Annotated in this window: 299 protein-coding genes and 1 pseudogene (1 of these 300 cut by a window edge); 148 read left to right on the top strand and 152 right to left on the bottom strand. The window is 68.4% G+C overall.

The features are described from left to right. Positions 1-88 precede the first annotated feature (88 nt). The gene (zwf, locus tag FZ938_RS15480) at positions 89-1,609 is read right to left on the bottom strand and encodes a glucose-6-phosphate dehydrogenase (protein WP_149199354.1); all 1,521 of its coding nucleotides are present in this window, start codon (positions 1,607-1,609) and stop codon (positions 89-91) included. A gap of 151 nt (positions 1,610-1,760) precedes the next feature. Then, on the bottom strand, positions 1,761-3,599 hold the full coding sequence (edd, locus tag FZ938_RS15475; protein ID WP_149199353.1) for a phosphogluconate dehydratase: 1,839 nt from the start codon (positions 3,597-3,599) through the stop codon (positions 1,761-1,763). Positions 3,600-3,871: 272 nt separating this feature from the next. Here edd and FZ938_RS15470 point away from each other — a divergent pair, with 272 nt between their 5' ends. The 9 genes from FZ938_RS15470 to pqqE all read left to right on the top strand — a co-directional run bounded on the left by FZ938_RS15470 (position 3,872) and on the right by pqqE (position 10,461). Continuing rightward, a complete protein-coding gene (locus FZ938_RS15470; RefSeq protein WP_246457258.1) occupies positions 3,872-4,738 on the top strand; it encodes an SIS domain-containing protein in 867 nt (288 codons plus the stop codon). Positions 4,739-5,009: 271 nt separating this feature from the next. Then, positions 5,010-5,462 (top strand): cytochrome c-550 PedF, encoded by a 453-nt coding sequence (pedF, locus tag FZ938_RS15465; protein ID WP_149199351.1) that lies wholly within the window; start codon positions 5,010-5,012, stop codon positions 5,460-5,462. A gap of 171 nt (positions 5,463-5,633) precedes the next feature. Beyond that, the gene (locus FZ938_RS15460) at positions 5,634-6,284 is read left to right on the top strand and encodes a response regulator (RefSeq protein ID WP_149199350.1); all 651 of its coding nucleotides are present in this window, start codon (positions 5,634-5,636) and stop codon (positions 6,282-6,284) included. A 172-nt stretch (positions 6,285-6,456) separates the two neighbouring features. Then, positions 6,457-7,014, top strand: coding sequence for a rhodanese-like domain-containing protein (locus tag FZ938_RS15455; RefSeq protein WP_149199394.1), 558 nt, complete (start codon positions 6,457-6,459; stop codon positions 7,012-7,014). Between the two features lie 28 nt (positions 7,015-7,042). Then, entirely contained in the window at positions 7,043-7,231 is a 189-nt protein-coding gene (gene pqqA, locus FZ938_RS31040; RefSeq protein ID WP_246457256.1) for a pyrroloquinoline quinone precursor peptide PqqA, read from the top strand. Positions 7,232-7,318: 87 nt separating this feature from the next. After that, positions 7,319-8,251 carry a pyrroloquinoline quinone biosynthesis protein PqqB gene (gene pqqB, locus FZ938_RS15445; RefSeq protein WP_149199349.1) on the top strand — a complete coding sequence of 311 codons (933 nt, stop codon included), beginning with the start codon at positions 7,319-7,321 and terminating at the stop codon, positions 8,249-8,251. Next, positions 8,248-9,024 carry a pyrroloquinoline-quinone synthase PqqC gene (gene pqqC, locus FZ938_RS15440; RefSeq protein WP_149199348.1) on the top strand — a complete coding sequence of 259 codons (777 nt, stop codon included), beginning with the start codon at positions 8,248-8,250 and terminating at the stop codon, positions 9,022-9,024. The genes pqqB and pqqC overlap by 4 nt, the downstream gene beginning before the upstream one ends. Next, entirely contained in the window at positions 9,021-9,317 is a 297-nt protein-coding gene (gene pqqD / locus FZ938_RS15435; protein WP_149199347.1) for a pyrroloquinoline quinone biosynthesis peptide chaperone PqqD, read from the top strand. The genes pqqC and pqqD overlap by 4 nt, the downstream gene beginning before the upstream one ends. 25 nt (positions 9,318-9,342) lie before the next feature. Then, positions 9,343-10,461: a pyrroloquinoline quinone biosynthesis protein PqqE gene (pqqE, locus tag FZ938_RS15430; RefSeq protein WP_149199346.1), complete on the top strand. Its 1,119-nt coding sequence runs from the start codon at positions 9,343-9,345 to the stop codon at positions 10,459-10,461. Positions 10,462-10,471: 10 nt separating this feature from the next. Here the strand turns inward: pqqE and FZ938_RS15425 are convergent, their stop codons facing one another. Beyond that, the gene (locus FZ938_RS15425) at positions 10,472-10,891 is read right to left on the bottom strand and encodes an Lrp/AsnC family transcriptional regulator (protein WP_149199345.1); all 420 of its coding nucleotides are present in this window, start codon (positions 10,889-10,891) and stop codon (positions 10,472-10,474) included. 135 nt (positions 10,892-11,026) lie between these two features. Between FZ938_RS15425 and FZ938_RS15420 the strand changes: the two genes are divergently transcribed. After that, positions 11,027-11,587, top strand: a complete 561-nt coding sequence (locus tag FZ938_RS15420; protein WP_149199344.1) for a cysteine hydrolase family protein — start codon at positions 11,027-11,029, stop codon at positions 11,585-11,587. Between the two features lie 28 nt (positions 11,588-11,615). On the opposite strand, the gene FZ938_RS30555 is transcribed toward FZ938_RS15420, so the two are convergent. Beyond that, the gene (locus FZ938_RS30555) at positions 11,616-11,792 is read right to left on the bottom strand and encodes a hypothetical protein (RefSeq protein ID WP_169054941.1); all 177 of its coding nucleotides are present in this window, start codon (positions 11,790-11,792) and stop codon (positions 11,616-11,618) included. Between the two features lie 168 nt (positions 11,793-11,960). On the opposite strand from FZ938_RS30555, the gene osmF reads away from it, so the two are divergent. The 7 genes from osmF (at position 11,961) to FZ938_RS15385 (ending at position 18,676) form a co-directional block, all read left to right on the top strand. Continuing rightward, a complete protein-coding gene (osmF, locus tag FZ938_RS15415) occupies positions 11,961-12,893 on the top strand; it encodes a glycine betaine ABC transporter substrate-binding protein OsmF (protein ID WP_149199343.1) in 933 nt (310 codons plus the stop codon). A gap of 9 nt (positions 12,894-12,902) precedes the next feature. Beyond that, complete coding sequence (locus FZ938_RS15410; protein WP_246799032.1) at positions 12,903-14,087, top strand: ABC transporter permease; 1,185 nt, start codon at positions 12,903-12,905, stop codon at positions 14,085-14,087. Then, the gene (locus FZ938_RS15405; protein ID WP_149199342.1) at positions 14,084-15,028 is read left to right on the top strand and encodes an ABC transporter ATP-binding protein; all 945 of its coding nucleotides are present in this window, start codon (positions 14,084-14,086) and stop codon (positions 15,026-15,028) included. Before FZ938_RS15410 ends, FZ938_RS15405 begins: the two co-directional genes overlap by 4 nt. Next, complete coding sequence (locus FZ938_RS15400) at positions 15,025-15,783, top strand: ABC transporter permease (RefSeq protein ID WP_281399491.1); 759 nt, start codon at positions 15,025-15,027, stop codon at positions 15,781-15,783. The genes FZ938_RS15405 and FZ938_RS15400 overlap by 4 nt, the downstream gene beginning before the upstream one ends. 241 nt (positions 15,784-16,024) lie before the next feature. Continuing rightward, entirely contained in the window at positions 16,025-16,981 is a 957-nt protein-coding gene (locus FZ938_RS15395; RefSeq protein WP_149199341.1) for a thiamine pyrophosphate-dependent dehydrogenase E1 component subunit alpha, read from the top strand. Between the two features lie 16 nt (positions 16,982-16,997). Continuing rightward, positions 16,998-17,969 (top strand): alpha-ketoacid dehydrogenase subunit beta, encoded by a 972-nt coding sequence (locus FZ938_RS15390; RefSeq protein ID WP_149199340.1) that lies wholly within the window; start codon positions 16,998-17,000, stop codon positions 17,967-17,969. 167 nt (positions 17,970-18,136) lie between these two features. Continuing rightward, complete coding sequence (locus FZ938_RS15385) at positions 18,137-18,676, top strand: hypothetical protein (protein ID WP_149199339.1); 540 nt, start codon at positions 18,137-18,139, stop codon at positions 18,674-18,676. A 27-nt stretch (positions 18,677-18,703) separates the two neighbouring features. Here FZ938_RS15385 and FZ938_RS15380 read toward each other — a convergent pair whose 3' ends face one another. The 3 genes from FZ938_RS15380 to FZ938_RS15370 are packed head-to-tail and all read right to left on the bottom strand — an operon-like array spanning position 18,704 to position 22,304. Next, positions 18,704-19,303, bottom strand: coding sequence for a PqiC family protein (locus FZ938_RS15380; protein WP_149199338.1), 600 nt, complete (start codon positions 19,301-19,303; stop codon positions 18,704-18,706). 21 nt (positions 19,304-19,324) lie between these two features. Next, entirely contained in the window at positions 19,325-20,986 is a 1,662-nt protein-coding gene (locus FZ938_RS15375) for a PqiB family protein (protein WP_149199337.1), read from the bottom strand. After that, positions 20,979-22,304, bottom strand: a complete 1,326-nt coding sequence (locus FZ938_RS15370) for a paraquat-inducible protein A (RefSeq protein ID WP_246457255.1) — start codon at positions 22,302-22,304, stop codon at positions 20,979-20,981. The genes FZ938_RS15375 and FZ938_RS15370 overlap by 8 nt, the downstream gene beginning before the upstream one ends. Before the next feature lie 207 nt (positions 22,305-22,511). Here FZ938_RS15370 and FZ938_RS15365 point away from each other — a divergent pair, with 207 nt between their 5' ends. From FZ938_RS15365 to FZ938_RS15345, 5 genes are all read left to right on the top strand, one after another. After that, the gene (locus tag FZ938_RS15365; RefSeq protein ID WP_246457254.1) at positions 22,512-23,369 is read left to right on the top strand and encodes a histidine utilization transcriptional repressor HutC; all 858 of its coding nucleotides are present in this window, start codon (positions 22,512-22,514) and stop codon (positions 23,367-23,369) included. Positions 23,370-23,435: 66 nt separating this feature from the next. Beyond that, positions 23,436-24,266, top strand: coding sequence for a transporter substrate-binding domain-containing protein (locus FZ938_RS15360; protein WP_246457253.1), 831 nt, complete (start codon positions 23,436-23,438; stop codon positions 24,264-24,266). 71 nt (positions 24,267-24,337) lie between these two features. Then, positions 24,338-24,985 (top strand): amino acid ABC transporter permease, encoded by a 648-nt coding sequence (locus tag FZ938_RS15355; protein WP_149199335.1) that lies wholly within the window; start codon positions 24,338-24,340, stop codon positions 24,983-24,985. A gap of 4 nt (positions 24,986-24,989) precedes the next feature. Next, the gene (locus tag FZ938_RS15350; protein ID WP_149199334.1) at positions 24,990-25,694 is read left to right on the top strand and encodes an amino acid ABC transporter permease; all 705 of its coding nucleotides are present in this window, start codon (positions 24,990-24,992) and stop codon (positions 25,692-25,694) included. Further along, positions 25,694-26,521, top strand: a complete 828-nt coding sequence (locus FZ938_RS15345; RefSeq protein WP_281399489.1) for an amino acid ABC transporter ATP-binding protein — start codon at positions 25,694-25,696, stop codon at positions 26,519-26,521. Before FZ938_RS15350 ends, FZ938_RS15345 begins: the two co-directional genes overlap by 1 nt. A 53-nt stretch (positions 26,522-26,574) precedes the next feature. On the opposite strand, the gene FZ938_RS15340 is transcribed toward FZ938_RS15345, so the two are convergent. Together FZ938_RS15340 and FZ938_RS15335 are read right to left on the bottom strand one after the other, a co-directional pair. Beyond that, entirely contained in the window at positions 26,575-26,841 is a 267-nt protein-coding gene (locus FZ938_RS15340) for a Txe/YoeB family addiction module toxin (protein ID WP_149199333.1), read from the bottom strand. Continuing rightward, positions 26,822-27,088, bottom strand: coding sequence for a type II toxin-antitoxin system Phd/YefM family antitoxin (locus tag FZ938_RS15335; RefSeq protein WP_044552781.1), 267 nt, complete (start codon positions 27,086-27,088; stop codon positions 26,822-26,824). Before FZ938_RS15335 ends, FZ938_RS15340 begins: the two co-directional genes overlap by 20 nt. Positions 27,089-27,261: 173 nt before the next feature. On the opposite strand from FZ938_RS15335, the gene FZ938_RS15330 reads away from it, so the two are divergent. From FZ938_RS15330 to FZ938_RS15300, 7 genes are all read left to right on the top strand, one after another. Continuing rightward, positions 27,262-27,936, top strand: a complete 675-nt coding sequence (locus tag FZ938_RS15330; RefSeq protein ID WP_149199332.1) for an energy-coupling factor ABC transporter ATP-binding protein — start codon at positions 27,262-27,264, stop codon at positions 27,934-27,936. Further along, positions 27,936-28,586 (top strand): energy-coupling factor transporter transmembrane component T family protein, encoded by a 651-nt coding sequence (locus FZ938_RS15325; protein WP_149199331.1) that lies wholly within the window; start codon positions 27,936-27,938, stop codon positions 28,584-28,586. The genes FZ938_RS15330 and FZ938_RS15325 overlap by 1 nt, the downstream gene beginning before the upstream one ends. A 27-nt stretch (positions 28,587-28,613) precedes the next feature. Beyond that, a complete protein-coding gene (locus FZ938_RS15320; protein ID WP_149199330.1) occupies positions 28,614-29,162 on the top strand; it encodes a biotin transporter BioY in 549 nt (182 codons plus the stop codon). A gap of 4 nt (positions 29,163-29,166) precedes the next feature. Then, entirely contained in the window at positions 29,167-30,654 is a 1,488-nt protein-coding gene (locus FZ938_RS15315) for a class I adenylate-forming enzyme family protein (RefSeq protein WP_149199329.1), read from the top strand. After that, positions 30,651-31,820: a thiolase family protein gene (locus FZ938_RS15310; protein WP_149199328.1), complete on the top strand. Its 1,170-nt coding sequence runs from the start codon at positions 30,651-30,653 to the stop codon at positions 31,818-31,820. The genes FZ938_RS15315 and FZ938_RS15310 overlap by 4 nt, the downstream gene beginning before the upstream one ends. Further along, complete coding sequence (locus FZ938_RS15305; RefSeq protein WP_149199327.1) at positions 31,821-33,056, top strand: MFS transporter; 1,236 nt, start codon at positions 31,821-31,823, stop codon at positions 33,054-33,056. A 234-nt stretch (positions 33,057-33,290) separates the two neighbouring features. Then, positions 33,291-34,469 carry a calcium-binding protein gene (locus tag FZ938_RS15300; RefSeq protein ID WP_149199326.1) on the top strand — a complete coding sequence of 393 codons (1,179 nt, stop codon included), beginning with the start codon at positions 33,291-33,293 and terminating at the stop codon, positions 34,467-34,469. A 55-nt stretch (positions 34,470-34,524) separates the two neighbouring features. Here FZ938_RS15300 and purT read toward each other — a convergent pair whose 3' ends face one another. Next, entirely contained in the window at positions 34,525-35,694 is a 1,170-nt protein-coding gene (purT, locus tag FZ938_RS15295) for a formate-dependent phosphoribosylglycinamide formyltransferase (RefSeq protein ID WP_149199325.1), read from the bottom strand. Positions 35,695-35,956: 262 nt separating this feature from the next. Here purT and FZ938_RS15290 point away from each other — a divergent pair, with 262 nt between their 5' ends. After that, on the top strand, positions 35,957-36,331 hold the full coding sequence (locus FZ938_RS15290) for a hypothetical protein (RefSeq protein ID WP_246457250.1): 375 nt from the start codon (positions 35,957-35,959) through the stop codon (positions 36,329-36,331). A 4-nt stretch (positions 36,332-36,335) separates the two neighbouring features. On the opposite strand, the gene FZ938_RS15285 is transcribed toward FZ938_RS15290, so the two are convergent. The 5 genes from FZ938_RS15285 to FZ938_RS15265 all read right to left on the bottom strand — a co-directional run bounded on the left by FZ938_RS15285 (position 36,336) and on the right by FZ938_RS15265 (position 45,746). After that, positions 36,336-36,611, bottom strand: coding sequence for a DUF5985 family protein (locus tag FZ938_RS15285; protein ID WP_149199323.1), 276 nt, complete (start codon positions 36,609-36,611; stop codon positions 36,336-36,338). Next, positions 36,611-36,880 (bottom strand): DUF5985 family protein, encoded by a 270-nt coding sequence (locus FZ938_RS15280; RefSeq protein ID WP_174757008.1) that lies wholly within the window; start codon positions 36,878-36,880, stop codon positions 36,611-36,613. Before FZ938_RS15280 ends, FZ938_RS15285 begins: the two co-directional genes overlap by 1 nt. A 113-nt stretch (positions 36,881-36,993) precedes the next feature. Further along, positions 36,994-37,368, bottom strand: coding sequence for a hypothetical protein (locus tag FZ938_RS15275; RefSeq protein WP_149199322.1), 375 nt, complete (start codon positions 37,366-37,368; stop codon positions 36,994-36,996). Between the two features lie 66 nt (positions 37,369-37,434). Beyond that, positions 37,435-39,573, bottom strand: a complete 2,139-nt coding sequence (locus FZ938_RS15270) for a response regulator (protein WP_149199321.1) — start codon at positions 39,571-39,573, stop codon at positions 37,435-37,437. A 236-nt stretch (positions 39,574-39,809) separates the two neighbouring features. Further along, positions 39,810-45,746 (bottom strand): hybrid sensor histidine kinase/response regulator, encoded by a 5,937-nt coding sequence (locus FZ938_RS15265; RefSeq protein ID WP_211101069.1) that lies wholly within the window; start codon positions 45,744-45,746, stop codon positions 39,810-39,812. Between the two features lie 466 nt (positions 45,747-46,212). On the opposite strand from FZ938_RS15265, the gene FZ938_RS30550 reads away from it, so the two are divergent. The 3 genes from FZ938_RS30550 (at position 46,213) to FZ938_RS15250 (ending at position 48,246) form a co-directional block, all read left to right on the top strand. After that, a complete protein-coding gene (locus tag FZ938_RS30550; protein ID WP_174757006.1) occupies positions 46,213-46,422 on the top strand; it encodes a hypothetical protein in 210 nt (69 codons plus the stop codon). Positions 46,423-46,519: 97 nt separating this feature from the next. Next, positions 46,520-47,467, top strand: coding sequence for a protein-methionine-sulfoxide reductase catalytic subunit MsrP (msrP, locus tag FZ938_RS15255; RefSeq protein WP_149199320.1), 948 nt, complete (start codon positions 46,520-46,522; stop codon positions 47,465-47,467). Positions 47,468-47,469: 2 nt separating this feature from the next. After that, on the top strand, positions 47,470-48,246 hold the full coding sequence (locus FZ938_RS15250; RefSeq protein WP_149199319.1) for a protein-methionine-sulfoxide reductase heme-binding subunit MsrQ: 777 nt from the start codon (positions 47,470-47,472) through the stop codon (positions 48,244-48,246). Here the strand turns inward: FZ938_RS15250 and FZ938_RS15245 are convergent. The 8 genes from FZ938_RS15245 to FZ938_RS15210 form a co-directional block, all read right to left on the bottom strand. Continuing rightward, entirely contained in the window at positions 48,158-48,835 is a 678-nt protein-coding gene (locus tag FZ938_RS15245) for a dienelactone hydrolase family protein (protein WP_149199318.1), read from the bottom strand. The two genes, FZ938_RS15250 and FZ938_RS15245, sit on opposite strands and share 89 nt — an antisense overlap. Positions 48,836-49,027: 192 nt before the next feature. Next, positions 49,028-51,067, bottom strand: coding sequence for an AsmA family protein (locus FZ938_RS15240; RefSeq protein ID WP_149199317.1), 2,040 nt, complete (start codon positions 51,065-51,067; stop codon positions 49,028-49,030). Between the two features lie 72 nt (positions 51,068-51,139). Beyond that, complete coding sequence (locus FZ938_RS15235; protein ID WP_149199316.1) at positions 51,140-52,921, bottom strand: SulP family inorganic anion transporter; 1,782 nt, start codon at positions 52,919-52,921, stop codon at positions 51,140-51,142. A gap of 82 nt (positions 52,922-53,003) precedes the next feature. After that, positions 53,004-53,264, bottom strand: coding sequence for a helix-turn-helix domain-containing protein (locus FZ938_RS15230; protein ID WP_149199315.1), 261 nt, complete (start codon positions 53,262-53,264; stop codon positions 53,004-53,006). Positions 53,265-53,387: 123 nt separating this feature from the next. Beyond that, on the bottom strand, positions 53,388-54,749 hold the full coding sequence (locus FZ938_RS15225) for an FAD/NAD(P)-dependent oxidoreductase (RefSeq protein WP_149199314.1): 1,362 nt from the start codon (positions 54,747-54,749) through the stop codon (positions 53,388-53,390). After that, on the bottom strand, positions 54,746-55,075 hold the full coding sequence (locus tag FZ938_RS15220; protein ID WP_149199313.1) for a (2Fe-2S)-binding protein: 330 nt from the start codon (positions 55,073-55,075) through the stop codon (positions 54,746-54,748). Before FZ938_RS15220 ends, FZ938_RS15225 begins: the two co-directional genes overlap by 4 nt. Further along, on the bottom strand, positions 55,072-57,048 hold the full coding sequence (locus FZ938_RS15215) for a hydantoinase B/oxoprolinase family protein (protein WP_211101068.1): 1,977 nt from the start codon (positions 57,046-57,048) through the stop codon (positions 55,072-55,074). Before FZ938_RS15215 ends, FZ938_RS15220 begins: the two co-directional genes overlap by 4 nt. Before the next feature lie 17 nt (positions 57,049-57,065). Next, positions 57,066-59,114, bottom strand: coding sequence for a hydantoinase/oxoprolinase family protein (locus tag FZ938_RS15210; protein ID WP_149199311.1), 2,049 nt, complete (start codon positions 59,112-59,114; stop codon positions 57,066-57,068). Between the two features lie 252 nt (positions 59,115-59,366). On the opposite strand from FZ938_RS15210, the gene FZ938_RS15205 reads away from it, so the two are divergent. Continuing rightward, positions 59,367-60,512: an NAD(P)/FAD-dependent oxidoreductase gene (locus FZ938_RS15205; RefSeq protein WP_149199310.1), complete on the top strand. Its 1,146-nt coding sequence runs from the start codon at positions 59,367-59,369 to the stop codon at positions 60,510-60,512. Between the two features lie 24 nt (positions 60,513-60,536). Here the strand turns inward: FZ938_RS15205 and FZ938_RS15200 are convergent, their stop codons facing one another. After that, positions 60,537-61,418, bottom strand: coding sequence for a DMT family transporter (locus FZ938_RS15200; RefSeq protein WP_246457249.1), 882 nt, complete (start codon positions 61,416-61,418; stop codon positions 60,537-60,539). A 143-nt stretch (positions 61,419-61,561) separates the two neighbouring features. Beyond that, positions 61,562-62,485, bottom strand: coding sequence for a GNAT family N-acetyltransferase (locus tag FZ938_RS15195; RefSeq protein WP_174757005.1), 924 nt, complete (start codon positions 62,483-62,485; stop codon positions 61,562-61,564). Positions 62,486-62,789: 304 nt separating this feature from the next. Between FZ938_RS15195 and argE the strand changes: the two genes are divergently transcribed. The 6 genes from argE to FZ938_RS15165 are packed head-to-tail and all read left to right on the top strand — an operon-like array spanning position 62,790 to position 69,332. Further along, on the top strand, positions 62,790-63,914 hold the full coding sequence (argE, locus tag FZ938_RS15190; protein WP_149199308.1) for an acetylornithine deacetylase: 1,125 nt from the start codon (positions 62,790-62,792) through the stop codon (positions 63,912-63,914). Between the two features lie 53 nt (positions 63,915-63,967). Beyond that, on the top strand, positions 63,968-64,891 hold the full coding sequence (locus FZ938_RS15185; RefSeq protein WP_149199307.1) for a 2-hydroxyacid dehydrogenase: 924 nt from the start codon (positions 63,968-63,970) through the stop codon (positions 64,889-64,891). A 56-nt stretch (positions 64,892-64,947) separates the two neighbouring features. Further along, the gene (locus tag FZ938_RS15180) at positions 64,948-65,301 is read left to right on the top strand and encodes a cupin domain-containing protein (RefSeq protein WP_149199306.1); all 354 of its coding nucleotides are present in this window, start codon (positions 64,948-64,950) and stop codon (positions 65,299-65,301) included. A gap of 9 nt (positions 65,302-65,310) precedes the next feature. Further along, positions 65,311-66,774, top strand: a complete 1,464-nt coding sequence (locus FZ938_RS15175; protein ID WP_149199305.1) for an aldehyde dehydrogenase family protein — start codon at positions 65,311-65,313, stop codon at positions 66,772-66,774. Positions 66,775-66,784: 10 nt separating this feature from the next. Continuing rightward, positions 66,785-67,828 carry a tartrate dehydrogenase gene (locus tag FZ938_RS15170; protein ID WP_149199304.1) on the top strand — a complete coding sequence of 348 codons (1,044 nt, stop codon included), beginning with the start codon at positions 66,785-66,787 and terminating at the stop codon, positions 67,826-67,828. A gap of 43 nt (positions 67,829-67,871) precedes the next feature. Beyond that, entirely contained in the window at positions 67,872-69,332 is a 1,461-nt protein-coding gene (locus tag FZ938_RS15165) for an NAD-dependent succinate-semialdehyde dehydrogenase (RefSeq protein WP_149199385.1), read from the top strand. A 67-nt stretch (positions 69,333-69,399) separates the two neighbouring features. On the opposite strand, the gene FZ938_RS15160 is transcribed toward FZ938_RS15165, so the two are convergent. Next, the gene (locus FZ938_RS15160; protein ID WP_149199303.1) at positions 69,400-70,674 is read right to left on the bottom strand and encodes an NAD(P)/FAD-dependent oxidoreductase; all 1,275 of its coding nucleotides are present in this window, start codon (positions 70,672-70,674) and stop codon (positions 69,400-69,402) included. A 45-nt stretch (positions 70,675-70,719) separates the two neighbouring features. Beyond that, positions 70,720-71,388 (bottom strand): haloacid dehalogenase type II, encoded by a 669-nt coding sequence (locus FZ938_RS15155; RefSeq protein WP_149199302.1) that lies wholly within the window; start codon positions 71,386-71,388, stop codon positions 70,720-70,722. A gap of 338 nt (positions 71,389-71,726) precedes the next feature. On the opposite strand from FZ938_RS15155, the gene FZ938_RS15150 reads away from it, so the two are divergent. The 7 genes from FZ938_RS15150 (at position 71,727) to FZ938_RS15120 (ending at position 80,245) form a co-directional block, all read left to right on the top strand. Beyond that, the gene (locus tag FZ938_RS15150) at positions 71,727-72,617 is read left to right on the top strand and encodes a GNAT family N-acetyltransferase (RefSeq protein ID WP_149199301.1); all 891 of its coding nucleotides are present in this window, start codon (positions 71,727-71,729) and stop codon (positions 72,615-72,617) included. A 13-nt stretch (positions 72,618-72,630) separates the two neighbouring features. After that, positions 72,631-74,007, top strand: coding sequence for an aspartate aminotransferase family protein (locus FZ938_RS15145; RefSeq protein WP_149199300.1), 1,377 nt, complete (start codon positions 72,631-72,633; stop codon positions 74,005-74,007). A 252-nt stretch (positions 74,008-74,259) separates the two neighbouring features. Continuing rightward, the gene (locus FZ938_RS15140; protein WP_149199299.1) at positions 74,260-74,994 is read left to right on the top strand and encodes an HAD-IA family hydrolase; all 735 of its coding nucleotides are present in this window, start codon (positions 74,260-74,262) and stop codon (positions 74,992-74,994) included. 65 nt (positions 74,995-75,059) lie between these two features. Further along, positions 75,060-76,667 (top strand): ABC transporter substrate-binding protein, encoded by a 1,608-nt coding sequence (locus FZ938_RS15135; RefSeq protein ID WP_149199298.1) that lies wholly within the window; start codon positions 75,060-75,062, stop codon positions 76,665-76,667. 121 nt (positions 76,668-76,788) lie between these two features. Further along, positions 76,789-77,739, top strand: coding sequence for an ABC transporter permease (locus FZ938_RS15130; protein WP_149199297.1), 951 nt, complete (start codon positions 76,789-76,791; stop codon positions 77,737-77,739). Further along, positions 77,736-78,590, top strand: a complete 855-nt coding sequence (locus tag FZ938_RS15125) for an ABC transporter permease (protein ID WP_149199296.1) — start codon at positions 77,736-77,738, stop codon at positions 78,588-78,590. Before FZ938_RS15130 ends, FZ938_RS15125 begins: the two co-directional genes overlap by 4 nt. Further along, positions 78,590-80,245, top strand: a complete 1,656-nt coding sequence (locus FZ938_RS15120) for an ABC transporter ATP-binding protein (protein ID WP_149199295.1) — start codon at positions 78,590-78,592, stop codon at positions 80,243-80,245. The genes FZ938_RS15125 and FZ938_RS15120 overlap by 1 nt, the downstream gene beginning before the upstream one ends. Positions 80,246-80,312: 67 nt before the next feature. On the opposite strand, the gene FZ938_RS15115 is transcribed toward FZ938_RS15120, so the two are convergent. Beyond that, on the bottom strand, positions 80,313-80,789 hold the full coding sequence (locus tag FZ938_RS15115) for an Lrp/AsnC family transcriptional regulator (RefSeq protein ID WP_085086154.1): 477 nt from the start codon (positions 80,787-80,789) through the stop codon (positions 80,313-80,315). A 245-nt stretch (positions 80,790-81,034) separates the two neighbouring features. Between FZ938_RS15115 and FZ938_RS15110 the strand changes: the two genes are divergently transcribed. Further along, positions 81,035-82,360 (top strand): NAD(P)/FAD-dependent oxidoreductase, encoded by a 1,326-nt coding sequence (locus FZ938_RS15110; RefSeq protein ID WP_149199294.1) that lies wholly within the window; start codon positions 81,035-81,037, stop codon positions 82,358-82,360. Between the two features lie 15 nt (positions 82,361-82,375). On the opposite strand, the gene FZ938_RS15105 is transcribed toward FZ938_RS15110, so the two are convergent. Beyond that, positions 82,376-83,272, bottom strand: a complete 897-nt coding sequence (locus tag FZ938_RS15105; RefSeq protein ID WP_149199293.1) for a LysR family transcriptional regulator — start codon at positions 83,270-83,272, stop codon at positions 82,376-82,378. Positions 83,273-83,345: 73 nt separating this feature from the next. Continuing rightward, entirely contained in the window at positions 83,346-84,305 is a 960-nt protein-coding gene (locus FZ938_RS15100) for a LysR family transcriptional regulator (RefSeq protein ID WP_149199292.1), read from the bottom strand. A 138-nt stretch (positions 84,306-84,443) separates the two neighbouring features. On the opposite strand from FZ938_RS15100, the gene aptA reads away from it, so the two are divergent. Both aptA and FZ938_RS15090 read left to right on the top strand, forming a co-directional pair. After that, complete coding sequence (gene aptA, locus FZ938_RS15095; protein ID WP_211101066.1) at positions 84,444-85,829, top strand: omega-aminotransferase AptA; 1,386 nt, start codon at positions 84,444-84,446, stop codon at positions 85,827-85,829. A 98-nt stretch (positions 85,830-85,927) separates the two neighbouring features. Then, positions 85,928-87,427, top strand: coding sequence for a CoA-acylating methylmalonate-semialdehyde dehydrogenase (locus tag FZ938_RS15090; protein WP_149199291.1), 1,500 nt, complete (start codon positions 85,928-85,930; stop codon positions 87,425-87,427). An 83-nt stretch (positions 87,428-87,510) separates the two neighbouring features. On the opposite strand, the gene FZ938_RS15085 is transcribed toward FZ938_RS15090, so the two are convergent. The 10 genes from FZ938_RS15085 to FZ938_RS30545 all read right to left on the bottom strand — a co-directional run bounded on the left by FZ938_RS15085 (position 87,511) and on the right by FZ938_RS30545 (position 98,522). After that, entirely contained in the window at positions 87,511-89,652 is a 2,142-nt protein-coding gene (locus FZ938_RS15085; RefSeq protein ID WP_149199290.1) for a hybrid sensor histidine kinase/response regulator, read from the bottom strand. Next, positions 89,649-91,148, bottom strand: coding sequence for an ATPase domain-containing protein (locus FZ938_RS15080; protein WP_149199289.1), 1,500 nt, complete (start codon positions 91,146-91,148; stop codon positions 89,649-89,651). The genes FZ938_RS15085 and FZ938_RS15080 overlap by 4 nt, the downstream gene beginning before the upstream one ends. A gap of 424 nt (positions 91,149-91,572) precedes the next feature. After that, the gene (locus tag FZ938_RS15075) at positions 91,573-92,355 is read right to left on the bottom strand and encodes a TlyA family RNA methyltransferase (RefSeq protein WP_149199288.1); all 783 of its coding nucleotides are present in this window, start codon (positions 92,353-92,355) and stop codon (positions 91,573-91,575) included. 92 nt (positions 92,356-92,447) lie between these two features. Then, complete coding sequence (locus tag FZ938_RS15070) at positions 92,448-93,479, bottom strand: sensor histidine kinase (RefSeq protein WP_246799031.1); 1,032 nt, start codon at positions 93,477-93,479, stop codon at positions 92,448-92,450. A 198-nt stretch (positions 93,480-93,677) separates the two neighbouring features. After that, positions 93,678-95,591: a 1-deoxy-D-xylulose-5-phosphate synthase gene (gene dxs / locus FZ938_RS15065; RefSeq protein WP_149199286.1), complete on the bottom strand. Its 1,914-nt coding sequence runs from the start codon at positions 95,589-95,591 to the stop codon at positions 93,678-93,680. A 25-nt stretch (positions 95,592-95,616) separates the two neighbouring features. Further along, a complete protein-coding gene (locus FZ938_RS15060; protein ID WP_211101065.1) occupies positions 95,617-96,519 on the bottom strand; it encodes a polyprenyl synthetase family protein in 903 nt (300 codons plus the stop codon). Between the two features lies 1 nt (position 96,520). Further along, on the bottom strand, positions 96,521-96,799 hold the full coding sequence (locus FZ938_RS15055; RefSeq protein WP_149199285.1) for an exodeoxyribonuclease VII small subunit: 279 nt from the start codon (positions 96,797-96,799) through the stop codon (positions 96,521-96,523). Positions 96,800-96,974: 175 nt separating this feature from the next. Then, a complete protein-coding gene (locus FZ938_RS15050) occupies positions 96,975-97,904 on the bottom strand; it encodes a histone deacetylase family protein (protein ID WP_109048709.1) in 930 nt (309 codons plus the stop codon). 186 nt (positions 97,905-98,090) lie between these two features. Further along, on the bottom strand, positions 98,091-98,318 hold the full coding sequence (locus FZ938_RS15045) for a sulfurtransferase TusA family protein (RefSeq protein ID WP_149199284.1): 228 nt from the start codon (positions 98,316-98,318) through the stop codon (positions 98,091-98,093). Positions 98,319-98,327: 9 nt separating this feature from the next. Next, entirely contained in the window at positions 98,328-98,522 is a 195-nt protein-coding gene (locus FZ938_RS30545) for a hypothetical protein (protein ID WP_174757003.1), read from the bottom strand. A gap of 132 nt (positions 98,523-98,654) precedes the next feature. Here FZ938_RS30545 and FZ938_RS15035 point away from each other — a divergent pair, with 132 nt between their 5' ends. Then, complete coding sequence (locus tag FZ938_RS15035; protein ID WP_149199282.1) at positions 98,655-99,032, top strand: ArsR/SmtB family transcription factor; 378 nt, start codon at positions 98,655-98,657, stop codon at positions 99,030-99,032. Positions 99,033-99,080: 48 nt separating this feature from the next. Here the strand turns inward: FZ938_RS15035 and FZ938_RS15030 are convergent, their stop codons facing one another. Next, positions 99,081-99,479, bottom strand: a complete 399-nt coding sequence (locus tag FZ938_RS15030; RefSeq protein ID WP_246457248.1) for a DUF423 domain-containing protein — start codon at positions 99,477-99,479, stop codon at positions 99,081-99,083. A 105-nt stretch (positions 99,480-99,584) separates the two neighbouring features. On the opposite strand from FZ938_RS15030, the gene FZ938_RS15025 reads away from it, so the two are divergent. Next, entirely contained in the window at positions 99,585-100,337 is a 753-nt protein-coding gene (locus FZ938_RS15025) for a glycosyltransferase family 2 protein (RefSeq protein ID WP_149199281.1), read from the top strand. Here FZ938_RS15025 and FZ938_RS15020 read toward each other — a convergent pair. Next, the gene (locus tag FZ938_RS15020) at positions 100,328-100,564 is read right to left on the bottom strand and encodes a hypothetical protein (protein ID WP_246799030.1); all 237 of its coding nucleotides are present in this window, start codon (positions 100,562-100,564) and stop codon (positions 100,328-100,330) included. The two genes, FZ938_RS15025 and FZ938_RS15020, sit on opposite strands and share 10 nt — an antisense overlap. 251 nt (positions 100,565-100,815) lie before the next feature. Between FZ938_RS15020 and FZ938_RS15015 the strand changes: the two genes are divergently transcribed. The 8 genes from FZ938_RS15015 (at position 100,816) to FZ938_RS14980 (ending at position 110,493) form a co-directional block, all read left to right on the top strand. Further along, the gene (locus FZ938_RS15015; RefSeq protein WP_149199280.1) at positions 100,816-102,438 is read left to right on the top strand and encodes an EAL domain-containing protein; all 1,623 of its coding nucleotides are present in this window, start codon (positions 100,816-100,818) and stop codon (positions 102,436-102,438) included. 129 nt (positions 102,439-102,567) lie between these two features. Next, a complete protein-coding gene (locus FZ938_RS15010; protein ID WP_149199279.1) occupies positions 102,568-102,924 on the top strand; it encodes a hypothetical protein in 357 nt (118 codons plus the stop codon). Positions 102,925-103,053: 129 nt separating this feature from the next. After that, the gene (locus FZ938_RS15005) at positions 103,054-103,533 is read left to right on the top strand and encodes a hypothetical protein (protein WP_246457247.1); all 480 of its coding nucleotides are present in this window, start codon (positions 103,054-103,056) and stop codon (positions 103,531-103,533) included. Positions 103,534-103,651: 118 nt separating this feature from the next. Next, positions 103,652-104,839: a phosphoserine transaminase gene (locus FZ938_RS15000; protein ID WP_174757002.1), complete on the top strand. Its 1,188-nt coding sequence runs from the start codon at positions 103,652-103,654 to the stop codon at positions 104,837-104,839. 483 nt (positions 104,840-105,322) lie between these two features. Further along, entirely contained in the window at positions 105,323-106,267 is a 945-nt protein-coding gene (locus FZ938_RS14995; RefSeq protein ID WP_149199278.1) for an SDR family NAD(P)-dependent oxidoreductase, read from the top strand. A 57-nt stretch (positions 106,268-106,324) separates the two neighbouring features. Next, positions 106,325-107,098, top strand: coding sequence for an HNH endonuclease family protein (locus FZ938_RS14990; protein ID WP_149199277.1), 774 nt, complete (start codon positions 106,325-106,327; stop codon positions 107,096-107,098). A 95-nt stretch (positions 107,099-107,193) separates the two neighbouring features. Continuing rightward, positions 107,194-108,594: an amidase gene (locus FZ938_RS14985; protein ID WP_149199276.1), complete on the top strand. Its 1,401-nt coding sequence runs from the start codon at positions 107,194-107,196 to the stop codon at positions 108,592-108,594. A gap of 117 nt (positions 108,595-108,711) precedes the next feature. Continuing rightward, positions 108,712-110,493, top strand: a complete 1,782-nt coding sequence (locus tag FZ938_RS14980) for an ABC transporter ATP-binding protein/permease (protein WP_149199275.1) — start codon at positions 108,712-108,714, stop codon at positions 110,491-110,493. Position 110,494: 1 nt separating this feature from the next. Here FZ938_RS14980 and gcvA read toward each other — a convergent pair whose 3' ends face one another. After that, complete coding sequence (gene gcvA, locus FZ938_RS14975; RefSeq protein WP_149199274.1) at positions 110,495-111,400, bottom strand: transcriptional regulator GcvA; 906 nt, start codon at positions 111,398-111,400, stop codon at positions 110,495-110,497. 114 nt (positions 111,401-111,514) lie between these two features. Here gcvA and FZ938_RS14970 point away from each other — a divergent pair, with 114 nt between their 5' ends. The 14 genes from FZ938_RS14970 (at position 111,515) to FZ938_RS14905 (ending at position 124,717) form a co-directional block, all read left to right on the top strand. Continuing rightward, entirely contained in the window at positions 111,515-113,197 is a 1,683-nt protein-coding gene (locus tag FZ938_RS14970) for a thiamine pyrophosphate-binding protein (protein WP_149199378.1), read from the top strand. A gap of 79 nt (positions 113,198-113,276) precedes the next feature. Then, positions 113,277-114,773 carry an L-piperidine-6-carboxylate dehydrogenase gene (amaB, locus tag FZ938_RS14965; RefSeq protein ID WP_149199273.1) on the top strand — a complete coding sequence of 499 codons (1,497 nt, stop codon included), beginning with the start codon at positions 113,277-113,279 and terminating at the stop codon, positions 114,771-114,773. Between the two features lie 98 nt (positions 114,774-114,871). Further along, positions 114,872-116,119 carry a hypothetical protein gene (locus tag FZ938_RS14960; RefSeq protein WP_149199272.1) on the top strand — a complete coding sequence of 416 codons (1,248 nt, stop codon included), beginning with the start codon at positions 114,872-114,874 and terminating at the stop codon, positions 116,117-116,119. 95 nt (positions 116,120-116,214) lie between these two features. Beyond that, positions 116,215-117,066, top strand: coding sequence for a motility protein A (locus FZ938_RS14955; RefSeq protein WP_149199271.1), 852 nt, complete (start codon positions 116,215-116,217; stop codon positions 117,064-117,066). After that, positions 117,053-117,934 (top strand): OmpA/MotB family protein, encoded by an 882-nt coding sequence (locus tag FZ938_RS14950; RefSeq protein WP_149199270.1) that lies wholly within the window; start codon positions 117,053-117,055, stop codon positions 117,932-117,934. Before FZ938_RS14955 ends, FZ938_RS14950 begins: the two co-directional genes overlap by 14 nt. Positions 117,935-118,247: 313 nt before the next feature. Next, positions 118,248-119,654, top strand: coding sequence for a F0F1 ATP synthase subunit beta (gene atpD / locus FZ938_RS14945; protein WP_149199377.1), 1,407 nt, complete (start codon positions 118,248-118,250; stop codon positions 119,652-119,654). Next, on the top strand, positions 119,651-120,109 hold the full coding sequence (locus FZ938_RS14940; protein ID WP_149199269.1) for a F0F1 ATP synthase subunit epsilon: 459 nt from the start codon (positions 119,651-119,653) through the stop codon (positions 120,107-120,109). Before atpD ends, FZ938_RS14940 begins: the two co-directional genes overlap by 4 nt. Further along, on the top strand, positions 120,106-120,384 hold the full coding sequence (locus FZ938_RS14935) for an AtpZ/AtpI family protein (RefSeq protein WP_149199268.1): 279 nt from the start codon (positions 120,106-120,108) through the stop codon (positions 120,382-120,384). Before FZ938_RS14940 ends, FZ938_RS14935 begins: the two co-directional genes overlap by 4 nt. A gap of 1 nt (position 120,385) precedes the next feature. Next, the gene (locus FZ938_RS14930; protein WP_149199267.1) at positions 120,386-120,676 is read left to right on the top strand and encodes an N-ATPase subunit AtpR; all 291 of its coding nucleotides are present in this window, start codon (positions 120,386-120,388) and stop codon (positions 120,674-120,676) included. After that, positions 120,673-121,347: a F0F1 ATP synthase subunit A gene (locus tag FZ938_RS14925; RefSeq protein ID WP_149199266.1), complete on the top strand. Its 675-nt coding sequence runs from the start codon at positions 120,673-120,675 to the stop codon at positions 121,345-121,347. The genes FZ938_RS14930 and FZ938_RS14925 overlap by 4 nt, the downstream gene beginning before the upstream one ends. A 5-nt stretch (positions 121,348-121,352) precedes the next feature. Next, entirely contained in the window at positions 121,353-121,592 is a 240-nt protein-coding gene (locus FZ938_RS14920; RefSeq protein WP_012977203.1) for a F0F1 ATP synthase subunit C, read from the top strand. 23 nt (positions 121,593-121,615) lie between these two features. Then, entirely contained in the window at positions 121,616-122,389 is a 774-nt protein-coding gene (locus FZ938_RS14915; RefSeq protein WP_149199265.1) for a F0F1 ATP synthase subunit B family protein, read from the top strand. Continuing rightward, positions 122,352-123,881 (top strand): F0F1 ATP synthase subunit alpha, encoded by a 1,530-nt coding sequence (locus FZ938_RS14910; RefSeq protein ID WP_149199264.1) that lies wholly within the window; start codon positions 122,352-122,354, stop codon positions 123,879-123,881. The genes FZ938_RS14915 and FZ938_RS14910 overlap by 38 nt, the downstream gene beginning before the upstream one ends. Next, positions 123,878-124,717 carry a F0F1 ATP synthase subunit gamma gene (locus FZ938_RS14905; protein ID WP_149199263.1) on the top strand — a complete coding sequence of 280 codons (840 nt, stop codon included), beginning with the start codon at positions 123,878-123,880 and terminating at the stop codon, positions 124,715-124,717. The genes FZ938_RS14910 and FZ938_RS14905 overlap by 4 nt, the downstream gene beginning before the upstream one ends. Here the strand turns inward: FZ938_RS14905 and xdhC are convergent. The 8 genes and pseudogenes from xdhC to FZ938_RS14870 form a co-directional block, all read right to left on the bottom strand. Next, positions 124,668-125,525, bottom strand: coding sequence for a xanthine dehydrogenase accessory protein XdhC (gene xdhC, locus FZ938_RS14900; protein ID WP_149199262.1), 858 nt, complete (start codon positions 125,523-125,525; stop codon positions 124,668-124,670). The two genes, FZ938_RS14905 and xdhC, sit on opposite strands and share 50 nt — an antisense overlap. Next, positions 125,522-127,972, bottom strand: a complete 2,451-nt coding sequence (gene xdhB, locus FZ938_RS14895; protein ID WP_246457246.1) for a xanthine dehydrogenase molybdopterin binding subunit — start codon at positions 127,970-127,972, stop codon at positions 125,522-125,524. Before xdhB ends, xdhC begins: the two co-directional genes overlap by 4 nt. Continuing rightward, positions 127,965-129,437, bottom strand: coding sequence for a xanthine dehydrogenase small subunit (gene xdhA, locus FZ938_RS14890; RefSeq protein WP_149199261.1), 1,473 nt, complete (start codon positions 129,435-129,437; stop codon positions 127,965-127,967). The genes xdhB and xdhA overlap by 8 nt, the downstream gene beginning before the upstream one ends. Positions 129,438-129,563: 126 nt before the next feature. After that, entirely contained in the window at positions 129,564-130,223 is a 660-nt protein-coding gene (locus FZ938_RS14885; RefSeq protein ID WP_149199260.1) for a hypothetical protein, read from the bottom strand. Between the two features lie 57 nt (positions 130,224-130,280). Further along, positions 130,281-131,300: a cytochrome d ubiquinol oxidase subunit II gene (gene cydB, locus FZ938_RS14880; protein WP_149199259.1), complete on the bottom strand. Its 1,020-nt coding sequence runs from the start codon at positions 131,298-131,300 to the stop codon at positions 130,281-130,283. A 5-nt stretch (positions 131,301-131,305) separates the two neighbouring features. Further along, complete coding sequence (locus FZ938_RS14875) at positions 131,306-132,703, bottom strand: cytochrome ubiquinol oxidase subunit I (RefSeq protein WP_174757027.1); 1,398 nt, start codon at positions 132,701-132,703, stop codon at positions 131,306-131,308. 147 nt (positions 132,704-132,850) lie between these two features. After that, a pseudogene (locus FZ938_RS31545) lies at positions 132,851-132,955 on the bottom strand (oxidoreductase); the annotation flags it as partial. Between the two features lie 53 nt (positions 132,956-133,008). Further along, the gene (locus FZ938_RS14870; RefSeq protein ID WP_149199257.1) at positions 133,009-133,731 is read right to left on the bottom strand and encodes a hypothetical protein; all 723 of its coding nucleotides are present in this window, start codon (positions 133,729-133,731) and stop codon (positions 133,009-133,011) included. A 121-nt stretch (positions 133,732-133,852) separates the two neighbouring features. Here FZ938_RS14870 and FZ938_RS14865 point away from each other — a divergent pair, with 121 nt between their 5' ends. After that, positions 133,853-134,305 (top strand): winged helix-turn-helix transcriptional regulator, encoded by a 453-nt coding sequence (locus FZ938_RS14865; RefSeq protein WP_149199256.1) that lies wholly within the window; start codon positions 133,853-133,855, stop codon positions 134,303-134,305. A 93-nt stretch (positions 134,306-134,398) separates the two neighbouring features. Here the strand turns inward: FZ938_RS14865 and FZ938_RS14860 are convergent, their stop codons facing one another. From FZ938_RS14860 to FZ938_RS14840, 5 genes are all read right to left on the bottom strand, one after another. Further along, entirely contained in the window at positions 134,399-135,025 is a 627-nt protein-coding gene (locus FZ938_RS14860; RefSeq protein ID WP_246457245.1) for a MarC family protein, read from the bottom strand. A gap of 66 nt (positions 135,026-135,091) precedes the next feature. Continuing rightward, on the bottom strand, positions 135,092-135,784 hold the full coding sequence (locus tag FZ938_RS14855; RefSeq protein ID WP_149199254.1) for a DUF2161 family putative PD-(D/E)XK-type phosphodiesterase: 693 nt from the start codon (positions 135,782-135,784) through the stop codon (positions 135,092-135,094). Between the two features lie 169 nt (positions 135,785-135,953). Further along, positions 135,954-138,107: a methylmalonyl-CoA mutase gene (gene scpA, locus FZ938_RS14850; RefSeq protein ID WP_149199253.1), complete on the bottom strand. Its 2,154-nt coding sequence runs from the start codon at positions 138,105-138,107 to the stop codon at positions 135,954-135,956. A gap of 145 nt (positions 138,108-138,252) precedes the next feature. Beyond that, complete coding sequence (locus FZ938_RS14845) at positions 138,253-140,253, bottom strand: acetyl-CoA carboxylase biotin carboxylase subunit (RefSeq protein WP_149199252.1); 2,001 nt, start codon at positions 140,251-140,253, stop codon at positions 138,253-138,255. Positions 140,254-140,264: 11 nt separating this feature from the next. After that, complete coding sequence (locus FZ938_RS14840) at positions 140,265-141,797, bottom strand: acyl-CoA carboxylase subunit beta (RefSeq protein WP_149199251.1); 1,533 nt, start codon at positions 141,795-141,797, stop codon at positions 140,265-140,267. Between the two features lie 231 nt (positions 141,798-142,028). Between FZ938_RS14840 and FZ938_RS14835 the strand changes: the two genes are divergently transcribed. Then, entirely contained in the window at positions 142,029-143,477 is a 1,449-nt protein-coding gene (locus FZ938_RS14835; RefSeq protein ID WP_149199250.1) for a helix-turn-helix domain-containing protein, read from the top strand. Here the strand turns inward: FZ938_RS14835 and FZ938_RS14830 are convergent. Further along, entirely contained in the window at positions 143,449-144,888 is a 1,440-nt protein-coding gene (locus FZ938_RS14830) for a diguanylate cyclase (protein WP_149199249.1), read from the bottom strand. The genes FZ938_RS14835 and FZ938_RS14830 overlap by 29 nt on opposite strands. Before the next feature lie 202 nt (positions 144,889-145,090). On the opposite strand from FZ938_RS14830, the gene FZ938_RS14825 reads away from it, so the two are divergent. Further along, positions 145,091-145,969, top strand: a complete 879-nt coding sequence (locus FZ938_RS14825) for a response regulator (RefSeq protein ID WP_149199248.1) — start codon at positions 145,091-145,093, stop codon at positions 145,967-145,969. A 54-nt stretch (positions 145,970-146,023) separates the two neighbouring features. Here the strand turns inward: FZ938_RS14825 and FZ938_RS14820 are convergent, their stop codons facing one another. The 4 genes from FZ938_RS14820 to petA all read right to left on the bottom strand — a co-directional run bounded on the left by FZ938_RS14820 (position 146,024) and on the right by petA (position 149,316). After that, positions 146,024-146,575: a DUF924 family protein gene (locus tag FZ938_RS14820; RefSeq protein ID WP_149199247.1), complete on the bottom strand. Its 552-nt coding sequence runs from the start codon at positions 146,573-146,575 to the stop codon at positions 146,024-146,026. Positions 146,576-146,688: 113 nt separating this feature from the next. Next, on the bottom strand, positions 146,689-147,450 hold the full coding sequence (locus FZ938_RS14815) for a cytochrome c1 (RefSeq protein ID WP_149199246.1): 762 nt from the start codon (positions 147,448-147,450) through the stop codon (positions 146,689-146,691). After that, positions 147,450-148,718: a cytochrome b gene (locus FZ938_RS14810; RefSeq protein WP_149199245.1), complete on the bottom strand. Its 1,269-nt coding sequence runs from the start codon at positions 148,716-148,718 to the stop codon at positions 147,450-147,452. Before FZ938_RS14810 ends, FZ938_RS14815 begins: the two co-directional genes overlap by 1 nt. Before the next feature lie 28 nt (positions 148,719-148,746). Beyond that, a complete protein-coding gene (gene petA, locus FZ938_RS14805; RefSeq protein ID WP_109075514.1) occupies positions 148,747-149,316 on the bottom strand; it encodes a ubiquinol-cytochrome c reductase iron-sulfur subunit in 570 nt (189 codons plus the stop codon). A gap of 272 nt (positions 149,317-149,588) precedes the next feature. On the opposite strand from petA, the gene FZ938_RS14800 reads away from it, so the two are divergent. Both FZ938_RS14800 and hemF read left to right on the top strand, forming a co-directional pair. Next, positions 149,589-150,068 (top strand): tRNA (cytidine(34)-2'-O)-methyltransferase, encoded by a 480-nt coding sequence (locus FZ938_RS14800; RefSeq protein WP_149199376.1) that lies wholly within the window; start codon positions 149,589-149,591, stop codon positions 150,066-150,068. Beyond that, the gene (hemF, locus tag FZ938_RS14795) at positions 150,065-150,952 is read left to right on the top strand and encodes an oxygen-dependent coproporphyrinogen oxidase (protein ID WP_149199244.1); all 888 of its coding nucleotides are present in this window, start codon (positions 150,065-150,067) and stop codon (positions 150,950-150,952) included. Before FZ938_RS14800 ends, hemF begins: the two co-directional genes overlap by 4 nt. A gap of 15 nt (positions 150,953-150,967) precedes the next feature. Here the strand turns inward: hemF and FZ938_RS14790 are convergent, their stop codons facing one another. Then, complete coding sequence (locus tag FZ938_RS14790) at positions 150,968-151,297, bottom strand: hypothetical protein (protein ID WP_149199243.1); 330 nt, start codon at positions 151,295-151,297, stop codon at positions 150,968-150,970. A gap of 130 nt (positions 151,298-151,427) precedes the next feature. Between FZ938_RS14790 and FZ938_RS14785 the strand changes: the two genes are divergently transcribed. Continuing rightward, positions 151,428-152,582 (top strand): DNA topoisomerase IB, encoded by a 1,155-nt coding sequence (locus tag FZ938_RS14785; protein WP_246457244.1) that lies wholly within the window; start codon positions 151,428-151,430, stop codon positions 152,580-152,582. A gap of 105 nt (positions 152,583-152,687) precedes the next feature. Here FZ938_RS14785 and FZ938_RS14780 read toward each other — a convergent pair whose 3' ends face one another. Then, the gene (locus FZ938_RS14780; RefSeq protein ID WP_149199242.1) at positions 152,688-154,682 is read right to left on the bottom strand and encodes a PP2C family protein-serine/threonine phosphatase; all 1,995 of its coding nucleotides are present in this window, start codon (positions 154,680-154,682) and stop codon (positions 152,688-152,690) included. A gap of 236 nt (positions 154,683-154,918) precedes the next feature. On the opposite strand from FZ938_RS14780, the gene FZ938_RS14775 reads away from it, so the two are divergent. Then, complete coding sequence (locus FZ938_RS14775; RefSeq protein ID WP_149199241.1) at positions 154,919-155,293, top strand: hypothetical protein; 375 nt, start codon at positions 154,919-154,921, stop codon at positions 155,291-155,293. A 13-nt stretch (positions 155,294-155,306) separates the two neighbouring features. Here the strand turns inward: FZ938_RS14775 and FZ938_RS14770 are convergent, their stop codons facing one another. From FZ938_RS14770 to wrbA, 3 genes are all read right to left on the bottom strand, one after another. Then, positions 155,307-155,678 carry a DUF3435 domain-containing protein gene (locus FZ938_RS14770; RefSeq protein WP_149199240.1) on the bottom strand — a complete coding sequence of 124 codons (372 nt, stop codon included), beginning with the start codon at positions 155,676-155,678 and terminating at the stop codon, positions 155,307-155,309. Positions 155,679-155,740: 62 nt separating this feature from the next. Beyond that, entirely contained in the window at positions 155,741-156,706 is a 966-nt protein-coding gene (locus FZ938_RS14765; RefSeq protein WP_149199239.1) for a glutathione S-transferase family protein, read from the bottom strand. 36 nt (positions 156,707-156,742) lie between these two features. After that, positions 156,743-157,345 (bottom strand): NAD(P)H:quinone oxidoreductase, encoded by a 603-nt coding sequence (wrbA, locus tag FZ938_RS14760; RefSeq protein WP_149199238.1) that lies wholly within the window; start codon positions 157,343-157,345, stop codon positions 156,743-156,745. 142 nt (positions 157,346-157,487) lie between these two features. Here wrbA and FZ938_RS14755 point away from each other — a divergent pair, with 142 nt between their 5' ends. After that, positions 157,488-158,426, top strand: coding sequence for a LysR family transcriptional regulator (locus FZ938_RS14755; protein WP_149199237.1), 939 nt, complete (start codon positions 157,488-157,490; stop codon positions 158,424-158,426). 3 nt (positions 158,427-158,429) lie between these two features. On the opposite strand, the gene FZ938_RS14750 is transcribed toward FZ938_RS14755, so the two are convergent. From FZ938_RS14750 to FZ938_RS14700, 11 genes are all read right to left on the bottom strand, one after another. Beyond that, positions 158,430-158,822: a hypothetical protein gene (locus FZ938_RS14750; protein WP_149199236.1), complete on the bottom strand. Its 393-nt coding sequence runs from the start codon at positions 158,820-158,822 to the stop codon at positions 158,430-158,432. Between the two features lie 175 nt (positions 158,823-158,997). Beyond that, positions 158,998-160,668 (bottom strand): alpha/beta fold hydrolase, encoded by a 1,671-nt coding sequence (locus FZ938_RS14745; RefSeq protein ID WP_149199235.1) that lies wholly within the window; start codon positions 160,666-160,668, stop codon positions 158,998-159,000. Between the two features lie 8 nt (positions 160,669-160,676). Continuing rightward, positions 160,677-162,971, bottom strand: a complete 2,295-nt coding sequence (locus tag FZ938_RS14740; protein WP_149199234.1) for a serine/threonine-protein kinase — start codon at positions 162,969-162,971, stop codon at positions 160,677-160,679. A gap of 53 nt (positions 162,972-163,024) precedes the next feature. Then, positions 163,025-164,713, bottom strand: coding sequence for a type VI secretion system-associated FHA domain protein TagH (tagH, locus tag FZ938_RS14735; protein ID WP_149199233.1), 1,689 nt, complete (start codon positions 164,711-164,713; stop codon positions 163,025-163,027). A gap of 55 nt (positions 164,714-164,768) precedes the next feature. Next, positions 164,769-165,311, bottom strand: coding sequence for a DUF4123 domain-containing protein (locus tag FZ938_RS14730; RefSeq protein ID WP_246457242.1), 543 nt, complete (start codon positions 165,309-165,311; stop codon positions 164,769-164,771). A gap of 117 nt (positions 165,312-165,428) precedes the next feature. Further along, positions 165,429-167,492 carry a type VI secretion system Vgr family protein gene (locus FZ938_RS14725; RefSeq protein ID WP_149199231.1) on the bottom strand — a complete coding sequence of 688 codons (2,064 nt, stop codon included), beginning with the start codon at positions 167,490-167,492 and terminating at the stop codon, positions 165,429-165,431. Further along, complete coding sequence (tagF, locus tag FZ938_RS14720) at positions 167,492-168,079, bottom strand: type VI secretion system-associated protein TagF (protein WP_246457240.1); 588 nt, start codon at positions 168,077-168,079, stop codon at positions 167,492-167,494. Before tagF ends, FZ938_RS14725 begins: the two co-directional genes overlap by 1 nt. Then, positions 168,079-171,588 carry a type VI secretion system membrane subunit TssM gene (tssM, locus tag FZ938_RS14715; protein ID WP_149199229.1) on the bottom strand — a complete coding sequence of 1,170 codons (3,510 nt, stop codon included), beginning with the start codon at positions 171,586-171,588 and terminating at the stop codon, positions 168,079-168,081. The genes tagF and tssM overlap by 1 nt, the downstream gene beginning before the upstream one ends. Before the next feature lie 92 nt (positions 171,589-171,680). Next, a complete protein-coding gene (tssL, locus tag FZ938_RS14710) occupies positions 171,681-173,084 on the bottom strand; it encodes a type VI secretion system protein TssL, long form (RefSeq protein ID WP_149199374.1) in 1,404 nt (467 codons plus the stop codon). A gap of 144 nt (positions 173,085-173,228) precedes the next feature. After that, the gene (locus tag FZ938_RS14705) at positions 173,229-176,630 is read right to left on the bottom strand and encodes a caspase family protein (protein WP_246799028.1); all 3,402 of its coding nucleotides are present in this window, start codon (positions 176,628-176,630) and stop codon (positions 173,229-173,231) included. 99 nt (positions 176,631-176,729) lie between these two features. Next, a complete protein-coding gene (locus FZ938_RS14700) occupies positions 176,730-177,545 on the bottom strand; it encodes a YMGG-like glycine zipper-containing protein (protein WP_149199228.1) in 816 nt (271 codons plus the stop codon). Between the two features lie 293 nt (positions 177,546-177,838). On the opposite strand from FZ938_RS14700, the gene FZ938_RS14695 reads away from it, so the two are divergent. Further along, positions 177,839-179,410, top strand: a complete 1,572-nt coding sequence (locus tag FZ938_RS14695) for a caspase family protein (protein ID WP_246457236.1) — start codon at positions 177,839-177,841, stop codon at positions 179,408-179,410. 18 nt (positions 179,411-179,428) lie between these two features. On the opposite strand, the gene FZ938_RS14690 is transcribed toward FZ938_RS14695, so the two are convergent. Genes FZ938_RS14690 through FZ938_RS14675 form a run of 4 tightly spaced genes read right to left on the bottom strand, consistent with a single transcriptional unit; the run spans position 179,429 to position 182,886 of the window. Beyond that, a complete protein-coding gene (locus tag FZ938_RS14690; protein WP_149199227.1) occupies positions 179,429-179,872 on the bottom strand; it encodes a hypothetical protein in 444 nt (147 codons plus the stop codon). Between the two features lie 21 nt (positions 179,873-179,893). Beyond that, positions 179,894-180,700, bottom strand: a complete 807-nt coding sequence (locus tag FZ938_RS14685; RefSeq protein ID WP_149199226.1) for an aminotransferase class IV — start codon at positions 180,698-180,700, stop codon at positions 179,894-179,896. Then, a complete protein-coding gene (gene pabB / locus FZ938_RS14680; protein ID WP_149199225.1) occupies positions 180,697-182,076 on the bottom strand; it encodes an aminodeoxychorismate synthase component I in 1,380 nt (459 codons plus the stop codon). The genes FZ938_RS14685 and pabB overlap by 4 nt, the downstream gene beginning before the upstream one ends. Before the next feature lie 24 nt (positions 182,077-182,100). Beyond that, a complete protein-coding gene (locus FZ938_RS14675; protein WP_149199224.1) occupies positions 182,101-182,886 on the bottom strand; it encodes an SDR family oxidoreductase in 786 nt (261 codons plus the stop codon). 176 nt (positions 182,887-183,062) lie between these two features. Here FZ938_RS14675 and FZ938_RS14670 point away from each other — a divergent pair, with 176 nt between their 5' ends. Beyond that, entirely contained in the window at positions 183,063-183,752 is a 690-nt protein-coding gene (locus FZ938_RS14670; RefSeq protein WP_246457235.1) for a hypothetical protein, read from the top strand. Positions 183,753-183,840: 88 nt separating this feature from the next. On the opposite strand, the gene clpB is transcribed toward FZ938_RS14670, so the two are convergent. Further along, the gene (gene clpB / locus FZ938_RS14665) at positions 183,841-186,525 is read right to left on the bottom strand and encodes an ATP-dependent chaperone ClpB (RefSeq protein WP_149199223.1); all 2,685 of its coding nucleotides are present in this window, start codon (positions 186,523-186,525) and stop codon (positions 183,841-183,843) included. Between the two features lie 233 nt (positions 186,526-186,758). Here clpB and FZ938_RS14660 point away from each other — a divergent pair, with 233 nt between their 5' ends. Beyond that, on the top strand, positions 186,759-187,673 hold the full coding sequence (locus FZ938_RS14660) for a LysR family transcriptional regulator (protein WP_149199222.1): 915 nt from the start codon (positions 186,759-186,761) through the stop codon (positions 187,671-187,673). A 30-nt stretch (positions 187,674-187,703) separates the two neighbouring features. Here the strand turns inward: FZ938_RS14660 and FZ938_RS14655 are convergent, their stop codons facing one another. Then, positions 187,704-188,354 (bottom strand): OmpA family protein, encoded by a 651-nt coding sequence (locus FZ938_RS14655; protein ID WP_246457234.1) that lies wholly within the window; start codon positions 188,352-188,354, stop codon positions 187,704-187,706. A 223-nt stretch (positions 188,355-188,577) separates the two neighbouring features. Between FZ938_RS14655 and FZ938_RS14650 the strand changes: the two genes are divergently transcribed. Next, on the top strand, positions 188,578-191,127 hold the full coding sequence (locus FZ938_RS14650) for a cation:proton antiporter (protein WP_246457233.1): 2,550 nt from the start codon (positions 188,578-188,580) through the stop codon (positions 191,125-191,127). A 24-nt stretch (positions 191,128-191,151) separates the two neighbouring features. After that, a complete protein-coding gene (locus tag FZ938_RS14645) occupies positions 191,152-192,033 on the top strand; it encodes a DMT family transporter (protein WP_149199219.1) in 882 nt (293 codons plus the stop codon). A 28-nt stretch (positions 192,034-192,061) separates the two neighbouring features. Here FZ938_RS14645 and FZ938_RS30815 read toward each other — a convergent pair whose 3' ends face one another. The 3 genes from FZ938_RS30815 to FZ938_RS14635 are packed head-to-tail and all read right to left on the bottom strand — an operon-like array spanning position 192,062 to position 193,654. Continuing rightward, positions 192,062-192,655, bottom strand: coding sequence for an MBL fold metallo-hydrolase (locus tag FZ938_RS30815; RefSeq protein WP_211101064.1), 594 nt, complete (start codon positions 192,653-192,655; stop codon positions 192,062-192,064). 53 nt (positions 192,656-192,708) lie between these two features. After that, the gene (locus FZ938_RS30810; protein WP_211101063.1) at positions 192,709-192,984 is read right to left on the bottom strand and encodes an MBL fold metallo-hydrolase; all 276 of its coding nucleotides are present in this window, start codon (positions 192,982-192,984) and stop codon (positions 192,709-192,711) included. A gap of 25 nt (positions 192,985-193,009) precedes the next feature. After that, a complete protein-coding gene (locus FZ938_RS14635; protein WP_149199218.1) occupies positions 193,010-193,654 on the bottom strand; it encodes a DsbA family protein in 645 nt (214 codons plus the stop codon). 125 nt (positions 193,655-193,779) lie between these two features. Here FZ938_RS14635 and FZ938_RS14630 point away from each other — a divergent pair, with 125 nt between their 5' ends. The 3 genes from FZ938_RS14630 to FZ938_RS14620 all read left to right on the top strand — a co-directional run bounded on the left by FZ938_RS14630 (position 193,780) and on the right by FZ938_RS14620 (position 200,136). Continuing rightward, positions 193,780-194,712, top strand: a complete 933-nt coding sequence (locus tag FZ938_RS14630; RefSeq protein ID WP_149199217.1) for a LysR family transcriptional regulator — start codon at positions 193,780-193,782, stop codon at positions 194,710-194,712. A 112-nt stretch (positions 194,713-194,824) separates the two neighbouring features. Next, complete coding sequence (locus FZ938_RS14625) at positions 194,825-196,462, top strand: GMC family oxidoreductase (RefSeq protein WP_149199216.1); 1,638 nt, start codon at positions 194,825-194,827, stop codon at positions 196,460-196,462. 173 nt (positions 196,463-196,635) lie between these two features. Further along, positions 196,636-200,136, top strand: a complete 3,501-nt coding sequence (locus tag FZ938_RS14620; protein ID WP_246457232.1) for an indolepyruvate ferredoxin oxidoreductase family protein — start codon at positions 196,636-196,638, stop codon at positions 200,134-200,136. A gap of 21 nt (positions 200,137-200,157) precedes the next feature. Here the strand turns inward: FZ938_RS14620 and FZ938_RS14615 are convergent, their stop codons facing one another. From FZ938_RS14615 to bcsA, 6 genes are read right to left on the bottom strand one after another with little or no spacing between them, the layout of a single operon-like run. Further along, a complete protein-coding gene (locus FZ938_RS14615) occupies positions 200,158-201,834 on the bottom strand; it encodes a tetratricopeptide repeat protein (RefSeq protein WP_149199214.1) in 1,677 nt (558 codons plus the stop codon). A gap of 51 nt (positions 201,835-201,885) precedes the next feature. Next, on the bottom strand, positions 201,886-202,596 hold the full coding sequence (bcsN, locus tag FZ938_RS14610; RefSeq protein WP_246799027.1) for a cellulose biosynthesis protein BcsN: 711 nt from the start codon (positions 202,594-202,596) through the stop codon (positions 201,886-201,888). A 25-nt stretch (positions 202,597-202,621) separates the two neighbouring features. Then, complete coding sequence (locus tag FZ938_RS14605) at positions 202,622-204,439, bottom strand: hypothetical protein (protein WP_149199212.1); 1,818 nt, start codon at positions 204,437-204,439, stop codon at positions 202,622-202,624. Further along, positions 204,436-205,482 carry a family 8 glycosyl hydrolase gene (locus tag FZ938_RS14600; protein WP_149199211.1) on the bottom strand — a complete coding sequence of 349 codons (1,047 nt, stop codon included), beginning with the start codon at positions 205,480-205,482 and terminating at the stop codon, positions 204,436-204,438. Before FZ938_RS14600 ends, FZ938_RS14605 begins: the two co-directional genes overlap by 4 nt. Further along, positions 205,479-208,001, bottom strand: coding sequence for a cellulose biosynthesis cyclic di-GMP-binding regulatory protein BcsB (locus FZ938_RS14595; protein WP_246457230.1), 2,523 nt, complete (start codon positions 207,999-208,001; stop codon positions 205,479-205,481). Before FZ938_RS14595 ends, FZ938_RS14600 begins: the two co-directional genes overlap by 4 nt. Before the next feature lie 14 nt (positions 208,002-208,015). After that, positions 208,016-210,223 (bottom strand): UDP-forming cellulose synthase catalytic subunit, encoded by a 2,208-nt coding sequence (gene bcsA / locus FZ938_RS14590; protein ID WP_246457229.1) that lies wholly within the window; start codon positions 210,221-210,223, stop codon positions 208,016-208,018. Between the two features lie 360 nt (positions 210,224-210,583). Here bcsA and FZ938_RS14585 point away from each other — a divergent pair, with 360 nt between their 5' ends. From FZ938_RS14585 to FZ938_RS14575, 3 genes are read left to right on the top strand one after another with little or no spacing between them, the layout of a single operon-like run. Next, positions 210,584-211,534, top strand: coding sequence for an AEC family transporter (locus FZ938_RS14585; RefSeq protein ID WP_246457227.1), 951 nt, complete (start codon positions 210,584-210,586; stop codon positions 211,532-211,534). A 14-nt stretch (positions 211,535-211,548) separates the two neighbouring features. Next, positions 211,549-212,025 (top strand): OsmC family protein, encoded by a 477-nt coding sequence (locus FZ938_RS14580; RefSeq protein WP_149199208.1) that lies wholly within the window; start codon positions 211,549-211,551, stop codon positions 212,023-212,025. Beyond that, on the top strand, positions 212,022-212,717 hold the full coding sequence (locus FZ938_RS14575; RefSeq protein WP_149199207.1) for a nitroreductase: 696 nt from the start codon (positions 212,022-212,024) through the stop codon (positions 212,715-212,717). Before FZ938_RS14580 ends, FZ938_RS14575 begins: the two co-directional genes overlap by 4 nt. A gap of 12 nt (positions 212,718-212,729) precedes the next feature. Here FZ938_RS14575 and FZ938_RS14570 read toward each other — a convergent pair whose 3' ends face one another. The 4 genes from FZ938_RS14570 to FZ938_RS14555 all read right to left on the bottom strand — a co-directional run bounded on the left by FZ938_RS14570 (position 212,730) and on the right by FZ938_RS14555 (position 220,249). Continuing rightward, positions 212,730-213,128: a response regulator gene (locus tag FZ938_RS14570; protein WP_149199206.1), complete on the bottom strand. Its 399-nt coding sequence runs from the start codon at positions 213,126-213,128 to the stop codon at positions 212,730-212,732. 37 nt (positions 213,129-213,165) lie between these two features. Beyond that, complete coding sequence (locus FZ938_RS14565; RefSeq protein ID WP_149199205.1) at positions 213,166-214,491, bottom strand: sensor histidine kinase; 1,326 nt, start codon at positions 214,489-214,491, stop codon at positions 213,166-213,168. 134 nt (positions 214,492-214,625) lie between these two features. Then, positions 214,626-217,271, bottom strand: a complete 2,646-nt coding sequence (locus FZ938_RS14560) for a hybrid sensor histidine kinase/response regulator (protein ID WP_149199204.1) — start codon at positions 217,269-217,271, stop codon at positions 214,626-214,628. Beyond that, positions 217,268-220,249: a chemotaxis protein CheB gene (locus FZ938_RS14555; protein WP_246457226.1), complete on the bottom strand. Its 2,982-nt coding sequence runs from the start codon at positions 220,247-220,249 to the stop codon at positions 217,268-217,270. Before FZ938_RS14555 ends, FZ938_RS14560 begins: the two co-directional genes overlap by 4 nt. Positions 220,250-220,650: 401 nt before the next feature. On the opposite strand from FZ938_RS14555, the gene FZ938_RS14550 reads away from it, so the two are divergent. Beyond that, positions 220,651-222,696, top strand: a complete 2,046-nt coding sequence (locus tag FZ938_RS14550) for an NAD(+) synthase (RefSeq protein ID WP_149199203.1) — start codon at positions 220,651-220,653, stop codon at positions 222,694-222,696. A gap of 63 nt (positions 222,697-222,759) precedes the next feature. On the opposite strand, the gene FZ938_RS14545 is transcribed toward FZ938_RS14550, so the two are convergent. The 3 genes from FZ938_RS14545 to lptF form a co-directional block, all read right to left on the bottom strand. Further along, positions 222,760-223,317 (bottom strand): flagellar biosynthesis regulator FlaF, encoded by a 558-nt coding sequence (locus FZ938_RS14545; protein ID WP_149199202.1) that lies wholly within the window; start codon positions 223,315-223,317, stop codon positions 222,760-222,762. An 87-nt stretch (positions 223,318-223,404) separates the two neighbouring features. Next, positions 223,405-224,415: a glycosyltransferase family 9 protein gene (locus FZ938_RS14540; RefSeq protein WP_149199201.1), complete on the bottom strand. Its 1,011-nt coding sequence runs from the start codon at positions 224,413-224,415 to the stop codon at positions 223,405-223,407. Continuing rightward, entirely contained in the window at positions 224,412-225,569 is a 1,158-nt protein-coding gene (lptF, locus tag FZ938_RS14535) for an LPS export ABC transporter permease LptF (protein WP_149199200.1), read from the bottom strand. Before lptF ends, FZ938_RS14540 begins: the two co-directional genes overlap by 4 nt. Positions 225,570-225,754: 185 nt before the next feature. Here lptF and FZ938_RS14530 point away from each other — a divergent pair, with 185 nt between their 5' ends. From FZ938_RS14530 to FZ938_RS14515, 4 genes are all read left to right on the top strand, one after another. After that, on the top strand, positions 225,755-227,920 hold the full coding sequence (locus FZ938_RS14530) for an O-linked N-acetylglucosamine transferase, SPINDLY family protein (protein WP_246457224.1): 2,166 nt from the start codon (positions 225,755-225,757) through the stop codon (positions 227,918-227,920). 109 nt (positions 227,921-228,029) lie between these two features. Further along, complete coding sequence (locus tag FZ938_RS14525; protein WP_246457223.1) at positions 228,030-229,379, top strand: PQQ-dependent sugar dehydrogenase; 1,350 nt, start codon at positions 228,030-228,032, stop codon at positions 229,377-229,379. Between the two features lie 45 nt (positions 229,380-229,424). Further along, complete coding sequence (locus tag FZ938_RS14520) at positions 229,425-230,552, top strand: cysteine desulfurase family protein (RefSeq protein ID WP_149199197.1); 1,128 nt, start codon at positions 229,425-229,427, stop codon at positions 230,550-230,552. A gap of 86 nt (positions 230,553-230,638) precedes the next feature. Continuing rightward, complete coding sequence (locus FZ938_RS14515; RefSeq protein WP_149199196.1) at positions 230,639-231,310, top strand: hypothetical protein; 672 nt, start codon at positions 230,639-230,641, stop codon at positions 231,308-231,310. A 161-nt stretch (positions 231,311-231,471) separates the two neighbouring features. On the opposite strand, the gene FZ938_RS14510 is transcribed toward FZ938_RS14515, so the two are convergent. From FZ938_RS14510 to FZ938_RS14430, 17 genes are all read right to left on the bottom strand, one after another. Then, entirely contained in the window at positions 231,472-232,200 is a 729-nt protein-coding gene (locus FZ938_RS14510) for a porin (RefSeq protein ID WP_281497485.1), read from the bottom strand. A 303-nt stretch (positions 232,201-232,503) separates the two neighbouring features. Beyond that, on the bottom strand, positions 232,504-233,265 hold the full coding sequence (locus FZ938_RS14505) for a 5-oxoprolinase subunit PxpA (protein WP_149199194.1): 762 nt from the start codon (positions 233,263-233,265) through the stop codon (positions 232,504-232,506). Positions 233,266-233,308: 43 nt separating this feature from the next. After that, complete coding sequence (locus FZ938_RS14500) at positions 233,309-234,883, bottom strand: methyl-accepting chemotaxis protein (protein ID WP_149199193.1); 1,575 nt, start codon at positions 234,881-234,883, stop codon at positions 233,309-233,311. Between the two features lie 38 nt (positions 234,884-234,921). Continuing rightward, positions 234,922-235,944, bottom strand: coding sequence for a 5-oxoprolinase subunit C family protein (locus FZ938_RS14495; RefSeq protein ID WP_149199192.1), 1,023 nt, complete (start codon positions 235,942-235,944; stop codon positions 234,922-234,924). Next, complete coding sequence (gene pxpB / locus FZ938_RS14490) at positions 235,941-236,708, bottom strand: 5-oxoprolinase subunit PxpB (RefSeq protein WP_149199191.1); 768 nt, start codon at positions 236,706-236,708, stop codon at positions 235,941-235,943. The genes FZ938_RS14495 and pxpB overlap by 4 nt, the downstream gene beginning before the upstream one ends. Positions 236,709-236,765: 57 nt before the next feature. Further along, entirely contained in the window at positions 236,766-237,533 is a 768-nt protein-coding gene (locus tag FZ938_RS14485) for a substrate-binding periplasmic protein (RefSeq protein ID WP_149199190.1), read from the bottom strand. 91 nt (positions 237,534-237,624) lie between these two features. Next, a complete protein-coding gene (locus tag FZ938_RS14480) occupies positions 237,625-238,413 on the bottom strand; it encodes a putative hydro-lyase (RefSeq protein WP_149199189.1) in 789 nt (262 codons plus the stop codon). Positions 238,414-238,595: 182 nt separating this feature from the next. Next, complete coding sequence (locus FZ938_RS14475) at positions 238,596-239,363, bottom strand: ABC transporter ATP-binding protein (protein ID WP_246799025.1); 768 nt, start codon at positions 239,361-239,363, stop codon at positions 238,596-238,598. Positions 239,364-239,367: 4 nt separating this feature from the next. Further along, on the bottom strand, positions 239,368-240,087 hold the full coding sequence (locus FZ938_RS14470) for an ABC transporter ATP-binding protein (protein ID WP_149199188.1): 720 nt from the start codon (positions 240,085-240,087) through the stop codon (positions 239,368-239,370). Further along, a complete protein-coding gene (locus FZ938_RS14465) occupies positions 240,084-241,118 on the bottom strand; it encodes a branched-chain amino acid ABC transporter permease (protein WP_149199187.1) in 1,035 nt (344 codons plus the stop codon). The genes FZ938_RS14470 and FZ938_RS14465 overlap by 4 nt, the downstream gene beginning before the upstream one ends. After that, on the bottom strand, positions 241,118-241,984 hold the full coding sequence (locus FZ938_RS14460; RefSeq protein WP_149199186.1) for a branched-chain amino acid ABC transporter permease: 867 nt from the start codon (positions 241,982-241,984) through the stop codon (positions 241,118-241,120). Before FZ938_RS14460 ends, FZ938_RS14465 begins: the two co-directional genes overlap by 1 nt. Before the next feature lie 89 nt (positions 241,985-242,073). Then, complete coding sequence (locus FZ938_RS14455; RefSeq protein ID WP_211101062.1) at positions 242,074-243,414, bottom strand: ABC transporter substrate-binding protein; 1,341 nt, start codon at positions 243,412-243,414, stop codon at positions 242,074-242,076. A gap of 171 nt (positions 243,415-243,585) precedes the next feature. Then, a complete protein-coding gene (locus tag FZ938_RS14450; RefSeq protein ID WP_211101061.1) occupies positions 243,586-244,506 on the bottom strand; it encodes a LysR family transcriptional regulator in 921 nt (306 codons plus the stop codon). 57 nt (positions 244,507-244,563) lie between these two features. Next, complete coding sequence (locus FZ938_RS14445; RefSeq protein WP_109151800.1) at positions 244,564-245,133, bottom strand: hypothetical protein; 570 nt, start codon at positions 245,131-245,133, stop codon at positions 244,564-244,566. Further along, positions 245,130-245,792 (bottom strand): ParA family protein, encoded by a 663-nt coding sequence (locus FZ938_RS14440; protein ID WP_149199185.1) that lies wholly within the window; start codon positions 245,790-245,792, stop codon positions 245,130-245,132. The genes FZ938_RS14445 and FZ938_RS14440 overlap by 4 nt, the downstream gene beginning before the upstream one ends. A gap of 148 nt (positions 245,793-245,940) precedes the next feature. After that, positions 245,941-246,582 (bottom strand): hypothetical protein, encoded by a 642-nt coding sequence (locus FZ938_RS14435; RefSeq protein ID WP_149199184.1) that lies wholly within the window; start codon positions 246,580-246,582, stop codon positions 245,941-245,943. Next, positions 246,579-247,481: a helix-turn-helix domain-containing protein gene (locus tag FZ938_RS14430; protein WP_149199183.1), complete on the bottom strand. Its 903-nt coding sequence runs from the start codon at positions 247,479-247,481 to the stop codon at positions 246,579-246,581. Before FZ938_RS14430 ends, FZ938_RS14435 begins: the two co-directional genes overlap by 4 nt. A gap of 682 nt (positions 247,482-248,163) precedes the next feature. Between FZ938_RS14430 and FZ938_RS14425 the strand changes: the two genes are divergently transcribed. After that, entirely contained in the window at positions 248,164-249,396 is a 1,233-nt protein-coding gene (locus FZ938_RS14425) for a plasmid replication protein (RefSeq protein ID WP_149199182.1), read from the top strand. Positions 249,397-249,400: 4 nt separating this feature from the next. On the opposite strand, the gene FZ938_RS14420 is transcribed toward FZ938_RS14425, so the two are convergent. From FZ938_RS14420 to FZ938_RS14405, 4 genes are all read right to left on the bottom strand, one after another. Beyond that, positions 249,401-250,036 (bottom strand): phosphatase PAP2 family protein, encoded by a 636-nt coding sequence (locus FZ938_RS14420; protein WP_149199181.1) that lies wholly within the window; start codon positions 250,034-250,036, stop codon positions 249,401-249,403. Between the two features lie 96 nt (positions 250,037-250,132). Continuing rightward, on the bottom strand, positions 250,133-250,948 hold the full coding sequence (hutG, locus tag FZ938_RS14415; protein WP_149199180.1) for an N-formylglutamate deformylase: 816 nt from the start codon (positions 250,946-250,948) through the stop codon (positions 250,133-250,135). Further along, positions 250,945-252,483 carry a histidine ammonia-lyase gene (hutH, locus tag FZ938_RS14410; protein WP_149199179.1) on the bottom strand — a complete coding sequence of 513 codons (1,539 nt, stop codon included), beginning with the start codon at positions 252,481-252,483 and terminating at the stop codon, positions 250,945-250,947. The genes hutG and hutH overlap by 4 nt, the downstream gene beginning before the upstream one ends. Beyond that, a complete protein-coding gene (locus FZ938_RS14405) occupies positions 252,480-253,844 on the bottom strand; it encodes a formimidoylglutamate deiminase (RefSeq protein WP_149199178.1) in 1,365 nt (454 codons plus the stop codon). Before FZ938_RS14405 ends, hutH begins: the two co-directional genes overlap by 4 nt. A 96-nt stretch (positions 253,845-253,940) precedes the next feature. Between FZ938_RS14405 and hutI the strand changes: the two genes are divergently transcribed. From hutI to hutU, 3 genes are all read left to right on the top strand, one after another. Further along, the gene (gene hutI / locus FZ938_RS14400) at positions 253,941-255,203 is read left to right on the top strand and encodes an imidazolonepropionase (RefSeq protein WP_149199177.1); all 1,263 of its coding nucleotides are present in this window, start codon (positions 253,941-253,943) and stop codon (positions 255,201-255,203) included. After that, positions 255,200-255,928, top strand: a complete 729-nt coding sequence (gene hutC, locus FZ938_RS14395) for a histidine utilization transcriptional repressor HutC (protein ID WP_149199176.1) — start codon at positions 255,200-255,202, stop codon at positions 255,926-255,928. Before hutI ends, hutC begins: the two co-directional genes overlap by 4 nt. Before the next feature lie 200 nt (positions 255,929-256,128). Next, complete coding sequence (hutU, locus tag FZ938_RS14385; RefSeq protein ID WP_149199174.1) at positions 256,129-257,811, top strand: urocanate hydratase; 1,683 nt, start codon at positions 256,129-256,131, stop codon at positions 257,809-257,811. A gap of 171 nt (positions 257,812-257,982) precedes the next feature. Here the strand turns inward: hutU and FZ938_RS14375 are convergent, their stop codons facing one another. Continuing rightward, positions 257,983-259,311 carry a GH1 family beta-glucosidase gene (locus FZ938_RS14375; protein ID WP_149199173.1) on the bottom strand — a complete coding sequence of 443 codons (1,329 nt, stop codon included), beginning with the start codon at positions 259,309-259,311 and terminating at the stop codon, positions 257,983-257,985. 201 nt (positions 259,312-259,512) lie between these two features. Here FZ938_RS14375 and FZ938_RS14370 point away from each other — a divergent pair, with 201 nt between their 5' ends. Then, positions 259,513-260,538, top strand: coding sequence for a hypothetical protein (locus tag FZ938_RS14370; RefSeq protein WP_174756999.1), 1,026 nt, complete (start codon positions 259,513-259,515; stop codon positions 260,536-260,538). A gap of 19 nt (positions 260,539-260,557) precedes the next feature. Here the strand turns inward: FZ938_RS14370 and FZ938_RS14365 are convergent, their stop codons facing one another. The 6 genes from FZ938_RS14365 to FZ938_RS14340 form a co-directional block, all read right to left on the bottom strand. Continuing rightward, on the bottom strand, positions 260,558-261,955 hold the full coding sequence (locus FZ938_RS14365) for a GAF domain-containing protein (protein WP_149199171.1): 1,398 nt from the start codon (positions 261,953-261,955) through the stop codon (positions 260,558-260,560). Continuing rightward, complete coding sequence (locus tag FZ938_RS14360; protein ID WP_246457222.1) at positions 261,952-262,419, bottom strand: hypothetical protein; 468 nt, start codon at positions 262,417-262,419, stop codon at positions 261,952-261,954. The genes FZ938_RS14365 and FZ938_RS14360 overlap by 4 nt, the downstream gene beginning before the upstream one ends. 155 nt (positions 262,420-262,574) lie before the next feature. Further along, positions 262,575-263,651: a transglycosylase SLT domain-containing protein gene (locus FZ938_RS14355; protein ID WP_149199169.1), complete on the bottom strand. Its 1,077-nt coding sequence runs from the start codon at positions 263,649-263,651 to the stop codon at positions 262,575-262,577. A gap of 230 nt (positions 263,652-263,881) precedes the next feature. Beyond that, on the bottom strand, positions 263,882-264,328 hold the full coding sequence (locus FZ938_RS14350; protein ID WP_149199168.1) for a hypothetical protein: 447 nt from the start codon (positions 264,326-264,328) through the stop codon (positions 263,882-263,884). A 116-nt stretch (positions 264,329-264,444) separates the two neighbouring features. Then, a complete protein-coding gene (locus FZ938_RS14345; protein WP_149199167.1) occupies positions 264,445-265,068 on the bottom strand; it encodes a hypothetical protein in 624 nt (207 codons plus the stop codon). Positions 265,069-265,326: 258 nt separating this feature from the next. Next, the gene (locus tag FZ938_RS14340; RefSeq protein ID WP_149199166.1) at positions 265,327-266,778 is read right to left on the bottom strand and encodes a catalase; all 1,452 of its coding nucleotides are present in this window, start codon (positions 266,776-266,778) and stop codon (positions 265,327-265,329) included. Between the two features lie 121 nt (positions 266,779-266,899). Between FZ938_RS14340 and FZ938_RS14335 the strand changes: the two genes are divergently transcribed. The 3 genes from FZ938_RS14335 (at position 266,900) to FZ938_RS14325 (ending at position 271,443) form a co-directional block, all read left to right on the top strand. Next, positions 266,900-267,871 (top strand): LysR substrate-binding domain-containing protein, encoded by a 972-nt coding sequence (locus FZ938_RS14335; RefSeq protein WP_149199165.1) that lies wholly within the window; start codon positions 266,900-266,902, stop codon positions 267,869-267,871. Between the two features lie 108 nt (positions 267,872-267,979). Further along, positions 267,980-270,307, top strand: coding sequence for a glycogen debranching protein GlgX (gene glgX / locus FZ938_RS14330; protein WP_149199164.1), 2,328 nt, complete (start codon positions 267,980-267,982; stop codon positions 270,305-270,307). Between the two features lie 56 nt (positions 270,308-270,363). Then, positions 270,364-271,443, top strand: coding sequence for a zinc-binding metallopeptidase family protein (locus FZ938_RS14325; RefSeq protein ID WP_149199163.1), 1,080 nt, complete (start codon positions 270,364-270,366; stop codon positions 271,441-271,443). A gap of 7 nt (positions 271,444-271,450) precedes the next feature. Here the strand turns inward: FZ938_RS14325 and FZ938_RS14320 are convergent, their stop codons facing one another. After that, on the bottom strand, positions 271,451-273,142 hold the full coding sequence (locus FZ938_RS14320) for a GGDEF domain-containing protein (RefSeq protein ID WP_149199162.1): 1,692 nt from the start codon (positions 273,140-273,142) through the stop codon (positions 271,451-271,453). Between the two features lie 469 nt (positions 273,143-273,611). On the opposite strand from FZ938_RS14320, the gene FZ938_RS14315 reads away from it, so the two are divergent. The 5 genes from FZ938_RS14315 to FZ938_RS14295 all read left to right on the top strand — a co-directional run bounded on the left by FZ938_RS14315 (position 273,612) and on the right by FZ938_RS14295 (position 279,754). Beyond that, positions 273,612-274,718: a TRAP transporter substrate-binding protein gene (locus FZ938_RS14315; protein WP_149199161.1), complete on the top strand. Its 1,107-nt coding sequence runs from the start codon at positions 273,612-273,614 to the stop codon at positions 274,716-274,718. Between the two features lie 483 nt (positions 274,719-275,201). Continuing rightward, positions 275,202-276,311: an ABC transporter ATP-binding protein gene (locus FZ938_RS14310; protein WP_149199160.1), complete on the top strand. Its 1,110-nt coding sequence runs from the start codon at positions 275,202-275,204 to the stop codon at positions 276,309-276,311. A gap of 68 nt (positions 276,312-276,379) precedes the next feature. Continuing rightward, on the top strand, positions 276,380-277,426 hold the full coding sequence (locus FZ938_RS14305) for an ABC transporter substrate-binding protein (RefSeq protein WP_149199159.1): 1,047 nt from the start codon (positions 276,380-276,382) through the stop codon (positions 277,424-277,426). Positions 277,427-277,676: 250 nt separating this feature from the next. Further along, positions 277,677-278,927, top strand: coding sequence for an ABC transporter permease (locus tag FZ938_RS14300; protein WP_149199158.1), 1,251 nt, complete (start codon positions 277,677-277,679; stop codon positions 278,925-278,927). Continuing rightward, on the top strand, positions 278,924-279,754 hold the full coding sequence (locus tag FZ938_RS14295; protein ID WP_174756996.1) for an ABC transporter permease: 831 nt from the start codon (positions 278,924-278,926) through the stop codon (positions 279,752-279,754). The genes FZ938_RS14300 and FZ938_RS14295 overlap by 4 nt, the downstream gene beginning before the upstream one ends. 35 nt (positions 279,755-279,789) lie before the next feature. Here FZ938_RS14295 and FZ938_RS14290 read toward each other — a convergent pair whose 3' ends face one another. Continuing rightward, positions 279,790-280,356: a cupin domain-containing protein gene (locus FZ938_RS14290; protein ID WP_014249644.1), complete on the bottom strand. Its 567-nt coding sequence runs from the start codon at positions 280,354-280,356 to the stop codon at positions 279,790-279,792. 217 nt (positions 280,357-280,573) lie between these two features. Here FZ938_RS14290 and FZ938_RS14285 point away from each other — a divergent pair, with 217 nt between their 5' ends. The 3 genes from FZ938_RS14285 to FZ938_RS14275 all read left to right on the top strand — a co-directional run bounded on the left by FZ938_RS14285 (position 280,574) and on the right by FZ938_RS14275 (position 284,781). Beyond that, on the top strand, positions 280,574-282,034 hold the full coding sequence (locus FZ938_RS14285) for an NAD-dependent succinate-semialdehyde dehydrogenase (protein WP_174756994.1): 1,461 nt from the start codon (positions 280,574-280,576) through the stop codon (positions 282,032-282,034). A 34-nt stretch (positions 282,035-282,068) separates the two neighbouring features. Then, positions 282,069-283,358: a 4-aminobutyrate--2-oxoglutarate transaminase gene (gabT, locus tag FZ938_RS14280; protein ID WP_149199157.1), complete on the top strand. Its 1,290-nt coding sequence runs from the start codon at positions 282,069-282,071 to the stop codon at positions 283,356-283,358. Between the two features lie 220 nt (positions 283,359-283,578). Further along, on the top strand, positions 283,579-284,781 hold the full coding sequence (locus FZ938_RS14275) for a CaiB/BaiF CoA transferase family protein (protein ID WP_149199156.1): 1,203 nt from the start codon (positions 283,579-283,581) through the stop codon (positions 284,779-284,781). 46 nt (positions 284,782-284,827) lie between these two features. Here the strand turns inward: FZ938_RS14275 and FZ938_RS14270 are convergent, their stop codons facing one another. Next, positions 284,828-285,868: a zinc-dependent alcohol dehydrogenase family protein gene (locus FZ938_RS14270; protein WP_149199155.1), complete on the bottom strand. Its 1,041-nt coding sequence runs from the start codon at positions 285,866-285,868 to the stop codon at positions 284,828-284,830. Between the two features lie 244 nt (positions 285,869-286,112). On the opposite strand from FZ938_RS14270, the gene FZ938_RS14265 reads away from it, so the two are divergent. After that, entirely contained in the window at positions 286,113-287,015 is a 903-nt protein-coding gene (locus FZ938_RS14265) for a DMT family transporter (RefSeq protein ID WP_149199154.1), read from the top strand. Positions 287,016-287,024: 9 nt separating this feature from the next. Here the strand turns inward: FZ938_RS14265 and FZ938_RS14260 are convergent, their stop codons facing one another. The 3 genes from FZ938_RS14260 to FZ938_RS14250 are packed head-to-tail and all read right to left on the bottom strand — an operon-like array spanning position 287,025 to position 289,851. Then, entirely contained in the window at positions 287,025-287,399 is a 375-nt protein-coding gene (locus FZ938_RS14260) for a hypothetical protein (protein ID WP_149199153.1), read from the bottom strand. A 35-nt stretch (positions 287,400-287,434) separates the two neighbouring features. After that, a complete protein-coding gene (locus tag FZ938_RS14255) occupies positions 287,435-288,745 on the bottom strand; it encodes a hypothetical protein (RefSeq protein ID WP_149199152.1) in 1,311 nt (436 codons plus the stop codon). 2 nt (positions 288,746-288,747) lie between these two features. Continuing rightward, positions 288,748-289,851, bottom strand: a complete 1,104-nt coding sequence (locus tag FZ938_RS14250; protein ID WP_149199151.1) for a hypothetical protein — start codon at positions 289,849-289,851, stop codon at positions 288,748-288,750. Positions 289,852-290,075: 224 nt separating this feature from the next. Here FZ938_RS14250 and FZ938_RS14245 point away from each other — a divergent pair, with 224 nt between their 5' ends. The 3 genes from FZ938_RS14245 to FZ938_RS14235 all read left to right on the top strand — a co-directional run bounded on the left by FZ938_RS14245 (position 290,076) and on the right by FZ938_RS14235 (position 294,545). Further along, complete coding sequence (locus FZ938_RS14245) at positions 290,076-292,100, top strand: AsmA family protein (RefSeq protein WP_149199150.1); 2,025 nt, start codon at positions 290,076-290,078, stop codon at positions 292,098-292,100. A gap of 72 nt (positions 292,101-292,172) precedes the next feature. Continuing rightward, complete coding sequence (locus tag FZ938_RS14240; RefSeq protein ID WP_149199149.1) at positions 292,173-293,948, top strand: SLC13 family permease; 1,776 nt, start codon at positions 292,173-292,175, stop codon at positions 293,946-293,948. A gap of 105 nt (positions 293,949-294,053) precedes the next feature. After that, entirely contained in the window at positions 294,054-294,545 is a 492-nt protein-coding gene (locus FZ938_RS14235; RefSeq protein WP_149199148.1) for a hypothetical protein, read from the top strand. A 67-nt stretch (positions 294,546-294,612) separates the two neighbouring features. Here FZ938_RS14235 and arr read toward each other — a convergent pair whose 3' ends face one another. The 3 genes from arr to FZ938_RS30805 are packed head-to-tail and all read right to left on the bottom strand — an operon-like array spanning position 294,613 to position 295,687. After that, on the bottom strand, positions 294,613-295,029 hold the full coding sequence (gene arr, locus FZ938_RS14230) for an NAD(+)--rifampin ADP-ribosyltransferase (protein WP_246457221.1): 417 nt from the start codon (positions 295,027-295,029) through the stop codon (positions 294,613-294,615). Between the two features lie 10 nt (positions 295,030-295,039). After that, a complete protein-coding gene (locus FZ938_RS14225; protein ID WP_211101060.1) occupies positions 295,040-295,513 on the bottom strand; it encodes a glutathione S-transferase family protein in 474 nt (157 codons plus the stop codon). A 12-nt stretch (positions 295,514-295,525) separates the two neighbouring features. Next, complete coding sequence (locus FZ938_RS30805; protein ID WP_211101059.1) at positions 295,526-295,687, bottom strand: thioredoxin domain-containing protein; 162 nt, start codon at positions 295,685-295,687, stop codon at positions 295,526-295,528. A gap of 300 nt (positions 295,688-295,987) precedes the next feature. Between FZ938_RS30805 and FZ938_RS14220 the strand changes: the two genes are divergently transcribed. After that, entirely contained in the window at positions 295,988-296,278 is a 291-nt protein-coding gene (locus FZ938_RS14220) for a hypothetical protein (RefSeq protein ID WP_149199146.1), read from the top strand. 41 nt (positions 296,279-296,319) lie between these two features. Here the strand turns inward: FZ938_RS14220 and FZ938_RS14215 are convergent, their stop codons facing one another. Further along, positions 296,320-297,339, bottom strand: coding sequence for a purine-nucleoside phosphorylase (locus FZ938_RS14215; protein ID WP_149199145.1), 1,020 nt, complete (start codon positions 297,337-297,339; stop codon positions 296,320-296,322). A 225-nt stretch (positions 297,340-297,564) separates the two neighbouring features. Between FZ938_RS14215 and FZ938_RS14210 the strand changes: the two genes are divergently transcribed. The 7 genes from FZ938_RS14210 (at position 297,565) to FZ938_RS14180 (ending at position 308,566) form a co-directional block, all read left to right on the top strand. Continuing rightward, complete coding sequence (locus FZ938_RS14210; protein WP_149199144.1) at positions 297,565-298,728, top strand: aminotransferase; 1,164 nt, start codon at positions 297,565-297,567, stop codon at positions 298,726-298,728. A gap of 149 nt (positions 298,729-298,877) precedes the next feature. After that, positions 298,878-300,551, top strand: coding sequence for a sensor histidine kinase (locus tag FZ938_RS14205; protein WP_149199143.1), 1,674 nt, complete (start codon positions 298,878-298,880; stop codon positions 300,549-300,551). Positions 300,552-300,737: 186 nt separating this feature from the next. Then, positions 300,738-305,540: an alpha-2-macroglobulin family protein gene (locus FZ938_RS14200; RefSeq protein ID WP_246457220.1), complete on the top strand. Its 4,803-nt coding sequence runs from the start codon at positions 300,738-300,740 to the stop codon at positions 305,538-305,540. Positions 305,541-305,616: 76 nt separating this feature from the next. Further along, the gene (locus tag FZ938_RS14195) at positions 305,617-305,796 is read left to right on the top strand and encodes a hypothetical protein (protein WP_149199141.1); all 180 of its coding nucleotides are present in this window, start codon (positions 305,617-305,619) and stop codon (positions 305,794-305,796) included. Between the two features lie 186 nt (positions 305,797-305,982). Continuing rightward, positions 305,983-306,372 carry a hypothetical protein gene (locus FZ938_RS14190; protein ID WP_149199140.1) on the top strand — a complete coding sequence of 130 codons (390 nt, stop codon included), beginning with the start codon at positions 305,983-305,985 and terminating at the stop codon, positions 306,370-306,372. Positions 306,373-306,479: 107 nt separating this feature from the next. Further along, positions 306,480-308,018, top strand: coding sequence for an alkaline phosphatase family protein (locus tag FZ938_RS14185; RefSeq protein WP_149199139.1), 1,539 nt, complete (start codon positions 306,480-306,482; stop codon positions 308,016-308,018). Continuing rightward, the gene (locus tag FZ938_RS14180; protein WP_149199138.1) at positions 308,015-308,566 is read left to right on the top strand and encodes a hypothetical protein; all 552 of its coding nucleotides are present in this window, start codon (positions 308,015-308,017) and stop codon (positions 308,564-308,566) included. Before FZ938_RS14185 ends, FZ938_RS14180 begins: the two co-directional genes overlap by 4 nt. A 10-nt stretch (positions 308,567-308,576) precedes the next feature. Here FZ938_RS14180 and FZ938_RS14175 read toward each other — a convergent pair whose 3' ends face one another. Next, the gene (locus FZ938_RS14175; protein ID WP_149199137.1) at positions 308,577-308,765 is read right to left on the bottom strand and encodes a hypothetical protein; all 189 of its coding nucleotides are present in this window, start codon (positions 308,763-308,765) and stop codon (positions 308,577-308,579) included. 324 nt (positions 308,766-309,089) lie between these two features. Between FZ938_RS14175 and FZ938_RS14170 the strand changes: the two genes are divergently transcribed. The 5 genes from FZ938_RS14170 to FZ938_RS14150 all read left to right on the top strand — a co-directional run bounded on the left by FZ938_RS14170 (position 309,090) and on the right by FZ938_RS14150 (position 315,936). After that, entirely contained in the window at positions 309,090-309,584 is a 495-nt protein-coding gene (locus FZ938_RS14170) for a MerR family transcriptional regulator (RefSeq protein ID WP_425491995.1), read from the top strand. After that, positions 309,581-310,717 carry a thiolase family protein gene (locus tag FZ938_RS14165; RefSeq protein ID WP_149199136.1) on the top strand — a complete coding sequence of 379 codons (1,137 nt, stop codon included), beginning with the start codon at positions 309,581-309,583 and terminating at the stop codon, positions 310,715-310,717. The genes FZ938_RS14170 and FZ938_RS14165 overlap by 4 nt, the downstream gene beginning before the upstream one ends. 25 nt (positions 310,718-310,742) lie before the next feature. Further along, entirely contained in the window at positions 310,743-313,082 is a 2,340-nt protein-coding gene (locus tag FZ938_RS14160; protein ID WP_149199135.1) for a 3-hydroxyacyl-CoA dehydrogenase/enoyl-CoA hydratase family protein, read from the top strand. 16 nt (positions 313,083-313,098) lie between these two features. Then, entirely contained in the window at positions 313,099-314,889 is a 1,791-nt protein-coding gene (locus FZ938_RS14155) for an acyl-CoA dehydrogenase C-terminal domain-containing protein (RefSeq protein ID WP_149199134.1), read from the top strand. Positions 314,890-315,282: 393 nt separating this feature from the next. Then, positions 315,283-315,936: a response regulator gene (locus FZ938_RS14150; protein ID WP_109155972.1), complete on the top strand. Its 654-nt coding sequence runs from the start codon at positions 315,283-315,285 to the stop codon at positions 315,934-315,936. A gap of 82 nt (positions 315,937-316,018) precedes the next feature. Here FZ938_RS14150 and FZ938_RS14145 read toward each other — a convergent pair whose 3' ends face one another. From FZ938_RS14145 to mutY, 6 genes are all read right to left on the bottom strand, one after another. Continuing rightward, entirely contained in the window at positions 316,019-316,453 is a 435-nt protein-coding gene (locus FZ938_RS14145; protein WP_149199133.1) for a CBS domain-containing protein, read from the bottom strand. A 152-nt stretch (positions 316,454-316,605) separates the two neighbouring features. Beyond that, entirely contained in the window at positions 316,606-317,313 is a 708-nt protein-coding gene (locus FZ938_RS14140) for an OmpW/AlkL family protein (protein WP_246457219.1), read from the bottom strand. A gap of 156 nt (positions 317,314-317,469) precedes the next feature. Then, positions 317,470-317,973, bottom strand: a complete 504-nt coding sequence (locus tag FZ938_RS14135) for a DUF4136 domain-containing protein (RefSeq protein WP_149199131.1) — start codon at positions 317,971-317,973, stop codon at positions 317,470-317,472. A gap of 35 nt (positions 317,974-318,008) precedes the next feature. Further along, complete coding sequence (locus FZ938_RS14130) at positions 318,009-319,148, bottom strand: NAD(P)/FAD-dependent oxidoreductase (RefSeq protein ID WP_149199130.1); 1,140 nt, start codon at positions 319,146-319,148, stop codon at positions 318,009-318,011. 31 nt (positions 319,149-319,179) lie between these two features. Next, positions 319,180-319,899: a DUF1194 domain-containing protein gene (locus FZ938_RS14125; protein WP_149199129.1), complete on the bottom strand. Its 720-nt coding sequence runs from the start codon at positions 319,897-319,899 to the stop codon at positions 319,180-319,182. Between the two features lie 35 nt (positions 319,900-319,934). Then, positions 319,935-320,993 carry an A/G-specific adenine glycosylase gene (gene mutY, locus FZ938_RS14120; protein WP_149199128.1) on the bottom strand — a complete coding sequence of 353 codons (1,059 nt, stop codon included), beginning with the start codon at positions 320,991-320,993 and terminating at the stop codon, positions 319,935-319,937. A gap of 160 nt (positions 320,994-321,153) precedes the next feature. Here mutY and FZ938_RS14115 point away from each other — a divergent pair, with 160 nt between their 5' ends. The 3 genes from FZ938_RS14115 to smc all read left to right on the top strand — a co-directional run bounded on the left by FZ938_RS14115 (position 321,154) and on the right by smc (position 326,063). Next, positions 321,154-321,627, top strand: coding sequence for a DUF721 domain-containing protein (locus FZ938_RS14115; protein ID WP_149199127.1), 474 nt, complete (start codon positions 321,154-321,156; stop codon positions 321,625-321,627). 66 nt (positions 321,628-321,693) lie between these two features. Then, complete coding sequence (locus tag FZ938_RS14110; protein ID WP_149199126.1) at positions 321,694-322,353, top strand: DsbA family protein; 660 nt, start codon at positions 321,694-321,696, stop codon at positions 322,351-322,353. 248 nt (positions 322,354-322,601) lie between these two features. Then, the gene (gene smc, locus FZ938_RS14105) at positions 322,602-326,063 is read left to right on the top strand and encodes a chromosome segregation protein SMC (protein ID WP_149199125.1); all 3,462 of its coding nucleotides are present in this window, start codon (positions 322,602-322,604) and stop codon (positions 326,061-326,063) included. Between the two features lie 52 nt (positions 326,064-326,115). Here the strand turns inward: smc and FZ938_RS14100 are convergent, their stop codons facing one another. The 5 genes from FZ938_RS14100 to FZ938_RS14080 form a co-directional block, all read right to left on the bottom strand. Next, complete coding sequence (locus tag FZ938_RS14100) at positions 326,116-326,583, bottom strand: preQ0 transporter (RefSeq protein ID WP_149199124.1); 468 nt, start codon at positions 326,581-326,583, stop codon at positions 326,116-326,118. A 153-nt stretch (positions 326,584-326,736) separates the two neighbouring features. Beyond that, positions 326,737-328,338, bottom strand: a complete 1,602-nt coding sequence (gene cimA, locus FZ938_RS14095) for a citramalate synthase (protein ID WP_149199123.1) — start codon at positions 328,336-328,338, stop codon at positions 326,737-326,739. 180 nt (positions 328,339-328,518) lie between these two features. Next, positions 328,519-330,195, bottom strand: coding sequence for a methyl-accepting chemotaxis protein (locus FZ938_RS14090; RefSeq protein ID WP_174757025.1), 1,677 nt, complete (start codon positions 330,193-330,195; stop codon positions 328,519-328,521). A 135-nt stretch (positions 330,196-330,330) separates the two neighbouring features. Further along, entirely contained in the window at positions 330,331-331,218 is an 888-nt protein-coding gene (locus FZ938_RS14085; protein WP_149199121.1) for an NAD(P)-dependent oxidoreductase, read from the bottom strand. A 31-nt stretch (positions 331,219-331,249) separates the two neighbouring features. Then, a complete protein-coding gene (locus FZ938_RS14080) occupies positions 331,250-331,675 on the bottom strand; it encodes a tellurite resistance TerB family protein (protein WP_149199120.1) in 426 nt (141 codons plus the stop codon). A gap of 140 nt (positions 331,676-331,815) precedes the next feature. Here FZ938_RS14080 and FZ938_RS14075 point away from each other — a divergent pair, with 140 nt between their 5' ends. Further along, positions 331,816-332,763, top strand: a complete 948-nt coding sequence (locus FZ938_RS14075) for an AEC family transporter (RefSeq protein ID WP_149199363.1) — start codon at positions 331,816-331,818, stop codon at positions 332,761-332,763. A gap of 7 nt (positions 332,764-332,770) precedes the next feature. On the opposite strand, the gene FZ938_RS14070 is transcribed toward FZ938_RS14075, so the two are convergent. Beyond that, positions 332,771-335,536 carry an ATP-dependent DNA helicase gene (locus FZ938_RS14070; RefSeq protein ID WP_149199119.1) on the bottom strand — a complete coding sequence of 922 codons (2,766 nt, stop codon included), beginning with the start codon at positions 335,534-335,536 and terminating at the stop codon, positions 332,771-332,773. Positions 335,537-335,647: 111 nt separating this feature from the next. Between FZ938_RS14070 and mtgA the strand changes: the two genes are divergently transcribed. The 3 genes from mtgA to FZ938_RS14055 all read left to right on the top strand — a co-directional run bounded on the left by mtgA (position 335,648) and on the right by FZ938_RS14055 (position 338,609). Continuing rightward, positions 335,648-336,322, top strand: coding sequence for a monofunctional biosynthetic peptidoglycan transglycosylase (gene mtgA / locus FZ938_RS14065; RefSeq protein WP_149199118.1), 675 nt, complete (start codon positions 335,648-335,650; stop codon positions 336,320-336,322). A 98-nt stretch (positions 336,323-336,420) separates the two neighbouring features. After that, a complete protein-coding gene (locus tag FZ938_RS14060; RefSeq protein ID WP_149199117.1) occupies positions 336,421-336,945 on the top strand; it encodes a flagellar basal body-associated FliL family protein in 525 nt (174 codons plus the stop codon). 293 nt (positions 336,946-337,238) lie between these two features. Beyond that, positions 337,239-338,609, top strand: a complete 1,371-nt coding sequence (locus FZ938_RS14055) for a DEAD/DEAH box helicase (RefSeq protein ID WP_149199116.1) — start codon at positions 337,239-337,241, stop codon at positions 338,607-338,609. An 83-nt stretch (positions 338,610-338,692) separates the two neighbouring features. On the opposite strand, the gene FZ938_RS14050 is transcribed toward FZ938_RS14055, so the two are convergent. Both FZ938_RS14050 and FZ938_RS14045 read right to left on the bottom strand, forming a co-directional pair. After that, positions 338,693-339,745 carry a hypothetical protein gene (locus FZ938_RS14050; RefSeq protein WP_149199115.1) on the bottom strand — a complete coding sequence of 351 codons (1,053 nt, stop codon included), beginning with the start codon at positions 339,743-339,745 and terminating at the stop codon, positions 338,693-338,695. Positions 339,746-339,800: 55 nt separating this feature from the next. Then, positions 339,801-341,081, bottom strand: a complete 1,281-nt coding sequence (locus FZ938_RS14045) for an NAD(P)/FAD-dependent oxidoreductase (RefSeq protein WP_149199114.1) — start codon at positions 341,079-341,081, stop codon at positions 339,801-339,803. 168 nt (positions 341,082-341,249) lie between these two features. Between FZ938_RS14045 and FZ938_RS14040 the strand changes: the two genes are divergently transcribed. From FZ938_RS14040 to FZ938_RS13995, 10 genes are all read left to right on the top strand, one after another. Continuing rightward, on the top strand, positions 341,250-342,593 hold the full coding sequence (locus FZ938_RS14040; protein ID WP_149199113.1) for a glutamine synthetase family protein: 1,344 nt from the start codon (positions 341,250-341,252) through the stop codon (positions 342,591-342,593). A 633-nt stretch (positions 342,594-343,226) separates the two neighbouring features. After that, the gene (locus tag FZ938_RS14035; protein ID WP_149199112.1) at positions 343,227-346,124 is read left to right on the top strand and encodes a UbiA family prenyltransferase; all 2,898 of its coding nucleotides are present in this window, start codon (positions 343,227-343,229) and stop codon (positions 346,122-346,124) included. Between the two features lie 43 nt (positions 346,125-346,167). Then, positions 346,168-346,542: an EamA family transporter gene (locus FZ938_RS14030; protein WP_085085754.1), complete on the top strand. Its 375-nt coding sequence runs from the start codon at positions 346,168-346,170 to the stop codon at positions 346,540-346,542. A 911-nt stretch (positions 346,543-347,453) separates the two neighbouring features. Beyond that, positions 347,454-347,639: a DUF1843 domain-containing protein gene (locus tag FZ938_RS14025; protein ID WP_149199111.1), complete on the top strand. Its 186-nt coding sequence runs from the start codon at positions 347,454-347,456 to the stop codon at positions 347,637-347,639. A gap of 47 nt (positions 347,640-347,686) precedes the next feature. Further along, complete coding sequence (locus FZ938_RS14020; RefSeq protein ID WP_149199110.1) at positions 347,687-347,878, top strand: DUF1843 domain-containing protein; 192 nt, start codon at positions 347,687-347,689, stop codon at positions 347,876-347,878. 96 nt (positions 347,879-347,974) lie between these two features. Further along, positions 347,975-348,169: a DUF1843 domain-containing protein gene (locus FZ938_RS14015; protein ID WP_149199109.1), complete on the top strand. Its 195-nt coding sequence runs from the start codon at positions 347,975-347,977 to the stop codon at positions 348,167-348,169. 131 nt (positions 348,170-348,300) lie between these two features. Further along, positions 348,301-349,851 carry a GDL motif peptide-associated radical SAM/SPASM maturase gene (locus FZ938_RS14010; RefSeq protein WP_149199108.1) on the top strand — a complete coding sequence of 517 codons (1,551 nt, stop codon included), beginning with the start codon at positions 348,301-348,303 and terminating at the stop codon, positions 349,849-349,851. Between the two features lie 174 nt (positions 349,852-350,025). Beyond that, entirely contained in the window at positions 350,026-351,123 is a 1,098-nt protein-coding gene (locus FZ938_RS14005; RefSeq protein ID WP_149199107.1) for an extracellular solute-binding protein, read from the top strand. Positions 351,124-351,222: 99 nt separating this feature from the next. After that, on the top strand, positions 351,223-352,374 hold the full coding sequence (locus FZ938_RS14000; protein ID WP_149199106.1) for an ABC transporter ATP-binding protein: 1,152 nt from the start codon (positions 351,223-351,225) through the stop codon (positions 352,372-352,374). Continuing rightward, positions 352,371-353,089: the 5' portion of an ABC transporter permease subunit gene (locus FZ938_RS13995; RefSeq protein ID WP_149199105.1), read on the top strand. The gene runs 226 nt beyond the window's last position; the window shows 719 of its 945 coding nt (coding positions 1-719); the start codon lies at positions 352,371-352,373; the stop codon falls past the right edge of the window. Before FZ938_RS14000 ends, FZ938_RS13995 begins: the two co-directional genes overlap by 4 nt.

Genomic DNA, 353,089 nt, shown 5'->3' with positions numbered 1-353,089 from the left:
CGCGTCGGGAGGCGCTTTATAGGCGGCACCCCCCAAACCGCGCAAGACCTTTTTTCATCTCCCATGACGATTTTTTGAACGAGCCCCCTCAGAAGGCGGCCGACGGGATCTCGTCGTCGTGCCAAGTGCGGCCGTCGCGCTCGATCAGGGCAATGGACTGCGAGGGGCCCCAGGTGCCGGCGATGTAGGGCTTCGGCATCTCGTGCCGGGCCATCCAGCCGTCGATGATCGGTTCCGCCCACTGCCATGCGGCCTCGACCTCGTCACGCCGCATGAACAGGGTGGAGTTGCCGCGCACGACATCCATCAGCAGGCGTTCGTAGGCATCCGGGAACCGGCCGCCAAAGGTCTGGGCGAAGCTGAGATTCAGCGCCGCCGGCCGCAGCCGCATGCCGCCCGGTCCTGGCTCCTTGGTCATCAGATGCAGGCGGATGCTCTCGTCGGGCTGGAGCCGGACGATCAGGCGGTTGGCCTGCAGTTCGCCCGCCCCCTGCGGGAAGATCGAGTGGCGGATCGGCCGGAACTGGATGACGATCTCCGACATCTTGGCCGGCAGCCGCTTGCCGCTGCGCAGATAGAAGGGCACGCCGGCCCAGCGCCAATTGTCGATCTCCAGCTTCAGCGCGACGAAGGTCTCGGTGCCACTGCCGGGCGGGATGCCGGGTTCATCAAGATAGCCGGGCACCGCACCGCCGGCGACCGCGCCGGCGCGATACTGGCCGCGGACGGTGCAGCCGCCGATCTCGTCCGGCCCGATGGGCTTCAGCGAGCGCAGAACCTTCAGCTTTTCATCGCGCACCGATTCCTGGGCGAGCGAGATCGGGCACTCCATGCCGACGAGACAGACGAGCTGCAGCAGATGGTTCTGCACCATGTCGCGGAGCGCGCCGGACTGGTCGTAATAGCCGCCGCGCTCCTCCACGCCGACCGTCTCGGCGACGGTGATCTGAACATGGTCGATATGGTCGGCGTTCCAAAGCGGCTCGAACAGGGAATTGCCGAAGCGCAGAGCCAGCAGATTCTGCACCGTCTCCTTACCGAGGTAATGGTCGATGCGGTAGATCTGCGGCTCGGTGAAGACGGCACCGACCCGGTCGTTGATATCCTGCGCCGACGCGAGGTCGCGGCCTATCGGCTTCTCCAGCACGACGCGCGAGTCAGGCGTGGCGAGACCGAAAGCGCGCAGCTGGTCGCTGACCGGGCCGAACAGGCTGGGAGAGGTGGCGAGATAGAAGATGCGGACGGCGTCGTTGCTGCGCGACGGCGGATTGTTCAGCCGGTCCGCCAATTCGTCCCAGCCGTCGTCGGAGGTGACGTCGACCGGCACATAATCCAGCCGCTCCAGGAAACGCGCGATCACCGCGGTATCGCGCTCATCCGCCGGCACATGCTGGCTGATCGCCTCCTCCGCCTTGGCGCGGTAATCCGACGGGGCGAGCGGGCTGCGCGAGACGCCGATGATGCGGCTGCCGTCGGCCACCTGCCCCGCCTTGTCGCGCAGATAAAGCGCCGGCAGCAGCTTGCGCAGGGCCAGATCGCCGGTGCCGCCGAACACCGTATAGTCGAAGGGAGGCAGTGCGGGGGCTGCGACGGTGGAGCGGGAGTGCATCTTCGGACCTCTCGACGTCGATGGCACGGTGCCTTCGGCAACCCGTGCGTCATGGTGCCACAGGGATGGGCCGGTCACAATGCGGGCCGGCATGGCCCGATGCCGGCCCAAGGTTCCAGGGTTTTCTCCTGCCAGCTCAGCCCGGCAGGTTTCAGCCCAGCAGGTTGAGGACGGACGCGCCGCTCTCCGCCGGGCCGGCATTGTTGCGGAACAGGGAGAACAGGTCCCGTCCGCAGCCGTGGGAGGCATCCTCGCTCGGCGGCGGGGGAGCGCCGCGGCTCTCCCACTCTGCGGCGTCGACCAGAGCATTCAGAGTCCCGGCCTCCGCATCCAACCGCAGGATGTCGCCATCGCGCACGCGGCCCAGCGGACCGCCGCCCTTCACCTCCGGCGTGACGTGGATGGCGGCCGGCACCTTACCCGAAGCGCCGGACATGCGGCCGTCGGTCACCAGTGCGACCTTGAAGCCCTTGTCCTGCACCACGCCCAGCGGCGGCGTCAGCTTGTGCAGTTCCGGCATACCGTTGGCGCCGGGGCCCTGATAGCGGACGACGACGATCACGTCGCGATCGAGTTCGCCGGCGCGGAAGGCCACCTGCACGGCTTCCTGATTGTCGAAGACACGGGCCGGTGCCTCGACGAGGCGATGCTCCGGCTTGACCGCCGAGATTTTGATGACGCCGCGACCGAGATTGCCGGTCAGCACGCGCAGGCCGCCTTCGGCCGCGAAGGGAGCCGCGGTGGTGGCGACGACCGCCGGGTCGCCGCTCTGGTCGGTGGCCGCGCGGGTCCAGCTCAGGGCGCCGCCCTCGTCCAGTTCCGGCATGCCGCGGTAGGGCTCCAGCCCGCCCTCGCCATAGATGGTGGAGATGTCGGTGTGGACGAGCCCGGCGTCGATCAGCTGGCCGATGATGAAGGGCATACCGCCGGCCTGATGGAAGCGGTTCACGTCGGCGGTTCCGTTGGGATAGACGCGGGCCAGCAGCGGGACGACCGCCGAAAGCTCCGCGAAATCCTCCCAGTTCAGTTCGACGCCGGCGGCGGCGGCGATGGCCGGGATGTGCAGGGTATGGTTGGTCGAGCCGCCGGTGGCCAGCAGCCCGACGATGCCGTTGACCAGCGCGCGCTCGTCGACAATGCGGCCGATGGGGGTGCCGGCGCCGGGCGTGGTCATCGCCACCACCCGGCGGGCGGCGGCGTCTGTCAGCGCATCGCGCAGGGGCGTGTTGGGGTTGACGAAGCTGGCGCCCGGCAGGTGCAGGCCCATGATCTCCATCAGCATCTGGTTGGTGTTGGCGGTGCCGTAGAAGGTGCAGGTGCCGGGCGCGTGGTAGGACTTGGACTCGGCCTCCAGCAGTTCCTCGCGGCCGACCTTGCCCTGGGCGTAAAGCTGGCGCGCCTTGGCCTTGTCGGCGTTCGACAGGCCTGACGGCATCGGGCCGGCGGGCACGAAGATCGTCGGCAGATGGCCGAAGGCGAGCGAGCCGATCATCAGGCCGGGAACGATCTTGTCGCAGATGCCCAGGCACAGCACGCCGTCGAAGGTCGCATGGGACAGCGCCACACCGGTCGCCAGCGCGATCACGTCGCGGCTGAACAGCGACAACTCCATCCCCTCATAGCCCTGGGTAACGCCGTCGCACATGGCGGGCACCCCGCCGGCGACCTGCGCCACGCCGCCGGACGCACGCACCGACTCGCGGATCATGGCGGGATAGCGCTCGTAGGGCTGATGGGCCGAGAGCATGTCGTTGTAGGCGGTGACGATGCCGATCGACGGCTGAGTCTCGCCGCGTAGCGCCGCCTTGTCGTTCGCCCCGCAGGCCGCGAAGGCGTGGGCGAGGTTGGCGCAGCCAAGGCGGTGGCGGCGCGGCTTCCCGCCGGCGCTTTCCAGCCGCGCCAGATAGGCGGCACGGCGATCGCGGCTGCGCTCGGCGATGCGCTCCGTCACGCGGGCGACGACAGAATTCAGGGGGGCGGGCTTGCTCATGATCGCGTCTCGACCGTTTGTGGGAGGCGATGATTTCCGAAACGGACCATACGCCAGGGGCAGCGGGCTGTGAAGAAAATTTTTTTCATATATGGAGTGCTTCGACTGGATTTCTCGCCATGCATGGCAAGATTCTTCATAGTGACAGGAGCGATCCTTGCAGCACCGCATCTGTCCGACCACCAGCAGGTCCGCCCCATCCAGGGAGTTAACTTTACGTCATGGCACCCCCGGTCAACAGCGCAGCCGCCAATCCTACACCAACGGACATATTGGATGAGGTTCGCCGGCTGCGGGGCGAACTGAAGCGGTCGGAGGGGCAGATCGCGGATCTGGTGCTCAGTGACCCGCGGCGGGTGCTTGACCTCAACGTCACGTCCCTGGCGCAGGCGGCCGAGGTCAGCGAGGCGACGGTCGTCCGCTTCTGCCGCAGCGTCGGTTGCGGCGGCTTCCCGGACTTCAAGCTACGGCTCGCCGAATCACAGGCGCGCGATGCACTGCGCGGCGAGGTGCGCGGCGGCACCCCCTATGTCAGCCAGGATGTGGCGCCGGATGACGATGTCGGCACTCTGGCGCGAAAAATTTTTTCATCGAGTGCCGCGGCCCTGACCTCGGCCTCCGCAACGCTGGACGACGGGGCGCTGGAGCGGGCCATCACCCTGCTGGCGGACGCGCCGCGCGTGCTGTGCGTCGGCACCGGCGGGTCGAGCGCGCTGGCCCAGGACGCGGCGCACAAGCTGCTGCGCTTCGGCGCCGACGCCCAACCCTGTGCCGATCCGGTTCTGGCACGCATGCTGCTGGTCAATATGGCGGCGGGCGGGGTGTTGCTGGCGCTGTCCAACACCGGGCGCAGCGGGACGATCAACGAACTGGCGGCGGCGGCGCGGGCGCAGGGCACTGCCGTGGTGGCGATCACCGCGCCACGTTCTCCGCTGGCGGCGATGGCAAGCGTGGTCATCGCCAGCCTGCCGGTGGAGGACACCGAAATGTACACCCCGATGGCATCGAGGCTGGTGCACCTGACGCTGATCGACGTGCTGTCGACCGGCGTGGCTCTCCGGCTGGGTGACCCGGCGGTGCGGCAGTTGGCCAAGGTGAAGGCGGCGATCAATGCCGGACGGTTGCCGTCCCTGACCTGACGCCTGCGAACCTGACGACCGCCACCCTGACGACCGCGGGCCTCCGGCCGGCTGCATGCCGCATGCGTCATCCGACCATCGACCAAGACGGTACGGCGTGAGCGTGACCGTGCACCCGCCTCTTGTACCATCGTCGAATAAATACGCGAACGAACGATTGCTATCCTCGGCCGCAATCAGAATCGGCAACCGTCCTGCGCACCCGCGAAACCGGGCCAACGGCAGGACGGCAAGCGAAAGCCGAAGACGGATGCAGGAAGAGGACGCACAGATGACGCACAGGTCCGCCACGCCACCCAAACGCCTCCGCTGCCTGGCCCCCTTCGCTCTTGCCGGGTTGATCGCGGCAGGCTTCGCCGGTCCGGTCTTCGCCCACGGCGATGTCGTTCCCCAGCCGGTCGACACCACCGGGCTGGAGAAGCTGGGCGAGACGTGGAGGGACAGCAATCCCTACCGCGGCAACGAGCGCGCCATCGAGATCGGCGCGTCGGCCTTCAACCAGAATTGCGCGCGCTGCCACGGGCTGGGCGCGGTGTCCGGCGGCATCGCTCCCGACCTGCGCTACCTGGAAAAGGGCGACGCCGGCGACGAATGGTTCAAGGAGCGCGTCACCAACGGCTCGATCCGCAACGGCGTGACCTATATGCCGAAGTTCGGCGAGGCGCTGGGACAGGAGGCTCTGTGGGCAATCCGTTCCTGGCTGGAAACCGTGCACGAGGAATGACGGCAGGGTCCGGACGATGGGGGTACGCCCAATGGCAGTGCGACATGTTCGCGCACAAAACAATTGGCATCATTCGCGATGTTGCGCCTCCCCATTTTGGTCTGACACAATGGATGCGGGAAGCCTTCCCGCAGTTTGTTCCATACGCCGCTGTGCAAGGAACCGCAGGCCATGACTCGGATCCTGATTGCCGATGACCACCCGATGGTGCGCGATGCATTGCGCAGCGCGGTGCTTTATTCCTGTCAGGCCACCGACGTGATGGAGGCGGACCGGCTCGACAGCGTCATGCAGGCGTTGGAGGAGCGGGGCGACCTCGATCTCGTTCTGCTGGACGTCAACATGCCCGGCATGAATGGGCTGGGCGGGCTGCGCACGCTGCGCCAGCGTTTTCCGGCCACCCCCGTCGTCGTCGTTTCCGCCCATGAGGAGCGTCGCTGGGTGCGCGAGGCGATGGAGAGCGGGGCCGCCGGCTTCATCCCCAAATCGACCCCGCGCGACGCCATCGCCGCGGCGCTGCGCCAGGTGCTGAACGGCGAACTCTATGTTCCGCCCTCCGCCACCGACGAGGACGCCGCCGAGGTTCTGGAAGATGCCGAGACCGCGGAGATCGCGCGCCGCATCGCCACGTTGACGGCGCAGCAGTTGCGGGTGCTGGAACTGCTGGGCACCGGCAAGCTGAACAAGGAGATCGCCTTCGATCTCAGCATCACCGAGACGACGGTGAAGGCCCATGTCTCCGCCATCCTGCAGAAGCTGAAGGTCTACAGCCGCACGCAGGCGGTGGTGATCGCCAACCGCGTTCTGGCCGACCGGCGGTGAGGGGCTTGTGCGGCTATCAGCGCTCTTGATTTGCCTAACCCTGCCCCCTCCCCGACCCTCCCCCGCTTCGCGGGAGAGGGAGATTGGTGGCAGGGCTGCGGAGTTCCCTCTCCCGCGAAGCGGGGGAGGGTTAGGGAGGGGGCAAAGCTGGAGGGGGCGAGACTTACCGAAGATCACCACACTCCTCGTCTCCCTTACCCTCGCCCTCACGCTCCTCGCCACCCCCGCCCTCGCCACCGGTGTGCCGCAGCCGGAAGGCTACCGCCTGTCCGACTACCGCTCCCCCACGCCCGATGGCGTGACCGGCGCGACGACGGTCGACACGCCGGCCGTGCAGGCGCTGGTGTCGCGGGGCCGCATCATCCCGATCTTCGTCCAGCGGCTGGAGCGCAGCACGCTTCCGGGCGGACCCTGGCTGCAATCGAAGCCCTACCGGCAGATCCCCGGCAGCGTCTGGCTGCCCAATGTGGGGGTGGGCGCACCGGACGCCGCGACGCTCGGCTGGTTCGAATCCAACCTGGAGCGGCTGACCGGCGGCGACCGGGCGCGTGATCTTTTGTTCTACTGCCTGTCCGATTGCTGGCTTTCATGGAACGCCGCCAAGCGCGCGGTGTTGCTTGGTTATGCCCGGGTCCATTGGTACCCGACGGGCATCGACGGCTGGATGGAAGCCGGCCTGCCGACGGAGGAAGCGCACCCGCTGCCGCCGCCGGCCGCTGCCGCCCCCTGACGCCGCAGGTGGTCCGGCGCCGAAAGAGGTGGCGGATTACACCATGGTAGCATGGCGGTCGACCGCCCCCGACCGCTACTCTTCACCTTGCCAACCATCATGGTCAGCAACAGTCAGCAAGCAGGAGTATCACGCGATGAAGACCTGGCGCAAACCCAAGACCACCGAGATCGCCGTCGGCACCGAAATCAACGCTTACGCCTGCGCCGGCCTGTAAGCCGGACGATCGGAGACCGGGGAAGGACGGCGTGACATCCTCTTCCCCGGCCCTTTCTCTCCCAGGACCGTGCATGAGACGGTGGCCATGAAGATTCTCGTACTCGGTTCGGCGGCCGGCGGGGGCTTCCCGCAATGGAACTGCGCCTGCGAGGGATGCCGCCGTGCCCGTTCCGGCGACCCGGCGGCAAAGCCGCGCACCCAATCGTCGCTGGCGGTTACCGCCGACGGCGAGCGCTGGCTGCTGCTGAACGCCTCGCCCGACCTCGGCGCGCAGTTGCTCGCCAACCCACAGCTTCATCCCCAAGGGGCCTTGCGCGGCAATCCGATCAGCGCGGCCCTGCTGACCAACGCCGACATCGACCATGTCGCGGGGCTGCTGACCCTGCGTGAATCCCACCCCTTCGCCGTCTATGCCACGCCGCGCGTCCATGGCGTGCTGGCCGCCAACAGCGTCTTCAACGTGCTGAACCCGGAACTGGTCGCCCGCCGGCCGGTGGCGCTGGGCCAGCCCTTCCAGCCCGCCGGCGCCGACGGCCGGCCGCTGGGGCTGGAGGTGGAGGCGTTCGCGGTGCCCGGCAAGGTGGCGCTCTATCTGGAGGATGCGTCGGCCGGCCCCGGCTTCGGTTCCGTCGCGGAGGACACGGTCGCGTTGCGCATCCGCCCGACCGACGGCTCAAGCGACGGCTTCTTCTACATCCCCGGCTGTGCCGGCATGCCGGGCTGGCTGGCCGACCGGCTGTTCGGTGCGCCGCTCGTGCTGTTCGACGGCACCACCTGGACCGACGACGAGATGATCCGCAGCGGCACCGGGGTGAAGACGGCTGCACGCATGGGCCACATGCCGATGTCGGGACATGCCGGCAGCATGGCCGCCTTCGCGCCGCTGAATGTCGCCCGCAAGATCTACATCCACATCAACAACACGAACCCCGCCCTGCTGGAGGATTCGCCCGAACGGGCGGAAGCCGAGGCGGCCGGCTGGCGCATCGCCCATGATGGGCTGGAGCTGACCCTATGACCGAATTCATATCCCGCGAGGAGTTCCGCGCCGCCCTCTATGCGATCGGCGAGCGGCAGTATCACGACCTCCACCCGTTCCATCAGCTTCTGCACGGCGGCAAGTTGCAAAAGGGGCAGATCCAGGCCTGGGCGCTGAACCGCTTCTATTATCAGGTGTCGATCCCGCGCAAGGATCTGACCATCATGTCGCGCATGGACGACCCGGCGCTGCGCCGCGCCTGGATGCAGCGCGTACTGGACCATGACGGGCTGACCCAGACCGGCGAGATGGACGAGACGAAGGTCGGCGGCATCGAACGCTGGCTGCGCCTCACCGACGGGCTTGGGTTGGATCGCGACTATGTGAAGTCTCTGGAAGGCATCCTGCCCGCCACCCGCTTCGCGGTGGACGCCTATGTCAACTTCGTCCGCGACCATTCGCTGCTGGAAGCGGTGGCGTCCTCGCTGACCGAGTTGTTCGCGCCGTCGATCCACCGCGAGCGCATCGCCGGCTTCGAGCAGAACTATGCCTTCGCCAACGACAGCACGCTGTCCTACTTCCGCAAGCGGCTGGACGAGGCGCCGCGCGACGTGGAGTTCGGGCTGGACTATGTGCTGACCAACGCCAAGACGGCCGAACAGCAGCGGCAATGCCTGCGCGCCCTGCGCTTCAAGACGGAACTGCTGTGGGCGCAGCTGGACGCCCTGCACCATGCCTATGTCACCCCCAACCTGATCCCGCCCGGCGCCTTCGTGCCGGCGGACATGGAACCGACGCGGTACAGCCGGTGAACGCGATCGCCCCCCATCTGACAGAGACCGACCGGCTGCGGCTGGCCCCCGGCGTCATGCTGCGCAACGACCGCCGCCGCGAGCAGTGGATGCTGATGGGGCCGGAACGGCTTCTGGTGCTGGACGAGATGGCGCTGGCGATCGTCCGCGCCTGCGTCGGGCCGGAGATCGCCGACGTGGCGGCCGGCATCGACCGGCTGACCGTGGAGTATGATGCCCCGCGCACCGAGGTCGCCGCCGACGTTCTGGAGATGCTGACCGACTTGCGCAACAAGGGCTATGTCATCACATGAGGTGCCTCCCCAGGAGATGCGTCCAATGAACTGCGCCCTGCCCGCCTTCGCCGCCGCTTCCAATGCCGAACCGGCCCCGCCCTTTGCCGTGCTGATGGAGCTGACGCACCGCTGCCCGCTGCGCTGCCCCTACTGCTCCAACCCCGTGGCGCTCGACCCCGCCAGCGCCGAACTGGACACCGCTACCTGGAAGCGCGTGCTGGACGAGGCGGCCGACGTCGGCGCCCTGCAGGTCCATTTCTCCGGCGGCGAGCCCTGCGTCCGCAAGGATCTGGAGGAGCTGGTCGCCCACGCTACGGAAATCGGTCTCTACAGCAATCTCATCACCTCGGCCGTGCTGCTCGACCAGCCGCGGCTGGAGCGGTTGCAGCGGGCCGGGCTTCAGCATGTGCAGATCAGCCTGCAGGACGCGGAGGCCGCCGGGGCCGATCGGGTCGGCGGCTTCAAGGGCGGCCATGCCAAGAAGCTGGAGGTCGCACGGGCGGTTGTCCGGCAGGGTCTGGCGTTGACCATCAACGCGGTGCTGCATCGCCACAACATCGACCGGGTGAACGACGTCATCGATCTGGCGATGGATCTCGGCGCCGGGCGGATCGAGATCGCCAACGTGCAATATTACGGCTGGGCGCTCGCCAACCGCGCGGCGCTGATGCCGTCGCGCGACCAGCTGCTGGCCATGGACGCCGCGGTGCGCGCCCGCCTGCCCGAACTGGCCGGGCGGATCGTGGTCGATTACGTCGTGCCCGACTATTACGCCCGCCGGCCGAAAAGCTGCATGGGCGGCTGGGCGCGCCGCTTCATGAACGTGAACCCGCGCGGCCGGGTCCTGCCCTGCCACGCGGCGGAGACGATTCCGGGAATGGAATTCGAGACGGTGCACGACCGCAGCCTGTCCGAGATCTGGCGCGATGGTCCGGCCTTCACCCGCTATCGCGGCACCGACTGGATGCCGGAGCCCTGCCAATCCTGCGACCATAAGGAAGAGGATTGGGGCGGTTGCCGCTGCCAGGCCCTGGCGCTCGCCGGCAGCGCCGATGCCACCGACCCGGTCTGCGAACTGTCACCGGCCCATGCCGACGTTGCCGTTCTGCGCGACCGCGACGCCGCGGCTCTGGGGACGGAGTGGACCTATCGCGGCGCCTGACCTCCCGTCTCTATAAGAACCGTTCGAGCACCATCTGCGTCGTCACGTCGGCTACGCCGGGCAGTCCGGCGATGGCGGCGCGGATCGCCTCGATGCCGCGGATGTCGGGTGCCTCCGCCCGGATGACCAGATCGATCGCCCCGGCCACCGCATCCATCGCGACGATGCCGGGGATCCGCCGCAGCTTGGGGACCAGCTGGGCACAGCTCCGCCCGGGTTCATGGCGCAGCAGGAAATAGGCGGCGACACCGTCGGCGGCCGGGCCCTCCTCGACCGTCGTGAAGCCCCGGATGACCCCCGATTTCAGCAGCCGGTCCAACCGTTCCTGGGTGGCGCTGCGCGACAGCCCGACGTCGCGGGCCAGCGCCACCAGCGTGCGGCGGGCGTCCTTGCGCAAGGCCGCCAGCAGAAGCCTGTCCTTCTCGTCCATCCCCGACCCCATACCCCCCACACCCGCACCCGGCGGCGAAATGCCGGTCGGCCGGCATCTTGCCGGGCTGCAACCGGCAGCCTTTCGGCGGAACTTAGCGGACAGGGACCATGGACGATTTGCACGGAGTATCCAATGACCTTGCTTCCGGCCAACTCGCTTCTGCTGCCGGTGGATATGCAGCGCGCCTTCGACGGGCCGTCCTGGCCGAAGCGCTGGAACCGCGCGGCCGACCACAACGGCCTGCGCCTTCTCGCTGCCTGGCGGCGCAGCGGCCGACCGGTGATCCATGTGCGTCACGATTCGGCGGGGCCGACCTCCACCCTTCGCGTTGGCCAGCCCGGAAACCAATTCCGCGAAGGATTCGAGCCGCTGGATGGCGAAGCGGTGGTCGCCAAGAGCGTCAATTCCGCCTTCATCGGCACCGATCTGGATTTGCGGCTGCGCCGGCTCGGCATCGAACGGCTGGTGGTGTTCGGTATCTCGACCGACATGTGCGTGTCGACCACGATCCGCACCGGCGCCAATCTGGGATGGCCGATCACGCTGGTCAGCGACGCTTGCGATTGCTTCGAACTGCCGGATAGCCAGGGCGGGACGATCCCGGCGGAGCAGGTCCACACGGTTCATGTCGCCACGTTGCGCTATGAATTCTGCGAGGTGGCCACCACCGCCGGAATCATCGAAAGCCTGTAGCTCACCGGGCGCGCCGGGCGGCGGCCGTTCAGGCCTTGTCGCCCGATCCACCCTTCTTGCCGCCGCCATCCTGCTTGTTGACGGTCGCCCACGCCCGCCGTTCCGCCTCGTCGTGTGAGACTCCGCGCTTTTCGTAGCCCTCCTCGATATGCTCGGCCTTGCGTTTCTGCTTGTCGGTGTATTTGTCCTTGTCGCCCTGGGACATCGGGTCCTCCTGTTGCGGTTTCCCGTACAACAGACCGTGGCAATGGGAAGTTCCTCCGTGGAATAGGCTGAAACGCATATCCGGGACCGGACAGACGAAAAGCGCGGCTTGCCGTAAGCGACGCCGTCACCCATCCTTTCCCCAATACTTTCAGGGGGAGGTTCAGGGGTGTTCACGATCTTCAACAAGGGCCGCGCCATCATGGGGGCGGCGGTGCTGGCATTCGGGCTGGTCGCCGGTACGGCGCAGGCCGCGGACGCGGTGCGCGTCGGGTCCAAGCTGGATGCGGAAAGCGGACTGCTCGGCACCATGATCCTCCAGGTGCTGCAGGCCAACGGCATCCCGACGGAAAACAAGATACAGTTGGGTCCGACCAAGATCGTGCGCGGCGCGCTGCTGTCCGGCGAGATCGACATCTATCCCGAATACACCGGCAACGGCGCGTTCTTCTTCAACATCGACAGCGATCCGGTCTGGAAGAAGGCCGGCGCCGGCTATGACAAGGTCCGTCAGCTCGACAAGGAGAAGAACGACATCGTCTGGCTGAAGCCGGCCCCGGCCAACAACACCTGGGCCCTGGCCGTGCGCCATGACGTGGCCGACGCCAACACGCTGAAGACGATGGAGGATTTCGCCAAGTGGGTCGGCGGCGGCGGCAAGGCGAAGGTCGCCGCGTCGGCCGAGTTCGTGGAGAGCCCGGCGGCCCTGCCCTCCTTCCAGCAGACCTACGGCTTCACGCTGAAGCCCGACCAGATGCTCGTGCTGGCCGGCGGCGACACTGCCGCGACCATCCGCGCGGCGGCGGAACAGACCTCCGGCGTCAACACCGCCATGGTTTATGGGACTGACGGAGCCATCGCCGCACTCGACCTCGTCGTCCTCGCCGACACCAAGGGCGCGCAGATGGTGTATGAGCCGGCGCCGACCGTCCGGGCCTCGGTGCTGGCGGCCAACCCGAAGATCGCCGACCTGCTGAACCCGGTCTTCGCCAGCCTGGATGCCGAAACGCTGCGCCGGTTGAACGCCAAGATCTCGGTGGAGGGGCAGGACCAGAAGCAGGTCGCCACCGAATACCTGAAGTCCAAGGGCTTCCTGAAGTAAGCCGACGACGTGACCAGCCGCCTTCGCCTGTACAACCGCGTCGCCCTGCTGATGGCTCTGGCCGCTCTGGCCGCCGCCGTCGCATTGCCGTTCCTCGGCTTCGCACCGAACCGTCTATTGTCCGGCCGGCCGGTTCCGCTGTGGGCGACGGTGCAGGGATTGGGCGGGGCCGCGGCCCTGCTGCCGGGGCTGGTCCTGTTGGCGACGCCCTTCCTGCGGCCCACCCGCTTCGGCCTCGGACTGACCGTCGCGGCTGGCGGGCTGTTCACGGCCGGGCTGGTCTGGCTGGCGGGCGCCCAGGCGGCGGCGCTGGCGCAGGGAGCGTCCGCGGCGGCACGAACCTCCTTCGCCTCCGGCTTCTGGGTGATGGCGGCGGCGGGTCTGTTGGCGGCGGTCGATGCCGCGCGCCGGCTGGGGCTCGGCGCCGTCGGCCGGATGGCGGTCGGTGCGGCGATCGCCGGGCTTGTAGCCCTGCAACTGGTCTCCGGCCATCTCGACGCCCTGTCGATCCTCAAGGAATACGCCAACCGGCGGGAGGTGTTCGCCGACGCCGTGTTGCGCCATGCCTTGCTTGTGGCGGCGGCGCTGGTCCCGACGCTGCTGATCGGCCTGCCGCTGGGCGTGGCGGCTCATCGGGTGCAGGCGGTCGGACGCGCGGTATTCCCGATCCTGAACGTGGTGCAGACTGTGCCGTCCATCGCCCTGTTCGGGCTGCTGATGGCGCCGCTTGCCGCACTCGGCGCCATGCTGCCGGGATCGGGGATCAGCGGGGTCGGGCCGCTGCCGGCGGTGATCGCGCTGACGCTCTATTCGCTGCTGCCGATCGTGCGCAACACCGCGGTCGGGCTGGACGGCGTCCCTGCTCCGGTGCGGGAGGCCGCGAGGGGCATGGGGCTGACGCCGCGCCAGATCTTCCTGCGCGTCGACCTGCCGCTGGCGCTGCCGGTCTTTTTGTCGGGGCTGCGCATCACCGTGGTCCAGGCGGTGGGGCTGGCGGCGGTGGCGGCGCTGATCGGGGCCGGGGGCCTCGGCGCCATCATGTTCCAGGGGCTTTTCGCAAACGCGCTGGACCTCGTGCTGCTGGGGGCCGTTCCCGTCATCCTGCTGGCGGTGGCGGCCGACGCCCTGTTGTCCATCGGCATCGCCGCCGCCACCCACCGCATCGGCGTTCTGCCGGGAAGGAGTGCGCCATGATCGAATTCGAGCGCGTGACCAAGCGCTTCGGCTCCTGGACGGCGGTGGATGCCGTGTCCTTCACCGTGGCGGAGGGGGAGTTCCGCGTGCTGATCGGGCCGTCCGGCTCCGGCAAATCGACGGTGCTGCGGATGATCAACCGGCTGATCCCGGCCGACGAGGGCGCCATCCGTATCGACGGCGAGGACATCGCCTCGCTGAAGCCGGAGGAGCTTCGCCGGCGCATGGGCTACGTCATCCAGTCGGTCGGGCTGTTCCCGCACTGGACGGTGGAGCGCAACATCGCCACCGTCCCCGGCCTGCTCGGCTGGCCCAAGGCGCGCATCCGCGACCGGGTGACCGAACTGCTGGAGTTGTTGAACCTCGACCCCCGCCGTTACCGCTCCGCCTATCCGCACCAACTGTCGGGCGGACAGCAGCAACGCGTCGGGGTTGCCCGCGCGTTGGCGGCGGAACCGCGCATCCTTCTGATGGACGAACCATTCAGCGCGCTCGACCCCATCACCCGCGCCAGCCTGCAGACGGAGCTGTCGGCCATCCACCGCCGCACCGGCACGACCGTGGTCTTCGTCACCCACGACATGGACGAGGCCTTGCGGCTGGGCGACAGCATCGCGGTGATGGACCATGGCCGGCTGATCCAATGCGCCAGCCCGCTCGACATCCTGACCCGCCCGGCCAGTCCGCTGGTCCGCGACCTCGTCGGGCGCGAGGAATGGGGGTTGAAGCGGCTGGCGGTGGAGACGGTCGGCGACCGCGCCCGCCGGCAGGAAAGCGCGGCCGGCGAACCGCTGGCTGCCGAGACCCCGCTGCACCGCGCCCTGTCGGAGATGGTCGCCCGCGGCACCGAACGGCTGCCGGTGGTGGACGGCGACGGCCGGCCGGCCGGCGTGCTGCATCTGTCCGACCTCGTGCGCCCCAGCACGGGCGGAACGGCATGACCGTCGCCGGCATGGCCCCGCGCGAGTTTCTGACCGACCGCCTGATTCTGGGTCTGGTGGCGCTGGTGGCGCTGGTGCTTGGCATGCCCTCGCTGAAGCCGCTGTTCGCCACGCTCTATCCCGGCCTGGACCGCCCTTTGTACGAGGCGGAGAGCTTCGTCCGCCTGACCCTCGACCATATGGCGCTGGTCGGCATCTCCAGCCTCGCCGCGATTCTGCTCGGCGGCGGGGCCGGCATCGCCGTCACGCGCCCATGGGGGCGGGAGTTCCGCGGCCTGCTGGAAACCGTCGCCACCATGGGCCAGACCTTTCCGCCGGTGGCGGTGCTGGCGCTGGCGGTGCCGGTGATGGGCTTCGGGCCCGAACCGGCGCTGATCGCGCTGACGCTCTACGCCCTGCTGCCGGTGGTGGAGAACACGGTGGCCGGGCTGGACGGCGTGCCCGCCCCGGTGCTTGATTCCGCCCGCGGCCTGGGCATGGGACCGGCGGAGATGCTGTTCCGGGTGGAACTGCCTTTGGCCGCCCCGGTGATCCTGGCCGGCGTGCGCACCGCCGTCATCATCAATGTCGGCACCGCCGCCATCGCGTCGACCGTCGGCGCCAAGACCCTCGGCCTGCCCATCATCGTCGGGCTGAACGGATCCAACCAGGCCTACGTCATCCAGGGCGCCCTGATCGTTGCCGCGCTTGCCGTGGTGATCGATGCCGGATTCGATCGTCTGGCAATATGGCTGGCGCGCTGGTCGCAACACTGAAAAGCCGCGATATTTCAGATAGTTATCTTACGCGAGACAGTTAGCAATCTTTTAGCATTCCAGTAAGAAACAGTTAGTACCCGAAAGCCGATTAGCGCGCTTATGGTCCTTTCCGAACACAGACCGTTCGGAATGCAACATCGCCTCATACCCTGTCGCTTCGATGAGCGATGGGCCACAGGGGCGCCGCGAACAAGAATCCCCGCATCCGGATGGTCCCCAATTCAGGGAGACCGCCACCATGACCATCCGTCCACTGGACCCTGTCCAGGCCCTGGAACGCATGATGCTGATCCGGGCCTATGAAGAAACGCTGATCGACCTGCATGGGCGCGGGCGCGCCGCCGGGACCTGCACCTCCGTGGGGCAGGAGGCTCCGGCCGTCGGCGTCGTCTCGGCCCTGACCGCAGACGACCTGATCCTGACCAACCACCGCAGCGCCGGCCACCTGCTGGCCCGCGGCGCCGATCCCGGCCGCATGCTGGCGGAGGTGATGGGCAAGCAGGACGGTTATTGCGGCGGCAAGAGCGGGTCGCTGCACATCTCCGCCAAGGAACTGGGCGTCGTGCTGACCTCCACAATCGTCGGCGGCGAACTGGCGCTGGCGACCGGCGTCGGGCTGTCGCGGACGATGCTGAACAAGCCGGGCATCGTCGCCTGTTTCTTCGGCGACGGGGCCGCCACCGAAGGGCGCTTCCAGGAATCGCTGAACCTCGCCGCGGTGTGGAAGCTGCCGATCCTCTATGTCTGCGAAAACAACCAGTGGCAGGCCTTCGTCCACCGCAAGGAGACGATGCTGGCCGACGGCATCGCCGGTCAGGCGGCGGCGCTGGGGGTGGAGAGCGCGGTTGTCGACGGCAACGACCCGCTGGCGATGTTCGATGCCGCCAGCACCGCCATCGACACCATCCGCCGCACCGGCAAGCCCTTCCTGCTTGAGGCGATGACCTACCGCCTGCGAGGTCATTTCGAACCCGACGACCAGGGCTATGTCGACAAGGCCGAGTTGGCCCACTGGCGCGACCGCGACCCGATCCTGTGCCTGCGCGCGCGGCTTGAACGCGAAGGCAGCCTGACCGCCGAAGCCGTCGCCGCGATCGAAGCCCGCGTCCGCGCGACGATGGAGGCCGCGACCGCCTTCGCCGACGCCAGCCCCTATCCGGGCCTCGATGCCCTGACCACCGACGTCTACGCCTGAGCGGAGGCCCACCATCATGACCACCATGACCGTCAACGACGCGATCTCCGCCGCCCTGGCCGAAGAGATGCGGCTCGATCCCACCGTGATGATCTTCGGCGAGGGCGTCGCCACCAAGCGCCACGACCTGCTGGCGGAGTTCGGCGCCGCCCGCGTCCGCAACACCCCGCTGGCGGAGGGCATCATCGCAGGCACCGCCGCCGGGGCCGCCGCCACCGGCCTGCGCCCGGTGGTTGACCTGCTGTTCGCCCCCTTCCTTTGCTATGCGATGGACGAGATCGTCAACAGCGCCGGCAAGCTGCGCTACATCTCCGGCGGACAGTTCAAGTTTCCCATGGTGGTGCTGGCGATGACCGGCGCCGGATGGGGCGTAGGCGCCCAGCACAACCACAACAACGAAAGCTGGTTCGTCCACAGTCCCGGCCTGAAGATCGTGATGCCCTCCACCCCCGCCGACTTCAAGGGGCTGATGAAATCGGCGATACGCGACGACAACCCGGTTCTGGTCTTCGCCGACATCGCCCTCGGCTACAGCGCCGGCGAGGTGCCGGAGGATGCCGACGCCATCCCGCTGGGCAAGGCGGCGGTGCGGCGCGAGGGCCGTGACGTGACGCTGGTCTCCTACGCCAAGACGGTCGGCACCTGCATGGCCGCTGCCGACATGCTGGCCGCCTCCGGCATCGATGCGGAGGTAATCGACCTGCGCAGCCTGAAGCCGCTGGACGAGGACGCCATCCTGCGATCCGTCGCCAAGACCGGCCGGCTTGTCGTGGTGCATGAGGCGAGCCGCTTGTGCGGCGTCGGTGCGGAGATCGCCGCCCTGGTGGCTGAGAAGGCCTTCACAAGCCTGCGGGCGCCGGTGCTGCGCCTGACCGGGCCGGACGCGCCGGCCCCGGCCAGCTTCCCGCTGGAACAGGCTTTCGTGCCGCAGGCCGAGGCGGTGGTCGCGGCGGTCCGCTCGCTGGTGGCCGAACCGGCGACCGCCTGACCGCGCACGCCTCCCGCCCTTCGCCGGCTCCCCGCGCCCCGCCGCCGCCAGCGGTGGCGGGGCGCGGGGACATTCCGGGCCTCGCGAAGCCCTACTATTTGCGAATGACTTGCATTCGCATACAGAACAGCCTACCTTCCGCTCATCCAATCCAAGCGGAGTCCGTCATGTCCAGCATGCAGTCCCATCGCCGCTCCATGCCCGGCCGCGAGCGCTTCCAGGACCTGCGCGGCGCCGAGGCGCTGGTCGTCTCCGTTCTGCGGCTGTGGGCGGAACCGTTGCGGGAGCCGGAACGCCAGCACCCGCACTGGCAGGACGGCATGACCGAGGCCGGCCTGTCGAACGATGCTGCGGTGGCCTTCGACACGCTGATGCGCATCGTGCTGGCCGCCACCACCCGTCCGCTCGACCTGCACCGTCCGCCCTGCCCGTCTCTGGGTACGGACGAAGCGCTGCTGCTCGACATTCTCCGGCTGGCGCAGCACGGTCAGCATGGCGAGGCGGGGCTGCTGATGAATGACTGGCTGCCGCTGGCCGGCGTGCGCATGGCGATGGCCCCGCTCTGCGTCCTGGCCGCCGCCCTCGGCCGTGCCGGGCTGCATCTGCCGGACCCGGCAGAGGTCACACCTTCGCCGAACCGTCCAGCCGTCGGCCGCATGGACCGGCCGCACTCCAGCGCAGATCGCGGCGCCACCCTGCTGCATTGAGGCGCCGGCAAGCTCGATCCTGGTTGGCTAACGCCGCACACCGGCGGCGATGCGGTCGGCCAGCGCTCCGACCGCTTGGCTCATTGCCCGGACCTGGGCATCGGGTCCGGTTCCGGCGGACGGCACCTCGACGATTTCGCGCGTCGGGCCGCTCTTGCGCCCGCCGGACCCGCCGCCCGGCGACAGGCTCCATTGCGCATCCAGAAGCACGCGGCCGGTGGTGTCGGCGTCGAAGCGCAGCACGGTGACGGCGAGCACCGCAGTTCCCTCCGCCACGTTGCTTCCGGCCGTCGGCAGCACCGTCGTGCCCGGCAGGCGCGCCGACAGGTCGCCGGCCAGAGTGGAGCGCAGCCCGTCGGCCAGCGGCTCGGCCCAACGGTCGAACTCCAGCGTCTCCACCCGGTTGCCGTCGATCCGACGGACGATCTGCGGCCGGTCGATCAGCATCGGCAGGTCCAGCGATCCCAGCGCCAGGATTTGCGGCACGGACCGGGCGGGCTGCGCCGTGCCGCCGGGGGGCACCACTGCCAGCGTGTAGAGCCGGCTCTCCGGCGTCGACTGGCAGGCCGCCAGCACGAGAAGCGGCGCCGTCAGCGCGGCATTCCGCAATCCGCGCACCCAATCCATCACCCTCTCCTCCCCATTCCGTTACCTCTTGCCCCGAAGCAGAGCCTCCGGGTGACGTTCGAGATAGTCGGCCAGCACGCGGAAGGACCGCGCCGCGTCGTTCAACTGCCGCATCACGCCGGGCAGATCGGCCTGTCCGCCTCCGCCGCCCAGCAGCCCGTTGGCACTATTCAGCGTGCCCTGGGCCGCGGTCGCCACGCCGCGCAGGCTCTTCACCAACTGCGGCAGTTGCCGGTCGGCGTCTCGCATCAGCGCGTCGGCGCTGCCGAGCGCCTTGGCAAGCGCCGCCAGCGAGCGCGCGAGGTCGGGCGAGCCGGCGACGCCGCTGATCGACTGCAAGGTACCGCGCAGGTCGGCCAGCAGCGCGTCGAGCGGCAGCGCCGCCACCTTGTCCATCACCTGCCCGGCCGACCGGGTCAAGGACTCCAGGTCGCTGGAGGCGACGGTGGGCAGTTCCGACCGCTCGGTCCCCGGCGCAGTCGGCGGGTTGCCGGGCTCGTAGTCGAAGGACACCAGCTTCTGCCCGGTCAGCAAATTGCCCGAAGCCAGCCGGCCGCGCAGCCCCTTGGCAACCTGCGTGGCGACCAGCTTGCGCACCGCCGCCTCGTCCATCGGCTTGCCGTCGATCACGGCATAGGTTCGGGCGACCAGATCGGGTTCGATGTCGATGTCGACGGGAATGTGCAGTACCTGCCTGTTCTCGTCATATTCCAGCCGCACGGCGGCGACGTGGCCGACGGTCAGGCCGCGCATCAGCACCGGCGCGCCGGCCTGCAGCCCCTGCACCGAGCCTGGGAACTCCAGCCGATAGCGCACGCGCAACCGGTCGCGCGCCGCCGCGGCGGAGGCCTGATCCTCGTAGAGGGTGAAGGTGGCCCAGTCATTTGCCTGCGCCCCCGCCTCCGGATCGGCCGGGGTTTCCAGAACGACGCCGCCCAGCGCCAGCGACTTCAGCGATTCGGTCTGGAACTTGATGCCGTCGGCCCCGGCGGAGAACTGGATGCCCGACGACCGCCAGAAGCGGCTTCCCTCATGCACCAGCTTCTCGTAAGGCGCGCGGACGAAGACCGACACCGACACCGTGCGGTCCTGCGGCGACAGGTTGTAGCCCATCACTTCGCCGATCTGGACGCCGCGGAAATAGACGGGGGAGCCCTGGGCCAGCGACCCCAGCTGTTCCGTCTTCAGGTTGAAGCTGCGGCCCGGCACGTCGGCGCGGATCACCGGCGGCTCGTCCAGCGCATCGAACTCCCGCCGGTCGTCGCCGCCACCGGGTTCCATCTCCACATAGGTACCGGACACCACCGTGCTGAGCCCCGACACCCCGCCCAGGCTGAGGCGCGGCGCCACCATCCAGAAGCGGGTCCCCTCCTTCAGGTGGCGGGTGGCGGTGCGGTCCATGCGGGCGGTGGCGATCACCTGCGACAGGTCGTCGGACAGCCGCACCGATTCGATCACGCCCAGATCGACGTTCTTGTGCTTGATGCGGGTCCGCCCGGCCTCCAGCCCGTCACCGGACTGGAAGGTGATGACGATCTGCGGCCCACGCTCTTCGAACCAGCGCCAGCCGAGCCAGCCGGCGATCAGCACCGCCACCAGCGGCAGGATCCATAAGGGCGACAGCCGCCGGCGCGACGGCGTCGCGACCTCCGGCGGATGGTCGTTCGGGGTCTCGTCAGCCATGCCGCGCCACCTCCGCCCGTTCATCGGGCGCCGGATCCGGCGCGCCCTCCGCCGCCCGATCCCACATCACGCGCGGGTCGAAGACATGGCTTGCCACCATGGTCAGCACGACCACCGAGGCGAAGGCGATGGCGCCGGGATCGGCGCGGACGGAGGCGACGGCGCCGAACTGCACCAGGGCCGTGAGGATGGCGATCATGAACACGTCGATGTTGGACCAGCGCCCGATGGCGTCGATGATACGGTACAGCCGCGTCCGGGCATGCAGCCTGCTGGCCGAACGCCGCCACGCGGCCAGAAGGAACCAGCCGAGCCCCGCCAGCTTCAGCACCGGCACGGCGACGCTGGCGACGAAGACCAGAATGGCCAGCGGCCACAACCCGGCTTCCGCCAGTTCGTGCACGCCGCTGAGGATGGTGCTGGGGGCGCCCTGGCCGAAATTGATGACGGTCATCACCGGCAGCAGATTGGCCGGGATATAAAGGACCGCGCCGGCCGTCACCAGCGCGGCGGTGCGCTCCAGGCTGTTCGGCTCGCGCGGGTGCAGGCGGCTGTGGCAGCGGGTGCAGCGCTCCGGAGCCGGGCCGTGGTCGCAGCCATGGACCCGCTGGCAGACGGTGCAGGCGACCCAGCGCGCCGGTGCCGGCGCGCCGGAAGGCGGCACATGGTCGATGGCCTGCCAGATCCGGCGGCTGTCGAGCGACAGGTCCATCAGCGTGCGGACCAGCACGAAGCCGCCCAGCGCCAGTCCGCCGGACAGGAATTCGGCATTGGCGAAGCCTTTCAGCCGCGAATATCCGACCAGGAGCCCCAGCAGGAAAACGTCCAGCATCGCCCAGGGCCGCAGCCGCTCGGCCCAGGCGAACAGACGCGCCGTTTCCCGCGCATGGACGGGTGGGCGGCCTTCGTGCAGGCGCTGCAGTACGGCGATCACCGCCATGTTGCGGGCGAAAGGGGCGGCCAACACCAGCGCGCCGACCAGCAGTGCCAGCGGCCACATGCCCTGTTCGGCCAGCGTTTCGACCCCGGTGACGACCAGACTGGTCCGGTCGTTGCCCTGGATGTTCACCCCCATCAGCGGGTTGGCGGCGATCAGCAGCAGCAGCAGGGCGCCGGCGACCGCCACCGGCAGCGCATGGTGAAGCCCGCCCCGGCTGTGCCGGAACAGCACCGCGCCGCAACGGGTGCATTCGGCCCGGTGGCCCGGTGCCGGCAGGCGGATGCGGTGCAGGCGTCCGCAGTCGTGGCAGGCGACGAGATCGTCACGAACCTCCGCCACCACCCCACTCAACCCTTCCTTGCCCGATCCGACCAGCATGCACGCACTCAAACCTTCAAAACTGCGAAACCCGCTCTCCAATTGGCTTTTTTGAACGGCTGCGCAAGCCCTTGCGAAGCGGATAGGCGGAAATCCGCCGCACCGCAGCATAGCCAAGGGCAAGATCGGGAATTCGCGATTGACCGAAAGATTATGTACATACATTATCGCCGGAACGTCACATCGCAACGCGGCGCGGAGAGCGGGGTGCAGGGGTTGGTACGGCAAAACCTGACCGGAAAGGACCGCGGTGGCGGACCGGCTTCCCAGCCGGACGATCCGGTGCAAGGTGGCCTGACCCTGGACGGCAGCCCCGGCGGCTCACTGGATGGCGCCCTGGACGGCCGCGGCCCCCTGTTCGACCAGATCAAGCGCGCCGTCGCCGGCCAGATCCTGCGCGGACGCTGGCAGGCCGGCCAGCGCCTTCCCAACGAGGCGGAACTGTCCAGCCTCTACGGCGTCTCCCGCCAGACCGTGCACAAGGCCATCGCCCTGCTGGCGCGGGAAGGGTTCCTGGTCCGCCGTCGCCGTGCCGGCACCTTCGTCGCCACCAGCCGCCGCGACCGCTTCGCCCTGCCCATCGAGGACATCGGCGACGTGGTGGCACGGGAGGGGCGGGTCTATGAATTCCGCATCCGCGACCGCAGGACACTGCGCAACGGCGAGGGCATCCGCTGGCCGGACCTGCCCGACGGAACGCCGATCCTGACGCTGGAATGCCTGCATTTCAGCGACGGGACGCCGATCCAGCACGAACGCCGACTCGTCAACCTTGACGTCGTGCCGGAGGTGATTGACGAACCGTTCGACGTCGTGGCACCCAGCCGTTGGCTGGTCGAACGGGTTCCCTGGTCGTCCGCCGACCACACCGTGCGGGCGGTCAACGCCACGGCGGAGATGGCGGCGCTGCTGGGGGTGGAGGCCGGCACGGCCTGCCTGTCGATCCGGCGGCAGACCATGCATCTCAGCCGGCCGGTGACGCTGGTTCATTTCCTGTCGGTGGGCGACCGCTTCAGCCTCAGCGGGTCGTCGATCACCGACAGCGCGACAGAGTTGAATTTGTAAACACAAAAGGACCGGCGACAGCCGCCGGCCGCAACAGGGGGTCCTTTCATGATGGAGAGCAAGGCTATGGTTCGGACGATGGTCAAGGCGGCGCTGCTGGGCGCCACGATGCTGGTCGCCGGTGCCGCCGCCGGCACGGCGATGGCCGACACGCTGGCCGACGTGAAGAAAGCCGGCGTCCTGACCGTCGCCACCGAGATGCAGTTCCCGCCCTTCGATTTCCTCGAGAACAACGAATACCAGGGCGTCGACCGCGACCTGATCGACGAGGTGGCCAAGGAACTGGGCGTCAAGGCCAAGTACATGGACCTGCCCTGGACCAGCGTGCTGCCCGGCCTGGAAGCCAAGAAGTTCGATCTGGTCATCGCCCCGGTCACCATCACGAAGGAGCGCATGAAGCGCTATTCCTTCACCGTTCCGATTTCGGAGGCGACCGCCGCCCTGATGAAGCGGGCCGACGACAAGACCATCAACAAGCCGGAGGACATCGCCGGCAAGAAGGTCGGCGGCGGCAAGGGCACCTCGCAGTTGGCCCAGGTGAAGGAATACGGCCAGACCCTGCCGACCCCGCCGGACGTGCGCGAATATGTCGACAGCAATCAGTCCTACGCCGATCTGGCCGCCGGCCGCGTCGACGCCTCGGTCAACTCGCTGCCGAACCTGAACTTCGCGGCATCCAAGCGCAAGGACACCTTCGCCGTCGTTCTGCCGCCCTTCGGCAAGCCGTCCTACTTCTCCTGGGTCGGCCGCCTGGACGAGAACGACAAGAGCCTGATCGAGGCGGTCAACGCCGCCCTGGTGAAGATCCAGAAGGACGGCCGCATGGCGACCATCCAGAAGAAGTGGTTCGGCGTCGCCCAGGACCTGCCGACCACCGTTCCGGAACCGCAGCTGTAACGTAAGCCTGGTGGTAAACTCCCTCTCCCGCCCCGGGAGAGGGATAGGATCGCTCGACGAAGGCCCACTCGATGAAGTTCAGCGTCATCATCGACGCCCTTCCCTATCTGCTGGGGGCGGCCGTCACGACCATCTGGGTCTCGCTGCTCGGCGTGCTGCTGGGGCAGGTGTTCGGCGTCGTCGTCTGCGTGGCGCGCCAGTCCGGCGGCCGGGCGGCCGACATGGCCGGCGGCGTCTATGTCAGCTTCTTCCGCGGCGTGCCGCTGCTGATCCAGCTTCTGCTGATCTATTACATGCTGCCGTTGATCGGCATCGACGTGCCGCCGCTGGTCGCCTCCGTCGCTGCGCTGGGTCTCGCGTCCGGCGCCTACGTGTCGGAGATCTACCGCGGCGCGCTGAACGCCGTCCCGCATGGGCAATCGGAAGCCGCGCTGGCGCTGGGCTTTCCCGCCCAATCGATCTGGACGCGCATCCTGCTGCCGCAGGCCTTCCGCATCTCGGTTCCCGCCCTGGTCAACGAGCTGATCCTGCTGCTGAAGGCGTCCTCGCTGATCTCCGTCGTCGGTGTGGCGGAGCTGACGCGGACCAGCCAGACCATCTCGGCCAGCAACTACCGCCCGCTGGAGATCTATCTCGCGGCCGGGCTCATCTATCTGGCGATCAACGGCGCGCTGGCCCTGTTCGGCACGCTGGTCGAACGCCGTCTGCAACAGGCCTGATCCGATGTTGGACCTTTCCCTTCTCGTCCAGTACGGCCCGGCGCTGCTGCGCGGCTTCGGCGTCACCATCCTGTGCTGGGGCGCCGGCTGCCTCATCGGCATGGTCCTGGGCTTCGTGCTGATGCTGCTGCGGCAATTGCCGATCAAGCCGCTGCGCTGGATCATCCGCGCCTATATCGAGGTGATCCGGGGCACGCCCTTCCTGATCCAGCTGTTCCTGCTCTACAGCGGCGGCCCGTCGATCGGCCTGCGGCTGGAGGCGACCACCGCCGGCATCCTCGGCCTCGGCATCTATGGCAGCGCCTATTTCGCCGAAATCTTCCGCGCCGGCTATCAGGCGGTGCCGAAGGGGCAGGTGGAGGCGGCGCTCAGCCTCGGCATGTCCTACGGCTCCATCCTGCGCCGGGTGATCGTGCCGGCGATGCTCGTCTCCACCATTCCGGCCATCGTCAACATGATGGCGATCCTGACCAAGGAGACGGTGGTGCTGTCGATCATCACCGTGCCGGAACTGATGTACGAGATGCAGACGATGGCGGCGGAGACCTTCGCCACCTTCGAGACCATCCTTGGGATGGCGCTGTTCTACTGGCTGTTGGTGGAGGTGGTGTCGCGCCTAGGCCGCCGGCTGGAGGCGCGCGTCACCCGTTTCCTGACCCATGCCTCGCCGCAGGGGTCGTCTACCGAGACCGCAACCGCGAGGGCGTGATGACCGCAGTTTCCCAAACCGCCACCCCGCCGCGCACCATGGTCCAGGGCGATGCCGTGCCGATGGTCTCGATCCGCGGCGTCGGCAAGAGCTTCGGCACCAACGAGGTGCTGCGCGACATCGACCTGACGGTCAACAAGTCGGAGGTCGTCTGCCTGATCGGCCCCAGCGGATCCGGCAAGAGCACGCTTCTGCGCTGCATCAATTTCCTGGAGGTCTACGACCGCGGCGAGATCCGCATCGAAGGCACGCTGGTCGGCTATACCGAGGACACGCCGCGCCGCCGCCTGTCGAACCGCGACCTGCGCAGCCTGCGCCGCAACGTCGGCATGGTGTTCCAGCAGTTCAACCTGTGGCCCCACATGACCGCGCTGGAGAATGTGGCCGAAGCCCTGGTGCAGGTCCGCGGCATGGACAAGGCGTCGGCTGCCTCGCATGCCGGCCGGATGCTGGACCGGGTGGGTCTGGCCGCCAAGGCCGACGCCTACCCCGCCCGCCTGTCCGGTGGCCAGCAGCAGCGCGTCGCCATCGCCCGCGTCATCGCGATGGAGCCGCACCTGATGCTGTTCGACGAGCCGACCTCGGCACTCGACCCCGAACTGGTGGGCGAGGTGTTGCAGGTGATGCGCGATCTGGCGGCCGACGGCATGACCATGGTGGTGGTGACCCACGAGATGGGCTTCGCCGCCAACGTCGCCGACAAGGTGGCGTTTCTCGACCGCGGCCGCATCGCCGCCTTCGGCACCCCGCGCGAGGTCTTCCACGAATCCACCGAACCGCGGGTGCAGCAGTTCTTGCAGACGTACCACGAGCGGAACAGCTTCTGATTGCCGTTCGGCTATGAAGAATGGCCGCCCACAGGGGCGGCCTTCATGGCGGCTCAGTAATGATACCGGCAGGCGAGGATTTCGAGCGCCTGGGCGTCGCCGCTCCCGGTCACCCGATAGACCAGCCGATGTTCGCCTGTAATGCGGCGTGACCACCAGCCGGCAAGCCCTTCCTTCAGGGGTTCAGGCTTGCCCAGTCCTGAGAACGGGTTCCGTTCAGTGTCGCGAATCAGGTCGTTGACCTTCTTCAACACGGCCCGTTCGTTCTTCTGCCAGTATAAGTAATCCTCCCAAGCGCCGTCAGTCCAAACCTTCTTCATTCAGAATGTCCCGCTCGATGCCTTTGCCAGCATCAAGTTGGGCGATGCCCTTGAGCAGCCGCTCCGCGTTCTTGGGGCTTTTCAGGAGATGAAGCGTCTCCATCAACCCTTCGAACTCTTCCTCGGAAATCATCACCACCGACCGTCCCTTCTGACGGGTGACGGTCAGCGGCGCGCGGCTGTCACAGACCTCGTCCATTACACTGGCAAGATTGTTTCTGAGGTCGGTGTAGCTGATGTGACCCATATCGAAATACTTATCTGTATGCGGGTGGGGTGCGGCACTATGTACAGAAACATGGACAGAAATCAAGTCCGGACTACCACAGCCACGCTCTCCTCTGGAACCCCGCCCGCAAACCCGCTAAGAACCTTTCGCACGCGCAACAGAACTGCAACGCGAAAGCTCCGTCTCCGTCGATGATCGAACTCCGGTCCGTCACTCACGCCTATGGCGAGCGCCCCGTCCTGCACGACCTGTCGCTGCGGATGGCCGAGCGGCGCATCGCCATTCTCGGCGGCAACGGGTCGGGCAAGAGCACGCTGGCCCGCCTGCTGAACGGCCTGATCGTACCGACCACAGGTACCGTCACCGTCGATGGACTGGACACCCGCAGCGACGGCCGGGCCGTGCGTCAGCGGGTCGGCTTCGTCTTCCAGAATCCCGACACCCAGATCGTCTACCCGACGGTGGAGGAAGACCTCGCATTCGGGCTGAAGGCGCGCAAGCTGCCGAAGGACGAGATCGCCCTCCGCGTCGCCGGTGCGCTGGAGCGTTACGGCCTCGCCCGCTACCGCCACCAGCCGGCCCACCAGATGAGCGGCGGCGAGAAACAGCTGCTCGCCATCGCCGGGGTGCTGGTGCTGGAACCGGCCTATGTGATCTTCGACGAGCCGACCACCCTGCTCGACCTGCGCAATCGCCGCAAAGTGATCGAGTTGCTGCGCGGGCTGCCGCAGACGGTGATCGTCGTTACCCACGACCTCGACATGGTGAGGGATTTCGACCGGGCGCTGGTGCTGGAGGACGGCCGCATCGTTGCCGACGGTCCCCCGGCGGAGACCGTGCCGGCCTACATCAAGCGGCTCGGCTGATGCTGGGACTCTACCTGCATCGGGAGTCTGCCGTCCACCGCCTGCCGGCGGGGGCGAAGCTGGGCGGGCTGCTGCTGGTGACGGTGGCGGTGCTGGCGCTGCCCGGTGCCTGGGGGGCGCTCGCCGCCGGACTGATCGGCACCGCCGTGCTTGTCGCGGCGAGGCTGCCGGCCAGACGGGTGCTGGCGGAGCTGCGGGCGCCGGTCGTCATGCTGACCCTGCTGTTCGGCTTCCAGTCCCTGCTGGCCGGCGGCGGATGGGAGGAGACGACCGTCGCCGTCGCCCGTTTCGCCGCCCTGATCCTGCTGGCGACGCTGGTCACGCTGACCACCCGCGTGACGGACATGGTCGATCTGTTCGAGCGGCTGTTCGGCCTGCTGCGCCCGGTCGGGGTCAATCCGGCGAAGATGGCGCTGATGCTGGCCCTGACCATCCGCTTCATCCCGCTGCTGGGCGAACAGGTGCGCGAGGTGCGGATGGCCCAGCGCGCCCGCGGCGTGGAGCGCAACATAGCCGCCCTGTTCGTTCCGCTGCTGGTCAAGATCCTCACCATGGCCGATGATCTGACCGCCGCACTGGAAGCGCGCGGCTACGACCCGGCGGATGCCGGGGCAAACGACACCAAAACCAAAAACAGCACTCAACGATAACGTCACCAGCCGAAGGAAGCGTCCGCCATGTTGTCCACCCGCGACCTCGTTCTCTGCGCCCTGTTCGCCGCCCTGCTGGGCGGGCTTGGCATGGCGCCGCCGATCCCGCTCGGCTTCCTGCCGGTGCCGGTCACCGCGCAAACGCTGGGCGTCATGCTGGCCGGCACCATCCTGGGCGCCAAGCGCGGCGGCATCGCAGCATTGCTGTTCGTCCTGCTGGTCGCGGCCGGACTGCCGCTGCTGGCGGGCGGGCGCGGCGGCATCGGCGTGCTGATGGGGCCGACCGGCGGCTTCGTGCTGTCCTGGCCGATCGCCGCCTTCGTCACCGGCTGGCTGGCAGAGCGGTTCGCCACCAATGCCAACCCGATCCGCCTGTTCGCGGTCAGCGTCCTCGGCGGCATCCTGGTCGTCTATGCCGGCGGCATCCCCTGGCTGTCGCTGGTCGCCGGCCTGCCGATCGAGAAGGCGCTGTTCGGCTCGCTGGCCTTCGTGCCGGGCGACCTGATCAAGGCCGGTGTCGCCGCCGTCGCCGCCTCGGGCGTCCGCCGTGCAGGCATCCTGCCGATCCATGCCTGATCGAATGGCGCCAGACCGACCCTCCTTTGTCGGCAGCCATACCGGGGCGGACAACCTCGCCCGCCCCTTCGCACTGGCCGCCGGGCGGGCGCCCGGCCATCCCGCGCTGGTCTTCGGCGACGAGGTGGTGTCCTACGGCACCCTGCTCGACCAAGTGCGGCGGGTGGGAGCCGGCGTGTCCGCGGTGCGCCGGGACGGAGTGCCGCCGCGTGTGGCGCTCGGCCTCGGCAACCGGGCGGAGTTGCCGGTGCTGTTCTTCGGCATTGTCGCGGCGGGCGGCATCGTCGGGCTGCTCGACCCGAAATGGAGTGCCGGGCAGATCGCCGCCGCCATCGACACTTTCCGTCCCGACCTGCATCTGACGGCGGAGACGGCACCCGCCTGGATCGCCGCTCAGCCGGCGGGTTGGACCATCCCGGCGGTCGATCCGGAAACGCCCTTCCTGGTCGGCTTTACCTCCGGCACCACCGGGCGGCCGAAGGCCTTCATCCGCAACCAGGGCTCCTGGCTGGCGACGCTGGAAGCGAGCCGCTTGGAGTTCGGCATCGGACCCGACGACATCGTCCTGGTGCCGGGACCGCTGGTCCATGGCCTGGGTCTGTATGGCGCAGTGGAGGGGCTGTCGGCAGGCGCCACCGTCCGGGTACAGCCGAAGTTCGACGCAACGGACGCCGCAGTGCAGTTGGCAGAGTGCGGCGTCACCACGCTGGTGCTGGTGCCGACGATGCTCGTCGCCATCCTCGATGCGGCGGAACGCGACGGCCGGCGCTTCCCCGCCCTGCGCCGGGTGGTCTGTTCCGGCGCCAAGCTCGCCCCCGCGGTGCATGACCGGCTGTCCGCCCTCTGCCCGGATGCGGCCGTGCTGGAATATTACGGCGCGTCAGAGCTGAGCTTCGTCAGCCTGCGCTCGTCGCGCGAGGGCGCACCCGCCGACAGCGTCGGCCGCCCCTTCCACGGGGTGGAACTGAGCCTGCGCGACGATGACGGCAATCCGGTGGAGCGCGGCCGGCCCGGCACCGTCTGGGTGCGTAGCGGCATGCTGAGCGACGGCTATCTCGGCACCACCGATGGAGCCGGCTATCGCGAGCACAACGGCTGGGGCACGGTCGGCGACTATGGCTGGATCGACGGCGAAGGTTGGCTGAGGCTGGTCGGCCGGGCCGGTGACATGGTCATCACCGGCGGGCTGAACGTCTACCCGGCGGAGGTCGAAGTCGCCCTGCGCGCCCATCCCGCGGTGGCGGAGGCGGTGGTGTTCGGCCTGCCCGATCCCTATTGGGGCGACGCCCTGTCCGCCGTGGTCTGGTGGCGCGGCGCGGCGCGCGCCTCGCTCGCCGAGTTGCGCGGCTGGTGTCAGGAGCGGCTGGAGGCCTACAAGGCCCCGCGCCGGGTCTTCGCGGCGGCCGACATGCCCCTGACCGGCAGCGGCAAGATCGCCCGTGCCGATGTCCGCGAGCGGGCAAGGGCCGGCGGGCTGGAGGTGGTGGGGTGAGCAACCATCCCATAGTCGTCGCCGCACGCCGCACGCCGGTCGGCCGCATCGGCGGCTCCCTGCGCGAGTTGCCCGTCGAGGGTCTCGCCGCCCCGGTCATCCGCGCGGTGCTGGCCGACGCCGGCATCGACCCCGCAGAGGTGGACGAGGTGCTGCTGGGCAACGCGGTCGGGCCCGGCGGCAACGTCGCTCGGCTGTCGGCGCTGGCCGCCGGCCTGCCGGTTTCGGTTCCCGGCGTCACGGTGGACCGACAGTGCGGGTCGGGGCTGGAGGCGGTCAACCTTGCCGCCCGGCTGGTGCAGTCCGGCGCCTGCGACATCGTCCTCGCCGGCGGGGTGGAGAGCACCAGCACCGCGCCCTGGCGCGTCGCCAAGCCGTCCAGCCTCTACCGCAGCCCGACCTTCTACGACCGCGCCCGGTTCGCCCCCGACGAGATCGGCGACCCGTCGATGATCGAAGCGGCGGAGAATGTCGCCGCCGCCCACGGCATCGGCCGCGCCCGCCAGGACCGCTACGCCCTGGACAGCCACCGCAAGGCCGTCGCCGCGCAAGCCGCCGGACGGTTCGACCGCGAGATCGTGCCGCTCACCCTGCGCGACGGCCGCATCATCGACCGCGACGAATGCCCTCGCGCCGACACCAGCCTCGACCGGCTGGCGGCCCTGAGCCCGATCCTGCGGCCCGACGGCACCGTGACCGCCGGCAACGCCTGCCCGGTCAATGACGGTGCCGCCGTGGTGGCCGTGGTGTCGGAGCGGAAGTTCCGCGAACTCGGCCTGACCCGCGGACTGGCGGTGGTCGACAGCACGGCGGCCGGCGTGGACCCCAGGCTTCTCGGCACCGGTCCGATCCCGGCGGTGACGAAGCTTCTGGCCCGCAACCCCGGCCTGTCCGTCGCCGACATCGACCTCGTCGAGTTCAACGAGGCCTTCGCCGCCCAGGTGCTGGCCAGCCTCGACGCGCTCGCCATCGACCCGTCGCGCGTGTCGGTCGGCGGCGGTGCGCTGGCGATCGGCCATCCCTACGGCGCGTCTGGGGCCATCCTGGTGACGCGCCTGTTCACCGAGCTGCTGTTCCCGGCGGCGGGCACCACGCCCCGCCAGGGTCTCGCCACGCTCGGCATCGGCGGCGGACTGGGGCTCGCCACACTTCTGGAGCCAGTTTGAATGACCAGCGCCGCCACGGCCGGGGATAGTTTCCGGTCGGCCTTCCGTCACCGCGCCTTCGCCCTGTTCTGGAGCGCGAGGGTCTGTTCGATGCTGGCGATCCAGATGCAGGTGGTGGCGGTCGGCTGGCAGGTCTATGCCATGACCGGCGATCCGCTCGACCTCGGGCTGGTCGGGCTGTTCCAGTTCCTGCCCTCCCTGGCCCTGGTGCTGGTGGCCGGGCATGTCGTCGACAACAACGACCGCAAGACGGTGCTGTTCGGCGCCCTTTCGATCGAGATGATCGCCGTGGCCGCGCTGTTCCTGCTGACCATGGCCGGCGGGCTGTCGCCCCACGCGATCTTCGCCGTGGTGGCGCTGATCGGCCTCGCCAAATCCTTCGAGGGGCCGGCCAACCAGGCGATCCTGTCGGCGACCGTGCCGGTGGAGGACCTTCCCAACGCCGTCGCTTGGCAGTCGTCGGGGGTGCAGGTGGCGCAGATCTCGGGCCCGGCGCTGGGCGGGCTGCTCTATATCGCCGGCCCGGCGGCGGTCTACGGCGTCAGCACGGCGATGCTGGTGCTGTCGGTGCTGCTGATCGCCGCCTGCAGGCCGCGCCCCGTCACCATGACCAAGCGCGCCATGAGCCTGACGAGCATGCTGGCCGGCGCCGCCTTTATCCGCAGCCGGCCGGAGATCCTGGGCGCCATCTCGCTCGACCTCTTCGCGGTCCTGCTCGGCGGGGCGACGGCGCTGCTGCCGATCTATGCCCGCGACGTTCTGCATGTCGGACCATGGGGTCTCGGCTTGCTGCGCTCTGCGCCGGCGCTCGGGGCGCTCGCCATGGCGATGGTCATCACCCGTTGGGGCGTGAAGCGGCATGCCGGGCGCTGGATGCTGGTTGCCGTCGCCGGGTTCGGCGTCGCCACCATCGCCTTCGGCTTGTCGGCCGATCCGGTGCTGTCCTTCATCGCCCTTCTGGCGGTCGGCGCCACGGATCAGGTCAGCATGTTCGTCCGCCAGACGCTGATCCAACTCTCCACCCCCGACGAGATGCGCGGCCGGGTCGGTGCCGTCACCTCGCTGTTCATCGGCGCCTCCAACCAGTTGGGCGAGTTCGAATCCGGCAGCGTCGCGGCGCTGGTCGGCGCGGTCCCGGCGGTGGTGCTGGGTGGCGTCGGCGCGGTCGGGCTGGCCGGCCTGTGGGCGGTGATGTTCCCGGCCCTGCGCCGGGTGGACAGGCTGCTGGGGCGGTAGAAGGTGGCGCGGGAAGCAACCTGAAATCCACCGACACACCCTCGACATTCTAAGATTGCGCTCTTACACTTATGGGTATGTTCGACAGTCGACGACTGTCGACATTTAATTTGAAGGAGCTAATGGACCGGAGGCCGCAATCGCGACATCGCCTCGGTGGTATCGTCACAGACGACGCCGGCCGCCGAACATGCGTTCAGTAATATTCCTGTCGGATTTCTTGAGGATAGATACATGACCACTGTCGTCGCAAATGTCTCAATCAATTTGTCAGGGTCGGGAGATACCGCAGGTATCGTCTACGACAATTATTCCATTCTCGCACAGGACGGCTCGCGGATTGCGTTCCGTTATACGCTGAATGGCGCGCCGGTCATGGACGTCACCGTCACCGGTTCTTTCAATGTCACCAGTTACAATGTATCGGGAAGAATAACCTCCGTGTCGGCAACCCTGCCCAACGGAAACCCGCTGATGTCATTCAGCAATGCCGACATCAGCTTTTACAGCGTCTACAGCCTTGGTTATGCACTGACCACCCAGAACATCCTGTCCGGCAGTGATCAGATATTTGGATCATCCTATGCCGATACGCTCTATGGATATAACGGAAACGATTATATCAGCGGCGGCGGCAGTGACGACCTCATCAGCGGCGGGTATGGAGTCGATACGATCGACGGAGGTGACGGTGTCGATACGGTCATATCCAGCCAGAGCTATGCGCCCAATAAACTGATGAGCTACGGCGGCCAGTCCGCGATCATCGACCGCCTCAACGGTTCCGATTTGATTCGGAATGTCGAATATATCCGGTTTTCCGACCGTACGGTATCGGCCTCCAGCGCGACCGCCTTCGACGCGATGAGCTATCTCGCGGCCAACCGCGACTTGGCTGCCGCGTTCGGAACCAATGGTACGGCTGCCTTCTATCATTACGCTCAGACGGGACACCTTGAAAACCGGTCGACGAGCTTCGATGCCGCCAGCTATCTGGCCGCGAACCGCGATCTTGCTGCGGCATTCGGCACGAACACTGCTGCTGCGACGGAGCATTATATTGTTCTTGGCCGCTCGGAAGGGCGCAGCACGACGTTCAACGCCATGAGCTATATCGCGGCGAACCCGGATCTGATCCGGGCATTCGGCACCGACACGACCGCCGCAGCGTTGCATTACGCCCGCAGCGGGCGCCTGGAAGGGCGGACGACCACCTTCAATGCGGCGGCCTATCTGGCGCGCAATCCGGATGTGCAACGCGCCTTGGGCAGCACCGAGGCGGCGGCGGCCAACCATTACATCCTGTTCGGCTATCGCGAAGGACGCTCCACCGCTCCGCTGACCACCACGGGACGGGCGGCCCCGATGCTTGAGGCGGCTGGCTCGTCCGGAACGCTGGCGGTGACGTCGTAAGCGGACGCGCGGCGAGCGGCGGACATCCACCGTGCCCGCCGCATCGCCTGACGATTCACAGATACCGGATCGTCACCTTGTCCGCCGCCCGCTTGGCCAGCGCCCGTGCGTCGTCGGTGTCGCTGCCGGTGGCGAGCGCCACGCCCATGCGGCGGTTCTTGCGGGTGGTCGGCTTGCCGAACAGGCGGACATCGACCTCCTGTTCCGCAGACCCGAGGCGCAGCGCCTCGGCCAGCCCCTCGATGCGGAAGCTTTCCGCCTCACGGTCGGCCAGGATGACGGCCGACGCCGACGGGGCGCGGCAGACGATGTTCGGGATCGGCAGGCCCAGGATGGCGCGGGCGTGCAGTTCGAACTCCGACAGATTCTGCGACAGCAGCGTGACCATGCCGGTGTCGTGCGGGCGCGGCGACAGTTCGGAGAAGATGACCTCGTCGGCCGTCACGAAGAACTCGACGCCGAAGATGCCATAGCCGCCGAGATTGTCGACGACGCGCGCGGCCATCGCCTTCGCATCGTCCAGCATCGCCTGCGGCATGGCGACCGGCTGCCAGGATTCCTGATAGTCTCCGCGTTCCTGCCGGTGACCGATCGGCTCGCAATAGAGGATGCCGTCACGGGTGCGGACGGTCAGCAGGGTGATCTCGTACTCGAAGGGGACGAATTCCTCGACGATCACCTTGCGGCGGTCGCCGCGCATGTTCGCCACCGCATAGTCCCAGGCGGCCTCCAGCCCGGCGTCGTCCTGCACCGTGCTCTGCCCCTTGCCGGACGACGACATCACCGGCTTGACGACACAGGGGAAACCGGTGTGCTCCGCCCCGGCACGGACCTCTTCCAGGCTTTCGGCATAGCGGTAGCGCGAAGTGCGCAGGCCGAGTTCGGCGGCGGCGACCTCGCGGATGCGGTCGCGGTTCATCGTCATGGTGGCGGCACGGGCCGACGGCACGACGGTGGTGCCGGCATCCTCGAACTCGTGCAGCACCTCGGTGCGGATCGCCTCCACCTCCGGCACGATATAGTCGGGGCGGTGCTTGGCGATGGCGTCGCGCAGGGCGTCGGCGTCCAGCATGGAGAACACCTCCGCCGCGTCGGCGACCTGCATCGCCGGGGCGTTGGCATAGCTGTCGCAGGCGATGACCTCGCACCCCAACCGCTTGGCCGCGATAACGAATTCCTTGCCCAGTTCCCCGGAGCCGAGCAGAAGGATCCTGGCGGTGAACATCCACGCACTCCCCATATTGGCGACAGCAGCCCGACCATAGGGCTTCCGGCCGGGCGGGCCAAGCCCCGCCGCACGCCATCCGTATACACCGGCCGGGCGGAAGCAGTGCGGAAGCGGAGCGGAATAAATATTTATAAAATGAAATTATAATGGTATCGGATGAAAAACGCTGCTCATGTGTTCATGCGTAAATGAAGCCCTATTCCGGGAGGCGGCGATGGGAACGGTGGCGCGGCGCGGAGTTTTTGGTGGCAGGACCGTTATGGCCGCTTGCCTGGCAGCGTCGCTGGCCTTGCCCGGCTGTGCCGGCAACGGCAACGACGACATGGCGGGCGCCCTGCTGATCGGCGCCGCGGTGGTCGGGCTGGGCGTGCTGGCCGCCACAGCCGGCGATGACGACGACGATGGCGATTACAACCGCGGCCGGCATCATCACCGTCGCGGCGGCCAGGACAACGGCGGCTACTACGGCAACGGCTACGACGGCGGGTACAGAAGCCGGGGCCACGGCGGCTACAGCCGCTATGCCGGCAACGGCCAGTGCGACGATTCGCGTTACCGCACCTCCAACGGCGGGCGGGCGGAGGCCGGGACCGACGAATGGGACTGCCGCCGTTTCGGCGACGGCCGCAAATGACCGGTCAGCGCCGCCGTCCCTCCAGATTCTTGCGGGCGATGCCGGCAATGATCAGCAGGAAGGCCAGCAGGCGCAGCAGATAGACCCAGCTCTGTTCCTCCCGCTCCAACCCGCCCAGCGCCAGCACGATCTGATTGGTCGCCAGCAACGCGAAGGCCAGTGCGAAGCTGACGAACAGCGCATCGCGCGTCCGTCTCCAGAAGCTGAGGAAGAACAGACCCGCGACCGCATACAGCGCCGCCAGCGCCCCGGTGAAGAAACTGTAGGTCGTGGGCAACATCACTCGGCATCCCAAATGAAGCCGTACAGCAGGATCCCGACCCCGGCCAGGGCGGAGAGATGGCGGAACGGCAGCAGGTCGACCTCCGTCGGCAGAACGACGACGTCAATGAACAGCAGCAGGTTGTTGATCGCCAGTCCGACGAAGCACAGCGTGCTCCACAGCAGCAGGCGGCTGCGCGACCGCAGGTAACTGCGCAGCAGCAGCAGCATGCACAGCAGGCTGGCGGCGAAACACAGCAGATAGACCGCAGACTTCAGGACATCCATGTCAGCGCCCTTCTTTCCCTCTCCCCGGCGGGGAGGGAAGCCGATGCGGGCCGGGTATATCCATTGCAGGCACAGCCATCGTCGAAACAGCCATCGTATCTGTCCAATAAGTCTCAGTCATTGAGGCGGAACCTGAAGGAGTCGGCGAAGACCTGCACCTTGTTGCCGGGTGCCGCGAAAATCTCCCGGATGATGGCGGACGGACGGGTGGCATAGGCCTGCGCGATTTCCTCCACCCACTTGTCGAGGATCGGGGCAGCGGGCTGGTAGCGGTGACGGCCGTCCGCCAGCGCCACCAGAAGCCCGGCACCGAGAAAGCCCCCCAGCGCCTCCTGAACCACGACGTCGCTGCCGCGCAGTTCCCTCACGAGGTCACCATTCGACCAGTCGCGATCCGGATGCCGGCGCAACAGCAGAAGCAGTTCCAACGCCCATACGGATCGGATCGAACTTCTGAGCAGGGTAAGCGCGTCGTCGGACAAAACCATGAACCGGAACCTGACCTGATATGCACAACCGGCGGCGTGGGACGGCGCCGCCCTCGATCCCCCTCATCATCCCCGGACGGCCTCCGCCGGGGCGAGAGGGGCCTGCAAATCCAGCGCGCGCCGCAGTGCCCGGGCGAGAACACCGTCGCGGTAAGGCTTCGGCAGCGTTTCCGCCCGGCTCAGCACGGCCCCCAGCACGGCACCGGGATCGGCGGCGCCGCCGGTATCGGCGGACGCGCCGGCCTCCGGTTCCGGCGCACTGGTTCCGTTGGCATAGCCCGAAGCGAACAGCACCCGCAGCGAGGGGTGGCGGCGCAAACCCTCCAGCGCCAGTTCGCGCCCGTTCAGGCCCCCGGGCATCACGATGTCGGTGAACAGAAGATCGACCGGCTGCCGGTCCAGCAGGGTCAGCGCCGCTTCAGCCCCGTCGGCCTCCAGCACGCGGTATCCCAGCGCCGTCACCGCCTGGACGGCGACCGCCCGCACGTCGGCGTCGTCATCCACCACCAGCACCGTCTCGCCACGACCGGCGAAGGCCTCGTCGGCACCGTCATCGTCCGGAGCGGGGCCTTGCAGGGCGTCCATCGCCGCCCGCGGCAGATAGAGGCGGAAGGTGGTGCCGGCACCCGGGGTGCTGTCGATGCCGATCAACCCGCCCGACTGCTTGACGAAGCCATGGATCATGGCAAGGCCGAGGCCGGTGCCCTTCCCCGTCTCCTTGGTGGTGAAGAAGGGTTCGAAGGCGCGCTCCAGCACGTCCGGCGGCATGCCGCATCCGCTGTCCGACACCGACAGCAGGATATAGTCCCCGGCCGGAACCGACATGCCGTGTGCCGTCTGCGGTTCCTCGAAGCGGGTGTTGACGGTGCGGATGCACAGAGTTCCGCCGCCGGGCATGGCGTCGCGGGCGTTGATGACGAGGTTCAGCAGAGCCGATTCCGCCTGCGAACGGTCGACCGACGCCGTCCACAACGGCTCGGCATCGGCCGGCGGCGCCTCGATGGCGATGGCGACGCCGCCGCCCAGCGTGCGCTCCATCAGTTCGCCCATGCCGGTGACCAACGCGCCGAGATCCACCGGCTCCGGGTGAAGCTGCTGGCGCCGGGCGAAGGTCAGCAGACGCCGGGTCATGTCGGAACAGCGCAGCGCCGCCTGCAGCGCCATCTCCGCCCGCCGCGCCGCCTTCGGGTCGTCGGCGAGGCCGGGGACCAGACGCTCCAGGCTGCCGATCACCACCATCAGCATATTGTTGAAGTCGTGGGCGATGCCGCCCGTCAGCCGGCCCACCATCTCCATCTTCTGCGCATGGGCAAGCTGCTGCTGGGCCTGGCGGGTCTCGGTCACGTCCATGATGGTGCCGAACAGCTCGGTCGGCACGCCGTCCTCGTCGCGCACGACGACGGCTTGGTCCAGCAGATGGCGTTCACCGCCGTCCGGGCCGCGCCAGCGATATTCCACCATGGTCAGCCCGGTTTCGTGGACCGCCTCCAACTGGCGCAGCACGCGGCTGCGGTCGTCCGGATGCAGCCCGGATTCCCAGAATTGCGGGTCCTCGATGAAGCGGGCGGCGGGGCAGCCCAGCACAGTTTCCGTGGTGTCCGACAGGTAGCGGAACGGAATGCCCGGCGTCAGATCGGCGGTGTAGAGCACGATGGGAAGCTGGCCCAGGATCAGCGCCTGCCGCTCCTCCGACCGGCGCAATGCCTGTTCGGCCTGCCGCATCTCGCGCCGCACCCGCTCATTCTCGTCCAGCAGGCGCTGTTTGGCCTCGACCTCGCGCTTCACCTCCTCGGTCTTGCGGTAGAGGTCGAGGAAGACCGCCACCTTGCATTTCAGGATCAGCGGGTCGACGGGCTTGAACATGTAGTCCACGGCGCCGGTGGCATAGCCGCGGAAGATGTGCGTCTCGTCCTTGTTGATGGCGGTCAGGAAGATGATCGGGATGTGGCGCGACTTCTCGCGCAGGCGGATCAGCTCCGCCGTCTCGTAGCCGTCCATGCCCGGCATGTGGACGTCCAGCAGGATCAGCGCGAAGTCCTGCCGCAGCAGATGCTTCAGCGCCTCCTCGCCCGACCGGGCGAGCACCAGCTGGGCCCCCAGATCCTCCAGCGTCTCGCGCACGGCGAACAGGTTCCGCGGGTCGTCGTCGACGATCAGGATCGCGACGTCCGCCTTGTCGGGCTGGGGATTCGAATCGCTGGTCATGGTTCCGCTTTCCCATCCCGCGGGAACGGCAGCCGGGCCGGCGGGCGGTGGCACCGGCATCACGTCGGGTGCAGGGGCCGCCGGCAGAAACGTCTGGCGAACGGCATCTTCGCCGGGCGTCGGGACGCTGGTGGTGCCGAGCAGCGTCGACCGGCGGACCGGCGGTATCGGACAGGCGGGCGGCGGAACGAAGGGCGCGCGCCGCCCCCTCCGCGCCGTCTGGAGCTTGCGCCGGGTCATGGCTGCACCCCGCCGCGCGCCTGCGGCCGGCTGCCCTTGGCGGTCCAGATCCGCAACAGCGACAGCAGATGGTCGATGTCCACCGGCTTGGCGATGTAGTCGGTCGCTCCGGCGTCGATGCATTTGTCGCGGTCGCCCTTCATCGCCTTGGCGGTGACGGCGATCATCGGCAGGCTGCGGAACTCCTCGATGCCGCGGATCGCGCGCATGGTCTCATAGCCGTCCATCTCCGGCATCATGATGTCGACCAGCACCACGTCCACGTTGGGGTCGGCACGGAGCCGCTCGATGCCCTCGCGCCCGCTTTCGGCATGCAGGACCTCGATCCTGTGGGCCTCCATGACGCTGGCGAGCGAGAAGATGTTGCGGATGTCGTCGTCGATCACCAGCACCCGCTTGCCGGCCAGCGACGGGTCGTGCTGGCGCAAGTCCAGGATGCTGCGCCGCTTCTCGTCGGGCAGCCGGTCGACGGCCCGGTGCAGGAACAGCGCCGTCTCGTCCAGCAGCCCGGCCGGCGACCGCGCGCTCTTCAGCACCACCGTCTCGGCCAGCCGGCGCAGCCGTGCCTCGTCCTCCGCCGCGATGTCGGCGGCGACATAGACCACCACCGGCATCCAGGTGAGCGTGTCGCGGGTACGCAGCCATTCGATCAGCTCGAAATCGACCGTGACCGGTCCGGACAAGGTCGGGCTGGACAGGTCCAGCACCATGCAGTCGAAGCGGTCGGCCGTCAGCGCCGCCATCGCCGCCTCGATCGAGGTGACGGTGTGCGTCTCCACGTCGCCGTTGCCGATCAGGGCGGCGACGGCGCCCGGCTGCGGGCTGTCCTTCTCCACCACCAGCAACTTGCGATGGTCGCGTTCCTTGAAGCTCTTCACCCGGTTCAGTGCGTCGAAGATCGCCTCGCGCTCGACCGGCTTTTCCGAATAGTCGAAGGCGCCCATCGACAGGCCGCGCCGCCGCTCGTCCTTGGCGGAGATGACGTGGACCGGGATGTGGCGGGTCTGCGGATCGCGTTTCAGCAGGTCGAGCAGCGCCCAGCCGTCCATGTCCGGCAACCCGATGTCGAGCAGTACGGCGTCCGGCCGGTATTTGCGGGCCAGCGGCAGCGCCGCCACCCCGCCGCTGGACAGGATGGTGCGGAACCCCTTTTCCCGCGCCAGATCGAGCAGGATGGAGGCGAAGGTGTTGTCATCCTCCACGATCAGCACCACCGGCTCGCCTGGGCGCAGCTTTTCGCGGTCGTCGCCGCCCGGCTGCATGTCCAGGAGCGCCAAGCCCTCCTGCGGGCCGGACGCCACCACCGGCCAGGTCGCCGTCTCCGTCCGCTTGGGCAGAAGCCCGGCCGGCGCGGGCGAGGTGCCGATTGCCGCGCTGGCCGCGGCGACGGCGGGGGCGCTCAGCGGAGCGATGGCTTCCGCCACGGTGGCGAAGCTGCGCGGGACGAACAGCGTGAAGGCACTGCCCTGGCCGGGCGTGCTGGCGACGCGGATTTCGCCGCCCAGCAGCCGGGCGATCTCGCGACTGATCGACAGCCCCAGGCCGGTGCCGCCATATTTGCGGCTGGTGGTGCCGTCGGCCTGCTGGAACGCCTCGAAGATGATGCGCTGCTTGTCCTCGGGGATGCCGATGCCGGTGTCGATGACGGTGAAGGCCAGCACCGACGATGCGGCCCCCAGCGTCGGGTGCGCCGCGCTCCAGCCTTCCGTGGCCGGGGCGACGCGGAAGGTGATGCCGCCACTCTCGGTGAACTTGAAGGCGTTCGACAGCAGGTTGTTCAGCACCTGGGCCAGCCGCTTCTCGTCGGTCTGGACGCTGGCGGGCAGCGCCTCGTCCATCTCGATTGTGAAGGCCAGCTTCTTCTCCTGAGCCAATTGCGAGAAGGTCCGCTCCACATGGTTGCGCAGGTCGCCCAGCACGACCTCGCCGATCTCCAGCGTCACGGTGCCGGATTCGATCTTCGACAGGTCGAGAATGTCGTTGATCAGCCCCAGCAGGTCCGATCCGGCGGAATGGATGGTGCGGGCGAACTCCACCTGGCGGTCCGACAGGTTGGTGTCGGGGTTGTCGGCCAGCAGCTTCGACAGGATCAGCAGACTGTTCAGCGGCGTGCGCAACTCGTGGCTCATGTTCGCCAGGAACTGCGACTTGTATTTGGAGGTCAAGGCGAGCTGTTCCGCCTTCTCCTCCAGCGCCGCCTTGGCGAGCACGACCTCGCGGTTCTTGCGCTCGACCTCGATGTTCTGCTTCTCCAGCTGTTCGGCCTTTTCCTCCAGAGCCTCGTTGGTGGTGGTCAGCTTTTCCTGCTGGGCCTTCAGCAGCTCTTCCGACTTGCGCAGCGACGCGGCCTGCTGTTCCAGCCGCTCGTTGGTGGTCTTCAGCTCCTCCTGCTGGCTCTGCAATTCGGTGGTCAGCCGCTGCGACTGCTTCAGCAGACCTTCGGTGCGCATGTTGGCGGCGATGGTGTTCAGAACGATGCCGATGCTCTCGGTCAGCTGCTCCAGGAAGCTCTGGTGCGTCTCGCTGAAGCGGCCGAAGCTCGCCAGCTCGATCACCGCCTTCACGTCGTCCTCGAACAGCACCGGCAGGACGATGATGTTCAGCGGCGGCGCCTCGCCCAGGCCGGAGCTGATCGACACATAGTCGCGCGGCACATTGGTCAGCAGGATGCGCTTCTTCTCGTAGGCGCACTGCCCGACCAGACCTTCCTTCAGATGGAAGCGGTTGGACAGGTTCTTGCGCTCCTTCAGCGCGTAGGAGGCGACCAGCTCCAGCAGCGGCTCGTCGCGGTCGCGGGTGGCGACATAGAAGACGCCGTGCTGCGCATTCACCAGCGGGGCGATCTCCGACAGGATCATGTTGGAGACGGTGACCAGATCGCGTTCGCCCTGCAGCATGCGGGTGAATTTGGCGAGGTTGGTCTTCAGCCAGTCCTGTTCCGCATTCTTCAGCGTCGTGTCGCGAAGATTGCGGATCATCTCGTTGATGTTGTCCTTCAGCGCCGCGACCTCGCCCATCGCCTCCACGGTGATGGACCGGGTCAGGTCGCCCTTGGTCACCGCGGTGGCGACCTCGGCGATGGCGCGCACCTGGGTGGTCAGGTTGGCGGCCAGCTGGTTCACGTTCTCCGTCAGATCCTTCCACAGGCCGGCGGCGCCCGGCACGCGGGCCTGACCGCCCAGCTTGCCTTCGATGCCCACCTCGCGCGCCACGTTGGTGACCTGATCGGCGAAGGTCGCCAGCGTGTCGATCATGCCGTTGATGGTGTTGGCCAGCGCCGCGATCTCGCCCTTGGCGTCCACCGCCAGCTTGCGCTTGAGGTCGCCGTCGGCGACCGCGGTGACGACGCTGGCGATACCGCGCACCTGACCGGTCAGGTTGGCCGCCATCATGTTCACATTGTCGGTCAGATCCTTCCAGGTACCGCCGACACCCTCCACCTTCGCCTGACCGCCCAGCTTGCCTTCGGAGCCCACCTCGCGCGCCACGCGCGTCACTTCCGAGGCGAAGCTGTTCAGCTGATCCACCATGGTGTTGATGGTGGATTTCAGTTCGAAGATCTCGCCCTTCACGTCGACGGTGATCTTCTTCGACAGGTCGCCCTTGGCGACCGCGGTGGTGACTTCGGCGATGTTGCGGACCTGACCGGTCAGGTTGGCCGCCATCATGTTCACGTTGTCGGTCAGATCCTTCCAGGTGCCGGCGACGCCCTTCACCTGGGCCTGACCGCCCAGCTTGCCCTCGATGCCCACTTCGCGCGCCACGCGGGCGACTTCGGAGGCGAAACTGTTCAGCTGATCCACCATGGTGTTGATGGTGGATTTCAGCTCCAGAATCTCGCCCTTCACGTCGACGGTGATCTTCTTCGACAGGTCGCCGTTCGCGACCGCGGTGGTCACCTCCGCGATGTTGCGCACCTGACCCGTCAGGTTGGTCGCCATCGCGTTCACATTGTCGGTCAGGTCCTTCCAGGTTCCGGCAACGCCCTTCACCTGGGCCTGACCGCCCAGCTTGCCTTCCGAACCCACTTCCCTGGCGACGCGCGTCACTTCCGAGGCGAAGCTGTTCAGCTGGTCCACCATGGTGTTGATGGTGGATTTCAGCTCAAGAATTTCGCCCTTCACATCGACGGTGATCTTCTTCGACAGGTCGCCGTTCGCGACCGCCGTCGTCACTTCGGCGATGTTGCGCACCTGACCCGTCAGGTTGGTCGCCATCGCGTTCACGCTGTCGGTCAAATCCTTCCAGGTGCCGCCGACACCCTTCACCTGTGCTTGGCCTCCCAGCTTGCCCTCGGAGCCCACCTCTCTCGCCACGCGCGTCACTTCCGACGCGAAGCTGTTCAACTGGTCCACCATGGTGTTGATGGTGTTCTTCAACTCCAGGATTTCGCCCTTCACCGGCACGGTGATCTTCTTCGACAAATCGCCGTTGGCGACCGCCGTCGTCACGTCGGCGATGTTGCGGACCTGACCCGTGAGGTTTGCCGCCATCAAATTCACGCTGTCGGTCAGATCCTTCCAGGTGCCGCCGACGCCTTCCACACGCGCCTGACCGCCCAGCTTGCCTTCGGAGCCCACCTCACGTGCGACGCGCGTCACTTCCGAAGCAAAGCTGTTCAGCTGGTCCACCATGGTGTTGATGGTGGATTTCAACTCCAGAATCTCGCCCTTCACATCGACGGTGATCTTCTTCGACAGGTCACCCGTCGCGACGGCGGTGGTCACGTCGGCGATGTTGCGGACCTGACCCGTGAGGTTGGCCGCCATCATGTTCACGCTGTCGGTCAGGTCCTTCCAAGTACCGCCGACGCCCTCCACCTTGGCCTGACCGCCCAGCTTGCCTTCGGAGCCCACCTCGCGCGCCACGCGCGTCACTTCCGAGGCGAAGCTGTTCAGCTGGTCCACCATGGTGTTGATGGTGGATTTCAACTCCAGAATCTCGCCCTTAACGTCGACGGTGATCTTCTTCGACAAGTCGCCCTTGGCGACCGCGGTGGTCACCTCCGCGATGTTGCGGACCTGACCGGTCAGGTTCTCCGCCATCATGTTCACGTTGTCGGTCAGGTCCTTCCAGGTACCGCCGACACCCTCCACCTTGGCCTGACCGCCCAACTTGCCTTCGGAGCCCACCTCGCGCGCCACGCGCGTCACTTCCGAGGCGAAGCTGTTCAACTGGTCCACCATGGTGTTGATGGTGGATTTCAGTTCAAGAATTTCGCCCTTCACGTCGACGGTGATCTTCTTCGACAAGTCGCCCTTGGCGACCGCCGTGGTCACTTCGGCGATGTTGCGGACCTGACCGGTCAGGTTGGCCGCCATCACGTTGACGTTCTCGGTCAAATCCTTCCAGGTGCCGGCAACCCCCTTCACCTGGGCCTGACCGCCCAGCTTACCCTCGATCCCGACCTCGCGCGCCACGCGGGTCAGTTCGGTGGTGACGGTGACGAGCTGCTCAACCATGGTGTTGACGTTGCGGGCGGTGCGCAGGAACTCGCCCTGCAGCGGGCGGCCTTCGATTTCCAGCGCCATGGTCTTGGACAGGTCGCCCTTGGCGACGGCACCGATGACGCGGGCGATTTCCGTCGTCGGCTGGATCATGTCGCCGACCAGCGTGTTGATGCTGTCGACGCAGGTTTCCCACCCGCCCGACGCGTTGTTCAGCTTGGCGCGCTGGCTGATGCGGCCTTCCTTGCCGATGGCGACGCTGAGCCGGCTGGTCTCGGTGGTCAGATTGTGGTTCAGTTCGACCACATCGTTGAAGGCGGCGGCGATCTCGCCATCGATCCCGGTGAGGTCGAGCGGCAGCCGCACCGAGAAATCGCCCTTGCGCAGTTGCCGCAGGGCCATCAGCAGAACCTTCGGATCCAACGCATCCGCCGTCTCGACCATCGCCGTCATGCCGTTCCCCAATCCGCGCGCCGAGCCCACCATGGACCGCGCTCCGCCCATCCCCGAAATCGCTCTGCAAAACCGCTTTGTCGCGCGGTCGAAGAAAACGCAAGCCAACACAACCGGAATGCCGAATACCCGCAATAGGGCTGTGCGTACACCACTCCAGTCCGAAGAGTGGCTGCGCAGTCCTACAGCCCCGCACGATGAAGTAAAGGCGATTCCGGTCAATTTAGCCTTTCGTAGGCGGCCCAAATTCGTGCGGAAGGATTATGCCTATGACTTATGACGGAGACGGCCGGTTCTTGAGCTTAACCGGCCTCATCAGCTCATTCATTCAGCCGAATGACCATTGCGCACCAAGCGGGTACCGGAACGATTCACCCGTTGTCATCGTTAAGGATCCAGCCACGGCGGGTCTTTCCGGCACCGGCCGCCTGGCGCGGGGCAAGACAACACAACCTTCTTCACAGCCCGGGGCTTGGCCATGACTCTGTGGACATTTACCATGCAGGCTTCGATGTGCTGCATGCTCTCTTGGATGCGCGCCTGCCACCAGGGCGTGGCCTTTGCCCATTCTTTCGCCGGAATGCCCGGATTGCCGATGCTCAACCCGCCGCGCCCTCCGGCCGACGTCCTGCCCTTTCCGGCGCGGCGCGCGGCGCGCGGCGGCGGGCTCGGCGGACCGGCAGTGGTGATCCCGCTGGGACGGCGCTGAATCCCCGCTCACGCAATCGTGTAGACCCTGTGATTTGCCGGCGGCCGGCTGCAGACCTATGGTTAGTGGCAGGAATGGTCCGTTCGGGAGAGGGTCGATGCTGTTCAAATTCCCCACCGCGTCGCAAGCGCGCGAAGACGAGGTGACGCCACGGGAGCTTTTCCTGTCGCGCCGCAGCCTTATGGCCGGTGGCGCCGCCGCGATGGCGCTTGGCAGCCTGCCGGTGTGGAACGGCAACGCTCTGGCCGCCGCCTTCGAGGCGCAGACCACGATCAAGCCGGCCGATCCCAAGTTCGATCCGACGACGCCGATGAAGTCGGCCACCACCTACAACAACTTTTACGAGTTCGGCACCGGCAAGAGCGATCCGGCCGAGAATGCCGGCACGCTGAAGACCCGCCCGTGGGAGATCGCCATCGGCGGCGAGGTCGCCAAGCCGATGACCATCGGCATCGAGGACATGCTGAAATTCCCGATGGAGGAGCGCATCTATCGCCTGCGTTGCGTCGAAGGCTGGTCGATGGTGATCCCCTGGGTCGGTTTCCCGCTGGCCGAGCTGCTGAAGCGGGTGGAGCCGACCGGCAACGCCAAATACGTCGCCTTCCAGACCCTGAACGATCCCAAGCAGATGCCGGGCCTGCGCTCCTGGGTGCTGGACTGGCCCTATACCGAGGGGCTGCGGCTGGACGAGGCGATGCACCCCCTGGCCTTGCTTGCCGTCGGCATGTATGGCGAGGTTCTGCCCAATCAGAACGGCGCACCGATTCGGCTGGTGGTGCCGTGGAAATACGGCTTCAAGTCGATCAAGTCGATCGTCAAGATCACGCTGACGAAGGACCAGCCGGCGACCGCCTGGAACAAGTCGCAGCCGCGTGAGTACGGTTTCTACTCCAACGTCAATCCGGAGGTCGACCACCCGCGCTGGAGCCAGGCGACGGAACGGCGGGTCGGCGAATTCTCCCGCCGCAAGACGCTGCCCTTCAACGGCTATGGCGAAGAGGTCGCGTCGCTCTATGCCGGGATGGACCTGAAAGCGAATTTCTGACGATGGCCGACTCCATAGCCTCCGCCGGCAGCGTCGATTGGCGCGCCGCCGCCAATGCCGTCCTTGCGTCCCGCTGGGCCAAGCCGGTCGTCTTCACCGCCGCCCTTGTTCCCCTGGTCTGGACCGTCTGGCTCGCCTACACCGGCGAACTGGGGGCCGAACCGGTGCTGGAAAGCGTCAAGGCCAGCGGGCTCTGGGCTCTGCGCTTTCTGCTGATCGCGTTGGCGCTGACGCCGCTGCGCATGCTGACGGGCGTGGCCGGGCTGGCGCGCTTCCGCCGGATGCTGGGTCTGTTCGCCTTCTTCTACGCCTGCGTCCACCTGTCCACATACATCGGGCTGGACCAGTTCTTCGACTGGCCGGCGATCTGGAAGGACATCGTCAAGCGGCCCTACATCACGGTCGGCATGGGCGCCTTCCTGATCCTGACGACGCTGGCCGCCACCTCCACCGACGGCATGGTCAAGCGATTGGGCGGCAAGAACTGGCGCGCCCTGCACCGGTGCGTGTTCATCGCCGGGCTGGCCGGCTGCCTGCACTTCATCATGCTGGTGAAGGGCTGGCAGACGACGCCGCTGATCTATGCACTGATCTGCATCGGGCTGCTGGCCTTCCGCCGCTGGCCGATCCGGCTGGGACGGCAGACGGACAGGCGGCGGAAGGACGCAAAGCCGATCGGAACGCGGCCGGTCAGAACACCGCCCGCAACAGCCCTACGGTCCGGCGAAGCGCCAGAACCGCGCTTTCCGGATGGAAGCTCCCCCGCTCGTCGCAGTTGAAGCCGTGGCCGGCCGGATAGACATGCACCGGCACCCACGGATAGCGCGAGCTTACCCCCTCGGCGACCGACAGCGGGATGGCGTGGTCCTGCTCGCCGAAATGCAGCAGGGTCGGCACCCGTGGGGCGCTGTCCAGCGTCTTGCCGATCTCCCCGCCGTAATAGCCGATGGCCGCGCGCACGGGCAGAGCCGAGGCCGCCGCCCAGGCGATGCTGCCGCCCCAGCAATAGCCGACGATGGCGGCCGAACCGTCACCGCCCAGATGGGCCAGCGCAGCGGCGACGTCCTGCAAGGCATCGGCGGTCGCGACCGCGCTCTTCAGCGCGATGCCCCTCTGGATGCCGGCATCGTCATAGGGCAATTCGACCCCGCGCTCGGCCCGGTCGAAAAGGTCGGGCGCCACGGTGGTGAAGCCCTGCTTGGCGAAGCCATCGCAGACGCTGCGGATGTGGTGGTTGATGCCGAAGATTTCCGGCGCCACGATCAGGCGCCCGATCTCCTCGCCCTTGGCCGGCGCCCGATAGGCGCGCATCCGGTGGCCGTCCGCCGCCGTCAACTCGATCCAGCCGGCGGCTGATGCGTCACTCATGTCCCGAACCCTCATCTTGCGAGACCGTCCAGGCGGTCATTGCCCAGGATCATAGGGCGCTGGACCGTTACGGCAACTGGCGACAGGGCAGCGGACCGCCGCGATGGTCATATCCACCCTTCCGTTCGTATTATTGTTCCGTCACAGCATGGATTGCGGCCAAGATTGCCGGCTCTGCCATTCCCGGCGTCCTCACCGGCCGAACAGGTCCTTGAGCGCCGGCGGCAGCTGACCGCCGGGAATCGGCAGGGGAAGGTTTCCCGCCGGCTTGTCGGCGGTGCCTGAATTGCCGGAATTGCCTGAGCCGAGGAAGCCGCCGAGGATGTCGGCCGGCGAGGCGCCTTCCTTCAGGCGTCTCACCGCCTCTGCGGCCTTCGCCGGATCCTTGATGGCCGATAGGGCGACCCCGCTGAAATCGGGTTGGATCGAGGGTGCGCCGAAGCTCCCCGTCACCAGGACGGGGATCGTCACGCCGGCCTTTTCGAATTGCCCGCCCTGCCCCTTCAGGCTGGATGTCACGGTCGGATCGAGGCGGAGGTCCAGCCGCCGATCCGGCAGCGACACCGTGCCTTGTCCCTCCACGCGGAAGATCGGCGCCAGCATGCGCAGGTCGCCGGTGCGGGCCACGCCGTGATCGATGCGGAAGTTGCCTCCGAACTCGGCGAAGTCGGTTTCGCGTGCAGCGGCCTGCAGTCGCCCGGTGGCGGCGGCGACGGGATCGCGGAGGATGGCCGCGATGTTGATCCCCCGCAGCGCACCGTCGCGGAACAGGATGTGGGTCGTGCCCATCAGGGCGGACACCAGCGCCTTCTGGCTGCCGCCGGCCGAGGTCACGTCGATGTCCAGCGCGGTGGTGCCGCGGATCACGTTGGTCCCGGCGAAGGTCGCCAGCACCTGTTCGGCCTGCAGGCCGTTGGCGGTCATCTTCAGAGCGTAGCTGGCCGGCTGCTTCGTAGCGTCCAACTTCACTGCGCTGCTGGTGCGGCCGCCGAAGGCGGAAAGGTCCGGCACATCGACCGCCAGAACGCCGTCCCGAAGGGCGATGCTGGTCCGGGTGGGCCCGATTTCGATGCCCCGGATTCTGGTCCCCTTGCTGTCGACGACCGCATCGAGGTTCAGACGCCGCAGCGACGAAACGTCGATCGGCTCGTCGCTCCAGCCGGCGTCGGCGGAACCGGGGCCCGATCCCTGGGCCGGTACACCACGGGCTGGAGCAGGGGCGGGAAGGAAGCGGTCGAGATCGATCGGATCGACCGACGCCCGCAGCGTCACGCCCGGCACCTTGCCGGACCAATCGGCGCGCACCGCACCGCTCGCCTTGGCATCGTCGAGCATCAGGTTGAAATCGTCCAGCGACGCCTGCGGCCCACCGAGGCCGGCCCTGCCGGTGAGATGGACCGTCCGCACCGGCAGCGTTCCCGCGTTCGGAACCCCCAGCCACCCGGCCAGGGCGGGAAGGTCGGGCACCGACGCTGTCAGCGGCCCGCCGGTACGACCGTCGGCCTCCGGTTTCGCATCCAGCTTGACCTCGAACAGGTCGGATGCCAGTTGCCCGCGCACCGCCGTCGGGTTGCCGGCGGCCAGCGCCCGCGGGGAGTCGATCTGGGCCGTCAGGGTCAGCGCACGGCCATTGACCGCGGCATGGCCTTCGATATTGGCCGGCGTGTCGAGATCGGGCATCGCCACCACGAGCGACCCATCCGACAGGGCGATGGACTGGCCGGACCGCTGGTCGGTGTAGCTGGCAACCACATTGCCGATGCGCACGTCGCCGAAACGCAGGTCGGGAAGCTCTTGCGTCTTCGCCCCGGCCGGACCGGCGGGCGGGGCAGCCCGGCCGCTTTCCTGGCCGCCGAAGTCCCAATTGCCGCGCCCGGCGGTGTCCGCCACCAGATTGGCCCGCAGGCCGTCGACATGCAGGCGCTCCAACTCCACGGTGCCGTGCAGCAGGGGCCACAGCGGCATTTCCAGCTCGGCGCTCCCGACCTCCACCATCGGCGGGCGTCCGCTGCCGGGCACATCGGACAAGGCCGCCGATGCGACCGCTGCTTTCAGACGCGGGAACAGGGTCATCGAGGCGATCCGGAGATCGAGATCGCGGCCGGTGCGCTCCTTCACCACCGCGGCGATGCGCTGGGCAATGAAATCGCCGGTCAGGACAAAGGGCAGAGCGGCCACCGCGACGACGACCATACCGACGATGACGGCCAGTGCGATCAGCAGCTTTCTCATGACGCCCCCCTCTGCCGCGGAGAGGGCACCGCTTGGACGGCGCCCGCCTCCCGAGCCGGACAACAGGCGATCCTACCCTTCGTTGCCCCGCCACGTCTCGGCGGATACGTCCGCCCCGGCGGTCATACGCCCATCGCTCCGCCGCAGCTTCCGCAGGCTGACCTCAATCGTCCGTTCGTAGGCGACGAGAGGCGGCTTGAGCCCATGGTTGAACAGGTCCTGCCGCAGCGCGTGGCTGGTCCCGGTCAGGATCACCTTCACGCCGCGCCGGGCCGCCTTGTGCGCCAGCCCTTCGATGGTGTTGGCGGCGGTGGAATCGAGAAACGGCACGGCACCGAAATCGACGATCAGCACCCGATGCGTGTCGGCGATCCGGTCGAGCACCGAGCCGATCGAGGCCGCCGCGCCGAAGAAGAACACGCCGGAGATCCGATAGATGACCACATCGGGATCGGCGGCGGCCTCATCGTAGGGCGTGCGGGCGGAGGAGGCGCCGTCGGGCCGATCCTCGGCGACGAACGGGGTCTGGCTTTCGATCGCCGTCACCTTCGACATGCGATGGATGAACAGCACCGAACCGAGCGCGAAGCCGATGACGATGGCTTCCGACAGACCGCGGAAGATGGTGAGCAGGAAGGTCGACAGCAGCACCGCGGCGTCCCCGCGCGAGGAACGCAACAGCAGCGCGAACGCCGGCTTCTCGACCATGTTCCAGGACACGACCGCCAGCACGCCGGCAAGGCTGGCGAGCGGAATGAAGCTGGCCAGCGGCGCCGCGACCAGCACGAAGACCAGCAGGAACGCGGAGTGCAGCATTCCGGAAACCGGCCCATGGGCACCGGCGCGAACATTGGTCGCCGTGCGGGCGATGGTGCCGGTGACGCAGAATCCGCCGAACAGGGCCGAGGCGACGTTGGCGGCGCCCTGCCCGACCAGTTCGCAGTTGGAGCGGTGGCGGCGCCCGGTCATGCCGTCGGCGACCACCGCCGAGAGCAGCGATTCGATGGAGCCGAGCAGCGCGAACGACACGGCGCTCGGCAGAACCGCTTGGATCTTGTCGAGAGAAATGGCCGGCAGGCTCGGCATCGGCAGGCCCGGCGGAATGCCGCCGAAATCGGTGCCGATCGTCGCGACCTTCAGGCCGAGGCCGGCGGTTACGGCGGCACTTCCGGCAACGGCGATCAGCATGCCCGGCCAGTGGGGTCGCAGGGCTTTCAGCCCGGTGATGATGCCGATCGACCCCAGGGCCAGCCCGACCGCCGCTGGGCTCGCCGTCGGCAGGCTCGACCACAGCACCGGCAGCTTGTCGAGCAGCGGTCCCGGCTCCGGCACGCCCAGGCGGAGCCCGAGCAGATCCTTGATCTGGCTGGCGAAGATGATGACGGCGATGCCGGCGGTGAAGCCGACCGTCACCGGATAGGGCATGAATTTGATATATGTGCCCAACTGGAGAAAGCCGATGGCCGCCAGTATCAGGCCGGACAGCATGGTGGCGAGGATCAGCCCGTCCATGCCGTGCGCCTGGACCGTGGCGGCGACCAGCACGATGAAGGCGCCGGCGGGACCGCCGATCTGGAACCGGCTGCCACCGAGAGCGGACACCAGAAAGCCGCCGAAGATCGCGGTGTAAAGCCCCTGGGCCGGCGACGCGCCGGACGCGATCGCGATCGCCATGGAAAGCGGAAGCGCGACGATGGCCACCGTCAGCCCGGCGATCGCATCGGCGCGGAAATTCGATAATCCGTACCCCTCGCGCAGAATGGTGACGAGCTTCGGGGTGAACAATTCGGCGAAGGTGGGCTGACGGGGTTTGGAGATTGGGGGCTGGGAAATCGGTTCGGTTCGGGCTGTCATCTGTCCGGCGGCCTTCAATAAGGCGGCGGGATCGTCGGCATCAGGTCGGCGGTCGCCGTCGCAGGTTCGATCGGGTGTGGCGTCAGGATTTTTCCGTCGGTGTCCTCAACCGGACGCCTCGGCCGCCGGCGATGCTCTGCGCATTCTCGCCGATCAGTTCGATTCCGGCTTGGGTGAGGGCTTCGACCACCTTGGTCAGGCTGTCGACCACGCCGCGCACGTTTCCGTCGCTCGCCTCCATGCGCTGAATGGTCGGAACGGACAGTCCGGCCATTTCGGCGAGTGTCTTCTGGTCGATCCCCAGGAGCGCCCGAGCGGCGCGCATCTGCGAAGCCGTGATCATCCTGCACACCACGCTGATACATCATTAGACATATTCAGATCATGCACAATCATGTTTTAAATATCAACATGGATATTCAGGGATGCAGCGGCGGGGGCCGGCCGGGTAGGCCCCCGCTGCGGCTCATTCCTCCTCCAGCAAGGCGCTGACCAGCGCCGGGCGCACGGGGGCCTGCGCGCGCAGACGCCCCACTTCTCCGGCGTGCGCAAGCCCGCCGGTGACGGCGATCAGATCGGCCGCCGCAAGCTGGCAATAGCGGCCCTGGCAACGCCCCATTCCGGCACGGCCCAGCGACTTCACCCGGTTGGCCTCCGCCCCGCCATAGGCGGCCGTTTCACGCACCGCGCCGGCCGTGATCCCCTCGCAACGGCAGAGAACGGCATCGTCCGGCAGGGCGCGCACCTGATCCGTCGGCCAGGGGAAGGCGCGGGCGATCCCGCGTGCGAAGCGCTCCAGCCGGTCGAGGCGCTTGAGGTCGGCAGCGGTATCCGGTGCCGGCAGGCCCAGATCGGACAGACAGGCGGCGGCGGCGAGACGCCCGGCGACCTCCGCCCCATCGGCCCCCAGCAGGCGCAGACCGTCGCCGGCCAGATAGACGCCGTCCCCGGCACGGCCCATCCGATCGGTGCAGGGCAACCATTGCGACCATGTCGCGTCGTAGGCGAACCGGCAGCCGGCGAGATCGGCAAGCTGGGTTTCCGCCTTCAGATGCCAGCCGAGCCCAACCGCGTCGCACGCCGTCCGCCGCGCCTGCTCGCCGGCATCCGTCCAGCGAATTGCCGTCACCCCGGTGTCCGACGCTTCAATTCCCTCCAGAACCACCCCGGCATGGTAGTGCCGCCCGAGCCGCGCCCGCATCGCCAGCCCTTGCAGGGCGAAGGACGGACGGACGGCAAGGTCGCGGAAGGCGGCGATCTGGGCGCGCATGCCGGCGGTGTCGAGGACCGCGGCGACCTCTGCCCCGGCTTTCAGCAGCTGCGTCGCCAGCAGGGTCAGCAGCGGCCCGGACCCGGCCAGCACGATCCGCCGCCCCATCGCCACACCCTGGGCCTTCAGCGCGATCTGCATCGCCCCCAGGCTGTAGACGCCGGGCGCCTGCCAACCCGGCAGCGGGGCAAGGCGGTCGGTCGCCCCGGTCGCCAGGATCAGCCGGTCGTAGCCGATCCGGCGGCTTCCGCTTTCGCCGACCGTGTGCAGCGTCCCGTCGGCCAGGGCGACGACTGACCGGCGTGGCAGATGGACGATGCGGCCGGCCGCCACCAGCCCGTCGAAGGCAGTGTGCAGCGCGACCGCCTTGCCGGCCTGCGAGCCATAGAGCGTCCCGGGCGGACGGATGAAGCCGTCGGGCGGGCGGCGGTAGATCTGCCCGCCGGCCCGCGCGCCCTCGTCGATCACCGTCGGGCACAGGCCGGCCGCCGCCAGCGTTTGGGCCGCACGGATCCCGGCGGGGCCGGCGCCGACGATCACAACCTGCGGCTCGGTCATGGCCAATCCCTCCGCGTCCGGGTCAGCAGCCGCATGCCCTCGGCCACCGGGGTGGAGCAGGCGCGGATGCGCGGCCCCTGCTCCTGCCAGATCCAGCAATCCTGGCACGCCCCCATCAGGCAGAAGCCGGCGCGCTGCTCCGGGCCGAATTCCGCCTGCCGCAGAGCCGGGGCGTTGGTGAGGATCGCCGTCAGCACCGTATCGCCGGTCAGCGCCATCCGCTCCGCCCCATCCAGCAGGAAGCGGACCGGCTGCCGCCCCGTCTCGGCCAGCCTGACCAGTCGGCCGCCGGGTTCCGGCGGGGCGCCGAACGCCGTCCCGCTCATTCCGCCGCCTCCCGGACCATGGCCTTGGAACGGGGCATCTCGGGGAAGCGGGCGTAGACCTCCTCCAGTGCGGCCTCCACCCCCTCGGCCCCGGAACGGCCGGACATGCGGCTGAAGATCTCCGTCTTGGCGAAGAAGCGCCAGTGGATCGGCAAGCCGTCCAGGGTCCGCGTCAGGAAATCATAGGCCTCAGGGGTCCATTGCCGCTCGTACCCTTCGCGTTCCGGCCCGAAATGGAAATGCCCGGTGGGCGACGGCCGGTCCGCGCGCAGCCGGTCGGTGGCCGCTGCGTCCAGCACGCCGTCGCGGATGACGACGCCATACTCCCGCTCCGCCGCCCCGACGGAGACGTAGCCGCGCGCCACGTCGCGGGCCACCCGCCATGCCTCCCGCGTGAAGGGATCGCCGCGACCGCCGCCGCCGGCCGACCGGATGTCCAGCACGTCGCCGGGTTGCAGCACCGCGGTGTCGATGTTGCCCAGCCGCCGTTCGCCCGGCGTGCCGGGATTGACCACCATGTCCGACAGCCCCGCCGCCCGGCCGCCCAGCACGCCCCAGGGGCGGAAGAAGCCACGGTCACGGTTGCGCGCGGTGATCCGGGTGTCGGGGGAGAAGACGCGGAAGGCCATGTGGGTGGCGAGCCCTCCACGCCAGCGGCCTGCCCCGCCGCTGTCGGTCGCCAGCCCGTAGCGGACGAACTCCACCGGGGTTTCCATCTCGGTGATCTCGATCGGCGTGTTCTTCAGATAGGCGGCGTCGGCCCCGGAGCCGTTTGTGCCGTCACGGTGCGGCATACCGCCGCCACCGCCGACCACCGGATTGACAGCGGCGATGATGCGGTTGCCCGTCCGCTCGTCGGTGGTCATCACGTTGACGATGCAGTTGTTGCCGGCCGGCGCCGCCGGAAGCCGCTCCGGCACCGCCTGGGAGAAGGCGCCGAAGATCACAGAGCGCAGCCGCGCGCAGGTCAGCGACCGCATCCCCACTGCCGCCGGGAAGGTCGGGTTCAGGACCGTCCCTTCCGGCGCAATGCAGGTGAAGGGCCGGGTCAATCCGGTGTTCAGCAGGATTTTCGGATTGAGGGTGTAGAGGACGTAATAGACGCCGACCAACAGGATGGTGTGCCGGGGATCGCCGCCCGACGGCACGTTGAGCGAGGAGGCGAGTTGCGGGTCCGACCCGGTGAAGTCCAGGATCGCCTCGTCGCCCCTGATTCTCAGGGTCAGCTTCAGGCGGCAGGGGTTGGCGGCGACCGAATCCTCGTCGGCGTAGTCGGCGAACACCCACTCCCCGTCGGGCATGGCGCGCAGGATGTCGCGGGCCTGCGCCTCGGCATGGTCCAGCAGCGCGTCGACACCATCGAGGAAGGCGGCCTTGCCGAACTTCTCCACCATGGCGAGGATCTTGCGCTCCCCGGTGTTGAGCGCGCCGACCAGGGCCTTGATGTCGCCGATGTTCAGGTCGGGTTTGCGGACGTTGGTGGTCATGATCCGCAGGATCTGCTCGTCGAACACCCCTTCGCGGACCAGCTTCATCGGCGGAAAGCGGATGCCTTCCTGATGGATTTCGGTCAGCGCCCGCGACAGCGAGGCCGGAACGGCGCCGCCCATGTCGGTGTTGTGGATGTGCCCGCCGGTCCAGGCGATGATCTCCCCATCGTAGAAGACCGGCTTCCACAGGTGAGTGTCGGGGGCGTGGGTCGCGACGAAGCCGGAATAGGGATCGTTGGTGAAGGCGACGTCGCCCGGCCGGTAATCCTCGATCATCTCGATGGTTCGGCCGTAGGTCAGGCCCGGATACCAGGTCGCCCCCAACTCCATCGGCACGCCGAAGGTCTCACCCCGGCGGTTCAGCAACATGACGGTGAAATCCTCCGTCTCCTTGACGAAGGCGGAATGGGCGGTGCGCTGCAGCGTGTGGGCCATGTTCTCGGCCGCCGAGCGCGCGTGGTTCGCCAGAACCTGAAGCTTCATTCGGTCAAACACAGCGATCACTCCGCAAAGGTCAGGTGGAGGTTGAGGTGCGCGTCGACACGGGCTTCGGTCCCGGCCGGGATGGCGAAGGTGGTGTCCTCCTGGGCAACGATGGCCGGCCCCTGGAAGCGCGATCCGGCCTGCAGGTCCGCTCGGCGATACAGCCCGACAGGGGTCACGACGCCGCCGGTGAAGACCGGGACGGTGCGCTCCGCCGACGCGGCGCGCGGCTCGTCCTGCGCGGTGGGGAAGTGCAGCGCCGGCCCGTTGCCGATGGCCGACAGGCGGAGGTTGACGATCTCGATCCGCCCATCGGGGTCGTCGAAGTCGTAAAGACGCGCGTGCGCCGCATGGAAGGCGGCGGCGATGGCGCCGGGGTCGTCTCCATCCAGCCAAGTGTGGTCCAACGGCGTCTCGATCTCATAGCTCTGGCCGGCATAGCGCATGTCGGCGACGATCATCAGCTCGACCGCGCCGGAATGGCCCTGGGCCGCGAGCCAGTCGCGCCCTTCCGCGCCCATCGCGGCGAAGGCTTCGCGCAGCGTCGGCATCAGCCCGGCATTCAATTCTGCGAACAGGGTGCGGACGAAATCGCCGCGCAGGTCGGCGACCAGCCCACCCAGTGCCGACACCACACCCGGCCAGCGCGGAGCGACGACGCGCGGCATCCCCAACTCACGCGCCAGGAACACTCCCAGCATCGGCCCGCCGCCGCCGAAGGGCATCAGCGCGAAGTCCCGCACGTCGACACCGGCACGCGCCGCCATCTTCTCGACCTCCGCGAACATTTCCGACACGGCGACGTCGAGGATGGCCTGCGCGGTGGCCTCCACCGAACGGCACAGCTCGTCGGCCAACCGCCGGACGGCGGCGCGGGCAAGATCGGCATCCATCCGCAGCTGCCCGTAGGCCATCTGGCTGTGGCCGAGCCAGCCGCACACCACCATCGCGTCGGTCACCGTCGCCCATTCGCCGCCACGGCCATAGCAGGCCGGACCCGGCGTCGATCCGGCCGACTCCGGCCCGACGCGCAGCACCCCCTGCCCGTCGACGCTGGCGATCGACCCGCCGCCGATGCCGATGGAGCTGACCGAAACCGATGGGATGTGCAGCGGAAACTCGCCGATCATCTCGCCGGTGCCGAACTGGGCCTGACCGTCGATGATGAGCGCGAAATCGGCCGAGGTGCCGCCGATGTCGAGCGTCAGGATACGCGGCTCTCCCGCCTGCCGGGCCAGCCACGCCGCGCCGTTGACGCCGGAGGCCGCACCGGACAGCAGCATGTGCACGCAGGCCCGCTTGCCCTCCGCCGCGTTCATCACGCCGCCGTTGGACTTGGTCAGCAGCGGACGGGCGGGCACCCCGCGTCCGGCCAGCCGCTCCTCCAGCGCCGACAGGTAGCCGGAAATCCGGGGATGGACATAGGCGTTCAGGATCGCGGTCGTCGTCCGCTCATACTCGCGGATCACCGGCCAAACCTCGGCGGAGGTGAAGACGAACAGGTCGGGGGCGAGCCGGGCGATCTCCTCCTTCACCGCATTCTCGTGGCCGCCGTCGCGCCAGGAATGGAGGAAGGCGACGACGACGCCCACCGCTCCCTTGGCCTTTAGGGCCGCCACGGCCTCGGCGACGGCCGCCCGGTCGGGAGCCTGCCGCTCCGTCCCATCCGACCGCAGGCGGGCCGGAATGCCGAAGATCATGTCGCGCGCCACAAGCTGGTCGGGGCGCGAGCAGAACAGCGAATAGGTGTCGGGCATGCGCAGCCGGGCGAGTTCGATCACATCCTCGAACCCCGCATTGGTCAGCAGCGCCAGCGGCGCGCCCTTGCGCTGGATCACCGTGTTCATCCCCACCGTCGTGCCATGCACGAAGCGGGTGACGGCGCGCGGGTCCATCCCTTCGCGCTCGGCCAGCAGGGTCAGTCCGGTCATCAGTTCCGCGCCGGGATCGTCCGGCGTCGTCAGCACCTTCAGCGACGCGACCCGGCCCGACCGGATGTCCAGCGCGCAGAAATCGATGAAGGTCCCGCCGATATCGACGCCGACCTTCCAATCGGCCTCACCCATGCCCCCGTCCATCTTTGCTCCCTTCCGCAAGTCAGCCTGTGCTGGGCAAAAAGCTGACATGGCGGGGCGAGGGCGGTCTAAGACCCAATGAAAGCAAACGCATAAGGCGGACTTATGCACCGGGCCTCCAATGGCTCGATCCATAGCCCGGCCTTATGGGACCATGCCCAACCCGTCTTTGACCCGCTCGCCGGTCATGTGCAGCCTGACCGATGGGGCGGAGCCGCGTCCGCCCGCATGTGGGAGAGGTCGATGAGGGTTATCGTGCTGGGCGGCGGGTTGATGGGATCGGCCGCCGCCTTTTTCCTGGCCCGGCGCGGCCTACGCGTCACGCTGCTGGAACGCAACCGCGTCGGCACGGGCGCCACCGTCGCGTCCTTCGGCAACATCCGCCGCAGCGGCCGGTATCTGCCGCAACTGCCGCTCGCCCATCGGTCGCGGGCGCTGTGGGGCGAGGCGGAGCAACTGCTGGGCCGCGACGTGGAGTTTCGTGCCACCGGCCACCTGCGGCTGGTGTTCGACGAGGACGGGCTGGCCGACATGCGCCGCTACATCGCCGACGCCCGGCCATGGGGTCTGGAACTCGACGAGCTGACGCCGCCGGAGATCCGCCGCCGCTTCCCGGGGCTGGGGCCGGGTGCCATCGCCGCTTCGTTCTCGCCGCAGGACGGCAGCGGCAATCCGCGCCTGATCGCCCCTGCCTTCGCCGACGCCGCCCGCCGACTGGGCGCCGAGATCGTCGAGGAGTGCGGTCCGGTGGAGGTATCAGCGACGGGTTCGGGATTCGAAGCGGTGACGCGGCAGGGCCGCTTCACCGCCGACTGCCTGCTGAACGCGGCCGGCGCCTGGGGCGCGCGCGTCGCCGCCGGCTTCGGCGAGCCTGTGCCGATGTCGGCATACGGGCCGCAGATGGGTGTCACCGAACCGCTGCCGCACAGGATCCTGCCGGTGGTCGGCATGTGGTCGCGGGCGGGCGGGGACGGCTATCTCCGTCAGGTCGAACGCGGCAACATCGTCTTCGGTGGCGCGGCGGAGCGTGTGCCGGTGCCGCTCGACCCGGGCCACGCCAAGGCGGACCCGGCGCGGCTGCCCGGACAATTGCGCGGCTTGGTCCGGCTGCTGCCGGCGATCGCCGATGTCACGGTGATCCGCACCTGGTCGGGCTGCGAAGGCTATGTTGCCGACAAGCTGCCGGTCATGGGGCCGTCGGCGACGACGCCGGGACTGTTCCACGCCTTCGGCTTCAGCGGCCACGGCTTCCAGCTCGGTCCCGGCGTCGGCGACGTGATGGCGGAGATCATCGCCACCGGGCGCACCGATACGCCGCTGCAGGATTTCCGCATCGACCGTTTCCAGACCGCCGGCCAGCCGGTGAGCCTGGAAGCGGGACAGTCCTGACCGGGAGCCGATCCGGCCCGCGCTTCAGCGCGCGGGCCGCAGGGCTTCGGACCGGGTGGTGAACCGGCCGGCCAAGGGGACCACCAGCGCCGAGGCGGCGATGACGAAGGCTCCGGCCAGGCTGGCCGGCGACGGAAACAGGCCGAAGATCGCCGCATCGAGGATCAGCGCCCACAGCATGGCGGTGTAGTCGAACGGCGCCTGGGTCGACACCGGCGCCCGGGCCATCGCCTCGGTCATGGTGATGTGCGCCAGGCCGCCGGTGACGCCTGCGCCGACGAGGAAAGCCAGCGAATGGGCCGTTGGGGTGCTCCAGCCGAACGGCAGGCTAGCCAGTCCGCCGAGCGCGCAGAGGAGGGCGAAGTAGAAGGCGATGGTCCCCGGCGCTTCGGTCGCGGTCAGCGTCTTGATCTCGACCCGCCCGGCGGCGGTCGCGACGGCCATGGACAGCCCGGCCGCCACCCCGATGATGGTGTTCCGATCCAGCGTAGGCCCTTCGAAGGCGGGGGCGAGCATCAGGACCACCCCGGCAAAGCCGGTCAGCGCCGCCCCGATGGCGACGGCACCCGGCCGCTCCCGCAGGAACAGCATGGCGGCCGGCACCGCGAACAGCGGAGCAAGGAAGCCCAGCGCCGTCGCCAGCGCCAGCGGCAGATAGGCCAGCGAAATGAAGGAGAGCACCATCGCCGCGCCGCCATAGAGGTTGCGCTTCAGATGCCCCACCGGCTGCCGTGTCTTCAGGGCCGAAGGGAATTGCCGGCGCCACATCAGATAGGCGACGATCGGCGGCAGGGCGAAAGCGCTGCGGTAGAAGACGATCTGTCCGATCGGCGCCTCGACGGTGGCCAGCCGGACGAACAGCGACATCACCACGAACAGCCCGGCCGACACCAGCCGAAGCAGCACGCCGCTGCGGATTCCGGAGGGGGTTGGTTCGGGCGGTGATTCTGGCAGAGGTTCGGGCGGAGACACGGACTGGGGGCCGGCGGAGGGTTCCGGCGTCTGTCCCGGCATGATCGGCGCATCCTTTTTGTGAAGCCGGTGGTGGCTCAGCCCAGGGCCTGGGTGGCGAGTGCGAAGGTGATGGGCCGGTCCGGCCCGCGCGTCGCCGGATCGGTCAGCGGCGCGCCCAGCGACATCGTCAGAACCGTGTCGTGAATCTTCATACCCGACCGCGCGACGAACAGCGGGAAGATGCCTTCGTCCAGATGGGTGTCCAGACGCAGGAAACGGCCGTCATGCTCGTCGACATGAGGCTGGACCACGGCGACCGCATCCTCGTCCAGCCCGGCGACAACCGGACCGACGACATGGCCGCGGCCGAAGGGACGGCAGAGGGCGAAGGCCGCCAGCCTGCCTTCGCGCTCCAGCCCATAGCCGGCCGACTGCTCGAACAGCCGCGCGATAAGGCCGGCGCGCGAGGTTCCGAAGGCGCGCTCGTCCAGGGCCGTCACCGCCGCCAGATCCGCCGCCGTCAGCCGCCGTACCGGCTCCGCGGAGGCGGGCCGATCGCCGCCCCGCGCCTCGCCCTGGCATTGGAACACGGTCCGATGGCCGATGAAGCCGAGCGAACGGTACAGCGCCAGCGCGGCACGGGTGGCGTTGAGCCGGTAGGTCCGCCCGGCCGAGGCCGACAACACCCGCTTCATCAGCCATTCGCCGACCCCCAGCGATTGCAGCCGGGGCGAGGTCATGACCATGCCGATGGTCGCGAAGTCGTCGCCATGGGGAAACCACATCGCCGATGCCAGGACGCGGTCGATCTCGTCGAGGGCGACGACGCCGTGACCGACCTCGCGCGCGAACTGCCAATCCTCCGCACGGTGCGGCCAGCCCACCGAAATCGACAGCGCCTGCAAGCGCTCAAGGTCGATGTCGGCGACGTCGGCCATGCGCACGTCGAAGGCGTCGACCGTCAGGGAGGGCGGTAACGCACCGTCCCCCGGTCCATCCGCAAGCCCGCGTTCGCTCAAAGCTGCCTCCTCCCCGGAGTTTCCATAGCGTGAGGCGGTGCGCCTTTTGGTCAACCGACATGCCTTAGCCACCCACCGTCGCCTGAGACTACCGGGGGACCCACCGCACAATTCACCGCAAAGCACCGGCTCGGCACAACAATCCTCCAAATCACCCATGCATTCAGCATGGAATGGAGCGCCCGCCCGCTAAGATCATCACTGTCGCAGCCGCCAAGGCCGCCACCCCTCTCCGCACATCGCAGCGAACCCGAAAAGACTCCCCGCGCCCATGGCGCGCAGCATGGGACAAGGTGAGGCCGCCATGACCGTGATCGACATCCTCAAGGACCTGATCGCCTTTCCCTCCGTCGTCGGAACCCCCAACGGCGCCATCGTCGACGGGATTCGCGGCATTCTGGAAGGTGCCGGGGTGCGCGTCCGGGTTCTGCCGGGGCCGGAGGGCGACCGGTACAACCTGTTCGCCACCATCGGTCCGGCGATGGTTCCGGGCTATGTGCTGTCCGGTCACATGGACGTGGTTCCCGCCACCGAACCCGAATGGACCAGCGATCCGTTCCGGATGCGCGCCGACGGCGACCGGCTCTTTGGGCGCGGCACCTCCGACATGAAGGGCTTCATCGCGGCGGCGCTGGCGGCATTGCCGGCCCTGACCGCCGCCCCGCTGGCCCGGCCGATCCATCTGGCCTTCACCTATGACGAGGAGGCCGGCTGCCAGGGCGCGCCGCATCTTCTGCCGCATCTGCCCGACCTGTGCGCGCCGCCGCTGGGCGTCATCGTCGGGGAGCCGAGCGGCCTGCGCGCCGTCCGCGCCCACAAGGGCAAGGCGGCGGCCCGGCTGACCGTGCGCGGACGCTCCGGCCATTCCTCCCGCCCCGACCAGGGGCTGAACGCCATCCATGCCATGGCGGACGCTCTGACCGCCGCCGTTGCCCAGGCCGACCGCCTGACCCAGGGGCCCCTGGATTCGGTCTTCGAGCCGCCTTATTCCTCGCTGCAGGTCGGCACCATCCAGGGCGGGCTTGCGGTGAACATCATTCCCGATGCCTGCACCGCGGAGTTCGAAGCCCGCGCCATCGCCGGCATCGACCCCGTCACCCTGCTGGAGCCGGTGCGCGAGGCGGCAGAGCGGCTGGAGGAGCGCGGCTTCGCCGTCGACTGGACACAAACCGGCGCCTATCCCGCCCTGTTCCTTGCCGCCCGCTCGCCGCTGGCCCGACTGCTGGAGGAGTTGACCGGGCAGGAACCGCTGGCCGCCGTCAGCTATGGCACCGAGGCCGGCCTGTACCAGACCGCCGGGATCGACGCGATCATCTGCGGCCCCGGCGACATCGCGCGGGCGCACCGTCCCAACGAACACATCCTGGTCGAGGAACTGAACGCCTGCCAGTCGATGATCGAGGCGCTGGGCCAGCGCTGCCGCCTCTGACCTCAGCCCGCGCCGGCCGCGCATCGCCAAAGAGACGCCCCCAAGGAATACCGATGACCTTTCTGTTCAATTCCGATGCGGTGCGGGGCGCCATCTTCGCGGAGGCTTTCGCCCGCGAGCTGCCCGACCTGCCCTTCTCGATGGATCCGGCCGGCGTCGATCCCGACGCGGTGCGCTATCTCATCACCTGGACAATCCCGGACAACCTCCCCCGCTACCGCAATCTGGAGATCGTCTTCTCGATCGGGGCCGGAGTCGACCAGTTCGCCATGGCCAGCCTGCCCCCATCCGTGAAGGTGGTGCGCATGGTGGAGGACGGCATCGTCCGCATGATGCAGGAATACGCCACGCTGGCCGTGCTGACCCTGCATCGCCAGATGCCGGCCTACCGCGCCCAGCAGGCAGCCTGCGTCTGGCGCCCCCTGCCCCAGCCGCAGGCGGCGCAACGCAGGGTCGGCGTGCTGGGGCTTGGCGTGCTGGGTCAGGCGGTGCTGGAGCGGCTGAAGCCCTTCGGTTTCCCACTGGCGGGCTGGAGCCGCTCGCCGCGCGACCTGGACGGCGTGACCTGCCATCACGGCGCGGACGGCCTCGACGCGATGCTGGCCGAGACCGACATCCTGATCGTCCTGCTGCCGCTGACCCCGGACACCCGCGGGTTCCTCGATGCGACTCTGTTGGCCAAGCTGCCCAGAGGCGCGGCGCTGGTCCACACCGGACGCGGGCCGCAGTTGAACCATGCGGCGCTGCTGGATGCGCTCGACAGCGGCCAACTATCCGGCGCGGTGGTCGACGTGACGGATCCGGAGCCGCTGCCGTCCGACCATCCCTTCTGGACCCACCCGAACATCATGCTGACCCCGCACATCGCCAGCATCACCCAGCCGGACGGTGCCGCGCGTGCGGTCATCGGCAACCTTCGCCGGCATTTCGCCGGGCAGGACCCGGTCGGACTGGTCGACCGCCAACGCGGCTATTGACGCCGGCGTCCCTTTCTTTCCCTGCGGCACAGCCGCTCACCAACAAGGATTCTCTTATGTCGCTGCTGAAAACCATCGATACCGCCCCGACCTTCGCCCCGCGTGAATCGACCCCGGTGCCGGAGCGGCTGATCGCCGGATCGCCGGCCTTCAAGACCTGGGCGCAGGACGCGGCCAAGGACGACACCGTCAAGACCGGCGTCTGGGAAGCAACGCCGGGCGAAACCCGGTCGATCAAGGGCGAGACCTTCGAGTTCTGCCACATCCTGTCGGGCGTCGTCGAAATCACTCCGGATGACGGGGAGCCGGTGGTCTACCGGGCGGGCGACAGCTTCGTGATGAAGCCGGGCTTTACCGGCGTGTGGAAGACCATCGAGACGGTCCGCAAGATCTACGTCACCATCAGCTGAGGGTGCGTCATGAGCCTGTCCTTCGACCCGGACCGCCTGCCGCTGCCCATCGGCCACTTCATCGGTGACCGTCTGATCCCGGCGGAGGACGGGCTGCCCATGCACCGCCCGTCGGATGGCCGGGCCTATGCCGACTGCCCGGTGGCCTCATCCGACCTTGTCGATGAGGCGGTCGCCACGGCGCACGCCGCCCTGAAGTCCAGCAACTGGGGCGGCGTGCGCCCGCGAGACCGCACCGCCGTGCTGCAGCGCTGGGCCGCCCTGATCGAGGAGGAGGCGGAGACCCTGGCGAAGGTGGAGGCCCTGTCCTCCACCCGTCCGGTCGGGCAGCTGGTCGCCGGCGACGTCGCTGTGACGGCGGAGCAGATCCGCTTCTTCGCCGAGTTCGCCGACAAGGAGGGCGGCGACCTCGCCCCCACCGACGACGGCAGTTTCGGCATGGTGATGACGGAGCCCTACGGCGTCGTCGGCGCCATTACACCATGGAACTTCCCGCTGTCGATGGCGGGCTGGAAGCTTGGCCCGGCACTGGCCGCCGGCAACGCGGTGGTGCTGAAGCCGTCGGAGATGACGCCCTTCTCCACCGTCCTGCTGGCGCAGCTGGCGGTGAAGGCGGGGGTTCCCGCCGGGCTGATCAACATCGTCCAGGGTGACGGCCCGACCACCGGCGCCGCCATCACCCGCCATCCCGGCATCGCCAAGGTCAGCTTCACCGGATCGACGGCGGCGGGGTCGGCGATCATGGCCGACATCGCCCGCACCGGCGTCAAGCCGATGACGCTGGAGTTGGGCGGCAAGAGCCCGCAGATCGTCTTCGCCGACGCCGATCTGGAGAAGGCTGCCGCCGCCATCGCCACCAGCGTGCTGTCGAATGCCGGACAGGCCTGCGTCGCCGGTTCGCGCCTGCTGGTCGAGGCGAGCGTGGCCGAACCGTTGATCGACATGATCCTGGGCCACATGCGCGCCGTCCGCCCCGGTCCGACCTGGGACGAGAAGACGCGCTATTCCCCCATCATCTCCGAACGCCAACGCGCCCGCATCCATTCCATCGTCACCGCCTCGCTGACCGGTTCGGTGGAGTGCCTGACCGGCGGCGGCCCGATGGACGGCGACGGCTATTTCTACGCGCCGACCCTGCTGGCCGGTGTCGATCAAAGCTCCCCCGCCGTTATGGAAGAGATCTTCGGCCCGGTCCTGACCGTGCAGAGCTTCGACAGCGAGGAGGAGGCAATGGCGATGGCCGACCATCCCATCTACGGGCTGGCCGCCGGGCTCTACACCCGCGACCTGTCGCGCGCCATCCGCCTGACCCGGCGGCTCCAGGCCGGCACAGTGTGGGTCAACCGCTATGGCCGCTCGCGCGACCACATCCTGCCGACCGGCGGCTACAAGCGCTCCGGCATCGGCAAGGACCTGGGCCGCGAGGCCTATCTCGCCAACCGCCGCAGCAAAAGCGTGCTGATCGGCCTTTAAGGGACGTTCGATGAAAACCCACAACATCGCGATCATCAAGGGCGACGGCATCGGGCATCCCGTGGTCGATGCCGCCTGGGAAGTCCTGCAGGCCGCGGCGAAGCAATCCGGCTTCGCGCTGACCGGCACCGAGATGCCGTGGTCCTGCTCCCATTACAAGGAAACCGGCGTCATGATGCCCGCCGACGGCATCGACACGCTGCGCAAATACGACGCCATCCTGCTGGGTGCCGTCGGCTGGCCGGCGGAAGTGCCGGACGCGGTGTCGCTGCATGGACTGCTGCTGCCCATCCGCAAGGCGTTCGACCAGTATGCCAACGTCCGCCCGCACCGGCTGCTGCCGGGGGTGGAGGGGCCGCTGCGGCGCGGCGGCTTCGACATCATGTGCATCCGCGAGAACACGGAAGGCGAATATGCCGGCGCCGGCGGCCGCATCCATCAGGGAACGCCGCATGAGGTGGCGGTGGAGACCGGCGTCTTCACCCGCATGGGGGTTGAGCGGATCCTGCGCTTCGCCTTCGCCCAGGCGCGCGCCCGGCGCGGCAAGCTGGCCTCCGTCACCAAGTCGAATGCCCAGAAATATTCGATGGTGTTCTGGGATGAGATCACCCGCCAGCTGGCCGCCGAGCATCCGGACGTCGAGGTCACCAGCTACCATGTCGACGCCATGGCGGCGCGCATGGTGACGGCGCCGGAAAGCCTGGACGTCGTCGTCGCCTCCAACCTGTTCGGCGACATCCTCACCGATCTGGGCGCGGCGATCCAAGGCGGGCTGGGCTTCGCCGCCTCGGCCAACCTGAACCCCGACCGCAAGGCGCCGTCGATGTTCGAACCGGTGCACGGCTCGGCGCCCGACATCGCCCATCTCGGCATCGCCAACCCGATCGCCGCCATCTGGTCGGGCGCGATGATGCTGGAGCATCTGGGGGAAAAGGCCGCCGCCGACCGCGTGATGGCGGCGCTGGGCGACACCACCAGCCGCGGCATCGGCACGGTTCCCGGCAAGGACAGGACGGACGCGATCACCGCCGCCGTGCTGTCGGCTCTGTCGTGATGCCGGTCCTTTCAAGAATACCCGCAGCGGAAAAAACACGATGATGACTCATCACCTGACCGACCCCTCATTGTTCCGCGAACAGGGGCTGATCGGCGGGCGCTGGTGCGACGGGGTGGCCGGACGGACCATCGATGTCCAGAACCCGGCGACCGGCCGCCCCCTCGGCAGCGTTCCCGACATGGACGGCGCCGACGCCCGCGATGCCATCGCCGCGGCGGCCGAGGCCTACCCGGCCTGGCGCCGGCGCACCCATGCCGACCGTGCCGCGCTGCTGGAGCGCTGGCACGCGCTGATGATCGAGCATCTGGAGGATCTGGCCCGCCTCCTGACATTGGAGCAGGGCAAGCCGCTGGACGAGGCGCGGGGCGAGATCCGCTATGGCGCCTCCTTCGTCAAATGGTTCGCCGAGGAGGCGCGGCGCATCGGCGGCACCACAATCCCCTCCCCCACCCCGGACCGCCGCATCGTCGTGCTGAAGGAGCCGGTCGGCGTCTGCGGCATCATCACGCCGTGGAACTTCCCCAACGCCATGATCACCCGCAAGGTGGCCCCGGCCCTGGCCGCCGGCTGCACCGTCGTGATCAAGCCGTCGGACTTCACGCCATACTCGGCGCTGGCGCTCGGCGTGCTGGCCGAACGGGCGGGCATCCCAGCCGGCGTCATCAACATCCTGACCGGCCGCCCGGAAGCCATCGGCGAGGAAATCCTGGCGAACGATACTGTCCGCAAGATTTCCTTCACCGGCTCCACCCGCGTCGGCTCCCTGCTGATGCGCGGGGCCGCCGCCGGCATCAAGCGGCTGAGCCTGGAGTTGGGCGGCAATGCGCCCTTCATCGTGTTCGACGACGCCGATCTGGATCAGGCGGTGGAAGGCGTCCTCCTGTCCAAGTTCCGCAACGGCGGGCAGACCTGCGTCTGCGCCAACCGCATCCTGGTGCAGGCGGGCGTCTATGACGCGTTCCGCGACCGTCTGGTCGCCCGCGTCAACGCCATGCGGGTAGGATCGGGGCTGGAACCGGGCGTCGCCATCGGCCCGATGATCAACGCCGCCGCCGTCGAAAAGATCGAGCGCCACGTCGCCGACGCGGTGTCCAAGGGCGCGCGCATCGCGTCCGCCGCCGATGTCGCTGCGGATGGTCCGCAATATGTCGCGCCGGTGGTGCTGACCGACGCCACCACCGACATGCTGCTCGCCCATGAGGAAACCTTCGGCCCGGTGGCACCGCTGTTCCGCTTCGAGACGGAGGAGGAGGCCATCGCGCTCGCCAACGCCACGCCCTTCGGGCTGGCCGCCTATTTCTACACGCAGAACCTCGCGCGGTCCTGGCGGGTGGGCGAAGCGCTGGAAGCCGGCATGGTCGGGCTGAACACCGGCCTGATCTCCACCGAGGTCGCTCCCTTCGGCGGCGTCAAACAGTCCGGCCTCGGCCGCGAAGGGGCGCAGGTGGGGATCGAGGAGTATCTGGAGATGAAGACCTTCCACATCGGCGGATTGGGCTGAGGCACGGGGACAGCAAAAAGCCCGGCGGGAGCGAAGCACTCCCGCCGGGCTTCTTGTTTTCCGAACGTCACTGAATCCGGTCGAGAGCCTTGTAGTACAGCCCCACCAGCGGCAGGAACCAGGGCTTGCCGAAATGGCCGGGTACCGCGGGCCAGGACAGGCCCTTCAGCGGGTTCTTGTCCTCCCGCCCCAGGATCGCGTCGGCCATGGTCATGCCGAGATGGGTGGACAGCTGCGCCCCATGGCCGGAATAGCCCATGGCGTACCACAGTCCGTCGTGATAGCCGGCGCGCGGGTAGCGGTCGCTGGTCATGTCCACCAGCCCGCCCCAGCAGTAATCGATGTCGATGTTGGCGATCTGCGGGAAGATCCGCGCCAAGCTCGCGCGCAGGATCGCCCCGCTCTTGGCGTCGGACTGCTGGTCAGAGCTTGCCGAGAAGCGCGCCCGGCCGCCGAAGATCAGCCGCCGGTCGGGCGACAGGCGGAAGTAGTTGCCGATGTTCATCGACGTGACGTAGGTGCGGTTGCCCGGCACCACCGACGCGACCTCACCGTCGCTCAGCGGCCGGGTGGCAATGATGAAGCTGCCGACCGAGATGATGCGGCGGCGGAAATGGCTGAAATTCGGCGTGGTGTAGGCGCCGGTCGCCACCAGCACGTCTTTGGCTGTCACTGTTCCGCGTGGGGTGGACAGCGTGTGGCGGTCGCCCGAGCGGGTGATGGCGCCGACCGGCGCGTTCTCGACCAGCACCGCGCCGTGCCGCTTTGCGGCGTCCGCCAGCCCGACGACGAAGCGGCCCATATGCATCATGGCGCTCTTGCGCGACAGCATCGCCCCGTAAAACGGCGAGCCCACCTCCCCCTTCAGATCCTCGGCGTTCAGCAACGCGGTGTCGGGATCGACCTCGCGGTGCACGACCTCGAAGTTGCGGGCGATGGTGTCGAAATGCGCCGGCTTAGAGGCCAGCTTCAACTTGCCGGCATGGCGGAAATCGCATTCGATCCCCTCCTCGGCGATCAGCGCCTCCAGCGTGTCGATGGACTGGTCGAAGGCGCGGTAGAGCGCGATGGCGCGCTCCGTTCCCAACGCGGCCTTGGCGGCGATGAAGCTGTGCGCCAGACCGTTGTTGAGGTGCCCGCCGTTGCGCCCGGACGCCCCACCGCCGATGCGGCCGGCCTCCAGCACGATCACCCGCGCGCCGGCCTTGGCCAGCTGGCGGGCGGCACCCAGGCCGGTGAACCCCCCTCCGACGATGGCGACGTCATACTGGCCCTCTGCGGCGCCCTCTGCCCCGCCCGTGAAGGCGGGAGCGGTGTCGTGCCAGTAGGAGACGAATTTCATGACCTGGGTCCTTCCCGTTGCAGCCTGAACCTTGAGACGCGTCCCTTACAGCCCGATCACGCCGGGCAAGCCGGAGATGTCGCGGATCTCGGTATAGCCGTAATAGGGGTTGGCCGGTTCGTGGCCGCGGTTGACCCACACCTTGTTGCGGATCCCCAGGTCGTGCGCCGACATCAGGTCGTAGCGGAAGGAGGAGGAGCAGTGCAGGATGTCCTCCGGCCCGCAGCCGAGCATGTCGAACATGTATTCGAACGCCTGGAAGCGCGGCTTGTAAGCCTGCGCCTGTTCGGCGGTGTAGACGGCGTGGAAGGGCGCGCCCAGCTTCGCCACGTTCGACGGGATCTGGTCGTTCATGGCGTTGGACAGGATGACCAGCGGGATTTCCTTGGCGACCTTCGCCAGCCCGGCCGGCACGTCGGCATGCGGACCCCAGGTCGGAACCCGCTCATAGACCATGCGCGCATCCTCGTCGCGGAAGACGACGTTGTTGCGCTTGCAGGTGCGCTCCAGCGAATTGTGCACGACCTCGGCATAGGGCTTCCAGTCACCCATGATCTCATCGAGGCGGTAGGCGGCGAAGTTCTTGATGAACTCCGTCATCCGCGCCTCGTCGAGGATCGACCCGTACAGATCGCGCGCGGCTTCGGCCATCTGAAAGTTGATCAGCGTGCCGTGGCAATCGAAGGTGACGTATTTCGGCCGAAACTGGCTCATGGCTGCTTCCTCGGGATGGGGCGGTGGGGGAATGGATTGGGGCGCGATCTCGCCCTGCCCCATGATCCTAGCGTCGCCGCGAAGTCGGGCCTGACCGAATTGCCCGGCGCGAAAGCACAAAGTTCCGTTTCCGCGACGACGCTCAGCATTAGGTTGGGAGCGGAACGGCGCTCGCGCCCCCAGAGCTGGGTCGGAACCGGGTCCAGGCGCTCCGCCACGGCATAAGATGCGGCCGGCCGCCGAAGCAAAGGTGGAAGATATCGCGGCGGGCGTCGCCTTCAGACGAACGTCCGGGGGCGGTACGCCCACTCTTGAGGCAGAGGGTGAAAGGACTGCCCATGAGCAAGAATACGGTTTCCAAAAGAACGGTTCGCTGTCTGGCCTTCGAACCGAAGCATCTCAAGGATGCGCTGGCATTGTCGCGGCAGGCGCAATGGCCGCACCGTCTGGAGGACTGGTCCCTGACCCTCGCGCTCAGCCGGGGGCTTGTCGCCGTGGATGCCGGGGCGCCGGAGGGTGCGCAGGTGGTCGGCACCGTGCTGATGACCCCCTATGGCGAGGATGCCGCCACCATCAACATGGTCATCGTCGATGAAGGCTGGCGCGGGCAGGGCCTTGGCCGCCGCCTGATGGACGAGGCCATGGATCTCGCGGGAGACCGCCCCCTGCGCCTCGTCGCCACCACCGACGGGCTGCCGCTCTACGAAAAACTGGGCTTCCGCGAGGTCGGCGCCGTTCTTCAGCACCAGGGGGAAGGCGGCTCGGCGCAGTTTGCCAAGGAAGATGTCGCACCCGCCGGCAGGGATGACCGCACCGCCATCGCCGCCCTCGACCGGCAGGCTTTCGGCGCCGACCGCAGCCAACTGCTGGAGCGTTTCGCCGACGTCGGATCCTTCACGCTGCTGCGCCGCAACGGCGCCCCCGTGGGATTTGCGGCGCTGCGCGACTTCGGCCGCGGCCAGGTCATCGGCCCGGTGGTGGCGCCCGACGCAGACGGCGCCAAGGCCCTGATCGGCCCGATCATCGCTGCAAATTCCGGCAAATTCCTGCGGGTGGACACCACCGCCGACACCGGCCTCGGCCCTTGGCTGGCCGACTGCGGCCTGCGCCATGTCGGCGGCGGCATCGCCATGCGCCGCCCCGCTCCCACGGCATCGGCGCCTGTGTCGACGCCCGCATCGGCAGCCCCCGTTTCGACTTTCGCGCTCGCCAGCCAGGCACTCGGCTGATCCGGAGAGGACCATGCTCAGCAATTCCCTGATCGAACTCGACCGTGCCCATCTGGTGCATCCCGTCGCGTCATACCGCGGCCATGAAAAGGCCGGCGTCCGGGTGATCGCCTCCGGCTCCGGGGCGACCCTCACCGACACGTCCGGCCATCGGCTGGTGGACGGCTTCGCCGGACTGTGGTGCGTCAATGCCGGCTACGGGCAGAAGAGCCTCGTCGAGGCCGCCACCCGCCAGATGCAGGAACTGCCCTACGCCACCGGCTATTTCGGGCTTGGCAGCGAACCGGCGATCCGGCTGGCGGCGGCGCTGGCCGAACGCGCCCCCGGCGACCTGAATCACGTCTTCTTCACGCTCGGCGGGTCGGACGCGGTGGACAGCACCATCCGCTTCATCCGCTATTACTGGCAGGCCAAGGGCCAGCCGCAGCGCGACCAGTTCATCTCGATCGAGCAGGGCTATCACGGCTCCTCCACCGTCGGCGCCGGGCTGACCGCCCTGCCCGCCTTCCATGCCGGCTTCGGCGTGCCGTTCGACTGGCAGCACAAGATTCCGTCGCACTACGCCTACCGCAATCCGGTCGGCGACGATGCCGACGCGATCATCGCCGCCTCGCTCGCCGCACTCGACGCCAAGATCGCCGAGATCGGCGGGCCGGAGCGGGTCGCCGCATTCTATGCCGAACCGATCCAGGGATCCGGCGGCGTCCTGGTTCCGCCCGACGGCTGGATGAAGGCGATGAGCGACCGCTGCCGCAGCCTGGGCATCCTGTTCGTCGCCGACGAGGTCATCACCGGCTTCGGCCGCACCGGCCCGCTGTTCGCCTGCACCGACGACGGCGTGGTCCCCGACCTGATGACCACGGCGAAGGGCCTGACCTCCGGTTACGTACCGATGGGCGCCGTCTTCCTGTCGGACTCGGTTTATGCCACCATCGCCGATGCCGCCGGCACCGCCGCGGTCGGCCATGGCTACACCTACTCCGCCCACCCCGTGAGCGCCGCGGTGGGACTGGAGGCGCTGCGGCTGTACGAGGACAGCCTGCTGGCGAACGGCGTGAAGGCCGGCGCCCGGCTGATGGCCGGACTGCATGCCCTGCGCGACCACCCGCTGGTCGGCGATGTGCGCGGGCGCGGCATGCTGGCCGCCATCGAACTGGTGGTGGACAAGGACCGCAAGACCCCGCTGCCGGCCGCCGCCGAGCCGTCCCGGCGGATTTTCGACCGGGCCTGGGACAACGGGCTGGTCATCCGTGCCTTCGCGAACGGCGTCCTGGGCTATGCCCCGCCACTCTGCTGCACCGATGCCGACATCGACGCGATCCTGGAGCGCACGGCCCAAACGCTCGACCAGACACTGGAAGACCCCGACGTCCGCCGGGCGATGCGATAGGCGAAAAAGGGGGGCGTCCGCGCAAGAATCCGTGAACACCCCCGTATCCAGCATTTTCTGCCGTCCGGCAGCGATATTCAGAGACAGGCGTCAAGCCCTTAGACCACACTGGATGGGACAGAAGACCGGAACTCTGGACCATCTCCAGAGGGGCCACGTCCACAGATACCCCGGCGGCTGATTCCGCCGAACCTGAAACGCCCCGCCGAACCGGAACGGTTCCCACGCGGTCCTTGATGAGGAGTTGGTGCGTTGCCCAAGAGTCTGCTGAATTTCAAATATCTTACCTTCGACGTCGTCGGCACGCTGATCGACTTCGAAGCCGGCATCACCGGATGCCTGACCGAAATCGCGGCGGAGGCCGGAACCACGGTGGACGGCGAGGCGGCGCTGGCTCTCTATCGCGAAGCGCGCTATACCGACGCCACCGGCCTGTTCCCCGACGATCTGGTGCGGGTCTATTCGGTCATCGCGCCGAAGCTGGGACTTCCCGCCGGCACGCAGTACGGTGAACGGCTGCGCGATTCCGCGGCGTCCTGGGCCGGTTTCCCCGACAGCCGGGACGCCATGGCCCGTCTGGCCAAGCGGTACAAGCTGATCGCGATGACCAATGCGCGGCGCTGGGCCTTCACACATTTCTCCCGCGAGCTGGGCGACCCGTTCTATGCCGGCTTCACCGCCGACGACACCGGCGTCGAGAAGCCGAACCCTGCCTTCTTCCAGCAGGTGTTCGATTTCGTCGAGCGCGACGGCGGCAGCAAGGACGACATCCTGCACGTCGCCCAGAGCCAGTACCATGACATCGGGGTTTCGCGCCGCCTCGGCATGACCAATTGCTGGATCCAGCGGCGGCATGCGCAGAAGGGCTATGGCGGCACCATCGAGCCCGCCGAATTCACCGAACCGGATTTCCATTTCCGCTCGATGGCGGAACTGGCCGATGCGGTCGACGTGGTCGCCGCTGCGCCGAAGACGGTCTCCGCGTAACCGGACCAAACCGGAGCGCGCCAAAAAATAAGAAACAGACAACACACGAACAGAGTGAGGCTAGCATGACAAAGACGCCTGATAGCTGGACCCGGATCGACGACAGCATGGTCGAAGGCGCCATCCGGCGCGGGGCCAACCGCCGCGATCTGCTCAAGATGCTGTTGGCGGGGGGCGTGTCGCTCACCGCCGCCAACTTCCTTGTGGGCCGCGCCAACGCCGCGGTCGCCGACGAACCGGTGAAGGGCGGTACGCTGAAGGCCGCCGGCTGGTCGTCATCCACCGCCGACACGCTCGACCCGGCGAAGGCGTCGCTGTCGACCGACTATGTCCGCTGCTGTGCCTTCTACAACCGCCTGACCTTCCTCGACAAGGCGGGCATCCCGCAGATGGAGCTGGCCCAGTCGGTCGATACCGAAGACGCCAAGACCTGGACGATCAAGCTGCGCAAGGGCGTGACCTTCCACGACGGCAAGTCGCTGACCGCCGAGGACGTGGTGTTCTCGATGAAGCGTCATCTCGATCCGGCCGTCGGTTCGAAGGTCGCGAAGATCGCCGCCCAGATGACCGACATCAAGGCGGTGGACAAGAGCACCGTCGCCATCATCTTGGCCACGCCGAACGCCGACCTTCCGACCATCCTGGCCATGCATCACTTCATGATCGTGGCAGACGGCACCACCGATTTCTCAAAGGGCAACGGCACCGGCGCCTTCATCTGCAAGAGCTTCGAGCCGGGTGTCCGGTCCATCGGCGTGCGCAACCCGAACTACTGGAAGGGCGGCCCGCACGTCGATTCCTTCGAGTTCTTTGCGATCAGCGACGACAATGCCCGCGTCAACGCACTGCTGTCCGGTGACATCCACCTCGCCGCCTCGATCAACCCGCGCTCCACGCGGCTTGTCGATGGGCAGCAGGGCTTCGTCCTGTCAAAGACGACGTCCGGCAACTACACCGACCTGAACATCCGGCTGGACATGGAGCCGGGCAGCCGCAAGGATTTCGTGGACGGGATGAAATATCTCGTCAACCGCGAGCAGATCGTCAAATCCGCCCTGCGCGGTTTCGGCGAGGTCGGCAACGATCAGCCGGTGTCCCCGTCCAGCCCCTTCCACAACGCCGCGCTGAAGCCCAAGTCCTTCGATCCGGAACGGGCGAAATCCCTGTTCAAGAAGGCGGGCGTGCTGGGGCAGTCCATCCCGGTGATCACGTCGGATGCCGCCTCGTCCGCCGTCGACATGGCGATGGTGATCCAGGCGTCCGGCGCCGATATCGGCATGAAGCTCGACGTCCAGCGTGTTCCGTCCGACGGGTATTGGAGCAATTACTGGCTGAAGGCGCCGATCCATTTCGGCAACATCAATCCGCGCCCGACGCCGGACATCCTCTTCTCCCTGCTCTACGCCTCCGAAGCCCCTTGGAACGAGAGCAAGTACAAGTCCGAGAAGTTCGACAAGATGATGATCGAGGCGCGCGGCACGCTCGCCTGGGCCAAGCGCAAGGAACTGTACGACCAGATGCAGGTGATGATCTCCGAAGAGGCCGGCACCATCATCCCCGCCTACATCTCCAACGTGGACGCCATCACCGACAAGCTGAAGGGACTGGCCCCCAACCCTCTGGGCGGCATGATGGGCTACGCGTTTGCCGAATATGTCTGGCTGGCCGCCTGAAACAGTGGATCGGCGGGACCGGACGGGCGACGGCCCGGCCGTCCCGGCCCGCCGTGGCCCCTCTCGTCGCCGCCCAACCGGGCAAGCCCTCCGGGGGCGCCTCACCATGCGGAGGCCAGGCATGACTACACGTGTTCCCTCCCTCATCCTCGGCCGGCTGTTCATCGCGCTGGTCACGCTGACCATCGTGTCCTTCGCGGTCTTCTTCGCCACCACACTGCTGCCCGGCGATACGGCGACCATCCTGCTGGGTCAGGCGGCGACGCCGGAAGCGATCGCCGGCCTGCGCACGGCCATGCATCTCGACGAACCGGCCCTGCTGCGCTTCTTCTACTGGATCGGCGGGCTGTTCCAGGGCGATCTCGGCACCTCCTATGCCAACCATATGCCGGTGGCGACGCTGATCGGCGGCCGGCTGCTCAACACGCTGAAGCTTGCCGGGCTGACCACCCTGATATCGGTCCCGCTTGCGCTGACGCTCGGCATCACCGCCGCCATGTGGCGGCGCACCCTGTATGACCGCGTCGTCACCATCGCCACCATCGGCATCATCTCGGTTCCGGAATTCGTGCTGGCGACCTTGGCCGTCCTGGTGTTCGCGGTTTACCTGAAATGGCTGCCCGCCCTGTCCTTCACCTATCAGGTGGACAGCTTTTCGGGGCTGCTGCGGGCCTATGCCATGCCGGTCATCACGCTGACCTTCGGGGTTTCGGCCCAGATGATCCGCATGAGCCGGGCCGCCGTGATCGAAACGCTGAACACGCCCTATGTCGAGATGGCGCTGCTGAAAGGCGCGTCGCGCCCCCGGCTGGTCCTGCGCCATGCCCTGCCCAATGCGCTCGGCCCGATCTCCAACGCGGTGGCGCTGTCGCTGTCCTATCTGGTGGGCGGCGTCATCATCGTCGAGACGATCTTCAACTATCCCGGCATCGCCAAGCTGATGGTCGACGCGGTGTCCACCCGCGACCTGCCGCTGATCCAGTCCTGCGCGATGATTTTCTGCGTAGGGTATCTGATCCTGATCACCGCCGCCGACATCGTCGCCATCCTGTCGAACCCGAGGCTCCGATGAAGACACACACCTCCACCGGCTCCCTCGCAACATGGTCCGGCTACAGGATCAATCCGGTAGGCCTGGTCAGCTTCTGCGTGGTCCTGCTCTGGGCCCTGGTCGCCCTGTTCGCCCCCTACATCGCCCCCCATTCGGTGGGGGACATGGTCGACCTCGATTATTTCGGCCCGATGCGGCCCGGCCTGTGGCTCGGGTCGGATTATCTCGGCCGTGACATGCTGTCCCGCATCATCTACGGGACCCGCTACACCGTCGGCATCTCGCTGGCCGCGGTTTCCATCGCCTGCTTCACCGGCGTCGTGCTGGGCATGACCTCCGCGGTGCTGCGCGGGCCGGTGGACATGGTGGTCAGCCGGGTGCTCGACGCCATGAACTCGATCCCCAGCAAGCTGTTCGGCCTGATGGTGGTGGCGGCGGTGGGATCCTCGATCCCGGTGCTGATCCTGACCCTGTCGGTCATTTATGTCCCCGGAGCCTACCGCTTCAGCCGATCGCTGGCGGTCAACATCGACACGATGGACTTCATCATGGTCGCCCGCATCCGCGGGGAAAGCCTGCCCTATCTGATCGGGTCGGAGATTCTGCCCAACATCGTCGGTCCGGTTCTGGCCGACCTGGGCCTGCGCTTCGTCTTCATCGTGCTGCTGCTGTCGGGCCTGTCCTTCCTGGGGCTGGGTGTCCAGCCGCCCTACGCCGACTGGGGCGCGCTGGTGCGCGAGAACATCGGCGGCCTGCCCTTCGCAGCACCCGCGGTGATCGTGCCGTCGCTGGCCATCGCCACCCTGACCATCAGCGTCAATCTGCTGATCGACAATCTTCCGCAGAAGATCCGGGATCGGAGTGCCTCCTGATGACGAACCTCGTCGAAATCCGCGATCTGACGGTCGAGGCCACCACCGATTCCGGCCGCTGGATCCAAATCCTGAAGGGCATCGACCTCGACATCGCCGCCGGCGAAACCGTCGCCTTCATCGGCGAAAGCGGGTCCGGCAAGACCACCGCCGCCATGACCCTGCTGGGCTACGCCCGTCCCGGCTGCCGGATTTCCGGCGGCACAGTGCGGGTCGACGGCCATGACATGGTGACCCTGTCGGAAAAGCAACGGGCGGCCCTGCGCGGCACGGTCGTGGCCTATGTGCCGCAGAGCGCGGCGGCCGCCTTCAACCCGGCCGCGACGATCATGGATCAGGTCATCGAGGTGACGCGGATCCACCAGCTGATGCCGCCGGACGAGGCCCGCCGCCGGGCGGTCGCCCTGTTCCGCGCCCTGTCGCTGCCCAATCCCGACAGCATCGGCGACCGTTACCCGCATCAGGTGTCCGGAGGACAGCTGCAGCGGCTGGCGGCGGCGATGGCCCTCATCGGCGATCCCAAGGTGGTGATCTTCGACGAGCCGACCACGGCGCTCGACGTCACCACCCAGGTGGAGGTGCTTCGCGCCTTCAAGGCGGTGACCGCCAGACGGCAGATCGCCTGCGTCTATGTCTCCCACGATCTTGCCGTCGTCGCCCAGATCGCCGACCGCATCATGGTGCTGCGCAACGGGGCGGTGCAGGAAATCGGAAGTGTCGACGACATCCTGAAGCGTCCGACCCACCCCTACACCAGGGAATTGCTGCACGCCTTCCATCCCGACACCGGCGGACGGGTTGCCGCGGCCGCGGCGTTCGCCACCGACACCGCCCCGCTGCTGGAGATCAAGACGCTGAGCGCCGGTTACGGCCCGCCGCAATCGAACGGCCAACCGCTGGCCCTCGCGGTCAAGGGGGTGAGCCTGCAGGTGAAGCGGGGCACCAACCTCGGCATCATCGGGGAGTCCGGCTGCGGAAAATCGACCCTGGCGCGCGCCATCGCCGGCATCCTGCCGGCCTGCAACGGCGACATCCAATTCGACGGGCGGGAACTGTGGCACAGCGCCCGCCAGCGCAGCCGCGAACAGCTGCGCGACCTTCAGATCGTCTTCCAGCATGCCGACACGGCGCTCAATCCCGCCAAGTCGATCGAGGATATTCTCGGTCGCCCGCTGACCTTCTATCACGGCCTGCGCGGCAAGGCCCGCGATGCGCGGATCGACGCGCTGATGGACATGGTCCGCCTGCCCCGCGCCCTGCGCCACCGCCTTCCGGCGGAACTGTCGGGCGGCCAGAAACAGCGGGTGAACTTCGCCCGTGCGCTTGCCGCCGAACCGAAACTGATCCTGTGCGACGAGATCACCTCGGCCCTCGACACCGTCGTCGCGTCGACGATCATCGATCTGCTCAAGGAGCTGCAGCGCGAACTTGGTCTGTCCTATGTCTTCATCAGCCACGACCTGTCGGTGATCGAGGCGATCTGCGACGAGATCATCGTGATGTATCGCGGACAGGCGGTCGAGACCATCATCCCCTCCGCCCGGCAGCAGCCGCAGCATCCCTATTCGAAGTTGCTGTTCTCTTCGGTTCCGAAGCTGGATCCGACATGGCTCGACACGCTGGACATCGACGCCGACCGGATGCGGGTGGCCTGATCCGTCTGCCCAGCCCCTCGCGCGGTTCGCCGCCGCGAGGGCGGCAACGGTTCCGCCGCGACCGTCCTCACATCGGAAACAGCGTGGTCAGCGGCATGTGCGCCCGCACGATCGGCGATTTCAGCACGACGTAGCTGAAATACTTGTCGATGCCGATGTCCATGTCGGTCAGCTTCTCCATGATCTCCTGATACTCGCCGATGCCGGACGTGACGAACTTCAGCATGTAGTCGTAGCCGCCGGACACCAGATGGCATTCCAGCATCTGTTCGATCTTCTTGACGGCGGCGAGGAAGCGGGCGAAATCGACCTGCCGGTGGTTCTTCAGCGTCACTTCGGTGAAAACGGTCAGGGTCTGGCCGAGTTTGCTGACGTTGATCTGCGCCGTGTAGCCTTCGATGTAGCCCTCAGCCTGGAGCTTCTTGACGCGCATCAGGCAGGGGCTGGGCGACAGGTTCACCAGCTCGGCCAACTCCACATTGGTGATCCGGCCGTTCTTCTGGAGCTGATGCAGAATCTTGATGTCGATGCGGTCCAGCTTCATGGGGAACCCATCCGGTTCGAGGGCGGGGAACGGAAAACGACAGCAGAAAATTCTGCTGATCGGACCAGGCTAGCTTAGCATGCGCCGCCTGCCTGTCGATGCCCAAGACGCGGTTCTCCAACAGAACAAAGCATCATGTCTTCCGGCAACGACAGAAGATAATGCCGTTGAATCGGCCAAAGCAGCGCCTCCCGGTCCGCGTGGCATGGCTAGATGGCGCAACGCCGAAATCGGAGATCCTCCCAATGCCAGCCCCATTGCAAACCATCGCGTCCTCCCCGAACCTGCCCGAACAGGCGGATGTCGTCGTGATCGGCGGCGGCATCGTCGGCGTCTGGGCGGCCTACTATCTGGCCCGGCGCGGACTGTCGGTGGCGTTGGTGGAGAAGGGGCAGGTCGGGGCGGAGCAGTCCAGCCGCAACTGGGGCTGGTGCCGGCAGCAGAACCGCGACGCGCGGGAACTGCCGATGGCGACCAAGAGCCTGGATTTGTGGGAGCGCTTTGCCGCAGAAAGCGGCGAGGACACCGGCTTCAGCCGCTGCGGCCTGCTCTATCTCAGCAATGACGACCAGGAATTGGCGGGCTGGGCGCGCTGGCGCGATTTCGCCCGGACGGTCGGCGTCACCACCCACATGCTGAACGGCGCCGAAGCCGCCGAGCGCGGCCGGGCCACCGGACGGCCCTGGAAGGGCGGCGTCTTTTCGCCGTCGGACGGCATCGCCGATCCGGCCCGCGCGGCTCCCGCCGTGGCGCGGGCGATCATGAAGCTGGGCGGCACGGTGCATCAGGGCTGCGCCGCGCGCGGCCTGGAAACCGGCGGCGGGCGGGTCTGCGGCGTCGTCACCGAAAGGGGCACGATCCGCACCAAGCTGGTGGTCCTGGCGGGCGGGGCCTGGGCGTCCTCCTTCTGTCACCAGATCGGCGTGCGTTTCCCGCTCGCCTCCATCCGCTCGTCGATCCTGTCGGTCGGCCCCAGCCCCACCGGCCTTCCCGACGCCCTGCACACTGCCGCGGTATCGGTCACCCGGCGCGGCGACGGCGGCCACACTCTGGCGATCAGCGGACGCGGGCGCGTCGATCCGACCATGCAGCAGATCCGCTTCGCGCCGCAATTCATGCCGATGTTCACCCGGCGCTGGCGCAGCCTGATGCCCGGCGGGCTGGAGGGAATGCGTTCCGGCCACGAGACGCTGCGGCGCTGGCGGCTCGACCGCCCGACGCCGATGGAGCGGGTTCGGGTGCTCGACCCCACCCCGGACCGCAGCACCATCCGCCTTACCCACGAACGGGCCATGGCCCTGCTGCCCGGCCTGAAGGGCGCGCCGATCACCGCCGCCTGGGGCGGATACATCGACAGCACGCCCGACGGCGTTCCCGCCATCGGCGAGGTCGGCAGCCTGCCCGGCCTGATCCTGGCGGCGGGCTTCAGCGGCCACGGCTTCGGCATCGGCCCCGGCGCCGGCCACCTGATCGCCGACCTCGTCACCGATCAGGCGCCGATCGTCGATCCCAAGCCCTACCATCCCGACCGCTTCGCCGGATTCTCCGCCGGCAAGGTCGCCGATTTCTGACCATAGGCAGGCCCGTCAGGCGCTGCCCGGCACGAGCGAGCGGGCGGCCCGGCGCAGGCAGTCGCGCATCAGATCGTGGCTGCCCGACAGCGGACGCTCCTTGCTGGTCAGGATAGTGATGGGCACGCGGATGCTCGGACGGAAGGGCCGCTGGACGATGCCGGAGAACTGATTCCACGGCAGGAGCCCATCGACGACCGCCACGCCGATCCCCTCCCGTACGAAGGGCAGCGCGGTGATCGACAGGTCGATCTCCACCGCCGGAGAATAAACGCCGCCTTCCGCCTCGACTGCCCCGGCCAGCAGGCGGCCGGGCAGCGTGTCCACCCGGTAGGAAATCAGCGTTTCCTCCGCCAGATCGGGAAATCCAACCTCAGCCTGTTCGGCCAGCCGATGCCCCTCCGGCAGAAGGCAGACCAGTTCGGCATGCCCGACCGTCTCGACATCGAGATCATGATGGGGCATGTCGTTCATCGCCATCCCCAGCAGAACGTCGCCGCTGCGCAGCATGTCCAGAATGCTGGCGACCGGCGCGACCAGCGACCGTACGACGATGTCGGGATGCGCCTCGCGGAAGGCGGTCAGCGCCTTTGGAACGATGGACATCGAGGGCGGGGCCGAGGCGGCGAGACGGACAAGACCGGTGCGGCCATGGCGCATGTCGACCGTGCGCCGGCGCAAGGCACCGAGTTCCGCAAAGATCCGCTCTGCCTCCGGATACAGCTCGTTGGCCTCCTGCGTCGGCACCAGACGCCCGCGTACCCGGTCGAACAGCTTGAAGCCGAGCTGATCCTCGGCGTGCAGCAAAATCTGGCTCAGGGCCGGCTGCGAGATGTTCAGCATCGCCGCCGCCCCGGTCACGGTTCCACAGCGCATCAGCATGCAGAAGACTTCGAGTTGGCGGGCTTGCATTCACGATCCTGGGTGCTGGCGGAGTGGGGGGGAGGCGGCAAAGCCCGGCCACGACTATAGCGACCCGCACATCTCAGGTGAGCAGCAATTCGGCACCCAAGCCCTTGCCGTCGCCGTTCCCGCGCAAGACGTCCAGGAATCGCTCCAGCACCAGATTCGGCTGGGCACCCTTCTTCGTCACCACCTGGAACTCCAGGGCATGATGGAAGGTGTCGGGCAGCAGCGCCCGCATCATGCCGCGCTCGACCCATTGCCGGGCATAATGGGTGGGCAGAAAGCCGACATAGCATCCGGTGAGGATCAGGAACGCCACCCCTTCGCGGTCGGTGGCCGTCGCGGTGTTGTTCAGTTCGTGCGGAAGCTGCGCCTGGGTCGGCGCCACGGCGTCGGCCGCCTCCACCGCCCCGCGCGTCACCGCTCCTTCGGGACGGTCGAAAAGCGGATGGCCGTCGCCGCAATAGAGCTGCGACTCCTCCTGGTAAAGCGGAAGACCGGCCAGTCCCGGCAAACCTCTGCGGACCGGAACGACGCCGACGTGCAATTGCCCATCCAGCACGCCCCGCTCGATCTCGTTGGGGGGAATCATGCGGATGTTGACGCGGACCTCCGGAGCCAGACGCTTCAGGCCACGCAGGGCATGCGTCACCCGCATCTGCGGCATGGTGACGAGGTTGTCGGTGATCCCAATGTTCAGCTCGCCGCGCAGGCGGCCGTGAAGGGTGTTGATCTCGCTGCGGAAACTCTCCGTGCTGGCCAGCAGGCGCATCGTCGCCTCGTAGGCTAGATGCCCTTCGTCGGTCAGCCGGAAGCCCGCCCGCCCGCGCCGGCAGAGCGTGAGGCCAAGCCGCCGCTCCAGGTCCGCCATGTGCTGGCTGATCGCCGCCCGGCTGATGTTCAGCTCCACCTCGGCGGCGGAAAAGCCGCCGCATTCCACCACCGTCCGGAACACGCGCAGAAGCCGGATGTCGGCGTCGCCGATCGGGGCCATGGGCCGGGTGGGGGACCGGGTGGAGGACCGGGTCGGTTTGTTCATGCTGGAACCGTGAAAAAGGTCGGCGCGATAGGTAAGCGAACAGTTATGTGAAGTTCTTATAGTTTGGATTTAATCGCAACCACGAACCGCGCACACTCTCAGTGGACAGCGCACCTAACAGAAGCGGGAGAACAGCGGATGGCCCCCCTGGACAACGATCACACCCAGTCCCATGGCCAGTCCCTTGGCCAGCCCCTCGACAAGGCTGCCGGACTGACGCGCGAGGAACTTGACGCCCATTGGATGCCGTTCAGCGGCAACCGCCAGTTCAAGAACAACCCCCGCATGATCGTGAAGGCGGAGGGGACCTGGTATTGGGATGCCGAAGGCCGCAAGATCTACGACAGCCTGTCCGGTCTGTGGTGCAGCGGCGCCGGCCACTGCCGCCGCGAGATTTCTGAAGCGGTTGCCCGCCAGATCGCGGAACTGGATTACAGCCCGGCCTTCCAGCACGGCCATCCGGCGGCCTTCAAGCTGGCGCACAAGCTGGCGTCGATGACCCCGGCCGGCCTCGACCATGTCTTCTTCGTCGGTTCGGGGTCCGAAGCGGCCGACACCTCGCTGAAGATGGCGCGGGCCTATTGGCGGATGAAGGGCCAGCCGACCAAGACCAAGCTGATCGGCCGGTCCAAGGGCTATCACGGAGTCAATTTCGGCGGCACCAGCCTGGGCGGCATCGGCGGCAACCGCAAGCTGTTCGGCACCGGCGTCGACGCCGACCACCTGCCCCACACCCTGCTGCCGCAGAACCTGTTCGTGAAGGGCATGCCGGATGAAGGCGCCTACCTGGCCGACGCGCTGGAGGAGTTGGTGGCGCTGCACGACGCCTCCAACATCGCCGCCGTGATCGTCGAACCGCTGGCCGGCTCGGCCGGCGTGCTGCCGCCGCCGAAGGGCTACCTGCAGCGGCTGCGCGAGATCTGCGACAAGCACTCCATCCTGCTGATCTTCGACGAGGTCATCACCGGCTTCGGCCGCATGGGCGCCCCCTTCGGCGCCGACGCCTTCGGCGTGGTCCCGGACATCATGAACGTCGCCAAGGGCCTGACCAACGGCGCCGTCCCGATGGGTGCCGTGGTGGCGAAGCACGACATCTATCAGGCCTTCATGGACAATGGCGGGCCGGAGTACATGGTGGAGTTCCCGCACGGCTACACCTACTCCGCCCATCCGGTCGCCTGCGCTGCCGGTCTGGCCGCGCTCGACATCTTCGAGCGGGAGAAGCTGTGGGAAAAGGCTGCGGCGCTGGCGCCGCATTTCGAAAACCTGATCCACGGGCTGAAGGGGCTGCGGAACGTCGCCGATATCCGCAACTATGGCCTGACCGGCGCCGTCACCATCGCCCCGCTTCCGGGCGAGCCGGCCCGCCGGCCCTACGAGATCGGCGAGAAGTGCTGGAAGGCCGGCTATTACGTGCGCTTCGGCGGCGACACGCTCCAGTTCGGCCCGCATTTCCACAGCGAACCGGCCGACCTCGACCGCCTGTTCAACGTCGTTGCCGATGCCATCCAGGCTACCGCCTAAGTACGCCGGCCGCGCGCTGCCCCCACCCTTCCCTCCTCCGCCGGTGGGAGAGGTGGGGGCAGAGACCCTGCACAACGAACCCCCCCAGGAAAGCCATCATGACCATCGTTGCCCACCTGATCGGCGGCAAGACTGACGCGCCCGCCGGCACCCGGACCGCCGACATCGTCAATCCCGCCACCGGTGACGTGGCCGGACAGGTCGCCCTGGCGTCGCGTGCCACGGTGGAAGAAGCCATTGCCGCCGCCGAGGCCGCCTTCCCGGCGTGGCGGGCCACGCCGCCGGCCAAGCGCGCCCGCGTCATGTACCGCTTCAAGCAATTGCTGGAGGAGAATGCCGAGCGCATCTGCGCCCTCATCACGGCGGAACACGGCAAGGTCCTGGACGACGCCTTCGGCGAGCTGACCCGCGGTATCGAGAATGTCGAATATGCCTGCGGCGTGCCGGAATTGCTGAAGGGCGAGTTCTCCAAGAATGTCGGGCCGGCCATCGACAGCTGGTCGGAATTCCAACCGCTGGGCGTCGTCGCCGGCATCACGCCGTTCAATTTCCCGGCGATGGTCCCGCTGTGGATGTACCCCATCGCCATCGCCTGCGGAAACACCTTCGTCCTGAAGCCGTCGGAGCGCGACCCCAGCTCCGCTCTCTACATCGCCCAGTTGGCGCTGGAGGCCGGGCTGCCGCCGGGCGTGCTGAACGTCGTCAACGGCGACAAGGAGGCGGTGGACACGCTGCTGACCGACCCGCGGGTGCAGGGCGTCAGCTTCGTCGGCTCCACCCCCATCGCCGAGTATGTCTATTCGACCGCCAGCGCCCATGGAAAGCGGGTGCAGGCACTGGGCGGCGCCAAGAACCACGCCATCGTCATGCCCGACGCCGACCTGGACAATGCGGTCAGCGCGCTGATGGGCGCTGCCTACGGCTCCTGCGGCGAGCGTTGCATGGCGATCTCCGTCGTCGTCGCGGTGGGCGACGACGTGGCCGACCGGCTGAAGGACAAGCTGTCGGTGGCGCTGCGCGACCTGAAGGTCGGCGCCGGCACCTCCGCCGGCTGCGAGATGGGACCGCTGGTCACCCGCACGCATTTCGAGAAGGTGAAGGCCTATGTCGACCAAGGCGTCGCCGAGGGCGCCGAACTGGTGGTTGACGGCCGCGGGCTGGTGGTGCCTGGGCACGAGAACGGCAACTTCCTGGGCGGCTGCCTGTTCGACCGCGTCACCCCGGAGATGACCATCTACCGGGAGGAGATCTTCGGCCCGGTGCTGTGCCTTGTCCGGGTCAAGTCGATGCAGGAGGGCATGGACCTGATCGATGCCCACGAATACGGCAACGGCACCTGCCTGTTCACCCGCGACGGCGAGGCCGCCCGCTATTTCAGCGACATGATCAAGGTCGGCATGGTGGGCATCAACGTGCCGCTGCCGGTGCCGGTCGCCTACCACAGCTTCGGCGGCTGGAAGCGGTCGCTGTTCGGCGATCTGTCGGCCTATGGTCCGGATGGCGTGCGCTTCTACACCCGGCGCAAAACCATCACCCAGCGCTGGCCGACCGGCGGGATCCGCGAAGGCGCCCAGTTCGCCTTCCCATCGATGAAGTAAAAGGCACGAAGTAAAAAGCGCCTTGTCGTGACGCCGGTGCCGATGAAGGCACCGGCGCCGGCGCAATCCGGCGTGTGGCGTCCCTAGCGGTGAATTCCGGCGCGCGGCTCGCGGTGGAGACCGTCACCCGGCTTGGCATGTGCCGAAGTCCTCGCCGTCTCGGCCAGCAGCTTGGCCGTCGCGACGGCGAGCTGGTTCTGCGTGTATGGCTTGGCAAGCCGCGGCAGGTCGGCGACGACGCCCTCCGGCAGATCGGCGTATCCCGTCGCCAGCAGCACCGGCAGGTCCGGAGCCATGGCACGGGCCGCCTGGGCAAGCTCGACGCCGGTCATGCCGGGCATCGCATAGTCCGTCAGCAGCAGGTCGACCGCCTGCCCGTTGCGCAGAAGCTCCAGCGCTTCGACACCCGATCCCGCTTCGATGACCGTGTGCCCAAGGTCGGCCAGCATATCGACGGTGCTCATGGCGATCAGCGCGTCATCGTCGACCACGAGGACCACGGCGGGAGACACATCGGCTGCCGGGGCCGGCGGCAACTCGGCCGCCTGGGCCGGTGTGGTGGCCTTCGGCAACCACAGCTCAACGAGCGCCCCCTGGCCCGGAGCGCTCGACAGCCGAAACGCGCCGCCGGACTGCACCGCCAAGCCATGAACCATCGACAACCCCAACCCGGTGCCTTTGCCGATGCCCTTGGTCGAGAAGAACGGCTCGATCGCCCGCGCAAGCGTTTCCTCATCCATCCCAGTGCCGGTGTCCCGCACGCTCACGTATGGGTAGGAACCGGGCGGCAGTCCAGAAGCGACGGGTACCGGCACCTCGTCCACCGTCACGGTGAGCGTGCCGCCGTCGGGCATGGCATCGCGGGCATTCACGGCGAGATTCAGGATCGCCAGCTCAAGCTGGTTGGGATCGATCAGCGCCGGTACCGTCGCAGGTCGGGCGTCGATGCGGATGACGACGCGCGGGCCGACCGAACGCTCCAAAAGCGTTCTCATGCCGTCCAGCAACCCGGTCAGGTCTACCGCCTGCGGCTGCAGATCCTGGCGACGGGCGAAAGCCAGAAGCCTTTGGGTCAGTGTCGCTCCCCGCCGGGCCCCCTGCATGGCGCCATGGAAAAGACGCTCCGTCGTCGGGTCGGCGGGAAGGCGTTTGCGCAGCAACTCCAGATTACCGAGAACCGCCATCAGCAGATTGTTGAAATCGTGCGCGACACCGCCGGTAAGCTGGCCGAGAGTCTCCAGCTTCTGCGTCTGGCGCAGTTGCGCTTCTGCGCGTTCGCGGTCGCGGATCTCGTCGCGCAGTTGGTCGAGCGTCGCCGCCAGTTCCCGGGTGCGTTCCTGCACTTTGAACTCAAGCGTCTCGGTCAGGCGCTGCAGCGCCTCCTGCGCCGCCTTCTGATCGCTTATGTCCACGATGACGGCGAGTGCTCCGGCCGCTTTGCCGGTGGAGTCCCGCACAGGCACGCCGCTGACACGGGTCCAGACAGGCTGTTCGCCGGTGGAACGATAAATGAATTCCATGCCGCTGACTGTCTCACCGCGCAGGGCGCACGCACCGGGAAAGCGGTCACGTGTCAGACGACGGCCCTGCGCATCATAAGTGATCCAGCTCTCCTCACCGTCCGGCCGCCGGGAAGGGATGACACCGTCCGGAAGAAAGCGCCGGAATGCCGGATTGGACAGAATGGTCCCGCCGTTCCGGTCCATCAGATTGACCCCCACCGGCAGGTGCTCCACCAGCGTTTCGAAGCGTGCCCGTTCGTCGGCGAGGTCCGCCAGCAGACGCTCGCGCTCCACGAGCCGCGCCCTCGCCTCATACTGCCTGCGCCGGCCGCGCAGGCAGGTCCGCACGACGCTGATCAGGGTGGTCGGGTGGAAGGGACGTTCCACGAAGGTCACGTTGCCCAGCAGTTCGGTCAGGCGTGCCGCCTCCGGCGTGCGTTCGGCGCCGGCGCCCCGCAAGGTGAGCAGAATGACGGGAAGGTCCGACCATGGCGGCTGCGCGCCGATCCAGGCGACAAGCCCCTGGAGGTCGGCGGTGCGCACCGCCTCTTCCGCAAGGATGAGCAGGCCGGCTCCGTCTTCCAGCGCCGCACAAAGCGCCGGCAGGTCGGGACAGGCGTGCGCGGCGATGCCGACCTCGCCCAACAAGGCGGAAGCGACGGTGGAATCCCGTCCATGCGGCGCCAGGATCAGCGCGCGCTCAGTGGTGGCGGGCTCGCTCAAGCCGGATCGTCCTGCAACAAAGGCCCGCCTTGGCCGATATAGATCGGCACGCCGCGCAGTACCCCCTGGAACTCGTCCAGCGGCGGCCCCAGGCTGATGCCCCTCTCGTTGACCCGGTACTCGCGGATCGTGTCCTCGTGCGGACCGGCCCGCTTCTTGATCACCGAGATCGCCCGCCGGACACGGCCCAGCGCCTCGAAATAGCGCAGCAGCACGACGGTATCGGCCAGATAGGTGACATCGACCGGAGACTGCATGTCACCGATCAGGCCATGCTGCGCGATGGTGAGGAAGGTCGTCACGCCCTGGCGGTTCAGGTACAGCAGCAATTCATGAAGATGCAGGACCAGAAGCTGCTCTTCCAGCATCGCCGCCTGATAGCCGTTGAGGCTGTCGATCACCACGGTGCGGATCTGCTGGTCGTCGACACAGGCGCGGACCCGATAGGTGAACTCGCCGGGCGCCAGTTCCGCCGCATCCACCTGCTCGATGATCAGGCTGCCGCTATCGCGCATGGCTTCAAGGTCGAAGCCCATCGCCCTGGTCCTGGCGAACAGCAGGCCAAGCTCCTCGTCGAACACGAACAGCGCAGCCCGCTCCCCCCGTGCGATGGCGGCCACAGTGAACTGAATCGCCAGCAGCGACTTTCCGGTCCCCGCCGGGCCGATGATGAGAGCGCTCGATCCGCGCTCCATGCCGCCACCCAGCAGCGTGTCGAGTTCGGCGATGCCGCTGGCCAGACGCTCTCCGGCGAAGCCGGTTCGATATTCGGCGGCGATCAGCCGGGGGAATACTTTGAATCCGCCGGTGGTGATCGTGCAGTCGTGGAAGCCGCCCCGATATGCCTGCCCCCGGTACTTGAGCACCCGCAAGCGCCGCCGCTCGGCGCCATAGGCCGGCGTCAGCATCTCCAGGCGGATCACGCCATGCGCGATGCTGTGGACCGTCTTGTCCATGGTGTCGGTGGTCAGATCGTCAAGCAGCAGCACGGTGGCGCCATGGCGGGCGAAATAATGCTTGAGGGCGAGGATCTGGCGCCGGTATCGCAACGAACTCTGGGCCAGCAGCCGGATCTCCGACAGGCTGTCCAGGACGATCCGCATCGGCTTGCTCCCCTCGATCGCCTCGAACATCAGCTTGGTTGTCTCGCCGAGTTCGAGATCGGAGGAGTAGAGCAGACTCTGCTGGTGCGCCACGTCGAGCAGGCTCTCCGGCGGAACCAGCTCGAACACCGTGATCTCCTCGCCGAGCGTCCAGCCATGGGCGGCTGCAGCGACGCGAAGTTCGCCCTCGGTTTCCGATAGGGTGATGTAGAGTCCGGGTTCACCGGCCGCCGCGCCGTCCAGCAGGAACTGCAGGGCAATGGTGGTCTTGCCGGTGCCGGGGCTACCCTCGAGCAGGAAGACACGGTCGCGGGCGAGGCCACCGGCCAGGATGTCGTCAAGCCCGGTAACGCCGGTACGCGCCTTGTGCGGCTGTTCAGAGGATGCGGCCATGGCGGGCTGGGATTTCCGTCTTGAAAGGGTCGGGCAGCGCATGCGCCGGTTGAGAATCTGGCTGGAAACGGGTGGGTATGCCGTAGATCCGGGCCGGCCGGGCTGCCATCCCGGACACGATGGCAGCGGTGGCTGGACGCGCGCAGCGGGGAGTCCGTCGCGCAATGGCCCGGCCATCAATCGCCAAGTCCTGGCCAGCCCCGGCCACCATCAGCCAAAGCCTTGGCAAAACGGGGTTGCGACGCACGGCACCGGGGCGAGGTGGAGGATCAACGGACCGAGATAATTCTGCACACAGCGATCCTGACCGTTAAATGCGGTCGTCCAAATCTAATGCGCCGCGCGGCAGGGTGCAGCCTGGGCTATCCTCATCGGCCCTTCGGCATAGTTCAATCGATCGGGCACAGTCTTCGCCCGGCCCCGGTCAGCCCGGAAGGTCGAGGCGATCGTGGGTTTCAAGATCGGGGGAAGGACCCTTCACCGCACCGATCAGGAACTCCTTGTTCCCCTCCGGTCCGGTGATCGGGCTTTCGGTGATGTCCAGCACGCGCCAGCCCGGAAGAGCATCCAGCCATGTGCGGATGCGGTCGCAAACCTCCTGGTGCAGTTCGGGCTCGCGCACGACGCCGCCCTTGCCGACGCGGCCCTTGCCGACCTCGAACTGCGGCTTGATGAGGGCGACCAGCCGCCCGCCCGGTACCACGAGGGCCAGCGCCGCCGGCAGCACGATCTCCAGCCCGATGAAGCTTGCGTCGCACACCACCAGGTCGACCGGGTCCGGAATCTCGGCCATGGTCAGGTGGCGGGCATTGGTCTTCTCCAGAACGACCACGCGCGGATCGGTGCGCAGCTTCCACGCCAACTGGCCATGACCGACATCGACGGCATAGACCTTGGCGGCACCGCGGGTCAGCAGCACGTCGGTGAAGCCGCCGGTGGAGGCGCCGACATCGACAGCGGTCAGTCCGGTGGGGTCGATGGCGAAGACGTCCAGCCCTTTTACCAGCTTCAGCCCGCCGCGCGACACCCAGGGATGGTCCTGCCCCTTGACCGCCAGCGGGGCTTCCGCCGCGATCAGGTCGCCAGCCTTGTCGATGCGCTTCGTCTCGGAATAGACCAGCCCGGCCAGGATCAGCGCCTGCGCCTTGGCGCGGCTTTCCGCCAGCCCGCGCTCCACCAGCGCCACGTCAACCCTCACCCGTGCCATGCCGTCGCCCTTCGCTCGCTCGTGACGGCGCATTCCTGACGCGGAACCGCCGCAAGGGCAAGCCCCGGTTCCAGACGGCAGCCGGCCGGGCGTCAGGCCGGCGGGAAATCCACCGACACGCGGGTGCCATAGGGACTGCTGTCCGCCGTCAACCGGCCACGCAGTTGGCCGACGAAGGCGCGCACCACCTTCAGCCCCAGCGTCGACGCACGGGCGACGTCCAGGCCCTGCGGCAGGCCGATGCCGCGGTCGACGACCTCCAGATGGATGCGGCCGCCTTCACCACGGCCGAGCCGCACGTCGATGTCGCCGGGCACTCCGGCGGGAAAGGCGTGGCGCGCCGCGTTGCCGACCAACTCGCTGACGATCAGGCTGAAGGGAATGACCGACTCCATCGGCATCTCGGTCGTCTCGGCCGTGACCTTGACGCGGTGGGCGCCGGGCAGCGTCGCCTCAAGCTCCTGGCACAGTTCGCGCAGATGGACCGCCATGTCGACGGTGCCGGCCCGCAGGGCGCCGTGGGTGCGCTGGTGGGCCTGGGTGACGATGCCGACCCGTCCGCCGGCGCTCTGCAGGGCGCGGCGGACCTCGGGATCCTTGCTCGACAGGGTCTGCAGGGTCAGCAGGCTGGAGACCAGCTGCAGCGTGTTCTTCAGCCGGTGGCTGACGTCGCGCAGCCGCCGGTCATGCTCGGCCGCCGACTCCGGCGTCTCGTCGGCAGTGACGATCAGGGCGCGGACGACGCCGTTGACCCCCAGCAGCGGGGTGACCCGCACATCCCAGAACCGCTCGCCATCGGTGGTGCGGTCACTGGCGGCCCGGTTGCGCTGCGGCTGGCCTGTCCGCCGCGCCTCGATCAGCATTGACAGCGACAGGGCCGGAAAACGCTCCGTCAGGTTGGTTCCCGCGACCGCGCCCAGCGCCCGGAAGGCGGCGTTGGCGAAGGCGCAGCGGTCACCCTCCCCTTCCACCAGGGCGGTGGGTGTCGGCGTCTGATCCAGCAGGCTGCGCAACATCGCCGGATCGTCGATGCCGACGCCGCCGGCCGCAACGTCGGCGCTGGCCGCCCGATCCACTCCCGGATCGGTGCCGAACTCCGCGTTGCGGTATGCCGTGACCGCCATGATGTGCGCCATCGCCCCTGACCTCGTATCCATCCGCTGCCGCAGGCTCTTCCCCCGTTGCCCGGGGGCTACCATTCCAGCTTGGGAAGTGTAAGGCGTCGCTTGCGCTCCATACCAGTCCAACAACCCGAAAGGCCGCTAGACAAATGGCATTACGCCGTTTGGATGCCCTCGGCGAATGGGTGAAGGAATCGGCGGTCAGGCCCGCGCCGCAGCGCTCTCGATCCCCAGCGCCTGCAGCGCGGTGCGGACGATTTGCTGAGCGGTCAGGCCGGCGGTCTCATACTGTTTCGCCGGCGAGTCGTGGTCGAGATAGAGGTCGGGCAGAACCATCGGCCGGATCTTCAATCCGCCGTCGAGCAGCCCGGCCGTCGCCAGGAATTGCAGCACGAAGCTGCCGAAGCCGCCGACCGATCCCTCCTCGATGGTGATCAGCACCTCGTGCTCCAGCGCGAGCCGGCGGACCAGATCCTCGTCCAACGGCTTGGCGAAGCGGGCGTCGGCCAGGGTGGTCGACAGGCCGCGCGCCGCCAGCTCCGCCGCGGCGCGCCGGGCCTCGCCCAGGCGGGTGCCATAGCTGAGGATGGCGATCTTGGTGCCTTCCTGCAGGATGCGGCCCTTGCCGATCGGCAGCAGGCTGCCGCGTTCCGGCAGTTCCAGCCCCACGCCTTCGCCGCGCGGGTAGCGCAGGGCGGAGGCGCGGTCGTCGATGGCGGCCTGGGTAGCCACCATGTGCATCAGTTCCAGCTCATCCGCCGCCGCCATCAGGACAATGTCGGGCAGGCAGCCGAGATAGGCGGTGTCGAAGGACCCGGCATGGGTCGCCCCGTCCGCGCCAACCAACCCGGCGCGGTCCAGTGCGAATCGCACCGGCAGATGCTGCAGCACCACGTCATGGATGACCTGATCGTAGGCACGCTGCAGGAAGGTCGAATAGATGGCGCAGAAGGGCTTGAACCCCTCCGTCGCCATGCCGGCGGCGAAGGTCACCGCATGCTGTTCGGCGATCCCGACGTCGAAGCAGCGGTCGGGGAAGCGCTCCCCGAACAGGTCCAGCCCGGTGCCCGACGGCATGGCCGCGGTGATGCCGACGATGGTCGGGTCGGCCGCCGCCTCGGCGATCAGGCTCTGGGCGAAGACGCGGGTGTAGGTCGGGGCGTTGGACTTCGGCTTGGACTGGGTGCCGGTCACCACGTCGAACTTGGCGACGGCGTGCAGCTTGTCGGCCGACTCCTCCGCCGGGCCATAGCCCTTGCCCTTCTTGGTGACGACGTGGATCAGCACCGGCTTGTCGTCGTCGGCGTCGCGGACGTTCTGCAGCACCGGCAGCAGGTGGTCCAGGTTGTGACCGTCGATCGGGCCGATGTAGTAGAAGCCCAGCTCCTCGAACAGGGTGCCGCCGGTGACCATGCCGCGGGCATATTCCTCCGCCCGGCGGGCGGCGTTGCGCAGCGGACGCGGCAGCTGGTCGGCGATCTCCTTCGCCAGATGGCGCAGCGACAGGTACGGCTTGGACGAGATCAGCCGCGACAGATAGGCGCTCATCGCACCCACCGGCGGAGCGATCGACATGTCGTTGTCGTTGAGGATGACGATCAGCCGCGACTTGGTGGAGGCAGCGTTGTTCATCGCCTCGTACGCCATGCCGGCGCTCATGGCGCCGTCGCCGATCACGGCGATGACGTTGCGCCGCTCCCCCTTCATCTTGCTGGCGACCGCCATGCCGAGACCGGCGGAGATGGATGTGGAGCTGTGGCCGGCGCCGAAGGGATCGTATTCGCTCTCCGACCGCTTGGTGAAGCCGCTCAAGCCCCCGCCCATGCGCAGCGTGCGGATGCGGTCACGCCGTCCGGTCAGGATCTTGTGCGGATAGCACTGGTGCCCGACGTCCCAGATCAGCCGGTCATAGGGCGTGTCGAAGACGTAATGCAGCGCCACCGTCAGCTCGACCACCCCCAGCCCGGCGCCGAGATGGCCGCCGGTCACCGATACGGCGTCCACGGTCTCGGTGCGCAACTCGTCTGCGAACTGGCGGAGCTGCTCGGGCTTCAGGGCCCGCAGCTTGGCTGGCGTCGGACAAAGGTCGAGCAGCGGGGTCTTGGTGGAGGTCACGTCGCGATGGTCCTCAAAGCTCTGGTCAGGCGCGGCGCGCGACGACGAAGTCGGCAACGGCCTTCAACATATCGGCACGCCCATCGAAAATGTCCAAGTGCTGCGATGCCTGATGGGACAGCATTTCCGCCTGGGCACGGGCGCGGTCGCGGCCGAGGATCGAAACGAAGGTCGCCTTCCCGGCCTGGGCATCGCGGCCGACGGTCTTTCCGGTCTCTTCCGCCGTGCCTTCTACGTCCAGCAGGTCGTCGACGATCTGGAAGGCCAGCCCCATGTCGTGGGCATAGGCGCGCAGCGCCGTGCGCTGCGGCGGGTTGGCCTTGCCCAGGATGCCGCCGGCCTCGCAGGAGAAGGCGATCATCTCGCCGGTCTTCATGCGCTGCAGCCGGGTGGTGGTGCCGAGATCGAAGCTCTCATGCTCCGCGATCAGGTCCAGCATCTGGCCGCCGACCATGCCGTGGCCGCCGGCCGCCTTGGCCAGCGCCGACACCAGTTGGCAGCGGATGTTGGGATCCTCGTGAGTCGCCGGATCGGCCAGCACCTCGAACGCCAGCGTCAGCAGACCGTCGCCGGCAAGGATGGCGGTCGCCTCGTCGAACTGGCGGTGGCAGGTCGGCCGGCCGCGCCTCAGTTCGCCGTCGTCCATCGCCGGCAGGTCGTCATGGACCAGCGAATAGCTGTGGACCATCTCCACCGCGGCGGCGGCACGGATGGCGCAGTCGGGGTTGACGCCGAACAGCGCCGCCGACTGCATCACCAGGAAGGGCCGCAGCCGCTTGCCGCCGTTCAGGCAGCCATAGCGCATGGCGTCGAACACCCGCGCCTCCGCCAGATCGGTGGTCGGCAGCAGAGCGCCGATCTTCATCTCGACGGCCTGCGCGATCTCCGCCATGGCGGACTTCAATTCGGTCTGGGAAATGGTCTGCACGTCAGTCGATCCGGGCGGGTTCGGTGCCGAGGGAGCCGTCGGCGCTCACGGTGATGCGGTCGATCTTGGCCTGCGCCTCGCGCAGCTTCATCTCGCAATGGCGCTTCAGCGCCGTACCGCGTTCGTAGGAGGAGATGGCGTCGTCAAGCTTGCCGCGTCCTTCCTCAAGCTGGCGGACGATCCGCTCCAGTTCGGCGAGCGCATCCTCGAAACTGAGGGCGGCGATGTCGGGCGGAATGGGAACAGCAGAGGCGGAAGGGGGCATGTCGGGCAGAACCATCGATGGAACCTCAAGCCCGCGAAGGTATGCCCCGCCCTCGCCCGGCGCAAGGCCCGAGGCACTCCCGTACCCCGGCCCTTGCGGACTATGTGCCGCCACTGTGCGGCCTATGCGTTCGGGCAGCCCCTCCCACTTTCGGGAGAAGGGGACCGCCGTTGCGCGGGGAAGGTTCCGGTCAGCAGTACATCAGTTCGCGCACATGGGCCGCACTTGCCGACGCCAATGCCCGAAGATTGTAGCCGCCTTCCAGCACCGAGACGATCCTTGCGCCGCAATGGGTGCGGGCCAGTTCGCCCAGCTTGCGGGTGGCCCAGACGAAATCATCGTCGATCAGGTGCAGGCCGGCCAGCGGATCGCGCGAATGGGCATCGAACCCGGCGGAGATGATCAGGAGGTCCGGCTTGAAATGGTCGATGGCCGGCAGGATCACGTGCGTCATCGCGTGGCGGAACTCCGGCGACCCGGCCATGGCCGGCAGCGGCGCGTTGACGCAGTTGCCATACTCGCCCTTCTCCCCCGCGTCGCCGGTGCCGGGGTAGAGCGGCGACTGGTGGGTGGAGCAATAGAGCATGTCGGGATCGAACTGCAGGATGTCCTGGGTCCCGTTGCCGTGATGGACGTCGAAATCCATCACCGCCACCCGCTGCAGCCCATGGGCGGCGCGGGCGTGGAAGGCGCCGACTGCGGCGTTGTTGAACAGGCAGAAGCCCATCGCCTTCTCCCGCTCGGCATGGTGGCCAGGCGGCCGGACCGCGCAGAAGGCGTTGCGCGACTGGCCGGTCGCCACCGCGTCGACCGCGGCGCAGACCGCGCCGGCCGCACGCAGCGCCGCCTCCCCCGATCCGGGCGAGACGACCGTGTCGGCATCGACGCCCGCATGCTCCACGTCGGGGATCAGCGACAGCACGCGGTCGATGTGCGACTGCGGATGCGCCCGCAGAAGCTGTTCAACCGTGGCGCGCGGCGCCTCCTGCCGTTCCAGCATGTGGAACTCCTCCGTCTCCAGCGCGGCGAGCACGGCGCGCAGGCGGTCGGAGCATTCGGGATGACCGAGACCCGTGTCGTGCTCCAGGCACGCCGGGTGGGTGAACAGGGTGGTGAACATCGATTTTTCGGTCGTTATCGTTGGTTTTCGGGCGGCGATTGCAGCGTTTCCGAAAACCATTCTTCCCGGATCGCTAATGAAAGTACAGGCTGAATCCAGGACGATTCGTCACAGCCCACTTTCGGGAACCGGGGCAATCCGTGTCCCCCTGCGATCGGGGTATAATCGATGCGGAGGATCGCCGGTTCAGGCCACCCGTTCGATGACGAAGCGCAGGACGCCGTCCTCTTCGGTGACGGACAGCAGGCGGTTGCCGGTCGCCTCGCAGAATGCGGGAAAGTCCTTGCGGGCACCGGGGTCGGTCGCCTCCACCGTCAACGTGTCGCCGACGGCGATGGTCCTGATCGCCTTGCGCGCGCGCAAGACGGGGAGCGGGCACTGCAAGCCCTTGGTATTCAAAGGATGGTCGGTCATGGCAGAATGCTACCCGACCGGCCGGCCGGTGTCACGACGGATGCGGCGGCGCGGTTGATCCTGCCATTGCGGATGATTATCGCTCACAACCGGAAGCTGATATATCTGTAGCGGCTCTGTTTCGAGATGCGAGAAAAACAGCGCGTCGCCGATGATGGCGACGCTCAAGCCGTCGCATGCGCCAAGCAGCGGCGCGGTCGCCATGCCGGATTCCCACAGGTGGACAATAGCCGTCCGATACGAATATACTAGGATACGAACATTTTTCTTTGCCTGGTCGCGCAACGACGGCTCAGGCGCAAAACGAATCGGAACGGACAGGGCGACGGTAGAGCGATGAAGATCGAGGATTTGCAGGCCAACGCCCGCCGGGCAAGTGCGCTGTTGAAGGCGATGTGCAACGAGCGGAGGCTGCTCATCCTGTGCCACTTGAGCCAGGGCGAGCGGTCGGTGGGCGAGTTGGAGGATCTGGTCGGGCTCAGCCAGTCGGCGCTGTCCCAGCATCTGGCCCGGCTGCGCAACGACAATCTCGTCCGTACGCGGCGCAGCGCCCAGAACATCTACTATTCGCTGAACGGACACGAGGCGCAGACGATCATGACGACGCTGCACGGCCTCTACTGCACGCCCGCGGCCGAGGACGCCGACTGCGACAGCCGCAGCAGCGACTCGGCCGCGGACCAGTCCGACCTGCGCACCGCCACGGCCGGCTGATCGCCGGACACCGACTTGACCGCCGCCTCGTTTCGACGGGCGCAAGCCTCAGCCGCGCGCCCGCAGGGCCGCGACCGCCAGCGCCAGCCAGCCCAGCATGAAGCTCCAACCGCCGGCCGGCGCCGTCATCGGCACCGGCAGCGGTCCGACGGTGCCCAGCGCGTAGAGCGTGCCGCAGAACAGCAGAATCCCGGCGACGAACAGCCATCCCGCGATCCGTAGGGCCAGCCCGCCCATCCCGCCGCTCCCGATCCGGCCCCGAAGCACCACCAGCAGCACCAGCGCCAGCGCATGCGCCATCTGATACTGCCCGGCGATGCGGAACCATTCCTGCGCCTGCGGCTGGGCGGCCAGCGCGTGGCTGGCATAGGCGCCGGTGCCGACCGCAATGGCGCCGTTCAGAGCGGCGAAGACGATCCAGATCCGGTCGATCACTCCCACGGGCATCCTTCCCTTCCTTCGCGCCACCGCCAGCTCGTGTTTTAGAGCCTGGGGCGGTGCTATGCTGCCGCTTGTCTACACGCAGCCCGCCCGTGCGAGCAAGAAACGACCATGACGTCCCACACCCCCACTCCCCTGGTCAGCATCGTCACCCCCACCTGGCAGCGCGAGGAGTTCCTGCCACGCCTGCATGCCTGCATCCGGGCGCAGACCCATGGCGAGATCGAGTGGCTGGTGTTCGACGACAGCCCGCGCCCATCGGCCTACCTGAAGGCGCTGGCGAACCCGCGGCTGAAATATTTCTACTCGCCCAGCCGCTATGCCATCGGCGAGAAGCGCAACATCCTGGCCGAGCATGCCAAGGGATCGGTGATCGTCCACATGGACGACGACGATTTCTATGCGCCGACTTATGTGGAGCGGATGCTGGACTGGCTCGATCGGGGGCATGATCTGGTGAAGCTGTCGGGCTGGTTCCTCTACAGCGTGCCGCACCGGCGCTTCGGCTATTGGGACACGGCCCGCGGCGGCTCGCACCACCGCTGGGGCCGGCAGGCCTGCAGCTATGTGGAGGCGCCGGACGCCCCGCCCTCCCCCGACAATCTCGACGGTTACGGATTTTCCTACGCCTACCGCCGTGAGGTCTGGGGGACGGTGCGCTTCCCGACGGTGAACGCCTGCGAGGACGCGCCCTTCGTCAAGGCCGCGCGCGAACGCTTTCGCGTCGGCGCCTTCCCGGACACGGAGGGGCTGTGCCTGCACACGCTGCACGCCCGCAGCACCAGCCTGTGCCTGCCGCAGTACGAATTGCCGCCGCTGCTGATGGATCGGCTTTTCGGCCCGGAAGCGGCCGCTTACACCTGAACGTCGAGGAACATGCCGCGGCGATAGTTGCGCGGCAGGGTCAGCACGCCGTTGACAACCAGGGCGGCCAGTTCACGCAAGCTCGGAACCCGTTGCCGTCCCTGCTGGACGACGCCCTCGGCGCGTGCGCGTGCACCGCTCGCGGCGACACGGCCACCACCGGAGTCGGGGCGGATCAGCTCGTTCGAACGTTCGCCGGTGCGTCTGGTCTCTACCATAGGGGCCATTTACCATAAATACCGCACCTGGGGAAGAGACACCGGCTGTGACAATAGCTGTTTGAACCCAGGCGGATAGCGGTCCCCACCCACATGCCGGCTGTCGCAGCCGTTCGAATCGTGGGCATTTGGCTCAACGCAATTTCGATAGTGGTAGGATTTCCTTTACGTTTTAAGTGCGAACATTTTGTAGACATATTATTTCGCCGGGTGCGAAGCATCCGGTCGTTCCACCCAACCGCGATCCTTGCCGAGGCACCATGACATCGGACGTCGCACGCTTCCTTGGCTTCGCATTTGCCAATGCGGATGTGCTGATCGAGGTGGATGCCCGTGGAATCATCGGCTTCGCCGCCGGCGCCTTGCAGCATGTCCTGGGAATCACCGATGCCGAACTGATCGGTCAGCCGATCGACCGGATGCTGGCGGCCGGCGACCGCGGGTTGGTGCGGCGCCTGCTGCGCACCGCCGGGTCCAACCGCCGGCTGGAGCCGCGGACGGTCGCCCTGGCCGGCGGGACGCAGGCCACCCTGTCCGGCTATCGGCTCGGCCGCTCGCCCAACGTGCAGCTGACGCTGACCCGGTCGGAAAGCAAAGGAGCCGAGGCGCCGGCCCGCGACGCGGAGACCGGGCTGCTCGACCCCGAGGCCTTCCAGGCGCAGCTGGGCGAGCGCTTCGGCGTCGACGTCGGCCAGTCGCCGCCGAAACTGACCCTCATCAAGATCGCCGACTTCGGCGAGGTCAAATCGCGGCTGGGCCCGGAACTGACGCTGCGCCTGCTGGGAGAGGTCGGGGCGCTGCTGCGCGTCCACGCCGCCGACGACACGCTGGCGACCCGGCTGGGGGAGGATCGTTTCGGTCTCGTCCACGGCAGCGACCTGTCGGCCGGCGCGCTCGCCGACGAAATCGCGGTGACCGGCGCCGGCCTGTCGCCGGACGGCCAGCCGCTGGCGTCGGAAAATCTGACGCTCGACATGTCCGCCCCCGGCCTCAGCCGCGAGGATGCCGGACGCGTGCTGATGTTCACGGTGAAGAGCTTCGCCGAGGAGACGGCCAAATTCGACATCTCCACCATGCATGACGCGGTGAAGCTGCTGGTCGACCAGACGGTGACGCGGGTGACCAGCCTGCGCACCACCCTGACCGACGACCGGCTGAAGCTGCAATTCCAGCCGATCGTTTCGCTCGCCACCCGCGGCCTGCACCATTACGAGGCGCTGGCCCGCTTCCCCAACGGCGCTCCCGGCCCGACCATCGCCTTCGCCGAGCAGATCGGCATGGTCCATGACGTCGACCTGCTGGTCTGCGAAAAGGCGCTGGAGACGCTGGCGACCGATCCCTCCCTGCAGATTGCCGTGAACATGTCGGCGGCCTCGCTGGGCAGCGACATCTTCGTGGTCGCCTTCCAACGGCTGGTCGCCCGCGACCCGGCATTGCGCTCCCGCCTGCTGGTGGAGGTGACCGAATCGACCGGCCTGACCGACCTGCCGCGCGCCGCCCGCGTGCTGGAGGAGTTGCGCCGCACCGGCCACCGCATCTGCCTGGACGATTTCGGGGCCGGCGCGGCGTCCTTCCCCTACATCCAGGCCCTGCCGGTCGATTTCGTGAAGATCGACGGCAGCTATGTCCGCCGGCTGGGCGGCAGCCCGCGCGACGACGCCATCCTGCGCGCCATGGTCGGTCTGTGCCGGGAAATCCGCGTGCAGGTGATCGCCGAGATGGTGGAGACGCAGGACCAGGCGGCGCAGCTCAACGCCTGGGGCTTCGAACTGGCCCAGGGCTATCATTTCGGCAGGCCGGCAGACCGCCCGGCCTACAAGCCGGCCAGCCTGTTCGCATCGCCGGCACCCGCCCGCTCCGGTCTGGCGGACGGCTGGGCCTGAGGCCGCGCCAGGCTATAACCGACGCCATACGACAAAATCTTTTCCTTCCGAGTGGAATGAAAGCCGGAGCGGCGACGTTCATCGGCTCATGAGGGGACAAGATACCCCCGACACCAGGAGGACGCCGGAATGACTGGCCGCTTTGGGTTTGGATTGAAAGCCGTGGTTCTGGGCGCTCTGGTCGCCGGATCGATGCTGGGCGCCACCGTCGGGCCCGCCGCCGCCCATGACGACTGGCGCGGACGAGGCGACCATGGCCGCGAGTGGTACGGCCCCGGCCGCGGCGGCCCGGACTGGCGCTGGGAGCGCCCCCATCACCGTCATTGGCGCGAGCGCGGCGCCTATTACGCCCCGCCGCCCGTCGTCTACGCCCCGCCCCCGGTCGTTTACGCGCCGCAGCCGCGGGTGATCTATGCGCCGCCCCCTGTCGTCTATGCGCCGCAGCCGGTGGTTCCGGGCTTCGGTCTTAGCGTCAACATCCGCTGACGCTCCCGGCTGCCGGCACATCCGGCCCCCGGCGAAAAGGACGGCTTCCGGCGAAGCGCTCCCCGCATTATGGTGCGCCCCGTTCGGTAAAGCCGCCCCGCCGGGGCGCAGCAGCCAGGGAGACGGGTTTTGCGGGTTCTTAGCGTGTGCGCCGCGGCGGTGGGCAGCCTTTCCATCGCCTTCGGGATCGCCGGCACGGTTGCCGGTTCCGCCGATGCGGCCGAGCCCCGCCTGATGGCGGCGCTGGGCAACACCGTGCTGACGATGACCGACATCGGGCCGAAGCACACACAGGTGTCGGTGAACGACAAGCCCGTGTTCGAGGACAAGGAAAGCGACATGCTGTCCTTCGTCGGCGCCTATTCGCTGAAGGACCGCTGGATCGCCCTGTTCCAGGCCGATACCGGCGCCAAGGACTGCCCCACCCGCTTCCGCATCCTGGAGGTCGGCGGCCCGCAACCGCTGGTCTCCTATCCCTTCGGCTCCTGCAGCGATGCCGCCCAGGTCACCATCGACAACGATGTGCTGACGATCTCGATGCCGCAGCCCGGCGGCGGGGGCGAGGCCGCCTGGACCTATCGCAACGGCAAGATCGGCCGCACCAAGTGAGCAATCGGCACGGCAGGGTTCCGCGTCCCGCGCCGTGTCCCTAGATTGACGGCGGCAGGCGCAGCTTTTAAGGTCCGGACCTCCGCACATTCCCGTTCCGGGACAGGAAGTTCGCCCCATGATTGCCAGCAGCGCCAGCCGGCCCAGCCGCCGGCCCAACACTCCGCTCTTCTCCTCGGGTCCCTGCGCGAAGCGTCCGGGCTGGTCGCTCGATGCGCTGGACGGCGCGCTGCTCGGCCGCTCCCACCGCTCCAAGCCGGGCAAGGCCAAGCTGAAGGAGGTCATTGACCTCACCCGCGCGGTGCTGGGCATCCCCGGCGACTACCGCATCGGCATCGTCCCCGCCTCCGACACCGGGGCGGTGGAGATGGCGCTGTGGTCGATGCTGGGTGCCCGCGGCGTCGACATGCTGGCCTGGGAAAGTTTCGGCAAGGAATGGGTGACCGATGTCGCCAAGCAGCTGAAGCTGCCGGACGTCCGCAACCTGATCGCCCCCTATGGCGAATTGCCGGACCTGTCGGCGGTCGATTTCAGCCGCGATGTGGTCTTCACCTGGAACGGCACCACCGCCGGCGTCCGGGTGGCGGACGGCGACTGGATCGCCGACGACCGCGAAGGGCTGACCATCTGCGACGCCACCTCGGCGGCCTTCGCCATGGCGCTGCCCTGGCACAAGATCGACGTCGCCACCTGGTCCTGGCAGAAGGTGCTGGGCGGCGAGGCGGCGCACGGCATGCTGGTGCTGAGCCCGCGCGCGGTCGAACGGCTGGAGAGCTTCCAGCCCGACCGGCCGCTGCCGAAGATCTTCCGCCTGACCAAGAACGGCAAGCTGATCGAAGGCATCTTCGAAGGCGACACCATCAACACGCCGTCGATGCTGTGCGTCGAGGACGCCATCGACGGCCTGCGCTGGGCCCTGTCGCTGGGCGGCCTGCCCCAGTTGATCCGCCGGTCGGAGCAGAACCTGCGCATCGTCGCCGACTGGGCGGAAACCAGCAGCTGGGCCGGCTTCCTGGCCAAGGACCCGGCCAACCGCTCCTGCACCTCGATCTGCCTGCGCTTCACCGATCCCGACGTGACCGCCCTCTCGGAAGAGGCGCAGGCCGCCTTCGCCAAGAAGCTTTCGGCCCTGCTGGAGAAGGAGGAGGCCGCCTTCGACGCCGGCTCCTACCGCGACGCGCCGCCCGGCCTGCGGCTGTGGGGCGGCGCCACGGTGGAGAACGAGGATATGGAGGCGGTGCTGCCCTGGCTCGACTGGGCCTTCGCGACCGTCAAGGCGGAGGTCCTCGGCCCCAAGCAGGGTTGAGTTCGACCAAGCGCGAGCCGGGCCGTAATCCACAGCCCTGTCCGCCCCCCTCAAAAAGCCCCACCGTGGCACAGCCGCCACGGTGGGGCTTTTTGCATGGGTTGCTCTTGTGCTTTGCAGCAAAGGATCGGGCCAGGAAACCGTTCGTACACCGCAGCATTTCTGCACCAGTGTGACCGGCCTGACGCGTGTTCCAACCTCGCAAGCTTGACCATGGTTATCCACAGAACCGTGGACAAGGTGGTGGATAAGCCTGTTGAACCATCGGTGCCGCCTGTCCCGAAACCGTCATGGAGGAAACGGGACCGATTCGCCCCCGTGGTCGCCGGACGGGCGGGGGCGGCTCCCCGGTTGAGGCACCGCCCTATCCCGAAGATGGTCTGGCAGCCTGTCGGTTGTGTCCCGACTCTTGGAAGGGATTTCCGGCGGTCCCGCTGCGGTGCGGCAACGCCGGTGCAACGACGGAAGGGCTCGGGAACGACCATGGCGCACTACCTCATCACCGGCGGCTGCGGTTTCATCGGCTCGCATCTGGCCGACCGGCTGCTCGCCGACGGACACCGGGTGACGATCCTCGACAACATGTCGAGCGGCCGGCTGGAGAACAAGCCGAGCGCCGCGACGCTGGTGGTGGGCGACGTGGCCGACCCCGACGCGGTGCGCGAGGCGATGGCCGGCGATTCCGGCGAAGGCGTGGACGGCGTTTTCCACCTCGCCGCCGTCGCGTCGGTGCAGAAATCGCGGGAGCTGTGGGCGGAGACCCACCGCACCAACCTGCTGGGCACCGTCACCGTGTTCGAGGCGGCGCGCGACGCCAAGCGGGGCAGCCCGATCCCGGTGGTCTACGCCTCTTCCGCCGCCGTCTATGGCGACAACACCAACACCCCGCTGAAGGAGGACGAGCTGCCGCGCCCGCTGTCGGCCTATGGCGTCGACAAGCTGGGCTGCGAGATGCACGCCCGAGTCGCCTGGGCGATCCAGGGGGTGCCGACGGTCGGCTTCCGCTTCTTCAACGTCTATGGCCCGCGCCAGGACCCGATGTCGCCCTATTCCGGCGTGATCTCCATCTTCGCCCGCCGGGTCGCCCGCGGCGAGGACGTGGAGATCCACGGTGACGGCCAGCAGGTCCGCGATTTCGTCTTCGTCGGCGATGTGGTCCGCATCCTGGCGCTGACGATGGAGCGGCGCTTCGCCGGGTCGCAGGTCTACAATCTCTGCACCGGCCGCGCGACCTCGCTGGTGATGCTGCTGGAGGTGCTGCAGGAACTGTGCAACAGCAAGGTCCGCCGCCGCCACACCGAACCGCGGGCCGGCGACATCCGTGTGTCGATCGGCGACCCGTCGCTGATGCGCTCCACCTTCGACACCATGTGTCAGGTCGGCCTGCTCCAGGGCCTGAGCGCCACCCTGACCGGCCGTATGCCTTGAGGGCGGTGCCATAGGCGGGTATGAGGGGAAGGGCTCAGTCATCAAGGTGTACGAAACATGGCCCGCCGCCGATCCCTGCCCCTGCGGGCACTGTTCGTCATCCTGGCGGTCCTCGCCGTCGTCGCGGTGGCGGAGCGGGTCCACATCATCCCGCCCGGAACGCTCGACCGCCTGCTGGGGCAGGAGACCCACCGTCCCCGCCAGCCGCGCAAGCAGGAGCAGGCCGAGCCCCCTCCTCCGGCCATCGCTCGCGCCACCGACAAAATCGACTATGCCGAGGTCGTCCGGCAGCTCGACGGCATCCGGGTGGAGCCGGAGAAGCGACGCGGCTACGACCGCGACGCGTGGCCGCACTGGCTGGCGCTGGAGGGCGGCTGCCTGAATTCGCGCGAGAAAGTGCTGATCCGCGACTCCCGGCGTCCGGCGACGCTCGATGCCAAGGGCTGCAGCGTGAAATCCGGCGACTGGATCGATCCCTACACCGGCGAACGCTACACCGACCCACAGGTGATCGACATCGACCACCGCGTGCCGCTGGAGGAGGCCTATGCCAGCGGCGGCTACGATTGGAGCCGGGAGAAGCGTGCCGCATACGCCAATGACACCAGCGACCCACTGACCCTGCTGGTCTCCAGCCGCGAGGCCAACCGCGCCAAAGGCTCCAAGGGACCGGAGGACTGGCTGCCGCCCAAGCGCGACGGTATCTGCCTCTATATCGCCGACTGGATCCTGGTGAAGGCGCGCTGGAGCCTCAGCATGGACGAGCGGGAGCGGGTGACCGTCGGCAACATCCTGAACGATTGCCGCGCCTCGGCCGCGCAGCAGCGCTGACGCAGCCCTGCCCTGTACGGTGCTTTGTTGGGCGCACCACCGGTTTCGCGCTACCGTCCGCCCCAAAATCAGATGGCCGGAAATGGGAGGGATGCATGAACCAGGAACCAAACGCCCTGTGGCGGGAAAGCGCCGCCACCCTGGCCGAACGGCTGGCGAAGCGGGAGCTATCGGCGCGCGAGGCGGTCGAGGCGCATCTGGCGCGGATCGCCGCGGCCGAACCGGCGCTGTCCGCCTTCATCACCGTCGCCGCCGAAAAGGCCCTGGCCCGCGCCGACGCGCTGGACGCCCGGCCGGCGCCCGTCGGTCCGCTGCATGGGGTTCCGGTGGCGGTGAAGGATCTGACCGATACCGCAGGCATCCGCACCACCTACGGCTCTGCGCTCTATGCCGACCATGTGCCGGCCAGCAACGACATCGCGGTTGCGCGGATCGAGGCGGCGGGCGGCATCGTCATCGGCAAGACCAACACACCGGAGTTCGGCTTCGGCGCCATCTGCCGGAACCGCCTGTATGGACCGACCCGAAACCCGGCCGATCCGGCTTTGACCTCCGGCGGGTCGAGCGGCGGGTCGGCGGCGGCGGTCGCGGTCGGCATGGCGCCGCTGGCGCACGGCACCGACTATGGCGGGTCGGTGCGGATCCCGGCCAGCTTCTGCGGCGTCGCCTCCATCCGGCCGACTCCGGGGCTGATCCCGGCGCCCGGCCGCGCGCTGGGCTGGGACACGCTGGCGACCCATGGCGTGCTGGCCCGCGACACCGCGGACTGCGCCCTGCTGTTGTCGGCGATGGCCGGCAGCGACCTGCGCGATCCGACCTCCCTGTTCGGCGACCGCGATGACGGATCGGAGACGCGGCTGGGCGCCACCGCCGATTTCGGCGTCGCCACCGTCTCCCAGGCGGTGCGGGAGCGCTTCGCCGAAGCGGTCGCCCGGCTGGAGCGGGCCGCCGGGCCGGTCGCGCGCCGCCATCCCGACTGCGGCAACGCCATGGCGACCTTCCGCACCCTGCGCGCCGCCCAGACCCGCCACGCCTTCGGCCCGATGCTGGCAAAACATGGCAAGGCGCTGACCGACACCATCCGCTGGAACATCGAGGCCGGCGCCGGCATCACCGCCGACGCCTATCTGGAGGCGCAGGCCGCCCGCACGGCGCTCTACCGCCGCTTCGTCGCGCTGTTCGAGGAGATCGACGTGCTGGCCGCCCCGGCCTGCGGCGTGCTGCCCTGGCCGAACGAGGACGGCGAGGTGACGGTGATCGACGGCCGGCCGGTGAAGTCCATCCTCGACTATCTCGGCGTCACCGCCATCGTCACGCTCATCGGCTTCCCCGTGCTGACCCTGCCCGTCAACGGTCCCGATGGCGGTGACGCCCTGCCCTTCGGCATCCAGCTGATCGCCCGGCCGGGCGAGGAACGCCGCCTGATCCGCCTGGGCCGCATGCTGGAGCGGGAGGCAGGGTTCACCCACCGCTGGGCCGCCGCCTGGGCTCCCTGACCGGGCACCTGCCGCCGGGACGTGATCCGCGGCAGGTGACAGCGAATTCATGCCTTTGGCGCGGCAAAGGGTGGTAATCGGCAGATCATGTGCTGACCGCTTGCGAGTGCCCGACCGATGCCCGCGCGTGCATACAATCCGCCCGCTCCCACCGGACGCCTGTCCGCCGCCCGCCAGTTCCTGTCCGACGTCTGGCGCCTGACCAGACCCTATTGGTCGTCGGAGGAAAAATGGGCGGCGCGCGGCCTGCTGGCGGCGATCGTCGTTCTCAATCTGGCGGCGGTGTTCATGGAGGTCTGGTTCACCCAGATCAACGCCGACATCTTCAACGCGCTGCAGGAGAAGGACCAGAGCGGCTTCATCCATGCCCTGCTGGTGTTCGGCGGACTGGCGCTGGTCTTCATCGCGGTGGCGGTCTATCGCCTCTATCTGAACCAGATGCTGCAGATCCGCTGGCGGCGATGGCTGACCGAACGCTATCTCGGCGATTGGCTGGAGAACCAGACCTATTACCGGCTGCAGTTCGCCAACACCGGCACCGACAACCCCGACCAGCGCATCGCCGAGGATCTGCGCGGTTTCGTTCAACTGACCCTCAGCCTGTCGCTGGGCTTCCTGACCAATCTGGTCTCCTTGGTCTCCTTCCTCGCCATCCTGTGGAGCCTGTCCGGGTCGGTCAAGATCCCATGGCTGGGCATCGACCTGCCCGGCTACATGGTGTGGGTGGCCCTGGTCTATGCCGTTGCCGGCACCTGGATCACCCACAAGATCGGCAGGCCGCTCGCCCGGCTCAGCTTCGACCAGCAGCGTTACGAGGCCGACTTCCGCTTCGCCCTGGTCCGGCTGCGCGAGAATGCCGAGAGCGTCGCCCTGCAACAGGGCGAGGCGCAGGAGGCGCGCGGTTTCGGCGACCGCTTCGCCCGCGTCGTCGCCAACTGGTGGTCGCTGATGCGCACGCAGAAACGGCTGGTCTGGTTTACCTCCGCCTACGGGCAGATTGCCGTCATCTTCCCGCTGCTGGTCGCCGCCCCGCGCTATTTCAGCGGCACCCTGCCGCTGGGATCGCTGATGCAGACCTCCCAGGCCTTCGGGCAGGTGCAGGGATCGCTGTCCTGGTTCATCGACGCCTACGTGAACCTCGCCGACTGGCACGCCACCACCAGCCGTCTGACCGGCTTTCACCATGCGGTACAGACGGTGCGCGCCGCCGGCCGCGACAATGCGGGGGTGGAGCGCACGGCGGCCATGGACGGCGCCCTGACGCTGGATGGGCTGGCCCTGACCCTGCCCACCGGCGGCACGCCGCTGGTCCGTGCCGACCTGACGGTGCAGCCGGGCGACACGGTGCTCATCACCGGCCCTTCCGGTTCGGGCAAGAGCACCATCCTGCGCGCCATCGCCGGCATCTGGCCCTTTGGCCATGGCCGCATCGCCCTGCCGGCCGGCGGCACCTCCACCGCCAACGGCAGCATGGTCCTGCCGCAGAAGCCCTACCTGCCGATCGGCACCCTGCGCGCCGCTGTCACCTACCCCGCCGCTGCCGACGCCTTCGAGGCGGAAGCGGTGCGCGAGGTGCTGGACGCCGTCGGCATGGCCGGCTTCGCCGATCGGCTGGACGAGGAGGACCACTGGTCGCAACGCCTGTCCGGCGGCGAGCAGCAGCGCATCGCCATTGCCCGCGCCCTGCTGCACAAGCCCGACTGGCTCTATCTGGACGAGGCGACCTCCGCCTGCGATCCGGAGACGGAGGAGAGGCTGTACGGCTTGCTGCGCGCCCGCCTTCCCGGAACCACATTGGTCAGCATCGGCCACCGCCCCAGCCTCGCCGCCTTCCACGACCGCAGGCTGACGGTGCGGCGCAACGGCGACGGGATCGGGGAACTGGCGGCGGCGGGGTGAACTACGCGGGGGACTGCTCCCCCCGCGCCTCCGCCAGCAGCCATTGGCGGAAGGCGGCGAAGGGCGGGTGGTTGGCCTTGCCGCGGGGGTGGACGAGGTAATAAGCGCGCGCGCTGCGGTGCGGGCGGTCGATGGCCGGGACCAGGGTGCCATCGTCCAATTCGGCGCGGACCAGCAGGGTAGGCAGCAGGGCGACGCCAAGCCCGGCTTCCGCCGCCTGGGCGGTGGTGGCGAACTGTTCGAACACCATGCCGGCGCCGGGGCGCGGCGGCAGCCCCTGGGCCGTCAGCCACTCGTTCCAGGCATCCGCGCGGGTGCTGGTGTGCAGCAGCGGCAGGGACAGCAGGTCGGCAGGTTCCGCCACCGGATGCGCCTTGAGGAAGGCTGGCGAACAGACCGGCAGCACCTCCTCGTCCAGCAGATGGTCGCAGACGGCGTCGGGCCAGTCGCCGAAGCCGTAATGGATGGCTGCGTCCAGGTCGTGCAGGCGGAAATCGAAGGGCGCCAGCTTGGTGGTGAAGTGGATCGTCACCTGCGGGTGCGCCGCCTGGAAGGCCGGCAGCCGCGGCACCAGCCAGCGCGTCCCGAAGGTCGGCAGGATGGCGAGGTTCAGCACGCCGCCCTTGGGCGCGGCGATGGTCCGCACGGTCGCAGCCGCGATCTGGCGCAGGGCATCGCGGATCGGATCGGCATAGAGCGCCCCGGTCGGGGTCAGTGTCACCCGTTGCCCTTTGCGGGTGAACAGCGGCGTGCCGATCTGGTCCTCCAACGCCTTGATCTGCCGGCTGACCGCCCCTTGGGTCAGCGACAGTTCGGCCGCCGCGGCGGTGAAGCTGCCGGTGCGGGCGGCCGCCTCGAAGGCGGTCAGCATGCTCATGGAGGGGAGGAGGCGGCGCTGCAGATCCATGACCTCTTCATTACCAAAGCTCATGACCTGTGGAAAGAAAGTCGTTTGCGCCCTGGCGCACGGCACGGCACGCTCGCTATCCTGGAGATCCTGAACAGGCGGGGCGGCATCGCGATGAAGACCGGTGGTCAGTTGATCGTCGAAGCGCTGGAGGCGCAAGGCGTGCGGCGGGTGTTCGGCGTGCCGGGCGAGAGCTATCTCGCCGTGCTGGACGCCCTGCACGACAGCCCGATCGAAATGGTCGTCGCCCGTCACGAAGGCGGTGCGGCGATGATGGCGGAGGCGCAGGCCAAGCTGACCGGCCGCCCCGGCGTCTGCCTCGTCACCCGCGGCCCCGGCGCCACCAATGCCGCGTCGGGCATCCATGTCGCCCAGCAGGACGAAACCCCGCTGGTCGTGCTGGTCGGCCAGATCGAACGCGGCATGCGTGGTCGCGACGCCTTCCAGGAGGTCGATTACGGCAAGCTGTTCGGCGGCATGTGCAAATGGGTCGCCGAAATCGACAGCGCCGACCGCGTGCCGGAGATGATCTCCCGCGCCTTCCACACCGCGATGGCCGGCCGTCCCGGTCCGGTGGTGCTGGCCCTGCCGGAAGACACGCTGACCGAGACTGCCGCCCCGGACGCCGACGCCGCCATCGCCCCGTGGGCCGAGCCGGTGGAGTGCGCCCCCACGCCGGCGCAGCTGGCGTCCTTCGGCGCCCTGCTCGCCAAGGCGGAACGGCCGCTTCTGGTCGTCGGCGGTTCCCGCTGGACGGCGGAGTCGGTCGCGGCGCTGCAAGGCTTTGCCGAAAAGCTGTCGCTGCCGGTGGCGGTCACCTTCCGCCGCCAGATGCTGTTCGACCACTGCCACCCGCTCTATGCCGGCGACATCGGGCTGGGCATCAACCCGAAGCTGACGGCGCTGGTCAGGGACAGCGACCTGCTGATCCTCCTGGGCGACCGCTTCTCCGAAGTGCCGTCGCAGAGCTACGACCTGCTGGGCATCCCCGATCCCCAAAAAACCGGGGGCAAGTCGGTGGTGCACATCCACCCGGGCGCCGAAGAGATCGGCCGCGTCTATCGCCCCTCGCTGGGCATGGTCGCCACCCCGGCCGGCTTCCTCGACGCCGTTGCGGAACTGAGCCTGACCGCGAAGCCTGAATGGAAAGCCCGCGCCGAGGCCGCGCACGCCGTCTATGAAGCCTGGAGCACCCCGCCCGACACCATTCCCGGCGACGTGCAGATGGGCCGCATCATGGCCTGGCTGGACGAACGGCTGGAGCATGACGCCATCTTCACCAACGGCGCGGGCAACTACGCCACCTGGATTCACCGCTTCCACCGCTTCCGCCGCTTCGGCACCCAGGCGGCGCCGGTCTGCGGGTCCATGGGCTACGGCCTGCCCGCCGCCATCGCCGCCAAGCTGCAGCACCGCACCCGCGACGTGCTGTGCTTCGCCGGCGACGGCTGCTTCCAGATGACGGGGCTGGAGTTCGGCACCGCCGTTCAGGAGGGGGCCGCCGTGATCGTGCTGGTCGTCGACAACGGCATGTATGGCACCATCCGCATGCATCAGGAGCGCGAATATCCCGGCCGCGTGTCCGGCACCCGGCTGCAAAATCCCGACTTCGCCGCCTTTGCCCGCGCCTATGGCGGCCATGGCGAGACGGTGGAGACCACCGACCAGTTCGCCCCGGCCTTCGAACGCGCCCGCGCGTCGGGCCTGCCTGCGATCATCCACATCAAGCTCGACCCCGAAGCCCTGACCCCGTCCCGGACACTCTCCGAGATCCGCGCGGCGGCGATGGGAAAGTGATTTAAGGAATCTAGCCCTCTCCCGGGACGGGAAAGGGCCGCATCATACGCCTCGCTTTTTGACCCAAGGAGCCACCCCGGTGCAGCACAGCGACATCCTCTCCCGTTTCGGCCTGACCTCCAGCGAAGCCGGTCTCACCGCCCGGTCGCCGGTGGACGGCGCCACGCTCGCCACGGTGGCGGAGACCGCGCCGTCGCAGGTGTCGGACATCGTCGCCAACGCCGCCCGCGCGTTCGAGGCGTGGCGCTCGGTGCCGGCCCCGCGCCGCGGCGAGCTGGTCCGCCTGCTGGGCGAGGAGCTGCGCGCCGCCAAGGAGGATCTCGGCCGTCTGGTTTCGCTCGAAGCCGGCAAGATCTTCCAGGAAGGCCTGGGTGAAGTGCAGGAGATGATCGACATCTGCGACTTCGCCGTCGGCCTGTCGCGCCAGCTCTACGGCCTGACCATCGCGTCGGAGCGTCCGGGCCACTCGATGCGCGAGACCTGGCACCCGGCCGGCCCCTGCCTCGTCATCTCCGCCTTCAATTTCCCGGTGGCGGTGTGGTCGTGGAACGCGGCGCTGGCGCTGGTCTGCGGCGACCCGGTCGTCTGGAAGCCGTCGGAAAAGACCCCGCTGACCGCCGCCGCCTGTCAGGTCATCTTCGACCGCGCCGTCGCCCGCTTCGGCGACGCGCCGGCCAACCTGTCCCAGGTCGTCCAGGGCGGCCGTGAGATCGGCGAGGCGCTGGTCGCCCACCCCGGCTTCCCCATCGTCTCGGCCACCGGCTCCACCCGGATGGGCCGCGAGGTTTCCAAGGTGGTGGCGGAGCGGTTCGGCCGCTCCATCCTGGAGCTGGGCGGCAACAACGCCATGATCGTCGCCCCGTCGGCCGACCTCGACATGGCGTTGCGCGCCATCCTGTTCTCCGCAGTCGGCACCTGCGGCCAGCGCTGCACGACACTGCGCCGGCTGATCGTCCACCGCTCGGTCAAGGACCAGCTGTTGCCGCGCCTGAAGGCGGCCTATGCCTCGGTTTCGATCGGCAGCCCGCTGGAGACCGGCGTGCTGATGGGCCCGCTGGTCGACGCCGACGCCTTCAAGGCGATGCAGCGCGCGCTGGACTCCGCGAAGGCCGAGGGCGGCACGGTGACCGGCGGCGAGCGCACGCTGACCGACCGCTTCCCCAACGCCTATTACGTCACCCCCGCCATCGTCGAGATGCCGGCCCAGACCGAGGTGGTTCGGCACGAAACCTTCGCGCCGATCCTCTATGTCCTGACCTACGACACGCTGGACGAGGCCATCGCGCTTCAGAACGCGGTGCCGCAGGGCCTGTCCTCCTGCATCTTCTCCACCGACATCCGTGAGACGGAGCGCTTCCTGTCGGCCGCCGGGTCCGACTGCGGCATCGCCAACGTCAACATCGGCCCCAGCGGTGCGGAAATCGGCGGCGCCTTCGGCGGCGAGAAGGAGACCGGCGGTGGCCGCGAATCCGGGTCGGATTCGTGGAAGGCCTACATGCGCCGCCAGACCGCGACGGTGAACTACTCCTCCGCGCTGCCGCTGGCCCAGGGCATCAAGTTCGAGATCATGGGTTGATCGACGACTGAGTCTCGACCTCCGCGGCGTCATCGCCCCTTGCGAGCAGCATTTCCCGGCGCGACACTCCGGTAGCGAACGGAAAATCGAGGGGAGCGATGGCGGACGCGGCAGGTCATACGGTTCTGGCACGCCTGCAAGCCCTGCGGGCGGCGCCGGAACCGCTGGCGGCCCTGCTGGCCGACCTGCGTGGGATCGAGCATGGCGGCGATCCCCGCTTCGCCATGACGCTCGACCATTATCTGCAAAGCTGGTTGGGCAGCCAGCCGCGCGAGGTGTTCCGGCTGGCCGGCCCCCGCCTGCTGATCCTGGCGCCGGCCGATGCCGGCCCGTTGCTCGACGCAGGGGCGAAGGCGTTGGGCCACATGCTGCTGTCCCACGGCTTCGGCACGCTCCACGCCGCCCGCTACGACGTGGCGACGGAGGCGGAGCGGCTGTTCGCCGACCTGTTCCCCAATGATGCCACCGCCGCCCTGCGCGAGGCGGCGGAACGCGCGCCCACCGCGGCGCTCGCCCATCTGCTGGAGGTGGAGCGGGTGCTGCACGGCGCCGATGTCGACAGCATCGTTCGCGAACAGCCGGTGTGGTCCTTCGCCGACCACCGTCCCACCGTGGTCGTCACCGAACTGGCGGTGTCGCTGGAGGAGCTGGAATCCCGCCTCTCCCTGTCCCTTCGGCGCGATTCCTGGCTGCGGCACGAGGTGGCGGTGCGGCTCGACCGCGGGTTGTTGCGCCATATCGCCCGCGACCGTGCCCACGATCCCCGCCCCTTCACCGTCGATCTGCACACGGCGACGGTTCTGGACGACGACTTCGAGGAGTTGGCACGCGCCATTCCGACGGAGATGCGCGGGCGGATCACCGCCGAGCTTCCCTGCTGGGAACTTACCCTTGCCCCATCCCAGGTGGTTGCGGCGGCGGGACGGCTCAGCGATGCCGGATTCGCGGTGGCGCTGGACCATGTGCCGCTGGCGGCGCTCGACAGTCTCGATTTGGCCGGGCTGGAACCGGTCCTCATCAAGACGCAATGGATCCACGGAGCCGCCGGCGCCGCCGACAAGCTCTCCGCCGCGGTCGCCCGCTTCGGCGCCGGGCGGCTGGTGCTGTGGCGCTGCGAAGAGCCCATCGCGCTCGACACCGGGCGCGCCGCCGGGGTCACCCTGTTCCAGGGCCGCGCCGCCGATGCCGCAGCCGCCGCTCCCCGTCGCCTGACCGAGACCCAGCCCCGCCCCGTCGCCGACGAAGCGGAGGAACCGGAAGAAGCCACCCCGTCCCTGGTGGAAATGGTGGAGCCGACCCCCTCGTCCCGCCCCGGCCTGCTCGGCCGGCTGTTGGGCCGCGGCTGACGGCCGCACGGCGCAGGCATCCGCGCCCCGCGATTGACAGCCGGTCATTACGGGTTCCTAATAGTTAAAATGCTAACGAACAACGAAGGCGTCGGATGTCCGTCCAAACGCCAACTCAAGCACCGCCCCAATCGCCCGCCAGACCGTCTCCCGCCCCGGCGGCCTCCCGCTCTCCACGCCTGCTGAACGCCACCGTTTTCGGACTTGTCGGGGCCTTCGGGCTGCTGTCCTACATCGGCATCGGCCATGGGATGGAGGCGCTGTGGAACCCGACCGGCGCGGTCATCATCGCCGGCGGCATCGCCGTCGCCGCCTTGATGGCCTTCCGGGCCAGCGAACTGCGCACCGCCCTGGCCTCGCTCCGCGCGATCTTCCGTGACGACGAGTCCATAGCCCCCGACATCGCGGAGCTGGTGGCCTTCGCCCGCCTGTATCAGCGCGGCCAGATCCAGCGGGCGGAGGAACAGGGAACCAGGGCCGGCAGCCCCTTCCTGCGGCTGGGGTTGCAGCTGATCGCCGACGGCACGCCGGTCAACGACATCCTCCATGTGATGAACTGGCGCATCCAGAAACTGATCGAGCGGGAATCGGTGCAGTCACGCCTGTACCGCACCCTGGCCGGACTGGCGCCCGCCTTCGGGCTGCTGGCGACGCTGGTCGGGCTGATCGGCATGATGGCGCAGCTCGGCACCGCGACGATCTCGCAGGTGGGCGAGCACATGTCGGTGGCGCTGGTGGCGACGCTGTACGGCGTGGTGCTGGCCAACCTCGTGTTCAAGCCGATCGCCATCAAGCTGGAACAGCGCACGGCGCGGCGCGTGGCAATGCTGAACGTGCTGCTGGAAGGCATCATCCTGGTACGGCTCGGTCGCTCGCCGACGGTCATCGCCGAAGCGCTCGCCGAGTTCGTGCGCGAGCGCGGGGACGAACTCCATGGCACCTCCTGACGACGGGGTGCGGGACCGGGATCTGGCGCCTGACGACGCGCAGGACCTCGCCACCCCCACCTGGGCGACCAATTTCGGAACGAACGGCGGCCTGCTGCCCGCGGCGGCGGACGACGACCAGGAGATCTGGCTTCTCAGCTACTCCGACCTCGTCACGCTGCTGCTGTCGGTGTTCGTCATGCTGCTGGCGATCACCACGCTGAAGGACCAGTTGCCCACCACACCGCAGCCGGAAACGCCCGCCGTCGCGCTCCACACGACCGCGACGCTCCCGCCCCTGTTCGACGAAGCGGAACCGGCAATGGTTCCCCAGCCCGCTCCGCCAGAGCCGACCCGACCGCCCGACCCGCGCCCGCGCCTGGACGACGACGAGGTGGCGGTGACCGCCCCCGATCTGGTGGCGGCTCGGTGGCGCGAAGCTCTGGCGAAGCTGGGCGTGCCACCCAGCGTGGCGGTCGATGTGCGGCAGAACCGGGTCGGCATCGTCATCGGCGACGGCATCCTCTTCGCCCCCGGACAGGCCGACCTGACGCCGGGCGGCGACGGGCTGCTGCGCCGGCTGGCCCCGATGCTGGCGGCGACCCGCGGCGAGGTGGTGGTGGAGGGGCACAGCGACTCCACGCCGATCGGCAACCGCCGCTTCCCCTCCAACTGGGAACTGTCGGGCGGCCGGGCGGCCAGCGTGGTCCGCCGGCTGATCGAGCTGGGGCTGCCGCCGGATCGTTTGTCGGCGGTGGGCTTCGCCGACACCCGGCCGCTGTCCGCCGGCAGCGATCCGGCATCTCTGGCCCGCAACCGCCGCGTCGCCATCACCATCCGGGCCGACGGCCTTCCCGCCGGCCAAGCCCCCGTCAGAGCGATTCCATAGGGGCAGGGTTTGATTTGACGCAATGCAGCGACACGGCGAAGGGGGCTATGCTGAGGTCTGGTGGTCGATCTGGTTGACGTATTGTCCTCCACCCCGATGGCGCCGCCCCCGGCGGAGGTTTCCCGGCGGAAACCTTCAACAGGGGCATCCCGGCGCCCCTTCCCCCGCCCGCCGGGGGAAGGTCGGGGAGGCATCCTCCCGCGGCACCGCCGTGGCCACCACCATTCCGCACGGTTCCCGTCCCGCCCGACCGGCTGGAGTGACCATGTCCGCACTGCCTTCCGCGACCCAGTTCTCCGACCAACCGGCCACCATGATTCCGTCCACCGGACAGGTGGTCGCCGTCCGTGGTTCGGTCATCGACCTCCGCTTTCCCGAAGCGGCGATGCCGCCGCTGTTCGAGGCGGTGGAGATCCTGTGGGACGGCCCGGAACGGCTGGTGGCGGAGGTGCAGAGCCACCTCGACGCCCAGACCGCGCGCGCCATCGCGCTCCAAGGCACCTCCGGTCTGCAGCGCGGCACGCCGGCCCGCTCCACCGGCAGTCCGCTGACCGCCCCGGTGGGCGACGCGGTGCTGGGCCGACTGATCGACGTCATGGGGCTGGCGCGCGACGACGGGCCGGAGCTGCCGCCCGACACCCCGCGCGCGCCGATCCACCGCGCCCCGCCGCCGCTCGCCCGCCGCAGTCCGCGCCGCGATCTGTTGGAAACCGGCATCAAGGTGATCGACCTGCTGGCCCCGATGGCCCGCGGCGGCAAGGCGGCGATGTTCGGCGGCGCCGGGGTCGGCAAGACCGTGCTGGTGATGGAGCTGATCCGCAAGATGGTGGAGCGCCACACCGGCATCTCCGTCTTCGCCGGCATCGGCGAACGCTCCCGCGAGGGGCAGGAGTTGTGGGAGGAGATGAAGCGCTCCGGCGTGCTCGACCGCACCGCGCTCGTCTTCGGCCAGATGAACGAGCCGCCGGGCGCGCGCTGGCGCGTCGGGCTGACCGCGCTGACCATCGCCGAGCATTTCCGTGACGAGGAACGGCGCGACGTGCTTCTGCTGATGGACAACGTCTTCCGCTTCGTCCAGGCCGGTGCCGAGGTGTCGGGTCTGCTGGGCCGCCTGCCGTCGCGCGTCGGCTATCAGCCCACGCTCGCCAGCGAGATCGCCGAGCTTGAGGAGCGGGTGGCCTCCACCCCCGGTGCGGTGGTGACGGCGATCCAGGCGGTCTATGTCCCGGCCGACGACTTCACCGATCCGGCGGTGGCGGAGCTGTTCAGCCATCTCGACAGCTCCATCGTGCTGTCGCGCGCCATGGCGGCGGAGGGGCTGTATCCGGCGGTCGACCCGCTGAGTTCCACCTCCAGCCTGCTCGACCCGCTGGTGGTGGGGGAGGCGCACTACCGGCTGGCGGAGGACGTGCGCAAGACCATCGCCCATTACCGCGAATTGCAGGACGTCATCGCGCTCTTGGGCATGGAGGAGCTGAGCGCCGCCGACCGTCTGGCCGTGCGCCGCGCCCGCCGCCTGCAGCGATTCCTGACCCAGCCCTTCATGGTGACGGAGGCCTTCACCGGCCATGCCGGCGTCAGCGTGCCGCTGGAAGAGACGCTGAAGGGCTGCCGCGCCATCCTGGACGGCGACTGCGACGACTGGGCCGAAAGCGCCTTCTTCATGACCGGAACCCTGGATCAGGTCCGCGAGCGTGACAGCGCCGGGAGGGGCACATGAGCGACCTTTCCCTCATCATCACCACCCCCACCTCCGTCGCCGCCCGGCTCACCGGTCTCCGCCATCTGCGGGCGGAGGATGCCAGCGGCGCCTTCGGCATCTGGCCCGGCCATGCCGACCTGCTGACCGCCCTGGCCATCTCCGTCATCAGCTGGCGCGGCGCCGACGGGCGGGAGGGCCATTGCGCCGTCCGCGGCGGGGTGCTGACCATCCGGGACGGCGCCCAGATCGCCGTGGCGACGCGCGAAGCGGTCCCCGGCGACGACCTGCACGCGCTGGAACGCGACGTGCTGGCCCGCTTCCGCCGCAACGTGGAGGAGGAGGGGGAGGCGCGGTCCGGCGCCCGCCGCATGCATCTGGCCGCGATCCGCCACATCCTGGCCTATCTGCGCCCGGACCGCCGTCCGACGGGACCATTCGCACCCACCCCGGACGGCGGGGAGGACGCGCCATGACCGACGAGCAGGACCCGCTACCCGATAGCGTCCGCCGCCACCGCGAACGGCGGGAGCACTGGCTGCGCGAGGGCGAACGGCCGATAGGCCGCAACCTCGCCCTGATCGGGGCACTGGGCTGGCTGGTGATCGTGCCGACGCTGGCCGGCCTGTTCGCCGGGCGCTGGCTCGACGAGCGGGCCGGCGGCGGCATTTTCTGGACGGCGGCACTGCTGTTCGCGGGCGTGGTGCTCGGCGGATGGCTCGCCTGGAACCGCATCGAACAGGAACGCTGACATGACGACCGCGCCTTACCTCCTTCCCATCGTCGCCGGGGCTCTGGCCGGTCTGGTACTCGGCGTCCTGTTCTTCCGCGGGCTGGCGGCGACGGCACGGCTCTATGCGCTGGGCGGGGTCCGCCGGGCGGTGCCGCTCTATCTTCTGCGGCTGGCCGGCGCCACCGCCGGATTCACCATCGCCGCCATCTGGGGCGGAGCGGAGGCGCTGCTGGCGATGCTCGCCGGCTTCCAACTGGCCCGCACGGTCGTGGTCCGCCGGGAAAGGCGGGCGCAGGAGGGGACGCCATGACCGAATCCCCGCTTACCACGCCGGTGGTCTTCCTGCTGGGTCCGGTTCCGGTCACGCTGCCGGTCGTCGTCACCTGGGGGCTGATGGCGGTCATGGCACTCGGCTCCGCGCTGGCGACCCGGCGGCTGCGGGTGGAGCGGCCCGGCCCGGTCCAGACCGTACTGGAGCTGGTGGTGGAAAGCCTGCGCCGGCAGATCGCCGAGACGATGCAGACCGACGCCACCCCCTTCCTGCCGCTGCTGGGGACGCTGTTCCTCTATCTGGCGGTCGCCAACCTGTCGGGGCTGGTGCCGGGCTTGAAGGCGCCGACCGCCTTCCTGGAGACGGCCGCGGCGCTGGCGCTGGTCGTGCTGCTGGCCTCCCAGGCGCTGGGCATCCGCCGGCGCGGCCTGTGGGCCTATCTGAAGGGCTTCGCCCACCCCACCCCGCTGCTGCTGCCGCTGAACCTGCTGTCGGAGCTGACGCGCGCCTTCTCGCTGTCGATCCGCCTGTTCGGCAATGTGATGAGCGGGGAGTTCGTGATCGCCATCGTGCTGTCGCTGGCCGGCCTGTTCGTGCCGGTGCCGCTGATGGCGCTGGAACTGCTGCTGGGCCTCGTCCAGGCGTACATCTTCACCATTCTCGCCGCGGTCTTCATCGGCGGCGCCGTCGGAACAATCGAGAAAGGCTAAGAACCATGGACGTCCATGCCATCAGCATCCTCGGCGCCGCACTGGCGGTGTCGGTCGGCGCCATCGGCCCGGCATTGGCCGAGGGCCGTGCCGTCGCCGCCGCGATGGAGGCCATCGCCCGCCAGCCCGAGGCCGCCAACACCCTGTCGCGCACCCTGTTCGTCGGTCTGGCGATGATCGAGACCATGGCGATCTACTGCCTCGTCGTGGCGCTGCTTCTGCTGTTCGCCAACCCGTTCGCCTGAGCGCCGCAACCCCGAGGTCCGTCATGCATATCGACGGTTGGACGCTTCTGCTCCAGGCGGTCAATTTCCTGATCCTGGTCTGGCTGCTGCGCCGTTTCCTCTACCGCCCGATCCTGGCGGTGATCGCGGAGCGGCAGGCCGCAACCGAGCGCGTCCGCACCGAGGCCGAGGCCGCGCGCCAGGCCGCCGAAGCGGCACGCCAGACCCTGGAGGCGCAGCGCACCGCCCTGCCCGCCGAACGCGACCGCCTGATCGCCGCCGCCCGCGCCGAAGCGGAGGCAGAGCGCGCCGCCCTGCTGGAGAAGGCGAGGCAGGAGGCCGACCACGCGCTGGAGGAGGCCCGCAACCGGTTGGCCGACGAGCGGGCGCAGGCTCTGGACGCGCTGCGGCGCCATGCCGCCGATCTCGGCACACAGCTGGCGACCCGGCTTCTGCGCGACGCCCCGGCGAATGCCCTGACCCGTCCCCTGCTGGACGAGGCCTGCGCCGCGGTGGAGTCATTGAGTGATTCCCAGCGCCATGCACTCGCCGACGGGATCGACCCGGTGCCGGTGCGCCTTTCCGCGGCGTCCCTACTGTCGGCGGAGGACTCCGCCCTGGCGCGTGACCGGCTGGCGGCGGCACTCGGCCGGCCGGTGGCGCTGGAGTTGGTCGAGGACCCGTCGCTGATCGCCGGGGTGGAACTGCATTTTGCCCACAGCGTCGTCCGCCGCAGCTGGAAGCAGACGCTGGCCGAGGCGAAGGAGGAGATGACCCGCCATGACTCCGCAAGAAGCGCTGCCGACGCCCTCGCTTGAGGACGCGCTCGACGCCTGGATGCCGGGCGCGCTGCGCCGGCTGGACGGGTTGGAGACGGCTGCGCGGCTGGAATCGGTCGGACGGGTGGAGTCGGTCGGCGACGGCATCGCCCATGTCTCCGGCCTGCCCGATGTCCGGGTGGACGAGCTTCTGCTGTTCCCCGGCGGCGTCGCCGGGCTGGCCATGGATCTCGACGAGCAGATCGGCTGCGTCCTGCTCGGCGATGCCACGAAGGTTTCAGCCGGCGGCACCGTACACGGCACCGGAACGGTGCTGCGCGTGCCGGTCGGCGACAAGCTGATGGGGCGGGTGGTCGACCCGCTGGGCAACCCGCTGGATGACGGCCCGCCGGTGGAGGCCGAAGGGTGGGAACCGGTGGAGCGTCCCGCCCCGACCATCGCGGAGCGCGCGGCGGTGTGCGAACCGCTGTTGACCGGCACCGTGGTCATCGACGCCATGTTCCCGCTCGGCCGTGGCCAGCGCGAGTTGCTGATCGGCGACCGTGCCACCGGCAAGACGGCCATCGCGGTGGACGCCATCCTCAACCAGACCGACGGCGACGTGTTCTGCGTCTATGTCGCCGTCGGGCAGAAGGCGTCCGGCGTGCGCGCGGCGATCGAGGCCGTGCGCCAGGGCGGTGCGGCGGCGCGCACCCTGTTCGTCATCGCCGCCGCCGATTCCGCCCCCGGCCTGCAATGGCTGGCGCCCTATGCCGGCTTCACCATGGCCGAATATTTCCGCGACAGCGGCCGTCACGCCTTGGTCATCGTCGACGATCTGACCAAGCATGCGGCGGTCCACCGCCAGATCTCACTCCTGCTGCGCCGCCCGCCGGGACGGGAGGCCTATCCGGGTGATGTCTTCTACCTGCACAGCCGCCTGCTGGAACGCGCGGCCAAGCTGACGGCCGCCAAGGGCGGCGGCTCGCTGACCGCCTTGCCCATCGCCGAAACCCAGAGCGGCAACCTGTCGGCCTACATCCCGACCAACCTGATCTCCATCACCGACGGGCAGGTCTGCCTCGACGCCAAGCTGTTCTACGAGGGGCAGAAGCCGGCGGTGGACATCGGCCGCAGCGTGTCGCGCGTCGGCGGCAAGGCGCAGCCGCCGGTGCTGCGCAGTCTCGCCGAACCGCTGCGGCTCGACTATGCCCAGTTCCTGGAACTGGAAGTCTTCACCCGCTTCGGCGGGTTGGTGGACGAGCGGACGCGCAAGGCGGTGGCGCACGGCCAGCGCATGCGGGCCCTGCTGGCTCAGCGCCACCTGTCGCCCCGCCCGCTGGCGGTCCAGACGGCGCAGTTGCTGGCGCTGGCCGACGGCACGCTGGACGGCTTGGCCCTGCAGGCGATCCCGCGCTTCCAGGCGGCACTCGCCGCCCTGATCGATGCCCGCCCGCCGAAGATCGGCGAGAAGCTTGACGACCCCACCAAGACCGCATTGCGCGACCTGATCGCCCAGGCGGCCGCGGGCCTTGGCGGAGAGACGTCATGACCGAGCGGTTGACGGAGGTCGAGGCGCGGAAGGCCAGCGTGCAGGATTTGGGGGCGGTGACCGACGTCATGCGCTCGCTGGCCGCGATGCGGCTGCAGCAGGCGCTCGGCACGCTGGCCGGCACCCGCGCCTATGCCGAGGTGATCGCCGGGGCCCTGGCCCAGGCGGCCACGCTGCTGGAAGATGCCCCGACGCAGTGGCCGGTGAATGGGCACGGCCATTCCGCGCTCGTGCTGTTCGCGCCGGAACATGGCTTCGTCGGCGCCTTCGCCGAACGGCTGGTCGAGATGGCGCTGACCGCCCCGCCCGGCTGTGCGTTGTGGGTCGTCGGCCAGCGCGGCGCCGCCCTGCTGGAGGAACGCGGCCGTTCGCCCGCCTGGTGCACGGCGATGGCTACCAACACCGACGCCGTCACCGCCACCGCCCGGCGCATCGCCGACGCGCTCTATCGCGCGGCGGCGGACGGGCGGCTGGGGCGGGTGGAACTGCTCTATGGCCGCACCAACGCGGGTGCGCCTCCGGAACTGGTGCGCCGGCCGCTGTTGCCGCTCGGCCTGCCGCGGGACGGTGCCCGGACGGTGCCGCCGCTGATCAACATGCCGCCGCGCGAGTTGATCGCCCGGCTGGTGGACGAGTATGTCTTCGCCCTGTTGGCCGACGCCGCGATGGAAAGCTTCGCCGCGGAGAATGCCGCCCGCCTCACCACCATGATGACCGCCCGCCACAACATCGAAGCCACGCTCGACGAACTGACCGCGACGGCGCGCCACCTGCGCCAGGAACAGGTCACGAATGAACTGATCGAGCTGGTGTCGGGGGCGGAGGCGATGGGGTGAGAGGACGCGCGAACGCCATCAGCAACTCCGCCGCCGCCAGCGCCGCGATCACCTCCGGCCGTTTGTCACCGGTCAGCGCGGCACCGATCGGGCAGGCCAGCCCTTCGAGCGCACCCGCCTCCCTCCCCCGCGCCCGGAACCAGCGCTCGAACTTCGCCCGCTTGGTCGCCGAGCCGATCATGCCGACATAGGCCGCATCGCCCCGGCGCAAGGCCGCCTCGGCAATCTCGAAATCCAGCGCGTGGCTGTGGGTCAGCACCAGATAGCCGGCCCCGGCCGGCGCGCTCGCCAGCGGGTCGAGCGGGCTGTCGGTCAGGATGCGCTCCACCCCGGCCGGAATGGTCTCGGGGAACTCCTGCGCCCGCCCGTCGATCCACAGCAGGCGCAGCGGCAGCGGGGCGAAGGCCGCCGCCATCGCACGGCCGACATGGCCGGCGCCGAACAGAAGCAGGGTGGGACGCGCCGTCAGTTCCCGGCGCTCCCGCTCCTGCAACGCGGCGAGGGTCCCGGCATCGGCCCGTTCCAGGCGCAGCACGACATGCCCGCCGCAGCACTGGCCGGTCGCCGGCCCCAGCGGCAGATCGAGCGCTTCGGCCGCACTGCCATCCTCCAGCATCCGGCGCGCAGTGGCGATGGCGGTCCATTCCAGCCGGCCGCCGCCAACGGTGCCGGCGCAAGCCTGCCGCCCCACCAGCATGCCGGCCCCTTCCTCCCGCGGGGTGGAGCCGCGCGCCTCGGCGACGGTGACGAGGATGGCGGGGGCGCCCTGGGACAGCCAAGTGGAGAGGGTGGTGGAGAGGGTGGTCATTGTTGGGGTTCGACTTGCCCCCACCCCAGCCCTCCCCCGCTGGACGGGGGAGGGCTGGGGTGGGGGGAAATGGCCACCCGCTCCCGCAACGCCGCGATGCAGCCCAGCACCCGCTCCGGCGTGGCCGGCGCGTCGAGCCTTGGGCAGACCCGATGCCCGGCCACGCTCGCCACCGCGTCGGACAGGGCGTGGAGCACCGACATGCCCAGCATGAAGGGCGGCTCGCCCACCGCCTTGGAGCGGAAGATGGTGTCCTCGCGGTTCGGCGCGTTTTCCAGAAGCGCCACGTTGAAGATGCGCGGACGATCCGAACAGGCCGGGATCTTGTAGGTGCTGGGCGCGTGGGTGCGCAGGCGGCCCTGCGCGTCCCACCACAGCTCCTCCATGGTCAGCCAGCCCATGCCCTGGACGAAGCCGCCCTCGATCTGGCCCTTGTCGATGGCCGGGTTCAGCGAGCGGCCGCAGTCGTGCAGGATGTCCACCCGGTCGACGACATACTCGCCGGTCAGCGTGTCCACCGTCACCTCGGCGCAGGCAGCGCCATAAGCGAAGTAATAGAAGGGCGTGCCGCGCCCGGCCGCGCGGTCCCAATGGATCTTCGGCGTCTTGTAGAAGCCGGTGGCCGACAGCTGCACCCGCGCCATATAGGCGGCGCGCACCAGATCGGCGAAGCTCATGTCGCGGTCGCCGACCAGTACCCGGTTGCGCTCGAACCGCACCGCCTCGGGCGCCACGCCCCAATTTTCCGCCGCGAAGGCGACCAGCCGCTCCCTGATGGTTCGGGCCGCCGCCTGCGCCGCCTTGCCGTTCAGGTCGGTGCCGGACGACGCCGCGGTGGCCGAAGTGTTGGGCACCTTGCCGGTGTTGGTGGCGGTCGGGCGGATGGTGGCGATGTCGACCTGGAACTCCTCCGCCACCACCTGGGCGACCTTGGTGTAGAGCCCCTGCCCCATCTCGGTCCCGCCATGGTTCAGCTGGATGCTGCCGTCGGTGTAGACGTGAACGAGCGCGCCGGCCTGATTGTAGTGGGTGGCAGTGAAGGAAATGCCGAACTTCACCGGCGTCAGCGCCAGCCCCTTGCGCAGGATACGGCTGTTGGCGTTGAAGGCGCTGATCTCCTTGCGCCGCGTCCAATAGCCGCTGGTTTCCTCCAACTGCGTCACCAGCTCCGGCAGGATGTTGTCGGTGACGGTCTGGTGATAGGGCGTCAGGCTGCGGCCGTCCCTCTCGGGATCGGTGCCGTAGAAGTTCCGCTTGCGGATCTCCAGCGGGTCCTTGCCCAGCGCGAAGGCGATCTCGTCGATCACCCGCTCCGCCGCGACCATGCCCTGCGGGCCGCCAAAGCCGCGGAAGGCGGTGTTGGACACCGTGTTGGTCTTCAGCGGCAAGGATTCCAGCCGTGCGGCCGGATAGAAATAGCCGTTGTCGGCATGGAACAGCGCACGGTCGGTCACCGGGCCGGACAGGTCGGCGGCATAGCCGGCGCGGGCCGCGAACAGCATGTCCACGCCCTGGATCAGCCCGCTGTCGTCGAAGCCGACGCGATAGTCGATCTCGAAATCATGGCGCTTGCCGGTGATCTGGAAATCGTCGTCACGGTCGGGGCGCAGCTTGGCGGCGCGGCCGGTGCGTTTGGCGACCAGCGCGGTGCAGGCGGCGAACAGGTTGGACTGCGTCTCCTTCCCGCCGAAGCCGCCGCCCATCCGCCGCACCTCCACCGTCACCGCGGCGCTGGGCAGGTCCAGCACATGGGCGACGATGTGCTGCACCTCCGTCGGGTGCTGGGTGGAGACGTGGATCAGCACCTCGCCATCTTCGCCCGGCACCGCCATGGCGATCTGGCTTTCCAGGTAGAAATGCTCCTGCCCGCCGATGGCGAGCCTGCCCTCCACCCGGTGCGGCGCCTCGGCCAGCGCCGCGTCGGCGTCGCCCACCCGCAGCGTCATCGGCGCGGTGACCAGCGTCCGCTCGCCGTCGCGGGCGGCGGCGATGGTCAGGACGGCGGGCAGATCCTCATACTCGACCACCGCCAGCCTGGCGGCGCGGCGGGCCTGGTCGCGGGTTTCGGCGGCGACGGCGAAGATCGGCTGGCCGACATGCTCGACCAGGGTGGAGGCGAACAGCGGCTCGTCATGCTTGCTCATGCAGCCGATGTCGTTCACCCCCGGCACATCCTCGGCGGTGAAGACCGCCACCACGCCGGGGGCCTGCCTGACCGGAGACAGGTCGATGGAGCGGATGCGCGCATGCGCCCGGCCGCTGAGACCCAGATAGACATGCAGCAACCCGGCCGGCTCGGCGATGTCGTCGACATAGACCGCCTCGCCGCTGACATGCTTGTGCGCGCTTTCGTGCCGGCGCGGATCATGGACGGCGCCCTGGATGCGCGCCGGAGCGACGATCGGTGCGATGGGGGTCGTGACGTCGGGCGCCATGGAATCAGGCATGTGCAAGCCTCCGGTCGCCGACCAGACGGGTCTCCGCCGCCGGGTCGCTGGTCTCGACATACAGCTTCATCAGCAAATTCGCTGCCACTGTGGAGCGATAGGCCGCGCTGGCCCGCCAGTCCGACAACGGCGCGTAATCGTCCGCCAGCGCCTCCATCCCTTGGCGCACGCTGTCCTCGGTCCAGTGGCGGCCCAGCAGCACCGCTTCCGCCCCACCGGCGCGTTTCGGCGTGCCGGCCATGCCGCCGAAGGCGATGCGGATGTCGGCCACCCGCCCCTCGCCGTCGAGCGTCAGGCGGAAGGCGCCGCAGACGGCGGAGATGTCCTGATCGAAGCGCTTGGCGATCTTGTAGGCACTGAAGCGCACCCCCGCCGCCGGCTTGGGCAGGATCACCGCCTCTACGAACTCTCCTTCGCGGCGGTCCTGCTTGCCGTATTCGATGAAGAAATCCTCCAGCGGCAGTTCGCGCGTCTCAAAGCCGCGCCGCAGCCGCAGGGTGGCGCCGCAGGCGATCAGCGCCGGCGGCGTGTCGCCGATGGGGGAGCCGTTGGCGATGTTGCCGCCGATGGTGCCCATGTTGCGCACCTGCTCCGCCCCGATGCGGCGGATCAGCTCGCCGAAATCGGGATAGAGCGCGGCGATCCGCTCCGCCGCGTCGCTGTAGGTGACGCCGGCGCCGATCACCAGCGCATCGCCGCGATCCTCGATCCGCCGCAGGGCGCGGACCCGGCCGGTGTAGATCACCGTCGCCAGCACGCGCTGGAACTTGGTCACCCAAAGCCCGACATCGGTCGCCCCCGCCACAATGGTGGCGCCGGGGTTGTCGAGCAGGAGCTGCGCCAGTTGCGGCACCGTGGCCGGCGCCAGGAACCGCCGCCCGCCGGCCCCGACGCTGAGGATTTCCTCGTCGCGCAAGGCCTTCAGCTTTTCCGCCATGGCGGCGCGGTCGGCGAAGCGGTCGTTCTGGCGGTCGCCGATGCCGTACATGGCATGGGCGGCGCGGACGATGGGTTCATAGCCGGTGCAGCGGCACAGGTTGCCGGCCAGCGCGTCGTCGATCCGCTGGCCGTCCGGCCGCTCCTCGTTCAGGTAGAGCGCCAGCAGCGACATGACGAAGCCCGGCGTGCAGAATCCGCATTGCGAGCCGTGGCAATCGACCATCGCCTGCTGCACCGGATGCAGCGCGCCGTCCGGCCCCTTCAGATGCTCCACCGTCAGCAGCCGGCAGCCGTCCAGCGTGGCGAGGAAGCGGATGCAGGCGTTCACCGCCTCATACCGCAGGGTATCGCCGTCCAGCCGCCCGACCACCACGGTGCAGGCGCCGCAATCGCCCTCCGCACAGCCTTCCTTGGTGCCGACCCGCCGTTCCGACAGCCGCAGCCAGTCGAGCACCGTCAGGGTCGGATCGACCGCGTCGATCTCCCGAAGCTCGTCGCCGAGATAGAAGCGGAGGCGCTGGCGCATGGCTGCTCCCGTTGAACTGGTGACGATGTGACGCAGTATTTCACCGACGTCGACTCTGTCACCAGATCGGCAGCAGGGGAAAGAGTTTCAAACGATTTGCAAAAGCGGGAGCCTGTTAAGCCCCACTCAAGCACTTCCTTCCGGCATCATCGTCGCCAGTCCACCAGCGGCGCGCACCGACGCCAGGGTCAGCGCATGCCAGTAGAGGTCCAGCAGGGCCGCCGGCATGCCGCCTTCCTCATGGCCCTCCATCGGCAGGATGGCGGCGGCATGGGCCAGCGCCGCGGTGGCGGCGTTCGCGCTGCGCGATACGGCGTCGCCCAACAGCCCCAGCGTCTGCCCCAGCGCCGCGGCGTCGAAGCGCAGCAGGGCGGGCGGCACGGTGATCTGCGCCTCTCCGCCGCGCAGGCGGCCGACGGCGATGTAGACATGCAGCAGGTCGGACCGCTCCTCCGGCCGCAGCAGGGCGGCGACGATGCGGTTGCCGGTCAGCGGGCCGCTGCCGTCGAACTCGTACATGGCGGCGCGTTCGCCCTGGCGGGTGGCGGCGAGGCTGGCGATGCGGGCGGTCAGCGGCTCCGCCGCCCGGCGGTTCGCCTCGTCGAACAGGGCGGGGTGGCTGCCGCCCTCGCTCAGCACCACCAGCGGGGCGTCGGTCGCCGCGGCGGCGGCCATCAGACGGGCCAGCACGGCGAAGGGATCGGTGCCCGCGGCTTCTGCTTCCGCTTCCAGCAGGGCGGCGCCACGGCGCAGCACGGCCTCCGCAAAGCTGATGTCGATGTCCATGGCCGAACCCTCCTCCCTGACGACGGAGCCCCTTTTAGGCCGGGGCGCCCCGTCCGCTCAATGGTAACCGAAGGCGCCTGTCACCTTTCCGCGGAAGATCCAGTAGGAATAGGCGGTGTAGCCCAGGATCGCCGGGATCAGGAAGGCCATGCCGACCAGCAGGAACACCTGCGTCTCCGGCGGGGCGGCGGCCTCCCACACGGTGACGCCCGGCGGGATCAGGTGCGGCCACAGGCTGATGGCGAGGCCGAGATAGGACAGGCCGAACAGCGCCATCGACAGCACGAAGGGCGCCACATCCCGGCTTCTGTCGATGGCCCGCCACAGGGCGATGGCCAGCACCACCGTGACCATGGGCACCGGCGACAGGAAGATCAGGTTGGGCATGGAGAACCAGCGCTCGGCGATCTGCGGCAGCAGGAAGGGCGTCCACAGGCTGACCACCGCGACGCCGGCCAGCACCACCAGCATCAGCCGCCGCGCCACGCGGAAGCACCAATCCTGCAACGGCCCGATGGTCCGCCAGATCAGCCATGTCGCCCCCAAGAGCGCATAGCCCACCACCAGCGCCGCCCCGCAGAACAGGCTGAAGGGCGACAGCCAGTGCAGCATGCCGCCGACGAACTGCCGCCCGTAGACCGGAATCCCCTGGATGAACGACCCCAGCACGACGCCCTGCGCGAAGGTCGCCAGCAGCGAGCCGAGAAAGAAGGAGCGGTTCCACCAATGCCGCCCCGCCCTCGCCTTGAACCGGAATTCGAAGGCGACGCCGCGGAAGATCAGGGCGATCAGCATGACCAGCAGCGGCAGATACATCGCCGGCAGGACCACGGCATAGGCGATGGGAAAGGCCGCGAACAGCCCGGCGCCGCCCAGAACCAGCCAAGTCTCGTTGAAGTCCCAGACCGGCGCCACCGTGTTCATCATGGTGTCGCGGTCCTCCTCCGTCGGGGCGAAGGGGTAGAGGATGCCGATGCCGAGGTCGAAGCCGTCCATCAGCACATACATGAACACCGCGAAGCCGACGATCCCGACCCAGATCAGGGTCAGCAGGCTTCCTTCCGCAATTTCCTGCATCGGGCTTACTCCGCCGCTTCGAGGGACTGGTCGGTGGCCGACAGCGGCCGTTTCGGGCTCTGCGCCTCCGGCGGTTGGGGGGCATCGTGAATGTGCGTCGGGCCGGTGCGCAGCAGGCGGATCAGGTAATAGGTGCCGGCGCCATAGATGATGGTGTAGGCGACGACAAAGGACAGCAGCGAAATCAGCGCCGCCTCCGTCGTCAACGACGGCGTCACCGCATCGGCCGTGCGCAGATGGCCATAGACGGCCCAGGGCTGACGCCCGATCTCGGTGGTGAACCAGCCGGCCAGGATGGCGACGAAGCCGATGGGCATGCAGCCGACCAGCACGCGCAGGAACCAGTCGCTGGTGAAAAGCCGGCCGCGGAAGCGCAGCACCAGATGCACCGCCGCCACCGTCAGCATCAACAGGCCGATGCCGACCATCAGGCGGAAGGTCCAGAAGATGATGCGCGGATCGGGCCGCTCGTCGGCCGGGAACTGCTTCAGGCCGGGGACCGTGCCGTTGAAGTCATGGGTCAGGATCAGGCTGGACAGGGCCGGGATGCCGATCTCCAGATGATTGGTCTCCGCCTTCACGTCGGGGATGGCGAACAGCACCAGCGGAGCACGCGGGCCGCCCTCCCAATTGCCTTCCATCGCAGCGATCTTGGCCGGCTGGTATTCCAGCGTGTTCAGCCCATGCTCGTCGCCGAGGAAAATCTGCAGGGGCGCCAGAACGGTGATGAGGCCGAGCGCCATGCCGAGCCCCAGCTTCGCATGGTCGAGATGCCGGCGTTTCAGCAGGTAGAAGGCGCTGATGCCGGCGACGACGAAGCTGGTGGTCAGGAACATCGCCGTCACCATGTGGGCCAGGCGATAGGGGAAGGACGGGTTGAACACCACCTGCCACCAGTCGGTGACGAAGTACCGGCCGTCCCGGATCTCGAAGCCGGCCGGAGTGTGCATCCAGCTGTTGGCCGACAGGATCCAGAAGGACGACAGCAGCGTGCCCAGCGCCACCAGACAGGCCGCCATCAGGTGGATGCCGCGCGGCACCCGGTCGCGCCCGAACAGCAGGATGCCGAGAAAGGCGGCCTCCAGGAAGAAGGCGGTCACCACCTCGTACTGGATCAGCGGACCTAGCACATTGCCCACCGTGTCGGACCAGCGGCTCCAGTTGGTGCCGAACTGATAGGACATGACGATGCCCGACACCACGCCCAGGCCGAAGGACAGCGCGAAGATCCGCGTCCAGAACTCCGACAGGCTGCGGTAGATGCCCTTGCCGGTGCCCACCCACAGCGCTTCCAACAGCGCGATCCAGCAGGCAAGTCCCACGGTAAAGCTGGGAAACAGGATGTGGAAGGAGATCGTGAACGCGAACTGGATTCGCGACAGGATCAGTGGATCGAGTTCCATGGCCGCCGCCTCTTTTGTTTGGGCGCGATGATGCGCTTCCGCCGGGAGAATGGCCGGCGCAGCTGTGGCAGGAGGCGATGTAGGATGGGCGATTGCCGCGGAAAGGGGGACTAGTCTTTCAGGCTTAAACCCGACAGCACATGGGATTATGGAGCCGCCATAGCGATCCGCCCATCGATTCGTGTTCGCCTGCAGGAACTGGTCGATGAGGTAGCCGTTCGCCCCGTAAAGCTCGACACCGTCGAACCCAGCGCCGAGCTTCAAAGGTGAAAAGGGAGCTGATCAGGCCATCGACAGATCCGCTGTCACGCCACGTCAATGGCGAGGAAGTCGATGGCAACCGCCACGCGCTCACGCAGGGGCAGGTTGTTCTCGCCGATCGCATATACGCGCCGCTTGGTCGGGAAGACGAAACCGCCGAACGTCTCGTGTTCCGTCGCATAATTGGCGCTCGACGTCCCGCCCAGGACATCCGCGCTGTAGTCATGACGCTGGAGAATCCCCGAGGAATCGAAATAGAAGGTCTGCTCGGTCGAATGCGTCTCGATGCACGACGGGAACGTCACCTTCAGACGGCGCCACGTCTCTCCCTCTTCCGTCACCCACGGTTCGACTTCCTGGCTCTCGACCCCTGGGAGCTTGAAGAGAAAGGGCGTGGTCAGGTAGGTCCACATGGCGTAGCCGGTGAAGTAGATCAGATGCTGGGCATCCCACGGCGTCGTCAGGGTATGGCCTGCGAACGCCTTCCTCGCTTCCTCACGCTGCTCGACGACTTCCCCGCCATCGGTCACGACCGCCGTGCGCCCGGCGTCGAATAGCGTGTGCCGACCAGCCTGGACGAAGGGCGAATATTCGGTGTGCTGCCTGTGAGGGTCGATCGAGACCTGAGCGTCCTTGAACACGTCCGGCCAGCCCTTGAGGGGCCAGACGCCCCCGCCGACCGAGACATGCGCGCTCACCGTCCTGAGCCTCTGCCAGCGCTCCCAACCGCCATGCGCTGAAACAGCAAGTTCCAACAAGTCGCTCATCTCATACCTCCGTTTCTGACACCGGCATCCACGCCGAATGGTTTAACTTTGCAACCTATCGACATCTGACCGAAATGGTTTAATTTTGCAACCCTATTGATCGCGGCGAACGGAGAAGCGAATGAAGGGAAAGCGCAAGGACCTGGGGCAGGCAAACTGCGGGATCGCCCGCGCCCTTCAGGTCATCGGCGATTGGTGGTCGCTGCTGATCGTGCGCGAAGCATTCGGAGGAAAGCAGCGATTCAGCGAGTTCCAGAAGAGCTTGGGGCTTGCGAAAAACATCCTTTCAAGCCGCCTCAAGAAGCTGGTCGAAAATGGAATATTCGTCATCGAGCCGGACCCGGATTCCGCGCTCAGTCATCTTTACGTGCTCACCCCGAAGGGGGAGCAACTCCATATCATCCTCATTGCACTCTGGCAGTGGGGTGAGGAACACTGCTTCGAGCCCGGTGAACTCGACATCGCGATGGTCGACAAACCAAGCGGACAGCCACTCGCCAAATTGCGGCTGCTGGCGCAGGACGGCCGCGCTCTCGGCTCCCGCGATTTCCGGCTTACCCGAGCGGGAGCATAGCCATGGCGCGAGGTGAACGTCCGGCCGAGTGAAAAATGCAGAGCGGTCGTTTAGCCTCGTTGCTCCGGAGGAGGCGGCGACACCGCCCGGCGGTCAGTGGGGTGGATAGACCGCCGTGATGCCGGAAATCACCGTCTGCGCTGCCAGGGCCGCCAACACGATGCCGAGCACCCGGCTGACCGTGTGGATCACCGTGCGGCCGAGCAGCCGCCCGACCCGGTCGGCCCCCAGCAGGATCAGCGTCACCCCGCCGATCACCGTCGCCGCCGCCCCCAGCACGCTGACCTGACCCGCCGCCGTGGTGCCGACGCGGTCCATCAGCAGCAGGATGGAGGTGATGGCGCCCGGCCCGGCGATCAGCGGCACCGCCAGCGGGAAGACGGCGACATCGTGCGCGTCCTCGTCGGTCATCGCCTCGCCGGTGTCGCGCTCCTTGCGTTCGGAGCGCTTGCCGAACAGCATCTCGAAAGCGATCCAGAACAGCAGCGCCCCGCCGGCGATACGGAAGGCCGGCATCTCGATCGACAGGGTCTGCAGCACCACCTTGCCGAAATAGGCGAAGAAGACCAGCACCACGAAGGCGATGGCGGTGCCGCGCAGCGCGATGATCCGTTTGTGCCGCTCGTCGAAGCCGCGGGTCAGCGCGATGAACAGCGGCACCAGCCCCGGCGGATCGACGACGACGAAAAAGACGACGAGATTGCTGATGTAGTCCGACAAAGCGGGCTCCAGCCATTTGCATTCATGGATTGACGGCGAAGATCATAGGCTTGGCGGCGCGGGGTGTCACGCCTCCGCCAGGGCGTGGGCGAACGCCTCCACCCCCTGCACGCCCGCCGGGGTCAGCGCGTAGGTGCCACGCCCCACCCGCTCGAACCAGCCATAGACGTTGCGCAGCAGCATCGGCCCGACATCCTTCGGCGCCCCCGCGTTGCGCAGGGCCGCGACGGTCAGCGGCCCGCCGCGCAGCAGGCGGGCGATGCGCAACGCATCCTGACGGTAGGCGGTGACGATGGCGACGCGGGTGGAGCCACCCCGGTTGGGATCGCCGACCCGGCGGGCATGCTCGCCCAGCAGGCGTGTGGTGCGCTTCTTGTCCTTGCGCGGGGTATAGGGGACGGGATCGAGCAGCACGGTGACGCGCCGCTCCTCCGCCAGCCCCGGATCGACCATCAGCAGGCCGAGCCCCAGTCGCCGGCAGAGCTTCTTCACGTCGCCGTCGAGGGGAGACGGCCCGGTGGCCTTGCGCCCCGGCTGCGGCACGGCGAGATAGACGCTGTCGCTGATCGCCAGCCGGTCCACCCCCTGCAGCACGAGGTCGAGTGTGAAGCGCTTTTTCAGTTCGACGATCACCGGCGGCTCGGCACCGCGCGTGGCGACGAGATCGCAGCCATGGATCTCCGCCTTCACGTCGTAGCCCTGGGCTTCGAGGAAGGATTTGACGGGCACGTAGAGGTCGGTTTCGGCGGTGACGGTCATCAATCCCCTCTCCCGTCCCGGGAGAGGTTGGCGCGAAGCGCCGGGTGAGGGGTGATCCAAGAAACCAGAAGCGCATGGTTCCTTGCACCACCCCTCACCCTCCCCGCCTGCGGCGGGTCCCCTCCCTCTCCCGGGACGGGAGAGGGCTTAGGTTACTGGAAAGACAGCGTCAAGCCGCCGTCTTCTGCTTGCGCAGGATGCCCAGGATGTCCGACGCCGCCTTCGGGATGTTGGTGCCCGGCCCGTAGATCGCCGCCGCACCCGCCTTGTAGAGGAAGTCGTAATCCTGCGGCGGGATCACGCCGCCGCACACCACCAGGATGTCGCCGGCGCCTTGGCGGCGCAGTTCCTCGATCAACTGCGGCACCAGCGTCTTGTGGCCGGCGGCCTGGGACGACACGCCGATGACGTGCACGTCGTTCTCCACCGCCTGCCGCGCCGCCTCGTCCGGGGTCTGGAACAGCGGGCCGATGTCGACGTCGAAGCCGATGTCGGCGAAGCTGGTGGCGATCACCTTGGCGCCGCGGTCGTGGCCGTCCTGGCCCATCTTCACCACCAGGATGCGCGGCCGGCGGCCTTCCTCGGCGGCGAAGGACGCCACCTCCTCCTGGATCTTCCTGAAGCCCTCGTCGCCCTCATAGGCCGAGCCGTAGACGCCGGACACCGAGCGGATGACGGCGACATGGCGGGTGAAGGCCTTCTCCAGCGCATCGGAGATCTCGCCGACGGTGGCGCGGGCGCGGGTGGCCTCGACCGACAGGGCCAGCAGGTTGCCGGTCTTCTCGGTGGCGGCCTTGGTCAATGCTGCCAACGCCTCCTGGCACTTGGCCTCGTCGCGGCTGGCGCGAATCTGCTTCAGTCGGGCGATCTGCGCCTCGCGGACGGCGGTGTTGTCGATGTCCAGCACGTCCACCCCCTCGGGGTTCTCCGGACGGTACTTGTTGACGCCGACGATCACCTCCTCGCCGCGGTCGATGGCGGCCTGACGGCGGGCGGCGGCCTCCTCGATCAGCAGCTTGGGCATGCCGCTCTCGACCGCCTTGGTCATGCCGCCCATCTCCTCGACGCGGCCGATCAGCTCCAGCGCGGCATTGGCGAGGCTGTTGGTCAGATGCTCGATGTAGTAGGAGCCGCCGAGCGGATCGACCACCTTGGTCACGCCGGCTTCCTCGGCGATGATCAGCTGGGTGTTGCGGGCGATGCGGGCGGAGAATTTGGTTGGCAGGCCCAGCGCCTCGTCGAAGGCGTTGGTGTGCAGCGACTGGGTGCCGCCCAGCACCGCGGCCATCGCCTCGATGGTGGTGCGGATGACGTTGTTGTAGGGGTCCTGCTCGGTCAGCGAGACGCCTGAGGTCTGGCAGTGGGTGCGCAGAGCCAGGGAGCGGGCGTCCTTCGGCTGGAACTTCTCCTGCATCAGGGACGACCACAGCAGGCGCGCGGCGCGCAGCTTGGCGATCTCCATGAAGAAATTCATGCCGATGGAGAAGAAAAAGGACAGGCGCGGCGCGAACTTGTCGACCGGCAGCCCCTTGGACATCGCCGCGCGGACATATTCGAGGCCGTCGGCGATGGTGAAGGCCAGCTCCTGCACCGCCGTCGCCCCGGCCTCCTGCATGTGATAGCCGGAGATCGAGATCGAGTTGAACTTCGGCATGTGCTGGGAGGTGTACTCGATGATGTCGGCGATGATCCGCATCGAGGGTTCGGGCGGGTAGATGTAGGTGTTGCGGACCATGAACTCCTTGAGGATGTCGTTCTGGATGGTCCCGCTCAGCTTGTCCTGGGAAACGCCCTGCTCCTCCGCCGCGACGATGTAGCCGGCCAGGATCGGCAACACCGCGCCGTTCATGGTCATCGACACCGACATCTTGTCGAGCGGGATGTCGGCGAAGAGAACCTTCATGTCCTCGACGCTGTCGATCGCCACGCCGGCCTTGCCGACATCGCCGACGACGCGGGGATGGTCGCTGTCATAGCCGCGGTGGGTGGCAAGGTCGAAGGCCACCGACAGGCCCATCTGGCCGGCCTTGAGGTTGGCCTTGTAGAAGGCGTTCGACTCCTCAGCGGTGGAGAAGCCGGCATATTGCCGGATGGTCCAGGGCTTCACCGCGTACATCGTGGCGCGCGGGCCGCGGGTGAAGGGCGGGAAGCCGGGCAGCGTGTCCAGCTCCATCCCTTCCAGATCGGCGGCGGTGTAGAGCGCCTTGACGTCCAGACCTTCCGGGGTCTTCCAAACCAGCTTGGAAAGGTCACCGTCGGCGCCGAGATCCTTGGCGGCCAGCTTGTCCCAATCGGCAAGGGTCTTCTTCGGGAACTCGGTCATCGACGCCTCCTGATGGCTTCTTATGGCGCTGGTAGGGTATCAGTGCGTTTCCTCCGGATGCACCCCCTTCCAACGGTCCCATGAACCATTGGAAGAGGGGCAAGGGGGTACGCTTCCTCTCGGTACTGTTCTTCTTATTATACGGTTACGCGAATTCCACGATCTTCTGATCGACCGCCAGGCTGCTGCCCGGGGCTGCGTGGATTTTCGCGACCGTTCCGTCCTGCGCGGCACGCAGGATGTTTTCCATCTTCATGGCCTCGACCACGGCCAGCACTTCGCCGGCCTTGACCTCCTGGCCTTCCGACACCGCCAGGGACACCAGCAGGCCCGGCATCGGCGACAGCAGGAACTTCGACATGTCCGGCGGCGCCTTGACCGGCATCAGCGCGTCCAGCTTGGCCGCCTTCGGGGTCAGAACCTTGACGATGGCCTGCGATCCGCTGTGGTGCAGGCGATAGCCGACGCCGACGCGGTCGATCTGCACGCAGACATGCTGGCCGTTGACCGTGCCGCGGAACAGCGGCTCGCCGATCCGCCAATCGCTCCACACCGTGTGGTGCTTGCCGTCGATGTCGACGGTGTAGCCGATGCGCTGCGGGCTGCCGTCGGCCGGGTGCAGGTGCACCGGATGCTGGGTGCCGTCCAGCACCACCACCCAGTCGTCGCGCACCGTCACCTTGCTGCCGGGCATCCTGCCGGAGATCTGGATGTCGCGGTCGTTCAGGCTGCGATGGATCACCGCCGCCACCGCGATCAGCACGGCCGGGTCTTCCGGCGGCAGGTCGGAGGCGTGGAAGCCGTTCGGATATTCCTCGGCGATGAAGTTGGTGGTCAGCCGCCCGTCGACGAAGCGCTGGTTCGCCATCAGCGAGGCAAGGAACGGGATGTTGTGGCTGACGCCACGGATGTAATACTGGTCCAGCGCCTCGCGCATGCCGGCGATCGCCGCGTCGCGCGTCGATCCCCAGGTGCAGAGCTTGGCGATCATCGGATCGTAATACATCGAGATCTCGCCGCCCTCGAACACGCCGGTGTCGACGCGGACATGCGGGTCGGCGGCCGGCGGCTGGTAATGGGTCAGGCGGCCGGTGGAGGGCAGGAAGTTGCGGAAGGGATCCTCGGCATAGACGCGCGCCTCGACGGCCCAGCCGGTCAGCTTCACGTCGTCCTGCTTGATCGTCAGCTTCTCGCCGTAGGCGACGCGGATCATCTGCTCGACGAGGTCGAGGCCGGTGATCAGCTCGGTGACCGGATGTTCGACCTGAAGACGGGTGTTCATCTCCAGGAAGTAGAAGTTGCGCTCGGCGTCGACGATGAACTCCACCGTGCCGGCCGACTTGTACTGCACCGCGTTGGCCAGGGCCACCGCCTGCTCGCCCATCGCCTTGCGGGTGGCGGCGTCGAGGAACGGGCTCGGCGCCTCCTCGATGACCTTCTGGTGGCGGCGCTGGATCGAGCATTCACGCTCGCCCAGATACAGGCAGGTGCCCTGACCGTCGGCCAGAACCTGGATTTCGATGTGGCGCGGCTGCTGGATGTACTTCTCGACGAACACACGGTCGTCGGCGAAGCTGGAACGGGCCTCGTTCTGGGCCGAGCGGAAGCCCTCGCGCGCCTCCTCATCGTTCCAGGCCACGCGCATGCCCTTGCCGCCGCCGCCGGCCGACGCCTTGATCATCACCGGATAGCCGATGTCGCGGGCAATGGTCACCGCCTCGCTGTCGTCGGCGATGACGCCGAGATAGCCGGGGACGGTCGACACGCCGGCGGCCTTCGCCAGCTTCTTGGACTCGATCTTGTCGCCCATCGCCTGGATGGCGTGGGCGTCCGGACCGATGAAGGCGATGCCGGCGGCTGCCAGCGCCTCCTGGAACTCGCGCTTCTCGGACAGGAAGCCGTAGCCGGGATGGACGGCCTGGGCGCCGGTCTTCTTGCAGGCCTCGACGATGCGGTCGACCAGCAGATAGCTCTGGGCGGACGGGGCGGCGCCGATATGGACGGCCTCGTCGGCCATCTCGACATGCAGGGCGTTCTTGTCGGCGTCGGAATAGACCGCGACGGTCTTGATGCCCATGCGGCGTGCCGTGCGGATGACGCGGCAGGCGATCTCGCCACGATTGGCGATGAGGATCTTCTCGAACATGCTGCCGGCCCTCACAGCGGAATGTTGTCGTGCTTGCGCCAGGGGTTCTGGAGCTGCTTGTTCTTCAGCATGGACAGCGCCTTCGTGATGCGGCGGCGGGTGCCGTGCGGCATGATGACATCGTCGATGTAACCGCGCGACGCGGCGACGAAGGGATTGGCGAACTTCTGCTTGTACTCTTCCGTACGCGCCTCGATCTTCTCGGCGTCGCCGATGTCGCTGCGGAAGATGATTTCCACCGCGCCCTTGGCGCCCATCACCGCGATTTCGGCCGAGGGCCACGCATAGTTGACGTCGCCGCGCAGATGCTTGGACGACATCACGTCGTACGCGCCGCCGTACGCCTTGCGGGTGATGACCGTCACCTTCGGCACGGTCGCCTCGGCGTACGCGTACAGCAGCTTGGCGCCGTGCTTGATGATGCCGCCATACTCCTGGCTGGTGCCGGGCATGAAGCCGGGGACGTCGACCAGGGTCAGGATCGGGATTTCGAAGGCGTCGCAGAAGCGGACGAAGCGCGCCGCCTTCTTGGAGCTGTCGATGTCCAGGCAGCCGGCGAGCACCATCGGCTGGTTGGCGACGATGCCGACCGTGGAGCCGTTCATGCGGGCGAAGCCGATGAGGATGTTCTTGGCGTATTCCGGCTGGAGTTCGAAGAAATCGCCCTCGTCCACGATCTTGAGGATCAGCTCCTTCATGTCGTAGGGCTTGTTCGGGTTCTCCGGCACCAGCGTGTCGAGCGAGAAGTCCTCGCGGTCCAGCGGATCGGCGCAGGGACGGACCGGCGCCTTCTCGCGGTTCGACGACGGCAGGAAATCGACGAAGCGGCGCAGCTGCAGCAGCGCCTCGACATCGTTCTCGAAGGCCAGATCGGCCACGCCCGACTTGGTGGAGTGGGTGACGGCGCCGCCCAGCTCTTCGGCGGTCACGACCTCGTGGGTGACGGTCTTCACCACATCCGGGCCGGTGACGAACATATAGGAACTGTCCTTCACCATGAAGATGAAGTCGGTCATCGCCGGCGAGTACACCGCGCCACCGGCGCACGGCCCCATGATGAGCGAAATCTGCGGGATGACGCCGGAGGCGTCGACGTTGCGCTGGAACACCTCGGCATAGCCGCCGAGAGAGGCGACGCCTTCCTGGATGCGGGCGCCGCCCGAATCGTTCAGGCCGATGACGGGGGCGCCGACCTTCAGCGCCTGGTCCATGATCTTGCAGATCTTCTCGGCATGCGCTTCGGACAGCGCGCCGCCGAAGACCGTGAAGTCCTGGCTGAAGACGAAGACGAGGCGGCCGTTGACGGTGCCGTGGCCGGTCACCACGCCGTCGCCCGGAACCTTCTGGTTTTCCATGCCGAAGTCGATGCAGCGATGTTCGACGAACATGTCGAACTCCTCGAACGACCCTTCGTCGAGGAACAGGTCGATCCGCTCGCGCGCGGTCAGCTTGCCTTTGGCGTGCTGGCCGGCGATGCGCTTCTCACCGCCGCCCAGCCGCGCCGCGGCGCGCTTGGACTCCAACTTGGCCAGAATGTCTTGCATCGGGCGTTTCCAATCCTTGGCGTCGCAGTGACGGTCCCCGCTCCGGCGGCAAGCGACGCAATCATTCACCGGAACGCCGCGGATTATTCACAAACTTCGCAGCGCTTCAAACAGCCTCTTCGCAAAAAGGTGCGAAGTTGCGAAGCCCTTTGCAAACGCGGGTTAGCGCTTGCTAAGATTGCGAAGAACGGCCGGTTTCCAAGGCCGTCTCCGGGGCGGGATTTTATACGCATGCAAAAGAAGCTATTCCTTGGCTACAAGCTGCGCCGCCTGCGCGAACAGCGCGGCCTGACCCAGGCGTCGCTGGCCAAGACACTGGAGCTTTCTCCCAGCTATCTCAACCAGTTGGAGAACAACCAGCGCCCGCTGACCCTGCCGGTCCTGATGCGGATCGCCGCCATCTTCGAACTGGAACTCTCCGCCTTCCTGGAGGACGAGGACAGCCGGCTGGTCTCCGACCTGCGCGAGGCGCTGGCCGACCCGCTGTTCGCCGGTGCGCCGCTGACCGCGGCGGAGTTGCGCAGCGTGGTCGGCTCAAGCCCGGAACTGGCCCGCCGGGTGCTCAGCCTGCATCAGGCCTATCAGAAGCTGCATGAGCGGGTGCAGTCGCTGGCCGACAGCCTGTCCAACCGCGAACAGGGCGACAGCTTCGCCGGGCCGCAATTTCCGTACGAAGAGGTTCGGGACTATTTCCACTATTGCAACAATTACATCGGCCCGCTGGACGAGGCGGCGGAGCGGCTGTGGGATACCGAGAAGATCCATTCCGGATCGCTGCTGAACGAACTGGCCGCCTATCTGAAGCGCCGCCACGACGTGCGGGTGAAGATCGTCGCCGACGAGGCGGGCGAAACCGCCATGCGCAGCTACGACGCCACCACCGGGACGCTGCGGCTGTCGGCCCTGTTGACCAGTTCCAGCCGCGCCTTCCACATGGCGAACCAGATCGCGCTGCTGGAATTCGGCGACCAGATCGACGAGCTGGTGGATCAGGCGAAATTCTCCAGCGAGGATGCCCGGTCGATCTGCCGGGTCGGGCTTGCCAATTATTTCGCCGGGGCGCTGGTCCTGCCCTACCGCGCCTTCGCCGCGCAGGCCCGCGCCCTGCGCCACGATGTGGAGCAACTGCAAAGCCGCTTTTCCGCCAGCTTCGAACAGGTCTGCCACCGGCTGTCCACCCTGCAGCGGCCGGGGGCGCGCGGCCTGCCCTTCTATTTCGTGCGGGTCGACATGGCCGGCAACATCACCAAGCGCCATTCCGCCACGCGCTTCCACTTCGCCCGTTTCGGCGGCGCCTGCCCGCTGTGGAACGTGCACGAGGCCTTCGCCCAGCCCGGCAAGATCCTGGTGCAGTTCGCCCAGATGCCCGACCGCACCGCCTATATCAGCATCGCCCGCACGGTGACCAAGCGCGGCGGCGCCTATCTGAAGCCGTCACGGCAGTTCGCCGTCGGGTTGGGCTGCGAGGCGAGCCACGCGCCGGAGCTGGTCTATGCCGCCGGTATCGACATCACCGACATGAAGGCCGCGGTGCCGATCGGCGTGAACTGTCGCCTGTGCGAGCGCACCGACTGCCAGCAGCGAGCCTTCCCGCCGATCGGCAGCGAGTTGCGGGTGAACGAGCATCACCGCAGCTTCGTGCCCTATCTGTTCAATCCGCCGGACACACGGTCCGGTTGACGGTCGCACCGGCCGGGATCGCGTCGCCCCCGTCGCCATCTTCGAGAACGACCCGGTCACGCCCTTCGCCCTTGGCCCGGTAAAGCGCATTGTCGGCCCGGATCAGCAGGCGGTCGATGCTGTCGCCGTCCCGGAAGCCGGCGACGCCGAAACTGCCGGTCTGCCGGTGGCCGTTGGGGAAGCCATAGGCGCGCATGGTCCGCCGCAACCGCTCGGCAAGCGCAAAGGCGGCTTCCAGGCTGGTCTCCGGGCAGAGGATCAGGAATTCCTCGCCACCCCACCGGCCGACCGTATCGGTCGACCGCAGCGCTTCGCGGGCCAGACCGGCGAACTCGATCAGGACCTGATCGCCGAAGACATGGCCGTGGCGGTCGTTGACCTGCTTGAAATGGTCCAGATCGATGAGGATGATCGACATCGGCCTGCCATAACGGACGGCCCGTTCCATTTCCGAACTGCAGACGTCATTCAGGCGGCTGCGATTGGCAAGGCCGGTCAAGACGTCGGTGCGCGACTGCACCCGCAGCCGCTCGTTCACCCGCATGAGCTTGACGATCCAGAACAGGCTCGTCAGAACGACCACCGCCGGAATCACCAGCAGTTTCGCCAATGTCCAGCGGTCGAGCGGCGACTGGACCTGAATGGCGACATGACGGTTGGCAATGGCGGTCCGCTCGGCGGCCGAGATCGTCCGGACCCCGCGGTCGAGGGCCGCCAGCAGGTCCGGCTCGTCCCGGCGCACGCCGATCCGCAGCAGATTCTCATAGCCCGGCAGATGGCCCGCAACCTTCAGGTTGAACCAGCCGGCCGTCTTGATGGTGTAGACGGCGACCGTCAGCGATCGCAGCGTCATGTCCGCCTTGCCACGGGACACCATGGCAAATGCGTCGGCCTCACTGTCGACCAGGACGATGCGCAGGTTGGGGAAATCGCGCCGCACCCTCTCTTCGATCGACGTACCCTTGGGAAGCACCATCGTCTCGCCGCTGACGCCGGCGAGATCGGCGACATAGTCGTGATTCTCCCGCGTCACCAGCACATTGGGATCGACGAACAGCGGTTCGGTGAAGGCCAGCCACTCCTCGCGGGTGGGCGTCCGGTTCAGAAAGCTGAGGAAACGGCAACGCCCATCGCGTGCCGCCGCGATGCTATCCTCCCAATCATGGGTCGGCAGGACACGCAGGTCCACACCGGCGCGCTCCGAAACCAGGGCCAGCAGGTCCGCGGCGATTCCCTGGTGCTTTCCATCGGCGGTGATCGATTCGTAAGGCGGCCAATCCGGATCGGTGCAATAAGGGACCGCCTCGCCGGCATGTGCCGCCGCACCGGCCAGCAGTTGTGCCGGAACCGCAAGCGCCGCAAGAATGTGCCGCAGCCGGCCCAACGGTCGCCCGGCCATCGTTTCTGCCATAGAGCCACTTCTCCGGCGTCGGCCAGCCTACCCAGGTATACCGCGGAAGGATAACGCGCTTCGTGGAACAGGGCTTGAGAAATGATGGGCCGCTGGCCCGCAACTTGCTGAGAATGGGTCGCAAGATCGGCCGGAGCGCTGACCTCGGTCGTTTTCCGGCCCGATCGCTGCAAGCTGCTTCGCATTTTGCCAATGGCGGGCCATGGACGGTGACAATCTGCATCACGCCCCCAACCGGCGGGGGACGGCCTTCGCTCCCGAAGCGCTGGCGCGCATGCTGTCGGTGTCGACCGCGACCCTGGCCCAGGGACGCGGCATCGCCCTGGACGTGAGCGTGCTGAGCGGCACGCCGCCGCGGCTGGTGGGCGATGCGGAAACCGCGGGCGCGTTGTGCAACGCGCTGACCGCCAGTGCCATCGCCAATGCCGGCCCCGGCCGGCTGGACGTCCGCCTGTCGGCCCTGCCGGCCGGGGACGAGCGGGTGACCCTGCGGACCGAGCTGACCGGACGTTTCGACAGCCATGGCGAGGCCGGCTTCGGTCAGGAACTCGCCCGACGCCTGCTGGCGGCACTGGGCGCCCAGATGACGGTGGAACATCATGCCGACGGGATGCGGCGGGCGGTGCTGGACATGCCGGTCGCCCTGCCGTCGCGCGCCACCGACGCCGAGCGGCTGATGAACTGGGCGCGCGCGCGGGGCGGCCGGCTGCTGGTGGTGGACGACAGCGCCACCAACCGCATGGTTGTCGCCGGGCTGCTCGCCAAAGCGGGCTTCTCGGTCGAAACCGCCAATGGCGGAGCGGAAGCGGTGGAGGCCGTCGCCCAGGCGCCGGTTCCGCCCGAAGCGGTGCTGATGGACGTCGCCATGCCCGACATGGACGGGGTGACGGCGACCGCCACCATCCGCCGGCTGGGCGACGGGCGGGGCCGCATCCCGATCATCGCCGTCACCGCCAATGCCCAGCCGGAAGACCGCATCCGCTGCCTGTCCGCCGGGATGAACGACTATCTGACCAAACCGGTCCGTCGCGCCGACCTGCTGGGCGCCCTGGAACGCTGGCTGGCGCCGCAACCGGCTTGATTGACGGGTCCGAGGAACCTGGCCCGCGTCAGAAGGTTGGGTCAAAACGTTGGGTCAGAAGGACGAGTCCGGCTCCTTCAGGAAGGCGTCCTCGTCCGGTGTGCCGGGACGGCCGAGGATGGCGTTGCGGTGGGGAAAGCGGCCGAACCGCTGGATGATCTCGCGGTGCCGCCGGGCATAGCGCACCGTCGTCTCATCACCCACCCGCTCGGTGAACAGGGCGACGGAGCGGTCCTGGCTCGCCATATCCTCGTGATGCTCGAAGGGCAGGTAGAGGAAGATCCGCTCGTCGGTCGTGCATTCCAGATCGAAGCCGTTGGCGACGGCATGGTCGCTGACGGCCCGCGCCTTGTCGTCGGTGGCGAAGGCGCGCGGGTCGTCGCGGAACATGTTGCGCGGCACCTGATCCAGCAGCACGCACAGCGCGATGCAGCCGTCGACATCGTCCATCCAATGATCGTAATCGCCGCGCGCCGCCGCCTCGTAATGCGGGCCCAGCGTATCGGCGACCGCCCGGTCGAAGCTGGCCGATTTGCGGAACCAATAGGGCTTCATCGCCTCGTCGAACCAGAAATCGACGATCTCGTCGATCAGCTTGTCCACCATTATCCTCTCCGTCCCGGTATCCGATGTCCGACGACCCGTTCCCCCAAACAGGAACAGGGCGCCCAACGGGGCGCCCTGTCCAGGTCTCAAATCGCCTCACCGAACCGTCGGGCTCAGTGCAGCGTGCTCCACAGCTTGCGCTTGGCGGCGTACATCAGGCCGGCCAGCACCAGCAGGAACAGGATGACCTTGACGCCCATCTGCTTGCGGGCATCCAGGTGCGGTTCGGCGACGAAGGTCAGGAAGGTCGCAACGTCGTGCGCCTGCTGCTCCACCGTCGCCTTGGTGCCGTCGGCGAAGGCGACGCCGTCGGGCTGCAGGATGTTCGGCATGCCGACCTGATGGCCGGGGAACACCTTGTTGTAGTTCATGCCGTCCATGATGTGGACGTCGGGCGGCGGCTCCCCGAAGCCGGTCAGGAAGGCGTAGAGGTAATCCTCGCCGCCGACACGGGCCTTGGCCATCAGCGACAGGTCCGGCGGCAGCGCGCCGTTGTTCGCCACGCGGGCGGCCTGGTCGTTCGGGAACGGCGACGGGAAGCGGTCGGCCGGGATGCCCGGACGCATGAACATCTCGCCCGCGTCGTTCGGACCGGCCTGCACCTCATAGCCGGCGGCGAGCGCCTTCAGCTCGTCTTCCTTGAAGCCGATGCCGGCCAGCGTGCGGATCGGCACCAGATGCATCGAATGGCAGGCCGAGCAGACTTCCTTGTAGATCTGGAAGCCGCGCTGCGCCGCCGCCTTGTCGATGGTGCCGAAGATGCCGGAATGCGGCCAGCTCTGCTTGGGGATGTGCACGCCTTCGGAGGCCTGCGCGGCCCCGGCGATGCCGAGCGCCAGCGCCGCCGAAAGGATTGCAGTCTTCAACGCGCGCATCAGGCCTTCTCCATCGGCTTGGCATGGGCGCCGGCGGCGATGCCACCACCGCCCTTCAGAACGGACTCGGAGATGCTGGTGGGAAGCGGAGGCGTGCGCTCCAGCTTGCCCAGCAACGGCAGCAGGATCAGGAAGTGGAAGAAGTAGTAGGCGGTGCCGATACGCGCGATCAGCAGCCACGACCCCTCGGCCGGCTGCGAACCGGCATAGCCCAGGATCAGGGCGTCGATCGCCAGGATCCAGAAGAACTGGCGGTAGATCGGGCGGAACTTGCAGCTGCGGATCTTGGAGCGGTCGAGCCACGGCAGGAAGGCCAGCAGCGCAATCGAGCCGAACATCGCCAGCACGCCGCCCAGCTTGTCCGGGATCGCGCGCAGCATGGCGTAGAAGGGCAGGAAGTACCATTCCGGAACGATGTGCGCCGGGGTCACCAGCGGGTTGGCCGGAATGTAGTTGTCCGGATGGCCCATGTAGTTCGGCATGAAGAACACGAACACCGCGTAGATGATCAGGAAGATCACCACGGCGAAGCCGTCCTTGACCGTCACGTAGGGGTTGAACGGAACGGTGTCCTGCGGCCCCTTGGGCTCGATGCCGAGCGGGTTGTTCGAACCGCAGACATGCAGCGCCGCCGTATGCAGGATCACCAGACCCAGCAGGACGAAGGGCAGCAGGAAATGCAGCGCGAAGAAGCGGTTCAGCGTCGGGTTGTCGACCGAGAAGCCGCCCCACAGCAGCGTGACGATGGGATCGCCGACGATCGGGAAGGCAGAGAACAGGTTCGTGATGACGGTGGCGCCCCAGAAGCTCATCTGGCCCCAGGGCAGCACATAGCCCATGAAGGCGGTGCCCATCATGACGAGGAAGATGATGACGCCCAGGATCCACAGGATCTCGCGCGGCGCCTTGTAGGAGCCGTAATACATGCCGCGGAACATGTGGATGTAGACGGCGATGAAGAACATCGACGCGCCGTTGGCGTGCACATAGCGCAGCAGCCAGCCGTAATTCACGTCGCGCATGATGCGCTCGACCGAATTGAAGGCCAGCGAGGTGTGCGACGAGTACTGCATCGCCAGGAACAGGCCGGTGGCGATCATGATGACCAGCATGATGCCGGCAATGGCACCGAACGCCCACAGATAGTTGACGTTCCGCGGCATCGGGTAGTGGTTGTACTCGTGATCCAGCATCGTGAAGATCGGCAGGCGGCTGTCGATCCAGTTCACGACCGGATTCTTGAACTTGGTGGCTTGAACCTGAGCCATCTCGGGGTCTCCAGAACCGTTGGGCCGCTTAACCGAGCCGGATCTTGGTATCGCCGGTGAAGGCGTACGTCGGAAGGACAAGGTTGGCGGGGGCCGGGCCCTTGCGGATGCGCCCAGCGGTGTCGTAGTGCGAGCCGTGGCAGGGGCAGAACCACCCGCCATAGTCGCCGCGCGGATCGGTGACCTTCTGCCCGAGCGGCACACAGCCCAGATGCGTGCAGATGCCGATGACGATCAGCCATTCCGGCTTCTTCACGCGGGCATCGTCGGCAACCGGATCGCGCAGATCGCCCAGATTGACCGTCTTGGCGGACTCGATCTCTTCGGCGGTGCGGTGGCGGACAAAGACAGGCTTTCCGCGCCAGGTGACCGTGATCGCCTGGCCGACGGCCACGGGGGCCAGATCGACGTCGATGGAGGCGAGCGCCAGGGTGTCGGCCGCCGGGTTCAGGCTGTCGATGAAGGGCCAAGCCGCCGAGGCCGCCCCGACGACGCCGACCGCACCGGTGGCAAGATACAGAAAATCGCGGCGGGAACCCCCCTCGCCGCCGGAGGCCGCGTGGCCACCCGTCCCGGGCGGATGCGTGGTCTGAGCCATAAGCCTGTTTCTCCTCAAGGCATGCCCGACGCCCTTTGCCCGCGCCGGACGACCGATGGACCGTAATACTGCAAGACGCGGCTAGCCCGCCCGCCGGAAGGAAAACCCTCAGGCATGCCGCGTCGGTCCGGAGTGGGTATCTCCGGATTCAGACCTGCGGTATACCGTCGCGTCGACATCTTGAAAAGTCCTTGGCCGGGGGACAATTTGTCGCGTGTGCGAAGGGCAAGAACATTTGTATGCAAAACAAACACTTCGAAGCAAGGCCCGCGTTGCGCCTTGTGCTGTTCGAACCCGACATTCCGCAGAATGCGGGGACCCTGATGCGACTCGCGGCGGGGCTCGGCGTCGCGCTCGACCTGATCGAACCCTGCGGCTTCGTGCTGGATGACCGCCGGTTGCGGCGCGCCGGGATGGACTATCTGGACCATCTCGACTGGGTACGGCACAGCTCGTGGTCCGCGTACCGCGCGGCGCCGCAGGCCGGACGGCTGGTGCTGCTGACCACGCGGGCGGCGATCCCCTACACCGACTTCCGCTTCGCCCCCGGCGACCGCATCCTGGTCGGCCGCGAGAGCGCCGGAGTGCCCGACGAGGTCCATGACGCCGCCGACGCCCGGCTGGTGATCCCGATGGTGCCGCCCGCCCGCTCCTTGAACGTTGCGGTCAGCGCAGCGATGGTGTTGGGTGAGGCCATGCGGCAGACTGCCGCATTCGCCGCATACGCTCCCGCACAGCCGGAAACGCCATGACAGCCGCCACGTCAGCCGACCCCAGTATCATCGAAGACCGCAAGGCCCGCGCCGCCGCCTGGTTCCAGGAGTTGCGCGACCGCATCTGCGCCGCCTTCGAGACGCTGGAGGACGAGCTGACCGGCACCCATGCCGACCTGCCGCCCGGCCGGTTCGAGCGCAAGAGCTGGACCCGTCCGGATCATGCCGGCGGCGAGGGCGGCGGCGGCACCATGTCGGTGATGAAGGGCCGGGTGTTCGAGAAGGTCGGGGTCAACATCTCGACCGTCCACGGCACCTTCAGCCCGGAATTCCGCGCCAACATCCCCGGTGCGGCCGAGACCGGCGCGTTCTGGGCGGCGGGGATCAGTCTGGTGGCGCACATGCGCTCGCCGCTGGTGCCGGCCACCCACATGAACACCCGCCACATCGTGACGACCAAGGGCTGGTTCGGCGGCGGCGCCGACCTGACGCCGATGATCCCGGACGACCGGGACACCGACGACTTCCATGCCGGCCTGCGCGCCGCCTGCGACCGCCACGACCCGGACTATTACCCGCGCTACAAGGAGTGGTGCGACCGCTATTTCTACCTGCCTCACCGGGACGAGGCGCGCGGTGTCGGCGGCATCTTCTTCGACAATCTCGAGTCGGGCGACTGGGAGGCCGATTTCGCCTTCACCCGCGATGTCGGCACCGCCTTCCTTGACAGCTACGCCGCGCTGGTCCGCCGGCACATGAACCGGCCCTGGACCGCCGAGCAGCGCGAGCACCAGCTGGTCCGCCGCGGCCGGTACGTCGAGTTCAACCTGCTCTACGACCGCGGCACCACCTTCGGCCTGAAGACCGGCGGCAACACCGAGGCGATCCTGATGAGCTTGCCGCCCGAGGTGAAGTGGCCGTGACCTGAAGGCCCAGACCTAGCGGCGCTGCCCTATCTGAACCCAGGGCGCCCAGGCCTGCCGCACCATCTCGCCCCACAGCCGCATCGGCGCCATCCACAGTTCGGCCATGCCGGCCGCCGCCGCCATCGGGTCGGCACCCGGCTTCCCGCCGACGGGGCCGGCCAGCAGCAGCGGGGTCATCAGGCTGGGGGCAAGCAGCTTGGCCACAGCGTCGAAGGATGGGGTGGCACGGAACTGGATGGCGATCACCTCCGCCCCATCGTCGCCGGCCTCGCGGTGGCGGATCTGGATTTCCAGGTTCGGCAGATGGGCGGTCAGCGTCGTCTCGTCCGGCTTGCGGTCCATGCTCAAGCACTCCGTTCGTGTTTCTGGCCGATGGTCTGGCTGCGCCAGGATAGGGTTTTTGCAACTGCGAAGAAACCCTCTCCGAAGGGGGTAGCGGCAACCAATCCCCTTGCCGGCCGTTGATGGGGCTATGGACAGCACGCTCCCCCCATCCGATCTGGCCCCATCCGATCTGGCCCCGTCCGATGCGGTCTCCCCCGACGCGGACACCCCCTCGCCCGAGCAGGAAGCCGCCTGCGCCGGGCTGACCTACAGCACCGACGAGATGCCCGGTATCCGGCGGCGGCGCTGCGGCAAGGGCTTCCGCTACCTCCGGCCCGACGGAGTCGCAGTGACGGAGGAGGACACGCTGGCGCGCATCCGCAAGCTGGCGATCCCGCCCGCCTACCGCGACGTCTGGATCTGCCCCGATCCCGACGGCCACCTGCAGGCGACCGGCCGCGACGCCAAGGGGCGCAAGCAGTACCGCTACCACCGCCGCTGGACCGAGCTGCGCGAGGGCACCAAATTCGGCCGCATGCTGGATTTCTGCCGCGCCCTGCCGCATCTGCGCGAGCGGGTGAATGCCGACCTCGGCCGCCGCGGTCTGCCGCGGGAGAAGGTGCTGGCCGCCGTGGTCCGGCTGCTGGAGACCACGCTGATCCGCGTCGGCAACGAGAGCTATGCCCGCGAGAACAAGAGCTACGGCCTGACCACGCTGCGCGACGGCCACACCGAGATCGAGGGGTCGGAGGTCCGCTTCTCCTTCAAGGGCAAGTCGGGCAAGGAATGGAACGTCTCGTTGCGCGACCGCCGGCTGGCGCGCGTCGTCGCCGCCTGCCGCGACGTGCCGGGCGACGAGCTGTTCCAGTATCTCGATGCCGACGGCCAGCGCCACGCCGTGACCTCCGGCGACGTCAACGCCTATCTGCGCGAGGCGACCGGCGCCGATTTCACCGCCAAGGACTTCCGCACCTGGGCCGGCACCGTGCTGGCCGCGATGGCGTTGCGGGAGTTCGAGAGCTTCGACAGCGCCAGCGCCGCCAAGCGCAACGTCACCCGCGCCATCGAGCAGGTCGCCACCCGCCTGGGCAACACCCCCAGCGTCTGCCGCAAGAGCTACGTCCACCCCGAGGTGCTGGACGCCTATCTGGAAGGCGCCCTGCTGGAGTCGCTGAAGCGCGAGGTCGAGGCCGAGCTGCGCAACGAACTGGCGGGCCTCAGCGGCGAAGAGGCCGCGGTGCTGGCCTTCCTGCGCGAGAGGCTGGAGCGGGAGACGGCGTCTCGGGCGCGGGAGAAGCGGTAGGGGTGGTTAAGTTCGGGCTTCGGGTGCCCCCACCCTAACCTTCCCCCGCTGGGCGGGGGAGGGGACAAGTGTTTGTTCGGGAAAGCGGCAGCCGACACTCCGCCTTCAAACCGCCTCCGCCGCCTCCGTAACCGGCAGCAGGCGGCGCATGACGAGGCAGACCAGATCGCCGGCGATCAGGCCGTCCGCCCCCACATGGGACTGCACGCTGCGCAGGACCAGTTCGGTGCGGTCGCGGGCGGACATGCCGCGGCTGTGGGCAAGGGCGGCGGCAAGCCGCTCCTCGCCGAAGGGCTCGCGCTGGCCGTCGATGGAGCGCAGCACGCCATCGGTGCACAGGAAGAGCGTCTCGTCCTGGTTGAGCGTCACCGTCGCTTCGGCATAGGGCGCGCCACGGCGGACACCCAGCGCCAGGCCGCCGGCGGCGGTCAGGAACTCCACCCCGCCATCGGCGGTGATGCGGCAGGCGCCGCGATGACCGGCGGCGGCATGGACCAGTGTGCCGGCCACACGGTCATAGACAGCGACGAAGACGGCGGCGAAGCCGTTGAAGGGGCTTTCGCCGCACAGCCGCTCGTTCGCAAGGGTCAGGATCGCCGCCGGGCCGACGCCGGGACGGGCGGCTTCGCGGATGGCGCCGCGCACCATCAGCATCAGGAAGGCCGCCGGCACGCCGCCGCCCGACACGCCGGCGGTGACCAGCAGGCTGTGCCGGTCGTCCAGTTCGACCACGTCATAGAAGTCGCCGCTGACGGTATGGCCCGGCAGCAGCATGCCGTAGAACTGGCTGTCGCGGCCGACCGGAAGCTGGCGGGGCAGCAGGTTGGACTGCACGTCGCGGGCGGCGCGCTGTTCCTCCTCGATCAGCTGTTCGGCGGCGGCCAGCTTCTCCGTCTTGGTCTCCAGCTCCGCCCCGCGCATGACCAGCTGGGCGTCGAGCGTCTCCTCGCGTGCGCTCGCCTCCATCGCCATGCGGCGGAAGACGCGCGACAGCCGGCCGAACTCGTCGTCGCGGTCGGCCGCCTCGTTCAGGGTGAAGGGGTTGAAACGGCCGGCCTCGACCGCCTTGACCGCCTCGCCCAACCGCTCCACCGGCGCCATCTGGTCGCGGGCGAAGCGCACGCAGGCATAGACGCCCAGCGCCAGCACGAGGACGCCGACCAGACCGCCGATCTTCAGCTGGCGGCTCAGCATCGCCCCCGGCTCCGTATAGGGAACCCGAACCACCGCGACCGTCGGCACGCCCGCAGCCGAACCCGCGGCGGTGGCGGGGCCGGCGTAACGGATCGGCGCCAGCGCCAGCATGCTGTTGCCCGACACGCGGATCGCCACGTCGCCACCCGGCACCACCGCCTTCGCCGCCGCGGTGTCGGCGTCGGACAGCGGGCCGCCGGCCCCGTCACCCATCACCGCCCCACGGGCCAGCACACGCCCGTCGCGGTCGAGCAGCCATGCCCCTTCCACCGCGCGGGTGGCGAGCAGCCCGTCGATCAGGCCGTCGGTGCCGGCGTTGCGCACGATGTCGGCGAGGCGCCGCACGTCGGTGCCGACCTGGACGATGCGCGGCTTGTCGACGCCGGTCACGCCGGCGAACTTCATCAGCCGGCCGTTCTCCATCGCCGGTTCGGAAACCACCGACGCGGGGGAGCGGTTCAGCAGGCCGGCATAGGCGCCGTGGCGCGGCCCGCCCTTGGCGTCCTGGCCGAAGACCGGGTCGGGACCGGCGAGATTGTGCAGATAGGCCCGGCCGCGGTTGTCGGTGATCCACATCTCGTCCGGGCCGCCGGTTTCGGCGATCTGCTTCAGCCGGTCGTTGATGGCGCGCGGCGACTGCTTCGCCGCTTCCGCCATCGCCACCAGATGGGCGGTCAGGGTCGCTTCCGACAGCAGCCGTTCGGACAGCAGGGCGTCGACCTCCTGCGGGATGTCGCGGGCCTGGGCGGCTCCACGCGCGAGCAGGCCGGCGGTCAGCCGCGCCTCCGCCTCGATCCGCTCGGTCAGGGCGGCGCGCGTCGTCCAGGCCATCGTCGTGGTGACCGCCGCGATCGCCAGCAGCACCAGACCGGTGACCAGCAGGATCAAACGCTGTTGGAACGTCATGGGATTGCGCCCGCCCCCTGTGGCTGAAGAAGCACTTGGCCTTTGCCACCGCTTCTACCGGTCCCGGGCGCGCAAGTCCAGGCGCCGGTCGGCCCGGGAAGGCGGACAGGGTGCCGGCCGGGAGCCCGGCAGGGGTTCAGGCGCAAGATTCGACCGCATGCGCGACATTATATCTTTCGTAACCAGATGGTCGGTAAGACGGGCGGGACCCGCCGCCTTCCCGCTGGTGCACGCCCATGTCGATGAATGTCCTGGAAATCGCCGTCTATGCCATGGTCCTCACCGCCGGCCAGCCGCATCCCTTCGAATGCGTCGCGGTCAAGCCGGAGGGGGTGAACTGCACCAACGGCCTGTCGGCGAAGGCCGACGGCCCCAACCTGCTGTTCAACACCGGGGTCCAGATCATCAAGGACCGTCAGGGCCGCGTGCAGCTGAGCAACGGGCTGCAGACCCGCTTCGACAGCTCCGCCTGGGTGGAATTCCAGGATGCGGGCAAGAAGCCGGTGGTCAGCGTCCGCAAGACCGGCCCGCTTCGCTTCAAATTCTCCAACGGCTTCCAGTGCGAGGCGATGGGCAGCCCGGAAGACATGGCCCGCTGCTACAAGCCCTGACGGCAGTCTCTGCTCAGCGGCTGATGCCGCGGCGGTCCATCTCGTCTTCGATGGCGCGGCGGTTCTGCCGGATCTGGCGCTGTTCCTCGCTCAGCCGTTCATACTGGTTGCGCAGGTCACGGTCGGAATAATCGCCGTAGGCATTGCCGCGGCGATTGCCGGACGATCCTTCCTGGCGGCGGCCGTCGCGGTTCACGTCGCGCTCGTCGGCCGCGCGGTCATTGCGGTCCTGCGGATAGGCGTTGGGATTGACGGTGCGGTTCAGCTGGTCGAGCGCCCCGCCCCATCCGCTCTGCGATTGCCCATTTTGAGATTGGCCGGTCTGGGCCAGCGCCGGTGACGAGACGACCAGGACGGCCGCGGCCGCCAGGATGACTGTACGCATCGGACGTATCCCCTTCATGCGGTTGTCGTTCTCTTATCGACAACCGCCGGGGAAGAGATCCGTTACGATTCCAGGGGATCGGGCCCCAGATCGCCACGGCCGTGCGGGGAGTCGAGGTCCAGCTCCGGCCCCTTCGGCACGATGCCGGTCGGGTTGATGGTGGCGTGGCTGCCGTAGTAGTGGCGCTTGATGTGGTCGAAATTCACCGTCTCCGCCACGCCCGGCACCTGATAGAGGTCGCGCAGATAGCCGGACAGGTGCGGATAGTCGGCGATCCGCCGCTTATTGCACTTGAAATGGCCGACATAGACGGCGTCGAAGCGCGCCAGCGTGGTGAACAGGCGCCAATCCGCCTCGGTCAGGCGGTTGCCGGCCAGCCAACGTCGGGTCGCCAGCCTGGCGTCGAGGTCGTCCAGCGCGGCGAACAGCGCGTCGAAGGCGGCCTCGTACTTGTCCTGGGAGGTGGCGAAGCCGGCCTTGTAGACGCCGTTGTTGACGGCGTCATAGACGAAGGCGTTGACACGGTCGATCTCCTCCACCAGCTCCGGCGGGCAGAAGTCGGTGCGCACGTCGGTGAAGGCGTCGAACTCGCGGTTGAGCATGCGGATGATCTCCGCCGACTCGTTATTCACGATGCTGCCGGTCTTCTTGTCCCACAGCACCGGAACGGTCACACGGCCGCTGTAGGCGGGATTAGCCTTCAGATAGACTTCGTACAGCCGGCGGGCACCGGTGACCGGCTCCGGTTCGGCGAAGGTCCAGCCATCCGACAGCATCAGCGGATCGACGACGCTGACGCCGATCACCTCGTCCAGCCGCTTCAGCTTGCGGAAGATCAGGGTGCGGTGCGCCCACGGGCAGGCCAGCGACACCATCAGGTGATAGCGGCCGGCCTCCGCCGGGTAGGGGGTAGAGCCGTCGGCCGACACCCGGTCGCGGAACTGCGCCTCCGTCCGGACGAACGCGCCGCCGGTCTTTTTGGTGTCGTACCACTGGTCGTGCCACTGTCCATCGATCAGCAGGCCCACGGCTCCCTCCTCTTCTTCAGCGTTCTTGAAGGCTCATTAACCGTGCAGCTTGGTCGCGATCTCGGCGACATGGCGGCCCTGATAGCGGGCGCCGTCCAGTTCGACCGCGCTCGGCCGGCGCGAGCCGTCGCCGTCGGCGATCGTGCTGGCGCCATAGGGCGAGTTGCCCATCACCTCGGACACGCCCATCTGGCCCTGGAAGGAATAAGGCAGGCCGACGATCACCATGCCCAGATGCAGCAGCACGGTGTGGGTGCTGAGGATGGTGCTCTCCTGCCCGCCATGCTGGGTGGCGGTGGAGGTGAAGGCCGCGCCGACCTTGCCGACGAGCGCGCCCTTGGCCCACAGCCCGCCGGTCTGGTCGAGGAAGTTCTTCATCTGCGAGGCCATGTTGCCATAGCGGGTCGGCGTGCCGATGACGATGGCGTCGTACTGCGCCAGTTCGTCCACCGTGGCGACGGGGATGTTGCTCTCGTCCTTGTAATGAGCGGACTGGCGGACGGCCTCCGGCACCAGTTCGGGCACGCGCTTCACCGCCACCTCGGTCCCGGCGACGGAGCGGGCGCCTTCGGCCACCGCCTGCGCCATCTCCGACACATGTCCCCAGCTGCTGTAATAGAGGACCAGAACCTTCGCCATCGCCGTCACTCCCTGTTTCGTTGAACGATCACGTCGCCGCGACCGGTGCCGGCCCGGCGGTGACACCAGAGATAGGGCGAAGTGTGCGTTCCGGTAATCCCGGATCTTGGCACCTCATTGTTTCCGGGTGTACAACAATGCCATGGATCGCCTCGACGACATGCTCGCCTTCATCAAGGTGGTGGACACCAAGAGCTTCACCGCCGCCGCCGACCGGCTCAACCTGTCGAAGTCGGTGGTCTCCCGCCGCATCGGCGAGTTGGAGAACCGGCTCGGCGCGCGGCTGCTGAACCGCACCACCCGCAAGCTCAGCCTGACCGAGGTCGGGCAGGCCTATTACGAGCGCTGCACCCGCATCCTCGCCGATCTGGAGGAGGCGGAGCAGGCGGTCGCCGACCTGCATGCCGCACCGCGCGGCCGGCTGCGGCTGAACGCGCCGGTCAGTTTCGGCATCCTGCATCTGGCCCCGGCGGTGGCGGAGTTCCTGGAGCGCTATCCGGCCATCGAGATCGACATGGATCTGAACGACCGCACGGTCGATCTGATCGACGAGGGCTATGATCTGGCGGTGCGCATCGGCAAGCTGCGCGACAGTTCTCTGATCGCCCGGCGGCTGGCCCCGGCGCGGATGGCGCTGTGCGCCAGCCCGGCCTATCTGCAGAAGCATGGCGTGCCGGAGACGCCGGACGATCTGGCCAACCACAACTGCCTGATCTACACCAACGTCCCCACCCCTGACCTGTGGCCGTTCACCGTCGATGGCGAGGCCCGCAGCGTGCGGGTCTCTGGGCCGATCCGCAGCAACAATGGCGACCTGCTGCGCGAGGCGGCGGCGGCCGGCGTCGGATTCATCATGTCGCCGACCTTCCTGTGCGGTCAGGCGCTGGCGCGCGGCGAGCTGGTCAGCGTGATGCACCGCCACATCCCCTCGGAACTGGCGGTCAACGCGGTCTATCCGCAGAACCGCCACCTGTCGCCGAAGGTGCGGGTGTTCGTGGATTTCCTGGTGCAGCGTTTCGGCCCGCGTCCCTACTGGGACTGCGCGCTGCTGGACACGCTGTCGCTGGAAGAAGGCCAATAACGCTTAGGACGGCTGGTTCGGCCGGCGGCGGGAGCGCAGGTTGAGCGCGGTGATGAAGTTCGGCTGCTGGCCGACCACCGGGCCTTGCGGCACCGGCTTCTTCACGGCGGTGGACAGGAAGCCGCCGACCCGGCCGCGCAGTTCGACCGCATGGTGCGCCGCCTCGTCCGCGGTTTCCGCCACTTGGCGGCGGACCGACGGCTCCAGCGTGTTGAAGGCGCGGGAGGCGAATTCGAAGGCCGGCTGCGATTTGGTTGCGATCACCTGACGCAGCGCCTTGGACACCAGCACCGTGTCGAGACCGCCCGGCCCCTCCACCCCATCCAGCACGTCGGCGAGGATGCCGATGGCCTGGATCGTGCGGTTGTCGTCCAGCGAAAGGTCGTGAGCGTCCATACGGGTCTTCCGATCGTCTCAAGCGGTACGGGCCCCGTCCCTGCGGCCACCCGGTTTGCACCGGACGAATCATAGTGTTTGCGCCGGCGTCTGGCAATGGACGCCATATCGGCCGGCGGTGGAATCGTTAAGACTGCGCTTGGACGATCACGGCTGCATGGTCAAAGCTGGGCGATCAGGGCCGGGTTGCGAAGGTCGGCGGCAGCAGCCGTTCGACGCAGGCGCCGGCATCGCCCACGGCCAGCGTCTCGACGAAGCGGGCGGCGGCGTTGCGGCCGCACAGGCTGGTGCCCAGCACGTCATGGCCGAGGCCACGGAAGGACAAAAGCGTCGCGCGCGGCAGGCTCCGCCCCATCGCCTCGGCCCGCGCCGGGGCGGTGAAGGTGTCGTAGGCGCCGGTCAGGATCAGTGCCGGCACATCGGCCGCCACCGGCCGGTAAAAGGACGTATCGACCGGCGGCAGCCCCAGCGCCGGACAGGCGGCGTCGTAATCGGTCTCCACCGCCTCGGCCATCACAAAAGGGCGCAGGTCGGCGGCGGCGCGGCGGGCGGCGCCGGCGTCGATGTGCGGACGGTTCTCGCGGCAGCCGACGGTCAGGTTCAGGCCATAGGCCAGACTGTCCAGCACGGTCCAGATCGGCGGCGGCATCACCAGGGACAGCACGGCCGGGTCGTCCACCCGCCCCGTCGCCGCAGGATCACCGACGATGCGGTCGAGACGGTCGAGCAGGGCCGGCACCGCCACCATCCCGTCGCCGCTGCCCAGCCGCAGCGCCAGGACGCCCGCCAGCATCGGCCAGTCCAGGCGCAGGTCGGTCTCCCGTCCGGTGACGGGATGGCGCAGCCGCAGCTCCAGCGGTCGCCGCTCCAGCGCCGCCGCCAGCCGTTCGACCGCCTGCCCCAGCCGGGGGAAGGCGCGGGCGCAGTCGGGCTGGGCGGCGCAATCCTCGACCATCCGGCGATGGGCCTGCCGGATGGCGGTGAGACGGTCGAGGTCGAGCCACGTCGCGTCCGCCGTGGCCGGGGAGTTCAGCACGAGGCTGCGCACCGCCGCCCCGTCGATGCGCAGAAGCGCCTGCGCCAGAACCCCGCCGTATGAGGTCGCAACCACGTTCCAGCGCTCCACCCCCAACGCGCGGCGCAGCGCCGGCAGGTCGGCCGCGCTCTGGCCGCTGTCGAAATCCTCCAGCCGGTAGCCGCTACGGCGCAACGGGTCAAGGCAGGCGGTGGCGTCCTCCGCCGTCACGCCGCCGAACCAGTAGCGCAGCGGGTCCAGCCCCGGACAGCGCAGCGACGGTTTCGACAGGCCGGTGCCGCGCTGATCGACCAGGATGACGTCGCGACCGGCCCGCATCGGCGCCAGGATCGCGGCGGTGCCGCGCAGATCGTCGCTGCCGCCCTGCCCCGGCCCGCCGCTGAGCAGCACCACCGGATCGGCGGCCGGCGCACCGTTCAGCGCCGGCAGGATCGTCACGAACAGGTCGACCGGCAGGCTGTCCGGCCGCTGCCAGTCGGACGGCACGCGAAAGGACCGGCAGCGCGGCGCCGGCCCGGCCGGCAGCGGACCGTCCGGGCAGCGGGCCTCCGCCAGCGCAGGGAGAGCCGGCTGGACGGGAGCGGCGGCCGGGACCGCCGCGGGAAGAGGGGCCGGGAGGGGAGCCGGTATGGCAGGCAGCGGCTCCACCGCCACGATCTGCGACGGCGCCGCGGCTGGGGCCGGGGCCAGGGCCGGGGTTGTGGACGGGCCGGTCAGCCGGTCGATGCCGAGGCCGAGCAGCCCGCCTGCCAACGCGCAGAGCACCAGAAGGCCGCCGATGATGGCGAGACGCCGGCCGCCGCCGTTCATCGGCGGTGCTATTCGGCGACGGTGGCGAAGAAGGCGGACTGGGCGACCACGCCGCCCTTGGCCTCCGCCTTCGCCAGCGCGCCGCGCAAGCTCGCCAGATAGGGGCCGGCCGGCTCCACCTCCTCGCGGTCGGCGGGGAACAGCGGTTCGCGGGTCACCAGCGCCAGGATCATCGCCGGGCCATAGGGCGGGGCGATGGTATAGACGCGGTCGCTCGCCGATTTCGCGACGCCCAGCGTCACCGGCCGGCCGGCCTCCAGCCGGTCGTCGCGGCGCAGCCGCATCGGCACCATGTGGATCGCGTTGCCTTCCATGTCGATGTAATCGACGGTCAGGTAACCCGAGGTCCCGGCGGTCACGGTGACTTCCAGCTTGTCACCCTTGCGGTAGACCATCGACGGCCGGTTGAAACCCAGCCCCAAGGCGCCGCTCCCCTGCGTTTCGGCCCGCGCCGGCAGTCCGGCGACGCCCAACGCCTCGCACAGCGGCCAGGGCCGCACGGCGACCTGAGCATCGACGTCGATGCCGGCCGGCAGGGCGGTGATCGCCGCCTTCAGCGTCCTGGCATCGTCCTCCGTGCCGACATAGCCGCCGATCCGCAGCCCGTTCGCGGCCTCGGCCGTGTGGACGCCGGCGCAGGCGAAGCCGCCGGCGGCCGTCTCCACCGCCTTGCGCGCCTCGGCCGGCGTCAGGCGCGGGACCGGTGGAGCGACGGGAAGAGCCGCCTGTTCGACCTTCTGCTGCGGCTGAAGTTGTGTCGGTGCCGGGGGCGTGACGGTCTGGACCGCCGGGGTGATCGGCAGCGGCGGAACGGCCGGCTCGGCCTTCGGCTGGACCGGGCTGGGCGGCAGGGCGTCCAGTTCCACCCCCTCCTTGGCTGCGGGCGGCGGTGCGGGTGGGGGCACCGGGGCGGGGGCGGAGGTGCCGAGCGGCGCCGTCGTCATTCCTGTCGAGGGCGGCGGAACCGACGCGGTCGTGACCGGCGGAGCCGCAACGGTCGGAGCCGGCGCGGTCGGGGTGGCGGCCTGCTTGGCGGGTGGCTGCGATTGCCCGAACAGCAGGAAACCGGCGATGCCGGCAGCCACCAGACCGCCGACCCCGCCGGCGATCAGGCCGACCGGCGCCTTTTTCGTCTCCCCCTTGGTTTCAACCTTGGCTTCCGTCTTGGCTTCCGCCTTGGTTTCCTGGGGGGCCTTGGCCGCCACCGTCGGCGTCACCACTGTCCTCGTCTCCTTTTCCGGCGTGGAGACCGGAAGGGAGGTGTGTTCGAAAGGCGTGATGTCGGCGGCGCGGCGGGTCAGGGCGCCGACCAGCTCCGCCATCGTCGCGGCCCGGTTCTGCGGGTCCGGCTCCAGCATCGAACAGAGGACGCCGCGCAACGGCTCCTCCACTGCCGACAGGTCGGGCACCGACATGCGCCGCTCGAACATCGCCTGCGGCGTGCGGCCCATGTCGAGCGGATGCCCCAGCACCGCCGCGGCCAGCACCAGACCGGCGCTGTAGATGTCGGACTGCGGCCCGACCTGCCCGCCGAACAGACCGAACTGCTCGGGCGAGGCGAAGCCGTATTTGCCGGCGAAGCCGTCGCCGATGACGGTTCCCGCCCCGGCGGCGGTCTGCTTGGCGATGCCGAAATCGATGATCTTTGCGTTGGCGATGTCGCGGCCGGGCAGGATGACGTTGTCGGTCGACATGTCGCGGTGGATGATGCCGCGCTGGTGCGCCGCCGCCAGACCGGAGGCGATGCGGTCGAGCAGGACGGCGACCGACGCCGCGTCCAGCGGGCCGGCCTGCAGCACCTCGTGCAGCGACGGGCCGTCGAGGAACTCCATCGACAGCAGTAGCCGGCCGAATTCGTCACGGAAGACGCCGTCGTAGGAGACCACCGCCTCGTGCCGGATCTCCCGCAATGCCGCCGCCTCGCGCCGCAGCAGCTCGACCATCTTGGCGTCCTGCGCCAGTTCCGGCCGGATCACCTTCACCGCATGCCAGGTGTCCATGTCGACATGGCGGGCGCGGTGGACCTCGCCCATGCCGCCGCGGGCGATCAGCCCCTCCACCCGATAGGTGTGGCTCAGCAGCGTGCCCGGCCCGATCGGTTCCGGAACGGCCCGGACGCCTGACGGCTCCACGCCCGAAGCGGTGGAGGCCGGCACCGGTGTGGACGGTATCGGTGTTGCTGGCGGCGCCGTCAGCCGGGTGGCCTGGGGATCCGCCCCTGTTTCCGTGCCCGTATCCGCCCCCGCGCCGGCGGCGGGCAGGATGGCGGTAGGCTCGTGGCTGTCGTCGGGGGGCTGGGCCATGGAAGGGGCGTGGTCCGGTCAGAGGGTTGATGCGGCGGCGAAGTCGGGCGGGTTCAGTCTGGTTTTCCGCCGTCGGCACCGCCCGCGCCGGCAGTACCGCCGTCGCGGCGGATGAAGCGGTCGTATTCACGGGCGATGGCATCGCCAACGACGCGGTCGAAATCCTCCTCCAGTTCGACCACCAGATCCTTGTAAAGGACCTCGTACTGATCCCAGTAGCGGGCCTTGCGCGCGGCCGGAACGAGGCTGTCGAGAAGCCGGGTCTCCAGCCGCTGGCTGAGCGCGCCGGGATCGAACTTGGCGACCACCTGCTTCAGCGCCGTCTGCAACGCCGCGGCATAGGCAAGGTGATGGACCTGCACGTCGCTCGCCGCCTCGCGCACCGCGTCGCCCATCGGCAGGAAACCGCGCAGGCGCGGGTTGGCCAGCACCGACACCGCCTCGTCCAGGGTTTCGCAGCGCTTCAGCGGGTTCTCCCCGGCGGGGCGGAAGCTGGTCTGCTCCAGATGGAACTCGTCCTTGAAGCGCGCCCGCGCCCGCAGGCTGCCATGCAGCGCCCCCAGGCTGGCGCGCAACGCCTCGCCCAGGCTTCGCATCATGGCGGTGGGATCCGGCAGCCCGTCCGGCGGCAGCGGAGCGCCGAACCCCTCGTAGAAGGCGGCGACCGCCGCACCGGCATCGGGCGCCGCCAGTTGCGCGGACAGCGGCGCCGGTGCCGGTGGAGGCGCCGGCATCGGCCTTGGCGCCGGTGCCGGCATCGCCACGACCAGACGGGGAGCGAGGTCGGTATCGTCCGGCAGCGGGTCCGGTTCCGGCGGCGGGGCCGATGCCGGAGAAAGAACCGGGGCAGCGGATTTCAGCGGCAGGTCCGGCGCCGCCTGATCGGGCAGAGTCTCGTCGATGTTCCAGTCGTCCGGCAGCGCCTGGGCCGATTTCGGCGGCGGGAACGACAACGGGTCCGGGATGGCCGGGGCCGCCGGCTGCGGCATGCCGAAGAGGTCGTCGTCCCAATCGTCGGGGATGCCGCCGCCGGACGACCGCTGCGGCTCGTCCGGGAACGGGGCCGGGAACGGGGCCGGGAACGGGGCCGGGGCCGGGAAGGAGACGCCGACCGACACCGCCTGGTTCAGCGGATCGGAATGGTCGTCGACGGTGCCGAAATGCCAGTCGTCCGCCCGCTCCCGCGCTGCCGAGCCGCTGCTGGAGGAGGTCCAGGAATCGAACGGCTCAGCCTCCGAACGCAGCGGCTGGCTTTCAAAGGGGCGTGCCGTCGGATCGTCGAACAGCTCGTCGAACGGATCCTGCTCAGCGGCACGGCTTGCGGGGGCGTGCCGCGCCGGCGTCGGAGCGAACGGATCGGCCTCCCCGCCACTGCCGCCCAGCGTGAAGGCCCCGGTGATTTCGGTGAAGCTGGGGGCGCTCAGCGATTCCACCATCGCCTCGATGATGAAGCGGCCGACGCGGATGCGGTCGCCCGACGACAGGGGCGCCGTCGCGTTGCGGCCGATCGGCTGCTCCGATCCGTTGAGGAAGACGCCGTTGGTGCTGGTGTCGGTCACCCGGAAGCCGGACCCGGCCGCTTCGAACACGCAATGCTGGCGCGACAGCAGCAGGTCGGGATCGGGCAGGGTCCAGCCGTTCTCCACCCCCCGCCCGACGGTGAGGCTGCCGCCATGCAGCGTCTTCTCGGCATTGCCGCCCAGCGACGCCCGATGGTCCGACACGATCCTCAGCCTCAGCATTCCACCATCTCCACCGCTGGCATCTCCACCGCTGGGGTCTCCTTTGGCTTGGACATCAGCGGACAGGGGGGGCGCCGGCCGCCGCCGCGGGCGAGCCGAGGGGCACTTCGACGCGGCGCAGGTCGCCGTCCACCAGTTCGAACAGGACGAGCGCATCGGCGCCCTCGTCCTCCATCATGAACCGGATGCCGGACCCGAACAACGCGTCGCGCTGGGCGGCATCGCTGATCGGCAGGAAGCTGCGCAGCACCGCCGGATCGTAGAAACGGAACAGGTAGGCCGCCCCCTTCGCGTCGTTGACGATGGTGAGCTTGCGGAAATGCCGGCGCACCATGTCGATGTCGCCGCCGGCCTGCACCAGGATGCCCCAGCCACGGCCCCAGCCTTCCCCCACCAGCCAGTCGGCGACGGCGCCGCCGCGATCCAGCCGGACCAGATAGGGGGCCACCTCGGCCATCTCGCTCGCGGTTTCACCCTGGTAGAGGGCGCGCATCTCCGCCTCCTCCTCCCGCGCCAGCAGGCCGGGATAGAGGCCGGGGTCGCGCGCGGCGTCGACGATCATGTAGAGGCCGCGCTCCTCCCCATCCGATCCGCCCACTTTCGCGCTCTCGGGCCACAAATGATGCGCGAGCCGGGCAACCACCTCCTGCGGGGTGCGGCGGGGGGATGGGCCTGTCATCGCCTTGTTCATTTCTGGGGGTTCATGTCCGGTGGGTCACTTCTGGCAGATCTCGCACAGCGGCGTGTTGGACGCGGCGGCGTTGCGCATCACCATGGCCTGCGCCGCGGCCTTCGGGCTATGACTTTGCGCCGCGCGCGGCAGCTTCGCCTTGGGCGGCGCCTTGATCGACCCGCCCTTGTCCTTGTCGGCGGGCGACGGCTTGTCGGGCTTCGCCGGCGCCGCGCTCAGCCCGTTGGCGGCACCGCCGCTGTTGATCAGCACCATGGTGCCGTTCATCGAGATGCCGGCGGCGTTCAGCGTGATGAAGCTGCCGCCGGCCTTGAGGGTCAGCGAGGCCCCGGCCTCCAGGCACAGGTTGGTCCCGGCATGGACGGCATAGTTGGTGCCGACCTTGTCGTGCACATCGACGCCGACGCTGCGCGATACGCCGCCGCCGATGGATTCCACATGGTCACCGTCCACCGTGGCGTGGTGGTTCTTGCCCACCCACTCCCACAGGCCCCCGGCGACGTTCACATGCTGGCCCGACGCCACCGACGTCCGGCTGTCATGGCCGATGCGCAGGTCGTAGTCGCGCTGGGCATGGAGGAAGACCTGCTCCTTCCCCGCCTTGTCCTCGAAGCGGATCTCGTTGAAGCCGCGCCCGCCGGGCGAGCTGCGCGTCTTGATGCCGGACCGCGTCTTGTGTTCGGGCAGGGCATAGGTCGGCAGCGCATCGGCGTTGTTGACCACGCCGATCACCATCGGCCGGTCGGGATCGCCGTCGACGAAATCGACCAGCACCTCCATGCCGACGCGCGGCACCGTCTGCATGCCCCACTGGTGCCCGGCCCAGCTCTGCGCCACCCGGATCCAGCAGGAGCTTTTCTCGTCCGACCGGCCGCGGCGGTCCCAATGGAACTGCACCATGATGCGGCCGAACTTGTCGGTGTAGATCTCCTCCCCCGCCGGCCCGACGACGAAGGCGGTCTGGATGCCGCGCACCGACGGCTTCCGCGTCGACCGGACCGGCCGCACCACCGATTTTGCCGGCAGGGCATAGAAGCTGTTGCCGTAGGAGGCCTTGCGCTTGTCGCCGGGCAGGAACCCTTCGTTGCAGGCGTCGAACTCCAGCTCGGCCACCACGACGGGCTGGTTGTTCTCGGCCGCCGTCGGGTGGTCGGTCAGCGCGAAGGTCATGCCGGGATGCAGGGTGCGGCAGACGCCGACGCCGTGCACCCCCTCCAGCCCGCGCTCCTCCGTCTCCATCCGGCGGCGGGCGAGCGTGGAGCCGGCATCGCGAGTGGCAAAGCGGCCGGGATATTCGAACAGCTCGTACTTGGTGGACACCGGCACCTTGGCGACCGACGCCTCGCCGCTGTCGAGCGGCGTGCGCGGCGCCTGGAAATCATAATCCTTGGTGGCCCAGCGCCCCGACGCGATGGAATAGACCCGCTCCCACCGCTCGATCTGGTCGGCATATTGGCCGCTGGGATTGAAGCGCAGCGTGGCCGGCGACAGCTTGGCGTAGCCGGCGGCGCTGTCCGACAGGATCAGCTTGTGGCGGTTGCGCTCATGCGCGAAGTAATAATAGATGCCTTCTTCTTCGAGCAGCCGGCTGACGAAGTCGAAGTAGGTTTCGTTGTATTGGACGCAATATTCGCGCGGCTGGTAGCTGCCGGTCAGGCTGCGGAATTCGAAGTTGGAAAAACCGAATTCATGGAAGATCGTCTCGACGATCTTCGGCACCGCCATCGGGCCGCCGTTGCCCAGGCTGTGGAAGATGCGGCAATCGCTGGTGTAGGACAGCAGCGACAGCCAGGGCACCACCTCCATCGTGTAATAACGCTGGTCGCGTCCCACCGGCACGCCGACGCCGAGCGAGCGGGCGATGCCGTTGACGTAATGCCGCTCGCCGCTCAACTGACGGAAGCCGATGTTGACGCTGTTGCCGACGATGACTTCCGGCGCCAACGGCTCGATGGGTCCGAGCGCATCGATGCGGTACAGGAAGGGGCAGGACAGCGACTCCCGCCCCTGCACCCGCTCCACCAGAAGTACATCGGGGCCGGCCGGGGTCTCCAGCGACAGCAGGCGGTCATCCTGGACGAACTGCATCACGTACCCTCCCCGGCCCGGCCGGTCAGGAAATCGGCGAAGCGTGCCGCGGGCGGCAGGCCGACGCCGGTGAAGCCCTGCTCCGCCACGCCTTCCCCGCCCAGCGTCCACCAGCGGGCGGCGGCGGACGACGACGGCCCGGTGGGTTGCGGCACCGACAATGCGCCGACGGAGCCGACGAAGGCTTCGACATCCAGCGTATGGGTCAGGGCAGACAGTGCCAAGTCCTCCGCCGCCTCGAACCAGGGGCCGTCGGTCTCGGCCCCGTCGGCGGACTGGCCGGGGGCGAGCAGCGCCACCAGGGTCAGCGGGAAATGCCGCCCGGCCTTGTCGACGCTGGACATCATCACGCCGGCCGCCGCCTGCGGTCCGCACACCCCCGCCTCAAGCACGAAGCGCCAGATCGGCGCGTTGAGGTAGCGGTCCATCCACCCCTCGCCCAGCGCCGCCCGGCTGGCCTGCAACCCGTCGAGCAGCCACTCGTGCCACAGGTCGGCGAAGGTCCGCGGCAGTCCGCGCAGCAGGAAATCGCCGCGGGCCGGCAGCTTGCCGAAGCAGCCGGCATGTCCCGTCACAGGCTGTCCCATCAAAGACTGTCCGGGCATCGGAAGTCCTTGAGGTCGCGGATCGAGAATGGGTTGACGGCGCTGGTCATGCGCACGTCGAACCCGGCCGACTTGCCGGCGGCGCCGAAGCTCAGCGGGATGCGGTCGGGCACCGCCCCCTTGCGGCCGCGGTTGGCGTCCAGCGTGCGGAACCACGCCCAGCTTCCGCTGCGCTGGGTCATCTCCGGCGGTTCGGTCGGCTGCCCGGTGAAGGTCACGCGCAGGTCGCCCGCCCCGCCCGGCTTCGGCCATTGCAGCCCCTGCGCCAGCGTGGCATTGCGGGCGAAGGTCAGCCGCTGGCCGTCGATGTCCAGATCGACCTGCTCCACCCCCGGACCGAGGTAGGTCGGGCGCAGTTCGAAGCGCAGCGACGGCGCCCGGCCCCCGTCGGGGAAGAAGGCGTCGCGGATCGCCGCCGCATGCTGGAAGGCCGGCAGGACCGCGGCCGGGATGCCGAGGTCGGCGGCCGACGGCTGCCAGCGCCAGGGCTCCTTCGTCGTATCGACGAACGGCCGCAGCCGGTTGGTGAAGAAGGCGTCGATCAGCCCGCCGGGTGCGAACATCCGGGCGAAATCGTCCATGCCGACATCGGCCGAGGCGCCCTTCACGAAGGGATAGCGGTTGTCGAGCGCACGGCGGCACCAGGGCACGACCGTGCTCTGCCATTCCGCGTTGATCTGCGAGCGGGCGCCGCTCAGCGTCCGCGCCGTTCCTTGCTCCACCAGCTCCTCCGTCCAGCGGCGGACCGGCTGCGGGAAATAGCCGACGTCGGTGGCCAGCTTCTGGAACACCTCGCCGCCACCGTTGGCCGCCAGATCGAACAGCTTCTGCCCGCCGCCGGAGCCGAGCGACAGCCGTGCCAGCACGGCATGCACGGCCTCCAGCTGGCGCAGCAGTTCCTCCAGCCGGGCGTTGCCGCTGTTGCGGGTGAAGTCGTTCAGCGGGCGGAAGCGGTCGTCCACCATCTGCGTGACCAGCTTCGCCACGCCACTGTCGGCCGCCGCCGCGGCAACCGCAGCCACCGCGGGCGAGGCGCCGGCCGGCGCCTCCGGCACGCGCTGCAGCGTCGTCTCGTTCGCCACCGCCGTCAGCAGCTTCTGCAGGGGAGAGCTGCGGCCGGACAGGATGTTGACCTCCTCGGCCAGCGCCTGCGGGTTGGCGGCCGGCACCAGGGTGATGTCGTTCAGCAGCGCATCCCAGCGGCCGGCATAGTCGCGCAGGTAAAGCGTCAGTGCCGCCGTCTCAAGTTCCGGACCGGCTTCCTCCCCGCGCGGGGGCCCAAGCAGCCAGCTGAGGTCGCGCACGGAGCGCGCCGCGCCGGGCAGGCCAGGCAGCATGACGGAGGTGAAGCCTTGCAGGGTATAGAAACCGGGGACGCCGTCGCTGAACCGCGCGCCGGAGGAGCGGCGGAACACCCGGTCGCCTTCCGGCCCGGCCTGCTCCGACGGGCGCCAGTCCTGCAGCTTGCGCGCCGCCTCGCCGTCGCGCACGGCGGCATAGGCGCGGGCGGCCAGCGGCGTGCGGGCCAGCACCTCGCGCGCCTGCCGGATCAGCTCGGCATCCAGGTTGGCCTTCGGCAGGCCGGCGGGAGCGGACAGCCCGGCGTCGATGTGGCCGAGGATAGCCTTGGTCTCGTCCTCGCCCGGCGGGGGCGAGACCCGGCGCAGCCAGCCGACGGTCCAGCCCTTCACCTCGTCGCCATTGACCGGACCGGCGCCGCCCAGCGTCAGGTAGAGGCGCAGCAGGGCCTCCACCGCCGGGGCGTCGTCGGCCATCAGCCGGTCGCGCAGGTCGCGCTGCACCCGCACCAGAAGGCGCGGCATCAGCAGCCCGTTGACCGCGCGGCGATAAAGCACGTCGCCGGCCTCCTCCAGCTTGTCGCCCTGGTAGAGGCCGAAATCGAGCGCCAGCTTCTGCTTCAGCGCCAGCGTGTCATGGCCGGCCGGCAGGGCGCGCAGCTCGTTCAGCACCGGCCACACGCGGCGGATGTCGTCGTCGGCGACGGTGCCGGCGGCCAGCGCCTCCGCCTTCGGCCGATAGGCGTCGACCGCCTGCTGTTCGCGGTCGATCAGCCCGGCATTGCCGAGATAGCTGGCGACCCAGGCGGCGGTGGCGGCGGTGGTGACCAGCCCGAACAGGCTGTAGGCGATGCGCGGGATCCAGATGCGCCGCCGTTCCGCCGCCGGGTCGAAGCCGACCATGTTGGCTTCGCGGAAGACCAGATCGTTCAGCAGGCCGCCCAGGAAATAGCTGCGCTGCTGCCCCGCGGCGACGGCGCCGCCGCGGAAGGGCGCCGCCGGCAGGCCGAAGCTCTCGGCCAGCCCGCCGATCAGCCGGTCGATCTGCGTGCCTTCCTGGGTGCCGCTGGTGAAATAGATACCGCGCAGCCGCAGCGCCGGCTCGTACCGGTTGGCCTTGAAAGCGGCGGACACGAAGTCGAGCAGCGGCTCCTTCAGCGAGGCGAGCTGCGACGGGAAGGCGAAGATGGCACCGCGGCGCTCCTGCGCATGTTCCTGCTGGATGCGGTCGACGGCACGGGCGGACAGCCGGCCGGCGATGCCGTCCAGCTCGCTGCCCAGCGTCGCCATGCCGGCATCGCCCAGCTCGCTCTCGGCAGCCGGCAGGGTGACGCCGACGATCTGCCGGCGTTCGTCGCGGTTCAGGTCGTGGAAGAACTCGTTGAAGCCGGCGATCAGATCGGCCTTGGTCAGCAGCAGGTAGACGGGCGCCTTGACCTTGAGCGTCTCATACAGCTCGCGCAGGCGGCGGCGGATGGCGGCGGCATGCTGCGCCCGCTCCTCCGGCCCGGCGGCGGCGAGGTCGGGGACCGCCATCGCCACCAGCACGCCGTTGATCGGCTGGCGCGACCGCGCATCCTTCAGCAGCTTCAGGAAGGCGCCCCAACCGGTCTGGTCGACCGTCTCGTGGCTGTCCTGGGTGGTGTAGCGCCCGGCGGTGTCGAGGAAGATCGCCTCGTCGGCGAACCACCAGTCGCATTGCCGGGTGCCGCCGACGCCTTTCAGCGGCTTGCCCCCGGTCTGGTCGGCCAGCGGGAAGTTCAGGCCGCTCTTCAGCAGCGCCGTGGTCTTGCCGGCGCCCGGCGGACCGATGATGACGTACCAGGGGGTGCTGTAGAGATAGCCGTCGCCCAGGCCCCGCTGCTTGCGTCCGGCCTTCAGCAGGGCGAGGGACTCTGCGAAGGTCTTGCGCAGGCCGGCGACCTCGTCGGCCTGGTCCACCGCCGCCATGCGCGCCGCATCGGCGCCGCCGGTCAATTCCGCCGTCATCCGTTCCTCGGCCTTGGCGTCGCGGCGCTTCAGCAGGAGCAGCACGATGGCGAGAATCGGGAAGGGCACGGCGGATGCTGCCGCCAGCCAGGGCATGTCCAGACCGGCGAGCGGCGCCAGCAGCGCGATCAACGCCGCGGCGATCACCGCGGCGATGAGGCCCAACACTGCGCGGGAGAGCAAGATGGCGGTCAGCCGACTCATTCCGATACCCCTGTCCCTGATCTTCCTTCGGCGTCATCGCCTTTCGGCGTCTCAGCCGGCCGCTGGCATCGCCCCGGGCGGGGCGGGGCCGCTCACTTCTTGAGGATGATGTCGATCCGGCGATTCGCCGCCCGGCCTTCGGGCGTGTCGTTGGGCGCCACCGGCTCGGTATCGGACTTGCCCTCCGCCTTCAGGCGGGACTTGTCGGCGAACAGTGGCTCGAACTCCGCCATCACCGATTCGGCGCGGGCCTTCGACAGGTGCCAGTTCGACGGGAAGCGCAGGCGTCCGCCGCCGGTCATCGGCACATTGTCGGTGTGGCCGGTGATCAGCACCGCGCCCGGCTCCTCCGCGACGGCACGGCCGACGCGCAGGACCGATCCCCGCACCTTGTCGTTCAGGCTGGCGCTGCCGCTGGCGAACAGGTTGCTGCCGCGCATGCGCACGGTGACCGACAGCGCGTCCTCCGTCACCTCGACCAGCCCTTCGGCGATCTCCGGTTCCAGGAATTTGCGCACGCGCTGGACCTGGGTCGTCGGCGGCGGGGGGGGCGGGGCGATCTGCGGCGGGGGCGGCGCCTCCTCCGCCAGTTTGACCGGGGCGGGCGATTCGATCACCACGCCGCCGTGGGGCGGCAGCCCAGCCAAGCCGGCGAACAGCCGGTCGGACGCGCCGTTCAGCAGGAAGCTGAGGGCCAGGAACAGCAGCAGCAGGAACAGCGCGGTACCGGCGCCGGTCACCCAGACCGGCAGCGAACTGCGCGGCGGCCGGTACTCCATCGCCATCGCCGCCGCGTTGGGGCAGAGGATGCGGTCGGCGTAGCCGCGCTGCTTGACCAGGATGTTGTAGACGTCCTCGCGGATGCGGGCGTGCTCGGTGTCCTGGCGGCCGCCGACACGGTAGCGGCCGCGGAAGCCCAGCGACAGGCAGAGATACATCAACTCCAGCAGATCGCCGTACTTGCCAGGATCCTGGCGGGCGGAGGCGAGACGCTCATAGAACTGCTCGCCGCCGACGACGTTCTTGTGGAACATGCTGGTGACGTTCTGGCGCGTCCACGAACTCTGGCTGCCCCAGGGGGAATTCAGCACGATGTCGTCGACCAGCGCGCAGAGCACATAGTGCGCCGTCGCCTGGGTCGCCCCGTCCATGCCGGACGACGTCACCCATTTCTTGAAGTCGCCGAGCGCGCCGATCACGCGCTGGCGCAGCGATTCCAGGTCCGGCACGCCGCCGATGTCGTTCAGCCGCGCCGCCAGAAGCAGCACCGGCGAGGCGGCGGCGGCCAGCGGCGAACGCGCGGCGAAGATGGCCGCCAGCGCCGGGCCGGAAACCCCGACCGCCGGCGCCCGCGATGCGAAAACCGTCTCCCCGCCCGCCGCACCGCCGGTTGAACCGTCCGACGCGGCCGGACGCCGGCCGCCCGGCGTCGGCATCAGGACCGTGCGTTCCGATTCCGGTCCGGGCGTGCCGCCAAACTGATCGCCGCCTTGCATGTCCACCCCAATCCGCGCTCCGTCCCGGAATCGGTCCGGTCCACCTTTGCAACCACTTTGAACGAACCAATCGAGCTTAATCTACCCATTTTTCACGGCCGATTCCGGTGGCGCATGCGTCACGCCGCCGTGGCGCCGCCATCCTCACGGCTTTCCAGCCTCCGGCGCCGCCAGCGGGAAGGGATTCAGTTCGTTGCCGCCGGTCTTGAAGATCGCGGACTGATGCCAGCGCTTCTCCCGCGCAAGACGTGGCACTGCACGGTTCACATACTGACCGAGCGTGAGGTTATAGACCGCTTCGTCCCCAGGTAGCAGGGCCTTGCCTTTCAGCCCTTCCAGGACCGCGTGGGCGAAGATGCCGTTGCGACCGTCATAGCTGTCCAGCGCCTCCTCCTGCTCCGACGAGGCGGCCAGCAGGTAGCGTTGCCCCATGTCCTGGTACAGCTTGTCGACCGTGCCGGCGGACACCGCACCGGAATGGCAGGTGTCGAGCATCACCAGCACGTTACGGGCGGAAATCGCGCTGACCAGCCGGTTCAGCTCCTTCTCCGACAGGCCCTCCCGGCTGATCGCCTCGGCAGTGGCGGCGCTCACGTCCTGGGTGATGAAGTGGTAGAGCTTGACCGACGGGTCCTTGGGCGACGGCACGATCACGCCGTGGCCGGCAAGGTAGAGGACGACCGTGTCCTCCTCCCGCGCATTGGCGGCGAGCGCCTCCAGCCCGGCGACGACGGCCTCGCGGCTCGCCTCCTCGTCATAGAGCGTCTTGGACAGAGCCAGCGACTGGTCCCGGTCATAGCCGGCGGGGATCCGGCCGCGCAACGCGTCGGCGAAGGCGGTGGCGTCGGCGCGGGCGAAGCGCAGCTGCGCCCCCTCCGGCCGGTACTTGTCGATGCCGACGACGAAGGTGATCAGCCGCGGCCGGTCCGGCACCGCGCGCTGCCCCTTGCCGTCGTCCGCCGCGGCGTCGGCCACCGCGGCCGGCTTCGGCAGCACGAAATCGACCAAGGCCGAGCGCTCGTAGATCGCATCGGAGCCGTTGTAGGCGCGGATCTGTACCCGGTTGCTGCCGGGGTCGAGCCGGATGGTGCTGACCCGCTCCTCCGGCGCAGCCGTCTGGTCCTTGGGCGCCGCATCGGGTGGAGCGGCCGGGGGTTGCGCAGCAGTTGCGGGTTGGGGAGCCGGCTCCTTGGCGCGGGCGAAGGCGCGGGATTTGTCCTGGCCGCTGACGTTGCGGCCGTTGCGGAACAGGTCGACCGTGCCGATGCCGCCGCCGGTATCGGCCAGACGATAGCGCAGGCGGACGGAACCGATCCCCTCCGGCAACGCGACGGTCAGGCGCGGTTCCTCCGCCGCGACGTCCAGATCGACCCCCTGCGAGCCCGCTTGAGACCCGCTCTGCACCGACGGCGTCGACGGCTTCGGCGGTGCCGCCGGCGATGGTGCCGGCTCCTTGGCGCGGGCGAAGGCGCGGCTGACCGGCGTCATGTCCAGCGGATGGCAGGTTTCGGCATCCGCCGCGGCGGTCGGAGTGGGGGTCGGAGCGGCCGGCATTGGGGCGGGGGCCGGGCTTGCCGTCGGCGCGGGCGCCTCGGCGGCGCCGGTGCCGAGCGCCAGTCCACGGGCGGCGGCGGGCACGGTGCAATAATCCAGCAGGGTCACCTGCGGCCGGCGCTGGGTCAGCAGGCGGATGTCACCAATGGCGGCGAGCCGCGCCGCGATGTCCGCCTGCCCGGTCTGCTGCAGCTTGGCGCGCACCAGTTCGGGCGCGTCGAACACGCGGTAGACCTGCTTGAACTCGATCCACTGGCTGCCCTTCTTCTTCGGGTCGTTCAGGTGGAAACCGACCAGCGTCTCGCCACCGCTTTCAGAATGGTCGAAGAAGGCCTCCGGCGTCCACAGCACCCAGCGGCGGCCGTCGCGGTGCGGGAACAGCGCCGCCAGTTCCTCCAGCGGGCGGGCGCCGCCCGACAGCGCGTACCAGCGCAGCGTGCCGTCGCCCAGCGCCGCCACGGCGACGCGGCCGTCGGACGATGCCACAACTCCCCACACGGCGGCCGGCACCTCGGCGCGGGCAAGCTCGGCCCCGGCCGAATCGAGAAGGCGCAGGCTGAATTCGCCGCCCAGCAGCACGCGGCGCTGCGGACCCAGCACGGTGACGCTGCGCGCCCACTCGCCGCTGTCAAGCTTCACCGGCTGGCCGTTCACCTTCGGCGCGCGGTTGTTGCGCCAGTCGGCGACGCCGATCCCCGGCCCCTCTGCGGCCGGACGGTTCAGGCCCGGCAGCGGTTCCGGCGCCGGGGTCAGGCTGCGGGCCAGCACGTCGAAGCGCATCGGCCGCCGGCCGCCCTGCTCCATGCCGAATTCCAGCACCAGACCGTCGTCGGACAGGCCGAAACGGCCGAGATGGATGTCGCGGTAATCGGCGACGTCGCCCATGCGGGCGAACTGCAGCCGGCCGGCCGGGTCGATCACACCCCAACCGGGATCGGCGGCGGCAAAGGCCACCCCGCCGCCCGGCAAGGCCAGAAGATATGTCACGGAATCGCGCGCCGCCGCGACGTCGGTGAAGGCGCCCTTCCCCGCCTCGGCCCAGCGGCGCACAACGTTGCGCGTGCCGTCCTGGGTCGCGGTGCCGGCGGCGACCAGGGTGGTGCCGTCCCAGGCGACGGCGGCGAAGCTGCCCCCGGCGATGCCGGTGGTCTTGGGCGAATAGCGCGTCTTCAGGTCGGTGCCGGACAGCACGTCGACCCGCGTCTGGTCGGCATAGCCGACCGCCAGCAGCGACCCGTCATGGGAAAAGGCGACCGAATAGGGAAGTCCCTTGCCCGGATTGCGCTTGGCCTTCTGCTTGAAGCCGGCGTCATAGAGCCGGACATTGCCGTCGAAGGAAGCGGTGGCGAGCCGCCCGTCGGGGGCGAAGGCAAGGGCCGAAACCCGTGCCTCGTACCCGGTATCCTCCGCGACCATGCGGAAACTGGTGCTGTCCCAAACGCGGAGGCCCGCGGTGCCGCCGAAGGCCCCGGCGACAAACCGGCCGTCCGGCGAGATGGCCAGATCGTTCAGCACTTGCGGCTGGCCGGGAAGCCGGGCCTTCAGCCGCTGCGCCTTCACGTCGAACAGGTAGAGCGTGACGCCGTCGCCCCAGCTGGTGCCCGTGTTCCCCGCGGCGACGGCCAGCGAGCCGTCGGCGGACAGGGCGACGGCATAGAGCGCCCCCTCGTCCCCCGCCTCCATCGGCACGCGCAGCACGCCCAGCGGCTCGCCGCTGTCGCGGCTCCACAAGCGCAGGGTCTTGTCGTTGGAAACGCTGGCGATCAGCCGGCCCTGCGCATCGCTGGCCAGCCGGTTGACGCGCGCGGTGTGGCCGCCGGTCTCGATGCGCAGGAAGGCCCCAGCCGACGCATCGCCCGCCAGCGCCGCCCCGGGCCCGAGCCGGCCCGGCAGGAACCCGCCCAGCAGCAGGCCGAAAACGGCCCACAGGAAGACGGCGGCGCGGAGGCCGCATCGAAGTCGCACATTCTGGCGAGTAGGACAGCCGGCCATCATCCGTTCCGCTTGCACTGTGTCACCGGGACCGGTCCGGCCGCGGGTCCCGTCGATCTCCGGGGACACGCGGCCGGGCCGTTCCGGTCAGAGTACGCCTCAGACCGCGTCGAGGGTGGCTTCCTTCTGGGCGATCTGCTGAATGCTGCTGGTGGTAGCGTTGATGCGCTCAGACGTTTCGAAGGCGGTGTTGGTGCGCTGGACCACCTGCGACGCCGGAGTGCCGCCGGCGGTGGTGGTCTTCTTGGCCTTCTTCTTCTTGGTCTGCGCCTGGACCACGGTCTTGGTGCGGATCTTCTCGGCGGAGCCGGGTTCGATGTTGTCGGCGGCGATCAGATATTCGTCGCGGCGCTTGACGATGTTCTGGTTGATGCTGCTGGCGATGGCATAATCCTTGTCCAGCTGGGCGCGGATCAGGGTCATGCGCTGCTCCGCCTCCGGCTTGCCGATGCGCTTGGCCTTGTAGTCGGCCTTGACGCGCGCGATCTCGGCGCGGCGGCAGTTCACCAACTGGTCGAGCGCGACCTGGGTGCGGTCCAGGTTCTGGTTCTCGGCGTCGAGGTCGTTCATCACGCCCAGGATCGCCTGATCGCGGCCCTGCTGCGCCTTGGAATTCCAGTAGCCGCCGAGCGTGCCCAGCGCGGCACCGGCCGCGGCGCCGATCAGCGCGCTCTTCAGGTTGCCGCCGGCGAGCGCGCCGGTCAGCGCGCCGACGCCGGCACCGATGGCGGCGCCCTTCAGCATGTCCTCGGCATAATAGTTGCCGGTCGAGTCGAGGGCGACGCGGTACTGGTAGCAGGCGTCGGTGCCGTCATTCGCGCCGATGCGGTCCTGCTGCGTGGTCACGCAGCCACTGAGCGCCATGGCGACGATGGTGATGGAGACGAGGCTTGCCTTGGCGCGGTTGCTTCGCATGAGCTGATTCCCGTTTGCACTGCCGTTTGCGGCGTCATTCGTTCCGTCCCCGAATTCCCAGCCGGCCGCTCCACCCCCACAGTGGATGCGGCCCCCCTGCCGATCGGGTCCGGCTGCAACGCTGCCATAGCAACAACCGCAAAGGAAGTGATCTTTACCACCAATTCGTGCGGCCTTTTATGCATCGGCATCCACGTGTAGCCTGTGCTGCACGGCATCGTTGGGGGACTGCAATGTTTGGAGGAAGGCGACGCCAAGGCGCAGCCGCCGGCGCAATTCTGGGCGGATTCGTCGTGGTCGCGGTCGCAGCGGGACTTGCGCTCGGGCCTGCGCCGGCGCGGGCGGAAATCGGCGCCCTGGTCATCGGAATCGACCGGTATACCCAGGTCAACCCGCTGCAGGGCGCGGTGAACGACGCCCGCGACATCGCCGACGCGCTGAAGGGGCTGGGCGTCCGCAAGCTGCGCCTTTTCATCGACGGCGAGGCGGAGCGCAGCCGGATCATCGGCGCGTGGCGGCAGCTGATCGCCGAAACCGCCCCCGACTCGACGCTGGTCTTGACCTTCGCCGGCCATGGCGCCCAGCAACCGGAGCGTGTGCCCGGCAGCGAGGCCGACGGCATGGACGAGTTCCTGGTGCTGGCCGATTTCGCGCCGCGCGGCCCCGGCACCGCCCAGCGGCTGACCGACGACGAGATCGCCGTGCTGCTGAAGGAGGCCGCTCCGCGCCGGGTGATCTTCATCTCCGATTCGTGCCATTCCGGCACGATGACCCGCGCCTTCGACGACCGCGCCGGCATGCTGGGCACGCGGGCGGCGAAGATCGACGGCGTTCCCGTCGACCATATCGAGGACGACGCCCTTCCCCTGCCCACCCGCGCCGCCCTGCAGGCGGAGGCGGAGGAACAGCCGAACGTCACCTTCTTCGCCGCGGTCGCCGATCACGAACTGGCGCCGGAGGTGATGATCGACCGCAAGCCGCGCGGCGCGCTCAGCTGGGCCTTCGCCAATGCGCTGCGCGGTCAGGCCGACCGCGACGGCGACGGCATCGTCACCAAGGGGGAGCTGGAGGCCCATGTCCGCGGTGCCGTGCGCATGGCGCTGGAGGGGCGGCAGCATCCGCAGGTACAGCCGCGCGGCCGTGGCGAGATCCCGCTGATCGACCCGGTCGCCGGCCGGCCGAAGCCGCCGTCCCTGCTGCCGGCCGCCGGGCCGATCCCGCTGCGCATCCTGGGCAAACCCGCGGCGGTGAAGAAGCTGGCGGCGGGCTTCACCGGGATCGAACTGGCCGGGAAGGACGATCCCGCCCTGGTCTGGGACAGCGCCACCGGCGAGGTGGTCAGCTCGATGGGCGACGTGCTGGCCAGCATCCCTGGCGACCCGGCGGCGCCGGAAACCCGGCGCCGGGTGCAGGGGGTGGTCGACAAATGGGCGCTGGTGGTGCGGGTCAAGGCGGCGGCGCAGGACCGCTCGCTGACCCTGGCGGTGGAACCGGGCGACCGCGATTACCGCAAGGGGGAGACGGTCTCGCTCGCCATCGGCGGCAACAGCGGGACCTATTTCACCCTGATCAACCTCGCCGCCGACGGCACGGTCAACTACCTCTACCCGCTGGCGGAGCGCAACGACCCGGCGCAGATCCCGCGCGGCGGTCCCTATCGGCTGGCGCTGACGGTGGAGCCGCCCTTCGGCGCCGACCATTTCCTCGCCATCGCCTCGCCGAAGCCGATGACGGCGCTGCAGCGCGATCTCGCGGCGCTGGACGGCAAGCCGGCCGCCGCCGAGGTCGCCGCCCTGCTGACCCGTCACCTGACCGGACAGCCGGTGGAGTTCGGCATCCACGGCGTCTACAGCACCGCCCGCTGAGCGGCGCCGGACGCGGCGTCAGGCCAGCGCCGGCAGTTGCGGGGCGAGCGCCAGATGCAGTTCGTGGCGCCCGTCCGGCAGCCCCGGCCGGTAGCCGAAATCGAGGGCGATGCCGGACAGCTTCAGCTCGTTCGCCTCGGCATGGGCATGCAGCCGGGCGAAGCCGTCGGCGATCTCCGCCGCTGGTCCGTCCTGCACGGTCCGCAGATAACGGCCGGCGTCGAGGTCGACGCGGACCATGCCGGCGGGAATTTCGCTCGCCTTCGCCGCCATGAAGCCGACCAGCCGGCGCTGCAGCCCGTTATCCTCCGGCAGCGACACGGCGGCGAAAGCGGCCGTTCCGGTGTCGGCGGCGAACACGCGCTCCCACGCGGCGGTTACGGCGGCGGGTAGGTCGTCGCGGCTCGCCTCGACCATGCAGCCGATGACGGTCAGTTCGGGAAAGGTCACTGTCTCGATCATCACAGTCCCATGAATGGCGGTTTACAGGTCCGCATCGGCCAGCAGGCGGGCCAGCACCGGACCGGCGGCGCCGGAACCGACCGGCCGGCCGTCCACAGCCACCAGCGGGCGCAGGCCCAGGCTGTTGGTCAGGATGGCCTCGTCGGCGCGGGCGAGGTCGTCGGGGGTGAGCGGCGCCTCTTCCGCGCCGTGGCGCTCCAGGATCAGGGCGCGGCGGATGCCGGGGAGGGCGCCGTCGGCGACGGGCGGGGTCAGCAGCCGGCCGCCGATGGACAGGAAAAGGGTGGCGACGCTCGATTCCGCCAGCCGGCCGGCGCCGTTCAGCAGCAGCGCCTCGTCGGCGCCACGCTCCGCCGCCTCCTGCCGGGCCAGGATTGAATCCAGGTAGTTCAGCGACTTCAGCCGGGACAGCGGCGAATGCTCGTTGCGGCGGGTGCAGCCGGCGATGATCGCGGCGACCGGCCCGGTCATGTGGGCGGCCGGCGCCGCCGTCATCAGCAGGGTCGGCCGGGCGTCGGCCGGCGGCAGCACGCCGCGGGCACCGGTGCCGCGCGACAGGGTCAGGCGCAGGACGCCGTCGGCGACACCGGTGGCCTCGATCAGCGCCGCCATGGCGCCGGTCAGTTCCACCGAGTCATGAGGCAGCGGCAGGCGGAGCAGCGCCGATCCGGCGCCCAGCCGGTCGAGATGGCGCGGCAGGTGGCGCAGAGCACCGTCCTTGATCCGGATCGTCTCGAACAGCCCGTCGCCGAGGGTGAAGCCGCGGTCGGCCGGGTCGATCCGCGCCTCCTCGGCGGGCATCAGCCGTCCGTTCAGCCAGATTGTCATGGCATCCCCTCCCCTGCCCACTCCACCACCGGATATCCTGCGGCGCGCAGCTGGGCGCGGGCCTTGACCAGCATCTCCTCATGCTCGTCCGCCGGATCGGAATCGGCGACGATGCCGCCGCCGGCCTGGGCGATCACATGATCCTGCGTCACCGACAGGGTGCGGATGACGATGTTGCTGTCCATGGCGCCGTCGAAGCCGATCCAGGCCACCGACCCGCAATAGGCGCCGCGCCGCGCCACCTCCAGCTCGTCGATGATCTGCATGGCGCGGATCTTCGGCGCCCCGGTGATCGACCCGCCGGGACAGGCGGCGCGCAGCAGGTCGACCGGTCCCAGCCCCGGCAGCAGGCGGGACGTGACCACGGACACCAGATGATGGACGGTGGCGAAGCTCTCCAGCCCGAACAACACCGGCACCTTGACGCTGCCGATCTCCGACACCCGCGCCAGATCGTTGCGCAGCAGGTCGGTGATCATCAGGTTTTCCGCCCGGTCCTTGATGCTGGCCGACAGCGCCGCCGCCGCCGCCGCGTCGGCCGCCGGGTCGGCGTGACGGGGGCGGGTGCCCTTGATCGGCCGCGTTTCGATCGTCCGGTCGGCGCCCAGCCGGATGAAGCGCTCCGGCGACGCCCCGGCCAGACGCAGACGGGGGCCGCAGTTCAGGAAAGCGGCGAAGGGCGCCGGGCTGAGACGGCGCAGCCGCTCGTACAGCGCGTAGGCGTCGGTGTCCGGCCCGGCATCGGCCAGGAAGCGCTGGGTGAAGTTGGCCTGATAGATGTCGCCGGCGCGGATATACTCCAGAACCCGCCCGACCCGGTCGAGATAGTCGGGGCGCGACAGCTCCGACCGCCAGCGCATCGGCTCAGGCCCGGCCGATTGTTCCGGAGCCGCAACGGATAGTCGCGCCGCCATGCGCCGGGCGCGGTCCTCCGCCTCCGGCCGGGTTGCGATCACCCAGGCGCACCGGTCCTGCCGGTTGAAAGCCGCCACGACATCGTACAGGCCGAAAGCGAAGTCCGGCTGGCCGCCCGGATTGCCATGGCGGGAGCGCACCCCCTCCAAAGCCGTTCCGGCTTCGTAACCAATGAAGCCAACGGCGCCGCCGGTGAAGGGAGCCGGGCCGCCGGATGGACGCGGATGAGCGGCCAGCGCCCGTTCCAGCGCGTCGAAGGGGCTGCCGCCGACCGGGCGGCCATCGACGAGGGTACGTCCACCGGTCGCTTCGACGGTTTGGAACGGTTCCGCAACGATATAGGAATGTCGCCCGTTCCGCGGATGGGGTGCGGCGCTGTCGAGCAGCATCGCCCAGGGCTCGGCGCTCCAGGGGCGGAACAGGGCGGCGGGATCGCCGCAGGAGATGGGGATCGTCAGCATGGCGGGGGGCAGTCGGCCGTCGGCTTACATCAAGATGGTGGCGCCGCCATCGACGACCAAGACGTGACCGTTGACATAGGACGCCGCCGCCGAGGCCAGGAACACCGCCGCCCCGGCGATCTCCTCCGGCCGCCCCCAGCGCCGCATCGGCGTGCGGTTGGCGAAATAAGCGGACCGCTCCGGATCCCCCGTAATGGCCGCATTCGTTTCGGTCGCGAAAAAGCCGGGAGCGATGGCATTGCTGGTCAGTCCCACCGGTCCATATTCGGCGGCCAGCGCCCGCACCATGCCGTTCAGTCCCGATTTCGCCGCGGCATAGACGCTGTCGTTGGCCCGCGCGATCTGCCCGGCGACGGAGGTGACGGCGATCAGCCGGCCGCTGCCCCGCGGCAGCATCAGCCGCGCCGCCTCCCGCGCCAGGATGAGGCTGGAGGCCAGATCGACATCGAGAAGGGCGACGATCTCGTCGTCCGTCAGCTCGGCCAGCGGCTTGCGGTTGCGCTGCCCGACATTCTGGACCAGCACGTCGAGGCGTCCATGCTCCCGTGCGATCCGTGCGAAGGCATCGCGCACCGCCGCCCGGTCCGCCACATCGAAGGCCAGCGCTGAAGCCGACCCGCCGGCCTCCGCGATTTCCGCCACGCGGGCTTCCAGCGTGGCGGTGTCCCGGCCGTTCAGCAGCACATGCGCGCCCGACCCGGCCAGCGCCCGCGCGATCTCCAGCCCCAGACCGCGGCCCGACCCGGTGACGAGCGCCACCTGCCCGGCGAGAGAGAAGGTCGACAGATAGGGTGGGATGGTCGCGGCCATGTCTGTCTCCGGCTGTTGCTGCGGCGTTGCGTCCAATCGGCGCCGCCGAGATGTAGCAGACCGGTCAGCTCATTGGCACCCTCGATGCGGCAGGCGCTTGCCGACCGGTTGTTGCTTGGCTACCACCTTCTTGCATATCCGCTTCCGCCCGCCGTCCCACCGCGAGAGTCCCGGCCATGCCGCTTCCTCCTCCCGACAAGCTTCGCGAACTCGCGACGATGTTCGCGACCAGCGCGCCGGCCGCCGACAGCTTCGAGCCGTTCAGCGAAACACGCACCAAGCTGGCGAAATATTCCAAGATGGCACTCATCGGCGCTACGCAAAGCGGCCTCCAGACTGGCGTCACCGTGCTCAGCGGGGTGGCGACCACGAGTGTCAATGTCGGGATCGGCTCGATCGCCCTGTTCCCCCTGGGGGCGGCGCTGGGGCCATGGCTGGTGGCGCTGGCCATCGGCATCACCGCGAACGGCATCTTCGCCCTGCACGACCTCCGCACCGCCGCCACGCGCAGCAACGGCTATCCGTGCAGTTGCGGCAAGTGCAAGGCCAACCTGACCTACGTGATCGACCGCAAGGAGAACAACACGGCGATCAAGGCGGTCAGCGTCTTCACCGCCGGGCTTCCGTTCATCGCCGACCGCATCTGGTCGATCCGCAAGTCCTTCCGGAAGGACAGTCCGAAGGAGAATGTCTGCACCAGTATGATCGAGGGCGCGCGCGGCGGCTGCCTGTGCGCGATCGCCTCGGTCATGATGTTGTGCGGCGAGTGGAAGCAGAATGAAAAGGCGGATGCCGCGCTGGTGGTCGACGCGGTCGCCATCATCTGGTCGAGCGACGGCGCCAAGAAGCTGAAGTCGAAGTGGTGACACCCGGCCGCCAAAGTCCGCCGTCCTGACAAGAAAAAGGCTTCGGATGACCGGCATCCGAAGCCTTTTTGTCTGAATCAGCGGCCGGTCAGTGGACCGACGCCTCCCGCGCCGCGGCGGCGCTCGCCACCGGCGGCAGGGCGAAGCCGAGCGGCGGGCGTTCCGGCGCCTTGAAGCCGTGCGCCCGGTCCTCCTCGACAACCACGCCGTCCAGCGCCAGCCGGCCATCGACCACCGACAGGGTCATGGTGGTCTTGCCCTCCACCTCCTCGTCGAGCAGACGCTCGGCGATGGGGTCCTCGACAAGGCCCTGGATGGCACGCTTCAACGGACGGGCGCCGAAGGCCGGATCCCAGCCCAGATCGCCCAGCCGCCGCTTGGCCGCCGCATCCGCCGCCAGGGTGACGCCGCGCTCGGCCAGCCGCTCGTTGACGCGGGACAGCTGGATGTCGACGATCCGCGACATCTGGTCCCGGCCCAGCCGGCGGAAGATCAGCACGTCGTCCAGCCGGTTGAGGAACTCCGGCCGGAACGCCTTGCGCACCGCGTCCATCACCTCCACCGTCACGCCGGCCATATCCTCGTCGTCACCCAGGGCGCTCAGCGCCTCGGCCCCCAGGTTGGAGGTCATGATGAGGATGGCGTGGCGGAAATCGGCGGTCCGGCCCTGCCCGTCGGTCAGCCGCCCGTCGTCGAGCGCCTGCAGCAGGACGTTCAGCACGTCGGGATGCGCCTTCTCCACCTCGTCCAGCAGCACGACCTGATAGGGCCGGCGCCGGATTCGCTCCGCCAGCGAACCGCCGTCGTCATAGCCGACATAGCCCGGCGGCGAGCCGATCATCCGGCTGACCGCGTGCTTCTCCATGTACTCCGACATGTCGAGCCGGGTGATCGCCGTCTCGTCGTCGAACAGGAAGGCGGCCAGCGCCTTGGCCAGCTCGGTCTTGCCGACGCCGGTCGGGCCCAGGAACAGGAAGGAGCCGGTCGGGCGGCTGGGGTCCTTCAGCCCGGCGCGGGCACGCCGCACCGCCTTGGACACCGCGCGCACCGCCTCCTTCTGGCCGACGACGCGCTCCGCCAGCTTGTCCTCCATGCCCTTCAGCCGCTGACGCTCGCCCTCCAGCATCCGTTCGACCGGGATGCCGGTCCAGCGGGTGACGACGGCGCCGATGTCCTTGGCCGTCACCTCGTCGCGCTCCGTGCTGGCGCGCGATTCGGCCTCGGCCAGACGCTTCTCAAGGTCGGGCACCACGCCATAGGCAAGTTCGCCGGCCTTGGCCCAGTCGCCGTCGCGCTGGGCGCGCTCCAGCCTGGTGCGGGCCTGGTCAAGCTCCTCCTTCAGGCGACGACCCTCGGTGCGGCGGGACTGCGAGGCGCGCCATTCCTCCTCCATCGAGGACTGGCGGGCTTCCGCCTCGGCCAGCTCGCCTTCCAGGGCGTGCAACCGCTCCTGCGAGGCGGCGTCCGGCTCGGCCTTGAGCGCCTCGCGCTCGATCTTCAGCTGGGCAACGCGGCGGTCGACGGCGTCGAGCGCCTCCGGCTTGCTGTCGATGGCCATGCGCAGGCGGCTCGCCGCCTCGTCGACGAGGTCGATGGCCTTGTCGGGCAGCCGGCGGTCGCCGATGTAGCGCGCCGACAGGCTCACCGCCGCGACCACCGCCGCGTCGGCGATGCGCACGCCGTGATGGACCTCGTACTTGCCCTTGATGCCGCGCAGGATCGACACGGCGTCGTCCACCGACGGCTCGTCCACCGTCACCGGCTGGAAGCGGCGGGCGAGGGCGGCGTCCTTCTCGATGTACTTGCGGTACTCGTCGGGCGTGGTGGCGCCGACGCAGCGCAGCTCGCCTCTAGCCAGCGCGGGCTTCAGCATGTTGGCGGCGTCCATCGCGCCGTCGGTGCGGCCGGCGCCGATCAGGGTGTGCAGCTCGTCGATGAACAGGATGATGCGGCCGTTGGCTTCCTGCACCTCGCTCAGGACCGACTTCAGCCGTTCCTCGAACTCGCCGCGGAACTTGGCGCCAGCCAGCAGCGCGGTGAGGTCGAGCGCCAGGACGCGCCGGTCCTTCAGCCCTTCCGGCACATCGCCGGAGGCCAGACGCTGGGCCAGCCCCTCGACCACGGCGGTCTTGCCGACGCCGGGGTCGCCGATCAGCACCGGGTTGTTCTTGGTGCGGCGGGCCAGCACCTGGATGGTGCGGCGGATCTCGTCGTCACGGCCGATGACCGGGTCGAGCCGGCCCTGCCGCGCCTCTTCCGTCAGGTCGCGGGTGTAGCGGGCCAGCGCCTCGCCGGAGGTGGTTTCGGTCTCGGCGTCGGCGGGATGGTCCTTGCGCTGGGCATCGGCTGCGGCGGCCAGCGCGTCGGCATCGACGCCGGCGCGGCGGAACAGCGCGCGCAGCGGGCCGCTCTGGCGGGCCAGACTCTCCAGCAGCCGTTCGGCGGTGACGAAGCGGTCGCCGCCGTTGCGCGCCGACGCGACGGCGCCCTGCAGCACGGCGGCCAGCGCCGGCGACATGTAGAGCGGCTGCGGGCCTTCGCCGGCGCCCGGCTGGACCGGAGCGCGGGACAGCTGTTCCTCGGTCGCGGATTTCAGCAGATCGGGATCGCCGCCGGTGTCGCGCACCAGACGCGCGGCGACGCCGCTGGTGTCGTCGATCAGGGCCTTCAGCAGATGTTCAGGGAGAAGCTGTTGATGCCGCTCGGCAAGGGCGGCGATCTGCGCGGCCTGAATGACGCCACGCGCACGATCGGTGAATTGACCGAAGTCCATCCGGCACTCCGTTTCCCAAGGTCTCCCGCCCAGCCATCCGGCGCGGGACGGCGCGTCCGCGATCCGCAAAATGCGCGATCGCCCGGCGCCTGATGGGTAAATGGTTAACGGAATTGCGGCGATCAAGAGGTCGGGGGCGACGGTCGACCACGACGGGCAGGCGCCATATTGACAAGCGATCCCTGTCGCCTCTTTCATAGCGATACGATATGGACATCAGGGGTTCCGGCGGGATGGACGTGCGGCAACTTCGCTATTTCCTGGGCATCGTCGAGCACGGCTCGATTTCCCGCGCGGCGGAAACCTTGCGGGTGGCGCAGCCGGCGCTCAGCCTGCATCTGAAGCGGATGGAGGAGGATTTCGGCTGTCAGCTGGTGCTGCGCACGGCGCGTGGCGTGGTGCCGACGGAAAGCGGGCGTCGGCTGGCGCAGCGGGCGGCGGCGCTGATCGGCCAGATGGATGGCCTGCGCGACGAGGTGCGGGCGGTGGAAGCGGTGCCGGCCGGGCCGGCGACCGTCGGCATACCGACCTCGCTGGGTCCGGTGCTGACGGTGCCGCTGGCGCTGGCGGTGCGCCGCACCCATCCGCAGATCCGGCTGCGGGTGGTGGAGGGGCTGTCCGGCCACATGCTGGAATGGGTGCTGTCGGGGCAGCTCGACCTCGCCCTGGTGTTCGGCACCAAGGAGATGGGCGGGCTGGAAACCGAACTGGTGGCGCGCGAAAGGCTGCATCTGGTCGGGCCGGCCGACGACCCGCTGCTGCGCGGCCGCAATGCCATTCCCTTCGCCGAGGCGCTGTCCCTGCCGCTGATCCTGCCCGGCCGTCCGCACGGCGTGCGCGAAGAGGTCGAGCATGCCGCCCTGCTGGCGCGGGCGAGCGTCACCGTCGCGCTGGAGATCGACGCACTGGAGCAGATCAAGGCGCTGGTGGCGGAAGGTTGCGGCTATACCGTCCTGTCGGACCGGGTGGCGCGGCATGGCGCGGCGGCGGAGCGGCTGACCGGCCTGCCCATCGTCGATCCGCAGATCGACCGGACCATCCTGCTGGCCCATGCCGCCGGCCGGCCGATGTCGGCCGCCGCCCGCGCGACGCACGGTATCCTCAGTGGGATCCTGGCCGGCCTGACGCAGGACGGTGGCTGGCGGTGAGCACCACCGGCCCCAATCCCGCTTGGACGGTCAGGAGCCGAGATTGACGATCTCCACCCGCCGGTTGACGTCGCTGGCCGGATTCGCCGGGTCGAGGAGCTGCTGCGAGCCGCGGCCGATGGCGACCAGCCGGCCCGACGACACGCCGAAGGTCCGGGTCAGGTAATCGCGAACCGAGGCGGCGCGCCGCTTCGACAGGGCGAGGTTGTAGTCGGGGTTTCCGACGCCATCGGTATGGCCGGTCAGCTGGAAGCGGTAGGCGGCGAGATCCGGCGAGGTCAGGGCGCGGCCCAGCTCGTTCAGGATGCCGGTCGCCGTCAGCGTCAGCTCCGCCGAATTGAAGGCGAACTCCACCTGGAAGCTGATGCGCGGCGCCTCCTTCGGTTGCGTCGCGGCGGCCTTGAATGTGGCCACCTTGGACGTGGCGGCCTTGGAGGCAGGGGTCGCAGGGACGGGGGCGGAGCCCGGAGCAGCGGCGGGAACGGCGCCGGGAACGGCGGAAGCAGCCGGAGCGGGCGCCGTGTCACCGGTGCCCAATGCCAGACCGCGTGTCTTCGGCACCGGCGTCAGCGCCTTGATGAAATCCTCCGACGTGGTCGGGGCAGATGCCGGGTCGGTGGCCCATGCGGCACCGCCCATGACCAGGAGCAGACCCAGGCCAGCCAGCGCCGGCCGCAACATCCCGACCGTTCCCATTCCCGAAGCCCCACTTCCAAATACGGATCAAACCGGTGTTATCCTAGCCGATCGCGCGTCCGATCGCCAGAGCCAGACCGAAGGGTTGTACAGCCGCCATCCGGCACGTCATCGGGATCGGGATGGCACCGTGCGCATCGCTGCGGACCATTTTTGCCGCAGGATAGGGCGGTCCCCGGTCTTGCCCCGGAAAGAGTGCGGCGATACCGTGCAGCCCACGCCGCAGCCGTTCCGTGGAAACATGCACGACATCGTCATTCAAGTCCTGGGCGTTGCCGGGCTTCTCGCCCTCGTCAGTTTCCTGCCGCCGCTGGCCGCAAGATTCCAGATGCCCTACACGGTGCTGCTGGCCGGCGTCGGCGTGGCGCTGGGCGCGGTGATCCAGACCTTCGCCGGCATGCCGGGCAAGGGGCCGTTCCACGACTTCCTCGCCTCGCTGGCGGAACTGGACGTCTCGTCGGACGTGCTTCTGCACATCTTCCTGCCGATCCTGCTGTTCGAAACGGCGCTGGCGGTCGACGTGCGCCGGCTGTTCGACGATCTGGGGCCGATCCTGCTGATGGCGGTGGTGGCGGTGTTCGTCTGCACCTTCGCCGTCGGCTATGCGGTCAGCTTGTTCACCTCGCTGGGGCTGGTCGCCTGCCTGCTTCTGGGCTCCATCGTCGCCTCCACCGATCCGGCGGCGGTGATCGGCATCTTCCGCGACCTGGGCGCGCCGCGCCGGCTGACCACGCTGGTCGAAGGCGAAAGCCTGCTGAACGACGCCGCGGCCATCGCGCTGTTCACGCTGCTGCTCGACATGCTGACGCGCAAGGCCACCGGCGGGGCCGGGGCGGCGGCGCTGGACTTCCTGCGCGATTTCTCGGGCGGCGTCGTCACCGGCTACATCTGCGGCCGCATCGTCTGCATGCTGGTGGAGCCGGTGCGCAACCAGCCGATGGCGGAGATCACGCTGACGGTGGCGCTGGCCTACCTGTCCTATGTGCTGGCCGAACATTATGTCGGCGCGTCCGGCGTGGTGGCGGTGGTGGCGGCGGCGCTGGTCATCGGCTCCGTCGGACGCACCCGCATCTCCCCCGCCACCTGGGGCGCCATGGAGCATGTCTGGCAGCAGCTGGGCTTCTGGGCCAACTCCATGATCTTCCTGCTGACCGCCATCCTGGTGCCGCGCCTGATGGCCGACGCCGGCTGGGCGGAGGTCGGGCTGGTGCTGGTCGTGGTGCTGGCCGCCTTCGCCGCCCGCGCGGTGGTGCTGTTCGGGCTGCTGCCGATCCTGTCCTGGGCCGGGCTGGCGCAGAAGGTCAGCAATTCCTACAAGTCGGTGATGCTGTGGGGCGGCCTGCGCGGGGCGGTGTCGCTGACGCTGGCCCTGGCGGTGACCGAGAATTTCCGGGTGGCCGACCGGGTGCAGAGCTTCATCGCGGTGATGGTCACCGGTTTCGTCTTCGTCACGCTGTTCATCAACGGCACGACGCTGCGCTGGCTGATCCGCCTGCTGAAGCTGGACGAGCTGACGCCGGTGGAGCACGCCATGCGCAACCGCGCGCTGGCGCTGTCCACCGACAGCATCCGCGACCGCGTCGCCGCGGTGGCCGAGACCTACGAGGTCGACGGCGTCGTCAAGGACGTGATGGTCGCCCGCTATGAGGAGCGGCGGAAGAAGATCGACCAGGAGCGCAAGGAGGAGGCCCAGCTGACCGGCGAGGACCGCGTCACCATCGGCCTCGTCATCCTGGTCAACCGCGAGGAGGAACTCTATTACGCCCACTTCTCCGAAGGGGTGGTGTCGCGCGCGGTGATGGAGATGCTGGCCGGGCGCAGCGGCCGGCTGCTCGACGCGGTCAAGAGCCAGGGGCGCAACGGCTATCGGGCGTTCGAGGAACCCTTCATCGCCTTCTCCCCCTGGATGCGGGCGGCGAGCTGGCTGCAGCGACGCTTCGGCATCCACCGGCCGCTGGCCCGGCGCCTGTCGATGCGGTTCGAGGTGCTGGTGGCGGTGCGCACCGTGCTGCGCGAACTGCTGGCCTTCACCCGCGACCGTCTGGCCCGCGTGCTGGGCCAGGAGGTGGCGTTCGAGCTGGAGGGCATGCTGGTCGGCCGGCTCGGCATCGTCGAACAGGCGCTGTCGGCCCTGAAGCTGCAATATCCCGACTATGCGGTGGTGCTGCAGAGCCGTTACGTCGGCCGCGCCGCGCTGCGGCTGGAACATGCCGAATATCGCGCCATGCACGCCGAATCGATCATCAGCCAGGAGGTGCTGACCGACCTCGAACGCGATCTGGAACAGCGGCGCCGCGTGCTGGAACGCTTGCCGAAGCTGGATGTGCGATTCGACGTGGCGGAACTGGTGCGCCGGGTGCCGCTGTTCGCCGGCCTGCCGTCGGAGCGGGTGGCGACCATCGCCACGCTGCTGCGCGCCCAGCTGGCGCTGCCGGGCGAGACCATCGTGCGCAAGGGCGACCGCGGCGACGCCATGTTCTTCATCGCGTCGGGCGCCGTGGAGGTGCTGGTGCCGATGCTGGCGGAGCCGGTGAAGCTGGGCACCGGCGACTTCTTCGGCGAGATGGCCCTGCTGTCCCGCCAGCGGCGCAATGCAGACGTGCGGGCGTTGGGCTATTGCCAATTGCTGGTGTTGGATGAGAAGGATTTCCGCCGGCTGGTGCAGAAGGACGCGGATTTGCAGTCCCACATCCAGGCGGTCGCCGAGGCGCGCCGCCAGCCGACCCAGTCGTCGCCGGCCGTCCCGGCGGTGAGCTGACGGGATCGGGAAAGGGATTCAAAGATGAGCGGGACCGCGACGGGCGGCCAGACCTGGCTGCGCCTGATGCCGGGCCTTTTCGTGCTGCTGTGGAGCACCGGCTTCATCGGCGCGAAATACGGCCTGCCTTATGTGGAGCCGCTGACCTTCCTGCTGATCCGGCTGGGGCTGGTCGCCGTCGTGCTGGCGCTGGTGGCGCTGGTCAGCCGGGCGCCCTGGCCCAGGGACTGGGCGACCGCCGGACGGATCGCGCTGGCCGGGCTGCTGGTTCACGGCGTCTATCTCAGCGGCATCTTCATCGCCATCGCACAGGGACTGCCGGCCGGGGTGACGGCCCTGGTGGTCGGCATCCAGCCGCTGCTGACCGCCGCGCTGTCCGGCCCGCTGCTGGGCGAACGGGTGACCGGCCGGCAATGGGCTGGCCTGCTGCTGGGTCTAGCCGGCGTCGGGCTGGTGGTGCGGGAGAAGCTGTCGATCGACGCCGCGCATCTGGTCCCGTTCGCCTATGCCCTGGTGGCGCTGGTCGGCATCACGCTGGGCACGCTCTACCAGAAGCGCCATGGCGGCGGCATGGATCTGCGCAGCGGCACCGCTATCCAGTACGGTGCCACCGCGCTCGCCCTGGCCATCGCCGCCCCGCTGACCGAGACGATGCAGGTGCACTGGACGGGCGAGTTCGTCTTCGCCCTGCTGTGGCTGTGCTTCGTGCTGTCGGTCGGCGCCATCTTCCTGCTGTTCGCCCTGATCCGCCGCGGCGCGGCGGCCAAGGTCGCCAGCCTGTTCTATCTGACCCCGCCGGTCACCGCGCTGATCGCCTGGGTCCTGTTCGGCGAGAAGCTGGGCATCGTAGCCCTGGCCGGCATGGCGGTTGCAGTCTGCGGCGTGGCGCTGGTCAACCGGAAGTGAGGATGGCGGGGCGGCGGATGGTAGGGTGTCAGCCCCATTTCATCTCGCCGGTCGCCACCTTGGCGCCGATGTCGAGCGCGATGCCCATCCCGGCGTCCGGATAGCGCCGCTTCATGGCGGCGATCAGGTCGGCGCTCGACTTCGCCTTGGCAAGCTCCTCCTCGAAGGCCAGAAGATAGCCCTTGGTGTGGGCGATGGCGGTCGCATCGGGCGCGGCGCCCGGCGCGGCATGGCCGGCGACCACCACCGCCGGATCGCGGACGGCCATGGCATCCAGCGCCTTCACCCAGGCGGCCCGCGCCTCCGCCGTCGGGGTGTCGGCGGTCCAGACATGCAGGCCTGAGAACACCAGCACCCCGCCGAAGACGGCACCCAGCGATGGCACCCACAGGTAACGGCGGTTCGCCAGCCCCTGTGCATCGACGATCTCGATGGTCTGGCCATCCAGCGTCAGGGCGGCGGCGTCGAAGGATTGAGGCATCACCACGTCGGCCAGGGTCTGCGGACCGTTCTCCTTCAGCTTCGGACCCCAAACCGCCAGCTTCTTTTCGACATTGCCCTTGATCGCCGCAACGGTGGCGGAGGCGGCGATGACGCGCGCATCGGGGAAGGCGGCCTTCACCGGACCGAGGCCGAAATAGTAATCGGGATCGCTTTGGCTGACATAGATGGTCGTCAGCGTCTTGCCGGTGGCCCGATGGCCGCCGTGATCTTATCCGCCAGCGCCTTGCCGTCGGACAGGGTGAAGCCGCCGTCGATCAGGATCGCCTCGCGGCTGCCCGACAGTAGGATCGGGGCGCGGAAGAAGCCGGTTTCCCCGGCAGGAAACGACTGCCAGCCCAGAGGCGTCGCCGTGGCGGCAAGGCCGCCGGCAGGCGTCAGAAGGGTAGCGGCTCCCGCCAGCGCCGAGGCGTGCAGAGCGGTGGCAAGGATGTCCCTGCGCGTCATCATCATCGATGTCCTTTTGTGTTCGCGGTCAGAGGGCGCGCAGAAGGGCGGCCAGCCTGCCGGGCTTGGAGAAGAGGATTTCGGAGTCGAGCCTGCGGCGGTGCGATCCGTCGTCGAACAGCAGGGTGGGCACGCCGTTGGCGCGGTAGGTTGCCATCAACTGCCGGCCGCGCTCCACCCGCGCGGCATCGGCGACCGTCAGTTCCTCCGTCCCCTCGGTGAAGAGCGATGCCGCGGCGTCGAGGCCCAGACCGGCCAGAACATCGGCCAGCACCGCCGCCGCCGTGATGTCGCGGCCGTCGACATAGCGCGCGGACTGGATGGCGGCCAGCGCCGCGAACTCCCGGTCGGGCGCGGTCAGCGCCACCGACGTCAGGGCCAGCGTCGCCGAACCGCTGTCGAGCCGCTGGCTCCGGTCGGCCAGAACGCCGGTGCGATACCGCTCGCTGAAGATTTGGCCGGTCAGGGCGTGGATGCGCTGGTCGTTCGCCCAGGCATGGGCGGCGAAGCTCTCGTCCAGCGGCCGGGCGCCGGCCCCGGAAAACAGGCCGGTCGGCACCATTTCCAGCACGAGATCCCCGACATCCGACAGTGACGCGACCGCCAGCGAGGCGCCATAGCACCAGCCGCAGAGCGGGTCGAACAGATAGGTGACGGTCCTGATCCGGCTCATGGTCGCATCCGTGATGGGCGGTGAGGTGATGGGACGACCTTAACCGGGGCCGATTGTGCTGTGTAGCCGGCATAGAACCGACATATCGTATGCCGTTGGCAAACAATTGGCAGGCAACCGGCATCATGAGCGATCCGAGGCATCTGAACCGCATCGCCTATTTCGCGGCGGTGGTGGAAACCGGCTCCTTCACCGCGGCGGCGGCACGGCTGGGTATCACCAAGGCGGTGGTCAGCCAGCAGGTCGCGAGGCTGGAGGAGGAGGTCGGCGCCAGCCTGCTGGTCCGGACCACCCGCAAGGTCCGGCCGACGGAGGCCGGCATGGCCTTCCACCGCCGTTGCGTCGTGATCCTGCGGGAAGCCGAGGATGCCTTCGGCGAACTGGCCGAAAGTGCGGCGGCGCCGTCCGGCCTGCTGCGGCTGACCGCACCCTTCGATTACGGGGTGGCGGTCGTCGTTCCCGCCATTGCCGCCTTCACCGCCGCCCACCCCGCCTGCAAGGCCGACATGGTCCTGTCCGACCAGTCGCTCGACCTCGTCGGCGGGACCTTCGACCTCGCCATCCGCGTCGGCTGGCTGGCCGACACCAGCCTTCAGGCCCGCCAGTTCGGCAGCTTCCGGCAGCTTCTGGTCGGCACCCCGGCGCTGGCCGGACGGATCGGAGAAGGGGCCGGGGGCGGGAGCCGGCCGGAGGACATCGCCGCCCTGCCCTTCATCGCCAACACCGCCCTGCGCAATCCGCTGACCTGGCAATTCACCGCCGCGACCGGCGAACCTCGCACGGTGACGACACGGGCGGCCATCGCGCTCGACGCCACCTTCGCCGTGCGGGAGGCCGTGCGCGAGGGGGCCGGGCTGTCCGTGCTGCCGGATTACTGCGTGGCGGAGGATCTGGCATCGGGCCGCCTCGTCCCGGTCCTGCCGGGCTGGAGCCTGCCGTCGGGCGGCATCCATGCCGTTTTCCCCGCCGCCCGCTTCCGCCCGACCAAGGTCCGCGCCTTCGTCGACCTCCTGACGGAGCGCGAACGGCGGCGGGCCGCGGTTCGAGAGCCCCGATGAGACCGCAATCCGCAGCGAACGCCGCCGATGCGGCGAAATTTCGCTGGATCGTTCGCCCGGTCAGCAATTTAATACGTCTGACAAATCGATAAATCCCCCCGGGAGGGACGCGATGGCGGACGTGTTGGACTTCGGCAGCTTCGACTACATCATCGCGGGCGGCGGCACGGCCGGCTGCGTGCTGGCCAACCGGCTGTCGGCCGATCCGGACGTCTCGGTCCTGCTGCTGGAGGCCGGCGGCAAGGACAGCTGGGTCTGGCTGCACATCCCCGCCGGCTATCTGTTCTGCATCGGCAACCCGCGCACCGACTGGTGCTTCAAGACGGAGGCGGAGCCGGGGCTGAACGGCCGCAGCATCCATTACGCCCGCGGCAAGGTGCTGGGAGGTTGTTCGTCGATCAACGGCATGATCGCCATGCGCGGACAGGCGCGCGATTACGACGAATGGGCCGCCATCACCGGCGACAGCCGCTGGAGCTGGAAGGAGGTGCTGCCAGTCTTCAAGGGCAGCGAGGATTACTGGCGCGGTGCCGACGAGATGCACGGTGTCGGCGGCGAATGGCGGGTGGAGCGGCAGCGGCTGCGCTGGGACCTGCTCGACCGCTTCGCCGAGGCCGCGCAGCAGGCCGGCATCCCGCGCAACGACGATTTCAACCGCGGCGACAATCTCGGCGTCGGCAGCTTCGAGGTGAACCAGAAGGGCGGCGTCCGCTGGAGCGCGGCCAAGGCCTTCCTGCGCCCGGCGCTTGACCGCCCCAATCTGAAGCTCGCCATCGAGGCGGCCATCGACAAGGTGGAGATCGCCGACGGCCGCGTCACCGGCATCCGCTTCACCGTGAAGGGGGAGCCGGCGCGGGCGACATCGAAGATCGAGACTGTGCTGGCCGCCGGATCCATCGGCAGCCCGGCGATCCTCCAGCGCTCCGGCATCGGCCCGGCGGAGCATCTGAAGAAACTCGGCATCCCGGTGGTGCTGGACGCGCCGGACGTCGGCGCCAATTTGCAGGACCATCTGCAGCTGCGCATGATCTACAAGGTGGACGGCATCATCACGCTGAACAAGCGGGCCGGCAGCCTGTTCGGCAAGGCGATGATGGGGCTGGAATATGCGCTGTTCCGCAAGGGGCCGCTGACGATGGCGCCCAGCCAGCTCGGCGTCTTCGCCAAGTCGTCGCCGGAGGTCGCGACCGCCGACTTGGAATACCATGTGCAGCCGCTGTCGCTGGAGAAGTTCGGCGACCCGCTGCACGGCTTCCCGGCCTTCACCGCCAGCGTCTGCGACCTGCGCCCGGCGTCGCGCGGCTGGACCCGCATCACCACCGCCGACCACCGCGAGAATCCGGCCATCGCCCCCTGCTACCTGTCCGATCCGGCCGACCGGGCGAAGGCGGCGAAGGCGCTGGCGCTGACCCGCCGCATCGTGGCACAGCCGGCGCTCGCCCCCTACCACCCGCAGGAATACAAGCCCGGCCCCAGCTTCCAGACCGAGGAGGAGTTGGCCAAGGCCGCCGGCGACATCGGCACCACCATCTTCCATCCCGTCGGCACTTGCCGGATGGGCGACAAGGACGACGCCACCGCCGTCACCGATGCGGAGATGCGGGTGCGCGGCGTGCGCGGCCTACGGGTGATCGACGCCTCGGTGATGCCGACATTGACCTCCGGCAACACCAACACGCCGACGGTGATGATCGCCGAACGCGGCGCCGCCCTGATGCGGGCCGACCGCCGCGCCGCCCTGAAAGGGTAACCCCGTCGGAAAGCGCCGCCGACCGCGCAAAAATTTCGCTCGGCGGCCCAACAATCCGCAATGGGATTTTCCGATCACCGCCGATCCACCGCCAACCCGCAAAATCATTTGCCTGCGAAAGGCGCAGACTTGTCTCCAACGATAGAAATCCGAGGGGACAAGAGATGGACGGCATGCCGAAAGGCCTGCGGGCGGAACAGCCGGCGATCGACGACAGCTATCGCCTGGACGACCGCTATGCCCGTGCGGAGGGCCAGGTCTATCTGTCCGGCACCCAGGCTCTGGTCAGGCTGCTGCTGCTCCAGGCGGAAAGCGACCGGCGGGCCGGGCTGAACACCGCCGGTTTCGTCAGCGGCTATCGCGGCTCGCCGCTGGGCGGTCTGGATCAGGCGCTGTGGCAGGCCAGCCGGCATCTGGACGCCCACGCCATCAGCTTCGTCCCCGGCGTGAACGAGGATTTGGGCGCCACCGCCGTGATGGGCACCCAGCAGGTCGAATCGTCGGGCGAGGGCACCGTCGATGGCGTGTTCGGGATGTGGTACGGCAAGGGGCCGGGGGTGGACCGCTCCGGCGACGTGCTGAAGCATGCCAACGCCTATGGCAGTTCGCCGCGCGGCGGGGTGCTGGCGGTGGCCGGCGACGACCATGGCTGCGTGTCCTCCAGCATGCCGCACCAGAGCGACCTTGCGATGATCGCCTGGTCGATGCCGGTGCTGAACCCGTCGGGCGTGCGCGAGTTCCTCGATTTCGGCCTCTACGGCTATGCCCTGTCGCGCTTTTCCGGCGCCTGGGTCGGGTTCAAGGCGATTTCGGAGTCGGTGGAAAGCTCCGCCACCGTGCGGCTGCCGTCGCTGGACCGCGGCTTCCTGCCGGTGGAGTTCGACCCGCCGCCGGGGGGCTTGCATTACCGCTGGCCCGACCTGCCAAGCCTCGCCATCGAGGAGCGGCTGGCGGCCAAGGTCGCGGCGGTGAAGGCCTTTGCCCGCGTCAACCGCATCGACCGGACGGTGCTGGGCGGCAACTCCCGGGGGGGCGGCTGGCTGCGCATCGTCACCACCGGCAAGGCGCATCTCGACCTGATGGAGGCGCTGCGCCTGCTGGGCATCGGCCCGGTGGAAGCGGCGGAGATCGGGCTGTCGGTCCACAAGATCGGCCTGTCCTGGCCGCTGGAGCCCGACTTCGCGCTGACCGCCGCCCGCGGCGCCGAGGAAATCCTGGTGGTCGAGGAGAAGGCCCCCGTCGTCGAAGGCCAGCTGAAGGACCTGCTGTTCCACCTGCCGGCCGGCGAGCGACCGCGCGCCGTGGTCGGCAAGACCGACGAGTTCGGCGCCCATCTCCTGCCCGCCACCGGGGAGCTGCGACCCTGGATCGTCGCCAAGGCGCTGGTGGAACGCATCCGCCACCGTTTCCCTGAGCGGGACTTCTCGGGCCGGCTGGCAGACCTGCTGCCGGGCGAGGCGCCCACCGCCCCTACCCTGCCGCGCACCCCCTATTTCTGCTCCGGCTGCCCGCACAACAGCTCGACCAAGGTGCCGGAGGGCAGCAAGGCAATGGCCGGCATCGGCTGCCATTTCATGGCGTCGTGGATGGACCGCGACACGGTCGGCCTCAGCCAGATGGGCGGCGAGGGCGTCAGCTGGATCGGGCAGTCGCGCTACAGCAAGCGCCCACACATCTTCCAGAATCTGGGCGAGGGCACCTATTTCCATTCCGGGCTGCTGGCGATCCGGCAGGCGGTGGCGGCCAAGGTCAACATCACCTACAAGATCCTGTTCAACGACGCCGTCGCCATGACCGGCGGCCAGCCGGTGGACGGCCCGATCTCCGTCGACGCCATCACCCGCCAGCTGGCGGCGGAGGGCATCACCCGCATCGCCGTGGTCAGCGACGCGCCGGAGAAATACGACAGCCGCAGCGGCCTCGCGCCCTTCACCACCGTGCATCATCGCGAGGAGTTGGACGCCGTCCAGCGCGAGATGCGCGAAATCCCCGGCGTCACCGCAATCGTCTATGAACAGACCTGCGCCGCCGAAAAGCGCCGCCGGCGCAAGCGCGGCACCCTGGCCGACCCGGCGCGGCGAATGGTCATCAACGATCTGGTCTGCGAAGGCTGCGGCGATTGCGGCAAGAAGTCGAACTGCCTGTCGGTGCAGCCGAAGCAGACCGAATTCGGCGTGAAGCGGCAGATCGACCAGTCCAGCTGCAACAAGGATTATTCCTGCGCCGACGGCTTCTGCCCCAGCTTCGTCTCGGTGATGGGCGGAACCTTGCGCAGGCCGAACCCCGACAAGGTCGCCGCCCGCTTCGCCGACGATCTGGCCGCCCTGCCGCTGCCGCACCACTCCGCCGCCGAGGATCCGGCCGAGATCCTGGCCGAGATGTTGATTGTGGGCGTCGGCGGCACCGGCGTCGTCACCGTCGGCGCGGTGCTGGCGATGGCCGCCCATCTGGAGGGGAAGGCGTCCTCCGTGCTCGACTTCATGGGCTTCGCGCAAAAGGGCGGCGCGGTCTACAGCTACCTCCGCGTGGCTGGCGACGCGGCGCGGCTGAACCAGGCACGGATCGATCCGAAACAGGCGCAGCTGGTGCTGGCCTGCGACACGGTGGTCGCCGCCTCTCCCGACGCGCTGAAGACGGTGCGGCTGGGCCGGACACGGGTGGTGGCGAACGCCCATGTCGCCCCGACCGGCGCCTTCACCCGCGACGGCACCAAGCTTCCCGATGCCGGCGGGCTGCTGCGGTCGCTGCGCCGCGCCGCCGGACCCGACCGGGTGGAGGTGGTGGACGCCAACCGGGTGGTCACCGCCCTGTTCGGCGACAGCATCCTCGCCAACGTCTTCCTGATGGGCGTCGCCTTCCAGAAGGGGCTGCTGCCGGTCGGGCTGAAGGCGCTGACCCGCGCCATCGAGCTGAACGGCACCGGCGTGGCCGCCAACCTGCGCGCCTTCGCCTTCGGCCGCCTCGCCGCCCATAGGCCGGAGCTGCTGGCGACGCTGGGCGCGGAAGAGGAGGCGCCCGCCGGCGACCTCGCCACCATCGTCGAGCGCCGGGCCGCCTTCCTTACCGACTATCAGGACCGCGCCTATGCCGACCGCTACCGCGCGCTGGTGGAGCGGGCGCGGCAGGCGGAGGCGCGCGTCGCCCCCGGTTCGACCGCGCTGGCGGAGGCGGTGGCGCGCAGCGCCTTCAAGCTGATGGCCTACAAGGACGAGTATGAGGTGGCCCGGCTGCACAGCGACCCGGCCTTCCGCAAGAGCCTGGAGGAGCGCTTCGAGGGCGACTGGAAGCCGGTGTTCCACCTCGCCCCGCCGCTGCTGTCGCGCGACACCAACGGCTATGGCGAGCCGCGCAAGATGGCGCTGGGCGCCTGGATCCTGCCGGTGTTCCGCGGCCTGGCGGCGATGAAACGGCTGCGCGGCACCGCGCTCGACCCGTTCGGCTACACGGCGGAGCGGAAGTTTGAACGCGCCCTGATCGCCCGCTACGAGGCGACGGTGGCGGAGATCGCGGAGCGGCTGTCGGCCGACCGCCTCGCCACCGCCGTGGAACTGGCGGCATTGCCGCAGGAAATCCGCGGCTTCGGCCCGGTCAAGCATCGGGCGATGGAGGCGGTCGAGCCGCGCTGGCGGGCCCTGGAACAGCGGCTGCGCGAACGGACTGCGCAGGCGGCGTGAGGGAGACGGCGTGAGGCGGCCTCACTTCGCCAGGAAGTGAAGGAAGGGGAAGGCTTCGAAGTCGAAACGGATCAGGGCCGGTGCCCCGCCGCTGTGGACCAGATGGTCGTAGGTGCAGTAGGGGGCCGCCTGATCCAGCCCCCAGAAAGCCCGGTCGTCGTCGAAATGCCGGCCGATATAGGCGACGACGAGGTCGAGATAGCTTTGGGCAGCCGGGGTCCGGTTGAAGGCCAGAAAGCCGGCGAGGAAATCACGGGTCGGGCCGCGCCCCCGCCGGTCCTGCATCACCGCCACGTCCCACGCCTGCCAATCGGCCATCGCGACTCCCGGATCGGCGAGCAGGAGCGCATCGACATCGACCTGGATCACCGGCCCCGCCCCCTGCCGCAGAAGCTGCTGCGTCACCGCGAAGCGCGCGGAGGCGAAATAGGTCAGCCGCACCGGCTCTGGCAGCGCGGCGAGGTCGATGGTCTCGACGGAGACGGACAACGGGGTGTCGCCGTCGCCCGCCAGCCGCATCAGCTCCGCCTCGGTGTCGTTCGACGGGTTGACGACATGGACATGCAAGGCGCAGGACGGCGCCTTCTCCAGCCGGGTGGCGAGGAATCCGGCGCCGAAGCGGCGCCAATAGCTCTCGTCGCAACCCACCAGCAGGATCGGCCGGCCATCGGCCTGCGGCGGGACCGGCATGCGGCGGACGGCGCGGCTGAAGCATGCCGGCGGCTCGGCGGCCAGACCGTCGAAGAAGGCCGGCTCGCCGCGCACCATCGACCACAGCAGCATCTCGAAATCCGCAGCGATGTCCTGCGGCGTCCAATGGCGGGCGTGTTTGCGGAAAAAGCGGCTGGCAAGATCGAGCCGTCCGCGGCGATACAGGAGATAGCAGACCACCGACAGGGCGACGCTGTCCCGCGGCTCCACCATCAGGCGCCGTCGCGCCGCGGCGGCGATCCGGTCCAGCGTCGCGTCGTCCGTCACTCCAGTCTGGATCGCCACCACCGCCGTGCCGAACAGGTTCTTGCCGGCATCGGCATGGCCACCCGCCGCGGCATCGGTGAAGGCGGCGACCGCCTCCCCCAGGGCGGCCCGGTCGACGGTCTTTCCGGCGGTGGCGAGCACCGCCCCCATCAGCCCGCTCGCCGCCAGCCGGCACAGGCCCAGCCGGTACCGGCAGTCGGCCCGGCCGGGGTGGAGGGCGTCCAGCCGCCGGTAACACTCCTCCGCCTCCACCGTCCGCTCCTGGGCATAAAGGCAGTCGCCGAGCCGCAGCAGATAGGCGTCGGACTCGGGCGCCAGCCGCAAGGCCCGGCGCAGCGCCCCGGCGGCACCGGTGCCGTCGCCCAGATCGGTCAGAGCCCCGGCCAGATTGCCGAATGGCTTGACCCACCCCGGATCGATGGCGGTCGCCACCCGGTGATGAGCGGCGGCCCGATCCGCCTGACCCGCCGCCCGCAGCGCCGAACCGAGATTGTCGTGATAGGCCGCGCAGAGGGGATCGCGCCGGATCGCCTCGCCGATCAGACGCACCGCTTCGGCGGACTGACCGGACTGGTGGTGCAGCACGCCCAGCAGGTGCCACGCATCGGCGACCTCGGGGGCCGCCTGGATGATCTTCCGGTAGATGTCCGCCGCCTCGGCCAGACGGTTGCCCTGATGCAGGCCGACAGCCATGCGCAACGCTTCGGATACGGTGGTCATGGCGGGCGGGCTTCCGATGTGAGGGCTGTCGTCGGAGAGGGGATCCTTTGGCTACATCGCGCCCAGATCCTGCGCCTCCAGCACCGTTTCCGGCAAGGTCAGCGACAGCCCGTCGAAGGGGGCCAGCAAGGCACGGACGTTGGAACCGATGCCGCACGCCCGGTATTCCAGACGCACCGCCTCGATCCGTTCCGGCAGCATCCGCTTGTGGTCGGAGATCAGCTGCCACGCCAGGACGCAGCTGTTCTCCGCGTCCTGGGTGGTGACATAGTCGTAGTCGCCGTAGCGGTTGCGGCGGGCGGCGTCGGCGACCTTGACGGTCATCCCCGGGAACTCGCGCTTGGTCGTCGCCAGCAGAGTTTCCATGGTGTAGAGCGGCACCGGGAAGACGCGCGGCGGCTGGACCAGGGCGCCGAACAGGCTGTCGGGCAGGGTCTGCACGTCGATGCTCAGGCGGTTCTCACCCGGCAGGACCGTCGGGTTGCCCAGCACGACGATGTAGGATTTGTAGACGGCGCCGGTGTCGCGCATGCGGGCGGCGACGATGGGGAAGTCGCGGCTGTCCGGCAGGGTCACCGGCAGCGCAGTCGGCTGCACGCGCCGCCACGGGGTCGGTGCCTGGGTCAGGTTGTCGCGGACCCAGCCGGCGCAGCCGGATGTCAGCAGCGTCGCCGCCGCCAAAACCGCCGACAACGCCGTGCGCTGCCAGCCGGTCCGGGCCATACCGGAATGCGGAGTACAGGAAATCGAAGTCTCGGGCATCGGGGCTCCCTTACCAGTCATGCCCTTACCAGTCATGGTAAATGGTCTTCCAGGTGATGCTGACGCCTTCGCGCGATTCCTCGGTGCTCAGCCGGTCGTCGACGGACTTGAACTGGGCATAGGCCTCGTCGAAGCGCATCAGGTTGTAGAGCGCCCAGCCGCGCAGGATCCCGAGGTTCCGCGGCTCCGGCGTCAGCTCCTTGCGGGCGTCGAGCAGGCGCAGCACATCGTTGTAGCGCTTGTCCTCCAGCGCCCGGTTCGCCTCCGTCGCCATCAGCGACGCGCGGATCTCCGCCTTCTGCGCCGGGGTCATGTTGGCGCGCGGCAGATCGCGGGTCAGGCCGACCGTGTCGCCGGTGGCCAGCCGCGCCACGGCCTGACCATAGGCATTCTCCTGCGCCGGCGTCGCCTTCTGCGGCAGGCCGGATGCTGCCGGCGTGCGCGTCGTTCCGGCTGCGCCATTCCCTCCGCCGGATTGGCCTCCCTTCGCCGGTTCGCGCGCGGCCATCGCCTGCGCCTCGGCGAAGGCGGCCTCGGCCTCCGACGGGCGCTTCATCTCCAGCAGGCACCAGCCGCGCTGCTGCAGGAGCCCGGCGGTCGGGCCGCTTTTGGCGATGCTGCTGCGGATGATGCTGAGGCACTCGGCGAAGTCGTGGCGGGCCAGCGCCCGGTCAAGCTCGCTCGGCCCCTGCGGGCCGCTGCGCCCGCCGCCGGACCCGCGCGGCGGATCCACCGCCTTCAGCGCCTGATCGATCCGGCTCGACTTTCCCTTCCAGGGCGATGCTGCGGCGCGGGCCTGCGCCTTCTCGCCCAAGCCGTTGTAGGCCAGCACCAGCCCTTCCGCCGCCTTGTCGGACGGCGCCCAGCCATTGGCCTGCGAGAACCAGGACTGCGCCTCGGCGAAGTTCTTCTGCTTCTGGAAATACCAGCCGAGCGCGATGGCGCCGTCGGCGTCCTGCTTGTCGCGGACGATGCCCTGGATGCGCGAGAGGTCGGCCGCCGTCAGCGCGCCGGGCTTGGCATTGCCGAGACGCTCCAGCAGGCGGCCGGTCTCAAGCTCCGCCTCCGCGGTGCGGACGGTGGAGTAATCCTCCCCCTTCGCCGGGTTGGCGGTGGCGCCCAGCGCGGTCAGTTCGCGCAGCTGGTCCGGGCTGAGATAGCGCGACGCCTTGAAGATGGTGTCGCGCCGCTCCTTCGCCTTGGGGCAGGTGCTGACGATGGTCCGGTAGGTGTCGAAGGCTCGGTCGGCCTGCTTCAGCTCGGCATAGGCCTCCGCCAGCCGCCATGCGTTGTCCAGCCGGTTGCAGGCCACCGCCTCCGGATGGGCGGCGGCGGCATCGACCACCTCCTGCCAGCGCTTGGTGTCGCTGGCCGAGCGGATGCGGCCGGCGCTCTCGGCGGTGTCGAGTTCCTGCAGAAGCTTGTCGGACGGCTGCCAGGACGGCGACTTGCGCCGCTGTTCGGCGATGGCCGCCCGCGCCTCCGCCACCTTGGCGGCGGACAGCAGGTTCCAGAACGGCGTCTCGTCGACACCGGGGGTGGTCGGCTGCGGCGCGAACAGGTCCTTGGGCGGTTCCCAGCCCGGGTCGAGCGCGCGCAGCCGGGCGATTTCCGCCTCCAGCCGCTCGCCGTCGCCGATGCGGGCGTAATAGCGCAGCGCCGTCTCGTCCACCTTGCCGGCAGCGGGGGCGGAGCCGCTGCCGGGAGCCGGCGCCACCTCCACCTTCACGCCGGGGGCGAGCGCGCGGCCGCCGCCGTTCGCCTGCGCCCAGGCGCAGTTCCCAGCAGCGGTGGCGGCGATGCCGGCGAGAAGAAGGGCCGAAAGAAGGACGGGACGGGTCACGGGTCGATCCCCAGGCTTTGCGCCGCCAGCGCGGACAGATGGGCCAAGGTGGTGGAGTAATAATCTTCGTCGGGCGCCAAGGGCGGCACCGTCACCGCGTCGCCGGCCCCGGCGAGATGACCGGCCAGCCGGTAGACCGCCAGCATGCCGACCGACGCCGCCACCTGCGTAGTCGTGCCGCCGGGCAGCGAGACTGTGGCGGGGACCGCCGTGCCGCCGTATTTCGTCGCCAGCATCGCGAAGGGGCGGAAATAATAGGGATCGCGGTAGCCGTCCCACGCCAGATAGAGCGGCACCCGCACGGCGTCGTAGCCGTACTGCTTCTTGAAGCCGTCGGCGATGCCCACCGTCCCGGCGGCGTCCAGCGTCATCCAGTCCGGCGGCAGCTGGAACCCGCCGAAGCGCGCCTTCGACAGCAGCACCAGCCCGGCATCCGACAGCTTGCCCCAGCGCTCTCCGCCGGGCAGGGCGGCAAAGGCGCGGATGGCCGGGAAGATCCAGTAGCTGGGGTTGAGGACCAGCGTCTCGCCCTTGCGGAAGCCGTCGCGCCCCGGCAGCAGGACGGTCAGCCCGGCCTGCTCCACCAGCAGACCGGAGACCAGAGCTTTGACGATGGCGGCGGCGGCGGTGCGGTAGGCCTCCGCCTGCCAGACCTCGGCGGCGCGCAGCAGCGCCCAGGCGATCAGCATGTCGCCGTCCGACGCATTGTTGCGGTCGGCGACGCCGCCGTCGGGCGTCCAGCGCCAGGCGGCCAGCCCGTCGCCGCGCACCATCAGCACGCGCTGGGTCCAGCCCCACAGCCGGTCGAAGGCGGCACGGTCGCCCGCCGCCACCGCCAGCAGCATGCCGTAGCCCTGCCCTTCGGAATGGCTGATGCCCTTGTTGCCGGTGTCGACGATCCGCCCTTCCGGCAGCAGGAAGCGCTCGGCATAGCGGCGCCACGCCGCCCCGTCGAATGGCGCCGCGCGCAGGTTTCCAGGCAATGCCGCCGCCAGCCCGAGGGCTGCCGATCCGATCAGCACGTCGCGCCGCGATGCCGTCATGATCCGCTTCCTTCCCCCATGCTCCGTTCCGAATGCCCGCCCTTCAGCAGCAGGCGCATGCTGACCGTCAGCACAACCGCCGTCCCCAGCAGCAGGGCGAACAGGACCTCGATCCGCTGCGACAGGTTGCGGGCCAGAATCAGGATCAGGTTGCCGATGTCAAAGGGATTGAGAATGATCTGATAGGGACGCGACGCCTCCAGCGTGGTGACGGCGGGCGCCGCGCTGCTCCACAGCGCCCCGCCGCCGCGCAGCTTCTCCCACAGGCCGGCCTCGCCCAGGCTGCGCATGGCGCGGTCGATGGCGCGCGGGTCCGAGGCGGTCAGCAAGGTCCAGGTCAGCGGATCGTTGCCGGGAGCCCGGTATTGCAGCAGGGCCGCCTCCGGCAGCGTCTCGGCGGTCTCGGTCAGCGCCACGACGTCGACCGGCGCTTCCTCCACCGCCCAGTGGTTGATGTAGCGCGCCGCCGCAGCCATGATCCGCCGCGCCCAGTCGGGCACCCAGCCGCGCCCGGCGGCCGGTTCCTTGGCATCGCCGGCCATGCGCTGCCAGCGGTTCGCCGTTCCGCCGTCGGCCGCCATCGCCGATCCCACCATGGTCATCTGCCCAAGCGGCTGCTGCACGGAGCCCGGCCGCACCGCACCTGTGCGGGCGGCATTGCCGGACCAGCCCAGCCGCAGACGGTCGGCCAGGGCGCGGCGGTCGGCCGCCGCCATCGGCTCGCCCCGCGCCTTGGCCTGGGCGATCAGCGATCCCGCCTCCAGCAATCCAGCCAGACGGTCGGCGGGAAGCGGCGCGGTGGCGAAGACCGCCTGCGGCAGCGCCGCGACCGGGCCGACGATCAGCGCGTTGTCGTTCGGCGCACCCTCCCAGCCGGTGTAGGGAACCACCGCCATCAGGTCGCCCGCCCGCTGCGCCAGCTTGGCGGTCAGGCTCCAGGCGGCACCGGACCAGGCGGGGTCGCGCCCGACGACCACGAGGTCGAAGGGCGGCGCCGGCTCGCCCCCGGCGATGCCGCCATAGGGGTAGGCGGTGCTGGCGAAGCCGCGCAGGTTGGGCAGCGTGACCAGACGGGCGAAACCGGGGATCTCGATGCTGGAGCTGTCCAGCAGGGTGAAGGTCGGGCGCCGCACCGCGAAGACGCAGTCGGTGCCGCCGGCCGGCGGCAGCTCGGCTTCGATCTCGATCAGGTTGGGGCCGGGGCGGAACAGCGCCATCGCCAGCGGCATCTCGCCATTCTCGATGACGCCGCTGGACCGCTTGTCGACCTCCATGGCGCCGGCCGACTTGCCGTTCACCCGGACGTTCAGCACCGCACCGGGGCCGAGATTGCCTTCGAAGGCGCCATTGACGTGGAACAGGATGGAACGGTCGCTGACCGGGGCGAAGCCGGCCGGCAGCGTCAGGCCGAAATGGCCGGTGTAGCGGTAGCCGCTGTGCTGCACCGTCTGGAAGCCCAGCTCCGACAGGCGATAGCGCCCCTCCGCCTGCACCGGCGCGGGCGGCGGAGCGGCGGGCGCGGTCGCGTCGCCGACGATCATCGCGGTCTGGGTCGGCAGCGGCCGGGTGACGTCGGACAGCCGCATCACCGCCTGATCGACCTCCTGCTGCGTGCGGCCGGAGGCGACGGTGACGAAGCCGCCGCCGGTCCCGTCGGCTGCGGCCGGCAGGGGATAGACCGCCAGGAAGGGGCCGGCAATGGCGGCGGCGCGCGCCTCCCCCAGGATCGGGGCGATGCGGTCACGGGTGCCGATCAGGATGTTCTTGCCGCCGGGCAGCGGCAGGCTTTCCAGCGTCTGCGCCGCACCGCCGGCGGGCTTGGCCGGCACCGGCACCGCCACCACGCGCGGGGTCCGGTCGCCCAGCAGCAGACCATAGGACTGCGCCACCATGGAGCCCCAGCCGAGATGGTCGGCGTCGATGTCGCTGCCGGGATAGAGGATCGCCAGCGGTTCGCGCGCCCGGTCGGCCGACGCCAGCAGCTGGCGCATCATCGCGAGGTCCGGTTCCGGCACCCCGCCGTCCGACAGCAGGGTCAGCGAGGACGCCGCCAGATTGACGCGCGCCCACAGGTCGTAGGTGCCGCGGACCGTGCAGATGGCGCGGTGCTGGGCGCTGGTCTGGAAGACGATCTGGTTCTCGCCGGGACGGATCAGGCTGCCCGGAAGGGTGATGGAGGCGTTGACCGGTCCCCGGAAGGCGGCGAGCGGCAGGTCGGCCACCGGCGAGCCGTTGATGAAGACCGACATCGCCCCCTTCTCGGGCAGGATGTCGATGCCGTTCTCGTAGGTCAGCGCCAGCACGGCGGAGGTCAGCCCGACCACCGGCGGCAGGACGGCACGCAGGACGACCGTCTCCGTCTCGCCGTTGAGGGTGACGTCCGGCTGGTCGTCGCGCAGGTTCGACAGCGGGATCACCCGCTTGTCGGCCGCCGACGCCGGCGGCGCCCAGCCGATCCACAGCGACAGCAGCGACAGCACGGTCCAGCAGGCCCGGCGGAGGCCGGTATGATTTCGCATGCCCGCCATCGCCGTTACGGAGCCTGGAAGGTCAGGATGCGCCGTAGCGCGCCGGGCAGGGCCAGCAGCACATGCCCCAGCCGCGGCACCACGCGGGTGGCGAAGAACAGCAGCCCGCCGAAGAAGGTCGGCGCGGCCACCCGCTTGCGGTCCAGGAAGATGTCCCAGCCGACGCTGTTGCCGAAGACGAAGCGCGCCATCTCCACGATGTCCTGGCGGTCGCGCGGAGCGAATCCGGCGCCGACCGCCAGCTCGCCGCCGCGCATCTCGATGCGGAAGATGCGCACGCCGGTGGTGGTCGCCGCCTCCGTCTCCGTCGCGGCGATGGTCAGGACCGGCGTCCGGTCGGGCTGGCTCAGCAGGTCGCGCCATTTCGGATCCACCAGCAGCCCGACGCCGCCGGCCGACACGTCGGCGACCGTCAGGTCGATGCTGGTCCCGTCCTCGAACTTCAGCGCCGCCGGGCGATCGACGGTGAAACGCTCCTGCCGGCGGACGCGCTTGCGCTCATAGACGACGGCGAGGCCGCCGAGAGCGAGCAGGAAGCTCAGCGAACACCACACCGCCACCGGAACGATGGCGGCGCGGTGTTCCGGGAAGATCGAATAGCGCCAGGCGCAAGCGGCCAGCCCGGCGGCCAACAGCAGCGTGGTGACGATGAAGGGCGTGGCGAGCGGCGAGAAGCCGTCCTCGTCCACCGACTGGCCCTTGGCGGTCACCTTGAACACCGGGTCGCGCGGCCGGATCATCGTCGCCAGCGCGGCGCGGGAGACGTGGAACGACTGCAGGTATTCGTACAGCTCCGAGAACAGCGGCCAGCGCATCCGCCCATGCAGGAACTGCGACAGGAAGGCGGCTGCGAAGACGTGCGGCAGGACGAAGCAGGCGAAGTCCGGCAGGTTGATGCGGTAGATCTCCAGCCCGAACAGCGCGTAGCACAGCGGCGACAGCAGGAAGATCGGCCGCCAGAACCAGAAGAACCAGTAAAGCATGGTGCTGGTGTAGCAGAGCCGCTGCGAAATGGTCAGCCCGCGCTTGAACAGCGGGTTCTTCAGCAGGAACAGCTGGATCATGCCCTGGGTCCAGCGCGAGCGCTGGGCGATGAAGCTGTCGAAGGTTTCCGGCTGCAGCCCGGCGATCAGCGGGCGCGGCAGATAGACGCTGCGCCAGCCGCGCGAATGCAACTCCAGCGCGGTCTCGCAATCCTCCGTCACCGTGTCGCCGCTGAAGCCGCCGACCTCCTCCAGCGCGGCGCGGCGCAGGATGGCGGCCGACCCGCAAAAGAAGGAGCCGTTCCAGCGGTCGAGCCCCGGCTGGATCGAGTAATAGAACATCTCGTTCTCGCTCGGCATCCGCTCGAAGGTGCCGAGGTTGTATTCGACCGGGTCGGGATTGACGAAGAAATGCGGCGTCTGCACCAGGAACAGGCCGGCGTCCTGCTGGAAGAATCCCACCGTCGCCTTCAGGATGCCGACCGTCGGCACATGGTCGGCGTCCAGGATCAGCAGCAGATCGCCCGACGTCTTGTGAAAGGCGTGGTTGATGTTGCCGGCCTTGGCATGCTCGTTGCGCGGCCGGGTCATGTAGGTGACCTGCAGCCGCTCGCACAGCGCCTGCAACGTCTCGCGCCGCTCCTTCGCCGCGGCGGCCAGTTCCGGGTTGGCGTGGGCCAGCTTCTGGTCGGTGCCGCCGTCGTCCAGCAGATAGACGTGCAGCTTGTCGCGCGGGTAGTCGATACAGACCGCGGCGGCCAGCGTCGTCTCCAGCAACTCCGGCTCCTCGTTGTAGGAGGGGATGTAGACGTCGACGCTGGGCCAGAGGGCGGGATCGCCCGTCGGCTCCGACGGTTCGCGGGCGACGGGGTCGATGATGACGAACAGCGAGGTCAGGAACAGCACGAAGGACAGCGCTTCGGCCGCGAACAGCGTCACGCCGGGGATGAAGTTCACCAGATCGTCCACCGGCGGCATCGTGCCGGTCAGCCGCCAGAAGAAATAGCGGAAGGTGACGAAGGCCAGCAGCAGCACGGTCAGCGTGCGGGCATGCCAGAAGCGCTGGGCGAAGCGCCCCAGCACGAAGGCCGCCGCGACCACGCCGGCGGAAATGGCGGCGCTGGCAAATCTTCCAACGGGCAGGGCCGCCAGCGCAAGAAACAAACCCGCCGACAGCAACAACAGAATCCAGAGCAGAACCGACCGCAGCGAGAAACGGCGACTCTTCACGCTCGACTGTCGTTTGGCTTGCTGCGCCTTATTGTTCAGAGGTCGAACAACGGTCTTGGCGCCGGACGAAGTTGTCATGCGGATCCGCGGAATGGGGCGATTCCACCTTAGTGGGCGCCCCCTTATCGCTCAAGCTTCGTTACAAATCGTTACTGACTCGTGATAAAGATTGCTCAAAAGCCATGTTTGCCTGGCCCAGGCCTCCACGACGCTCCTCCCGGCCGTGACGGACGCCGCCATTGCCCGCCCACAGCGTCGCGACTCGGAATGGAGACCGCCGCCGCGCAAACTGATCCTTTGCGCGGCTGCCTTGCGCTGCGGCTTGGGCTTGGGGGGATGACGCGGCGCGGGAATGCCGCCATGGTGACGGACAATTCGTCCACCCACCGGTTGCAGCACGGGAACCCCAAAGCCTCCATGCCCGCCTTCGCCCTTCTGTCCGACGCCTTCGCGGTGCTGGCCCCGGTCTTCCTGGTGGCGGCGCTGGGCTATGGCTGGACCCGTCGAAAGCTTCCCTACGACAGCGCCTTCATCACCACCTTCGCGATCAACGTGTCGTCGCCCTGCCTGGTCTTCTCCGCCCTGACCCGGCTGCACCTGTCGGCCGACGTGATGGGGGAGATGGCGCTGGCGGCGACCGCCTGCATGGCGCTGACCGCGCTGGCGTCGGTGCCTGTGCTGCTGGCGAGCGGGCTGTCGCTGCGGGTCTATGTGCCGGCGATGGCCTTTCCCAACGCCGGCAACCTCGGTCTGCCGGTCTGCCTGTTCGCCTTCGGCGAGAACGGCCTCAGCCTTGCCGTCCTGTTCTATGCGGTGATGGCGGTCGGCCAGTTCACGCTGGGGCCGGCGCTGGCCGCCGGGCGGTTCGACCTGGGTCAGATGGTGCGCACGCCGACGATCTACGCGGTGGCGCTGGCGGTGGCGATCCAGTTGGCCGGGCTGCCGCTGCCGGTGTGGATCGGCAACACCACCACGCTGCTGGGCAACTGCGCCGTGCCGCTGATGCTGTTCTCGCTGGGGGTGGCGCTGTCGAAGCTGCGGCTGTCCGGGGCGGTGCGGGCGCTGTCGATGTCGGCCTTCCGGCTGGCGGTGGGCTTCGCCATGGGGCTGCTGGTTGCCTGGGCGATGGGGCTGACCGGGACGACGCGCGGCGTGGTGCTGGTGCAAAGCTCCATGCCGGTGGCGGTCTTCAACTATCTCTGGGCGCTGCGCTACGGCAATTCGCCGGAGGATGTGGCCGGCATGGTGCTGGGGTCCACCGCCATGGCCTTCGTCGGGCTGCCGGCGCTTCTGATGATCGTGATGCAGTAGGAGGGAGGAAGTTCATGGCGCACAGGCAACACCGCTATGCCGTCCGGCTGAGCTGGACCGGCAATCTCGGCACCGGCACCTCGGGCTACAAGGCCTACAGCCGCGACCACGAGCTGACCGCCGGGACCAAGCCTGCCATTCCCGCCACCTCCGACCCGGCCTTCCGCGGCGATCCGGCGCGCTGGAACCCGGAGGAGATGCTGGTCGGCGCCCTGTCCTCCTGCCATCAGCTCTGGTACCTGCATCTCTGCTCGGTCGCCGGGATCGTCGTCACCGCCTACAGCGACGATGCGGAGGGGGTGATGGAGGAGGAATCCTGCGGCGCCGGCCAGTTCACCACCGTCGTGCTGCGGCCGCGGGTGACGCTGGCACCGGGATCGGACGCCGCCAAGGCGCTCGCCCTGCACCATGACGCCGCGCAGAAATGCTTCATCGCCCGCTCCGTCAACTTCCCGGTCCGGCACGAGCCGGCGGTGGAGGTCGAGAGATGAGCGGCGCCCCTCCCCTCTCCGCACTCGATGCCGTTGCCGGCCGGCGCAGCATCCGCGCCTTCCTGCCCACGCCGGTGGAGCGGGAAACGGTGCTGCGCATCCTCGACCTCGCCGCCCGCGCGCCCAGCGGTTCCAACATCCAGCCCTGGAAGGTCCATGCCATCGCCGGGGAGGCGCGCGCCGCCCTGTCGGCGGAGCTGCTGGCCGCCCATGAGGCGGGGGAGCCGGAGGTGCCGGAATATCCCTATTACCCGGAAAGCTGGCGGGAACCCTATCTCGGCCGCCGCCGGGCGGTGGGATGGGCGCTCTACGGCTCGATCGGCATCGGCAAGGGCGACCGCGAGCGGATGGCGCGCCAGCATGGCCGCAACTGGCTGTTCTTCGGGGCGCCGGTCGGGCTGTTCTTCTCCATCGACCGCGACATGGGCAAGGGCGCCTGGCTCGACCTCGGCATGTTCATGCAGAATGTCATGATCGTCGCCCGCGGCTTCGGGCTGGAAACCTGCCCGCAGGCGGCCTTCTGCTATCGCCACGCCATCACCGCCCGCCATCTGGGGCTGCCCGACACGGAAATCATCGCCAGCGGCATGGCGCTGGGCTTCGCCGACTGGTCGGCACCGGAAAACAACTTCCCCACCGACCGCGAACCGGCCGAGGCCTTCACGCGCTTCACCGGCTTCACCGGCTTCTGAACAGGAAGGTTCCTAGAGGGTGACGAACCCGCTGGGCGCCACCGCCGACGGGGCGCAGGGCGACAGCAGCCGGGAGACGAAGGCGGCGGTCTGGACCAGGACGCGCGGCGAGAAGGGCTTGGCGATATAGCCGAGCCCGACACCGCCGGCCTGGGCCTTGTTCGGCGGGTTCCCGGTGGCGAAGACGCACGCAATCCCCTGCGCCTTCAATTCGCGCGCCACGTCCAACCCGTTCGACCCGTTGGCCAGCTTGATGTCGACGAAGGCCATGTCGGGCCTCTCCTGCCCCGCCAGGGCGAGGGCGGAGGGCAGATCCTCGGCGATCCCCGTCACCTCGTGGCCGGCAGACTGAAGCGTCAGCGCCACCCCTTCGGCGATCAGATATTCATCTTCTATGATCAATATCTTCATTGTTTTTCTTGTAATTTTTGTGCAAAGCGCGGAGGCGTCACGCCTGGGTTGGCGCTCCCGGCTTCATGGGGAAAGTTAAAAGGAACCGTGTGCCCGGAGTCAAACGTTCGATTTCAAGTCGGCCCCTTATCTGCCGCGTCAGATTGCGGACGGTGTTGAGCCCGAACCCGCCGCCGCTGCTCCCGACCTCCTCGGGCAGGCCGATGCCGTCGTCGGCGACGTCGATGCGGACCTCGTTCCCCTCAACCTCCATGTCCAGCCTGACGGTGCCGGTCCGCCCGTTGGGGAAGGCGTGCTTGTAGCTGTTGGTCAGCAGTTCGTTGACGATCAGCGCCACCGGGACCGCGGTGTCGACCGGTGTCGGCAGCGGCGTGCCCACCGCCACGCTCATCGCCGGCTCACCGCCGCCATCGCTGTCGGATGGGATGGCATTCTCGGCGATGCTGCGGATCAGGTCCGACAGTTCGACCGTGTCGTACACCGCACCTTCGCCATAGAGGCGGCGATGGACCTCGGCGATCGCCAGCACGCGGCTGCTGCTGTCCAGCAACTCCTGCCGCACCTCCTGGCTGCGATGCCGGAGCGCCTGGGTCCGCAGCAGGTTGGCGACGATCTGCAGCGAGTTCTTCACCCGGTGGTTCACCTCGTCCAGCAGGACGCGGTTCTCCTGCAGCGCCACGGTCAGCGCCCGCCCCTCCGCCCGTTCCGCCTGATAGTCCCGCTCCAGCCGCCGGACGGTCGTATAGCCGAGCCAGCCGGTGACCGTCACGAACAGCAGCCCATAGGCGACCATCAGAAGCTCGAGGATCATGGCGTGGCGGCTGCGCCGGGCGAGCAGCAGATCCTCGTCCGCCCGCATAGCGGCGGTCAGCCGCCGGATCTCCGCCATCATGTTGGCGCCCACACCCTCCCGGACCATGTCCAGCGCCCGCTGCATGCCTGCGTCCTCGGACTGCCGCAGAACCTCAGCCATCCGGCCGAGACGGTCGGCGGTCAGCGCGCGCAGGGTCTTCACCTTGTCCTGCTGGACCGGATTGTCGATGGTCAGGGAGTCGAGCCGGTCGAGCAGAGCCCGGCTGCGCTCCACCCCCGCCCGGTAGGACATGAGGTGGCTCCGGTCCCGCGACAGCAGGTAGCCGCGCTGGCTGGATTCGGCATCGGACAGGTTGGACTGCAGGTCCTCGACCGTGGAGATGACCTTGTGCGTGTGGTCGACCCAGTCGATGGCGCGGCGGTATTCGATGAAGACGCCGACGAGAATCAGGAAGCCGACGAACAGACCGCCGAGCAGCACCGCCGATAACCGGGCGGCACGGGCGCGCACCTTCCGCCGCGCGAGGCTGGCATCCGTGTTGGTGGGCATGGGCCGTTCCCGCCTCTTGTCGACGACCGCCGGATCGCTGGTCCGGACAGTCTGTAGCTTCCCGCATGGGCGGCATTGACGTGAGTCAACAACTTCACACAACCGGAGGGCCGTCGTGACGGCCATCTCCCACCCTACCCGCCCAGCGCCGCAATCAACGTGTCCTGCAGACGGGCGGGCTGGATCGGCTTGTGCAGCAGCGCGCACTGCGCGCCGGCCGCTTCGCGCAGACGGTCGGCCGAGGTGTCGCCGGTCAGCAGAACGCCGGGAACGTCGCGCGACAGGCGGCGGCGGACCATGTCCATCACCATCAGCCCCGTGGTTCCTTCCGGCAGGCGATAGTCGGCGAGGATGAGGTCGGGCGGTTCGCCGGCGTCGATCAGGCTGTTCAAAAGCTGCTCCGCCTCCGCCCCGCTGCCCGCCTCCACCACGCGATAGCTCCAGTCCTCCAGCATCAGGACCAGGGCCATGCGGATGACGGCGTCGTCCTCCACCAGCATGATCAGCCGGTCCGTGCCGCCGCCGGACCGGGTGCCGCCGGCTTCCCCACCGGCAGTTGCCCTACCGCCGCCTTCCGCCTCCAGTTCCGTCAGCGGCAGGCTGACGGTGAAGCGGCTGCCGCGGCCGAGCGAGGAGGTCACATCGATGACCCCGCCCAGCATGGTGACCAGCCGCCGGGCGATGCTCAGTCCCAGCCCCAGCCCTTCCCGCCGGTCGCGGGCGGCGTTGCCGACCTGGAAGAAGTCCTGGAAGATTCGGCCGATATGCTGGTCGGCGATGCCGATGCCGTTGTCCCACACCTCGATCTGCAGGCGGTCGCCGCGCCGCCGGGCGCCGAGCAGCACCCGGCCGCCGGGGGCGTAGCGCAGCGCATTGGTCAGCAGGTTGCGCAGCGCCCGCTCCAGCAGTCCCGGATCGGTCCGCGTCGTCAGCGGCGGAGCCACCAGGCGCAGGCTCTGCCCCCCCTTCTCCGCCAGGGCCGAGAATTCGCCATGCAGCCGGGCCAGCAGGGCGGCGATGTCGACCGGTTCCGGATTGGGGGCCACCAGCCCGGCCTCCAGCTTGGAGATGTCGAGCATCCCGTCCAGCATGCCGCCCAGCCCGCCGAGCGACGACTGGATCTGCTCCGCCATCCGCCGCGCCCCGGCGGGAAGGCTTTCCTTCAGCAGCAGGTCGGACAGCAGCAGCAAGGCCTGCACCGGCTGGCGCAGATCGTGGCTCGCCGCCGCCAGGAAGCGTTCGCGGGCGTCCAGCGCCACGTTCAGGTCACGCTCCAGCGCCTTCACCGCGGTGATATCGGCGACGCTGGACACCACGGCCTCCACCCCGCCGGCCTGATCGGCGACGGGATGGCTCGACACCCGCAGCCAACGGGTGGGGGCGGTCGCCTCCTCCCCTTCGATCACGCCGATGATGCGTTCGACCACCGGCTTGCCGTTGCGCACCGCCTCCGCCGCGGGGGGAAGCCCGTGCAGGCGGTTGCCGTTGGCGTCGATGAAGCGGCGGCCGGCGGTGGTCGGGACCAGGATGGCGGGGTCGGTGGCCGGCGCCAGCTGTCCGCCCGCCCGGGTCTCTCCCCCGCCCTCCCGGTCGAAGGCCGGCGCGGTGGGGTCGAGCAGCGCGCGGGCCGGGCCGTCCAGCAGCCGCTCCGCCATGGCATTCGCCAGCAGGTTGCGGCCGTCGGCGGCAGTCATCGCCAGCGCGTCGTGCAGCGACTGCACCAGCACCCGGTGCCGCCGTTCGCTGAGGTTCAGCGCCGCTTCCGCCGTCCGCCGCGCGGTGACGTCGCGGAAGGCGACGACGGCGCCCTGGATGCGCTCCTCCATCGGGGCGAGGCGCTTGCCCGACGCCAGCATCGGCGAGATGGAGATCTCCACCAGCAACGTGCCGCCATCCTCGCGGCGCAGCTTTTCACAGGCGACCCGGCGCGGCCGGCCATCGGTCAGCGACAGGGCCAGCGCACGGGCCGCCCCGCCGGCCGGGGCGGCGTCGCCCTCGCCGACCGGCAATCCCGCCTCGGTCTCCGGCGCCGGGCCGGCCAGCAGGTCGGACGGCGGTCGGCCGATCAGGTCGAGGTCGAGATGGCCGGTCATCGCCGTCGCCGCGGCGTTGACGAAGCGGATGCGGCCGTCGGCGTCCACCCCCAGGATGCCGTCGCCGACCGATTGCAGGATATGGTGATAGTCGGCGCGCGCCCGCTCGGCGTCGTCGCGGGCCTGCTGCACCTCGCGCAGCCAGGCGTTGCGTTCGGTCAGGTCGGTGATGGTCAGCAGCACGTCGCCGCGGTCGCTGTCGTCCAGCGTCACCCGGCGGGCGTCGGTCAACCCGTCGATGATCGTGCCCTGCGGGCCGTGATAGCGGAATTCCTGCCGGGTCCACTCGCCGCCGTCGCGCAGCCGACCGAGCGCGGTGAACAGCCGGCCATGGTCGAGACTGTCGACCAGCAGGGTCAGCGGGCGTCCCTTCAGCCGCAGCATCGGCAGGCCGAACTGCCGTTCGGCGGCGCTGTTGGCCTCGCCGACGATGCCGGTGGCGTTCACCGCCAGACAGGCCAGCGGCACCGATTGGAAAAGCTGGAGATATTGCAGGCGCGACGCCTCCAGCGCCTGCTGGGCGCCGCGCAGCTCCTCGTTCTGGATTTCCAGCTCGGCCTGATGGACATACAGCTCGTGCAGCAGTTCCTTCATCGAGGTGGCGGTGATGTCCGCCGCTTCGAAATTTCCGCCGCTGAGGATGGTTTCGGCGCGGCGCCGCAGGCGGCCGGAGGAGTCTTCGCTCATTTCCTGCCCCCGTCGGCCTTACCGGCCCCGTCCAGTTGCAACTCCATCAGCCTGCGGTTGGTGATGTTGATGTGGCTGACGACGATACCGCCGTCATGGTCGTTCAGGCGGGTGGCGTGCATCAGGAACCAGCGTTGCTCGTCGGGCGAATGGCAGGGATATTCGATGGTGAAATCGGCGGCCTCGCCGTCCAGGATGCGGCGCAGACCGTCATGCACCGCGCGGCCGATGCCGTCCTTCTCCGGAGCCTCCGGAATCAGGCAGACGTCCAGATAGTTGGAGCCGACGCCGCAGCGCTCCATCGCCGGGGCGCCGTTGCGCTGGGCGAAGCCCTGCCAGGCGGCGTTCACCATGACGATCCGGCCGGTGCGATCGGTGACGGCGATGTGCTCCGGCAGGCTGTCCAGCACATTCTGCAGCCGCTCTTCCGCCAGTTTGGTGTCGGTCACGTCGACGAAGGTCACCACCACGCCGCCGACCTGATTCTTGTCGGTCAGGTAGGGCAGGATGCGGGTCAGCACCCAGCGGCCGTCATTGACGCGGACATGGCGTTCCATCGCCTCGTGCCCATCGAACACCCGGCGGATGTCGCCCAGGAAATTCGGATAGTCGATGTTGGTCGACAGATGCGCGATGGACCGGCCGATGTCGCGCGGGATGATGTTGATGAATCCGGCCGCCGCCGGGGTGAAGCGGCGGATGACGAAATCGCCGTCCAGGAACACCGTGCCGATCTCGGTCGAGCGCAGCAGATTGTCCAGGTCGTTGGTGATCTCCGTCAGTTCCTCCACCTTCGCCTGATATTCGGCGTTGACGGAGTAAAGCTCCTCGTTGACCGACTGCAGTTCCTCGTTGGTGCTCTGCAGCTCTTCGTTCGAGGCCAGCAATTCCTCGTTGGTCGCCTGCAGTTCCTCGTTGGCGGTTTCCAGCTCCTCGATGGTCGCCTGCAGATTCTCGCCGCGCGACAGCAGCTCCTGCTCCAGCCCGCGGATGCGCTCGGCGGCGTCGGCATTCAGGTCGAAGTCGGAATCCGGCACCGCCAGCGGCCGCAGGTTGGCACGGTCCAGCACCACCAGGGCGAAGCGGCGCCCGGTCTTGCGCGCGACATAGGGCTGGACCCGCAGGCTGAGCGCCGCCACGCCTTCGCGGTCCTTCACCGGGATGTTGGACAGCGCGAACTCCTCGCCGGAGCGGAAGGCGCGGTTCAGCGCGGTGCCCGTCACCATGGCGACCGACGACGGCAGCAGCTTCAGCACGTTCAACGTCGCCTCGCCCGGCGGCACCTTCAGCAGCGACGACGCATCGCCGAACACATGCATGATCGTCATCTGTTCGTTGACCAGCAGGCAGGGCGGCACATAGGCCTTCATCAGCGCGGCCATCGCCTCGTCGATGGCGGCCCCCTCCTCCATCGCGTGGGATCCGGTGTCGTCGCCATGCCGCGCCAGCGGGGCCGAGACGGTGGGCACCAGCAGCCGCGACAACCGGAACGATCCGGCGCGCAGGCTCTGGAACAGCTTGTTGCGGCTGTCCACCGTGTGGAAATCGCCTTGCAGGTCGCCCAGCGTCTCGCTGGTGCCCAAGAACAGGAAGCCGCCCTGGCGCAGCGCGTACTGGAACAGGCTGAGCACCTTCCGCTGCAGCGGCTGGTCCATGTAGATCAGCAGGTTGCGGCAGCTCAGCAGGTCGATCTTGGTGAAGGGCGGGTCGCGCATGATGTTGTGGGCGGCGAACACCACCATGCGGCGGATGTCGCGCGACACCACATAGCTGTCGCCGCGCGCGGTGAAGAAGCGGGCGAGCCGTTCCTGCGACACGTCTTCGGCGATGGCCCGCGGATATTCGCCCAGGCTCGCCACCTCGATGCTGTCCTGGTCGATGTCGGTGGCGAAGATCTTGACGTCGAAGCTGCGGCCCAGCCGCTCCTGCGCCTCGGCGAACAGGATGGCGAGGGAATAGGCCTCCTCCCCGCTGGCGCAGCCGCAGACCCAGACGCGGACCATGTCGGTCGGGCTGCGGTTGGCGAGCAGGCTGGGGATCACCCGGTCGGCCAGGACGCGGAAGGCCGCGTCGTCGCGGAAGAAGCGGGTGACGCCGATCAGCATCTCCTTGTAGAGATTGACCGCTTCGGCGCTGTTCCGCCGCAGCAGGGCGGCATACTCCTCCATCGACTCCAGCCCGGCGCCCTGCATGCGCCGTTCGATCCGCCGCAGCAGCGTCGCCAGCTTGTAATGCGAGAAATCGACCCCGGTGACGGAGCGGATGACGGCGATGATCTGGGCCAGCGGATCGTCGCCGTCGTCGCGCCGCTGCCGGGCGGGCATGGGACGGGCGCGGGCCAGCGCCTTGCACGCGTGGTCGATCAGCCGGGCCGGCAACTCATCCGGCGGCAGGGTGGCGTCGATCTGCCCGGTGGCGAGCGCACTGCGCGGCATGCCGTCGAATTGCGCCGTCTCCGGCTGCTGCACGGCGGTGAAGCCGCCGGCCGACTTGATCGCCATCAGGCCGCGCGTGCCGTCCGACCCGGTGCCCGACAGGATCAGGCCGATGGCGAGGGATCCCTGGTCGCGGGCAAGCGCGGTCAGGAAGATGTCGATCGGCAGGCTCATGCCGCTGCCGGCATCCTTGGCGGTCAGGCGCAGCCGGCCGTCCTCGATGGTCAGGTGCTTGCCCGGCGGCAGCAGATAGACTGTGTTGCGCTGGACCGGCACGCCGTCGGTCGCCTGCACCACCTCCATCTCGGTGTGCTTGGCGAGCAGATCGACCATCAGGCTCTTGTGCACCGGCGACAGGTGCTGGACCACAACATAGGCGAGATCGCTGTCGCCCGGCACCGCATCGAAGAAACGCTGCAACGCCTCCAGCCCGCCGGCCGAGGCACCGATGCCGACGATGCAGCAGGCCTGCTCCGGCGGCGCGCCATTTTCCGCCGGCGTGGTCGCAACCTCGGCATTCTCCTGCGGCGTTGTTTTGTTCACGTCGGGTTGCGTGACCGGTGTTTCCGTTGACACGGCGATAAACAAGTCCTTCTGGCGTCGGCCGGCGGTTCTCGGTGCAAGCGAGCCCTTCGCTATATCCGCCGAATTTGATTTGGTCAACTTGGCTGTCGCAGAACCTCGTCCTGCAACATCACCACTTTAATTGGAATGCATCCGATGACGTATCGATTTGACTTTGGTTTTATAACGAATGTATCGTGTCTGAAGTATATTGCGCCGAGGGCTCGGCCGATCCCGCCCGAAAGGCGGGAAAGCCGGGGGCGACCGGGATCGGGGACCTGACGCGCGCGAAATTCCTGCTATGTTTGCTTCCCCAGGCACCACATCCGGGGCGCCACATCCGGGAGCGTCACGGGCATGCAAGGCAGCAGGAACGGGTCATGAGCTTCACCTCGATCTATCGCCACGGATTCGCGCGGGTGGCCGCCTGCACCACGCGCTGCACCCCGGCCGATCCGGCAGCCAACGCCGCCGCCGTGTTGGAGGCCGCGCGCGCCTGCCACGACAAGTCGGTGGCGGTGGCGCTGTTTCCCGAACTGGCGCTGTCGGGCTATGCCATCGACGATCTGCTGATGCAGGACCCGCTGATCGACGCGGTGGAACAGGCGATCCTCGATCTGGTCCAGGCCTCGACCGGGCTGATGCCGCTGCTGCTGGTCGGCGCGCCGCTGCTGTATGACGGGCGGCTCTACAACACGGCGGTGGCGATCCAGCGCGGCGAGCTGCTGGGCGTGGTGCCGAAGCAGCATCTGCCGAACTACCGGGAATTCTACGAGCGGCGGCAGTTCGCCTCCGGCGCCGGCACCGAAGGCGGGACGATCCGCATCGGCGACCTGACCGCCCCCTTCGGACCCGACCTGCTGTTCTCCGCCGAGGACCAGCCCGGTCTGGTGGTTCATGCCGAGATCTGCGAGGATCTGTGGGTCCCGGCGCCGCCCAGCACCATGGCCGCCCTGGCCGGCGCCACCGTGCTGGCCAACCTGTCGGCCAGCAACATCACCATAGGCAAGTCCGACACCCGCCGCCTGCTGGCGAAATCGCAATCGGCGCGCTGCCTCGCCGCCTATCTCTATTCGTCGGCCGGGACCGGCGAATCGACCACCGACCTCGCCTGGGACGGCCAGACCTCGATCTTCGAGAATGGCGAGATGCTGGCGGAGACCGACCGCTTCCCCGACGGCGCCCAGATGGCGGTCGCCGACGTCGATCTGGACCTGCTGCGCCAGGAACGGCTGCGCCAGGGCACCTTCGACGACAACCGTCGCATGCACGCGACGGCGGCCGGCGGGTTCCGCACCGTCGCCTTCCGGCTCGACGCGCCGGAGGTGGATGTCGGGCTGTTGCGCGTGGTGCCGCGCCTGCCCTTCGTTCCGGCCGCCGCCGAACGGCTGGAGCAGGATTGTTACGAGGCCTACAACATCCAGGTCGCCGGGCTGGTGCAGCGGCTGCGCGCCACCGGCATCGGCACGGTGGTGATCGGCGTGTCGGGCGGCCTGGACAGCACCCACGCCCTGATCGTTGCCGCCCGCGCCATGGACCGGTTGGGCCTGCCGCGCTCGGGCATCCTCGCCTACACCATGCCCGGCTTCGGCACCAGCGAGGGCACGAGGTCCAACGCCTGGCGGCTGATGACGGCGCTGGGGGTGACGGGCAAGGAACTCGACATCCGGCCGGCCGCCAACCAGATGCTGAAGGACATGGAGCATCCCTTCGCCCGCGGCGAGGCGGTGTATGACGTGACCTTCGAGAATGTGCAGGCCGGCCTGCGCACCGATTATCTGTTCCGCCTCGCCAACCACAACAACGGCCTCGTGCTGGGCACCGGTGACCTGTCGGAGCTGGCGCTCGGCTGGTGCACCTATGGCGTCGGCGACCAGATGTCCCACTACAACGTCAATGCCGGCGTGCCCAAGACGCTGATCCAGCATTTGATCCGCTGGGTCGGCCGCACCGGCCAGTTCCAGCAGGAGGTGTCGGAGACGCTCGACGCCATCCTGAAGACGGAGATCTCGCCGGAACTGGTGCCGGCCGGCTCCGACAAGGCGCTGCAAAGCTCCGAATCCGTGGTCGGGCCGTATGATCTGCAGGACTTCAACCTGTTCTACGTGCTGCGCTACGGCTTCCGCCCGTCGAAGATCGCCTTCCTGGCCCGCCACGCCTGGGCCGACGTCGCCAAGGGCGACTGGCCGGAGGGCTACCCCTTGGAGAAGCGCCGCGCCTACAGCCCGGCCGAGATCCGCGACTGGCTGCGCGTCTTCCTGCGCCGCTTCTTCGGTTTCAGCCAGTTCAAGCGCTCCGCCATGCCGAACGGCCCGAAGGTATCGGCCGGCGGGTCGCTGTCGCCCCGCGGCGACTGGCGCGCGCCGTCCGACGGCAATGCCCGCATCTGGCTGGAGGAGTTAGAGCGCGAGGTTCCGGCGGAGTGAGGCCGACGAAAAAGGCCGGCGCCCCATCGGAGCGCCGGCCTTTTGCTGTCGATATGAACCCGCTCAGATCGAAATGCGCAGGGACTCGCGATTCACCGGCGCAGCGTCCGGGGTGGTCATCGGGCGCGGCGGCACGGCCGGGCGCAGGCCGGCGGGCGGCTGGCCCGGCGCCGGGGCAGCGGGCGCGGCCTGGGCGGCGGGCGCCTGCGGAGCGGCGGTCTGCGGCGTGCCCGGATGCGGCTGGGTCGCCTGCTGGGCGGCGATGAACTGGCCCTGGGCGGTCAGGCCGCTGGCGACGTTGCGGTTGATGTTGACCAGCGTGTCGATCTTGCCGAAATCAAGGTCGACCAGGCGGTTGGTCGTCTCGCGGTCGACCAGAAGCGACAGGGCCGCGATGTTCGTACGGACCTCCGGCGGATGGCCGCAATCCTCTTCGGTGATCGCCGCCTGGAAGATCGTCCACAGGCGCTGGTTCAGCTGAAGAGCCTCGCGGAAGGCCTTTTCGTCCTTGGCATGGCTGGCGGCGATGATACGGCGCGCCGCTTCCGCCAGGGCCCAAGCCTCGACGTCGCGCGGATTGTCCGAGGTCGGCTTGTTGGCGTAGGTGGGAGTCGGCTTCATTCCAAACCCTCGGGGGAAAACCCATCCGGTGGGGCGGACCTGCCCCTTTGCTTCGTCGCGGAAGTGTCGGTTATCCGGCCGGCTTTGTCAACGCAACGGGGGTACTTCGGCCGGTCCGCAAGCCCTTGCCGCAAACTGGTCACAAGTTCTATGCGCTTCGGACAGGAGTGCAATTGCGGTTTCCACCACCCGCTCCTCGCCGATGCCGTCCATCAGACCGCGGTCGTCGGGGTCTGCGGCGACGCGGGCCAGCAGGTCCGCCTGCGGCACGCTGCTGGTCACAACCCGGCCGCCCGGCCCCCAGGGACCATAGACGGCGGGATAGCCGGGGCCGAACAGCCCGACGGTGGGCACCCCCACCGCCGCCGCGATGTGCATCAGCCCACTGTCGTTGCCGACATAGAGCGCCGCCCGCTCCAGGCAGGCGGCGGCGGCCATCGGGTCGGTGCGGCCGGTCAGGTCGATGGCCTGCGATCCCAGCGCGTCCAGCACGGGCCGCGCCCGCTCCCGCTCCGGCGGGGCGGCCAGCACCGCCACCCGGGCGCCGGCCAGCGGCCCATCCTCCCCGGTCAGGCGCAGCGCCAGCCGGGCGAAGCGGTCGGCCGGCCATTCCTTGCCGAGCCAGTTGGCCGTCGGCCCGATGGCGAGGAAGGGGCCGGTCCCGGCGGGGATCAGGGCGTCGGCCTGCTCCCTCGCCGCCGCATCGATCCACAGCCGCGGGGCCGGCGGTGGCGACAGGCCCAGCACGGCGGCATTCTCCTCCACCTTGTGCATCGGCCGGGCGGCCTTGGCGTGGAAGGCGCGGCGCCGGGCAGGCACCAGCCGCCCGACCGCCGAGTTGCGCAGATCGACCACCAGATCCCAGCGTGTTCCCACGCAGTCCAGCCACAGCCGCAGCCAGTGCCGCGCATAGGAGCGTTTGGCCAGCGGGATCAGCCGCTCCAGCCCCGGCACGGCGCGGAACAGCGGCGCCGGCAGCGGCCCGCAGGCGATGGTCAGCCGCGCCCCCGGATAGGTCCGGGTCAGATGGTCGAGCAGCCCGGTCGACAGCACCGCGTCGCCCAACCGGTTGGAGGTGATGAAGAGGATGCGGCTCATGAAGCGGGCCCGGCCGCCGCATCATGTCCGGAAGCCGCCCCACCCGGCGCGCCGCTCCGCCGTCCGGGCCGCAGGCTCAGGCCGCGCGACATCACCCACAGGGCCGGCAGCAGCGCCACCAGCGGCATGGCGTACATCAGCGGCACGAAGACCGTCGCCTTGCCGGCGAGGCTGGTCAATCCCAGCGCCCCCGCCTGCAACCCCATCACCAGCAGCACGGCGATGGTGACGCGGGACGACTGGCCGCGCCGGTTGAACTCGCCCGACAGCAGGGCCGACAGCGCCACCAGCGCGTAGGTCAGGGCGAGCAGCGGCGACGAGAAGCGGTGGTGCAGCTCGGCGATCAGGCCGCGGCGCATGCGGTCGTCCTGGGCCGGGACGTTGCCGTCCATCAGCTCCGCCGTGGTGCGTTCGCGGGCATCGGGCCAGCGCTCCGCCGCCTGGGGCGCCACCGCCTTCAGGTCCACGGCATAGCGGTCGAAGAACAGCTGCGACAGCCGGTTGGTCTGGCGGTCCAGTTCCTGCCGGTTGCCGTCATACACGACGAATCGCGTGCCGTCGGGCCCGGTCTGCATCACCGCGCGGTCGCCCATGATCGTCACCGGCTTGTCCGGCTGGCGGCCGTCATGGATCAGCACCTTGTGCAGGTTGCCGTCGGCGTCGCGGTCGCGCAGGAAGACGCTGAAGCGGTCGCCGACTTCGTTGAACACGCCTTCGCGCAGGAACAGCTGCGAATAGTCGCTGCGCACGGTGTATTCCATCCGCACCAGCTCGCGGTGGGCGGCCGGAGTGATCCAGACGTTCAGGACGAAGACGACGGCCATCACCCCCACCGCCATCACCAGCGCCGGCGTCGACAGCGAGAAGGGACCGACGCCGGCCGCCCGCATCACCACCAGTTCGCTGTCCGTCGCCATCTTGTTGTAGGTGAACAGGATGGCCCCGACCAGCGCCAGCGGCAGCACGATGCCGAGGAAGGTCGGCACGGTCAGCAGCAGCAGCCACAGGAACATGCCCATCGGCGCGCCGGCACTGACCACGATCTCGATCAGGCGCAGCGACTGGCTGAGCCAGATGGTCAGCGTCAGGCCGGCGGTCGAATAGAGCGTGGCGATCAGCAGGTTGCGGAACAGGTACCGTTGCAGTCGGTTCATGGAGATCGGCCGAGATCTGTATAAGGCCGGCAAGCTGACCGCCCCGGCCCGCCGGGTCAAGTGTTGAAAACCGGCGGCGGCGATACGGGCGGTCCATCCGCCGCCATCCAACCCGCATTGCGCATCGGCACAGCATGCCGGGAAAGGGCTGGCACCGGCCCCCGCCAACCGGTATGACGGTCGTCATGGCGACGATCCAGGAAGCGATGGCTGCCGCGGTGGCGCATCATCAGGCCGGCCGGCTTGCGCAGGCGGCGGCCCTCTACCATGCCGTGCTCGACGCCATGCCCGGCCATGCCGACGCCGCCCACCTGCTGGGGGTCGTCCATCTGCAGTCCGGACAGCCCGACCGCGCCGTCTCGCTGATCCGCGGCGCCATCCAGCAGAATCACCGGGTCGCCGACTATCACGACAATCTCGGCAGCGCCCTGAAGGCGCTCAGCCGGCTGGAGGAGGCGGTGACGGCCCACCGGCAGGCGGTCCGCCTGCGGCCGGAATTCGCCCAGGCGCTCTACAATCTGGGGAACGCGCTGGAGGCGCTCGGCCGGCTGGACGAGGCGGCGACCGCCTTCCGGCAGGCGGCGGCGCGCCGTCCCGGCTATGCCCGCGCCCGCTTCAACCTGGGCAACGTGCTGGCGGCCCTCGGCCAGCGCGGGGAGGCCGACGACGCCTATCGCGCCGCCCTGGCCGACGATCCGACCTTCGTCGAGGCGCATGCCAACCGCGGCGGCCTGCTGCTGGCGCTGGACCGGCCGCGGGAGGCGGCGGCGGCATTGGCACGCGCGCTGGCCCTGCGCCCCGACCATGCCCCGGCCCTGTCGAACCTCGCCGCCGCCTGTCTGGCGCTGGGCGACCGCGACGGTGCGGAGAGCGCCGCCCGCCATGCCATCGCAGCCCGCCCGGATCTGGCCGATTGCCTGCTGCGCCTGGGTGAGGTGCGCCAGCGCGCCGACCGGCTGGGCGCGGCGGCCGACGCCTACCGCGCGGCACTGGCGCTGAACCCGGCCCTGGCGGAGGCGCATGCGAACCTCGCGCTGGTGCGGCAGGGCCAGGGGCTGCTCGACGCGGCGGAGCAGGGCAACCGGCGGGCGCTGGCGCTCGATCCGACCTTGGCCGACGTGCGCTCCAACCAGGCCTATCTTCTGCTGTTCCGGCCGGGGGTGACGGCGGCGGCAGTGCTGGAGGCCCATCGCGACTGGGACCGCGTCCATGGCGCCCCCCACCGCGGACGCTGGGTCAAGCCCGGCAAGGCGACCGCCGGCAAGGGGCCGCTGACGGTCGCCATCCTGTCCGGCGATTTCCGCCGCCACCCCGCCGGCCTGTTCGCCGTCCGCACGGTGGAGGCGCTGCCCGCCCACGACATCCGCCTGCTGCTCTACGCCAACCAGACGGAATCCGACGACGTCACCGGCCGCTTCCGCAAGGCGGCGGCACGCTGGACCCCGGTCGCCGGCCTGCCGGATGCCGAGGTGGCGAGCCGGATCCGCCACGACCGGCCGGACGTGCTGATCGACCTCGCCGGGCACAATGCCCGCGGCCGCCCCGGCGTCTTCGCGCGCAAGCCGGCGCCGGTGCAGGTCGCGTGGTCCGGCTATATGGCGACCACCGGGCTCGCCGCCATGGATGCGCTGGTCGCCGACCGCCACCATGTGCCGGAGGGCATGGAGGCCTTCTATGCGGAGCGGGTGCTGCGCATGCCCGACGCCTTCATCGCCTATGATCCGCCCGGCGACGATTTGGAGCTTCCATTGGTGCCGCCGCCCTGCCTGTCGGGCGGGCCGGTCACCTTCGGCAGCTTCAACATCCTGACCAAGCTGAACGACGGCGTGCTGGCGGCCTGGGCGGCCATCCTGCAGCGGGTGCCTAACTCCCGCCTGCTGATGAAGACCAAGGCGCTGTCCTGCCCCGCCACCGCCGATCTGTGGCGCGGCCGGCTGGCCGCCGCCGGCATCGCGCCCGACCGGGTGACGATGGTCGGCGCCACCAACAGCCTGGACCACATGCGCCGCTGCGCGTCGGTCGATGTGGCGCTCGACCCCTTCCCCTTCTCCGGCAGCACCACGACGCTGGAGACGATGTGGATGGGCGTGCCTGTCGTCACCCTGCCGGGAGAGACCTTCTCCAGCCGCCATTCGCTGGCCTTCCTGACCGTGGCGGGGGTGGAGGGCTGCGTCGCCGCCGACCCGGCCGACTATGTGGAGCGCGCGGTTTCCTGGGCCACCGACCCGCAGCGGCTGGCGGAGCTGCGCCTAACCCTGCGCAGCCGCATGGCCGCCGGCCCGCTGTGCGACGGCAACCGGCTGGCCGCCGCCCTGGCTGCGGAGCTGCGGGCGCTCGCCCGGCCGCACTGAGAACCGCAACGGAACCAACAGGTCCGCCCTGCCGTTGACCGTGGGTACTCCCTCCACGCCCACAGACGCGGGATTTCGGCGCATGCACAGCACCATACGGCCAGCCCTCATGCTATCCGCGACGGTCGCGGTCCTGTCGCTCGCCGGCTGCGGCGATCAGGCGACGCTGCCGGTGTCGGCCGGCACCGGTCCCAACCCGACCCTGCCGGAACCGAAATCCTCGCTGATCCCCACGGTCAACATCGCCGACGCCGTCGGCTGGCCGCAGGGAGCGCAGCCGGTCGCGGCCCAGGGGCTGAGCGTCACCCCCTTCGCCACCGGGCTGGACCATCCGCGCTGGCTGCGGGCGCTGCCCAACGGCGACATCCTGGTGGCGGAGACCAACGCCCCGCCGAAGCCGGAGGACGGCAAGGGCATCAAGGGCTGGGTGATGGGGCTGGTGATGGGCAAGGCCGGCGCCAAGACGCCCAGCGCCGACCGCATCACCCTGCTGCGCGACACCGACGGCGACGGCAAGGCCGATGTCCGCGAACCTTTCCTGCAGGGGCTTTATTCGCCCTTCGGCATGGCGCTGGTCGGCAACGACCTTTACATCGCCAACACCGACGCGGTGGTGAAGGTGCCCTACAAGGAGGGCGACACGAAGATCACCGCCAAGCCGGTGAAAGTCGTCGACCTGCCGGCCGGGCCGATCAACCACCATTGGACCAAGAACATCATCGCCAGCCGCGACGGCGGCAAGCTCTACGCCACCGTTGGGTCCAACAGCAATGTCGGCGAGAACGGGATGGAGGCGGAGCAGGGCCGCGCCGCCATCTGGGAGATCGACCTGAAGACCGGCGCGCACCGCATTTTCGCGACGGGCCTGCGCAACCCGAACGGCATGGACTGGAATCCGGTGACCGGCGCGCTGTGGACCGCCGTCAACGAGCGTGACGAGATCGGCAGCGACCTCGTCCCCGACTACATGACGTCGGTGAAGGACGGCGGCTTCTACGGCTGGCCCTACAGCTATTACGGCCAGCATGTCGACCAGCGGGTGGAGCCGCAGCGCCCCGACCTCGTCGCCAAGGCGATCCCACCCGATTATGCGCTGGGTCCGCACACCGCCTCGCTCGGCCTCACCTTCTCCAGGCCCGGCGAGTTGCCGGCGAACCTGCAGCAGGGGGCCTTCATCGGCCAGCACGGGTCCTGGAACCGCGATCCCGCCAGCGGCTACAAGGTGATCTTCGTGCCCTTCCAGAACGGCAAGCCGTCGGGCGAGCCGGTGGACGTGCTGGCCGGCTTCCTCGACAAGGACGGCAAGGCGCAGGGCCGCCCGGTCGGCGTCACGCTGGACAACAAGGGCGCTCTGCTGGTCGCCGACGATGTCGGCAACGCCGTCTGGCGCGTCAGCGGCAGCAACGCGGCGCAGTCGGCGGAACGGCCGGCGGAACGGCCGGACCAGCCGGCGCAGTAACGCCACCCCTCCCCTTCCGCCGCCGATGGCGCGATACTGGGCGCCATGATCTATCTCGACCATCTGGCCTCGACGCCGCTCGACCCGCTGGTGCTGGAGGCGATGCTGCCCTGGATGCGCGGCCAAGCGGTTGGCAACCCGCACGCCGCCCATCCGGCCGGCTGGCGCGCCGCCGACGCCATCGCGCAGGCACGGGCGGAGGTCGCCGCCCTGGTCGGCGCGCAGCCGGGCGAGGCGGTCTTCACCTCCGGCGCCACCGAAGCCAACACGCTGGCGCTGCTGGGCGGGGTTCCGGCGGGCGGCGGCTGCGTCGTCTCGGCGGTGGAGCATGCCAGCGTGCTGGGCTGCCTGCCGGAGCTGCGGCGGCGCGGCCATGCGGTGGCCATCCTGCCGGTGGATGCCGGCGGCCGTGTCGATCCCGCCGCCTTGGACGAGGCCCTGTCCGGTTTGCCGACACCGGCGCTGGTGTCGGTGATGGCCGCCAACAACGAGGTCGGGACAGTCCAGCCGCTGGCCGAACTGGCGGCGGTCGCGTCGCGCCATGGTGCGACGATGCACAGCGACGCGGTGCAGGCCCTGAGCACGCGCGCCCTCGACATGGCGGCGCTCGGGATCCACGGCCTCAGCCTGTCGGGGCACAAGCTCTATGGACCGATGGGAATAGGCGCCCTGATCGTCCGCCGCCCCTTCCGGCCCGTGCCGGCCTCGCCCGGCGGCGGGCAGCAGCGCGGCCTGCGGGGCGGAACCTTGCCGACGCCGCTCTGCGTCGGGCTGGGCGCCGCCTGCCGGCTGGCCCGTAAACGGCGGGAAGAGGACGCCCGGCGCATCAGCGAATTGCGAGACCGGCTGTGGCACCGGCTGCGGAGCCGCCTGCCCGGCATCAGCCGCAACGGCACGGCGGATGGTCTGGCCGGCTGCCTGAACGTCACCATACCCGGCATCGACGCCGCCGACCGGCTGCTGGATCTGCCGGAGCTTGCCGTCGCCACCGGCTCCGCCTGTCACAGCGGCGCGAGCGAGGCATCGCATGTCCTGCTGGCGCTCGGCCTCTCCGTCATGGATGCCCACGCCAGCGTGCGTTTCGGCATCGGCCGCGGCACGACGGCAGCGGAGGTGGACGAGGCGGCCGACCGGCTGGCCGCCGCGCTGGGTTCGGCGAAATCAGGGGAATGAATCGTCCGTCCTGAGCGTCTTCATCCAACCGGCTCGGCCGGCAAGGTCGATCCCGGCCACGAAACAAACAGCAACGGAGGAAACCCATGTTCAGTGCAAGCGTCCGGATCGCAGCGGCGGCCGCCTTCCTGTTGGCGATCCCAGGGGCTGCGGCGGCGCAGCAGACCGGCCCGTCCGCCATGACGTTCTTCGTCACCAGCGTCGGCACCGGCAAGGGAGCCGATCTCGGCGGGCTGAGCGGCGCCGACCGGCATTGCCAGCAGCTGGCCCAGGCTGCCGGCGCCGGCAGCCGCACATGGCGGGCCTATCTCAGCACCCAGGCCGCCGACGGCCAGCCGGCGGTCGACGCGCGCGACCGCATCGGCAAGGGCCCCTGGCAGAACGCCAAGGGCGACGTGATCGCCCGCTCGGTCGAAGAGCTGCATGGGACCAATGCCCTGAACAAGCAGACCGCGTTGAACGAGAAGGGTGAAACGATCAACGGCCGCGGCGACCAGCCCAACACGCACGACATCCTGACCGGGTCGCAGCCGGACGGCACCGCCTTCCCCGCCGGCCAGGACATGACCTGCGGCAACTGGACCAGGAGCGGCACCGAGGGCGCCGCCATGCTCGGCCACCATGACCGCATGGGCCTGGACGAGCAGCCCCCGGCGAAATCCTGGAATTCCTCGCATGCCTCGCGCGGCGGCTGCAGCCAGGACGCGCTGAAGGGCACCGGCGGCGCCGGGTTGCTCTATTGCTTCGCGGCGAACTGAACGGCTCATTTCTCGTAACGACGGGGGGAGGCGCCATCTCCCCGCCGATTCCGGTGCCGCTAGAGTGCGATCGGTTCAGACGGAATCGTCTGAAGCGTGAATCGCACGGAAAATCAGAAGGCTAGAGTCTGTCCGATGCTTTGATAAGCATCGGACAGACCCTAGAACACCAGCCGGGTGCCGACCTTGACCACCGTGCCCATGGACCCGGCACCGGTGTCGATGTTGGTGTCAGCCATCACCTGCCAGCGCGGCGTGATGTGGTAGGCCAGATCGGCAAGGTAATGGTCGCTGGCCGCGCCATTCTCCGGCAGCGTCCGCCTCGCCCGCAAGGACAGGGACATGTCGCCGCGGCCATAGGCCAGGGCCGCGTTCACGCTGCGGACCGACAGGCCGTCGGCCTCCTGCTGTTGGCGCAGGTCGCCGTCCAGCGTCACGCTCTGCCACGCGAACTGCGTTCCGACGATCCAGGACTGACGCGGCAGCCGGCGGCTGTCGCCGCGCACCCGTGCCCGGCTGGTTCCGGCGGAGAGGCGGGTGCTGACGCCGCCCATCAGGATGGTCTTGCGGACGGCCGCCTCCACCAGATGCATCGCCTCGCGCGGATCCGGCATGTCGCCGACGCCACGCGGCATCGGCGTGTAGCTGGCGCCCAGTTCGAATCCACGCAGCGGCGGGGTGTAGTAGGTCAGCTTCGCCGTCCGGCTTCCGGCACCGGCGGCCGGCGGCAAGGCCGCCGCCCCCACCAGCCGGTTGCGGGCGCTGTCGGCCTGTCCGATTTCCAGCTCCCCCCACGAGACATCGACGGCCAAGAAATGTCGCTGATCTGCAACACTACCCTTTTGGTATAGAATATCGGCGGACGCACCGCTTGCCGATAAAATTGCCATTGCCGCCAGAATAGGCATGGAAATTTTTCGCTTCATTTGGCAAGCCCTGTGCTGTTCGGCCGATGGTCGACTGTCCGTTTGGTCGATACGGCCCTGTGTATCCTTTCCGGTTTGAGGGATGTTCGTCTAAAATTCTGACAAAACTGTGACCCGGCTTTTGCATGCTGCGATGCAAAAATGCGTGGGTGTTCGCGTATTGCGGGAGGATGTGGGAGACTGCAGGCTTACGGATGCCCCCACTTAGCCTCCCCCGCTGGGCGGGGGAGGGTTAGGGTGGGGGTCTAACTCAGCAAGTGGCAGCCCTTACGCCACTGCCGCCACCGCCACCCCCGCCGCTTCCAGCGCGCGGCGCACCGTCGCTGCCATCGCCACCGCGGTGGGCGTGTCGCCATGGACGCAGATGGTATCCGCGACGATCGGCAGCCGGGTGCCGTGGCGGCTCTCCACCGCCCCGTCCAGCACCATACGCACCACCCGCGCCGCGGCCAGATTCGGGTCGTGGATCACCGATCCGGCGACGCTGCGCGGCGTCAGCGTGCCGTCATCCTCATAGGTGCGGTCGGCGAAGGCCTCGCGCGCCACGCGCAGGCCCAGATCCTGCCCGGCGCGCTCCATGGCGCTCAGCGGCGGGACGACGAATAGCAGGGCGGGGTCCACCGCCTTGATCCCGCGGGCGATGGCGCCGGCCAGATCCGGCTCCACCGCCGCCATGTTGTAGAGCGCGCCGTGCGGCTTCACATGGGTCACCCGCTGGCTCGACAGCGCGGCGCAGGCCTGGAGCGCGCCTACCTGATAGGCGACCAGCCGTTCGACCTCCGTGATGGTGATGCCGCGGATCACCCGGCGGCCGAAGCCGGGGCGATCCTCGAAGCCGGGATGGGCGCCGATGCGCACGCCCTTCTCCCCCGCCAGCCGGGCGGTGTCGGCCATGATGGTGGGGTCGCCGGCATGAAAGCCGCAGGCGATGTTGGCGGAGGTGACGATGTCCAGCATCGCCCGGTCGTCGCCCATGGTCCAGGCGCCGTACCCCTCCCCCATGTCGCAATTCAGATCGATGCTCGGCATGGCGTTTTCTCTCAAGTCAGTCAAACGAAGCTGTCGGGCGTTCTCACGCCGCATCCGACTGTCGCAGGGAATGGATGAAGCCGGCAACCTCGCTGCGCATGGTCCCCATCTGCTCCGCCAGCATGCCGGCGGCGCCGTCCAGCTGGTTGGACGCGGCGCCGGTCTGCCCCGCGACGTCGGAGGTGGCGTTGACGTCGCCCAGCAGCGCGCGCACCCCCTGCGCCGCCTCGCTGACGCCGCGGCCGATTTCCGCCGTCGCCGCATTCTGCTCCTCCACCGCCGCGGCGATGGAGGCGCTGATCTGGCTGAGGTCTTCCACCACGCGGGCGATCTCGATAATCTCGTCGGCGGCCGAGCCGGTGGAGCCCTGGATCGCGCGGATCTGCGTCTCGATGTCCTCGGTCGCCTTGGCGGTCTGCGTCGCCAGCGCCTTCACCTCGCCGGCGACGACGGCGAAGCCCTTGCCGGCCTCCCCGGCACGCGCAGCCTCGATGGTTGCGTTCAGCGCGAGAAGGTTGGTTTGCTTGGCGATGGCATGGATCAGCGTCACCACCGCCGACACCCGGTCGGAGGCCTGAACCAACCCGGCCACCTGTTCGGTGGCCTTTGAGGCCCGACGCGACGCCTCGTCGGCGATGGATTGCGAATGCTGGGCCTGGGCGGAAATCTCGCGGATCGACGCGACCAGTTCATCGACCGCGGCGGCCATGCCGTCGACCGAGGCATTCACCGCCGCGGCATTGCCGGCGGCCTGCCGGCTGACCTCCCCGTTGTGCTCCGCCACGTCGGCAAGGCCACGGGTGGCGGCGCCCATGCCGTCGGTGGTCCGCAGCACCTCGCCCAGCACGCTGCCGACACGCCGTTCGAAATCGTCGGCGACCGCGGCGATGGCGGCATGCCGCTCCGCCTCGGCCTGCCGGCGCAGTGTGACCTGTTCGGCCTCCAGCCGCTGCTTGGCCGCACCCTGCTCCTTGAAGACCTGAACGGCTTCGGCCATCCGGCCGATCTCGTCGCGGCGGTCGAGCGACGGCACATCGACCGCGATGTCGCCGTCGGCCAGCCGGGTCATCACCCCGGTCAGCCGGACGATGGGCCGGGTGGCGCCGCGCACCATCAGGAACAGCACGCCGCACAGCGCCACCAGCGCCGCCAGCCCACCGCCGGCCAGCAGCCATGCCCGGTCCCGCGCCTGCCCCTCCGCCCGACGGGGCGACAGGTGGATTTCCACCGTGCCCAGCGTATCGACGCGGGCGCCGGTCTTGCGCTGGATTTCGGCGCGGCGGACCAGCACCGACGGGTCGCCGTCCGACACGTCGCCGCTCTTGGCGAAGACCTGCCCCTTGGGGTCGAGCACCCGGCTGCCGAGATAATCGGGGTCGTTGGACAGCGCGGCCAACTGCGCCGCGGCGGATTCGGCATCGACGTTCCACAGCGGCTCCGCCAATCCGCCGGCGATGACGCGGACGGTGACGGCGGCCCGGTCCTCCAATGCGGTGCGGGCATCCTCGCGGTTGACGGTGACGACGGCGGCTATGCCGGTCGCGCTGATGACCGTGACCATCAACGCGATGGGAACGACGACACGCATGGCAAGGGTACGGCCCACACGCTGCAGCATCGGGAGACCTCCATTGTGGGTAACGGAAAGAGGCGGGCTCAGTCCCAGCCGGTGACGACGCCGCCGATCAGGTTGAAGCCGAGCAGCCGGCCGCTGTCGTACAGCGCGAAACCGCCGGCCGATTGCAACAGCGCCGGCAAGCCGTCCACCATCTCGCGGTGGCGGGCCTGGATGCGTCCGGCCTCCGCCGCATCGACCGGGGTGAAGCGCAGCCGCTCGCCCGGCCGCATCTGCGCCAGCGCCGCGACGTCCGGCCCGACGACACAGGCGATCTTGGGATAGCCGCCGGTGGTCTGGCGGTCGGCCAGCAGCACGATGGGCCGCCCGGTGCCCGGCACCTGCACGGCGCCCAGCGGGATGCCGTCCGAGGTGATGTTGAAGCCGCGTGCATGCTCGATCACCGGGCCGTCCAGCCGGCAGCCCATGCGGTCGGCCTCGTGGCTGACGGTATAGTCCTCCTCCAGGAAGGCCTCGATCCCGGCTGGGGTAAAGTAATCCTGCTGTGGTCCCAGCATGACGCGCAGCCGTCCGCCGCGCCCCGGCAACAGCGATGGATCCAGGCAGCGCTCTCCCCGGTCCGCCGCCTGATCCAGAGCCAACGGCAGCCGGTCGCCGGGCTTCAGCGCGCCGCCGTCCAGCCCACCCATACGGCTGCGTATGTGGGTGGCGATGCTGCCCAGAACCGGCTGAAGGGCGAAGCCGCCCTCCACCGCCCAATAGCCGCGCATGCCGCTGCGCAAGGCACCGATGCGCAGGCTCTGCCCGTCGGTCAGCCGCAGGCTGGTCCAGGACGGGACCGGTTCGCCATCGACCGTCAATTCGGCATCGGCGGCGACGGCGATGCGCACGGGCCCGCCTTCCACCACCACACTGTCGCCGGCCAGGGTGAACTCCACCGCCCCCTCCCCCGGCCGGTTGCCGACCAGGGCGTTGGCGACGGCATGCAACAGCGGATCGGCCGCCCCGGCGACAGAGACACCATAGCGCTGATACCCGACCCGCCCACGATCCTGGATGGTGGAGCTGGGGCCGGGGGCCACGACACGAAGATGGGTGGTCATGCGGCGGCTCCCTGCAGCAGGGCGGCGGGTGCGGTCACCGTTTCGCAGTCGGGAAGATAGCCGCTGAGGCCCTCCAGCCGATCGAACTCGGCGGCGCTGATGGCGGTGAAGCGGATGCGGTCGCCCGGCGCCAGCAGGAAGGGAGGCTCCCTTTTAAGATCGAAGGTCCGCGCCGGGGTGCGGCCCAGCAGGTGCCAGCCGCTGGGCATGGCGATGGGGGAAATCGCCGCCTGCGCCCCGCCCTGCATGACGCTGCCCGCCGGGGTGACCATGCGCGGGTTCTCGCGCCGGGGCTGGTGCAGCACCTCCGGCAGCCCGCCGAGATAGGCGAAGCCGGGGGAGAAGCCCAGCATGTAGACGCGGTAGTCGGCGGTACAGTGCAGCCGCACCACCTCCTCCGCACTCAGGCCAGACCGGCGAGCCACATCGTCCAGATCCTCGCCGTGGGCGCCGCCGAAGCAGACCGGCACGATCCAGCGCAGTTGCGGTTCCGCCGCCGTCTGGGTCAGCTCCGCCGCGAGGCCCAGCAGCGCTTGCCCCAGCGGCTCCGCCGCCGTCACCGCCGGGTCGAACTGCACGAGGATCGAGCGGTATGTCGGCACCGTCTCCACGATGCCGGGAAGGGCGGCGTCGGCGATGCGGCGGTCCAACCGGTGGACGGCGGCGTTCAGGTCCTGGGCGATGCCGTCGCCCAACTCGACGATCAGGGCGCTGTCCCCGGCCGGCCGCAGCACGGGCGCCGGGAACGAAGTGGTCACGCTCATGGCGGCTTCTCGAAATCTGGTCGAAGGGGAAGGCGCCCGCCGCTCGGCGGGCATTTGTCAGCGGGCGTACTTGTCCAGGATCTGCTGATAGGCGCCGCTGGCCTTCATCGCCGCGACTCCCTTGTCGAACTCGTCGCGCAGCGTCGTGGTGTCGCGCGCCTTGGTGAAGGCGATGTAGCTGGGAATGTCCTGCACCGCCGGGGTCAGTTCCTTGACCTTGTCCAGGGCGCCCGCCTGCTTCAGGAAATACTGCGCGACATAGCGGTTGCTGGGCATCACGTCGAAGCGGCCAGAGACCAGCTTCTTCACGTTGCTGTCGCTGTCGTTCGACTTCTCCACCGCCGGCAGCACGCCGGTCTTGATCGCATCGTCGACGATGGAGCCGTAGCTGATCTGGTTGACCACGCCGAACTTGCGGTCGGCCAGCTTGGACAGGTCGCCGTCGAAGCTGACCGGGCTGTCCTTCGCCACGAACAGCGACACCACCTGCGGCACCAGCACCTGGGTGGAGTAGTTCAGGAATTGCTCGCGCTCCGGCGTCTTGTAGGCGGTGAAGATGGCGTCCGCCCCGCCCTCGCGTACGGTGTCCAGAGCCCGCGCCCACGGCATGATCTCCACCGTCACGCTGTGACCGGCGGCCTTCATCGCCTCCGTCACGATGTCATAGGCGATGCCGGCCGGCTTGCCGCCGTCGTCATAGATCAGCGGCGGAAAGCTGAGCGCCACCATGCGCAACTGGTCGGCCGAGGCCGGCCCAGCGACGGCCAGTAGGCTGGCCGCAAGAATGGACGAGGGCAGCAGGCGGGAGGAGAACGGACGCGGCATCGGGCAAGCCTCCACTGTTGCCGCGCGAGGCGGTTTGCCCGCGCGGCGGCCGGTGTTGCTGGGATTTGGAACGGAGAGGGAGAAGGCGCGGTCAGAGCACCGACAGGTGGGTGTTCAGCAGGTCGGTGATCAGCATGGCGCCGGGGCTGTGGGTGATGGCGATCGGCGGACGGGCGTTGCGGATCGCGACCTGTGGCGTCACCCCGCAGGCCCAGAAGACCGGCACTTCGCCGGGTTCGATGGGAACCGCCTCGCCATGTTCGGGATCGGCGATGTCGCGGATGCCGATGGCCGCCGGGTCGCCGAAATGCACAGGCGCGCCATGCACCGACGGGAAGCGCGAGGTGATCTGGATGGCGCGGATGGCGTCCTTCGGCACCATCGGCCGCATCGACACCACCATGTTGCCGCGAAAGCGGCCGGCGGGGGTGCAGGCGATGTTGGTCTCGTACATCGGCACATTGCGGTTCATCGCGATGTGGCGCACCGGCAGCCCATCGGCCAACAGCGCCTCCTCGAAGGAGAAGGAGCAGCCGATCAGGAAGGCGACGAAATCATCCTGCCACAGATCGGTGATGTCGGTCGGCCCGTCTGCCAGCACCCCGTCGCGATAAACGCGGTAGCGCGGCACGTCGGTGCGGATGTCGATGTCGTGGCCCAGCGTCGGCAGGCGCGGGTCGCCGGCCTCCGACACCGCCAGCAGCGGGCAGGGCCGCGGGTTCGCCTGGCAGAAGCGCAGGAAGTCGCCGGCCCAATCCGCCGGCAGGATGGCGAGGTTGGCCTGGACATGGCCGGGGGCGAGGCCGGCGGTCTGGCCGCTGACGGCGCCGCTGCGGATGCGCAGGCGTTCGGCGGCGGCGGAGAGGAAGGGTGTGGTCATGGGGATGGTCCGGGGGGTTGGTGTTTGTGTTTGGAATTGTGCAGGTGGGGAAAAGTGCGATGCCCCCTCCCTGACCCTCCCCCGCCTTTGGCGGTGGAGGGGACCGTCGCCGCTTCGCAGAAGGCACCCTCTCCCGCGAAGCGGGGGAGGGTTGGGGAGGGGGCAATCGAAGCCGACTTCCCTCACATGCCCAGATACGCCTGCCGCACCTCGTCATTGCCCAGCAGGTCCTGGCCGCTGCCTTCCATCACGACGCGGCCGGTCTGGATGACGTAGCCGCGGTCGGCGATCTCCAGCGCGCGGTGGACGTTCTGTTCGACCAGCAGCACGGTGATGCCGCGCCGGCGGATCAACTGGATGGTCTCGAAGATGCGGGTAACCAGCTTGGGCGCGACGCCCCAGGACGGCTCGTCCAGCATCAGCAGGTCGGGCTGGCTCATCAGGCCGCGACACATCGCCAGCATCTGCTGTTCACCGCCTGACAGGGTGCCGGCCTGCTGCTTGCGCCGCTCGCCCAGCACGGTGAAGGTGTCGTAGGCGAATTGGAGCGTTTCCTCGCGCTTGGCCGCATCGCTGGTGGTGAAGCCGCCCAGCATCAGGTTCTGTTCCACCGTCAGGCGGGGGAACAGCCGGCGGCCTTCCGGCACCAGGACCAGCCCACGTTTCACCCGCTCGTGGGCCGACACGGATGAGATGTCCTGGCCCTTCAGCAGGACCGACCCGCCATCCAGCGCGTTCAGCCCGGCGACGGCGCGCAGCGTGGTGGACTTGCCGTTGCCGTTGCCGCCGACCAGCGCGACGATCTCGCCCCGGTTCAGGGTCAGGCTGACGTCGCGGATGGCCGGAACCCGGCGGTAGCTGGACTGGATGTTGCGGACCTGCAGCATCGCCTCGCCCTGCGGCGCGACGGCCACCGGGCGGACGGGTTCGGACAGCGTCGGTTGGAGCATCGTCTCACTCCCCCAGATAGGCGGCGATCACCGCCGGGTTCTCGGCGATCTCGGCCGGGGTGCCGTCGGCGATCTTGGCACCATAATCCAGCACAAGCATCCGGTGGGCGATGGGCATGATGCCCTCCATCACATGTTCGACGATGATGCTGGCGATGCCGCGCTGGTGGATGCGGTGGACCAGGGCAGAAGCCTCGCGCACCTCGGTCGGGTTCAGGCCGGCCATCACCTCGTCCAGCAGGATCAGCTTCGGTTCGGTGGCGAGCGCGCGGGCGACCTCCAGCCGCTTCTGTTCGGACACCGTCAGGTCGGACGCCGGGGTGTCGGCCCGGTGCGACAGGCCGACGAAGGCCAGTTCCTCCTCCGCCCGGTCACGCGCCTCGGCGACCCGCTTGTTGCGCAGCATGGCGCCGACCATGACATTCTCCAGCGCCGTCATCGACTGGAAGACGCGGACGATCTGGAAGGTGCGGGCGATGCCGAGCGCCGCCGCGGCCTCCGGCGTCGATCCGGTGACATCGCGCCCTTCGAAGGCGATGCGGCCGGTGGTGGGGGTGTGGAAGCCGGCGAGGCAGTTGAACAGCGTGGTCTTGCCGGCACCGTTCGGGCCGATCAGCCCGACGATCTCGCCATGATGGATGACAAAGCTGATGTCGCGGTTGGCAACCAGTCCGTCGAAGGCCTTGCCCAAGCCGTCCACGGCAAGCAGGGGAGCGGTGTTCATGGGCGGACCTCCATCTTCTCGGTCTTCACCGCAGCGGGCTTGGCGCCCGGCAAGTGGCGCCGCAGGTCCCCCAGCAGGCCCAGCACGCCGGACGGGCTGAACACGGCGACCAGGATGATCATGGCGGCGTAGATGATCATGTCGGTGCCGGATCCGGTGCTGCCGAACAGGGTGCGGCTGTATTCTTCGATGGTGATGAGGATGACGGCGCCCAGCACCGGGCCGGTCAGCCGGCCCACCCCGCCCAGGATGGCGATCAATGCGATCTTGATGGAGATGGTGCCGGCGAAGACGGAGCCCGGATCGATGAACATCTCCTTCTGGGCGTAGAAGCTACCGCCCATCGCGGTCAGGAACGCCGACACCGACAGGGCGATCAGCTTGTAGCGGGTCAGGCTGACGCCCAGCGCGCGGGCCGCCTCCGGCTCGTCCTTGATGGCTCGGAAATAATAGCCGATGTGGCTGCGCTCGATCGCCCAGGACACCAGCACCGTCAGCACCAACAGGCCGAGGATGATGTAGTAGTAGGGCAGCTTGGACAGGAAGATCAGCCAGCCCCAGCCGCCGCGGTCCATCGGCAGGTAGAGGCCGACGGCGCCCTCCAGGAAGTCGCTGTTGGTGACCAGGATCTGCATGATCTCCGCCACCGCGATGGTCGCCATGGCGAAATAATGCCCCTTCAGCCGGAAGCAGGGCCAGCCCATGGCGAGCGCGAAAAGCGCGGCCAGCAGTCCGCCGGCCAGGGCGCCGATCCAGGGCGTCAGCCCCAGTGTCGTCAGCAGCATGGTGGAGGTGTAGGCGCCGATGCCGTAGAACACCGCGTGGCCCAGCGAGACCTGTCCGGCATAGCCGCCGACAATGTTCCAGGCGACGCCCATCTGGGCGCCCATCAGGATCAGGATCAGGAAGTTCTGCTGCGACGGCTCGGTGATCGCCAGCGGCAGGACGGCGGCGAGGGCCAGCAGGGCGCCGGTGCCCATTGCTTTGCGCGAGATGGGCGCCTTGCGTGAAAGAGTGGTTCCGGTCGTCATCAGGCTTTCCCCAGCAGGCCGCGCGGACGCACCAACAGCACGACCAGCAGCAGCGACAGCACGATGGCGGTCTTGTATTCCGGGCCGATCAGGAAGCCGCCCAGCACCTCGATCAGTCCGACGATGATGCCGGCCAGGAAGGCGCCGGTGACGCTGCCGAAGCCGCCCAGCACGACCACCACGAAGGCGATCAGGATGAAGTTCGACCCCACCTCCGGGAAGATCGGGAAGAAGGTGGCGATCAGCCCGCCGGCCAGACCGGCACAGGCGGCGCCGATGCCCCAGGCAAGGGCGAACATCTTCTGCCCGTCGATGCCCATCAGGGTGGCCGCCTCACGGTCGATGGCGGTCGCCTCCAGCGCGGTGCCGAGGCGGGTGCGGTGCAGGAACATCCACAGGGCGCCGGTGACGCCGACCGCACCCAGGGCGGCGACGAACTGCGGCAGGCCGAACTGCACGGGGCCGAGCGCGATGTTGCCGCTGACCAGGCTGTGCGGGATCAGCCGGTGGTCCGGCTTCCAGAAGAATTGCGCCAGACCGCGCAGCAGGATCATCAGGCCGAAGGTCGCGAAGATCTGCGACAGCATCGGCGCCTTCAGGATGCGGCGGATCACCGTCTGGTAGACGATGACGCCGACCGCGAACAGCAGCAGCGCGGTCAGGGGAAGCGCCACGATGGGGTCGATGGCGAAGAGGGCGAAGGCCCAGAAACTGGCATACATGCCGAGCATCAGGAATTCGCCATGGGCGAAATTGACGATGTCCATCACGCCGAAGATAAGCGTCAGGCCCACCGCAACCAGGGCATAGATCAGCCCGATCAGCAGGCCCGACACGAGCACTTGGATGAAAATGTCTGCGGTCATTGCCGCGCCCCTTTTGCGGTCAGGGTGGGCCGGAGGAGCGATGACGGGCAGGATATCCCCCGCCATCGCTCCAACGAAAAAGTGCCGCCTCAGCGGCCGTCCCAGGCCGGCATCGGGTAGACGACCGGCTTGGTCGCCACGTCGAACGGCCACACCGTCACATACTGGCCGCCCTGCACCTGGACGATGATGCCCTGGCCCAGCTCGTTCTGGCCGTTGGCGTCGAACTTGACGCCCTTCCACGGCATGATCAGGCCGCTGGCCGGGATGTCGGTCTTCTGAAGCGCTTCGCGGATCGCGTCGGGCTTGGTGGAGCCGGCGCGGTCCAGCGCGTCGGCCAGCACGGCGATGCCGGTGAAGGCGCGGGCGGAGTTGCCGTTGAAGTTCACGCCGGTCCGCTGGTGCATCAGGTCGTTGACCTGTTTGATCAGCGGGTTGCGCTCTGCCTGATCGAGCGCCCAGACCTCGCGGCTGATGACGAACTCGCCATCCTTGCCCATGGTCTTCAGGAACTCGCTGTCGTTGAAGCCGGCGTCGTTGGCCAGCAGCATCTTCGGCGAGAAGCCCAGCTCCTTGTAGGTCTTCATCGACAGGATGGCGTCGCCGAGATAGCTGGACTGCATGATGACCGCCGGGGCGGCGGCCTTGATCCGCTGGACCTCCGACGTCATCTGCGTCGTCTTCGCCGGATAGAGGATCTTCTCGGCGATGGTGAACTTCTGCTCCTCGGCCAGCTTCACCTGCAGCTTGGTCGTCTCGTTGCCCCACAGCGTGTTCTCGTTGAACAGCGCGACGCTGCGCAGCTTGTCGCCGGTCTTCTTCTCCATGTCGCCGAGGAAGGTGAAGAAGTTGCCGACGAACAGGTCGTCATGCGGCGTGGTGCGGAAGAACCATTTGAACTTGCGCTGGGTCAGCGAGGCCGACGAGGATTCGCCGTTCAGGAAGGGCACGCCATAGCGTTCGGCGACCTGACTGGCGGTGGCGGTGACGTTGGAGAAATAGGCGCCAGTCAGCGCCACGACCTTTTCGCTGGTGATGAGGCGTTCGGCCTCGGTGGCGCCGACCTGCGGGTTGCCCTGATGGTCGCCGAAGATCAGCTTGATCTTGGCGCCGTTCAGATGCGGCAGGCCGATGCCGGCGACCAGCCCCGGCGGGGCGGGGATTTCCTTGTTGACGATGGCGGCGGCCAGCTCGGCAGCGGCCTTCAGTTCCACACCGGTGGAGGCGGCGGCGCCGGTCAGCGGATAGATCACGCCGATGCGGATCTCGTCCTCCGCATGGGCGGGAGAAGCACCGAAGCCGATGCCGGTCAGCGCGGTTGTGGTCAGCAGGGCCGCCGCAGCAAGCATGCGCTTGATCGTCTGCCGGCGGGTGGGGGCGTTGGCCGTGGGCGTGCGGGTGGGTTCGGTGATCGCTGCCGCGAACCGCATCGTGAATCTCCTCTGTTCAGTGCCTTGGTGGCTTGCGGCGCGTGCCTTTGCGGCTGTTCGATTGCGCCTCTGACAGGATGATGACACGAACAGTCTTGGGTCCGTCCAATCGTATGTTTTGATCTGGACTGATAAACAGTGACGATCAATCGCTCGGCTATGCGCACGGGGTCACCCAGCGGCCTGGGGCGCCTCGTTGCCGGTCGTCGCCTCGTAATTCGCCGCCACCTCGGCCGCCAGATCGGCGACCACCGACGCCATATGGTTCTCCGCCGTGGCGGAATGGGCGGCACAGAAGGTCATGCCCGGCAGGGCCGCCTGCGACCGGATCAGCCGCAGCCGACCCTCCGCCAATTCGCGCTGGACGATGACGGTGGGGATCACGCTGACGCCGACGGCGTCCACCGCCATCCGGACGACGCTGGCGAGCGAACTGTTGCCGAACATCCGCACCGGCAGGCCGACGGACGAGAACATCTCGCGGATCACGCCATAGGGCTGGGTGGTGCGGGAAAAGGTGATGATCGGCCAAGCCGCCAGATCGGCCAGCGACACCGGCTCCGCCGGCAGCGCCAACGCCGGACTGGCCACCCAGCCCAGCGGATAGTTGCCGACCGGGATCGCCCTGAACCGCACGTCGGTGTAAGAGGCCAGCATCACCGCCACGTCCAATTCATGCCGGGCGAGCGCATCGCGCAGGCTGGGGGAGGTTTCCACCTCGATTTCCAGAGACACGGCGGGGTAGAGGGCGTTCAGACGCTCGATCAGCTGGCTGAGCCAGGTGTGGACCACCGTTTCCGCCACGCCAAGCCGGATGACGCCGCGGATGGCGCTGCGGTCCGCCACCGCGGTCAGCAGCTCCGACCGCAGCGCCATCATCTTCTCGGCATAGGTCAGCAGGACCATCGCCTGCGGCGTCGGCGCCACCCGCCGGCCGACACGCTCGAACAGCAGCACGCCCAACTCGTCCTGAAGCTGGGCGATGCGCGCGGAGACGGCGGGCTGGGTGGTGTTCAGCCGCTCCGCCGCCCGACGGAAGCCGCCCAGCCGCATCGTCCAGATGAAGGTCTCCAGCGATTTCAGATCCAGCATGCCTCACCCATCCCCGTTCCGGATCATCGCACGCCGCACCGTCATCGCCGGCTGCCCTCAGTCCTCGTCGGCCAGCGTCGCCAGTTCCGCCTCCAGCACCGCCAGCCGCTCGCGCAGCCGGTCGCGCTCCGCCTCCAGCGCCTCGCGGCGGCTGACATGGTCGATCGCCTTGTTCCGCAGATCGCGCTTGAAGCGGACGATTTCCGGCCGGGTGACGTCGGGCCGGATCAGGTTGCGCTGGTCGGCCAACCGCAGCTGCTCGCTGGTCAGGGTGGCGAGCTGGTAGACGGTGGCGTAGCTCGGCGGCAACTTCGGTCCGGGCAATCGCCCGCTGTCCACCGCCTCCGCCACCATGCGCAGCTGATAGGCGACCTGATAGCCGAATGGCAGCTCGTTCTCGACCATCGCCTGGAACTCGCCATGCGGCAGGCGTGCCCGCGCCTGGACCAGATAGCGGCCGATCAGCAGGAACTTCTCCTGCGCGCTGCGCCAGAGGGTGGAGATTTCCTGGACGAACTCCTCGCGGCGGACAAGGTCGACCGTCGCTTCCGACATGCGTTCGATCCGTTCGTCCACGGCAATGTGGCGGCGGGCCTGGGCCTTGGAAACCTGCTTGAACCCGCTCATTGCGCCAGCTCCAGTTCGTGACGGACGAAGGCCCACACGCCGGCGACATGCTCGGCCCCCTTGCCCCCCTTCAGCTCCAACAGGCCGAGACCGCGGCCCGCGGTGAACTGGATGTCCTCGTAATCCGGCACCTCGACCGGGCAGATCCGGCCGTCGCCCAGCAGCTTGCGTTGCGCCTCGGTGAAGCCGCGGGTGCGCGGCTTGACGCGGTTCATGACGAAGGCGGCGTTCTTGCCATAGCGGCGGACGAAGCGCATCCAGGGCCGCACTGAATCCAGGTCGTCGTCGCTCTGTCCGGTCGGGACGACGATCAGGTCGGACGACAGCGCCAGCAGCTTGAACTCTTCCGGATGGTCCTCGATCGATGGCGGCGTGTCGATCACCAGCAGGTCGAAGCCCGCGATGCCGTCCAGCGCCGCCCGGATGTCGGTCGGCGTCATGCCCGCCTCGAAATGGGTGATGGACGCCATGCCGTCCGGACGCTTGGCGAACCACTTGGTCAGGCTGCGCTGCGGATCGAGGTCCAGCGTCGCCACCGCGCAGCCGTCGAGCGCCGCCGCCACCGCGATGTTGCGGCTGAGCGTCGTCTTGCCGATCCCGCCCTTCGGGCCATTGACCAGCAAGCGCTTCACCGGCACGTGTACCGTGTCGTTGCTCATTCCCATGCCCCTTATCGCCATCGGCTGTCGGCCTTTTTTATCAAAGCCGGGCCGTGGCGCAAATCTAAGACATGTCTTAGCTTCGCACCGCCCCGACAGGGTGTCGCCCCTGCCACAGACCGGCTTCCTAAGACAGACCCTGCGCCTATCATCGCATGCGACGCATCGCCGACGCCAGCACCGGACGCACAGAGGCGGATCCGCCCCCCGTCTCCCCGCTTCGCTCGCCGGCCATGGCGATGGCGCGCAACCGCTCGGCCAGAGCCCGTTCGGCGGCACAGGCCTCTTCGCACAGCGCGCGGATCTCGGCGATGCTCGGACGCCATTTGCGGGTCCGCCGCCAGCGGCGTGCCGCCTGATCGATCGCCCAGGCCGGGAACTCCCCCAGATCATCCGCCCAGTCCATCGCGAGCAATTGCTCCACCTCCGGCGTCGTGGTCTTCGCCGGAAAATGGCTGAGCAATGCCAGCACGCGGCCCAGCAGATGGTTGGCCGGTGCCGGCGCCAGGATGGTTTCGTCGATCTCCGCAAGCGCCCGGCGGGCAAGCGCGGCATGGCGCGGCGTCACCCCATCGGGCGGCGTCCAGTCCTCCACCACGTCGGCGAAACCGTCCTCGGTGAAGCGGCTGTGGCGCCCGACCTGCCCGCGGTCGAGCAGCCGTTGCAGCGGCTCCGGCAACGCCCCGCGCAACATCCGGCTGCGCAGGGCCGGGGCCATCGCCGGATCGAAGGGCAGCGGCAGGCTGGGCGGAACGGCCGGTGCTGCGGGGAACGGGTGCAGGTTGCTCATGCGATCCCCCAGGGATTGGCAGGCGTGGCCGATTGCCCGGCGTTCAGGCGCGCCGCAACGCTCGCCCAGGCCGACAGGCGCTGTTCCGCATTGGCGGCGGCGGTGGATGCCGCGGCGGGTGTCGATGCGCGGGGAGCGGTGCGCGCAGCACGGTTGCCCGATCCACGGTTGCCAAGTCCACGGTCGCCAAATCCACAGCCGCCGGATCCGTCGGCCGTTGCCGCGGGCTGTGGCGCCATACGCCCGGCGTCCTGCAAAAGCCACGACCGCCATGCCGCAGCCGGATCGCGGTAGCGGTAACCGTGGGCCCGGCACTGCTGGACGAAGCGTTCGGCATGTCCATCGACATCGAGGTCGGGAAAGCGTCCCGCCGCCCACTCGCGGTCGGTGGTCGGCGGCGTCCAGTCCTGCGGAACCGCCTCGGCCGCCGGTGCCATCCCCTCGTCCGCACGCCGGTGGAGCGTGTCAGGAATCTGTTCTGGTTCAGGCTGTTCGTGACTCGCCGGTGAACAGGGGGAGTCCGCCGCTGAGTCAGCGGGGCTGTCCACCCCTGCACCATCGCCGGCCTTCTCGTCCGCCGCGTTCCCGACGGTCAGCGCCAGCCGATACCGGCAGCTCAGCCGGCCGCCGTTGGACGAGCGGCGGTGTTCGATGCCGACCAGCCCAAGCGCCTCCAGCCGGCCCAGGATCCGGTTGACGGTCGGCCGGCTGCGTTTCAGCTTGTCCGCCAGCGTCGCCTGCGACGGCCAGCACACCCCCGCCTCGTCGGCGTAGGTGCTGAGCGCCGCCAGCACGGCGAGGCCGTCGGCGTCGAGGTCCGGGTGGTCGAGCCACCAGGCCGGGATCCGGCCCCAGCGGTTTTGCCCGGTGCGGTTCGGGCTTTTGCTGTTCTCGGTCATCTGTGGCGATACTCCTCCGCGCCATCCGCGCAAGATCGGACGCATGGACGGCCGCATGTCTGGCTGTCACGATTGGTCCAGAGGATTCGAAGCGGTTGATGGCAGAGTCGAATCGCGGGCAGGCACTCCATGACCACCCCATGGAGCGGCAGCCCGCACATGGTGAGCGACAGCCCGCGACCGTAAAGCCCCTGCCCGCGACCATGGAGCATCGGCTCGCGGTTCCCTGCCGAATCGGAATCCTGATGCCTTTGGCCGCGGTCCTGGAGCCTTTGCCCGCGATTTGGCCCCTGCCGCCCGCCCGCGATCCCGGCCAATCCTGGAGCAACAGCCCGCGATGGACCGCGGATAGGGGCAATCGCGGGCAATCCGGTCCCTCTCGCATCCGTGCCTGCCATCCATGGAGTGGCAGCCCGCGGTTCCGCCCGGCAAGCCCGCCGGTCCACCGGCGCCGATTCTTCCCGATTCTTCAAGGAGTCACGGTCACGTACCCCGGCAGGACGGTTCTCACGGGCCAATCGCGGGCTGTCGCTCCATAACCGCGGGCCGTTGCTCCATCATCGCGGGGGGTGGCGCCATATGCGCGGGCTGTCGCTCCATCCCGGATGCGGTAATTTCTCCGCGTTCTGTTGCACCGGCGGGTCCGGCGCGCCATGGTTACTCCCGACCTTCGGAGACGTTCATGACCAAGATGGCCCCGACCAGCGCCGCGCAACTCATCCTGTTCGAGCTGGAAGACCGTTCGCAATCGCACCTGATCGCGCTCTACGATCTGGCGCCGCGCTTCGTCTTCGTCTCCCGCGACAACGACAAGGAAAAGGCCGCCAAGGACAAGGGCGAGCTGGTCACCAAGGACAACTTCATCAAGTCGGTGCGGCGCGAGTTCGCCTTCCGCGGCCGCAACTATCGCCTGACTGTCCAACCCGCCCGTATCGACCGGCTCAGCACTGCGAAGAGGGACGACCGCGCTCCCGGTGCCGGACCGGATCTGGTCGAAGTCGAGATCTTCCCGTCTGAGCGCGAGCAGGTGGTGGAGCAGGTCGTCCGCCGTCTGGCCATGGACCGCTCGCGCCTGTCGCTGACCGGCGAGAACCGCGACAAGGTGCAGATGCGCTTCAGCCTCTACGAGATCCAGCGCGAACTACGGGCGGTCAACCACACCCTGTCGATCCAGGACATCCGCGAATCCCTGACCATCCTAGCGCGGTCGCGCATCATCATCTCCACCGGCGGCAGCGCCGAGCCGGGGAAGAAGAGCCGCGGGCAGAACCTGCTGGAATCCACCGCCTTCCCGGTGCTGGCGATCCGTTCGCGCCCGGATCTGATCGATGAGGATGGCGGGGTCGAGGAAACCTATCTGGAATTCAACCCGCTGGTCTCCGCCGCGATCCGCGATCTGGAGTTCAAGCCGGTCTCCTACGCCTGGCTGATGAAGCTGAAGTCGCCGGTGTCGCGCTGGCTCTACAACCGCCTGTCGATCGAATACGACACCGCCGACGACGAGGCGAAGCCGATCTCGATCAGCGCCGACGAGATCATCAAGAACAGCGGCATGAACGAGTGGTCGCGCCGCCGCGACACGCTGCGCGTGGTGACCTCCGCCGTCGACGCGCTGGTGGAAGAGGGGATCCTCGACGTCGCCGACAAAGAATACACCAAGGTCGGCAAGCGCATCGACGCCATCGACTATGTGCTGACCCCGTCGCAGAAGTTCCTGGATCAGGTCCGCCGCGGCCGCCGGGTGCAGACCACCAACATCGACCTGCTCAAGCAGATCGTCGGCAACGCCATGCGTCCCGACGGTTTCGTGCCGTTGAAGGCGGGGGAGGCGGCGGAGGTCCGCAACAAGCGCGCCAAGCGGCTCGCCGATCCGGCCAAGCCGCAACAGGCCGCTCTGCCGCTGCCGAAGAAATAGCGGCTCAGCGCGCCAGAAGGCGCCGCGCCACAAGCGTAAGCGCCGTTCCCAGCAGGGCGCCGGCCAGCACGTCGGATGCCCAATGCCGGTGTCGGACCACCCGTCCGCCGGCGAGCGCCGCCGCCGTTCCGTAGATCATCAGGCTCTGTGCCGGCGACCGGCTGACGGTGGCGAGCGCCGTCGCCGCGGCAAAAGCGCTCGCCGCATGTCCGGACGGCAGCGACCGCGCGCTGATGCGCCATCCCGGTTTGCGGCGCGGGGCGCATTCATCCGGGCGCCGACGCTTCACATAGCGCTTGATCGAGCGGCTGGCGGTCGCCGTCACCACCAGACCGGCCACGCCGACGCTGCCGGCGCGGCGCAGATCCGGTTGACCGGTCAGCAGCCCGACGATGCCGGCGATGGCGAAGCCGGGGATCAGCACATGCCGCTTTATGGCGTAATGGCCCGCGGTCGCCAGCGCATGGCTGACCGGGCCGGGATCGCAGGTGACGATGTCGTGGACCTGCGCATCGAGTGCATCGAGGGCGGTCAGGGTGGGCTGAAGGATGGCGGGAACCGGGTTTCCGCCATAGCCGATGCCGCCGCCCGGATTCTCGATGCCGCTCTTTTCCCCGCTCTGTTCAATGATGTCGCTCAACGCCGGTCCTCTGCCTTCCGCGCCGCAGCATGGGCGCTGCAGAGGAACGCAGGGCGGGCGGGGGCGGTTCCGCGCCCGCCTTGCTTCCGGTTCGGATCAGCCCTGCGCCGGCTGCCAGCCGGCGAAGGCGTCCAGCACCGCCGTCAGCACCCGCTGCAGCCTTGAAGCCCGGTCGGGGCGATAGGCGAAGGGCGGCGCCTCCTCGTCCATGTAACGGTCCTGCGCCAGTTCCATCTGGATGGCGTGGACGCCGTGCCCCGGTTGGCCGTAAGCGCGGGTGATATGGCCGCCGACGAAGCGCCCATTGGTGACGCAGGTCATCCCCTCGGCCGCGACGGCGCTTTCCATCGCCGTGACGACGCGGGCGATCAGGCCGGGGTCGGCGCTGGTGCCGTGCGCCGTGCCCAGATTCAGGTCGGGGAGGCGCCCCTCGAACAGGCGCGGCACCTGGCTGCGGATCGAATGGGCGTCATAGAGCAGGGCGAAGCCGTGCCGCGCCTTCACCCGCGCCAGTTCAGCCGCCAGCGCATCATGATAGGGCCGCCAGTAGCCCTCCACCCGCTGCGCGACCTCCGCCGCGTCGGGCGCCTGGCCCTCGCGGTAGAGCGGCGTGCCGTCGAACAGCACATCCGGGCACAGGCCGGTGGTGGCCTGTCCGGGATAGAGGCTTTCGCCGGTCGAGGCCCGGTTGAGGTCGACGACGTAGCGCGAATAACGGGCACTGAGCAGCGTCGCGCCCAGGCCGCTTGCGAAGCCGTACAGGCGCGGGATGTGCCAGTCGGTGTCGCGCAGGGTCAGCGCCTCCTCCGTCAGCCGCTCGGCCAGACCGGGGGAAAGCGCGGTGCCGCAATGGGGCATGCTGATGACCAGCGGCCCGTCGCCCTGCACCAGATCGAAGATGGTGTCGGTCATTGTGCGGTCTCCAGGGATACCGGCATCAGATGGTCCAGCGCGCCGTTGCGCACCAGGGCGCCGATGGCGGCCAGATCCGGGGCGAAGTAGCGGTCGACCTCGTAACGCGGCACCTCGGCGCGGATGGTGGCGATGGCCTGCTCCAGCCGCTCGGCCGTCTTCAGCGGGCGATGGAACTCCAGACCCTGAATCGCGGCCAAAAGCTCTATACCGACGATGTCCGCGACATTGCCGGCGATGTCGCCCAGCCGCCGGGCCGCGAAGGTCGCCATGCTGACATGGTCCTCCTGGTTGGCGGAGGTCGGCAGGCTGTCGACGCTGGCGGGGTGGGCAAGCGACTTGTTCTCCGACGCCAACGCCGCAGCGGTGACATGGGCGATCATGAAGCCGGAGTTCAGACCGGGCTCCGCCACCAGGAAGGGGGGAAGGCCGCTGATGGTGGTGTCGATCAGCATGGCGATGCGGCGCTCAGCCAGCGCGCCGATCTCCGACGCCGCGATGGCGAGCTGGTCGGCGGCCATCGCCACCGGCTCCGCATGGAAGTTGCCGCCGGACAGCACCTCGTCGGTGTCGACCAGAACCAGCGGATTGTCGGTGACGCCGTTGGCCTCGATCACCAGCGTGCGCGCCGCCTGCCGCATCTGGTCGAGCACGGCGCCCATCACCTGCGGCTGGCAGCGCAGGCTGTAGGGGTCCTGCACCCGGTGGCAATCGGGGCCTTGGTGGCTGGCGTTCAACTCGCTGCCGGCCAGCACCTCGCGGAAGGCGGCGGCGACGGCGATCTGGCCGGGCTGGCCGCGCAGCGCGCTGATGCGGGCGTCGAACGGACGGTGGCTGCCCATCACCGCCTCGACCGACAGGGAGCCGGCGACCAGCGCCGCCTTGAAGGTGCGCTCGATCTCGAACAGGCCGGCGAGCGCCAGTCCGGTCGACACCTGGGTGCCGTTGATGAGAGCCAAGCCTTCCTTGGCCTTCAGGTCAAACACCGGCAGGCCGGCGATGCGCAGCCCCTCTTCCGCCGGCAGCGTCTCGCCCTTCACCCGGACATGGCCGATGCCGAGCAGCACGCCGCACAGATGGGCCAGCGGAGCCAGATCGCCCGACGCGCCGACGGAGCCCTTGCCCGGCACCACCGGCAGCACGTCGGCCTCATAGAGCTTCAGCAGCGCATCGACCAGCGCCGGCCGCACGCCGGACGCGCCGACGGCGAGGCTGACCGCCTTGATGACCAGGATCAGGCGGACGACGCCGTCGGCCAGCGGGGCGCCGACGCCGGTGGCGTGCGACAGGATCAGGTTGCGCTGGAGCGTTTCCAGATCCGACGCGGCGATGTGGGTGTGGGCCAGCTTGCCGAAGCCGGTGTTGACGCCATAGACCGCCTCGTCGCCGCCGGCGATCCGGTCGATCAGGGCGCGCGAGCGCTCCATCCGCGGATAGGCCGCCGGGTCGAGCGTCAGGGCCGGACGGCCGCGGTAGATGCTGCGCAGCGTGTCGAGCGACAGCGCGCCCGGAACCAGGGTGATGGTCTCGCTCATCCCAGAAGTCTCCCAAGTGTCTTTTTGAAGCGGTCGGCGATTTCCTCCTCGCGCGGGTGGCGGCGGTCGCGGACGATTGCGCGTCCGGCGATCACCACATCGCGCACGAGGGGGGTGTTGCCGGCGAAAATCCAGCCGTCGAGCAGCGCATCGCCCTTGCGCGCCGCCAGCAGCGGGTGATCGGTGTCGAGCACGACGATATCGGCGCGGAGTCCGGCGGCGATGCGCCCGGCCTCAAAGCCGGTGGCCTGCGCCCCGCCGGCCTGGGCGTCCTCCACAAGCCGGCGCGCGGTGGAGCGGCGGGGGCCGCCGGCCAGCACGGTGCGCCGTTCGCTGGTCAGCCGCGCGCCGTACTCCAGCCAGCGCAATTCCTCCACCGGGCTGACGGAGATGTGGCTGTCGGAGCCGATGCCCCAGCGCCCGCCCTGCGCCATATAGGACTCGGCGGCGAAGAAGCCGTCGCCCAGATTGGCCTCCGTGGTCAGGCACAGGCCGGTGACCGCACCGCTGGCGGCGACGCCCGCGACCTCCGCCCCGGTCATGTGGGTGGCGTGGATCAGGCACCAGCGGCCATCGACCGGCTGGGTGTCGAGCAGATGCTCCACCGGGCGGCTGCTGCGGAAGGCGAGGCAGTCCTCGACCTCCCGTCGCTGCTCGGCGATGTGGATGTGGATCGGGCCTTGCGGGTTGGCGGCGACCGTCTCGGTCAGCAATTCGTCCGTTACGGCACGCAGCGAATGCGGGGCGATGCCCAGCCGCACGTCGGAGGATTCGCCATAGGCGCCGCGCAGGGACTCGGTCAGCCGAGCGAACCCTGCCCCGTCATGGATGAAGCGGCGCTGTCCGGCGGTCGGCGGCGTGCCGCCGAAGCCCGACGCGTTGTAGAGCACCGGCAGCAGCGTGATCGGCAGCCCGGCCGTCCGCGCGGCGGCGACGGCGCGGTGGCTCATCTCCGCCGGGTCGGCGTATGGGCGCCCGTCGCGGTCATGGTGCAGGTAATGGAATTCCGCGATGGCGGTGAAGCCGGCCTTCAGAGTCTCCACATAAAGCTGGGCGGCGACCGCCTCGAAATCCTCCGGCTCCATGCGGTCCAGCGCGCGGTACATCACCTCGCGCCAGCTCCAGAAGCTGTCGGAGCCCTCGCCGGAGCTTTCTCCCATCCCGGCGATGGCGCGCTGGTGGGCATGGGAATGCAGGTTGGCGATGCCGGCGACCGCCGCCCCGGCAAAACGCTCCGCATCGGCCGGGCAGGCGGCGCCGGGCGTCGCCGAGACGATCCGGCCGCGCTCGTCCACCGTGACCAGCACATCCTCCGCCCAGCCGTCCGGCAGCAGCGCCGAGGCAAAAAACAGGTTGCTCATGAGGGCGTCCTCGCTATTATAGACAACACTATACAAGTATAGGCAACCTGATGCCAAGAGGGTTGCTGCACGAACTTGTAGGAAGGAGCCGAACCGATGCCGACCAGCGCGCCGTGGGATTCCCTGTGGATCGACCTGTCCGTTGCCACCATGGACGGTGCAGCGAAGGGCGACGCCGACGGCTACGGCGCCATCGCCGACGCGGCGGTGGGCATCAAGGACGGCCGCATCGCCTTCGTCGGCCGCCGCGCCGACTTGACCGATGCGCCGGACGCGTTGGCGACCGAGGTGCATTCAGGGCAGGGCGGCTGGATGACCCCCGGCCTGATCGACTGCCACACCCACCTCGTCTATGGCGGCAACCGCGCCCGCGAGTTCGAGATGCGGCTGAACGGCGCCACCTATGAGGAGATCGCGCGGGCCGGCGGCGGCATCCTGTCCACCGTCACCGCCACCCGTGCCGCCAGCGAGGACCAGCTTCTGGCCGCCACCCTGCCGCGGCTGGACAGCCTGCTGGCCGAGGGTGTGACGACGGTGGAGGTCAAGTCCGGCTATGGCCTCGACACCGAAACCGAGACGCGCATGCTCTGCGTCGCCCGCCGGCTGGCCCAGGTCCGCCCGGTGGAGGTGCGAACCACATATCTCGGCGCCCACGCCCTGCCGCCGGAATTCAAGGGAGACGCCGACGGCTACATCGACCGCATCTGTGACGAGACGCTGCCAGCCATCGCCGAAGCCGGGCTTGCCGATGCGGTGGACGCCTTCTGCGAGGGGATCGGCTTCTCGGTCGCCCAGACCCGCCGGGTGTTCGAGACGGCGAAGCGGCTCGGCCTGCCGGTGAAGCTGCATGCCGAACAGCTGAGCAACCTCGGCGGCGCCCGGCTGGTGGCGGAATTCGGCGGGCTGTCCGCCGACCACATCGAACATCTCGACGAGGAGGGCGTCGTCGCGATGGCCAACGCCGGCACGGTTGCGGTGTTGCTGCCCGGCGCCTTCTATGCGTTGCGCGAAACCAAGCTGCCGCCGATCGACCTGCTGCGCCGTCACGGCGTGCCGATGGCGCTGTCCACCGACAACAACCCCGGCACCTCTCCGGTCACCTCGCTGCTGCTGATGCTGTCGATGGGCTGCACCTTCTTCCGCCTGACCCCGGCGGAGGCGCTGGCCGGCATCACCCGCCATGCGGCGAAGGCGCTCGGCCTGACCGACCGCGGCGTGATTGCTCGGGCCAAGCGCGCCGATCTGGCGGTGTGGCGCATCGAACATCCGGCGGAACTGGCCTACGCCATCGGCCTCAACCCCTGCATGGCGGTGGTCAATGGCGGGGTCGTCCGCAAGCCGCATGTGGAGGCCGCATGAGCGACGTCATCTCCACCGCCCAGCCGCGCTACGCCCAGATCAAGGAGGCCATCCGCCGCCGGATCAGCTCCGGCGACTGGCCCGAAGGCTTCCAGATCCCGTCGGAGCACAAGCTGCTGGAGGAATTCTCGGTCAGCCGCATGACGGTCCACCGCGCGCTGCGCGACCTGACCGACGAGGGGCTGCTGACCCGCGTGCAGGGGTTGGGCACCTTCGTCGCCGAACGGCCGCCCAGCACCGACGTGGTGGAACTGCGCAGCATCGCCGACGAGATCGCCGAGCGCGGCAACGTCCACGCCTGCCGGGTGGAGCGATTGCTCGCGGTTGCCGCCGATGCCGGGCTGGCCCGCCGCTTCAACCTGCCGGTGGGGGCGAAGCTGTTCCATTCCGTCGTCGTCCACAGCGAGAGCGATGTGCCGGTCCAGCTGGAGGAACGCTGGGTCAACCCGGCGGTGGCGCCGGACTATCTGGACCAGGACTTCACCCGTCAGACGCCGGGCGAGTACCTGATCCGGCTGGAGGCCTCGCCGCAGGTGGAGCACGTCATCGAAGCGGTGTCGCCGACGGCGGAGATCGCCCGCCTGCTCGACATCCCCGTCACCGAACCCTGCCTGCGCGTGACCCGCCGCACCTGGGTGCAGGGGCGCGTCGTGACGGTGGCGATGCTGGTCCATCCCGGCAGCCGCTACCGGCTGGGGGCAAGGTTCCAGCTGCCGCCGCCTTGAGGAGTTAGACCCCCACCTGACCTCCCCCGCTGGGCGGGGGAGGGACTGCCGCCACCCTTCCGCACAAGCGCCAACTCCCTCCCCCGCGATCGGACCGGCCTCCGGCCGGCCGAGAGCGGGGGAGGGTCGGGGTGGGGGCAAGAGTCAGCACCGCAAGAGCTTTTAGACACACTCACCCTCCCACCAGGAGCCACCCACCCATGTCATCCCGCCTCGACAACCAGCGCGTCATCCGTGCCCCGCACGGCCCCGAACTGAGCTGCAAGAGCTGGCTCGCCGAGGCGCCGATGCGCATGCTGATGAACAACCTCGATCCCGACGTCGCCGAACGGCCGCAGGAGCTGGTCGTCTATGGCGGCATCGGCCGCGCCGCCCGCGACTGGGAAAGCTTCGACCGCATCGTCTCGGCGCTGAAGACGCTGAACGACGACGAAACCCTGCTGGTCCAGTCGGGCAAGCCGGTCGGCGTCTTCCGCACCCATGCCGACGCGCCGCGCGTGCTGATCGCCAACTCCAACCTTGTGCCGCGCTGGGCGACCTGGGAGCATTTCAACGAGCTGGACCGCAAGGGTCTGGCGATGTACGGCCAGATGACCGCCGGCAGCTGGATCTACATCGGCAGCCAGGGCATCGTGCAGGGCACCTACGAGACCTTCGTCGAAGCCGGGCGCCAGCATTACAACGGCGACCTGAAGGGCAAGTGGATCCTGACCGGCGGCCTGGGCGGCATGGGCGGGGCGCAGCCGCTGGCCGCCACCATGGCCGGCGCCTGCATGCTGGCGGTCGAATGCCGCCCCAGCAGCATCGAGATGCGCATCCGCACCGGCTATCTCGACCGCCACACCGCCGACCTGGACGAGGCGCTGGCCTGGATCAACGAGGCCTGCGCGAAGGGCGAGGCGATCTCGGTCGGCCTGCTCGGCAACGCCGCCGACGTCTTCCCCGAGCTGGCGCGCCGCGCCGGCACCGACATCAAGGCCCGGCCGCACATCGTCACCGACCAGACATCCGCCCATGATCCGGTGAACGGCTATCTGCCGCAGGGCTGGACGCTGGAGGAGTGGGAGAGCGCCCGCGAAAGCCAGCCGGCCGCCGTTGCCGCCGCCGCCCGCAAGTCGATGCGGGTGCAGGTGGAAGCCATGCTGGCTTTCCACGCCATGGGCATCCCGACCGTCGATTACGGCAACAACATCCGCCAGATGGCGAAGGAGGAGGGGCTGGAGAACGCCTTCGACTTCCCCGGCTTCGTCCCCGCCTATATCCGTCCGCTGTTCTGCCGCGGCATCGGCCCGTTCCGCTGGGCGGCGCTGTCCGGCGACCCGGAGGACATCCGCAAGACCGACGCAAAGGTGAAGGAGCTGATCCCCGACGATCCGCACCTGCACAACTGGCTGGACATGGCGGCCAAGCGCATCCAGTTCCAGGGCCTGCCGGCGCGCATCTGCTGGGTGGGCCTTGGGCAGCGCCACCGCCTCGGCCTCGCCTTCAACGAGATGGTGAAGTCGGGCGAGCTGAAGGCGCCCATCGTCATCGGCCGCGACCATCTCGACAGCGGCTCGGTCGCCAGCCCGAACCGCGAGACCGAGGCGATGAAGGACGGGTCGGACGCCGTGTCGGATTGGCCGCTGCTGAACGCGCTGCTGAACACCGCCAGCGGGGCGACCTGGGTCAGCCTGCACCATGGCGGCGGCGTCGGCATGGGTTTCTCGCAGCATTCCGGCATGGTCATCGTCTGCGACGGCAGCGACGCGGCGGCCAAGCGGATCGAGCGCGTGTTGTGGAACGACCCCGCCACCGGCGTGATGCGCCACGCCGACGCCGGCTATGACATCGCCATCGACTGCGCCAAGGAGCAGGGGCTGAACCTGCCGTTCCTGAAGTAACGGGGAGGGGGGGATTCTCCCTCTCCCGCCCCGGGAGAGGGAAGGGGCCCATGCGGAGCATGGGAAGGGTGAGGGGTGATCCAAGGATATGAAATCCATGTTCGGATAGCCCCTCACCCTCCCCACTTCGTGGGTCCCCTCCCTCTCCCGGGGCGGGAGAGGGCATTCTACTCACACTCCCCGGATCAGCTCCGAATACCAGCGCGCGGACTCCTTCGGGATCCGCGCCTGGGTTTCGAAATCGACCCGGACGATGCCGAACCGCGTGCCGTAGCCGCCGCCCCATTCGAAATTGTCCAGCAGCGACCAGACGAAATAGCCGCGCACGTCGGCGCCCAGCCGCTTCGCCTCCGCCATCGCCGCGATGTAGGCCTGGAGGTAGGCCAGCCGCTCCGCATCGACCACACGGCCCTCGGCGTCGGGCGTCTCGGCCGCCTTGGTGCCATAGCCGTTCTCCGTCACGTAGATCGGCAGGCGGTAGCGGCGGGTCAGGTCGACAAGCGTCTCGCGGAAACAGCCGGGGTCATAGGGCCAGTCGATGGCCGTCCGCTTCATCCCCGGCGGCGGCGACCCGAAGCCGAAGCCCCAGATCAGGCTGTCGTCTTTGCGGCCATAGACCGGCGCATAATGGTTCAGCCCGAACCAGTCCACCGGCCGGGCGATGCGCGCCATGTCGCCGGGCTGCACGTACGGCTCGATGGCCTCGGCGATGCGGCGCGGATAGCGGGCCAGCAGCTGCGCGTCGGGGAAGGCGCGGTTCCAATGCTCGTCGAACAGGGCCGCCGCCTCGACATCCTCCGGCTTGTCGGTCTCGGGCCGCATCGGCTGCACGCTGTGCACCGCGCCGATGGAGGCCCCCGGCACCAGCGCCCGCAGCACGTCCACCCCGGCGCCATGGGCGAGGTTGACGTGGTGGATCACCTTCAAATGGGTGGCGCGGTCGGCGATGCTGGGCGCTCCCCAGCCGAAGGCCCAGCCGAACAGGGTGAAGACCGAGAACTCGTTGAAGGTGGCCCAGCGCTTCACCCGGTCGCCATAGCGCCGGGCGCACAGCGCGGCATAGTCGGCGAACCAGCCGATGCTGTCGCGGGTGCCCCAGCCGCCCAGATCCTGCAAGGCCTGCGGCAGGTCCCAGTGATAGAGGCAGAGCCAGGGCTCGATCCCCTTCTCCAGCAGCCGGTCGATCAGCCGGTCGTAGAAATCCAGCCCCTTTTCATTCGGCGCCCCCCGCCCGCGCGGCAGCACCCGCGGCCAGGAGACGGAAAAGCGGTAGGCCTGCAAGCCCAGATCCGCCATCAGGTCCACATCCTGCGGCATCAGGTGGTAATGGTCGCAGGCGACATCGCCGCTCTCGCCATTGTCGACCCGGCCCTTCAGCTTGCAGAAGGTATCCCAGATGCTGGGCGCCCGCCCGTCCGCCTCGGCCCCGCCCTCGATCTGATAGGCCGAGGTTGAGGCGCCCCACAGGAAATCTTTGGGAAAAACCGGACGTTCGGCCATGGCGGATCACCCGAATGGAGGATACCCGAATCCTACGCCATTCCCGTCCGGGTGGAAGGGGCCAATCGTCGCTGCCGCCGCCGCAGCCGGGCACCACCATCCGTCGGGTAAAGCGTCACCATATCGCGGTCGACAGGACGGCACGGCGCTCCTATGGTCACGCCGACCGAACGGGCGAATTCAGAAAGGAACGGGCGCATCATGGCGAAGAAGGACGGAGTCAACGGCAAGGGCGGCCAGTTCAGCGGGACGCCGGCCGACCGGCTGGTCCGGCTGTGGCGCAACAACGACGAACGCTTCGGCGCCCTGCTGGACGAGGTTCTGGACGGCAACCGCCAGGGCGTGATCGAAGCCGCGCTGGGCAAGCTGCGCGAGGAGGAAGGCTACGACTTCATGGACGAGGTCGAGGCATTCTCCGAAACGGCGCAGAGCACCGACGAGCATGGCGACCCGACCCTGTCGACCCTGTTCTGGGTGGCGCTGGAGGTCGAGGGCCGGCTGGACGAGCCGCCGTCGGTCGATGCCATCGAACGCGCGCTCGATTCGGCCGGGCTGCTGGAAAAGGCGGCCGACATGCGGCTGCTGCCGCTGTGGCTCGATCCGGAACCGCTGTCCTATCTCGAGGCCGCCGACCGCCGCACCCTGCTGCGCCGCCTGATCGACTCGCCCGAGGCGGCGGAAGCCTTCGTGCGCGAGCAGGACCTGGTCGCCGCCCCCGACGACATCGGCACCCGCCTCGTCGGCGTCGTCGGTCTGGTGATCGAGGAGGATGCCGAACAGGAGGGTGAGGCGATGCCCGACCCGCTGAACCTCGGATTCTCCGGCGAGGGCGAGGAGTTGGAGATCGACCCCATCGAACAGGAGCGCATCCGCCAGTCGATGGCCGCCTTCGCCGAGGCGGTCGCCACCGCCGACCCGCGGGTGAAGCGCTGCGAGCCGGTCGGCGGGCTGAACGACCTGCTGGACTTCACCGCCGAGGGCGTCTGGCCGGACGACGTCGTGGCCAGCTTCGACGAGGTCAACGACTTCCTCGATATCGCCGGCAACGAGACCGGCGACGGCATCCTCGACGTGACGGCGGAGCAGACGCCGGAGGGCCTACAGGTGCGCGCCTACAACTCCGACGGCGTGCTGTTGGACGAGCGCAGCTTCGACCTGACCGGCGAGCGGGCGGAAGAGGCGGTGGCTCTGATGAAGCGCCGCTGCCGCCGCGTCAGCGAGGGCTGATCCGCTTCTCCCGGTCCCCTCAGCTCATCTCCTCCAGCCGCAGGGGCTTTTCCACCACAAGGCGGAAACGGCCCCTGCCGGTCTTCTCGATGCTCAGGCAGCCGCAGCGGTCGGCCAGCCGGCGCTGCAGCAGGATCAGCCGCGCTTCCAGATTCTCGGCGAAGTCGGGCAGCGGGATGTCGGGCGCCAGCCGCAGTTCGCGGTTGGTGAAGTCGGTGCGGCCCAGCGCGGTGTGGTCGCGCACCAGCTTCCAAAGAATGGCGCCGGCCACCCCCTTGATCAGGTAATCATGGTCGAGGAAGACGCTGTCGTCGCTGGCGTAATGGCGCACGATAATCGGGTCGCCGATGGCAGGCGGCGTGACGGCCGGCGTCGGCACCTCTTCGACCTCCGCGCCATGGGCCGGCGGCAGGCCGCGCATCAGCGCACCCAGCTGTGCGGCCAGCGTCGCCAGCGCATCCTCGTCGTCATAGGTGAAGCGCATCTCCTGCGCGCTTTCCACGAACAGCACGCCGGCCAACTCGCCACACGCCCCGGGATGCGTCAGGTTGTGCGCCAGGATCGGCACCGCCAGCTGGCTGTGCGGCCGGTCCAGTCCGGGGAAGGGGATCTCGCGCGCAACGGCCGCCGCCGTCCCTTCCCGCATCGCCATGCTGTAGGCGACGTCGGTGGTCATGTGGGTGATGCGGATCGGCACCCGCTCGCGCGCCGCCATGCCGATGACCCCGTCGCCGGGAGCCACTTCCCAGCCGATGCCGCTACCGCGCCCTGACGCCTCATAGCCCAGCGCCGCGACGGTGAACAGCCGGCCGCTGGCGGTGTCGGGCAGCAGGATCAGCGCATGCTCCACCCCGAACAGGTCGCGCAAGGCGGCGATGGCACGGTCGAGCAGGTCGGACAGGTCGGCGGCGCCGCGCAACCCCTCGCAGGCGCGCCGGACCGCCGACAGCAGGCTGCGCGGCCGGACCGGAGCGGGCAGGGGACAGCCGCCCGGCACCGCCTCGATCGCCACCACACGGAACAGGTCGGCGCCGCGCAAGCGGAACACCTCCGCCATCCCGACATGGGAGGCGATACCCGACAGTTTCGCCTTCATGCTCTCGAACAGCGGCCCGTCCGTCTCGGTGCGCAGATAAGCCAGCCGCAGCCGGTACTGCGCCCCGGTTGCCGGGTCTATCACCTCCAGCTGCGCGTCGGGATTGGCCAGGATGTTGGCGCGCGTCTTGTTGAAGAACTGATAGGACAGGGCGATGTGGCCGGGATCGACATAATGGACCTGCGACAGCTGCGACACGTTCGGCGTTCCCTCGGCGTCCGCCGTGGCGATGGTGCCGGGGATCACGCCCTCAAGACAGGTCCGGATGGCGTCCAGGGTAAGAGCGTCGTGGGGCAGGGGGCGGGGCAGCGGGCCGCTCATGCCGGGATCCGCTCGCCGGCCTTCGGCCCCGGCGTCTGGTCGAAGACGTCGGCAGGAGCCAGATGCAGAGCAACCAGATCGGCCGGTTCGAACTCCATCACCGCCCGGACGAAGGCTTCGGTGAATCCCATCCCGGCCAGCTCGGCGATGAAACCGTCGATGTAGGGGCCGGGCAGCGCCGACTCTTCGACGGTCGGTGCCGCCACCGAAGCGTTGTCGTCCTTGATCTGAATGGACCGGTGGGTGCTGGGTTCGGTGAAGACCACGGCCAGCCGCCCGGTCCCGGCGACGGCGGCGACCAGCGCGGCGTTGGCGCGCCCGTCGATCAGCACCGTCAGCCGCCCGCCGTCCGGCGACACCCGCGCCGCCACGGCCCGCGCGACCAGCGGACGGCCATCTTGGTCGCTGGTCGCGGCATTGACGCTGAGGCTGCGGTCCAGGAAGCGCCGGACCGTCTCGTCCAAACCCCTCTCCCGCCGCATGTCCCGCCGCTCCGAATTGCCGACCGGCCGTCAGCATAGCGCCGCCGCCGGCCCGGCGGCAAACCAACCGAAGGCGATCCAACCGATGGGCGTCATCCTTCGGCGTGCCATGCCGCGATGGGGCCGCGAGGGGGCGCTCAGGCCCCCGGCGCCACCACGAAACAGGCCATGCCGATGTTGACCAGCCCGCTGCAGGCGCTGGCCGCATCCTGCTGCGACAGACCGGACAGGCGGGCGCGGTAGAGCGGCCCGGTCTGGGTGTCCACCGCCTGGACGATCCGTTGCGAGCGCGTCAGCACCGGCATGGAGTTGCGGGCGCGGTCGATCACGCGCTGGCTGTCGTCGGGCGAGCGGAAGGCGCCGAGCTGCACCGTCCACACCCTGCCGCCGGCGGTCGCCGCCCCGCTCATCGTCGCAACCGGACGCGGCGCCGGAGCATCCGGAGTCGAGGTGTCGGGCGCCACCACCCGCACCGCCGGTGCCGGTGCCGGCGTGGGCGCAGGAGAGGGCAGGGCGGCCACGGCGATCGGCGGCCGGCTCGCCGCCGGGCGGCTGCTGGCGGGAGGGGTGTAGGAAGGCGCCGGGTTGACCGGGGCCGAATAGGAGGAGGACGGCCGGGCATAGGGCGAACCGTAATCCGACGGCGAATCGGACGACGGCGCGCTGACCAGCACGATGTCGGCGCCGTTGGGCGCCGGGGTGCGGTTCAGCCGTGGGCCGACCGACGCGATGTAGCGGCGCGTCTCGCCCGGCAGGCCGCGCTTGCCGGCCAGATAGTCGCCGTAACAGCCGGGACCGCAGTTGTAGGCGCCAAGGAAGCCCGGCGCGCCGAACAGATTGTACATCTCGCGCAGATAGGCGGTGCCGGCGATGATGTTGTCATGCGGATCGAAGGGGTCGGAGCCCAGATTGTGCTTGCGCCGCATTTCTTCATAGGTCGCCGGCATCACCTGCATCAGCCCCATGGCGCCGGCCTTGCTGACGATGGGCTTGCCGTTGACGGTGGTGCGCCCGCCGCTTTCCTGGCGGATGACCTCGCGGATCCACAGCTCCGGCATGTCGAAGCGCTTGGAGGCTTCCGCGACATGCGCGTCGATTTCCTCTGGCGAGGCGACGCGATGTGTGCCCCCGCCGCTGGCGCAGGCGCTCAGCAGGGCAGTCAAGGCGGCGCAGGTCAGCAACGGCTTCAGGCGACGCACGGAACCCCCGGTCATCGTTCAGTTCAATCGTTTGGATAAGCCCGATTTGGAGGTACCGACCTTTGCACATTCCCGGCCCGCCGTAAACCGTCCCAGCTGTGACCTTCGACGCGGCCGGAGAACGCGGGAGGGGAGGGGGCTTTCAGTCCTTCGGACGGACAAGCGTCCGTCCGGGTATCTGCCGTCCGGCACAGCCTATGCCGGGATTTCCCTTGCCTGGGTTTTAGGCCTGGGTAACGCGGCGATCAGCTCTCGCGATCGTCATCCGGATCGCGGCGGGTGGTGAGTTCGCGCATCAGCCGTTCCTTGGCGGTCCTGCGGCTCGGCCGGCTGCCGCCGCGTCCGAACAGCCCGCCCAGCAGGCCGCCGGCTTTCGGTTCCTCCTCCGGCTCCTCGGCCATCTGGGCGCGTTCCGCCTCGCGCCGGGCCAGCATGGCGGCGCGGTCGACCAGCGGGTTGCGCAGCCGGTGCGGCAACGCCTTGAAGGCGAGGTTGGCACGTTCGAGGTCGGCCAGATCCTCGGTGGAGCGGGCGATGCGTAGCGCCACCCGCAGGAGGTCGAGCCGCCACGCATCCTCCGGCGCATGCGGCAGCGTCTCCGCCGCCGCCAGCAGGGTATCCAGCCCCTTGCCGGTCAGCGCGCTGGTGGATCGTTCGCTGCTGGATTTATCGGTATCGCGGTCCCGTCCCATTCCGTCATCAATGCTGTCGCGCTGAAGGCGGACTTTAGGACGGCTCGACAGGATTTGTCTGCCCCCATGCGGAGACCACACCATTCGGGTGGGGCACGCACCCCACTCCGTCGGCTTCAATCGCGAAACGCTACGACGATCATGCGGTCGGAAGCCTTGGCCGGTTTGAAGAACGGCCTCAAAGGCTGGTTCGACGTATGGACGCCGGTAAATCCCGTCGGAAAATTATGTGTCTTTTTGAATTGCGCAGCGCCCGGAGGAACATCGGTCTGGTAGTCGAAATAGGTTAGCTGTCCATTGTCGCGCACCGCCGCGATCCAATGCGCACCAATAATCTGTCTGAAGTCGCTGTTGTATTTTCCCACAAGAACAAGGAAGTAAGCTCCATTTGGATATCCATTCATGAATTGCTCCGCGGCGGGGATCATCAACGGATTGTCTTGCGAGCCGTTCACGACGATGTTCTGGCAACCGCGTGAGCGGAGATAGCTCACGATCCCCTCGACCTGTCCCTGGATGTAGCGGGCGGAGTCGATCCTCGTCCCATTTCTCTTTTCCTGATACCGGACAAAGATTTGCGAAACGAACTCGCCACTGAACGGAGCGCTGACGTTGCCGCCGACGATTGTGTTCAGTTCCTGCATGATGGTTCCATAATCTTCATCCATCAGGCCGGCCAGGGCACAGACGGCGCAATTCGATTCCGCCACCGCTCCGTTCGGCGCGTTATTGACTGGCATTTCCCGCACTCCATTCGACCTTCGGCTGTGCCGATGCTCTCAAAGAAATGTTCGGCCGGTCAACCACAGCCTTGCGGCAGATCACGAAATAAAAACGGCCCTCCCCCCGTCGCCGGGAAGAGGGCCGCAAGTCAGTCGAGGAAATGCGCGGCTGGATGCCGGCAAGCATGCCGCCGCCCAGGGGGATGGGCGCGGCATCTCGAAGCCGACCCCTCCGCAACCCAGCGGAAGGACCGGAAAACTCACCTCACAGCCAAGTTACTCGGCGGCCTGCGCCACGGTCAGGCCCAGCCGCTTGGCGACGCCCTCGCCATAGGCCGGATCTGCGGCCAGGAAGTGCTTCAGCTGGCGCTGCTGGATGAACAGCGGGACCTTGCCCAGGCTGCCGGCGATGTTGTCCATCAGGCGGGCTTGAGCCTCGGCGCCGATCAGGCGGAACAGGGCGCCGGCCTGGGCGTAGTCGTCGTTGCCCTCGCGGTGGTCGTATTGGGCGGCGTCACCGCTGATGCGCAGCGGCGGCTCGCTCGCCACGCCGGTCTGGGCCGGGCCGCCGAAGCTGTTCGGCTCGTAGTTCGGCCGGCCGCCTCCGTTGCCGTCGACCCGCATGGCGCCGTCGCGCTGATAGTTGTGGACCGGGCAGCCCTGCGGCTTGTTGACGGGGATCTGCGCATAGTTGCCGCCCAGACGGTAGCGGTGGGCGTCGGCATAGGCGAACAGCCGGCCCTGCAGCATCTTGTCCGGGCTGAAGGAGATACCGGGCACCACGCTGGCCGGGCTGAAGGCGGCCTGCTCGGTCTCGGCGAAGAAGTTCTCCGGGTTGCGGTTCAGCACCAGCTCGCCGATCTCGACCAGCGGATAGTCGGCATGCGGCCAAACCTTGGTCAGGTCGAACGGGTTGATGCGGTAATCGTCGGCTGCGGCCTCCGGCATGATCTGCACCGAGACGGTCCAGGCCGGGAAGTCGCCGTCCTCGATCGAGGCGTACAGGTCGCGGGTGGCGTGGTCGGGGTCGATGCCGCCCATCGCCGTCGCCTGCTCGGCGGTGAAGTTCTGGATGCCCTGGCGGGTCTTGAAGTGGTACTTGACCCAGAAGCGCTCGTTCGCCGCGTTGATCCACGAGAAGGTGTGGCTGCCGAAGCCGTCCATGTGGCGATGGCTGCGCGGTGTGCCGCGGTCGCTGAACAGGATGGTCAGCTGGTGCATCGTCTCCGGCGACAGCGAGAAGAAGTCCCACATCGCAATGGGATCCTTCAGGTTGGTGGCCGGGTTGCGCTTCTGGGTGTGGATGAAGTCGGGGAACTTCAACGGATCGCGCAGGAAGAAGACCGGCGTGTTGTTGCCGACCAGATCGTAATTGCCCTCTTCCGTATAGAACTTCACCGCGAAGCCGCGCGGGTCGCGCTCGGCATCGGCGGAACCCTTCTCGCCGCCGACGGTGGAGAAGCGCAGGAAGACTCCGGTCTCCTTGCCGACCGACGACAGGAAGGCGGCCTTGGTCCATTGCGTCACGTCGCGGGTGACGCGGAAGGTGCCGTAGGCGCCGGCGCCCTTGGCATGGACCACGCGCTCCGGAATGCGTTCACGGTTGAAATGGGCCAGCTTCTCGATCAGGTGGAAGTCCTGCAGCAGCAGCGGACCGCGCGGCCCGGCGCTCAGCGAATTCTGGTTGTCGGGAACGGGCTGGCCGAAGCTGGTGGTCAGGGTGCTCATCCGGGTCATCCTCGTTGGGGCGGTGTCGCCTGAAGCGGCGTCATTGTCTCGCCCCTGGTTATCCGGCGTCTTGAACGATATATCCAAGACATAGAAGGAAATGCACCAATAGGCGTCACCTATGAATGTCTCCGGCCTGTCCCTGCGTGACCTGGAATATGTCGTCGCCGTCGCCGAGCTGCGCCATTTCGGCCGCGCCGCCGAACGTTGCGCCGTCAGCCAGCCGTCGCTGAGCGCCCAGATCCGCAAGCTGGAGGAAGCCCTCGGCCTGTCGCTGTTCGAGCGCACCAGCCGCAAGGTGCTGCTGACCCCGCGCGGTGAGGCCATCGTCGCCCAGGCCCGCACCGTTCTGGAGGAGGCGCGGCGGCTGCTGGCGCTGGCCGACGGATCGGACGGGGCGCTGACCGGCCGGTTGCGGCTGGCGGCGATCCACACGCTCGGCCCCTACCTGTTTCCCCATATCCTGCCGGCGCTGCGCTCAACCTGGCCCGACCTGACCCTGATCCTGTCGGAAGGCCGAACCGACAGTTTGCTGGAGGAACTGCGCGACGGCCGGCTCGACGCCGTGCTGCTGGCCCTGCCGGTGGAGGGCGACGGGCTGGCGGCCGAACCGCTGTTCTTCGAACCCTTCCTGCTCGCCCATCCCGCCGGCCACCGCCTCTGTGCCGCGCCCGGCCTGTCGCTGAACGATCTCGACCCGGCGGAGCTTCTGTTGCTGGAGGAGGGGCACTGCCTGCGCGATCAGGCGCTGGCCGCCTGCGGCCTCAGCGCGCGGGGCGGCGGCGTCCACGCCACCGGGCTGGAGACGCTGCGCCACATGGTGGCGGCGGGGGCCGGCTGCACGCTGATGCCGGTCCTGGCGGTCAAAGGGGCCGCCAAGGCCGAGGATGGCCGCGCCGCCACGGTCGGCGGGCTGGTCGGTTATCGCAGCTTCGACCGCACTGCCGACGGGCCGCGCCCGCCCGGCCGCGTCATCGGTCTGGTCTGGCGCGCCAGCGACCCGCGCGACCGTGGCCTGCGCCAACTGGCAGACCTGCTGCGCCGCGACCTGCCGGCCGGCACGGAGCCGGCCCTACCCCGAACGGCTGACTGACGAGGGGACGGAACAAGCGCCCATCGGCCGGGTTGTAGGCTCCGCCTGCTCTCCTCACTGTTCAGGGGACAGGTTTGACCTTCGATACAGGCGGAGAAACGGGCGATCATGGCAAATATCCTGAGGCAAGCGACCAGGCTCGGGGAAGGATTGCCCTTTCCGCTGGGCGCGACGTGGGATGGGCTCGGCGTCAACTTCGCCCTGTTTTCCGCCAACGCGACGAAGGTCGAACTGTGTCTGTTCGATGAAAGCGGCGAGGAGGAGCTTGAGCGCATCGAGCTTCCCGAATTCACCAACGAGATCTGGCACGGCTACCTGCCCGACGCCCGTCCCGGCCTGCTCTACGGCTACCGCGTGTACGGCCCCTACGAGCCGGAGAACGGCCACCGCTTCAACCCGAACAAGCTCCTGCTCGACCCCTATGCCAAGGAGCTGGTCGGCGAGATCCGCTGGAACCCGGCCCATTTCGGCTATGTGATGGAATCGGGCGACGACCTGACCTTCGACGAGCGCGACAGCGCGCCCTTCATGCCGAAATGCAAGGTGATCGACCCCGCCTTCACCTGGGGCCGCGACCACAAGCCCGGCACCGCCTGGGACCGCACCATCTTCTACGAAACCCATGTGAAGGGCTTCACCAAACTGCACCCGGCGGTGCCCGACAGCCTGCGCGGCACCTATGGCGGCTTGGCGGTGAAGGAGGTGGTCGACTACATCAAATCGCTCGGCGTCACCTCGGTGGAACTGCTGCCGGTCCATGCCTTCGTCCAGGACCAGCATCTGGTCGACAAGGGTCTGGCGAATTACTGGGGCTACAACTCCATCGGTTTCTTCGCGCCCGAACCGCGCTATGCCGCGTCGGGCAACGCCATCAAGGAATTCAAGGAGATGGTGGCCCATCTCCACAATGCCGGGCTGGAGGTGATCCTCGACGTCGTCTACAACCACACCGCCGAGGGCAACGAGCGGGGGCCCACCCTGTCCTGCAAGGGCATCGACAACGCCTCCTACTACCGCCTGATCCCGGACCAGCGGCGCTACTACATCAACGAGACGGGGACCGGGAACACCGTCAATCTCAGCCACCCGCGCGTGCTGCAGATGGTCACCGACAGCCTGCGCTATTGGGCGACCGAAATGCATGTCGACGGCTTCCGCTTCGACCTCGCGACCATCCTCGGCCGCGAACCCTACGGCTTCGACGAGGGCGGCGGCTTCCTTGACAGCTGCCTGCAGGACCCGATCCTGAACAGCGTCAAGCTGATCGCCGAACCGTGGGACTGCGGCCCCGGCGGTTATCAGGTCGGCAATTTCCCGCCGGGCTGGGCGGAGTGGAACGACCGCTACCGCGACACCGTCCGCGCCTTCTGGAAGGGCGACGAGGGCAAGCTGCCGGAGGTGGCGCCGCGGCTCTGCGGTTCCGCCGACCTGTTCGACAAGCGCGGGCGCAAGCCCTGGGCCAGCGTGAACTTCATCACCGCCCACGACGGCTACACGCTGAACGACCTCGTTTCCTACAACGACAAGCACAACGAGGCGAACGGCGAGGACAACAACGACGGCCACTCCCACAATCTGTCCTGGAACCATGGGGTGGAGGGGCCGACCGACGACCCGGAAATCAAGACGCTCCGCGAACGGCAGAAGCGCAACATGCTGGCGACGCTGCTGCTGTCCCAGGGCTCGCCGATGCTGCTGGCCGGCGACGAGTTCGGCAACACCCAGCATGGCAACAACAACGCCTATTGCCAGGACAACGAGACGGCATGGCTGAACTGGGACGGCATCGACGAGGACGGGCAGGCGCTGATCGAGTTCGTCCGCCGGGTCATCGCGGTGCGCCAGTCCTTCCCGATGCTGCGGCGCGGGCGCTTCCTGTCGGGCGAGTACAATGCCGAGTTCGACATCAAGGACGTGACATGGTTGACCCCCACCGCTGACGAGATGGACGAGAGCCATTGGCACGACGGCAACGCCCGCTGCATGGGCATGCTGCTGGACGGCCGCGCCCAGGCCACGGGCATCAAGCGGCCGGCGATGGACGCCACGCTGCTTCTGGTCATCAACGGCCATCACGACGTGGTTGGGTTTACCCTGCCCGAGGTGACGGGGGGCAACGTCTGGCGCTGTCTGGTCGACACCAACCTGCCGGACCCCGACGAGGCGCCGCGCGTCGACACCGGGGACACCTATATGGTGACCGGCCGCTCGCTGCTGCTGCTGGCGCTGGAACCGGAAGGCAAGACCTCCTTCGCGCTCCGCCGCGCCGCCCACGCCCTGCGCAACGTCGCCGAAAGCCCGACGCTGTCCTTCGGCGAGGAGGCCACGGAAGAGGAGAAGCCGGTTGAGCCGGTCGAGGTGAAGGAACCGGAAAAGGAACCGGAAAAGGTGGAAGCGGCTGCTGCGGCAAAGCCCGAAGCGAAGAAACCCACCTGATTCGACGCCAAATCGCCCTCTCCCGAGGCGGGAGAGGGCAATCAGGATCCCCCGCCATGAAACTCTTCGAATGCCAGAACTGCCACCAGCCGCTCTATTTCGAGAACACGCTGTGCGAGCGCTGCGGGCACCGGCTCGGCTATCTGCCGGATGCGGGGACCCTGTCGGCGCTCGACCCCACCGACCGTGACGGGGTGTGGAGCGCGCTCGCCACCCCCGAACGGCTCCACAAATTCTGTGCGAATGCGGAACTCGACGCCTGCAACTGGATGCTGCCGGCCGATTCCGCTGACACCCACTGCGCCGCCTGCCGGCACAACCGCACCATTCCCGACCTGTCCGACACCGACAACCTGACGCGCTGGCGCAAGCTGGAACTGGCCAAGCACCACCTGTTCTACACGCTGACCAACCTGAACCTGCCTTTGCAGACCCGGATCGAGAATCCGGAGGAAGGTCTGGCCTTCGACTTCCTGACCGACACCGCCGCCGCCGACGGCACGGTGACGCCGGTGCTGACCGGCCATGCCAACGGCCTCATCACCATCAACGTCGCAGAAGCCGACGATGCCGAGCGCGAGAAGCGCCGCACCGAGATGGGGGAACCCTACCGCACGCTGCTCGGCCATTTCCGCCACGAGATCGGTCATTACATCTGGGACCGTCTGGTGCGCGATGACCCGGCGCTGCTGGAGCGTTTCCGCGCCCTGTTCGGCGACGAGCGGCAGGACTATGGCGAGGCGCTGAAACGCCATTATGCCGACGGCGCGCCGGCCGACTGGCAGGCCAATTTCGTCAGCACCTATGCCACCGCCCACCCGTGGGAGGATTTCGCCGAGACCTGGGCGCACTACCTGCACATCGTCGACACGCTGGAAACCGCCCGCGCTTTCGGCCTGCGGGTGCGCCCACGCATCACCGAAGGGGCGGAACTTGAGGCGGAGGTCGACTTCAACCCCCACAAGGCCCGGCGAATCGAGGATCTGATCGACCTCTGGTTGCCGCTGACCTACGCGGTGAACAGCCTGAACCGCAGCATGGGCCAGCCGGATCTCTACCCCTTCATCCTATCCGCGTCGGTGATCGAAAAGCTGGAATTCATGAACGGGATGGTGCGGGGATTGGAGGGACGTTAGACACTCATTACCCCTCCGCCCCCACCTCCGCCCGTACCCAGCGCGCCGCGCGGTTGCGGCCGTCGCGCTTGGCCTTGTAGAGCGCGGCGTCGGCATGGCGCATCACCGTCGCCATGTCGCTGTCGTCCTCCGGCCAGCAGGCGATGCCGATGGAACAACCGACGCGGACCATCTCGCCGTTGAACGACACCGGTTCGTTGACGGCGGCGATGATGCGTGACGCCAGTTCCTCGGTGTCGGGAGCCGGGCGGCCGGCGCGGCGGGGAAGCACGGCGGCGAACTCGTCGCCGCCCAGCCGGGCGACCACGTCGTCGTCGCGGAAGATGCTGGCCAGCCGGCCGCCGATCTGGCGCAGCACGGCGTCGCCGGCATCGTGGCCCAGCCGGTCGTTCACCGGCTTGAAGCCGTCCAGGTCGATGTACATCACCGTCGCCGATCCGCCGCCGCCGCCGGTCGACGCCTCGACATACTGTTCGAAATAGCGCCGGTTCGGCAGCGTGGTCAGCCGATCCTCGTAGGCGATGTCCTCCAGCCGCATCAGGGCGGCGTCCTTGTTGGTCAGGCTGTCCACCATCTCCCGCAGCGCCACCGACAGCCGGCGGATCTCCGCCGCACCGCCGACGTCGGGGATCGCCACGCCGCGCTCGCCCTTGCCCATGCGCTCGGCCGCGTCGGCGATGGCGCCCAGCGGCCGGGCGATGCGTCCGGCGGCGAACCAGCCGATGCAGCTGAACAGCAGGGCCAGCATCGCGCCGGACCCGATGATCGTCGTTCGCAGGCGGTTGGTTTCGGCATAGACGATGTCGGCCGGCTGGCGGGCGACGACGGTCCAGCCCAGCCCCGCGTAATCGTGCAGCCCCTTGCCGTGGGCCACGCCGGTGACATAGGTGACCCCGTCGGGCCAGACCTCGCTGCTCCAGCCGTCGCGCAGCCTGGCGGTCAGCGTCGGCACCGGCAGGGGCTTTCCGACCGCCGAATCGGGACCGATCAGCACGGTGCCGTCGGCCGACAGGATATAGAGGGTCAGCCCCTTGTGGTCGGACAAGGGCTCGATCAGCTGCCGGATCGAGGCGTGGGCCCATTCCCAGCTGTAATGGGCGGCCAGCACGCCGACCGTGGTGCCGTCCGCCTTCTGCAGCGGGGCGGACACGTCGACGAATTTCGGCGTTTCGCCCACCAGGTACTGCACCTTGCCGCGCAGGGCCACCGCCTCGTGCACATCGCCGACGAACAGGCCCTTCATTCCTTCCTGATGGACCGGCCGGCTGGCGATGTCGGCCCCCAGCAGCAGCCCGTTGGAGGCGGCCACCACCCGCCCGTCGGCATTGGTCATGCCGATCCAGGCGATGGTCGGGTCGCGGCGCTTCAACTCGTCGATGGTCGATTGCGCCACCGCCGGATCCTTCAGCGCATCGATCCGCGACAGCGCGGCGATCTGGTTGGCGCGCGCCCACATGGTCGAATCGAGCTGTCGCGCCAGCGATTGCGCCAGCCCGGTCATCGAATTGCCGATCTCCTTCGCCAGCGCGTCCGCAGCGCCATTGCCGACGACCAGCCCCTTCACCAGCGTCGATCCCAGCAGCAGAACGGCCACGGTGACGGCCACGGTCATCCGCAGGCCGATGGCACGGCGCGGAACACGGACGGCGGCAAAATGGTGTCCGGCAGTCCGGCCGCTTGGCTGTCCAAGGGGCGACATCGTGGCAAGATCCTTATAAGCGACCCCGGACAAGCCGGATGGGAGACGATCAGTGCAGACACTGTATCATCCCAGCCCTTTATAAAGGGTCAAGCGGAACCGTCGCGATGCAATTACAATGTAGGAGGGAAGGGCGCGCAGCGTTCGGCACGCCTCGGACGTACGTCAGGCAAAAAAGTTTGCGAAGCTGACTTTCAGCATATTGCGTAAAAGAGAAAAGGCCGCTAGCTATACAGCCGCGGCCCGAGTTTAGGGAGGAAACGCCTGAAAGGCGATCGAAACAATAAATAATGCTGCGTCGCCGAAGATCCAGCCCGTTGCGGCTGGATTTTTCGTTTTTGCCGCAAGGTTCTGCCGCGAGATTCATTCTCACAAACCGCACCGCCCCGGCGGAAGGGGGATTCCCCAAATGGTTGGTTGCGCTATCATGTCAGCCCAACGAACCATACAGTCGGGAAGAATCCTCATCATGAAACGGCGTGCGTTCCTCTCCAGCGCCGGTGTCGGCCTTGCCGCCGCCGGAACCGCCGCGACCATCGCGGCTCCGGCCATCGCCCAAACCTCCCAGCCGGAGATCAAGTGGCGCATGGCGTCGAGCTATCCCAAGAGCCTCGACACCATCTATGGCGCGGCGGAGTTCATCGCCAAGCGGGTGTCCGACGCCACCGACGGCAAGTTCCAGATCCGCACCTTCGCGGCGGGCGAGATCGTGCCGGCGCTCCAGGTGCTGGACGCGGTGCAGAACGGCACGGTCGAGTGCGGCCAGTCGGCGGCCTATTTCTATGTCGGCAAGGATCCGACCTTCTGCTTCGACACCGCCATGCCCTTCGGTTTGAACACGCGCCAGCACATCGCCTGGATGATGCATGGCGGCGGGCTGGAGCTGATGCGGGAGGTGTTCAAGGATTACAACATCCACCACATCCCGGCCGGCAACACCGGGGCCCAGATGGGCGGCTGGTTCCGCAAGGAGATCAAGAGCCTGGAGGATCTGAAGGGTCTGAAGATGCGCATCGGCGGTCTAGTCGGCCAGATCCTGACGCCCTTCGGGCTGGTCCCGCAGCAGCTCGGCGGCGGCGACATCTATCCGGCGCTGGAACGCGGCACCATCGACGCGGCCGAGTTCGTCGGCCCCTACGACGACGAAAAGCTGGGCTTCCACAAGGTCGCCAAATACTACTACTACCCCGGCTGGTGGGAGGGCTCGGCCCAGATCCCGCTGATGTTCAACATGCAGGCCTGGGAACAGCTGCCGAAATCCTACCAGACCATCCTGGAACAGGCCTGCTGGGAGGCCAACAGCTGGATGATCGCCAAGTACGACACGCTGAACGCCTCGGCGCTGAAGCGGCTGGTCGGCGGCGGCGCCGTGCTGCGCCCCTTCCCGCGCGACATGATGCAGGCCTGCGAGAAGGCGGCGTTCGAATTTTACGACAAGCTCGCCGCCAGCAACCCGCGCTTCAAGAAGGTCTATGACGGCTGGAAGCCCTTCCTGGAGCAGGAGCGGCTGTGGTTCCGCGTCGCCGAGAACGGCTTCGACAGCTTCGTCTACAGCCAGTCGGCCCAACAGAAATAAGTCTGGAGCGCCGACCGCAGGGCCGGAAATTTTCGATTTCCGGCCCTGCTAACGGCCGCGACTGCGGCCGCGCGGGCCCATGCCCGCGAAGCCAAGGCCTGCGGACGCGGGCCGCCCGGCGTTTGAGGGGCCCGAAGGTGCCGACCATCGGTCGGCGCCTTCGGGCAACGATATGAATCCGGGGCGGGTCGCCTGCGGCGATTCGCCCCTCCTTTCGCAGAAAACACGGATTTTCACGCCGCCGTATGTCCGCTATCTCGATCATCGGCCTTCTCAATCGCACGCGAATGGAGCACACTGCCGGTCTAAGCGTGGGCATCGCCTTCGCAGTTGCACAAAATTTCAGCAAACCGTTGAATTGATCACGACATAGTCATTCCTCTTGTCTATTTTCTTAAACGCGTGGTACCGTCAGGGACAGAAAGACGGACCGGACCGGGGTGGCGTACCCGGATCCAGGTCGCCTGTGACGGGAGCGGACGGATGGACGGCGGGATGATCGCGACGACAGATACCCTGGTGCGCTTTTCCGGGGTGCAGAAGACCTACGATGGCGAGCATCTCGTGGTGAAAAGCCTCGACCTCGACATTCGCAAAGGCGAATTCCTGACGCTGCTGGGGCCGTCGGGGTCGGGCAAGACCACCACGCTGATGATGCTGGCCGGGTTCGAGGTGCCGACCCATGGCGACATCTTCATCGGCGACCGGCCGATCAAGAACACGCCGCCGCACAAGCGCGACATCGGCATGGTCTTCCAGAACTACGCCCTGTTCCCCCACCTGACGATCGAGGAAAACGTCGCTTTTCCGCTGTCGGTGCGCGGCGTTCCGAAGGCGGAGGTCAAGGAGCGGGTTCGGGCCGCGCTCGACATGATCAAGCTCGGCAACCTCGCCGGCCGCCATCCCGGCCAGCTGTCGGGCGGCCAGCAGCAGCGCGTGGCGCTCGCCCGCGCCCTGGTCTTCAATCCGGCGCTGGTGCTGATGGACGAGCCGCTGGGTGCGCTCGACAAGCGCCTGCGCGAGCATATGCAGCTGGAGATCAAGCGCCTGCACGAGACGATGGGTCTGACCGTCGTCTACGTCACCCACGACCAGGGGGAGGCGCTGACGATGTCCGACCGCATCGCGGTCTTCAACGACGGCATCGTCCAGCAGATCGACCGGCCGGACGCGCTGTACGAACGGCCGGTGAACAGCTTCGTCGCCAACTTCATCGGCGAGAACAATGTTCTGAGCGGCGTTGTTGAAAATATCGAACAGGGCTGGGCGCGGGTCGCGCTGGATGCCGGCGGTTCGGTGGTGGCGCAGGCGGTGAACATCGGCGGCGCCGGCAACCGCACCTCGCTGTCGCTCCGGCCGGAGCGCGTCGCCATCGAAACCGGCGACAGCGGCGACAGCGACATGAACCGGCTGCCGGCGACGCTGACCGACCTGATCTATCTCGGCGACCACACGCTGGCGGTGCTGAACACGCCGGCCAACCCGGAATTCATGGTCAAGCTGCCGGCCGGCTCCTATGCCGGTCTGTCGCCGGGCCAGGATGTCTACATCGCGTTCCGCCCGGAGGACTGCCGGGCGCTCGATCCGGTCTGAGGACGTGGTTCCTTGGCGCCAGGATGCCTTTCAGCAACAACAACCACGACGAATAAGGACGGGGAATCATGTCGAAGATTAAGGTGGCTCTCGGTTTCGCTGCGACCTTCACCGCCCTCACGGCCCTGGCTTCGGCCGCAAGCGCCCGCGACCTCACCGTCGTGTCGTGGGGCGGCGCCTATCAGGACGTCCAGAAGAAGGTGTATTTCGGTCCGTTCAAGGAGACCGGCACGCCGATGAACGACGAATCCTGGGACGGCGGCGTCGGCGTCCTGCGCGCCAAGGTCCAGGGCGGCGCCTCCACCTGGGACGTCGTGCAGGTCGAGAGCGAGGAACTGGCGCTGGGTTGCGACGAGGGTCTCTACGAGAAGCTGAACTATTCCAAGATCGGCGGCGAGGACGCCTATCTGCCGTCGACCGTCAACGCCTGCGGCGTCGGTGCCATCGTCTATGACTTCGTGCTCGGCTACGACAAGGACAAGCTGAAGGACGCGCCGAAGAGCTGGGCCGATTTCTTCGACACCAAGAAGTATCCGGGCAAGCGCGGCCTGCGCCAGGGCGCCAAGACCACGCTGGAAATCGCGCTGATGGCCGACGGCGTGGCTCCGGCCGACGTCTACAAGGTGCTGGGCACCGAGGCCGGCGTCGACCGCGCCTTCAAGAAGCTCGACACCATCAAGAACGACATCGTCTGGTGGAAGGCCGGCGCCCAGCCGCCGCAGCTGCTGGCGTCGGGCGAAGTGGCGATGACCTCGGTCTATAACGGCCGCATCGACGCCGCCAACAAGAACGAGAAGAAGAACTTCGGCATGGTGTGGAACGGCGCGCTCTACACCATCGACAGCTGGGTGATCCTGAAGGGCAGCCCGAACCAGGAGGCCGCCTACAAGTTCCTGAACTTCGTCGGCAAGGCGGAGAACCAGGCCAAGCTGTCCGAAGGCATCGCCTACGGCACGTCGAACAAGAAGGCCCCGTCGCTGCTGCCGAAGGCGGTGCTGGCCGACCTGCCGACCGCGCCGGACAACATGAAGAACGCGATCGAGATCAACACCGACTTCTGGCTGGAGAACATCGACCGCCTGACCGAACGCTTCAACAAGTGGGCGGCGAAGTAAGCGTTAACTGAGTACCGCCCTATACTCCCTCTCCCCCCTGGGGAGAGGGACGGGGTGAAGGGGACGCACCGCGGCACGCATTGGGCCGAAATGTGCTCCCCCAATATACTTTCCGGCGGATCACTCCCCGCCCTTCGGTGACCGGACGCCATGCGTCCCCCTCACCCCGTCCCTCTCCCCGGGGGGGAGAGGGGATGGTCCCGGGTTTCGGGGCATTATGCGCCCGCGTCTTCTCAACAGGACAATGCCGATGACAGCCGCATTCGTTGCCGGCGCCGACGTGCCGTTGAAGCGTCGATTGAAACGGGCCGAGCGGGCCCGGCAGTTCCGTGCGCTGGGCCTGGTGCTGCCGCTGCTGGCCTTCCTGCTGTTCACCTTCGTCGTGCCGCTCGCCGGCATGATCTGGAAGTCGGTGGACGACTGGGAGGTGCCGCAGGCGATGCCGCAGACCGTGGCGGCGCTGGAGCGTTGGAACGGCCAGGGCCTGCCCGACGAGGCCGCCTTTGCCGCGCTCGCCGCCGATATCCGCACCGCGCACGATGCCGGCACGCTGGCCGTCGCCGCCAAGCGGCTGAACTACATCGTCAACGGTTACCGCACCACGCTGCTTTCCACCGGCCGCAAGCTGAAGGAGCAGCCGGCTCCCGGCACCGCCAGGGAAACGCTGATCGGCATCAACCCGGCTTGGGGCGAGCGCGAGAGCTGGGCCGCGATCAAGAGCGCCAGCGGCCCGGTCACCAGCTATTACCTGCTGGCCGCGGTCGACCTGACCCACAACGCCGACGGCGCCATCGTGCACGCCCCGGCGGACCAGTCGATCTACCGCGAGGTGTTCATGCGCACCTTCGAGATCGGCTTCGGCGTCACGGCGCTCTGCCTGATCCTGGGCTTCCCGGTGGCCTATCTGCTGGCGAACCTGCCGACCGGCCGGTCGAACCTGCTGATGATCTTCGTGCTGCTGCCCTTCTGGACGTCGCTGCTGGTGCGCACCTGCGCCTGGATCGTGATCCTGCAGAGCGAGGGCATCGTCAACGGCTCCCTGCAATGGCTGGGCGTCATCGACGAGCCGATGCGGCTGATCTACAACCGCTTCGGCGTCTACATGGCGATGACCCATGTGCTGCTGCCCTTCATGATCCTGCCGCTCTACAGCGTCATGCGCGGCATCTCGCCGGCCTACATGCGGGCCGCCGCCTCGCTCGGCGCGCCGCCGGCGACCGCCTTCCTGCGCATCTACCTGCCGCAGACCATTCCGGGCATCGGTGCCGGCTGCCTGCTCGTCTTCATCCTGGCCATCGGCTACTACATCACGCCGGCGCTGGTCGGTGGGGCCGCCGACCAGATGATTTCGTCCTTCATCGCCTTCTACACCACGGAAACGGTCAACTGGGGCCTCGCCTCGGCGCTGGGTGCGGTGCTTCTGCTCTCCACGCTGGTGCTGGCGCTGGTCTACGGCAAGCTGGCGCTCGGCCGCCAGACGACGGGAGGTCTGAAGAATTGAGCGCGAACCATTCCCCCCAAACCGCCAGCCAGCGCCTCGCCTGGATCGCCACGATCGTCGCCTCCACGCTGGTGTTCATCTTCCTGATGGCGCCGATCCTGGCGATCGTGCCGCTGTCCTTCAGTTCCAGCACCTACCTGACCTATCCGCTGCCGGGCTTCTCGCTGCGCTGGTACGAGGAATTCCTCAATTCGGCGCGCTGGATGAATTCGCTGAAGAACAGCTTCATCATCGGCATATCGTCGGCCATGCTGTCGATGGCGCTGGGCACGCTGGCCTCGCTGGGGCTGGCCCAGTGGAAGAGCAAGTGGAAGCCGCTGATCCTGGCCGTCGTGCTGTCGCCGATGGTGGTTCCGGTGGTCATCACCGCGGTCGGCGTCTATTTCTTCTTCGCGCCGCTGGGGCTGACCGGCAACTATCTCGGTCTGATCCTGGTCCACACCGCGCTGGCGACGCCCTTCGTCGTCATCACCGTGTCGGCGACGCTGCAGAGCTTCGACATGACGCTGGCGCGCGCCGCCGCTTCGCTGGGGGCCCCGCCGCTGCTGACCTTCCGCAAGGTGATCCTGCCGCTGATCCTGCCGGGTCTGGCGTCGGGCGCGCTGTTCGCCTTCGCCACCAGCTTCGACGAGGTGGTGACGGTGCTGTTCCTCGCCGGGCCTGAGCAGCGCACCCTGCCGCGAGAGATGTTCAGCGGCATCCGCGAGAACATCAGCCCGACCATCACCGCGGTGGCGGTGGTTCTGACGGTGATCTCGGTCTTCATGCTGTCGACGCTGGAAATCCTGCGCCGGCGCAACGAGCGGCTGAAGGGGAACGTAGGGTAGGAGAGTGGTCGCGGGAGGGGAAACCCTCCCGCCTCTCACAGGTACGGCGGCGTGCAGGCGCTGATCAGCTCGCACTCCACCTCGCCGATGTTGCGGAACCGATGCGGCACACGGCTGTCGAAGAAATAGGCGTCGCCGGGACCGAGAAGCTGTTTGCGGTCACCCACCGTCAGCTCGATCTGGCCCTTGATGACGATGCCGCCTTCTTCGGATTCGTGCTGCAGCATGGTGCGGCCGGTGTCGGCGCCTGGAGCGTAGCGTTCATGGAGGATTTGCAGGTTGCGGCTGCGCAGGTCGCCGACCTGACGGAAGGAAACTTGGCCGACCGTGCCCTTCAGCTCGCCGGCCAATTCGATCAGCTCGTCGCCCTTGAAGAAAATCTGCTCGGGCGGCGGCAGATCGTCGGAGGAGAAGAATTCGGCCAACGTCATCGGGATGCCCTGAAGCACCTTGCGCAGCGACGACACCGACGGACTGCTGCGGTTCTGCTCGATCAGGGAGATCGTGCCGTTGGTCACTCCGGCCCGCTGGGCGAGCGCCCGCTGCGACAGCCCATGCTGTTCGCGGATCTGCTTCAACCTTGCGCCGACGTCGAATTCCATCACCGGACTCCTGCTCCACACCCGTCTAGGCAATAGCCCATTCGCGCAACCCCGTCATCAGAATATGAACAGCTAAACAGGGGTTGTTTAATTTATTAAACATGGTAGGCTTCTGTCCAAGGTCCAGGCCCCCGCGACGGAAATCCTTGATTGGCAAGGAAAATTCCACCGGGCGCGGCCGGACGGTTCCATAATCTTCATGCAGGGCGGATCGAACATGCTGTCGCTGAACGACCAGGGCCTTCTCCGAACCAAGGGCTACGTGAACGGTGCGTGGCGCGCGGCCGATTCCGGGAAGACCTTCCCGGTCACCAACCCCGCCACCGGCGCCGTCATCGCCGAAGTGTCCGACATGGGCGCCGCCGAGACGCGCGAGGCGATCGACGCCGCCAACGCCGCCCTGCCGGGGTGGAAGGCCAAGACCGCCAAGGAACGCGCGGCCATCCTGCGCCGCTGGTATGACCTGATCCTCGCCGCCCAGGAGGATCTGGCCCAACTGATGACCGCCGAACAGGGCAAGCCGCTGGCCGAAGCGCGCGGCGAGGTGGTCTATGGCGCCTCCTTCATCGAGTGGTTCGCGGAGGAGGGCAAGCGCGCCTATGGCGACGTCATCCCCAGCTTCGCCGCCAACAAGCGCATCGTCGTCCTGAAGGAGGCCATCGGCGTCGTCGCGGCGATCACGCCGTGGAACTTCCCGAACGCCATGATCACCCGCAAATGCGCCCCGGCCCTGGCCGCCGGCTGCACCGTGGTGGTCAAGCCGGCCGAGGACACCCCGCTGTCGGCGCTGGCCCTGGCCGAACTGGCGGAGCGCGCCGGCATGCCGGCCGGTGTCTTCAACATCGTGATGGGCAGCGAGCCGGCCGCCATCGGCAACGAGCTGACCCACAGCCCGATCGTCCGCAAGGTCAGCTTCACCGGCTCCACCGAGGTCGGCAAGCTGCTGATGCGGCAGGCTGCCAGCACGGTCAAGAAGGTGTCGCTGGAACTGGGCGGCAATGCCCCCTTCATCGTCTTCGACGACGCCGACCTGGACGAGGCGGTCAAGGGCGCCATGGCGTCGAAGTACCGCAATGCCGGCCAGACCTGCGTCTGCGCCAACCGCCTGCTGGTCCAGGCCGGCGTCTATGACGCCTTCGCCGCCAAGCTGGCCGAGGCGGTCAAGGCGCTGAAGGTCGGCGACGGCGCCGAGCCGGGCGTCACCCAGGGTCCGCTGATCAACGCCGACGCCGTCGCCAAGGTGGAAGAGCTGATGGGCGACGCGCTGGAGAAGGGCGCCAAGGTCGCGCTCGGCGGCAAGCGCCACGCGCTGGGCGGCACCTTCTTCGAGCCGACGATCCTGACCGGCATCACCACCGAGATGCGCGTCGCCCGCGAGGAGATCTTCGGCCCGGTCGCCCCGCTGTTCAAGTTCGAGACGGAAGAGGACGCCATCCGCATGGCGAACGACACCGAATTCGGGCTCGCCGCCTATTTCTACAGCCGCGACATCGGCCGCGTCTGGCGCGTGGCGGAAAAGCTGGAATACGGCATCGTCGGCATCAACGAAGGCATCATCTCCACCGAGGTGGCCCCCTTCGGCGGCGTCAAGGAGTCCGGCATCGGCCGCGAAGGCTCCAAGTACGGCCTCGATGATTTCATGGAAGTCAAATATCTCTGCGTCGGCCTCGGCGCCTGACCCTCCCCAAGGGTAAGTCAAAGGAAAACAGACCATGAGCACCAACCAGTCCTTCGTCGCCCGTCGCGAGGCCGCCGTCTCCCGTGGCATTTCCGCCGGCATGCCCTTCTACATCGACCGCGCCGAGAACGCCGAGATGTGGGACATCGAAGGCAAGCGCTTCATCGACTTCGCCGGCGGCATCGCCGTGCTGAACACCGGCCACCGCCACCCGAAGGTGATGGAGGCGGTGAAGGCGCAGCTGGAGCGTTTCACCCACACCTGCGCGATGGTCACGCCGTACGATAGCTTCGTCGAACTGGCGGAGAAGCTGAACGCGCTGGTCCCCGGCCCGACCCCGAAGAAGACCGCCTTCTTCACCACCGGCGCCGAGGCTGTCGAGAACGCCGTCAAGGTCGCCCGCGCCGCCACCGGCCGTCCCGGCGTCGTTGCCTTCTCCGGCGGCTTCCACGGCCGCACGCTGCTGACCATGGGCCTGACCGGCAAGGTCGTGCCCTACAAGGTCGGCTTCGGTCCCTTCCCGGCCGAGATCTTCCATGTGCCGTTCCCCAACGCCTATCGCGGCATCAGCGAGGCGGAGAGCCTGAAGGCGCTGGATAATCTGTTCAAGTCCGACGTCGATCCGGCCCGCGTCGCCGCGATCATCATCGAGCCGGTGCAGGGCGAGGGCGGCTTCAACATCGCCAGCCCGTCCTTCCTGCAGGCGCTGCGCGCGGTCTGCGACAAGCACGGCATCGTCATGATCGTCGACGAGATCCAGACCGGCTTCGCCCGCACCGGCAAGATGTTCGCCGTCGAGCATGCCGGGATCGAGCCGGATCTCGTGACCATGGCGAAGAGCCTGGCCGGCGGCTTCCCGCTGTCTGCGCTGACCGGCAAGGCGGCGCTGATGGACGCCCCGATCCCCGGCGGCCTGGGCGGCACCTATGCCGGCAGCCCGCTGGCGACGACCGCCGCGCTGGCCGTCATCGACGTCATCGAGGAAGAGAAGCTGATCGAGCGCGCCGAAAAGCTCGGTGAGCGCATCGCCGGCCGCTTCCGCACCATGGCCCAGCGCAACAGCCTGTCGGTGATCGGCGACGTGCGCAACCTGGGCGCCATGGTCGCCATGGAGCTGGTGACCGACCGCGAGACCAAGGAGCCGGCCGCCGACCTGACCAAGGCGCTGGTCGCCAAGGCGGCGGAAAAGGGCCTGATCCTGCTGTCCTGCGGCACCTACGCCAACGTCATCCGCATCCTGGTCCCGCTGACCGCCTCGGATGCCCTGGTCGACGAGGGCCTGGACATCATCGAGCGTTCCCTGGAAGAACTGGTGTCGGCGTAATAGCTCCCTCTCCCGCCTGAATCCCCTCTCCCCCCGGGGAGAGGGAAGGGGCCCAAGCGAAGCTTGGGAAGGGTGAGGGGGACGCGAGGCAAGGATTTTCAAGAAACGTGGAGCGCCGGCACTATCACCGGTGCTCCGCAATGCATCCCCCTCACCCCGACCCTCTCCCCGGGGGGAAGAGGGAATGTGGGGAGTGCCAATAAACCAGGAGGAAGACACCTTGGCCGGACCCTTGTCGCACATCCGGGTGCTGGAACTGTCGCGCGTGCTGGCCGGGCCGTGGTCGGCGCAGACGCTGGCCGATCTCGGCGCCGACGTGATCAAGGTGGAACGGCCGGGCGCCGGCGACGACACCCGTGCCTGGGGTCCGCCCTGGGCTGGCGACCAGTCGGCCTACTTCCTGTCGACCAACCGCGGCAAGCGGTCGATCACCATCGACTTCGAACGGCCGGAAGGGCAGGAGCTTGTCCGCAAGCTCGCCGCCCAGGCCGACGTCGTCATCGAGAATTTCAAGGTCGGCGGGCTGGTCAAATACGGCCTCGACTATGACAGCCTGAAGGCGGTCAACCCGCGGCTGGTCTACTGCTCGATCACCGGCTTCGGCCAGACCGGGCCGTACCGCAATCGCGCCGGCTACGACTTCATGATCCAGGGCATGGGCGGGTTGATGAGCATCACCGGCCAGCCCGATGGCGAGCCGGGCGGCGGCCCGGTCAAGGTCGGCGTCGCGGTGACCGACATCTTCACCGGCCTATACGCCACCATCGGCATCATGGGCGCGCTGGCCCACCGCGACCGCACCGGCGAGGGGCAGCAGGTCGACCTCGCCCTGCTCGACGTCCAGGTGGCGGTGCTGGCCAACCAGGCGATGAACTGTCTCGTCGGCGGCAAGGCGCCGCAGCGGCTCGGCAACGCCCATCCCAACATCGTGCCCTATCAGGCTTTCGCCACCCGCGACGGCTACATCATCCTGGCGGTCGGCAACGACGGCCAGTTCGCCAAGTTCTGCACGGTCGCCGGCCGTCCCGAACTGGCGAAGGACGAGCGTTACGCCACCAACCCGGCCCGCGTCGCCAACCGCAAGGAGCTGGTGGCGCTGCTGGAGGAGCTGATCCGCACCCGCGACAGCCACGACTGGCTGAGCGCGCTGGAGCAGGTCGGCGTGCCCTGCGGCCCGATCAACGACCTGACCGCGGTGTTCGAGGACCCGCAGGTGAGGGCCCGCAACATCCACCAGGATCTGCCGCACCCGACCCAGGGCAGCGTGCCGACGGTGGCGAGCCCGATCCGCTACAGCGGCACTCCGCTGGTCCACGACACCGCCCCGCCGACGCTGGGCCAGCACACCGACACCGTGCTGGCGGAGTCCCTTGGCCTGAGCGGGGCCGATATCGCCGCCCTGCGCGATAAGGGCGTGATCTGACCGCAGGACTGTGGAGCCGGAAAGCGCCGACTTTCCGGCCCCATCATTAGAACTCGGTCACCACCGTCACCCCGGTGCCCTCGAACCTGTCCATAGTCATCAGGGCGTCGATGGACTGTTCCAGCGTGATCGTCCGGCCGATCAGCTTCTCCGGCGCCAGCTTGCCCGACCGCATCATCTCCATCATCGCGTCATAGCGGTGAGCCTGCATGCCGTGGCTGCCGAGGATCTCCAGCTCATTGGCGATGACGCGGCTCATCGGGATGGCGGGGGTGCTGTTCTCGGCCAGCATCAGGCCGACCTGCACATGCTTGCCCCGCTTGCGCAGGTTGCTGATCGAATTGAAGCAGGTCGTGGGATGGCCCAGCGCGTCGAGCGAGACATGGGCACCGCCGCGCGTGATCTCGATGACCGCTTCGGCGACATGCGCGACCTCGGACGCGTTCACTGTGGCGACCGCGCCGAGCGCGCGGGCCAGGGCGAGCTTGTCCTCCGAAATGTCGATGGCGACGACATTGGCGCCCACCGCATTGGCGATCATGATCGCCGACAGGCCGACGCCGCCGCAGCCGTGGACCGCCACCCACTGGCCGGCGGACGTCCTGCCCTGATCGACGACGGCGCGGAAGGAGGTCACGAAGCGGCAGCCGAGGCTGGCGGCGGTGGTGAAGTCCATCGTCTCCGGCAGCCTCACCAGATTGATGTCCGCCTGATGCAGGCCGACATATTGCGCGAAGGACCCCCAATGGGTGAAGCCGGGCTGGAACTGCCGGTCGCAGACCTGATGATTGCCGGAATGGCATTCGGGACAGGCGCCGCAGCCGCCGACGAACGGGACCGTCACCCGGTCGCCGACCTTCCATTTCGTCACGTCCTTGCCGACCGCCTCGACGATGCCGGCCAGCTCATGGCCGGGCACATGCGGCAGCCGGATATCGGTGTCATGGCCGACCCAGCCGTGCCAGTCGCTGCGGCAAACCCCGGTCGCCATCACCTTGACGACGACGCCATGCAGCTCCGGCGTCGGATCCGGCACGGTCATGATTTGGGGCGGTGCGGAAAACGCCTCGTAGACCACCGCTTTCATCGGGATTCTCCTGCTGGATTTTCCCGGCATTCTACGGCGAAGCCGCAGAGATTGCCTTTCAATTGAAGACGGGCGGTCCGGAGATATGAAGGATTCCTTCGAATGTCCCGCGTCGCGATCCGCAATGCTCCCTCGCTCCGGGCGGGGGTTGTGTTCGTCCGCCAATCCAGCAATATCGCTGCCCGCGCAGGTCTCCGGCCTGCTCCTGCGGATCCCACGCTCTCAACCATTCCCGGACCCCTCCATGACCGCGGCCCCCGCGACCGACACCCGCCTTGGCATCCTGATGATGCTGGGCGGCATGACCCTGTTCACGCTGAACGACGCGCTCGGCAAATGGCTGGTGGCCGACCATCCGGTCGCCATGCTGATCGCGGTGCGCAGCCTGTTCGGGTTGGCGGTTCTGGTGCCGATGATCTGGCGCGAGGGGATCGCCGCGGTCTTCGCCGTCGACCGGCTGCCGCTGCACATCCTGCGGGTGCTGCTGATGACGGTGGACGTCGCCTGCTTCTACTGGGCGGTCGGCTATCTGCCCTTGGCCGACGTGATGACCATCTACATGTCGGCGCCGCTGATCGTCACCGCGCTGTCGGTGCTGGTCCTGGGGGAAAGCGTGGGCTGGCGCCGCTGGGTGGCGGTTCTGGTCGGCTTCGTCGGCGTCGTCATCGTGCTGAACCCGACCGGCCGCTTCGACCTGTGGCCGTCGCTGGTGGCGCTGCTGGGCGCCTTCATCTTCTCCAGCGGCGTCATCTCCACCCGCGTCCTGCGCTCCGCCTCCAGCCTGACGCTGGTCGGCAACCAGATGGTCGGCGGCATCCTGATCGGCGGTGTGACGCTGCCCTGGACCTGGGAGGCGCCGGGCTGGCTCGGCTTCTTCCTGCTGGGGCTGCTGGGCGTCACCGCGCTGGCCGGCCACGCCATGATGAACCGCTCGCTGCAGCTCAGCCCGGCCGCGGTGGTGGTGCCGTTCCAGTATGTGTCGATCCTGTGGGCGGTGGTGCTCGACCTCGCCGTCTGGGGCACCGCGCCGACCGCCCGCATGGGGGTGGGGGCGGCGCTGATCATCGGCAGCGGCCTGTTCATCGTCTATCGCGAACAGCGCCTCAAGCGCGGCATCGCGGCCGAAGGGGTGGCGGAGGTGCCGTGAGGCGGCCCCTCATCCCCCGAAGAAGCGCGGCACCAGCCTGACCGTCAGCGGATCCAGCGGGCGCCAGCCATAGTCGCGGATGACGTCGTTGGACTCGACCGGCCGCCGCCCGTCCGCCAGCGACCAGGTGATATGGTAGGTGGAGCCGTCCGGCCGGTCGCTGGTGCCGTCGATGGCGACGACCAGGGCCTGCACCCCTTCGCCGTCGTCGGCGCAGCCGATCACCTCGGCCAGGGCGGCGGTGGGCAGAGGGGCCTGCGGGCCGGCGCCGACCTGCAGGGTCACATGGTCGGCGACCAGCCGTTCATAGCGTGGCGGGACCAGGGCCAGCAGGCGCCCGCGCTCGTCGGCCGGCAGTTCCCACCCGGTATATCCCGATCCCATCACCGCTTCCCCCAAGCCGAAAGGCGCCGGCACACTCACCGCCGATCGCCGTTCATGATCCCGTCCATGATCTTATTCGCTTCCGCCGGCCCGGCAATCAGCTCGATCATGCGGATGGCGGTATAGCCGCTGCGGGCGTTGCCGGCGGGGCCGGCCAGTTCCTTCTGCGCCCGTTCCGTCAGTGAGGCGGTGGTCTTCTGCGTCATCTCCCGCAGCTCGCCGCGCAGCCCCAGCGAATCGGCGATGGTCGCGCATTTGCGCAGTGCCCGCGCGTGGTTCTCCGCCTGGGCCAGCTGGGCCCGTCCCTCGCGGACGTCACCGCCGCCATCCAGCGCGCCGATGGCGGAGACGATGCCGGCGTCGGCATCCTGCAGCACCTGCGTCTTGACCATGGAGTGGACGGAGTTGCGGACCTGCTTCAGCCGGTGGTCGAATTCCTTGTTGCGGCTCTGCTCCATCGCCGCGCGGGTGGCGTCCAGGGTGGCGACGAGGTCGAGCGCCAGATCGGCCACCGCCATGCGGTCGCCGCCCCCTGCAGCCTGCCCGGCCCTTGAACGATCCTCGATCTGGGCGACGACCGTGCTGCTCAGCGACATGAACAGGGCGGCGCGGTCGGCCGATTTCTGCCCCAGATCCATGTCCCACAGCCCGCTGAGCAGCACCGACGGGTTGGTCAGCCGCGACGCGGCCAGCAGAACGAAAATCTTCAGCGCGTCCGGCCGGACGCGGGACAGCCGCCGGCCGATGGTTTGGATCGCCTCGATATGGTCGCCGTGCAGCTTCGGCACCGGCTTGGGCGACAGCGCCGCCTTCAGCTCCGCCACCTCGGGCGCGATGGACAGGATGACGGCGATGTCGGCCAGCGCCCGCGTCCGGTTGGGGTTCATGCGCAGGTCCAGCGGCTCGCTGAAATGCCCGGCCACCGCCCCTTCGGCGATCTTCGCCACCGCGCCCGCGCATTCCGTCCAGAACGCCTCGCACAGCGTCTTGCGCTCCTCCCCCTCCTGCAGGGCGGGGCGGTAGGCGCGCAGCCGGTCCTTGCCGATCTCCGCCTCGACCAGCGGCCACAGGCTGTTCATCAGCGACCGCTCGATCACGCTCAGCGGCACCGGGTCGGCCTTGCCCAGGGCTTCGAACAAATCCTCGAACGGGTCGCAGAACAGGCGCTTCAGGGTCGGGCGGCGGCTCAGCCGCAGCTCGACCAGCCGCGGGCGGATGACGGCGATGGTGCGCTGGATGTCGGGATGGTCGTTCATCTGTTCCAGCAGGCCGACCACCTGGCGGAACTTGGCCTCGTCGATGTCCATCAGCTTGTCGCCCAGCGCGACCAGATCCCTCATCTCCATCGTCAGGCGGCCTTCCCTTTGATCGTCTCGATCCGCATGACCAGATCGACGTCCAACTGGCCGCTGCGCCAGTCGACATAGGCGCGCACCGACCGCTTGTGGCTGGAGATCAGCTTGTCCGCCATCATCGACTGGTCGGCGCGGCCCTCGTCCTTCGGCAGCAGGGGGATGACGCGGAAGATGTCGTGGACGGCCATGTCCTGGCTGTAGCGGTCCTGGGTCAGCGCGTCGTTCCACAGCAGGATCAGGTATTCCCAGCCGTCGAGTAGCCAGGACAGCCGGCTCGACGCCTTGCGGATGAGCGCCCGCTTGGTCTCCCACTGGCGCAGCAGCGTCTCGAACGACGCCATCGCCTGATCGAGCTGACCGATGACGTTGCGGGCATGGTTGACCGTGTGTTCGGCCACCTCGGCGCAGAAGCCGCCGATGGGGGCCGCCTCCGACACGTTGTCGGTCGCCCAGTCGGTCATGCTGTCGCGGAAGCCCTGAAGGTCGCGCATCAGCCGCCGCAGCCGCGCCGGCTTTGGCGAGCTGGCCAGACCGATCGACTCCATCAGCACCGCCAGCTCGGCGATGCGGCCATACAGCTCGGTCGGCTCCAGCGCCAGACGCTGCGCCGCCTTCATCATCAGGTCGCGCGTCAGCTTCTGCCCCTCGGCGGAGGTCAGGCCGACCCGAAGGATCTCCGTCGATTCCAGCCCGACCGCCTTCAACGCCTCGACGATCAGCTGATAGTTGATGAGCAGCCGCTGCTCCTCGTCGTCGCTCAGCGCCGCCTCCGCCGCCGCAACCGCCCCGCCGCCGGCCAGCCCGCAGCGCGCCGCCTCCAGCACCGCCTTGCGGATGTCGTCGGGCGAACAGCCGTCGGCCTTGGCGATCAGCTCGTGCAGCATGCGGTCATGCACCGTCATCGGGAAGGCCAGCGGCAGCGACTTCCACGGCACCACATAGACGCCGCGCCCTTCCGACAGGTTGGGCACCAGCACCTCCAGCTGGTCGCGGCTGTCCTTGCGCACGCGGGTCTGGGCCAGGACCGGCGTGGTGAAGGCCACCGCGGCACCGCGTTCCTCGAAGGTGGAGGGGGCGAAGTTGGTAAGGGAACGCATCGTGTCCGCGGTCGTGGCTGCTGAAAATGGTGGAACCGGATGGTCGAACGATTACGGCGCCGCGATGCTGAATTTTGCGTTAAATCCAATATAAGCGCCAACGGAAATACATCACCTTCGGGCGGCGGCCCGGATCTCTCGCGGTACCCCCTGTCTCCGACCTCCACCGATCCGCTCCCTCATCCGTTGTCAGGATCAGGGATGGTGCGCGGAGGACCGGCGGCATGGCAGCGGGGGCGGGATCGGTGTTCAAATGGATCGGCTACGGGCTGCTCGGCCTCGTCGGTCTCGTCGTCGTCGCGGTCGGCGCGGTGCTGCTGCTGTTCGACTGGAACGATGCCCGCGGCTTTGTCGCCCGCCACGCTTCGTCTGCGCTGAACCGCGAGGTCGCGATCGACGGCGACCTGCGCGTCCATCTCGGCAACCCGATCCGCATCCACCTGGAAGGGCTGCGCGTCGCAAATGCCGACTGGGCGCAGGACAGGACGATGGTGGAGATCAAGGTTCTCGACGCCACGCTGCGCCCCTGGCCGCTGCTGCGCGGCGACTGGGAACTGCCGGAGCTGAAGTTCCAGGGACCGAAGCTGATCCTGGAAAAGAACGGGAAGGGCGAGGCCAACTGGAACTTCGGTCCGCCCAACGCCGAGAAGGAAGTGGCGAAACAGGCCGCGACCCCCGACAACCGCGGCGACATCCCGGTGATCGAGCGGCTGCTGATCGCCGACGGCACCATCCGCTACCGTGACCCCGCCAGCGACATCGACATCGACAACACCATCAACACCGCGACCGGCGGCAACGACGACGACACGGTGGAGCTGAAGGGCAAGGGCAGCTTCGCCGGCAAGCCCTTCACCCTGGCGGCGGCCGGCGGTTCGCTTCTGTACCTGCGCGACGACCCGAAGCCCTATCCGCTGAAGATCGACGCGGCGGTCGGCAAGACCAAGGGCCACATCGAAGGTTCCATCGCCGAACCGGTGAAGATGGAGGGTGTCGATCTGTCGGTCGCGCTCAGCGGCCCCGACATGGCGGAGATCTTCCCCATCGTCGGCATCCCGACGCCGAAGACCCGGCCCTATTCCATCGACGGCCACCTGTCGCGCGAAGGCGACCTCTGGGCCTTCCGGGGCATGACGGGCAAGGTCGGGGAGAGCGACCTGTCCGGCGACCTGTCGGTCAAGACCGGCGGCGAGCGGCCGATGGTGAGGGCCGATCTCACCTCCAAACGGCTGGCGGCGCAGGACCTCGCCGGTCTGGTCGGCGCCTCTCCCCGCGGCAGCGACGATTACCCGACCCGCGGCAAGGACAGGGTGATTCCGGCCACGCCCATCCCGGTGGAAAAGCTGCGCAACACCGACATGGACGTCCGCCTGCGCGGCGCGAGGGTGGAGGCGCCCTTCGCGCCGCTCGACGAGCTCGACATGCGGGTGCGGGTGAACGCCGGCGTCCTTCGCTTCGATCCGCTGTCGCTGGGAATCGGCGGCGGGCGGATCGCCGGAACGGTGGAGGTGGACGGCAGCCGCAAGGTGCCGGCGATGCGCACCAACCTGGACATCCGCGCCATGAAGCTGTCGAACTTCTTCAGCGAGACCGCGCTGGCCGGGCAGATCGGCGGCACGGTGGCCGGGCGAATCCAGCTTGCCGGCACAGGGAAGACGGTGGCCGACCTGCTGGCGACCTCCGACGGCAAGATCGGCCTCGCGGTGGACGGCGGCCGGGTCACCAGCCTCGCGGTCAAGGGGCTGAAGACCAACATCCTGGAGACGCTGGGCGTCGCCATTTCGGGGTCGAAGCCGATGCCCTTCAACTGTCTGGTCGGCAACATGGCGGTGGAGAACGGCATCGCGCACGTCCAGGCGCTGGTGCTCGACACGCCGGAAACGCTGGTCACCGGCAAGGGGCGGATCAACCTGCGCAACGAGGCGCTGGACCTGCGAATCGTCGGCGACGCCAAATCGCCGCAGGTCTTCGCCACCCATGTCCCGGTCCTGGTCGGCGGGACGCTGGGCAACCCCGACATCGGCGTCGATCCCACCGAGTCGGCGGCGCGCGGCGCGGCGGCGGTGGCGCTGGGCGTGCTGCTGACGCCGCTGGCCAGCGTGCTTCCCTTCCTTGACCCAGGCAGTGATGAGCAGCCACAGTGTGGCCGGCTGGTGCGGGATGCCCGCTCTCCCGAGAAGGGAGGACAGGCGTCCGGCAAGTCGGGCAATGGCCGCGGGGAAGGGAAGGCGTCGGGTTCGGCGCGCTGACCGGACGCCCATGCGCATCCATCCTGTCCGATCCGGCCACCGTGAAGGCCAGGAAGGACGCCGTCCCTGCCCATGACCATCGACCAGATGTTATCCTTCGGCATCATCGGCGCGGTGATCGCGCTGCTGATCTGGGACCGGCTGCGCTATGACCTCGTCGGCATGCTGGCGCTGCTGGCGTCGGTCGCGGCGGGCATCGTGCCGGCGAAGGAGGCCTTCCAGGGCTTCTCCGACGACATCGTCATCATCGTCGGCTCGGCCCTGGTGGTCAGCGCCGCCGTCGGCCGGTCGGGCGTGGTGGAGGCGGCGATGCGCCCGCTGACCACGCGCATGACCAGCGTCTGGACCCAGGTGGCGATGCTGGCCGGCGCGGTGACCATGCTGTCCGCCATCGTCAAGAACATCGGCGCGCTGGCCATCTTCATGCCCATCGCGCTGCAGGTGGCGCGTCGCACCGGCACGCCGGTGTCGCTGCTGCTCATGCCGATGGCCTTCGGCTCGCTGCTGGGCGGGCTGATGACGCTGGTCGGCACCTCGCCCAACATCATCGTCTCGCGCGTCCGGGCGGAGATGACGGGCCAGCCCTTCCACATGTTCGATTTCACGCCGGTCGGACTGGTGATCGCGGTGTTCGGCGTCGCCTTCCTGTCGGTCGGCTATCGGCTGCTGCCGAAGGGCAGGGCGGCGGGGGCGGGCCCGGCCTTCAACATCGACGACTACACGGCGGAGGCGCGGCTGCCCGCCGGATCGCAGTTCGTCGGCCGCACCGTGGCGGAGCTGGAGCATTTCGTCGAGGGCGAGGCGACCGTCGCCGCCATCGTCCGCGAAAATTACCGCCGCTATGTCCCGTCAGGCCATTGGGTGCTTTTCGCCGGCGACATTCTGGTGCTGGAGGGCGACACCACGGCGCTGGCCGAACTGGTCAAGCGCGCCGGCCTGCGCATGATGCACGACAAGGACCAGGAGGCGGTCGAGCACGAGGACGACATCGCCGTGGTCGAGGCGGTGGTGGAGCAGCGCTCCGCCATGATCGGCCACAGCATCGAGGAGGTGAACCTGCGCGAGCGATTCGGCGCCAACCTGCTGGCGATCAGCCGGCGCGGCCGTCCGATCCGCCAGCGCCTGCGCCGCGTCCGCCTGCAATCGGGCGATCTGGTGGTGCTGCAATGCCGTCAGGCCGCCGTGGCCGACACGCTGGCCGAGCTGGGCTGCCTGCCGCTGGCCGAGCGCAACCTCGGCATCGGCCGCACGCCGAAGCGGGCGGCGGCGGTGGCGGTGCTGGGCCTGACCGTGATCCTGGTCGCCACCGGGATGGTTCCCGTCGCCATCGGCTTCTTCGGTGCGGCGGTGGCGATGACCGCGCTGAAGGTGGTCAGCCTGCGCGAGGCGTACGAAGCCATCGAATGGCCGATCCTGGTCCTGCTTGGGTCGCTGATTCCGGTCAGCGAGACCTTGCGCACCACCGGCGGGACCGAGCTGATCGCCGGCTTCCTGTCGGAGGCGTCGCAGGGGCTGCCGCCCATCGGCTCGCTCGCCATGATCATGGTGGCGGCGATGGCGGTGACGCCCTTCCTGAACAACGCCGCGACCGTGCTGGTGATGGCGCCGATCGGCGCCAGCCTCGCCACCCATCTGGGGCTCAGGCCCGACGCCTTCCTGATGGCGGTGGCCATCGGGGCGGGCTGCGACTTCCTCACCCCCATCGGGCACCAGTGCAACACGCTGGTGATGGGACCCGGCGGCTATCGTTTCGGCGATTACTGGCGGCTCGGCCTGCCGCTGTCGATCATGGTGGTGGTGATCGGCACCGCCGCCATCGCCCTGTTCTGGCCGCTGGTGCCGCGCTGAAAAAATCACGTCCGTTCACGAAATCGTGTAACGCACGACCGGTTCCGTCTTCCCTCCGTCTGGTGTAGGCTTCTTTGCAGGGCTGAAGCCTGACGGGAGGCGGAGATGTCGGTGTGGCGCCGCTATCTGGTAAAGGACGTGACCGGCCGGCTGGTCGATCTGCCGAGCAGCCTGCTGGATCGTGCCGACGACGGCACGGCCCCGCTGCCGCATTTCGCCGGCCGTTGCGTGGAGATGGTGGCGGCGGTGATCGTCGGCGACCGCAAGACCCACGCCCGCGTCACCGAACTGGCCTTCACAAAGCTGTATTTCGACAAGATGGGCTATGTCGACGCCGCCAAGCGCGAACGGATGATCCGCCTGATGCTGGAAAGCTGCGCCGACCGCCGCTGCCGCCCGCCACGCAAGGACGTCGATCGGGATGCCCGTCAGGATGATTGCGCCCACCTGTCCCGCCGCGCCGTCGCCGCCCGTGACCAGCTGATCCGCGAATTCGGCTGGGAACCCAAGCCCGCCGAACGCGACGCCGCCCTCAGCCGCCTCGACCCCGCCCGCCTGCGTGGCACCCCTTCGCAGCCGGCGCGCACGCTGCATTGAGAAGCGCCCTCTCCCATCCCCAGCTGTGGCCTGCACACGTCTCCAATCCTTCGAACGCCGGTGGACCTCAGTCCTCGATGATGGTGTCGCTGCCGTCCTGCTTCATGCGGGCGAGATTGTCCTTCATCTCCTTCAGCCGCTCGGGCGGATGTCCTTCCCAATCCTCGATCTCTCCGGTGATCCGCAGCGGATCGACCGAACGGTAGGACGCCGTCATGTTGCCTGGGAACTTCTTGTCGGTGAGGTTTGGATCGTCGTCGAAGGGACCGGTCGGCTCGACGATGTAAATACGGCTTCGCCCTTCGCCCCTGGCGAGTTCCGCCCCCCAGGTCGCCGCTTCCAACGTTGCGGTGAAATAGACGTGCTTCAGCCCACGCTCGACGAAATTGCTTCCGAATCCGGGGGCGATCAGGTCGCCAACTTCAAGGTCGGCCTTGGTTCCATGATAGAAGACGGTCCCGGCGGGGACATCCTTGGCATACAAGAGCGCCTCCTCAGACGGCGTCTGCCGCAGCGAAATGGGCCAATTGGTCGTCGTATGCTTTCGCGAACGAGGGCCGGGACGTGGCGCGCGCGACGAAGTCATGGCAATGGGGGTGGTTCGCCAGCCCGCCGAACCGATCCACCGGCCGCAGTACATCCGCCATCAGAATGTCCGCCACGGAGAAGCGGCCGCCCACCAGCCACTCTCGGTCGGCAAGCACCGCTTCCATCCGATCGAGCCGAAGCTTCAGGAAGTCTTCCACGAACTTGGCCTCGGGCGCTTCTCCGGGAAAGCCCATGAAACGGAACAGGGCCCACGGCTGGCTCGGCAGGTCGACCGAGTTGAGCGCGGCGATGACCCATTCCGTCACCTCGGCCCGGCCGCGCCGATCCGCGGGCATGAGCGCTGTGCTCTTCTCGCCGAGATGCAGGAGGATCGCGCCGCTCTCGAAAATGGTCAGGTCTCCGTCGGTCAGCCAAGGCACCTGGCCGAAAGGCTACGCCGCGAAATGCTCGGGGCCGCGCTCGCGAAACGGCGTGCTTTTCACCCGATAGGGCAGTCCAGCCTCTTCGAGAGCCCAACGCACCCGCAGGTCGCGGACAAAACCACGCGGCGGTTCCGGAACCCAGTCGTAGGTCGTCAGGATCAAGTCACTCATGGCCCAACTCCAGGAAAGAGACTTCAAGAAACGGGGCGGCACGGTCGCCTGACGCATCCGAAATGGGGGATGGCCGCAATGGAGGATGGGGGGCCGATTCGGCTGCGCACCCTGGTCGTGGGACCATATAGCCGAAGCGGGTTCAATCCAACCTTGTGCATCCTCCATCATCCCGCACTGTCCGTCAGAAGGGGGAGAGGGAGCAATCCGGTTCCCGCAATGGAGTGGGTCCCCTTTTCGACCCGCCTCTCCCGGCCCATATGCAGGCGAATGGAAAGCATGGAGCCCGGCGAACCGCAGATGAGTCCTCCCGATACCGCCCAGACGCTGTCTTTCGCGCGTGTGCGTCAGCTGGCCCTGATTGGCGCCGGATGCACCATCATCCTGCTCGGCATTCTGCTCGCCCCCTTGCCCGGTCCGGGCGGGCTGCCGGTGATGCTGCTGGGCGGCGTGCTGGTGCTGCGCAACTCAGCCGACGCCCGCCGCCTGTTCGTGCGGTCGAAGCGCCGCTATCCCCGCATGTTCAGCCCGATCGAGCGCATCCGCCAAAAGCTGCGCGCCCGCCGCCTGCGCAAGATGCACGGCGGCTGATCCGCCCGCGCCTGTCGGGCGGGCGGACGGCCGGAGGATGATTACTGTGCCGGGAGGGCCGGAACGCCGTCCTTCCACTGGTCCCAATGGCCGACGATGTGGTCGACCATCCGTGACCCGACGAGTTCCACATTCTCCACCGTCTCGGCGAAGCCGCCGGCGGTCTCGCCGGGTTTCGGGTCCAGGTGCTGGAGCGTGGTCTCGTTCGGATTGCCCTGGTCGAAATTGACGGCGCCGCGCAGGCTCATCACCCGGTCGGAGCCTTGCAGCCGCTTGATGACCAGCGTGATCGCCGCCGCCTCCATCTCGGTGATGACGTAGTCGTCCGCACCGTAGAGCTTGGCGATGTACTGTGCCTGGGCCGACATGCCGGGACCGTGGAAGAAGGTATCGCCGGTCATGTGCGTGCCGGTGCCTACAAAAGGAGCACGCTGCGCCGCTTCCTGCGGATAGCGCTTGCGGTAGGCACGGGCGGAGTCGCTGTCCTTCAGCGGCGTGTCGGCGGTCAGGCGCATGGCCCAGGACACCAGTGCCGGGTTCATCGGGAACAGCCGCACCGCCTCATAGCCCTTGCGCGGCATGAAGGTCGGCTCGCCCGGCTTGCCTTCCTCCGGCGCCCAGCGGTGGCCCAGGTCATAGTCGACCACCCAGGTCGCCCAATTCACTTCGCCGATGGTGCCGCGTGCCGGCGGCGTGCCGGCCACGCCGGTGACCAGGAAGTAGGCCTGCGACAGGTCGAGCTGCGGGTTCAGCAGGATCGCCTGCATCGAGGCGGAGGAACTGACCTTGCCCATGCCCAGCACCGACCCGCACACGCCGTCGGCGTTGCAGTAGACCGGGTTCAGCGCGCCCTTCACCGTGATGGGCTCGGCCGTTTGCCAATAACGTTCGTACCAATGCTGGAACTCGCCGGCGCGGTCCCCGGTGTTCTTGCCGATCTCGAACATCGAGCCGACGAACACCTTGACCTTGATCGGCTCCGCGGCCTGCAGGGAACCAGTCAGCCCGAACAGGAGCAGAGCCGACAGGGCGGCGCCGCGGCAGCGGGAGAACAATGACATCGGACCTTCACTCCTTGGGACGAAAAGACGCACCCGAGTATGCAACGGCCATACCATGGCCGTCCTCCCCCCGATCCAATGCGGCACGGGAAATTCGGTGATCGGTTTGCCGCCCCCTTGCCGACCTGCCCCCCCGCCCGCGGTCTGCCCTGCGGAAGCGGGCACTGGACAGCGTCGCCCCGCAGCATCCATCTTGTGCGTCGGTTCGCATGAGGAGGTCTTCCGGTGAAGTCGGGCAACGCGCTGCTGTCCAGCTATGGCACCACCATTTTCGAAGTCATGTCCCGCCTGTCGGAGGAGCATGGCGCGATCAACCTGGGCCAGGGGTTCCCCGACGACCGTGGGCCGGCCGACGTGCTGCAGACCGCGGCCGACGCGCTGCTCAACGGGTGGAACCAGTATCCGTCGATGATGGGTACTCCCGACCTGCGGCAGGCGCTGGCTGCCCACGCCGGCCGCTTCTATGGCCTCGACGTCGACTGGAAGACCGAGACGATGGTCACCTCCGGCGCGACCGAGGCGCTGACCGCCTGCCTGCTCGGCCTGATCAATCCGGGCGACGAGGTGGTGCTGTTCCAGCCCATGTACGACAGCTACCTGCCGATCGTCCGGCTGGCCGGCGGCGTACCGCGCTTCGTCTCGCTGAAGGCGCCGGACTGGAGCTTCAGCCGCGCCGACCTGGAGGCCGCCTTCTCGCCGCGCACCAAGCTGGTCCTCATCAACGACCCGCTGAACCCGGCGGCCAAGGTGTTCGACCGGGCTGAGCTGGAACTGATCGCCGAGTACATGCAGCGCCACGACGCGCTGGCCGTCTGCGACGAGGTGTACGAGCACATCGTCTTCGACGGCCGCCGCCACATCCCGCTGATGACCCTGCCGGGCATGCGCGACCGCTGCCTGAAGATCGGCTCGGCCGGCAAGACCTTCTCGCTGACCGGCTGGAAGGTCGGCTACGTCACCGCCGCCCCGCATCTGCTGCAGCCGGTGGCGAAGGCGCACCAGTTCCTGACCTTTACCACCCCGCCGAACCTCCAGGCCGCCGTCGCCTTCGGGCTGGGCAAGGAGGAGGGCTATTTCACCGGGCTCGCCGCCGGGCTGCAGGCGAAGCGCGATCGGCTGTCGGCTGGTCTCGCCTCGGTCGGGTTCGACGTGCTGCCCAGCGCCGGCACCTATTTCGTCGCCGCCGACATTTCCCGCTTCGGCTTTGACGGCGACGATCAGGCCTTCTGCCGCTGGCTGGTGGCCGAGGCGAAGGTCGCCGCCATCCCCGTCAGCGCCTTCTTCGTGGAGAATGCGCCGACCAACGTCGTGCGATTCTGTTTCTCCAAGCGCGATGAAGTGCTCGACGAGGCCATCGACCGGCTGCGGAAACGCTTCGTAAGCGAATAATGCGTTGTTTACAGTAAAGTTGCCTGTGCTGATTATCGGGATGTTCGGCAAGTTTTAACCTGTCGGTGCGATGATTGGTCCTTCCCCGGCCGGCCGTCGCCCGCTGCAGTGAGCCGGCGGGGGAGCGGTGGAACGGCGGAGCGCAGGTCATGCCACGTCTCCCGATCCTTCGGTTCCCGGCCATCAGGACGCCGTCCTTCCGGAGCCCATCTTTCCGGTTTGGCGTCCTGACGGCCGCCGCCCTGGCGATTGCCGGGGTGTGGGGCGGCTATGTCGTGATGGCCGCATCCATGCTAGAAACCCAGACGCGGGACGCGCTGGCGAATGCCGAGGCGACGGCCCGTGCCTATGAAAGCAGCACCAGCCGCACCCTGCACGATGTCGACACCACGCTCCGCTCCTTCGCCGAGCGCTATGCCGATGGCGGGTTGGCCCGTGCCCGCCGCATCGTCGACGACGGGCTCTATGACACCGCCCTGATCCATCATGTCTCGGTCTTCGGCCCCGACGGCGCCCAACTCTTCCGCAGCCAGGGGAACGGTCCCCCCGACAGGCTGGAGGACGACGGCCTGCTCGCCTACCACCGGATGGAGGGACGGGACCGGATGACGGTCGGTCCGCCCTCCGCCGGGTCGGCGACCGGCCGGCCGCTGCTGCGCCTGTCCCGCCGCCTGGACGATGCGGCCGGCGGCTTCGCCGGGGTGGTGGTCGCCAACGTCGATCCCAGCTATCTCTCGCGCTTCTATCGGCAGGCCGATGTCGGCCGGAACGGGGTGGTGACCCTGGTCGGCGTGGACCGGATCATCCGCGCCCGTGGCTCCAAGGACGGGCACGATGCCATCGGGCTGTCCATCTCCGCCTCGGCCCTGTGGGAATCGGTGCGGCGGTCGCCGACCGGCATCTACTGGCAGGACAGCATCGCCGACGGCTATCGACGCGCCTACGCCTACCGCCCGGTGGAAGGTTATCCGCTGATCCTCAGCGTCGGCATCGCCGTGACCGACCTGGAGGCCGCGGTCGCCGGCTTCCGCGGACAGATGCGGATCATCGCCGCCCTGCTCAGCGTCTCGGTCCTGCTGGTCGCCGCCCTGCTGCTGGTCCAGCACCGCAATGCCGAACGGCTGGCGGAGGCGCTGGCGGTCAACCGCGATTTCCTGGCCCGCGTCAGCCACGAACTGCGGACGCCGCTGAATGCCATCATCGGCTTTTCCGAGATCATCAAGGACCGGATGTTCGGGCCCGATGCCGGCGACCGCTATGCCGACTATGCCGGCGACATCCATGCCTCCGGCCAGCATCTGCTGACGCTGATCGACGACATCCTTGATCTGTCGCGGCTCCAGGCCGGCAAATTCGCCCTGCTGATGGAGGATGTCGACCCCGTCGCCGCCGCCGAATGGGCCATCCGCATCGTCACCCCCCAGGCGGAACAGAAGTCGATCCGGCTGGAGTTCAACCGCCCGCCGGCTCCGGCCCTGGTGCGGGCGGACGAGCGGGCGCTGAAGCAGATGCTGCTGAACCTGCTGGGCAACGCCCTGAAATTCACCCCGGAGAATGGGCGCGTGCTGGTCAGCGTCGGGCGCGGGGTCCATGGCCGCTGCATCGTCCGCGTCACCGACAACGGCATCGGCATGACGGCGGAGGAATTGCGCCAGGCCTCCATCCCCTTCGGCCAGACCTCCGCCCTCACCACCCATCCCGGCCGCGGCACCGGTCTCGGCCTGCCCATCGTCAAGTCGCTGATCGAGGCGCATGGCGGCAGCCTCCGCATCGACAGCCGGCCCGGTCAGGGCAGCCAGATCACCCTGGAATTCGCCGGCTGATCCACATGTCCGTTGCCGATCCGGCCCGCAACCTGAGCGATCTTCGCGGCGGTGCCGCAAAGCCATGGCGAAACCCCCGCCGCTTGGGCATACTCCGCGCCGGTTTTGTCCAGGTCCGAGCCGACGCCAGGGCTGTCCCCGGCCGCGTGCTTCCGGACCCACCCGCGGAATTGGGGCCTGTCCAGAATGTTGCGTGCGCTGGCGCGTGTCTGTGCCGTTCTTGTCGCGTGCTCCGGCACGTTCACCGCCTCCCGGACCCTTGCCGCCGACCCGCCGGCCGAGCCGGTGCCCTTCGGCGTCTCCGGCGTCGAGGTGGTGGCGGAGCGTGATACGCCGCAGGCCTGCTTCACCTTCACCGACCGGCTGGAGCGCTCGCGCGCCGTCAACTACCGCGACTTCGTGGCGGTGGAGCCGGCGGTGGACGGCGCCGCCATCGCCCGCGACCGCACGCTCTGCGTGGAGGGGCTGCACCATGGCGAGACCTACCGCGTCACGCTGAAGGACGGGCTTCCGGGCGCCGACGGCAAGCGGCTGCCGGCCGCCGACACCCGCGAGGTGCAGGTGCCCAACCGCAAGCCCTCGCTCGCCTTCCGCGGCGCCGGCTACATCCTGCCGCGCGTCGGATCGGACGGCCTGCCGCTGCGCTCGATCAACCTGGACCGGGCGAAGCTGCAGGTGCTGCGCATCGCCGACCGTGCGCTGGTCGAGAAGATCTATTTCGGTCGCATCACCCAGCAGATGACCGATTACGACATCGGCGAGATCCTGGACAAGTCGGGGCAGGAGGTGTGGCGCGGCGAGATCGGCATCGGCAACCAGCCGAACCGCACCGTCACCACCGCCTTCCCGATCGACGCGGTTCTGGGCAAGCTGGAGCCCGGCGTCTATGTCGCCGTCGCCGGTGCGGACGAGATCAAGCCGGGCGGCTGGGACCGCAAGGCGACCCAGTGGTTCGTCGTCTCCGACCTCGGCCTCAACACCATCCTCGGCGAGGATTCGCTGGTGGTCTTCGCCCGCTCGGTCCAGAGCGCCGCGCCGGCCGCCGGGGTGGAACTGCGTCTGGTCGCCCGCAACGGCACCGAGCTGGGCCGCGTCCAGACCGGGGAGGATGGGCTGGGCCGCTTCGACCTCGCGGCCCTGCGCGCCGCCGGGACGGAGCCGGTGCAGGCGCTGTTCGCCGCGCGCGGCGACGGCGACTTCGCCGTTCTCGACCTGACCGCCGGTGGCGCTCCGCCGGCCGACACGCCGGACAAGCCCGCCGCCACCGTCGTCCGTCCGGCCGCCGGGGGGCTGGACGCCTATCTCTATACCGAGCGCGGAATCTACCGGCCGGGCGAGACGGTGCAGCTGACCGCGCTGCTGCGCGACGCCGACCTGAACCCGCCGCCCGCCGGCAAGCAGCTGACCATCCGCGTCCTGCGCCCCGACGGCTTCGAAGTGGAGCGGCGCGGCCTGACCGACAGCGGGGCCGGCGGCTATGCCACGCGCATCGACCTGCCGATGAACGCCTATCCCGGCAACTGGATCGTCACCGCCCATGCCGAGCCGGACGGCCCGGCCATCGGCAAGGCCGAATTCCTGCTGGAGGATTTCGTGCCGCCGCGGCTGGACGTGGCGCTCGCCTCCCCGACGACGGTGCTGGCATCCGACGGCGAGGCCGACATCGCGCTCGACAGCCACTATCTCTATGGCGCGCCGGCTTCCGGCCTGCCGGGCGAGCTGACGGTGACGCTGCGCGCCGCCTCCAACCCCTATCCCAACCTGCCGGGCTATCATTTCGGTCTGGTGCAGGAGGACGTGAAGCCGGCCCGCGCCGATCTGCCGGGCTTCATCACCGATTCCAACGGCTCGGCCCGCCTGAAGGTCAAGCTGCCGCGTCCGCCTGACAGCACCCGCCCGCTGGAAGCGGTGGTGCGCGCCACCCTGTTCGATCTCGGCGGCCGCCCGGTCGGCCGCGACTTCGTGCTGCCGGTGCGCCACCAGTCCTTCGCCATCGGCATCAAGCCGCGCTTCGAGGGCGACGGGGTGCCGGAGGGGGCGACCGCCGGCTTCGACGTCATCGCGGTCGGCCCGGACGGCAAGCCGACCGACCACGCCGACCTCTCCTACGAGCTGTTCGAGGAGGAGTATGATTATTCCTGGTACGAGGCCAACGGCCGCTGGGACTATAAGGTCACGGTGAAGGACCAGCGGGTGACCGGCGGTTCGCTGTCGGCCCAGGCCGGCGCGCCCGTTCCGGTCGAAACCCCGGTGACCGCCGGGCGCTATCGTCTGGAGGTGTTCGATCCCAAGACCGGCGTCGCCAGCAGCTTCCGCTTCGCCGCCGGCTGGTGGATGACCCCGACCGCCGGCGAGCGGCCCGATTCCGTCGACGTCTCGGTGATGATGCCGGCCTACCGCGCCGGGGAAAGCGCCTGGGTCTTCGTCAAGCCGCCCTATGACAGTCAGGTTCTGGTCGCCGTGGCCGACCGCGGCGTCTCCTATGCCGTCACCCGCGCCATCGGCACGAAGGGCGCTTTCCTGGAAATCCCGGTCGGGCAGGGCTGGACCAGCGGCGCCCATGTGCTGGCGACCGCCTTCGCCACCTCCGACCCGCAGTCGAAGAAGCCGCCGCGACGCGCCGTCGGCCTCGCGTGGCTGGCGATGGACAAGTCCCCGCGGACCCTCGACGTCCGCCTCTCCGCCCCGGCGGAGACGGAACCCCGCCGCGCCATGACCGCCGACATCACGGTGGACGGCGTCGCGGAGGGCAAGCAGGCCTTCGTCACCCTGGCCGCCGTCGACGAATCGGTGATGCAGCTGACCGACCAGCCGTCGCCCGATCCGGCCCGCCATTATCTGCGCAAGCGTCCGCTCAGGGTGGAACTGCGCGACTCCTATGGCCGCCTGATCGACCCGGCCAGCCTGGACGCCGCCCGTCCGCCGGCCCAGCCGACACCGCGCCTGCGCCAGATCTCCGGGCTGGTGCCGCCCAAGTCGGAACGGGTGGTCTCGCTCTATTCCGGCATCCAGACCGTCGGGGCCGACGGCAAGGTCTCCGTTCCCTTCGACCTGCCCGACTTCCAGGGGCGCCTGCGCCTGATGGCGGTCGCCTGGAGCGAGGGGCGGATCGGCCATGCCGAAAGCCAGATGCTGGTGCGGGACCCGGTCGTCGCCGACGCCGTTCTGCCGCGCTTCCTCGCCCCCGGCGACTCGGCGCAGGTCCTGCTGTCGCTCGACAACCTGAATGGCCCGTCAGGCGATTACACCATGACCCTGACGGCGGAGGGTGCCGTCGCCATCGTCCAATCGGAGTCCGGGACCCAGCCGGAGTCCGGCAATGAGCTGGCCGTTCCGAAGCTGGCGCGCGGCAAGCGGGCGACCGCGGGCCGGGTGCTGACCGCCACCGCGGTCGGATCGGGCCATGTCACGCTCGACGTCACCGGTCCGGACGGCGTCCGCGTCACCCGCCGCTGGGACGTGACCGTCCGCCCGGCAACCCAGCCGGTGTCGCGCCGCAACACCGCGGCATTGTCGACCGACAAGAGCCTGACCATCCCCGCCGACATCACCGCCGGCCTGCGGCCGGAAACGCTGTCGGTCGGAGCGGTCGTCGCGCCCCTGCCGGACCTCGACGTGGCGGGTCTTCTCTTCGCGCTCGACCGCACGGCGGCGGGCGGGGCGGAGCAGACCGCCAGCCGGATCCTGCCGCTGCTGTCGATGAGCGACATTGCGGCCGGCCTGGGCATTGCGTCGGAGGACCGTATCAAGGCCCGCGTCCAGCGCAGCGTCGACCGGCTGCTGACCTTCCAGCGCAGCGACGGTGCCTTCGCCGCCTGGTCGCCGAAGGGCGACCTCGATCCCTGGCTGACCGCCTACGCGGTCGATGTGCTGGGCCGGGCCAAGGCTGCGGGCTACCGTATCCCCGACCAGCCCTATCGCAAGGGTCTGGACTGGCTGAAGCAGGCCATCGACAATGCCTGGGTCGAGACCGCCGACCTGCCGGGCCGCGCCTATGCGCTCTATGTGCTGGCGCGGGCGAAGATGATCGACGCCGGCGCCGTGCGCTATTTCCGCGAGAATTACTGGGACCGGCTGCAGACCGACTTCGGCCGGGCACAGATCGCCGCCGCCACCGCCGTGCTGGGCGACCAGCCGGGGGCGACGGACGCCTTCTCCAAGCTGACCGGCGCCCGCATGGTGACCGCCAGCCTGCGCGACCAGGGGTCCTCCCTGCGCGACGAGGCCGGCGTGGTGGTGCTGATGGCGGAAAGCGGAGCGGTGGACCGCGACCGCATCTTCCAGGCGGCCGACCGGGTGGCCAAGACCTTCGCCGCCGTCCGCACCACCAACCCGCAGGAGCAGGCCTGGCTGCTGCTGGCCGCGAAGGCGCTGATCGACCGCGCGGCGCCGATGAAGCTCGCCATCGGCGACCAGGCGGTGGAGAACGCCAAGCCGCAGATCCTGCCTGTCGACCCGGCCGCCCCGCCCGCCATCCGCAACCTCGGCGGCGAGGTCCGGCAGACCGTGTCGGTCGCCGGCGTGCCCGACCAGCCGGCCGGGGCGGAGGAGCAGGGGATGACCATCCGCCGCCGCCTGTTCGACATGGCCGGCCGTCCGGTCGATCCGGCCGGCATCCGCCACAATGATCTGCTGGTGGTGACCCTGGAGGGCGAGGTTGGCGATCCGCTCGACCATTCGGTGCTGGTCGGCGACCCGCTGCCGGCCGGCTTCGAGATCGAGAATGTCCGCCTCGCCAACAGCGGCCAGCTCGGCAAGCTGTCCTGGCTGGGCGAGCTGTCAGCCGTCCGCAATGTCGAGTTCCGCGATGACCGCTTCATCGCCGCGGTCGACCTGCCGAAGGCTGCTCCCCGCTTCCGGCTGGTCTATCTGGTCCGCGCCGTGACCCCCGGCGACTTCGCGGTGCCCGGCGCCCAGGTCCAGGACCTGCAGCGTCCCCACCTGTCCGCCCGCACCGCCGCATCCCGGCTGCGCGTGCTGCCGGAGTGAGCCATCCGGGGGCCGGGACCTGATCCGTCCCGGTCTGCCGGCTGTACCCACCGACATCGACCCCATGATTGCCCCCGTGAGCGCGATCATGGGGTTTTCTTTTTGCGGCCCGGCTTCCGAAGAGCCAGCAATGAGTGCGTTGGTGCTCATCTGCACACGTGTCACGGAGCGGCGTGGGCGTCGTCGCATCTCCGCGGCGCAACCTGATGTGGATAAAATAAATGACAAACTCCAGATCGAAACGAAATTCGTCTAAAACCGCAATTTTATAATCGGTTTGAAGCCAGATGCGTCATTTATCCCGTCTGGTCCCTCAAAGAATGACTCGCATAGCGAGAAAAAGTTCCAATAAATGCACGAGAGAAAATTGACGGTGGTATAATGACGCTGATATTCAAGTATACGTGCATTGGGCACGAGAAACCAAAATGAGTTCGATAGTATGTCATACAATAGCTCTCTCAAGATGTACGTCGTGAACAACACCGGTGGGAACGCCATTTTCTCGTTTTCCCATCGTTACAGCGACGATGCGCCGGTGATCTGGCAGTCCAGCACGCCCGTTGCTCCCGGTGGATTCGCCGGACCGCTCGAAGTGGGCTTCAACACCGGTTTCGGCCGCACCGGCATGGATTACTGGTACTGCCGGGCCGAGGTGGTCGACGGGCCGAGCCAGGGTGTCTACCAGACCGAAGGCACCCTGCAGGCGCCGACCAAGGAGTGCGAGTGCCAGTCGGGGGACGACGGCATGACCTACTACTTCCCGTTCACCACCAGCACTTTCATGATGCCGCTGATCTCCGGCTCCTGCACGACCTCCGTCTCCAGCTGAGGCTGCCGACGGCCGGCGCCGGACCGGCGGGCGCGTCTGCCCGCCGTCCGGCGCCGTGCCGCGGCATCACCCACCCGACGTTCAACGGCGAGCAAGAGGGCCGCTCCATGGCTTCGAACATCACCAACGTTTTCGTTCTCATGCTGGAGAACCGGTCGTTCGACAATCTGCTCGGATTTTCCAGCATCACCGGCACCGACGCCGTCACCGGCCAGCAGACGGCGGTCGACGGGCTGACGGGCAAGGAGTCCAACAGCTACAACGGCGTCGCCTACACGGTGTCCCAGCCGGCCGATCAGACCCTGCCGGTGGATCCCGGCCACGAATTTGCCGATGCGGTGGAGCAGCTCTGCGGTCATGGCGCCACCTACAAGTCCGGCGGCAGCTATCCGCCGATCAACAACAGCGGCTTCGTCGCCAACTTCGCCGATTCCACCTCGGACGAGGAGGGGAAGGCGCCGGTCCAGGATCTGGCGATGATCATGCGCTGTTACGCGCCGTCGCAGCTGCCGATCCTGAACACGCTGGCCCGCGAGTTCGCGGTCTGTGACCGCTGGTTCTCGTCGCTGCCCGGCCCGACCTGGCCCAACCGCTTCTTTGCCCACGCCGCCTCATCCAAAGGCCTCGACGCCAGCCCCAACCCAGTCACCCAGATAGCGGTATGGGACTTTCTGGGCCTGAGTTTCCCGAACGGAACCATCTTCAAGGCGTTGGACGCCAAGGCGGACCTCGGCAATTTCCGCTGGCGGTTGTATGGCCCTGGGAAAACCACCACCATCACCACCGCCTTGTCCGGCGTCAACGCTTCGGATGTCAAATCTCTCGACAATTTCGCCAAGGATGTGCAGGGGAGCTACCCTTGGCTCTACACCTTCATAGAGCCGAACTACGGCGATATCCTGAACGGCAGCTACTCCGGCGGCAACTCCCAGCATCCGATGGATGGGGTGACGGCCGGCGAGGCGCTGATCAAGCAGGTGTACGAGGCGATCCGCAATTCGCCGCTGTGGGAAACCAGCCTGCTCATCATCACCTGGGACGAGCATGGCGGATTCTATGACCATGTCGCTCCGCCGGCCGCCGTCGCGCCGGGCGATACCCAGCCCAAGACCAAGCCGAGCGACACAGGGGACGAGTTCGGGCTGAACGTCAACGGCTTCACGTTCGAGCAGTACGGCATCCGTGTTCCCGCCGTCGTGGTGTCGCCGCTGGTTCCGAAGAATACCGTCGACCATCGCGTCTACGACCATTCCTCCATTCCGGCGACGCTGCAGGCGATCTATGGGCTGGCGCCGATGACCAAGCGCGACGCGGCGGCCAACAACGTGCTGCCGCTGCTTTCGCTTTCCTCGCCGCGCACCGATACGCCGGTCACGCTGCCGCAGCCGGCGCAGTTCGGCAATGTCGTCACCGGCACTCCGGTCACCGCCGTGGCGTTGCCGGAGAGCGCACCGATGCCCGCCAGCCAGCAGGGCTTCGTGCTGCTGCATGCCAAGCACGACCTGCAGACCTCGCCTCCGACGGAGCATCCGGCCATCATGAACCGCGTGTCCTCCATTCAGACGGTCGGGCAGGCGAAGCAGTACATGCAGGAGGTCGGTGCCAAGGCCGCCACGACCCCCGCGGGTGCGCAAACCGGCCAGTGACGATGGCCGGCGGCGACGAGGAGCGGGCCGGGCAGGCTTGCCGCGAACTGGCGCGCCTGCTCAACCTCGACCGGGATGTTCCGGTCGAGGTGCTGTTGCGGGGCTTCGCCGATCCGGAGCAGCGCGCCCTGCTGTCTCGGCCGGGCTGCCCGCCCGCCGAGATCGCCGCCCAGCTCCACCGGCTGGCGGCCGTGTCGCCGGAGGCCGCGTCGCCGCCGACAGGCGCCGCGCTTGGCGTCGCGGTCGCCGGATTCTGGGATTGGGCACGGACCGGCTTCGGCGTCGTCGATGCCGACACCGCCGGCCGTCGGTTGGCAGCCTGCGGCATTTGCCCCGACTTCCGGCCGGCGCCGGGGTCGTTGCTCCACATGATGGCCGCCGCCGCGCTCGGCGTGCCAAAGGACGCACGGGTCTGCCGCCACTGCGGCTGTTTCATGGAAAAGAAGGTGCGGCAGTCGTCCGCCGTCTGTCCAGAGCCGGACCCCGGTCAGCCGGGACTGAGCCGCTGGGGCGATCCTCTCCCGCAGGCCGCGGGACTCGGATCGTAAGCCGGCAACCTTACAAGTAACTCTGCTCCCCCCGGTGGTGCTCCCGCCGGCGGGCGAGCAGGGTCAGGGCCGCGACCACCAGCGCGAAGCACAGGGTCAACAGCAGGTAGAAGGCCAGTGCGAGGCCCACGGTCATCGTGCCGATCAGCACCATGGCCAGTATCCAGACGCCCAGCGATACGATGGCGCGCGCCGACATGGGTTGTCTCCCGTACCCTATCCCGATCTACCCGAAACCTTGAAATTTGCCGCGGCCTTCTGGCCGTCTGTCCGGCGCCGCATTCCATCCCCATATCGACAGGGGAAATGGACGGATGCGCGCGCTCACCGCAAAGCCTGCCATAGCCGCCACCCGTGCCGGGGCGTGGCATCCTGTCACTGCGCGGGCGCGCCGCACCAGTTCGTGGCTAAACAGTTTGCGGCAGCCGGTCCGCCAAACTGGTTCGCATGGTCAACAAGCCAGTTGACATCATGCGGCATCGACTTTACCTTTACGTAAACGTCAGGGAAGGGAGCGGGCAGCTTGGATCGGTTTTCGGTCAGCATCGGTTCGATGGAGGCGGAGGGGGGCGGCAGGCCGGACGGCCACGGCGCCGAACCGCGCCTCGCCATCGGCGAATTGGCCGGGGAGTTCGGTCTGACCCACCGCACCATCCGCCATTACGAGGATGAGGGACTGCTGTCGCCGGAACGGATCGGCAGCGCCCCTGGAGGCGCCCGCGTCTACGGCCACCGCGACCGCGCCCGGCTGGCGCTGATCTGCCGGGGCAAGCGGCTGGGCTTCAGCTTGGCCGAGATCAAGGATTTCCTGAACCTCTACGACACCGACGACGCCCAGATCGAACAGATGCGTTACATGCGCACGATCGCGCGCCGCCGAATTTCCGCACTTGAACAGCAGCTTGCCGACGTCAAACAGACGCTGGCGGAGCTGTGCACCATCGACACCCAGATCTCCGAGCATCTTCGCCGCAACGGCATCACGGAGACGCAGGACATGGAGGAGAAGCACTCATGAAGTCGGTCGTCATCGCCGGTTATGCCCGTTCGCCCTTCGCCTTCGCCCACAAGGGCGAGCTGACCAAGGTCCGCCCCGACGATCTGCTGGCCCGCGTCATCGCGGCGCTGGTGGAGCGAACCGGCCTGAAGACCGACGACATCGAGGACGTCATCGTCGGCTGCTCCTTTCCCGAGGGCGAGCAGGGCCTGAACGTCGCCCGCAGCATCTCCTTCCTGGCCAAGCTGCCGCAGACAGCGGCGGCCACCACGGTGAACCGCTATTGCGGCTCCTCCATGCAGTCGATCCATCAGGCGGCGGGCGCCATCCAGATGGGCGCCGGCGAGGTGTTCATCTGCGGCGGCGTCGAGTCGATGACCCGCGTGCCGATCATGGGCTTCAACCCGATGCCGAACCCGGCGCTGAAGGCCTCCTACCCAGAAGCCTACTGCTCCATGGGCATCACCGCGGAGAATGTCGCCCGCAAATACTCCATCTCCCGCGCCGAGCAGGAGGCGCTCGCCGTCGCCTCCCACGCCAAGGCGGCGGAGGCCCAGGCCGCCGGCCGCATGGCTGACGAGATCGTCGGCATCCAGACCCCGGCCGGTCTGGTCGACAAGGACGGCTGCATCCGTCCCGGCACGACCGCCGAAGGGCTGTCGGGCCTGAAGCCCGCCTTCATCGCCGACGGCACGGTGACCGCCGGCACCTCCTCTCCGCTCACCGACGGCGCTTCGGTCGTTCTGGTGACGACGGAGGAGTATGCCAAGGCAAACGGCCTGCCGATCCTGGCGAAGATCCGTTCGGTCGCCGTCGCCGGCTGCGCGCCGGAACTGATGGGGCTGGGTCCGGTTCCCGCCACCCGCAAGGCGCTGGCCCGCGCCGGTCTGTCGATCAACGACATCGACATCATCGAGATCAACGAGGCCTTCTCGTCCCAGGCCATCGCCTGCATGCGCGATCTCGACATCGATCCATCCCGCATCAACCCGGACGGCGGCGCGCTTGCGCTCGGCCATCCGCTGGGGGCCACCGGCGCCCGCATCACCGGCAAGGCCGCGGCCCTGCTGAAGCGCGAAGGCAAGCAGTTCGCGCTGGCCACCCAGTGCATCGGCGGCGGCCAGGGCATCGCCACCATCCTGGAAGCGGTCTGACGAACGGGATCGGGGAGGAAAAACCATGAAGATCGAACGCGCCGCCGTGATCGGTGCGGGCGTGATGGGCGCCGGCATCGCCGCCCATTTCGCCAACGCCGGCATCCCCTGCGTCCTGCTCGACATCCCTGCCAAGGAGGGTGCCGACCGCAGCGCCATCGCCAGGGGTGCCGTGGCGAAGATGCTGAAGACCGATCCGGCCCCCTTCATGCATCCCAAGAATGCCAAGCTGATCACGCCCGGCAACCTTGAGGATGACCTGAACCTGCTGGCCGACGTCGACTGGATCGTCGAGGCGATCGTGGAGAACCCGGCGATCAAGGCCGACCTCTACAAGCGCATCGATCCGGTGCGCAAGGCGGGGTCGGTGGTGTCGTCCAACACCTCGACCATCCCGCTGGCGGTGCTGACGGAGGGGCAGAGCGAGCAGTTCCGCCGCGACTTCCTCATCACCCACTTCTTCAACCCGCCGCGCTACATGCGGCTGCTGGAGATCGTCGGCGGCGCCGACACCCGCGCCGACGCGCTGGCGGACATCGCCGACGTCTGCGACCGCCGCCTGGGCAAGGGCGTCGTCCACTGCAAGGACACGCCGGGCTTCATCGCCAACCGCATCGGCGTCTTCTGGATCCAGGCGGCGGTCAATGCCGCGGTGGACCTGGGCCTGACGGTGGAGGAGGCGGACGCCGTCGGCGGCCGTCCTATGGGCATCCCCAAGACCGGTGTCTTCGGCCTGATGGACCTCGTCGGGCTGGACCTGATGCCGCACATCGCCAAGAGCATGTCGGCGACCCTGCCGGCCAACGACGCCTATCGCGGTCAGTTGCGCGAACACCCGGTCATCACCAAGATGATCGCGGAGGGCTATACCGGCCGCAAGGGCAAGGGCGGCTTCTACCGCATCAACAAGGCCGGCGGCGGCAAGGTGAAGGAGTCGGTCGATCTGCAGACCGGCGAATACGCCCCGTCGGAGAAGGCCCGGCTGGACAGCGTGTCCGCCGCCGGCGGCGACCTGCGCAAGCTGTGCGAGCACCCGGACAAGGGCGGCCGTTTCGCCCGCCGCGTCCTGGCGCAGACGCTGGCCTACGCCGCCAGTCTGGTGCCGGAGATCGCCGACAGCATCGTCGCCGTCGATGAGGGCATGCGCCTCGGCTACAACTGGAAGCAGGGTCCGTTCGAACTGATCGACCGGCTGGGCACCGAATGGTTCGCCGAGCTGTGCCGCTCGGAAGGCATTCCGGTCCCGGCCCTGGTCGAGACAGCATCCGGCCGCCCCTTCTACCGGGTTGAGGGCGGCAAGCTCCAGCACCTGACCACCGCCGGCGTCTATGACACCGTTGTCCGTCCGGACGGGGTCCTGCTGCTGTCGGATATCAAGCGTGCCGCCGGCAAGCCGGTGTGGAAGAACGGCTCCGCCAGCCTGTGGGACATCGGCGACGGCGTGCTGTGCGTCGAGTTCACCAGCAAGATGAACGCGGTGGACGGCGACATCATGGCCGCCTACGAGAAGGCGATGCGCCTGATCGGCGACGGCAAAGGTGATTGGAAGGCCCTGGTCATCCACAACGAGGCCGACAATTTCTCGGTCGGCGCCAATCTGGGCCTCGCCCTGTTCGCGCTGAACATCGGCCTGTGGCCGCAGATCGAGGAGATGGTGGAGGGCGGCCAGCGCACCTACCGCGCGCTGAAATACGCGCCCTTCCCGGTCGTGGCGGCGCCCAGCGGCATGGCGCTCGGCGGCGGCTGCGAGATCCTGCTGCATTCCGACCATGTCCAGGCCCATGCCGAGACCTATGTCGGCCTCGTCGAGGTCGGCGTCGGCCTGATCCCGGCCTGGGGCGGCTGCACCGAGATGCTGGCCCGCCATCAGGCCAACCCGAAGGCGCCGCGCGGGCCGATGCCCGGCATCGCCAAGGCCTTCGAGATCATCAGCACCGCCACAGTCGCCAAGTCGGCGGCCGAGGCCAAGGAGCTGCTGTATTTCCGCGCCACCGACGGCATCACCATGAACCGCGACCGCCTGCTGGCCGACGCCAAGGCCAAGGCGCTGGAACTGGCGGCGAACTATACCCCGCCGGAGAAGACCACCTCCTACGTCCTGCCCGGCCCCAGCGCCAGGGCGGCGATGGAACTGGCGGTGGAAGGCTTCGCCCTGCAGGGCAAGGTCACGCCGCACGACAAGGTGGTCTGCGGCGCCCTGGCCGAGGTGCTGAGCGGCGGCGAGGAGGCCGACGTCTCCAAGCCGGTCGGCGAGGACCATGTCCTGCGGCTGGAACGCGAGGCGTTCATGGGTCTGGTGCGCACCGGCGGTACCATCGACCGGATCGAGCACATGCTGCTCACCGGCAAGCCGCTGCGGAACTGAGGGGGAGGAACGAGAGATGCCGATCTACAAGGCTCCGCTTGAGGATGTGCGCTTCGTCCTGGACGAGATCGTCGGTCTGGACAAGCTGTCGGCCCTGCCGGGCTATGAGGACGCCACGCCGGAACTCGTCGGGCAGGTGCTGGAGGAAGGCGCCAAGCTGTGTGAGGAGGTGCTGTTCCCGCTGAACCAGTCCGGCGACGGCGAGGGTTGCCATTTCGAGAATGGCGAGGTCCGCACGCCCAAGGGCTTCAAGGAGGCGTACAGCACCTATATCGAGGCCGGCTGGCAGGGTCTGGCCTGCGACCCGGCCTATGGCGGGCAGGGGCTGCCGAAGCTGGTCAACATCATGCTGGAGGAGTTCATCTGCTCCGCCAACCTCAGCTTCGGCATGTATCCCGGCCTGTCGCTCGGCGCCTACAACGCGCTGGCGATGTATGGCTCGGACGAGCTGAAGCAGCGTTTCCTGCCCAAGCTGGTCGATGGCACCTGGTCCGGCACCATGTGCCTGACCGAGCCGCATTGCGGCACCGACCTCGGCATCATCCGCACCAAGGCGGTTCCGGACGGGCAGGGCGGCTACAAGATCACCGGCACCAAGATCTTCATCTCGGCCGGCGAACATGACCTGACCGAGAACATCCTGCATCTGGTGCTGGCCCGCTTGCCGGACGCCCCGGCCGGGACCCGCGGCATCAGCCTGTTCCTGGTGCCAAAGTTCATGCCGAACGCCGACGGCACGCCGGGGGCGCGCAACGGCGTCGCCTGCGGCTCCATCGAGCACAAGATGGGCATCAAGGCGTCCTCGACCTGCGTCATGAACTTCGAGGACGCCACCGGCTGGCTGGTCGGCGAGCCGCACAAGGGCATGCGCGCCATGTTCGTCATGATGAACGCGGCCCGTCTGGCCGTGGGCATCCAGGGGCTGGGACTGGCCGAGGTGTCGTACCAGAACGCAGTCAACTACGCCCGTGAACGGCTCCAGGGCCGGTCGCTGTCGGGGGTGAAGGCGCCGGACAAGCCGGCCGATCCGATCATCGTCCACCCGGACGTGCGCAAGAACCTGCTGACTGCCCGTGCCTTCACCGAGGGTGCGCGCGCCCTGGGCGCACTGACCGCCTATCACCTGGACGTGGCGGAAAAGCACGCCGACGCCCGAACCCGCCGCGATGCCGACGAGTTCGTCCAGCTGATGACCCCGATCGTCAAGGCGCTGTTCACCGACATCGGCTTCGATTCGGCCAACATCGCCGTGCAGGTCCATGGCGGCCATGGCTTCATCTGGGAGACCGGCGTCGAGCAGTATGTCCGCGATGCCCGCATCTGCCAGATCTATGAGGGCACCAACGGCATCCAGGCGCTCGACCTCGTCGGCCGCAAGCTGCCGCAGGACATGGGCCGGCTGCTTCGTCACTTCTTCCATCCCGTCGGCCGCGACATCGAGGCGGCGATGGAGAAGGACGAGTTGGGCGAGTTCGTGATGCCGCTGGCCAAGGCCTTCGCCAAGCTGCAGCAGGCCACCGCCCTGATCGCCCAGAAGGGCCTGAAGGATCCGGAGGAGGCCGGCGCCGCCGCCAGCGATTACCTGCGCCTGTTCGGTCTGGTGGCGCTGGGTTGGAGCTGGCTGACCATGGTGGAGAAGGCGCAGGCCAAGCTCGCGGCCGGGGAGGGCAACGCCGCCTTCTATGAGGCCAAGATCAAGACCGCCCGCTTCTACATGACCAAGCTGCTGCCGCAGACCAACAGCCTGTTCATCACCATCGCCGCCGGCGCCAAGCCGCTGATGGATCTGGAAGAGGCCGCCTTCTGACAATCCTGTCGATCCGCGTCCTGTCGTCCTCCGGGGGCGCGCGACTACAACGCCGGTCCGGTGCCCGCAATCGGCACCGGCCGGCGTTTTTTTAGATATTTCAAGCTCCAGCGACGCATTCGCACATTGACCTAAAATTGTCATAGCGCTTTAGAAATATCACTCTCGGGAAGTGTTGCCTCTGTCCGCTAGGCCATCGGAGCGGTGACAAAAGTTAATTTCCGGTTGTCGGTCCTCGTCCCTGCGTGTTACATCTCAATAGAGATTACGTTCGGCCGGTGCCTGCTATATCCTTTGGATTTTAGGGAATATGCGGGTGGCGACAGCCCCCTCCTTTTCTCAAGCCCTTGAGGCGTCTTTCGGAGGGGCAGGCATGGTTCGGGAGTTTGAGCGATGAAGATCCTGATCGGTGATGATCACGTCCTGTTCCGGGAAGGTCTTCGCCGTCTGCTTGAGCAGCTTCGCGATAATGCTACCTTTGCGGAGGCTAGCAATTTCGACGAGCTTCTGGATATGGCGGCGTCGAAGGATGAGGCCTATGACCTTGTCCTGACCGACCTGCGCATGCCCGGCTGGCCCGGCTTCTCAGGCATCGGCATGCTGCGCGAGCGGCAGCCGAATGCGAAGGTTGTCGTCGTGTCTGCGTCGGAGGCACAGGCCGACGTGCGGGAGGCGCTGGAGAACGGCGCCGCCGGCTATATCCCGAAATCGTCCAGCGTGAAGATCATGCTGAGCGCGCTCGACCTGATCTTCTCCGGCGGCGTCTATGTGCCGGCGACGGTCCTGCGCGAGGGGACCGAGCCCGACCACCGCGGTGCCGGTGGGGTGATCCCGCCGACCGATCCGCAACTGGAGCAGCTGCTGACCCAGCGTCAGCGCGAGGTGCTGGACCGCCTGCGCGAAGGCAAGTCGAACAAGCAGATCGCCCATGAACTGGGCCTGTCCGAAGGGACGGTGAAGATCCACATGACGGCGATCTTCAAGTCGCTGGGCGTGCGGAACCGCACCCAGGCGGCGATGGCTTTTCCGCAGTCGCATTCGGCCTGACGCCGCTCTTCCCGAGCAAAATAAAACGACCCGCCGGAGTGCTCCGGCGGGTCGTTTCGCGTTTCAGGCTGCGTGGATCGCCTCACCCCATGCCGGCGACATAGCCACGCAGCGACTCGACCTCCAACTCGGCGTCGTCGATGCGGGCCTTCACCACGTCGCCGATGCTGATGACGCCGATCACTTGGCCGGACTCGACGATGGGCACATGACGGATGCGCCGCTGGGTCATCACCGCCATCATGTCGGCGACGGTGTCGGTGGGGGTTCCGGTGATCAACTCCCGCGTCATCAGGTCGGCCGCCGGCCGGTCCAGCGCGTCGGCGCCGTCGCGGGCGACGGCCCGCACCACGTCGCGTTCCGACAGGATGCCGACCGGCTGACCGTCGTCATCCATCACCAGCACGGCGCCGATCCTATGCTCGGTCAGCAGGCGGGTGACGGCGGCAACGCTGTCGCCCGGCGTGGCGGAGACGATCCGGTTGCCCTTGCGCTTCAATACGGCTGCAACATGCATGGCGGTACGGCCTCCCTTCCGTTGATCCCCGTAGGGGAATCATGGGGATAACCGTACAATCTGCAAGACGGATGGTAAAAAGAAAAAGACGGCCTCCCCCGGATGGGGAAGGCCGTCCTTTCGATATCGGGAACTGATCCCGGAAATCGGTCTTAGAAGCGGTAGCCGACGCCGACGCCGACCAGCCACGGGTCCAGCGTGACCTTCGAGGTCACCGGCAGGACGGCGGTGCCCAGGCGGGCGTTGGCGGTCACGTCGGTCTTCAGGAAGACCTTCTTGACGTCGAAGTTCAGCGACCAGTTGCCGGTCAGGGCGACGTCGACACCGGCCTGCAGAGCCCAGCCGAAGCGGTTCTTGTAGTTGGTGTCGGTGATGCGCAGGCCGGCGGCGTTCGGGTTCTCGGCAGCGTCCTCGTTGTAGAACAGGGTGTAGTTGATGCCGGCGCCGACGTACGGGCTGATGCGCTCCTTCGGCATGAAGTGGTACTGCACGGTCAGGGTCGGCGGCAGCAGCGAGACCTTGCCGATTTCCGTGACGCCGCCGGCGCCGGCGATCAGGTTGCCCTTCACGCGGTGACGGCTGGTGCCGGCGATCAGCTCGGCGGCAATGTTGTCGGTGAAGAAGTAGGTGAAGTCGACTTCGGGGATGTAGTCGTTGCCGACCTTGGCCGACCCGATGTCACCGAGAGCCGAGTTGTTGATCGTGCCCTTTTCCTGCGGCAGCACGGCCAGGCCGCGCGCACGGACGACGATGTCGCCGGCCGACTTGCCCTTGAAGTCCTGAGCGAGCGACGGGGAAGCGATGGCGACGAGGGCCGAGGTCGCCAGCAGGGCGGCGGCGGCGCGCGACAGGATGGTCATGGGGTCTGCTCCAGGCAATGCGTTGTTGCTGTTCTGTGGCATCAGCCAATGGAGCTATTACCAGACACCGTGTAAGGGTACTAGGGGGTGTACAACCGATCCACGTCCCATGCAGCAGCTTTGCAACAGTGACGAGTTGTCGCATGGACAAGGAAATCAAGGACTTGGTTTGATTGTCCGCTGCGGGATCAGCGCCATGCAGTTCTGGACGATGGCATAGCATTGACCAAGTCGCGTGGACCCGCCGCTGGCGCCGCCGTATACGACGCGCTCGACCACACCGTTTCTCAAACTGAAAGTTGCTTCACAGTCGAAGCTGTTGACTTCATAACCATATGACGGCCAGCCATAGCCGTAACCGTAGTGGGGCCATCCCCAGCCGCCATAATAGCCGAGCGGCGGCGTGCTGGGGTAGGAGACGATGCGGGAGCTGCGGTAGGTGAAGAACTCCCGGTTGTCGACGGTCGCCTGCCGTTCCGGCACCCCGGCGCAGGACAGCAGCGTCGCCTTCGGCATGCCGATCAGCGCGGTCTGCGCCACCAGCGCCTCGTCCGCCGCGGGGTTGGCACAGCCGCCGAGCGCAGCGGCGGCGGCCAGTGCCGCGACACCGAGCGCCTTCGGCGCCACATGCCCATGTAATGCTGCCAGACGCACAGACATCGCACGCCTCCTTTGCCCAACGGCTTGAGCCCGCTTTATCGTTTCCTTGCCGGCGACAGGTCCAACTCGGTCACGCCCAGTGCCCGCACATCCTGCGGCAGGCCGCGGCCGGTGGCGAGCCCCGCCGCCACCCGGCCCATGGCCGGCGCGGTCTGGATGCCGTAGCCGCCCTGTCCTGCCAGCCAGAAGAACCCCTCCGCATCGGCCGCGAAACCAACCACCGGCACCTTGTCGCCGACGAAGCTGCGCAGGCCGGCCCAGCGGTGGGCCAATCTCCGAACGGTGAAGCGCGACGCTTGTTCCAGCCGATCCACCGTCACGGCGACGTCGATGTCCTCCGGCTGCACGTCGCAGGGCTCGACCGGCGTCTGATCGGCGGGGGAGGCCAGCAGCCGGCCGGCATCCGGCTTCACATAGAAGGTCTCGGCCACGTCCGACACCATCGGCCAGCCGTCCAGCCCGGCCTTGTCGGCCGGATCCTCGAACACCGGATCGAAGGTGATGGCGGTGCGCCGCTTCGGCACCAGACCGACGGTGACGACTCCGGCCAGCTTCGCCAGCTCGTCCGCCCAGGCGCCGGCGGCGTTCACCACCACCGGTGCGGCAAAGCTGCCGGCGCCGGTCTCCGCCACCCACAGCCCGTCCTGCCGGACGAGCGCCCGCACCTCGGCATCCGTCACCACCCGGCCGCCGCGCGCCTTCAGCCCGCGCAGATAGCCCTGGTGCAGGGCATGCACGTCGATATCGCGGGCATCCGGCTCCCAGACGCCGCCGGCGACATAGTCCGGACGCAGGAAGGGGGCGCGGGCCAGAACCTGTTCGCGGTCGTACCGCTCGACCGACGGGGTCAGGCGGCGGCCCTGTTCGTACTCGGCATCCAGCCGTTCGATCTCGTCCTCCCGCCCGATGATCATCACGCCGCGCGGGGTCAGCATCGCGTGTTCGGCGAAGCCGGCGGGCGGGTTGATGTAGAAGTCCCAGCTCGCCACCGTCAGGGCGCGGATCGGCGCCGGGCCGTAGGTCTGGGTGTAGAGCGCCGCCGACCGTCCGGTCGAGTGATAGCCGGGCTGCGACTCGCGCTCCAGCACCAGCACACGGCCCTGTGCGGCCAGCTCATAGGCGGCGGACGCCCCGGCGATGCCGGCCCCGACCACCAGAAAATCGACGCGCTCCACTGGTCCCGCTCCTCGAATTCTTATCGGCCGCCTAAGGCGTGGCGGCGCTTTGGTTCGGCATGTGATCCGGCAAGGCCACCATTTCAAGGATCAGCTTCTGCCGCAATGCTGCGACGAAGCTGTCCTTGTCCATGGCGCTCTTCACGAAGCTGCCCGGCCCGCCGATCACGCTCTCGTCGAAATACTCCTCCAGCCAGGGAAATTCGTCGAGGATGGCGAGGCCGTTGACGATGATTCCGCGCTTCGTCACCCGGTCGCGGGCATCGGCCGGATCGATCCCGCTGTTGGAAAAGCCGTTGGAAACCAGATCGATCACCTGCCGAGCCGCCTTGCCGCCATGATCGAACAGCTTAGCCGCCTCCAGAATCGCGCTGCCGATCGCCGTCGAGTCGCCCTGAAAGCCGCGGGGCAGGGCGTCGATCCGGTCGGCGAAGCGGCCAGCATCCTCCGGCTTGTCCAACGCCGTCCAGGGGATCAGCACCCGCAGGCTGTTCGGACCGGAATAGGCGGCCAGCGTCACCCGCGTCCCGGCAGAAGCCAGCGCGTCGGCCACCGCCGGATCGCGGAAGGCGGCGGCATGGCCCTGCAGCTGGAATTCCAGATCGCCGGTGGTGATGGAGGCGGAGCCGTCGAGCGCCAGCACCAGCGCCACCCCTGCCTTCTTCTCCGGCGTTTTCTGGGGCGGCGCGGCCAGCGCCTCGCCGCACAGCGCCAGCAGGAGGACCATCACGGCGATCACGGCACGCAGCATTCTTATCGGCACTCCACATCCTGCGCCAGTCCCCCTCACGCATTGGAAAGGGCATGGCGCACCACCTTCACCATCACGGACGGCAGGGCATGATCGCCCAGCCGGTCGACCGGCACCCAGGTGCCGTCGGCCTGCCGCCAGTCGGCCCCGGCCTGTGCCGCGACCACCTCAAGCTCCAGGTGAAAATGGGTGAATGTATGGCGGACCAGGCCGGGCAGCCGGCGCCAACGGGCGGGCAGGGGCTGCTGCGCCGCCACCGCCGCCTCGCCGGGCAGCTCCGGTCCCCAGGAGGTCGAGGGCACCTCCGCCATGCCGCCCAGCAGCCCCTCCTCCGCCCGGCGGCGCAGCAGGACGGCGCCGTCGGGGTTCAGCAGCCAATAGGCGACGCCGCGCCGGGTCGGCTTCTCCGCCTTGGCGGCCTTGCGCGGCAGGGTTTCGGCGATGCCGGCGGCGCGCGCCTCGCAATACTCCGCCCACGGGCACAGCATGCATTTCGGCTTGCGCGGGGTGCAGATGGTGGCGCCGAGGTCCATCATCGCCTGGGCATAGTCGCCTGGGCGGAACTCCGGCGTCAGGGTGGCGGCCAGCCGGCGTAAGCTCGGCTTGGCATTGGGCAGCGGCTCCTCCACCGCGAAGATGCGGGCGATCACCCGCTCGACATTGCCGTCCACCACGGTGGCCTTGCGGCCGAAGGCGATGGCGGTGATGGCGGCGGCGGTGTAGGTGCCAATGCCCGGCAGCTCCAGCAATTCCGACTCGTTGTCCGGGAACCGCCCGGCATGGTCATCCGCCACCACGCGGGCGCATTTGTGCAGGTTGCGCGCCCGCGCGTAGTAGCCGAGCCCGGCCCAGGCCACCAGCAGATCGTCCAGCGGCGCATCCGCCAGATCACGCACGGTCGGCCAGCGTTCGGTGAAATTGCGGAAATAGGGCGCCGCGGCGGGGACGGTCGTCTGCTGCAGCATGATCTCCGACAGCCAGACCCGGTAGGGGTCGGCGGTCTCGTCCGGCTTGGCGCGCCAGGGCAGGTCGCGGCGGTGGCGGTCGTACCAGGACAGCAGCCGCCGGGCGGCCTCGATGGAATCTGGAATCATGATGGGAAGAAATAGAGGGTTGGAAGCGTCTGGGGAAGGGAGCCGCGCCGGTGTCCGGTCACATGCTGGGCATCGGCCCACGCTTGCGCTAGGGTGCCGGCATCCCACATGACCCGGAACCGGTGCCTGAGCCGGGACCGCACAGGAGTGATCGCAGAGCATGACCGGACCGCGTCGCATCGGCCAATCCGTTCCGGAGGTCGCCGGCAAGGTGCTGGGCAAGCGCGGGCTTGCCTTCGGCGCGCTGATCACCGACTGGCCGTCCATCGTCGGCCACCAGCTGTCGCTGCGCACCGCCCCCGACAAGCTCAGCTTCCCCCGCGGCAAGCGGGAGGAGGCGACCCTGCACATCCGCGCCATGGGCGCCATCGCGCTGGAACTGCAGCATCTGGAACCGCAGATCATCGAGCGCATCAACAGCTTCTTCGGCTATCGCGCTGTGGCGAAGATCAGGCTGATCCACGCGGCCCTGCCGTCCACCCCGTCGCCTGTGGTGCGCCCGCGCGCCCTGACGATGGACGAGGAGATCGGGATCACCACCACCACCGCGGCCATCGAGGACGAGGAACTGCGCGCCACCCTGGAACGCTTCGGCCGCTCGCTGATGGCGCGGCCGAAACGGGCAGCGCGCTAGCCGGCCTGCTGGACGCGCCGGGGCCTCATTGTCTATACGTCAACATCTGGTAGGAACGAGGGCAAAGTGAACCGCAAAATTTTGGGACGCAGGTACTTCGGGCTGGCCGGCCTTCTGGCCATCGGCTTCACCGCCGCCTTCGGCACCGCCGTGACGGCTCCGTCGGCCGCCCAGGCCGCCGCCACCCTGCCGCCGGTGTCGGAGCTGATGGCCGACCGCGTCATGGGCGACCCCAAGGCGCCGGTGACGATCCTAGACTATTCGTCGATGACCTGCCCGCACTGCGCCCATTTCCACACCGACATCCTGCCGAAGATCAAGGAAGCCTACATCGACACCGGCAAGGTCAAGCTGATCTTCCGCGACTTCCCCTTCGATCAGGCGGCGTTGAGCGCCAGCATGCTGGCCCACTGCGCCCCGGCCGAGCGCTACTATCCGCTGACCGACGTGCTGTTCAAGAGCCAGTCGACCTGGAGCCGCGCCGCCGACCCGGCCAAGGCGCTGGCCCAGTACGGCAAGCTGGCCGGCATGAGCCAGGAGACCATCGACGCCTGCCTCGCCAACAAGGAGCTGGCCGACGCCATCCTGAACAGCCGCCTGACCGGCCAGAACCAGTACAAGGTCGAGGCCACCCCGACCTTCATCCTGAATGACGGCAAGGCCCGCATCGAAGGCGCCCAGTCGTTCGAGGAGTTCTCCAAGGCGATCGACAAGCTGTTGAAGTAAGCGCCTGAAAATTGCCCCCACCCTAACCCTCCCCCGCTCTCAGCGGACCTACGGTCCGCCTGCCGCGTCAGCACAAAGCGAAGCTTTGTGCGAGAGCTGGGCGGGGGAGGGGATAAGTGCTTGTTCGGTAAAGCAGCGGCAGTCCCTCCCCCGCCCAGCGGGGGAGGTTAGGTGGGGGCATTCGAAGCCGACACTTCATCAATCGAAGCCCGCACATCAAAGCCCAGTACACCAAAGGTTCTTTCCCAGTGCAGTTCACGCGTCTCCGCCTGTCGGGTTTCAAGTCTTTCGTCGATGCCACGGATCTGGTCATCGAACCCGGCATGACCGGCATCGTCGGTCCCAACGGCTGCGGCAAGTCCAATCTGGTCGAGGCGTTGCGCTGGGTGATGGGCGAGACCTCGGCCAAGCGCATGCGCGGCGACGATATGGACGACGTCATCTTCGGCGGCACCTCCAGCCGGCCGGCCCGCAATCTGGGCGAGGTGACGCTGGCGGTCGACAACCGGTCGCGCACCGCGCCGGCCGGCTTCAACGAGCATGACGAGCTGGAGATCACCCGCCGGATCGAGCGCGGCTCCGGATCCGACTACCGCATCAACGGCAAGCTGGTGCGCGCGCGCGACGTCCAGCTGCTGTTCGCCGACAATGCCTCGGGCGCCAGTTCCCCGGCGCTGGTCAGCCAGGGCAAGGTGGCGCAGATCATCTCCGCCAAACCGCAGGACCGCCGCGCCTTGCTGGAGGAGGCCGCCGGCATCACCGGCCTGCATTCCCGCCGGCACGAGGCCGAATTGAGGCTGAAGGCGGCGGAGGCCAACCTGACCCGCCTCGACGACGTGATCGGGGCGATGGATACCCAGCTGCAGAGCCTGAAGAAGCAGGCGCGGCAGGCCGCCCGCTACCGCAACCTGTCCGACCAGATCCGCAAGGCGGAGGCCGTGCTGTGGCACCTGCGCTGGCTCGCCGCGCAGGAGGAACGCGCCCGCGCCCACGCCGCCTTCGCCACTGCCGAGGCCGAAGTGCGCGACCGCATGCTGGCCGTCAACCAGCTGACCGCCCGCCGGACGGAGGCCGCGGCCGGCCTGCCCGACAAGCGGCAGGACGAGGCGCGGGCCGCTGCCGCCCTGCAACGGCTGGTGATCGCCCGCGAACAGCTCGACGCCGAGGAAAAGCGCGTCGCCGATCAGCAGCGCGCGCTGGAGGCCCGGCTGCGCCAGATCGCCGGCGATCTTGGCCGTGAGGAGGCACTGGCTGCCGACGCCGGCGAGGCGCTGGCCCGGCTGGTGGCCGAACGCGACCGCCTGATCGCGGCGCAGGCCGACGAGGAGATGCTGGAGGAAGCCGCCGCCGAGGCTCTGGCCGAGGCGCGTGAGCAGGTCGATGCCCTCGACCGCGAACTGACCCGCCTGACCGAAGCGGTCGCCACCGACGAGGCCCGCCGCGCCGCCACCCAACGTCAGGCCGCAGAGCTGGAAAGCCGCGCCGCCGGGCTCGCCAAGCGGCTGGCCGAGCAGCAGGCCCAGCGCGCCGCCCTGGAGGCGGAGATCGCCGCCCGCGCCGACCTGTCGGAGGCCGAGCTGGCCGTCGAACTGGCCGAGCAGCGGCTGGAACAGGCCCGCGACGCCGCCGAGGCCGCCGAACAGGCAAAGGCGGAGGCCGAGCCGGCGCAGTCCCGCGCCCGCGATGCGCTGTCCGCCGCCGATAGCGCCCGCGCCAAGCTGCGCGCCGAGGAACGGGCGTTGGCCGAACTGCTGGAGGCCGGGGCCGGTGGACAGTTTCCGCCGCTGGTCGATGCGGTGACGGTGTCCCCCGGCTATGAGGGGGCGCTCGCCGCCGCGCTCGGCGATGCGTTGACCGCTCCGCTCGACATGGCGGCACCGGTGCATTGGCGCATGCTGCCCGCCTATGACGCCGTGGCGCCGCTGCCGGCCGGTGCCGAGCCGCTGTCGAACCATGTGCAGGGACCGCCGGCCGCCGCCCGCGCTCTCGCCCATATCGGGGTGGTCGCCGATGCCGGGACCGGGGTGGCGCTGGCCGCGACCCTGGCGCCGGGGCAGGTGCTGGTCAGCCGCGACGGTGGAGCGTGGCGTTGGGACGGGTTGACCGTACAGGCCGGCGCCCCGACCGCCGCGGCCATCCGCTTGAAGCAGCGCAACCGGCTGGCCGAACTGCGCGGCGAACTGGAGCTTGCCGAGGAACAGGTCGAACTGGCGCACGAAGCGCTCGACGCCGCCAAGCTGGCGGTGGAGGCGGCGGCCCAGGCCGACCGCCGTGCCCGCGACGCCGTGCGTGAGGGCTTCGCCGCGCTGAACGCCGCCCGCGACCGCCACGCCAAGCTGGCGCGCGAGGCCGACGCCGCATCGTCCCGCCTCGCCTCCCTGGTGGAGGCGGTGGAGCGGCTCGCCGCCGACGAACGCGAAGCGGCCGCCCGCCGGGACGAGGCGCTGGAGCAGCTGGAGTCGCTGCCCGACCCGCGCGAAGGGCGGGAGCGGGTGAACGACCAGCGCGCCGCACTGGCCGAACGCCGCGCCGTTCTGGCCGAGCGGCAGAATGCGTTGGACCGCCTGACCCGCGAGGCGCAGGCGCGACGCCAGCGTCTGGCCGCCATCCAGTCGGAAACCGCCTCCTGGGACACCCGCTCGGCCGGGGCCGGCGGACGTGTGGCGGAGTTGCGTCAGCGCTCGCAAGAAGCGGAGGGCGAGATCGCCGCGCTGTCCGGCCGGCCGGCCGGGATCGCGGAGGAACGCCAGGAGCTTCTCGACCGCATCGCCCTGGCCGAGCGCCACCGCAAGCGAGCCGCCGACGCGCTGGCGGAGGCCGAGGCTCGGCTGGCCGGGACCGAGCAGGCCCTGCACGACGCCGAAGCGGCGCTGGCCGATGGCCGCGAAGCGCGCGCCCGTGCGGAGGCCGCGGTCTCGGCCGCCCAGCAGCAGGAACGCACCCTGACGGAGCGCATCGCCGAACGGCTGGACTGCCGGCCGGAGGACACGCGCGCCGCCGCCGACCTCGACCCCGCCGAACCGATGCCCGATGCGACGGCGGTGGAATCGCGGCTCGACAAGCTGACCCGCGAGCGCGAGAACATGGGGCCGGTCAATCTGCGCGCCGAGATCGAGGCGGAGGAGCTGGAAGCCCAGATCACCGGCCTGCATGGCGAGCGCGAGGACCTGACCGCCGCCATCGCCCGCCTGCGCCAGGGCATCTCCAGTTTGAACCGCGAGGCGCGCGAGCGTCTGATCGCCAGCTTCGACGTGGTGAACCGCGACTTCCAGGAGCTGTTCACCCGCCTGTTCGGCGGCGGCAAGGCCTATCTGGAACTGGTCAACGCCGAGGATCCGCTGAACGCCGGCCTGGAGATCTACGCCAGTCCGCCGGGCAAGAAGCTGCAGGTGCTCTCATTGTTGTCGGGCGGTGAGCAGGCGCTGACCGCGCTGTCGCTGCTGTTCGCCGTCTTCCGGTCGAACCCGGCGCCGATCTGCGTGCTGGACGAGGTCGATGCCCCGCTGGACGAGGCGAATGTCGGCCGCTTCTGCGATCTGGTGGAGGATATCGCGCGCCAGGGCGACACCCGCTTCCTCATCATCACCCATCACCGCCTGACCATGGCGCGGGTGGACCGCCTGTTCGGCGTGACGATGGTGGAGCGTGGCGTCTCGCAGCTGGTCAGCGTCGATCTCAGCCGCGCCGAGGAATTGCGCGGGGTGGCGTAAGACGCCTCGCCCCCTACCGCCTTGGAACGCGGTAGGGGGCGAGGGAGGCTGGTTACGCCGCGACCGTCATCCGGCCGTCGCGCGTGCGCATCAGCAGCCAGACCACCGAAACGCCCAGCAGCTTGGACGCGAAGCTGGCGGCCCAGACGCTTGGCTCCCAGACGCCCAACATGCCGAAGAAGATGGCGGTATCGACCGGCACCGACAGGGCGGCGCTGATCCACAGCCGGTCGCGCAACGGGCGGCGGGTGATGGTGAAGACCGCCCAGTCGATGATCTCCGACACGGCGAAGGCGACGACGCTGGCGGTGGCGACGAACGGATCGGTCAGCAGATAGGACAGCACGGTGCCGCCCAGCATGGCGGCGAGCGCCCAATGGCCGAAGCGCACCTGCACCATGTCGCGCAGGATGAAGATCAGGCCGGCCCAGCAGGACCAGACCAGATCCAGGTGCGGAAACAGGCTGAAGGCGTAGTTGATGGCAAGAATGCTGCCGATATAGGCGGCGAGCCAGAGCATGGCGATGTTCCTCCGAGAGCGGACCCGCGGCAATACGGGCGCTGATGACCGGAGCCGACCCCGCGTGAATGCGAGCGCCCCGAAACCGCTGTAGCTAACAGAACATCGCCATGGTGGGAAGGTGCCGCGTGCCCGCCGCCGTTACACCGGCCCTCACACTGGTTGGGCGTCGCTCTTCATCAGGGCGTAGGTGTAGCTGTCCACCAGCGCCTCCATCGAGGCCTCGATGATGTTGGTGGACACGCCCAGCGTCGACCATTCGTTGCCGTCGGTGCGGGCGCTGCGGATCAGCACGCGCGGCATGGCGCCGGTGCCGTCCTTGGCCGCCAGAATGCGGACGCGGTAGTCGGACAGGCTGACCTTGGCCAGTGCCGGATAGACCGGTTCCAGAGCCTTGCGCATGGCGACGTCCAGCGCATGCACCGGGCCGTTGCCGTCCGCCACCTCCAGCCGCACGGAATCGCCGACGCGCACGCGCACGACCGCTTCGGATTCCACCACCAGCTTGCCGACGGCGTTGTAGCGGCGCTCGTCGGTGACGTGGAAGCGCAGCAGTTCGAAGAAGTGCGGCACCTCGCCCAGCTCGCGCCGGACCAGCAGCTCGAAGCTGGCTTCCGCCGTGTCGTAGGCATAGCCGTCGCTGTCGCGCTGCTTCACCAGATCGAGCAGGCCGGCCAGCCGGTCGTCCTTGGAATCCACCGCCATGCCGATGTCGCGCAGCCGCACGATCAGGTTTGAGCGGCCGGCCTGATCCGACATGACGATCTGGCGGCGGTTGCCAATGGCTTCCGGCGCCACATGCTCGTAGGAGGACGGGTCCTTCTCCACCGCCGAGACGTGCAGCCCGCCCTTGTGCGCGAAGGCGCTGGCGCCGACGTAAGCGGCGTGGCGGTTGGGGGCGCGGTTCAGCCGGTCGTCGAAGGCGCGGCTCAACTGGGTCAGGAGATGCAGATCCTCGCGCCGGATGCCGGTCTCATAGCCCAGCTTCAGCATCAGCGTCGGGATCAGCGAGACGAGGTTGGCGTTGCCGCAGCGCTCGCCAAGACCGTTGATGGTGCCCTGGATCATGCGGGCGCCGGCCCGCACCGCCGCCAGCGAATTGGCGACGGCGTTCTCGGTGTCGTTGTGGCAGTGGATGCCGAGATTGTCGCCGGGGATGCCGTGCCTCTCCACCACCTCGCGGACGATGGCGTCGACCTCGTGCGGCAGGGTGCCGCCGTTGGTGTCGCACAGCACGATCCAGCGCGCCCCGGCGTCAAAGGCCGCCTTGATGCAGGACACCGCATAGGCCGGGTTGCGCTTGTAGCCGTCGAAGAAATGCTCCGCGTCGAACAGTGCCTCGCCCTTGGCGGCATGGAGGGCGGCGATGCTGTCGCGGATCAGGTCGAGATTTTCCTCGCGCGGGATGTTCAGCGCGACGTCGACATGGAAATCCCAGGTCTTGCCGACCATGCAGACCGCCTTGGCGCGCGACTGCGCCAGCGCCGTCAGCTGCGGGTCGTTGGCGGCGCTGCGGCCTGGGCGGCGGGTCATGCCGAAAGCGGTGAAGGTGGCGCGGGTCAGCTCCGGCGCCTCGGCGAAGAACTGGTCGTCGGTCGGGTTGGCGCCCGGCCAGCCGCCTTCGACATAGTCGATGCCCAGCCGGTCGAGGTCCTTGGCAATCGCGATCTTGTCGGCGACCGAGAAATCCACATCCTGGGTCTGCGCTCCATCGCGCAGCGTGGTGTCGTAGAGATAGATGCGCTCGCCCGTCATCGCCGCCTGACCTGTAAAGACATGGGGATCGGCAGTGTTTTGCCGCCCTGTGGAAAGCCGGGAGAATGGACGATGCGACGTATATCCTCAACCGTTTTGACAAGAAACTTGCGGAAAGCGGAGCTTTGCCGCAACGGAAGGGAATAGGAAGGGGAACGGGAATGGAAATGGGGCGGCCGATCAGGCGCTGCGCACCTGTCCGATGAAGCGCTCCACCTCCGCCGAAAGCCGGTCGGCGTCGGCCGACAGCGTCTGCGCCGCGCCCAGCACGTCATGGGCCGCGGTGCCGGTATCGTCGGCGGCCTGACGCACCACCACGATGTTGGAGGAAATCTCCTCCGTTCCCACGGCGGCCTGCTGGACGTTGCGGGCGATCTCGCGCGCGGCGGCGTCCTGCTGGTCGATGGCGGCGGCGACGGCTGCTGCGATGCGGTTGATGTCGTCGATTGTCCGGCCGATCTCGGCGATGGCGTCCACCGCTTCGCCGGTCACGCTCTGCATGGTGCCGATCTGGCTGGCGATCTCCTCGGTCGCCTTGGCGGTCTGGTTGGCGAGATTCTTCACCTCCCCGGCGACCACCGCAAAGCCCTTGCCGGCCTCTCCGGCCCGTGCCGCCTCGATGGTGGCGTTCAGCGCCAGCAGGTTGGTCTGGGCGGCGATGGCGTTGATCAGCTGCACGACATCGCCGATCGCCTTGGCGTGGTCGGCCAGTTGGCGGATGGTGGCGTCGGTGCTGCCGGCCCGTTCGGCGGCGCGGCGGGCGACGTCGGCCGTCTCGCCGACCTGCCGGGTGATCTCGCCGATGGAGGCGGCCATTTCCTCTGCCGAGGCGGCGACGGTCTGCACGTTGGCGGAGGTCTGTTCGCTGGCGCCCGCGACCGCCGCGGCCTGCGACCGGCTCTGCTCCGCCAGGGACGACAGGGAGCGCGCGCTGGCGGTCAGCTGTCCGGCGGCACCGCCGACCTGGGTGACCACGCCCCGCACCGCCTGTTCGAACCGGTCGGCCAGTTCGGCCATCATCCGGCGGCGTTCGGCCTCCATGCCCTGCTTCAGCCGCTCCTGCTCGGCCTCGATCCGCTGCTTTTCGATGGCGTTGTCCTTGAACACGGCGACGGCGCGGGCCATCCGGCCGATCTCGTCGCCGCGGTCGGTGGCGGGGACCGTCACCGTCACGTCGCCGCCGGCCAGCCGGGCCATGGCGGCGGTCATCGCCGTCACCGGCGAGATCACCCGGCTGAGGACGATGGCGATCCCCGCCGCCAGCAGCAGTGCCGCCGCGCCGACCAGCAGCCAGGAATTGCGGCGCTCGTCCTCGTAGGAGTTCTGGGAGTCGGCGAACTCGTTGCCGGCGACGCGGACCTGCAGGTCGATCAGGCCGCTGACATGCTCAGTCACCGGGTCGATGGTCGGATAGAGGTCGCGGGCGACGAACGTGTCCAGCCCCGCCTTGTCCTGCTTGTCGAGGATGCGCAGCAGCGTGGCGACGCCGGTGTCGGCCCGCTCCATCGCCGCCCGCGTTTCCGCCACCATCCGGGATTCCTCCGCCGTCAGCGAGGTGGAGGTGTAGGCCTGCCAGCGCTCCCGCACCGTCGCCATGGCCTTGCGCACGGAGGCGGCGCCGTCGGTCCAGGGCATGGCCCCGCCGCGGACCTTGTGGGAACTGTCGACGATCATCACCGCATAGGCGTCGGAAACGATCTTCAGGTCGCGCAGCGGCACCACCCGGTCCTCATAGACCGACTTCATCCGTTCGTTGGCGGTCTCCAGCGTGGTGATGCCGGTGAACGCCTCGAAGCCCAGCATCAGGCCGAGCGCCGCCAGAACCCCCACCAGAATCGTGCGCAACGACATTGCCATTCCCCACTCCCGCTGTCGCATAACTGCAACATTTTCAGCGGGTATGCATCGGAAATATTGCTTTAGGCAATAGGGGACGTTGCCGCATACAACGATGGTAGGGTTCGGGGGCGCTCCTTTTGGCGGGCTGACCCTTCAGCGCGCGAACAGGCGGTAGAGGGCGGAATGGTCCAGCCCGCCGTCGCCCTGTTCGACCAGCATCTCGAACAGCTCCAGCGACAGGCCGAGAGTCGGCAGGTCGATGCCGGACTGCTGAGCCAGCTCCTCCGCCTGCCGCAGGTCCTTGACCTGGGTGGTGACGCGGCCGCCGGGGGTGAAGTCGCCGCTGACCATACGGCCGCCATGCAGGTCTAGGATGCGGGATTCGGCGAAGCCGCCGCGGATGGCGTCGCGCACCTTGGCCGGATCGGCGCCGGCCGCCTTGGCGAGCGCCAGCGCCTCCGCCACCGCGCCGATGGTCAGGGCGACGATGACCTGATTGGCGGACTTGGCGATCTGGCCGGCGCCGCTGGCCCCGACATGGGTGATGCGGCGGCCCATCGCCTGCAGCACCGGCAGGGCGCGGGCGAAGGCGGTCTCCGACCCGCCGGCCATGATGGTCAGGATTGCCCCCTCCGCCGCCACCGTGCCGCCGGAGACCGGGGCGTCCAGCCATTCGGCCCCGGCGGCGGCGACACGTTCCGCCAACGCGCGGGTGGCGGCGACGGCGGTGGTGCCCATGTCGATCACCAGATGGCCGGGGCGCAGGACCGGCAGCAGCGCCTCGGCCACCGTTTGCACGGCCGCGGTGTCGGTCAGCATCAGGACGATGGTCCCGGCCTGCCCGGCGACGGCGGCGGGGCCGGTGGCGGCGATCATGCCTTCCGCCGCCATCTCGGCGACCGGGCCGGGACTGCGGCTGGTCACCACCAACTCCGCGCCGGCACGGGCGAGCGCACGGGCCATCGGCTTGCCCATCAGGCCGAGCCCGATGAAGCCGACGCGCTGGCCGGCGAGGTCGGGGCGGAGGGTCTCTTCGGTCATGTCGGAGCTTTCGGAAAAGATTGGAAGACGGTCACAGGCGCATGTGGCGGGCGCGGGCGCCGCGTTCGATGGCGGCGGCGCACAGCCGGTCGACACCCAGCCGGTGGCGGATCAGTTCCAGCATCCGCAACTCCTCCTGCGAGGCCTTGGGATCGGCGGCGGCGATGTCGCAGGCCACCGCATAGGCGGTCTCGCGCAGCTTCGACGGCAGCGCCTGCTCGACGATGGTCAGCACCGTGTCCAGCCCGTCGTTGTCGGACAGCATGGCGGTGCATTCGCGCGTCGCGGCCATCACCTGATCGCCGCTGTAATCCTTGAAGATCGGCAGGTAGCGCACATTCTCGCCGATGGCTTCCAGTTCAGGGTCGGTCATGTCGCCGTCGCAGGCGGACACCAGGACCATGACGTAGATGAGCGCGCTGTGGTGGTCGATCATGGCGTCGGTCGGCTTTCTCATGAGGCGGTCTCCCCTGGGGAGTGGTCGCAAGTCGGGTCGGCAATCTCGAACGCCGCCTGCGCGGCGTCAAGGGTGCCATGCCGGAAGTGGAGGGTTCGGCTTCTCGACGCGACGGTTGGCGTTGCCTATTGTCGCGCACCATGAACGTCGTCCTCAATGTCGCATTTCCCGTATTCGCCATCATTCTGGCCGGCTTCCTGTCCGGGAAGTCGAAGCTGCTCGGTGCCGCCTCGTCGGAGGCGCTGAACAAGTTCGTCTATTGGATGGCGCTGCCGCCGGTGCTGTTCCTGGGCACGGCGCGGCGGTCGATCCCGGAAATCTTCAACGGTCCCTTCATTGGCGCCTTCCTGGGGTCGATGCTGCTGGTCTATGCGCTGGGTGCGCTCATCGGCCGGCTGCTGTACCGGGAACGCACGCAGATCCAGTGCATGCAGGGGCTGAATTCGGCCTTCTCCAACACCGGCTACATGGGTATCCCGCTGTTCCTGGCCGCCTTCGGCCCGGACCACCTTGCCCCCACCATCCTGGCGACCGTGATCATGAGCGCCATCATGGTCGGTATCGCCGTGATCTGGATGGAGTTCGCCAACAGCCATGGCAGCGGGCTGGGCAAGGCCCTGCGCGACGTCGGCCGGGCGCTGGCGAAGAACCCGCTGATCCTGTCCACCGCCGCCGGCCTCGCCTGGTCGGCGCTGCTGCCCGGCGTGGCGGTGCCCAAGCCGATCGCCACCTTCTGCGAACTGATGGGCTCCCCCGCCGGCCCCTGCGCGCTGTTCGCCATCGGCCTGTTCCTGGCCTCGCAACGGCTGACCGCCGGGCTGGCGGAGGCGGGATGGATCAGTGCGCTGAAGCTGCTGGTCCATCCGGCGCTGGCCTGGATGCTGACGCAGACCCTGTTCCCGATGGACCCCTTCTGGACCGGTAGCGCGGTGATCCTGGCGGCCTTGCCGACCGGCGCGCTCACCTTCGTGGTGGCGAGCCAGTACCAGACCTATGTGGAACGCACCTCGTCGGCGATCCTGGTGTCCACGGTGCTGAGCGTGGTGACGCTGTCGGCGCTGCTGGCGGTTTATGCGCCTGGGGGGTGAGGAAGGCTCACCACCCCCGCAGGAACTCCGCCGTCTCCTCCACCGCCTGTTTCAGCCCGACCCGGCGCATCTCCACCCCCTCCGGAAAGGCGCCGGCCAGCCGGCTCGGCATCATCGGGTCGAGCAGCACGAACACACCGGTGTCGTCGGCCCGGCGGACCAGCCGGCCGAAGGCCTGTTTCAGGCGCAGCCGGGTGATCATGTCCTCGTAGCGGCGGCGGCCGAAGGCCTCGCGCCGGGCACGGTGCAAGATGTCCGGACGCGGCCAGGGCACGCGGTCGAAGACGATCAGGCGAAGCGAGCGGCCGGGCACATCCACGCCATCGCGCACCGCGTCGGTACCGAGCAGGCAGGCGTGCTCCTCGTTGCGGAAGATGTCGATCAGGGTGGACACGTCGAGCGGATCGACATGCTGGGCGTAGAGCGGGATTCCGACCTGATCCAGCGGCTCGGCGATGCGGTCGCGCACCGCCCGCAGGCGGCTGATCGCGGTGAACAGGCCGAGCCCGCCGCCGCCCGCCGCCAGGAACAGCGACTTGTAGGCCGCCGAGACCTGTCCCAGATCGTCCTTGCGCACGTCGTTGACCACGAAGACGCGGGTGCGGTTCGGGTAGTCGAAGGGGGAGGGGACTTGCGCCCGGATCGCCGGGGCCGGCAGGTGGCTGGCGCCGCAGCGGTCTTCCGCCGCGCGCCAGTCCTGCCCGACATCGCCGGTGCCGTCGGTCAGCGTGGCGCTGGTCACCACCAGCCCATGGGCGGGGCCGGCCAGCGCCTCGGCGAAGGGAACCGTCGGATCGACCCAGTGGCGGTACAGCCCGACATCGACGTCGCGCCCGTCGATCCGCTCCACGGCGAACCAGTCGACGAAATGGGAGGGCGTTTCGGTCGGCAGGGTGCGCAGCATGGCGCGCCACGCCTCAACCGTCAGGGTGCCGCGGCGGTGCAGGCTGCGCGACAGCGCGTCGATGCGGCGGCGCTGGTCGGAGTCCAGCTCGGCGCTCTCGTCCTCCAGCCGTTGCGCCAGCCGGCGGGCCAGCGCCTCAACCGGTTCGGACAGGCGGACCAGCGCCTGCTCCAACTCCGCCGCGGACTCCAGCAGCCCATCCACCGGATAGGCCTTGTCGGCCTCCAGGCTGTAGGGGCCGCCCTGGCCGGCGGTGCGGGCATAGACCTGCTGGCGGGCCAGCAGCAGGAAGCGTTCGGTCGGCCCCTGCGGGTTGTCGGCGGCCAGACGCGCAGACCAGCCGTCGGCGGGCAGGACGCGGGCGCCCATCAGGATGTCGTCGAGGTGGCGCAGGGCCTCCTCGTCGCCGGCGACGATGTCCTCCAGCCGGCGCTTCAGGCCGCGGGCGCGGCTGCGGCCGGTCTCCTCGGCACCCAGCAGCCAGCGCCGCAGCTCCTGTGTCTCGCGGCAGGTCAGGTGGCCGGCGAAGGCGCTGTCGGCGGCGTCGAAGACATGGTGCCCCTCGTCGAAGACATAGCGGCTGGGCAGCGTCGGCTCCTCGCCGCCGCCGAGCGCCGCCTGCACCATCACCAGAGCGTGGTTGGCGATGACGATGTCGGCGCGCCGCGCCCTGCGAATGCTCTTCTCGACGTAGCAGCGGGCGTAATGGTCGCAGGCGGAATAGATGCACTCGCCGCGGCGGTCGGCCAGCCCCATGGTCGGCCCGCGCCCGGCGATGTCGACCAGCCAGCCGGGGAAGTCGCCGCCGGTCATGTCGCCGTCCCGCGTCGCCGCCGCCCAGCGCGCCATCAGCCCGACGCCGATGGCGTTGTGAGGCTGGAAGGGCATGGCGCGCACCGCCTCTTCCAGGTTCAGCAGGCACAGATAGTTCTCCCGCCCCTTGCGCAGCACCACCTTGCGCGCCTTGGTCGCCGGGTCGGCATAGAGCCTGTCCAGTTCCGCGTCGATCTGGTGCTGGAGATTGCGGGTATAGGTGGAAATCCACACCGTCCCGCCATTCTTCTCCGCCCACACCGTGGCCGGCGCCAGATAGCCCAGCGTCTTGCCGACGCCAGTCCCGGCCTCCGCCAGCACGACGTTCGGGGTGTCGGGAAGCTGGCGCGGGGCGAAGGCCGCCGACACCGCGCTGGAGTAATCGGCCTGCTGCGGCCGCGGCTCCGCTACCTTGCCCGGCACATTGGCGGACAGCATGGCGGCGAGGCGGCGGCGCGCCTCCTCCGGATCGACCGGATTCTGGGCGGGCGGCGGCGGGGGTGCTCCCTCCTCCCACTCCTTGATGCGGGTCCAGACGCGCAGGCCGGAACGGGCGGCACCCTTCTCCGGTCCGTCGGGCTTGCCGAGCGCGGCCAGCACGGCTGGCGCCCAGGGCCAGCCGGCGCGCCCCATCTCCCAGGCGAAGGCGACGGGGTCGGAGGACTCCTCGCGTCCGGCGGCGCCGAGATCGCCCAGCAGGCGGCGCACGGCGCGCTGCAGGGCCAGCGCCTCCGCCTCATGGCCGTCGGGGGTGGGCAGGTCGAGTGCCTCGGCGATGCCGCGCGGGGTGGGGACGCAGAAGCGGGCGGGGTGGACGAAGGCGAACAGCTCCAGCACGTCGAAGGCCGGGAAACCGTCGATCCCCAGCCGGCGGGCGAAGGCGCGGGCATGGCAGACCAGCGGCGGCTGGCGGCGCACCTTCGATGCGGCAGCGGCCAGCGACAGCTCCTCCACCTCGCCGTCGAGCGTCAGCGACACGACGCGGCGCGCGCCGGCCACCATGGCGGGCGCATCGTCAAGGCTGTGGAGCGGGGTGGGGTCGGCGGTCAGGTCCATCGGCGGCACTATATGGCGGCGGTGGGCCGCAAAGCGAGTGCCGGATGTTGACGGCCCGCCGCTTCACCCCCATTCAGGGAAGTCCGGGGAGCCAGGCGGAGACGGGACCTTATGCGGAAACTGCTGCGCTGGGCGCTGATCGGGGCGGCGGGGCTGACGGCCTTCACCATTCTATGGGCGGCGCTCTATCGGATCGTGCCGCCGCCGGCCACGCCGCTGATGCTGATCCGGGCACTGGGCGGGTCCGGCCTGTCGCGCGACTGGGAACCGCTGGAGCGCATCTCGCCGGCTCTGGCCGAGGCGGTGATCGCGTCGGAGGACACCGGATTTTGCGGCCATGGCGGCTTCGACTGGGCGGCCATCGAAGACGCATTCGAGGACAATGAAGAGGGCAAGCGCCTGCGCGGCGGCAGCACGATCAGCCAGCAGACCGCCAAGAACGCCTTCCTCTGGCCCGACCGCAGCTGGACCCGCAAGGGGGCGGAGGCGTGGTTCACCCTGCTGATCGAAAGCCTGTGGAGCAAGCGCCGCATCCTGGAGGTCTATCTGAACATCGTGGAGTGGGACGACGGCATCTATGGCGCCGAAGCCGCCGCGCGGCATCATTTCCACAAATCCGCGGCGGCCCTGACCCGGCGCGAGGCGGCGCTGCTGGCCGTGGTGCTGCCCAACCCGCGCAACTGGTCGCCCACCCGGCCCGGTTCCTATGTCGCCCGCCGGGCGGGAGTGATCGAGCGGCGGATGGCGGTGGTGCGGCGGGACGGGCTGGCGGACTGCGTGCGGTGAGGAGTGCGCAAGGTGTTCACTCATGCCCCCTCCACCGAATCTTAACCCCCACCGCGCTAGGCTTCCTGATGCCCCCGCCGCTCCGGAGGAGGCCGTCCATGGCCACGCATCGCACGCTGCACGGAACGCCGTTCCCGACCCCGCCTCCCGACCCGCTGCGCGACGCGCTGGTGCCGCACCATGCCCCACAGCCGGAGCCGGCACACCCGACCCGGCTGCTGATCATCGTCCTGATTTCGCTGCTGACCCTGGCCGGGCTGGCCTATGGCGGCGGAATCGCGGTGGACCGCATTCTGGAACAGCGGCGGATCGAGGCGCGGATGGGGCCGAAACCGCATCTGGCGCAGCTGCCGGCGATGGAGGTGCCGCTGGGCGGGTCGCGGGCGGTGGAGATGCAGGTCTCGCTGGTGCTGGCGCCGAAGGTGACCGCCGACCGCGTGCTGCGTTACCAGGACCGCATCGCCGACCGCCTGTTCCAGACCGTCGGCCAAACCGACAGCGAAATCCTGACCGGCCCCGGCTCGGCAACCTTCCTGAAGGCGCGCATCAGGGACGCCGTCAACCGCGAGGCGGGGACCGGTCTGATCCGCGACATCTACATCGAACGCATGGTCGTCAAGTGACGCACGCGGGGCTCGTTCGGCGATCCCCCTTGTCTTGTGCGGCGCAATAGCATATGTAGGGCGTCTTGATCGCTGGAGGCTCGCGCGTCTCTTGAGCGAGACGCGCTGTGATTGCGCAACGGCAGCTCCTTCGGGGGCAAACGTCCCAGGGTTCTAGGGACGCTCTGGCCGCTGCATCGGATAGACGCCTCTCCCTCTATCGACCTCCTCCCGGCGAGTCCGCCGGTATGTCCCACGCCCGCCATCGGGGCGCGCGGGGCCGTGCCGTGTTGCTTTGAGAAGGTTGTTACGACTTGACGTTTTCCGAACTCGGCCTGCACCCGCTCGTCCTGAAAGCCCTCGAGGCGTTCGAATACACCGTTCCCACCCCGGTCCAGCTCGCGGCCATTCCGCCGGCTCTCCAGGGCCGCGACATCCTCGCCACCGCCGAGACCGGCACCGGCAAGACCGCCGCCTTCATGCTGCCGGCGCTGACCCGCACCGCCGAGCTGCCGCTGAACGGCGCCGCCACCCCGCGCGTGCTGGTTCTGGCCCCGACCCGCGAGCTGGCCAAGCAGGTCACCGACGCCGCCCGCAAATACGCGAAGTTCATGAAGCTGAACATCGTGGACGTGGTCGGCGGCATGCCCTACCGCGAGCAGCTGCGCCTGCTGTCGCGCCCGGTCGACGTTCTCGTCGCCACCCCGGGCCGTCTGCTGGACCATGTCGCCCGCCGCCGCATCGCGCTGGACGAGGTCGAGGTGCTGATCCTCGACGAGGCCGACCGCATGCTGGACATGGGCTTCCTCGACGATGTCGAGACCATCGCCAAGTGCTGCCCGCCGACGCGCCAGACCCTGCTGTTCACCGCCACGCTGGATCGCCGCATGGCCCATCTGGCCGGCAACCTGCTGCGCAACCCGGAGCGCGTGGCCGTCGAGAGCCAGGCGACCGCGATCAACGTGGAACAGCGTCTGCACCATGCCGACGATCTGGACCACAAGCGCCGCCTGCTGCAGCATTTCGCCGCCCAGGAAGAGGTCGGCAAGGCGATCATCTTCGCCGCCACCAAGCGTGATGCCGACACGCTGGCCGAGGAGCTGAGCGCCGCCGGACATGCCGCCGCCGCCCTGCACGGCGACATGGACCAGACCAAGCGCAACCGCACGCTGCAGCGTCTGCGCACCGGTCAGGTCCGCCTGCTGGTCGCCACCGACGTCGCCGCCCGCGGCATCGACGTGCGCGACATCACCCACGTCATCAACTTCGACCTGCCGCGTTCGGCGGAGGACTATGTCCACCGCATCGGCCGCACCGGCCGCGCCGGCGCCTCGGGCGTTGCGATCTCCTTCGCCGCCCGCGCCGACCGCGAGACCCTGGTCCGCATCGAGCGCTACACGAAGGCGACGCTCGAGGTGCATGTGGTGCCCGGCCTGGAGCCGACGCGCCCCTTCACCACCGGTGGCGCCGGCCGTCCGCCGGCCCGCAACGGCCGTCCGGGTGGCGGCGCCGGCAAGCCGTGGCACCGCAACGGCGAGTCCAAGGGTCCGCACGCCCCGCGCGGCCCGCGTCCGGACTATGCCCGCAACGACAACCACCGCGGCGACGCCCGTCCGGACCATGGCCATGCCCGTCGTGAAGCCCACGGCAACGGCAAGCCGGCGGCCCGCGCGAAGAGCTGGTAAGGGTCGCGGATAAAGCGCTTATCCGAAGTGATCGAAGGGGGCGTCGCCGGTTGGTGGCGCCCTTTTCGTTTATCTCCCCGCGCCTATCCGCCCCGCTTCCACACCGTCGTTTCGATGTAGCGGCTTGCCAGGAACCGGTAGGTCTGCTTCTGCAACGCCTCCACCTTCGGCGAGCGCTCCATCGTGACCTCGTCCCAGCCCTGCAGCAGTTCCTCCCATTCCAGCAGCTTGGCGCGCAGGTCGTCGCGGATCTTGCGGATGAACTGGATGGTGGGGTGGAAGTTGCGCAGCGCGCCGACGATGTCGCCGGTCTGGGCGTCGGCCTGATCGAAGATCATGTCGTATTCGCGCAGCGGCTTGCGGATCAGCCCCTGCATACGGTTCAGCTCGCTGCAGAAGGTCCGGTCGGTGCGATAGATGGTGACCAGCTTCGCCATCGCCTGATCGATGCGGCGGATGTGCCTGAAGCGGTCGCGCAGCGCCTCGATGTAGGACAGTTCCTGCGCCAGATCGTCGATGCGGTCGGTCAGATACTGTTCGGCGTTGTTGGTCAGCTTCAGCCGCTCGGCGATCTTGGCGAAGGCGGCCTTCATCTTCTCGTGAGTCTGCGGATCATCCAACAGCTGTTCCAGTTGCGACTGGTCGGAAACGATGATCTCGTTTCCGGTGAAGGAGGAGACGATCTGCATGGTCAGCCGCCCTTTGGCGGTGATGCGGTGCCTGTCCTCCACCGACCAGGAGGCGCGGCCGTCCAGCAGTTCGCCCGGAATTTCCTCGCCCGGCCGGATCTGCTTCACGAAGGCCAGCCCCTGTTCGATGATCTCCAGCAGGCGGGCGTCGTGGGTGCCGTCCTCGATCTGGAAGGACTCCATCAGGGTGGGGAAGGCGAGAGCCGCCTTCAGGTCGCCCAGCAGGATGTTCAGCACCGGCTCCTTGCTGTTCGGCTCCTGGCAGAAGAAGGCGCCGGGCAGGCTGAAGACCTTGTGCTGGAAATCGAAATGCGTGTCCCGCATCGGCTGGACCAGAACATTCTCCTGCGCGGCCTTTTCGGCGACGCCGGAGTCCGGGCCGGAATCCCTCTCCGGGACGGCTTCCGAGGAAGGGGTGGTCTCGTCGCTGCTGGAGGTGTCGGTCATGGGCGGGGAGGGGACTCAAAGGCCGGAGGAGGGGGCTGTCGATTGCTTGCGCAGCCTACAGCAGATCGCGCAGACGGAACCACATCATTGCGAGGACCAGCGCCGGCGTGCGGAATCGCCGCCCGCCGGGGAACGGCGTGTGGGGGATGCGGGCGAACACGTCGAACCGCCCGGCGGTGCCGCTCACCGTCTCCGCCATCAGCCGTCCGGCCATGCCGGCCAGCGCCACGCCATGGCCGGAATAGCCGTGGGCATACAGCGTCGTCGGCGACAGCCGGCCCAGATGCGGCATGCGGTTCATGGTGATGGCAACCCGCCCGCCCCAGAAATACTCGACACGGGCGTCCTTCAGTTCCGGATAGATCGCCAGCATCTTCAGCCGCATCGCCTGCTTCAGCCCCGGTGCGTCCACCCCCGAATAGCTGACGCCGCCGCCGAACAGCAGCCGGTGGTCGGCGGAGCGGCGGAAGTAGTCCAGCGAAAACTTCATGTCCGACACCGCGATGTTGGTCGGCAGCAGGGCGCGCGCCCGTTCTACCCCCAGTGGCTCGGTGGCGATCATGTAGGTGGCGACCGGCATGATGGTGCGGTCCAGCGCCGGGGCCAGCCCGCCGAGATAGGCGTTGCCGGCCAGGATCAGGTGCCTTGCCGTCACCCGGCCGCGCTCGGTGCGGACCCAGGGCGCGGCGCCGCTGTCCATGGCGAGGGCGCGGCTGTTCTCGAAGATGCGCACCCCGGCGGCATCGGCGGCGCGGGCGAGGCCCAGCGCGTAGTTCAGTGGATGCAGATGGCCGCTGCCCTCGTCCAGCAGGCCGCCGATATAGGCGTCGCTGCCGACATGCGCGCGGATGCCGGCGCGGTCGAGCCGCTGCACCCGGTCATAGCCGTACCCGTCGCGCATTTCGTGTTCCAGCGCCGTCACGTCCTGCATGTGGCGCGGCTTAAGCGCGGCATAGGCGAAGCCCCAGGTCAGGTCGCAGGCGATGGCGTGGCGCTCCACCCGCTCCGCCAGCTGTGCCTTGGCCTCCTCGCCGAACTCCCACAGGCGGCGGGCATCCTCCTTGCCGATCCAGCCCTCGATGGCCGCCATCGGCTTGTTGTAGCCGGTGATGATCTGCCCGCCGTTGCGGCCCGACGCCCCCCAGCCGCAGCGCTCGGCCTCCAGCAGGACGACGTCGAAGCCGCGCTCCGCCAGTTCCAGCGCCGCGGTCAGGCCGGTGTAGCCGCCGCCGACGATGCAGACGTCGCAGGCGACCTCGCCCTCCAGAACGGGATGGTCGACGCGGGACGCGGCGGAGGCCGCGTACCAGCTGTTCAGGTATGTGGCTTTCGGCATGGCGGCAGTTAAGTCCCAGCCTATGGGGGAGGTCAACGGAAAGGCGGACGTTTCACCAAAGCATCATGCGGAACCCTCTGGCGCGGCCCGCCGGAACGGCGTCATAGTGTCGCTGTCGTTCACAGCACGGAGGGGGCTGCCCATCGCCCGGAGCGGTCCGCCATACCCATGGGTTTTATGGAAGACTTCATCAAGAAGAACCGCATTACCGAAGTCGAATGCCTTGTACCCGACATGTCGGGCATCGCGCGGGGAAAGATCGTCCCCGCCGAGAAGTTCCTCCGCATCCTGCGCGACCGCGGCCTGCGCCTGCCCGAGGCGATCTTCGTCCAGACCGTGACCGGTGAATTCCCCGATGACGAGGACATCACCTCGGACGAGAATTCCGACATCTACATGATCCCGGACGAACGCACGATCCGCTTCGTCCCCTGGTACAACGAGCCGACGGCCCAGGTCATCACCGACTGCGTCTATGCCGACGGCAAGCCGGTCGACGTCTCGCCCCGCCATGTCCTGAAGCGCGTGCTGTCGCTGTACGAGGAGCGCGGCTGGAAGCCGCTGGTGGCGCCGGAGCTGGAATTCTTCCTGGTCCAGGTCAACAAGGACCCCGACTATCCGCTGGTGCCGCCGGTCGGGCGCAACGGCCGGATGGAAAGCGGGCGGCAGGCCTTCGGCATCGATGCCGTCAATGAATTCGATCCGATCTTCGAGGCGGTCTATGATTTCTGCGAGAAGCAGGACATCGACATCGACACGCTGACCCACGAGGCCGGCGCCGCCCAGATCGAGATCAACTTCAACCACGGCGACGCCCTGGAACTGGCCGACCAAGCCTTCCTGTTCAAGCGCACGGCGCGCGAGGCGGCGATGCGCCACAATATCTACGCCACCTTCATGGCCAAGCCGATGCAGGGCGAACCGGGCAGCGCCATGCACATCCACCAGTCGGTGGTGGACACCGACAGCGGCCGCAACCTGTTCGCCAACCCCGACGGCACCGACAGCGCCCTGTTCATGTCGCACATCGCCGGGCTGCAGAAATACCTGCCCTATGCGATGCCGCTGCTGGCGCCCAACGTCAACAGCTACCGCCGGCTGGTTCCGAACTCCGATGCGCCGATCAACGTGCATTGGGGCCGCGACAACCGCACCACCGGACTGCGCGTCCCCGTCTCCCAGCCCGACGCCCGCCGGGTGGAGAACCGGGTGGCCGGCGCCGACGCCAACCCCTATCTCGCCATCGCGGCGTCGCTGGCCTGCGGCTATATCGGCATGATTCAGGGGTTGGAGCCCAACGACCCGATCAAGGGCTCCGCCTACCGCCTCGCCTTCACCCTGCCGCGCCACCAGTCGGAAGCACTGACCAAGTTCAACGCCTGCAAGCCGCTGAAGGAAATCCTCGGCGAACGTTTCATCGACGCCGTCGCTTGCGTGAAGGAGGCGGAGTATGAGGCCTACAACCGCGTCATCAGCTCGTGGGAACGGGAAAACCTGCTGTTGAACGTCTGAAGTCTTAGGTTGACGAACAAAGGGGCGGCCCGCGGAGACATCCGTCGGCCGCCCCTTTTACGTATTTGGTTCCCTGTTCCTGCGCTGGGTCCGGCCGTCCGGCACATGACCGGCGCTTAGCGGATCGCGCCGGCCGGCACCCCGTTCGTGCGCCGATCCGCCACGGAATTTCGCAAGTTCGGCCAGGAAATCCTGCCGTGTGGCGTTAATCGCCGCCCGTCCTACTCCGACCGGCCCGCAGCCCCACCCCGATCGATCGCCGGCCGTCGTTCCATGCCACGACCGCGCCGACCGGCCGTGTCGGCACAGCCGGAAATTTCAAAGCCGGCGTTAATCCGCCTATGGCCGCCGCAACACGAAATCGAAGACTTTCAAAGCAAAGCCGCAGTGTATTTTCGGCGGTATCAGAGGAGGAGGGAGGAGATGCGGGCGCCGCATGGCGTTTCGGCGTCGCTGTAATTTGTTATCTCCTTTGAAAATAGTCAACACACGTAACCGTTTTTCGCGGAGACGGCGACCCCTGCCGCCGCGCTGGGTCCTCGATTGCCTTTTAAGATAATCCAGGCGAGCGGCCCGACCGGCACAGGGACACTGTCTCGACGCAATCGATGGGCAACCGATGGATGGCCAAGCATGAGCATGCAACCAGCGATCCCGTCCCTTCGGACCGGCCTCCACAGCGTTGGCTGGGTCCAGCGCAGCATCATCCTCGCGTCGTTGTTCATCGTGCTGACGACGGGGCTGCTCGGGCTGGCGCTGCATCGCGGCGGCCATGCCAGCAACCTGACCGACATCCAGAACCTGTTCGTGCTGGAAAACCAGGACCTGATTCCGGTCGACAGTTGGGACCCGATGATCGCGGCGCTCAACTGGCTGCACGAGCGGCCCGGCGAGAATGTCTATGAAGGGGTGTTCTTCCAGCAGCACATCAAGTTCCAGTATCCGGTGACCTCGCTGTTGCCGCTGGAGGCGATGAAGGCGCTGGGGGTGCTGAACCTCGTGGCCTTCGAGCGGGTCAATCTGCTGTTCGTTCTGGCGACCGCAGCCGGCATGGCGATCCTGGTGCTGGAGATGGCCGCCCGTTTGCGGGTGCCGGGTGCCCGTGACGACCGGATGACCCAGGTGCTGCTCGGCGGCTTCGGCTTCGTCGCGACCCTGTGCTTCTACCCGGTGCTGAAGGCCTTCTCGCTGGGGCAGGTGCAGGTCTGGCTGAACGCCGCCTTCGTCTTCGCCTGCATCGCCCTGTTGCGGGACCGGCGCGCCCTGTGTGGCGCCCTGCTCGGCGCATCGACGCTGATGAAGCCGCAGATGTCGCTGTTCCTCGTCTGGGCGGTTCTGCGCGCCGACTGGCGGATGGCGGCGGGCTGGGCGGCCGTTGTGGTGCCGGGCGTGGCGCTGGCGACCCTGTTCTACGGCTTCGCGCCGATGGTCGATTACCTCGACGTGCTGCTGTTCATCGGCCGCCATGGCGAGAGCTATCACGTCAACCAGACCGTCAACGGGCTGGTCAACCGCCTGCTGCACAACGGCAACAATCTCGACTGGTCGGCGGAGGCCTTCGCCCCCTACCATCCGGCGGTCCACATCGCGACGCAGATCTCCGGCCTCGCCTTCGTCGGCCTCGGCCTGCTCTGGCGGCGCCGTGATCGGGGGGCCGAGCAGATCCTGCCCTTCGTCGTCGCCGGCATCTGCTTCACCGTCGGCTCGCCGGTCGCCTGGGTGCATCATTACGGCATCCTGCTGCCGGCCTTCGCGCTGGCCTTCCTGCTTCTGCTGGAGCCCGGCCTGCGGCGTCCGGCCGGGGCGGCGGCGCTGCTGGCCGCTGCCTATTTCCTGGCCGGCAACCTGCTGTTCTGGCCGGTCAACGCGCTGGCCGACACGCCGCTGAACGTCCTGCAATCCTACCTGTTCTTCGCCACTCTGATGCTGCTGGGGCTGACGGTCGTCCTGGCCGGCCGGCACGACCGCGCCACTCTGGTCTGGGGCGGGGCGGAAGCGGGCGACCGCAGCCATCGCGGCTCTTCAGCGGCTGCTCCCGGCCTGACCGCGACCACCGTCGTGCTTCCCCGCGCCGCCGCGGCCGAAACGCCGGTCCCGCCGCCCGCCGCGGAGGAGCCGCCGCTGTTCGTCGATCTCGACGGCACGCTGCTGAAGACCGACCTTCTCTACGAATCTCTGTTCGGCCTGATCAAGGCCCGGCCCTGGGCGGCGCTGCTCGTGCCGGTCTGGCTGGCCGGCGGCAAGGCGCGGCTGAAGGCGGAACTGGCCCGGCGCGTCGACATCGACCCGGCCGGCCTCGTCTACAACCCCGCCGTCCTGGAACGGCTGGAGGCCGAGCGCAGGCATGGGCGCCGGCTGGTGCTGGCCACCGCAGCCCACCACCGCTATGCCGACGCCATCGCCCGCCATCTCGGCCTGTTCGATCAGGTGCTCGCCAGCAACGACGGCGTGAACCTGAAGAGCGAGCGCAAGTACGAGGCGATCCGCGCGCAGGTGCCGTCCGGCGTGTTCGATTACATGGGCAACGACGAGGCCGATTATGCGATCTGGCGCGGCGCCCGCCGCGGCATCGCGGTGGATGCGCCGGCCGCCGTGCTGCGCCATGCCGCCTCCCTCTGCCCGCTGGAGACCATCACGACCCCGCGCCGGCCGCGCCTGCTACTGATCTTCAAGGCGCTGCGCCTGCACCAGTGGCTGAAGAACCTGCTGGTCTTCGTGCCGTTGCTGGCCGGCCAGAAGCTGGGCGAGGTCGGCCCGACCCTGCAGGCCGCGACCGCCTTCCTCGCCTTCGGGCTGTGCGCGTCGAGTATCTATGTGCTGAACGACCTGCTCGACCTGCCGGCCGACCGGCGCCACCCGCGCAAGCGCCGCCGTCCCTTCGCCGCCGGCGACCTGCCGCTCGACCTCGGCCTGTCGCTGATCCCCGGCCTGCTGCTGGCGAGCCTCGTCCTGTCGCTGGTGGCTCTGCCGCCGCTGTTCCTGGCGGCACTGGCGACCTACGCCGCGTCGTCGCTGTTCTACAACCTGTTCGCCAAGAACCGGGTGATCTGGGATGTGATGCTGCTGGCCGGGCTCTATTCGCTGCGCGTGCTGGGCGGCGCCACGGCGACGGCCATCGTCCCGTCCTTCTGGCTGCTGGCCTTCTCCATGTTCCTGTTCCTCAGCCTGGCGATGGTGAAGCGCTATTCGGAGATGGACAGCATGATGAAGCTCGGGCTGGAGCAGGCGGAGGGGCGCGGCTATGTGACCGCCGACATGCCGGTCCTGCAATCCATCGGCGTGTCGGCCGGCTTCCTCTCGGTGCTGGTGATGGCGCTCTACATCAACAGCCCGGAGGTCGGGCGCGTCTATGAGCAGCCGCAGGCGCTGTGGATCATCTGCCCGCTGCTGCTCTTCTGGATCGGGCGGGTGTGGCTGCAGACCCACCGCGGACTGATGCATGACGATCCGGTGGTGTTCGCCGCCCGCGACAAATGGAGCCTTGCCATCGGCGCGGTCTGCGGCGTCGCCCTCCTCTTCGGCCGGACCTGAGCCGCCGGCCCGATTCTCCTTCCGCCCTCATCCGGGAGTCCCCATGCCCATCGCCGTCGTCGGATTGATCCTACTGAGCGTCACCCTGTCCGCCATCGCCCAGATTTCGCTGAAGATCGGCATGTCGAGCCCGGCGGTGTCGACCGCCCTGGCGCGGGGGGAGGCCGGGCAGATCGCCCTGTCGGTCGTCGCCACGCCGCACATCCTGACCGGGCTCGCCTGCTATGGGCTGGGCATGGTGGTGTGGCTGGCGGTGCTGGCGAAGGTCGAGGTCACCATGGCCTATCCCTTCGTCGGTCTGGGCTTCCTGGTCACGCTGGCGCTCGGCGTCCTGCTGCTGGGCGAGACCATGAGCCTGACCCGCGTCATCGGCACCCTGCTGGTGGTGCTGGGCGTCGTGCTTACCGCACAGAGCTGAAGCCCCCACAAAACCCGCACCCAAGGACCCGCCCTCCACCGGGTGGGGATGATGAAGGCGCCGCGGCAGCAGTCGCGGCGCTTTCTTTTTGCTTTGCACAAATACCGCGACCACGCGGCTGTCGGCGTCTTGGTGAATACCCTGTTATGGCAACAATTTCTGTCACAGAATCTTTCAATCTTAAAATCAAATGTCACGATTCCGGTATTGACCGGAATCGCCGGATGGATATAACTGACAGCATATTCGCGAGCGAAAATACCAGCGTATTCGATTTTTACGACAGGAGGTCCGGGCGCCGGCCGGCAGGCCGTTGCCTGGGAAGAGGGAACTCTTCGCCGGTTGCGACACTCAACGCACGGGATTTTCGCCCCATGCGGTCGCAACCGGCCTCCCTCCTGCCGCTCTATCGTCGATCATGGTCAATGCTGCGAACTGACCAATTCTTGAAGATGGGAATTGCCGAGGCCGAAATTGGCCCTCTGGCACCGCCTTGCGCCGAAGCAGGGACGCTGCCCGAATGGTGCTGCGTCCCTTTTTCTTTGCGTCCCGTGTGAATGATCTCCCACGTACCAGCGCCGGACGGAGCACCAGTCGCATACGGCGATAAACAATAATCAGTTACAAAAGCATTCTTTCAAAACCAAAATTAAAAATAACATATTAACAATTGACCTCCGCCAGAGCGTGGATATAACTTTCTGAAAACAAGGTAAGTTATTCACACGTTAGTATGAAAATTTGCAGAGATTAGTATTTGTGTTTTCAAAGGCTATTCTCTGGTCTCGCATCGATTTGCCGATTTTCAGCTGTCGTCCATTCGCTCAGGAATTTCGCCAGTATCAAACATCGGCATCAAGCTGCGCATGCAAAGCGCATTTCTCCAATCATGTCTTGAAGGAGATCATCGGATGTCCACCGCTCCCATTCGCATGCTCTACGGCGGCGCCATGACCGAGGCGATCGCCAGCGGCGACCTGTCCAAGATGAAGGAGGCCGCCACCGCCGCCGAGCAGCATCTCTCCGAACATGGCGACGTCGGCACGTTGCTCCAGGCACTGAAGATCGAGATCGCGAGAGCCGAAGCGAAAAGCTGATCGGGCACGCAGTCGTTTTTCCAATTTTCCCGCGGAGCAGTTTCCACATGTCCGAAGCACCCATGCGCTCCATCAAGCCTTACGGCGTGGCGATCTCCGACGCCATCGTCAGCGGCGATCTGGCGAAGATGAAGGAGGTGGCCGCCGCCGCCGAGCAGCATCTCGCCGAACACGGCGACGTCGCCGGCGTCCTCAACCTGCTGAAGGTCGAGATCGCCAAGGCCGAAGCCGGTACCTGATCCGGTCGGGCCTGCCCCGCCCCCTGATTCCCGATCGACCGCTTCCCGATCGACCGTTTCCAACATTCCCGCCATTCAAAGCTGAGGAACCGACAGATGACCGACTCGACCCTTGCCCCTTTCCGTCCGATGTACATGGCCACCATGACCGAAGCCATCGCCGGCGGCGATCTGGCGACGATGAAGCAGGTCGCGGCCGAGGCCGAGCAGCATCTCGCCACCTACGGCGACATTCCGGGGCTGCTGCAGCTCCTGAAGGTCGAGATCGCCAAGGCCGAGAGGAACGGCTGATCGGCTTCGGCCGGCGTGCTGCGGCCGGGGTGCGGCGTCCATGCCGCCCGCACCCCGGCGCTGCCGCGCCGCCGATATAGGGAGACGCCGATATTCAGAGCCAATGCCATTGCGAGGAAGATTCCGGAACCATGGACCAGCCGCTTCCCAGCCCCGACCTTTCGGCCCGCTCCCCGGATCAGCCCCCGGATCAGCCGGCATCCGTTCCGGCGCGCTATTGCGACGAAGACGATTTCCGCAAGCTGGTGCCGGTCCTGGTGGTCTGGGAAACCACGCTCGCCTGCAACCTGAAATGCCAGCATTGCGGGTCGCGCGCCGGCCGGCCGCGGCCGGACGAGCTGAGCACCGAGGAGGCGCTGGACCTCGTCGACCGTTTGGCCGCACTCGGCACCCGCGAGATTTCGCTGATCGGCGGCGAGGCCTATCTGCGCAAGGACTGGGTGGAGATCATCCGGCGCTGCCGCAGCCACGGCATCAGGACCGCCGTGCAGACCGGCGGCCGCAATCTGACCGACCGCCGGCTGGACGAAGCGGTGGAGGCCGGGCTCCAGGCCATCGGCGTCTCGATCGACGGGCTGCCCGACCTGCACGACCGGGTGCGCGGCGTTCCCGGCTCCTACGATCAGGCGATGAGCGCCCTGCGCCGCGCCAAGGAGCGCGGGCTGGCGGTGTCGGTCAACACCCAGATCGGACCCGAAACCCCCGACCATCTGCCGGAGCTGATGAACCGGATCATCGAAGCCGGGGCCACCCACTGGCAGATCCAGTTCACCGTCGCGATGGGCAACGCCGTCGACAATCCGGACCTGCTGCTGCAGCCGCACCGCCTTCTCGACGTCATGCCGCTGCTGGCCCGCCTCTACCGCGAGGGGCTGGACCGCGGGCTGCTGATGGTGGTCGGCAACAATGTCGGCTATTACGGCCCCTACGAGCATATCTGGCGCGGCCTGGGCGACGACCGGATGCATTGGTCCGGCTGCGCCGCCGGGCAGATCGGCATCGGCATCGAAGCGGACGGCACCCTGAAGGGCTGCCCGTCGCTGGCGACCTCCCTCTATGCCGCCGGCAACATCCGCGAGATGAGCGTGGAGGACATCTGGCGCCATGCCGACCGGATGCGGTTCGGCCGGCTGCGGTCGGTGGACGAGTTGTGGGGCTATTGCCGCACCTGCTATTATGCCGACATCTGCCGCGCCGGCTGCACCTGGACCTCCGAGTCTCTGCTGGGCAAGCGGGGCAACAATCCCTACTGCCATTACCGGGTGCTCGACCTCGCCAGACATGGCCTGCGCGAGCGGGTGGTGAAGATCAAGGACGCGCCGAACGAGGCCTTCGCCATCGGCGAATTCGCCCTGATCCAGGAACCGATCCCCGGCGCCGCCTCCCCCGGCCTGCCGGAGCGCGACCCGGCGACGGTGCATCGCCACGCTTATGAACGCTCCCCCGAAGGCGGCGTGGTGCCGCCCAGTCTGACGCTCTGCCGCGGCTGCAACCAGTATATCTGGCCGCACGAGACCGACTGCCCCCATTGCGGCGCCGACGTCGCGGCGGCGGCGGCGCAGCACGAGATCGACAGCGCGCGGCGCCGCGCCCTGATCTTTGAGACCCAGCGCCTGCTGGACGAGGCCAGAGCGGCGAAGCAATCGGCGGCTAGGCAATCCTTGGCGGCGCTCCCCGGATAGGCGGTTGATCGGGCACGGCTTCGGGCGGAGGGCCGCCGCCCGGAAACCGGTTCCCGACCTCGACCCAAACCGTTGACAACATGCCCGGGCGTGGGTGCAATAGCGCCCGCGAGCCGGGTATGCCGTTGGGATGTGGCGGCGCCCGCAACACTCACGAACAGGTCGGGGCAAATCATGAAAAAACTCGCTCTCAGCCTCATCGGCGCGGTCGCGGCGATTGCCATCGCCGGCCCGGCGATGGCCCAGGCCAAGAAGCCGGTCAACATCTACATCTGGAACGATTATCTGGGTGAAACGACCCTCGCCGACTTCACCAAGGCCACGGGCGCTGAGACGAAGGTCGACCTGTACGACAGCCTGGAACTGCTGGAGCAGAAGGTGCTCGTCGGCAAGTCCGGCTATGACGTGATCGTGCCGACCGCCGAGCCGACCCTGTCCCGCCTGATCCAGGCGAAGGTGGTGGGTCCGCTCGACAAGTCGAAGATCCCCAACTACAAGAACCTCGACCCGAAGGTCCTGAAGCTGCTGGAGAACTCCGACCCCGGCAACAAGTACGCCGTGCCCTATCTCGGCGGCACCGTCGGCATCGCCATCATCCCGGAAAAGATCAAGGCCGTCGCCCCCGACGTCGCGCTCGACAGCTGGGACCTGATCTTCAAGCCGGAAGTGGCGAAGAAGGTTGCGGCCTGCGGCATCACCGTGATGGATTCGGCCATCGACGTGATCCCGTCGGTTCTGAACTACCTCGGCCTCGATCCGAACTCCGAGAAGAAGGAGGATCTGGAGAAGGTCGAAAAGACGCTGATGGCGGTCCGTCCCTACATCAAGCGTTTCGTCACCGGCGAAAACATCAACATCCTGGCCGGCGGCGACGCCTGCGTCGTGATGGCCTACAACGGCGACGCCATCCAGGGCGCCGCCCGCGCCGCCGAGGCCAAGAGCGCCAAGGTCGAATACATCACGCCGAAGGAAGGCGTGCAGGTCTGGTGGGACACGCTGGCGGTTCCGGCCGATGCGCCGAACAAGCAGGGTGCGTACGACTTCATCAACTTCGTGCTCGACCCGGCCAACATGGCCAACATCTCCAACAAGGTCAGCTACGCCAACGCGGTGCCGGCCTCGCTGCCGATGGTGTCGGACGACATCAAGTCGAACCCCGGCATCTTCCTGCCGGCCGACAGCAAGCTGAAGCTGTTCTCGCTGAAGCAGATCAAGCAGACCACCGACCGCGCCCGCACCCGCGTGTGGACCAAGGTCAAGACCGGCAAGTAAGCCGATCCCCGCAAGGCGCCGATTTGTGGCGCTGGCCCGCCCCGGCCGATCCCCAGCGATGGGGAGCGGCCGGGGCGTCGTCATGAAAGAGGAACCCGGATGGCCGGTCAGCCGATTCGCAAACCCACCCGTCTGGAACCGTGGCAGGACGCGGGCCAGACGCCGTATGTCCGAATCGAAAAGGTGACGAAGACCTTCGGCGACTTCGTCGCGGTGGACGAGGTCAGCCTGTCGATCTACCGCAACGAGTTCTTCGCCCTGCTCGGCGGGTCGGGCTCCGGCAAGACGACGCTGCTGCGCATGCTGGCGGGGTTCGAGCAGCCGACCGAAGGCAAGATCTTCATCGACGGCGTCGATATGGCCGGCATTCCGCCCTATGAGCGGCCGGTCAACATGATGTTCCAGTCCTACGCCCTGTTCCCGCACATGACGGTGGAGCAGAACGTCGCCTTCGGCCTGAAACAGGACGGGGTGGCGAAGGCGGAGATCCGCGACCGCGTGGCGGAGATGCTGGGGATGGTCCAACTGTCGGCCTTCGGCAAGCGCCGTCCGCACCAGCTGTCCGGCGGCCAGCGCCAGCGCGTCGCGCTCGCTCGCTCGCTGGTCAAGCGGCCGAAGCTGCTGCTGCTGGACGAACCGCTGGGCGCGCTCGACAAGAAGCTGCGCGAACGCACGCAGTTCGAACTGGTCAACATCCAGGAAAAGCTGGGCGTCACCTTCATCGTCGTCACCCACGACCAGGAGGAGGCGATGACCATGTCCTCGCGCATCGCCGTGATGAACCACGGCGTGATCGCGCAGGTGGGCACGCCGACCGAGATCTACGAATACCCCCACACCCGCTTCGTCGCGGAGTTCATCGGCTCGATCAACATGTTCGACGGCCGCGTGGTTTCGACCGAGGGCGATCAGGTCATCGTCGCGTCGGAGGACGCCGGCTGCGAACTGCTGATCGCCCACGCCACCCCGGCGCCGGCCGGCTCCCCCGTCTCGGTCGCCATCCGGCCGGAGAAGATCGCCCTGTCCAAGGATCCGGTCGCGGACGGAGATGGCCGCAACCGGACCACCGGCATCGTGCGCGAAATCGCCTATCTCGGCGACGTGTCGATCTATCTGGTGCAGTTGCCGACCGGCAAGACGGTGCGGGTCACCGCCCCCAACGTCACCCGCCGCACCGAAATGCCGATCACCTGGGAGGACGAGGTGACCCTGACATGGCGTCCCTTCGCCGGCGTGGTGCTGACCCAATGAGGACGGTCGTCTCCGTCCTCGTTTCCGGGCTCAGCCGGATCGGGCTGTGGGGCCGCGGCGTGGTCGTCGCGGTTCCCTATCTGTGGCTGATGCTGTTCTTCCTGGTGCCCTTCCTGATCGTCTTCGGCATCAGCTTCTCCGAATCGATCATCGCCCAGCCGCCCTATTCGTCGCTGGTGGAGTGGCTGACCGACGAGGATGCCGGCACCTCCAAGCTGCAGATCCTGCTGAACATCAGCAATTACTTCCGGCTGGGCGGGGACGACCTCTACATCCTCGCCTACCTGAACTCGCTGAAGATCGCGGCGGTCACCACGCTGCTGTGCCTGGCGATCGGCTATCCCATGGCCTACGCCATCGCCAAGGCCGATCCGGCGCGGCGCGGGCCGCTGATGATGCTGGTGATCCTGCCCTTCTGGACCAGCTTCCTGATCCGCATCTATGCCTGGATCGGCATCCTCAAGGGCAACGGCGTCATCAGCAACCTGCTGGAATGGGCGGGCATCACCAGCGGTCCCGTGGAGATCCTCTATTCCGACTGGGCGGTCTATATCGGCATGACCTACTGCTACCTGCCCTTCATGGTTCTGCCGCTCTATTCCACCCTGGAGAAGATGGACCCCAGCCTGCTGGAGGCGGCGGCCGACCTCGGCTCCCGCCCGTTCAGGTCCTTCCTGCAGATCACGCTGCCGCTGTCGCTGCCGGGCATCGTCGC

It is taken from the genome of Azospirillum oryzae (genome assembly GCF_008364795.1).
GTDB lineage: Bacteria > Pseudomonadota > Alphaproteobacteria > Azospirillales > Azospirillaceae > Azospirillum > Azospirillum oryzae.
Note: the sequence above shows the minus strand (reverse complement) of the source record. Positions and strands in the feature narration are given on the sequence as shown.

Coding starts and splice junctions, on each gene's coding strand:
- mtgA (WP_149199118.1), top strand. CDS start 335,648: ATGCGGAAACTGCTGCGCTGGGCGCTGATCGGGGCGGCGGGGCTGACG.
- tssL (WP_149199374.1), bottom strand. CDS start 173,084: ATGCAAGGCGGCGATCAGTTTGGCGGCACGCCCGGACCGGAATCGGAA.
- FZ938_RS15265 (WP_211101069.1), bottom strand. CDS start 45,746: ATGGTGGGCTCGGCGCGCGGATTGGGGAACGGCATGACGGCGATGGTC.
- FZ938_RS15300 (WP_149199326.1), top strand. CDS start 33,291: ATGACCACTGTCGTCGCAAATGTCTCAATCAATTTGTCAGGGTCGGGA.
- aptA (WP_211101066.1), top strand. CDS start 84,444: ATGGCCCCCCTGGACAACGATCACACCCAGTCCCATGGCCAGTCCCTT.
- FZ938_RS14450 (WP_211101061.1), bottom strand. CDS start 244,506: ATGCTGGATCTGAAATCGCTGGAGACCTTCATCTGGACGATGCGGCTG.
- FZ938_RS14085 (WP_149199121.1), bottom strand. CDS start 331,218: ATGACCGAAGAGACCCTCCGCCCCGACCTCGCCGGCCAGCGCGTCGGC.
- FZ938_RS15355 (WP_149199335.1), top strand. CDS start 24,338: ATGAAGTTCAGCGTCATCATCGACGCCCTTCCCTATCTGCTGGGGGCG.
- FZ938_RS14000 (WP_149199106.1), top strand. CDS start 351,223: ATGGCCGGTCAGCCGATTCGCAAACCCACCCGTCTGGAACCGTGGCAG.
- FZ938_RS14140 (WP_246457219.1), bottom strand. CDS start 317,313: ATGACCATCCTGTCGCGCGCCGCCGCCGCCCTGCTGGCGACCTCGGCC.
- FZ938_RS14430 (WP_149199183.1), bottom strand. CDS start 247,481: ATGACCGAGAACAGCAAAAGCCCGAACCGCACCGGGCAAAACCGCTGG.
- pqqB (WP_149199349.1), top strand. CDS start 7,319: ATGAAGATTCTCGTACTCGGTTCGGCGGCCGGCGGGGGCTTCCCGCAA.
- FZ938_RS15050 (WP_109048709.1), bottom strand. CDS start 97,904: ATGTTCACCACCCTGTTCACCCACCCGGCGTGCCTGGAGCACGACACG.
- FZ938_RS15155 (WP_149199302.1), bottom strand. CDS start 71,388: ATGAGCCAGTTTCGGCCGAAATACGTCACCTTCGATTGCCACGGCACG.
- FZ938_RS14815 (WP_149199246.1), bottom strand. CDS start 147,450: ATGCGCGCGTTGAAGACTGCAATCCTTTCGGCGGCGCTGGCGCTCGGC.
- FZ938_RS14740 (WP_149199234.1), bottom strand. CDS start 162,971: ATGGCCCAGCCCCCCGACGACAGCCACGAGCCTACCGCCATCCTGCCC.
- FZ938_RS14655 (WP_246457234.1), bottom strand. CDS start 188,354: ATGTTGCGGCCGGCGCTGGCTGGCCTGGGTCTGCTCCTGGTCATGGGC.
- lptF (WP_149199200.1), bottom strand. CDS start 225,569: ATGAACCGACTGCAACGGTACCTGTTCCGCAACCTGCTGATCGCCACG.
- FZ938_RS14080 (WP_149199120.1), bottom strand. CDS start 331,675: ATGAGAAAGCCGACCGACGCCATGATCGACCACCACAGCGCGCTCATC.
- hutC (WP_149199176.1), top strand. CDS start 255,200: ATGAGCGACGTCATCTCCACCGCCCAGCCGCGCTACGCCCAGATCAAG.
- FZ938_RS14285 (WP_174756994.1), top strand. CDS start 280,574: ATGCTGTCGCTGAACGACCAGGGCCTTCTCCGAACCAAGGGCTACGTG.
- FZ938_RS15160 (WP_149199303.1), bottom strand. CDS start 70,674: ATGAAATTCGTCTCCTACTGGCACGACACCGCTCCCGCCTTCACGGGC.
- pabB (WP_149199225.1), bottom strand. CDS start 182,076: ATGCTGACGATCCCCATCTCCTGCGGCGATCCCGCCGCCCTGTTCCGC.
- FZ938_RS14250 (WP_149199151.1), bottom strand. CDS start 289,851: ATGCGTTCCCTTACCAACTTCGCCCCCTCCACCTTCGAGGAACGCGGT.
- FZ938_RS14185 (WP_149199139.1), top strand. CDS start 306,480: ATGGCTTCGAACATCACCAACGTTTTCGTTCTCATGCTGGAGAACCGG.
- FZ938_RS14600 (WP_149199211.1), bottom strand. CDS start 205,482: ATGACGGCATCGCGGCGCGACGTGCTGATCGGATCGGCAGCCCTCGGG.
- FZ938_RS15330 (WP_149199332.1), top strand. CDS start 27,262: ATGATCGAACTCCGGTCCGTCACTCACGCCTATGGCGAGCGCCCCGTC.
- FZ938_RS14045 (WP_149199114.1), bottom strand. CDS start 341,081: ATGCCGAAAGCCACATACCTGAACAGCTGGTACGCGGCCTCCGCCGCG.
- hutI (WP_149199177.1), top strand. CDS start 253,941: ATGCCGACCAGCGCGCCGTGGGATTCCCTGTGGATCGACCTGTCCGTT.
- FZ938_RS14985 (WP_149199276.1), top strand. CDS start 107,194: ATGAACCAGGAACCAAACGCCCTGTGGCGGGAAAGCGCCGCCACCCTG.
- bcsN (WP_246799027.1), bottom strand. CDS start 202,596: ATGCCCGAGACTTCGATTTCCTGTACTCCGCATTCCGGTATGGCCCGG.
- FZ938_RS15290 (WP_246457250.1), top strand. CDS start 35,957: ATGGCCGCTTGCCTGGCAGCGTCGCTGGCCTTGCCCGGCTGTGCCGGC.
- FZ938_RS14950 (WP_149199270.1), top strand. CDS start 117,053: ATGGCACCTCCTGACGACGGGGTGCGGGACCGGGATCTGGCGCCTGAC.
- edd (WP_149199353.1), bottom strand. CDS start 3,599: ATGAGCAAGCCCGCCCCCCTGAATTCTGTCGTCGCCCGCGTGACGGAG.
- FZ938_RS14685 (WP_149199226.1), bottom strand. CDS start 180,700: ATGACAATCTGGCTGAACGGACGGCTGATGCCCGCCGAGGAGGCGCGG.
- FZ938_RS14705 (WP_246799028.1), bottom strand. CDS start 176,630: ATGGCCGGCTGTCCTACTCGCCAGAATGTGCGACTTCGATGCGGCCTC.
- FZ938_RS14090 (WP_174757025.1), bottom strand. CDS start 330,195: ATGGCAATGTCGTTGCGCACGATTCTGGTGGGGGTTCTGGCGGCGCTC.
- FZ938_RS14460 (WP_149199186.1), bottom strand. CDS start 241,984: ATGACCGCAGACATTTTCATCCAAGTGCTCGTGTCGGGCCTGCTGATC.
- FZ938_RS14990 (WP_149199277.1), top strand. CDS start 106,325: ATGGCCCGCCGCCGATCCCTGCCCCTGCGGGCACTGTTCGTCATCCTG.
- FZ938_RS14345 (WP_149199167.1), bottom strand. CDS start 265,068: ATGCCAGTCAATAACGCGCCGAACGGAGCGGTGGCGGAATCGAATTGC.
- FZ938_RS14480 (WP_149199189.1), bottom strand. CDS start 238,413: ATGACCACACCCTTCCTCTCCGCCGCCGCCGAACGCCTGCGCATCCGC.
- mutY (WP_149199128.1), bottom strand. CDS start 320,993: ATGATTCCAGATTCCATCGAGGCCGCCCGGCGGCTGCTGTCCTGGTAC.
- FZ938_RS15280 (WP_174757008.1), bottom strand. CDS start 36,880: ATGGATGTCCTGAAGTCTGCGGTCTATCTGCTGTGTTTCGCCGCCAGC.
- FZ938_RS14235 (WP_149199148.1), top strand. CDS start 294,054: ATGTCGGTGTGGCGCCGCTATCTGGTAAAGGACGTGACCGGCCGGCTG.
- FZ938_RS14100 (WP_149199124.1), bottom strand. CDS start 326,583: ATGCTCTGGCTCGCCGCCTATATCGGCAGCATTCTTGCCATCAACTAC.
- FZ938_RS14165 (WP_149199136.1), top strand. CDS start 309,581: ATGAAGTCGGTCGTCATCGCCGGTTATGCCCGTTCGCCCTTCGCCTTC.
- FZ938_RS14030 (WP_085085754.1), top strand. CDS start 346,168: ATGCCCATCGCCGTCGTCGGATTGATCCTACTGAGCGTCACCCTGTCC.
- FZ938_RS14150 (WP_109155972.1), top strand. CDS start 315,283: ATGAAGATCCTGATCGGTGATGATCACGTCCTGTTCCGGGAAGGTCTT.
- hutG (WP_149199180.1), bottom strand. CDS start 250,948: ATGACCGACACCATCTTCGATCTGGTGCAGGGCGACGGGCCGCTGGTC.
- FZ938_RS14625 (WP_149199216.1), top strand. CDS start 194,825: ATGGCGGACGTGTTGGACTTCGGCAGCTTCGACTACATCATCGCGGGC.
- FZ938_RS14240 (WP_149199149.1), top strand. CDS start 292,173: ATGACCATCGACCAGATGTTATCCTTCGGCATCATCGGCGCGGTGATC.
- FZ938_RS14615 (WP_149199214.1), bottom strand. CDS start 201,834: ATGACCACCGTATCCGAAGCGTTGCGCATGGCTGTCGGCCTGCATCAG.
- FZ938_RS14125 (WP_149199129.1), bottom strand. CDS start 319,899: ATGCTGCGTGCCGTGATCGCCGTGATGGTCCTCCTGCTGGCGCTGTGC.
- FZ938_RS15250 (WP_149199319.1), top strand. CDS start 47,470: ATGGCCGACTCCATAGCCTCCGCCGGCAGCGTCGATTGGCGCGCCGCC.
- FZ938_RS14155 (WP_149199134.1), top strand. CDS start 313,099: ATGCCGATCTACAAGGCTCCGCTTGAGGATGTGCGCTTCGTCCTGGAC.
- FZ938_RS14885 (WP_149199260.1), bottom strand. CDS start 130,223: ATGGACATCGACATCAGCTTTGCGGAGGCCGTGCTGCGCCGTGGCGCC.
- FZ938_RS14310 (WP_149199160.1), top strand. CDS start 275,202: ATGGACGGCGGGATGATCGCGACGACAGATACCCTGGTGCGCTTTTCC.
- FZ938_RS14545 (WP_149199202.1), bottom strand. CDS start 223,317: ATGAAGCCGACTCCCACCTACGCCAACAAGCCGACCTCGGACAATCCG.
- FZ938_RS14375 (WP_149199173.1), bottom strand. CDS start 259,311: ATGGCCGAACGTCCGGTTTTTCCCAAAGATTTCCTGTGGGGCGCCTCA.
- FZ938_RS14690 (WP_149199227.1), bottom strand. CDS start 179,872: ATGATCGAGACAGTGACCTTTCCCGAACTGACCGTCATCGGCTGCATG.
- FZ938_RS15235 (WP_149199316.1), bottom strand. CDS start 52,921: ATGACAGCCCGAACCGAACCGATTTCCCAGCCCCCAATCTCCAAACCC.
- FZ938_RS14565 (WP_149199205.1), bottom strand. CDS start 214,491: ATGCCCACCAACACGGATGCCAGCCTCGCGCGGCGGAAGGTGCGCGCC.
- FZ938_RS15390 (WP_149199340.1), top strand. CDS start 16,998: ATGACCACCATGACCGTCAACGACGCGATCTCCGCCGCCCTGGCCGAA.
- FZ938_RS15010 (WP_149199279.1), top strand. CDS start 102,568: ATGACTGGCCGCTTTGGGTTTGGATTGAAAGCCGTGGTTCTGGGCGCT.
- FZ938_RS15070 (WP_246799031.1), bottom strand. CDS start 93,479: ATGGCGGTCACGGCATACCGCAACGCGGAGTTCGGCACCGATCCGGGA.
- FZ938_RS15320 (WP_149199330.1), top strand. CDS start 28,614: ATGTTGTCCACCCGCGACCTCGTTCTCTGCGCCCTGTTCGCCGCCCTG.
- FZ938_RS15075 (WP_149199288.1), bottom strand. CDS start 92,355: ATGGCACGGGTGAGGGTTGACGTGGCGCTGGTGGAGCGCGGGCTGGCG.
- FZ938_RS14015 (WP_149199109.1), top strand. CDS start 347,975: ATGACCGACTCGACCCTTGCCCCTTTCCGTCCGATGTACATGGCCACC.
- FZ938_RS14175 (WP_149199137.1), bottom strand. CDS start 308,765: ATGTCGGCGCGCGCCATCGTATCGCTGGGCGTCTGGATACTGGCCATG.
- FZ938_RS15150 (WP_149199301.1), top strand. CDS start 71,727: ATGAGCAAGAATACGGTTTCCAAAAGAACGGTTCGCTGTCTGGCCTTC.
- FZ938_RS14255 (WP_149199152.1), bottom strand. CDS start 288,745: ATGGAGATGAGGGATCTGGTCGCGCTGGGCGACAAGCTGATGGACATC.
- FZ938_RS15230 (WP_149199315.1), bottom strand. CDS start 53,264: ATGATCACGGCTTCGCAGATGCGCGCCGCTCGGGCGCTCCTGGGGATC.
- xdhC (WP_149199262.1), bottom strand. CDS start 125,525: ATGACCACCCTCTCCACCACCCTCTCCACTTGGCTGTCCCAGGGCGCC.
- FZ938_RS15425 (WP_149199345.1), bottom strand. CDS start 10,891: ATGGACGAGAAGGACAGGCTTCTGCTGGCGGCCTTGCGCAAGGACGCC.
- FZ938_RS14540 (WP_149199201.1), bottom strand. CDS start 224,415: ATGAGCCGCATCCTCTTCATCACCTCCAACCGGTTGGGCGACGCGGTG.
- FZ938_RS15170 (WP_149199304.1), top strand. CDS start 66,785: ATGAAAACCCACAACATCGCGATCATCAAGGGCGACGGCATCGGGCAT.
- FZ938_RS15210 (WP_149199311.1), bottom strand. CDS start 59,114: ATGGGTGAGGCCGATTGGAAGGTCGGCGTCGATATCGGCGGGACCTTC.
- FZ938_RS14445 (WP_109151800.1), bottom strand. CDS start 245,133: ATGAGCGGGTTCAAGCAGGTTTCCAAGGCCCAGGCCCGCCGCCACATT.
- cimA (WP_149199123.1), bottom strand. CDS start 328,338: ATGACGGGCGAGCGCATCTATCTCTACGACACCACGCTGCGCGATGGA.
- FZ938_RS15130 (WP_149199297.1), top strand. CDS start 76,789: ATGACTACACGTGTTCCCTCCCTCATCCTCGGCCGGCTGTTCATCGCG.
- FZ938_RS14755 (WP_149199237.1), top strand. CDS start 157,488: ATGGATCGCCTCGACGACATGCTCGCCTTCATCAAGGTGGTGGACACC.
- FZ938_RS15055 (WP_149199285.1), bottom strand. CDS start 96,799: ATGGTTCTGCCCGACATGCCCCCTTCCGCCTCTGCTGTTCCCATTCCG.
- FZ938_RS14560 (WP_149199204.1), bottom strand. CDS start 217,271: ATGAGCGAAGACTCCTCCGGCCGCCTGCGGCGCCGCGCCGAAACCATC.
- FZ938_RS14405 (WP_149199178.1), bottom strand. CDS start 253,844: ATGAGCAACCTGTTTTTTGCCTCGGCGCTGCTGCCGGACGGCTGGGCG.
- FZ938_RS14510 (WP_281497485.1), bottom strand. CDS start 232,200: ATGGCAATTTTATCGGCAAGCGGTGCGTCCGCCGATATTCTATACCAA.
- FZ938_RS15110 (WP_149199294.1), top strand. CDS start 81,035: ATGCCAGCCCCATTGCAAACCATCGCGTCCTCCCCGAACCTGCCCGAA.
- FZ938_RS15335 (WP_044552781.1), bottom strand. CDS start 27,088: ATGGGTCACATCAGCTACACCGACCTCAGAAACAATCTTGCCAGTGTA.
- FZ938_RS14955 (WP_149199271.1), top strand. CDS start 116,215: ATGTCCGTCCAAACGCCAACTCAAGCACCGCCCCAATCGCCCGCCAGA.
- FZ938_RS14505 (WP_149199194.1), bottom strand. CDS start 233,265: ATGCCGAGCATCGATCTGAATTGCGACATGGGGGAGGGGTACGGCGCC.
- tagF (WP_246457240.1), bottom strand. CDS start 168,079: ATGGGACAGCCTGTGACGGGACATGCCGGCTGCTTCGGCAAGCTGCCG.
- FZ938_RS14825 (WP_149199248.1), top strand. CDS start 145,091: ATGGACGGTGACAATCTGCATCACGCCCCCAACCGGCGGGGGACGGCC.
- FZ938_RS15125 (WP_149199296.1), top strand. CDS start 77,736: ATGAAGACACACACCTCCACCGGCTCCCTCGCAACATGGTCCGGCTAC.
- FZ938_RS15360 (WP_246457253.1), top strand. CDS start 23,436: ATGGTTCGGACGATGGTCAAGGCGGCGCTGCTGGGCGCCACGATGCTG.
- FZ938_RS14340 (WP_149199166.1), bottom strand. CDS start 266,778: ATGAGCACCCTGACCACCAGCTTCGGCCAGCCCGTTCCCGACAACCAG.
- FZ938_RS14020 (WP_149199110.1), top strand. CDS start 347,687: ATGTCCGAAGCACCCATGCGCTCCATCAAGCCTTACGGCGTGGCGATC.
- argE (WP_149199308.1), top strand. CDS start 62,790: ATGACCGTGATCGACATCCTCAAGGACCTGATCGCCTTTCCCTCCGTC.
- tagH (WP_149199233.1), bottom strand. CDS start 164,713: ATGCTGAGGCTGAGGATCGTGTCGGACCATCGGGCGTCGCTGGGCGGC.
- petA (WP_109075514.1), bottom strand. CDS start 149,316: ATGGCTCAGACCACGCATCCGCCCGGGACGGGTGGCCACGCGGCCTCC.
- FZ938_RS14905 (WP_149199263.1), top strand. CDS start 123,878: ATGACCGAGCGGTTGACGGAGGTCGAGGCGCGGAAGGCCAGCGTGCAG.
- FZ938_RS15000 (WP_174757002.1), top strand. CDS start 103,652: ATGATTGCCAGCAGCGCCAGCCGGCCCAGCCGCCGGCCCAACACTCCG.
- FZ938_RS14135 (WP_149199131.1), bottom strand. CDS start 317,973: ATGTCTGTGCGTCTGGCAGCATTACATGGGCATGTGGCGCCGAAGGCG.
- FZ938_RS14220 (WP_149199146.1), top strand. CDS start 295,988: ATGAGTCCTCCCGATACCGCCCAGACGCTGTCTTTCGCGCGTGTGCGT.
- FZ938_RS15035 (WP_149199282.1), top strand. CDS start 98,655: ATGAAGATCGAGGATTTGCAGGCCAACGCCCGCCGGGCAAGTGCGCTG.
- FZ938_RS14115 (WP_149199127.1), top strand. CDS start 321,154: ATGACCGGACCGCGTCGCATCGGCCAATCCGTTCCGGAGGTCGCCGGC.
- FZ938_RS15220 (WP_149199313.1), bottom strand. CDS start 55,075: ATGAGCGGGACGGCGTTCGGCGCCCCGCCGGAACCCGGCGGCCGACTG.
- FZ938_RS15245 (WP_149199318.1), bottom strand. CDS start 48,835: ATGAGTGACGCATCAGCCGCCGGCTGGATCGAGTTGACGGCGGCGGAC.
- FZ938_RS14465 (WP_149199187.1), bottom strand. CDS start 241,118: ATGACGACCGGAACCACTCTTTCACGCAAGGCGCCCATCTCGCGCAAA.
- FZ938_RS15205 (WP_149199310.1), top strand. CDS start 59,367: ATGAGGGTTATCGTGCTGGGCGGCGGGTTGATGGGATCGGCCGCCGCC.
- FZ938_RS14645 (WP_149199219.1), top strand. CDS start 191,152: ATGAGCGGGACCGCGACGGGCGGCCAGACCTGGCTGCGCCTGATGCCG.
- xdhA (WP_149199261.1), bottom strand. CDS start 129,437: ATGCGCCAGCGCCTCCGCTTCTATCTCGGCGACGAGCTTCGGGAGATC.
- FZ938_RS14920 (WP_012977203.1), top strand. CDS start 121,353: ATGGACGTCCATGCCATCAGCATCCTCGGCGCCGCACTGGCGGTGTCG.
- FZ938_RS15385 (WP_149199339.1), top strand. CDS start 18,137: ATGTCCAGCATGCAGTCCCATCGCCGCTCCATGCCCGGCCGCGAGCGC.
- FZ938_RS15350 (WP_149199334.1), top strand. CDS start 24,990: ATGTTGGACCTTTCCCTTCTCGTCCAGTACGGCCCGGCGCTGCTGCGC.
- FZ938_RS14780 (WP_149199242.1), bottom strand. CDS start 154,682: ATGACGTTCCAACAGCGTTTGATCCTGCTGGTCACCGGTCTGGTGCTG.
- FZ938_RS15395 (WP_149199341.1), top strand. CDS start 16,025: ATGACCATCCGTCCACTGGACCCTGTCCAGGCCCTGGAACGCATGATG.
- xdhB (WP_246457246.1), bottom strand. CDS start 127,972: ATGCCTGATTCCATGGCGCCCGACGTCACGACCCCCATCGCACCGATC.
- FZ938_RS14620 (WP_246457232.1), top strand. CDS start 196,636: ATGCCGAAAGGCCTGCGGGCGGAACAGCCGGCGATCGACGACAGCTAT.
- FZ938_RS14940 (WP_149199269.1), top strand. CDS start 119,651: ATGAGCGACCTTTCCCTCATCATCACCACCCCCACCTCCGTCGCCGCC.
- FZ938_RS14865 (WP_149199256.1), top strand. CDS start 133,853: ATGAAGGGAAAGCGCAAGGACCTGGGGCAGGCAAACTGCGGGATCGCC.
- FZ938_RS14010 (WP_149199108.1), top strand. CDS start 348,301: ATGGACCAGCCGCTTCCCAGCCCCGACCTTTCGGCCCGCTCCCCGGAT.
- FZ938_RS15375 (WP_149199337.1), bottom strand. CDS start 20,986: ATGGCTGACGAGACCCCGAACGACCATCCGCCGGAGGTCGCGACGCCG.
- hemF (WP_149199244.1), top strand. CDS start 150,065: ATGACAGCCGCCACGTCAGCCGACCCCAGTATCATCGAAGACCGCAAG.
- pxpB (WP_149199191.1), bottom strand. CDS start 236,708: ATGAGCGTGACCACTTCGTTCCCGGCGCCCGTGCTGCGGCCGGCCGGG.
- FZ938_RS14725 (WP_149199231.1), bottom strand. CDS start 167,492: ATGCAGTTCGTCCAGGATGACCGCCTGCTGTCGCTGGAGACCCCGGCC.
- scpA (WP_149199253.1), bottom strand. CDS start 138,107: ATGACCGAGTTCCCGAAGAAGACCCTTGCCGATTGGGACAAGCTGGCC.
- FZ938_RS14200 (WP_246457220.1), top strand. CDS start 300,738: ATGTTGCGTGCGCTGGCGCGTGTCTGTGCCGTTCTTGTCGCGTGCTCC.
- FZ938_RS15180 (WP_149199306.1), top strand. CDS start 64,948: ATGTCGCTGCTGAAAACCATCGATACCGCCCCGACCTTCGCCCCGCGT.
- FZ938_RS14440 (WP_149199185.1), bottom strand. CDS start 245,792: ATGAGCAACGACACGGTACACGTGCCGGTGAAGCGCTTGCTGGTCAAT.
- FZ938_RS14745 (WP_149199235.1), bottom strand. CDS start 160,668: ATGAACGGCGGCGGCCGGCGTCTCGCCATCATCGGCGGCCTTCTGGTG.
- FZ938_RS14635 (WP_149199218.1), bottom strand. CDS start 193,654: ATGAGCCGGATCAGGACCGTCACCTATCTGTTCGACCCGCTCTGCGGC.
- FZ938_RS14670 (WP_246457235.1), top strand. CDS start 183,063: ATGCCGCTTCCTCCTCCCGACAAGCTTCGCGAACTCGCGACGATGTTC.
- FZ938_RS15025 (WP_149199281.1), top strand. CDS start 99,585: ATGACGTCCCACACCCCCACTCCCCTGGTCAGCATCGTCACCCCCACC.
- FZ938_RS14930 (WP_149199267.1), top strand. CDS start 120,386: ATGACGACCGCGCCTTACCTCCTTCCCATCGTCGCCGGGGCTCTGGCC.
- clpB (WP_149199223.1), bottom strand. CDS start 186,525: ATGGACTTCGGTCAATTCACCGATCGTGCGCGTGGCGTCATTCAGGCC.
- FZ938_RS14260 (WP_149199153.1), bottom strand. CDS start 287,399: ATGGGATCGGGATATACCGGGTGGGAACTGCCGGCCGACGAGCGCGGG.
- FZ938_RS14785 (WP_246457244.1), top strand. CDS start 151,428: ATGGACAGCACGCTCCCCCCATCCGATCTGGCCCCATCCGATCTGGCC.
- FZ938_RS14970 (WP_149199378.1), top strand. CDS start 111,515: ATGAAGACCGGTGGTCAGTTGATCGTCGAAGCGCTGGAGGCGCAAGGC.
- gcvA (WP_149199274.1), bottom strand. CDS start 111,400: ATGGATCTGCAGCGCCGCCTCCTCCCCTCCATGAGCATGCTGACCGCC.
- zwf (WP_149199354.1), bottom strand. CDS start 1,609: ATGCACTCCCGCTCCACCGTCGCAGCCCCCGCACTGCCTCCCTTCGAC.
- FZ938_RS15325 (WP_149199331.1), top strand. CDS start 27,936: ATGCTGGGACTCTACCTGCATCGGGAGTCTGCCGTCCACCGCCTGCCG.
- FZ938_RS14840 (WP_149199251.1), bottom strand. CDS start 141,797: ATGCAAGACATTCTGGCCAAGTTGGAGTCCAAGCGCGCCGCGGCGCGG.
- purT (WP_149199325.1), bottom strand. CDS start 35,694: ATGTTCACCGCCAGGATCCTTCTGCTCGGCTCCGGGGAACTGGGCAAG.
- FZ938_RS14775 (WP_149199241.1), top strand. CDS start 154,919: ATGTCGATGAATGTCCTGGAAATCGCCGTCTATGCCATGGTCCTCACC.
- FZ938_RS15015 (WP_149199280.1), top strand. CDS start 100,816: ATGACATCGGACGTCGCACGCTTCCTTGGCTTCGCATTTGCCAATGCG.
- FZ938_RS14515 (WP_149199196.1), top strand. CDS start 230,639: ATGTTCAGTGCAAGCGTCCGGATCGCAGCGGCGGCCGCCTTCCTGTTG.
- FZ938_RS14075 (WP_149199363.1), top strand. CDS start 331,816: ATGAACGTCGTCCTCAATGTCGCATTTCCCGTATTCGCCATCATTCTG.
- FZ938_RS14525 (WP_246457223.1), top strand. CDS start 228,030: ATGCTATCCGCGACGGTCGCGGTCCTGTCGCTCGCCGGCTGCGGCGAT.
- FZ938_RS14980 (WP_149199275.1), top strand. CDS start 108,712: ATGCCCGCGCGTGCATACAATCCGCCCGCTCCCACCGGACGCCTGTCC.
- FZ938_RS14830 (WP_149199249.1), bottom strand. CDS start 144,888: ATGGCAGAAACGATGGCCGGGCGACCGTTGGGCCGGCTGCGGCACATT.
- FZ938_RS14855 (WP_149199254.1), bottom strand. CDS start 135,784: ATGACCGTCACCGCCGAAACCGACCTCTACGTGCCCGTCAAATCCTTC.
- FZ938_RS14475 (WP_246799025.1), bottom strand. CDS start 239,363: ATGCTCCAACCGACGCTGTCCGAACCCGTCCGCCCGGTGGCCGTCGCG.
- FZ938_RS15240 (WP_149199317.1), bottom strand. CDS start 51,067: ATGAGAAAGCTGCTGATCGCACTGGCCGTCATCGTCGGTATGGTCGTC.
- FZ938_RS15020 (WP_246799030.1), bottom strand. CDS start 100,564: ATGGCCCCTATGGTAGAGACCAGACGCACCGGCGAACGTTCGAACGAG.
- FZ938_RS14595 (WP_246457230.1), bottom strand. CDS start 208,001: ATGCGAAATCATACCGGCCTCCGCCGGGCCTGCTGGACCGTGCTGTCG.
- wrbA (WP_149199238.1), bottom strand. CDS start 157,345: ATGGCGAAGGTTCTGGTCCTCTATTACAGCAGCTGGGGACATGTGTCG.
- FZ938_RS15135 (WP_149199298.1), top strand. CDS start 75,060: ATGACAAAGACGCCTGATAGCTGGACCCGGATCGACGACAGCATGGTC.
- FZ938_RS15080 (WP_149199289.1), bottom strand. CDS start 91,148: ATGGCCGCATCCTCTGAACAGCCGCACAAGGCGCGTACCGGCGTTACC.
- atpD (WP_149199377.1), top strand. CDS start 118,248: ATGATTCCGTCCACCGGACAGGTGGTCGCCGTCCGTGGTTCGGTCATC.
- FZ938_RS15165 (WP_149199385.1), top strand. CDS start 67,872: ATGACTCATCACCTGACCGACCCCTCATTGTTCCGCGAACAGGGGCTG.
- FZ938_RS30550 (WP_174757006.1), top strand. CDS start 46,213: ATGCAGGCTTCGATGTGCTGCATGCTCTCTTGGATGCGCGCCTGCCAC.
- FZ938_RS14575 (WP_149199207.1), top strand. CDS start 212,022: ATGAGCGGCGCCCCTCCCCTCTCCGCACTCGATGCCGTTGCCGGCCGG.
- FZ938_RS14205 (WP_149199143.1), top strand. CDS start 298,878: ATGCCACGTCTCCCGATCCTTCGGTTCCCGGCCATCAGGACGCCGTCC.
- tssM (WP_149199229.1), bottom strand. CDS start 171,588: ATGAGTCGGCTGACCGCCATCTTGCTCTCCCGCGCAGTGTTGGGCCTC.
- gabT (WP_149199157.1), top strand. CDS start 282,069: ATGAGCACCAACCAGTCCTTCGTCGCCCGTCGCGAGGCCGCCGTCTCC.
- FZ938_RS14320 (WP_149199162.1), bottom strand. CDS start 273,142: ATGTCGCCCCTTGGACAGCCAAGCGGCCGGACTGCCGGACACCATTTT.
- FZ938_RS14215 (WP_149199145.1), bottom strand. CDS start 297,339: ATGTCATTGTTCTCCCGCTGCCGCGGCGCCGCCCTGTCGGCTCTGCTC.
- FZ938_RS15185 (WP_149199307.1), top strand. CDS start 63,968: ATGACCTTTCTGTTCAATTCCGATGCGGTGCGGGGCGCCATCTTCGCG.
- FZ938_RS14810 (WP_149199245.1), bottom strand. CDS start 148,718: ATGGCTCAGGTTCAAGCCACCAAGTTCAAGAATCCGGTCGTGAACTGG.
- FZ938_RS15340 (WP_149199333.1), bottom strand. CDS start 26,841: ATGAAGAAGGTTTGGACTGACGGCGCTTGGGAGGATTACTTATACTGG.
- hutU (WP_149199174.1), top strand. CDS start 256,129: ATGTCATCCCGCCTCGACAACCAGCGCGTCATCCGTGCCCCGCACGGC.
- FZ938_RS14700 (WP_149199228.1), bottom strand. CDS start 177,545: ATGCGAAGCAACCGCGCCAAGGCAAGCCTCGTCTCCATCACCATCGTC.
- FZ938_RS14770 (WP_149199240.1), bottom strand. CDS start 155,678: ATGCGTACAGTCATCCTGGCGGCCGCGGCCGTCCTGGTCGTCTCGTCA.
- FZ938_RS14925 (WP_149199266.1), top strand. CDS start 120,673: ATGACCGAATCCCCGCTTACCACGCCGGTGGTCTTCCTGCTGGGTCCG.
- FZ938_RS14435 (WP_149199184.1), bottom strand. CDS start 246,582: ATGAGCAACCTGCACCCGTTCCCCGCAGCACCGGCCGTTCCGCCCAGC.
- FZ938_RS14050 (WP_149199115.1), bottom strand. CDS start 339,745: ATGACCGACACCTCCAGCAGCGACGAGACCACCCCTTCCTCGGAAGCC.
- FZ938_RS14485 (WP_149199190.1), bottom strand. CDS start 237,533: ATGCCGCGTCCGTTCTCCTCCCGCCTGCTGCCCTCGTCCATTCTTGCG.
- FZ938_RS14910 (WP_149199264.1), top strand. CDS start 122,352: ATGACTCCGCAAGAAGCGCTGCCGACGCCCTCGCTTGAGGACGCGCTC.
- FZ938_RS14585 (WP_246457227.1), top strand. CDS start 210,584: ATGGTGACGGACAATTCGTCCACCCACCGGTTGCAGCACGGGAACCCC.
- pedF (WP_149199351.1), top strand. CDS start 5,010: ATGACGCACAGGTCCGCCACGCCACCCAAACGCCTCCGCTGCCTGGCC.
- FZ938_RS15420 (WP_149199344.1), top strand. CDS start 11,027: ATGACCTTGCTTCCGGCCAACTCGCTTCTGCTGCCGGTGGATATGCAG.
- FZ938_RS30555 (WP_169054941.1), bottom strand. CDS start 11,792: ATGTCCCAGGGCGACAAGGACAAATACACCGACAAGCAGAAACGCAAG.
- FZ938_RS15045 (WP_149199284.1), bottom strand. CDS start 98,318: ATGACCGACCATCCTTTGAATACCAAGGGCTTGCAGTGCCCGCTCCCC.
- pqqC (WP_149199348.1), top strand. CDS start 8,248: ATGACCGAATTCATATCCCGCGAGGAGTTCCGCGCCGCCCTCTATGCG.
- FZ938_RS15100 (WP_149199292.1), bottom strand. CDS start 84,305: ATGAACAAACCGACCCGGTCCTCCACCCGGTCCCCCACCCGGCCCATG.
- pqqE (WP_149199346.1), top strand. CDS start 9,343: ATGAACTGCGCCCTGCCCGCCTTCGCCGCCGCTTCCAATGCCGAACCG.
- FZ938_RS14580 (WP_149199208.1), top strand. CDS start 211,549: ATGGCGCACAGGCAACACCGCTATGCCGTCCGGCTGAGCTGGACCGGC.
- FZ938_RS14305 (WP_149199159.1), top strand. CDS start 276,380: ATGTCGAAGATTAAGGTGGCTCTCGGTTTCGCTGCGACCTTCACCGCC.
- FZ938_RS14550 (WP_149199203.1), top strand. CDS start 220,651: ATGAGCTTCACCTCGATCTATCGCCACGGATTCGCGCGGGTGGCCGCC.
- FZ938_RS15225 (WP_149199314.1), bottom strand. CDS start 54,749: ATGACCGAGCCGCAGGTTGTGATCGTCGGCGCCGGCCCCGCCGGGATC.
- FZ938_RS15400 (WP_281399491.1), top strand. CDS start 15,025: ATGACCGTCGCCGGCATGGCCCCGCGCGAGTTTCTGACCGACCGCCTG.
- FZ938_RS15380 (WP_149199338.1), bottom strand. CDS start 19,303: ATGGATTGGGTGCGCGGATTGCGGAATGCCGCGCTGACGGCGCCGCTT.
- hutH (WP_149199179.1), bottom strand. CDS start 252,483: ATGAGCGAGACCATCACCCTGGTTCCGGGCGCGCTGTCGCTCGACACG.
- FZ938_RS14350 (WP_149199168.1), bottom strand. CDS start 264,328: ATGGGACGGGACCGCGATACCGATAAATCCAGCAGCGAACGATCCACC.
- glgX (WP_149199164.1), top strand. CDS start 267,980: ATGGCAAATATCCTGAGGCAAGCGACCAGGCTCGGGGAAGGATTGCCC.
- FZ938_RS15285 (WP_149199323.1), bottom strand. CDS start 36,611: ATGTTGCCCACGACCTACAGTTTCTTCACCGGGGCGCTGGCGGCGCTG.
- FZ938_RS14290 (WP_014249644.1), bottom strand. CDS start 280,356: ATGGAATTCGACGTCGGCGCAAGGTTGAAGCAGATCCGCGAACAGCAT.
- FZ938_RS14520 (WP_149199197.1), top strand. CDS start 229,425: ATGATCTATCTCGACCATCTGGCCTCGACGCCGCTCGACCCGCTGGTG.
- FZ938_RS14495 (WP_149199192.1), bottom strand. CDS start 235,944: ATGACCACCCATCTTCGTGTCGTGGCCCCCGGCCCCAGCTCCACCATC.
- FZ938_RS14300 (WP_149199158.1), top strand. CDS start 277,677: ATGACAGCCGCATTCGTTGCCGGCGCCGACGTGCCGTTGAAGCGTCGA.
- FZ938_RS14750 (WP_149199236.1), bottom strand. CDS start 158,822: ATGGACGCTCACGACCTTTCGCTGGACGACAACCGCACGATCCAGGCC.
- FZ938_RS14370 (WP_174756999.1), top strand. CDS start 259,513: ATGGCGAAGAAGGACGGAGTCAACGGCAAGGGCGGCCAGTTCAGCGGG.
- FZ938_RS15030 (WP_246457248.1), bottom strand. CDS start 99,479: ATGCCCGTGGGAGTGATCGACCGGATCTGGATCGTCTTCGCCGCTCTG.
- FZ938_RS14675 (WP_149199224.1), bottom strand. CDS start 182,886: ATGGCCGCGACCATCCCACCCTATCTGTCGACCTTCTCTCTCGCCGGG.
- FZ938_RS14995 (WP_149199278.1), top strand. CDS start 105,323: ATGGCGCACTACCTCATCACCGGCGGCTGCGGTTTCATCGGCTCGCAT.
- FZ938_RS14060 (WP_149199117.1), top strand. CDS start 336,421: ATGGCCACGCATCGCACGCTGCACGGAACGCCGTTCCCGACCCCGCCT.
- FZ938_RS14245 (WP_149199150.1), top strand. CDS start 290,076: ATGGCAGCGGGGGCGGGATCGGTGTTCAAATGGATCGGCTACGGGCTG.
- FZ938_RS15405 (WP_149199342.1), top strand. CDS start 14,084: ATGATCGAATTCGAGCGCGTGACCAAGCGCTTCGGCTCCTGGACGGCG.
- FZ938_RS30545 (WP_174757003.1), bottom strand. CDS start 98,522: ATGGCGACCGCGCCGCTGCTTGGCGCATGCGACGGCTTGAGCGTCGCC.
- FZ938_RS14365 (WP_149199171.1), bottom strand. CDS start 261,955: ATGAGCGGCCCGCTGCCCCGCCCCCTGCCCCACGACGCTCTTACCCTG.
- FZ938_RS15115 (WP_085086154.1), bottom strand. CDS start 80,789: ATGAAGCTGGACCGCATCGACATCAAGATTCTGCATCAGCTCCAGAAG.
- FZ938_RS14335 (WP_149199165.1), top strand. CDS start 266,900: ATGAATGTCTCCGGCCTGTCCCTGCGTGACCTGGAATATGTCGTCGCC.
- FZ938_RS15175 (WP_149199305.1), top strand. CDS start 65,311: ATGAGCCTGTCCTTCGACCCGGACCGCCTGCCGCTGCCCATCGGCCAC.
- msrP (WP_149199320.1), top strand. CDS start 46,520: ATGCTGTTCAAATTCCCCACCGCGTCGCAAGCGCGCGAAGACGAGGTG.
- FZ938_RS14570 (WP_149199206.1), bottom strand. CDS start 213,128: ATGAAGATATTGATCATAGAAGATGAATATCTGATCGCCGAAGGGGTG.
- FZ938_RS14960 (WP_149199272.1), top strand. CDS start 114,872: ATGGCGGACGCGGCAGGTCATACGGTTCTGGCACGCCTGCAAGCCCTG.
- FZ938_RS14270 (WP_149199155.1), bottom strand. CDS start 285,868: ATGAAAGCGGTGGTCTACGAGGCGTTTTCCGCACCGCCCCAAATCATG.
- FZ938_RS14005 (WP_149199107.1), top strand. CDS start 350,026: ATGAAAAAACTCGCTCTCAGCCTCATCGGCGCGGTCGCGGCGATTGCC.
- FZ938_RS14190 (WP_149199140.1), top strand. CDS start 305,983: ATGTCATACAATAGCTCTCTCAAGATGTACGTCGTGAACAACACCGGT.
- FZ938_RS14325 (WP_149199163.1), top strand. CDS start 270,364: ATGAAACTCTTCGAATGCCAGAACTGCCACCAGCCGCTCTATTTCGAG.
- FZ938_RS14040 (WP_149199113.1), top strand. CDS start 341,250: ATGGGTTTTATGGAAGACTTCATCAAGAAGAACCGCATTACCGAAGTC.
- FZ938_RS15105 (WP_149199293.1), bottom strand. CDS start 83,272: ATGCAAGCCCGCCAACTCGAAGTCTTCTGCATGCTGATGCGCTGTGGA.
- FZ938_RS14915 (WP_149199265.1), top strand. CDS start 121,616: ATGCATATCGACGGTTGGACGCTTCTGCTCCAGGCGGTCAATTTCCTG.
- FZ938_RS14355 (WP_149199169.1), bottom strand. CDS start 263,651: ATGACCGGGGGTTCCGTGCGTCGCCTGAAGCCGTTGCTGACCTGCGCC.
- FZ938_RS14845 (WP_149199252.1), bottom strand. CDS start 140,253: ATGTTCGAGAAGATCCTCATCGCCAATCGTGGCGAGATCGCCTGCCGC.
- FZ938_RS14470 (WP_149199188.1), bottom strand. CDS start 240,087: ATGAACACCGCTCCCCTGCTTGCCGTGGACGGCTTGGGCAAGGCCTTC.
- FZ938_RS15370 (WP_246457255.1), bottom strand. CDS start 22,304: ATGCTGGTCGGATCGGGCAAGGAAGGGTTGAGTGGGGTGGTGGCGGAG.
- FZ938_RS15215 (WP_211101068.1), bottom strand. CDS start 57,048: ATGAAGCTTCAGGTTCTGGCGAACCACGCGCGCTCGGCGGCCGAGAAC.
- FZ938_RS14025 (WP_149199111.1), top strand. CDS start 347,454: ATGTCCACCGCTCCCATTCGCATGCTCTACGGCGGCGCCATGACCGAG.
- FZ938_RS14265 (WP_149199154.1), top strand. CDS start 286,113: ATGACCGCGGCCCCCGCGACCGACACCCGCCTTGGCATCCTGATGATG.
- FZ938_RS14145 (WP_149199133.1), bottom strand. CDS start 316,453: ATGCATGTTGCAGCCGTATTGAAGCGCAAGGGCAACCGGATCGTCTCC.
- FZ938_RS14935 (WP_149199268.1), top strand. CDS start 120,106: ATGACCGACGAGCAGGACCCGCTACCCGATAGCGTCCGCCGCCACCGC.
- FZ938_RS14875 (WP_174757027.1), bottom strand. CDS start 132,703: ATGGAACTCGATCCACTGATCCTGTCGCGAATCCAGTTCGCGTTCACG.
- FZ938_RS30810 (WP_211101063.1), bottom strand. CDS start 192,984: ATGATGACGCGCAGGGACATCCTTGCCACCGCTCTGCACGCCTCGGCG.
- FZ938_RS15315 (WP_149199329.1), top strand. CDS start 29,167: ATGGCGCCAGACCGACCCTCCTTTGTCGGCAGCCATACCGGGGCGGAC.
- FZ938_RS14630 (WP_149199217.1), top strand. CDS start 193,780: ATGAGCGATCCGAGGCATCTGAACCGCATCGCCTATTTCGCGGCGGTG.
- FZ938_RS14070 (WP_149199119.1), bottom strand. CDS start 335,536: ATGGACCTGACCGCCGACCCCACCCCGCTCCACAGCCTTGACGATGCG.
- FZ938_RS15120 (WP_149199295.1), top strand. CDS start 78,590: ATGACGAACCTCGTCGAAATCCGCGATCTGACGGTCGAGGCCACCACC.
- FZ938_RS15270 (WP_149199321.1), bottom strand. CDS start 39,573: ATGACCAGCGATTCGAATCCCCAGCCCGACAAGGCGGACGTCGCGATC.
- FZ938_RS15460 (WP_149199350.1), top strand. CDS start 5,634: ATGACTCGGATCCTGATTGCCGATGACCACCCGATGGTGCGCGATGCA.
- FZ938_RS14790 (WP_149199243.1), bottom strand. CDS start 151,297: ATGGACCGCAAGCCGGACGAGACGACGCTGACCGCCCATCTGCCGAAC.
- FZ938_RS14160 (WP_149199135.1), top strand. CDS start 310,743: ATGAAGATCGAACGCGCCGCCGTGATCGGTGCGGGCGTGATGGGCGCC.
- FZ938_RS14835 (WP_149199250.1), top strand. CDS start 142,029: ATGCAAAAGAAGCTATTCCTTGGCTACAAGCTGCGCCGCCTGCGCGAA.
- FZ938_RS14530 (WP_246457224.1), top strand. CDS start 225,755: ATGGCGACGATCCAGGAAGCGATGGCTGCCGCGGTGGCGCATCATCAG.
- FZ938_RS30805 (WP_211101059.1), bottom strand. CDS start 295,687: ATGAGTGACTTGATCCTGACGACCTACGACTGGGTTCCGGAACCGCCG.
- FZ938_RS14035 (WP_149199112.1), top strand. CDS start 343,227: ATGAGCATGCAACCAGCGATCCCGTCCCTTCGGACCGGCCTCCACAGC.
- FZ938_RS14500 (WP_149199193.1), bottom strand. CDS start 234,883: ATGCTGCAGCGTGTGGGCCGTACCCTTGCCATGCGTGTCGTCGTTCCC.
- FZ938_RS14315 (WP_149199161.1), top strand. CDS start 273,612: ATGAAACGGCGTGCGTTCCTCTCCAGCGCCGGTGTCGGCCTTGCCGCC.
- FZ938_RS14870 (WP_149199257.1), bottom strand. CDS start 133,731: ATGAGCGACTTGTTGGAACTTGCTGTTTCAGCGCATGGCGGTTGGGAG.
- FZ938_RS14455 (WP_211101062.1), bottom strand. CDS start 243,414: ATGCGGTTCGCGGCAGCGATCACCGAACCCACCCGCACGCCCACGGCC.
- FZ938_RS14820 (WP_149199247.1), bottom strand. CDS start 146,575: ATGGTGGACAAGCTGATCGACGAGATCGTCGATTTCTGGTTCGACGAG.
- FZ938_RS15305 (WP_149199327.1), top strand. CDS start 31,821: ATGACCAGCGCCGCCACGGCCGGGGATAGTTTCCGGTCGGCCTTCCGT.
- FZ938_RS15345 (WP_281399489.1), top strand. CDS start 25,694: ATGACCGCAGTTTCCCAAACCGCCACCCCGCCGCGCACCATGGTCCAG.
- FZ938_RS15090 (WP_149199291.1), top strand. CDS start 85,928: ATGACCATCGTTGCCCACCTGATCGGCGGCAAGACTGACGCGCCCGCC.
- FZ938_RS14425 (WP_149199182.1), top strand. CDS start 248,164: ATGACCAAGATGGCCCCGACCAGCGCCGCGCAACTCATCCTGTTCGAG.
- FZ938_RS14660 (WP_149199222.1), top strand. CDS start 186,759: ATGGACGTGCGGCAACTTCGCTATTTCCTGGGCATCGTCGAGCACGGC.
- cydB (WP_149199259.1), bottom strand. CDS start 131,300: ATGCAGGAAATTGCGGAAGGAAGCCTGCTGACCCTGATCTGGGTCGGG.
- FZ938_RS15145 (WP_149199300.1), top strand. CDS start 72,631: ATGCTCAGCAATTCCCTGATCGAACTCGACCGTGCCCATCTGGTGCAT.
- FZ938_RS15275 (WP_149199322.1), bottom strand. CDS start 37,368: ATGGTTTTGTCCGACGACGCGCTTACCCTGCTCAGAAGTTCGATCCGA.